General features: G+C 71.1%; 320 protein-coding genes, 6 tRNA genes, 1 other RNA gene and 1 riboswitch (1 of these 328 only partly in view). Of the genes, 108 read left to right on the top strand and 219 right to left on the bottom strand.

Annotation, left to right across the window (positions count from 1 at the left end; translation table 11 throughout):
• Positions 1–84: 84 nt before the first annotated feature.
• The 8 genes from hemB to EFK50_RS10820 form a co-directional block, all read right to left on the bottom strand.
• Positions 85–1,062: a porphobilinogen synthase gene (gene hemB / locus EFK50_RS10855; protein WP_123227572.1), complete on the bottom strand. Its 978-nt coding sequence runs from the start codon at positions 1,060–1,062 to the stop codon at positions 85–87.
• 82 nt (positions 1,063–1,144) lie between these two features.
• Positions 1,145–2,821: a bifunctional uroporphyrinogen-III C-methyltransferase/uroporphyrinogen-III synthase gene (locus EFK50_RS10850; protein ID WP_123227571.1), complete on the bottom strand. Its 1,677-nt coding sequence runs from the start codon at positions 2,819–2,821 to the stop codon at positions 1,145–1,147.
• Between the two features lie 13 nt (positions 2,822–2,834).
• Positions 2,835–3,806, bottom strand: a complete 972-nt coding sequence (gene hemC, locus EFK50_RS10845; RefSeq protein WP_123227570.1) for a hydroxymethylbilane synthase — start codon at positions 3,804–3,806, stop codon at positions 2,835–2,837.
• Positions 3,803–5,101 carry a glutamyl-tRNA reductase gene (locus EFK50_RS10840; protein ID WP_123227569.1) on the bottom strand — a complete coding sequence of 433 codons (1,299 nt, stop codon included), beginning with the start codon at positions 5,099–5,101 and terminating at the stop codon, positions 3,803–3,805. The genes hemC and EFK50_RS10840 overlap by 4 nt, the downstream gene beginning before the upstream one ends.
• Complete coding sequence (locus tag EFK50_RS10835) at positions 5,098–5,763, bottom strand: redox-sensing transcriptional repressor Rex (RefSeq protein WP_123227568.1); 666 nt, start codon at positions 5,761–5,763, stop codon at positions 5,098–5,100. The genes EFK50_RS10840 and EFK50_RS10835 overlap by 4 nt, the downstream gene beginning before the upstream one ends.
• A 170-nt stretch (positions 5,764–5,933) precedes the next feature.
• Positions 5,934–6,182 carry a glutaredoxin family protein gene (locus EFK50_RS10830; protein WP_123227567.1) on the bottom strand — a complete coding sequence of 83 codons (249 nt, stop codon included), beginning with the start codon at positions 6,180–6,182 and terminating at the stop codon, positions 5,934–5,936.
• A 2-nt stretch (positions 6,183–6,184) separates the two neighbouring features.
• Positions 6,185–7,771, bottom strand: coding sequence for a class I adenylate-forming enzyme family protein (locus EFK50_RS10825; protein ID WP_123227566.1), 1,587 nt, complete (start codon positions 7,769–7,771; stop codon positions 6,185–6,187).
• Positions 7,772–7,851: 80 nt separating this feature from the next.
• On the bottom strand, positions 7,852–10,947 hold the full coding sequence (locus EFK50_RS10820; protein WP_123227565.1) for an Ig-like domain-containing protein: 3,096 nt from the start codon (positions 10,945–10,947) through the stop codon (positions 7,852–7,854).
• Between the two features lie 445 nt (positions 10,948–11,392).
• Between EFK50_RS10820 and EFK50_RS10815 the strand changes: the two genes are divergently transcribed.
• From EFK50_RS10815 to EFK50_RS10800, 4 genes are all read left to right on the top strand, one after another.
• Positions 11,393–12,079 (top strand): TetR/AcrR family transcriptional regulator, encoded by a 687-nt coding sequence (locus EFK50_RS10815; protein WP_123227564.1) that lies wholly within the window; start codon positions 11,393–11,395, stop codon positions 12,077–12,079.
• Between the two features lie 9 nt (positions 12,080–12,088).
• Positions 12,089–12,964, top strand: a complete 876-nt coding sequence (locus EFK50_RS10810) for an HAD family hydrolase (protein ID WP_123227563.1) — start codon at positions 12,089–12,091, stop codon at positions 12,962–12,964.
• A 170-nt stretch (positions 12,965–13,134) separates the two neighbouring features.
• Positions 13,135–13,965, top strand: coding sequence for a sigma-70 family RNA polymerase sigma factor (locus tag EFK50_RS10805; protein WP_246004122.1), 831 nt, complete (start codon positions 13,135–13,137; stop codon positions 13,963–13,965).
• Between the two features lie 157 nt (positions 13,966–14,122).
• Positions 14,123–15,268 carry a DUF5667 domain-containing protein gene (locus EFK50_RS10800; protein ID WP_123227562.1) on the top strand — a complete coding sequence of 382 codons (1,146 nt, stop codon included), beginning with the start codon at positions 14,123–14,125 and terminating at the stop codon, positions 15,266–15,268.
• Positions 15,269–15,316: 48 nt separating this feature from the next.
• Here EFK50_RS10800 and EFK50_RS10795 read toward each other — a convergent pair whose 3' ends face one another.
• The 13 genes from EFK50_RS10795 to EFK50_RS10735 all read right to left on the bottom strand — a co-directional run bounded on the left by EFK50_RS10795 (position 15,317) and on the right by EFK50_RS10735 (position 26,241).
• On the bottom strand, positions 15,317–16,516 hold the full coding sequence (locus EFK50_RS10795; RefSeq protein WP_123227561.1) for a lysophospholipid acyltransferase family protein: 1,200 nt from the start codon (positions 16,514–16,516) through the stop codon (positions 15,317–15,319).
• Positions 16,509–17,546: an NAD-dependent epimerase/dehydratase family protein gene (locus EFK50_RS10790; protein WP_123227560.1), complete on the bottom strand. Its 1,038-nt coding sequence runs from the start codon at positions 17,544–17,546 to the stop codon at positions 16,509–16,511. Before EFK50_RS10790 ends, EFK50_RS10795 begins: the two co-directional genes overlap by 8 nt.
• A 33-nt stretch (positions 17,547–17,579) precedes the next feature.
• Positions 17,580–17,681 (bottom strand): 30S ribosomal protein bS22, encoded by a 102-nt coding sequence (locus tag EFK50_RS10785; RefSeq protein ID WP_081683056.1) that lies wholly within the window; start codon positions 17,679–17,681, stop codon positions 17,580–17,582.
• A gap of 136 nt (positions 17,682–17,817) precedes the next feature.
• Complete coding sequence (locus EFK50_RS10780; protein WP_123227559.1) at positions 17,818–18,024, bottom strand: helix-turn-helix domain-containing protein; 207 nt, start codon at positions 18,022–18,024, stop codon at positions 17,818–17,820.
• Between the two features lie 141 nt (positions 18,025–18,165).
• Positions 18,166–19,362 (bottom strand): acetoin utilization protein AcuC, encoded by a 1,197-nt coding sequence (locus tag EFK50_RS10775; protein ID WP_246004121.1) that lies wholly within the window; start codon positions 19,360–19,362, stop codon positions 18,166–18,168.
• Between the two features lie 5 nt (positions 19,363–19,367).
• On the bottom strand, positions 19,368–20,168 hold the full coding sequence (proC, locus tag EFK50_RS10770) for a pyrroline-5-carboxylate reductase (RefSeq protein ID WP_123227558.1): 801 nt from the start codon (positions 20,166–20,168) through the stop codon (positions 19,368–19,370).
• Positions 20,169–20,193: 25 nt separating this feature from the next.
• A complete protein-coding gene (locus tag EFK50_RS10765; protein ID WP_123227557.1) occupies positions 20,194–21,123 on the bottom strand; it encodes a proline dehydrogenase family protein in 930 nt (309 codons plus the stop codon).
• A gap of 301 nt (positions 21,124–21,424) precedes the next feature.
• Positions 21,425–22,159, bottom strand: a complete 735-nt coding sequence (locus tag EFK50_RS10760; RefSeq protein WP_123227556.1) for an ABC transporter permease — start codon at positions 22,157–22,159, stop codon at positions 21,425–21,427.
• A complete protein-coding gene (locus EFK50_RS10755; RefSeq protein WP_123227555.1) occupies positions 22,156–22,878 on the bottom strand; it encodes an ABC transporter ATP-binding protein in 723 nt (240 codons plus the stop codon). Before EFK50_RS10755 ends, EFK50_RS10760 begins: the two co-directional genes overlap by 4 nt.
• A gap of 26 nt (positions 22,879–22,904) precedes the next feature.
• The gene (locus EFK50_RS10750) at positions 22,905–23,501 is read right to left on the bottom strand and encodes a TetR/AcrR family transcriptional regulator (protein ID WP_123227554.1); all 597 of its coding nucleotides are present in this window, start codon (positions 23,499–23,501) and stop codon (positions 22,905–22,907) included.
• A gap of 83 nt (positions 23,502–23,584) precedes the next feature.
• Entirely contained in the window at positions 23,585–24,382 is a 798-nt protein-coding gene (locus tag EFK50_RS10745) for a sugar phosphate isomerase/epimerase family protein (RefSeq protein WP_123227553.1), read from the bottom strand.
• Positions 24,379–25,320 carry a Ppx/GppA family phosphatase gene (locus EFK50_RS10740; RefSeq protein ID WP_123227552.1) on the bottom strand — a complete coding sequence of 314 codons (942 nt, stop codon included), beginning with the start codon at positions 25,318–25,320 and terminating at the stop codon, positions 24,379–24,381. Before EFK50_RS10740 ends, EFK50_RS10745 begins: the two co-directional genes overlap by 4 nt.
• Positions 25,321–25,329: 9 nt before the next feature.
• On the bottom strand, positions 25,330–26,241 hold the full coding sequence (locus tag EFK50_RS10735) for a hypothetical protein (RefSeq protein WP_123227551.1): 912 nt from the start codon (positions 26,239–26,241) through the stop codon (positions 25,330–25,332).
• A 49-nt stretch (positions 26,242–26,290) separates the two neighbouring features.
• Here EFK50_RS10735 and EFK50_RS10730 point away from each other — a divergent pair, with 49 nt between their 5' ends.
• The 3 genes from EFK50_RS10730 (at position 26,291) to EFK50_RS10720 (ending at position 28,490) form a co-directional block, all read left to right on the top strand.
• Positions 26,291–27,067, top strand: coding sequence for a DUF3109 family protein (locus tag EFK50_RS10730; protein ID WP_123227550.1), 777 nt, complete (start codon positions 26,291–26,293; stop codon positions 27,065–27,067).
• A 77-nt stretch (positions 27,068–27,144) separates the two neighbouring features.
• Positions 27,145–27,783: a VOC family protein gene (locus tag EFK50_RS10725; RefSeq protein WP_123227549.1), complete on the top strand. Its 639-nt coding sequence runs from the start codon at positions 27,145–27,147 to the stop codon at positions 27,781–27,783.
• Positions 27,784–27,785: 2 nt separating this feature from the next.
• A complete protein-coding gene (locus EFK50_RS10720) occupies positions 27,786–28,490 on the top strand; it encodes a class I SAM-dependent methyltransferase (RefSeq protein ID WP_123227548.1) in 705 nt (234 codons plus the stop codon).
• A gap of 53 nt (positions 28,491–28,543) precedes the next feature.
• Here EFK50_RS10720 and EFK50_RS10715 read toward each other — a convergent pair whose 3' ends face one another.
• Positions 28,544–29,584 (bottom strand): LacI family DNA-binding transcriptional regulator, encoded by a 1,041-nt coding sequence (locus EFK50_RS10715; RefSeq protein WP_123227547.1) that lies wholly within the window; start codon positions 29,582–29,584, stop codon positions 28,544–28,546.
• A 136-nt stretch (positions 29,585–29,720) separates the two neighbouring features.
• Here EFK50_RS10715 and radA point away from each other — a divergent pair, with 136 nt between their 5' ends.
• Both radA and disA read left to right on the top strand, forming a co-directional pair.
• Positions 29,721–31,118, top strand: coding sequence for a DNA repair protein RadA (radA, locus tag EFK50_RS10710; protein WP_123227546.1), 1,398 nt, complete (start codon positions 29,721–29,723; stop codon positions 31,116–31,118).
• A gap of 82 nt (positions 31,119–31,200) precedes the next feature.
• Complete coding sequence (disA, locus tag EFK50_RS10705; RefSeq protein ID WP_123227545.1) at positions 31,201–32,286, top strand: DNA integrity scanning diadenylate cyclase DisA; 1,086 nt, start codon at positions 31,201–31,203, stop codon at positions 32,284–32,286.
• Between the two features lie 111 nt (positions 32,287–32,397).
• On the opposite strand, the gene EFK50_RS10700 is transcribed toward disA, so the two are convergent.
• Positions 32,398–33,144 carry a hypothetical protein gene (locus tag EFK50_RS10700; RefSeq protein ID WP_123227544.1) on the bottom strand — a complete coding sequence of 249 codons (747 nt, stop codon included), beginning with the start codon at positions 33,142–33,144 and terminating at the stop codon, positions 32,398–32,400.
• Between the two features lie 70 nt (positions 33,145–33,214).
• On the opposite strand from EFK50_RS10700, the gene EFK50_RS10695 reads away from it, so the two are divergent.
• Entirely contained in the window at positions 33,215–34,072 is an 858-nt protein-coding gene (locus EFK50_RS10695; protein ID WP_123227543.1) for an HhH-GPD family protein, read from the top strand.
• Positions 34,073–34,075: 3 nt separating this feature from the next.
• Here EFK50_RS10695 and EFK50_RS10690 read toward each other — a convergent pair whose 3' ends face one another.
• On the bottom strand, positions 34,076–36,592 hold the full coding sequence (locus EFK50_RS10690) for an ATP-dependent Clp protease ATP-binding subunit (RefSeq protein ID WP_123227542.1): 2,517 nt from the start codon (positions 36,590–36,592) through the stop codon (positions 34,076–34,078).
• Positions 36,593–36,794: 202 nt separating this feature from the next.
• On the opposite strand from EFK50_RS10690, the gene EFK50_RS22455 reads away from it, so the two are divergent.
• Positions 36,795–38,315, top strand: coding sequence for a lysyl oxidase family protein (locus tag EFK50_RS22455; RefSeq protein ID WP_221177352.1), 1,521 nt, complete (start codon positions 36,795–36,797; stop codon positions 38,313–38,315).
• A gap of 20 nt (positions 38,316–38,335) precedes the next feature.
• Here the strand turns inward: EFK50_RS22455 and EFK50_RS10680 are convergent, their stop codons facing one another.
• From EFK50_RS10680 to EFK50_RS10625, 12 genes are all read right to left on the bottom strand, one after another.
• The gene (locus EFK50_RS10680) at positions 38,336–38,971 is read right to left on the bottom strand and encodes a response regulator transcription factor (protein WP_484213815.1); all 636 of its coding nucleotides are present in this window, start codon (positions 38,969–38,971) and stop codon (positions 38,336–38,338) included.
• 23 nt (positions 38,972–38,994) lie between these two features.
• A complete protein-coding gene (locus tag EFK50_RS10675; RefSeq protein ID WP_183407766.1) occupies positions 38,995–40,230 on the bottom strand; it encodes a sensor histidine kinase in 1,236 nt (411 codons plus the stop codon).
• Between the two features lie 91 nt (positions 40,231–40,321).
• The gene (locus EFK50_RS10670) at positions 40,322–40,630 is read right to left on the bottom strand and encodes a histone-like nucleoid-structuring protein Lsr2 (protein WP_123227539.1); all 309 of its coding nucleotides are present in this window, start codon (positions 40,628–40,630) and stop codon (positions 40,322–40,324) included.
• Positions 40,631–40,686: 56 nt separating this feature from the next.
• Positions 40,687–42,201, bottom strand: a complete 1,515-nt coding sequence (gene lysS / locus EFK50_RS10665) for a lysine--tRNA ligase (protein ID WP_123227538.1) — start codon at positions 42,199–42,201, stop codon at positions 40,687–40,689.
• Between the two features lie 159 nt (positions 42,202–42,360).
• A complete protein-coding gene (locus EFK50_RS10660) occupies positions 42,361–43,146 on the bottom strand; it encodes a type III pantothenate kinase (protein ID WP_123227537.1) in 786 nt (261 codons plus the stop codon).
• 46 nt (positions 43,147–43,192) lie between these two features.
• Positions 43,193–44,104: a carboxylating nicotinate-nucleotide diphosphorylase gene (gene nadC / locus EFK50_RS10655; protein WP_183407765.1), complete on the bottom strand. Its 912-nt coding sequence runs from the start codon at positions 44,102–44,104 to the stop codon at positions 43,193–43,195.
• The gene (locus EFK50_RS10650) at positions 44,101–45,762 is read right to left on the bottom strand and encodes an L-aspartate oxidase (protein ID WP_123227536.1); all 1,662 of its coding nucleotides are present in this window, start codon (positions 45,760–45,762) and stop codon (positions 44,101–44,103) included. Before EFK50_RS10650 ends, nadC begins: the two co-directional genes overlap by 4 nt.
• A gap of 9 nt (positions 45,763–45,771) precedes the next feature.
• Positions 45,772–46,197: an aspartate 1-decarboxylase gene (panD, locus tag EFK50_RS10645; RefSeq protein ID WP_123227535.1), complete on the bottom strand. Its 426-nt coding sequence runs from the start codon at positions 46,195–46,197 to the stop codon at positions 45,772–45,774.
• A complete protein-coding gene (panC, locus tag EFK50_RS10640; protein WP_123227534.1) occupies positions 46,197–47,093 on the bottom strand; it encodes a pantoate--beta-alanine ligase in 897 nt (298 codons plus the stop codon). Before panC ends, panD begins: the two co-directional genes overlap by 1 nt.
• Positions 47,090–48,004: a Rossmann-like and DUF2520 domain-containing protein gene (locus EFK50_RS10635; RefSeq protein WP_123227533.1), complete on the bottom strand. Its 915-nt coding sequence runs from the start codon at positions 48,002–48,004 to the stop codon at positions 47,090–47,092. Before EFK50_RS10635 ends, panC begins: the two co-directional genes overlap by 4 nt.
• Before the next feature lie 121 nt (positions 48,005–48,125).
• Entirely contained in the window at positions 48,126–49,352 is a 1,227-nt protein-coding gene (locus tag EFK50_RS10630; protein ID WP_123227532.1) for an AMP-binding protein, read from the bottom strand.
• 49 nt (positions 49,353–49,401) lie between these two features.
• Positions 49,402–52,011: a bifunctional glycosyltransferase/CDP-glycerol:glycerophosphate glycerophosphotransferase gene (locus EFK50_RS10625; protein ID WP_183407764.1), complete on the bottom strand. Its 2,610-nt coding sequence runs from the start codon at positions 52,009–52,011 to the stop codon at positions 49,402–49,404.
• An 11-nt stretch (positions 52,012–52,022) separates the two neighbouring features.
• On the opposite strand from EFK50_RS10625, the gene EFK50_RS10620 reads away from it, so the two are divergent.
• The 4 genes from EFK50_RS10620 to EFK50_RS10605 all read left to right on the top strand — a co-directional run bounded on the left by EFK50_RS10620 (position 52,023) and on the right by EFK50_RS10605 (position 59,305).
• Positions 52,023–53,417: a DUF6270 domain-containing protein gene (locus EFK50_RS10620; protein WP_221177422.1), complete on the top strand. Its 1,395-nt coding sequence runs from the start codon at positions 52,023–52,025 to the stop codon at positions 53,415–53,417.
• Entirely contained in the window at positions 53,414–54,820 is a 1,407-nt protein-coding gene (locus EFK50_RS10615) for a bifunctional cytidylyltransferase/SDR family oxidoreductase (protein WP_123227529.1), read from the top strand. The genes EFK50_RS10620 and EFK50_RS10615 overlap by 4 nt, the downstream gene beginning before the upstream one ends.
• A 91-nt stretch (positions 54,821–54,911) precedes the next feature.
• Positions 54,912–58,145 carry a bifunctional glycosyltransferase/CDP-glycerol:glycerophosphate glycerophosphotransferase gene (locus EFK50_RS10610; RefSeq protein ID WP_123227528.1) on the top strand — a complete coding sequence of 1,078 codons (3,234 nt, stop codon included), beginning with the start codon at positions 54,912–54,914 and terminating at the stop codon, positions 58,143–58,145.
• Positions 58,142–59,305, top strand: coding sequence for a hypothetical protein (locus EFK50_RS10605; RefSeq protein WP_123227527.1), 1,164 nt, complete (start codon positions 58,142–58,144; stop codon positions 59,303–59,305). The genes EFK50_RS10610 and EFK50_RS10605 overlap by 4 nt, the downstream gene beginning before the upstream one ends.
• Before the next feature lie 60 nt (positions 59,306–59,365).
• Here EFK50_RS10605 and EFK50_RS10600 read toward each other — a convergent pair whose 3' ends face one another.
• The 4 genes from EFK50_RS10600 to EFK50_RS10585 all read right to left on the bottom strand — a co-directional run bounded on the left by EFK50_RS10600 (position 59,366) and on the right by EFK50_RS10585 (position 64,838).
• Positions 59,366–62,344 (bottom strand): bifunctional glycosyltransferase/CDP-glycerol:glycerophosphate glycerophosphotransferase, encoded by a 2,979-nt coding sequence (locus EFK50_RS10600; protein WP_148046121.1) that lies wholly within the window; start codon positions 62,342–62,344, stop codon positions 59,366–59,368.
• Between the two features lie 2 nt (positions 62,345–62,346).
• On the bottom strand, positions 62,347–63,300 hold the full coding sequence (locus EFK50_RS10595) for an ABC transporter substrate-binding protein (protein WP_123227525.1): 954 nt from the start codon (positions 63,298–63,300) through the stop codon (positions 62,347–62,349).
• A 147-nt stretch (positions 63,301–63,447) separates the two neighbouring features.
• Positions 63,448–64,131, bottom strand: a complete 684-nt coding sequence (locus EFK50_RS10590; protein ID WP_123228622.1) for an ABC transporter permease — start codon at positions 64,129–64,131, stop codon at positions 63,448–63,450.
• Positions 64,128–64,838, bottom strand: coding sequence for an ABC transporter permease (locus EFK50_RS10585; RefSeq protein WP_246004120.1), 711 nt, complete (start codon positions 64,836–64,838; stop codon positions 64,128–64,130). The genes EFK50_RS10590 and EFK50_RS10585 overlap by 4 nt, the downstream gene beginning before the upstream one ends.
• 38 nt (positions 64,839–64,876) lie before the next feature.
• Here EFK50_RS10585 and EFK50_RS10580 point away from each other — a divergent pair, with 38 nt between their 5' ends.
• Positions 64,877–65,839 carry an ABC transporter ATP-binding protein gene (locus tag EFK50_RS10580; RefSeq protein ID WP_123227523.1) on the top strand — a complete coding sequence of 321 codons (963 nt, stop codon included), beginning with the start codon at positions 64,877–64,879 and terminating at the stop codon, positions 65,837–65,839.
• 100 nt (positions 65,840–65,939) lie between these two features.
• Here EFK50_RS10580 and EFK50_RS10575 read toward each other — a convergent pair whose 3' ends face one another.
• From EFK50_RS10575 to hpt, 8 genes are all read right to left on the bottom strand, one after another.
• Positions 65,940–66,539 carry a hypothetical protein gene (locus tag EFK50_RS10575; RefSeq protein WP_148046120.1) on the bottom strand — a complete coding sequence of 200 codons (600 nt, stop codon included), beginning with the start codon at positions 66,537–66,539 and terminating at the stop codon, positions 65,940–65,942.
• Positions 66,540–66,543: 4 nt separating this feature from the next.
• Entirely contained in the window at positions 66,544–67,053 is a 510-nt protein-coding gene (locus EFK50_RS10570) for a DUF3180 domain-containing protein (protein ID WP_123227521.1), read from the bottom strand.
• 1 nt (position 67,054) lies between these two features.
• Complete coding sequence (folK, locus tag EFK50_RS10565) at positions 67,055–67,621, bottom strand: 2-amino-4-hydroxy-6-hydroxymethyldihydropteridine diphosphokinase (protein WP_123227520.1); 567 nt, start codon at positions 67,619–67,621, stop codon at positions 67,055–67,057.
• On the bottom strand, positions 67,618–67,980 hold the full coding sequence (gene folB, locus EFK50_RS10560) for a dihydroneopterin aldolase (RefSeq protein WP_123227519.1): 363 nt from the start codon (positions 67,978–67,980) through the stop codon (positions 67,618–67,620). The genes folK and folB overlap by 4 nt, the downstream gene beginning before the upstream one ends.
• Positions 67,977–68,840 (bottom strand): dihydropteroate synthase, encoded by an 864-nt coding sequence (folP, locus tag EFK50_RS10555; protein WP_123228621.1) that lies wholly within the window; start codon positions 68,838–68,840, stop codon positions 67,977–67,979. Before folP ends, folB begins: the two co-directional genes overlap by 4 nt.
• A gap of 76 nt (positions 68,841–68,916) precedes the next feature.
• The gene (gene folE / locus EFK50_RS10550; protein WP_246004191.1) at positions 68,917–69,492 is read right to left on the bottom strand and encodes a GTP cyclohydrolase I FolE; all 576 of its coding nucleotides are present in this window, start codon (positions 69,490–69,492) and stop codon (positions 68,917–68,919) included.
• A 35-nt stretch (positions 69,493–69,527) separates the two neighbouring features.
• Entirely contained in the window at positions 69,528–71,540 is a 2,013-nt protein-coding gene (gene ftsH, locus EFK50_RS10545; RefSeq protein ID WP_123227518.1) for an ATP-dependent zinc metalloprotease FtsH, read from the bottom strand.
• Positions 71,541–71,582: 42 nt separating this feature from the next.
• Positions 71,583–72,134, bottom strand: a complete 552-nt coding sequence (hpt, locus tag EFK50_RS10540) for a hypoxanthine phosphoribosyltransferase (RefSeq protein ID WP_123227517.1) — start codon at positions 72,132–72,134, stop codon at positions 71,583–71,585.
• A 53-nt stretch (positions 72,135–72,187) separates the two neighbouring features.
• Here hpt and EFK50_RS10535 point away from each other — a divergent pair, with 53 nt between their 5' ends.
• Positions 72,188–73,228 carry an LLM class flavin-dependent oxidoreductase gene (locus tag EFK50_RS10535; RefSeq protein ID WP_123227516.1) on the top strand — a complete coding sequence of 347 codons (1,041 nt, stop codon included), beginning with the start codon at positions 72,188–72,190 and terminating at the stop codon, positions 73,226–73,228.
• Positions 73,229–73,231: 3 nt separating this feature from the next.
• Here EFK50_RS10535 and EFK50_RS10530 read toward each other — a convergent pair whose 3' ends face one another.
• The 4 genes from EFK50_RS10530 to dacB are packed head-to-tail and all read right to left on the bottom strand — an operon-like array spanning position 73,232 to position 77,414.
• On the bottom strand, positions 73,232–73,711 hold the full coding sequence (locus EFK50_RS10530; protein ID WP_123227515.1) for a DUF6584 family protein: 480 nt from the start codon (positions 73,709–73,711) through the stop codon (positions 73,232–73,234).
• Positions 73,712–73,767: 56 nt separating this feature from the next.
• Positions 73,768–74,910: a tRNA lysidine(34) synthetase TilS gene (gene tilS / locus EFK50_RS10525; protein WP_342772420.1), complete on the bottom strand. Its 1,143-nt coding sequence runs from the start codon at positions 74,908–74,910 to the stop codon at positions 73,768–73,770.
• On the bottom strand, positions 74,886–75,956 hold the full coding sequence (locus tag EFK50_RS10520) for a zinc-dependent metalloprotease (protein WP_246004119.1): 1,071 nt from the start codon (positions 75,954–75,956) through the stop codon (positions 74,886–74,888). Before EFK50_RS10520 ends, tilS begins: the two co-directional genes overlap by 25 nt.
• Before the next feature lie 9 nt (positions 75,957–75,965).
• Positions 75,966–77,414, bottom strand: coding sequence for a D-alanyl-D-alanine carboxypeptidase/D-alanyl-D-alanine endopeptidase (gene dacB, locus EFK50_RS10515; RefSeq protein ID WP_123227512.1), 1,449 nt, complete (start codon positions 77,412–77,414; stop codon positions 75,966–75,968).
• A 145-nt stretch (positions 77,415–77,559) separates the two neighbouring features.
• Here dacB and EFK50_RS10510 point away from each other — a divergent pair, with 145 nt between their 5' ends.
• Positions 77,560–78,060 (top strand): inorganic diphosphatase, encoded by a 501-nt coding sequence (locus EFK50_RS10510; RefSeq protein WP_123227511.1) that lies wholly within the window; start codon positions 77,560–77,562, stop codon positions 78,058–78,060.
• A gap of 140 nt (positions 78,061–78,200) precedes the next feature.
• On the opposite strand, the gene EFK50_RS10505 is transcribed toward EFK50_RS10510, so the two are convergent.
• The 25 genes from EFK50_RS10505 to EFK50_RS10380 form a co-directional block, all read right to left on the bottom strand.
• The gene (locus tag EFK50_RS10505; protein WP_148046119.1) at positions 78,201–78,878 is read right to left on the bottom strand and encodes a class I SAM-dependent methyltransferase; all 678 of its coding nucleotides are present in this window, start codon (positions 78,876–78,878) and stop codon (positions 78,201–78,203) included.
• Positions 78,871–80,850, bottom strand: a complete 1,980-nt coding sequence (locus EFK50_RS10500; RefSeq protein ID WP_123227509.1) for an acyl-CoA dehydrogenase family protein — start codon at positions 80,848–80,850, stop codon at positions 78,871–78,873. Before EFK50_RS10500 ends, EFK50_RS10505 begins: the two co-directional genes overlap by 8 nt.
• A gap of 52 nt (positions 80,851–80,902) precedes the next feature.
• Positions 80,903–82,138 (bottom strand): C40 family peptidase, encoded by a 1,236-nt coding sequence (locus EFK50_RS10495; protein ID WP_221177351.1) that lies wholly within the window; start codon positions 82,136–82,138, stop codon positions 80,903–80,905.
• A 183-nt stretch (positions 82,139–82,321) separates the two neighbouring features.
• Complete coding sequence (locus EFK50_RS10485) at positions 82,322–83,413, bottom strand: phosphatase PAP2 family protein (RefSeq protein WP_246004118.1); 1,092 nt, start codon at positions 83,411–83,413, stop codon at positions 82,322–82,324.
• Between the two features lie 6 nt (positions 83,414–83,419).
• On the bottom strand, positions 83,420–84,451 hold the full coding sequence (locus EFK50_RS10480; protein ID WP_123227505.1) for an ABC transporter ATP-binding protein: 1,032 nt from the start codon (positions 84,449–84,451) through the stop codon (positions 83,420–83,422).
• 14 nt (positions 84,452–84,465) lie between these two features.
• The gene (locus EFK50_RS10475; protein ID WP_246004117.1) at positions 84,466–86,121 is read right to left on the bottom strand and encodes an ABC transporter permease; all 1,656 of its coding nucleotides are present in this window, start codon (positions 86,119–86,121) and stop codon (positions 84,466–84,468) included.
• Positions 86,097–87,161, bottom strand: a complete 1,065-nt coding sequence (locus EFK50_RS10470) for a thiamine ABC transporter substrate-binding protein (protein ID WP_123227504.1) — start codon at positions 87,159–87,161, stop codon at positions 86,097–86,099. Before EFK50_RS10470 ends, EFK50_RS10475 begins: the two co-directional genes overlap by 25 nt.
• A riboswitch (TPP riboswitch) is annotated at positions 87,159–87,261 on the bottom strand. It overlaps the preceding gene by 3 nt.
• A gap of 7 nt (positions 87,262–87,268) precedes the next feature.
• Positions 87,269–88,348, bottom strand: coding sequence for an MBL fold metallo-hydrolase (locus EFK50_RS10465; protein ID WP_123227503.1), 1,080 nt, complete (start codon positions 88,346–88,348; stop codon positions 87,269–87,271).
• 7 nt (positions 88,349–88,355) lie between these two features.
• A complete protein-coding gene (locus EFK50_RS10460; RefSeq protein ID WP_123227502.1) occupies positions 88,356–89,441 on the bottom strand; it encodes an NAD(P)H-dependent amine dehydrogenase family protein in 1,086 nt (361 codons plus the stop codon).
• The gene (locus EFK50_RS10455) at positions 89,438–90,244 is read right to left on the bottom strand and encodes an SDR family oxidoreductase (RefSeq protein ID WP_123227501.1); all 807 of its coding nucleotides are present in this window, start codon (positions 90,242–90,244) and stop codon (positions 89,438–89,440) included. Before EFK50_RS10455 ends, EFK50_RS10460 begins: the two co-directional genes overlap by 4 nt.
• Positions 90,245–90,344: 100 nt before the next feature.
• Complete coding sequence (locus EFK50_RS10450; protein WP_123227500.1) at positions 90,345–90,893, bottom strand: LPXTG cell wall anchor domain-containing protein; 549 nt, start codon at positions 90,891–90,893, stop codon at positions 90,345–90,347.
• 243 nt (positions 90,894–91,136) lie between these two features.
• A complete protein-coding gene (locus EFK50_RS10445) occupies positions 91,137–91,556 on the bottom strand; it encodes a PaaI family thioesterase (protein WP_183407762.1) in 420 nt (139 codons plus the stop codon).
• 22 nt (positions 91,557–91,578) lie between these two features.
• Positions 91,579–92,112: an LPXTG cell wall anchor domain-containing protein gene (locus EFK50_RS10440; RefSeq protein WP_123227498.1), complete on the bottom strand. Its 534-nt coding sequence runs from the start codon at positions 92,110–92,112 to the stop codon at positions 91,579–91,581.
• Positions 92,113–92,251: 139 nt separating this feature from the next.
• On the bottom strand, positions 92,252–92,857 hold the full coding sequence (locus tag EFK50_RS10435; RefSeq protein WP_123227497.1) for an LPXTG cell wall anchor domain-containing protein: 606 nt from the start codon (positions 92,855–92,857) through the stop codon (positions 92,252–92,254).
• 127 nt (positions 92,858–92,984) lie between these two features.
• Entirely contained in the window at positions 92,985–95,408 is a 2,424-nt protein-coding gene (locus EFK50_RS10430) for a right-handed parallel beta-helix repeat-containing protein (protein WP_123227496.1), read from the bottom strand.
• 212 nt (positions 95,409–95,620) lie between these two features.
• Positions 95,621–97,354, bottom strand: a complete 1,734-nt coding sequence (locus EFK50_RS10425) for a metallophosphoesterase family protein (RefSeq protein WP_148046117.1) — start codon at positions 97,352–97,354, stop codon at positions 95,621–95,623.
• A gap of 115 nt (positions 97,355–97,469) precedes the next feature.
• Positions 97,470–97,542 (bottom strand) — tRNA-Thr (locus EFK50_RS10420).
• A 67-nt stretch (positions 97,543–97,609) separates the two neighbouring features.
• Entirely contained in the window at positions 97,610–99,262 is a 1,653-nt protein-coding gene (locus tag EFK50_RS10415) for an alpha/beta hydrolase (protein ID WP_246004116.1), read from the bottom strand.
• Between the two features lie 9 nt (positions 99,263–99,271).
• On the bottom strand, positions 99,272–100,405 hold the full coding sequence (locus EFK50_RS10410; RefSeq protein WP_123227494.1) for a DNA polymerase III subunit delta': 1,134 nt from the start codon (positions 100,403–100,405) through the stop codon (positions 99,272–99,274).
• Positions 100,402–101,043: a dTMP kinase gene (tmk, locus tag EFK50_RS10405; RefSeq protein WP_123228617.1), complete on the bottom strand. Its 642-nt coding sequence runs from the start codon at positions 101,041–101,043 to the stop codon at positions 100,402–100,404. The genes EFK50_RS10410 and tmk overlap by 4 nt, the downstream gene beginning before the upstream one ends.
• 20 nt (positions 101,044–101,063) lie before the next feature.
• The gene (topA, locus tag EFK50_RS10400; RefSeq protein ID WP_123227493.1) at positions 101,064–103,775 is read right to left on the bottom strand and encodes a type I DNA topoisomerase; all 2,712 of its coding nucleotides are present in this window, start codon (positions 103,773–103,775) and stop codon (positions 101,064–101,066) included.
• A 127-nt stretch (positions 103,776–103,902) separates the two neighbouring features.
• The gene (locus EFK50_RS10395) at positions 103,903–105,426 is read right to left on the bottom strand and encodes a DUF7059 domain-containing protein (RefSeq protein WP_123227492.1); all 1,524 of its coding nucleotides are present in this window, start codon (positions 105,424–105,426) and stop codon (positions 103,903–103,905) included.
• Positions 105,427–105,493: 67 nt separating this feature from the next.
• Positions 105,494–107,263, bottom strand: a complete 1,770-nt coding sequence (locus EFK50_RS10390) for a hydroxysqualene dehydroxylase (RefSeq protein ID WP_123227491.1) — start codon at positions 107,261–107,263, stop codon at positions 105,494–105,496.
• Positions 107,264–107,475: 212 nt separating this feature from the next.
• Positions 107,476–109,785 carry a sodium-translocating pyrophosphatase gene (locus EFK50_RS10385; RefSeq protein ID WP_123227490.1) on the bottom strand — a complete coding sequence of 770 codons (2,310 nt, stop codon included), beginning with the start codon at positions 109,783–109,785 and terminating at the stop codon, positions 107,476–107,478.
• A 150-nt stretch (positions 109,786–109,935) separates the two neighbouring features.
• Positions 109,936–110,271, bottom strand: coding sequence for an STAS domain-containing protein (locus EFK50_RS10380; RefSeq protein WP_123227489.1), 336 nt, complete (start codon positions 110,269–110,271; stop codon positions 109,936–109,938).
• 136 nt (positions 110,272–110,407) lie between these two features.
• On the opposite strand from EFK50_RS10380, the gene EFK50_RS10375 reads away from it, so the two are divergent.
• Positions 110,408–112,717 carry a DEAD/DEAH box helicase gene (locus EFK50_RS10375; RefSeq protein WP_246004115.1) on the top strand — a complete coding sequence of 770 codons (2,310 nt, stop codon included), beginning with the start codon at positions 110,408–110,410 and terminating at the stop codon, positions 112,715–112,717.
• 44 nt (positions 112,718–112,761) lie between these two features.
• Positions 112,762–113,157: a pyridoxamine 5'-phosphate oxidase family protein gene (locus tag EFK50_RS10370; RefSeq protein ID WP_123227488.1), complete on the top strand. Its 396-nt coding sequence runs from the start codon at positions 112,762–112,764 to the stop codon at positions 113,155–113,157.
• 12 nt (positions 113,158–113,169) lie between these two features.
• Here EFK50_RS10370 and EFK50_RS10365 read toward each other — a convergent pair whose 3' ends face one another.
• From EFK50_RS10365 to ssd, 7 genes are all read right to left on the bottom strand, one after another.
• Entirely contained in the window at positions 113,170–113,547 is a 378-nt protein-coding gene (locus EFK50_RS10365) for an Rv3654c family TadE-like protein (protein ID WP_123227487.1), read from the bottom strand.
• Positions 113,544–113,906, bottom strand: a complete 363-nt coding sequence (locus EFK50_RS10360; protein ID WP_123227486.1) for a TadE family type IV pilus minor pilin — start codon at positions 113,904–113,906, stop codon at positions 113,544–113,546. Before EFK50_RS10360 ends, EFK50_RS10365 begins: the two co-directional genes overlap by 4 nt.
• Positions 113,907–113,916: 10 nt before the next feature.
• A complete protein-coding gene (locus EFK50_RS10355; protein ID WP_123227485.1) occupies positions 113,917–114,093 on the bottom strand; it encodes a DUF4244 domain-containing protein in 177 nt (58 codons plus the stop codon).
• 138 nt (positions 114,094–114,231) lie between these two features.
• On the bottom strand, positions 114,232–114,948 hold the full coding sequence (locus EFK50_RS10350; protein ID WP_123227484.1) for a type II secretion system F family protein: 717 nt from the start codon (positions 114,946–114,948) through the stop codon (positions 114,232–114,234).
• On the bottom strand, positions 114,945–115,715 hold the full coding sequence (locus EFK50_RS10345; RefSeq protein ID WP_123227483.1) for a type II secretion system F family protein: 771 nt from the start codon (positions 115,713–115,715) through the stop codon (positions 114,945–114,947). Before EFK50_RS10345 ends, EFK50_RS10350 begins: the two co-directional genes overlap by 4 nt.
• On the bottom strand, positions 115,712–116,875 hold the full coding sequence (locus EFK50_RS10340; RefSeq protein WP_123227482.1) for a TadA family conjugal transfer-associated ATPase: 1,164 nt from the start codon (positions 116,873–116,875) through the stop codon (positions 115,712–115,714). The genes EFK50_RS10345 and EFK50_RS10340 overlap by 4 nt, the downstream gene beginning before the upstream one ends.
• Positions 116,876–116,888: 13 nt before the next feature.
• The gene (ssd, locus tag EFK50_RS10335; RefSeq protein ID WP_123227481.1) at positions 116,889–117,944 is read right to left on the bottom strand and encodes a septum site-determining protein Ssd; all 1,056 of its coding nucleotides are present in this window, start codon (positions 117,942–117,944) and stop codon (positions 116,889–116,891) included.
• Positions 117,945–118,079: 135 nt separating this feature from the next.
• Between ssd and EFK50_RS10330 the strand changes: the two genes are divergently transcribed.
• Positions 118,080–118,910, top strand: coding sequence for an HAD family hydrolase (locus tag EFK50_RS10330; protein WP_123227480.1), 831 nt, complete (start codon positions 118,080–118,082; stop codon positions 118,908–118,910).
• Positions 118,911–119,169: 259 nt separating this feature from the next.
• On the opposite strand, the gene EFK50_RS10325 is transcribed toward EFK50_RS10330, so the two are convergent.
• Positions 119,170–119,916 (bottom strand): Fic family protein, encoded by a 747-nt coding sequence (locus EFK50_RS10325; protein WP_123227479.1) that lies wholly within the window; start codon positions 119,914–119,916, stop codon positions 119,170–119,172.
• Positions 119,917–119,950: 34 nt separating this feature from the next.
• Here EFK50_RS10325 and EFK50_RS10320 point away from each other — a divergent pair, with 34 nt between their 5' ends.
• Together EFK50_RS10320 and acs are read left to right on the top strand one after the other, a co-directional pair.
• Positions 119,951–121,024: a class I SAM-dependent methyltransferase gene (locus EFK50_RS10320; protein ID WP_183407761.1), complete on the top strand. Its 1,074-nt coding sequence runs from the start codon at positions 119,951–119,953 to the stop codon at positions 121,022–121,024.
• Positions 121,025–121,150: 126 nt separating this feature from the next.
• Complete coding sequence (acs, locus tag EFK50_RS10315) at positions 121,151–123,121, top strand: acetate--CoA ligase (RefSeq protein ID WP_123227478.1); 1,971 nt, start codon at positions 121,151–121,153, stop codon at positions 123,119–123,121.
• A gap of 22 nt (positions 123,122–123,143) precedes the next feature.
• Here the strand turns inward: acs and EFK50_RS10310 are convergent, their stop codons facing one another.
• Positions 123,144–123,722 (bottom strand): hypothetical protein, encoded by a 579-nt coding sequence (locus EFK50_RS10310; RefSeq protein WP_148046116.1) that lies wholly within the window; start codon positions 123,720–123,722, stop codon positions 123,144–123,146.
• A gap of 124 nt (positions 123,723–123,846) precedes the next feature.
• Positions 123,847–124,857 (bottom strand): TerC family protein, encoded by a 1,011-nt coding sequence (locus tag EFK50_RS10305; protein ID WP_123227476.1) that lies wholly within the window; start codon positions 124,855–124,857, stop codon positions 123,847–123,849.
• Between the two features lie 279 nt (positions 124,858–125,136).
• On the opposite strand from EFK50_RS10305, the gene nhaA reads away from it, so the two are divergent.
• Positions 125,137–126,303 carry a Na+/H+ antiporter NhaA gene (gene nhaA / locus EFK50_RS10300; protein WP_123227475.1) on the top strand — a complete coding sequence of 389 codons (1,167 nt, stop codon included), beginning with the start codon at positions 125,137–125,139 and terminating at the stop codon, positions 126,301–126,303.
• 50 nt (positions 126,304–126,353) lie between these two features.
• Positions 126,354–126,752, top strand: coding sequence for a phage holin family protein (locus tag EFK50_RS10295; RefSeq protein WP_123227474.1), 399 nt, complete (start codon positions 126,354–126,356; stop codon positions 126,750–126,752).
• A 124-nt stretch (positions 126,753–126,876) separates the two neighbouring features.
• On the opposite strand, the gene EFK50_RS10290 is transcribed toward EFK50_RS10295, so the two are convergent.
• From EFK50_RS10290 to nth, 3 genes are read right to left on the bottom strand one after another with little or no spacing between them, the layout of a single operon-like run.
• Positions 126,877–128,046: a MarP family serine protease gene (locus EFK50_RS10290; RefSeq protein WP_123227473.1), complete on the bottom strand. Its 1,170-nt coding sequence runs from the start codon at positions 128,044–128,046 to the stop codon at positions 126,877–126,879.
• Positions 128,046–128,714: an NUDIX hydrolase gene (locus EFK50_RS10285; protein ID WP_123227472.1), complete on the bottom strand. Its 669-nt coding sequence runs from the start codon at positions 128,712–128,714 to the stop codon at positions 128,046–128,048. The genes EFK50_RS10290 and EFK50_RS10285 overlap by 1 nt, the downstream gene beginning before the upstream one ends.
• The gene (nth, locus tag EFK50_RS10280; RefSeq protein ID WP_246004114.1) at positions 128,711–129,430 is read right to left on the bottom strand and encodes an endonuclease III; all 720 of its coding nucleotides are present in this window, start codon (positions 129,428–129,430) and stop codon (positions 128,711–128,713) included. Before nth ends, EFK50_RS10285 begins: the two co-directional genes overlap by 4 nt.
• Before the next feature lie 140 nt (positions 129,431–129,570).
• On the opposite strand from nth, the gene EFK50_RS10275 reads away from it, so the two are divergent.
• Complete coding sequence (locus EFK50_RS10275; RefSeq protein ID WP_123228614.1) at positions 129,571–130,248, top strand: Crp/Fnr family transcriptional regulator; 678 nt, start codon at positions 129,571–129,573, stop codon at positions 130,246–130,248.
• 131 nt (positions 130,249–130,379) lie between these two features.
• Here the strand turns inward: EFK50_RS10275 and EFK50_RS10270 are convergent, their stop codons facing one another.
• From EFK50_RS10270 to sp36, 5 genes are all read right to left on the bottom strand, one after another.
• Positions 130,380–134,855, bottom strand: a complete 4,476-nt coding sequence (locus tag EFK50_RS10270; RefSeq protein WP_148046115.1) for a beta strand repeat-containing protein — start codon at positions 134,853–134,855, stop codon at positions 130,380–130,382.
• Positions 134,856–135,003: 148 nt separating this feature from the next.
• Entirely contained in the window at positions 135,004–135,807 is an 804-nt protein-coding gene (locus tag EFK50_RS10265; protein WP_123227470.1) for an MBL fold metallo-hydrolase, read from the bottom strand.
• Positions 135,804–136,682: an NUDIX hydrolase gene (locus EFK50_RS10260; protein WP_123227469.1), complete on the bottom strand. Its 879-nt coding sequence runs from the start codon at positions 136,680–136,682 to the stop codon at positions 135,804–135,806. The genes EFK50_RS10265 and EFK50_RS10260 overlap by 4 nt, the downstream gene beginning before the upstream one ends.
• Positions 136,682–137,140, bottom strand: a complete 459-nt coding sequence (locus EFK50_RS10255; RefSeq protein WP_123227468.1) for a RidA family protein — start codon at positions 137,138–137,140, stop codon at positions 136,682–136,684. Before EFK50_RS10255 ends, EFK50_RS10260 begins: the two co-directional genes overlap by 1 nt.
• Complete coding sequence (sp36, locus tag EFK50_RS22175; protein ID WP_183407760.1) at positions 137,140–137,295, bottom strand: Sp36 family protein; 156 nt, start codon at positions 137,293–137,295, stop codon at positions 137,140–137,142. Before sp36 ends, EFK50_RS10255 begins: the two co-directional genes overlap by 1 nt.
• 38 nt (positions 137,296–137,333) lie before the next feature.
• Between sp36 and EFK50_RS10250 the strand changes: the two genes are divergently transcribed.
• Positions 137,334–138,077, top strand: coding sequence for an alpha/beta hydrolase family protein (locus EFK50_RS10250; RefSeq protein WP_123227467.1), 744 nt, complete (start codon positions 137,334–137,336; stop codon positions 138,075–138,077).
• Between the two features lie 62 nt (positions 138,078–138,139).
• Here the strand turns inward: EFK50_RS10250 and EFK50_RS10245 are convergent, their stop codons facing one another.
• Together EFK50_RS10245 and EFK50_RS10240 are read right to left on the bottom strand one after the other, a co-directional pair.
• A complete protein-coding gene (locus EFK50_RS10245; protein WP_123227466.1) occupies positions 138,140–138,766 on the bottom strand; it encodes a CoA transferase subunit B in 627 nt (208 codons plus the stop codon).
• Positions 138,763–139,560 (bottom strand): CoA transferase subunit A, encoded by a 798-nt coding sequence (locus EFK50_RS10240; protein ID WP_123227465.1) that lies wholly within the window; start codon positions 139,558–139,560, stop codon positions 138,763–138,765. Before EFK50_RS10240 ends, EFK50_RS10245 begins: the two co-directional genes overlap by 4 nt.
• 151 nt (positions 139,561–139,711) lie before the next feature.
• On the opposite strand from EFK50_RS10240, the gene bagA reads away from it, so the two are divergent.
• Complete coding sequence (gene bagA / locus EFK50_RS10235) at positions 139,712–140,719, top strand: ATPase BagA (RefSeq protein ID WP_123227464.1); 1,008 nt, start codon at positions 139,712–139,714, stop codon at positions 140,717–140,719.
• Positions 140,716–141,921 (top strand): ArsA family ATPase, encoded by a 1,206-nt coding sequence (gene bagB, locus EFK50_RS10230; protein WP_246004113.1) that lies wholly within the window; start codon positions 140,716–140,718, stop codon positions 141,919–141,921. The genes bagA and bagB overlap by 4 nt, the downstream gene beginning before the upstream one ends.
• Positions 141,922–141,943: 22 nt before the next feature.
• On the opposite strand, the gene EFK50_RS10225 is transcribed toward bagB, so the two are convergent.
• A complete protein-coding gene (locus EFK50_RS10225; protein WP_123227463.1) occupies positions 141,944–142,243 on the bottom strand; it encodes a WhiB family transcriptional regulator in 300 nt (99 codons plus the stop codon).
• Between the two features lie 203 nt (positions 142,244–142,446).
• Between EFK50_RS10225 and EFK50_RS10220 the strand changes: the two genes are divergently transcribed.
• Complete coding sequence (locus tag EFK50_RS10220) at positions 142,447–144,834, top strand: penicillin-binding protein (protein WP_123227462.1); 2,388 nt, start codon at positions 142,447–142,449, stop codon at positions 144,832–144,834.
• Between the two features lie 17 nt (positions 144,835–144,851).
• Here the strand turns inward: EFK50_RS10220 and EFK50_RS10215 are convergent, their stop codons facing one another.
• Entirely contained in the window at positions 144,852–145,310 is a 459-nt protein-coding gene (locus tag EFK50_RS10215) for a GatB/YqeY domain-containing protein (protein ID WP_123227461.1), read from the bottom strand.
• A 25-nt stretch (positions 145,311–145,335) separates the two neighbouring features.
• On the opposite strand from EFK50_RS10215, the gene EFK50_RS10210 reads away from it, so the two are divergent.
• The 3 genes from EFK50_RS10210 (at position 145,336) to EFK50_RS10200 (ending at position 148,076) form a co-directional block, all read left to right on the top strand.
• Positions 145,336–146,271, top strand: a complete 936-nt coding sequence (locus tag EFK50_RS10210) for a metallophosphoesterase (RefSeq protein WP_123227460.1) — start codon at positions 145,336–145,338, stop codon at positions 146,269–146,271.
• 50 nt (positions 146,272–146,321) lie between these two features.
• A tRNA-Pro gene (locus tag EFK50_RS10205) sits at positions 146,322–146,395 on the top strand.
• Positions 146,396–146,585: 190 nt separating this feature from the next.
• Positions 146,586–148,076 (top strand): YibE/F family protein, encoded by a 1,491-nt coding sequence (locus EFK50_RS10200; protein WP_148046114.1) that lies wholly within the window; start codon positions 146,586–146,588, stop codon positions 148,074–148,076.
• Between the two features lie 6 nt (positions 148,077–148,082).
• Here the strand turns inward: EFK50_RS10200 and EFK50_RS10195 are convergent, their stop codons facing one another.
• Both EFK50_RS10195 and EFK50_RS10190 read right to left on the bottom strand, forming a co-directional pair.
• Positions 148,083–149,132: an aspartate-semialdehyde dehydrogenase gene (locus EFK50_RS10195; RefSeq protein WP_123227458.1), complete on the bottom strand. Its 1,050-nt coding sequence runs from the start codon at positions 149,130–149,132 to the stop codon at positions 148,083–148,085.
• Positions 149,129–150,418: an aspartate kinase gene (locus EFK50_RS10190; RefSeq protein WP_123227457.1), complete on the bottom strand. Its 1,290-nt coding sequence runs from the start codon at positions 150,416–150,418 to the stop codon at positions 149,129–149,131. Before EFK50_RS10190 ends, EFK50_RS10195 begins: the two co-directional genes overlap by 4 nt.
• Before the next feature lie 143 nt (positions 150,419–150,561).
• Here EFK50_RS10190 and ppnP point away from each other — a divergent pair, with 143 nt between their 5' ends.
• Entirely contained in the window at positions 150,562–150,876 is a 315-nt protein-coding gene (gene ppnP, locus EFK50_RS10185; protein ID WP_123227456.1) for a pyrimidine/purine nucleoside phosphorylase, read from the top strand.
• 156 nt (positions 150,877–151,032) lie between these two features.
• Positions 151,033–153,333, top strand: coding sequence for an ATP-binding protein (locus EFK50_RS22630; RefSeq protein WP_123227455.1), 2,301 nt, complete (start codon positions 151,033–151,035; stop codon positions 153,331–153,333).
• A 9-nt stretch (positions 153,334–153,342) separates the two neighbouring features.
• Here EFK50_RS22630 and EFK50_RS10175 read toward each other — a convergent pair whose 3' ends face one another.
• The 7 genes from EFK50_RS10175 to ffs form a co-directional block, all read right to left on the bottom strand.
• A complete protein-coding gene (locus EFK50_RS10175) occupies positions 153,343–153,912 on the bottom strand; it encodes a DUF5063 domain-containing protein (protein WP_123227454.1) in 570 nt (189 codons plus the stop codon).
• Between the two features lie 33 nt (positions 153,913–153,945).
• Complete coding sequence (gene recR / locus EFK50_RS10170) at positions 153,946–154,545, bottom strand: recombination mediator RecR (RefSeq protein WP_123227453.1); 600 nt, start codon at positions 154,543–154,545, stop codon at positions 153,946–153,948.
• 3 nt (positions 154,546–154,548) lie between these two features.
• The gene (locus tag EFK50_RS10165) at positions 154,549–154,923 is read right to left on the bottom strand and encodes a YbaB/EbfC family nucleoid-associated protein (protein ID WP_123227452.1); all 375 of its coding nucleotides are present in this window, start codon (positions 154,921–154,923) and stop codon (positions 154,549–154,551) included.
• 9 nt (positions 154,924–154,932) lie between these two features.
• Complete coding sequence (locus tag EFK50_RS10160) at positions 154,933–157,353, bottom strand: DNA polymerase III subunit gamma and tau (RefSeq protein ID WP_123227451.1); 2,421 nt, start codon at positions 157,351–157,353, stop codon at positions 154,933–154,935.
• A 47-nt stretch (positions 157,354–157,400) separates the two neighbouring features.
• Positions 157,401–158,351, bottom strand: coding sequence for a glycoside hydrolase family 25 domain-containing protein (locus EFK50_RS10155; protein WP_123227450.1), 951 nt, complete (start codon positions 158,349–158,351; stop codon positions 157,401–157,403).
• On the bottom strand, positions 158,344–159,477 hold the full coding sequence (locus tag EFK50_RS10150) for a cation:proton antiporter (protein WP_123227449.1): 1,134 nt from the start codon (positions 159,475–159,477) through the stop codon (positions 158,344–158,346). Before EFK50_RS10150 ends, EFK50_RS10155 begins: the two co-directional genes overlap by 8 nt.
• 41 nt (positions 159,478–159,518) lie before the next feature.
• Positions 159,519–159,609: signal recognition particle sRNA small type (ffs, locus tag EFK50_RS10145), an RNA gene on the bottom strand.
• Between the two features lie 60 nt (positions 159,610–159,669).
• Between ffs and EFK50_RS10140 the strand changes: the two genes are divergently transcribed.
• Positions 159,670–159,757, top strand: a tRNA-Ser gene (locus EFK50_RS10140).
• A gap of 64 nt (positions 159,758–159,821) precedes the next feature.
• Here the strand turns inward: EFK50_RS10140 and EFK50_RS10135 are convergent.
• From EFK50_RS10135 to EFK50_RS10095, 9 genes are read right to left on the bottom strand one after another with little or no spacing between them, the layout of a single operon-like run.
• Entirely contained in the window at positions 159,822–160,778 is a 957-nt protein-coding gene (locus EFK50_RS10135; RefSeq protein ID WP_123227448.1) for a phosphotriesterase family protein, read from the bottom strand.
• Positions 160,775–161,419, bottom strand: a complete 645-nt coding sequence (locus EFK50_RS10130; RefSeq protein WP_123227447.1) for a bifunctional 4-hydroxy-2-oxoglutarate aldolase/2-dehydro-3-deoxy-phosphogluconate aldolase — start codon at positions 161,417–161,419, stop codon at positions 160,775–160,777. Before EFK50_RS10130 ends, EFK50_RS10135 begins: the two co-directional genes overlap by 4 nt.
• Positions 161,416–162,720 carry an FAD-dependent oxidoreductase gene (locus EFK50_RS10125; protein WP_123227446.1) on the bottom strand — a complete coding sequence of 435 codons (1,305 nt, stop codon included), beginning with the start codon at positions 162,718–162,720 and terminating at the stop codon, positions 161,416–161,418. Before EFK50_RS10125 ends, EFK50_RS10130 begins: the two co-directional genes overlap by 4 nt.
• Complete coding sequence (locus EFK50_RS10120; RefSeq protein ID WP_123227445.1) at positions 162,717–163,406, bottom strand: SDR family oxidoreductase; 690 nt, start codon at positions 163,404–163,406, stop codon at positions 162,717–162,719. Before EFK50_RS10120 ends, EFK50_RS10125 begins: the two co-directional genes overlap by 4 nt.
• On the bottom strand, positions 163,403–164,347 hold the full coding sequence (locus EFK50_RS10115) for an ROK family protein (protein ID WP_123227444.1): 945 nt from the start codon (positions 164,345–164,347) through the stop codon (positions 163,403–163,405). The genes EFK50_RS10120 and EFK50_RS10115 overlap by 4 nt, the downstream gene beginning before the upstream one ends.
• Positions 164,344–165,177 (bottom strand): sugar isomerase domain-containing protein, encoded by an 834-nt coding sequence (locus EFK50_RS10110; RefSeq protein WP_123227443.1) that lies wholly within the window; start codon positions 165,175–165,177, stop codon positions 164,344–164,346. Before EFK50_RS10110 ends, EFK50_RS10115 begins: the two co-directional genes overlap by 4 nt.
• Complete coding sequence (locus EFK50_RS10105; RefSeq protein WP_123227442.1) at positions 165,174–166,238, bottom strand: ABC transporter permease; 1,065 nt, start codon at positions 166,236–166,238, stop codon at positions 165,174–165,176. Before EFK50_RS10105 ends, EFK50_RS10110 begins: the two co-directional genes overlap by 4 nt.
• Positions 166,231–167,037, bottom strand: a complete 807-nt coding sequence (locus EFK50_RS10100; RefSeq protein ID WP_123227441.1) for an ATP-binding cassette domain-containing protein — start codon at positions 167,035–167,037, stop codon at positions 166,231–166,233. The genes EFK50_RS10105 and EFK50_RS10100 overlap by 8 nt, the downstream gene beginning before the upstream one ends.
• Complete coding sequence (locus tag EFK50_RS10095; RefSeq protein ID WP_183407758.1) at positions 167,024–168,028, bottom strand: sugar ABC transporter substrate-binding protein; 1,005 nt, start codon at positions 168,026–168,028, stop codon at positions 167,024–167,026. The genes EFK50_RS10100 and EFK50_RS10095 overlap by 14 nt, the downstream gene beginning before the upstream one ends.
• 116 nt (positions 168,029–168,144) lie before the next feature.
• Between EFK50_RS10095 and EFK50_RS10090 the strand changes: the two genes are divergently transcribed.
• The gene (locus EFK50_RS10090; RefSeq protein ID WP_183407757.1) at positions 168,145–169,134 is read left to right on the top strand and encodes a sugar-binding transcriptional regulator; all 990 of its coding nucleotides are present in this window, start codon (positions 168,145–168,147) and stop codon (positions 169,132–169,134) included.
• Between the two features lie 35 nt (positions 169,135–169,169).
• On the opposite strand, the gene EFK50_RS10085 is transcribed toward EFK50_RS10090, so the two are convergent.
• Together EFK50_RS10085 and EFK50_RS10080 are read right to left on the bottom strand one after the other, a co-directional pair.
• The gene (locus tag EFK50_RS10085; RefSeq protein ID WP_123227438.1) at positions 169,170–170,792 is read right to left on the bottom strand and encodes a hypothetical protein; all 1,623 of its coding nucleotides are present in this window, start codon (positions 170,790–170,792) and stop codon (positions 169,170–169,172) included.
• Between the two features lie 70 nt (positions 170,793–170,862).
• Positions 170,863–171,984: a helix-turn-helix domain-containing protein gene (locus EFK50_RS10080; RefSeq protein ID WP_123227437.1), complete on the bottom strand. Its 1,122-nt coding sequence runs from the start codon at positions 171,982–171,984 to the stop codon at positions 170,863–170,865.
• A gap of 104 nt (positions 171,985–172,088) precedes the next feature.
• Here EFK50_RS10080 and EFK50_RS10075 point away from each other — a divergent pair, with 104 nt between their 5' ends.
• Positions 172,089–172,760, top strand: a complete 672-nt coding sequence (locus EFK50_RS10075; protein WP_123227436.1) for a hypothetical protein — start codon at positions 172,089–172,091, stop codon at positions 172,758–172,760.
• Between the two features lie 61 nt (positions 172,761–172,821).
• Here the strand turns inward: EFK50_RS10075 and EFK50_RS10070 are convergent, their stop codons facing one another.
• From EFK50_RS10070 to EFK50_RS10050, 5 genes are all read right to left on the bottom strand, one after another.
• Positions 172,822–174,534 (bottom strand): Ig-like domain repeat protein, encoded by a 1,713-nt coding sequence (locus tag EFK50_RS10070; protein ID WP_123227435.1) that lies wholly within the window; start codon positions 174,532–174,534, stop codon positions 172,822–172,824.
• On the bottom strand, positions 174,531–175,232 hold the full coding sequence (locus tag EFK50_RS10065) for a DUF4386 family protein (RefSeq protein WP_123227434.1): 702 nt from the start codon (positions 175,230–175,232) through the stop codon (positions 174,531–174,533). Before EFK50_RS10065 ends, EFK50_RS10070 begins: the two co-directional genes overlap by 4 nt.
• 125 nt (positions 175,233–175,357) lie before the next feature.
• Complete coding sequence (locus EFK50_RS10060) at positions 175,358–176,014, bottom strand: response regulator transcription factor (RefSeq protein ID WP_246004112.1); 657 nt, start codon at positions 176,012–176,014, stop codon at positions 175,358–175,360.
• Positions 176,011–178,053, bottom strand: a complete 2,043-nt coding sequence (locus EFK50_RS10055; protein WP_123227433.1) for a sensor histidine kinase — start codon at positions 178,051–178,053, stop codon at positions 176,011–176,013. Before EFK50_RS10055 ends, EFK50_RS10060 begins: the two co-directional genes overlap by 4 nt.
• A gap of 121 nt (positions 178,054–178,174) precedes the next feature.
• Positions 178,175–179,197, bottom strand: a complete 1,023-nt coding sequence (locus tag EFK50_RS10050) for a TIGR03617 family F420-dependent LLM class oxidoreductase (RefSeq protein ID WP_123227432.1) — start codon at positions 179,195–179,197, stop codon at positions 178,175–178,177.
• 183 nt (positions 179,198–179,380) lie between these two features.
• Between EFK50_RS10050 and EFK50_RS10045 the strand changes: the two genes are divergently transcribed.
• Positions 179,381–179,668: a hypothetical protein gene (locus tag EFK50_RS10045; protein WP_123227431.1), complete on the top strand. Its 288-nt coding sequence runs from the start codon at positions 179,381–179,383 to the stop codon at positions 179,666–179,668.
• A gap of 37 nt (positions 179,669–179,705) precedes the next feature.
• Here EFK50_RS10045 and EFK50_RS10040 read toward each other — a convergent pair whose 3' ends face one another.
• The 5 genes from EFK50_RS10040 to EFK50_RS10020 all read right to left on the bottom strand — a co-directional run bounded on the left by EFK50_RS10040 (position 179,706) and on the right by EFK50_RS10020 (position 185,120).
• The gene (locus tag EFK50_RS10040; protein ID WP_123227430.1) at positions 179,706–180,533 is read right to left on the bottom strand and encodes an SDR family oxidoreductase; all 828 of its coding nucleotides are present in this window, start codon (positions 180,531–180,533) and stop codon (positions 179,706–179,708) included.
• A 19-nt stretch (positions 180,534–180,552) separates the two neighbouring features.
• Positions 180,553–181,653 (bottom strand): PDR/VanB family oxidoreductase, encoded by a 1,101-nt coding sequence (locus EFK50_RS10035; protein WP_148046113.1) that lies wholly within the window; start codon positions 181,651–181,653, stop codon positions 180,553–180,555.
• Positions 181,643–182,566: a metal-dependent hydrolase gene (locus tag EFK50_RS10030; protein WP_123227428.1), complete on the bottom strand. Its 924-nt coding sequence runs from the start codon at positions 182,564–182,566 to the stop codon at positions 181,643–181,645. The genes EFK50_RS10035 and EFK50_RS10030 overlap by 11 nt, the downstream gene beginning before the upstream one ends.
• Positions 182,563–183,486 (bottom strand): alpha/beta fold hydrolase, encoded by a 924-nt coding sequence (locus EFK50_RS10025; RefSeq protein ID WP_123228611.1) that lies wholly within the window; start codon positions 183,484–183,486, stop codon positions 182,563–182,565. The genes EFK50_RS10030 and EFK50_RS10025 overlap by 4 nt, the downstream gene beginning before the upstream one ends.
• 80 nt (positions 183,487–183,566) lie before the next feature.
• Entirely contained in the window at positions 183,567–185,120 is a 1,554-nt protein-coding gene (locus EFK50_RS10020) for a helicase HerA-like domain-containing protein (RefSeq protein WP_123227427.1), read from the bottom strand.
• 105 nt (positions 185,121–185,225) lie between these two features.
• Here EFK50_RS10020 and EFK50_RS10015 point away from each other — a divergent pair, with 105 nt between their 5' ends.
• Both EFK50_RS10015 and EFK50_RS10010 read left to right on the top strand, forming a co-directional pair.
• Positions 185,226–185,522: a type II toxin-antitoxin system VapB family antitoxin gene (locus tag EFK50_RS10015; RefSeq protein ID WP_123227426.1), complete on the top strand. Its 297-nt coding sequence runs from the start codon at positions 185,226–185,228 to the stop codon at positions 185,520–185,522.
• On the top strand, positions 185,519–186,040 hold the full coding sequence (locus tag EFK50_RS10010; RefSeq protein ID WP_123227425.1) for a LytR C-terminal domain-containing protein: 522 nt from the start codon (positions 185,519–185,521) through the stop codon (positions 186,038–186,040). The genes EFK50_RS10015 and EFK50_RS10010 overlap by 4 nt, the downstream gene beginning before the upstream one ends.
• Positions 186,041–186,044: 4 nt before the next feature.
• On the opposite strand, the gene EFK50_RS10005 is transcribed toward EFK50_RS10010, so the two are convergent.
• A complete protein-coding gene (locus EFK50_RS10005; protein ID WP_123227424.1) occupies positions 186,045–186,488 on the bottom strand; it encodes a nuclear transport factor 2 family protein in 444 nt (147 codons plus the stop codon).
• Positions 186,489–186,636: 148 nt separating this feature from the next.
• Here EFK50_RS10005 and EFK50_RS10000 point away from each other — a divergent pair, with 148 nt between their 5' ends.
• Entirely contained in the window at positions 186,637–187,011 is a 375-nt protein-coding gene (locus tag EFK50_RS10000; protein ID WP_123227423.1) for a hypothetical protein, read from the top strand.
• 4 nt (positions 187,012–187,015) lie between these two features.
• On the opposite strand, the gene EFK50_RS09995 is transcribed toward EFK50_RS10000, so the two are convergent.
• On the bottom strand, positions 187,016–189,874 hold the full coding sequence (locus tag EFK50_RS09995; RefSeq protein ID WP_281274013.1) for an ATP-binding protein: 2,859 nt from the start codon (positions 189,872–189,874) through the stop codon (positions 187,016–187,018).
• Positions 189,875–190,071: 197 nt separating this feature from the next.
• Here EFK50_RS09995 and EFK50_RS09990 point away from each other — a divergent pair, with 197 nt between their 5' ends.
• Complete coding sequence (locus EFK50_RS09990; protein WP_123227421.1) at positions 190,072–192,009, top strand: fibronectin type III domain-containing protein; 1,938 nt, start codon at positions 190,072–190,074, stop codon at positions 192,007–192,009.
• A 68-nt stretch (positions 192,010–192,077) separates the two neighbouring features.
• Here the strand turns inward: EFK50_RS09990 and EFK50_RS09985 are convergent, their stop codons facing one another.
• A complete protein-coding gene (locus tag EFK50_RS09985; protein WP_123227420.1) occupies positions 192,078–193,571 on the bottom strand; it encodes a potassium/proton antiporter in 1,494 nt (497 codons plus the stop codon).
• A gap of 91 nt (positions 193,572–193,662) precedes the next feature.
• Here EFK50_RS09985 and EFK50_RS09980 point away from each other — a divergent pair, with 91 nt between their 5' ends.
• Genes EFK50_RS09980 through EFK50_RS09960 form a run of 5 tightly spaced genes read left to right on the top strand, consistent with a single transcriptional unit; the run spans position 193,663 to position 198,394 of the window.
• Positions 193,663–195,117: an FAD-binding protein gene (locus tag EFK50_RS09980; protein WP_123227419.1), complete on the top strand. Its 1,455-nt coding sequence runs from the start codon at positions 193,663–193,665 to the stop codon at positions 195,115–195,117.
• A 34-nt stretch (positions 195,118–195,151) separates the two neighbouring features.
• Positions 195,152–195,691, top strand: coding sequence for a TlpA family protein disulfide reductase (locus tag EFK50_RS09975; RefSeq protein WP_123227418.1), 540 nt, complete (start codon positions 195,152–195,154; stop codon positions 195,689–195,691).
• Positions 195,688–196,326 carry an SCO family protein gene (locus EFK50_RS09970; RefSeq protein WP_183407756.1) on the top strand — a complete coding sequence of 213 codons (639 nt, stop codon included), beginning with the start codon at positions 195,688–195,690 and terminating at the stop codon, positions 196,324–196,326. Before EFK50_RS09975 ends, EFK50_RS09970 begins: the two co-directional genes overlap by 4 nt.
• Positions 196,327–196,382: 56 nt before the next feature.
• Positions 196,383–197,558: a pyridoxal phosphate-dependent aminotransferase gene (locus EFK50_RS09965; RefSeq protein ID WP_246004111.1), complete on the top strand. Its 1,176-nt coding sequence runs from the start codon at positions 196,383–196,385 to the stop codon at positions 197,556–197,558.
• On the top strand, positions 197,555–198,394 hold the full coding sequence (locus EFK50_RS09960; protein ID WP_246004188.1) for an MOSC domain-containing protein: 840 nt from the start codon (positions 197,555–197,557) through the stop codon (positions 198,392–198,394). The genes EFK50_RS09965 and EFK50_RS09960 overlap by 4 nt, the downstream gene beginning before the upstream one ends.
• A gap of 176 nt (positions 198,395–198,570) precedes the next feature.
• On the opposite strand, the gene EFK50_RS09955 is transcribed toward EFK50_RS09960, so the two are convergent.
• The 3 genes from EFK50_RS09955 to EFK50_RS09945 all read right to left on the bottom strand — a co-directional run bounded on the left by EFK50_RS09955 (position 198,571) and on the right by EFK50_RS09945 (position 203,001).
• Positions 198,571–201,396: an FAD/NAD(P)-binding protein gene (locus EFK50_RS09955; RefSeq protein WP_221177349.1), complete on the bottom strand. Its 2,826-nt coding sequence runs from the start codon at positions 201,394–201,396 to the stop codon at positions 198,571–198,573.
• 114 nt (positions 201,397–201,510) lie between these two features.
• The gene (locus tag EFK50_RS09950) at positions 201,511–202,389 is read right to left on the bottom strand and encodes a polysaccharide deacetylase family protein (protein ID WP_123227416.1); all 879 of its coding nucleotides are present in this window, start codon (positions 202,387–202,389) and stop codon (positions 201,511–201,513) included.
• A gap of 12 nt (positions 202,390–202,401) precedes the next feature.
• Positions 202,402–203,001, bottom strand: coding sequence for a TetR/AcrR family transcriptional regulator (locus tag EFK50_RS09945; protein WP_123227415.1), 600 nt, complete (start codon positions 202,999–203,001; stop codon positions 202,402–202,404).
• A 53-nt stretch (positions 203,002–203,054) separates the two neighbouring features.
• Between EFK50_RS09945 and EFK50_RS09940 the strand changes: the two genes are divergently transcribed.
• From EFK50_RS09940 to EFK50_RS09930, 3 genes are all read left to right on the top strand, one after another.
• Complete coding sequence (locus EFK50_RS09940) at positions 203,055–204,287, top strand: cytochrome P450 (RefSeq protein WP_221177348.1); 1,233 nt, start codon at positions 203,055–203,057, stop codon at positions 204,285–204,287.
• Positions 204,288–204,341: 54 nt separating this feature from the next.
• Positions 204,342–206,075, top strand: coding sequence for a carboxypeptidase-like regulatory domain-containing protein (locus tag EFK50_RS09935; protein WP_123227414.1), 1,734 nt, complete (start codon positions 204,342–204,344; stop codon positions 206,073–206,075).
• 129 nt (positions 206,076–206,204) lie between these two features.
• Positions 206,205–206,795 (top strand): hypothetical protein, encoded by a 591-nt coding sequence (locus EFK50_RS09930; protein WP_123227413.1) that lies wholly within the window; start codon positions 206,205–206,207, stop codon positions 206,793–206,795.
• Positions 206,796–206,822: 27 nt separating this feature from the next.
• Here EFK50_RS09930 and EFK50_RS09925 read toward each other — a convergent pair whose 3' ends face one another.
• The 8 genes from EFK50_RS09925 to EFK50_RS09890 all read right to left on the bottom strand — a co-directional run bounded on the left by EFK50_RS09925 (position 206,823) and on the right by EFK50_RS09890 (position 216,803).
• The gene (locus EFK50_RS09925; RefSeq protein WP_123227412.1) at positions 206,823–207,569 is read right to left on the bottom strand and encodes an enoyl-CoA hydratase-related protein; all 747 of its coding nucleotides are present in this window, start codon (positions 207,567–207,569) and stop codon (positions 206,823–206,825) included.
• Between the two features lie 26 nt (positions 207,570–207,595).
• A complete protein-coding gene (locus tag EFK50_RS09920) occupies positions 207,596–208,762 on the bottom strand; it encodes an acyl-CoA dehydrogenase family protein (protein WP_123227411.1) in 1,167 nt (388 codons plus the stop codon).
• Positions 208,759–210,789, bottom strand: coding sequence for an acetyl/propionyl/methylcrotonyl-CoA carboxylase subunit alpha (locus EFK50_RS09915; protein WP_123227410.1), 2,031 nt, complete (start codon positions 210,787–210,789; stop codon positions 208,759–208,761). Before EFK50_RS09915 ends, EFK50_RS09920 begins: the two co-directional genes overlap by 4 nt.
• Positions 210,790–210,799: 10 nt before the next feature.
• Positions 210,800–212,380 (bottom strand): acyl-CoA carboxylase subunit beta, encoded by a 1,581-nt coding sequence (locus tag EFK50_RS09910; protein ID WP_221177417.1) that lies wholly within the window; start codon positions 212,378–212,380, stop codon positions 210,800–210,802.
• Between the two features lie 83 nt (positions 212,381–212,463).
• On the bottom strand, positions 212,464–213,606 hold the full coding sequence (locus EFK50_RS09905; protein ID WP_123227408.1) for an acyl-CoA dehydrogenase family protein: 1,143 nt from the start codon (positions 213,604–213,606) through the stop codon (positions 212,464–212,466).
• A 49-nt stretch (positions 213,607–213,655) separates the two neighbouring features.
• Positions 213,656–215,404 (bottom strand): acyclic terpene utilization AtuA family protein, encoded by a 1,749-nt coding sequence (locus EFK50_RS09900; protein WP_246004110.1) that lies wholly within the window; start codon positions 215,402–215,404, stop codon positions 213,656–213,658.
• Positions 215,401–216,189, bottom strand: coding sequence for a TIGR03084 family metal-binding protein (locus EFK50_RS09895; RefSeq protein ID WP_123227407.1), 789 nt, complete (start codon positions 216,187–216,189; stop codon positions 215,401–215,403). The genes EFK50_RS09900 and EFK50_RS09895 overlap by 4 nt, the downstream gene beginning before the upstream one ends.
• The gene (locus EFK50_RS09890; RefSeq protein WP_246004109.1) at positions 216,186–216,803 is read right to left on the bottom strand and encodes a TetR/AcrR family transcriptional regulator; all 618 of its coding nucleotides are present in this window, start codon (positions 216,801–216,803) and stop codon (positions 216,186–216,188) included. Before EFK50_RS09890 ends, EFK50_RS09895 begins: the two co-directional genes overlap by 4 nt.
• A 181-nt stretch (positions 216,804–216,984) precedes the next feature.
• Here EFK50_RS09890 and EFK50_RS09885 point away from each other — a divergent pair, with 181 nt between their 5' ends.
• A complete protein-coding gene (locus tag EFK50_RS09885; protein ID WP_123227406.1) occupies positions 216,985–217,974 on the top strand; it encodes an ATP-binding cassette domain-containing protein in 990 nt (329 codons plus the stop codon).
• Positions 217,971–218,825, top strand: coding sequence for an ABC transporter permease (locus EFK50_RS09880; protein WP_123227405.1), 855 nt, complete (start codon positions 217,971–217,973; stop codon positions 218,823–218,825). The genes EFK50_RS09885 and EFK50_RS09880 overlap by 4 nt, the downstream gene beginning before the upstream one ends.
• Before the next feature lie 47 nt (positions 218,826–218,872).
• Here the strand turns inward: EFK50_RS09880 and EFK50_RS09875 are convergent, their stop codons facing one another.
• Positions 218,873–222,007 carry an AfsR/SARP family transcriptional regulator gene (locus EFK50_RS09875; protein WP_123227404.1) on the bottom strand — a complete coding sequence of 1,045 codons (3,135 nt, stop codon included), beginning with the start codon at positions 222,005–222,007 and terminating at the stop codon, positions 218,873–218,875.
• Positions 222,008–222,085: 78 nt separating this feature from the next.
• Here EFK50_RS09875 and EFK50_RS09870 point away from each other — a divergent pair, with 78 nt between their 5' ends.
• Positions 222,086–222,679 carry a hypothetical protein gene (locus tag EFK50_RS09870; protein WP_123227403.1) on the top strand — a complete coding sequence of 198 codons (594 nt, stop codon included), beginning with the start codon at positions 222,086–222,088 and terminating at the stop codon, positions 222,677–222,679.
• Positions 222,680–222,726: 47 nt separating this feature from the next.
• On the opposite strand, the gene EFK50_RS09865 is transcribed toward EFK50_RS09870, so the two are convergent.
• The gene (locus EFK50_RS09865; RefSeq protein WP_123227402.1) at positions 222,727–224,097 is read right to left on the bottom strand and encodes a flavin-containing monooxygenase; all 1,371 of its coding nucleotides are present in this window, start codon (positions 224,095–224,097) and stop codon (positions 222,727–222,729) included.
• A gap of 125 nt (positions 224,098–224,222) precedes the next feature.
• Between EFK50_RS09865 and EFK50_RS09860 the strand changes: the two genes are divergently transcribed.
• From EFK50_RS09860 to EFK50_RS09845, 4 genes are all read left to right on the top strand, one after another.
• On the top strand, positions 224,223–224,651 hold the full coding sequence (locus tag EFK50_RS09860; RefSeq protein ID WP_123227401.1) for a Crp/Fnr family transcriptional regulator: 429 nt from the start codon (positions 224,223–224,225) through the stop codon (positions 224,649–224,651).
• A 75-nt stretch (positions 224,652–224,726) separates the two neighbouring features.
• Positions 224,727–226,118: an adenylate/guanylate cyclase domain-containing protein gene (locus EFK50_RS09855; RefSeq protein WP_183407754.1), complete on the top strand. Its 1,392-nt coding sequence runs from the start codon at positions 224,727–224,729 to the stop codon at positions 226,116–226,118.
• 52 nt (positions 226,119–226,170) lie between these two features.
• Complete coding sequence (locus EFK50_RS09850) at positions 226,171–226,695, top strand: gamma carbonic anhydrase family protein (protein WP_123227399.1); 525 nt, start codon at positions 226,171–226,173, stop codon at positions 226,693–226,695.
• A 118-nt stretch (positions 226,696–226,813) separates the two neighbouring features.
• Complete coding sequence (locus EFK50_RS09845) at positions 226,814–228,487, top strand: carboxypeptidase regulatory-like domain-containing protein (protein WP_123227398.1); 1,674 nt, start codon at positions 226,814–226,816, stop codon at positions 228,485–228,487.
• Between the two features lie 92 nt (positions 228,488–228,579).
• Here the strand turns inward: EFK50_RS09845 and EFK50_RS09840 are convergent, their stop codons facing one another.
• The 3 genes from EFK50_RS09840 to EFK50_RS09830 are packed head-to-tail and all read right to left on the bottom strand — an operon-like array spanning position 228,580 to position 233,330.
• Complete coding sequence (locus EFK50_RS09840) at positions 228,580–230,004, bottom strand: phytoene desaturase family protein (protein ID WP_123227397.1); 1,425 nt, start codon at positions 230,002–230,004, stop codon at positions 228,580–228,582.
• The gene (locus EFK50_RS09835) at positions 230,001–231,845 is read right to left on the bottom strand and encodes a DUF3556 domain-containing protein (RefSeq protein WP_123227396.1); all 1,845 of its coding nucleotides are present in this window, start codon (positions 231,843–231,845) and stop codon (positions 230,001–230,003) included. The genes EFK50_RS09840 and EFK50_RS09835 overlap by 4 nt, the downstream gene beginning before the upstream one ends.
• Positions 231,846–231,848: 3 nt before the next feature.
• Positions 231,849–233,330 carry a class I adenylate-forming enzyme family protein gene (locus EFK50_RS09830; protein WP_123227395.1) on the bottom strand — a complete coding sequence of 494 codons (1,482 nt, stop codon included), beginning with the start codon at positions 233,328–233,330 and terminating at the stop codon, positions 231,849–231,851.
• 121 nt (positions 233,331–233,451) lie between these two features.
• Between EFK50_RS09830 and EFK50_RS09825 the strand changes: the two genes are divergently transcribed.
• Together EFK50_RS09825 and EFK50_RS09820 are read left to right on the top strand one after the other, a co-directional pair.
• Positions 233,452–234,738, top strand: coding sequence for a PucR family transcriptional regulator (locus EFK50_RS09825; protein ID WP_246004108.1), 1,287 nt, complete (start codon positions 233,452–233,454; stop codon positions 234,736–234,738).
• A 22-nt stretch (positions 234,739–234,760) separates the two neighbouring features.
• Positions 234,761–235,102, top strand: coding sequence for a DUF3817 domain-containing protein (locus EFK50_RS09820; RefSeq protein WP_246004107.1), 342 nt, complete (start codon positions 234,761–234,763; stop codon positions 235,100–235,102).
• Between the two features lie 23 nt (positions 235,103–235,125).
• Here EFK50_RS09820 and EFK50_RS09815 read toward each other — a convergent pair whose 3' ends face one another.
• The 12 genes from EFK50_RS09815 to EFK50_RS09760 all read right to left on the bottom strand — a co-directional run bounded on the left by EFK50_RS09815 (position 235,126) and on the right by EFK50_RS09760 (position 246,717).
• The gene (locus EFK50_RS09815; RefSeq protein ID WP_123227393.1) at positions 235,126–235,557 is read right to left on the bottom strand and encodes an Imm8 family immunity protein; all 432 of its coding nucleotides are present in this window, start codon (positions 235,555–235,557) and stop codon (positions 235,126–235,128) included.
• 77 nt (positions 235,558–235,634) lie between these two features.
• A complete protein-coding gene (locus EFK50_RS09810) occupies positions 235,635–236,816 on the bottom strand; it encodes a CaiB/BaiF CoA transferase family protein (protein WP_123228603.1) in 1,182 nt (393 codons plus the stop codon).
• Positions 236,813–237,286, bottom strand: a complete 474-nt coding sequence (locus EFK50_RS09805) for a hotdog family protein (protein ID WP_123227392.1) — start codon at positions 237,284–237,286, stop codon at positions 236,813–236,815. Before EFK50_RS09805 ends, EFK50_RS09810 begins: the two co-directional genes overlap by 4 nt.
• Positions 237,279–237,803 carry an FAS1-like dehydratase domain-containing protein gene (locus tag EFK50_RS09800; protein ID WP_123227391.1) on the bottom strand — a complete coding sequence of 175 codons (525 nt, stop codon included), beginning with the start codon at positions 237,801–237,803 and terminating at the stop codon, positions 237,279–237,281. The genes EFK50_RS09805 and EFK50_RS09800 overlap by 8 nt, the downstream gene beginning before the upstream one ends.
• Entirely contained in the window at positions 237,800–239,038 is a 1,239-nt protein-coding gene (locus EFK50_RS09795; protein ID WP_123227390.1) for a CaiB/BaiF CoA transferase family protein, read from the bottom strand. The genes EFK50_RS09800 and EFK50_RS09795 overlap by 4 nt, the downstream gene beginning before the upstream one ends.
• Complete coding sequence (locus EFK50_RS09790) at positions 239,035–241,131, bottom strand: acetate--CoA ligase family protein (RefSeq protein ID WP_221177347.1); 2,097 nt, start codon at positions 241,129–241,131, stop codon at positions 239,035–239,037. The genes EFK50_RS09795 and EFK50_RS09790 overlap by 4 nt, the downstream gene beginning before the upstream one ends.
• Complete coding sequence (locus EFK50_RS09785) at positions 241,128–242,009, bottom strand: ABC transporter permease (RefSeq protein WP_123227389.1); 882 nt, start codon at positions 242,007–242,009, stop codon at positions 241,128–241,130. Before EFK50_RS09785 ends, EFK50_RS09790 begins: the two co-directional genes overlap by 4 nt.
• Positions 241,996–242,832: an ABC transporter ATP-binding protein gene (locus EFK50_RS09780; RefSeq protein ID WP_221177346.1), complete on the bottom strand. Its 837-nt coding sequence runs from the start codon at positions 242,830–242,832 to the stop codon at positions 241,996–241,998. The genes EFK50_RS09785 and EFK50_RS09780 overlap by 14 nt, the downstream gene beginning before the upstream one ends.
• On the bottom strand, positions 242,829–243,083 hold the full coding sequence (locus EFK50_RS09775) for a hypothetical protein (RefSeq protein WP_123227388.1): 255 nt from the start codon (positions 243,081–243,083) through the stop codon (positions 242,829–242,831). The genes EFK50_RS09780 and EFK50_RS09775 overlap by 4 nt, the downstream gene beginning before the upstream one ends.
• On the bottom strand, positions 243,080–244,702 hold the full coding sequence (locus EFK50_RS09770) for a UGSC family (seleno)protein (RefSeq protein WP_123227387.1): 1,623 nt from the start codon (positions 244,700–244,702) through the stop codon (positions 243,080–243,082). The genes EFK50_RS09775 and EFK50_RS09770 overlap by 4 nt, the downstream gene beginning before the upstream one ends.
• On the bottom strand, positions 244,699–245,595 hold the full coding sequence (locus tag EFK50_RS09765) for an IclR family transcriptional regulator (protein WP_123227386.1): 897 nt from the start codon (positions 245,593–245,595) through the stop codon (positions 244,699–244,701). Before EFK50_RS09765 ends, EFK50_RS09770 begins: the two co-directional genes overlap by 4 nt.
• Entirely contained in the window at positions 245,596–246,717 is a 1,122-nt protein-coding gene (locus tag EFK50_RS09760) for an ABC transporter substrate-binding protein (RefSeq protein WP_123227385.1), read from the bottom strand.
• Between the two features lie 167 nt (positions 246,718–246,884).
• Between EFK50_RS09760 and EFK50_RS09755 the strand changes: the two genes are divergently transcribed.
• Positions 246,885–248,339, top strand: coding sequence for a phosphoinositide-specific phospholipase C-related protein (locus EFK50_RS09755; RefSeq protein WP_221177345.1), 1,455 nt, complete (start codon positions 246,885–246,887; stop codon positions 248,337–248,339).
• Positions 248,340–248,462: 123 nt separating this feature from the next.
• Here EFK50_RS09755 and EFK50_RS22445 read toward each other — a convergent pair whose 3' ends face one another.
• Positions 248,463–252,131, bottom strand: a complete 3,669-nt coding sequence (locus EFK50_RS22445) for a lamin tail domain-containing protein (RefSeq protein WP_221177344.1) — start codon at positions 252,129–252,131, stop codon at positions 248,463–248,465.
• Between the two features lie 223 nt (positions 252,132–252,354).
• On the opposite strand from EFK50_RS22445, the gene EFK50_RS09735 reads away from it, so the two are divergent.
• Positions 252,355–253,851 carry an aldehyde dehydrogenase family protein gene (locus EFK50_RS09735; protein ID WP_123227384.1) on the top strand — a complete coding sequence of 499 codons (1,497 nt, stop codon included), beginning with the start codon at positions 252,355–252,357 and terminating at the stop codon, positions 253,849–253,851.
• Entirely contained in the window at positions 253,848–254,621 is a 774-nt protein-coding gene (locus EFK50_RS09730; protein ID WP_123227383.1) for a carboxymuconolactone decarboxylase family protein, read from the top strand. The genes EFK50_RS09735 and EFK50_RS09730 overlap by 4 nt, the downstream gene beginning before the upstream one ends.
• A gap of 3 nt (positions 254,622–254,624) precedes the next feature.
• Here EFK50_RS09730 and EFK50_RS09725 read toward each other — a convergent pair whose 3' ends face one another.
• Both EFK50_RS09725 and EFK50_RS09720 read right to left on the bottom strand, forming a co-directional pair.
• Entirely contained in the window at positions 254,625–254,879 is a 255-nt protein-coding gene (locus EFK50_RS09725) for a lipopolysaccharide assembly protein LapA domain-containing protein (RefSeq protein WP_123227382.1), read from the bottom strand.
• A 31-nt stretch (positions 254,880–254,910) separates the two neighbouring features.
• Positions 254,911–255,534 (bottom strand): TetR/AcrR family transcriptional regulator, encoded by a 624-nt coding sequence (locus EFK50_RS09720; RefSeq protein ID WP_123227381.1) that lies wholly within the window; start codon positions 255,532–255,534, stop codon positions 254,911–254,913.
• Between the two features lie 97 nt (positions 255,535–255,631).
• On the opposite strand from EFK50_RS09720, the gene EFK50_RS09715 reads away from it, so the two are divergent.
• Positions 255,632–256,876, top strand: a complete 1,245-nt coding sequence (locus tag EFK50_RS09715; protein ID WP_123227380.1) for a cytochrome P450 — start codon at positions 255,632–255,634, stop codon at positions 256,874–256,876.
• 64 nt (positions 256,877–256,940) lie between these two features.
• Positions 256,941–257,291, top strand: a complete 351-nt coding sequence (locus EFK50_RS09710) for an MmcQ/YjbR family DNA-binding protein (RefSeq protein WP_123227379.1) — start codon at positions 256,941–256,943, stop codon at positions 257,289–257,291.
• A 50-nt stretch (positions 257,292–257,341) separates the two neighbouring features.
• Here EFK50_RS09710 and EFK50_RS09705 read toward each other — a convergent pair whose 3' ends face one another.
• Positions 257,342–261,385, bottom strand: a complete 4,044-nt coding sequence (locus tag EFK50_RS09705; RefSeq protein WP_221177343.1) for an Ig-like domain-containing protein — start codon at positions 261,383–261,385, stop codon at positions 257,342–257,344.
• A 332-nt stretch (positions 261,386–261,717) separates the two neighbouring features.
• Here EFK50_RS09705 and EFK50_RS09700 point away from each other — a divergent pair, with 332 nt between their 5' ends.
• Positions 261,718–262,569 (top strand): ABC transporter ATP-binding protein, encoded by an 852-nt coding sequence (locus EFK50_RS09700; RefSeq protein ID WP_123227378.1) that lies wholly within the window; start codon positions 261,718–261,720, stop codon positions 262,567–262,569.
• 57 nt (positions 262,570–262,626) lie between these two features.
• On the opposite strand, the gene EFK50_RS09695 is transcribed toward EFK50_RS09700, so the two are convergent.
• Positions 262,627–262,702, bottom strand: a tRNA-Arg gene (locus tag EFK50_RS09695).
• Between the two features lie 318 nt (positions 262,703–263,020).
• On the opposite strand from EFK50_RS09695, the gene EFK50_RS09690 reads away from it, so the two are divergent.
• Positions 263,021–264,832, top strand: a complete 1,812-nt coding sequence (locus EFK50_RS09690) for a phosphoenolpyruvate carboxykinase (GTP) (RefSeq protein ID WP_123227377.1) — start codon at positions 263,021–263,023, stop codon at positions 264,830–264,832.
• Positions 264,833–264,958: 126 nt separating this feature from the next.
• Complete coding sequence (locus EFK50_RS09685) at positions 264,959–265,972, top strand: phospholipase D-like domain-containing protein (RefSeq protein ID WP_123227376.1); 1,014 nt, start codon at positions 264,959–264,961, stop codon at positions 265,970–265,972.
• A 143-nt stretch (positions 265,973–266,115) separates the two neighbouring features.
• Here the strand turns inward: EFK50_RS09685 and EFK50_RS09680 are convergent, their stop codons facing one another.
• From EFK50_RS09680 to EFK50_RS09670, 3 genes are all read right to left on the bottom strand, one after another.
• On the bottom strand, positions 266,116–266,322 hold the full coding sequence (locus EFK50_RS09680) for a hypothetical protein (protein WP_123227375.1): 207 nt from the start codon (positions 266,320–266,322) through the stop codon (positions 266,116–266,118).
• Between the two features lie 191 nt (positions 266,323–266,513).
• Positions 266,514–266,605, bottom strand: a tRNA-Ser gene (locus tag EFK50_RS09675).
• A 57-nt stretch (positions 266,606–266,662) separates the two neighbouring features.
• Positions 266,663–267,124 carry a hypothetical protein gene (locus tag EFK50_RS09670; protein WP_123227374.1) on the bottom strand — a complete coding sequence of 154 codons (462 nt, stop codon included), beginning with the start codon at positions 267,122–267,124 and terminating at the stop codon, positions 266,663–266,665.
• Positions 267,125–267,275: 151 nt separating this feature from the next.
• On the opposite strand from EFK50_RS09670, the gene EFK50_RS09665 reads away from it, so the two are divergent.
• From EFK50_RS09665 to EFK50_RS09660, 3 genes are all read left to right on the top strand, one after another.
• Positions 267,276–267,632, top strand: a complete 357-nt coding sequence (locus tag EFK50_RS09665) for a hypothetical protein (protein WP_123227373.1) — start codon at positions 267,276–267,278, stop codon at positions 267,630–267,632.
• Positions 267,633–267,781: 149 nt separating this feature from the next.
• Positions 267,782–268,375, top strand: coding sequence for a hypothetical protein (locus EFK50_RS22165; RefSeq protein ID WP_183407752.1), 594 nt, complete (start codon positions 267,782–267,784; stop codon positions 268,373–268,375).
• Positions 268,376–268,383: 8 nt separating this feature from the next.
• Positions 268,384–269,082 (top strand): RES domain-containing protein, encoded by a 699-nt coding sequence (locus EFK50_RS09660; RefSeq protein ID WP_183407751.1) that lies wholly within the window; start codon positions 268,384–268,386, stop codon positions 269,080–269,082.
• Between the two features lie 33 nt (positions 269,083–269,115).
• Here EFK50_RS09660 and EFK50_RS09655 read toward each other — a convergent pair.
• The 4 genes from EFK50_RS09655 to EFK50_RS09640 form a co-directional block, all read right to left on the bottom strand.
• A tRNA-Ser gene (locus tag EFK50_RS09655) sits at positions 269,116–269,200 on the bottom strand.
• A 43-nt stretch (positions 269,201–269,243) separates the two neighbouring features.
• Positions 269,244–269,471 carry a biotin/lipoyl-binding carrier protein gene (locus EFK50_RS09650; protein WP_123227371.1) on the bottom strand — a complete coding sequence of 76 codons (228 nt, stop codon included), beginning with the start codon at positions 269,469–269,471 and terminating at the stop codon, positions 269,244–269,246.
• Between the two features lie 87 nt (positions 269,472–269,558).
• Positions 269,559–271,388 carry a hypothetical protein gene (locus EFK50_RS09645; protein WP_148046111.1) on the bottom strand — a complete coding sequence of 610 codons (1,830 nt, stop codon included), beginning with the start codon at positions 271,386–271,388 and terminating at the stop codon, positions 269,559–269,561.
• 56 nt (positions 271,389–271,444) lie between these two features.
• Complete coding sequence (locus EFK50_RS09640) at positions 271,445–272,218, bottom strand: carbon-nitrogen hydrolase family protein (protein ID WP_123227369.1); 774 nt, start codon at positions 272,216–272,218, stop codon at positions 271,445–271,447.
• Between the two features lie 68 nt (positions 272,219–272,286).
• Here EFK50_RS09640 and mobA point away from each other — a divergent pair, with 68 nt between their 5' ends.
• From mobA to EFK50_RS09625, 3 genes are read left to right on the top strand one after another with little or no spacing between them, the layout of a single operon-like run.
• Positions 272,287–272,862, top strand: a complete 576-nt coding sequence (gene mobA / locus EFK50_RS09635; RefSeq protein WP_123227368.1) for a molybdenum cofactor guanylyltransferase — start codon at positions 272,287–272,289, stop codon at positions 272,860–272,862.
• 59 nt (positions 272,863–272,921) lie between these two features.
• Positions 272,922–273,227 (top strand): DUF6457 domain-containing protein, encoded by a 306-nt coding sequence (locus EFK50_RS09630; protein WP_123227367.1) that lies wholly within the window; start codon positions 272,922–272,924, stop codon positions 273,225–273,227.
• A gap of 9 nt (positions 273,228–273,236) precedes the next feature.
• Positions 273,237–274,205 carry an NAD(P)H-quinone oxidoreductase gene (locus EFK50_RS09625; RefSeq protein WP_123227366.1) on the top strand — a complete coding sequence of 323 codons (969 nt, stop codon included), beginning with the start codon at positions 273,237–273,239 and terminating at the stop codon, positions 274,203–274,205.
• Here the strand turns inward: EFK50_RS09625 and EFK50_RS09620 are convergent.
• On the bottom strand, positions 274,202–274,660 hold the full coding sequence (locus EFK50_RS09620; protein WP_123227365.1) for a hypothetical protein: 459 nt from the start codon (positions 274,658–274,660) through the stop codon (positions 274,202–274,204). The genes EFK50_RS09625 and EFK50_RS09620 overlap by 4 nt on opposite strands.
• 90 nt (positions 274,661–274,750) lie before the next feature.
• Between EFK50_RS09620 and EFK50_RS09615 the strand changes: the two genes are divergently transcribed.
• The gene (locus EFK50_RS09615) at positions 274,751–275,284 is read left to right on the top strand and encodes a bacterial proteasome activator family protein (protein ID WP_123227364.1); all 534 of its coding nucleotides are present in this window, start codon (positions 274,751–274,753) and stop codon (positions 275,282–275,284) included.
• Between the two features lie 4 nt (positions 275,285–275,288).
• Here the strand turns inward: EFK50_RS09615 and EFK50_RS22160 are convergent, their stop codons facing one another.
• Together EFK50_RS22160 and EFK50_RS09605 are read right to left on the bottom strand one after the other, a co-directional pair.
• Positions 275,289–275,849, bottom strand: coding sequence for a hypothetical protein (locus EFK50_RS22160; protein WP_183407750.1), 561 nt, complete (start codon positions 275,847–275,849; stop codon positions 275,289–275,291).
• 5 nt (positions 275,850–275,854) lie between these two features.
• Positions 275,855–276,667 (bottom strand): Cof-type HAD-IIB family hydrolase, encoded by an 813-nt coding sequence (locus tag EFK50_RS09605; protein WP_123227363.1) that lies wholly within the window; start codon positions 276,665–276,667, stop codon positions 275,855–275,857.
• Positions 276,668–276,752: 85 nt separating this feature from the next.
• On the opposite strand from EFK50_RS09605, the gene EFK50_RS09600 reads away from it, so the two are divergent.
• Positions 276,753–277,328, top strand: a complete 576-nt coding sequence (locus tag EFK50_RS09600; RefSeq protein ID WP_123227362.1) for a TIGR03086 family metal-binding protein — start codon at positions 276,753–276,755, stop codon at positions 277,326–277,328.
• Here EFK50_RS09600 and EFK50_RS09595 read toward each other — a convergent pair.
• From EFK50_RS09595 to EFK50_RS09580, 4 genes are read right to left on the bottom strand one after another with little or no spacing between them, the layout of a single operon-like run.
• Positions 277,297–277,812 carry a GNAT family N-acetyltransferase gene (locus EFK50_RS09595; protein ID WP_123227361.1) on the bottom strand — a complete coding sequence of 172 codons (516 nt, stop codon included), beginning with the start codon at positions 277,810–277,812 and terminating at the stop codon, positions 277,297–277,299. The two genes, EFK50_RS09600 and EFK50_RS09595, sit on opposite strands and share 32 nt — an antisense overlap.
• Positions 277,812–278,663 carry an HAD family hydrolase gene (locus tag EFK50_RS09590; RefSeq protein ID WP_123227360.1) on the bottom strand — a complete coding sequence of 284 codons (852 nt, stop codon included), beginning with the start codon at positions 278,661–278,663 and terminating at the stop codon, positions 277,812–277,814. Before EFK50_RS09590 ends, EFK50_RS09595 begins: the two co-directional genes overlap by 1 nt.
• Positions 278,664–278,665: 2 nt before the next feature.
• Positions 278,666–279,955: a serine--tRNA ligase gene (gene serS / locus EFK50_RS09585; protein WP_123227359.1), complete on the bottom strand. Its 1,290-nt coding sequence runs from the start codon at positions 279,953–279,955 to the stop codon at positions 278,666–278,668.
• A 30-nt stretch (positions 279,956–279,985) separates the two neighbouring features.
• Positions 279,986–280,939: a hypothetical protein gene (locus EFK50_RS09580; RefSeq protein ID WP_148046110.1), complete on the bottom strand. Its 954-nt coding sequence runs from the start codon at positions 280,937–280,939 to the stop codon at positions 279,986–279,988.
• Positions 280,940–281,037: 98 nt separating this feature from the next.
• Here EFK50_RS09580 and EFK50_RS09575 point away from each other — a divergent pair, with 98 nt between their 5' ends.
• Genes EFK50_RS09575 through EFK50_RS09565 form a run of 3 tightly spaced genes read left to right on the top strand, consistent with a single transcriptional unit; the run spans position 281,038 to position 285,401 of the window.
• Positions 281,038–283,311, top strand: coding sequence for an FdhF/YdeP family oxidoreductase (locus EFK50_RS09575; protein WP_221177342.1), 2,274 nt, complete (start codon positions 281,038–281,040; stop codon positions 283,309–283,311).
• Positions 283,308–284,894 (top strand): bifunctional phosphatase PAP2/diacylglycerol kinase family protein, encoded by a 1,587-nt coding sequence (locus EFK50_RS09570; protein WP_246004106.1) that lies wholly within the window; start codon positions 283,308–283,310, stop codon positions 284,892–284,894. The genes EFK50_RS09575 and EFK50_RS09570 overlap by 4 nt, the downstream gene beginning before the upstream one ends.
• A gap of 24 nt (positions 284,895–284,918) precedes the next feature.
• Positions 284,919–285,401, top strand: coding sequence for a nitroreductase family deazaflavin-dependent oxidoreductase (locus EFK50_RS09565; RefSeq protein WP_123227357.1), 483 nt, complete (start codon positions 284,919–284,921; stop codon positions 285,399–285,401).
• Positions 285,402–285,431: 30 nt separating this feature from the next.
• On the opposite strand, the gene EFK50_RS09560 is transcribed toward EFK50_RS09565, so the two are convergent.
• Positions 285,432–285,830, bottom strand: coding sequence for a DUF4446 family protein (locus EFK50_RS09560; RefSeq protein WP_123227356.1), 399 nt, complete (start codon positions 285,828–285,830; stop codon positions 285,432–285,434).
• Positions 285,831–285,894: 64 nt separating this feature from the next.
• On the opposite strand from EFK50_RS09560, the gene EFK50_RS09555 reads away from it, so the two are divergent.
• Positions 285,895–286,752 carry a prephenate dehydratase gene (locus EFK50_RS09555; RefSeq protein WP_123227355.1) on the top strand — a complete coding sequence of 286 codons (858 nt, stop codon included), beginning with the start codon at positions 285,895–285,897 and terminating at the stop codon, positions 286,750–286,752.
• On the opposite strand, the gene EFK50_RS09550 is transcribed toward EFK50_RS09555, so the two are convergent.
• The gene (locus EFK50_RS09550; protein WP_123227354.1) at positions 286,749–287,534 is read right to left on the bottom strand and encodes a VOC family protein; all 786 of its coding nucleotides are present in this window, start codon (positions 287,532–287,534) and stop codon (positions 286,749–286,751) included. The two genes, EFK50_RS09555 and EFK50_RS09550, sit on opposite strands and share 4 nt — an antisense overlap.
• Before the next feature lie 108 nt (positions 287,535–287,642).
• On the opposite strand from EFK50_RS09550, the gene larB reads away from it, so the two are divergent.
• The 4 genes from larB to EFK50_RS09530 are packed head-to-tail and all read left to right on the top strand — an operon-like array spanning position 287,643 to position 291,336.
• Positions 287,643–288,329 carry a nickel pincer cofactor biosynthesis protein LarB gene (gene larB / locus EFK50_RS09545; RefSeq protein ID WP_123227353.1) on the top strand — a complete coding sequence of 229 codons (687 nt, stop codon included), beginning with the start codon at positions 287,643–287,645 and terminating at the stop codon, positions 288,327–288,329.
• Entirely contained in the window at positions 288,326–289,504 is a 1,179-nt protein-coding gene (gene larC, locus EFK50_RS09540; protein ID WP_123227352.1) for a nickel pincer cofactor biosynthesis protein LarC, read from the top strand. Before larB ends, larC begins: the two co-directional genes overlap by 4 nt.
• Positions 289,505–289,513: 9 nt before the next feature.
• Positions 289,514–290,116: a TMEM165/GDT1 family protein gene (locus EFK50_RS09535; RefSeq protein ID WP_123227351.1), complete on the top strand. Its 603-nt coding sequence runs from the start codon at positions 289,514–289,516 to the stop codon at positions 290,114–290,116.
• A 32-nt stretch (positions 290,117–290,148) separates the two neighbouring features.
• A complete protein-coding gene (locus tag EFK50_RS09530) occupies positions 290,149–291,336 on the top strand; it encodes an arginine deiminase (protein WP_123227350.1) in 1,188 nt (395 codons plus the stop codon).
• Between the two features lie 144 nt (positions 291,337–291,480).
• On the opposite strand, the gene EFK50_RS09525 is transcribed toward EFK50_RS09530, so the two are convergent.
• The 3 genes from EFK50_RS09525 to EFK50_RS09515 all read right to left on the bottom strand — a co-directional run bounded on the left by EFK50_RS09525 (position 291,481) and on the right by EFK50_RS09515 (position 293,780).
• The gene (locus tag EFK50_RS09525) at positions 291,481–292,416 is read right to left on the bottom strand and encodes a DUF5926 family protein (protein WP_123227349.1); all 936 of its coding nucleotides are present in this window, start codon (positions 292,414–292,416) and stop codon (positions 291,481–291,483) included.
• Positions 292,417–292,509: 93 nt separating this feature from the next.
• Entirely contained in the window at positions 292,510–292,926 is a 417-nt protein-coding gene (locus EFK50_RS09520) for an ATP-binding protein (RefSeq protein ID WP_183407749.1), read from the bottom strand.
• 59 nt (positions 292,927–292,985) lie between these two features.
• Positions 292,986–293,780, bottom strand: coding sequence for a glycerophosphodiester phosphodiesterase family protein (locus EFK50_RS09515; protein ID WP_123227348.1), 795 nt, complete (start codon positions 293,778–293,780; stop codon positions 292,986–292,988).
• Between the two features lie 132 nt (positions 293,781–293,912).
• Here EFK50_RS09515 and EFK50_RS09510 point away from each other — a divergent pair, with 132 nt between their 5' ends.
• Positions 293,913–295,433 carry an SDR family NAD(P)-dependent oxidoreductase gene (locus EFK50_RS09510; protein WP_123227347.1) on the top strand — a complete coding sequence of 507 codons (1,521 nt, stop codon included), beginning with the start codon at positions 293,913–293,915 and terminating at the stop codon, positions 295,431–295,433.
• A 64-nt stretch (positions 295,434–295,497) separates the two neighbouring features.
• Here the strand turns inward: EFK50_RS09510 and EFK50_RS09505 are convergent, their stop codons facing one another.
• From EFK50_RS09505 to EFK50_RS09465, 9 genes are all read right to left on the bottom strand, one after another.
• Positions 295,498–295,785: a transcriptional regulator gene (locus EFK50_RS09505; RefSeq protein ID WP_123227346.1), complete on the bottom strand. Its 288-nt coding sequence runs from the start codon at positions 295,783–295,785 to the stop codon at positions 295,498–295,500.
• Positions 295,785–296,348 carry a hypothetical protein gene (locus EFK50_RS09500; RefSeq protein WP_123227345.1) on the bottom strand — a complete coding sequence of 188 codons (564 nt, stop codon included), beginning with the start codon at positions 296,346–296,348 and terminating at the stop codon, positions 295,785–295,787. The genes EFK50_RS09505 and EFK50_RS09500 overlap by 1 nt, the downstream gene beginning before the upstream one ends.
• Positions 296,349–296,459: 111 nt before the next feature.
• Complete coding sequence (locus EFK50_RS09495; RefSeq protein ID WP_123227344.1) at positions 296,460–297,293, bottom strand: mycofactocin-coupled SDR family oxidoreductase; 834 nt, start codon at positions 297,291–297,293, stop codon at positions 296,460–296,462.
• A 35-nt stretch (positions 297,294–297,328) separates the two neighbouring features.
• Positions 297,329–299,932 (bottom strand): acetoacetate--CoA ligase, encoded by a 2,604-nt coding sequence (locus EFK50_RS09490; RefSeq protein ID WP_221177341.1) that lies wholly within the window; start codon positions 299,930–299,932, stop codon positions 297,329–297,331.
• A 44-nt stretch (positions 299,933–299,976) separates the two neighbouring features.
• Positions 299,977–301,185: a sugar ABC transporter permease gene (locus EFK50_RS09485; RefSeq protein ID WP_123227343.1), complete on the bottom strand. Its 1,209-nt coding sequence runs from the start codon at positions 301,183–301,185 to the stop codon at positions 299,977–299,979.
• Entirely contained in the window at positions 301,185–301,979 is a 795-nt protein-coding gene (locus EFK50_RS09480) for an ATP-binding cassette domain-containing protein (RefSeq protein ID WP_123227342.1), read from the bottom strand. Before EFK50_RS09480 ends, EFK50_RS09485 begins: the two co-directional genes overlap by 1 nt.
• A gap of 68 nt (positions 301,980–302,047) precedes the next feature.
• Complete coding sequence (locus tag EFK50_RS09475; RefSeq protein WP_148046109.1) at positions 302,048–303,199, bottom strand: substrate-binding domain-containing protein; 1,152 nt, start codon at positions 303,197–303,199, stop codon at positions 302,048–302,050.
• Between the two features lie 166 nt (positions 303,200–303,365).
• Positions 303,366–305,135: a flavin-containing monooxygenase gene (locus tag EFK50_RS09470; protein ID WP_183407747.1), complete on the bottom strand. Its 1,770-nt coding sequence runs from the start codon at positions 305,133–305,135 to the stop codon at positions 303,366–303,368.
• A gap of 218 nt (positions 305,136–305,353) precedes the next feature.
• Positions 305,354–306,562, bottom strand: a complete 1,209-nt coding sequence (locus EFK50_RS09465) for an ATP-binding protein (RefSeq protein WP_123227339.1) — start codon at positions 306,560–306,562, stop codon at positions 305,354–305,356.
• Between the two features lie 130 nt (positions 306,563–306,692).
• Between EFK50_RS09465 and EFK50_RS09460 the strand changes: the two genes are divergently transcribed.
• The 3 genes from EFK50_RS09460 to EFK50_RS09450 all read left to right on the top strand — a co-directional run bounded on the left by EFK50_RS09460 (position 306,693) and on the right by EFK50_RS09450 (position 309,375).
• Positions 306,693–308,039 carry a hypothetical protein gene (locus tag EFK50_RS09460; RefSeq protein WP_123227338.1) on the top strand — a complete coding sequence of 449 codons (1,347 nt, stop codon included), beginning with the start codon at positions 306,693–306,695 and terminating at the stop codon, positions 308,037–308,039.
• Between the two features lie 19 nt (positions 308,040–308,058).
• Positions 308,059–308,925, top strand: coding sequence for an Fpg/Nei family DNA glycosylase (locus EFK50_RS09455; protein ID WP_123227337.1), 867 nt, complete (start codon positions 308,059–308,061; stop codon positions 308,923–308,925).
• Positions 308,926–309,039: 114 nt separating this feature from the next.
• On the top strand, positions 309,040–309,375 hold the full coding sequence (locus EFK50_RS09450; protein WP_123227336.1) for a rhodanese-like domain-containing protein: 336 nt from the start codon (positions 309,040–309,042) through the stop codon (positions 309,373–309,375).
• Between the two features lie 6 nt (positions 309,376–309,381).
• Here the strand turns inward: EFK50_RS09450 and aat are convergent, their stop codons facing one another.
• Positions 309,382–310,044: a leucyl/phenylalanyl-tRNA--protein transferase gene (gene aat / locus EFK50_RS09445; protein ID WP_123227335.1), complete on the bottom strand. Its 663-nt coding sequence runs from the start codon at positions 310,042–310,044 to the stop codon at positions 309,382–309,384.
• An 81-nt stretch (positions 310,045–310,125) separates the two neighbouring features.
• Here aat and EFK50_RS09440 point away from each other — a divergent pair, with 81 nt between their 5' ends.
• Entirely contained in the window at positions 310,126–310,806 is a 681-nt protein-coding gene (locus EFK50_RS09440) for an EcsC family protein (RefSeq protein ID WP_123227334.1), read from the top strand.
• Here the strand turns inward: EFK50_RS09440 and EFK50_RS09435 are convergent.
• The 9 genes from EFK50_RS09435 to EFK50_RS09395 form a co-directional block, all read right to left on the bottom strand.
• On the bottom strand, positions 310,767–311,966 hold the full coding sequence (locus tag EFK50_RS09435; protein ID WP_123227333.1) for a hypothetical protein: 1,200 nt from the start codon (positions 311,964–311,966) through the stop codon (positions 310,767–310,769). The genes EFK50_RS09440 and EFK50_RS09435 overlap by 40 nt on opposite strands.
• Positions 311,967–312,069: 103 nt before the next feature.
• The gene (locus tag EFK50_RS09430) at positions 312,070–313,143 is read right to left on the bottom strand and encodes a hypothetical protein (RefSeq protein WP_123227332.1); all 1,074 of its coding nucleotides are present in this window, start codon (positions 313,141–313,143) and stop codon (positions 312,070–312,072) included.
• A gap of 40 nt (positions 313,144–313,183) precedes the next feature.
• Positions 313,184–314,113 (bottom strand): hydroxymethylglutaryl-CoA lyase, encoded by a 930-nt coding sequence (locus tag EFK50_RS09425; RefSeq protein WP_123227331.1) that lies wholly within the window; start codon positions 314,111–314,113, stop codon positions 313,184–313,186.
• On the bottom strand, positions 314,110–316,131 hold the full coding sequence (locus EFK50_RS09420) for an ATP-binding protein (RefSeq protein ID WP_123227330.1): 2,022 nt from the start codon (positions 316,129–316,131) through the stop codon (positions 314,110–314,112). The genes EFK50_RS09425 and EFK50_RS09420 overlap by 4 nt, the downstream gene beginning before the upstream one ends.
• A gap of 5 nt (positions 316,132–316,136) precedes the next feature.
• The gene (locus EFK50_RS09415) at positions 316,137–317,738 is read right to left on the bottom strand and encodes a carboxyl transferase domain-containing protein (RefSeq protein WP_123227329.1); all 1,602 of its coding nucleotides are present in this window, start codon (positions 317,736–317,738) and stop codon (positions 316,137–316,139) included.
• Positions 317,739–317,846: 108 nt separating this feature from the next.
• Positions 317,847–318,398 (bottom strand): SACE_7040 family transcriptional regulator, encoded by a 552-nt coding sequence (locus tag EFK50_RS09410; RefSeq protein WP_246004105.1) that lies wholly within the window; start codon positions 318,396–318,398, stop codon positions 317,847–317,849.
• Between the two features lie 141 nt (positions 318,399–318,539).
• Positions 318,540–319,247, bottom strand: coding sequence for an SWIM zinc finger family protein (locus EFK50_RS09405; protein WP_123227327.1), 708 nt, complete (start codon positions 319,245–319,247; stop codon positions 318,540–318,542).
• Positions 319,240–321,942, bottom strand: coding sequence for a DEAD/DEAH box helicase (locus EFK50_RS09400; protein ID WP_123227326.1), 2,703 nt, complete (start codon positions 321,940–321,942; stop codon positions 319,240–319,242). Before EFK50_RS09400 ends, EFK50_RS09405 begins: the two co-directional genes overlap by 8 nt.
• Before the next feature lie 69 nt (positions 321,943–322,011).
• Positions 322,012–322,218, bottom strand: coding sequence for a hypothetical protein (locus EFK50_RS09395; RefSeq protein WP_148046108.1), 207 nt, complete (start codon positions 322,216–322,218; stop codon positions 322,012–322,014).
• A gap of 179 nt (positions 322,219–322,397) precedes the next feature.
• Between EFK50_RS09395 and EFK50_RS09390 the strand changes: the two genes are divergently transcribed.
• The 9 genes from EFK50_RS09390 to EFK50_RS09350 are packed head-to-tail and all read left to right on the top strand — an operon-like array spanning position 322,398 to position 330,187.
• Positions 322,398–323,024, top strand: coding sequence for a M15 family metallopeptidase (locus EFK50_RS09390; protein ID WP_123227324.1), 627 nt, complete (start codon positions 322,398–322,400; stop codon positions 323,022–323,024).
• Positions 323,021–324,187, top strand: coding sequence for an alanine racemase (gene alr, locus EFK50_RS09385; RefSeq protein ID WP_123227323.1), 1,167 nt, complete (start codon positions 323,021–323,023; stop codon positions 324,185–324,187). Before EFK50_RS09390 ends, alr begins: the two co-directional genes overlap by 4 nt.
• A complete protein-coding gene (locus EFK50_RS09380; RefSeq protein ID WP_123227322.1) occupies positions 324,184–325,122 on the top strand; it encodes a D-alanine--D-alanine ligase family protein in 939 nt (312 codons plus the stop codon). The genes alr and EFK50_RS09380 overlap by 4 nt, the downstream gene beginning before the upstream one ends.
• Positions 325,123–325,134: 12 nt before the next feature.
• Positions 325,135–326,397 carry a sensor histidine kinase gene (locus tag EFK50_RS09375; RefSeq protein WP_123227321.1) on the top strand — a complete coding sequence of 421 codons (1,263 nt, stop codon included), beginning with the start codon at positions 325,135–325,137 and terminating at the stop codon, positions 326,395–326,397.
• Entirely contained in the window at positions 326,394–327,065 is a 672-nt protein-coding gene (locus tag EFK50_RS09370) for a response regulator (protein ID WP_123227320.1), read from the top strand. The genes EFK50_RS09375 and EFK50_RS09370 overlap by 4 nt, the downstream gene beginning before the upstream one ends.
• Positions 327,066–327,084: 19 nt before the next feature.
• Positions 327,085–328,104, top strand: coding sequence for a GTP pyrophosphokinase (locus EFK50_RS09365; protein ID WP_123227319.1), 1,020 nt, complete (start codon positions 327,085–327,087; stop codon positions 328,102–328,104).
• Positions 328,105–328,126: 22 nt separating this feature from the next.
• On the top strand, positions 328,127–329,065 hold the full coding sequence (locus EFK50_RS09360) for an ABC transporter ATP-binding protein (protein WP_221177340.1): 939 nt from the start codon (positions 328,127–328,129) through the stop codon (positions 329,063–329,065).
• The gene (locus EFK50_RS09355) at positions 329,062–329,943 is read left to right on the top strand and encodes an ABC transporter permease (protein ID WP_123227318.1); all 882 of its coding nucleotides are present in this window, start codon (positions 329,062–329,064) and stop codon (positions 329,941–329,943) included. The genes EFK50_RS09360 and EFK50_RS09355 overlap by 4 nt, the downstream gene beginning before the upstream one ends.
• 1 nt (position 329,944) lies before the next feature.
• Complete coding sequence (locus EFK50_RS09350; protein WP_123227317.1) at positions 329,945–330,187, top strand: helix-turn-helix transcriptional regulator; 243 nt, start codon at positions 329,945–329,947, stop codon at positions 330,185–330,187.
• Positions 330,188–330,194: 7 nt separating this feature from the next.
• Here the strand turns inward: EFK50_RS09350 and EFK50_RS09345 are convergent, their stop codons facing one another.
• Positions 330,195–330,863 carry a response regulator gene (locus tag EFK50_RS09345; protein ID WP_123227316.1) on the bottom strand — a complete coding sequence of 223 codons (669 nt, stop codon included), beginning with the start codon at positions 330,861–330,863 and terminating at the stop codon, positions 330,195–330,197.
• A complete protein-coding gene (locus tag EFK50_RS09340) occupies positions 330,860–331,990 on the bottom strand; it encodes a sensor histidine kinase (protein WP_123227315.1) in 1,131 nt (376 codons plus the stop codon). The genes EFK50_RS09345 and EFK50_RS09340 overlap by 4 nt, the downstream gene beginning before the upstream one ends.
• A 132-nt stretch (positions 331,991–332,122) precedes the next feature.
• On the opposite strand from EFK50_RS09340, the gene EFK50_RS09335 reads away from it, so the two are divergent.
• The 5 genes from EFK50_RS09335 (at position 332,123) to EFK50_RS09315 (ending at position 338,963) form a co-directional block, all read left to right on the top strand.
• Complete coding sequence (locus EFK50_RS09335) at positions 332,123–334,291, top strand: MMPL family transporter (RefSeq protein ID WP_123227314.1); 2,169 nt, start codon at positions 332,123–332,125, stop codon at positions 334,289–334,291.
• Complete coding sequence (locus tag EFK50_RS09330; protein ID WP_123227313.1) at positions 334,257–334,682, top strand: nuclear transport factor 2 family protein; 426 nt, start codon at positions 334,257–334,259, stop codon at positions 334,680–334,682. The genes EFK50_RS09335 and EFK50_RS09330 overlap by 35 nt, the downstream gene beginning before the upstream one ends.
• A gap of 196 nt (positions 334,683–334,878) precedes the next feature.
• On the top strand, positions 334,879–336,123 hold the full coding sequence (locus EFK50_RS09325; protein WP_123227312.1) for a glycoside hydrolase family 16 protein: 1,245 nt from the start codon (positions 334,879–334,881) through the stop codon (positions 336,121–336,123).
• A 206-nt stretch (positions 336,124–336,329) separates the two neighbouring features.
• A complete protein-coding gene (locus EFK50_RS09320; protein ID WP_123227311.1) occupies positions 336,330–337,298 on the top strand; it encodes a hypothetical protein in 969 nt (322 codons plus the stop codon).
• 120 nt (positions 337,299–337,418) lie between these two features.
• Positions 337,419–338,963: a hypothetical protein gene (locus tag EFK50_RS09315; RefSeq protein WP_148046107.1), complete on the top strand. Its 1,545-nt coding sequence runs from the start codon at positions 337,419–337,421 to the stop codon at positions 338,961–338,963.
• On the opposite strand, the gene EFK50_RS09310 is transcribed toward EFK50_RS09315, so the two are convergent.
• The 3 genes from EFK50_RS09310 to EFK50_RS09300 form a co-directional block, all read right to left on the bottom strand.
• A complete protein-coding gene (locus tag EFK50_RS09310; RefSeq protein WP_123227309.1) occupies positions 338,960–340,273 on the bottom strand; it encodes an MFS transporter in 1,314 nt (437 codons plus the stop codon). The two genes, EFK50_RS09315 and EFK50_RS09310, sit on opposite strands and share 4 nt — an antisense overlap.
• Positions 340,274–340,377: 104 nt before the next feature.
• On the bottom strand, positions 340,378–344,463 hold the full coding sequence (locus tag EFK50_RS09305; RefSeq protein ID WP_148046106.1) for a hypothetical protein: 4,086 nt from the start codon (positions 344,461–344,463) through the stop codon (positions 340,378–340,380).
• A gap of 64 nt (positions 344,464–344,527) precedes the next feature.
• On the bottom strand, positions 344,528–345,085 hold the full coding sequence (locus EFK50_RS09300; protein ID WP_123227307.1) for a hypothetical protein: 558 nt from the start codon (positions 345,083–345,085) through the stop codon (positions 344,528–344,530).
• A 179-nt stretch (positions 345,086–345,264) separates the two neighbouring features.
• Between EFK50_RS09300 and EFK50_RS09295 the strand changes: the two genes are divergently transcribed.
• Positions 345,265–346,857, top strand: coding sequence for a LuxR C-terminal-related transcriptional regulator (locus EFK50_RS09295; protein WP_221177339.1), 1,593 nt, complete (start codon positions 345,265–345,267; stop codon positions 346,855–346,857).
• Positions 346,858–346,863: 6 nt separating this feature from the next.
• Positions 346,864–347,553, top strand: coding sequence for a DUF6629 family protein (locus EFK50_RS09290; RefSeq protein ID WP_123227305.1), 690 nt, complete (start codon positions 346,864–346,866; stop codon positions 347,551–347,553).
• On the opposite strand, the gene EFK50_RS09285 is transcribed toward EFK50_RS09290, so the two are convergent.
• The 8 genes from EFK50_RS09285 to EFK50_RS09250 form a co-directional block, all read right to left on the bottom strand.
• On the bottom strand, positions 347,492–348,034 hold the full coding sequence (locus EFK50_RS09285) for a dihydrofolate reductase family protein (RefSeq protein ID WP_123227304.1): 543 nt from the start codon (positions 348,032–348,034) through the stop codon (positions 347,492–347,494). The two genes, EFK50_RS09290 and EFK50_RS09285, sit on opposite strands and share 62 nt — an antisense overlap.
• A 73-nt stretch (positions 348,035–348,107) precedes the next feature.
• Entirely contained in the window at positions 348,108–348,782 is a 675-nt protein-coding gene (locus EFK50_RS09280) for a response regulator (protein WP_123227303.1), read from the bottom strand.
• Positions 348,779–351,316, bottom strand: coding sequence for a DUF4118 domain-containing protein (locus EFK50_RS09275; RefSeq protein WP_123227302.1), 2,538 nt, complete (start codon positions 351,314–351,316; stop codon positions 348,779–348,781). Before EFK50_RS09275 ends, EFK50_RS09280 begins: the two co-directional genes overlap by 4 nt.
• Before the next feature lie 4 nt (positions 351,317–351,320).
• Positions 351,321–351,917: a potassium-transporting ATPase subunit KdpC gene (kdpC, locus tag EFK50_RS09270; RefSeq protein ID WP_123227301.1), complete on the bottom strand. Its 597-nt coding sequence runs from the start codon at positions 351,915–351,917 to the stop codon at positions 351,321–351,323.
• Between the two features lie 10 nt (positions 351,918–351,927).
• The gene (gene kdpB / locus EFK50_RS09265) at positions 351,928–353,937 is read right to left on the bottom strand and encodes a potassium-transporting ATPase subunit KdpB (protein WP_246004184.1); all 2,010 of its coding nucleotides are present in this window, start codon (positions 353,935–353,937) and stop codon (positions 351,928–351,930) included.
• Between the two features lie 86 nt (positions 353,938–354,023).
• The gene (gene kdpA, locus EFK50_RS09260; protein WP_123227299.1) at positions 354,024–355,682 is read right to left on the bottom strand and encodes a potassium-transporting ATPase subunit KdpA; all 1,659 of its coding nucleotides are present in this window, start codon (positions 355,680–355,682) and stop codon (positions 354,024–354,026) included.
• Position 355,683: 1 nt separating this feature from the next.
• The gene (kdpF, locus tag EFK50_RS09255) at positions 355,684–355,785 is read right to left on the bottom strand and encodes a K(+)-transporting ATPase subunit F (RefSeq protein WP_221177338.1); all 102 of its coding nucleotides are present in this window, start codon (positions 355,783–355,785) and stop codon (positions 355,684–355,686) included.
• A gap of 72 nt (positions 355,786–355,857) precedes the next feature.
• Positions 355,858–356,232: a hypothetical protein gene (locus EFK50_RS09250; protein WP_123227298.1), complete on the bottom strand. Its 375-nt coding sequence runs from the start codon at positions 356,230–356,232 to the stop codon at positions 355,858–355,860.
• Positions 356,233–356,398: 166 nt separating this feature from the next.
• On the opposite strand from EFK50_RS09250, the gene EFK50_RS09245 reads away from it, so the two are divergent.
• Positions 356,399–358,348, top strand: coding sequence for an amino acid transporter (locus tag EFK50_RS09245; RefSeq protein ID WP_342772413.1), 1,950 nt, complete (start codon positions 356,399–356,401; stop codon positions 358,346–358,348).
• A 57-nt stretch (positions 358,349–358,405) separates the two neighbouring features.
• Here EFK50_RS09245 and phoA read toward each other — a convergent pair whose 3' ends face one another.
• Together phoA and EFK50_RS09235 are read right to left on the bottom strand one after the other, a co-directional pair.
• On the bottom strand, positions 358,406–359,848 hold the full coding sequence (gene phoA, locus EFK50_RS09240; protein WP_123227297.1) for an alkaline phosphatase: 1,443 nt from the start codon (positions 359,846–359,848) through the stop codon (positions 358,406–358,408).
• 114 nt (positions 359,849–359,962) lie between these two features.
• Entirely contained in the window at positions 359,963–362,149 is a 2,187-nt protein-coding gene (locus EFK50_RS09235) for a RecQ family ATP-dependent DNA helicase (RefSeq protein ID WP_123227296.1), read from the bottom strand.
• Positions 362,150–362,230: 81 nt separating this feature from the next.
• On the opposite strand from EFK50_RS09235, the gene EFK50_RS09230 reads away from it, so the two are divergent.
• Both EFK50_RS09230 and EFK50_RS09225 read left to right on the top strand, forming a co-directional pair.
• A complete protein-coding gene (locus tag EFK50_RS09230) occupies positions 362,231–362,542 on the top strand; it encodes an AbrB/MazE/SpoVT family DNA-binding domain-containing protein (protein ID WP_246004104.1) in 312 nt (103 codons plus the stop codon).
• Entirely contained in the window at positions 362,526–362,945 is a 420-nt protein-coding gene (locus EFK50_RS09225) for a type II toxin-antitoxin system VapC family toxin (protein WP_123227294.1), read from the top strand. Before EFK50_RS09230 ends, EFK50_RS09225 begins: the two co-directional genes overlap by 17 nt.
• A gap of 9 nt (positions 362,946–362,954) precedes the next feature.
• Here the strand turns inward: EFK50_RS09225 and EFK50_RS09220 are convergent, their stop codons facing one another.
• A protein-coding gene (locus EFK50_RS09220; protein WP_123227293.1) for an outer membrane protein assembly factor BamB family protein crosses the window boundary here: on the bottom strand, positions 362,955–363,693 show its 3' portion. 584 nt of this gene lie beyond the right edge of the window; the window shows 739 of its 1,323 coding nt (coding positions 585–1,323); its start codon lies beyond the right edge, outside the window; it ends in the stop codon at positions 362,955–362,957.

The following is a 363,693-nucleotide window of genomic DNA, read 5'->3' as shown; positions in this document are numbered from 1 at the left end:
CCCGCAAACCCAGCCACGGAGCCCGCCGCAGGCGCACCCCGAAGGGCGCAAGCCCGAAGGGCAAAAAGCCCCGCAGGCACCCCCCTACGTAAGAAGCCCCGCCGCCTCCAGAGCCCAGTACGTCAGGACGATGTCCGCGCCGGCCCGGTGGATCGAGGTCAGGCTCTCCAGGATCGCCGCCTCGCGGTCGATCCACCCCTTCGCAGCCGCCGCCTCGATCATCGAGTACTCCCCGCTGACGTTGTACGCCGCGACGGGAACCTCCACCGCGTCCTTCACCGCGGCGAGGACGTCGAGGTAGCCCAGGGCGGGCTTCACCAGGACGATGTCGGCTCCTTCGGCGACGTCCAGCTTGGCCTCGCGCACTCCCTCGAGGCGGTTGGCCGGGTCCTGCTGGTAGGTGCGCCGGTCCCCCTGGAGCGAGGAGTCGACCGCCTCGCGGAAGGGCCCGAAGAAGGCGGAGGCGTACTTGGCGGAGTACGCGAGGATCCCGATGTCGGTGTGCTCCTCGGCGTCGAGGGCGCTGCGGATCATCCGCACCTGACCGTCCATCATCCCGCTGGGCGCGACCAGGTCGACGCCGGCAGCCGCCTGGGCGATCGCCATCGCGGCGTACACGTCGAGGGTGCGGTCGTTGTCGACGTTCCCCTCGGCGTCGAGCACGCCGCAGTGACCGTGGTCGGTGAACTCGTCGAGGCAGAGGTCCGACATCACGGTGAGCTCGTCGCCGACCTCGGCGACGACGTCGGTGATCGCCAGGTTGAGGATCCCGTGCGGGTCGACGGCACCGGAGCCGACGGCGTCCTTGGACTGCGGGATGCCGAAGAGCATCACGCCGCCCAGCCCGGCGGCGACCGCCTCGTTCGCGGTCTTCTTCAGCGTCTCCCGGGTGTGCTGGACGACGCCGGGCATCGAGGAGATCGGGGTCGGCTCGGTCGCGCCCTCACGGACGAACAACGGCAGCACCAGCTGGCGCGGAGCCACCCCGGACTCGGCGACCAGCCGGCGCAGGGCCGGGGTGCGCCGCAGCCGGCGGGGACGGATCTCGGGGTAGTAGCTCATGTCCTCAATCCTCTCACCGCGTCTCGACAAGCTCGACGTCCGAACCTGCTCGACGTCCGAACCCGCTCGACGTCCGAGGACGCTACTTCGAGCTGGCCCGGCGACGTCCGGCCGCGCGCCGCTCCGACGGCTTGGTGACCGGGACCCCGGCCTCGATCATCGACGCCCGACGAGCGGCACCGAAGTCGGCGAGCGCGTCGGCGAGGTCCTCGACCGACGGGTTCGGCGCCAGGACGTCGACCCGGAGCCCGTGCTCCTCGGCCGTCTTCGCGGTGGCGGGCCCGATCACGGCGATGATCGTCGAGGCGTGCGGCTTGCCGGCGATGCCGACCAGGTTGCGCACCGTCGAGGACGAGGTGAAGACGACCGCGTCGAACTTGCCGGACTTGATCGCCTCGCGGGTCGGCGCCGGCGGCGGAGCCGCCCGGACGGTCCGGTACGCCGTCACGTCGTCGACCTCCCAGCCCAGGTCGATCAGGCCGGCGACCAGGTTCTCGGTGGCGATGTCGGCGCGCGGCAGGAAGACCCGGTTGATCGGGTCGAGCAGCTCGTCGAACGGCGGCCAGTCCTCGAGCAGGCCACGGGCGGACTGCTCACCGGAGGGCACCAGGTCGGCGCGCAGGCCCCAGTCGAGCAGCGATGCGGCGGTCTTCTCCCCGACCGCGGCGATCTTCAGCCCGGAGAACGCGCGCGCGTCCAGCCCGTACTCCTCGAACTTCTCCCGGACCGCGCGGACCGCGTTCACCGAGGTGAAGGCGATCCACTCGTAGCGGCCCTCGACCAGGCCGCGGACGGCCTTGTCCATCTGCTGCGGGTTGCGCGGCGGCTCGACCGAGATGGTCGGGACCTCCTCCGGCTCGGAGCCGAAGCTGCGCAGCCGCATCGACAGCGAGGCCGCCTGCTCCTTGGTACGGGGCACCAGCACCCGCCAGCCGAAGAGCGGCTTGTTCTCGAACCAGGAGAGCTGCTCGCGGAGGTCGACGACCGGGCCGACGACGGTGATCGCGGGGGCCTCCATCCGGGCCGCGCGGGCGTCCACGCCGACCGTGGCCAGCGTCGAGACCAGGGTCCGCTGGGTGGTGACGGTGCCGGTCCGGGTCATCGAGACCGGGGTCTCCGGGGACCTGCCGGCGGCGATCAGCTCGCGGGCGATCTCGGCGATGCTGCCGACCGCCGAGAGCAGCACCAGCGTCGGACGGTCGATGTACCTGCTCCAGTCGATCGAGGCGCCGCTGCACGAGAGCACCGTGACCTCGCGGTGGTTCTTGGTGGTCAGCGGGATGCCGGCGTACGCCGGGACGGCGCTGACCGAGGAGACGCCCGGGACGATCTCGAAGCCGATCTCGGCCTTGGCGCAGGCCTGGGCCTCCTCGGGACCGGAGGCGTACAGGAACGGGTCGCCGGCCATCAGCCGAACCACCCGGCGGCCGGTCTTGGCCTGCCGGATGATGACCTTCGCGCGGGCGGCGTGGGTCAGCGGCTGACCGTCCTCGCCGAACCCGCCGTCGATGAAGAGCGGACCCCCGACCGCCTCGACCGCGTCGGTCTCCGCGTCGTCCTCGACCTCGACCGGCTCGGGGATGCCGAGCAGCCCGCGGACGAGCGCCTCGTGCTCGGGCAGCTCGGTGATGACGATCTCCGCGTCCCGGAGCAGCTCGGCCGCGCGCACGGTGAGCAGGTCGGGGTCGCCGGGTCCGGCGCCCACGAAGGACACCCACCGGGTCTGGCGGGCACTGGTGCTGGGTGCAGTGTTGGTCACAATCGCCTTCTTGCTACTTGCCGCTGGTGTTGGGGTGAGGGTGGAGCACGGGGTTGTCGAGGGTCCCGCGATCGAGCAGGGTGTGGGCGCCGTCGGCGATCATCTCGGCGGCGAGCTTGCGGCCCAGGCCGATCGGGTCGTCGTACGGGCCGGAGGCGGAGAGCCGGACGGAGAGAGCGCCGTCGAGGCTGCTGGCGACGGCCCGGATCCAGAGCTCCGCGCCGTCCTCCCCCTCGACGACCTCGGCGAGCGCGCCGACCGGCGCCGAGCAGCCGGCCTCGAGCTCGGCGAGCACCATCCGCTCGCACTCGACCGCGGCCCGGGTGTGCGGGTCGTCCAGCGCCGCGGCCAGGGCTGCCACCAGCTCGGTGTCGCTCGCGCGGCACTCGATCGCCAGCGCGCCCTGCCCGGGCGCGGGCAGCACCTGGATCGGGTCGATGGTCTCGGTGATCTCGCCGGCGCGTCCCAGCCGGGCGAGACCGGCGCGCGCCAGCACGACCGCGTCGAGCTTGCCGGAGGTGACCTGTCCGATCCGGGTGTCCACGTTGCCGCGGAGCCCGACCAGCTCGATGCCGAGCCCGAGCGCCTCGAGCTGGGCGACCCGGCGCGGCGAGCCGGTGCCGACCTTGCTGCCGACCGGAAGCTCACCGAGGGTCAGGCCGTCCCGGGCGATGATCGCGTCCCGCGGGTCCTCGCGCTCGGGGACCGCGGCCAGCGCGATCCCGTCGGCGGCGGCCGTCGGCAGGTCCTTCAACGAGTGCACGGCGACGTCGACCTCGCCGGCCAGGAGCGCGTCGCGCAGCGCGCTGACGAAGACTCCGGTGCCGCCCAGGCTCGCCAGCGGCGCGGTGCTGACGTCGCCCTCGGTCGAGACCGGGACGAGCACGGTCTCGCGCCCGGTGCGGGCGGTGATCGCGTCGGCGATCAGGCCGGACTGGGTGCGGGCCAGCTCGGAGGCGCGGGTACCCACGCGCAGCGTGCTCATACGCCCTCCACCCGGGTCACGGCCTCGACGGCGTCGGGATCCAGCGAGAAGAGCTCGGCGAGCGCCGCCGCGTAGGAGACCGCGCCGGTCTCGTTGGCGAGCTCCTTGACCCGGACCGTGGGCTGGTGCAGCAGCTTGTCCGCCACCCGGCGTACCGCGAGCTCGATCTCGGCGCGGGCGGCGTCGTCGAGGTCGGGCAGCCGGCCGGCGAGGCGCTGCAGCTCGGTCTCCACGACCCCGGTCGCCATCGTCCGCAGGGCGACCACCGTCGGCGTCACCGCGGCGGCGTGCCGGGCGGCGAGGAAGGCCTGCAGCTCCTGGCCGACGATCCGCCGGACGTCCGCGACCTCGCCGCGCTCGCCGGCGTTCTCGAGCTCGGCGGCCAGCGTCGCCAGGTCGATCAGGTGCACCCCTGGCTCGTCGGCGACGGCCGGGTCGATGTCCCGCGGCAGCGCCAGGTCGATGATCGCCAGCGGGCGACCGACGGGCCGGGCCGAACGCAGTGTCTCGGCGTCGACCAGGATGCTGGTCGAGTCGGTGCAGGAGATCAGCAGGTCGACGTCCGCGAGCTCGGCGGCGATGTCGGCGAGCGGGATCGCGCGGGCGCCGTACGACTCGGCGAGCCGGGCGGCGCGGGCTTCGGTCCGGTTGGCGATCACGATCGAGGGGGCACCGGCCCGGGTGAGGGTCGCGACGGAGAGGCCCGCCATCGCCCCGGCGCCGACGACCAGCGCGCGGATCCCGGCAGCACCGTCGACCCGGTCCAGGTGCACGGCGGCCTGCTCCAGCGCGGAGCTGACCAGCGACGGGCCGGCCCGGTCGATGTCGGTCTCGGCGTGCGACCGCTTCCCGACCCGGAGGGCCTGCTGGAAGAGCGTGTTCAGGGCCGGACCGACGGTGCCGGACTCCTGGCCGACGCGGAGAGCCTCCCGGGCCTGGCCGAGGATCTGGCTCTCGCCGACGACCATCGAGTCGAGACCGGAGGCGACGTGGAACAGGTGCGAGACGGCACCGTCGTCGTAGTGCACGTAGAGGTGCGGGACGAGCTCCTCCGGCAGACCGCCGGCGGTCTCGAGCAGCATCCGCGAGATCGCCTCGACGCTGCCGTGGAAGCGATCGACCTCGGCGTAGACCTCGATCCGGTTGCACGTCGACAGCACCGTCGCCTCGATCACGTGCTCGTTGTCGGAGACGTCGCGGATCAGCTTGTGGGTGCCCTCGGAGTCACGGGCCACCTTCTCCAGCACCGAGACGGGTGCCGAGTTGTGCGAGATGCCGACCACCAGCACGCTCATGCGACCACCCCGTCGTCGGGCTGCAGCGTCGACTTCCGCTGCTCGTGGTACGCCAGGATCTGCAGCTCGCTGGACAGGTCGACCATCCTCACGTCGACGCCGTCGGGGACCGAGAGCACCATCGGCGCGAAGTTCAGGATGCTGCGGATGCCGGCGGAGACCATCTGGTCGGCGACGGCCTGGGCGGCCGCAGCAGGCGTGGCGATGACGCCGATCGCGACCCCGTGCTCGTGCACGATCGCGGTGAGCTCGTCGAAGGACCGGATCTTCAGGCCGGCGACCAGCTCGCCGGTACGGCTGTCGTCGGCGTCGAGAAGTGCGACCGTCCGGAAGCCGCGCGAGGAGAAGCCGGAGTAGTTCGCCAGCGCGTGGCCCAGGTTGCCGATCCCGACGATCACGACGGGCCAGTCCTGGGTGAGGCCGATCTCGCGGGAGATCTGGTAGCGCAGGTACTCCACGTCGTACCCGACGCCGCGGGTGCCGTAGGAGCCGAGGTGGGAGAGGTCCTTGCGGAGCTTGGCGCTGTTCACGCCGGCCGCGGTGGCCAGCTCCTCGCTGGAGCAGGAGCGGACGTCCGAGTCCAGCAGCGAATTGAGGGCCCGCAGGTACACCGGAAGGCGCGCGACGGTCGCCTCAGGGATACGTGTAGGGCTCACGGTCAACTCTCCAGCGACGCGCTCCGGGCCCGGTCAGCGGGCCTGTCTGAAAAGCGGTCAGCCAGATCACCATAAGAGTTTGTGAACGTGGGAACAAACTGAGTCCGACCCGTGGCCCCGACTTGACTAGCACAGGTGAGACATTCCCCACCCAGCGGGGTCGGCGGCGCGCCCGATCAGGCGCCGGCGACCGGACCGAGTGCTGCGCGCAGCCGAGCCTCGTCGACCCGCCAGAAGTCGTGCTGGGCACCGTCGACGAAGGTCACCGGGATCTGCTCGCCGTACTGGCGCATCAGCGCGGGGTCGCCGGTGATGTCGACCTCGTCGTACGACGTCCCGACGTCCGCGCAGACCCGGGCGATCACCGCACGGGCGTCGTCGCAGAGGTGGCAGCCGGGCTTGCCGTAGAGCAGGACGCGCGCCACGGTCACTCCAGCAACCCGAGAGCGCGGCGGCGCTCGGTGGCCCGCAGCCGGCCCTTCTGCACCTTGCCGGTCCCGGTGTAGGGCAGCTCGGCGACCAGGTGGATGGTGCGCGGCTGCTTGAACCCGGCCAGCCGGGACTCGCAGTGCGCCCGGATGGTCGCGACCAGCTCGTCCTCGTCGACCTCGTGGGCCGGCGTCACGTACGCGACCACGGCCTCACCGGTCAGCTCGTCCTCGACCCCGATCACCGCTGCCGCCGCGACGCCGGCGACCTCGCCGATCACGTCCTCGACCTCGCTGGGGTAGACGTTGAACCCGGAGACGATCACCAGCTCCTTGAGCCGGTCGACCAGGAACAGGTCGCCCGCCTCGGTCAGGTAGCCGACGTCACCGGTCGCCCACCAGCCCTCCTCGTCCGGCCCGTCGGCACCGTCGGGCCAGTAGCCGGAGAAGAGGTTCGCGCCGCGGATCCAGATCTCGCCGGCGTCCTCGTCCTCGGGTGCGGCACCGTGCTCGTCGACGAGACGCACCTCGATGCCGGGCAGTGTCGCCCCCACCGAGCGCGGATCGGGGTGCGCGCTGCACTGCGTCGAGGTGACCACCGGTGCGGCCTCGGTGAGCCCGTAGCCCTGGTGGATCGTCAGCCCGGTCCGCGCGGTGAACGCCTCGGTGAGCTCGGGGGCCAGCGGCGCCGATCCGGAGAGGATCGTGCGGACCGGTCCGAACCGGTCCTCGATGCCCGGGATCTGCATCCAGTAGGCGAAGACCGGCGGCGCGACCGGGAGGACCGAGATCGCCTCGTCCTCGATGATGTCCAGCGACCCCTCCGGGTCGAACCCGTCGACCAGCACGATCCGCGCGTGCTGGCGGATCACCTGGCCGAGGACTGCGTTGAGGCCGTAGACGTGGAAGAGCGGCAGCACGCCGAGGACGACGTCGCGGCCGTTGATCATCGGCGGCACCACGGCAGCGGCCTGCGCGATGTTGGCTGCCAGCGCGCGGTGGCTGAGCATCGCGGCGCGCGGCCGGCCGGAGGTGCCGCTGGTGTAGAGCAGGACCGCGACCGACTCGGGGTCGGTCGTCCCCGGCACCTCGACACCGGCCTCCATCACCAGGTGGTCCCAGGACCGCTCCCCCGGCTCGAGGGTGGTGCCGATGCTCACGATCCGCGGGCGCGGCGGGGTCGCGGTCTCCGCGTCGGTCGCCTCCCAGGCCTCGGCGACACCGCTGACGGCGCTGCGCACCCCGGCGATGGTGCTGCCGTCGGCGATCACCATCCGGGAGCCGGAGTCCACCAGCATCCGGACGATCTCGCCGGTCGCGCTGCGCGGGTTGATCGGCACCGCCACCATCCGCGAGCGGAGCACGCCCAGGTAGGTGGCGACGAACTCGATCCGGTTGGTGACCGCGATCATCACCCGGTAGCCGGCGACCATGCCGGCGGTGGACAGCCCCTGCGCGACCCGGTCGGCCAGGTCGTCGAGGGCGGCCCAGGTCACCGTGCGGCCGGTAGCTGCCTCGGACAGCGCGATCTTCGTCGGCTCCGCACGAGCCGCGGCGGCCAGGAGATCGGCAACGTTGGTCTCCATCCGGGGAGTCTCCCATAAGGGACAGGGGTGCTGGGCCCCGAATGGCCCAGCACCCCGCACCCGAACTCACCTCGGGTGGATCAGCCGATCAGCGCCCCCTTGCCCGACGAAGGCAGGTAGCCGGCGCTGCCCGCGAAGTCCGCCTTGTAGCCGAGGGCCAGGATGATCCCGAGCAGGCCCGCGGTACCGCTGCAGCTGGCCACCCCGTTCGCGGCGGTGATCGCGGTGCACAGCGGCACCACGCCGCTCTTGAAGGTGACCGTCTCCCCGGCGACCGGACCCGCGGGCCCGGTGAGCGTCGCGGAGAGGTTGGTCAGGTGCAGCTTGAGCCCCTTGAGCTCGACCAGGGCCGGGGTGGCCTTGATCGACGTCGCCCCCTTCGCGACCACCTGGGCCAGGGCGGCCGAGGTGCTCGGGCCGAAGGCCGTGGAGCCGGCGTACGACGCCGTCACCTGGTGCGACCCGACTGCCAGGTTGGCGACCGGCGCCGAGGTGGCGACCCCGTCCACCAGCGGGACCGGGGATCCGACCGGGTTCCCGTCGACAGCGAACTGCACGTCCCCGGACGGGGTTCCCGCGGTCGCCGGGCTCGGCTTCACGGTGGCCTTCCAGGTGATCGGCTGCCCGTACTGCGGCGTCGCGTTCGACGTCGCCAGCGTGGTCACCGTCGGACTGGCGACCCGGTGCTCGACCGCGGCCGACCGCACCGGCGGGAAGCCGATGCCGCCGCTCCAGGTCGCCGTCAGCTGGTGAGCGCCCGACCCGAGGTCCGCGGTCTTGAACGACACCGGGGTGCTGAACGCGACCGGCACCGTGCCGAGGACCTGGTTGCCGTCCCGGAACGTGACCGATCCGGCCGTGCTGAACCACGCCCCGCCGGTGACCGTCGCGGTCATCGTGACCAGCTCACCCAGTCTGCTGCTGCCGGCCGGGCTGACGGTCAGGTCGGTCCCGACCAGACGCACCAGCCCGAGCGAGGCCGGCCGTCCCACCGGCACGCAGTCGTACTGGCGGTCACCGGTCGGCGTGTAGAACCGGACCCGGTCCAGCGGGACGTCCACCAGGTCACCGGCAGCGCCGCTGACGGTGGTCCGGCCGGTTCCGCCGTCCCACAGGATCCGGTAGTCGTTGTGCGCGGCGTTCGGGTTCTCGATCACCCCGGTCGCCGCCGACGCCGTGCCCGACGACCCGATCTCCGCGGTCAGGTTCTCCGACGCGTACTGCCGGTTCCGCAGATCGCCGCCGACGGTGACCCGCACCCGGCCCAGGTCGACCTCGGAGCCCACCCCGGCGTACGCCGGCACGTCCGCGGAACCGTCGATCAGCATCCGCTTCGAGCCGGACCCCCCGCCGAGGGTCGGGAAGCTGCACTCGTAGAGCGCACCGAACGGCGCCAGCACCTCGAAGGTGAGCGGCGCGGACAGCATCGGCAGGTGGTTGGTCCCGCCCAGGTACTTCACCTGGATGGTGTGGTTGCCCGGCGCGAGGTCGTCGGTGCGGATCACCGCCTGCGTGATCTGCGCGAGGCCCTCCGGGACCTGCTGGATCGTCCCGGAGACCGCCCCGACGGTCACCGAACGCGGCTTCCCGTCGACGAAGAACTCGACCCGCCCGTCGGGGTAGCCGGTCGCCGGCACCGCGGAGTTGTTCAACCGGACCCGCCAGCCGATGTCGTACCCCTGCGCGTACCGGTACGGCTGCGCGCCGCCGAACAGGATGTCGATCCCGATCGACTCCAGCGGAACCCGCTCGGCGAGCGGGATCTGCACGGTGGCCGAGGACGAGTCGATCGTCGCCCCGCTCTCGCCGGTCGAGGCATCGACCTGCACCAGCGCGGCCGTCACCTTCAGCTTGCGGCCCTCGGCGGACCCGTTGCCGATGCTGAGTCGCATCGGGACGTCCCGGCTCTCGCCGGCCGCGAGGGCGAACCCGGCGTTCCCGCCGAACGCGCCGAGGAGCTGGGCGTCTCCCCCGGCGATGTCACCGCTGAACGGGATCCGCTGCCAGGCCCCGGAGCCGTCCTGGAACTCCCAGACCACGTCCTCGGCCTCGACGTAGTCGCCGTAGCCGGGACAGGTCGGGCAGAGGTTGGGGTTCGGGTCCTGGTCGATCGCGAGGTCGAGGCGCAGGCGCTGCTCGTCCCGCCCGTTGGCGGGGTTGGCGACCGAGAACGTGAACGGCTGCGGAGCCGCGCCCCGGCGAACCGTGCCGGGCAGGTCACCGCTCAAGGTCGCGTAGGCCCTGACCTGGTAGGCGACCGACGCGCTCGTGCTGCCGGCGTAGGTCTGGTCGCCGCCGTACTCGGCCCGGAGCTGGTGGCTGCCCGCGCTGAGCTTCGTCGTCGTGGTGGCCACGCCGTCCACGACCGGGGCATCGCCGAGCGAGGTACCGCCGGAGTAGAAGTTGACCGTTCCGCTCGCCGCGGCCGGCGCCACCGTGGCGGTGAGCGTGGTTTCCGTGTCGTTCATCGCCTCGTCCGGCGCGACGGCCAGCGACGTGGTCGTCTGCTCCAGCCGGGTCCCGAAGTCACCCTCGGCGGTCAGCGTGAGGCGGTTGTTGGTGCCCTCGAACTGCGGGCCGGAGTTGGTGACGATCAGCTGCGAGCACTTGTCGGTCACCTCGAAGTTGTTGACCCGGAAGCCCTCCGCCTTGAGCGAGACCCGGCCGGTGGCGGGGTCGTACGGGGCGGTCGAGCGCAGCTCCACGTTGACCGGCTGCGAGTAGCAGTCGCCGTTCGCCACGGTGGAGGCGATCTGCACCCGCAGCTTCAGACCGAGGTTGAAGGCCAGGGTGCCGTCGGCCTCGAGCCGGCCGGTCCCGCTGCCGGGGTCCATCATCAGCAGCTGCTCGGTGATCTGCAGCGTCAGGGTGATCGGCTTGGTCACGTGCTGCTCGAAGGTGACCGAGGGGCTGGAGAAGTTCACGTCCGTCAGCTGGCCGGTCTCGGCGTCGTAGCTGCCGTTGATGCTGGTCGGGTTGGCCAGGTCCGGTCCGGGCTCGTTGCCGGCGATCATCATCTTGCCGGTGCCGGCGACCATGCTCAGCCCGAAGCTGGACGGCTCGTCGTCTGCCTGGGCGGGGGCGATCGCCAACGGCGCGACCAGCAGCGCGAGCGCCGTGATCAGGCCCAGCGACGCACGACGCCAACGGCGTCGTCGTACGGGGTGCGAACTCATCTTTACTCCTGGGTGAGTGGGTCCCGAGCATCTGTTGGGGAGTGATGTAACCCGGGTTTCATCGATGCGTCAACGTTACTCACGAGTTTCGATGAAATCTTGGTTACTTACGAATTCGCCTACCTCCAGGCTCAGGCCACTACCCGACTGACCTGCGGTGATTGGTGGGCCCGCACTATCACGCGAATTCCCGATAACAAAAGTTACTTAAATTCGGCCCTGCGATGGAGTTCATTTCTGAACTGTTCGCTTTGTCCTGGTTTGACGTGGTTTTTATGAACGCCCGGACTTCCGGGTCAACGACGCGCCAGGCCGGCACGAACGGCCCTCCCACCTCGCTCGAAGTTATGCTTCGTCCCGTCGGCGCGATCCCAGGATCAGTCGCTCTCGGAAGCGCTTCGCGCGCAAACCCCCAGTACCGAAAATCGAGCGTCGGAGAGATCGAATGAACGCGGACGACCGGCTGGTGCTGCCCGGTGCGCGCGACGCTCGTGACCCCGCCCGCTCGTTGACGGCCCCCGGCGTCAGCTATACCCGCGAGCAGGTCGCCGCGATCCAGCGCGAACGGATGATGGACGCGGTCGTCCAGCTGAGCGACGAGTCCGGGTTCGAGAACACCGGGATCAAGGCCATCTGCGCCCGCGCCGGTGTCGGCCTGGCGACGTTCTACGAGCACTTCCCCAACAAGGACGACTTGCTCCTGGCCGCCTTCGACGTCGGTGTCCGCAAGATCATCCGGGCGGTGGCACAGGCCTACACGGCGGCGGCGGACCAGGGCTGGGAGACCGCCTTCGACGCCTGCATGGTCGCGCTGCTCCGGGCGACCGCGGACAACCCGGCCTTCTCCCGGTTCTACCTGGTCGAGATCCACAAGTCCGGCCGGGACTCGCACGCCCGGGTGCACGCCGCGCTCGAGAGCTCCTACGAGCTGTTCGCGAACGCCGAGATGTCCGCCGGCATGCCGACCCCGGACCCGCAGATGGTCCCGCTCGTGGTCGGCGGCATCTACACCCGACTGGCCCAGTACGTCCGGACCGGCCGGGCCGCCGAGGTGATGGAGCTCCGCGAGTCGATCGTGGAGTTCAGCCTCAGCGTCTTCGGCGAGCACCGGCGGCGCACCGCCGAGGCTTAGGCTGGTCGCGTGACGCCAGCCAACCGCCCGCTGAACCTCAAGCGTCGTTCCCGCCTGGCCGGCGAGGCCTCGGCCGCGATCGCGGAGGTCGAGACCAGCCTGGCCGTCGATCCCGACGCGACCGGCGCGGCGTTCTTCGACGTCGACAACACCGTGATGCAGGGCGCCTCGATCTTCCACCTGGCCAAGGGGCTGCACCGCCGCAAGTTCTTCACCACCCGCGACATCGTCGGTGCCGCCTGGAAGCAGGCCTACTTCCGCCTGGTCGGCGTCGAGGACCCCGAGCACGTCGCCGAGGCCCGCTCGGCAGCCCTCGCGTTCATCGCCGGTCACACCACGACCGAGCTCGAGGCGCTCGGCGAGGAGATCTTCGACGAGGCGATGGCGCACCGGATCTGGCCGGGCACCCGGGCACTGGCGCAGCTCCACCTCGACCAGGGCCAGCGGGTCTGGCTGGTGACGGCGGCACCGATCGAGATCGCCAGCATCATCGCGCGGCGCCTGGGGCTGACCGGGGCGCTCGGCACGGTCGCCGAGCACATCAACGGCGTCTACACCGGCCGCCTGGTCGGCGAGATGCTGCACGGCCCGGCGAAGGGCGAGGCAGTCCTCGCGCTGGCGGCCCGCGAGGGCCTGGACCTGACCCGCTGCTCGGCGTACTCGGACTCCTACAACGACCTGACGATGCTCTCGCTGGTCGGCGACCCGTGCGCGGTCAACCCGGACGCCAAGCTGCGTGCCCACGCCAAGGCCGAGGGCTGGCGGATCCGCGACTACCGCACCGGGCGGAAGGCGGCCCGCGCCGGGGCCTTCACCGCGGCCGTCGCAGGGGCCGCGGTCGGCACCGTCGCCGCCGGTACGGCGATCCGTCGCCGACTCCGCTAGACTGTCCGAATTGTAACGATTTGGGTACGGAGCCCGTGCAGTTCCGTAACTGGTCTGGACAAGCGGGTGCATCGGCGGGTGATTTGTCGAACTTCATTCCCAAATATCGCCCGCCCTGTCTATGGTGAGCACGTGAATCCTGGCGGGGGGCCGGGGAGGGAGAACTGTTCATGGGAGTGAGCCGGGAGTACGCGCGCGGTCTTGCTGCGCTGCACCGCGCGGTCGCCGAGTTGGCGCACACTCCTCTGCTGGCGACCCCCGGTCCGTCCTGGATGGACGACGACCGCATCCTCCTCGCGAACGCGACCACCGTGGGCGCCCGGCGCAAGCACGCCGCCAACGGCTCCGGGGCGAACCTCGCACCGGTCCCCTCCCCCGGCAAGGACGCCGACCGCGGGCCGGACCACGGCGACGCCGAGCTGGCCGCCTCCTCCGCCGAGGACGAGGCCGTCGGCACCCGGCTGATCGCGCTGGTCGAGCTGGCCCGCAACGGCGACAAGGACGCGTTCGGACAGCTGTACGACCACTACCAGCCGTCCGTCTACCGGTTCCTGTACTACCGGGTCGGCTCGATGACGCTCGCCGAGGACCTGACCGCCGAGACGTTCTTCCGGGCGCTGCGGAGCATGCACTCGTTCCGCTGGCAGGGCAAGGACTTCGGCGCCTGGCTGATGACCATCGCCAGGAACCTCACCGCGGACCACTTCAAGGCAGGTCGCACCCGCCTGGAGCAGACCACCGAGGACATGCAGACCCTCGACACCACCTCGGAGAGCCCGGAGATCGAGGTACTCGCGTCCCTGACGAACGAGGCCCTGCTCCGTGCGCTCGGCGAGCTGCCCACCGAGCAGCGCGAGTGCCTGATCATGCGCTTCCTCCAGGGCCTCTCGATCGCCGAGACCGCGGAGATCCTCGGACGCAGCAGCGGAGCCGTGAAGCAGCTCCAGCTGCGAGGTGTCCGAAATCTGGCGAAGTTGATTCCGGCGGGGGAGCGGGAATGATGAGCGCGAACCAGTTCAAAATGCCCAGAATGCGTCCCACGTCACGCATAACTTCGGACCTCGTGCGCTCGTTGGACCTCATGTACGAGCGTTCGCGTGACCGCGCCACCCCTGCGGGAACGCCGAGCGTCCCCTCCCAGGAATCAGGATCCAGCTCATGACCCCGCTCAGCCCGGCGCGCAGAGACGCTGAGGCCTTCGCTCGTGCCGTCGACGGCGCACGAGGAGACGTAGCCGACCGCTACTCCGATCTCCTCACCTGCGTGGACGTGCTCCGCGAGCAGGAGATCCCGGCGCCGCGCGCCGACTTCGTCGCCGACCTCCGGATGCGGCTGATGGACGCCGCCGACACCCTCCTCGTGCCGGCCGAGGCGACCCTCGCACCGGTCGTCCCGCTGCAGCAGCCCTCCACGAACCGCCGTCAGCGCCGGATCAGCATCGCCGCCGCGGCACTGGTCGTGGTCGGTGGCACCGCCGGCGTGGCCGCCGCCGCCGAGAACGCCCTCCCGGGCGACGCGCTGTACCCGCTCAAGCGCAGCATCGAGAGCGCCCAGGTCTCGCTCAACGGCAGCGACTCCGGCAAGGGCCAGGACCTGCTCCGGCAGGCCGGCACCCGGCTGAACGAGGTCGACGGCCTGCTGACCAAGAACGACTCGACGACGCAGATCACGCACACGCTGTCGTCGTTCAAGCGCAGTGCCACCGACGGTGCCGACCTGCTCTTCGTCGACTTCCAGCGCACCGGCGACACCGAGACGATCTCCCGCCTCCGGGCGATGCTCAGCAGCCAGCTGACCAAGCTCGACTCGCTGTCCTCGGACGCGCCGGCCGACGCCCGTCCCGCCTTCGCGGCCGCCCGCCAGCTGCTCTCCGACCTGGACCAGCAGGCCTCGGTGCTCTGCGCCGACTGCGGACCCGGCGGGATTAGCGAGAAGCTCCGGATCTCCTCCGCGCCCGCCCTGGGAAGCCTCTTCGAGCTCCCGGTGAGCCGCGCCGAGCACAAGGCCGCCGTCGAGGCGCGCAACCAGGCGGAGCTGGCCGGCAAGGCCGGTCAGATCGCCAAGAGCACCAAGACCGACAACACCCCGGCCACGCCGGACAGCAGCGGCAAGACCGCGGACGACCCGGACGTGGACCCGGGCACCGGGCTCCCGGTACCGACCCCACCGAAGGTCGGCGGGTTGACGGGCGTCGTCGGAGGTCTGACCTCCGGCGTCTCGGCATTGCTGGGCGGGGGCGGTACGCCGCTCACCGACACCCTGAACAACACCCTCGCGACGCTGACCGGCCTGCTGCCGAAGTAGCCTCGGTGCCGGCAGCCCGGTAAGCGCGCGACCGGACCGAGCGGGTCCTTACCCGAAGACCGACTTGCGCTGCATCAGCAGGCTGTAGAGCGTCTGCTGGATGGTCTCGCGGACCTGGTCGGTCACGTTGAAGACCAGCATCGGGTCCTCCGCCGCGCCCTCGTCGTACTCGTCGGTCCGGATCGGCTCGCCGAACTCGATGATCCACTTCGACGGCAGCGGGATCAGGCCGAGCGGCCCGAGCAGCGGGAAGAACGGCGTGATCGGGATGTAGGGCACCCCGAGCAGCCGCGCCAGCGACGGGATGTTGCCGACCAGCGGGTAGATCTCCTCCGCACCCACGACCGACGTCGGGATGATCGGTACGCCGGTGCGGATCGCCGCCGAGACGAACCCGCCGCGACCGAAGCGCTGCAGCTTGTAGCGCTCGCTGTACGGCTTGCCGATGCCCTTGAAGCCCTCCGGCCAGACACCGACGATCTCGCCGCCGCGGAGCATCCGCTCGGCGTCGTCGTTGCACGCCAGCGTGACGCCGCCCTTGCGGGCCAGCTCGCTGACCACCGGGAGCTTGAAGACCAGGTCGGCGCCGAGCGGGCGCAGGAACCGGTGGGCGTGGTCGTGGATCGAGATCGCGGTCATCATCCCGTCGATCGGGATCGTGCCGGAGTGGTTGGAGACCACCAGCGCCCCGCCGGTGGGCGGGATGTTCTCGACGCCGCGGACCTCGATCCGGAACCACTTCTCGGCCACCGGCCGGATCGCTGTCATGAAGAAGCGCTGGGTGATCTCGGCGTCGAAACCGTACTCGTCGACGGTGTAGTCACCGGTGAGCCGGCGGCGCAGGAACGCCAGGAACGCGGCCAGGCGCGGCTCCCAGTTGTCGCCGAAGACCTCGACGGCGGCCGTGGTGAATCCGGCGAGCCAGTCCACGGCCGGGATCCCGACCGTCGGCTCGGGGTGCGCACCCGCTACCGGCGGGACCTGCTGGTGGAGCGGCTGGCGCGGCGCGGGGATCGTGGCATCGCGACTGCTTGCCGGTGCGGGCGTCTCGGCAGGCTCGACGTCCGGGGCCGCGCCGTCCGGGGCCGCGCCGTCGGGGGTCGCGGCTGACGGGGTCTTGGTCCTGGGCGCGCGCTTGGCGGCCGGCTTCGCGACCAGGCCGCGGGCCGAGCTCGACGGCTTGGCACTGCCCGTGCCGCGTCCCGGCTTGCCGCGGGTCCCGATCGGGATGATCTCGGCGTCACCCATCGAGCTCTCCGATCTGGTTCCTGCCTCCGAGGGCACCGACCAGGGCTTCCTCGGCGGCTCGGACCCGCCGCTCGGAGATCAGGCCGGGTGACAGCGAGGCCGCGAACTCGCCGAACGCCTGCTCGGTGGTCCGGGACGGCTTGAAGCCGAGCACCTCGCGCATCCGGGTGGTGTCGACGCCGCGCCCGTAGGCGAGGAACGCGATCTGCTCGCGGGAGAAGTCGGCCATCCGAGCCTGACGCATCGCCGAGCCGACGGCGCCGACGGCGAAGCTCGGCAGCGGCAGCGCGGGCCGGCCGAGCCGGCGGATGGCCTGGCTCAGCATCATCACGCCAGCACCGGCGATGTTGAAGGTGCCCCGGATGTCGGCCAGGGTGGCGTGCTCGATCGCGTCGAGCAGGTCGGTGTCGTTGAGGAACTGCATCCGCGGATCGAAGCCGAGCACCGTCGGGATCACCGGCAGCTTGAAGTAGCCGGTGGTCGGGGTGCTCAGGCCGGCACCGAGCGCGTTCGCAGTCCGCAGCGTGGTCACCCGGACGTCGGGACGGCGGCGGGCGAAGCCGCGCACGTAGCTCTCGACCTCGTTGATGTCCTTGACGAAGCCGACGCCGAACCCGTGCTTGGCGTTCATGTCCTCGGAGAACATCGCGGGGTCGCGGTTCGACGAACCGTAGACCGACGTACTGGACTTGAGCACGAAGTGCTCGAGGTCCGGCGACTGCTGGCACGCGGCCAGCAGCTGCATCGTGCCGATCACGTTGAGCTCCTTGGCCGCGGTGCGGCTGGAGGAACCCGCCGACGGCAGGACGCTCATGTGCACGACCGTGTCGACGTGCTCACGCATGATCACCTTGGCGATGATCGGGTTGCGGATGTCGGCGCGGACGAAGGAGACTCCGCCGAGGTCGCCACGGGGAGGCTGGACGTCGACACCGATCACCCGGTCGACAGCAGGCGAGGCCGCTATCTGACGAGCGAATCGGCGTCCCAGGTCGCGAGCGACACCGGTGACGAGGACGACACGGCCCACGACAGTCCCTCTCCGGTACGGCGGGCTAGAGCCCTACTTGCCGAGGCGACGACGCTGGACGCGCGTCTTCTTCAGCAGCTTGCGGTGCTTCTTCTTCGCCATACGCTTGCGGCGCTTCTTGATGACAGAACCCACGGGTGTCCTCTTCTTGCAGATGGAGTCTCAGCAGTGGAGCCGCAGAAGACTCCTCGGAAGAGGTCAGCCTATCCGTACCGGGGGAGACAAACGAATCGGACGTGAGTGGTCTCACGTCCGATCCGTCAGCAGAAGCTCAACCAGCCTGGAAGAAGCTCTTCCGCAGGTAGTCGTTGACGTCTTCTTCGCTCACGCGGAACGAGCGCCCCACACGCACGGCCGGCAGTTCGCCGCCGTGCACCAGACGGTAAACCGTCATCTTCGATACCCGCATCACCGAGGCAACCTCAGCAATGGTCAGGAACTTCACCTCGGAGATATCTCCGGACAGGTTCGAACCCATCTCGCACCGCACTTTCTCATGGCACGCTCTCCGGCTTCCCCACCGGAGGTCACACGTGCTCGATGACCCGAGAATAGGGCCTGATGTGACGCGTGGGGAAGAGGTGAACTCAGGATAGTTCTGAGGCGTCATCTTTCCCGATTACCAGGACACCGGGTCCAATCCGTGCTCCGGAAAGACAGCGGCGCGTGTTTCGGTGATCGCGCGGTCCAGCCAGGCGTCCGGATCGATCCCCTCGGAGACGTCCCGGTACGTCGGCTCCCGGCCGTCCGTCATCCGCTCCGGCGCCCGCGCTCCGAGGCGCTCGCCGACACCCGCACGCCACTCCTCCGGGGTCTCGACGTCCGGGTCGAGCGGGACCCCGCCGACGATCGCCAGCAGGTGCGTCCAGGACCGCGGCACCACGTCGACCAGGGCGTAGCCGCCCCCGCCGGTCGCGATCCAGCGTCCTCCGCAGACCTCGTGGGCCAGCTCGTGCAGCGCCAGGTAGCTCGCCCGCTGGCCGTCGACGGTGAGCATCAGGTGCGCCAGCGGGTCGTCGCGGTGCGAGTCGCAGCCGTGCTGGGTGACCAGGACGTCCGGGGCGAAGGCACGGAGCAGCGGCGGCACCACCGCGTGGAACGCGCGCAGCCAGCCGGCGTCCGAGGTCCCCGGCGGCAGCGCCACGTTGACCGAGCTGCCGCGCGCCTCCGGGCCGCCGGTCTCCACCGGGTAGCCGGTGCCCGGGAAGAGCATCTGGCCGGTCTCGTGCAACGAGATCGTCAGCACCCGCGGATCGTCGTAGAAGATCTTCTGCACCCCGTCGCCGTGGTGCACGTCCACGTCGACGTACGCGACCCGCTCGGCTCCGTTGTCGAGCAGCCACTGGATCGCGACGGCGACGTCGTTGTAGACGCAGAACCCGCTCGCCGACCCGGGCATCGCGTGGTGCAGGCCGCCGGTGATGTTCGCGGAGTGGATCGCCTCACCGGTCCAGACCCGGCGGGCGGCCTCCAGGGTCGCACCGACGATGTGCCGGGCGGCGACGTGCATGTTCGGGAAGGTCGGGTTGTCGTCGGTGCCGAGCCCGAACCGCGGGTCGTGCCGGGACGGGTCGTTGCCGGCCCGCTGCACCGCCTCGATCAGCGCGGCGTCGTGCACCAGGAGCAGGTCGTCGTCGCTCGCGTCCGGAGCCCGTACGGCGACCAGGCCGCCGGGCGCGTCGAGCAGGCCCAGCGACCGGGTCAGGCTCATCGTCAGGTCCACCCGGACCGGGTTCATCGGGTGCTCGGGGCCGAAGTCGTAGCCGGTCAGCGACTCGTCGTACACGACGCAGGTGCCACCGGCGCAACCCGTCACCGCGGTCAGTCCAGCCCCTCGGCCAGCGACCGCGACCGGTCGCGCGCCGCCTCCATCGCGGTGATGAACGCGGCCCGGACCTTGTGGTCCTCGAGCTCCCGGATCGCTGCCGCGGTGGTACCGCCGGGCGAGGTGACCTGCTCGCGCAGCACCGTCGGGTGCGTCCCGGTCTCGCGGAGCAGCTTCGCCGAGCCGACGACGGTCTGGACCACCAGCTCGGTGGCGGTGGTCCGCGGCAGCCCCAGGTGCACGCCGGCCTCGATCATCGACTCGACGACGAAGAACAGGTACGCGGGGCCGGAGCCGGAGATCGCGGTGACCGCGTCCTGCTGCTTCTCCGGCACCCGGACGACGCGTCCGGTCGCCGCGAGCAGGCCCTCGGCGATCTCCAGGTGCGCCTCGTCGCAGTGCGATCCGGCCGAGATCGCGGCCATCCCCTCGTCGACCAGCGCCGGGGTGTTCGGCATCACCCGGACCACGGCGACGCCGTCCGGGATGTGCTTCTCGATCAGCGCCGTGGTGATGCCGGCGGCCAGCGAGACCAGCAGCTGGCCCGGACGCAGGTGCGGCGCGATCTCGCCCAGCACCTCGGTCATGTCCTGGGGCTTGACGACCAGCACGACGGTCTCGGCCTTGGCCGCCTCGACGTTCGAGACGACGTCCACCCCGTAGCGGTCGCGGAGCTCCTCGGCACGGTCCGTCCGCTTCTCCCCGACCACCAGGTCGGCGGCGTCGCGACCCGCGCGGATCAGGCCGGACAGCAGGGTCTCCCCCATCACGCCGGCACCGATGATGGCGACAGACATCGCGACTCCTCCGTTACTTCTGGACCTACTTCTGGGACAACAGCGAACGCAGGAAGAATGTCAGGTTCGCGGGGCGCTCGGCGAGCCTTCTCATCAGGTAGCCGTACCACTCGGCCCCGAACGGCACGTAGACCCGCATCCGCTCCCCGGCTGCCGCGAGGCGCTTCTGCTCCTCGGTGCGGATCCCGAACAGCATCTGGTACTCGTAGCTCCCCGGCGCCCGGTCGAACCGGGTCGCCAGCGCGCCGGCGATCTTGATCATCCGCGGATCGTGGGTGGCGACCATCGGGTAGCCCTGGCCCGCCATCAGCACCTTGAGGCAGCGCACGTAGGACTTGTCGACCTCGTGGCGGTCGACGAACGCGACCGTCTCCGGCTCGTTGTACGCGCCCTTGCAGAGCCGCACCCTCGACCCCTCGAAGGCGAGCGCACGGCAGTCGTCCTCGGTCCGGCGCAGGTAGGCCTGGACGACCGCGCCCGTCTCCGGAAAGTCCTTGCGCAGCTCGCGCAGCGTCTCCAGCGTCTGGTCGGTGGTGGTGTGGTCCTCCATGTCGAGGGTGACCGTCGTCCCGGTGTTGCGCGCGGCCCGGCAGATCCGGCGGGCGTTCTCCAGGCTGAGCTTCACGCCGACCTCGGGCAGCGCCTGCCCGATCGCGCTGAGCTTGACGCTCACCTCGGCATTCCGGGAGAGCCCCTCGGCCGAGAGCGCCTCCAGCAGGTCGAGGTACGCCGTGACCGTCGCCTCGGCCTGGTCCTCGTCGGTGGTGTCCTCGCCGAGGAAGTCGATGGTGATCAGCCGGCCGTCCTCGGCGAGGGTCCGGGTAGCGGCGACGACCTCGGCGATCCGCTCCCCCGGCACGTAGCGCGAGACGATCCCGCTGCTCACCGGCAGCCGGGTGACGAGCTCCTTGACCTGTCGGCTCTTGGCGAGCAGCAACAAACCCTGGCGTAGCAATGGATTCTCCTGGGTGACTCTCGCAGCACCTCGTTGTGCCGCCCACCCCACGTTACGCGACGAGCGGAGCACACCTCGAGCTTGCTCGTAGGTGTGCGTAGCGAGGAGCGCCGAGGAGCGCAGCGACGACCACGCGACGAGCGGAGCACACTCCGAGCTTGCTCGTGAGTGTGCGTAGCGAGGAGCGTTGAGGAGCGCAGCGACGATCACGCGACGAGCGGAGCGCACCTCGAGCTTGCTCGTAGGTGTGCGTAGCGAGGAGCGCCGAGGAGCGCAGCGACGACCACGCGACGATCACGGGTCACTCGGACTGCCGCCGCAGGGTCAGCGCCCCCAGCACCAGCGCCGCGACCGCGAACCCGCCCACCAGCCCCAGGTCGCCGAGGATCTGCGGATCCGAGTCCTCGGACACCTTCGTCATCGCGTCCACCGCGTAGGAGAGCGGCAGGCAGTTCGAGATCACCTCGAGGAACCCCGGCAGCACCGACCGGTCGACGAACAGGCCGCAGAGCAGGATCTGCGGCACCACCAGGGCCGGCATGAACTGGACGGCCTGGAACTCGGTGCGCGCGAACGCCGAGACGAACAGTCCGAGCGCCGAGCCGAGGACCGCGTCCAGGACGGCGACCACCAGCAGCAGCCAGGTCGGGCCGGCCACGTCCAGGTCGAGGAAGAGCGTCGAGACGCCGACCGCGAGCGCGGACTGGACCGTCGCCACGGCTCCGAAGGCGAGGGCGTAGCCGCCGAGGAAGTCGCCCTTGCCCAGCGGCATCGCGAGCAGCCGCTCGAGGGTCCCCGAGGTGCGCTCCCGCAGCGTCGTCACCGACGTCACCAGGAACATCACGATGAACGGGATCAGCGCCAGCAGCGCCGGCGCGAGCGCCGAGAACCCGGCACCGGGCAGGTCCTCGAACATCCACCACAGCAGGGTCATCACCGCGCACGGCAGCACCAGCAGCATCGCCGACGTACGGCGGTCCCGGCGCAGCTGGATCAGCACCCGGCCGGCGACGGCCAGCGTCGTCCGGGCGTTCACCGGTCCACCTCGGCCGCGGCCACGATGTCGAGGAAGGCGGTCTCGATGTCCGCGGCCCCGGTGCGTTCGAGCAGCGCGGCCGGACTGTCGTCGGCGATCACCCGGCCGTCCCGCATCAGCAGCAGCCGGTCGCAGCGGTTCGCCTCGTCCATCACGTGGCTGGAGACGAAGACGGCCGCGCCCTCCGCAGCCAGCCGGTGGAAGGTCTCCCAGAGGTCCTTGCGCAGCACCGGGTCCAGCCCGACGGTCGGCTCGTCCAGCACGATCAGCGCCGGGTCGCCGAGCATCGCGACCGCGAGCGAGACCCGGGAGCGCTGACCACCGGAGAGCCGGCCGACCACCTGCGAGCGCTGCTCCACCAGGTCGACCAGCCGCACGCACTCCTCGACCCGGTCGGCGCCGACCCCGAGCACCCGGGCGAAGAAGGCGAGGTTCTCGGCGACGGTCAGGTCGTCGTACACGCTCGGCGCCTGGGTGACGTAGCCGATCCGGCGGCGCAGCGACGCGCTCCCGGCCGGCTCGCCGAAGACCCTGACCGTGCCCGCCGTGATCCGCTGCACGCCGACGATCGCCCGCATCAGCGTGGACTTGCCGCACCCCGACGGTCCGAGCAGCCCGGTCACCTGGCCGGCGGCGACCTCGAAGGTCAGGTCGTCCAGCACCAGGCGACCGCCGCGGACGACCCGGAGGGAGGTGACGTCGACACCTTTATTCATCATGTGATGAATATGCCACCGCCGGCGGGTCAGGGCAAGGGCGGCAGGTCCCCGGTCAGGTAGCGCTGGATCGTCGGGGCGTAGATCGCGACCACGTCGTCGGGCGGCATCGAGGCCAGCGGCTCCACCGCGATCAGGTAGCGCAGCATCACCAGCCCGATCATCTGGCTGGCGACCAGGGGCATCCGGCGCCCGGGCTCGTCGATCCCGAGCGCGTCGCCCAGCGGCCAGATCACCACCCGGAGGAAGCCGTGGCGGATCATCTCGGTGGCGGACGGCTCGATCAGGCCGCGAGCGAACCCCACCATCGAGGGCTGCAGCTCCGGGTCGTCCCAGACCGAGAGGAACCCGCGCACCAGCCGCTCCCCGGCGTCCTCGACCTCGCCCGCGGCGAACTGCGCGAACACCGCACGCGGATCGATCGGCAGCGACAGGGCAGCGACGAAGAGATCGTCCTTGCCGCCGAAGTAGTGGTGCACCAGGGCCGGGTCGACGCCGGCCGCCGACGCGATCGAGCGCAGCGACGTGGCCGCGAATCCCCGGGCGGCGAAGAGCGTCCTGGCCGACTCCAGGATCGCGGCCCGGGTGTCCGGCGATCCCGGACGTCGTCCACGGGAGGTCGTCACGCTCGCGACTCCGTCGCGCTGGGTCTCATGCTCGCGACTCCGTCGCGCTGGGCCTCATGCTCGCGACTCCGTCGCGCGGAGCCTCATGCTCGCGACTCCGTCGCGTAGTGCAACCGCCCGAACGCGAGCGACGCCAGCAGGTCGGCCTCGCGGGCCTCCTTGGTGCCGGCCCGGCGGGTGTTGATCTCCATCACGATGTGCCCGGTGAAGTCCTGCTCGGCGAGGTACTCCAGCAGCTCGCCGCACGGCTGGGTGCCGCGACCGGGCACCAGGTGCTCGTCCTTCGCCGACCCGCTGCCGTCGGTCATGTGGATGTGCCGGAGCCGGCCCCCCAGGCGCTTCGCCATCTCCAGCGGGTCCGAGTGCGCGGTGGCGGCGTGCGAGAGGTCGATGGTGGTGTTGGCGTAGTCCTCGCGACTGGGGTCCCAGTGCGGTTGGTAGACGTCCATCTCGCGGCGCGAGGTCGCCCGCCACGGGTACATGTTCTCGACCGCGAACGCGATCCCGGTGCGCTCCTCCAGGTCGGCGATGCCCTCGACGAACCCGGCGGCGTACTCCTTCTGCCACCGGAACGGCGGGTGCACGACGACCACGTCGGCGTCGAGCTCGTGCGCCATCTCGGCACTGCGCTCCAGCTTGGCCCACGGGTCGGTCCCCCAGACCCGCTGGGTGATCAGCAGGCACGGCGCGTGCACCGCGCAGACCGGGACCTCGTAGTAGTCGCGCAGCTTCCGGACCTTGCCGGCGTCCTGGCTGATCGCGTCGATGCTCACCATCACCTCGACCGCGTCGTAGCCGAGCGAGGACGCGTAGGCGAACCCGTCCGCCACCGACTCGGGGTAGACCGAGGCCGTCGACAGGGCGAAGAGCGGAGAGCTCACGCGTCACCCAGGACGCTGAGCTTGTCGAGACGATCCAGGATGATCCCCTCGCGCAGCGCCCAGGGGCAGATCTCCAGCTCGGGGAGGTCGAAGATGTCGAGGACCGCGGAGGCCACGAAGGCACCGGCCACCACCTGGTGCGCGCGGTCCGGCGAGACCCCCGGCAGCTCGGCGATCTCCTCGGTGCTCATCTCGACCAGCTTCGGCAGCCAGCTCTCCAGGACGTCGGCCGGCAGCATCCGCCGGACGAAGAGGCCCTCGCTGGACGGCGCGGCACCGCAGATCCGGGAGAGCGACCGGAACGTCTTCGAGGTGGCGACCGCGTGGTCGAGCGCGCCGCCGCGGATCAGGGTGCCGGCGTCGCGGGCGATGTCGGCGCGGATCGTACGGCGCAGCTCCCGCAACGAGTCCTCGCCCGGACTGCCGTCCCGGAACCAGGTGCGCGTGAGCCGGCCGGCTCCGAGCGGCAACGACCAGGCCGCGTCGGGCGCCTCGGCCGATCCGGCGGCGATCTCCAGGGACCCGCCGCCGATGTCGAAGACGCCCAGGCGGCCCGAGGACCACCCGAACCAGCGTCGTACGGCGAGGAAGGTCAGCCGGGCCTCGTCCTCGCCGGCGAGCACCCGGATCACCGCGCCGGTGTGCTCGCGGACGTGCTCCAGCACGGCGTCGGCGTTGACCGAGTCGCGAACCGCAGAGGTGGCGAAGGCGTAGATCTCCTCGCAGCCCTTGTCCTCGGCCAGGTCCAGCGCGTTGCCGACGAACTCGGTCAGCGCATCGATTCCGCGCCGGGTGACCGCGCCGTCCTCGTCGAGGTGCTCGGCCAGGCGCAGCGGCTCCTTGTACGAGGACGCCGGCATCGGCGCGGCGCCGGCGTGCGCGTCCACGACGAGGAGGTGTCCCGTGTTGGAACCGATGTCGAGCACGCCTAGCCGCATACGTCGAGGTTACCGGTGGGGCAGGGTGCGGCGGCGCACCACCAGCAGCCAGACCACGGCGATCCCGGCCGCCACCACCCCCGGCCACCAGGCTTGGGGCGCCTCCCAGAACGACACCCGGAAGAGCTCGCGTCCGTGCGCGAAGACGTCGGAGAGGTTGTCCTCGTTCAGCCCCGCCCCCGGGCGCAACCGGTCCTGCATCCCGCTGGTCGCGATCCGCAGCGGCGTCGCGATCCAGACGATCGCCAGCGCGACCGGCCACAGCACGATCCAGCCGGCCGAGCGTCGTACCGAGATCACGAAGGCGGCGGCGAGCAGGACCAGCGCGCCCAGCCGGGACAGCAGCCTGGTCAGGTCGGCGTCCGCACCGAGCGCCCCGAACCACACCGGCAGCTGGCCGACCACGACAGCGGTGGCGAGCGGCAGTAGCCCGATCTGGAACGACGCCAGGCAGCCGAGGAACCCGGCCGCGGCGGTCACCAGCAGGACCCCGGCCACGAGTCCGTCGAGGACGCGCTCGTCGCCGGCGAAGGCATCCGCCGCGTGAGTCGAGATCGACGACCGGGCGGTCAGGGTGAGGATCAGCGTGGTGACGGCCAGGGTGAGCCCGGAGAGGACCACGGCGAGGGCGCGGGGCAGGTCCGGGAACGCCAGCGGCAGCAGCGTCGCCCCAATCGACCCGATCGCGGTGAACGCGACCAGCGACGTCAGCTGCCCGGCGATCAACGGGATGGAGAGCCGGACCGAGGCCAGGCCGGTCGCCGATCCGCGGGCGTCGTCGTGGACCCGGAACCCGTCCAGCACCCACGGCAGGTGGCCGAAGAGCCAGGTCGCGAGCACCGCCAGCAGGATCAGCCCGCCGGCCAGGATCGGGACGCGCGGGTTGACCGTCGCCACCGCGAAGCCGTCCCCGTCCTCCATGCGATCCATCATGCCTGCCGGGCCGCGACGGGCAGCGTAGGGTTCGCTCGTGCCTGAAGTCGACCTCGTCTTTCCGCGTGCCTGGCTGGAATTCGCCGACCCCGCGGACGGCGACCAGGTCTACCGCTGCGACCTGACCTGGCTGACCTCGAACTGGACCTGCATCTTCGGCAACGGCTGCCAGGGCATCTACGAGACCTCGCCGGACTCGGGCTGCTGCACCCTGGGGGCGCACTTCTCCGACGCCGAGGACGAGGAGCGGGTGGCGGTCTGGGTCGACAAGCTCGACGACTCGCTCTGGGAGCGCCGCCACGAGGCGCTGAACAAGAAGGGCGAGGTCGCCCGGAAGAAGTGGACCGAGGTCGAGGACGGCGAGCGCAAGACCAAGGCCGTCGAGGGCAGCACCGGATCGGCCTGCATCTTCCACAACTCCCGCGAGTTCGCCGGCGGCTACGGCTGCGCCCTGCACGCCCTCGCGCTGCGCGAGGAGGTGCACTTCGTGGAGACCAAGCCCGACGTCTGCTGGCAGCTGCCGATCCGGCGCACCTTCCGCGACGTCGAGCGCCAGGACGGGACGTCGTACTCCGAGATCAGCATCGGCGAGTACGACCGGCGCGGCTGGGGTCCCGGCGGCCACGACCTGGACTGGTACTGCTCGGGCAACACCGAGGCCCACGTCGGTGCCGAGCCGGTCTACCTCTCCAACGCCACCGAGCTGATCGCCCTGATGGGGCAGCCGGCGTACGACGTCCTGGCCGCGGCCTGCGAACGGCACCTGCGCTCGCGCTCGTTGCTGGCGCTGCACCCGGCTTCGCCTCAGCCCTGAGCGTGGAGCGACCCTGGAGCGACCCTGGGGGTGACCCCGGTGTGTGACCCAGATCCCGCCGGGGTGAGAATCGATCCATGCGCCTCGACCACATCGTCTTCGCAGCCGGCCCCGACGGTCTCGCCGGTACCGCCGCACGCCTCTCCGCCCTGCTGGGCGAGGAGTTCCAGGACGGCGGTGTGCACCCGCGGTTCGGCACCCGCAACCGGATCCTGCCGCTGACCGACGGGACCTACCTCGAGCTCGTCGAGGTGCTGGACCACCCGGCCTCGGACAAGGCCCCGTTCGGCCAGGCCGTCCGCGCCCGCTCCGAGCTCGGCGGCGGCTGGATGGGCTGGGTCGTCTCGGTCGAGGACCTCGCCCCGCTCGAGGAGCGCCTCGGCCGCGAGTCGGTGAAGGGCAACCGGCACCGCCCGGACGGCACCGAGCTTCTCTGGAAGCAGCTGGGCGTCAAGGGCCTCCAGTCCGACCCGCAGCTCCCCTACTTCATCCAGTGGGACACCGCCTCGGCCGAGCACCCGTCGACGGGCTCGACCGGGAACATCTCGCTGGAGTCCCTGGAGATCGCCGGCGACCCGGCCCGGGTCACCGAGTGGCTCGGCGCTCCGGTCGAGCAGCCGCTCGAGGACGTCAAGGTCGACTGGGTCGCCCCGAACGGGACGCCGGGCATCGTCGCCGTCGCCTTCCAGACCCCGAACGGCCTCGTCCGCATCTGAGGATGCCGGCCTCCCCCGGGCACTCCGTACGCCGGTCCCCCAACATCTGGGACAACCCGGCGGTCTACGAGATCGAGAACCTCGGCGTCGATCGCGCCGGGGTGATCGAGTCGGCCATGCAGTCGATCGCCGACTGGGCCGGCCGCGACCTGCTCGACCTCGGCTGCGGCACCGGCTTCCACCTGCCCCGGTTCGCGGCCACCGCGCGGAGCGTCGTCGGCGTCGAGCCGCACCCGCCGCTGGCGGCGATCGCACGGCGGCGCACCCGGCGGCACGCGAACGTCCGCGTGCTCGAAGGATCCGCCTCGGCGGTCCCGCTCGAGGACGCGAGCATCGACGTCGCGCACGCCCGCTGGGCCTACTTCTTCGGCCCCGGCAGCGAGCCCGGGCTGGCCGAGCTGGAACGGGTGCTCCGTCCCGGCGGTACCGCGTTCGTGATCGACAACGACCCGACCGCGTCCACCTTCGGCGGCTGGTTCCGCCGCGGCTTCCCGGAGGTCGACCCGGCGGCGGTCGAGGCGTTCTGGGCCGCGCAGGGCTGGTCCCGGGAACGGCTCGCGATCGCCTGGGAGTTCGACTCCCGCGCTGACTTCGAGGCCGTCGTACGGATCGAGCTGCCGACGCTGGTCGCCGAGGAGGTACTCACCGAGCACCCCGGCACCACCGGCGTCGACTACGCCGTCAACCTCTGGTGGAAGCGCCGTTGAGGAGGCCCTAGTTGCCCGTCGAGCGGGCCCTAGTTGCCCTCGAGCGGTCCGGACTATCCGTCCCGCAGCGTCGAGCGCCGTACGACGAGGGTCGGCTCCAGCATCCGGGCCGGGTTCGCGACCGCCTTGAGCGAGAGCACCGTGTTGACCAGGTCCACGATCTCGATCGCCACCTGCTCCAGCGGTTGCCGGACCGAGGTGAGTCCCGGCCAGGTCACCTGGGCGCCGAGGGAGTCGTCGAAGCCGACCACGCCGATGTCGGCGCCGGGACGCAGACCGCGCTCGGCCAGGGCGTGCAGGACGCCCAGTGCGATGGTGTCGCTGACGCACGCGAACCCGGTGGTCCGGCCGTCCTCGAGCAGCTCGTGCGCGGCCATCCGGGCGGCGTCGACGTTGTCGGTCGTCCGGACGCCGAGGCCGGTCGCGTCCAGGCCGGCGGCGTCCAGCGCCCGGCGCCACCCGGTACGACGGTCCTCACCGATCCGGGACTCGCGCTCCCAGCCGAGCCACGCCACCCGGGTGTGGCCGACCTCGATCAGGTGCTCGGTCGCCAGCTCGCCGCCGCGGGCACCGTCGACGTCCACCCACGGGTGCCGCGCGGACGGGTCCTCCCAGGGGCGGCCGAAGGTCACGAACGGGGCGCCGACGCCGTGCAGCAGGTCGGCCTGCGGGGTGCCGGCGTAGGTGTCGGTGATGACGAAGGCGTCGACCGCGGTGGCGCGGAGGAGCTCGTCGTACCCGTCCAGCGGGTCGTCAGGGTCGCCGGAGAACAGCACGATGTGGTGACCGGTCTTGGCGGTCGCCTCGACCAGCGTGTGCACGAACCGGTCCATCAGCGCGTTGCTGGTGCCCTCCGGCGCGGGCTCGAAGCGCAGCCCGATCATGTGCGACGAGCGGGTCCGCAGCTGGCGCGCCGCCCGGTTCGGGGTGTAGCCGAGCTCGGCGATGACCTCCTGCACCCGGGCCAGGGTGTCCTCGCGGAGGAGCTCCGGGTTGTTCAGCGCGTTCGAGACCGTCTGCCGCGAGACGCCGGCCCGCTCCGCGACCGTCGCCAGGGTCGGCTGCGCGTCGGTGAGCCGTCTGATCGGGCTCATCGTCACCTCCTGGCTGGTCGGTACGGACTGGATCGATCCAATAGTAGGCCGCCTGGCCTGCGCGCTCCTGGGTCGCTCCTGGGTCGCTCCGCGAGCCTGGTGGCATCTGTCGGCAGTCGCACGTATGTTCGATCCCATGGCGAAGGCGAAGACGGCGAGCGTGCCGTACCTGTGCGGTGAGTGCGGCTGGGAGACGGCGAAGTGGGTCGGCCGGTGCGGCGAGTGCCAGGCCTGGGGCACCGTGGTGGAGCGATCGGCCCCGAAGAGCCGGGTGCAGGCCGGTCCGGTCACCCTGCCCGCGCTGCCGATCGGCGAGATCCCGGTCGAGGACTCGCAGGCTCGCAGCAGCGGCGTTCCCGAGCTCGACCGGGTGCTCGGCGGCGGCCTCGTCCCCGGCGCCGCGATCCTGCTCGCCGGCGAGCCCGGGGTCGGTAAGTCGACATTGCTGCTGGAGGTCGCCGCGCAGACCGCGCGCTACGGCCACCGCACCCTCTACCTGACCGGCGAGGAGTCGGCCGCCCAGGTCCGGCTCCGCGCCGACCGCACCGGCGGCATCCAGGACGAGCTGTACCTCGCCGCCGAGACCGACCTCGGTGCCGTGCTCGGCCACGTCGAGGAGGTCAAGCCGACCCTGCTGGTGATCGACTCGATCCAGACGATCAGCGCCGCGGACCTCGACGGCGTCCCGGGCGGTGTCACCCAGGTCAAGGAGGTGGCCGCCGCGCTGATCCGGATGGCCAAGCTGCGCAACATCACCCTGGTGCTCGTCGGCCACGTCACCAAGGACGGGTCGATCGCCGGCCCGCGGGTGCTCGAGCACCTGGTCGACGTGGTGCTGCACTTCGAGGGCGAGCGGTCCTCGCGGCTGCGGATGGTGCGCGCGATGAAGAACCGCTTCGGACCGATCGACGAAGTCGGCTGCTTCGACCTGTCCTCGGAGGGCATCGTCGCGATCACCGACCCCACCGGGCTCTTCCTGGACGTCCGGCACGGCAACGTCCCCGGCACCTGCGTCGCCGTCGCGATGGAGGGGCGCCGGCCGCTGCTCAGCGAGGTGCAGGCCCTGGTCACCCACTCGGCCTCGGAGCGTCCGCGCCGGACGACCTCGGGCGTCGACTCGTCGCGGGTCGCGATGATCCTGGCGATCCTGCAGCAGCACGCCGGGATCCGCCTGCACTCCTTCGACGTCTTCGTCTCCAGCGTCGGCGGCGCCCGGCTCAACGAGCCGAGCAACGACCTGGCGATCGCGCTGGCGATCGCCTCGGCGTTCCACGGGCGACCGCTCGGGCGCCAGGTCGTCGCGGTCGGCGAGCTCGGGCTCTCCGGCGAGCTGCGCCGGGTCCGCGACCTGGACATCCGGCTCTCCGAGGCGGGACGGATGGGTTTCCGCTCTGCGGCGGTGCCGGCCGAGGCTCCTGAGCACATCGGCCGCAGCCGGGTGATGGACGGGATGCGGGTGGTGGACATCGACAACATCCGGCGTGCGCTGGACATCCTGGGGATGTCCGCCGACGAGGCGGCCGCGCAGGGCTGAGCCCGGGTTCGCGACCCAGGTCACCTCCAGTCGATACCAAAGTCGGTCGGTCCTGGCGGGCCGAGACCCTAGACTCAGGCCCGTGGTAGCCGCCGACGACGCGCGCGAGGCCGAACGCCTGCGCGCCACTCTTGCCAGCATCGCGCCGGGCACGTCCCTGCGCGATGGTCTCGAGCGCATCCTGCGCGGCCGTACCGGCGCGCTGATCGTGCTCGGCCACGACAAGACCATGGAGACCATCGCCACCGGCGGGTTCACCCTCGACGTCCCGTTCACCGCGACCGGCCTGCGCGAGCTCGCGAAGATGGACGGCGGCATCATCGTCGACGCCGACGTGACCCGGATCGTCCGGGCAAACGTGCACCTGATGCCCGACCACACCATCCCCAGCGACGAGACCGGCACCCGGCACCGCACCGCGGACCGGGTAGCGAAGCAGACCGGCTTCCCCGTCATCTCGGTCTCCCAGTCGATGCAGATCATCGCCGCGTACGTCGGCGAGACCCGCTACGTGCTCGAGGACACCGGCTCGATCCTGTCCCGCGCCAACCAGGCGCTGGCCACCCTGGAGCGGTACAAGCTCCGCCTCGACGAGGTCTCCAGCACCCTCTCCGCCCTGGAGATCGAGGACCTGGTGACGGTGCGCGACGTCGCCGTCGTGGCGCAGCGGCTGGAGATGGTCACCCGGATCGCCCGCGAGATCGAGGACTACGTGCTGGAGCTCGGCTCCGACGGCCGGCTGCTCTCGCTGCAGCTCGAGGAGCTCGTCACCGGCGTCGACGCGGAGCGCGAGCTCGTCGTCCGCGACTACCTCCCGACCGGTCGCCGGAAGCGCACCCCGGAGACGGTTCTCAACGACCTCGAGGCGCTCTCCTCCACCGACCTCGTCGACATCTCGATGGTTGCCAAGGCCCTCGGCCTCGGTCAGGCCGAGCACCTCGACGGCGCCGTGACGCCGCGCGGCTACCGGCTGCTGGCCAAGGTCCCGCGGTTGCCCAGCACGGTTGTCGACGGCCTCATCGAGCAGTTCGACACCCTGCAGAAGCTGCTGTCGGCCGGCGTCGAGGAGCTGCAGATCGTCGAAGGGGTCGGCGAGCTGCGCGCCCGGAGCGTCCGCGAGGGACTCTCCCGGCTGGCCGAGTCGAGCATCCTCGAGCGCTACGTCTGATCAAGGACGCGCCAGCGGACTTGATCGTCGGTGGTTGAGCAGCGAGCGCCGAAGCGAGGCACGAGCTCGGCGACCGAGCGTGCCGAAACCTGGTGACGCACGCGTCCAGGGCTACCTCCCCGACGCCACCGTCGGCGACTTCGACGCCTTGCCCTTCGGCTTGTTCTTCGGCTTCGGCGTCACGGTGATCACCGGCCGCGGCGGGCTGGTCATCCGGAACGGGGCCGAGGTCGGCTCGGAGCCGATCACGGCCGCCAGCACCTGGTAGCTCCCCGGCATCGCCCAGTCGGTGGAGCGGCTGCACTGGGCGTCGGAGTACCGGCCGTTCCAGGTGACCTGGATCGTGGTCGGGGCACCGCTGCGGACGACCACCGCCGCCTTCTTGATCGAGCTCGGGCAGTCCTGGCTCGACCAGACCCGCTTCTTGCCGGCCGTCACTTTCGCGACCACGGAGTCGGCGGTCACCTCGAAGTTGCAGGCCGGGCGGATGCCGGTGAGCTGGAGGGTGAGCGGCACCGTGCCGCCCCCCTGCAGGGTCCCGACGACCGGGGTCACGGTGATCTCGTCGAGCGCGCACGGACCGCTCGGTTGTGCGAGCGCCGGCGGCGGCGTCCCGGTGGGGGTCGCACCCGGCTTCGCGGTCACCACCGGCTGCGGTCCGAGCGGACCGGCTTCCGGCGTCGGCGTGCTCTTGGCGGCCGTGACGTTGGCCTTGCTCTGCGGATCGGGCTCGGCGGAACCGGTCAGCATCCGGGCCAGCGCGAAGACCAGCGCCAGCGCCGTACCGAGGACCAGCGCGCGGCGGAACCAGTAGACGCGCGCGGGAAGAGGTCCGTGCGGACGCGGCGAGGCGGTCATGGCACCACGGTAGAAAACTTCGACCCGGGTGTTGCGGAGGCGCACCGGGCGGACTCGTAGGCTGGCCGCCATGAACGCCCTGCTGGAGCCGATCACGGCCTGGTACGACGCGCATGCGCGCGATCTGCCGTGGCGGCGACCGGGCACCAGCCCCTGGTCGGTGATGGTCTCGGAGTTCATGCTCCAGCAGACCCCGGTCAACCGGGTCCTGCCCGTGCACGAGGCCTGGCTGGAACGGTGGCCCTCGCCGGCGGACCTGGCCGCGGAGCCCAGCGGCGAGGCGGTCCGGGCCTGGGGGCGGCTCGGCTACCCGCGGCGCGCGCTCCGGCTGCACGCCTCCGCCGTCGCGATCACCGAGCAGTTCGGCGGCGAGGTCCCGGACACCTACGACGACCTGCGCACGCTCCCTGGCGTCGGCGACTACACCGCCGCGGCGATCGCCTCGTTCGCCTTCGGCCGCGCCCACCCGGTCCTCGACACCAATGTCCGGCGGGTGCTCGGCAGGACGCTCGGCGGCGTGGAGTTCCCGGCCCCCGGCGTCACCCGGGCCGAGCGCGACCTCGCCGCATCCCTGGTGCCCGAGGTGGACCCCGAGGTCTGGGCGGTGGCGGTGATGGAGCTCGGCGCCCTGGTCTGCACCGCCTCCGGCCCGCGCTGCGACGGGTGCCCGGTGTTCGACGAGTGCGCCTGGCAGCGCCTCGGAAAGCCCCCGTACGACGGCCCGGCCCGCAAGACCCAGGCGTACGCCGGGACCGACCGGATGTGCCGCGGCCGACTGCTGGCCGTGCTTCGGGACGCACCGGGCTCGGTGCCGCGATCGCGCCTGGACGCGGCCTGGGCCGAGCCGGTGCAGCGGGAACGAGCACTGGCCTCCCTGCTCGACGATGGACTCGTCGTGCAGGAAGGCCAGCGCTTCAGGCTTCCGTAGCGGCTAGACCGCGGCTTCCTCGCCGTTGCCGCCGGCCACCTCGACCGGAGGCGTGTCGGGGAGCTCGACGCGCGGGGTGCCCTTGAAGGTGAAGGTCGCCTCGGCACCCTCGCCCTCCACGTCCACCAGCACGATCTGGCCCGGTCCGACCTCGCCGTACAGCATCTTCTCGGCCATGATGTCCTCGATCTCGCGCTGCACGGTCCGGCGCAGCGGCCGGGCGCCCAGCACGGGGTCGAAGCCCTTCCTGGCGAGCAGGTCCTTGGCGGCCTGGGTCAGCTCGATCGACATGTCCCGGTCCTTCAGGCGCAGCTCGACCGACGCGATCATGTTGTCGACCATCGCGATGATCTGCTCCTGAGTGAGCGGCGGGAAGACGATCATCTCGTCGACCCGGTTCAGGAACTCCGGCCGGAAGTGCTGCTTGAGCTCCTCCTGGACCTTCGCCTTCATCCGCTCGTAGGAACCCTGGGTGTCCGAGGCGTTGCCGAAACCGAGGCTGACGCCCTTGCTGATGTCGCGCGAGCCCAGGTTCGTGGTCATGATGATCACGGTGTTCTTGAAGTCGACGACCCGGCCCTGGCTGTCGGTCAGGCGACCTTCCTCCAGGATCTGCAGCAGGCTGTTGAAGATGTCCGGGTGCGCCTTCTCGACCTCGTCGAACAGCACCACCGAGAACGGCTTGCGCCGCACCTTCTCGGTCAGCTGGCCACCCTCTTCGTAGCCGACGTAGCCCGGAGGCGAGCCGAAGAGCCGCGAGACGGTGTGCTTCTCGGAGAACTCCGACATGTCGAGCTGGATCAGGGCGTCCTCGTCACCGAAGAGGAACTCCGCGAGCGTCTTGGACAGCCACGTCTTACCGACACCGGACGGACCGGCGAAGATGAACGAGCCACCGGGGCGCTTCGGGTCCTTCAGGCCGGCACGAGTACGACGGATCGCCCGGGAGAGCGCCTTGACGGCCTCCTCCTGGCCGATGACCCGCTTGTGCAGCTCGTCCTCCATCTTGAGCAGCCGGGTCGACTCCTCCTCGGAGAGCTTGACGATCGGGATGCCGGTCGCGACCGCGAGGACCTCGGCGATGAGCTCCTCGTCGACCTCGGCCACCACGTCCATGTCACCGGCGCGCCACTGCTTCTCGCGCTCGGCCTTGGCCAGCATCAGCTGCTTCTCCTCGTCGCGCAGCCGCGCGGCGGCCTCGAAGTCCTGGCCGTCGATGGCGCCTTCCTTGCGCTTGCGGACCTCGCCGATCTTGTCGTCGAACTCGCGCAGGTCGGGCGGGGCCGTCATCCGGCGGATCCGCAACCGCGAGCCCGCCTCGTCGATCAGGTCGATCGCCTTGTCCGGCAGGAACCGGTCGGAGACGTACCGGTCGGCCAGCGTCGCCGCGGCCACCAGGGCCTCGTCGGTGATGGTCACCCGGTGGTGCGCCTCGTACCGGTCGCGCAGACCCTTGAGGATCTCGATGGTGTGCGCGATCGACGGCTCGGCGACCTGGATCGGCTGGAAGCGGCGCTCCAGCGCGGCGTCCTTCTCCAGGTGCTTGCGGTACTCGTCGAGCGTGGTCGCACCGATGGTCTGCAGCTCGCCGCGGGCCAGCATCGGCTTGAGGATGCTGGCGGCGTCGATCGCACCCTCGGCGGCACCCGCACCGACGAGCGTGTGCAGCTCGTCGATGAACAGGATGATGTCGCCGCGGGTCTTGATCTCCTTGAGGACCTTCTTCAGGCGCTCCTCGAAGTCACCGCGGTAGCGCGAGCCGGCCACCAGGGCGCCCAGGTCGAGCGAGTAGATCTGCTTGTCCTTCAGCGTCTCGGGCACGTCGCCGCGCACGATCGCCTGGGCCAGGCCCTCGACGCAGGCGGTCTTGCCGACGCCGGGCTCGCCGATCAGCACCGGGTTGTTCTTGGTGCGGCGGGACAGCACCTGCATGACCCGCTCGATCTCCTTCTCGCGACCGATGACGGGATCGAGCTTGCCCTCCTTCGCGGCTTGCGTGTAGTTGCGGCCGAACTGGTCGAGGACCAGGCTCGAGCTCGGGGCGGCCTCGGGCGCCGTACCGGCCGTCTGCGCCTCCTTGCCCTGGTAGCCCGAGAGCAGCTGGATGACCTGCTGGCGGACCCGGTTGAGGTCCGCGCCGAGCTTCTGGAGGACCTGGGCGGCGACGCCCTCGCCCTCGCGGATCAGGCCGAGCAGGATGTGCTCGGTGCCGATGTAGTTGTGGCCGAGCTGGAGGGCCTCCCGGAGCGAGAGCTCGAGGACCTTCTTGGCGCGGGGGGTGAACGGGATGTGGCCGCTCGGGGCCTGCTGGCCCTGGCCGATGATCTCTTCGACCTGGGCGCGGACGCCTTCGAGCGAGATGCCGAGGCTTTCCAGGGCCTTGGCCGCAATGCCGTCACCTTCGTGGATCAGCCCGAGCAGGATGTGCTCGGTGCCGATGTAGTTGTGCGAGAGCATGCGGGCCTCTTCCTGGGCCAGCACGACAACACGACGGGCACGGTCTGTGAACCGTTCGAACATGGGCATCGCTCCTTGACTACGCGGGTCGGTCGCCGTGCCACCCGCACGTCTCTCAAACCCTGATTCCACCCTACGTGTTCCGCCGAAAGACCGTATCCGCTCTGAGCGAACATGAAATCTGAGAATCATCGGCCGCGCAGGCAACCGAACGGCTCCGCGGAGCGTCGTACGTTCAGTTCATTCCTTCGAGAAAGGTCGTCTCGTGCGCCATCTCCGCACCGCCGTACCCGGTCTGCTCGCCGTCAGCGCGCTGGCGCTGACCACGCTGACCGCCCAGGCGGCCCCGCAACGCGACACCGGTGTCCGGCTGTTCAGCCCGAGCAAGAACGTCGTGATGACGATCCACAACTCCGGCGAGGAGCAGTGGACCGAGTTCAACCCGGCGATCTACCTCGGATCCCGGAAGAGCCGGCTCGAGTTCGACGTCCGCCGCACGAGCGCCAGCGAACCGATCACCGCGACCCTGCGGATCGGCAACCGGAGCCAGAAGGTCCCCGGCAAGCTGCTGGCCGGCTGGACCGGGCTGCGGGACGCCTTCACGCTGACCTGGCGGACGCCGGCCGGCGCCGTGACGTCCTCGACCAAGGTGACCTGGTGCCCCAACGACGGCCAGCCGAGCCGGTTGCGGCCGAACGCCGCCACCGAGACCGCGTTCACCTCCGGCTGCAGCTCGCACCCCTTCACCCGCAGCCAACGCTGGGGCATCGACCGCGGCTGGGCCCGGCAGGTCCTCGGCTGGGGCATCGAGCCGCCGGCGGCGATGGCCGGTGACCGGGCGATCCTCGACGTGACGATGCGCTGGGGGCTGGCGAAGGTCCTCGGGCTGACCGACGCGCAGCGCAAGCTCCGCTTCCGCATCACCGTCAAGCACGTGGTCGACGAAGAGGAGGGTCCCGGTCCCGAGCCGGTCCCGCACGCGTCCGGCCGGTCCGGCCCTCGGTCCGCCTCGGCGAACGCACGGCAGGGCGCCCCGAGCGCGCCCGGAGCCGACGCGCGACGACTCTCCCCGGGCGTGCTGCCGGACCTGATCTCGTTGCCGGCGTTCGGGATCTCGACCCACAACGAGGGCGGTCGCGACCTCCTCGACTTCGCCGCGACGGTCTACAACGGCGGGCCGGCCCCGCTGGTCGCCGAGGGCTTCCGGCGCGGGTCCGCGCCGGAGATGGATGCCTACCAGTTCTTCTACCGCGGCGAGCGCCAGGTGGCGTCGCGCCGGGTCGGCACGATGGAGTACGACGTCCGTCCCTCGCACTCGCACTGGCACTTCCGGGACTTCGCGGTCTACGACCTGACCAACCGCAAGCACAAGCGCCTGCGCACCAGCGGCAAGGAGGCGTTCTGCCTGGCCCCGACCGACGCCATCGACCTGCTCGGTCGCGGTGCCGTGGTCGACCCGGGCAACGGGGACCTCTCCACCGCCTGCGGCGACCCGACGTCGGTCTGGGTGCGTGAGGTGCTGGCGTCCGGCTGGGGCGACACCTACTCCCAGCAGCGGGCCGGCCAGTCGATCGACATCACCGGGCTGCCCAACGGCTCCTACTGGATCCGGGTGACCGCCAACCCGCTCAACCGCCTGAAGGAGACCACCAAGAAGAACAACGTCTCCTACCGCCGGGTGGTGCTCGGCGGGACCGCCGGGGAGCGCACCGTGAAGGTGCCCAAGTACGGCCGGATCAACAGCGAGACCTACTTCGGAGGCCCCGGAGGCATGCGTCTCGGCTGAGATGAACGCCGGCCCGGCGATTAGTCGCCGGGCCGGACCAGCCCGTTCTCATAGGCGAAGACGACCGCCTGGATCCGGTCGCGCAGGCCGAGCTTGCGCAGCACCTCTGCCACGTGCGACTTGACCGTCTCCGTCGAGATCACCAGCCCATCCGCGATCTCGGCGTTCGACCGGCCCTGGGCGAGGTTCAGGAGGACCTCGTACTCGCGGGGGCTCAAGACCTCCGACACCTGGACCCGGGCCGAGGTTCGCGGTCCGCGCGCGAAGTCGGCGACCAGTCGGCGACTCACCGTCGGCCCCAGCAGCATCGACCCCTCGGCGATCATCCGGACACCGTCCACGAGGCGGTCGGCGGTGACGTCCTTGAGTAGGAACCCGCTGGCCCCGGCACGGATCGCGTCGTAGACGTAGGCATCGAGGTCGAAGGTGGTCAGGATCAGCACCCGCGTCGGGTGGTCACGGGTGATCAGCCTGGTCGCCTCGATACCGTCGAGGACGGGCATCCGGATGTCCACCAGGGCGACGTCCGGCGGGTCGGCGGCGACCAGGGTCATCAGCTCGCGGCCGTTCGCCGCCGTACCGGTGACCTCGATGCCGTCCTGCGCAGCCAGCAGTGCTGCGAAGCCGGCGCAGATCACCGGTTGGTCGTCAGCCACGACCACCCTGACCGGTTCGAGGCTCACGCCGTTCCTTGCGGCAGTGTTGCCTCGACGACGAATTCGTCGTCAACCGCGCCGGCCATCAGGCGGCCGTCGAGGCTCTCGACCCGTTCCCGCATGCCGAGCAGGCCGTGCCCGATGCCGTCATCGACGGCATCGCCTCGCAGCGGCGTACCGACCCGGACGACGACCATCGGGTCGGTACGGGTCAGTGACACGGTGACCGGTCTGCCGGGCGCGTGCTTGCGGGCGTTGGTCAGCGCCTCCTGGACGACCCGGTACGCCGCGTAGCCGACCGACGGCGCGACGTCGCCGCTGTCAGCACCATCGCCGCGGACCATCACCACCGAGCCCGCACCACGGCTGCGTTCGACCAGTGCTCCGATGTCCGACCAGCCGGGCTGCGGCATCCGCTCAGCGTCCCCTCCCGAGCGGCCCAGGATCCCCAGGACTCCGCGGAGCTCGTCCAGCGCCAGCCGCGCATCGGCGGCGATCTCGGCCAGCACCGCGCGAGCGGGCTCATCGAGATCCGTGTTCGTGTACGGCGCCGTCTCGGCCCGGACAGCGATCAGGGAGACGTGGTGCGCGACCACGTCGTGCAGGTCCCGGGCGAGGCGGGCGCGTTCGCCGACGACGGTCGCCTGCTCCTCGACCTGTCCGGCGCGGGCCAGCGCACGGCGGCCAGCCACGCCGGCTGCGACCCGGGAGCGGAACAACGCCCCGGCTCCAAGCGCCAGGAGCACTCCGATCGCGTAGAGGGTGACGGTCACCAGGCTGTCGAACGGGTCGCCGTAGGACCGCAGATCGATCAACGCACCGTCCGGGGTCACCATCGAACCCCAGAACACCAGCGAGATCGGAAACACCATCGCGAAGAGGCCGAAGAGCCAGGCGAGGACCTGCCGATCGCGCATCGTGCAGACCGCCACCGCGAGAACCGCGAGGAACATCGTGAACGGCCACTGATGCTGGTTCGCCAGCAGGAACAGGATCACCGGCAGCGTGACTGCCGTGGCCAGGGCCGTCCGAGGAGCCACCAGAGCGATCACCGGTGACGCGGCCGCCAGCAGCACACCGATGCCGGCAAGCTGCCTGAAGAACTCCTCCGCGTTCATCCCGTTGCCGAACACCCCGTAGGCCTGCGGTGTCACGCTCCCCAGGATGTACAGCGCTGCACCGAGCACTCCGGCGAGCACCCAGTAGGCGACGGGTACGGCGCGGAGGCGTTCGCGGAAGTCGTGCACGTCTGGCTGCATGCGATCAGACTGCCCGGACATGCGCGCAGCCTGGAACCCTCGCCCGGGGGAACTCCGAGTCACTCTGGGCTCCCCCGCCCGGGGGACTGAATCAGTGCGAGGCCAGGTAGGCGTCGCGCACGTGCGAGGAGACGCGGCCGCGGTCGGGGACCTTGAACCCGTTCTCGCGGGCCCAGGACCGGATCTCGGCCGGGCTCGGCCCACCGGAACGGGCGCGCTTGCGGCCGCCGCCGCGACGGGCGTGGCCGAGGTACGGCGCCAGGGCATCGCGCAGCTTCGCGGCATTCTTGCTGTTCAGGTCGATCTCGTACTCGCGGCCGTCCAGGGCGAAGCTGACCGTTTCCTCAGCGTCGGTGCCATCGATGTCGTCGACCAGGACGATGTTGACCTTCTGCGCCATGAGAATTCCTTTTCGTTGGCCCGGATCGGCATTCCCGCGAATGCCGTCAGGTCATATTACTCCGGACGCAGGAGCGGAAACAGAATGGTTTCCCTAATACCGGCTCCGGTGAGCAGCATGATCAGCCGGTCGACGCCCATTCCCATTCCGCCGGCGGGCGGCATTCCGTACTCCATCGCCCGGAGGAAGACCTCGTCCAGCTCCATCGCCTCCGGGTCGCCCGCGGCGGCCAGCAGGGACTGGGCGGTCAGCCGTTCGCGCTGGACGACGGGGTCGTTGAGCTCGGAATAGGCCGGTGCCAGTTCGACGCCGTTGATGATCAGATCCCAGGCCTCGTTCAAACCATTCTTGGACCGGTGGCTCTTCGCGAGCGGCTTCACCGCCGCCGGATAATCCATGACGAAAGTCGGGGTGATCAGGGAATCCTCGACGAGCTGCTCGTAGAGCTCGACCACGATCTCCTCGGCACCCCATTTCGGCTGCAGCTCGACATCGCGCTTCCCGGCGTGCGCGACCAGCGCCTCGACACTCGTCTCGACGGTGATCTCCTCACCGAGCGCGTCCGAGACCAGGTCGAGGATCGGCGCCTGCCGCCACTCGGCCTCCAGGTCGATCTCGGAACCGTCCCGGCCCGGTACGACGGTCCGGCCGACCTCGCGGGCGGCGTTCAGCACCAGGTCCCTGGTCAGCTGCATCATGGTGAACTGGTCGCCGTACGCCTGGTAGGCCTCGAGCATCGAGAACTCGGCAGCGTGGGTGGAGTCGAGCCCCTCGTTGCGGAAGGTCCGGCCGATCTCGTAGACCCGGTCGACGCCGCCGATCATCGCCCGCTTGAGGTCGAGCTCCAGGGCGATCCGCAGCAGCATCGGCTGGTCGAGGGCGTTCAGGTGCGTCCGGAACGGCCGGGCCGCGGCACCGCCGTTGGTGAGCTGGAGGATCGGCGTCTCGACCTCCAGGTAGCCCTGCGCGTCGAGGGTGCTGCGCAGGCTCCGCAGCACGGCGGCCTTGGTCCGGACCATGTCGCGGGCCTCGGGGCGGATCATCATGTCGACGTACCGCAGCCGGATCCGGGCCTCGTCGGAGAGCGGCTTGTGCTCGTTGGGCAGCGGCCGCAGGGTCTTGGCGGCGATCTGCCAGCTGGACGCCTGCACCGAGAGCTCGCCGCGGCGGCTGGTGATCACCTCGCCGGTCACCGCCAGCAGGTCGCCGAGGTCGACCAGCGCCTTGAAGTCCGCCAGCGCGTCCTCGCCGACGCTGGCCAGCGACAGCATCACCTGGAGCTCGGACCCGTCGCCCTCGCGGAGCCGGACGAAGCAGAGCTTGCCGGTGTTGCGCAGGAAGATCACCCGGCCGACGATCGAGACGATCTGCCCGGTCATCGTGTCCGGCTCGATCTCGCCCGATTCGAGCAGCGGGTCGTAGGTCTCCCGGATCTCCTTGACCGTGTGGGTCCGCTCGACCGCGATCGGGTACGCCTCGCGTCCGGACTCCAGCAGCCGCGCCCGCTTCTCCCGGCGTACCTGCATCTGCTCGGGCAGGTCGTCAACGTCGGATTCGGGCTGGTCAGTCATGGGCGCAAGGCTACTGAACGTCGAACGGGCCCATGACGTCGGCCGAGTGGGCCCACGATGCAGTCGAGTACGCCGGAGGACCCACTCAACGCGCAGATCGGGCCCACTCGACGCGCAGATCGGGCCTGCTCGACGTACAGATCGGGCCTACTCGACGGGTTAGGTGTTGCGGAGGAAGGCGAGCTCCAGGCCGCGGAGGGTCAACCAGGGTTGGTGGTCGGTGATCGCGCGGCACTCGTCGACGACGACCGGGGCGAGGCCGCCGGTCGCGATCACGTGCACGGAGTCCGTCGGTACGCCGAGCTCCTCGATCATCCGCGCCACGATCCCGTCGACCTGGCTGGCGAACCCGAAGACCATCCCGGACTGCAGCGCCTCGACGGTGTTCTTCGCGATCACGGTGCGCGGGCGGAGCAGCTCGACCTTGCGGAGCTGCGCGCCACGACGACCGAGCGCCTCCAGCGAGATGTCGATGCCCGGCGAGATCGCGCCGCCGATGTACTCGCCGCGCGGACTCACCACGTCGAACGTGGTCGCGGTGCCGAAGTCGACGACGATCGCCGGGCCGTCGTACATGGCGGCCGCGGCGAGCGCGTTGATCACCCGGTCCGCGCCGACCTCGCGCGGGTTGTCCATCAGCACCGGTACGCCGGTCCGGACACCGGGCTCGATGACGACCGCCGGCACGTCGCCGAAGTGCCGGCTCAGCATGTCCCGCCACTCGTGCAGCACCGAGGGCACCGTCGCGCAGACGGCGATCCCGTCCGGGAGACCGTCGTGCGCGAGCGCGGTGGAGTCCTCGATCAGCCCGCGGATCAACACGAACCACTCGTCCGCGGTCCGGGTCTCCAGCGTCGAGACCCGCCAGTGGTCCTGGACCTCGCCGTCGGTGAGCAGGCCCAAGGTGGTGTGCGAGTTGCCGATGTCGGCGCAGAGGAGCGTCATCGATGTCCCCGCTCCGCGTCGTCCGCCGGCCGGCCGCTGCGCCCGCTCACGATTCCTCCAGGTCCAGCCCGAGGTCGAACACCTTGACCGAGTGCGTCAGCGCGCCGACGGAGATGAAGTCCACCCCGGTCGCGGCGACCTCGCGGGCACGCTCGAAGGTCAGCCCGCCGGACGCCTCGAGGACGGCGCGCCCCGCATTGATCGCGACCGCCTCGGCCATCAGCTCGTTGCTCATGTTGTCCAGCAGCACCTGCTCGCAGCCGGCGTCGAGCAGGATCCGGAGCTGGTCGAGGTCGGTCACCTCGACCTCCACTTGGAGGTCCGGGTACTTCGCCTTCACCGCCTCGTACGCCGGCAGCACCCCGCCCGCGGCGACCACGTGGTTGTCCTTGACCAGCGCCATGTCGCTGAGGCTGAACCGGTGGTTGACGCCACCGCCGCAGCGGACGGCGTACTTCTGCAGCTCGCGGTAGCCGGGCAGCGTCTTCCGGGTGTCCAGGACCCGGGCACTGGTGCCCTCCAGCGCGTCCACCCAGGCGGCGGTCGCCGTCGCCACCCCGGAGAGGTGGCAGGCGAAGTTCAGGGCGGTGCGCTCGGCGATCAGCAGGCCCTTGACCGGGCCGGCGACCCGGAGCACCACGTCACCGGCGCGCACCCGGGTGCCGTCGGGGACCCGGTCGGAGATCAGGACGGCGTCCCCGAGCACGTAGTGGAAGACCATCGCGGCGATGCCGAGCCCTGCCACCACACCGTCCTCGCGGGCACCGAAGTCGCCGGTGGCGCTGACGTCCGGGAGGGTCGCCTCGCTGGTGACGTCGACGCCGGTGCCGTCCGGCGGCAGGTCCTCCGCCAGGGCGTCGACGATCGCGGCGTAGATCCGTCGCGGGTCCAGTCCGGCAGCGGTGAGCTCGGCGACCAGGTCGGCCGGCAGGGCGTCGTACGGCGTCGCGGCGATCACGGCTGCTCCCCGTCGGTCGCGGCGGCCGCCCGGAAGGTCGCCACCGGCACGCCGTCGGTGAGGACGACGTCGAAGTGCCCGGCGAAGGCGGCATCGTCGCGCTCGCCGAAGTCCTCGCGCCAGTGCGACCCGCGGGTCTCCTCCCGCAGCCGGGCCGCGGTGGCGAGGGCGGCACTGATCGAGACCAGGTTGGTGGTCTCCCAGCTGGAGGTCCCCTCGACGCCGTCGACCGCGGCGAGCTCGCCGAGCGAGGTCAGCGCCAGGTCCAGGCCGGACGCGCTGCGCAGCACCCCGACCTGCTCGGTCATGGTGGCCTGCATCGCGGTCCGGACCTTGCCGTCGATCACCCCCGGTGTCCGCGGGTCGGCGACCGGCTCGGTCTGCGCGCCCAGCTCGCCGGGCAGCACCTGGGCGATCCGGCGGGAGAAGACCAGGCCCTCCAGCAGCGAGTTCGACGCCAGCCGGTTCGCGCCGTGCACGCCCGAGCAGGCGACCTCGCCGGTGGCGTAGAGCCCGGTGATCGTCGAGCGGCCCCAGAGGTCGGTGGCGACGCCGCCGGAGGCGTAGTGGCAGGCGGGGGCGACCGGGATCAGCTCGGTCACCGGGTCGACGCCGTGGCTGCGAGCGGTCGCCAGGATCGTCGGGAACCGCTTCTCCCAGAACTCGCGCCCCAGGTGCCGGGCGTCCAGCCACATGTGCGGCTTGCCCTCCTCGTGCATCCGCCGGGTGATCGCCTTCGCGACCACGTCGCGCGGCGCCAGGTCGGCGAGCTCGTGGACGCCCTGCATGAAGCGGTTGCCCTCGAAGTCGACCAGGAACGCGCCCTCGCCGCGGACCGCCTCGGAGATCAGCGGCTGCTGCCCGGTCGAGTCCGGCCCGAGGTACATCACCGTCGGGTGGAACTGGACGAACTCGAGGTCGCGGAGCACGGCACCGGCCCGGAGCGCCAGCGCCATCCCGTCACCGGTCGACACCGACGGGTTCGTGGTCTGCGAGAACACCTGGCCGAGCCCCCCGGACGCCAGGACGACGGCCCGGCAGCGGACCTGGCCGACGCCGTCCCGCTGACCCTCCCCCATCACGTGCAGGGTCAGACCGCACACCTCGCCGGCCGCGCCGAGCTGCAGGTCCACGGCAAGGGCGTGCTGGATCACCTCGACGTCGGGGGCCGCCTCGATCGCGGCGACCAGGGCGCGCTGGATCTCGGCGCCGGTGGCGTCCCCGCCGGCGTGCGCGATCCGGTCGCGGTGGTGACCGCCCTCGCGGGTCAGCGACAGCTCGCCGTCAGCGGCGTGGTCGAAGTTGGCGCCGAGGGCGATCAGCTCGCGGACGGCGTCGGGGCCCTCGTTGACGAGCACCCGCACCGCTTCGAGGTCGCACGCTCCGGCACCGGCGACCAGGGTGTCGACCTCGTGCTCGTGCGGGGTGTCACCGGGGCCGAGCGCTGCGGCGATGCCGCCCTGGGCCCACTGGGTCGAGCCCGCGGAGAGGACGTCCTTGGTGACGACCAGGATCTTGCCGACCTGTCCGCGCAGCCGGAGCGCGGCCGTCAGCCCGGCGATGCCGGAGCCGACCACCACGACGTCGGCCTCCCGGGTCCAGCCCGGGTCGCCCGCCGCGAGACGCTGCGGGAGCGGGCCGGGGAAAGAAAGGCTCATCCGTGGATGCTAGCGAGCATCGGCGTCGACGAGGTCACCGCGCACCAGGCCGGTGCCCGGCAGCGCCTCCGCCGGGTCCGAACCGGTGCCGATGATCCGGTTGTCGGCATCGACGAAGACCACGTGCGGCTGGTACTCCCGGGCCTCCGCGGTCTCCATCTGGCCGTAGGCGATCAGGATGACCAGGTCGCCGGGGTGGACCAGCCGGGCGGCCGCGCCGTTGATCCCGATGATCCCGGAGCCGCGCGGCCCCGCGATCGTGTAGGTCTCCAGCCGGGCACCGTTGGTGATGTCGACGATGTGCACCAGCTCGCCGACCAGCAGGTCGGCCGCGTCGAGGAGGTCCTCGTCCACGGTCACCGAGCCGACGTAGTGCAGGTCCGCCTGCGTAACGGTGGCGCGGTGGATCTTGCTCTTCATCATCGTGCGCAGCATCAGCTGCCTCCTTCTGTCGCAGCCCCGAGGTCCAGGGCGACGTTGTCGATCAACCGGGTGGAGCCCACCCGGGCGGCGATGAGCATCCGGGCGGCGCCGCTCTCCGGCGTCGGCCCGAGATCGGGGTCGGTGATCTCGAGGTAGTCGACGTCCACCAGGTGCGTCGTACGGAGGGCTGCGCGGGCGGCCCCCAGCGCCGCGGCGGCACCACGGGTCGCATCCTCCTGGGCGGCGAGCAGCGCGCGCGACAGGACCATGGCCTCGGCGCGCTGGTCGGCGTCGAGGAACCGGTTGCGGCTGGAGAGCGCCAGGCCGTCCGGCTCGCGCACGGTCTCGGCGCCGACCACCTCGATGCCGAGGCACAGGTCGGCGGCCATCCGGCGCAGCAGGGCCAGCTGCTGGTAGTCCTTCTGACCGAAGACGGCGACATCGGGCCGGACCAGGCCGAAGAGCTTGGCGACCACGGTCAGGACGCCGCGGAAGTGGCCCGGGCGGGAGGCGCCCTCGAGGATCCGCGCGAGCGGGCCGGGGTCCACGGTGACGTCGGCCGCGTCGCTCGCGAAGGGGACGCCGTTCGGGTAGACCTCGGCGACGTCCGGGGTGAAGACCACGTCGACACCGGCCCCGGCGCAGGCGTCCAGGTCGGCGTCCAGGGTGCGCGGGTAGCGGTCGAGGTCCTCGTTCGGACCGAACTGCAGCGGGTTGACGAAGATCGAGACCACCAGCGCGCCGTCGGGCCCGACCAGCTCGCGGGCGTGGCGCATCAGCGCCAGGTGGCCGTCGTGGAGGGCCCCCATCGTCGGCACGAACGCGACCTGCCGGCCGGCGAGCCGGGTCGGGGTCAGCGCAGCGGCCAGGTCCGCACGCGTGTCCGCGCGCAGCAGGGTGGTGGTCACGGCTGCTCGGTCCAGGTGCGGTGCGTCAGGTGCGGGGACTCGACCTTGGCCAGGGCCTCGTCGAGCAGCCGGACGATCTTGACCGCACGGAGCGGCATCAGGCGGCCGTCCAGGACGGCCCGGTCGGCGGTGGCCTTCGCCATCGCGACGTACGACGGGATGGTGGCCGGCGCGGTCTCGCCGATGTCGCGCAGGTGCGCCCGCACGGTGTTCACGTCGCCGCGGACGATCGGCCCGGTGAGCGCGGCGTCGCCGGCGACCAGGGCGTTGTCGAGCGCGGCGGTCAGCAGCGGCCGGAGCGTGGCCGCCGGGTCCTCGGCACCCGAGGCAGCAAGCAGCTCCATCGCCTGGGACACCAGGGTGACCAGGTGGTTCGCGCCGTGCGCGAGACCGGCGTGGTAGAGCGTGCGCTTCTCCTCGGGAACCCACATCGGCACCCCGCCGAGGTCGGCGACGAGGGATTCGACGACGGCCCGGTCCTGCTCCCCGGCGGTCACGCCGAAGACGGTGCCGCGGAGCCGGTCGAGGTCGACCTCGGTGCCGGTGAAGGTCATCGCCGGGTGCATCGCCACCGGGTGCGCCCCGACGAACGAGGCCGCCTCGAGCACTGCCAGCCCGTGCCGGCCGGAGGTGTGCACGACGTACTGGCCCGCGCGGATCGCACCGGCCCCGACCATCGTGTTCACGACGTTCTCGAGCATGTCGTCGGGAACGGTCAGCAGCAGCAGGTCGCAGGACTTCGCGACGTCGGTCGGCTTGCCGCCGGGCACGCCGGGCAGCAGCGCCGCCATCCGCTCGCGCGACGCCGTGGACTCGCCGGCAGCGGCGACGATCTCATGGCCGGCGGCGCGCAGCGCAGCGGCTAGGACAGCGCCGACCCTGCCGGCGCCAACAACCCCGATACGGGTCATGTGGGCTCATCGCCTTTCGTTGCAGTCCCGGGCGGGTACCGCACTACTTGATGACGCAAAAAGCGTACGCCCGCGGCATCGACTCCGACCAGGGAACGGCCGTATGTCGAAGGTCACACGGCTAGACGGCCGACTTCCCGGTGACCGTCGCCGGGATCTCGTCGAGGACCTTGATCCGGCGCGGGACGCCGTACTCCGGGAGCCGCTCGGCGCACCAGGCCGTCAGGGCCGCCTGGAGCTCCCGGGAGTCGGTCGCCCCGGGGGTCAGCACCACCTCGGCCACCACCAGGTTGCCGACCAGCGCCGACTTCCGGCCGCGGACCGCCGCCCAGGCGATCTCCGGGTGGCTGGTGAGCACCGAGCGGACCACCCCGGCCGAGACCTTCGCGCCGCCGACGTTGATCTCGTCGCTGTTGATCCGGCCGGTGATGATCACCCGGCCGTCCTCGACGACCACCGCGTCGCCAGTGGGCACCGCTCCGCCGAGGCCGGCGCCGTGGTGCGGCGAGGCGATCACCAGCTCGCCGTCGACGACCGAGAGCCGCGGACGGTCGCCGTCCGGCGCCGCGCGATCCAGCCACTCGACCGGGAAGCCCGCGCGGCCGTCGTGGACCACGATCGAGGCGCCGAGCTCGGAGGACGCGTAGATCCAGGAGATCCGCGCCTGCGGGAACGCCGCGGCGAGCTGGTCGAGGACGGCCTGGTCGACCGGTTCGCCGCCGAGGGTGACCTGTTCCAGCGGCACCTCGGCCAGCCGCTCCCGCTGGGTCATCAGCGTCTGCCGCCAGAAGGTCGGCGTACCGGACGCAGCGGTGACACCGTGCTCGGCCGCGGCGACCACCCAGCCGTCGAGGTCGGTCGGGTCGACCACGACCAGGTCCTGACCGGGCGTCGCCAGCGAGAGCGTGACGACCTGCCACCAGGCGTAGGTGCCCGGCGAGTACGGGCAGAGCCACCGGCGCGGCACCAGGTCGCCGGAGACCGTGGTCAGCGATTCCAGGGTGTGGCCGATCTGCTTGGGCCGCCCGGTCGAGCCGGAGGTCAGCAGCCAGAGGCGGCCCGGTTCGGCCTCCCGCGGCGTGTCCGGGGCGGACCGATCGTCGCCCTCGACCAGGGTGAACCCGCTCTCCAGCAGCTCCGCCCGCAGCCGCTGCTCCATCCGGCCGGCCGCCACCACCAGGAGCTCACCGCCGGTCGAGGCGTGCGCGCGGACCCACGGCAGCGCCTCGTACGACGTGCCGACCACCACCGCTGCCGGCGCCGGCAGGTCGACCGCGGCCAGCTCGGCCCAGGTCGTCGTCGTACCCGTGCGTGCGTCGATCAGCCGGTTGCTCGCGGGGGCGCTCATGGCCGTGGAGACTACCGCCCGCCCGGACCGGGCACCGGTGGATCCGGGCTCAGAGCGGTTCCGCTGCCGGCGCCTTCCGGGTGGACTCCGTGATCGCGGCGACCACCCGCTCGCAGCAGCGGCCGTCGCGCTCCGGGAAGGCCGCCTCGATCCGGGCCTGGTACTCGGGGGCCGGTGTCCGGGTACGGGCCGACTCGACGACCGCCGCGACCGCCGCCGCCAGTTCGGTGCGGACCGGGCCGTAGCCGTCGCGCTCGTAGTCGTAGTACCCGCGGCTGCCGACGTGCTCGCCGGCCAGCACCCGGTCGCGGTCGAACTGGAAGTAGACGACGGGGATGTCGAGGTAGGCGGCGTTGAACGCCATCGAGGAGTAGTCGGTGACCAGGACCGCCGAGCGGGCGAAGAGCTCCTGGACGTCGCCCTCGAAGGTGAACGGCTCCACGCCGGCCGGGAGGTCCACCGCGGAGAGCGCCTCGCGGAGGTTGGGGTGCGGCAGGAACGCGATCGTGAGACCGAGGTCGGCGGCCGCCCGCGCGAGCTCCGCCGATCCCAGCAGGTCGAGCCAGCTGGTGGCGAACTCGGAGGACGCGAAGTCGTCGCTGAGCTCGCGCTCCTGGGAACCCAGCTCCAGCTGCCGGGTGAGCCAGTTGCGCCAGGTCGGCGCGACCAGGATCAGGTCCCGGCCCGGTACGCCCACCCGGGCGCCGATCTCGCGGAGCCGGTCGAAGCGGGGCAGCCCGGTGAGCCGTGCCTCGCGACTGCTGTACGCGTAGCCGTTGTGGTCCCCGGCGATCGACTCCTGCTCGGCGCGGGTGCTGGTGACGAAGGTGTCGATGCTCTTCGGGTTCAGCCAGTTCGACAGGTCGTCCTTGATCACGCCGTGCTGGAGGAACGTGAACCGCCACTCCGGGCGCACGCCGAGACCCTCGGTGATCTCCCGCGGCGCGGTCACCGGCTGGTCGGCGTGCGAGGAGACCAGGTGCTCGGCGTTGAGGAGCAGCAGCTTCCAGCGCAGCGACCCGTAGGCCACCACCCGGCGGCCGTGGCGGCGGCGGAGGCCCGCCCACTCCGGGGCGTCGCGACGGATCGTGAACCAGGCGTTGATGTCGGGGCGCTCGGCGCGCAGGTACTCGAAGAGCCGTTCGCCGTTGTCGCCGGCGTCGTGGACCCGGTCCATCAGCACCCACGCGCGGCCCAGGACGCGGCGTACCGGACGGGAGCGGGCGAGCCGGAGGATCCTGGCCGCGTTCGGCTCCGGATCGACGGTAGGCCGCTCCCACGGCTCCGGGTCCTCGCGGTAGCCGTGCCGGTCCAGGTGGCGCCGGATCGACGGCACCGTGGCCACGCTCGACCCGCGCCGCGGCTCCTCGGTGTCCAGCGCCGCGCTGCGTCCGTTCAGGTCGATCCTGATCGCCTTGCCGGCCGGCAGCCAGAGGCTGCGCTCGTGCAGGACGACCCGGCCGACGAACGACACGTCGCGGGTCTTGGCGTACACCGGCCGTACCGGGACGCCGCCGCTGACGCAGACCTCGGCGGGCGCCGTGCCGACGTACCGGTACTCCAGGCGGACGAGACCCTGCGCACGGTCGAAGTGGGTGACCTGGACCGGCGACTGCTGCCAGTCCTCGCCGGACCAGGCGTGCAGCAGCACGTCGCGCCAGAGCTGGTTGAGACGGCTGACCGGGCTGCGGTCGACGACCTCCGGGTCGAGCAGTCCGGTCAGCTCGACCATCAGCCCGTGGAATTCGTCGGAGGCCTCGGCGACCGCGGACGAGGACGAGCCGCCGGCCCGCAGCTGCAGCGTGATGATCCAGGAGAGCTCGTAGAGGATCAGGTTCTGGAGCCACTCCGGGATCCGGCCGTCGCGGTCGGCCGCCGCCCGTCGCAGCAGGTCGAGGTAGCCGAGCCGGAGGACCGTGGTGTAGCGACCGCGGTCGCGCGCGCTGCTCCCGGTCGTGGAGGACGTGTCGGCGCGCTTGCGGTACTGGTAGCGAGCCTGCGGTACGAAGCCGACCAGCGGGCGCTCGAAGGAGAGCAGGTAGATCCCGGTGAAGTGGCCGTCCTCGAAGTTCGGGCGGATCGCCGGGTCGAACCGCAGGCCGAGCCGCTCGACGTCCGAGCGCCGGAAGAACGCCACCGGAGCGCTCCCGAAGAAGTACGCGGGCTCCCGGTCCAGGTCGCGCAGCCGGGCCTTCCCGCGGAACCGGTGCCGCAGCGGGTGCTCGTCCTCGACCTGCCCGGTCCGGTCCTGGAGCAGCAGCAGGTTGCAGGCCACCAGCACGGCCCCGGGCTCCGCGGTCAGGAAGGCGTCGACGCCGGCCAGGTAGCCCGGCTCGATCACGTCGTCGGGGTCGGTGAAGGTGACCCACTCGCCGCGGGCGTGGTCGAGCCCGAGGTTCCGGGCGGTGGACTGGCCGCCGTTCTCCTTCGTCAGCACCACCACCGGGTACGCCGCCCGCTCCGCCCAGGCGTGCAGCAGCGCCAGCGAGTCGTCGGTCGAACCGTCGTCGACGGCCACCACCTCGAGACCCTCCGGACCGAAGGTCTGGGCGTCGACCGAGGCGATGAAGGCCGGCAGGTACGTCGCGACGTTGTAGACCGCCGTCACGATCGTGAACCGAGGAGCCTCGACCGGCGGTACGGGGTGCGCGGTGGTCACGGCGGCAGCCAATCTCGGTTCGACGACAGGTCACGCGAGGATACCCTCGCCCGACTTCCTATGCTGGGCTCCGTACGACCCAACCGCGAAGGAGGCCCGCGATCAACGAACACGCCGGACGCCGGCCCGCTGAGGACGGCGACGGATCGCTGCGCACGGTCGCGGTCTGCGGCAGCTGCATCACCCGGGACAACTTCAACGCGCGGTTCAACGAGGACCACCGGCGCTGGTACGACGTGGTCCTGGCCGCCAACCAGAGCTCGATGATCGCGATGATGTCGCCGCCCGTGGAGCCGGAGCTCACCGACGCCGACCCGCTGGGCGACTACGACGCCTGGAACGTCCGCTCCGACCTCTCCCGCGAGTTCCTGGCCGGCGTCGTCGAGGCCCAGCCCGACTTCCTGCTGCTCGACTTCTTCGGCGACGTCCACTTCGGCGTGCTCCGCCTGGACGACGGCCGCTACGTCACCGACAACCGCTGGAAGCTCTGGCGGACCGCCCAGTACGCCGACTGGGTCGCCACCGGACGGGTGACCCGGGTCCGGCCGTTGGAGGACCCGGACGCCTACCTGGAGCTGTGGATCGAGGCGATGGACCGCTTCGACGCGTTCATCCGGACGAACTGCCCGAACACGCAGGTGATCCTGCACTGCGGCTTCAACACGAACAAGATCGTCGTCGGCGACCGCCCCGGCTGGATGCCGATGCGCAAGGGAGCCCGACTCGCCCCGTTCGACGTACCGGCGGGGAACGCGTTGTGGAAGCGCCTGGACGCGCACGCCCTGGAGGCCTACGGCTGGGCCCGGATCGACCTGCGCGACGAGCGCTACTCCTCGACCGACAAGCACCCGTGGGGCCCGTTCTGGGTGCACTACACCCCGGACTACTACCACCGCTTCCTCGCCGAGCTGCACGCCCAGGACGTGGCGACCCGGGTCACCCCCGAGCAGCGCGGCCTGATCGAGGAGGCGGCCGCTGCCTGCCGGTCCCAGCTCGCCGAGCAGGCCGCCGGCCTGGACGAGGTGGTGGCGGCCGGCCAGGAGCGGATCCGGGTCCTGGAGTCCCGCGGGATCCTGCAGGCGGTCCGCGGCCGGCGACCGCCGCCGGAGGACCTGGCCGTGCCGGACGGCACCGGCATCGAGCACGCTGCGCGGGTCGTCGCCGACCTGGAGCCCGGCCTGGAACCCGACGACCGCGAGCAGCTCCGCACCATCGCCGCGTCCGGCCGCGAGCGCGCCGCCGCCCAGACCGAGCGCTGGACCCCGGTGCTGGCCCGCCAGCAGGCGCGCGCCGAGGAGCTCGCCGGCCTCGGCGCCGCGCGGGCTGTCAAGTTCGCGATCGGACAGCGCATCCGGAAGACTCGGGCCCGTTGGCAGAAGCCGGCAGCCGAGAAGGAGTCCCGATGAGTGCACGCGTGGCCGTGATCCTGGCCGGCGGCGTCGGCACCCGGGTCGGCCTGGACATCCCGAAGCAGCTGATCAAGGTGGCCGGGCACACGATCCTCGAGCACACCCTGGCGACGTTCAACGCGCACCCGCTGGTCGACGAGATCATCGTGATGATGGCGCAGGGCCACCTCGATGCGGTGCACACGATCGTCCGGGACGGGGACTACGCCAAGGTCACCCAGGTGCTCGAAGGGGCCGCGACCCGCAACGGCACGACGCTGCGCGCGCTCGACGTCATCGAGGGTGACGACGCCCGGGTTCTCTTCCACGACGCGGTCCGGCCGCTGCTCTCCTCGCGGATCATCACCGACTGCTTCGAGGCGCTCGACACGTACGACGCCGTCGACGTCGCGATCCCGTCCGCCGACACCATCATCGAGGTCGACGAGCGCAACGTGATCTCGCAGATCCCGCCGCGGGCCAACCTGCGGCGCGGCCAGACGCCGCAGGCCTTCCGCGCCGGGGTCATCCGGGCCGCGTACGCCGTCGCGGCCGGCGACCCGGACTTCCAGGCCACCGACGACTGCTCGGTGGTGCTGAAGTACACCCCCGACGTCCCGATCTGGGTGGTCTCCGGCGAAGAGCGCAACATGAAGGTCACCGAGCCGATCGACGTCTACCTGGCCGACAAGCTCTTCCAGCTGACCACCAGCAACCTGCCGCCGTCGCGCTCCGAGGAGGAGTACCAGCAGGCGCTGGCCGGCAAGACGATGGTGATCTTCGGCGGCAGCTACGGCATCGGTGCCGACATCGCCGACTTCGCCCGGCAGCACGGCGCCGAGGTCTTCACGTTCAGCCGGTCCTCGACCAACACCCACGTGGAGCGACGTACCGACCTGCAGGCGGCGATCGCCGAGGTGCTGGCGAAGACCGACCACATCGACTTCGTGGTGAACTCCGCCGCAGTGCTCCCCCGCGGTCAGTTGATCGAGACCTCGGAGGAGACGATCTACGCCGCCACCGAGATCAACTACCTGGCACCGGTGATGATCGCCCAGGAGTTCCACCCGCACCTGTCCGCGAGCCGCGGCAGCCTGCTGAACTTCACCTCCAGCTCCTACACCCGCGGCCGGGGCGGCTACGCGCTGTACTCGTCGGCCAAGGCTGCCGTGGTCAACCTGACCCAGGCGCTCGCCGACGAGTGGTCCGGCATCGGGATCCGGGTCAACTGCATCAACCCGGAGCGGACCGGGACCCCGATGCGGACGAAGGCCTTCGGCGAGGAGCCTGCCGGCAGCCTGCTGGAGTCGGTCGAGGTGGCCCGCCGGTCGATCGACATCCTGCTCAGCGACCAGACCGGGCTGATCGTCGACATCCGGCGCGACGACCCGCTGGGCATCGCCGACGACACCGACATCTGAGCGGAGCCGCACCGCTCCGCGCGGTCCCGCCCCCGCGCCCGCCTAGACTGGCGCGCAGCCCAGCACCAGACCGAGAGGCCCCCGCTCCGCCATGCCTGCGTCACCATCGACCACCCAGCGCGTGCTCGGGTTCGCCCGCAACCGCGCCGGCCGGCGGTTGAAGAGCGGCGTGCGCCGGCTCGGCGGACGTCCGCTGGTGGCCTGGGAGCGCCGGCGGCAGCGTCCGGAGCTGACCGTGGTGATGCCGGTCTACAACGTCGAGGCGTACCTGCGCGAGGCCCTGGACAGCGCGCTGACCCAGAGCCTGCACAACCTCGAGCTGATCGCCGTCGACGACGGCTCCACCGACTCCTGCCTGGAGATCCTGCGCGACTACGAGCGGCGCGACTCCCGGGTCCGGGTGTTCACCCAGGCCAACGCCGGCCAGGGCAGCGCCCGCAACGTCGGGGTCGCCGCGGCCCGCGCCGAGTTCCTGACCTTCATGGACTCCGACGACACCATCCCGCCGCAGGCGTTCGCGCACATGGTCGCGATGCTGCGGAAATCCGGGTCCGACTTCTGCGTCGGCGGGGTACGCCGCTTCCGGCACCGCCAGTACATGCGGACGACCTGGCAGCGCACCGTCCACCAGATCGACCGGATCGGCACCACGATCGACGAGTTCCCGGCCGCGATGCAGGACATCATCGCGTGCAACCGGGTGTTCCGGACCTCGTTCTGGCGCGAGCGCGTCGGCGACTTCCGCGGCGGCATCGCCTACGAGGACCACGTGCCGATGCTGGCGGCGTACGTGCGTGCGGAGAAGTTCGACATCCTCAGCCAGATCACCTACAACTGGCGGATCCGCGACGACTCGACCGGGCACCAGAAGGCCAGGATCCAGAACCTGCTCGACCGGATCGAGGTCAAGGAGGAGGCGCACGCGATGCTCCGCGCCGAGGCGTCGGAGCAGACCTACGACGTCTGGGTGGCCCGGTGCCTCGAGGTCGACTTCGGTCCGTTCGTCGCGCAGGCCCTGGACGCCGACGACACCTACCGGGCCACGCTGTCCGAGGTCTACCGGACCTTCTCGACGCGCGCCACCGACCGGGCCTGGGACCTGGTCCGGGTGTTCCCGAAGGTCCGCGCGCACCTGGTCGCGGCCGAGCGCTGGGACGACGTCGACACCGCCACCCAGTACTTCCTCTCGGTGCACCAGGTCCCGCCGACCCGGGTCGTCGACGGCAGCCTGGTCGCGATCCTTCCCGACGACGAGGACTGGGCGGTCGGCCTGCCCGAGCACCTGCACCGGATGGCCACCCTGGAGAGCCACTTCGAGGGCGCCGTCCAGCGGCTCACCTGGCACCCCGGCGCGACGCCCGAGGTGGAGCTCACCGGCTGGATGCGGCACCGCGGGCTGGACGTCACCGACGCGACCCCGGAGATGACGCTGGCGCTGCGCTCCGGCGACACCGAGATCCCGCTGGCCTTCGCCCACGAGACCTTCGGCGAGGCGAACCTCTGGGCCCCGCTCCCGTACGCCGGCTGCGCCACCGCGGGCTTCCGGGTGCGGATCCCGCTGGCCGACCTGGCTCCCGGGCAGCCGTGGTCCCTGCACGGGTCCATCACCGGCGAGGGCATCACCTCGTCAGGGACGTTCCACTACCCGATCATGGGCTCCTCGGCCGAGGAGCCGCTGCCGCGCGACGTCGAGATCGACGGGGCGCGGCTCGGCGTCCGGCCGGAGTGGGATCCCAGCCTGGGCTTCACCTTCCGGCTCCGCGCCGGCGGGCTCAAGCACCCCCCGGCAGTCCCGAAGGGGCCGCTGGTCGAGGACGTCGCGATCACCGCCGACGAGATCGTGCTGACCTTCTCCTCGGCGACCGCCGCGCAGCTGCGCAAGGCGACGCTGGGCAACGCCCGGACCACCCTCGAGCTGGTCGGGTCGACCGACACCGTCGCCCGGTTCTCGACGGTCACCCAGGAGTTCGGGTCGACCCCGCACACCGCCCCCAGCGCCGACTACGTCCTCAAGGTGGACGGCAAGGGCCCGCACCCGTCCGCGGACTTCGCCGGCTCGCTGCCGGTACGGCTCCTCGACGACGGCCGCGCCCTCAACGTCACCTTCGGCAAGAAGGTCCCGCTGCGGTTCACGCTGGCTCCGCCGCTCGAGGCCGACGAGCTCGGCCGGTACAACCAGTTCCGGCTGCACGCGGCGTACCGGGCGGGGACTCCGGCGCTGACCGACTCCTTCCTGCTCGCCAGCTACCTCGGCGAGTTCGCGACCGACAGCCAGCTCGCGATCGACCGCCACCTCGCCGCGACGCGACCCGACATCACCCGGATCTGGGGAGTCGCCGACTCCTCGACCCTGGTCCCCCAGGGCGCCGAGCGGGTCGTGATCGGCAGCGCCGCCTGGTACGACGCGATCGCCCGCAGCCGCTACCTGAGCAAGAACATCGACTTCGGGCCGTGGTTCCGGATCAAGCCCGGCCAGGCCTACCTGCAGACCTTCCACGGCTACCCGTTCAAGACGATGGGCCTGGACTTCTGGCGGAGCAAGGCGTTCACGCCGGGCCAGATCAAGCACGCGGTCGCCAAGGCCAACGAGGAGTGGGACCTGATCCTGGTCCCGAGCGCCGAGTGCGAGGCGTACTACCGCGAGCAGTACCTCTACGAGGGGGCCGTCCTGGTGGCCGGCTACCCGCGCACGGACATCCTGGTCAACGCCGACGCCGCGGCCGTCCGCAGCACGGTGCTGGCCCGGATCGGCGTCCCCGAGGAGAAGACCGTCGTGCTGTACGCGCCGACGTACCGGGACACGCTGACCACCAAGACGTACGCCGCCAGCCGCTTCGACGAGCTCGACCTCAAGCAGCTCACCGACAGCCTCGGCCCGGAGTACGTCGTGCTCGTCCGCGGGCACAACAACAACCAGCGCGAGGACGAGCGGGTGGCGCGGGCGGGCTCCGTCGTCGACGTCACCGACTACCCGGACATCAACGAGCTGACCCTCGCGGCGGACGCCGCGATCCTGGACTACTCCTCGCTCCGGTTCGACTGGGCGATCACCGGCAAGCCGATGGTCTTCTTCGTCCCCGACCGCGACACGTACTTCGGGCTGCGGCCGCCGCTGTTCAGCTTCGAGGACTCGGCACCCGGCCCGCTGCTCACCACCACCGCGGAGGTTGCCGAAGCGCTCAGCCGGCCCGACGTCCTCCGCACGGAGTACGCCGACCAGGTCGCGGCGTTCAACCAGCGCTTCAACGGCCTCCACGACGGCCGGGCCACCGAACGGGTGCTGGCCACCCTCCTCGACGACTCGATGCCCTGGAGGCAGACATGACCGACTCGCTCCTCCTCCCCGAGGGCGCCCTGCTGCTGCACATCGGCCCGCAGAAGACCGGCTCCACCGCGATCCAGACGGCGATGCACGAGTCCCGTGCCGAGCTCGCCGCCCAGGGCGTGCTCTACCCCGGCAACGAGATGCGGCCGCGCGAAGGCGGCTGGGCCGTGATGGGGATCAACTCCGCGGTCGGACGAGCGGCACCGCGAATCGCCCGCTGGACGTCGTACGTCGACGAGATCGCCCGGAACGAGCTGCCCCGGATCTGCGTGAGCAACGAGGACTTCGGCCGCGCCGACGACGACGCGATCGCCCGCATCCTGGCCGGCACCGGCGCCGAGCGGACCCACCTGGTCTACGTCGCCCGCCGGCTCGACAAGCTGCTGCCGTCGCACTGGCAGGAGCGGGTGAAGTCTCGGATGACGCTCGGCTACGAGGAGTTCCTGCACCACGTCGTCGACGACCCGGACCGGGACTGGGAAGCCCGGATGATGTGGGAGTCGCACGACGTCGGCCCGATCCTGGACCGCTGGGCCCGGCACCTGGACCGCGACCGGATGACGGTGATCGTCGCCGACGAGGCCGACCGCCGGCTGACCCCGAACACCTTCGAGGCCTTCCTCGGGCTCGACGAGGGCACCCTCCAACCCGGAAGCACCCGGTCGAACACGTCGCTGACCTTCACCCAGACCGAGGCGGTGCGCCGCCTCAACCTGATGGCGCGCGAGAACGGGTGGACGCCGCAGCAGTACTGGCGGATCATCCAGGCCGGCACCGTGAAGGCGCTGCGGACGGCGCTGGAGGAGGGCGGCCCGAAGATCACCGGTCTCCCCGGGTGGGCCTACGAGAAGGTGGCGGACCGAGCCGAAGCTCAGGTCGCGGCGATCACCGCGGCCGGGGTGCGGGTGGTCGGCGATCCGTCCCGGCTGCTCCTGCGCGGCAACGTCGAGCCCGCCGAGCTGCCCGCGGAGATCACCGAGATCTCCCTGGACCTGCTCGCCGACGTGGTCCGCGGGGCCGTCGACGGATCGCAGTCCCTGGCGGCGATGGAGTCGCGCCAGGCATCGCGCGCGCGGAAGTCGCCCGCCAAGGAGCTCGGCGGGCGCGAGCTGGTCCGGCTGCTGGGCGGCCGGGTCGCTCGGCGGCTTCGGCTGCGCTGAGGGCCCGTCCCGGCGTCTCGACAGGCTGAGCGGCCGGGTTGAGCGTCCGGACTCTTCCGCTCAGAGCAGCGGACCGAAGAACTCCTCCACCACCCGTTCGGCCGCCCGGCCGTCCTGGAGCCTGTTGTAGCGGGCGTTGAAGGCGACCAGGTCGGCCGACCAGCGGGCGCCGAGCCGGTCCAGGTCGCGCAGCTCGCCGATCACCTCGGCGGTGGTGGCGACCAGCGGCCCGGGCGCCGTCTCGCGGTAGTCCCAGAGGAACCCGCGGGTCCGGGACCCGTAGGTCTCCAGGTCCGGCACCAGGAACACCATCGGCTTGCCGGTGATGGCGAAGTCGAAGCGCAGCGAGGAGTAGTCGAGGACCGCCGCGTCCGAGGCGGCGATCAGGTGGTTGATGTCCGGGTGGCCGGTCACGTCGACGACCCGCGACCCGGTCCCTGCCCGCGGGGCGTGGAACCGGTGGCCGCGCATCAGCAGCACGTAGTCCTTGCCGAGCGCCGCAGCCGCCTCCTCCACGTCGAGGTGGTGCACCGCCTCGGCGGCCCGGAAGTTGGTGGCCAGGTCGTCGCGCCAGGTCGGCGCGTAGAGCACGGCGTGCTGGTGCTCGCCGATGCCGAGCCGGGCCCGGGTCGCGGCGCGCAGCTCGGCGAGCGCCGAGCCGACCAGGACGTCGTCGCGCGGGTAGCCGAGCGCGAGGATCCGGCCGTCGTAGGCGTAGTCGCGGCGGTAGTACTGATCCATCTCGGGATCCGGGGTGAGCAGGTTGTTCCAGGTCCGCGAGGTGTGGTCCAGCTGTCGCTCGATCTGGCTGGGCAGCAACCCGCGCGGCTTCCAGAGCCCGAGCCCCATCGCCTTGGACGGGTAGCCGTGAAAGGTCTGCAGGATCTGCTGGCCGGGACGTCGGGTGGCGGTCTTCTCCAGCTCGATGTTGGTGACCACGTACGACGCCCGCGCCAGCACGTCGTGCCACTCCCGGCTGCGGAACAGCAGCGCCCGGGAGCCCGGGGGCGGCGTGGCGGAGGAGTCCGCGACGACCCAGCGGACGTCGAGGTCGGGCCGCCGGCGGAACAGCTCTTGCTGGATCGCCAGCGGGTGGTCGCCCGGCCACTGGCCGGTGAACGACTGGAAGTAGACCAGGCGCGGGTCGAGCGGCCGCTCGACCAGGTGCTCGGCCTGGAGGCGGCGCTGCGCCCGCCGGCCGAGCTCGTCGTCGGCCAGCAGCGGACCCAGGTGGACCACGATCCCGCCGTGCCCCCGTGCTACCTCGACCCGGTGCAGGGCGGTCCGCTCGTCGGTCGGCAGCAGGTCGACCAGCGCCGGGTCGGGAACCACGGCCGCGCCGTCGAACACCAGCCGGTAGGCCCCGGTCGGCAGCGGAGCCGCGCCCAGGCTCCACGGGTCGTCGGTCAGCGGCAGGTTCCAGAACCCGGGAGCACCGCCGGCGGTCGCCGGCACCCGGTGCCCGTTGCCCTCGAGCCGGACGCCGGTGACCGTGGCGGAGGTGGTCAGCCGCAGCGCCCCGTCCACGGCCTCGATCTTCCGCAGCGTGCTCGCGGGGCCGTCAGCCTGGCCTGCGGCCACGGCCAGGACGACGCGTCCGTGCCGTGCCCGGGCGGCGATCGTCGTCGAGGAGGTCAGCGGTACGGCGGCACGACCGGCCGACCCGGCGCGGTCCAGGTCGTCGACCGTCCCGGAACGGCGCACACCCCGGTCGGCCCAGTCGAGATCGAGGCGCCAGAGCCCCGGTCCGAGCGCTCCGACAGGTACCCGCAGGGTGAGCAGACCGCCGTCCTGGTCCTGCTCGGACCCGGCCAGCCAGCGGGTCACCGCCGCGTCGGCGGTCACCGTCACCCGGGCGGGCACGGAGCGGTCGGCGTCGACCAGCCGGGCCTCGACCCGGGGTTCGACCGTGTCGACGAGGCGGACCCCGGCGAGCACCTCGAGGACCAGCTCGTCGTCGATCACCCGGAGCCGGCGGAGCTGGGCGCGGAGCGGGGTCTCGTGCTCCGTCAGCACGCGGAGGGGCTCGCGCCCCGTGAGCTGGGGATCCGCGAGCTGGGCGACCACCGCGCCGTCGACGACCCGGGTGCCGAAGCCGTCGGCGAACTCCCGGGACGCGACCAGGTCGACCAGCCCGTCGTAGTCACCGGCGGCAGCCAGCTCGGCGAGGATCCTGGTCAGCACGTCGACGGACTCCAGCTGGTCGGCGGCCAGCGCGGCCAGGGAGCCCGCCTGCTCCCGGAGCAGCTCCCGCTGGTCGGCCGTCGCCGCCTCGGCGGCGGCGAGGAAGGGTCGCAGCTCGGCCAGCGCGCCGACGGCCCGCTGCACGCGGGCGGCCGGGCGCTCGACCAGGGCCACCAGGGTGTCCCGGTCGCGGGCGACGTGGGCCTCCAGCCGGGCCAGCGGGTCGGCCCTGACCTGGAAGGGACCGCGCTCGGCGAGGCGGCCGTCGAACCAGGCCCGGTACGGCGTCAGGGTGACCCCGGCGTCGAGGACGTCGAGGGCGATCCGCAGCCCGTCGGGGTCGTCGGTCACCCGGGAACCACCCAGAGCGGCGAGCAGCTGCTCGCGCGGCACCACCAGCCGGCCGAGGAACGGCAGCCGGGCGAAGTCGGGGCGGCTCAGCAGGTCGGCCCGGTCCGGCTCACCGGCCTCGGTGGCGAGCAGGAGCGCCTCGTCGCGGGCGAGCGCGGGGACCAGGTCGGCCAGCGCCGCCCGGGGGTAGCGGTCGCCCGGGCTGGCGACGATCACGTGGGTGCCGCGGGCCGCCTGCACCCCGCGGGCACGGGCACTCGCGAGGTCCTCGGCCTCCCGGAACCGTACCCGGGTGTCGTCACCGGCGGCAGCACGGCCGGCGGAGCGCGGGTCGCCGTACGAGACGACGACGAACTCGATCGACGGGGACGGCTGGTCCCGGACCGCGTCGAGGGTCGCGCGCAAGCGGCCGGGGTCTCCCCCGGCCGCGAGCACGACGATGCTGAGCGTGGGCCGCCCGTGCCTGAGGCGACGAGCGCCACGGGCGAGCTGGCGGCGGAGCACGTCTACTTGAGGAGTCCCTTCGCCTGGAGGTACGCGGCGGCGACGTCGGCCGGCTTCTCGCGGGCGATCGACACCTCCGCGATCATCTCAGCCAGGTCGTCGGTGGTCAGCACGCCGGCCAGGGCGTCCAGGGCCGCCTCCGCCTGCGGGTGCTCCTTCAGCCAGGCCGAGTTGACGATCGGGACCAGGTTCTCGGCGTTCTGCAGGCCCTTGTCGTCGTCGAGCAGCACCAGGCCGTCCTTGGAGAGGGTCGCGTCGCTGGTGCCGACCTGGCCGAGCTGGGTGGCGCCGCTCTTGAGGTCGGCCTTGGTCTCGTCCGACCCGAAGCCGGTCGGGACCACGCTGCTGATCTTCAGGCCGTAGGTGCCTTCGAGGCCGACCTTGCAGTCGGGCCGCTTGTCACAGTCCGGAGCGGCCCCGAGCTTGAGCTCCTTGCCGAGGGCGCCGAGCTCGGTCAGCGTGGTGATGCCGTTCTCGTCGGCGAAGGCCTTCGTCACCGCGAACCCGTTGGCGTCCTGCGCCTCGGCGGGCTTCAGCGCGGTCAGGCCGACCGGGCCGGCGAGCTTGTTGAGCTCGACGAGGGTCGCGTCGGCGTCGTTGGAGGCGACCAGCTTGGCGTCGTCACCGTTGGCCTGGCGGTTGAGCGCCTCGGTCATCGAGGAGAGGTAGTCGGTGGAGACCTGGACGGTCCCCTTCTGCAGCGGGTCGAGGTAGAGGTCGCGGCCGCCGAGCGCCTGCACCTTCGCCTGGAAGCCGGCGTTGTCGAGGAGACCCTTGTAGAGCTCGGCCATGATGTCGGCCTCGGGGAACTTCTGGCCGACGATCGTGACGGGACCGCCGTCGACGGCGTCCGGCGCCTTGTCGATCTTCTTGTCGTCGTCGCCGCAGGCTGCGGTGAACATCAGCATCGGCGCCACCAGGGCGATCGCGAGCCGTCGTACGAGCTTCGGGTTCATGTCTTCCGCCTTCTGTGTCCCGCAGCCTGGGAGGGTCTGCGCGTGTCCGGCAGGCCTGCGCGCGACCGGCGATCACCGGAGCGTGTGCCCGCACTGACGACCCTAGGGCATGGCTCCGACAGCCTTACAAGGTCGTTTCCGGAGCCGTTAGTGACTCGTGACCGGACGCGGGTCCACGATCCGCTGGAGTCCGACAAACCCGATTTCCATCAGCAGTGCGACCAGGGCGACGATCAGCGAGCCGGCGACGACCTCGGCGGTCTGGTTGTTGGCGTAGCCGCGGGTGATGATGTTGCCGAGCCCCGGGCCGGCGACCAGCGCCGCGATCGTGGCGGTGGCCCAGACCTGGACGACGGCGAGCCGGAGGCCGGAGACGATCAGCGGCGCGGCCAGCGGCAGCTCGACCCGGCGCAGCACCGCGACCTCGCTCATCCCCATGCCGCGAGCCGCCTCGACCACGTCGGCGTCGACCTCGACCAGCGCGGTGTAGGTGCTGGTCACGATCGGCGGCAGCGCGAACAGGGCCAGCGTGACCAGGGTGGCCAGGCCGGAGCGGCCGTACGGCCCCAGGTAGCCGCTCCCGAAGACGCTCAGCGAGAACAGCGAGAGCATCGCCACGATCGGCACCGCCCGGCCGATGTTGGTCAGGTTGATCGCGAGCAGCCCGCCGCGGTGGCGGTGCCCGAGCCAGAGCGCCACCGGGAAGCCGACCGCGGACGCGATCAGGACCGCGGTGACGGTCAGCAGGAAGTGCTGGCCGAGCAGGACCGGGACGCCGTAGTCCCCGTGCCAGTGCTCGGAGTCGCGGAACCAGTCGAGGACGCCGTTCACGCGGCCACCGCCTTCCGGCGCGGGGCGGCCGACCGCGCCCACGGGGTGAGCAGCCGCTGCACCAGGACCAGCACCACGTCGAGCGTGACCGCCAGGGCCACGCAGAGCACGCTCCCGGCCAGTACCTGGGCCTTGAAGGTGGCGTCCTCGAGGATCAGGTCGCCGAGTCCGCCGTAGTCCAGGATCGAGCCGACCGTGGTGAGCGCGACCGCCGAGACCGTCGCCACCCGCAGGCCCGACATGAACGCCGGCAGCGCCAGCGGGATCTCGACGCGCCAGAGCAGGGTGCGGGCGCCGTACCCGACTCCCAGCGCCGATTCCCGGACGTCGGCAGGGACCGACGCGAGCCCGTCCAGGATCGCCCGGACCAGGATCGTCAGCGAGTACAGGCCCAGCCCGATCAGCACCGTGCGCGGCCCCAGGCCGGTGAACGGCACCAGCAGCGAGAACAGCGCCAGCGAGGGGATCGTGTAGATCGCCGTGGTCGTGCCGACGATGATTCCTTCGAGTCTTCGGTAGCGTCGGGCCAGGAGAGCCAGCGGTACGGCGACCAGCAGGCCCAGCGCGACCGAGGCGAGCACGATGCCGAGGTGCTGGATCACGGCGGCCCGCAGCTCTTCGGAGCGCGTGGAGTAGTACCGCCCGCAGATCCACTCGTTGCGGGTCAGGCAGTTGTCCAAGAAGGTAGGAGCGATCTGTGGGACCACCAGGCGAACCTAGCGCGTCCGGCAGCTCCACCACGGCGATGATCCGTCTCGAGGGTGTCGGCAAGACCTACGAGGACGGCACCGTCGCGGTCCAGTCCCTGGATCTGGATGTCGCCCCGAACACCCTGGTCTGCCTGGTCGGGCCGTCCGGCTGCGGCAAGTCCACGACCCTGAAGATGGTGAACCGGCTGATCGAGCCGACCACCGGGCGGATCGTCCTCGACGGCTCGGACGTGACCGACGCGGATCCGGTCGAGCTGCGCCGCGGCATCGGCTACGTGATCCAGCAGGTCGGGCTCTTCCCTCACCAGGACATCGCTACCAACGTCGCCACCGTGCCGAGCCTGCTCGGCTGGGAGAAGAAGAAGGCCAAGACCCGCGCGCTGGAGCTCCTCGAGCTGGTCGGCCTGGATCCGGCCACCTTCGCCAAGCGCTACCCGCACCAGCTCTCCGGCGGTCAGCGGCAGCGCGTCGGCGTCGCCCGGGCCCTGGCCGCCGACCCGCCGGTGCTGCTGATGGACGAACCGTTCGGCGCCGTCGACCCGGTGGTCCGCGCGCACCTGCAGGACGAGTTCCTGCGGCTGCAGCGCGACCTGGGCAAGACCGTGCTGATGGTCACCCACGACATCGACGAGGCCGTGAAGATGGGCGACCGGGTGGCGGTCTTCGCCGCCGGCGGCCGGCTGGCGCAGTACGACACCCCCGCGGCGATCCTCGGCGCGCCTGCCGACGAGTTCGTCGCCGAGTTCGTCGGCCGGGCCCGGGGCCTGCGCCGGCTCGCCGTGACCGCGATCGACCCGGCCCGGCTGGAGCCGCTGGACGGTGTCGCCGCCGCGGACCTCGCCGGCACCATCGACGTGCACGCCAGGCTGGACGAGGCGATGGCGCTGCTGCTCCGCGAGGACAAGGCGATGGTCGGCGTCACCGACGGCGCCCGCTTCCTCGGCGTCCTCACCCCCAACGGCATCCACGCCATGCTCCGCGCCGACGTGAACCGTTGAGTAGGCCCGATTTGTCGCACGAGTAGGCCCGAAGCGTCGTACCCGCGGTTGCCGAGGCAACAAGAACGGCCCACTCGAGCGACAAGGAGGGCCTTCTCGACTAGGCGGTCTGGCTGGCGTGCTTCCCGCTAGCCTGGGCCTGGGCGACCTTCTCCTCGATCGCCATCAGGTCCTCGACCGACCCGGGGGCGGCGTCGCCGAGGACGAGCTCGGCCTCCTGCTCGGCCCGGAGCAGGTCGATCGAGCGGACCAGCTCCGCGACCCGGACCAGCGCGGTGGCGTGCGCGGACTCGGCGTTCTCGGCGCGTACCGTCATCGCCGCGGTCTCCCGCTGCGCCTTCACCAGGGCACCCTGGAGCTCGTGCATGGTGGTGGTCGACTCGGCGAGGCGCTCGGTCATCGCGGTGGTGAACTCGGCGTGCTCGGCGGCGCGCTCGGAGAAGAGCGTCCGGTACGCCGTCGCGGTGGACGCGCGGTCGCTGGCGTTCTCGCGCCGCGACTGCAGCACCTCGGTCCAGGTGATCCGCAGGGCGGCCCAGCCGAGGACCAGGGCGGCGACCGCGCTGACGCTGAGCAGGGCGGGCGACTGGGTCGGGAGGGCGATCAGGACGGCAACCGTGGCCACCGCGAGCAAGGTGACCGCGACGGTGACGCGGACACTGCGTTGCCGACGACGAGAGGACGTTCGTGAGCCTGCCATGCGCTCAGCGTAGGTCGCCGCGCGCGGCGGGCGGGACGCGACACGCGTGCTCGAGCAGCAGGCCGGCAGCCACCGCGGCTGCTGCACCGACCGCAGCCGCGATCGCCCGTAAGGCGAGCACGTCCGCCCCGTTCCCGGAAGCGCCGATGGTGGAGATCAGCATCCCGATCGAACCGCCGAGCGCCAGCGCGGCGAGCCGGTCGATGGTCTTGCCGAGCGCCAGCCGCCGTACGCCCTGCTGCGCGGTCAGGCGGCGGCGCTCGCGGTGGACGGTCCGCCAGGTCAGGTAGGCGGTGCCGGCGGTCACCGCCATCACGAACCAGACCACGGCCACGGCGGTCCAGGAGATCACCGGCGTCGGCGACCCGTTCCGGATCGCGATGCCGCGGGCGGCCCAGCCGGCGACGAGGCCGATCGACCCGAGGACGACCAGCGGACCCGGCCCGGTCGGCTCGATGTGACCGCTCGGTTCCGGTTCGTCCGGCTCGACCAGCGGCGGCTGGTCCCGGGTCACCTCAGGAGACCTCGAGGGTCAGGTCGTCACGCCGTACGACGCCGTCGAGGCCGGCCTTCTCCAGGAGCTCGGCGACGGTGCCGTAGCCGGGGATCTCCGCGTCCGACTCGAGGTCGTTCCAGGGAGCCAGCACGAAGGCGCGCTCGGCGGCCCGGGGGTGCGGCAGCCGGAGGGAGTCGTCGTCCGCGTGCCGGTCGCCGACGACGATCAGGTCGACGTCCAGGGTGCGCGGGCCGTTGAGCACGTCGCGCTCGCGCCCGTAGGCGTCCTCGACCGCGTGCGCGCGCTCGAGCAGGGTCCGCGCCGAGAGGGTGGTGTCCAGGGTGACCACGGCGTTGAGGAACGGCTTCGACCCGGCCGGGGCACCGATCGGCTCGGTCTCGTAGACCGGCGAGACACCGGTCAGCCAGACCTCGGGGGTGTCCTCGAGCGCGTCCACGGCGCCCTGGAGCGAGTACATCCGTTCCCCCAGGTTCGATCCCAGCGCGATCACGGCGCGTCTGATCGGGTGCATCTCGCCGGTCAGGGTGTCGGTGTCGATCACTGCGGGGTTCGGGGACTCGGTCATGTTCGGCTCCGTCTGATGGTCAGGGCGACGTCCGAGAACGTCGCCTCTATCGGGGCGTTCGGCTTGTGGACGGTGACGTCCACCCAGTCGACCTGCTCGTAGGCGAGGCAGACGTCGGCGATGCGTTGGGCCAGGGTCTCGATCAGGTCGACCGGGTCGTTCTCGACGGCTTCCTTCACCGCGTCGACGAGCAACCCGTAGTGGACGGTCTTGGTCAGGTCGTCGGAGGAGGCGGCGGAGCGGGTGTCCATGCCCAGCACCAGATCGATCACGAAGATCTGTCCGTCGCGACGCTCGAAATCGAACACACCGTGGTGTCCGTAGATCTCGATGCCGCGCACCGCCAGCTGGTCAGTCATTCCTCCTCGACCCTACCCGCGCGCTCGGAACGCCCAACCGCGGGACCGAACGAGCGCCCCTGCCACCGCGCCACGACGCGCAGGGCGTCGACGCTCCCCCGCACCTCGTGCACCCGGACGGTCCAGACGCCCAGCACCCCGGCGAGCGTCGTCAGCGCCACGTTGGCGTCCTCGCGGTCCAGGACCGGCCGGGGGGTGCCGTCGGCGTCGGCGAGCAGCGAGCCGAGGAAGGACTTCCGGCTGGACCCGACCAGGATCGGCAGGCCGAGCTCCTCGAACGCGTCCAGCCCGGCCAGCAGCTCCCAGTTGTGGTCGGCGGTCTTGGCGAAGCCGAGGCCCGGGTCGATCGCGAGCCGCTCCAGCCTGATCCCGGCTGCCAGCGCAGCCTCCACGCGGGCCCCGAGCTCGGCGCGGACATCCCCGACGACGCCGCCCTGGTCGGGCCCGGAGTACGTCGCCCGCTGCTGCATCTCGGACGCGTGCGCCCGCCAGTGCATCGCCACGTAGGCGGCGTCGTGCTCGGCCACGACCTTGAGGATGTCCGGGTCGGCGAGCCCGCCGGAGACGTCGTTGACCAGCACCGCGCCGGCGGCCAGCGCGGCTTCGGCGACCTCGGCCCGCATGGTGTCGACCGAGACCAGAGCACCCGCGGCAGTGAGGCCGCTGATCACCGGGACCACCCGGGCCAGCTCGTCGGCCACCACCGGTCGGGTCGCCCCCGGCCGGGTGGACTCGCCGCCGATGTCGAGGAGGTCCGCGCCCTGCTCCAGCATCTCCAGACCGTGCGCGACCGCGGTCTCCACCTCGGCGTACAGGCCGCCGTCGGAGAACGAGTCCGGGGTCACGTTGACCACGCCCATCACCAGCGGTCGGTCCACGACCGGCAGCCCGGCGACGTGGCGCTGGGTGAGCGAGGCGATCGCGGCAGCCACAGGGCTACCGGTGGGCGGCGTTGATGAGCGCCATCGCCTCAGAACGGGTGGCGGCGTTGTGCATGATCCCGCGGACGGCCGAGGTGATCGTGCGGGCGCCGGCCTTCTTCACCCCGCGCATCGTCATGCAGAGGTGCTCGGCCTCGATCACCACGATCACGCCACGGGCATCGAGGATCTCGACCAGCGCGTCCGCGATCTGGGTGGTCAGCCGCTCCTGCACCTGAGGCCGCTTGGCGTAGACGTCGACCAGCCGGGCGAGCTTGGACAGCCCGGTGATCTTGCCGGACTCGGCCGGGATGTAGCCGACGTGGGCTACCCCGGTGAACGGCACCAGGTGGTGCTCGCACATCGACCAGAGCTCGATGTCGCGGACCAGCACCATCTCGTCGTGACCGAGGTCGAAGGTGGTGGTGAGCACCCCCTCCGCGGTCTGCCGCAGGCCCGCGGTCAGCTCCTTGTAGGCCCGGGCCACCCGGTCCGGGGTGTCGAGCAGGCCCTCGCGCTCGGGGTCCTCGCCGATCGCGTAGAGCAGCTCCTTGATCGCTGCGGCGGCCCGGTCGTGGTCGAACTCGTTGATCGGGGCCAGCGAGCCCGCGCTGATCGGGCCGACGCTCACGGCGCGTTCCCGGGGTTCGGCGCCTCTCCGAAGGAGTCGCCGTCGGTGTTCGGCGGGGTCAGGATCACGCCGCCCTCGTCCGCCGGCTCGGGAGCCGCCGGAGCACCGGCCGGCACGTCGATCGGCGGGATCGCGGACGGCGTCCGGTCCGGCGAACCGGTCCAGGCCGGGCGGGCCGAGCGGCGTCGCAGCGGCTCGAAGACCTCGGCGACCTGCTCCTTGTCGAGGGTCTCCTTCTCCAGCAGCGCGAGCACCAGGGCGTCGAGGACGTCCCGGTTCTCCTCGAGGATGTCGTAGGCCTCCTGGTGCGCCGCCTGCAGGAACTTCTTGGTCTCGTCGTCGACGATCGCGGCAACGTCCTCGGAGTAGTTCCGGGTGTGCCCCAGGTCGCGGCCCAGGAACGGCTCACCGCCGCTGTCGCCGAGCTTGATCGCGCCGAGGGTCTCGGTCATGCCGTACTGGGTGACCATCGCCCGGGCCAGCGAGGTGGCCTTCTCGATGTCGTTGCCGGCACCGGTCGTCGGGTCGTGGAAGATCATCTCCTCCGCGGCGCGACCTCCGAGCATGTACGCCAGCTTGTCGAGCATCTCCGACCGGGTCTGGGAGTACTTGTCCTCGTCCGGGAGCACCATCGTGTAACCGAGGGCCCGGCCGCGCGGCAGGATCGTGATCTTGTGCACCGGGTCGGTGCCGGGGAGAGCCGCGGCGACCAGGGCGTGTCCGCCCTCGTGGTACGCCGTGATCAGCTTCTCCTTCTCGCTCATCAACCGGGTCCGCTTCTGCGGGCCGGCGATGACCCGGTCGATCGCCTCGTCGAGCATCTCCGCGTCGATCACCTTGCCGTTGAGGCGGGCGGTGAGCAGGGCGGCCTCGTTGAGCACGTTCGCCAGGTCGGCACCGGTGAAGCCCGGCGTACGACGGGCCACCGAGAGCAGGTCCACGTCGGGACCGATCGGCTTGCCGCGGGCGTGCACCTTGAGGATCTGCTCGCGGCCCTTGAGGTCGGGAGCGTCGACGCTGATCTGGCGGTCGAAACGTCCGGGCCGCAGCAGGGCGGGGTCCAGGACGTCGGGACGGTTGGTCGCGGCGATCAGGATGACGCCGCCGCGGACGTCGAAGCCGTCCATCTCGACGAGGAGCTGGTTGAGGGTCTGCTCGCGCTCGTCATGCCCTCCCCCCATGCCAGTGCCGCGGTGGCGGCCGACCGCGTCGATCTCGTCGATGAAGACGATCGCCGGAGCGTTCTCCTTCGCCTGCTCGAACAGGTCGCGGACCCGGGAGGCACCGACACCGACGAACATCTCGACGAAGTCCGAGCCGGAGATCGAGTAGAACGGCACGCCCGCCTCGCCGGCGACGGCGCGCGCAAGCAGGGTCTTGCCGGTACCCGGCTGGCCGTAGAGCAGCACACCCTTGGGGATCTTGGCGCCGACGGCCTGGAACTTGGCGGGCTCCTGGAGGAACTCCTTGATCTCGCCGAGCTCCTCGATGGCCTCCTCGCAGCCGGCCACGTCGGCGAAGGTGGTCTTCGGCATGTCCTTGCTGATCAGCTTGGCCTTGGACTTGGCGAACTGCATCACCTTGCCACCGCCGCCCTGGACCTGGTTCATCAGGAACAGGAACAGCAGGACCAGGATGATGATGGGCAGGAAGGTGGCGAGGATCGTGCCGAGCACGCTCGGCTTGGAGATCTTGACCGCGACCTTGCTGATCTTGTCCGCCTGGTTCTGCTTCAGCGCCTCCGCCATCAGGCCGACCTGCTGGCCGTCGACCCAGTTGGCCATCACCTTCTTGCCGTCCTTGAGCTCGGCACGCATCTGCTGGTCGGTGCCGTCGACGAAGGTGATCTTCTTGATGTCGCCGTCGTTGATGTGGGTGACCATGCTGGAGGTCTCGATCTCGGTGTAACCGCCGTCGGGCGAGATGAGCTGCAGCGCGAGAATGACGCCCAGAACGGCAAGACCGATCCACAACCAGGGACCGCGGAGAATTCGCTTCACGCCGGACATACTCTCAGGTAGTCCCAGATCTCGCTTCCGCGCGGGTCTTTCCTAGCTGTAAACGTGCGGCGCCAGGGTGCCGATGTCGCGCAGGTTGCGGTAGCGCTCCTGGTAGTCGAGGCCGTAGCCGACGACGAACTCGTTCGGGATGTCCCAGCCGACGTACTTGACCCCGACATCCATCTGCTGCGCCTCGGGCTTGCGCAGCAGCGTGCAGATCTCCAGCGAGGCCGGGTTGCGCGAGGCCAGGTTCGAGATCAACCAGGAGAGCGTCAGGCCGGTGTCGATGATCTCGTCGACCACGATCACGTGCCGGTTGGTGATGTCGGTGTCCAGGTCCTTGAGGATCCGGACCACACCGGAGGACTTGGTGCCGGACCCGTACGACGTCACCGCCATCCAGTCCATCTCGACGTGCCGGTTCAGCGCCCGCGCCAGGTCCGCCATCACCATCACCGCACCGCGCAGGATGCCGACGATCAGGACGTCCTTGCCGGCGTAGTCCGCCTCGATCTCCTGCGCCAGCTCCTTGAGCTTGCCCTGGATCTGCTCCTCGGTGAAAAGGATGTTGACGAGGTCCGATTCGACATCCGCGGCGTCCATGGGTCCAAGCGTGCCACAGGGATTATCCGAGCCGACGACCGCGTTACGTTCTCATGCGCCTCTCCGTCCTCGACCTCGTTCCCGTTCGCAGCGACCAGACCACCGGAGACGCGCTGGCAGCCACCACGAGCCTGGCCCGGGTGGCCGACGAGACCGGCTACCACCGCTACTGGCTGGCCGAGCACCACAACATGCCAGCCGTGGCCGCGACCAACCCTCCGCTGCTGATCGCCCTGGTCGCCGGCAGCACCCGCCGGATCCGGGTCGGCTCGGGCGGGGTGATGCTGCCCAACCACGCGCCGCTGGTGATCGCGGAGCAGTTCGCACTCCTGGAGGCCGCGTTCCCGGGCCGGATCGACCTCGGCATCGGCCGGGCCCCCGGCTCCGACCCGGTGACGTCGTACGCGCTCCGGCACGGCGGCGGCGGGGTCACCGACGACGCGGTCGCCCAGTTCCCGTCGTACGTCGACAACGTGATCTCGATGATGAGCCCCGGTGGCGTGGGCCTGCAGGTCAACGGCCGGGTGCACGCCCTGAACGCGACCCCCGCGGCGACGAGCCGACCGGACGTCTGGCTGCTCGGCTCGTCGGACTACTCGGCCCAGCTGGCCGCGTCGCGGGGACTGCCGTACGTCTTCGCGCACCACTTCTCCGGCAACGGCACCGACCAGGCGCTGGCGCTCTACCGGGACGGGTTCCAGCCCTCGGAGGAGCTGGCGGAGCCGAAGACGTTCCTCACCGTGAACGCCGTGGTGGCCGAGGACGCCGAGGAGGCGGAGGCGCTGGCGCTGCCCCAGCTCCAGGCGATGGTCGCGCTGCGGACCGGCGGCACGCTCCGCCCCCAGCGACTGATCGAGGACGCGCAGTCCGACCCGATCCCGGACGCCCACCGCCCCCTCGTCGAGGCGATGCGACGGCGCTGGGTGATCGGCACCCCGGCCGCCGCAGCCGGTCAGCTCCGCGAGCTCGCCGCGACGTACGGCGTGGACGAGGTGATGGTGCACCCGGTCGCCGGTGCTCGTCAGGGCACTCCGACCCACTCCTCCCCGGCCCGCGAGGAGACCCTCCGGCTGCTCGCGAAGGAACTCCTCTGAAGATCACCAGATCCAGCGGACCAGCGCGACGTACCCGAACCCCCACGCGGCAACGTTCACCAAGGCGAAGGCGGCCCATCCGGCACGGAGCACGGCGTCCCATCGGCTCGCCTCCGACGTCTCCTTGGCGCCGCGGTACCGGGGCGCCGCCTCCAGTTCCTCCAGGGTGCGGCGTACCCGCTCCGGCGCCTCGCCCCACTGGTCTCGCGGCCAGTTGAGCGCCTTCAAGCGACCGCGCGGATCCTGGCGGGCACGCTCGAACGCATCCACCGAGGCCTGATCGCGCTCCGCCTCGAAGTAGGACCAGCGCCCGGCCTCCACCAGGTTGCCGGTGCTCCGGTGCACCGCGGCGAGCCGGCGGCGGAGGTCGAGGTCGGTGGGGATGCCCTGCACCAGGGTGGTCAGGCGCTGGATCGCGACATGGGTGTGCCCGCGCTGGAGGTCGTCCTCCACCCGCTGCAGCACCCGCTCACGATTCAGCACGCGACGATTGTCGCGGAGGCCGGAGTCTGGATCGACTGGTTATCGCCGGCGGGCGATCAGTCCGGAAGCGGCGGAGTCGGCTTGAAGAGGATCCTCGACTCGCCCTCGCGGTAGGCGGTGACGTGCCCGGGCAGCTGGATCTCCTTGCCCGGTCGCGTACCCCGGATCGCCTGCACGTGTTCGTAGGTCAGCTCGGACGGGATCGCGCCGGCTTCGATCGCGGCCAACCGCAGGACGCGCCCGAAGATCGCCGGGCTGGTGTACTCCAGGTCGTCGGCATCGATGCCGCCCTCGATCCGCGCCTCCTCCAGGGCGGCCTCGGCGTGCAGGTCGAGCTCGTCCATGTCGAGGCGCAACTGCTCCGCCGTCCGGGCGAGCGCCTGGGCGACGCCGGGGCCGAGCTCGCGCTCGAGCACCGGGAGCACCGAGTGCCGCACGCGGGACCGGAGGAACCGCGGGTCGGCGTTGTGCGGGTCCTCCCACCAGACGATGTCCTCGGCGCGGCAGGCAGCCTCGGTCTGGGCGCGGGTGATCCCGAGCAACGGGCGGGAGAACGCCGTCGAGTGCCGGAACACCTCGTGCCCCAGGTAGAGCGTCCGCGGACCGTCCGGCGTCTCCTCGGTACGGCTCGCGATGGGCTCAAGCACCGGCTCGCCCTCATCACGCCGGAAGCCGTGCCGCATCCCCTGCAGCGACCGCCCGCCCGATCCGCGGGCCAGGCCGAGCAGCACGTTCTCGGCCTGGTCGTCCAGGGTGTGCCCGAGCAGCACGAGCTCCGTGGAGAAGTGTTCGGCAAGCTGGGAGAGCGCGGCGTACCGGGCCTCCCGGGCACCGGCCTCGATCCCGGCAGGACCTGGGTCGACAGTGACCCGGATCGTCGCAGTCTCGTCGGCGCCCAGCGCCGCCATCTGCTCGACCACCCGCGCGGTGTGCTCGGCCGAACCCTCCTGCAACCCGTGGTCGACGACCACGCCGATCACCCGGGTCTCCTTCAGCTTGGCGACCTCGAAGATCGTCGCCGCGAGCAGCGCGAGGGAGTCGGCGCCCCCGGAGCAGGCGACCATCACCGAGCTCCCGAGGTCTGGTGCCCAGTACCCGCCCTCGCCGTCATTGAGGATCGTCAGATTCCGGCGCACCGCCAGCCGGACCGCCGCGACCGCCGGGTCGAGCCCCATCAGCCGTGGACGCGCTTCAACCACGACTCCGGGTCGTGGATCTCGGACTTCGTGGGCAGGTTCGCGGGCTCGGCGAAGACGGCGTTGAAGCCCTCCATGCCGACCTTGTCGATGGCGGCCCGGACGAAGACGGCCCCGTCGCGGTACTGCGCCATCTTCTGGTCCAGGCCGAGGAGCCGGCGGAGCAGCTTGTCGAGCGTGCCGATGCCCTTGCGGCGTTGGGTGAACCGTGCCCGGATCTGGTCGACGCTCGGGATCACCTCGGGCCCGACACCGTCCATCACCACGTCCGCGTGCCCCTCGAGCAGGCTCATCACACCGGTGACCTTGTCGATGATCGTCTTCTGCTCGGGCGTCGAGAACAGGTCGAGCAGACTCGCGTCGGACTTGCCGGAGAGCACCGAACCGACCCGGGAGAGTCCCTCGCTGAGCAGCGCGGACGGGTCCGTCTCCACCTGGCCGACGATCTCGCCCATCAGGTCCTGGAGGTGGTCGCGCATCCACGGGACCGCGGTGAACTGCACCCGGTGGGTCTCCTCGTGCAGGCAGACCCAGAGCCGGAAGTCGTGCTCGTCGACCCCGAGCTCGCGCTCGACGTGGACGATGTTCGGCGCCACCAGGAGCAGCCGGCCGGCCGCACCCTCGGCTTGGTGGAACGGGTCGAACTGGCCGAGCACCTTGCCACCGAGGAAGCCCAGCATCACGCCGAGCTCGGCACCGGTGATCCGGGACCCGATCGCCTCCGCCATCGCCGACGGCGGCCCCTTCTTCTCCTGGAGCTTGCCGACGATCGGGGCGATCACCGTCGCGAAACCGTCGGCGTTGGCCTGGATCCAGCCGGGCCGGTCGACGACCAGGACCGGGGCGGTGCGTGCCTCGGCGTACAGGCCGGTGAACTCGCGCACCAGCGGCGTGGACTTCTCGGCACCCCCGCGGAGCTCCGCGACGACCTCCGACGCCTCGCCGCGGGAGACGGCCGGTCCGTCGCCGGCGAGCCGCGACCCCACCCGTACGGCGAGGTCCCAGTCGATCATCGGGGCGCTCGCCGCCCGCGTCGGTGCTTCAGTCATGGGAAGACCCTACGGGCCGCAGTGACATGACCCCAGCGCCCCGGCCATCAGGTCCAGATCGTGCTGAGCGGCCAGCTGGTCCTCGACCGGCACCCTGTCGGTGATCAGCACGAACGCCATCAGGTTGCCGTCGAGATCCGTGGCCAGGCCGGCGAGGCCGCGGACGCCGGTCAGCGTGCCGGTCTTCGCCCGGACCCGTCCCAGGGCATCGGCGGGTCCCTTGTCGAACCGGCTCTGCAACGATCCGGTGAAGCCTGCGACCGGCAGCCCGGTGAGCGCCTCGCGCAGCTCCGGGTGCTCGGTCGACGCGGCCGCCTGCAGGACGCCGAGCAGGATCCCCGGGGTCAGCAGGGTCTGCCGGGACAGGCCGCTGCCGTCGTAGATCCGCGACCCGGCGGTGTCGATCTTCAGGCCTTGCAGCACCTCGACCACCCCGGCGGCACCCCCGAGGAAGGACCCGTCGCCGCTGACCGCCAGCCCGACCTGGTGGGACAGCACCTCGGCCGCGTTGTTGTCGCTGACGGCCAGGGTCTGCTGCACGATCTCGCCGACCGGGGCGCTCTCCACCTTCGCGAGCTCGGCGGCAGCGGCGGGGGCGGTGCGCTGCCGCGGCGCGCCCACCACGGTGATGCCGCTCCGGCGCAGGGCGGTGGCGAATGCGTTCGCGGCAACCTCGGCGGGATTCGCGACGTACCGGCCGTCGACGACGCCCTGGTCGATCCAGAGCGCGCTGATCGGAGGAGCGACGTTCTCGGGGAGGTACGTGGCCGGCCAGCGCGGGTTGAGGCCGGGACCGGAGAAGAGGCTGTCGTCGTACCCGAGGGTCACCTTGCTGACCTGCTGCGCCTTCAGGGCCGCGGCGGTACGGCGCGCCAGGGTGCCGATGTCGGCGCGGGCCGGGTACTGGCCGCGGGCGCGCTTGGTCGAGCCGGCCAGGAACGGGTCGCCGCCGCCGACCAGCACGATCCGGTTGCCGGCACCGACCACCCGGGTCGAGAACCGGGTCATCGGGCCGAGCTTCTCCAGCGCGGCCACGCTGGTCAGCAGCTTCATCGTCGAGGCCGGGGTGACCGCGGAGGCACCGCGTCGCAGCACGATCTTCCCGGTGGCGACCTCGCTGACGGCGATGCTCACGTGCTTGCCGAGATCCGGGTCGGCGACGTACGGCGCCAGCGCCTTGCGCACCGCGGCCGGATCGATCCGGCCGGGAGCCTGGGGCAGCGCCACCGGGGCGGCGGCAGGCCCTGCCGTGAGGTCGAGCCCCTCCGGGGGCAGCACCCGGGCGGGGTCGGTGCCGGGGGTGGCCCGGTCCAGGCCCAGCCAGCGGTGACCGAGGTCGAGCTCCGCGTTGCCGATGGCCGCGACGACCACCAGGGCGACCAGGGCCTCCGGGATCCAGGAGGTCCAGCGCCGGGTACGCCGGGTGCGGCCGGCGTGGCGTTGCTCACGCGTCGGCATGTTTCGCCTCCTCGGTTGGCTCTTCCCAGGCATTGTGCGGGAGACTAGCCGGGTCGCGGTCGCGGGTCATGGTCGGCACCTACGCCTGATCACCGACGCCGACGACCCCCTCACTCATCGGATATTGCTGTCGGAAGGAAACACCGTGGAATTCGACGTACTCGTGGAGATCCCCAAGGGCTCACGGAACAAGTACGAGGTCGACCATGAGACCGGGCGGATCCGCCTCGACCGGATGCTCTTCACCTCGACCGCGTACCCCGAGGACTACGGCTACATCGAGAACACCCTCGGCCTGGACGGCGACCCGCTGGACGCGCTGGTGATCCTGCAGGCGCCGACGTTCCCGGGCTGCCTGATCAAGTGCCGCGCGATCGGCATGTTCCGGATGACCGACGAGGCCGGCGGCGACGACAAGGTCCTCTGCGTCCCGACGCACGACCCGCGCCTGGAGCACCTGCGCGACATCAACCACGTCTCGAAGTTCGACCGCCTCGAGATCCAGCACTTCTTCGAGGTCTACAAGGACCTGGAGCCGGGCAAGTCCGTCGAGGGCGCCAACTGGGTCGGCCGTACCGAGGCCGAGGCCGAGGTGCTCGCCTCGTTCGAGCGCGCCAAGGCCGCCGGGTACACGACGAACCACTGAGCAAGGACGCGCCAGCGGCCTTGCTCGTCGGTCATCGAGCAGTGAGCGCTGACTGAGGAACGAAGTCGGCGACCGAGCGCGTCGAGATGTGGTGACGTGCGCGCAGAAGTCACCACGTCTCGACAAGCTCGACGTCCGGGTCAGGCCGCTTTGATTCCGCGGAAGTAGCCGATGGCGCCGGACATCGTCAGGGTGATGTCGGTGTAGCCGGCCTCGGCCATCCACTCCTGGACCTCGGCACGGGTGGCGCTGGGGCCGAGCAGGCCGGAGAGGCGGCCCACCTGGCGGATGGGCAGGGTCCGAAGACCCGTGTCGTTGAGCAGCGCACTGCCGGTGAGCACTCCCCCGGCGTGCGTCACCCGGCCCATCTCCAGGACCGCGCGGTGCGGGTCGGGGAAGCAGTGCAGGCCGGTGAACGAGACCACCAGGTCGAACTCGCCGTCGCCGTACGGCAGGTCGCCGACGTCGGCGAGGCTCGGTTCCACCTGGTCGGCGACCCCGCGCTCCCGGGCCGCGTCCATGGTCCGGTCCAGCATCGCCTGGGCGATGTCGGCCGCCACGTAGCGCACGTCCTGCCCGGGCCGAAGCCCGCGCAGCGCGACCCCGCCGCCGCAGGGCACGTCCAGGATCGCTGACCCGGCCGGCTGGCGGCCGATCTCCGCCGCGGCGTCGTACAGCATCCGCAGGTCGCTGCCGATCCCGGCCTTCCAGACGACCCCGCCCGCGCGCGGGTGCTCGACGGTCCAGTCGTAGAACGACGCCCACAACGGGTCCTCGCTCCAGCCGCCGAGGCCGGGTACGCGCAATCTCTCAAGCACCGGTGCGATCTCCCTCTCGAGTTCCGGGCGCCATCATCTCGGTCGCCTGCAGCTCCGCCGGTACGCCGAACCCGTCGACCAGGTCCTCGGCGATCGGCCGGATCCTGCGGCAGAGCTCGCCGACCTCCCGGCTGATCGCCTTCGCCCGTTGCGACGACAACCTGCCGTGCTCCATCCACCAGGCCCGATCGGCCTCGATGGTGGACAGCGCGTACAGGTCGCTCAGCAGGTTCAGCGCGATCTTGTTGCCGCCGTCGGGCATCGCAGCCACCTTGGCCACGAAGGCCTCCAGCACCAGCCGCTCGACGTGCGCCCGGGCGGCGGCGATGACGTGGTCCTGGCAGCGGCTGAAGACCTCGGCCGGCTCCATGTCGGAATCCATCCCGCGCTTGAGCCGTCGGGCGACCCCGGAGAGCATGTGCTCCTCGCGCCACCGCAGCATCGTCAGCTGGTACTCCGGGTCGAGGAGACCGGCGTCGACGTCGCCCTCCCCGTCCCCGTCGTCCCAGCCCGGGATGACGTCCTTGATCCGCTCCAGCAGCTTGTGCACGGCGGTCCGCTCGATCACCGTGTCGACCGCGATGCCGGCGACGAACCTGACCATGCCGAGCTGGTCGAGCTCCCCGAACGACGTCGAGTAGTCGGTGAGCAGGCCCTTGGCGACCAGCTGCAGCAGGATGTGGTTGTCACCCTCGAAGGTGGTGAAGACGTCGGTGTCGGCACGGAGCGCGTCGAACCGGTTGGCCGACAGGTAGCCGGCCCCGCCGCAGGCCTCGCGGCACTCCTGGATCGTCTCCGAGGCGTGCCAGGTGCCGAGGGCCTTGGTGCCGGCGGCCCGCGACTCCAAGGCGCGCCGGGTGCGTTCGTCGACCTCCTCGGTCGCCGAGAAGACGTCGTGCAGCTGGCCGGCCAGCACCTCCTGGGCGAAGTGCAGCGCATAGGTCCGGGCGATCAGCGGGAACAGCCGGCGCTGGTGCAGGCCGTAGTCGAGGAGCAGCTCCTCGCCGGCCCCCGGGTTGCCGAACTGACGACGGCCGAGCGCGTACTTGGTCGCGATCGAGAGCGCCACCTTGCTGGCGTTGATGCCGGCGCCGCCGACGCAGACCCGGCCCTGGACCAGGGTGCCGAGCATCGTGAAGAACCGGCGGTCAGGGTTGTCGATGTCCGAGACGTAGACCCCCGTCTCGGTGACGTCGGCGTACCGGTTGAGGAGGTTCTCCCGCGGGATCCTGACGCCGTCGAAGGCGATCCGGCCGTTGTCGACGCCGTTGAGGCCGATCTTGCGACCGTCGTCGGAGATCCGTACGCCGGGGAGCGCCCGGCCCTTCCCGTCCCGGATCGGTACGACGAACGCGTGCACTCCCTCGGACCGGCCGCCGATCTCCAGCTGGGCGAAGACCACCGCGAGCCGGGCGTGCGCGGCGGCGTTGCCGATGTAGTCCTTGCGGGCCGACTCGTCCGGGGTGGTGATCACGAACTCGCGGGTCGCCACGTCGTAGGTCGCGACGGTGCCGAGCGCCTGGACGTTGGAGCCGTGCCCGGTCTCGGTCATCGCGAAGCAGCCGAGGGTCCGGGCGCTGACCAGGTCGGTGAGGTACGCGTCGTGGTGGGGCTTGGTGCCGAGCTGGAGGATCGCCCCGCCGAAGAGCCCGAATTGGACGCCGACCTTCACCAGCACCGAGAGGTCGCCGAAGGCCATCGTCTCGAAGGCCGCCACCGAGGCGCCGATGTCGCCGCCCCCGCCGTACTCGACCGGGAAGCCGAGGCCGGTCTGCCCGGTGCCGGCGAGCTCCTGGACGACCTCGAGGACCCGCTCGCGGAAGGCCGCCCGGTCCAGCTCGCGCTGGTCGTCGAGCACGGAGGCGTACTCGACGAGGCGCTTGCGGGTGAGCTCCCGGACCTCGACGTACTTGCCGTCCAGCAGGGCGGTCAGTGTCGGAACCTCGACGACGGGCTGCTCGTAGTCGGCCATGCCCTCACTCTGCCAGTACGACGGCAGGTTCCGACAGGCTCGGAGCCGAGGCTCAGGGCCGGCCGAAGTAGTTCGGCGGGATCCAGTAGTACATCGAGTCGATCGAGACATCCCGGCCGGTCCGCGGCGCGTGCAGGATCTGACCGTTGCCGATGTACAGCGCCACGTGGTGGATCGTGTCCGGGGTGTCGCCCCAGAAGACCAGGTCGCCGGGACGCAGGTCGGTGACGCCGATGTGCTCGGTCTCGTCGTACTGGGCCGCGGAGTAGTGCGGCAGCGAGACGCCGCCGGCGCGCCAGGCCATCATCGTCAGCCCGGAGCAGTCCCAGGAGTTCGGACCGGCCGCGGCCCAGACGTAGGGCTCGCCGAGCTGGGCACGGGCGAACTCGATCGCGCGGGCGGCTGCTCGGGTGGTGCCGACGGCGGGCCGGCCCGGGCTGCCCGCTCCGGAGGACCCGGAGCCGCCGTTGCTGCCCGAGCCCGCGGCGGCCTGGTCGGCTGCCTGCTCGGCCTGCTGGGCAGCGGCGTGCGCAGCCGCCTGCGCCGCCGCGGAGACGGCCTTGTCGTGGGCGATCTTCTCCAGCCCGGCCTGCCGGCGTCGGGCGAGGCTGACGGAGATCTTCTGGGCCGCCGCGAGCTCGCTGATCAGCTGCTGGCGCTGCACCGCGATCGCGGATGCCTGCCGCTGCGCGGACTGGGCCGCCTGGGTGGCGACGTCGCGCAGCTGCGCCGCCTCGCGGACCAGTCCGGCCTGCTTGGTCTGGGCCTCCTCGGCACGGGTCCTGGCAGTCTTGGCCATCACCTCGGAGGCCTTGAACTGCTCGAACCGCGCCTGGATCGAGTCCGAGGCGCTCTTGGCCACCTGGACCTCGGACATCACCTCTTCGGGGCCGCCCTCGGCGAAGAAGGCGGTCAGCCCGTTGAGCGCTCCGCCGTGGTGCGCGCTCGCGGTGGCCAGTGCGGCCAGCCCGGAGCGCTCGGTCGCGGCCCGCTCGGTCGCGGCGTCGGCGGCGGCGATCGCGGCTGCGGTCGCCTTCTTGGCCTCACCGAGGCGCCACTGGGCGCCGTTGTAGGCCTCCGAGGCCACCTCGGCCTGCTGGGCCGCCGCTTCCAGGGCGCTCTGCGCCAGCGCCAGGTCCGCGCGGATGGCGGCGACGTCGCCGGCCTTCCGGGCGACCTGGGCCTTCGCCTGGTCGACCTGCTGCTTGCTCGGGATCGGCTTGCGCCGGTCCGCGTCGGCGGAGGCCGTCACCCCGGCGACGGAGGCGATCGCCACCGCAACAGCCACGGCACCACGGACAGCCCTGCGCACGAAGATCCCCCTGGTGCCTCGACTCGATCTCGGTCGGTTCCAGCCGCCGAATTACTCGGCGGCACGTCCCGACGTTAAACCTCATCCGTCACATGGGGAACATTTTTCGAAAAGAATCTCGAATCGGACAGCGTGTCGTGTTGACAAACTACAACGTTGTCATTTGGACAGAACGGGCGCCAGCTCGTCGTCCGGGTCGTCGATCGGGATCTCGTCGGTGGACGTCGTCGGGTGCGACCGTCGACCCCAGCGTTCGAACTTCTGCCCGGTCCCCAGGGCCGCGAGGTAGACCGCGACGATCGCGATCGCGAGGCCGGCGATGTCGTCGGCGATGTAGTGCCAGCCGAAGTAGGTCGTGGCAAGGATGGTCAGGCCGGAGTAGGTCCACAACGCCACCCGGAAGGCCTTCGTGCGCAGCGTGTACTGGGCGACCAGCGCCAGCGAGACGGTGATCGCGACGTGCAGCGACGCGAACCCGGCGACGGATTGCACGCCGTCGGCGAACGGATCGAACCGGATGTTCTGCCGGCCGTTGAACAACCCGTCCTGCAGCTGCGCCACCCCGGTGTCCGGGAGGTCCTTGTAGAGCCACGGGAAGAAGAAGTTCGGGCCCAGCGTCGGGATCACGTAGTAGCTCAGCGTGCCGAGCGCCCAGCAGATGCACTGCGCGGTGATGAACCAGTACCCGAACGAGACGTTCCGCGACCAGACCGCCCAGATCACGATCGAGATCGGCACCATCGGCAGGAAGATCAGGTAGATCCAGGACAGCACGTGGGCGGACACGCCGGTGCCGAGCACGTTGTGCAGGATCGTCGACGGGTCGTGCCCGAAGAGCATCCACTCGTCCATCCGGTGCAGGGCGTAGTCGTACTTCGTCGGCCGGCCGTCCCCGTCGGACATGATGAACGGCAGGAAGTTCTTCAGGTTCCGGTAGCTGACGTAGGTCACGTAGAACGAGATCAGGCCGACCACCACCAGGGTGATCCGGTCCTTGGTCCAGTGCTCCTTGATCAGCAGGGTCGCCTCGGCCTTGTAGCGACCCGGATTGCCGCGCGCGCGGAAGAGCGTCCGCGGCACGATGTCGGCGATGAACGCGCCGGCGACCAGCAGCGGGAGACGGAGCCAGGCAGGCCCCAGGAACCCGTCCGGGTCACGCAGCGGATAGCCGAGAGACTTGCTGCAGATGAAGGCCAGGAGGCCCATCACTACGGCGACCGCCACCACCATTGCATATGCCCGCCGCTTCACGAGAAGTCATTCTAGGGACAAGTGCCTGAACTCGCTCGGCTGCGTCTCGGGGAGGGTGGCGAGACGGTCGGTCCGGACCGCCAGCCGGACCCGTTCCCCCACGGCCGCGGGCCGGGCCGGATCCGCTACCGCGGCGATCGTCCCGAGGCCGTCGACGTCGACCTCGAGACGGGTCTGCTCCGGGCTCACCCGGGCCGCCAGCACCACCCCGGAGAGGGGCCCGTCCGGGTCGACCACCAGGGCGGACCGGCGCAGCGCCACTTCGGTCCACGACCCGCTGGGATCGATCACCGCCCGCAGCACCGCCGCCTGCTCGCCGCTGAGCACCCCGGCGTACCCGAGGAACCGGGCCGCCCAGGCGTCGGTGGGGTGGGCCCAGACCTCGGCGAGGTCGCCGGACTGGACGATCCGGCCGGCCCGCATCACCGCCATCCGGTCGGCGATCGCGAACGCCTCCTCGTGGTCGTGGGTGACCAGCAGGGTGGTCGTCCCGGCGCGGCGGAGGATGTCGTGCAGGTCGGTCGCCAGCCGCTCCCGCAAGCCGCGGTCCAGGGCGCTCAGCGGCTCGTCGAGCAGCAGCATCCGCGGCTCGACCGCCAGCGACCGGGCCAGCGCCACCCGCTGCCGCTCACCGCCCGACAGGGTGGCCGGGGTGCGGTCCCCGAAGCCGGCGAGACCGACCAGGTCCAGGAGTTCGGCGATCCGGTCCGCGATCCGGGCCGACGGAAGCCGGCGGAGGCGGAGCGGGTAGCCGATGTTGCGGGCGACGCTCTGGTGCGGGAACAGCTGACCGTCCTGGAACATCAGCGCGAACCCGCGCCGGTGGGTCGGTACCCGCGCCAGGTCCTCGTCGCCGTACCGGATCGTGCCGGAGGCCGGGGATTCCAGGCCGGCCACGGCGCGCAGCAGCGTCGACTTGCCCGAGCCGGACGGCCCCAGCACCGCGGTGACCGAACCGGCCGGCACCTCCAGGTCGACCCGGTCGACGGCGACGGTCCCGTCGAAGGCCACGGTCAGGTCGCGGACGGTCAGGCTCATCTCGGCTCCTCTCATCAGAACGCTCCCACGGAGCCGACGCGCAGCCGCTCGACGACCAGCATCACCGCGCCGGTGGCCGCCGCCAGCACCACGGCGGCCGCCGTCGCCATCCCGAAGTTCGCGCTCCCCGGATGGCTGATCAGCTGGTAGATCACCACCGGCATGGTCGGGGTGTCGTCGCGCGCCAGGAAGCTGGTCGCACCGAACTCGCCGAGCGAGACCGCGAACGCGAACCCGGCCGCGGCGGCCAGCGCCCGCCAGGCGTGCGGCAGGTCGACGGCGAGCAGCACCCGGGCCGGGCCGGCGCCGAGCGACGCCGCCGCCTCGCGCTGCCGCGGGTCGATCGAGCTCAGCACCGGGGCGACCGTGCGGACCACCAGCGGCAGCGCCACCATCGCCTGCGCGATCGGCACCAGCAGCGAGGACGTCCGCAGGTCCAGCGGCGGCCGGTTCAGGGTGATCAGGAAGCCGAAGCCGAGGGTCACCGCCGAGACGCCGAGCGGGAGCATGAAGACGCCGTCGAAGGTCGCCGACAGTCGCCGTACGCCGGCCGAGCGCGGCCGGCGGGAGACCAGGAACGCGACGATCGTGCCGAGGACGAGGGCCAGCCCCGCCGCCTGCACGGCGACCTCGAAGGAGCGTTGCAGCGCGTGGGTGGCGGTGTCGAGCAGCGCGTTGTCCGCACCGGTCCCCTGCAGCGCCCGGTAGTTCGCCAGGCTCCAGCCGCCGTCGGTCCGCAGCGAGCTCACCAGCAGGGACAGCAGCGGGGTCATCAGCAGCGCCACCACGACCACGGTCCAGCCGACGAGCGGGAGGTCGCGCAGCCGCGGACTCCTCCCCGACTCCCCGGCGCGAGCCAGCGGCGGCGCCGTCCGGCGAGCCCGGTGCAGCGCCACCAGCAGGCCGGTGACCACGACGATCTGCAGCACCGAGAGCGCCGCGGCGGAGGTCAGGTCCAGCTCCTGGGTGGTCAGCAGGTAGATCTCGGTCTCGACGTTCGCGTAGCGCAGCCCTCCCAGGGTCAGCACGATCCCGAACGAGGTCGAGCAGAACAGGAACACCACGCTCGCCGCCGACGCCACCGCCGGAGCCAGCGCAGGCAGGGTCACGGTCAGGAACACCCGGGCCGGCGAGGCCCCCAGGGTCGCCGCCGCCTCCTCGGTACGCCGGTCGATCCCCTCCCAGAAGGCGCCCACCGTCCGCACCACGACGCTGACGTTGAAGAACACCAGGGCCGCCACGATCGCGGCCGGCGTCCCGTCGAGACCGAGCCCGCCGAGCGGACCGGACGTGGCGATCAGCTGCCGGAAGGCGACCCCGACGACCACGGTCGGCAGCACGAACGGGACCACGATCAGGGTGCGCAGCAGCCGCTGTCCCGGGAACCGCAACCGGTGCAGCACGAACGCCGTCGGGACGCCGAGGACGACCGCGAGGATCGTGGACAGCCCGGCCGTCCAGACCGTGAACCAGAGCACCCGGTGCACCCGGTCCCGGGTGAGCACGTCGAGCACGCCGCCGGGGTCGAAGGCTCCGTCGGGCCAGAAGCCGCGCTGGATCATCCCCCCGACGGGGTAGAGGAAGAAGGCTCCGAGGACGGCCAGGGGCACCGCGGCGAGCGCCGCGGTGCCCAGTCGACGCGCGGTCAGCGCGTGGTCAGGTCGCGCCACTCGCGCAACCAGTCCGCCCGCTTCTCGGTGATCTCCGAGGCCGGTACGACGACCGGCTTCGGCGCGGTCGGGGCCCAGGTGTCCCAGCCCTCCGGCAGCGGCGTGGTGGTGTCGACCGGGTAGACGTACATGTTGTCCGGCAATGCCGCCTGGAACTCACGGGTGGTCATGAAGTCGATGAACTTCTGCATGTTCTTCGGGTTCTTCGCCCCGGCCAGCACTCCGGCGTACTCGACCTGACGGAAGCAGGTGTCCAGGAGCGCGCTGGTGGTCGGCTCGTCGCCACCCTCGGGGACCGTGAACGGCGGCGAGGACGAGTACGAGAGCACGATCGGCCGGTCGCCCTTGCCGCCACCGGCGGTGAAGTCGACCTCGTAGGCGTCGCTCCAGCCGGCGTCGATCTTCACGCCGTTGTCGAGCAGGTCGGACCAGTAGTCCTTCCAGTCGTCGCCGTAGGTGCCGATGGTGGCGAGCAGGAAGGCCAGGCCGGGCGAGGACGAGGTGGCACCCGGCACGACCAGCAGGTTCTTGTACCGCGGGTCGGCCAGGTCGTCGAACGTCTTCGGCGGCGCCAGCTTCTTGGCCGCGAACCAGGTGTCGTCGACGTTGATGCAGACGTCGCCGTAGTCGATCGGGGTGAGGTAGCCGGCGTCGTCACCGGTCAGCGCGAAGCTCTTCACCGAGCCCGGCAGGACCATCGGCGTGTACTTCGCCAGGACGCCCTCGTCGATGGCCCGGGTGGCGAAGGTGTTGTCGATCCCGAAGACGCCGTCGGCGAGCGGGTCGTCCTTGGTCAGGACCAGCTTGTTGGTCAGTGCCCCGGCGTCGCCGTGGGCCTGGAGCTTCACGGTGATCCCGGTCTGCTCGGTGAAGTCCGCCAGCACCTTCTTGTCCATGTTCCACGAGTCGTGGGTGGCGAGGGTGATGGTCTTGCTCTCCGGCCGGTCGGCCTTCGGCTCGTCGCTGCCGCAGCCGGCCAGGGCTGCCGCGATGGTCACCGCTGCTGAGGCGGCGATGAATTTCTTGATGGGCGTACGCATGACTCTCCTTCGACTTCCTTCGCCGGTACTAACCGGTGCAGGTTCAAGGGTCTGCGGCGGATCCGCACTCTCAGCGCTAGGCGCTCCCCTGTCGTGAAGTACCTACCCTAGTCGACGGCGGGCAGGGAGTAGCTCCGGGTCCCCTCGGCGTCGTCGGTGCGGGCCAGGTCGCCCTTGAGGGCGAGCAGCTCGAGGTGGGCGAGGGTCTCGAACGCGGCCAGGACTGCGTCGAACGGACCGAGCTCGGAACGGTTCCGGTTGTGCCGGGTCCACGGCAGCACCGCGGCGACCTCCCAGGCGGTCCCCGCTCCTCCGGCGACGGCGTCCTTGCACTGGTCGAGGCGCTCGTCGTGGAACGCGAGCAGGTCGTCGACGCGCCGGTGCGAGCTCGGCGCGACCGGCCCGTGCGCCGGCAGCAGCAGCATGTCGGGCATCGCGCGCACCTTCTCCAGCGAGTCCAGGAAGTCGCGCAGCGGGTTCTCCACCCAAGCCGGCTCGAAGCCGATCGACGGCGTGATCGTGGGCAGCACGTGGTCGCCGGCGAAGAGCATCCCGCCCTCGGTGTCGGCGTACACGTAGTGGCCCTGGGTGTGTCCGGGGGTGGCGATGGCCGAGATCGGCCGGCCCCCGACGTCGATGACGAGGTCGCGGTCGAGCCAGACGTCGGGCATGCCGTAGTTCTTCACCGGCTGGTCCTCGCGCGGCATGTTGTCGCGCCACAGCTCCACCAGGTCGCTCGCCCCGGCCGCGATCAGCCGGGAGAGGTTCGGGTCGACGTTCAGGCTCTCGTCGTGCATCAGGTCCATCGTGGCCTTGTCGCCGATGCCCAGGCTGACCTCGGCGCCGGTCTCCTGGCCGACCACCCACGCCTGGGTGTAGTGGTCGCGGTGCATGTGGGTGACGAGGAAGCGCCGGATGTCCTTGACGGTGTAGCCCAGCGTCTTCAGCGCGGAGTCGAACAGGGCCCGCGACTCCGGGATCGCCCAGCCGCCGTCGACGAGCACCAGCCCCTGCTCGGTCTCCATCACGTAGACGTTGACCGCGCGCAGGCCGTCCATCGGCAGCGGCAGCGGGATCCGGTGCACGCCCGGGGCGACCGTCCAGGCACCCGGCTCGGTCCAGAGCGCGCCGGAGTCCGGACTGATCTGGCGCGAGGTCTGTCCGGCGTGGGCTGCTTCGGAGGTCATGCCTCCATCATCGGGCAACGAGTCCCCGGCCCGTGATGAGGGGCAGGTCCTTGGCGACGACCAGGCCGCCCGGGGCGTCGCAGACGGCCGACACCGCGTTGACCAGCCGCATCGCGGTGGTGATCATCCCGGAGACGTTGTGGTCGCCGTGCTCGCCGTGGTGGTTGAAGTCCACCTTCATCATCGGCTCGCCGACGATCTCGACCCGGTAGCCGCCGTCCCCCTCGGCCGGCTGCGGCCACGCGGGGCCCTGGGCCGGGTTCGTCCGGGTGACGTGGTCGAGCTGGACCCGCGGGACCCCGTCGACGGTGCCGATGACCCCGAACTTCACCGCGCCCATCGACCCGGCCGGGACCTCGCAGGAGTCGATCGTGAGGTCGACCTCGGACGGGATCCGCTCGTGGTACTCCTCGAGCACCGGGTCGAGCTCCAGCTCCAGGCCGGCCGCGATCTGGCGGACGACAGGCCCCCAGGCCGCCGTCAGCACTCCGGGCTGCCAGAGCAGCGCCGGGTAGTCCATCGGGCGCCCGAACCCGTAGAGGTCCTGCATGACGACGGGCTGGTAGTACGTCGAGTAGTCGCAGATCTCGCTGACCACGACCTTGTCGATCCGCTGCGACAGCGACGTCATCACCAGCGGCAGCACGTCGTTGGCGAAGCCGGGGTCGATGCCGTTGACGTGCAGGCTGGCGCCGTTCGCGGCACCCGCGGCGTTGATCCGGTCGACGTACGAGTCCAGTCCGGAGCCGTCGGGGAAGGTCAGCACGACCGGACCGGAGGAGATCACGTTGATGCCGTGCTCGACGATCTCGACCAGGTCCTCGAGGGCGTCGAAGATCCGGTCGTCGGTCATCGCCGAGTGCACGACGGCATCGGGCTCCAGGTCGTAGAGCGCTTGCTTGTCCTGGGTGGCGAGCACGCCGAGGTCGCGGTCCAGCCCGGCCAGCCGGCCGGCGTCCTGGCCGACCTTCTCCGGGTTCGAGACCCAGAGGCCGACCAGCTCGAGGTCGGGACGGGCGTCGATGCCGGCGATCGCGTGCCGGCCGATGGTGCCGGTCGACCAGGCGACGACCCGCTTCACCGGGGCGCTCATCGGACCGGGCCCAGGTCGGGGAGCTTGAAGTCCAGGTTGGGGATGTCCAGGCCGCCGTCGACCTCGACCACCTTGCCGGTCAGGAACGAGCCGGCCCGGCTGGCCAGGTAGACGACCGCCGCGGCGATGTCCTCGACCTCCCCGACCCGCTGCATCGTGGTCTTCTCGGCCAGCTCGGTCATCACCGCCTCGTCGCTGGCGACGTAGTCGAGCGCGCTGGTCATGATCGACCCGGTGCCGATCGCGTTCACCCGGATCAGCGGCGCGAGGTCCTTCGAGACCAGGCGGGTCCAGTGGGTGAGCGCGGCCTTGGCGGTGCCGTAGGCGGCGTACCCGCGCCCCGAGACCCGGCCGATCACCGAGGAGATGTTGACGATCGCGCCGCCCGGGTCGTCGCCGGTCAGCATCAGCGGGACCGCCGCCCGGGTGAGGGCGTGGGCGGTCGCCACGTTGAACCGGAACGCCTCGACCAGGAAGTCCTCATCGGTGTCCAGGAACGGCAGCGGCATCGTGCCGCCGACGTTGTTCACGATCACGTCCAGGCGCCCGAACTCGTCGTACGCCGCCTGGGCCAGCCCCGCGGTCTGCTCGAGGACGCTGAGGTCGGCCTTGACGACCAGGGCCCGGCGGCCCACGGCCTCGACCTGCGCCGCGACCTCGGCGAGCTGCGAGGAGTGCCGCGCGGAGATGACCACGTCGGCGCCTGCCTCGGCGAGAGCGACGGCGGAGGCGGCTCCGATCCCGCGTCCGGCACCGGTGATGACGGCGACCTGGCCGTCGACCTTGAAGCGATCCAGAATCATGCTCGGACTGTAACGTGTTCTAGTTTCGCGGGAAAGGGGTCGCTGGAAAAGCGAGAGAGCCCGGCCCCCACGGACCAGGCTCTCTCGACGTTCGTTCGCCTCAGGCGGTGTGCGCCCCGCGGCTCTCGTGGGACTTGCGCGAGCTCCGGATGGCGAGGCCACCGGCGACCACCAGGACGAGGCCGGCGATCAGCAGGTACAGCTGCGGGCCACCGGTGTTCGGCAGGTGGTCACCCGGCGGGGAGACCGTCGTACCGCCCGGCAGGATCGTGATGTCCACGGTCTTGGTGCAGGTGGTCTTCGCGTCCGGCATGATCGCGGACGCGGTCAGCGGGAGGGTGGTCTTCTTCTTGACGACGGGCGCCTTGAACTTCTGGACGAAGACCTCGGCCTTGCCGGTCCGCACCTCGCCGTTGAACGTCATCTCCCAGGACACCGGGTCGCCGGCACTGGCGCGAGCGGCCAGACGCGGAGTGGTGAACTGCTGGGACTCACCGGTGGCCGTGAAGGTGGCGCCGGACTTGACGATTTGGGAGTCGACGAAGACGTTGCAGCTGGTCTCCGGGTAGGCCTGGGCCGACGGCGACAGGCCGACCATCGCGAACAATGCCGCAAGGGTCGTGATCCCGATCAGTATCAGCTTCTTCATCCACTCGTCTCCAGCGTCGGTGCGTCCTGCAAGGGCATTCAGCACGTCAAGTCTTTCCCCGTGACCCCTTTAACGACGTGAGGGCCACCCCGTTACGGCCCTAGTCCGATGAAATCCGGGCAAACCGGCCGGGAGGGGCAACGAGGTCCTGCTGAGGGTTTCGCATCGGCCGTCGCGCAGTCCACGAAATTCTCCAGTCAGCCCGACCGGTCTAGTCGGGTTGCCGGAGAATTAGGGAATCCGTCAGGGTTGCGCGGGAGCCGCGAGCACGGCGTGACTGGCGACCGCGCGGGCGATCAGTCGCCCGTCCTGGAGGATCTCGGCGTCGGTCGAGGCGATCCGCCGGCCCACCGCCGACGCGGTCCCGGTGCAGACCAAGGTGATGCCGGGCAGGGCCGCGCGCACGTACTGGACGCTCAGCTGGACGTGCGGCGCCGCGGTCCCGGGCGGCAGCTGGGCGTGCACCGCCCAGCCGGTCGTGGTGTCGAGCATCGAGCTCAGGAATCCGCCGTGCACGATCCCGCCGGCGTTGCAGTGCTCGGTCGTCGGATCCGCCTCCACGACAGCGACGCCACCGGCGATGCTGATGTACCGGAAGCCGAGCAGGGCCGAGAACGGACCCGGTGCAGGGACGTCCGGGCTCAGCTCGAAGCGTCGCGTCACGGGCAGGTCGCGACCGGGCCGGTCAGGCTTCTTGGACGCGGCGACGCGAGACGACGACCACGCCGGCACCGGCGAGCACGGCGCCCAGGCCGCCGAGCAGCAGCCACATGTTCGGGCCGCCGGTGTTCGGGAGGTTCTCACCCGGAGGCGAGACGGCGCTGCCGCGCGGGAGCACCGTGATCATGATCGTCTTGGACCAGGTGGCGGCCTTCGCGGCGCGCGCGGACTTGGCGGCCAGGCGCGGCGAGCCGTCGTCGTACGCGCAGGTGCCGTGCAGCGGGATCTTGGTGATCTTGGTGACGACCGGGGTCTTGTACGTCGTCTGGAAGATCGCGGGGTCGGTCTTGGTGCGGACGACGCCGTTCCACTCGAGGGTCCAGTCGCAGACCACGTTGGACGTGGCGGTCGCGGTGAAGGACTCGCCGCCGTACATGACCTGGCGGTCGACGGTCAGGTTGAACTGGTTGTCGGGGTAGGCGTTGGCGGCCGGCGCGAAGCCGACTGCGACGAGCGCCGCGATCATGACCATCAGGCCGAACGATGCGAGCTTCTTCATTTGCGCTACCCCCACGAGATCAATTCATCCATATTGCGGTAACGCGAACACACCACATATTTGCGACACCGTGGTGCAAACGCTACTGCCTCAGCCCCATTCAGAGCCAATTTCCAGGACAGGCATTTCGTGAAACCAATCACGGGGTGAATTGAATAGCGCTAAATGCCGCTTTCATCTCTTTTGGGTGATTCGCCCGCTTTCGGCACGTTGCCACCAAGCCCGCGCCGACGAGTGCCGAGCCGAGGCCGAGCAGGATCAGCAGGCGGTCCGGGCCGCCGGTGCTCGGCAGCACGGTGCCGCCGCCGGTGTCCGGCGGGCTCACCGCACTGCCGCGCGGGAGCACCGTGACGACCACCGTACGGCGCAGCGACGTCGGCACCGTGACGGTCAGCCGCTGGCGCGGCCCGGCCGATCCGCGGGCCGGTGCGGCGGCAGGCTTTGCCTTCGGCCCGGTGCCGAGGAAGCAGGCCGCGTGCACCTTGATCCGGGTGATCCGGGTGACCGTCGGAGCCGTGAACGCCGCCACCAGGACGCGGCCGGTGCCCCCACGGGAATCGCCGTCCCAGGTCACCGCGAAGCCGCAGTCCACGGAAGACCGAGCGGTCACGACGAGCTGCTGGCCGCCGTACAGGACGTGGCGGTCGACGGTGAGGCGGAGCTTCTCGGCGGCCTGGGCGGGCGCGGGCACGAGCAGGCCGATCAGGAGGAGAACGGTTGCGAGTGCTGCGCGCCTGTACGTCATGGTCCGCCAACGCTAGGCGCGCCGGGTCGCACCCGGGGGCGAGTTCGCGATGAATTCATCTTGCCCGGGAACGCCCGTAGGGCACCGGTACCGAGGTACCGATGCCCTACGAGGTGAAGGCGTTCGATCAGTCGGCGACGCTGCTGGTCCGCGCGCCCGGCTTGCGCTTGCCGGCGTACGCCGGGTCGCTGCCGTACCGGACCTCGGCACCGTCCCTGGCGCCACCCCAGTCGGTGTCGGCCCGGGTCGGGTCGGACTTGCGCTGCGCCTTCTTCGTCTTGTTGGCGCTGCCGGTGATCTCCTGCTTGTCGGTCAGACCGTCCCGGTCGGTGTCCTTGACCAGCGGGTTCGTCTTGCGGAGCCCGATCGTGTACCAGCCGCCGTTCTTCTTGGAGCGGTGGACGCGCTGCTTGATCTTGGAACCGGTGACCTCCTGCTTGTCGGTCAGACCGTCCTTGTCGGTGTCCGCGGCACACGGGTTGGTGCTGACCAGCCCGATCTTCTTGCCAGCGCGGGGCCGGCCGGCGAGCGTCGTCACGACCTGGTTGATCGTGATGCCCTTGACCTCCGCACCGTCGCCCAGACCGTCGCCGTCGGAGTCCTTCTTCAGCGGGTTGGTGCCGGTGGTGCACAGGCCCGGACCGGTGATCTCGACGCCGTCGGACAAGCCGTCGCCATCGGTGTCGGCCTTGTTCGGGTCGGTCCCGAGGGCCACCTCGTCGGCGTCCGCGATCCCGTCGCCGTCGGTGTCACCGAGCACCTCGGCCACACCCGAGTACTGCGAGGTGAAGCCGGAGGCGCCGCCCTCGGTCTGGATCCGCACGAAACCGGAGTTGTGCGTGGTCGGGATCGAGACCCGGCCGGCCGCGGTGACGTTCTCGATCTTGCCGAGGTACTCCTCGGCGTTGTCGTCCGCGGTCCAGTAGACGTGCAGGTTGACCGGCGGGGTCGGCTGCGGCTGGCCGTTGTCGACCGGCGCCACGTCGAAGGAGACCTTGCCGCCGGTGAACCGGGCCTTGGCCGGACGCCAGGTCTGGATCCGGGCGTTGGCGGTGCCGACGTTCCAGACGAACCAGTTGCCGCCCAGCTCGCTCTCCTCGGCGACCGTCGTGCCCTGGGTGTTCTGGCCGTAGGTGTTGCCGAGCACCTTGGTGCCGGCGAACGCGATGCGAATCGGAGCGTCGCTGCCGCCGTTGCCGTAGTTGTCGATCCGGTTGTTCAGCAGGCTCCACCCGCTGTTGCCACCCGGGGCGTCGGCGTCGAGCTCACCGAAGATCGCCCAGCGGTTCGGGTCCTGCGAGGCCGGGTCACCCGGGGCGCCCTGGTCGAAGAGGTTGTCCTCGACCACGTTGCCGACATCGCCGCGCCCGGCCTGGCGGGTCAGCCAGATGGTCGTGTTGATGCCGACACGCTGCTTGAGGAAGCTGTTCCCCGAGATCACGTTGTCCACGTGCTTGGCGTTGCGCATCACGATCGAGTGCGCGAGCTGCTCGGTGAAGGTGTTGTCGACGATCCGGGTGTCGGTGTGGGTCGCGTTGCCCTCTTCGTTCCAGACCGGGCGGGTCCCGGTGAAGGTGTTGCCCTCGAGGGTCAGACCGTCGGTGGTCATCGTGTCGAAGAGGTAGAGGACCTCCTCGTCCGCGCCGGTGAACTCGGAGTCCTTCACCACGAAGTCGGTCTCGGTGGAGTTCTCCCGCAGGCCGATCGAGGACCAGATGCCGGTGCTGCTGAAGGTGGAGTCGTCGACGGTGAAGTTCGAGACCACGGTCTGGTCGGCGTCGCTGCACCCGAACTCGACCCAGATGTCGCCCCACTGCTCGGTGGCCTGGAAGGTGCTGCCCGTCACCGTGGTGTTCTTCACGGTGCTGCAGTCGTCGACGTAGATCCCGAAGCGGAAGTTGCTGTCGAAGACCACGTTGTCGATCGTGGTGCCGTCGGCTCCGTCGGTCAGTGAGATGCCGGCCTCCTGGATGACCGAGCCCGGGTCGGAGAACGAGCCGTTGCTGATGGTGGCGTTCTTCCCCGCGACCAGGACGCCGCTCTCGCCGGCGCGGATGTTGCTGAAGTTCGTCAGCGTGACGTCGCGGGACTTGATGGTGATGCCCGCGTAGCCGGCGTCGCCGTCCGAGATCAGCTGGATCCGGTCGTCGAAGTCGATGGTGACCGGCTGGGCGGCGTTGACGACGAGGAACGACCCGAACGGGTCGGTGTAGTCGTTGACCGCGGCCGTGACCGAGAAGCTGGTGCTCGCCATCACCGGGCCGGCGTTGGGGAGGGTCACCTGGCCGGACAGGCCGTCGTCGAAGACGATCTCGATCCCGTCGTACGCCGGGTCGGCGGCGGTCTCGTTGGCGGTCTGGACCGCGGCCATCAGGGTGCACTCGTCGGCGGCAGTGGCGCAGACCTCGTCACCCGAGGTCGCGTCGGCGGCCCAGGCGAGCGAGTCGACGGTGATGATCTTGTTGGTGGCGGCAGAAGCCGGGGACGTGAAGGCGACCGAAACGAGGCCGACGCTCGCGAGCGACGCGACCGTGAACAGGCGAACGCCCACCCACAATCCGGAGCTGCGAGGCTGAGTGCGTTGCCATGTCATGACGACCAGGCCTTTCGATGTGGTGATGGAGGGCGGCCAGATCTATCACCGCTTCCCCGGTCGAAAAGCCCAGATTTCTCCCGTCGCGCCGATTCGGTGGAGAAATGTCCCCCAAGGTGGTGACACGCGGCATTCCGTTCCGCGCCGTCGTCCTTCGGCGTACGGACTCGTCAGCGCGTCGAGTCGCCGAGCGGCAGGCCGACGTCGGTGCGCTCGCTGATGGTGGCCTTTCCGGCCGGGTCGATGCTGATCGTGGCGTAGCCGGTCTGCAGGCCGGTGGCCTCGTCGAAGTACTGCAACCGCACGTCGATCGGCTTCAACGGCGTCGAGAACGGCGTCGAGAACCGATTGAAGGTCGGGCTGTTCTCCGCTCCGCCGGAGGTGCCCAGCCGGTCGACCACGGTCCAGGTGACGTCGTCGGTGTCGGTGTTCCAGACCACGAACGGGCCGATCGAGCGGTGCGAGTGACCGACGTCGACGGTCCCGGGAGGAACGTCGGGGATGCCGTCGTCGTACGGGACGGTCTCGTGGCCGAGGGACAGCTCGTTCAGGCTGCTCAACCCGAGGTACGCCGCCGCGGCGTCGGCCTGGTGCAGCACCACGATGCCCGCACGATCCGGATCCACCGCCTTCCGCAGCCGCTCGCCGAGCTCCTCCTCGCTGACCCCGGACGGGTTGGTGACCGAGCCGCCGAAGAGGGTCTTGAACTCGGGGTCGTTGCCGACGCTGACCCGGAGGCCGCCGACGGTGATCGTCTCCAGGTCCGGGACCTCGACGCCGTACTCCTTCAGCTGGTCCACCGTGGTCTCCGAGTCGTGGTCCCCCGCGGCGGCCACGGTCGGGATGTCGCCGCTGCTGCGGGCCTCCTTGCGCACGAAGGCGTCCTCCGCAACGGTGCCGTTGGAGGTGATGTCGCCGGAGATCGTCCGGAGCACGATCGCGTCCTTGCCGAGCGCCTCGACCAGGATCGGGTACAGCCGGGTCCGGACCGCGGTGCCGACCAGGCTGCCCTGGGGATCGGCCTCGGCGAGCACCACCCGTTCGCCTCCGCGCGGAAGCAGCTCCGAGCGTCGCGCCGCGAGCGCCGTCGTGAACGAGGCGGTCGCGGTGTCCTCGTACTCCTTCCCGCGCTCGCGCAGCCGGTCGTAGTTCTTCTCGATGAACGGCTGCACCTGGCCGGCGACCTCACGGGTCTGCGGGCTGCTGAAGCTCAGGCCGGCCACCGCGGGGAGCGGGTACGTGGTGCCGACGGCGTTGCTGCCGGACCAGGACTTGAACGAGTACGTCGCCACGACGGCCGAGGCGGTGGTGCCGAGCAGGATCAGCAGCACCGACCACAACGCGATCCGCGCGACCGGCCACGGGGCCAGGCGCCGGGCGATCCGCTCGCCCCACCACGGGATCCGGTCCTCGTCCTTCGGGGGCGTGCGTCGCCGTACGGCCACCAGGACCAGCAGCCCGACCCCGACGAGCAGTGCCTCGGTGCGCAGGAACTCGCGGCGGAATCCGCGGCTGAACTCGTGCCCGTAGGCGGCCGCGATCTCGTCCGGATCGTTGATCAGCTCGGCGTTGGTCCGGACGAAGGACTCATCGACGTACGACGACAGCGTGCCGCCGGCCTCGGGCGGCTCGGTGACCCGGATGCAGGCGCCGAAGCCGAACATGCCGGTGCGCTGCCAGTAGACCGAGCCGAGGATCCCGGTGTCGACGGTGGAGTAACCGTTGTGGCACAGCGAGACCTCCACGGGCAGCGTGCCCAGGCGGTCGTCGAAGCGGACCCGCTCGACCGCCTGCTCCGCCGCGAACGGGGCCGCCACCACCGCGATCGCCGCCAGCACGGCGGCAGCCGTCAGCACCGCCCTCAGCCGCAGCCGTTCCCGCAGGTTCCCCATTGCGCCGATCATGCCCGATCGCCCCCAGGCATCGCAGGAGTGGTGGGTAGGCCAGCCCGAGGAGCCGACTACGCGCTGCCATCCCAGCCACCAGCGCGAGGCCAGCCGAGGAGCCATTCCAAACCGGAGCCGCCTGTCAGAATCGAACTGACGACCTTCTCATTACGAGTGAGATGCTCTACCGACTGAGCTAAGGCGGCGCAATGTCCGGCCGTGAAGCCGGGCACGCCGGACGAGTATAGGGGCGGGCGTCCGCCCGGACGAAACTCAGGGTCCGCACTTCAGGTCGGGCTTCGGGACCCGGCCCGAGACCAACCACCCCTGCACCGCGTCGTCGACGCACTCGCTCCCCTGGCGGAAGCCGGTGTGCCCGTCGCCGTCGCGGGTGATCAGCTGACCGGAGTCGAGCTGCGCGGCCAGCGCCTGCGCCCAGACCAGCGGGGTGGCCGGGTCGCGGGTGGTCCCGATCACGACGATCGGCGGCGCCCCCTTCGCCGTCAGCGCGAGCTCCGGCTCGACCGGCTTGACCGGCCAGCTCGAGCAGGTCGACAGGCTGAAGGCGAACGCCCGCCCGAAGGTCGGCGAGGCCGCCTCGAACTTCGCGAACTCGGCCGGCACCGCCTCGGTGGCGATGGAGTCGCCGTGGTCGAGGCAGTTCACCGCCAGCAGCGCGGCCATCGAGTTGTCGGTGTAGCCGTCGTCACCCCGGGACGCGTACAGGTCGGCGAGCGCGAGCAGGTCGTCGCCGCGGTCGTCCTCGATCGCCTGGGTCAGGGCGTCGGTGAGGTCGGGCCAGCGCTCCTTGGCGTACAGCGGCAGCCAGATCCCCATCATGCCGAGGCCCTCGGTGAGCTCCCGGTCACCGCCGGTCGGCAACGGCTCCTTCTCCAGCTGGTCGAGGAGCTCCCGGATCCTCGCGGTGCCCTGGTCGACGGTCGAGCCGAGGATGCAGCCGTCGTCGTCGACGCAGTCCTTCACGTAGGCGCGCAGCGCGGTCTCGAAACCGCGAGCCTGCTCCAGCGAGAGCTCCGCGTTCGACAGCGACGGGTCGACGGCACCGTCGAGGACGAACCGGCCCACGTTCGTCGGGAACAGCTCGGCGTACGTCGCCCCGAGGTAGGTGCCGTAGGAGAAGCCGAAGTAGTCGAGCTTCGGCTCGCCGAGAGCTGCCCGCAGGATGTCCATGTCCCGCGCCGCCTCCTGGGTGGAGATGTGCTGGACCAGGTCGCCGCTCCCCGCGACGCAGGAGTTGCCGAACTGCCGGGTCAGCGCCGTCATCCGGTCCCGCTCGGCCTCGTCGTCCGGGTCCGGGTCCATCGCCATCAGCTCGTCGAGCTCACTGGTGCCGCCGCAGGTGATCGGGTCGCTGCGGCCGACCCCGCGCGGGTCGAAGCCGACGATGTCGAAGTGGTCGGCCAGGTCGTTGCCGAACTGGTACTTCCCGGCGGCCGCGAACTGCACGCCGGATCCTCCGGGACCCCCCGGGTTCACCACCAGCGACCCGACCCGCTCGGACCGGTCGCCGGCGGGCACCTTCAACACCGCGATCCCGACCTTCTCGCCGGCCGGCTTCGCGTAGTCGAGCGGGACCTGGAGCGTCGCGCAGTCGTTGCTGCCGCAGCCGCGCCAGGAGAGCTTCTGGTCGTAGTACGCCGCCAGCTTCGGATCGGTGGCCGGCAGCGGCTCCTTCGGGCTCGCGCTCGGGGACGGCCTCTCGGCGGACGCGTCGTCCTGGTCGAGCGCGTTCGAGATCACCTTGGCGCCGACCACGACCAGGCCGATCAGCGCGAACACCAGTACCCCGATCAGCACGCCCACCAGGACCGCGCTGCGCTGCTTCGCGGGCGGCGTCCCGTGCGGTTGCTCCGGCGGCATCGGCGCGGACGGCGGAGCCGGCGGACCGGGCGGGGGGAACGACATGCGTAGAGCCTAGGTGGCGACCCGCAACCCCATCATCAGCGACTCCAGCGCCAGCATCGGCGGCACGTTGAACTCGAGCATCTGCTCCCGGGCGACGAAGACCGCGTCGATCCGGCGCAGGTTGTCCTCCGGGGTGGTGGCCGCCGCCAGCTTCTCGACGTCGCCGCGCACCTCCTCGTTGACGATCTCGGCACTGGCGCCGAGCTGCACGGTCAGCGCGTCCCGGTACATCGAGACCAGGTCCATCAGGCCGCGGTCGACCACGTCCAGGTGCCGTCGCTTGGCCCGGGTCTTCTGGGACTTCTCCAGGTCGCGCAGCGCCGGGGCGTACTCCCGGGGGCGACGTCCGCGCTCGACCACGCCGTACGCCCGGTCGAGGTCCTCGCGCTCCTTGGCGTCGTGCTGGCCGGTGAGCGCGTCCGCCTCCTCCTTGGCCAGGTCGTGCAGCGTCGTGGCCGCCTTCATGCAGGCACCGAGCGTGGTCAGCCGTACCGGGAACTCCACGACCTGGCGACGCCGGCGGCGGGTGTCGCCGTCACGGGCCAGCGCCCGTGCCCGGCCGATGTGACCCTGGCTGGCCCGGGCGGCGTACAGCGCGGTCTCGTCGTCCACCTCGTCGCGGCGGACCAGGAACTCGGCGACGTCGGCGCTGCTCGGGGTCGCGAGCACCACCAGCCGGGTCCGGGACCGGATCGTCGGCAGGACGTCCTCGACGGTCGGTGCGCAGAGCAACCAGACGGTCCGCTCGGTGGGTTCCTCGATGGTCTTCAGGAGCGCGTTGGCAGCCTGCTCGGTCAGCCGGTCCGCGTCCTCGACGATCATCACCTGGTAGCGCCGGCCGGCCGGCGCCAGCGCCGAGGAACGCACCAGCTCGCGCACCTCGTCGACACCGATCGACAGCTTCTCGGTCCGGGTCACCCGGACGTCGGGGTGGGTGCCGACCGCGACCTCGTGGCAGGAGTGGCACTGCCCGCAGCCGCCCTGCTCGCACTGGAGCGCGGCCGCGAAGGCGACGGCGGCGTTGGAGCGGCCGGATCCCGGAGGACCGGTGAAGAGCCAGGCATGGGTCATGTCGCCGGCGACGGCGCGGCGCAGCGTCTCGATCACGGCGGCCTGCCCGACCAGGTCGTCGAAGACGCTCACAGCAGGGCTCCGACGCGTTCGCGGATCGCGGCGGCGATCTCCTCCACGGAGCCACGCGCATCCAGGACGAAGTAGTGCTCGGGGTCGGCGGCGGCGAGGTCGAGGAACCCCTGGCGGACCCGGTGGTGGAACTCCAGCGGCTCACCCTCGATCCGGTCGCGCCCGGCGACCAGCTCGTCCACCCGGGTCAGGCCCGCGCTCGGCTCGAGGTCGAGGAGGATCGTCAGGTGCGGTCGCAGGTTGCTGGTGGCCCAGCGCAGCATGTCCTCGAGCTCGGCGACCTCCAGCGCACGACCGGCGCCCTGGTAGGCGAGCGAGGAGTCGACGTACCGGTCCGTGATCACCACCGCGTCACGCTGCAGTGCCGGGACGACGACCTTGTCGAGGTGCTCGGCCTTGTCGGCCGCGTAGAGCAGCGCCTCGGTGCGGTCGTCCAGGTGACCGGTCTCCGGGCTGAGCACGATCTGCCGGACCTTCTGGCCGACCTCGGTCGCACCCGGCTCGTGGGTCAGCACGACCTCCCGGCCGTCGCCTTCCAGCCACTGCGCCAGCAGCTCGGCCTGGGTGGACTTGCCACCGCCCTCGCCGCCCTCGAAGCAGACGAAGAGACCGGAGTCGGAGTACGCGGGCGAGGACACCTGCACACCCTATTCGCGACCTACGACTTCTTGGCGGCGGCCTTCTTGGTGGTCTTCTTCGCCGCCGCCTTCTTGGTCGTCTTCTTGGCGGCCTTCTTCGCGGTCTTCTTCGCCGCCTTCTTGGCCGGCCCCTTCTCCCGACGCTCGGCCAGCAGCTCGGCCGCCCGCTCCAGGGTGATCGCCTCGACGGTGTCGTCCTTGCGCAGGGTCGCGTTGTACTCGCCGTCGGTCACGTACTCACCGAAGCGCCCCTCCTTGACCACGACCGGCTGCCCGGAGACCGGGTCCGGGCCGAGCTCCTTGAGCGGCGGCTTCGCGGCACCGCGGCCGCGCTGCTTGGGCTGGGCGTAGATCGCCAGCGCCTGCTCCAGGGTCAGGTCGAAGATCTGCTGCTCGGTCTCGATCGAGCGCGAGTCGGTGCCCTTCTTCAGGTACGGGCCGTAGCGGCCGTTCTGCGCGGTGATCTCGACACCCTCGGCGTCGGTGCCGACCACCCGGGGCAGCGACAGCAGCCGCAGGGCGTCCTCGAGCGTGACGGTCTCCAGGTTCATCGACTTGAACAGCGAGCCGGTACGCGCCTTCTGCTTCTTCGGCGCGTCCTCGGGGAGCACCTCGGTCACGTACGGGCCGTAGCGGCCGTTCTTGGCGACGATCAGGTTGCCGGACTCCGGGTCCTTGCCGAGCTCCTGCTCGGCGCCCGCCGGGTTGGCCAGCAGCTCGCGCGCCTTCGCCTCGGTGAGCTCGTCCGGCGGCAGGTCCTCGGGGACGTTCCCGCGGGCCGGTACGCCGTCGCCCTCCTCGCCGTCCGGAGCGGCGGCCTCGACGTACGGGCCGTAGCGGCCGACCCGCAGGTCGATGCCGCTGGGCTCGCCGGCGGGGGTGAGCACCGGGAACGTCGCGAGCTCCTTGGCGTCGATGTCGCCGAGCTCGGTGACCAGCCGCTTGAGGCCCTCGACGTTGTCGCTGCCGAAGTAGAACTCACCGAGCTCGGTCGGCAGGTCCTTCCGACCACCGGCGATCTCGTCGAGCACCTGCTCCATGCCGGCCGTGAACTCGTAGGAGACGAGCCGCTCGAAGTGCCTCTCCAGCAGCCGGATCACCGAGAAGGCCAGCCATGCGGGAACCAGCGCGGTGCCCTTCTTGTAGACGTAGCCGCGGTTCAGGATGGTGCCGATGATCGAGGCGTACGTCGAGGGCCGGCCGATCTCGCGGCCTTCGAGCTCGCTGATCAGCGAGGCCTCGGTGTAGCGCGCCGGCGGCTTCGTCTCGTGGCCGCTGGCCTTGAGGGAGGCGGCGCTGACCGCCGCGCCCTCGGTCAGGTTCGGGAGCTTGCTCTCGGCGTCGTCGCGCGCGGCGTCGGCGTCGTCGTTGCCCTCGACGTACGCCTTCAGGAAGCCGTGGAACGTGATCGTGCGACCGCTGGACGTGAAGACAACGTCCTCCCCCGAGGCGGACGGGCCGCCGAGCCGGATGGTCAGCGAGTTCCCGGCAGCGTCCTTCATCTGCGACGCGATCGTGCGCATCCAGATCAGCTCGTAGAGCCGGAACTGGTCGCCGGTGAGACCGGTCTGCGCGGGCGTCCGGAAGTTGTCGCCGGCCGGGCGGATCGCCTCGTGCGCCTCCTGGGCGTTCTTCACCTTGGAGGCGTAGACGCGCGGTGCGTCCGGGACGTACTCGGCGCCGTACAGCTCACGGGCCTGGGTCCGGGCGGCGTTCAGGGCGGTGTCCGACAGCGTGGTCGAGTCGGTACGCATGTAGGTGATGTAGCCGTTCTCGTACAACCGCTGCGCGACCGACATCGTCGACGAGGCGCTGAAGCCGAGCTTGCGGCTGGCCTCCTGCTGCAGGGTCGTGGTGCGGAACGGCGCGTACGGCTTGCGGGTGTACGGCTTCGACTCGACCGAGCGCACCGTGAAGTCGGTGTCGTGCAGCGCCTCGACGAGCGCCTCGGCCTTCGCCTGGTTGAGGTGGACGACCTTGCCCTCGGACTTCAGCTGTCCGTCGTCGCCGAAGTCGGAACCGCGGGCCGCCCGGACGCCGTCGATGCTGTGCAGCTTGCCCGGGAACATCCGCTGCTCGTGGTCGGCACCGGCGTCGAAGGTCCCCTCGAGGTCCCAGTACGACGCCAGCCGGAACGCGATCCGCTCGCGCTCGCGGTCCACGACCAACCTGGTCGCGACCGACTGGACCCGGCCGGCGGAGAGGCCGGACATGACCTTCTTCCACAGCACCGGGGAGACCTCGTAGCCGTAGAGCCGGTCGAGGATGCGGCGCGCCTCCTGGGCCTCGACGAGGTCCATGTCGATCTCGCGCGGGGTCTCGACGGCGGCCTGGATCGCGGCCTCGGTGATCTCGTGGAAAACCATCCGCTTCACCGGCAGGTCGGTGCGGGGCTTCAGCTCGTCGAGGAGGTGCCAGGCGATCGCCTCGCCCTCGCGGTCCTCATCGGTGGCGAGGTAGAGCTCGTCGGCGTCCTTGAGCAGGCCCTTGAGCTTGGTGATGTGCGCCTTCTTGTCGCGGGAGACGACGTAGACCGGCTTGAAGCCGTCGTCGACGTTGACACCGAGGCGGGCCCAGGGCTCGCCCTTGACCTTCGCCGGGATGTCGGCCGCGGTCTGCGGGAGATCGCGAATGTGACCGATCGACGACTCCACGACGTAGCCACGACCCAGGTAGCCCTGGATCGTTTTGGCCTTGGCCGGTGACTCGACGATGACAAGCTTGTGTGCCACGGGTGCTCGGATCCTTCTTTTCTATGGCGGGTTGCCGGCAACAAGGTAGCGCGGACGTCCGCTCTGGCAAGTAGGCAGTCCGGCCTGACCGCCCTTCCCCCTACGGGGGAGATCCCGGCGCGCTGGTCTAGTCTCGGGGCGCGTCGAGCTCCAGGAAACCGTCGGCGACGAGCTCCCGGACGTCGCCGAGACGGCTGTCGAGAGGACCTTCGTCGAGGATCGTGGCGATCGCGGCGAGGAGTTGCCCGACCGTCAGGTCGCCGTCGCTGGCCCCGGCGAAGGCCGCCTCGACGGTGTCGACCTGGCGGGCCCGTCGCATCCCGGTCTGCTGGCGCAGCACGATCTGGCTCGGGTCATCGGCACCGGCCGGCCCGAACGTCTCCTGGACGACGTCCACCCGCAGCCGCGGCCGGCTCCCGAGCAGCTCCGCGTCGGTCAGGGCGCGGAGTTCGGCGATCCGGTCGAAGTGCGCGGCGTTCTCGCGCGACAGCGGCTGCTCGACGTCCCAGCGCCACTCCTCCAGGCGCAGGTCCGGTGTCTCGGCGCCGCTGGCGCGCAGGTTGATCCAGCCGAAGCCGACCGCCTCGATCTGCTGCTCCTCGAACCAGGAGAGCCAGGTGTCGTAGCGGTCGAAGTACTCGGCCGCCGACCCCGAGCCGGTCGACGGGTGCAAGCCGGCGTCCTTGAGCCAGAGCTCCACGTACGACGGCAGGTCCAGGACCTCACGCTGCACCACCCAGGCGTCGCACCCGGGCGACATCCACCCGGCCAGCCGCTCGTCCCACTGCTGGTCGCGCAGGATCGCCCAGTTCGCCAGTACCTGGCCGGTTCCGCCCGGGGTGAGGTGGCGCGGGATGGTGCGGACGATGTGCTCGACGACCCGGTCGCCGGGCAGGCCGGAGTCCCGGTAGACGAGCCGCTCGCCGGTCGCCGGCGAGATGACGAACGGCGGGTTGGTGACGATCAGGTCGAAGCGGTCCTGGGCGACCGGTTCGAAGAAGCTGCCTTCGCGGATCTCGATCCCCGCGCCCGTGCCGGTCGGGATCCCGTTCAGCCCGGCGTTGAGCTCGGCCAGCCAGAGCGCCCGCCGGTTGACGTCGGTGGCGACGATCCGGTCGACGTGTTCGGCGAGGTGCAGCGACTGGACTCCGCACCCGGTACCGAGGTCGAGCGCGCTGGCGACCGGCGCGCGCACGGTCAGCTCGGCCAGCGACGTCGCGGCCGGGCTGATCCCGAGGACGTGGTCGGGGCCGACCCGCTGCGGTCCGCCGTCGAGGCCGGGCGTGAGGTCGCTGGCCACCCAGAGGTTGCCGCCGCCGTCGGTACCGCCGTCGGTCCCGTACGGACGCAGGTCGACCCGCGCGGCCACCTCGCTGAGCGACCGCTCCAGGATCCCGGCGGCGCAGAGCTCGTCCACGAGTCCAGGCAGCGCCCGCTCGGCGGCCTCCGCGGGCACGGTCGCCTGGAGCAGCCAGATCCGGGTCAGCGTCTCCAGCGGGCTGCCGCCGGTCGTGGCCCGGAGCCCCGGGGTGGTCTCGTTGCGGCCGAGGGCCGCCTGCGCCGTCGTACCGATCAGGGCGGCGACGGCGTCGTAGGTGTAGTCGGCAGCACCGAGCGCGTCCCGGAGCCGCCCCGTCAGTTCAGTGGTCACCGACGAAGGCTAGTTGAGTGGGCCCGTTGTGACGGCCCAGTGGGCCGTCACCACGGGCCCACTCGACCTAGTAACGACCCTTGAACCGGAGGTCGAGGGCGTTCGGGAGACCGGCCTTGTAGAGCGCGGCGTCGGTCTGCTTGAGCAGCTTGAGGGACGGGTTCTCCCAGAGCTTGAAGGTCTTCGCCGGGGCGGCGTTCGATCCGGTGGCGGCCAGGATGGCATTGGCGGCCCGGCGGCCGGACTCGTTGGCGCCCTCCATCGTGGCCAGGTCGATGCCGGTCTGGCAGAAGTCCCCGGAGAGGAAGAAGTTCGGGATCTTCGTCGGACCGGCGGGACGGTCCTTCCACGACCCGGCAGTGTTGACCAGCAGCGGGGTCTCGTTGGCGTTCCGGCCGGTCCCGGCGTCGTACGTCACGCCGGGGTCGAGGTGCCAGGAGCCGATCACGTCCGGACCGAGCTGCGCGGCCGGGGTGTCGTGGTAGCGGATCTGCGCCAGCACCTCGTTGGCGACCTCCTGCGGCGAGCACTCCTTGGCGGTCTTGCCGTAGAGGATCCCCTTGGCGTCCCAGTTGGAGATGTCCACCGACAGGCAGTCGACCGAGGTGCCGTCGCCGTAGTCGGCTGCGAAGTTCCGGCTCTTCCAGAACTGGCCCTGGGAGAGCGCAGTCAGCGCCCACGGCGAGTCGATGAAAGTGAGGTGGCCCGGCGCGAGGTCGACCTTCTTCTTGAGGAAGAACTGGATCCCGACCATCCAGTCGGTCTGCAGCCGGTCGAGGTTGGCCAGGCTCGGGTCGGCGGCGAGCATCTCGTTCGTCCAGAACGTCCGCGCCTTCTCGACCGGCATCGCGCTGATGAAGAAGTCCGACTCGTGGCGGTAGCTGTTCCCAGCCCGGTCGACGACGTTGACCGCGCGGATCTTCCCGCCGCCCATCTCGTACGACGCCAGGCCGTACCCGGAGACGAAGGTGACCCCGAGGGTGCGCAGGTGCGCCGTCCACGGGTCGATCCAGGCCTCGTTGGTGGGCAGGTTCAGGATCCTGTCGAGCGCGCCGTCGTTGCCCTTGCCGAACATGTTGTAGACGAAGGCCTCGCCCATATTGCCGATCGTGCGGGTGCTGGCGAGGGTCTCCTTGGCCGCGACCAGGTTGCGGGTCAGGCCGGCGGCGAGCACGTGCTGGTAGTCGGGCGAGCGGGTGGCGGCCCCGACGAAGTCCCACCAGCTCATGTTCTCCCACTGGCCGAAGCGGCGCTCGGTGCTGCTGGTGAGGAAGACCAGCAGCCGGGTGACGAAGTAGACGAGCTCGTCGGGCGGGACGGCCTGCCCCTTCAGGTTCTCCATCAGGAAGCGGCGGAGCCCGTCGACGGTCAGCAGCGCCTGCGGGTCGGGGCCGATGCCGAAGATGAAGGCGTCGGCTCGGTCGCCGCCCCGGTAGAACTTGCCGCCCTTGGCGGCGACGAGGTTGTCGTGGACGCCGTGGGGGTTGGAGCCGAACGGCGTACGCCGCATCGAGTCCGGGATGTGGTGGTAGAAGCCCGGGAAGAACCGGAAGCCGTGCTCGCCGGGAAGGTCCTGGCGACCGCCGGCCGCTGTTCCCGCGACCGGGATGCTCCGCGCCTTGCCGCCCCAGGCGGTGGGCTCGAAGACCGTCACGTCGTAGCCGCGCTCCGCCAGCTCGTGGGCGGCGGCGAGGCCCGCCATCCCGCCACCGAGGACGGTGACGCGGCGCCCGGGTGCGGCGGCGAATCCGGGAGCGGCCCCGGCCCCGACGAGCACGGCCGCGGCTCCGGCAGCGGTGCCCGCACGGAGGACCGTACGACGATCGACAGCGGGCATGGCAGAGGTGGTGTTCGTCCCCACGACGACTCCTTCGTAGACACGCCCGGAAGCGCGACCGCCCGGCAGCGGTGTCGAATGAACGTAGGACGTTAACAGTGAAACTGTCAACGTTCCGGGCACCGTCCTGGACACCCGCGAGGCGACCGAAAAGCAGCTTCGGCCGGCTCGACCACTGGGCCGAGCCGGCCGAAGCCGGGTTCATCGTGGGATCAAGCCGAGGCGCTCTCCGCGGCCGCGGCCGCATCGTCGCCCAGGTCCACCGCACGCTGCTTGGAGATGTACAGCGCCACCGCGATGATCGCCACCGCGGCGAGCGCGATCACGATCCGGAGGGCGTCGTTCTGGTCTTCGCCGACACTCAGCGAGACGACGGCGCTGGCGATCAGCAGCGAGACCAGGTTCATCACCTTGATCAGCGGGTTGATCGCCGGACCGGCGGTGTCCTTGAACGGGTCACCGACGGTGTCACCGATGACGGTCGCCTCGTGGGCGGGCGAACCCTTGCCCCCGTGGTTGCCGTCCTCGACGAGCTTCTTCGCGTTGTCCCAGGCCCCACCCGCGTTGGCCAGGAAGACGGCCATCAGGGTGCCGGTGCCGATCGCACCGGCCAGGAAGCCGGCCAGCGCCGCGACGCCGAGGCCGAAGCCGACGGCGATCGGAGCGAGGACGGCGAGCAGACCGGGCGTGACCAGCTCACGCAGCGAGTCGCGCGTGACGATGTCGACGACCTTGCCGTACTCCGGACGACCGGTGCCCTCCATGATCCCGGGGATCTCCCGGAACTGGCGACGGACCTCGTAGACGACCGCGCCGGCGGCACGGGCCACCGCGTTGATGGCCAGACCGGAGAAGAGGAACACCACCGCCGAGCCGAGCAGGACGCCGACGAGCACGCCCGGGTTGTAGACGAAGAAGTTCAGCGCGGACTCGTCGTCGGCACTGAGCTTGCCGGCGTCGAGGACCGCGTCGATGACCGACGTCGAGTAGGAGCCGAAGAGCGCGGTCGCGGCGAGCACGGCCGTCGCGATCGCGATCCCCTTGGTGATCGCCTTGGTGGTGTTGCCGACGGCGTCCAGCTCGGTGAGGATCTGGGCCCCCTCCGGGCTGACGTCGCCGGACATCTCCGCGATGCCCTGGGCGTTGTCGGAGACCGGACCGAAGGTGTCCATCGCGACGATGACGCCGACCGTGGTCAGCAGACCGCAGCCGGCGAGAGCGACCGCGAACAGCGAGACCGTGACCGTGGCGCCACCGAGGAGGAACGCCCCGAAGACGGCACCGCCGATGACCAGGGTGGTGTAGACCGCGGACTCGAAGCCGACCGAGAGACCGGCCAGGATGACGGTGGCCGCGCCGGTGAGCGAGGTCTTGCCGACGTCCTTGACGGGGCGGTACTCGGTGCCGGTGTAGTAGCCGGTCAGGGCCAGGATGCCGGCAGCCATCACGATGCCGATGACCACGGCGGCCGAGGCGATCAACCGCGGGTCGCCCTCGGCGCCGCTCATGTCGAGGCCGGTGACGTTCTCGAACTCGGAGAACTTGCTCGGCAGGTAGGCGAACGAGGCGATCACCGAGGCCACCGCACCGACGGCGGCGGAGATGTAGAAGGCCCGGTTGATCGTCTTCAGGCCGTTCTCGCCGGCACGCGGCCGGCAGAGGTAGACGCCGAGGACCGCCGTGAGGGCACCGATCGCGGGGATCAGCAGCGGGAACACCAGGCCCTTGTCGCCGAACGCCTGCGAGCCGAGGATCAGCGCCGCGACCAGGGTGACGGCGTAGGACTCGAAGAGGTCGGCCGCCATACCGGCGCAGTCGCCGACGTTGTCACCGACGTTGTCCGCGATGGTCGCCGCGTTGCGCGGGTCGTCCTCGGGGATGTTGTTCTCCACCTTGCCGACCAGGTCGGCGCCGACGTCGGCCGCCTTGGTGAAGATGCCGCCGCCGACCCGCATGAACATGGCGAGCAGGGCGGCGCCGAAGCCGAAGCCCTCGAGCACGTGCGGGGCCTCGTCCTTGTAGAGCAGGACGACGATGCTGGCACCGAGGAGGCCGAGGCCGACGGTCAGCATGCCGACCATCGCACCGGTGCGGAAGCCGATCTTCATGGCCGGGTCGCGACCGGACTCGTTGGCCGCGGCGGCGACGCGCAGGTTGGACTGCACCGCCAGACTCATGCCGAGGTAACCCACAGCGGCTGAGAAGCCGGCACCGACGAGGAAGAAGATCGAGCGCCCGATCCGCACCTCCGCGTCACCGGGGAGGACGAGCAGCGCCAGGAACGCGACCGCGGCGAAGATGCCGAGCGTCCGGAACTGCCGGGTGAGGTAGGCGTTGGCCCCCTCCTGCACCGCCTTCGCGATGGTCTTCATGTTCTCGGTGCCTTCGCCGGCAGCCAGGACCTCGTTGCGGAACATCATCGCCATGCCGAGCGCGGCGAGCGCGATCACGGCGACGATGAGGACCAGGACGAGATTGCCGTCAGCGAGATCTGGGGTGATGTCGGATGCGAGCCCGATCATGAAATCTCCTCGGTGTGATAGGCGGACTGAGGACTACCTGTCAAACGTCGCGGACTATACGCAGGTGTGAGGGGGGTCACGACGGAGGGGTGATCCAGATCACCTGAAGCGATCACCGAGCGGGCGGGATGCCCGAAATGCGAGCGGCGGCTACGCGGAGAGCGCCGCGGCTTCGTCGGCGTGGATCGTAAAGACCTTGGCGAGGCCGGTGATCCGGAAGATCTTCAGCAGCCGGTCCTGGCTGCAGATCAACGACATCGTGCCGTCCTGGGCGCGGATCTTCTTCAGCCCGCCGACGAGGACGCCGAGACCGGTCGAGTCGAGGAAGTCGACCTTCTCCATGTCGATGATCAGCTGGAACTGGCCGGCGTTGACCAGCTCGGTGATCTTGTCCCGCAGCTTCGGAGCCGTGTAGACGTCGATCTCGCCACCTACGGCGACGAGGGTCCACCCGTCCACCTGACGGGTCTCCAGAGATAGGTCCACGTTCTCTCCCAAGCGTGATCCAGCCCGTTCCGCGCGGTCAGCTGCCGCACGGCCTGCTTCGTCATTGAACCACGCCCGCCGAGGGCGACCCCGGGTCGCGACCGCTGGTGTCGTGCGTCGCTGGGAGACTCAGCGGGTGAGCGGCAGCCGGTTGGAACACCTCGTCGAGCGCCTGGCAGTCGGGCGCGACGAGCGACTGGTGCACCTAGAGGTCCTGCCCGCGCGGTCGGCGCGCACCCGGCCCTGGCCGGACTGGGTCTCCCCCGCCGTGGCCGGCGCCTGGCAGCGCGCGGGCGTCGGCGAGCTCTGGGAGCACCAGGCGACGGCGGCCGACCTCGCGCACGGCGGCACCCACCTGGTGCTCTCCACCGGCACCGCCTCCGGGAAGTCGCTCGCCTACCTGCTGCCCGCGCTCACCGCGATCACCGAGAAGCGCGGCGCCCGCGGGCAGCGCGGCTCGAGCACGCTCTACCTGGCACCGACCAAGGCGCTGGCCCAGGACCAGCTGAGCACCCTCCGCGGACTCGGGATCGAAGGGCTGCGGGTGGCGACCCACGACGGCGACTCCAGCCCCGAGGAACGCGAGTGGACCCGGGACCACGCGGAGTACGTGCTGACCAACCCGGACATGCTGCACCGGTCGCTGCTGCCCGGTCACGAGCGCTGGTCGCGGTTCTTCGCCGGCCTCGACTACGTGGTGATCGACGAGTGCCACCACTACCGCGGCGTCTTCGGGGCGCACGTCTCGCAGGTGATCCGCCGGCTGCGCCGGGTCGCCGCACTGTACGGCGCGGAGCCGACCTTCGTGCTGGCCTCGGCGACGGTCGCCGAGCCGGACGTCGCGGCCGGACGACTCACCGGGCTGCCGGTGCGGGCGATCAGCGACGACGCCTCGCCGCGAGGGCAGGTCGCCCTGGCGCTGTGGGAGCCGCCGTTCGTCTCGCACGCCGGCGAGAACGGCGCCCCGGTACGCCGCTCGGTCACCGCCGAGCTCGCCGACCTGCTCACCGACCTGGTGGTCGAGCGGGTGCGGACGCTGGCGTTCGTCCGCAGCCGGCACGGCGCCGAGACGGTGGCGCTGACGGCGCGGCGGTTGCTCGGCGAGGTCGACGGCACCCTGGTGGACCAGGTCGCGGCGTATCGCGGCGGCTACCTCCCCGAGGAGCGCCGAGCGCTGGAGCAGGCGCTGCGCTCCGGGCGGCTCACCGGCCTGGCCGCGACCAACGCGCTCGAGCTCGGGATCGACATCTCCGGGCTGGACGCGGTGCTGCTCGGCGGCTTCCCCGGCACCCGGGCGGCACTGTGGCAGCAGGTCGGCCGGGCCGGGCGGGAGGGCGGCGACGCGCTCGGCATCCTGGTGGCGCGGGACGACCCGCTGGACACGTACCTGGTCAACCATCCCGAGCACCTGCTGGGGAAGCCGGTCGAGGCGACCGTCTTCGACCCGGACAACCCGTACGTGCTCGGCCCGCACCTCTGCGCCGCCGCGGCCGAGGCACCGCTGACCGAGGACGGGCTGGCCATCTTCGGGGAGGGCGCGCGCGAAGCGGTGGAGGCGCTGACGAACGCCGGGCTGCTGCGGCGGCGTACCCACGGCTGGTACTGGACCGCCCGGCGACGGGCCAGCGACCTGGCCGACATCCGGTCCTCCGGCGGCTCCCCGGTGCGGCTCGTCGAGGCCGGCACCGGCCGGGTGCTCGGCACCGTCGACCACGGCTCGTCGCACGGGACCGCGCACGCCGGGGCGGTCTACCTGCACCAGGGCGAGAGCTACCTGGTGCACGACCTGGACCTGGCCGAGTCGGTGGCGACGGTGACCGCGGCCGAGGTCGACTACTCGACGTCGGCCCGCGAGATCACCGACATCGCGATCGTCGGCGAGCACCGGCACGAGACCTGGGGGCGGGTCCGGCTGAGCTTCGGCGCGGTCCGGGTCACCCACCAGGTGGTCTCCTACCTGCGCCGCCGGGCGATCACCGGCGAGGTGATCGGCGAGACCCTGCTCGACCTCCCGGAACGCACCCTGGAGACCGCGGCGGTCTGGTGGACCGTCCCGGACGACGTGCTGGTCGATGCCGGGATCGATCCGGACGATCTCCCCGGTGCCGCGCACGCGGCCGAGCACGCCTCGATCGGCCTGCTGCCGTTGTTCGCGACCTGCGACCGCTGGGACATCGGCGGCGTCTCGACCGCCCGGCACGCGGACACCGGGATGCTCACCGTCTTCGTGTACGACGGCCACCCGGGCGGAGCCGGCTTCGCCGAGCGCGGTTTCGGTACCGCTGCCGAGTGGCTGGAGGCCACCCGGGAGGCGATCGCGTCCTGCGCCTGCACCGAGGGCTGCCCGTCGTGCGTGCAGTCCCCGAAGTGCGGCAACCAGAACAACCCGCTCGACAAGGCCGGGGCGGTCCGGCTGCTCGACCTGGTCCTCGCGCACGCTGGTTGAGTCTCGCGACCCGCACCTCGGCCGCCGTGCGAGAGGATGGCGCGGTGATCCTGCCCCGCACCTCCTCCTTCGCCGAGTTCTGGAGTGAGCGACGCCTCTGCACGGTGACCACGCTGCGCCCCGACGGCACCCCGCACGTCGTGCCGATGGGCGTCGTCCTCGACCTGGACGCCGACCGGGCCTGGGCGATCACCTCCGGCGAATCCCGCAAGGCCCGCAACATCGCCGCGACCGGTGACGTCGGAGCCCTGATCGCGGTCTGCTGCGTGGACGGCCGGCACTGGTCGACGGTCGAGGGCCGTGCGGTCGTGTCCGCCGACCCCGCGGTGGTCGCCGAGGCGGAGCGCCGGTACGCCGAGCGGTACAAGGTGCCGCGGGTGAACCCGGCGCGGGTGGCGGTCCGGATCGAGATCACCCGGCTGCTCGGCAACGTCCGCTGACCAGCAGCCGGTTCAGCTCGACGGCGGTCCGGGTCCGGCACGGGCGCGCCCTCCCACCTCCCTCCCGCCGAGGACCGGCGGCATCCGGATCACCGCCTCGACGGTGACGACCGGGCCGGACGTCGTGCAGGTGACCGCGGTGGCGCCGTTGCGTCCGGCCACCTTCCGCGCGACCTCGCAGGGGTCGGCCCCGGTCGTGACCGCTCCGGCTCCCGCGAGAGCGGCCAGGTCGGCGGCGGCCTGCGCCTGACGGTGGCCGACGATCAGCGCGACGACCCCGCCCCCGATCAGGGCCCCGGTGACCAGGAACGCGACCAGCGCCAGGACGACGACCACGCCGGCGCCCTCGTCGTCGTGCCGGGTCGGCCGTCGCGCCGGCTGCCGGCTCATGTGCCCGGCTCCTTCCGGGCGATCGCGACGGACCGCGCCGGGAGGGCGGGGACGAGATCGAAGACGCCGCCCGGGCCGCGCACGCGGGCGGTGACGGTCACGACCACGTCCTCGCCGTCGTACCGGACCTCGAACCGGGAACCGCCGGGGGCGACCCTCCGTCCCAGCGCGATCGCGCCGACCTGGTCGTCTCCGCGCGCCAGCGCTCGGGCGACCTCCCGGGCAGCATCGACCGTGCGCGCCTGGGTCACCCCGAAGCAGACCAGCCAGGCCAGTGCCGCGGCCAGCAGCACCAGCACCGGAAGTGCGACGGCGGCCTCCGCCGTCACCGCTCCCTCGTCCGTCCGTCTCCTCTTCATCGCCGCCTCCTCAGAACGGGAGCATCCCGACGATGCGGTCGAAGACGGTCGACACCAGCCGTTGGCCGGTGTCGCCGGTGAGCAGCTTGAAGAGCAAACCTGCGAAGCCCACACCGGCACCGGTGCAGACCGCGTACTCGGCGGTGGTGGCTCCGGACTGGTCCCGGACGATGGTGGGAAGGTGCATGGCGTCTCCGATCCTCGGTGCCGCGGTGGCGGCGAATTCCCTGACAGGGATGAGGTTTCCGCCGCACAGCCGGTGGGGCGACCGTCGGATCGGCGGCGGTGGACAACTCCGGGACGAGCCGGCCTGTGGACGGCCACGTCACGAGAACAAGCGCACCGAGGAGAATATCCCGACGACCATCGGGACCACGCCGACCAGCAGGAAGGCCGGGAGGAAGCAGAGGCCGAGTGGTGCGGCGGCCCGGACCTCGACACTGCGCGCCAGGGCGTCCCGGCGGAACCGGGCGCCGGACCGGAGTCCGTCGGCCACCCGGTCGACCGCGGCGACCACCGAGGCGCCGGACTCGTGCGCCCGCGCGAGGCTGCGTCCGATAGGTTCGAGCGGCCCGCCGAGCGAGCGCCACACCTCGACCGGGTCCAGGCCGAGGGCCAGCCGGTCGTGGACGAGGCGGAACCCCTCGGCGATCGGACCCGGGAGCGCTTCGGCGACGTCCAACAGCGCCCGGCGGGTGCTCGCCCCGGCGGCGAGCGCGGCGCCGAGGAGGTGGACCGCCATCGGAAGGTCCTGCTCGAACGCCCGGCGGCGCCGGGCCGCCGCCGGGGACTCGACCCGGGACAGCACCCGCCAGGCGGCGACCCCGGCCACTGCCGCCGCGACCACACCCGGCAGACCACCGAGCAGGCTCCAGGCACCGAAGACCGCCAGCCCGGTCAGCGGGACGCGCAACCGGACCAGCAGTGCCCGCTCCTCGGCTTCGACCGGCGTCGCGTCGCCGGCCCGGACCGGACGCGACCGCACGGGCGCGACCAGCAACGCCCCCGCGGTGATCAGCGCCGCGACCACGAAGCCGGTCACGCCGACCGGATCCCGTCCGCGATCCGTTCGATCCAGGCCAGTCCGACCCAGGCGAGCAGCAGCCCGGCGACCAGGCACCCGGTGCCGACGACGCTGCCGAACAGGAACCCGAACGGGTCGCCGCCGACCCCTTGGCCCAGCAGCAGCACCCCGAGCGGCAGCACCGCCAGCAGCCTCGCCGTCGCGCGCGCCGAGGCCAGCTCGGTGTCCAGAACGGCCAGGGTCGCCCGCTCGTCGAGCATCGCCGCAGCCGCCAGATCCACCGCCCCGGCCAGTCCTGCGCCGGAGCGGTGCGCGACGGTCCAGGAGGCGGCTACCCAGCGCAACGATCCCGCCCCTGGCTCATCGGCGAGCCTCCGCAGCGCCGCCGGCACGTCGGCGCCGATCTGCCCGGCCGATGCCACCTCGCCGAACTCGTCCCACTCCACGGCGATCGCCGCCAGCGCCGCGGTGGGGGTGCGGCCCGCCTGCAGGTCGGCGGCCAGACCGGAGCACGCGCTGATCGCGGCGTCCCGTCGGCGCGCAGCGATGCTCCTGGCCCGCCGACGACCTGCTTCCCTGGTCGCGACCATGGACGCGGCACCCGCCAGGGCAACGGTCACGACGGGAAGCTTCAGGGCGACGACCAGCACCGCGCCACCCACACCGAGCGCAACGACCGCACCGACCGTCAGCGCCCGCCGACTCGGTGGCAGCGGCGAACGGGGACGGGTCAGCATCAGGAGTGCGACGCCGAACCCGACAGCCGCCAGCAGTCGGGTGGTCATGACTCGTGGCGGGCCAGCAGCGCGGCCAGCCGTCCGAACCCGGGACCGGTCGTGCTCGCCAGCCGCTGGTCGAAGGTGACCGCCGGGACGACGGCGACGGCGTCGCCGGCCCGGTCCAGCACCCCGATCTCCCGGACCCGGCGCGGACCACCCCGGGGCCGGTGCACGTGGAGCACCACGTCGATCGCCGAGGCCAGCTGGCTCTGCACCGCCGTCCGGGTCAACCCCGCGGCCAGCGCCAGGCTCTCGATCCTGGCCGGCACGTCGCCCGCCGAGTTGGCGTGCACGGTCCCGCAGCCGCCCTCGTGGCCGGTGTTCAGCGCGGCCAGCAGGTCGACCACCTCGGCGCCCCGGACCTCACCGACGACGAGCCGGTCCGGCCGCATCCGCAGCGCCTGCCGGACCAGCGTCCGCATGGTGACCTCGCCGGCGCCCTCCAAGTTCGGCGGTCGCGCCTCCAGCGCGACCACGTGCGGGTGCGCCGGGCGCAGCTCGCCGGCGTCCTCGACGATCACCAGGCGTTCGTGTGCCGGGACCAGGCCGAGGAGGGCCCGGAGCAGGGTGGTCTTGCCGGAGCCGGTGCCGCCACTGACCAGGAACGCGATCCGGGCGGCGACGATGCGGCGCAGCAGGTGCGCGCCTTCGGCGCTGAGGCCGCCGGCTGCTTCCAGCCCGGCCAGGTCCAGGGCCGTGCCCCCCGGCACGCGCAGGGAGATCAGCGTGCCGGGGTGCGCCAGTGGGGCCAGCACCGCGTGCAGCCGGGTGCCGTCGGAGAGCCGGACGTCGACGTACGGCGAGGCGTCGTCCAGGCGCCGGCCACCACCGGCGGCGAGGCGCTGCGCCAGGCGGCGGACGGCCTCGTCGTCGGGGAACCGGACCGCACTGCGCTCGAGCCCGTCGCCGCGGTCGATCCAGACCTGGTCGGCTCCGTTGACCAGGACGTCGGTGACCCCGGGCAGCGCCAGCAGCTCCTCCAGCGGCCCGGCCCCGAGCACGTCGCGCCGCAGGGTGTCGTGGACGGCCAGGACCTCGGCGTCCCCCACCGGACGACCGTCGGCGCGCAACGCCTGCGCGACCCGCTGCGGCGTGATCTCGGCACCGCCCCGTGCCAACCGATCCCGTACGACGATCAGCCGGTCGTCCGGCACCCGCGCCGCCATCAGCGCGCCGCCATCAGCGTGCACCGGGCAGGGTCAGCACCAGGTTCGCCGCCGATGCCGCCGCCCGTGCCAGCGGACCGCGCCGCGAGCGCAACGGGCCGAGCCCCAGCCCGATCGCCTCGTCGAGGCCGCGCTGGTCGGCCATCGCCCGCAGCACCGGAAGCCCGAGCAGGGTCTCGACGTCCGAGCCCAGGGCCACCCCGCCGCGCAGGACCACCCAGCTCCGCGACGTCGGCACCCGCGCCGCGACCCGGGTGGCGGCAGCCGCGGCCGGCGCTGTCGTGGTGCAGACCAGCAGCACCAGGTCGCAGTGCCGGAGCACCTCCTCCGCGACCGGGTCCGGCTGACGCGGAAGATCCACCACGACCACCGGGTAGCCGCGGCGCCCGGCCGAGAGCACCTCCCGCGTCACGGTCGCGGAGACGGCGAACGAGCGGTCGACCGGCCAGGCCAGCACCGACAGGCCGCCGCGACGGGGCAGCGCCTCCCGCAACGACCGGGCGCTCAGCCGTCCGGTCGACTGGGCCAGCGCGTCCCACCGAACGCCGAAGGCACTGCCCAGCCCGAGGATCCGGTCGACCCCGGCGCCGTGCTCGTCGGCGTCCACCAGGAGCGCCCCGCCGACCTCGCCCAGCGTCTGGGCCAGGGCCGCCGCGAAGATCGACGAGCCCACCCCGCCCGCGCCGCCGATCACGCCGACCAGGGCGCCGTACGCACTGGTGCCGTCGTCGGAGTCGGTGAACAGGTCGATGACCGTCGCCTCGGCCCGCGGCAGGGTCAGCACCCGCTCCGCGCCGAACCCGAGCGCCGGACGGTACACCGCGTCGGACGGTTCCTGGAGTCCGACGACGTGCACGAGCGACCGTCGGACCGGTGCGGCGTCGGCCACCTCCTCGACCAGATCGGCACCGACCAGGACCACCGACGCGGCCGACCAGAGCCGGAGTGCTTCGACGACCGAGCCGGTGCAGTCCGGCGTGACACCGGCAGCCGCGGCCAGCCGGGTGAGCTCGGCACGGAGCGCGGCATCGGCGGTCAGCAGGAGCGGAGGCGCAGGAGGTACGGGCATGGCGGCACCGTCGCACCGACGTCGTCGTGCCCGGAGCGACTGAATCGCACCCTGTGGACTAGATGCCCGGAATCCCGCCTGTGGATTACGTCGCAATCGCCCTGCTCGTGCGCTTTCGCTCCCTAGACTCGAAGCATGAGCCCCGCAGGATCGAGCGTCAGCGCTCGTCCGACTGCCGCCTTCTTCGACCTGGACAAGACGATCATCGCCAGGTCGAGCACCTTCGCCTTCAGCAAGGAGTTCCAGGCCGGCGGGCTGATCTCCCGGGGCGCGGTGCTGCGGTCGGCGTACGCCCAGTTCGTCTACCTCGTCGGCGGGGCGGACCACGACCAGATGGAGAAGATGCGGCAGTTCATGTCGCAGCTCTGCGCCGGCTGGGACGTGCAGACGGTGACCGACATCGTCGCCGACACCCTGCACAACATCGTCGACCCGCTGGTGTACGACGAGGCGGTCAGCCTGATCGAGGAGCACCACGCGGCCGGACGCGACGTCATCATCGTGTCGACCAGCGGTGCCGAGATGGTCGAGCCGATCGGCGAGATGCTCGGCGCCGACCACGTCGTCGCCACCCGGATGGAGGTCTCCGAGGGCAAGTACACCGGGAAGATCCGGTTCTACGCGTACGCCGAGAACAAGGCCAAGGCGATCAACGACCTGGCGCGCAAGCGGGGCTACGACCTGTCCCGGTGCTACGCCTACAGCGACTCGATCACCGACGTCACGATGCTGGAGGCGGTCGGCCACCCGTTCGCGGTCAACCCCGACAAGGACCTCCGCAAGGTCGCCCGCGAGCGCGGCTGGCCGGTGCTGGTCTTCGAGCGCCCGGTGGCGCTCGGCAGCCGGGTCAAGCTGCCGCCCGCGAAGCCGACCCTGGCAGCGCTCGCGATCGCCGGCGCGGCCGGCCTCGGTGCGGCGATCTGGGTGAACGCCCGGCGCGCACGGCGCGAACACATCGGAATCTGACGCCCGATCCCCGTGCACCCCCTGCTCGGAGGGAAAGTCAACCCTTGAAGTCAGCCCGGTGCCGGGTTAGACAGGGAGCAGAGAACTCCAGACCAGCACATGGAAACGGTACCCACGCGGCGATCTCCCTTCGTAGAGGGCGTTTGCAGACCGGGATACACCCGGGGCAACAATTAGACCGTGCACGCTTGGTAGCCACGCTCCGTGTGTTCGAGCGGCACTGAGGGTACGCCCTTCGGTGCCGCTCATCTGTGTGGGATCAGTCGCGCAGCGGGGACGCCTCGACGCCCTTGGTGATCGCCTCGCCGGCGTACAGCAACCAGGAGTGCAGGCCGTTGCGGCCGCCGTCGCGGTACCCGCGCAGGTTCGACTCGTACGTCGCCCGCAGCGCCAGGTGCCCCGCCTCCGGTACGACGACCGACGCCGGGTCGACACCGCGCGCGACCAGGACCAGCCGCTCGGCGGCACGGGCGACCAGGCCGTTGTGCGAGGCGAACGGCGCCACCGTCGCGAGCTCGGCGTGCACCAGCGCGCCGACCATCAGCGCCGGCACGGTGGTCGCGACGAGGGTGTCGGCGAGGCTGCTCAGCCGGTCCGCCCCCGCGGGGCTGACCGGACGGCCGAGCGCGTCCTCGTCGATGTCGCCCTTCCCGGCCAGCGCGTGCAGCCGGGCGAACGCCTGCAGCGGCGACGCGTTGATCACCGGGACCAGCGCCAACGCACCGGTGTTCACCCGGAGCGCGGCGAGCGCGATCTCGTCGCCCGCGCCCTCGCGGATCTCCTCCAGCGTGGACGCCGAACCCTCCAGCACCGCCGATGCGTGCGCACCACGCAGCAACGACTCCCCGGTCTGGTCGGGCGAGGTCTTCCGCAACCCGCGGTCTCGCAGCATCGCGTCGATGCCGTCGCGGGCGGCCTGCAGCCCGGACGGGACCCCGTCGAGCTCGGTCAGCCAGGCGAGGGGGTCGGAGTCCGACGGTGCGGGGACACGGAGAGGTTCAGCCACACGGGCAAGGCTATCGGGTACGTTCGGGCACACGATGAGCCCAGACGATGGCACTGCTGAAAGCGGCCCAGAAAGCGGTACGGAACGCGCCGCTGATCAGCGCGCGCAAGCGCTCTCCTTCGCCGCGATGGCCGACACCTACGACCGGTCCCGGCCGTCGTACCCCGAGGACGCCGCGAGCTGGCTGATCGGCTCCGCGCCGAGCCGGGTCCTCGAGCTCGGCGCCGGCACCGGCAAGCTGACCGAGCTGCTGGTCGCGGCCGGCCACGACGTCCTGGCCACCGACCCGCTGCCGGAGATGCTCGCCCACCTCCAGGCCCGTCTCCCCGGAGCCCGTACGGCGGTCGCCACCGCCGAGCGGATCCCGGCCCCGTCCCGCTCGATCGACGTGGTCGTGGTCGCCCAGGCCTTCCACTGGTTCAACTTCCCGGTCGCGCTCGACGAGATCGCCCGGGTGCTCCGTCCCGACGGCGTCCTCGCCCTGGTCTGGAACGTCCGCGACGAGGGCATCCCGTGGGTCCGCAAGCTCGGCGCGATCATCGGCGGCGGTGACACCAGCGTGACCGCCCCGCTCACCGAGTCGCCGCTGTTCGGCGAGGTCGACGAGCAGGAGTTCCGGTTCTGGCAGAACCTCCGCAAGGACGAGCTGATCGACCTGGTCCGGTCGCGCTCCTACTTCGAGCTGATGTCCGAGACCGAGCGCGCCGACGTGCTCGCCCGGGTCGGTGCCCTGTACGACGACTACGGCCGCGGGCACGACGGGATGAAGCTGCCCTACCTGACCCGCTGCTTCCGTGCGCACGTCGTCGACCAGCCGCCGGCGCCCGTGGTGGTCGAGCCGATCCTCGACCTCGACGCCACCCAGCCGGTGCCACGGCCTGACCTGGGAGTTCCTGCGCCGGGTGCAGGCGTCTCGACAAGCTCGACGTCCGGGGGCGGACCGACGCCCGGAGGCGGACCGACGCCCGGAGGCGGACCGACGCCCGGAGGCGGCTCGACGCCCGGAGGCGGCTCGACGCCCGGAGGCGGACCTACGTCCGGAGGCGGACCTACGTCCGAGACCGGACCGCCCGAGGACCCGGGCACGCTGCTGATCGACTTCAAGTAGGAGACCGGCGCAGCGCGGATGCAACGTCGGCCGGGTCAGCATCGCCGAGGCGGGGCCCACCTCGCCGTCCCGGTCGGCGCGTCCTAGGCTGACTGTGACCTGCACCTCACTTCCAGGGAGCATCCGATGAGCAACGAAGCCCTGTCCAACCTGAGTCACGAGGATCGTCGGTTCGATCCGCCGGCGGATTTCGCGGCGCAGGCGAATCTGACGGCGGCGGCGTACGAGCAGGCGGATGCGGACCGGTTGGGGTTCTGGGCCGAGCAGGCCGAGCGGTTGTCCTGGGAGTCCCGGTGGGACCAGGTGCTGGATTGGTCGAACCCGCCGTTCGCGAAGTGGTTCGTGGGCGGGAAGCTGAACGCTGCCTACAACTGCGTGGACCGGCACGTGGAGGCGGGTGCTGGCGAGAAGGTCGCGTTCCACTGGGTCGGTGAGCCGGCCGAGGATGCCCGCGACATCACCTACGCGGAGCTGAAGGACGAGGTCTGCCGGGCGGCGAACGCGTTGGTCGAGCTCGGGGTGAAGGCCGGGGACCGGGTGGCGATCTACCTGCCGATGATTCCCGAGGCCGTGGTGGCGATGTTGGCGTGCGCCCGGTTGGGTGCGCCGCACACGGTGATCTTCGGCGGGTTCTCCGCCGAGGCGTTGTCCTCGCGGGTGCTGGACTGCGGTGCGAAGGTGATCATCACCGCGGACGGCGGCTACCGGCGCGGTGCCCCGAGCGCGTTGAAGCCTGCGGTGGACGAGGCGGTCGCGAAGGTCGAGGCCGAGCAGCCGGGTCTGGTCGAGCACGTGCTGGTGGTGCGTCGTACCGGTCAGGAGGTCGCGAGTACCGAGAAGGACCTCTGGTGGGAGGAGGTCGTGGGGCGTCAGTCGAGCGAGCACGTGTGTGAGTTCTTCGATGCCGAGCACCCGCTCTACGTCATGTACACCTCGGGGACGACCGGGAAGCCGAAGGGGATCTTGCACACCACCGGCGGGTACCTGGTCGGGGCGGCGTACACGCACTGGGGGATCTTCGACCTCAAGGCGGATACGGACGTGTACTGGTGCACCGCGGACATCGGCTGGGTCACCGGCCACTCCTACATGGTCTACGGGCCGCTGGCGAACCAGGCCACCAGCGTGATGTACGAGGGCGTGCCCGACGCCCCGCACAAGGGCCGCTGGTGGGAGGTCATCGAGAAGTACAAGGTCACCATCTTCTACACCGCGCCGACCGCGATCAGGACCTTCATGAAGTGGGGCGACGAGATCCCCGCGTCGTTCGACCTCTCCTCGCTGCGGCTGCTCGGGTCGGTCGGCGAGCCGATCAACCCCGAGGCCTACGTCTGGTACCGCGACACCATCGGCGGGTCCCGCACCCCGGTCGTGGACACCTGGTGGCAGACCGAGACCGGGTCGATCCTGATCAGCCCGCTGCCCGGCGTCACCTCCGCGAAGCCCGGATCAGCGATGCGCGCGATCCCCGGGATCGCCGCCGACGTCGTCAACGACGAAGGCGAGTCCGTGCCCGACGGATCCGGCGGCTACCTGGTGATCCGCGAGCCCTGGCCCTCGATGCTGCGCACCCTGTGGGGCGACGACGAACGGTTCAAGGAGACCTACTGGTCCCGGTTCGAGGGGATGTACTTCGCCGGCGACGGCGCGAAGAAGGACGAGGACGGCGACGTCTGGGTCCTCGGCCGCGTCGATGACGTCATGAACGTCTCGGGGCACCGGCTCTCCACCACCGAGATCGAATCCGCCCTCGTGTCCCACCCCAAGGTCGCCGAAGCAGCCGTCGTCGGCGCCACCGACGAGATGACCGGACAAGCCGTCTGCGCCTACGTCATCCTCCGCGAGGCGGCAGGAGACGGCGGAGACGACATCATCACCGAGCTCCGCAACCACGTCGCCCACGAGATCGGCGCCATCGCCAAACCCCGCCAGATCATGATCGTCCCCGAGCTGCCGAAGACCCGCTCCGGCAAGATCATGCGCCGCCTCCTGCGCGACGTCGCCGAGAACCGCGAGGTCGGCGACGTCACCACCCTCGCCGACAGCAACGTCATGCGACTGATCTCCGAAGGAGCAGCAACCAGCACCGAGGACTGACGTCCGCAACCCACCTACCGGGTCAGCCCTGGCAGATCAGCTGTCCGTAAGGACCTTCCGTGTGCCGCTGCTCCGTGACCTTGCCGTCGACGGTGATCGTGCAGTACACCGGGTACCCGCGCGACCCCGCCGCCATGAACAGCTGGGCGTAGTCCGGGTCGCCGTACGCGGTGGTCGTGAGGCTCCACGAGGTGCCGACGTTTTTCACGATCCCGGACGAGTTCTTCAGGCTGGTCGGGACGACGTACCCGACGGTGCCGATCGGCGCCTCGGAGGTGATCCGCATCGTCACCTTGTGCTTGGGCAGGTACTTGTAGATGCTCCCGCCCTGGAGCCCCGGCATGTCGATCGTGCCGGACGCTCCGCCGGTCAGCCCCTTGCCGAACTGCTCGAACGCCTTCTTGGTCTGGGCCTGCACCTGCGCCGCCGTACTCGGGGTCGCGGCCGCCGTCGGCAGCTCCTTCAGCGGCTCCCGGGTGGGGGTCTGGGACGGCAGACCGCTGGGCAACGCGATCGGCTCGTCCGCGGGCTTGTCGGGGTTCCGCAGCATCAGGAAGAGCAGCGCGAGCACCCCCACCAGTCCGCCAATGCCTGCAGCCATGGCGACACGAGGCCTACGCCGGATCCATTCCATGTACAGGTCAACGACGCAGCAGCCGGGAGGTTAGGGCGATTTGTCCCTCGGCCGGCGAGGGGCAGGTCACACCCCCTCGCCGGCTCGGGTGTCAGTGCCCGCGCGGCCCGGTGGCCTCGTCGCGCTCCTCGTCGGTCATCCGGCGGGAGGCGACCAGGCTGACGATCGTGGTGATCACCAGGGTGCCGACGATCACGATCAGCGACAGCCAGATCGGGATGTCCGGCGCCCACTCGATGTGCTTGCCGCCGTTGATGAAGGACAGCTCGTTCTCGTGCATCGCGTGCAGGATCAGCTTGACGCCGATGAAGCCCAGCAGGAACGCCAGGCCGTAGGAGAGGTAGATCAACCGCTCCAGCAGGCCGCCGATCAGGAAGTACAGCTGCCGCAGACCCATCAGCGCGAAGATGTTCGCGGTCAGGACCAGGTACGGCTCCTTGGTCAGGCCGTAGATCGCCGGGATCGAGTCCAGCGCGAAGAGCAGGTCGGTGGTGCCGAGCGCAAGGATCACGATGAACATCGGCGTGATCAGGCGCTTGCCGTTCTCCTTCACGAACGCCTTGGTGCCGTGCCACTCCTTGGTCGCGGGCAGGTGCTTCTCCACCCACGCGATGAGCTTGTTCTCCTCGAACTCGTCCTCGTCCTCGGCGCCCTCCTTGGCCAGCTTGACCGCGGTGTAGACGAGGAAGAGACCGAACAGGTAGAAGACCCAGCTGAACTCGTTGATCGCCGCGGCGCCCACCGCGATGAAGATGCCGCGCATGATCAGCGCGAGCACGATGCCGATCAGCAGCGCGGTCTGCTGGTACTGCCGGGGCACCTGGAACTTGGCCATGATGATCAGGAAGATGAAGAGGTTGTCCACCGAGAGCGAGTACTCGGTCAACCAGCCCGCGAAGAACTCGGTCCCGTACTGGTGGCCGGAGATGACCCACACCCCGATGCCGAACGCGACGGCGAGCCCGATGTACGACGCCAGGGCGACGGTGACCTCACGGCGGCTCGGCTCGTGCGGACGACGGCCGATGACGACCACGTCGAAGAGCAGCAGAGCGGTGGTGATGCCGATGGTGAGCCACCAGACCAACGGTGTGACGTGCATGAATACCTCCGGACGACAGGAATGAGCATAGGCCGAGTCCGGAGGTCTCTTCCGCTCGACCGGCTCACCAGAACCGTAGTCCAGCCGACGGCCCCGGGGTGTCCAGAAGACACCCGTACTGACGACACCGCCGCGAAGGAATACTCCCCTCCAACAGCGCTCAGTCTCCCATGCCGCACCCGCCCGACCCGCATCCGGGGTGGCCGTAGACTGGTCCCCGGTGCGCCGGGAAGTCTGGTCGGCATGACCTGAACCACCCCGAACCCCGAGAGGCCGCCGATGACGACCGAGTCGGACGAGAGCACCTTCGTCGGATCACTGATCCGCTCCGAGACGGTCGGCGGCATCGTCGCCCTGGTGGCGGCCGCCGTCGCGGTGCTCTGGGTGAACCTCGATCCCGGCGGGTACGACGCCCTCCGCACCTTCGAGATCGGCCCGCTCGACCTCCAGCACTGGGCCGCCGACGGCGCCCTCGCGGTGTTCTTCTTCGTCGCCGGCCTCGAGCTCAAGCGCGAGTTCCTGCTCGGCTCGCTGCGCCGGCCCGCCGATGCCGCGGTCCCGGTGGTCGCCGCGATCTGCGGGGTGGCGCTGCCGGCGCTGATCTACGTGCTCGTCAACGTGCTCTCGTCCAGCGGTTCCGACAACCTGGGCGGCTGGGCGATCCCGGCGGCGACCGACATCGCCTTCGCCCTCGCGGTACTGGCCGTCGTGGGTTCGGCGCTGCCGCCCTCGCTGCGGGCGTTCCTGCTGACCCTGGCCGTGGTCGACGACCTGATCGTGATCATCATCATCGCGGTCTTCTACACCGAGACGATCGACCTCGGCAGCCTGCTCGGCGCGCTGGCCGTCTTCGCGGCGTACGGGATCTGCCAGCGGCTGCGGATCCGGAGCGTGGTCGTCTACCTGCCGCTGGCGCTCGGCGGCTGGTGGCTGCTGCACGAGAGCGGGGTGCACGCCACCATCGCCGGGGTGGTGCTCGGCCTGCTCACCCGGGTGCTGCCCGACACCGGCGAGCAGCGCTCCCCCGCGGAGCGCCTCGAGCACCTGCTCTCCCCGGTCAGCGCCGGGATCGCGGTCCCGTTCTTCGCGCTGATGAGCGCCGGGGTCGCGCTCAGCGGTGCCGGCGACCTGGTCAGCAACCCGCTGGTGATCGGAGTCGTCCTCGGCCTCCTCGTCGGCAAGCCGGTCGGGATCCTGTTCGGCTCCTGGGCGGTCACCCGGTTCACCCGGGCCGAGCTCGACGACAGCCTCGGCTGGCGCGACGTGGCCGGTGTCGCGGTGCTCGGCGGCGTCGGCTTCACGGTCTCGCTGCTGGTCTCCGACCTGTCCTTCAGCGGCTCCGCCGCCGAGGAGGCCAAGACCGCCGTCCTGATCGGCTCGGTCGCCGCCGCCCTGCTCGGCGCAGCCCTCCTCGGGCGGCGCAACCGGCACCACCGGCAGTCGTGAGGACGATAAGGTCGGACCGGCAGCACGTCAGACGCTGAAGGGAACCGCACATGGCATACCGAGAGCCCGCTCAGGAAGAGCCGACGATCGGCAAGTTGTTCGTCGACGCCTTCGACGACATCGGGACCCTGATCCGGAACATCATCGCGCTGGCCAAGGCCGAGATGAAGGTCAGCGTCCGTGCTGGCGGCATGGCGATCGGGCTGTTCGCGCTGGCCGGGTTCATCTCGCTGCTCGCGATCGTGATGATCTCGATCTCGTTCGCGTTCTTCCTGGTGATGGCCGGCCTCGACCCGGCCTGGGCGTTCCTGATCGTCTTCGGCGCGTACATGCTGCTCACCGCGCTGCTCGCCTTCGTCGGCTACCTGAAGATCCGCAAGGTCAAGGCGCCGGAGCGGACGATCGCGCAGGCGTCGGAGCTTCCCCGCGCCTTCATCCACGAGGGCTGACGCGCCACCTGACACGCACGCTGGCCGCGTTGTCGTCGGTCGACGGCCCGCTCGCTGGGAGGGCCGTATTCCTTGGCCCTTCCCTCCTCCGCCTTGCCATCGCACGCGCCATGCAGCGCGTCGATCAGGCACAGCCTCCGGTAGACACTTCCTCCGTGGCGGACAGTCCCTTGGCCGCCGCCGGAGCGACCTGATCCGCGGTCAGCGCGTACCCGGTGTCCTTGTCGCTGACCGACGCCGCGAACACCACGCCGAGGACCCGTCCGTCCCGCGAGACCAGCGGTCCGCCGGAGTTGCCGGGACGGATCTTGCCGCGGACCGAGAAGACCTCACGGGTGACGGTCCCGCGCCCGTAGATGTCCGGTGACCGCAGCGGGCGCTCCGACCTGATCCGGGCCGGCTGCGCGTCGAACGGGCCGTCGTTCGGGTAGCCGAGGACGACCGCCGGCTGGTTGGCCTTGCCGCTGTCGTCGAACTTGATCGCCGGCCCGTCGATGTCGACATCCAGGATCGCGACGTCGAGGTCGGAGTTGTAGTAGACGACCCGGGCGTCGAGGTTGCGGGTCCCCACCCGGACCTTCGGCTCGCTCACCCCCGCCACCACGTGCGCGTTGGTCATCATCCGGCGCGGCGAGTAGAGGAACCCGCTGCCCTCGATCCCGTCACCGCAGGAGTTGCTGCCGCGGATCTTGAAGACGCTGAGCTCGGCCTGCTGCACCTCGGGGTCGCGCACCACGTTGCCCGGCGGAGGCTCGACCGGGACGATCTGCTCGGGCGCGAACGGCTCGAGGTAGCGCGGGAAGAAGCTCGACCCGACGACCCGGTCGAAACCCCGGAGGAGCCCCTGCGCCTGTCCGGGCATCACCTCGTTCACCCGGGTGAGCACGCTCGACTCGCGGACCAGCGGCCCGATCCCGGGGATCCGCGAACCGGAGATCGCGACACCGAGCATCCAGGTCACGATCAGCACCGCCACCACCGAGAGCACGGCACCGCCGACGGCGTCCAAGGCCCGCACCGGCTGCCAGGAGATCTTGTCGCGGACCTTCACCCCGCCGTACTGGAGGAAGGCCTGGCCGAAGGAGGCGCAGACCAGCACCACGAAGAGTGCGGCGAGCGAGATCCCGAGCGACGGCTCGGCGTCCCCCAGCAGCATCGGCGCCAGCCAGATCCCGAGCAGGCCGCCGAGGATCAGCCCGACGGTGGCGAACGCCCCGGTGATGAAGCCCTGCCAGTAGCCCGAGAGGGCGTACGCGACCGCCACGAGCACCAGGCACCAGTCGAGGAGGTTCATCACCGCTCATCCTGCCCTGCGCCGAGCATGTAATCCGGCAACTCGTGCGTGATCGACGCGTCCCACGGCAGCGTCATCCCGACGAAGTCGAAGAGCTTGTTCACCAGACCGGCGGTGAAGCCCCAGAGCAGCACGTCCTTGGCCTCGCCGATCAGGAAGCCCGGGCTGGAGTAGCCGGCCGGGTGCGTCACCGTCACCCGGTGGGCGGGATCGAGCAGCTCGGCGATCGGCGTCCGGAAGACCGCGTGCACCTCGGCCGGGTCGACGACCCCCACCGGGTGGTCGGCGCGCCACCAGGCGAGCACCGGGGTGACGGCGAAGTTGCTCGGCGGCAGCCAGAGCTCCGGCAGGGTCGCGAGGACGTCGACGCTGTCCGGGTCGACACCGACCTCCTCCTCGGCCTCGCGCAGGGCCGCCGCGATCGGGCTGGCGTCGGTCGCGTCGACCGACCCGCCCGGGAACGAGACCTGCCCCGGGTGCGACCGCATCGTGTGCGCCCGCTCGGTGAGCAGCAGGTCGGGACCGTGCGGCCCCTCCCCGAAGAGCATCAGCACCGCGCCGGGCCGGGCATCGGAGTCGGCGGGCGGGAGGAACGCGGTGATGTCCTCGCCCCTGATCGCCTGGGCACCGTCCCTGATCGGGACCAACCACTCCGGGATCGTGGTCACGCAGGTCCCTGGGTCTTCACCAGCTTGGCCGCCGCCTCCGGGTCCACCGGGCCTTCGCCGTACGACGGGCACCACTTGGCGACCGTGCAGGCACCGCAGGCCGGCTTCTTGGCGTGGCAGACGCGGCGGCCGTGCCAGACCAGGTGGTGGCTGAGCATCGTCCAGTCCCGCTTCGGGAAGATCGCCGCGATGGCGAACTCCGCCTTCACCGGGTCGGTCTCCTCGGTCCACTCGAACCGGCGGATCAGCCGGCCGAAGTGGGTGTCGACGGTGATCCCGGGGATGCCGAAGGCGTTGCCGAGGACGACGTTGGCGGTCTTGCGGCCGACTCCCGGCAGGGTGACCAGGTCCTCCAGCCGGGGCGGGACCTGGCCGTCGTACCGCTCGACCAGAGCAGCGGAGAGCTTGAGCAGCGACTCGGTCTTGGCGCGGAAGAATCCGAGCGGGCCGACGATCCGTTCCAGGTCCTCACGCGGGGCCGCGGCCATCGCTGCCGGGTCGGGATAGGCGGCGAACAGCGTCGGCCGGACGGCGTTGACCCGGCGGTCGGTGGTCTGCGCGCTGAGGACCGTCACCACGAGCAGCTCGAAGGCGTTGTCGAAGTCCAGCTCGCACCGAGCGTCCGGGTAGGTCTCGCCCAGGACCCGGTCAATCTTCCGTGCTCTCCGGACCAGCGAGGTGTCGGGGGCCGGGGCTTCCGGGGCGGGTCTGGGCACGCTCGGAGCCTACCCAGCGGAACCGACAGCTCCTCCCCGAGGGTGTTCCGTGGCGTGACTCGGTGTCATAGGACAGACTGTGACCTGCAACACTGGGGGGTGGACCCCGCGAGGGAGTCCTCGAGTTGGAAGGAATGTCCGTGGACAACGACGTACTCCGTCAGGCACCGCTGTTCGGAGCCCTGGACGACGATGCCGCCATCGCGCTGCGCTCGTCGATGACCGAGGCCCGGCTGCGCCGCGGGGAGGTGCTCTTCCACGAGGGCGACTCGGGCGACAAGCTCTACCTGGTCACCGACGGCAAGGTGAAGCTCGGGCGCACGTCCTCGGACGGCCGCGAGAACCTGCTCGCCATCCTCGGTCCCGGCCAGATGTTCGGCGAGCTCTCGCTCTTCGACCCCGGCCCGCGCTCGGCGACGGTCACCGCGGTGACGGAGACCAACCTGCTGACGCTCTCGCACGACGACCTGATCCGCTGGCTCGAGGGCCGCCCGACGGTGGCGCTGGGCATGCTCGCCCAGATCGCCAGCCGGCTGCGCAAGGCCAACGACGTCAACGCCGACCTGGTGTTCTCCGACGTCCCCGGCCGGGTCGCCAAGGCGCTGCTCGACCTCGCGGACCGCTTCGGCCGCACCGCCGACGACGGCGTCCACGTGCACCACGACCTCACCCAGGAAGAGCTCGCCCAGCTGGTCGGCGCCTCCCGCGAGACGGTCAACAAGGCCCTCGCCGACTTCGCCTCCCGAGGCTGGCTCCGCCTCGAGCCCCGCTCCGTGGTGATCATGGACGTCGAGCGGATGAAGCGCCGCGCCCGCTAGCGTCCAAGCCGTCGAAAGGGCCCGTTCGGTTCGCCGAATGGGCCCTTTCTGCTGCGCCCTCGGCATCTCCACTGCTTCAAGGGCCTACTCGGCGGACACCAGGGCCTGTTCAACGAGCAGGTTGGGCCTACTCAACCTTTCTGGATGAGGGTGGCGGAGCCGGATGAACCGAACCAGTTGAGGTCACCGGCGAAGGTGGCGGTCAGGTTGCCCTTGAGAGGGGTGAGGAGGGCGTTCAGGAGGGACTGGGAGCACTGAGCGTGGCCCTTCGCGTCCGTCTTCCCGCTGCACACCGTCGCCGTCCCGGACTTGAACGTCACCGTCGCGCCGGCGATCGGCTGCGCCGGGAACCCGCCGGTCAGGTCCGCCTCGACCAGGCCGAGGTTGAGGGTGATGTCGCCGTTGGGCAGGAAGCCGAGCAGGATCGCCGTCGGCGTGATCGCGGTGCTGCCCTTGGTGACCTGGATCTTCAGGATCTTGGTGGCCGTCTGCGCCGGGTCGGCGGAGTCGGTCGCCTTGACCGTGAAGAGGTAGATCCCGGCGGACACCGTCGGTGAACCGGTGATCTGACCGAACGCGTTCATCGTCAGCCCCTGGGGCAGCTGGCCCGAGATGACCTGGAACGTGTAGCCCGGCTGGCCTCCCGCAGCCATCAGCTGCGCCGAGTACGCCGACCGGTAGGCCGCGTTCGGCAGCGCGGTGGTCGAGATCGACAGCGGCGGGACCACCTCGAGGGTGAGGTGGATGACCGCATCCGGGCTCTCCCCGTTGCTCGCGGTGATCGTGATCGGGTAGGTCCCGACCGCGCTCGCCGGAGCCGTGCCGGAGATCTTCGCGCTGCCGTTGCCGTTGTCGACGAAGCTCAGGCCGGCCGGCAGCGTGCCGGTCCTGGTGATCGCGGCCTGCGGGAACCCGTCACTGCTGAAGCCGATCTCGTTCGCCGAGCCGGTCACGAACCGGGCCTCGGACGGACCCACCAGCTCCGGCGCCTCGTTGACCGTGACGTCGACGTTCTTGGTGGCGTCCGAGCCGACCCCGTTCGCCGCCTTCACCACGACCCCCGGGTAGAGGCCCCCGGTGCCGTCGGCCGCGCTGCCGGAGATCTTCGCCGTGCCGGCACCGGTGCTCGCCAGCGTCAGACCGGCCGGGAGACCGGTGGCCGAGAGCGTCGGGACCGGGAAGCCGGCACCGGCGAACTCGCCGCTGAGGCTGGAGACACCGACCTTGAACGTCGCCGCGCCCGGCCCGGTCAGCGACGGAGCCTCGCGGACGGTCAGCGCGAACGGCGCAGTCGCGTCCGGCAGCGTGCCGTTCGAGGCCTTGACGGTCAGGGTGTAGAGACCACCGGTACCGGCGGCGGGAGTACCGGCGTACTGGCCGGTGCCGTCACCGTTGTCGGTGAAGCCGACCCCGCCCGGAAGGACACCGAGCGAGCTCAGCACCGAGGTCGGGTGACCGGTGGTGGTGAACGGGACCGGAGCACCCGCCTGGCCGACCGTGTACGTCGCACCGGCCGGACCGGCGAGAGCCGGAGCCTGGTTGATCGTCAGCGTGATGACCTTCGAGTCCGACCCGGCCTCGTTGGTCGCCTTCACCGTGATCGCGTGCACCCCGCCGGTGTTCGCGCCGGGGGTGCCGGCGAGGGTGCCGGTGCCGTCGCCGTTGTCGACGAAGGTGACCCCCGACGGGAGGCCGGTCGCGGTGAGCGTCGGCTGCGGGGATCCGGTCGTGGTGAACACCTGCGGCGCCCCCGCGATGCCCACCGAGTACGTCGCGGAGGAGGGACCTGCCACCGTCGGCACGACCTGCTCGGCCTCGACAGCACCGATGTCGCACTTCGCTCCCTGCGGACGGCTGGTGCCGCGCTGGTCGCTGCCGGTGCAGAGGGTGATCGCGCTCCCGGTGATCGCGTCGGTGACGCCGGTCGCGGTCCCGGTCGCGATCTTGTTCAGCAGCGGGCTGGTGGCGCTCGGGAGCCGGGTCGTCGTCGGCCCGCCGTTGTTCGCCAGGGAGCCGAGCTGCGGGGCGGCGAACAGGTCGTTCTTGCCCGCGGTGAAGCCGCACTCGGCAGCCGTCGGGCTGTTCAGGTTGTAGCCGCCGTCGGCGACCGCGACGTTGCACTGGTGACCCGAGTTGCCGGCGACGACCGACCCGCTCAGGGAGACCTGGCCGGCACTCTGGGCGATGATCCCGCCGTACGCGTCGTACGGGCTGGTCGGCACCGCCGTGTTGTCGGTGATCGTGCTGCCGACGATGCTCACCGGGTCCACGACCTGGAGGGCACCGAACGGGCCTGCCGCGGCGTTGCCGTGGATGGTGCTGTTGGCGATCGAGGTCTTGTTCGTCGAGGTGGCCTTGCTGGACCCGGCGTAGATCGCCGCGGCCGAGAAGGCTTCGTTGTCCGCCAGGGTGCTGTTGGTGATCTTCAGCGACGTCGTCACGTTCTCGTCGCTGGAACCGCTGAAGATCGCGCCGCCCAGCCCGGTTGCGCCGTCGGCCTTGTTGCCGGTGATCTGAGCCTTGTTGATGGTCACCTGACCGGCCGAGAGGATCGCACCGCCGCCGAAGTTCTGGCCGGTCGAGGTGTTGCCGATCAGGTCGGTGTCGTCGAACGAAGCCGTCAGGCTGTTGCTGATGAACGCGCCGCCGGCGCCGAAGGCGTTGTTGCCCGACAGGGTCCCGCCGCTCATCACGAACGTGCCCGCGGCCGCCGCGGTCGAGAGGCCACCGCCGAGGAACGCCGCGGTGTTGCCGTCCACGCTCGAGCCGGTCAGCGTGGTGACGCCGAGGGCGTTGTAGATCCCGCCACCGCTGTTGGTGACGCTGTTGCCGTCGACGTGCGAGTCCTGCACCGCGACCGGGGCGGCGGTGTAGATGCCGCCGCCGATCCCGCCCGAGTTGCCGTTCACCGTCGAGCCGTTCTTCACCACGGTGTTGATCGTGGTCACGATCCCGCCACCGCCGGCGACGCCGTCGTTGCCGGTGACCGCGGTGTTGTCGAGGGTCAGCGTCGGCGTCGTGCTCGCCTGAGGGGTGGCGTAGATGCCGCCCCCGAGGCCGGCGCTGGCGTGCGTCGCCCTGTTCTGGTCCAGGGTGCTGCTGTTCAGGGTGACCGGGCCGGTCGAGTAGATCCCGCCACCCGCGAGGGCGACGTTCTTCGACAGGGTCAGGCCGGTCGCGGTCAGCACCGTCGCGGCACCGCCGACACCGATGTTGCCGATCGAGGCGATCGCACCGCCGATCGCGGCGTTGCTCCCGCTGACAGCACCGCCGTTGATCGTGGTGTTCTGGAGGTTCAGGGTCGGGGCACCGGCAGCGGCGACCGACAGCGAGAGGATCGAGCCGCCGTACCCGGTGACTCCGGGAGCTGCCGCCGTGTTCGGCACTGCCTTGTTCCCGGTCAGGGTCGCGTTCTTCACCGTCAGCGCCGCCGCGTTGTAGATGGCGCCGGCGTTGCCGCCGTTGGCGGTCGTGCCGCCGTTGGCGGTGTTGCCGCTCAGCGTGGTCCCGTCGATCACGGTCGTGCCGCCGTTGTAGAGCGCGGCGCCGTTGAGGGCGGTGTTGTTCGAGATCGAGCCGCCGCTGGTGTTGAGCGCGCCGCCGACGATCGCCACCGAGGCCAGCGCGGTCGCGTTGTTGCCGGTGAGGTTCGCGTTGGTCAGGTTCGTCGTCCCGGTCTGCTGGAAGACGGCCGCGCCCTGGTTGCTCGCGCCGTTGCCGGACATCGAGGTGCCGTTGAGGGTGACGACGCCGGTGTTGTTGTAGATGCCGCCGCCGTTGTACGCGGTGTTCCCGGTGAAGGAGCCTCCGGTGACGTTCAGGGTCGCCGCCCCGGCGAACCCTCCGCCGAGACCGTTGGCCGCCGGCGCCGTGTTGGAGGCGACGGTGGCGTTCGTGAGGGTGACCGTGCCGGCCTGGGCATAGACGCCCGCCCCGGCGACGGCACTGTTGCCCTGGACCGTCGTGCCGTTGAGCGCGACCGTTCCGCCGTTGGTGTAGATGGCGCCGCCGAAGTTCGTGGCGCTGTTGCCGGAGATGGTGCCGCCGGTCATCGAGAGCGACGTGTTCGCCGGGACGTAGGCCCCGCCGCCGACGTTGGTCGCCGCGCTGCCGGTCAGGTTCACGTTGGTGGTGACGACCTTGCCGGTGGCGATCACCAGCGCGCCGCCGAGGCCGTTGGTGGCCTTGCCCTGGGTCAGCGTCAGGTTCTGCAAGGTCAGCGTCTTCGCCGCCGCGATCGCTACCCCGATCGCGTAGCCGGTGTTCGAGCCGGAGAACGTCGCACCGCCGCCGGAGCCGATCAGGGTCGCGGTCTTCGCGCCGAACGTCGGCTTGTCGGTGTACGTGCCGGGCGCCACGTTGATGGTGTCACCGTCGAGGAATGCGCCCTTGGTGAGCACGAAGGTGACGGTCGCGCAGGGGGTGCCCAGAGCCAGGCCGCAGCCCGCGTTGTTCACCCCCGACGGAGCCACGAACCACGGGCCGGCAGCGTTCGCGGGAGCAGACGCGGCGAGGACGCCGGCCCCCGAGGCGACCGCGACGGCGGCGGCGGTGAGCACGCGACGGAAGGTGGCGCGCGGCGTCGAGCTGCGACGGTGAACAGACATGTGAAGCCCCCTGTGCCGGGCGCGACTGGGAGGGATGCCCGGCGTTCCCGGCACCGTAATCGCGGATCCCGGGCCCCGATACCCGGGATCGACAAACCCCCGCAGGCGGACTAGCCCAGCCGGACCTATCAGTGACGCGGGCGTAACTTCAGCGGCGCAGGTACGCCAGCTGGGCCCGGACCGACAGCTCGGCAGCCCCCCACAGGACCGGGTCGACGTCGGAGTAGACCTGCTCGACGACCTGGCGCGGCAGGTCCTCCTCGGCGATCCCCTCGGGGTGCGGCTCGGCGGTGAGCCGGGCGAGCGCGTCGCGGACCTGGTCGAGCCGCTGCGCCCGGTGGCTGATGTAGTAGTCGAGCGCCCCGAGCGCGTCCTCGATCACCGGACCGTGGCCGGGCCAGATGGTGGTCACCTGCCGCGACTCCGCGAGCGCGTGCAGCCGGTCCAACGAGTCCAGGTAGGCACCGAGCTCACCGTCCGGGTGCGCCACCACCGTGGTGCCGCGGCCGAGCACGGTGTCCCCGGTCAGCACCGCGTCCTCGACCGGCAGCCAGAACGACAGCGAGTCGGTGGTGTGCCCCGGGGTGCCGACGACCCGGACCTCGAGACCGTCCACCTCGACCACGTCGCCGTCGGCGAGGCCCTCCGAGCCGAGCCGGTACTCCGGATCCAGAGCCCGTACGCCGCAGCCCCAGCGGGTCGCGAACTCCTTGGCCGACTCGGAGTGGTCGTAGTGGTGGTGGGTCAGGAGCACCGCGCCGACCTCACCGGCCACGGCTTCGATCGCCGCGAGGTGGGACGCGTCCGGCGGACCCGGGTCGACGACCACCGAGCGACGCGCGCCGGGCTCGCGCAGCACCCAGGTGTTGGTGCCGTCGAGGGTCATCAGGTTGGCGTTCGGCGCGAGCACGCACCGGCCGCGCTCGCCGAACGTGCCGCCGGCCCAGGTCATCCCTGGCCCCACCGGGCCGTCTTCGCCCGTTGCGTCAGCAGCGCGTCGGCCTCGGGCGGACGGGTCAGCGTGAAGCCCTCGCCCTCGGTCTCCACGGCCGGGCAGAACATCTCCACCCGACGCTCGGCGGCCGCGGCCAGCACGGCTGCCGGGTCGTCGTACCGGGCGACGTCGAGGCTGGTGATGTACGTCGGCGGCAGCATCAGGATCTCGCGCTCCTCGGCCTGCTCGACCGCCCGGATCGCCGGGAGCCAGACCACCTGGTCGGACTCGGTGGAGACGTCGCGGGTGACCTGACCGGCCGGCAGCTCGGCGACGAAGAACCAGGTCCGGTAGCGCCGCGGCTCGAAGATCGGCGTCAGCCAGCCGGCCCAGGCGCCGAGCAGGTCGGTGCGCAGCACCAGCCCGCGGCGCGACAGGAACTCGGTCATCGCCAGCTCGCGCTTCTCCAGCGCGATCCGGTCGGCCTCCCAGTCGGCACCGGTGGTGTCGGCCACCACGGCGTCCGGGGACTCGCCGGCCAGCAGCACGCCGGACTCCTCGAAGGTCTCCCGGACCGCGGCGCAGACCAGCGCCCGAGCCTGGGCCTCGTCGGTTCCGAGGCGCTCGGCCCACGCGGCCGGGGACGGGCCCGCCCAGGCGATCTCGGTGTCGAAGTCGCGGGGGTCGACGCCGCCGCCGGGGAAGACGCACATGCCGCCGGCGAACTCCATCGAGACCTGCCGGCGCAGCAGGTAGACCTCGGGCCCCTCGGCACCCGGACGCAGCAGCACTACGGTGGCGGCGTCGCGGGGCTCGGCCGGCGTCTTGCTGCCGTCGGCGAACTCGGCGGCCGCCTCGGCGAACGCCGCCGGCAGCTGGACGAGGCCGGCCATCAAACTTCGACGATCAGCTCGACCTCGACGGGGGCGTCGAGGGGCAGGACCGGTACGCCGACCGCGGACCGCGCGTGCCGGCCGGCGTCTCCGAAGACCTCGCCGAGGAGCTCGGAGACGCCGTTGGCGACCAGCGGCTGGCCGGTGAAGTCGGGGGTCGAGGCGACGAAGCAGACGACCTTGACGATCCGCTTGACCGCGCTCAGGTCGCCGACCTCGGCCCGGATCGCGGCCAGGGCGTTGAGGGCGCACTGCTGCGCGCAGGCGACGGCCTCCTCCTGGGTGACCTCGCCGCCGACCTTGCCGGTGTTCATCAGCTGGCCGTCGCGCATCGGCAGCTGGCCGGAGGTGAAGACGTGGATCCCGCTGCGCACGGCCGGGATGTACGCCGCGACCGGCTTGGCGACCTCCGGAACGCTCAGCCCGAGCGCGCCCAGGCGCTCCTCCGGGGTGCTCATCAGCTCACCAGCGGGCGCTTCAGGAAGGCGATCAGGCCACCCTGGTCGTTCTTCTCGATGTGGACGAGCTCCCAGCCGTCCTGCCCGAAGTTGTTCAGCATCAAGGTCTCGTTGTGGAGCGGAATCGGCGCCACCTGGTACTCCCACTTGTTCATGCAGCCGACTCTAGAGGGCCGCCGACTAGTTTGGGCGGGTGGCCCAGGACCCTCCGCACCCGGACAGCTTTCCCGACGCGACCGTCCGGTACGCCGAGCACGACGCCGGGGTGGTCGACCTGCACCTGCCGTCGGTCCCGAACGGCACGCTGGTGGTGCTGGTGCACGGGGGCTTCTGGAAGGAGCGCTACGACCGGACGCACACCCGCCGCCAGGCCCGCTCGCTCGCCGAGGCGGGCTACCTGGTGGCGACGCCGGAGTACCGCCGGGTCGGCGGAGGCGGCGGCTGGCCGACCACCGGGACCGACCTCGAGGAGGCGCTGGCGGCACTCCCCGAGCTGGCCGACCTGGTCGGGGTCGGCTGGGACCGCGCGGTGATGACGGGTCACTCGGCCGGCGGCCACCTCGCGCTGTGGTTGCTGAGCCGGCCGCTGCCGTTCGCGTTCGACGTCGTCGTCGGGATCGCGCCGGTCTGCGACCTGGTGCTCGCCGACGAGCTGCACCTGGGCTCGGGAGCGGTCGCGCAGCTGCTGGACGGCGCGCCGATCACCGAGGCCGATCCGATGACCCTGCTCGCGGATCCGCCGGCGGCCGAGGTCGTCCTGGTGCACGGCGTCGCGGACGACGAGGTCCCGATCGAGCTCAGCCGCGGCTTTGCCGCCGTACATCCTTGGGCTCGTCTGACCGAGCTCCGCGGGGTCGGCCACTACGAGTTCCTCGACCCTCGGTCCCCCGCCTGGGTCACCGTCGCGCAGACCCTCCACCCGCCGAGTGGGCCCTAAATACCGTTGAGTTGTCCGCCTCGACGGTGTCTACGGCCCATTCGACGGCAACTGGGGCCTACTCAACGTAGTGGGGGTTCGGTTTTCGCTCGGACCTCGGCGTCGGTGACGTCGGGGGCGAGCTCGACGAGGACGAGGCCCTCGGGGGTGATGTCGAGGACGCAGAGGTCGGTGATGATCCGCTGGACGACGCCGCGGCCGGTGTAGGGCAGCGAGCACTCGTTGACGATCTTGAGCTCGCCGTCCTTGGCGACGTGCTCCATCAGCACGATCACCCGCTTGGCGCCGTGGACCAGGTCCATCGCCCCGCCCATGCCCTTGACCATCTTCCCCGGGATCATCCAGTTCGCGATGTCTCCGGCTGCGGAGACCTGCATCGCACCCAGGATCGCGGCGTCGATCTTCCCGCCGCGGATCATCCCGAAGCTGGTCGCGGAGTCGAAGAACGACGCTCCCCGGCGCAGCGTGACGGTCTCCTTGCCGGCGTTGATCAGGTCGGCGTCCTCTTCCCCGTCGTACGGGTAGGCACCGACGCCGAGGATCCCGTTCTCGGACTGGAGCACGAGCTCCACGTCGTCGGGGACGTAGTTCGGCACCAGCGTCGGTAACCCGATGCCGAGGTTCACGTAGCTGCCGTCGGTCAGCTCCGCGGCGGCCCGGGCCGCCATCTGCTCACGGGTCCAGCTCATCGCGCACCTCCGGAGGTCGTCGCGGCGCCGAGCTCGGAGCGGGGCCGGACCGTCCGCTTCTCGATCCGCTTGTCCTCGGCCTGCTCGGGCGTCAGCGCGACGACCCGCTGCACGAACACGCCGGGGGTGTGCACGTCGTTGGGGTCGATCTCGCCCGGCTCGACCAGGTGCTCGACCTCCGCGATCGTGACCCGCCCGCACATCGCCGCCAGCGGGTTGAAGTTGCGCGCGGAGTCGCGGTAGACGAGGTTGCCGTGCCGGTCGCCCTTCCAGGCCCGGACCAGCCCGAAGTCCGCGGCGATCGCCGACTCCAAGACGTACTCGCGGCCCTCGAACTCGCGGGTCTCCTTGGCCGGCGACGCCACCGCCACCGACCCGTCGGCGGCGTACTTCCAGGGCAGACCGCCCTCGGCCACCTGGGTGCCGCCGCCGGTGGCGGTGAAGAACGCCGCGATCCCGGACCCGCCGGCCCGCATCCGCTCGGCAAGGGTGCCCTGCGGGTTCAGCTCGACCTCGAGCTCACCGGAGAGGTACTGCCGCGCGAACTCCTTGTTCTCCCCCACGTACGACGACACCATCCGCCGCAACCGGCGAGCCATCAGCAGTCGGCCGAGACCCCAGTCATCGACACCGCAGTTGTTCGAGACCGCCTCCAGGTCGGTCGGCCCCGCCTCCAGCAGCGCCTCGATCAGCACCGACGGGATCCCGCACAACCCGAACCCGCCGACCGCCAGCGTCGCCCCGCTCGGGATGTCCGCCACCGCCTCAGCAGCACTGGCCACGACCTTGTCCATACCCTGCTCCCTGCGTCTCGACCCGTCCGACGTCCGAAGGTTAATGATCGCTAACCACGCAGTGATTGTCCAGCCCGCGCTGTGGCCCTCCTCACGGCCGCGAGCGGCGAACCCTCCCGCAATCCTCCGGTGAACCAATAGGCTCCTCCGCATGGCAGAGCCCGCACCAGCCTCGGACTTCCCCGGAGTCCAGCTGCACATCGTCACCGGCAAGGGCGGCACCGGTAAGTCGACGGTCGCCGCGAGCCTGGCGCTGGCGCTCGCCTCCCGAGGGAAGACGGTGCTGCTCTGCGAGGTCGAGGGACGCCAGGGCATCGCCCAGCTCTTCGACGTACCGCCGCTGCCGTACGAGGAGCGCCTGCTCGCCCGCGCCACCGAGAAGGACCACGGCAACGTCTACGCCCTGGCGATCGACGCCGAGTCCGCGCTGCTGGAGTACCTCGCGATGTACTACCGCCTCGGTCGTGCCGGGAAGGCCCTGGACCGCTTCGGCGTGATCGACTTCGCGACCACGATCGCTCCCGGCGTCCGCGACGTGCTGCTCACCGGCAAGGTCTACGAAGCCGCGCAGCGCAACTCGCGCAACAAGAACGCCCGCACCTACGACGCCATCGTCCTGGACGCGCCCCCGACCGGCCGGATCACCCAGTTCCTCAACGTCAACAACGAGCTGGCCGGCCTCGCCAAGGTCGGCCCGATCAAGGCGCAGGCCGACACCGTCACCACGCTGCTGCGCTCCAGCCGGACGGCCGTGCACCTGGTCACCGTGCTCGAGGAGATGCCGGTGCAGGAGACCGTCGACGGGGTCAACGAGCTCCGCAGCGCCGGGATGCCGGTGGGCGGCGTGGTCGTCAACCTGGTCCGGCCCCAGGACCTGGACGAGCCGGCCCGCGAGCAGCTGCTCGCGGGATCGGTCGACACCAAGGCGCTCGGCAAGGCGCTGACCTCGGCCGGCGTGAAGGCGCCGATGTCCATGGTGCCCACCCTGGTCGCCGAGGGCCGCGACCACGCCGAGCGACGCCGGCTCGAGGACTCCCAGCGGAGCCTGGTCGAGGAGATCGGCGTGCCGACGTACGAGCTGCCGCAGCTGGCAGGCGGGGCCGACCTGGCCGGCCTCTACGAGCTGGCCGCCGAGCTGATCGAGCAGGGGCTGGCATGAGTCGTACGACGGCCCGGGTCGGCCCGATGACCGCGACCCCCGGACCCGTGCCCGCGCTCGACGTGGACGCGATGCTCGACGACCCGAAGCAGCGGATCATCGTGTGCTGCGGATCGGGCGGGGTCGGCAAGACCACGACCGCCGCCTCGATCGCACTGCGGGCCGCCGAGCGCGGACGCAAGGTCGTCGTCCTGACCATCGACCCGGCTCGGCGGCTGGCCCAGTCGATGGGGATCGAGGCGCTCGACAACACCCCGCGCCCGGTGCCGGGGGTGGCCTCGACGGGCTCGACCTCCGGCGGCAGCCTCGACGCGATGATGCTCGACATGAAGCGCACCTTCGACGAGGTGGTCGAGAGCCAGGCCAGCCCGGAGAAGGCGCAGCAGATCCTGAACAACCCGTTCTACATCGCGGTCTCCAGCTCGTTCGCGGGCACCCAGGAGTACATGGCGATGGAGAAGCTCGGCCAGCTCGACAAGGACGCCCGCGCGTCCGGCCGCTGGGACCTGATCGTCGTGGACACGCCGCCCTCGCGGAGCGCGCTGGACTTCCTGGACGCACCGGAGCGGCTCTCCAGCTTCCTCGACGGCAAGTTCATGAAGCTGCTGCTGGCGCCGGCCCGCGGACCGGCGAAGCTGATGACGGCCGGCTTCGGCCTGGTCACCAAGGCGGTCACGACGATCATCGGCGGCCAGGTCCTCAATGACATGCAGGCCTTCGTCTCCGCCTTCGACACCCTGTTCGGCGGCTTCCGGCAGCGGGCGCAACGCACGTTCGAGCTGCTCCAGGCGGAGGGGACCTCGTTCCTGGTGGTCGCGGCTCCGGAGCCGGACGCCCTGCGCGAGGCGGCGTACTTCGTCGAACGGCTCAGCGCGGAGAAGATGCCGCTGGCCGGACTGGTCGTCAACCGGGCGAGCACCGACCCGGGCGGGGACCTGACCGCGGCCGCGGCGATGTCGGGCTACGAGAAGCTGCGCGACGCCGAGGACGACGTGACCCGGATGGCGGCCGGCCTGCTGCGGCTGCACGCCGACCGCAAGCTGATCGTCGAGCGCGAGAGCCGGTTGCGCAGCAGGTTCGCCACCGCGCACCCGCGGGTGCGCACCGTCGTCCTGCCGGCGCTACCGACGGACGTGCACGACCTCGACGGCCTCCGACGCATCGGAGACCTGCTGAGCCACGGCACCGAACCTCAAGGCTGAGACGGGCCGCGGCTCCGCGGGTTCAGGCAGAGGCGATCTCGACGGCTTCGAGGTGCGCGTCCTTGGCCGCCGACAGCAGCGCCCGCCAGGACGTGACGTTCGGGCGCTTGCGGAGGACGGCACGGCGCTCACGCTCCGTCATACCGCCCCACACGCCCCACTCGATCCGGTTGTCGAGAGCCTCGGCGAGGCACTCGGCGCGTACCGGACAGGCCGCGCAGACGACCTTGGCCTTGTGCTGTTCGGCCCCCCGGACGAACAACTCATCAGGCCGCGACTTCTGACACGTCGCGGCAGCAGCCCATTCTTCGTTCCAAGACATTGAAACCCCCATTGAAAAACACTGTGGTCTCCGGCCCAACAGGGCCGGTCCCCCCACATAACGAAACTTAAGGTTCTCTGAGAACCTCGTAACAGGTCCGAACGTGCCGAATCGCCCTAGTCCTTACGGACTACTACAACTAGTCACCTGCCGATTGGTTACGGGAACGGGGCGGGCTGGAACCACGGCCTAGACTGGCCCCCATGTCGAGCCGTGGCCCCTCCCTGTCGTTCCGCGACGTCACGTCGCACCTCGGAGTGATGGTCGCGCTCTCCGCCCTGATGGGCCTGCTCGTCGCCGGCCTGGTGATCCCGTTCGCCGGAGCGCTCGGCGTCGGCGCCAAGTCGCTCTCCAAGACCGTCAAGGACCTCCCCGAGGAGCTGTCGGCGGCGCCGCTGGCCCAGCGGACCCGGGTGCTCGACGCGAGCGGCCGCACCATCGCCACCTTCTACGACCAGAACCGGGTCAACGTCCCGCTCTCCGACGTGGCGCCGATCATGCAGAAGGCGATCGTCGCCATCGAGGACTACCGCTTCTACCAGCACGGCGCGATCGACCTGAAGGGCACCCTGCGGGCGTTCCTCACCAACCAGGCCAACGACGGCATCACCCAGGGCGGCTCGTCGATCACCCAGCAGATGGTGAAGATGACGCTGGTCAACGAGGCCACCACCAAGGAAGAGCGCAAGGCCGCGACCGACGACACCTACCAGCGCAAGATCAAGGAGCTCCGGTACGCCATCGGCGCCGAGCAGAAGTACTCCAAGGACTGGATCCTGGAGCGCTACCTGAACATCGCGTACTTCGGCGACGGCACCTACGGCATCCAGTCCGCGTCCCGGCACTACTTCAGCAAGGACGCCAGCAAGCTCACCCTGCGCGAGGCCGCCCTGCTCGCCGGTCTCGTGAAGAACCCCGTCGGCTACGACCCGACCAGCTCGCCGGAGAAGGCCCTCGACCGGCGCAACACCGTGCTGCGCCGGATGGCCGAGCTCAACATCGTCGACAAGGAGCTGGCCGACAAGGTCGAGGCGACGCCGCTGGGCCTGAAGGTCAGCCCGACCCGCAACGGCTGCCTCGGCTCCAAGGCGGCGTTCTTCTGCGACTACGTCCGCCGGTACCTGCTGCAGGACCCGTCGCTCGGCAAGACCGTCTCCGACCGCCAGCAACTGCTCAACTCCGGCGGCCTGACCATCAGGACGACGGTGGACCTGCGGTTCCAGCGCGCCGCGGACCGCTCCACCTCGCGCCACGTGAAGGCGACCGACTCGGCGATCGGTGCGCTGGCGATGGTCGAGCCCGGCACCGGCAACGTCAAGGCGATCAGCCAGTCCCGGCCGATGGGCCGCGCCAAGAAGAAGGGCGAGACCTTCCTCAACTACGTCGTGAACAGCAAGTACGGCGACTCGGCCGGTTTCCAGCCCGGGTCCACCTTCAAGCTCTTCGTGCTCGCCAGCGCCCTGGAGCAGGGTCTGCCGCCGAGCACGGCGTTCAACTCGCCGCGCAACATGCGGATCCCGCAGAACGAGTACGAGACCTGCAACGGGCCGTACCCGAACACCGCTCCCTGGAACGTCAGCAACTCGACCACCAACGGCCGCAAGGACATGTACACCGGCATGCGGGAGTCGGTGAACACCTACTTCGCGCAGCTGGAGAAGAAGACCGGGCTCTGCAAGCCGTACGCGCTGGCCAAGGCGATGGGCGTCGACCTGACCCACCCGGCGTCGGAGCGGGTCCCCAGCTTCACGCTGGGTGCCGCCGACGTCAGCCCGCTGGAGATGGCCGAGGCCTACGCGACAGTCGCCGCCCGCGGCGTGCACTGCGAGGCCCGGCCGGTGACCCGGATCCTCAACTCCGAGGGCCGGATCTTCAAGGACTACCCCAAGCAGTGCGACCAGGTGCTGGAGACCAACACCGCCGACACCATCAACGACATCCTGCGCGGCGTGATGACCGGTCGCGGCTTCGGCGCCGGCCTCGCCCTGGACAAGCCGTCGGCCGGCAAGACCGGCACCACCACGTCCAACAAGGCGGTCTGGTTCGACGGCTACACCCCGACCCTGGCGACCGCGTCGATGATCGCCGGCGCCAACAGCCAGGGACAGCCGATCTCGCTGAACGGCCAGACCGTCGGCGGCTCGTACATCGTGTCCGCGCACGGCTCCACCACCGCCGGACCGATGTGGGCCGACGCCATGCGCGATGTCCAGGACCTGCTCCCGGACATCGACTTCGTCAGTCCCGACAGCTCGATGTTCCGGCTCATCGACATGAAGGTCCCGAACGTCGAGGGCATGCGGGTCAACGACGCCATCGCCGAGCTCGAGTCCAGCGGCTTCGTGGTCCGGGTCCGCGGATCCCGCAACGGCCGCGTGGTCGCGATGAGCCCCCGAGGCGGCTCGTCGATTGCCTCCGGCTCCACCGTGACGATCTACGCGTCAGGCGGTCGCGGCGGCAACAACACGGCCACGCTGAGCACCCCGAACCCCGGAGGCACGACCCCACCGGGGAACGGCAACGGAAACGGCAACGGGAATGGGAACGGCAACGGGAACGGAAACGGCAACGGGAACGGCCCCGGCAACTAGCGCCCCGCAGGAGCCCCTCAGCCGAGCTGGCGCTTGACCTCAGCGGCCACGATCCCGCCGTCGGCGCGTCCCTTGACCTGAGGCGTCACCACGCCCATCACCTTGCCGATGCCGCGCGGGCCGAGCTCGGCAGCGCCGGTCTGGGCGATCGCGTCGGCGACCAGCGCGCTGATCTCCTCGGCGTTGAGCTGCTCGGGCAGGTAGCCGGCGATCACCGCGGCCTCGGCCCGCTCCTTCTCCGCCTGCTCGACCCGGCCGGCGGCGTCGAACGCCTCGGCCGCCTCGCGACGCTTCTTGCCCTCGCCGCCCAGCACGGTCAGCACGTCGTCATCGGTGAGCTCGCGGGCTTCCTTGCCGGAGACCTCCGCGTTGGTGATCGAGGTCAGCACCATCCGCAGCGTCGACGACGTGACCTCGTCCCGCGCCTTGATCGCGGCGGTGAGGTCGGCACGGAGGCGCTCTTTCAAATCACTCATGGGTCCATTGTGGCAGCCTTGTCACATGAGTTCCCGATCTCGGTTGGCCCGGACCGTAGGCCGCACGGTGGGCCTCGGCGCCCTCGCCGGGATCGCCGGGATCGGGTACGCCGTCGCCGAGACCCGCAACTTCACCACCCGGCACTTCGACATCACCTGCCTGCCCGCCGGCAGCAAGCCGATCCGGGTGCTGCACCTGAGCGACCTGCACCTGACCCCGAGCCAGGGCGTCAAGCGCCGCTGGATCGCGTCCCTCGCCGACCTCGAGCCGGACCTGGTGGTCAACACCGGCGACAACCTCGCGCACATGGACAGCGTCGGCCCGCTGCTGCAGGCGTTCGGACCGCTCCGCGACGTTCCCGGGGTCTTCGTTCTCGGCTCGAACGACTACTACGCCCCCAAGCTGCGCAACCCGCTCTGGTACCTGATGCCCGACGACGGCGAGCGCAACACCTCGACGCCCGAGCTGCCCTGGAAGCTGCTGAAGGAGGAGCTCTCCCAGGGCTGGCTCGACCTGACCAACACCTCGGGACGGCTCGAGGTCAACGGGAGCACGCTCGCCTTCGCCGGCGTCGACGATCCGCACCTGGAGTACGACGACCTGGCGGCGGTCGCCGGACCGGCGCCGTCCGACGCGGACCTGCGGATCGGGGTGGCCCACGCGCCGTACCTGCGGGTCCTGGACCAGTACGCCGCCGACGGGTACGACGTGACGCTGGCCGGGCACACCCACGGCGGTCAGCTCTGCCTGCCGGTCAAGGGTGCGCTGGTGACGAACTGCGACCTCGAACCGGCCCGCGCGAAGGGGCTGCACCGTCATCCCGCCGATTCCCGACCCGGAGATCCGGGGTCGTCGTGGCTGCACGTCTCCGCCGGCGCCGGCACCTCGCCGTACGCCCAGATCCGGTTCTGCTGCCGCCCGGAGGCCAGTCTCCTGACCCTCCTCCCGGCGAAGTCCTGACCCGATTTCATCCTGCCGACAACCTTTGGCTAGACTCGCCCAGGCTGCAGCGGGCTGTGGCGCAGTTTGGTAGCGCGCGTCGTTCGGGACGACGAGGCCGCAGGTTCAAATCCTGTCAGCCCGACAGTGAGATGTCGCAGGACATCGGAATCGCCCGGACTCACGGAAGTGGGTCCGGGCTGATTCTTTTCCGGGCCGAGCCGGGCCGATTGCTGCGGTCGCGGCCGACGACTTCGTACGGTCGTCGACCGCTCTCCGCTCTCAAACCCACCTGGCTGCCGCGCTTCGGAGACCACTAGTGGCAGAATCCGGACATGCCCACTGAACCGGACACGAGCGGCAACGAACCGAACCTGGAGTTGCCCAGCCTCAGCCTCGGATTCGGCCGGAAGCGCCGGAGCAAGAACACCCCCGCGCCGGCGGCCGTGACCGAGACTGACACGGTGGTCGAGGAGGCCCCCGCCGCTCCGGAGGAGCCGGTGGTCGAGGCGGTGGTCGAGCCCGAGGTCGCGGAGGCGCCTCCCGCTCCCGCCCCGGCGCGGGCTCCCGTACGGCCGGCGGCTCCTGCTGCTCCGACTCGCGCCGGTGGCGCTGCTGCCCGTCCTGCTGCCCGTCCTGCTGCTCGTCCCGCTGCTCGCCCTGCCGGATCCGCCCCCGCTGCTCCGGTACGCGCGGTCGCGCCGCCGCGGCCCGTGCTGCCGCCGGTCGTGGAGGAGCCCGAAGCGCCAGCGCCTCCCGTGGCGGAGGCGCCCGAGTCGCCGGCGCCCGTGGCGGAGGCGCCCGAGGCACCGGTCGCCGAGGCACCTGCTCCCGAGGCACGCGAGGCCGACGCTGTGGTCGAGGCCGCCGCCGCCGAGACTGCGGCACCCGCTCCCGCAGCCGAGGAGCCCGCAGCCGACGCACCGGGGGCCGACGTACCTGCCCCGGACGCAGGTGAGGCCGACGCCGACCTGAACGCTCCCGTGGCTGACGTCGCGGCCACCGAGACCGTCGAAGCGTCCAACGACACCCTGTCGGAGGTCGCTGCTGAGGAGCCGCTGGCGCCCCCGGCAGCAGCCCCCAGGGCCCCGCGGGCACCCGAGCGCGCCCAGGCTCCGGAGCAGGCCCCAGAAGAGGCGCCAGAGCAGGCTGCTGAGCAGGCTGACGAGGTCGAGGGCCCGATCGCGACGATGGCGGCGGCCGCCGCGGCGCGGGACGCCGCCGACGAGCCGACGATCGCTCTCGCCACGCCGACCAAGTCCCGGCGGCGGCGCGCGACCGACGCGGCGACGGTCCCCGAGTCGCACCGCGACCAGGTGCACGCGCGTCGTGAGCAGGCCAAGCAGACCAAGGCCGAGAAGGCCGCGCTCAAGGCCGAGAAGCGTTCCAGCCGTCAGCGCAAGCAGCCGGCGGACGCCCTGGCCGCCAAGATGCCGCGGATCAAGCCCGCCTACGCCGCCCTGCTCACCGGCCTCATCTCCGGCCTGGTCTGCGTCCTGCTGGCGAAGGGCGCCAGCGTCGGCTGCGAGGCCGTGCGCGACAACGACAGCTGCGGTGGCGGCATCGGCCTGCTGGCCCTGGTCGCCATCCTCGCCATCGAGGTCCTGATCGGTGCCAACCTGCTCAAGGCGTTCAAGGTCGCCGACCCGTTCAGCACCGCGTTCCTCGGGGTCGGCCTGGTCGCGATGGCGGCGATGCTGTTCTTCCTGGACGACCTCAACGAAGCACGGATGGTCGCGATCATCCCGGTGCTCACCGCGGCGGCGTTCCTGCTGTCGTGGTGGGTGACGGTCCGCTTCGTCGAGGAACAGCCCTCGCCGGAGTAGCCCGCGTCAGAGCCGGGCTGCGACCAGCTCGGCGATCTGCACGGTGTTCAGCGCGGCACCCTTGCGGAGGTTGTCGTTGCTGACGAACAGCGCCAGGCCGCGGTCGTCAGGCACGCCCGGGTCGGTGCGCAGCCGGCCGACGTACGACGGGTCCTGACCGGCAGCCTGCAGCGGGTTCGGGATGTCGCTCAGCTCGACACCGGGAGCGTCGGCGAGCAGCTCCCGCGCGCGCTCCGGCGTCATCGACCGGGAGAACTCGGCGTTGATCGCCAGCGAGTGCCCGGTGAAGACCGGCACCCGCACGCAGATGCCCGAGACGAGCAGCTCCGGCAGACCGAGGATCTTGCGGGACTCGTGGCGGAGCTTCTGCTCCTCGTCGGTCTCGTTGAGGCCGTCGTCCACGATCGAGCCGGCCAGCGGGACCACGTTGTAGGCGATCGTCCGCTCGTACTTGTTCGGCGCCGGGAACGCGATCGCGCCGCCGTCGTACGCGAGCTCGCGGGACTTCTCTCCGGCAGCGTCGACCTGGGAGGCGAGCTCCTCGACGCCGGCCACGCCCGAGCCGGAGACGGCCTGGTACGTCGACGCGATCAGCCGGACCAGGCCGGCCTCGTCGTGCAGCGGCTTGAGGACCGGCATCGCGGCCATCGTCGTGCAGTTCGGGTTCGCGATGATCCCGCGGCGGGCGGCGATCACGCCCTCCATCGCCTCCGGGTTGACCTCGGAGACGACCAGCGGGATCTCCGGGTCCTTGCGGAAGGCGCTGGAGTTGTCGACGACGATCACCCCGGCGTCGGCGAACTTCTGCGCGAGCGCGCGCGAGGTGGTGGCCCCGGCCGAGAACAGAGCGATGTCGAGACCCGACGGGTCCGCCGTGGTGGCGTCCTCGACGGTGATCTCGCGGTCGCCGAACGGCAGCACCGTGCCGGCCGAGCGGGCCGAGGCGAAGAAGCGCACCTGGTCGGCGGGGAAGCCCCGCTCCAGCAGGATGCTGCGCATCGCGACGCCGACCTGACCGGTCGCGCCGACGATGCCGATGTTCACGTTCCGGCTCATCGTCCGGTCCCTCCGTAGACGACCGCCTCGACCTCGTCGGAGCCGAGGTCGAACGCGGCGTGCGCCGCCCGTACGGCGTCCTCGACCTGGGTCTCCGCGACGACCACCGAGACCCGGATCTCCGAGGTGGAGATCATCTCGATGTTCACCCCGGCGTCCGAGAGCGCCTCGAAGAAGCGCGCCGAGATGCCCGGCGAGGAGCTCATGCCGGCGCCGACGATGGAGACCTTGCCGACGCTGTCGTCGTACAGGAGGCCGGCGAAGCCGACCGAGTCCTGCAGCCGGGAGAGCGCCGTCATCGCGGTCTGACCCTCGCCGCGCGGCAGCGTGAACGAGATGTCGGTGAGGCTGGTCGCCGCCGCCGACACGTTCTGGACGATCATGTCGATGTTGATCTGCGCGTCGGCGACCGCACGGAAGATGGCCGCCGCCTCGCCCGGCTTGTCCGGGACCCCGACGATGGTGACCTTCGCCTGGCTCCGGTCGTGGGCGACACCGGTGATGATGGCTGCTTCCATGGTGCTCTCCTGTGAGTCGTCGGTCCCGACCTTGTCGGCACTGGTCACCCAGGTGCCCTCCTTGTCGGAGAAGGACGACCGGACGTGGATGGGCATGTCGTAGCGGCGCGCGTACTCGACGCAGCGCAGGTGCAGGATCTTCGCGCCCTGCGCGGCCATCTCCAGGGTCTCCTCGTAGGAGATCCGGGGGACCTTGCGGGCCCGCGGCTCGATCCGCGGGTCGGCGTTGAAGAAGCCGTCGACGTCGGAGTAGATCTCGCAGACGTCGGCCTTCAGCGCCACGGCCAGCGCAACGGCCGTGGTGTCCGAACCACCGCGACCGAGCGTGGTGATGTCCTTCGTGGTCTGGGAAACACCCTGGAACCCGGCCACGATGGCGATCGCGCCGGCGGCGAGCGCCTCCTCGATCCGGCCCGGCGTGACGTCGATGATCTTTGCCCGGCCGTGCTCGGCGTCGGTGATCACCCCGGCCTGCGAGCCCGTGAACGAGCGAGCCTCGTGACCGAGGTCGTGGATCGCCATCGCCAGCACCGCCATCGAGATCCGCTCGCCGGCGGTGAGCAGCATGTCGAGCTCACGGGCGGGCGGCAGCGGCGAGACCTGGTTGGCGAGGTCGATCAGGTCGTCGGTGGTGTCCCCCATCGCGGAGACGACCACGACGACCTGGTTGCCGGCCTTCTTGGTCTCCACGATCCGGCGGGCCACCCGCTTGATCGATTCGGCGTCGGCAACCGACGAGCCGCCGTACTTCTGCACGACAATGCCCACGACTGCTCTCCTTGGCGATTCGTTCCGGATTCCTGACCACGATTCTCGCGGGCGAGGACGGCCTTTGGCCAAGGAGATTCTACCGAGCGGACGCAGCCGACCCCGAACACGTGCCGAAGGGTGGTCCTTCTTAGGCTTGGCGCATGACCCAGCTCGAGAACGTCACCGTCCTGGCGCAGTCGAACGTCTACTTCGACGGAAAGTGCGTGAGTCACACCGTGCTGCTCGCCGACGGGACGAGGAAGTCGGTCGGAGTGATCCTGCCGGCGACGCTGACCTTCACCACCGGCGTCGCCGAGACGATGGAGATCGTCGCCGGGAGCTGTCGGGTGCGGCTGGCCGGCGCGTCCGACTGGACCGAGTACGCCGCCGGGTCGTCCTTCGACGTCCCGGGCGACTCGTCGTTCGACATCGAGGTCGCCGAGCAGCTCGACTACGTCTGCAGCTACGCGAGCTGAGGGCCGTCGCGGCCGGACTCGCACCGCCGCAGGGTCTGCCGGGTCGGGTGGTGCACCTGACCCTGGCCCGCGGCTGACCGGTTCCGGGGTTCCGCGCCTGCGCCGACCTGCCCGTTTCGCGCCCGCCGGGCGCGGTTCGGTGCCTAGGCTGGGCCCGTGGGCACCTCGACCGCCTTCGCGACGTTCGTCGGGCGCCGCGAAGAGCTTGCGACCACCCGGCAGCTGCTCAGCGCGTCGCGGGCCGTGACGCTGACCGGGGTCGGCGGGGTCGGCAAGACCCGGATCGCCGAGCAGCTCGTCGCCCACCTGCAGGCTGACGACCGCGAAGTCTGGTTCGTGGAGCTGGCAGACCTGGCCGAGCCGTCGCTGCTGGGCAACGTCGTGGCCACCGAGCTCGGGCTGCAGGCCCCACCGGGACCGTGGACCAACAGCTACCTGACCGACTACCTCGCCGAGCGGCCGGGGCTGCTGGTCCTGGACAACTGCGAGCACCTGCTGACCGAGGTGGCCGACCTGGTGTCCGCGGTGGTCGAGCGCTGCCCGCAGATCCAGGTGCTGGCCACCTGCCGGATGCCGCTCGGGATCGCTGCCGAGGTCGTCCTCCAGATCTCGCCGATGGCGGTCCCCGGCGACCTCGGCGCGCTCGACCCGACCACGGTCGGCCAGGTCGATGCGGTCCGCCTGTTCGTCGACCGGGCCCGGAACGCCCTGCCCGGCTTCGCCCTCACCGAGGCCAACACCGCCGCCGTGTCCGAGGTGGTGGTCGCCCTCGACGGGCTGCCGCTCGCGCTGGAGCTGGCCGCCACCCGGGTCCGCACCCTCTCGCCCGAGGCCCTGGCGATCCGGCTCCACGACCGGTTCGGCGTGCTGGCCCACGGCTTCCGCGACGCCCCGGGCCGGCACCAGTCGCTGGAGGCCTCGGTCGACTGGACCTACGCCCTGTGCAGCGAGGAGGAACAGCTGCTCTGGGCCCGACTCTCGGTCTTCGCCGGCGGGTTCGACCTCGAGGCAGCCGAGGTCGCCTGCTCCGGCGACGGCGTGGACCGGGCCCGGGTCCTCGACGTGCTCTCGACCCTGGTCGACAAGGCGGTCGTCACGCGGCTCACCGCGGCCTCGTCCAGGTTCCGGATGCTGGAGACGCTCCGCGACTACGGTCTGCGCCGGCTCGGCGAGGCCGAGGGGTCGCAGTACTGGCGGGAGCGGCACCGCGACTGGGCCGCCGGGCTCGTCGACGAGGCCTGGGAGTCCTGGGCCGGGCCCGACCAGGCCTCCTGGCTGGAGCGCCTCGACGCCGAGCACGCCAACCTGCGGGCCGCGCTGGACCTCTCCGACCAGACCCCGGCGTCGGCAGCCACCGGGCAGCGGATCTGCTGCCGGTTGCAGACCTACTGGGTGGCCACCGGGCAGCTCAGCGAGGCCCGGATGTGGGCCGGGCGGATGCTCGCCCATCCCGGCGGCGCGGACCAGGACCGGGCGGAGCTGCTGGTGATGTGCGCGTTCATGGCCGCCATGCAGCTCGATCTGCCGGCCGCCTCGGCCCTGCTCGACGAGGCGGAGCCGCTGGTGCAGGCGCTCGACAACGACGTGCTTCGCGGCTCCTTCCAGTACGCCGGCGGGCTGGTCCGGATCTACCGCCGGGACTTCCGGGGCGGACTCGAGCTCGAGCTGGAGAGCGTGGCGGCGTTCCGCCGTACCGACGACCGGTTCGGTCTGCTGCGTTCGTTGCACTCCTGCGCGCTGAGCCTCGGCTTCGTCGGCGAGGTCGACCGCGCGACCGCGATGTCCGACGAGCTGCTGGCCCTCTGCGAACGGACCGGCGAGTCCTACGTCCGCTCGCACGCACTCTGGGCGCGCTCGCTGAAGGCGATCCTGGACGGCGACCTGGAGCTGGGACGGACGACCAGCAAGCAGGCGCTGGAGCTGTCCTGGAGCCTGCGTGACCAGGTCGGCATCGGGCTCCGCCTCGAAGGGCTCTCCTGGCTGGCTGCGAAGGAGGGGCGCGACGAGCACGCGGTGACCCTGCTCGGGGCTGCCGCCGCCGTGTGGCGGCGACTCGGCGTCCCGGCCGACCGGGCTCCGTTCGTGGGTGCGGCTGACGACGTCGTCCCGCACCGGACTGCCGGCCCGGTCGAGCTGCCCGAGCAGTACGCCCGCGGGCAGGAGCTGGGGCTGGCCGACGCGGTGCGCGTCGCCCTGGAGGGCATCGAGCCGGTCGCACCGGGCGCGTCGGCAGCGGGCGTCGCGAACCTGGCGCCGCTGACCAAGCGCGAGGTCGAGATCGCCGCCCTGGTCGCCGACGGCCTGACCAACCGCGCGATCGCGACCGAGCTGTTCCTCTCCGACCGGACCGTCCAGGGCCACGTCCAGAACATCCTGCGCAAACTCGACCTCAGCTCGCGGGCCGGGATCGCGTCCTGGTTCGTCCGGCGTACCGGCGCAGCCGACCCGAGGGCCTGACTCGACGGGCTAGAGGAGCTCTCCGTCGAGGACGGCGTCGGCGGCCTCGAGCTGGTCGGTCTCGTCCACGTCGAGGTCGAGGCGGTCGTGCGCCACTACCGAGTGCAGCGCCGCGACGACCCCGCAGGCCTGGGAGCCCCAGGAGGCGAGGTAGGAGTACTGCCACCACCAGAGCGCCTCCTCCACGTTGCCGGCGCGGAAGTGCCGCAGCCCGTTGGCGATGTCGGTGGCGATCAGGGTCAGGTCGTCGGAGAGGTTCGAGGTGAACGTCTCCGGGTCGTACGGCTCGAAGTTGTGGCTGTAGGTGTCGGCGTCGCCGAGCTTGTCGGCGAGCCGCAACCGCATCGCGTCCAGGTCCGCGTCCGGGCCGACGTCGGGCTGGTACTCGGTCTCGGGCTGGAAGTCCTGCTGGGCGCCGAGCCGCGCTCCGGCGAGCAGCAGCTGGCTCACCTCGAGCAGCAGCAGTGGAACCGCGGACCCGGGCTCCTCCTCGCGGGAGATCGCCTGCAACCCGAGCAGGAATGCCTCGGCCGCGTCGGCGATCTGCTGGCCGAAGTCCTCGAACTCGCCCTCACTCATGACATCCCACCCTCGTCGCTCACCAGCACTGCCTCAATCACCAGCATTGCGCCTCCCGGCGAAAGCCCTGCCCAAGGTGACCTCGTCGGCGTACTCGAGGTCACCACCCACCGGTAGTCCACTCGCCAAACGCGTCACCTGCAAGCCCATCGGGCGCAACATCCGGGTCAAGTAGGCCGCCGTGGCGTCGCCCTCGATGTTCGGATCGGTCGCCAGGATGATCTCGGTGACGGTGTCGTCGTTGAGCCGGGCGATCAGCTCGCGGATCCGCAGCTGCTCCGGCCCGATGCCCTCCAGCGGCGAGATCGCCCCGCCGAGGACGTGGTAGCGGCCGCGGAACTCACGGGTCCGCTCGATCGCGACGACGTCCTTGGACTCCTCGACGACGCAGATCAGCGCCGGGTCGCGGCGGGGGTCGGCGCAGATCCGGCAGGTCTCCTCCTCGGAGACGTTGCCGCAGACCACGCAGAACCGTGCCTTCGCCTTGACCTCGATCAGGACGTCGGCCAGGCGGCGTACGTCGGCCGGGTCGGCGGCGAGCAGGTGGAACGCGATCCGCTGCGCACCCTTCGGACCGACCCCGGGCAACCGCCCGAGCTCGTCGATCAAGTCCTGGATGACACCTTCGTACAAGAGTCAGCCACCTGCCGGCCGGAAGCCGAGCGGGGCCGGGGGTTCGGTGCCGCCCAGGGCACCCGCGAGCGGGCCGAGCGCAGCGGCTGCGGCGGTGTCCGCCTTGGCCTTGGCGTCCCGGTACGCCGCGACCACCAGGTCGCCGAGGTCCGCCAGCGACTCCGGGTCGGAGCCGTCGAACGCACCGGGGGCGATCGCGACCGCGGTCAGGTCGCCGACACCCGTGACGGTGGCGGTGACGCCGCCCGCCGTGCCCTCGACGAGGGTGCGCGCGAGCTCCTCCTGGGCCGCCATCATCTGGGACTGCAGCTGCTGGGCCTGCTCCAGCATGGCGCCCAGGTCGAGGGCTCCCCCGCCGAACGGGTTCTGCTCGGTCATCGGCACTCCTCAGTCATGGGGGATCTCGTCGATCACGGTGGCGCCGAGCTCGCGAGCCAGCAGCTCGGCACCGTCGATACCGCTCTCCTCGATGTCGGGGTCGTTCCGGTCCGCCTCCGCGTCCCGGGTGTCCGGCAACCGGCCGGGCGCCTCACCGGTGCGGGTCGGCGCGATGTTGCTGCGCGCCGAAGCGATCGTCTCGGGGGCCGGGGGCGCGGGTGGTTCGGCGCTGATCCAGGCCGGCGGGGCCGAGCTGCCCGCAGACTCCCCCGGGGCGGGGGTCGGCCCAGAAGTCGACCCAGAAGTCGGCCCAGTAGCCGACTCAGGGGTCGGCGGGACGGCCGGTTCGGGGGCGCTGTCCGTGGCGGGCCGGGTCACCACCGGCGCCGCGCCGGCGCCGGGGTCGGCCGACGGGTCGACGATCGCCTCCACCTTCCAGTCGGCACCGATCACGTCGATGCCGGCCTGGCGGAGGATCTCCTCGCTGCCGCCGCTGATGAACGAGTCCTTGGCGCCGACGGTCTTGAACCCGACCGTGAGCACGCGGCCCTCCAGGCCGATCACCTGCGCGTTCTGGCTGAGCAGGATCCAGGTGAAGCGGCGCATCTCCTTGACCTTGTCGAGGACGTCGGGCCAGACCCGTCGGGCGTCGACCAGCGAGAGGCCGGAGGAGGCGGGGGCGGGTTCGGACGGAGGCGCGTCGGCCGGTGCGGGTGCGGCCGCAGGTGCAGCGGTGGCAGCCGGAGCGGCGCTCGGGGGCGCGGGCGCGTCCGACCCTGCGGCCGGGGGTCCTGGTGCGACCGACGCAGCTGCCGGCTCCTCGGTCCACGCCGGTGCCGCCGGATCCCCGGGTGCGACTGCCGGAGCAGCAACGTCGGGTGCGGGAGCCGCGGACTGCGCTTCTCCGGGCGCGCCCGGAGCAGGCACGGAGGACGCGACCGGCGCCGCGGCCCGGGCGGGCGCAGCAGGCTCAGGCGCAGCAGGCGCCGCTTCCGAAGCGGAAGGGGGCGCAGCCGGAGCAGGCGCGGCGGAGGCAGCCGCGACCGGCGCCGCGTCCGGAGCCGGCGTGGAAGGCGCAGCCGCACCCGGTGCCGCAGGCGCGGTCACCGCAGGCGTAGCCGGGGCAGGCGTAGCCGGGGCAGGCGTAGCCGGGGCAGGCGTAGCCGGGGCAGGCGCCACAGGAGCAGCCGGGGCAGGCGCCGCAGGAGCAGCCGGGGCAGGCGCCGCAGGAGCAACCGGGGCCGCAGCACCCGCAACCCCACCCATGCCGATCCGCCGCTCCATCCGGTCCAGGCGGGCGGTGAGACCGTCGGTGGAGTGGTCGGCACCGGGCAGCAGCACCCGGGCGCAGATCAGCTCGAGCAGCAGCCGGGGCGTGGTGGCCCCGCGCATCTCGGTCAGCCCGGCCGCGACGCAGTCGGCGGCGCGGACCAGGTCGGCCTTGCCGAACCGGGCCGCCTGGGCGACCAGCCTCTCGGCCTGGTCGGCGGGAGCGTCGATCAACCCGGTGGCCGGGGCGTCCGGCACCGCGGCGACGATCACCAGGTCGCGGAGGCGGCGGAGCAGGTCCTCGGTGAACCGGCGCGGGTCCTGCCCGGTCTCGATCACCTTGTCGACGACCGAGAAGACCGTCCCGCCGTCACCGGCCGCGAACGCGTCGACGACCTCGTCGAGCAGCGCGTCCGGGGTGTAGCCGAGCAGGCTGGTGGCGATCTCGTAGGTCACGCCGGCGGGGCCGGCGCCGCCGAGCAGCTGGTCGAGCACCGACATCGAGTCGCGGGCCGAGCCTGCACCAGCGCGGACCACCAGCGGCAGTGCGGCCGGGTCGATCGGCACGTTCTCGCTCGCGCAGATCTCGGCGAGGTAGTCCGACAGCACCCGCGGCGGGATCAGCCGGAACGGGTAGTGGTGGGTCCGGGAGCGGATGGTCGCGATGACCTTCTCCGGCTCGGTGGTGGCGAAGATGAACTTCAGGTGCTCCGGCGGCTCCTCGACGAGCTTGAGCAGGGCGTTGAAGCCCTGCGTCGTCACCATGTGCGCCTCGTCGATGATGTACACCTTGTAGCGGCTCGACACCGGCGCGAAGAACGCCCGCTCGCGCAGGTCGCGGGCGTCGTCCACACCACCGTGGCTGGCGGCGTCGATCTCGATCACGTCGAGCGAGCCCGGTCCGCCGCGGGCGAGATCCCGGCAGGACTGGCACTCGCCGCAGGGATCGGCGATCGGCGCCTTCTCGCAATTCAGGGTCCGGGCCAGGATCCGGGCACTGGTGGTCTTGCCGCAGCCGCGCGGCCCGGAGAACAGGTAGGCGTGGTTGACCCGGTTGTTCGCCAGCGCGGCGCGCAAGGGTTCGGTCACGTGATCCTGCCCGATCACCTCGGCGAACGACTCCGGCCGGTAGCGGCGGTACAGGGCAAGGTTGTGCTCCACACCTGAACCCTAGTCGGAGTGGCCGACAGGCGGGGCCCGGCACCGGATCAGTACTGGTGGAACCAGGTCCGCAGGTCGGTCACCGCGCCGGGGCAGCTCACGTTCCGGTCCCGGCCGGCCTCCACCCACTGGCCGAAGATCCCGCGACCGCCCGCGAAGGACCAGTCGTCCCCGCACCGGCTCAACGCCTCCTGCTGGGAGGTCTGACCGGCGGCCCGCCATTCCGGAGCACCGAACCGGAGGTCGCCGACGACCCGCTTCCACAGCACCGGCGTGGAGTAGAAGCCGATCGCGAACCCGGCATCGGTGTAGCCGCGCGCGGTGCCCTGGACCACCGCAGCATTGGCGACGACGTCCTCGCTCCAGACGAACGTCGGGACCGGCTCGACGTCGATCCAGACGATCGGGCTGCGCAGGCCGGCGGCCTTCATGCCGGCAACGTTGAAGAGCGCCGCCTGGTAGCCGACGTTGCGCAGCGCGCCGAGCTCGGTGCTGCCGTCGTACGGGCCGGTGCCGCCGTACCGGCGCAGCGTGGCGTCGTCCGGATAGCTGACCACCGCGTACGCCGCCCCGAGCAGGCCGCGGTCGGCGACCCAGCGGACCTGGTCGGCGAGGCACGGGTTCGGGAAGAACGACGGCCCGTTGGTGAGCCCGATGATCACGAACTCGGCCGCCGCGGTCGGCATCGGCGCGCCGTGGGACCGCTTCTGCGGGATACCCATCCCCTTCGGGCACTGCGGCCAGCTCACGTCGGCGCCGAAGATCCGCTCCGTCCGCGGCGTCACCGCCACCGACGGCGTACCGGTCGGCTTCGGGATCGAGGTGAGGTCCGGCAGGTTGTCCGGGACCAGCGACCCGTCGCCGTCCGGCGTGGCGGTCGGCGTCGGGGTAGGCGTCGAGGTCGGTCGCACCTGCGAGCCGCAGCCGGCGAGCACGCCGACCAGCAGCACCGCCAGCGCCCACCGGTGCTTCCCGGTGGCGCCGCTCGCCCTAGTCATCCGTGCCTCCCGTCGCCGCCAGCCGACCACCGACCACCGCAACCCCCATCGTGACCACCGCACCCAACATCAGCGCGGACGCCTCCCCGGGAGCCAGGACCTCCAGCTGCGTCCCGATCGTCGCCGCAGCCACCGGTACGCCGAGCTGCGCCGAGGCGAGCAGGCTCAACCCGACCGGCTGCCGGCCGACCCGTACGACGAGGTGAGCCGCCGCCGCACCGAGGCCGAGGCAGATCCCCAGCAGGATCAGGTGCGGGTGCTCGCCGAGGTCGCGCAGCTGCAGCGTCGCGCCCAGCCAGATGAAGAAGACCGGCCCGAGGAATCCTTCGGTCACCGCGAAGAGCTGCTTGGCCAGCCGCCGCGGCTCGCCGATCGCGGCCACCGCCAGCCCGAACGCGAACCCGGCGAGCATGATCGAGACGTGCAGGGCGACCGCCAGGCCGGCGAGCGCGAACAGGATCGTCAGCTGCACCCGGAGCTCGACCGCGAAGGAACGATCCTCCGAGACCCGGTGCACCCGCGACCGGACACCGCTCGACTCCAGCCTGCCCAGGACCGCGAAGACCACCAGCGCGGAGGCGATCACGACGAGTGCTCCCAGGGCGGCGCGGCCGGCGTGGTCCGGGTCGATGACCAGCGGCAGGGCGACGATGCAGGCGGCGTCCGCGATCGCCACCTGGGGCAGCAGCCGGACGACGGCCGGTCCCCGGAGTCCGAGCGAGTCGACCACCGGCAGGATCAGCGCGGCCGAGCTGGAGGCCATCAGCACGGCGTACAGGGGCGCGTGGTCGAGGTCGAACGCGGCGGCGATCAGCACGCCGAGCACGGCCGCCGCCACGCCGACGGCCACCGCCCGGAGCAACCCGGAGCGCAGCGAGGTCCGCAGGGCACGGTCGCGGACCGGCACGTGGGTTCCGGCCACGAACATCACCAGCGCGAAGCCCGCGTCGGCCAGGAAGGTGAACGTTTCGTTGCTCGGGTCGAGGTACCCGAACCCGGTCCGGCCCAGGACCGCACCGGCCACCAGCTCGCCGAGGACGACCGGCAGGTACCAGCGCCGCGGGAGTGCGAGCAGCGGCCCGGCGAGCGCGACCAGGCAGATCACGGAGAGCTCGGTGAAGGTCACCCGGGCATCCTCCCAGGGGAGCGCCTCCCGGCCAGGAAATCGAAGGCCCCCCATGCACCCGGAAGAGCCCACCTGCCCTTGCTGCCTTCCGGCCCTGGGGGAGTTCAGTGAGGTACCGCCACATGGGGGGTTGCGGGTGAGTCTAGGAGACCGATTTCGCGTGCGCCAATCCGGGCGGGTAACCTTCGCGGCGGAGGATTCGCCTAGTGGCCTATGGCGCTCGCTTGGAAAGCGAGTTGGGTTAACGCCCTCAGGGGTTCGAATCCCCTATCCTCCGCCACTGTGAGGGACGGCGTCGCACACGCGTGCGGCGCCGTTCGTCGTCGGCGACCGGAGCGGGACGCTCAGGGTTGTGCTGCGCCGGACCCGGTGAAGAGTCGCTGCGGGTTCTCCTGCAGCACCGTGGCCACCAGCGCATCGCCGTACGCCGCCCGCAGCCTCGGCACGAAGGTGCGCCCGAGCACGGCCATCCCCGGGCCGCCGCCGTACGCGCGCAGCATGCCGCGGCGGCCCACGTCGGTGCCGAGCAGGATCTGGCCGGCGTGGCCCGCGGCGGCGACCGCGCCGATCAGGTCCAGGACCACCGCGTCCGGGTGGTACTTGGTCCGGCCGATGGTGTCGTAGCCGAGGAAGGCGCCGCGCGCGGCCAGCTCCACGTGCAGGCCCGGGTCGGGGTTCCGGTCCAGGTGGGCGAGCATCACCGCGGACGGCGCCACACCGAGCTGCTCCAGCTCGTCGAGGACCTCGTGGGCCGAGGTCCCGATCTCCGTGTGCACCGCCACGGGGACCCCGCACCGGGTCCCGGCCGCGGCGCCGACCCGGAACCAGCGCCGCTCGGCGGGCTGGAGGTGGTGGTAGCTGGCACCGAGCTTCACGATGCCCGCGCGCACCTCGCTCGGCAGCGGTCGCGGACCCTGCCAGTCGCGCTCGTCGATGCCGGTGGTCAGGTCCGTCACCAGGCAGTCGAGGAGGGTGTCGTCGTCGACCTCGTAGAGCCAGTGCCCCGCCGGGTAGTGCGCCGCGCGGTGGACCCCGGTCGCGAGCACGACCTGAACACCGGTGTCCCGGCTGAGCCGCGCGGTGCGCGCCGGGCGTCGTCCGAGACCGATCGGGGTCAGGTCCACCACCGTCTCGATCCCCGACCGAGCCACCTCGGCGACCTCGCCGGTCATCGCGTCGCCGTCCTGGAACTCCTCCCCGGGCAGGATCGGGGACCGCAGGAAGAGGTGCGCGTGGGCGTCGACACGACCGAGCTGGTCCACCGGGACCGGCCCGAGCACGGTGGTGACCTGCACCGTCATCGCGCCCCCTCCCGCCAGGCGGCGTACGCCTCGGTGGCCGCGGCTGCGGCCGCACGGACGGCGTCCAGGTCGCCCGCGGCCAGCTGGTCCCGCCGCGCCACCCAGGACCCGCCCACGCAGAGCACCTGGGGGTGCGACCACCAGGCCGGGGCGGTCTCCGCCGTGATCCCCCCGGTCGGCAGGAACCACATCCCGGGGAACGGCTCGGCGAGCGCCCGCAGCGCCGGCAGGCCGCCACCGGCCTCGGCAGGGAAGAGCTTCACGGCCTCCAGGCCGGCCCGCCGCGCCGCCTGCACCTCCGTCGCGGTCGCCACCCCCGGCACCATCGGGACGCCGCGCTCCTGGGCGCGCTCGACCAGGACCGGGTCGAACCCCGGGCTCACCAGGAACCGGGCCCCGGCGTCGACGGCGCGATCGACCTGCTCGGTGTCCAGCACGGTCCCGGCGCCGACGAGCAGCGCGTCGTCCGCGGCGAGCGCGGCCAGCACCTCCCACCCGGCGGGCGTGCGCAGGGTGATCTCGGCGCAGGTGATCCCGCCGGCCTTGAGCGCCTCGCCGAGGCCGGCCGCGATGCCGGCGTCGTCGGCGACGACGACCGGCAGCGTCCCGCGGTCCCGGAGGAGGGCGACGGCGGCGCTCACACCAGGCCGCCGTTCCCCCGGATCCGGGCACGGAGCTCCTGGACGTCGATCGCCCGGAGCGCCACCCCGCTGCGGACGGCGAGCGCCGTGGCGTACCCGGCGGCCTCCCCGGTCGCGAACGCCTGCGCCGAGTTGCGCGCCGAGGCCTGCGCGGCGTGCTCGGCGGAGAGGCAGCGGCCGGCCGCGAGGAACCCCTCCCCCGTCGTCGGCACCAGCGCCTGGAACGGGATCGAGTAGAGGCCGTCGCCGCCGACCGGGGCCCACCGGGTGTCGCTGCAGGCACGGTGGTCTTCGATCGGAGCCGCGGCCAGGGCGATCGCCTGGTCGTCGCGGACACCGTCGAGGACGTCGCTCTCGGTCAGCGTGGTCACACCCCGGATCCGCCGCGACTCCCGGATCCCGATCTGCGGAGCGATCTCGGCGACGTACGCGTCCGCGAACCCGGGCAGCCGGTCCCGGAAGAAGCGCAGGTACTCCACGACCTGCCGGCGGCCCTCGATCTCGGCCGCGGTCAGGGCCGCCGGGTCGGTCACGTCGACGTCCGCGACCCGGACGATGTTCGCCTGGAGCATCCCCGGGCGCGGGGTCCGGTGCAGCGATCCCTCGTGCCGCGGGAGCCGGTAGCTCCCGGACTCGTCAGCCTGGCGGGTGAGCTCCGAGCGCTCCTCGTGGCTGACCGCGAGCGCGGCGTCCACGTCCACCCCGCCGAGAAAGAAGATGGAGGTGAGCGACTGCACCGGACCCTGCTCGCCGGGCAGGACGACGGGCAGCCCGGCGAGCGCGGCGGCCGTCGCGTCCCCGGTGGTGTCCACCACGGTCCCGGCGCGGACCGACCACGGCCCGCAGGTCGGCGTGACCAGGGTGACCTCCCAGTCGTCCCCGTCCCGCCGTACGCCGCTCACGCTGGTGTGCAGGACCGGTCGTACGCCGGCGCCGAGCACCAGGTCGTCCAGGACCAGCTTGAGGTCGTGGACGTCGTAGGTGACGCCCGGCCCGGCACCGTAGGTGTTCTCGCGGCGGAAGCCGCCCCGGCCCAGCGTGGCCTCGACGATCTCCAGCCCGATGCCCCCGACGACCGGGCGGGCCTCGCCGCCGGGCGTCCAGAAGCCGTAGAAGGTGTCGACCGCGGCCGCCGTCCGGCTGCCGCCGAAGTATCCGTGCCACTCGACGAGCGCGGTGCGCAGGCCCTCGCGCCCGGCCGCGACCGCCGCCGCCACCCCGGCCGGACCACCGCCGACCACCACCACGTCGAACCGCTCCGCCACCATCTCGTCCGTCCTTCCGTGGGCGGGCGCGCTCATCGCACCCGCCAGCCGCCGTCGACCGGGACGACCGCCCCGGTGGTGAACGCCGAGGCGTCGCCCGCCAGCCAGGCCACCGCCTCGGCCACCGTCTCCGCGGAGGCCGCCTGCCCGTGCAGCGGCATCAGCTCGCCGAGCCGGTCCGCGATCCGCGGATCGCGCAGGGCCCGGTGCGCCATCGGCGTCTCCACCAGCCCGGGCGAGACCAGGTTGACCCGGATCCCGCGCGCGGCCCCCTCCCGGGCCGCGGTGCCGACCAGCGCCTCCAGCGAGCCCTTGGAGATCCGGTAGGCCACGGTGTCGAAGTCGGGGTCGTAGCCGTGCGCGAGCGCGGAGCCGATCAGGACCAGCCGAGCGCCGTCGGACGCGGAGACCAGGCAGGCCTGCAAGAACTGGAACGCCGAGGTGAGGTTGACCCGGACGGCCTCCTCCCAGGCCTCGAGCGTGCAGGTGGACAGCGGGCCGTCGCCGTACCGGCGGGCGCTCATCCCGACCGCGTGCACGGCGACTTCGAGGTCGCCCCGCGCGGACAGGTCGGCCGCCACCCGCGCGGCTACCCCGGGCAGGGCGACGTCCTCGTCCGGTCGGTCCGACCCGTGCACCCGGTAGCTCTCCGCCTCCAGCCGCGCCCGGACAGCGGCGCCGATGCCGCCCTCGGCTCCGGCGACCCAGGCCAGCCCGGTCACGACGTCTCCGACCCGGGGCCGGCCAGCAGTCCCGCGCCGAGCGCACCCGCGATCTCGGGCAGCGCGGCGACCACGACCGGCGTCACCGGGTTCGCCGGCGCCCGCACCTGCAGCCGGGCCACGGTCGCGGCGACATCGTCGAGGAAGAGGTCGGCACCGAGCAGCACCCCACCACCCAGCACCACGCGCTGCGCGGCGGTGGCATGGACCAGCTGGAGCACGAACCGGGCCAGGTCGGCTCCGAAGGCCGCGAGGACGGGGGCGAGCCCGGCGTCACCGGCCCGGGCAGCGGCGAAGAGCGCGGGGAGGTCGGCCGTGGCCGGGACCTCGCCGAGCGCCTCCCGGGCACGGCGGAGCAGAGCGGTCGCCGAGAGCACCACCTCCGCGCAGCCGGTCTGGCCGCAACCGCACACCGGCCCGCGCGGGTCGACCACCGTGTGCCCGAGGTAGACGCCCTCGCCCGATCCCAGGTCGCCGAGGAGGCGGCCTCCGACGAGCACGCAGCCGCCGACGCCGGTGCCCAGCGTGATCACGAGCAGCCGGTCCACCCCGGTACCGGCGCCGCTGCGGTGCTCGGCGATGCCGAACGCGTCCGCGTCGTTCAGGAAGACCACCGGGACGCCGACTGCGGACCGGACCGACGGCGCCAGTCCGTCAGGGATCCCGCCGCCGAAGCGGCCGAGCACCGCCACCGGTCCGGCGGTCAGCCCGAGGATCCCGGGCATCGCGATGCCGACGCCGACCGGCGGCCCGCCCAGGCGCTCACCGGTCGTCGCGATCAGCCCGGCCAGCAGCTCCGGGAGCCCGTCGAGGGTGAGGTCGCCGGTGGGCAGGATCTCCTGGTGCAGGACCTCCCCGCGGGCGTCGACCGCGACGTGCTTGACCTGGGTCCCGCCGACGTCGAAGCCGGCCCGCCAGGGTGTCGCCGGTGCCGGGCTCATGCCCCTCCGATCCCGTGCCCCCAGGGCCCGTCCGGTGCGGCCAGCGCATCCAGCCGGCGCCCCCGGCGGACGGCCCACCGCACCAGCGAGCGTTCCATGTCCGCGGCTGCGGAGCTCTCGTGCTCGTCGTGCCGGTTGTGGCTGGGGATCTGCGCGACCGCGACCCCGCGCTCGGCGAGGAGCGCTCCGGTCTGGCTCACCAATGCCTGCACGAGCGCCGGTCCGATCACCGAGGACGCCGCACCGATCGCGTAGTCGAGTCCGTCGACGTGGACCAGGGCGTCCCCCGGCGGGATGTGGGTGTCGATGACGACATCGGCATGGTCGACCAGCTTGGCTCCCGACGCGTGCCGCGACTCCGTCGAGGCGGTGTGCTGCAGCGAGGTCACCGCGATCACCGGGACGCCGAGCGCCCGGCAGCCTGCGGCCAGCTCGACCACGACCGGGTTGATGCCCGAGTTGCTGATCACGATCATCGCGTCCGGCGCCGTGACCAGCTGGTTGACCAGGATCACCTCGGCCAGCCCGCCGACCTGCTCGAAGAAGGAGATCGGGCGCAGGCCCTCGTTGCCGACGACCCCCTGGAACCGGGTCAGGCTGGGCTCCAGGATCGGGTTGAAGCCGTCGAACCCGCCGATCCGCGGGTAGGCGTCGACCGCGGCACCCTGGGAGTGACCGGTGCCGAAGAGGTGCGCGTACCCGCCGCCCTCGATCGCCCGGGCGCAGTGCTCGGCGGCCGTCCCGATCGCGTCCTGCTCGAGTCGGGCGACGCTTCCCAGGATCACCGCCAGCCGCTCCAGGTACGTCGATCCGGCTGCAGTCGCGCTCATGCGGTCCTCCGTTCGGCGGCGTCCGACGTACGACGGCCGCGGGATGCCTCGGAGATCGCCACCGCCGCGATCAGCAGCAGTCCCGTCGCCATGGTCTGGTAGAAGGTGTTGACGTTGAGCAGGTTGAGGCCGTTCTCCAGGACGCCCAGCAGCAGGACCCCGGCCAGGGTGCCGATCACCGAGCCGCTGCCGCCGAAGATGCTGGTGCCGCCGAGGAGGACCGCGGCGACGATCTGGAACTCCCAGCCGGTGCCGTGCGCGGCGTACCCGGAGCCGAGCCGGGAGGCGAGCAGCAGGCCGGCAACCGAGGCGAGCACGCCGGAGAGCACGTAGGCGGCGACCAGCACCCGGTCGACCTTGACGCCGGCGAGCCGGGCCGAGCGCGACTCGGATCCGGTCGCGTAGAGATGGGCGCCGAAGACCGTCCGGGTGAGCACGAACCAGCCGACGGCGTACAGGGCGACGGCGAGGATGACCGCGATCGGCACCGAGCCGACGAAGCCGCGACCGATCTCGAGGAACCAGTCGGGCAGATCGGTCCCGGAGATCGTGGTGTTGTCCGAGACCACCGCCGCGATGCCCTGGACCGCGAGCAGCATGCCCAGCGTCGCGATCAGGGCGGGCACCCGGAGACGGGTGACGACCAGGCCGGAGATCAGCCCGGTGGTGATGCCGACCAGGGGCGCCACCACGATCGCGACCGCGGGCGGCCACCCCCAGCTGATCACCGGGAGGGTCGCGGCGACGGTGGTCGCGCCGATGACGACGCCCATCGTGAGGTCGATCCCGCCGGCGATGATGACCAGCGTCGCACCGAGGGCGGCGACCGCCATCACCGATTCGCGCTGGGCGATCGCGGTCAGGTTCGTCTGGGTGAGGAACGCCGGCGAGGCGATCGAGAAGTAGACGACCAGCGCGGCCAGGACCGCCGGGACGCCGATCAGGTTCCAGCGCCCGGCGACGCGCGGACGCCACCGCTCCGGCGTGGGTGCCGTGGTGCTCGTTCCGGCCGCGTTCATGGTGCTGCTCCCCTCGGGGTGGGTCGGCTGGGTGCTAGTCATAGGTGGGCGCGTCCGCGACGGCCGAGACGACGCCCGCGATGTCGAGCTCGCCGGCAGGCCGGTCGAGCACGACCGACCCTCCGCCGATGACGACGATGCGATCGGCGACCTCGAGCAGGTCCTGGATCCGGTGCGAGACGATCACGACGCAGACGCCTCGGTCGCGGAGCCGGCGCAGCAGCGCCAGCACCCCGGGGATCTTGGCGGTGGAGAGCGCTGCGGTCGGCTCGTCGAGCACCACCACCGCGGGGTCGGAGAGCATGGCGCGCACGATGGCGATCGCCTGCCGCTGGCCGCCGGAGAGGTTCTCGACCGAGGTCGAGAGCCGGGTCAGGCTGAGCTGCAGGTCCTGCAGCCGCTCGACCACCGCGGTCTCCATCCGGGACCGGTCCAGCACCCGCGGGCCGAAGCCGAGCGAGCGCCGGGTCAGCTCACGCCCGAGGAAGGCGTTCTGGACGACGTCCAGGTCGGGAGCCAGTGCCAGCTCCTGGTAGACGATCTCGATGCCGTGCTCGCGGGCGTCGTTCGGCGAGGTGAAGTGCACCGGCCGGTCGTCGATGCTCATCGTGCCCGAGGTCGGCGAGACCGCCCCGGCCATGATCTTGAGCAGGGTGGACTTCCCGGCGCCGTTGTCGCCGGTGATGCCCACGACGGTGCCGCGCCAGAGGTCGAGGTCGATCCCGCGCAGCGCCTGCACCGGGCCGTAGCTCTTGGTCACCCCGGCCAGGGAGACCGCCGGGACGCCGGAACGGGAGCCGCGCGCAGCGGCTCCCGTCCCGTTCGCATCAGGAAATCGCATCCAGCTCGCCCTGCGCGTTGTCGCGGGTGATGACCGTGGTGTCGACGGTAATCCGGGCACCCGGCTCCAGGTCTCCGCGGAGGAGCTTCTGCGCGGTCTCGACCAGCAGCGGCCCCTCGACCTCCTGCTTGATCCGGTCGGCGACCAGGACCCGGCCGTCGAGGACCATCTTGAGGGTCTTCTCCTGACCGTCGACGGTGGCGAAGAAGATGTCCTTGCCGGGCTTGCGTCCAGCCGCCTCGGCGGCGGAGACGTGGCCCCAGGTGCCCTCGTTGTTGGAACCGAGGACCAGGTTGACGTCGGGGTGGGCCGAGAGGACGTCGGTCATCGCGTCGTACCCGTCCTGCTCCTGCCAGGCCTCGAGATCGGAGACGACCTTGGTCTCCGGGATGCCCGCCTTGATCGCCTCGACCATGCAGTCGGTGCGGTCCGGGAGGCTGCCGCCGAGGGAGTCGGCGTTGGACTCGAAGATCTTCGGAGCGTCCGTGCGGTTCTCCTTCCACCAGGTGGCGACGTACGCGCCGACGATCTTGCCGCGCGAGCACTCGTCGATGCCCACGTAGGCGTCGGCGCCCTTGAAGTCGGAGATGTCGGCGATGACCTTCACGCCGGCATCCTTCGCCATCGTGACCGCGGCCTCGATCGCGTTCGGGTCGAGCGCGGCGATGATCAGCGCCTGCACACCCTGGGTGATCAGGTCCTGGACCTGGTCGACCTGCTTGGCGGCGTCGAACTGCGGGTCGGAGACCTTGACGGTGATGCCGTCGGCCTTGGCGGCCGCGGTCACCTCGTCGATCATCCGGATCCAGTGGCCGCCGCCCTTGCCCAGGACGCTGTAGCCGAGCGAGGTGAGGTCGTCGCCCGACCCGTCGCCGGACTCCTTCTTCTCGGTGCTGCCGCAGGCACCCAGCATGCCGACGCCCAGCAGGAGGGCGGCAGCCAGGACCGTGCTCCGGCCACGTGAGCGGCTGATCTTGGCGCGAAGTGTCATCGGTGGTCTCCTTGCTCCTGATGTCGGATCCCGAGGCCGGCCCATTGCGGATCGGTGGCCCGAAACCTAGGAGGCGATTGACAGGTGGTCAATCATATGAGCACAGTTCTGCTCATATGAGCGATGATCCGACTCCCCTTCCCGCGCCGGCAGCGGCCGACCCGATGGCCGCGCACGTCGCGCGGCTCTTCTACGTCGAGCAGCTGACGAAGCAGGAGATCGCCGCCGCCACCGGGCTCTCCCGCTTCAAGGTGGCGCGGCTCCTGGAGCACGCGCGCGCCGCGGGCATCGTCTCCATCGAGATCCGCTCCGACGCCCTCATCGACCACCGGCTGAGCCAGGCCCTGGAACGTCGCTTCGGCCTGGAGCACGCCCTCGTCGCGGACGGCTACGAGGAGGCCGGCGCCACCAGCCGGGACGCCGCCACCCGCGATGCCGTCACCCGGGTCGCCGCCGCCTGGCTCCCCCAGCTGCTGCACAAGGACGACGTCCTCGGCGTGGCCTGGGGATCGACCATCGCCGGGATCGCCGCGCACCTGCCCGCGCAGACCGGCGCCCGGATCCCCGTCGTCCAGCTCTGCGGCGCCTTCGCCAACATGCAGCGCGGGCAGGGCCCGATCGAGCTCACCATCGGGATCGCGCAGAGCCTGGGCGGCCGCGCGCACACGCTGCCGCTGCCGGCCGTCCTCGGCGAGCTGCCGCTGCGCCGCGAGATGCTCCGGCACCCCGCCGTCGCCGAGACCATCCAGCGCTTCGGTGACGTCACCACGGCACTGGTCAGCATCGGCAGCATGGAGGACAAGGACCGCTCCGCCCTGATCGGGTCCGGCGGGCTCGAGCCCGCGGAGTTCGAACGGCTCCGGATGAACGGCGTCGTCGGCGACCTCCTCCTGCACCCGTTCGACGGCACCGGGCACTTCATCCGCACCCCGCTCAGCGACCGCACCGTCGTCATCGCCATCGAGCAACTGCGCCAGGCCCGGGTCATCGCCGTCGCCGGCGGAGCCCACAAGCGTCGGGCGATCACCGCCGCCCTGCGCACCGGGGTGATCGACGTCCTCGTGACCGACCGGGAGACCGCGGAGTTCGTGCTCGCGGAGGGCTGAGGGTTCTCCTCCCGGTCCGGAGCGGGCGCCGGATCTCAGGGAGCGTGCGTCAGCGTCCACGGCTGGTGCCGGAACTTCAGCGTGCCCAGCGTCGCGTCCAGGTTGGCGTCGATGAACCGGGTCGCGCCGAGCCGGTCGAGGAACGCGCGCACCTGCGGATCCTCGGTACGACGCAACGCCGGCGGGACCTCGAGGACGCCGTTGAACATCCGCTTGGCGGTGCCGAGCCCGCGCCCCTGCCGGAACTGGCGGATGTTGTCGACGGTGTGCAGCCGGAGCGCGAACGACTCGCCCGTGCGGAGCCGGACCTGCACCGGGGTCGGTGTGCAGTAGGCGTTGAACGACGGGATGGTGATCCGGTCGCCGGCCGCGGTCGTGCCGACGTACCGGCGGTCCTCCGAGGCGCCCAGCCCGCGGCCCGAGGTGTTCCGCGCGGGGTTGCGGAGCCGGTCGCCGACGAGGCGTCCGCCGGTCGGGGTGAATCGCCAGCGCGGAGCGGTCGAGTCCTTGTGCCAGAAGCCGACCCGGCCGCGACGGACGCCCTCGACCCGCAGCTGGCGGTGGGCCGAGCCCGACCCGGTCTTGTGGATGCTGATCCGGTCGGTGATCCGGCCCGGGATCTTCGGCTGGCGGATCCAGCCCGGCGACGGCAGCTGGATCACCGGCTTGGCCGCGCCGCGCTGGTCCTCGTAGGAGTAGTCGAAGAACAGCGGGTCGGCGCCGGCGATGTCGAAGTCGTAGAGCCGGGTGTAGAGGTCGCCGTACCGGCCGACGAGGAAGACGGTGGACCCGCTGGCCGACATCGCCGCCGCCCGGAACCGGCCGCGGTAAGGGCTGCACAGCTCGTAGCTCTGGTCCGGCGGCAGCCACGGGTCCAGGTAGGTGAGCCGCTGGCCGCGATGGCTCAGCAGCCAGATGTGCGAGACCTTCCCGTCGCCGACCTTGTGCTTGTTGCCGGCGTCGTCGGACCAGGTCTTGTCCTCCAGCTTGGAGAGCACCGACCAGGTCCAGGACTGGATCCCGGTGGGCAGCTTCATGCCGGGACCGGTCCAGAACGGCCGCCCCCAGCGCAGCGTCCAGTTGAAGTGGTTCGGGGTGCGCAGCGCGCCGTCCATCCCGTAGATCCACCGGGCGTCGTCGATCGCGATCAGCTCGTCGTCGTCGACCGAGATCCCGGCCACCCGGCCCTCGAAGCAGGGCGGCACCTTCAGGTGCGCCCACGGCTCCCGGATGCCGGTGCTCGCAGTGTTGGACTTGTACCAGATGGTGCCACGCGCGATCGCGAACTGGAAGCGCCGGTTGAAGGTCTGCGTGCTGCTGCGGAAGACGACCTGGCGCGGCAGCGTGCGCGGCGCCTTGCTGGCGTCGCCCGCGCGCAACGGGTTGCCCTCGTCGACGCCGCTGCGACCGCTCTGACCGGGGCTCTCGCCGGTCCCGATGGTGCCGCCGGCGAGGTCCGGGCAGCGGAGCATGTCACCCCGGTTGGTCACCAGGGCGTCGATCAGCCCGGGCACCTGGGCGACCACGTCGACGAGCTCGACATCCGATCCGGGCAGACCGGGGATGCCGCCGGCCCGGGCACTGAGCGGGTGGGCGGTGACAGCGGTCGCCAGCATCCCGGCGCTGAGCAGCAGGGCGGTCGTCGTACGACGGAGCATGGGGCCTCCTCGGTCCTCGCTCATTCAACGGAAGCCCGAGCGCGACTCGCCTGGAGATCGCTACAACTTCCTACTCGTCAACTTGGAGCGCAGCCCAGATCTCCGCCCGGCATGGGGGCGTTCGCCACTCCGGGCCGAGGATATCGCCGATCCGGACCAGGCGGTTGCGCACGGTGTTCGCGTGCACGGCGAACTCGCGCGCGACCAGCTCGACCTGGCCGTCGTGCGCGATCCAGCTGCGCAGGGTCGCCACCAGCTGGTGCCGCGGTTCCGCCTCCAGCGGCGCGATCCAGCGCGCGGTCAACCGGGCCGCCAGGTCCGGGTCCTCGTGCAGCGGCACCAGCAGCCCGAGAGCGTCCAGGTCCGAGGCGCCCCGACGGCCGAAGCGCCGGGCGACGCGAGCGGCCCGGGCGGCGTCGCGCAGCATCGGGGTCGCCCGGAACAGGGTCCCCGGGCCGGCCGCGCCGACGACGAGCTCGTCCGGCACCCGCGGAATCCGCGGCACCAGTCCGACCAGCTCGACCTGACCGGCACCGTCGGAGACGGTCGCCCACAGCGCCCCGGGCGTGGCCAGCCGCAGGGCCGTCGCCGCCGCCGGGTCGTCGTCGGCGACCCCGAGCGCGACCACCGCGAACCAGTCCCGGCCCGGGTCGACGCCGAGCCCGGCGGCCTGCTCGAGCACCACGCCGCGCGGCGCGTCCTGGAGCAGCCCGAGGACGAGGCGCTCCTCGATCACGTGCCGCTCGGAGTGGTCGCGCGCCGCCCCGACCAGGCCCTGCGTCGCCCAGACCGCCATCTGCTCGGCCCACCGGCGCGCCAGCCCCGAGGCGAGCAGCAGCTGCTCCGCGGACAGTCCGGCGGCGGCAGCGCGGTCCAGCACGTCGGCCTCCACCTCGCGCGCTCCGAGCAGGACCGCGGCGACCAGATCCTCTGGGGCGATGCCCGCGCGCGCACCCTGGGCGCCGGTGCCGTAGGCGGCCACCCGGTCGTCCTCGGTCGGCGGCGCGAACGGATCGCCGTACGCCACCCGCTCCAGGATCCGGGTCATCCCGATCCAGACCTCGCTCGACGGCGTCACCGCATAGCTGGGCACCTGGCTCGTCACGGCCCGGGTCACCTGCTGCACCAGCCGATCCCGGTCGGCCCACATCGCCTCCAGGTGGGGGCGCATCCTGTCCTCGATCTCGGTCACCGGACGTGTCTACGCCCTAGTTGTGGGATTCCACAAGAAACCGTGGCCGCGGATAGCGAACTCCTCAGGTCCGGTCGTTCGCTCACGCCGTAGCGTCGACGACCATGCTCGCGCTGATCACCGCCCTCGGCCTCGACCCGGACCGCCTCACCGGCGCGACCCGGGAGGCGCTCTCCCAGCTCCGCGATCCGTCCAACCTGCACTGGTACGTCGTCACGTTCCTCGGCATCGTGATGTACGTCTACGCCAACGAGGTCGAGCGGAAGCGGTTCGACATCGTCGCCGCCGGCCTGGCCTTCTTCCTGATGGACGTCTTCAACGAGCTGGTGAACTCCGCCTGGCTGCACGCCAGCGGAAAGGCTCCGCTGTGGGCGGTCACCGGCGACACGGCGTACCTGATCCTGGTCGGCTGGTCGATCGAGATCGTCTTCCTCTTCCTGATCAGTGGGGTCGAGTTCGTGAAGTTCCTGCCGGCGGACAAGGAGCGTCGCCTGCTCGGTCTGCCGAACCGCTGGGTCTACATCGCCTGGTGGTCCTGCTTCTGCGTCTTCGTCGAGGTGCTGCTGCACCGGGCCGGCATCTTCCACTGGTCCTGGTGGTACTGGAACGAGCCGTTCCTGCTGCCGATCGTGGTGCTCGGCTACGGCACCTTCTTCTGGATCGCCGCCACCGTCTTCGACATGTCCAGCAACAGGCGCCGGTTCACGGTCGTCGGCGCGATGCTCGCCGTCGACGTGGTGCTGGCGATCGTCCTCGGCAGCGTCGGCTGGCTCTGACTGCGCGGATCGGTGCGCCCACGGAGCGGGGTCCCGGCCCGAGAACCGGGACCCCGTCTCGTCAGCGGATCGTGATGCTCCTGGTCCGCGCCGCCCCGTTCGCAACGGCGGCCGATCCCGAGTAGACGACCGTGTAGACGGCCTTGCCCTTCTTCTGCCGGGCCAGGTCGATGGTGACCCGGCCGTTCGTCAGCGCCTTGGTCGCGACGACCTTGGACCCGCGCTTGATCGTGACCCTGCCGGTCGGAACCGCTCCGGCTGCGCTGACCCTGACGGTCACCCGCACCTTCTTCTTGCCCCGCGCCTTGGCGCCCGCGGCGATGCTCGGCGTCGCCCTGGCGACCTTCGCGGACACCGCGTCCGAGATCGTCGGGGCGTACTGGGCCCGGGACCCGACCACCCGGACCGTGATCCGGCGACCGGCATCGGCCGCGACCAGCTTGTACGACGACGAGGCGGCGCCGCTGATCGGCGTGCTGTCGCGCAGCCACTGGTAGGTGACCGTCGTCGCCACCGGGTCGAAGACCGGAGCCGTCGCCCGGAGCGTCTGCCCGACCTTGGCCGAGCCGACCAGGGTCACCGGACGGGTCACGCCGAGCTCGGACGCCTGCACCGGGACGGTCGCCGGGGCCGACACCAGCACGCTCTCGAAGCCGGGCTTCTGCACGGTGATGCTCGCCACGATCCGAGCGCCGGCGTCTGCTGGGGTCAGCTGGTACGTCGGGAGGTTCGCTCCCGGGATCGGCTCGCTGTCACGGCTCCAGGTGTAGGTCGTCGTCTCCGGCGTGGGCGTGAACGTCGGTGACACCAGCGTCAGCGTCGACCCGACCGCCGGGGTGCCCTGGAGGGACGCCATCGGACCGGTGACCGTGAAGAGCTCCTTGAGGATCGGGCCGGCGTTCACCGCACTCGTGACGCCGTCGGCGTACCCGGCCTTGGACCCCTTCGCGCGGACCGCGATGCTCGTGCCGATGTCCGCCTGCTTGAGCGCGTACGTCGGACCGGTCGCGACCGCGATGCCGTCACGGGTCCACTCGTAGACCAGGGTGTCGGCCGCCGGGGTGAAGGCGGCACCGCTGGCGGTCAGGGTGGCTCCCGCGCGCCGGGTCCCGGAGATCGTGGGCACCCGGTTGGCTTGTAGCGCCGACTCCACCACGGTGTAGCTGAGGACCTTGCCGGCACGGTTGTCGACCCGGTCGATCCCCCACACCTCGACCATCTTCGGCCCGACCGTGCTCGTCGGCACCGCCTCGCCGGAGGCCACGTCGCCGGTGCACAACCGGATCCCCGTCAGCGCGTCGGCGCAGGTGTAGGTCAGCGTCCGGACGGCATTCTTGGCGACGACCATGCCTTCGGTCGCGGTACCGCCGAGGGTGATGGTCGGGAGGTGCGGATCGATGCCGACGCCGTACCGCGCCGTCTTGGCGTTGCCCTCGAAGTCCACGGCCGTGATGTCGAACGTACTGACACCCGGCTGGGCGACGACCACGTTCGACGGGTTCGCATCACCCGAAGCGTTCTGGGTCCCGGTCAGCGTCCAGGTCAGCGACTCGACGCCGCTGCCGGCGTCGGTCGCCTTGATCTCGATCTCGACCGGGTGCGAGTACCAGCCCTCCCAGGCACCCGCAGGTGCGGTGACGGTGATCTTCGGCGGCGTCACGTCCGGGCCCGGGTCACCTCCGCCCGGAGGCGGCGCGGCCTGCGCCGGCAGACCCGAGACCGCGACCAGCGCGGCCGCTGCCAGGGCCACGAAGGGCAGCCGCCGGCTCCTCACTTCTCCTCCTGGGTGATCGCGCTGCGGCCGACCGCGAGCCAGATGCCGGCGATCAGCACCCCGACCGAGATCAGCGCCGGCAGTCCGGGAACCCCGGTGACCGCGACCATGCCGAGCAGGAGCACGGCCATCAGCCCCGCAAAGAAGCCCAGCACCTTCGACACCAGTCCCTCGCGGAAGGCCATGTAGGCGAGGCCGAGCGCGGCGACGAGCACCGGCAGCCAGGCGAAGTACGGACCGAAGTCGTTGATGTTGTAGAGGACGTAGAGACCCTGGTCGTCGTAGGTGTTCTCCTCGGCCGCCCCGTGCAGGTAGTTGCCCAGCGCGCCCTTCCAGCCGTAGACGAGGGCCATCGCTCCGGCAGCGGAGACGAGCCCGAAGGTGACCACGGTCGCGCCGACCGACCACGGGTGCCGGCGCTCGACCCGCTGCCGCCAGACAGCCGCGGTGACCAGCATGGCGATCACGGTGAGGTAGCCGGTGAAGCCACCGATCCGGAAGAACAGGTGGTCGAGGTCGGCCATGTCGGCGACCGTGACCGGGTAGTCGAAGTCGCCGTCGGCGTCGACGCGCTTGTCGAAGGCGACGGTCGACGCCACGCCGAGCAGGCCGGTCAGCGCGAGCCAGAGCGGCCAGGCGGTGAAGCCGCGTTCTTGGTTCGTCGTCGGTTCGACGAGGAGGTCGGAGGGGGCAGACATGGGACAGCTTTCTCTCGGGTCAGCGGCGGTGCCGCCCGGTCGGGTGACCGGCAACCGCGAGCCTGGGCGTCCCGACGGCCCGTCCTCCAGGGCCACTGGTCCCGATCACCAGGGCGCCGGAGTGCTCAGTCGGCGCCCAGGCCCTCGTCGCGCGCCCGGATCACCAGCTGCGGGCGGCCCTCGACGCCGAGCTTGGTGAGGATGCCGTAGACGTAGTTGCGCACCGTCTTGTTGCTGAGCACGAGACGCCGGGCGATGGTGGCGTTGTCGAACCCGCGGGCCACCAGGTCCAGGACCTCGCGCTCGCGATCGGTCAGCTCCGGGAACGGCCGGACGCCCTTGGTCCGCGACCCGGTCAGGTAGGTCGCCGCGCGGCGCGCGACCTGGGACCCGAGCAGCACCTCGCCGTTGGCCACCGCCCGGACGGCGCGCTCGATCTCTGCCGCCGAGGCACCCTTGAGCAGGTACCCACGCGCCCCGGCCCGGATCGAGGCGAACAGCGAGTCGTCGTCCCCGAGCATCGTGACGACCAGGATGCCGACCTTGGCGTGCACCCGGACGATCTCCCGGGTCGCCTCGACCCCGGAGCCGGTGCCCAGGTCGAGATCCATGATCACCACGTCCGGCAGCGTCTCGGCGACCACGCGGACCGCCTCCTCGGCGTCGGCCGCCTGACCGACGACCTCGACCCGGTCCAGCGACTCCAGCAGCGCCACCATCCCGATCCGGAAGACCGGGTGGTCGTCGACGACCACGACCCGCAGGTCCCGCGCGGCCGTCACGGCAGCACCACCCGAACGGTCGTTCCCTCCGGGCCGTCGGTGATGCTGAAGGTGCCGCCGAGCTCGGCCGCCCGCTCGTTCATCGACGTGATCCCGATGCCCTTCTCGTTGCCGCTGGCGAACCCGGCGCCGTCGTCGCTGATCGTCACCGTGACCGCGCCTGCCGCGTCGACGCCCACCTTCAGCACGCACTCGCCGGCGCCGGCGTGCCGGTAGGCGTTGAGGACGCCCTCGGCGGCGACGTGGTAGGCGGCGACCTGGCGCCGGGTGTCGATCCGGTCCGGCTCCTCCGCCTCGACCCGTACGGCGAACCCGGCATCGCTGAACCGCTCCGCCAGCACGTCGAGGGCGGCCCCGAGCCGGCCGTCGTCTAGCGCCGGCGGCAGCAGCGCGCGAGCGATCCCGCGGACGTCCTCGGCCCGGCGGGAGAGCTCCTCCTGCAGCTGACCGAGCAGCTGCGAGTCGGCGGCGCTCAGCCCGCGGTTGTTGTTGTCGATCGCTGCCAGCGCCAGGCTCGCACCGGCCAGCGCCGGACCCAGTCCGTCGTGCAGCTCCCGGCGCAGCAGCCGCCGCTCCTCGTGGCGGACGTCGACCAGGCGGGTCCGTGCGGACGCGAGCTGGTCGTTGACCTGGGCGAGCTCGAGGGCCACCGCGACCAGGCCGGCCACCTGCTCGAGCATCCGGAGGGTGCGCACGTCGAGTCGCTCCCCGCCGTACGGAGCGACCTGCATGGTGCCGACCTCGCGGCCCTGGACCTTCAGCAGGATCGAGGTCGTCGAGCCGATCCGCTCGCCCGCCGCGGCGGTGACCGTCGACAGCCCGGGCAGCGACTCCACGCCCACGAACCGCAGCCGCATGCTCCGGCGCAGCCCCTCGGCCAGGCTCTCCAGGCTGCTCCGGCCGGGCCGCTCCCGGCTGGCGTCGGCGCCCAGGTTGGCGAGCAGGATCTCCACGTCCGAGGCCGAGCCGTAGACCAGCCGGTCGACCCGCCCCTGCATCCAGCGTCGTACCGGTGTCACGGCGAGCGCCAGCAACGCCGCGACGATGACGCCGGACTCGTTCTCGTTGATCGGGAACACCCGGCCGGCCACCCAGACCAGGGCGAGGTACGTCGCGATCACCGCCGCGGTCAGCAGCGCCCAGACGGTCGCCCGCGACACGGCGACGTCCATCCCCCAGCGCGGTTGCCGGACCACCAGCACGAAGACCGCCGCGAGCAGCATGAAGTGCGCCGCGAAGAGTGCCGACGAGGCGATGCTCAGCAACGGTCCGTCGATGCTCATCCCGGTCTCGAAGAGGATGTAGGCGACCGCCGCCAGGGAGATGCTGGCGACCACCCAGATCACGCCGCGGCGGTCGTCGGCCGGAGCGCGCCGGTAGCGCAGGACCAGGCAGATCGCGCCTGCCAGCCCGTAGAAGAAGTAGAACGGGATGATCCAGGCGTCGGCGTCGTAGGCCCACTGGGACATCTGCTTGCTCGGTGACGGCGGTGCCGGGGCGCCGTCGATCTGGATCAGCATCCGGGTGCCGAACGCGAAGACGGTCAGCGCCACCCCGCCGGCCGCGGCCACCCGCCAGGGCCGTCCGATCGAGGTCCGGTCCAGGATCCAGGGCAGCACCAGCAGCCCGGCCAGAGCACCGACCAACCAGGCCGCCGTCGTCAGCTGGGCGACGAAGGCGTAGCCGGGAAGGTCGTCCCGGGAGGCTCCGAGGAGGGTGTACTGGATGCCGACCGCGCTGAGGCCGAAGCCGATCGCCACCGCGGCGAAGATCCAGCCGATCGGGTGCCCGCTGCGCCGCAGCACGACCGCACTGGCCGGGCCGTAGATCACGGCGAGGATCAGGTCGGGCACGAAGAACTCGGCGTGGATGTCGAACGGCAGCGCATGGTCCTCGCCGGCCCCGATCAGGGCGAGCAGCAGGCCCAGGACGACGAGGGCCCAGGAGATCGCCCAGACGGCGTACCCGGCGACGCGCCACCAGGAGCCCGCAGCCAGGCTCCATCGGGGCTGAGCCGCCAGGCACTGCGGGATCGTCACCGGCCGAGTATCCCCCACCGAGCAGCCCGGAGAAGAGGGTTCGATGTCCTGGAGAACCAGGCCGCCAAGGTCCGTCGAGTCGGCCGTTCTGGCCGTTCGATCCGGGGTCCTGGTCAGGCGCTCAGCCGCCGGCGGCGATCACGTCGAGCGCCAGGGCCTCGTCCGCGGCGTACGGCATCGAGGTGGTGACCCGGTCCGCGATCCCGGCGAACCGCTCCCGGAACGCCGGCCCGACCTCGTCGAGCTCACCGACCACGGCGAACGCGTGCAGCACCTCGTCGTCGACCAGGCTCGCCAGGTCGTCCCACCGGCCCGCCTTGGTCAGCACGTGCGCCTCCTCGTGCAGGTCCTGCCAGCCGTGGTGCTCGAGCACCGGCGCGTACGCCGGCGTGGAAGCGTAGAAGCCGATCTGCTTGCGGACCCCGGCGATCGCCGCGGCCAGCTGCTCCTCGGTGCGCCCGGTCGCCACCATCACCAGGGTGGAGAACTCGAACCCGTCCCGGTCCCGGCCGGCGGCGGATCGAGCCCGCTGCACCTGCGGCGCCAGGACGTCGGCCAGGTAGGACCGCGAGAGCAGCGGATGGCAGATGATCCCGTCCGCGACGGTGCCGGCCGTCTCCACCATCAACGGCCCGACCGCGGCCACCCAGACCCGCGGGCTCGGGACCTCCAGCGGGCCCGGCGAGAACATCGGCGGCATCAGGGTGTGCTGGTAGAACTCGCCCTCGAAGGCCAGCCGCTCGCCGGTCTGCCAGCTGTGCCAGATCGCCTGCAGCGCCTCCACGTACTCGCGCATCCGGGCGGCGGGCCGGGAGTACGGCATCCCGTAGCGGCGGGTGATGTGCGGCTTGATCTGCGAGCCGAGCCCGAGCACCAGCCGGCCCGCCGAGAGCCGTTGCAGGTCGTACGCCGAGTGGGCCAGCTCCATCGGCGTCCGCGCGAAGGCGACGGCCACCGAGGTGCCCAGCTCGATCCGTTCGGTGCTCGCGGCAGCGAGGGCGAGCGCGATGAACGGGTCGTGCGCGGCCTCGGCGACGAAGAGGCCGCTGATCCCGCCGCGACGCTCGGCCTCGCGAGCCCGATCAACTATTTTCTCGGGTTTTCCATGGAAAGCCACGTCGGTGGCTACCTTGGGAACAGTCATCGGGTCATTCCTGGAGCGCTCCTCGTTCGGTTGCCTGAGGCTAGTGGTTCCGGCGGCAGGCGCCCAGGGTGCCGCCCCCGCCCTGGAAGGGCCTCGCGAAGAACCGGGACAAATCCGGAGAAAAGCCGTAACCCCCGGATCAGTGCCCTCGTTGTTCCGGTCAGAATCACCGCGCAGGGTGCGGTGACGGAGGACCTGGGGGTCATCATGCTGGTTATCGCGCTCGCGCTCGTCCTGATCGCTGCGGCCTGCGCCGCCGTACTGATGGATGCGACCCGGTCGATGCTCCCCGGCGTGACCCGCCCGGTCTCGCTGCCCGCTCCGCTGGCCGTCCCGGCCGCTCCTGCGCTGCCCGTCCAGCGCTCGCGGGAGACCTCGCCCGACGCCCAGGCCGACGCCGCGCACCGCGCGTACAGCTACGTGGCCGCGCTGCCGACCGAGCCGAGCCCGGCTCTCCGCGCGTCGCTCTGAACCAGAACCCCCGACTCGACGAACCAGACGGCCGGATTCAACGGGATTGGTCTAGACGGGCGCGGTAGGCCTTGCGGTCCTCGGAATCGGGCTGGAGGGCCCGGTCGTCGCGGACGAGCTTGCGGAAGGCCTTCATCGCCGGCTCCGGCGTCAGGGTGGCGGCGTTCGCCAGCGCCCCGACGTACGACGGCACCGCGATCTCGGCCTTGCGGGAGCGCAACGAGCCGACGACCGCGTCGGCGATCTGGGACGGCTTCACCTTCGGGATCGGCTTCATGTCCAGCCCGGAGGCGAGCGCGGTGTCCACGGCCGAGGGCAGCACCGCGGTGATGCTGATGCCGCGGTCGACGTACTCCAACCGGGTCGCCGCGGTCAGCCCGACCACGGCGAACTTGCTCGCGTTGTAGGTCGCCAGCCCCTTGACCGGGAACTTCCCGGCGAGCGAGGCGACGTTGACGATGTGCCCGCGGCCGCGTTCGAGCATGCCCGGCAGCGCCAGCCGCATCCCGTGCAGCACGCCGAACAGGTTGATCTCGATGGTCATCCGGTCGGTCCGGACGTCGAGCTCGAGGAAGCCGCCGTTCGGCATCACCCCGGCGTTGTTGACCAGCACGTCCAGCGGGCCGTGCTGGGCCGCGACCGCGTCCAGGAACGCGGCGTACGACTCCGGGTCGGTGACGTCGAGCGGGTGACCGGTGCCGCCGAACTCGGCCGCCGCCTCCTTGGCCAGCACCTCGTTCAGGTCGCCGATCGCGACCCGGGCGCCTTTCGCCGCGAAGGCCTCGGCGGTCGCGCGGCCGATGCCCTGGGCGCCGCCGGTGATCGCGACGACGGCTCCGGTCAGGTCGATGGTGGGGTAGGACATGGGGTGCCTTTCTCTGATTTCACAAGTCCAACGTGACGCGACCGCTCCCGCGGCTCACGCAGATCGTCATCCGGGTCTCGCGCTGCGCGTCGGTCAGGCAGCGGTCGTGGTGCTCGACGTCGCCGCCGATCAGGGCCACCGGGCAGGTGCCGCAGTAGCCCTGTTGGCAGGAGTACGCCACGTCGGGGAGCACCGCCCGGATCGCGGCCAGCGCGCTCTGGTCCCCGGCGACCGGGACGACGTGGCCGCTGCGCGCGAGCACCACCGTGAACGGCTCCCCGCCGACGACCGGCGGCGGCGAGAACCGCTCGTAGTGCAGGGTCGCGATGTTCTCGGCCGGGATCACCCGGCGGATCGCGTCGATCATCGGCGGCGGGCCGCAGGTGTAGAGCGCCGCACCGTCCGGGGCGTAGTCGAGGATCGCGAGGCCGGTCGGCACGCCGAACTCGTCGTCGGGTCGCAGGTGCACCCGATCCGGGTACGCCGCGGCCAGGTCGGTGAGCTCGGCGAGGAACGGCATCGAACCCCGGTCCCGGCCGGTGTAGACGAACTGCCAGTCGACACCGCGCTCGATCGCGTCGTACAGCATCGGCCGGATCGGGGTGATCCCGATGCCGCCGGCGACGAAGAGGTACTTGTCCACCCCGATGAACGGGAACGCGTTGCGGGGTCCGCGCAGCGTGAGCGGCTGGCCGGCCTCGAGCGCGTGCATCTCCCGGGAGCCGCCCCCGCCGTCGGCGATCTCCCGCACCGCGATCCGGTAGTGGTCGTGCTCCCGCGGCGATCCGGTCAGCGAGTACTGGCGCTGCCTGCCCGACGGCAGCACCACGTCGACGTGAGCCCCGGGGTGCCAGCCCGGCAGCTCACCGCCGTCCGCCGCGACCAGCCGGAAGCTCCGGACGCCGTCGGATTCCTGCCGGACCTCGTCGACCACGACGTCCAGGGTCCGGCGGACCTCGACGATGTCCGGCCGGTAGTGCCCCGACAACCCGGAGGCCTTCTCGTACGCCGCGACGATCACCCCGAGAAAGCGCATGCTCCGCGACGGCGGGTTCGCCCGGAAGTCCTCGTGGAGGCGTTCGGCTTCGAGCTGAGCGGCGCGCTCCGGGCTATCCGGCAAGACCGGTTCCCGGGTCCGTCGCCGCCTCGGCGAGCCGATCGGCCGCGAGCGCTGCCGGGGATTGCGCCAGGTAGGCGACCGCCTGGGCGGTCGAGCCCTCCTTCGACGGATGGTAGCTCCGTCGGAAGTAGCGCAAGGACCAGCGCAGCAGGTCCAGGTAGCCCGGGGTGAAGCCCTTCCGCTTCGAGCGGATCAGGCTCCACCAGTGCGGCTTGCCCTTCACCGCCGGGTCGGCCGCCATCAGGTGCTTGACGCCGCGGAAGAAGAGCCAGAGCAGCACCACGCCCCCGACCGCGTAGGTGCGCACCCGGCGGAACCAGCGGCCGTCGACGTGCATGAAGACGTCGTAGGCCACCGCTCGGTGCTCGACCTCCTCGGCACCGTGCCAGCGCAGCAGGTCGAGCATCCGCGGATCACCGCCGGCGGCGTCGAGGGCAGGGGTGTCCAGCACCCAGTTGCCGAGGAAGGCGGTGACGTGCTCGACGGCGGCGACGACCGCAAGCCTCTCGATCAGCCACTCCTCCTTCTTCTTGCCCTCGAGCTTCCGGTCGCCCAGGAGCCGCTGGAACATGAACTCGATGTCGCGCACGTAGGGCCTGTTGTCCATGCCCTGCTCGGCGAAGTAGTCCTGGACCAGCTGGTGGGCGTGCGCGTGCATCCCCTCCTGGCCGATGAACCCGATCACGTCCTCGCGGAGCTCGTCGTCCTTGATCAGCGGCAGCGCCTCGCTGAAGATCTTCACGAACCAGCGCTCGCCCTCGGGCAGCAGGATGTGCAGCACGTTGAGCAGGTGCGAGGCGAACGGCTCGTTCGGGATGAAGCACGGCGGCATCCCGGTCCAGTCGAAGCGGACCTCGCGGGCGCGCAGGACGACCTTGTCCGGAGTGCTGGCGACGTCTTCCGGCCCGCTCATCGGCGGGCCTTCCGCTTTCGCGTCGCGGCCGGAGCAGCCGGCGCGTTCTTGACGGCGAAGGCGTCGACGTAGGCCGCGACCCGTTCCGGGCTTTCCGAGACGACCCAGTGCGACCCGGCGATCTCGCTGATGGTCAGGTCGTCGACGAACGGCGCCGGCGTCTCGGTGGCGAGCCGCACCGAGACGAACGCGTCGTCGACCGGGGCGAGCACCTGGACCGGGACGCTGGTGCGCACCGGGCGCGGGCGGGCCAGCGTCGACGGCATGTTGGCGCGGTACAGCTTGATCCCGTTGACCTTGTCCGCCTCGCTGCGCTGGACCGGGTTCGCGAGCGCTCCGGCCGGGTGCCCCTTGAGCTCGGTGCGGGCGATCCCGCGGTCGACGACGCCGAGGCTCACGATCCGTTCCGGTAGCGCCGGGATCTGGAACGCCGCGATGTACCAGGACTTCAGCGCCTGCCGCAGCGAGGCGCCGGGGTGCTTGCGGTCGCGCATCCAGACACCGACGTAGTCCAGGCACGGCCCGGAGATCGAGGTGTACGACGCGATCCGCGGGGCCAGCGCCGGGTCGGTCACGGGACCCCAGGACTGGATCGAGCCCCAGTCGTGCGCGAGCAGGTGCACCGGCGTGTCCGGGCTGACCGCGTCGATCACGGCGGTGAAGTCCTCGACCAGTCGCGCGATCTTGTACGACGACCGGGCGGCCGGCTTGTCGGAGTCGCCGGCACCGCGCACGTCGTACGCGATCACCCGGTAGCGGTCGCCCAGCTCGGCGGCGATGCCGTCCCAGACGGTGTGGTTGTCGGGGTAGCCGTGCACGGCGACCAGGACCGGTCCCTCGGGGTTGCCGGACTCGAACACGGCCAGGCGGGTGCCGTCGGCGGACTGGACGCTGGAGGCTTTGACAAACGGGGTGCTCATGTACACACCGTTCTACGTCATTGAACGTCTGTCAATAGCGGATCGCGGACGTTTCCCCCTCAACAGAGGGCGAAACCGGCTCAGCGGCGACCGGTGCCGAACGCCCCGCGGACGATCTCACGGGCTGCTGTCCGGAGCACCTGGCGGAAGGTCGTCGAGTTCACGACCTCCTCGACGACACCCTTCTCCTTCTTCCGGCTACGCGGGGCCGGCGCCTTCGGGGCCGCCTTGCTCGGCGCCGGAGCAGCCTTCCCGGCCTCCGCCGCCGCCTTCTCGGCACCCGCCTCCAGCTTGGCGGCGAGGAGTTCCCGGGCCGACTCGCGATCGACCGGCGTGGCGTACTTGGCGTAGAGCGCCGAGCCCTGCACCGTCGCTGTCATCGCCGCCGCGTCCGCCGTCCCCATCAACGACTCGGGGGCGCGCAACCGGGTCCACGCGACCGGGGTCGGGGCGCCCTTCTCGTTCATCACGGTGATGACTGCCTCGCCGATGCCGAGCGAGGTGATCACCGCGCCGAGGTCGTCGTACCCGCTGGTCGGGTAGGTGTTGACGGTGGCCTTCAGCGCCTTGGCGTCGTTCGGGGTGTGCGCCCGCAGCTGGTGCTGCACCCGCGACCCGAGCTGGGCCAGCACGTCGTCCGGGACGTCGGTCGGCGACTGGGTCACGAAGAAGACCCCGACGCCCTTGGAGCGGATCAAGCGGACGGTCTGGGCGATCGCGTCCAGGAACGCCGGCGAGGCGTCGTTGAAGAGCAGGTGCGCCTCGTCGAAGAAGAAGACCAGCTTCGGCTTGTCGATGTCGCCGACCTCGGGCAGGTCGTGGAACAGGTCCGCGAGCAGCCACATCAGGAACGTCGAGAAGATCACCGGACGGTCCTGGAGGTTCGGCAGCTCCACCAGCGAGATCAGGCCCTTGCCCGAGGCCGTCATCCGCAGGAAGTCGCCGGTCTCGAACTCGGGCTCCCCGAAGAACGCGTCGGCGCCCTGGTCGGAGAAGGCGATCAGCTCGCGCAGGATCACCCCGGCGGTCGCGGCGGACAACCCGCCCAGCTCCTTGAGCTCGCCCTTACCCTCGTCCGAGGTCAGGTACTTGGTCACCTCGCGCAGGTCGGCCAGGTCCAGCAGCGGCAGGCCGGCCTTGTCGGCGTAGTGGAAGATCAGCCCGAGCGAGGACTCCTGGGTGTCGTTGAGCCCCAGCACCTTGCTCAGCAGGGTCGGCCCGAAGGCGGACATCGTCACCCGCAGCGGGATGCCGGTGCCCTGGCCGCCCAGCGCGTAGTACTCGACCGGGAACGCGGTCTGCTTCCAGTCCTGACCGACCGAGGCCGCGCGCGCGGTGATCTTCTCGCCGCCCTCGCCGAAGGTGGAGAGGCCGGAGAGGTCGCCCTTGATGTCGGCGGCGAAGACCGGGACGCCGGCGGTGCTGAGCTGCTCGGCCATCAGCTGCAGCGTCTTGGTCTTCCCGGTGCCGGTGGCGCCGGCGACCAGGCCGTGCCGGCTGAGCATGCCGAGCGGGATCCTGACGTGCACGTCGGTGAGCTCGTCGGCTCCGAGCATCAGGCCGCCGAGCTCGAGCGCCGCGCCCTCGAACTCGTATCCGGCCGCCACCGTGGCCTTGATGTCCTCAGCACTCATCGTCGCGCTCCCATCGTCTCCATGGCAGGACTGTGCCACACCCGTACGCCGGGCCGGCGGACCGCCATTTCGGCACCGTGCGGACCTCTTTCCTATGATGACTCAGTGATCTTCAAGCGCATCGGTGACGGGCGCCCCTATCCGGCTCATGAATTGGGACCGCGGGACTGGGCGGCGCTTCCACCGCGCCCGGTCCGGCTAGACGAGCTGGTGACCACCAAGGACACCCTGCAGCTGGGCGCCCTGCTCGACGAGGACTCGACGTTCTTCGGCGACCTGTTCGCGCACGTCGTGCTCTGGCGCGACGAGATGTACCTCGAGGACGGGCTGCACCGGGCCCTGCGCGCCGCGCTGCAGCAGCGGCACGTCGTCCACGCGCGCGTCCACGAGGCCGACGCATGAGCGAGGCGGACTCCCGCAACGTCGTCTCCTGGGCCACGCTCGCGGCGATGGGACTGGTCACCCTGGTGATGGCCGTCTGGGGCTTCAACTCGCTGACCGCCCCGGTGGAGAAGGACCCGGTCGACGAGGTGAGCTCCGGGACCGACGGATCGGCCTGCGAGCCCGGCGAGCAGTTCGTGAAGCGCAGCGACGTCACCGTCAGCGTCTACAACGCCGGCAAGCGGACCGGCCACGCCCAGGACACCCTCGACCTGCTCGAGAACGCCGGCTTCGTGGCGGGTGCCGTCGGGGACGCCCCCAAGAACAGCGACGTGCCGAAGGTCCAGGTCCGCGCCAAGGACGTCGACAGCCCGACCGCCAAGCTGGTCGCCCTCGCCTTCGGCAAGCACGTCCCGGTGACCGCGGCCGACGACGAGCTCGGCCCCGGCGTGGTCGTCTTCATCGGCGACAAGTTCAAGCGGCTCGACTCCGGAGCCCCGCGCAAGGTGAAGGCGACCGGGTCCGACTGCTCGTCCTAGCCCGTCACCACAGCAGGTGCTGGCTCAGGTCTCCCAGCTGGTCGACGAACATCGTCCGGGAGGCGAACCACCACTCGCCGTCGATGACCTGGAAGGTGTCGTGGTACTTGCCGGTGATGATCGGCTGCAGCGGCAGGTCCGGCGTCGCCTGGAGGACGCAGTAGTAGGACCGGCAGGTGGCGGTCCCGGCCTCGTCGTCGACCTCGATGATCGGGTTCGTGGTCAGGTGCTTGGTCTTCGGGGTGCCGTCGTCGTCGTACCGGCGCGTCGACATGCCGTACATCCGCCGCGCCCCCTCGGCCCCCACGAACTGCGTCTCCGGCGGCCCGTTCTCCTGGCCGTAGATGGTGGCGTGCGTGAAGAGCTCCGCCACCCCGTCGAAGTCCCCGCGGTCGATCCGCTCGGCGTACGTGTAGAGCAGGTTCTCGATCCGGCGGGCGCTGTCCATGCCCGGGATCATAGGTTCGCGAACGTTGAGTGGGCCCTACTTTTCGGTTGACCGGGCCTCTTCTGCCAGCTGGGCCAGCACCGAGTGCGCACTCACCAGGCCCATCGCCCCAGTGTGCCGCAGGTTCTTGAATACGTACCGACTACGGATGTACGCCGACACGCTGGCCAGCACTCTGAAGGTGGACACCCTTGACCACCTAGGAGGCGAGCCGATGGCGACCCTGATGCTCACGATGGAGCTCGACCCGGCGCGCGCCGACGAGGTGCTGCGGCAGATCCGGGGCGACGTGATCCCGTGGGTACGACGGTTGCCGGGCTTCAGCTCCGGGCACTGGGTGCGCAGCGTCGACAAGTCCTACGCCCTGGTGCTGGTCGAGTTCGGCACCGAGGCCCAGGCCCGGGACGTCGCCGACCTCGCCGCCGCCCAGCGCAGCAACCCGGACCGCTCGTGGAGCTTCGACCGGATCGTCGTCGCCGAGGAGCTGGCCGTCGTCGAGAGCCCGCCGTCCTTCGGCCTCTGAGGCGTCAGTCCGGCTCGACCAGGTGGGCGGCGAGCTCGGCGCGCGAGGCCGACCCGGTCCGTTGCAGCAGCCGCCCGACGTGCACCTCGACGGTGCGCGCGGACAGGAACAACCGCTCGGCGATCGCCGCGTTCGTCAGCCCCTCGACGGCCAGCTCGAGCACGTCGTACTCGCGGGCGGTGACGCCGATCCGCTGCAGGTGGGCCGGCACCCGCTGCGGTCCCTTGCTCTTGCGCGGCACCGGGATCCCGGCGTCGCGCATCGCCGCCCGGGTCGCCGACGCGGCCTCGGTCTGACCGATCTCGACCATGCCGTCCAGCGCCTGCCGGAACCAGGTCACCGGATCTCCCCAGCCGTCCCGGGCGGCCGCAGTCGCGACCAGCGCCCTCAGGTGCAGCTCGATCCACGGCTCCCGGCCCGGCATCGCCCACTCGGCGTCGGCGAAGATCCGGGCCGCCGCCTCCCCGTCACCAGCCCTCCCGGCCGCGACGGCGTCGGCGTACCGGAGCGCGAACCAGGTGGCCGGCGTGGTCGCCTGCTCACCGTCACGGACCTCCGCCCGCGCCGCGTCGCCGGCCTCGGGCCCGTCGCCCAGGACCGTCTCCAGCAGCGCCCAGGCACCGCGGAGCGTGAACAGCTGGCCCGGGTGCTTGCGGTACCAGGTCATCGCCAGCGCGAACTCGCTCCGGGCCTCCTCGTAGCGCGCGTACGCCAGGGCGACGGGCGCCCGGGTGTGCGCGTGCTCGCCCGCGATCAGCACGATGTTGGTCGGGTCGACGGCGAGACCGGCCGCGATGTCCGCCTCCATCTCGTCGAACTTCCCGGCCAGGCCGTGCGCGAAGCCGCGGAGCAGGTACGCCGGCCCGAGCAGCGGGAGCTGCAACCGCTGCATCTGCTCGATGCTGGCGTTCACGATCGTCAGCGCGCCGTCGACGTCGTGGTTCCGCAACCGGACGATGTTCAGGTACCAGTCGATCTGGGCCGCGGTCGCCACCGCGCCGGTCTCGAGCGCCACCGCGCGCGCCGCGAGCAACCGGTCCTCGGTGGGACGACGGGCGACGGTGTCGAGCGCGGCGAGCTCGGTGAGCATCCGGCTGCGCCAGTGGCCGAGGTCGTGACGCTCGGCGATCCGGAACCCCTGCTCGTAGGCTTCCTCCGCCCGGAGCACGTCGTGGCCGCGCTCGGTGCGCCCGATCAGCTCCCACGCCTCGCAGGCCACTCCCGGGGAGTCGTCGCCGACGACCTCGAGCGCGTGCCGGGCGTGCGTCAGGGCCTCCTCGTGGCGGAACCGGCCGAGGGCGATCCCGGCGCGCAGCACCGCGGCGCCGGCCTCGTCGTACCCGGCAGCACCGGCGAGCAGGTCCTCCGCCTCGTCGAGCCGTCCGCTGGACCAGGCCGACCGGGCCATCCGGAGGCGGACCACCGCCAGTCGCGCCGGTTCGCCGCCGCCGCTGCGCAGGTCCTCGAGCAGCTCGCGACCGATCCGAAGTCCGGCCGCGGCGTCGCCGGCCAGCGAGACCACGTCGACCAGGACCTCACGCAGGGACAGCCCGGTGTCCGAGTCCGCGGGGACCAGCCGCAGGCCGCGGTCCAGCATCTCGCGCGCCGTTGCCAGCGCGCCCCGCCCGAGTGCGGCCTGGGCGCCGAGCAGCCAGGTCCGGGCGGCGCCCCCGGGATCGCCGGCGAGCTCCTGGAGCTCGGCGATCCCGGCGTTGTCGGCGGTGGTCCCGGGTGCGGCCAGTCCGGCCGAGAGCCGCTGGGCGAGCTCGGCCTGCTCCGGCGGCAGCATCGCCGCCCGTACGGCCTCGCGGGTGAGCGCGTGCCGGAAGTCGAAGCCCTCCGCCGTACTGACCACGATCTGCTTGGCGACGAGCAGCCGCAGCGCGTCCAGCACGGTCACGTCGTCGTACTCGAGCGCGACCGGCAGGACCGACCAGTCGAAGCCCCCGCCCAGCAAGGCCGCCGCGCGCGCCACCCGCTGCGCCTCCAGCGGAAGCGCGCCCAGCCGCTGCTGCACCGTGCGGGCGAACGTCTGCGGCACCGACGCCGCGATGGGGCCGTCGACTCGCCAGTCGTCACCGACCTGGGCGAGCGTCCCGTCGGTGGCCAACCCGGTGAGCAGCTCCTCGACCAGCAGCGGCAGGCCGCCGGCGTTCGCCCGGATGAACGTGCTGACCTCGGCCGGCGCATCGCCGCCGAGGCAGCCGCGCACCATCTCCTCGATCGCGCCGTCCTCGAACGGCGCGAGGGTCAGCATCGTCAGCGCACCGCGGGTCGCGAGGCTCTCCATCGACTCCTGGGCCGGGGCCGGGAGCGGCCGGGTCGTCGTCAGCAGCACCACCGGCGAGTCCGCGAGGTTGTCGGCGAGGTACTCCAGCACGACCATGGTCTCCGGGTCGGCCCAGTGCAGGTCCTCGACGTGCAGGACCACGCCGTCGCCGCCGCCGATCGTGGTCAGCAGGCGCAGCAGGCCCTCCCCCAGCAGCACCAGCGAGGTCGCCTGCTCGGCGGAGGACCGATCGGCGTCGGCGGGAGCGAGCTGCGGCGCCAGCCGGCCCAGCGCGGGACGGAAGGCGTTCAGCTCCGGGGTGTCGGGGAGCTCGTTGGCACGCAACCACGAGAGCACCGCCTGGCTCAGCGGTCGCAGCGGTGCCGGCGTCACCGCCCGTACGGCGCGCCCGGTGAGCACCGTCATCCCGCGCTCCTCGGCGGCCGCCGTGACCGCGGCGGAGGTCCGGGACTTGCCGACCCCGGCCTCTCCGGTGAGCAGGACCGCACGGCCCGCGCCCGCGACCGCTTCATCGATCGCCTGCCCGAGCAGGTCCATTTCCGAGGCTCGAGAGATCAGAGCCGGGCACTTCACCCCCGAAGCATAGATACGTGGGTCCCTCGGTTACCTACGTAGTTCTCACGGATGCCCCGGAATCGCGGCCCGGACGAAGGTTGCAGCACATCGAAAAAGACTTCTCTCGGAAGTTGTAAGGAACCCGGACCTCGGTGCTCCTACCCGCAAGCAACACCCCACCAGCTGCACCCAAATCCTGACGAAAGGCACTTCTCATGTTCCGCAAGACCTTCACCGGCAGCCTCGTAGCCGCCTCGCTCACCGCGGGCGCGCTGATGACCCTGCCGTCCGCGTCGGCCGCACCCACCTGGGTCGACCAGTCCAACATCAGCCAGCTCGGCCTGCTCCCCAAGGACGCCGACGTCGCGATGTCCGAGAACGGCAACGCCGTCGCCACCTGGATCCGCGAGGCCCTGGGCGCCGACATCGTCTACGCGTCGTACTCGACCGGCGGATCCTGGTCCGTCCCGGACTCGCTGACGTACACCTCCGACACCATCGCCAACCCGACCGCCGTGATCAACGACAAGGGCGAGGCGGCCGTGACCTGGCTGGAGGAGGACAACGGCGGCGAGATGCGCGTCGCGGTCAGCCGCTACATCGGCGGCGGGGTCTTCGACGGCCGCTCCCTGATGAGCCACGCCAACGACCTGAACGCCACCGCGCCGCTCTCGGTGGACATGGACGGCGCCGGCACCGTGTACGCCGCCCGCACCGACTCCGACGGCGGCGACGTCAACAAGGTCCGGGTCTCGACCCTGACGAAGGGCGGCGCCCTCAACGTGCAGACGCTCTCCGACAACAGCTCGTTCGCCCCGGACCTCGCCGTCAGCAACGCCGGTCGCGCCGTGGTCTCCTGGTACAACGCCGGCGACGGCACCAGCACGATCGACGTCCGGTCGCGGGCAGCCGGGAGCAACACCTGGCTGGCGGCCGACTCGACCTCGCTCGCCGGCGCCTACCAGGTGCGGTCCGACGTCGCGATCGACGGTGACAACGCCGTGGTCGCCTACACCCGGCAGGACCTCGAGAACAACTACCGCGTCTGGGCCAACAAGATCCTGACCGACGGCACCGTCACCAGCGCCACCATCGTCTCCGCCGAGGACCAGTCGGCCTCGAACGTGAGCGTCGACATCAACGCGGCCGGCTTCACGCTGGCGGCCTGGAGCTCGGACGACGGTGCGGACCGGGTCCGCTACGCGACCCGCCCGTACGCCGGCTCCTGGTCCGGCGGCACCCTCGTCGGCGAGCTGGCGGCATCGACCACCCCTGACGTCGTGGTCAGCGACAGCGGCCTGGTTGCGATCGGCTACCCGGACGCGGGCCACCAGCACGTGTCGTACCGGCAGTCGCCGTTCCAGCTGATGACCAACGTCGACAGCGCCGGCGGCTTCGTCAACGGCGAGACCGCGGTCGGCGCCGACAGCCAGGGCAACGTCCTGCTGACCGGCATCGTCAAGATGCCCGACCCGACCCAGGGATTCGTCAACGGCGCGATCCTCGACGTGGCCGGCGCGAGCACCACGATGACCGCTCCCGGGTCGATCACCCTCGGCACCAAGGCGAGCGTCGCCTGGAAGGCCACCGACCGGTTCAGCGCGCTGGGCACCGCCAACGTCCGGGTCCGCTCGGCGGCGTTCAACGGAGGGTTCGGGGCGCACTCGTTCCTCACCCTGAACACGCCCAGCACGTCGCTGCTGAACCTGATCCAGCCGGGCCGGACGTACTGCTACAGCGTTCAGACCAAGGACGCGAACAACACCACCGGCGCGTTCTCGGGTGAGAAGTGCACCACGACTCCGGTCGACGACCGCAAGATGACGATCGCGAAGGGCTTCAAGCGGGCCAAGGCCGGGAGCTCCTACCTCGGCACCTACAGCATCGCCAAGAAGAAGAACGCGGTGATGACGCTGAAGAACGTCAAGGCCAAGAAGATCGCGATCCTGGTCACCAAGGTCGCCAAGGGCGGCAAGGTCCAGGTGTTCTTCGCCGGTAAGAAGCTCGGCACCTACAGCCTGAAGGGCACCGGCAACAAGAAGTACATCGCCGCCAAGACCTTCAGCTCGGTGAAGACCGGCAACCTGGTCATCAAGGTGATCAGCAAGAAGGGCAAGGTCGTCCGGATCGACGGCATGATCGCCGTCAAGTAGTACCGGACGATCCCTGGGGGAGGCTCAACCGGCGGTGGCCACCACCGCCGGTTGGGTCTATTTCCGGCTCAGCGGTCCTCGGCGTTCCACTGCGCCAGCCGGCCCCCGAGCGACACCGCGCGCAGGCGCTGCTCGGTCTGCTCCCGGGACTTGCGCGGCGTCACCACCAGCAGCTCGTCGCCCCGGCGCAGCACGGTGCGCAGCTGCGGGACCAGGGTGGTGCCGTCGCGGACGATCAGCGAGACCGAGGAGCCCTTCGGCAGCCGGAGCTCGGCCACCTCGACGCCGTGCATCAACGACTTCGGCGAGATCGTCACCATCAGCAGGTCCGCGGCGATCCGCTCCAGCGGCGCGGCCTCGACCTCGAGGTCCCGCGGCTCGCTGCGGCTGGCGACCTTGAGCACGCGCGCGACGAACGGCAGCGTCGGGGCGGTGATCAGGGTGTCGATCACGACCAGCACGAAGACGATGTTGAACAGCTCGGTGGCGTCGACGACCCCTGCGGAGAGCGGGATGGTCGCCAGCACGATCGGCACCGCACCGCGAAGCCCCGCCCAGCTGATGAAGCCCAGCTCCCGCAACGGCATCGGCTGGGCCACGGACGAGACCAGCACCGACACCGGTCTGGCGACGACCGTGAGCACGACGACCGCGACGACGGCGATGCCGGCGACCTCCCAGGTGAACCCGCTCGGACTGACCAGAAGGCCGAGCATGACGAACAACCCGATCTGCGAGAGCCACGCCATCCCTTCGGCGAAGGAGCGGGTCGCGGCCCGGTGCGGCAGGTCGGAGTTCCCGAGCACGAGGGCGGCGACGTACACCGCCGCGAAGCCGGAGCCGTGCACGGTGGCGGTCGCGGCGTACGCGAGCACGGAGAAGGAGAGCACCGCGAGCGGGTACAGGCCCGACGACGGCAGCGCCGCCCGGCGCATCAGCCAGGCGCCGCCGAAGCCGACCAGGAGCCCGCCGACCACGCCGATCACCAGCTCGAGGACGACCTCGCCGACGAAGCCGAAGGCGCCGTGGTGCCCGCTGGCGCTGACCAGGGTGACGAGCACGACCGTCGGCGCGTCGTTGAGTCCGGACTCGGCCTCGAGGGTCGCACTGATGCGTCTCGGGAGCGGCACCCGGCGGAGCACGGAGAACACGGCCGCGGCGTCCGTCGGCGAGGTCAGCGCCCCGAGCAGGACGGCGAGCTGCCAGCTCATGCCGAGCGCGAAGTGCGCCACCACCGCGACGATGCCGACGCTGACCGCGACGCCGAGCGTCGCCAGCGAGAGCCCCATCCGGGCGACCGGGCGCATCTCGCCCCAGTTGGTGGTGAGGCCGCCCTCGGCGAGGATCACGATCAGCGCGGCGAAGCCGAGCGCGTTGGCCAGCTCGGCGTCGGAGAAGTTGATCCCGAGGCCCTTCTCGCCCAGACCCACGCCGATCAGCAGGTAGAGCAGCAGACTCGGCAGTCCCGCACCGACCGAGGCCCGGACCGCCATGATCGCGACCAACAGCACGCCCGTGCCCGCCAGGAGACCCTGGTTGAGCGTCTGGACGTCGAGTGTCATGCAGCGGCACCTCGGCGATTGGGGGCGTTGGAGGCAAGTCTATCGTTCGAGACTTATAGAACTTGTTCTAGTTACGGCTTAGGCTTCCCCCATGACCACAGCGCTTCCCGACGTCGTCCCCGCCAGCACCCTTCCGGCGGACGCCGAGACCACCGACGTGATCGTGATCGGCTTCGGCATCGCCGGCGGCTGCGCGGCCCTCGAGGCCGCCCGCGCCGGCGCGAAGGTGGTGCTGCTGGAGCGCTCCGCGACGTACGGCGGCACCAGCGCGATGTCCGGCGGGCACTTCTACCTCGGCGGCGGCACCGCGGTGCAGCAAGCGACCGGGCACGAGGACAGCGCCGAGGAGATGTACAAGTTCCTGATGGCCGTCTCCAAGGAGCCCGAGGCCGACAAGATCCGCGCCTTCTGCGACGACAGCGTCGAGCACTTCGACTGGATCGAGGCGCTCGGCTTCGAGTTCGAGCGCTCCTACTTCCCCGGCAAGGCGGTGATCCAGCCCAACACCGAGGGCCTGATGTTCACCGGCAACGAGAAGGTGCACCCGTTCCGCGACCTCGCCGTACCGGCACCGCGCGGCCACAAGGTCCCGGTCCCCGGCGACACCGGCGGCACCCAGATGGTGATGGACCTGCTCAACGAGCAGGTCCTCAAGGCCGGCGTCGAGGTCCGCTACGAGACCGGCGCGACCAACCTGGTCACCGAGGACGGCGCCGTGGTCGGCGTCTCCTGGAAGAAGTTCTCCGAGACCGGCACGCTGCGAGCCAAGGCGGTCGTGGTCGCCGCCGGCGGGTTCGTGATGAACCCCGAGATGGTCGCCGCGAACACCCCCGCCCTCGGCGAGAAGCTCTTCGTCCTCGGCAACACCTACGACGACGGCCTCGGCCTCCGGCTCGGCGCCTCGGTCGGCGCCCAGCTGAAGTTCATGGACGAGCCGTTCATCACCGCGCCGTTCTACCCGCCCTCGCAGCTGGTCACCGGGATCGTGGTGAACAAGAACGGCGACCGGTTCGTGGCCGAGGACAGCTACCACTCCCGGACCTCCGGCTTCGTGATGGACCAGCCCGACCAGGCCGCCTACCTGATCGTCGACTCCGCGCACATCGAGCACCCGTCGATGCCGCTCTGCCCGTTCATCGACGGCTGGGAGACGGTCGAGGAGATGGAGGCCGCGCTCGGCATCCCCGAGGGCCGCCTGGTCGCCACCCTGGCGTCGTACAACAAGCACGCGCACGAGGGCGAGGACCCCGAGTTCCACAAGCTCTCCGACTGGATCGCGCCGCAGGACCAGGGCCCCTGGGGCGCCTACGACCTGACCCTCGGCAAGGCCCTGTACGCCGGCTTCACGCTCGGCGGGATGCGCTGCTCGGTCGACGGCCAGGCCCAGCGCGAGGACGGTTCCGTGATCCCCGGCCTGTACGCCGCCGGCGCCTGCGCGGCGAACATCGCCCAGGACGGCAAGAGCTACGCCTCCGGAACCCAGCTCGCCGAGGGTTCCTACTTCGGTCGCCGGGCCGGCCGGCACGCAGCGGCACTGACCGCCTGACCGCCGCGCTTGGACGCGCGGATACCATCTCGGAGTGCCTCAGCGACCGCTCCGCCTTGCTCTGCTGGCGTTGCTCGGAACGCTGACGCTGAGCGCCTGCGGCGGGACGACGTACTTCGATTCCAGCGTGGACGGCAGGCAGCCGGCGCTCGGATCGGGCTGGACCAAGGTCAAGCCGTTCGAGATCACCCTGCCGACCGACGAGCCTATCGACGACGCCACCGACCCGGACCTCACCGGACCGCTGCTGGTCAACCTCTGGGCGTCCTTCTGCACCCCCTGCAAGACCGAGCTCCCGCTGCTGGCGAAGCTCGCGAAGGACGGCACCCTCGCCGTCGCCGGTTTCACCCGGGACCGGTCCGAGGACAAGGCGCGGGAGGCCCTCGCGACGGCCGGCGTGACGTACCCGAACTGGATGGACAACGACGCCCGGGTCGCCGTCGCCCTCGACGGCCGGGTGCCGATCAACCAGATCCCGTCCTCGGCACTGATCCGGGACGGCAAGGTGGTCGCCGTGCACATCGGCGAATTCAAGAGCACGAAAGACGTGCTCGAAGGCTTGGAGTTGAAGTGACCAGAACCGCCCGTGCGATCGCAGCCCTGATCGCGCTCGCCCTGCTCACCGCGGGATGCTCGTCGGAGAAGGCGGTCGACCTCGCCGGCACCGTGGTCGACCCGCCGTTCACGATCGCGAGCGACACCCTGACCACCGAGGACGGCAAGCCGTTCACGTTCGCGAAGGACACCACCAAGCCGCTGACGCTGGTCTTCTTCGGCTACACGAACTGCCCGGACATCTGCCCGACGGTGCTCTCCTCGATCGCCTCCGGGCTGACCAAGCTCTCCGCGAAGCAGCGCGACGAGGTGCAGCTGTTCTTCGTGACCTCCGACCCGGTGCGGGACACCGGTCCGGTGCTGAAGTCCTACCTGCAGCGCTTCGACCCGTCCTTCAGCGGCCTGACCGGGAAGATCGAGTCGATCGCCAAGGTCGGCCGCTCGATGGGCGTCTTCGTCGACGACGGCGCCAAGCTGCCGAACGGCGGCTACGACCCGAACAGCCACACGTCGTACGTGATCGGGATCGACGAGACCCACAAGGCGCCGATCTTCTGGGGCGGCGACACCGCGCCGATCCAGTTCGCCAACGACTTCAAGTTCCTGCTCACCGAGCGGCCCGAGCACCTCAAGGGCGGCTCCTCGGGAGGCTGAGCCCGCTCGGAAACACCGCGCGACCGACTCGACGCCGGACGCACTACGGTGGCTTCGTGACCGGACAGATCCAGCAGCGCCTCTCGGTGGCGCAGCGCGCGAACGTGCCGCCGTTCCACGTGATGGACCTGCTCGCCGCCGCCCAGGCACGCGCCGCCAGCCACAGCGACCTGGTCAACTTCGTCGCCGGCCAGCCCTCCACCGGAGCGCCGCGCGCGGTCCGCGAGGAGGCCAAGCGGCTGCTCGACGAGGACCTGCTCGGCTACAGCGTCGCGACCGGGGTGCCCGAGCTGCGGGCCGCGATCGCCGAGCACCACCGGCGTACCTCCGGCATCGAGATCGGTGCCGAGGACGTCGTCGTGACCACCGGTTCCTCGGGCGGGTTCCTGCTGGCGTTCCTGGCGGCCTTCTCCCCCGGCGACCGGATCGTGATGGCCCGGCCCGGCTACCCCTGCTACCGCAACGTGCTCGCCGCGCTCGGCTGCGAGGTCGTCGAGGTCGACTGCGGGCCGGAGACCCGGTTCCAGCCGACCGTCGAGCTGCTCGCGGCCGTCCCCGGCCCGATCGCCGGCGTCGTGATCGCGTCCCCGGCGAACCCGACCGGGACGATGATCCCGCCGGCGGAGCTCGCCGCGATCGCGGCCTGGTGCGAGGAGAACGGCGTCCGGCTGATCTCGGACGAGATCTACCACGGCATCACCTACGACGGCGCCGGGACGTCCAGCGCCTGGCAGACCTCGCGCACCGGGGTGATCTTCGGGTCGTTCTCGAAGTACTTCTCGATGACCGGCTGGCGGCTCGGCTGGATGGTGGTGCCGGAGGACCTGCGCCGGCCGGTCGACGTGCTCACCGGGAACTTCACGATCTGCCCGCCGGTGCTCTCCCAGTACGCCGCCATCGCCGCGTTCACCCCGGAGTCGTACGCCGAGCTCGACGGCCACGTGCACCGGTACGCCGGCAACCGGGCGCTCCTGCTCGACGGCCTCCCGCGCCTCGGCATCGACCGGCTCGCGCCCGCGGACGGCGCCTTCTACGTGTACGCCGACATCGGGCACCTGACCGACGACACCTACGCCTGGTGCCAGCGCCTCCTCGCCGAGACGGGGGTGGCGACCGCGCCGGGCATCGACTTCGACACCGCCCGCGGTCACCGGTTCGTGCGGCTCTCCTTCGCCGGCAGCGCTGAGGAGATCACCCGCGGGCTCGACCGGCTCGACGGGTGGCTGCGATGAAGGTCACCGGCCTCGCGATCCACCCCGTCAAGAGCACCGCGATCCGGCCGGTGAGTACCGCCTCGGTGAGCCCGGGCGGGTTCGCCGGGGACCGCCGCTGGATGGTGGTCGACGACGACGGCACGCTGGTCAGCGCCCGGGAGCTGCGGACGCTGTTCCGGGTCACCGCCGACACCCCGGAGACCGAGCCCGGCCTCGACGTCCCGCTCCGGCTGCGCTCCCGCGGGTTCGACCCGATCGACGTCGCCGAGCCGGACACCGCGCTGGTGGACCTGCGGATGCACGGCAACGAGCTGCGAGGCCGCCCGGCCGCGGAGTCCGCGCACGAGTGGATCCGAGCGGCGACCGGACGGGCCGACCTCCGGCTGATCTGGTGCGACGACCCGACCCGCCGTACCTTCGAGCGGGAGTGGGCCCGCCCCGGCGACCACGCCGCCTACACCGACAGCTGCCCGGTCACGTTGGCGTCACTCGCCTCGCTGCGCCAGCTCAACGACTGGATCGCCGAAGGTGCGGTCGAGCGCGGCGAGGAGCCGCCCGCGCCGCTGCCGATCGAACGCTTCCGCCCGAACGTGGTGATCGACGGCGAGCTCCCGTTCGCCGAGGACGACTGGTCCGAGGTGCGGATCGGCGAGGTGCTGTACCGCAAGCCGAAGCGCGTCGACCGCTGCGTGATGACCACGATCTCCCCCGACGACCTCAGCTCCTCCAAGGAGCCGATCCGGACGCTGGCCAAGCACCGGCTGGTCGATCGGGCCACCTGGTTCGCGATCCACCTGATCCCGCTGGAGGCCGGGACGATCGCGGTCGGCGACGCCGTCATCCCCCAGCCGTAGCGACTCCCCGCGCACCGTCCGCGCGTACGTGGAGGCATCTCGACAAGCTCGATGTCCGAGCCCACCAGACGTCGAGCCCACCAGACGTCGAGCCTGTCGAGACGCGGTGACGTCCGCGCGTACGTGCGGGCCCTCCCACCGGACGTCGAGCCTGTCGAGACGCGGTGACGTCCGCGCTAACGACCCGCAGCCAACCTGCCGAACGCGTTGCGGCGGCGGAGATCCAGGGGTGAGGGACGGCGATCGAGCCGACCGCCCAGCACCGAGATCGCCTCGTCGGCACGCCCCGACTGCACCAGGCAGAACAGCAGTGTCTCCTCGATCACCTCGCGCTGGGCTGCCGATCCGCCGACCTTGACCAGCGCCGGGAGCAGCTCGCCGAAGAGCGTCGCGGCGTCGCTCCAGCGCTGCTCGGTGACCGCGATGAAGGCGTCGCAGATCGGCACCACCACCGTCCGGGTGGTCCGGTCGTCGGCCCGCGCGCAGTGCACCCGCAACCGTTCGAGGAGCGGCACCTCCCCCTGGGCGGCGAGCGCGATCGCCGCGTGCACGGCGATGAACGGGGTCTGCGGAGCAAGGATCAGGTTCTCGTCGACGCCCGCCAGCACGGCCTCGATCGGCGGCGGCGCGCCCTCGCCCTCGAACGCCGGCGGCAGACCGAGACCGCCGGTCGCCCGGTCCCAGTCGGCGACCGCGATCCGCCAGCGCCAGATCAACGAGGCCGCGTCGACCAGTCCCCGGACGCCGGTCACGGTCGGCGGCGCGAGCTGCGAGTAGTAGCGCCGTCGTACCGCCTCGGTGTCGCCCAGGGCGAGCTCGTGCAGTGCGGCGTGCCAGGAGAAGTGCGCGCGGTGGCTGGCCGACCGGCCGCTCTCCGCGACCCAGTGGTCGAGCCAGACCCGACCCTCCTCGTGCTGGCCGGTCTCGTACATCACGTGCGTCTGCGCGTGCACGGCGTGGCCGGAGGACGGCTCGCAGGAGAGCGCGGACTCCGCCAGCAGCCCGGCCTCCTCGAACTTGCCCTGGTCCTGGCGGACGAAGGCCAGCAACGAGATGTACCACCAGTGGTCCCCGTACGACGGCGCCAACCCGTCGACCAGGTCCCAGGCTTCGCGCTGCACGTCGGTGACTCCGGAGAACGCGATCGTCGGGACCGCCGCCGAGACCGCCAGCACGTCGCGCGGGTAGGTGGCGATGTGCGCCATCAGCGACGACGAACCCAGGGCGCGCGACCCGTCGATCCGGTTCGCGACGGTGCCGACGAAGCTGGTCTCCCGGCTGTCCCCGCGCCGGCCGACCGCCTCGATCGCGGCGTCCAGCGACACCCGGACGTCGGTGTGCGCGCCGGCCTCGTAGCCGAGCATCGCGAGCGCGGCGTGCGCGAGCGCGAACCCGGGGTCGGCCAGCGTCGCCTCCCGGATCAGGTCCTCGCCGCCGTCCTGGAGCCGCAGGATCCGCTCGAGGCCGGCGTTGTAGGCGGCAGCGGCCTCGGCGGTGGTCGACAACGGCATTCCGAGCGGGTCGCGCGGCCGGGCGATCGGGTGGTGCCCGCTGACCAGCCGGCCGTCCTCGAGCCGGCGCGGGAGCGGCGCCACCTCGTCCAGGATCGCCGAGGCCAGGCCGACCGCCTGGGTCCGGATCTCCGGAACCGCGGTGGACTCCCAGAGCTCGCCGCGTCGCAACGACCCCAGGGTCCAGATCGGCGCCTCGGTGGAACCGGCCTCGTCGATCAGCCGGCCGTGCTCGGTCCGGAGCCCCAGTCCGGCGCTCGCCACGCTGGCCAGGGCACCGCTCGCGCGCGGGCGCAGCAGCCCGTCGAGGAACGCGTTGCCGAGGAGCCGGATGTCGGCCTGCGGCCCGGTGCAGTTCACCACCCAGCCGACCTCGCGCTCGGTCCCGCCGGAGAGCCGGACCCGCAGCCCGCCGCCGGTGAGCGGCTCGGCTCCGACGACCTCGCCCTGCTCGACCGTCAGCCGCTCGACGGCGCGCAGCTCCCGGAGGACCACGGCGCTCGACGGCGCCATCCGGTGCCGCAGCCAGTTCCACTCGCCCGCCGGACCGGTCAGGAACCGGGCCCGGTCGTCCTCGCCGAGCCGCTCCCACAGGGTCGCGACCCGGAACCGGATGCCGTCGACCGCAGGGCGCCAGTCCCCGCCGGCGGCGGCGACTGCCTCGACGTACCGGCGGACGTCCTCCTGGAGCGTGTCCAGGTCGGAGCCCCAGCCGGCAACATCCGGGATCGCGGCGAGCTTGGGCTCGGCCAGGTGCACCCGCGGCAGCCGGCCCTTGCGCGAGACGGCGAGGACGCTCCGGTCGGGGCGACTCCCCTTGCCGGTCAGCGAGAGCACCAGGTCGACGGCGGTCAGGCCGGTACCGACGAGGAGCACGTCAGCCGGGCCGACCCGGTCGCGCCGGATCGTGTCCACCGCGCCCGGAGCCCACGGGTCCGGGACGAAGAACGGCGAGTCGGCCAGCGCCGGCGGCGCCCAGGCGGCACCCGCTTCGGGCAGGCCGGTGGCGACCACCACGGCGTCCGCGACGATCTCGTCGCCCTCGCTGGTGGTGACCGCGACGCTGCTCGCCTGCCGCCGTACGCCGACGGCCCGGGTACGACGGTGCTGGACGACCACCAGGCCGTCCGCCGCGCGCTCCGCCTCCGCCAGCAGGTCCTCGAGGTAGAGCCCGAACTGGCGGCGCGGCACGAACGCCGTCGGCCCGCCGCTGGTGTCGAAGGAGTTCCGCGCTCGCCAGGCGACGAAGTGACCGGGCTCCTCGGGAAGCGCGCTCATCCCGGACGCGGGGACGTTGAGCAGGTGCTGGTCCTCGGTGGCGCCGAACGCCACCCCGCGGCCGCAGCGGTCCGCCGGGTCGATCAGGACGACCGTCAGCGCGGTCTCGCGCCGGGCCGCCGCCCGAATCAGGTGGATCGCGGTCAGCGTGCCTGCTGCCCCGCCGCCGACGATCGTCACCGTGGGGCGTGCGCCTGCCGGCCAGACCGTCATCCGTCACCTTCCGAGCCACCTGGACCCACCATGGGTCCTTAACAATCTTAACTTACCTAACTCGGTACAGATAACAAGGACGGCGGAGCCCCGGTGACCGGGTGCACGCCGGGGCTAGTTCTTCAGCGACAGGAACGAGATCGGCAGCGGCGTCGGGGTCGGAGCCGGAGTCGCGGGCTTCGGGGGCTCGGGCGGCTTCGGGGTCGCGGACTGCGGCAGCGCCGGGCCGCCGCGCGGGCCGATGTGGGTGAAGCAGAAGCCGCGCTTGCGGGCCTCCTTGACGATCCTCGGCACGGCGGCGACCGAGTTCGGCGAGTTGTTCACCCCGTCGTGCTGCAGCACGATGTTGCTCTGGTGCCGGCGCAGGCCGCGCAGCACCCGGTCGGCGATCTGGCCCGGGGTGCCGCCGGCCCAGTCCCGCGAGTCGATCGTCCAGAGCACCGGGACCAGGCCGAGGCCGCGGATGTCGCGACGGACCCGCTTGCTGATGTCGCCGTACGGCGGTCGCATCAGGTCGCTCGGCGTGATCTTGTGCTCGCGCATCTCCCGGCGGGTGCTGCGCAGCTGGCGCCGGACGCCCGAGTCGCTCAGCCGGGTCAGCTGCGCGTGCGTGTAGGTGTGGTTGCCGATCGTGAAGCCGGAGCGCTGCACCAGCCGAGCGGTCTGCGGTGCGCTGTGGATCCGGGAACCGACCATGAAGAAGGTGGCCGGCACCTTCCGCTTGAGCAGGATCTTGACCAGGCCGGGTGTCACGGACTTCGAGGGCCCGTCGTCGAAGGTCAGCGCCACCAGGCCGGACCGGCACGCCCGCGGGAGCTTGTGCCGCCGTACCGGCTGCGGCAGCACCGAGGCGACCGGCTCCGATGCGCCCGAGACCGTCCGCTCGACCGGATCCGCCGAGGCCGGGTGCAGGCCCAGCGAGGAGGCCGTCAGAGCCAGTGCGGCGATCAGGAGGGCAGGGGCGTTGCGCCGGGTGAGGAAGCGGTGCTGCATGCCCTCAGGGTTTCAGGCGGAGAGAGCTCCACTGAGCACATTCACCAGGTGTTGGACGAATCGTTCGTGGTTGAGCCGCTGCCGGGTGCCGTTCTCGCGGGCGCGAGCCCGTTCGGCCAGCGCGGCGGTGAGGAAGGTCACCAGCAGGGCGACGCGTTCGCGGGTCAGAACCGGCCCGAACCGGGGCTCCAGCAGGTCGTTGAGCCGTCCGAGCTGGGCACCGAGGACGGTGCCGGTCAGGACCTCGTTGGGCCGCGCGGTGCCGAGGCCGGACCAGGCGGCGAGCTGCTCGATGATCCGCAGGAAGTCCCGGCCGTCCTCGGTGGCCAGCAGCGCCGCCGTCGGATCGACGATCGCCGCGACCACCTCGACCAGGGCCGCGTCGGGCCCCGGGACCACCCGATCGGCCTCCATGGCGGCCATGTGCTTGGTGACGATCGCGGTGAGCATGCCCTGCCGCGATCCGAAGTGGTAGCCGACCGCGGAGTCGTTGCGCTGGCCTGCATCGCGCACGATGTCGCTCAGCTTCGCTCCGGCGACCCCGTCCCGGGCGAACCGCCTCTCGCCGGCGCGGATCAGCAGGGCTCGGGTCTCGGTTGCGTCGCGGGCCACAGTTCCGCATACTAACGAGATATCTTAGTAACGGACTCCGTTAGAAGGCGGTCGTGAACACCTTGACCTACCACCCGTTGGACGTCGACTTCCTGGCCGACCCCTACCCCACCTACGCCTGGCTGCGGGACGAGGAACCCGTCCACCACCACCTCGGGAGCGACCGTACGCCGCCCTTCTGGGCGCTCTCCCGGTTCGAGGACATCTGGACCTCGGTGCGGCAGGCCGACGCGTTCTCCTCCGCCCAGGGACTGACGTTCTTCCCCGACGAGATCGCCACCCTCGGACTGCCCCCGAACATCGTGATGGTCGACGCGCCCCAGCACACCCGGCTGCGCGGGCTGATCGGACGCGGGTTCACGCCCCGCCAGGTCACCCGCCTGGAGGACGCGATCCGGCGGTTCGCGGGCGAGCGGCTCGACGAGATCGCCGACCGTGCCGCGGCCGGCGAGACCATCGACCTGCACGAGGACTACTCGGCGACGGTGCCGACCTTCGTGCTGGCCGAGCTGTTCGGCGTACCGGAGCCGGACCGGGTGCGTTTCGGCCCGTGGGTCAAGCACGTGACCGCGCTGCAGGACCAGACCCTGAACGGCGGCGGGCTCGACGATCCGGAGCAGGCGGACGGCATCGGCGCGGTCGCCGAGCTGCTCGGGTACTTCTCCGAGGTGATCGCCGAGCGACGCGCGAGCGGCGGGACCGACGACCTGATCGGTGCCCTGGTCGCCGCCGAGCTGGACGGCGAGCGGCTGACCGACTGGGACATCCTCGGCTTCTGCTTCGTGGTGACCGCCGGCGGAAGCGACACCACCGCGGCCCTGATCTCGCACGCCGTGATGCTTCTCGACCAGGCACCCGAGCAGCGCAAGCTCCTGCTCGACGACCCGGGTCTGCTCTCGCCCGCGATCCAGGAGTTCCTCCGGCTGGAGTCCTCGGTGCAGGGACTCGCGCGCACCACGACCCGAGACGTCACGATCCGGGGAACCACCATCCCCGCGGGCGAGAAGGTGCTGATGCTGTACGGCGCCGGCAACCGCGACCCCCGCGAGTTCGGCCCGAACGCCGACGCGCTCGACGTACGTCGCGAGTTCACCCGGCATCTCGCCTTCAGCAGCGGCCCGCACTTCTGCATCGGCACCCACCTGGCCCGGCTGCAGGCCAGGGTCGCGCTCGAGGAGCTGCTGGCCCGCTACCCGGACGTCAGCGTCGACCCGGCGGCCGGGGTCCGGCACCCCTCGGCCTTCGTCCGCGGCTGGCTGAGCCTCCCGGCGTCGCTGCACGGCTGATTTCAGGGAGGCTCCCTGAGGACTCGCCGGTGCACCCGCTCCGATGATGATCCGGTGAGATCCCGCCTGTGCACCGCTCTGCTCGCCGTCGCCGCGATGGTCGTCGCGTCCTTCGCCGTCACCGCCGACCCCGCTCGCGCCGCCGGCGGCACCGGGTCGATCACGGGCACCGTCACCGTCCCCGACGGGTACGACCTGCGCACGGTCCGCGTGCTGGCGACACGGACCGACGACCCGAACCAGACGTCGGCCGTCTCCGCGTGGACCGACGCCACCGGCGCCTACCAGCTCACCGGCCTCGGCACCGGCGACTACTACGTCGGGTTCGGCACCTACCGCACCGACCTGGACCTCTGCAGCGGTCATGACTACTGGTGGTCCGGCGCAGGTCAGGCCCCGACCGGCACCTGCGTCCGCATCGCTGCTTCACAGCCCGTCATCACCGGTGCCCAGAGCATCTCGGTCGTCGACGGCGCGGCCACCGCGCTCGGCGCCGTCCCGGTGCTGTCCGAGCAGCCGACGTACCAGCTGTCCGGGCACCTGGTCGCGCCATCCGGGGAGTCGGTGGCCGGCATGAAGGTCGAGCTGTGGGTCAACGACGAGACCTACTGGCGCAACGACGTCTCCGGCGGCTGGTACCGGCTCGACTCGGTCCCGACCAGGACCGTCTCCGCCGACGGATCCTTCGCGTTCCAGCTCATCGCTCCCAGGTGGAGCGTGAAGTCTGCGCTGCGACTCGTCGACGCCGGGCACGGCTATGCGTTCTCGCAGTCCACGGGCGGACTGAGCCAGTCCACCGCGGGGCGCGCCGGCGCCGACTTCGGCACCGGCTCGGTCGGGCTGCTCGCCCTCCCGTGGTGGAACTACCCGGACACCGATCTCGGCGCTCTGCAGCTCAAGCACGAGATCGGCTACGCCAGCGGGACGGCCACCATCGGCGGCAGCCCGGAATGGGGACGCACGTTGACGGCCCACTCCAACGTGGTGTGGTCCCAGCCCGGGGTCGGCACCGAGTACCGGTGGGTGCGCGGCGGCGAGGTCCTCGACGTCACCGGTCCGACCTACGTCCTGAACAGCGACGACGACGGCTGGGAGCAGACGTTCTCGGTGCGCGCGGTGCCGAAGGGCGCCTGGGCCTACAACGGCACCCCGATCCAGTCGGCGCCCGTCACCGTCGTCAACACCACGCCGCTGAACGTGGCCCTGCCGAAGATCGCCGGGGCGCCGGTGGTCGGCGGCACCCTGACCGCGACCACCGGGGCGTGGCGACCGACCTACCCCACCTACACGTACTCGTACCGCTGGCTGCGGGCGAACAGCACGATCCCCGGCGCGAACCAGGCGTCCTACCGGGTCACCAAGGCCGACGTCGGCCGCCGCCTGAGCGTCGAAGTGTCCGCAAACCGCCCGTCCGGGTGCGACCTGTGCACCCCGTGGTTCCAAGGCCCCGGCGTGGTCGTCTCGTCGGCGACCGCACCGGCCTCCTGGCCGGCCATGCCCGCCTCGTGGGTGCGGACGTGGTCGGCCAAGACGGGGGCCGCGTCGGCCAGGATCGGGCGCCGGGTCGCCGTGACCAGGACGCTGTTCTCGACGACCGCCCACGGGCTCCGCGCCGGCTACCAGTGGTACGTCGGCGGCAAGGCGGTCAAGGGAGCGACCACGACCAGGCTGAAGGTCAGGAAGTCGTGGTTGCGCAAGACCGTGGTGCTGCGGGTGACGGTGACCGCCCCCGGCTACCTGCCCCGAGCCAGGGCGATCTCGTTCGGGAAGGCGCGCCGGGCCGGCTAGCGGGTACGCCGCAGAGTGCCCGCGTCGCGTTGTCCCCAGATTTCTGATACTGAGCAGACCCGGAAATCGGAATCCCGGCTACCCTCCCCCGGAGGTGCAGACCCTTGCTGCACACGACGAGGAGGATCCATGAAGCTCAACCGCCCCCTGGCTGCCATCGCCACCGTTGCCCTGCTGGCGATCCCGACCGCGGCGAGCGCCGACACGATCGTCCGGGGCGACGCCCGCGGGGACGTGCAGGTCGTCAAGCTCGACAAGGACGGCGACGTCGTCGGGGAGGCGGCACCGGCTCCCGATCGCGCCCAGGGCGACGCGACCGGCGTCAAGGTGACGCACACCAAGAAGAGCGTCCGGGTGCTGACCCGCTACCGCGACCTGGTCCGCTCCGGCTACCAGCTCCACCAGCTGGAGATCCGCACCGGCAGCCGCGCCCGCATCCTGCAGATCGAGGCGTTGCCCGGATCCTGGAAGGGTAAGGCGACCCTGTACACCTGGGCCGGCAAGAAGGCCCGCTGCTCCACCTCGCACACGATCGACTACGCGAAGAACACCGTCCTGGCCGTCGTACCGAGCAAGTGCCTCGGCAACCCGACGTGGGTGCGCATCGGATCCGGAGCGATCACGTCGTACGACGGCAACCAGCTCTACTTCGACGACGCCTTGGTCACCGGCGGAACCTTCGACTCGCCCAACGCCCTGACCGGTCGCGTCTACCGCTGACCGGGTGCGACGGGGCTACTCGACGGCCTACTTCTTGGTGAGGAACGCGACCATCGCTTCGCGGGCCTCGTCGGAGCCGAAGAGGCGGGCGCTGAGGGCGATCATCTCCTCGGCGTTCGCCTCCAGGTAGGCCAGCAGGTCGCGGGCCAGGATCTTCTTGGTCTCGCGGAGCCCCTGCGGGTGCGCCTTCAGCAGCTCGGCACAGGCCTCGTCCACGGCGGCGTCGAGCTCGGCCGCCGGGACGCTCCGGGTGACCAGACCCATCCCGGCCGCCTCGGCCGCGTCGAAGGTCCGGCCGGAGAGGAAGGTGTCGTACGCCGCCCGGCTGGTCAGCCGCGGGATCAGCGTCAGCGAGATCACCGCGGGTGCGAGGGCCAGCCGGGACTCGGTCAGCGCGAAGGTGACGTCGTCGCCGCAGATCACCAGGTCGCTGGAGGCCACGATGCCCAGGCCGCCCGCCCGGACCGGGCCGCCTAGCCGGGTCACGATCGGCTTCGGGTGGGTCAGGATCACCCGCTGCAGCTCGACCAGCGCGCCGGCGCCCTCGGTCATCGACCCGCCGGCCGCCTCGCTGAGGTCGGCACCGGAGCAGAACACCCGATCCGCCGAGCGCAGCACCACGACCCGGACCGCGTCGTCGGTCGCCGTCGCCTCCAGCCGGTCGAACAGCTCGCTGACCAGCTGCCGCGACAGCGCGTTCCGGTTGTGCGGCGAGTCCAGTGTGATCGTCGCGATCCCGCCCGCTGTCGCCAGGTGAACAAGTTCCTCAGTCACAGACTCTCCAACCATGTTGAGTGGGCCTAGTAGGACTTCGGGAGTCCGAGGGAGTGCATCGCCACGAAGTTGAGGATCATCTCCCGGCTGACCGGAGCGATCCTGCCGAGGCGGGCCGCGATCAGCAAGTTGCCGAGCCCGTACTCCGTCGCGAGGCCGTTGCCGCCGTGCGTCTGCACCGCCACGTCGAGGGCGTTGCAGGCGATCTCGCCGCCGGCGTACTTGGCCATGTTGGCGTACTCGCCGGCTCCCATGTCGTCACCGGCGTCGCAGAGGGCGGCCGCCTTCTGCATGACCAGCCGGGACTGCTCGAGCTCGATCTTCACCTTGGCGAGCGGGTGCGCGATGCCCTGGTGGGTGCCGATGACGTCCTTCCAGACCTTCCGGGTCTTCGCGTACTCGACCGCGTGGTCCAGCGCGTAGCGCGCCATCCCGTTGGAGAACGCCGCGCCCATGATCCGCTCCGGGTTCAGGCCGGCGAAGAGCTGCCAGAGGCCGCCGTCCTCGTCACCGATCAGGGCGTCGGCGGGCAGCCGGACGTTGTCGATGAAGACCTGGAACTGCTTCTCCGGCGCGTGGAAGTCCATCGGGATGTGCTGCCACTCGAGACCCTTGGCGTCCGTCGGTACGACGAACAGCGCCGGCTTGAGCTTGCCGGTCTTGGCGTCGGCGGTGCGCGAGACCACCAGGACGGCGTCCGCCTCGTCGATCCCGGAGATGAAGACCTTCTGACCCTTGAGCACCCACTCGTCGCCGTCCTTGGTGGCGGTGGTGGTGATCTGGTGGCTGTTCGAGCCGGCATCCGGCTCGGTGATCGCGAACGCCATGATCATCGACCCGTCGGCGATCTTCGGCAGCCAGTCCTGCTTCTGCGCCTCGGTGCCGCAGCGGGTGATGATCGTGCCGCAGATCGCCGGGCTGACCACCATCATCAGCAACGGGGCTCCGGCCGCTGCGGCCTCCTCGAGGACCGCGGCGAGGTCGGCCATCCCGCCGCCACCGCCGCCGTACTCCTCGGGGATGTTCACGCCGAGGAACCCGTGCTTGCCCATGTCGGACCACAGCTCCGTGAGCTTCTCGTCGTTGCGGGTCTTCTCCGCGACGTAGGAGTGCCCGTAGCTGCCGGCCAGCTTGGCGACGGCCTCACGCAGCGCGACCCGCTCGTCGGGCTCGGTGAACGGAACGGTGCTCATGCGGACTCCTCGTTGGTTGACTCTTCTTCTGACGTGACGACGGCGAGCACGTCGCCCGCCGAGACCTGCTGGCCCACTTTCACGGCGATCTCCACGACGCCGTCACCGGGGGCGGTGATCGAGTGCTGCATCTTCATCGCCTCGAGGACGAGCAGGGTCTGCCCCGCCTCGACCTCGGCGCCGGACTCGGCCTGGACCGCGATCACGGTGCCGGGCATCGGCGCCAGCAGCGACCCGGCGCTGACCTGCTCGGCCGGGTCCACGAACCGCGGCACCCGCCGGAGCGCGACGTGCCCCGAAGGCGCCTGTACGTCGACCCGGTCGGCGTTCAGGAACACGTCGTGCGCGCGGAGCAGCCCGTCGTGCTCGACGACGACCCGCCACCCGCCGGCGATCTCCTCGGGCATCGTGGCCGTCGCGCCGGTGACCTCGCCGTACAGGTCGACGAACTCCAGGACCCCGCGGGCATCGCGCCAGCCGACCCGGATCTCGGTGCCGTCGAGGTCGAAGGTCTCGACCTGCGGGCCCGAGTAGACGTTGCGCCAGCCGGCGGGGATCGCCTGCTGGACGCGGCGCGACCGGACCGACTCCCCGACCAGCGCCACCGCGGCGGCGAACAGCGCGCAGCCCTGGTCGGCCGGCCGGCCGGGGACGTGCCGCCCGCCGAGGGCGTCGAGCTCGGCCTCGGCCAGGAAGTTCGTCGTCATCCGGCCGGCGACCACGTCGGGGTGGCCGAGCAGCTCGACGAGCAGGTCCCGGTTGGTGCGGATGCCGTGCAACCGCGACCTGTGGAGCACCCCGGCGAGCTGGCGCAGGGCGAGCTCGCGGGTCGGTGCCCAGCAGATCACCTTGGCGAGCATCGCGTCGTAGTGCGTGCCCACCTCGCTGCCGGAGACGAACCCGCTGTCCAGCCGCGTCCCGTAGGTCGTGAACTGGTCGAAGGCGAGGTCGGTCGGGATGTCGAATGCGTCGAGGAGGCCGCTCTGGGGCTGGTAGTCCGCGGCCGGGTCCTCGGCGTACAGCCGCACCTCGACGGCGTGCCCGCGCGGATGCGTCGGCGCCTCCGGGACGGTGCCGCCCTCGGCGACCCGGACCTGCGCCTCGACCAGGTCGATCCCGAAGACCGCCTCGGTGACCGGGTGCTCGACCTGGAGGCGGGTGTTCATCTCCAGGAAGGAGACACGCTCCTGCCCACCGGAGGTCGAGCTTGTGGAGACCATGAACTCGACCGTGCCGGCCCCGACGTACCCGATCGCCTTCGCGGCCAGCGCGGCGCCCTCGTGGAGCGTCCGGCGGGTCTGGTCGGAGAGCCCCGGCGCCGGCGCCTCCTCGACGACCTTCTGGTGCCGGCGCTGCAGCGAGCAGTCCCGCTCGCCGAGGACCAGCACGTTGCCGAAGGTGTCGCCGACGACCTGGACCTCGACGTGCCGGCCGTTCTCCAGGTACGGCTCGCAGAAGACGGTCGCGTCGCCGAACGCGGACGCCGCCTCGGTCGACGCGAGCTCGACCTGGCCGGCCAGGTCGCCCAGCGAACGGACGATCCGCATGCCGCGGCCACCGCCACCGGCGGACGCCTTGACCAGCAGCGGCAGGTCCGCCTCGGTCGCGTCGGCCGGGTCGATCTGCCCGAAGACCGGGACGCCGGCCGCGGCCATCAGCTCCTTGGCGGCGATCTTGGAACCCATCGAGTCGATCGACTCCGGCGTCGGGCCGATCCAGGTCAGCCCGGCCGCGATCACCGCCCGGGCGAAGTCCGCGTTCTCGGACAGGAAGCCGTAGCCGGGGTGGATCGCGTCCGCGCCGGCCTTCTTCGCCGCCTCGATGACGAGGTCACCGCGGAGGTAGGTCTCGGCGGGAGTGTTGCCCGGGAGCCGTACGGCCAGGTCGGCCTCGGCCACGAACGGCAGCCCGGCATCCGCGTCGGAGTACACCGCGACGGTGCCGATGCCGAGCCGCCGGGCGGTGGTGAAGACGCGACGGGCGATCTCGCCTCGGTTCGCGACCAGGATCTTCGCAATGACAGTCATCGGGTTTCCTTCACATCCGGAAGACGCCGAAGCGGTCCGTGCCCTCGATGGGCTTGTTGTTGATCACGGACAGGCAGATGCCCAGGACGGTGCGGGTGTCCCGCGGATCGATGACGCCGTCGTCGTAGACCATCCCGGAGAGGAAGTACGGCATCGACTGCTCCTCGATCTGCGCCTCGACCATCGCCTTGATCGCGCCGAACCCCTCGGCGTCGAACTCCTGCCCCTTGGACTCGGCGGACTGCTTCGCGACGATCTCCAGGACGCCGGCGAGCTGGGCCGGTCCCATCACCGCGGACTTCGCGCTCGGCCAGGTGAACAGGAACCGCGGGTCGAAGGCGCGACCGTTCATGCCGTAGTTGCCCGCCCCGTACGACGCCGCCATCACCACGGTCAGGTGCGGGACCTTCGAGTTGCTGACCGCGTTGATCATCTGGGCGCCGTGCTTGATGATCCCGCCCTGCTCGTACTCCGCGCCGACCATGTAGCCGGTGGTGTTCTGCAGGAAGAGCAGCGGCACGTCGACCTGGTTGGCGAGCTGGATGAACTGGGTCGCCTTCTGCGCCTCCTCGGAGAACAGCACCCCCTGGGCGTTGGCGAGGATGCCGACCTGCTGGCCGTGGATCTTCGCCCAGCCGGTCACCAGCGAGTTGCCGTAGAGCGGCTTGAACTCGTCGAAGACGGCACCGTTCGTCGCCGACCGGCCGTCCGCGATCCGGGCGATCACGTCGCGGGGGTCGAACGGCTCCTTGAGGTCGGTCGGGATCAGGTCGAGCAGCTCCTCGGGGTCGGCCTCGGGCTCGGCGTAGGTCACCGATCCGGACGTCGAGCCTGTCGAGACGCCCGCAGCGCGCCCGCGCTTCTGCTGGTTCAACCGCGCGACGATCCGCCGGCCGATCCGGATCGCGTCATGCTCGTCGACGGCCAGGTAGTCGGCCAGACCGGAGATCCGGGCGTGCATCTCGGCACCGCCCAGCGACTCGTCGTCGGACTCCTCGCCGGTCGCCATCTTCACCAGCGGCGGACCGCCGAGGAAGACCTTCGCCTTCTCCTTCACCATCACGGTGTAGTCGCTCATCCCGGGGATGTAGGCGCCGCCGGCGGTGGAGTTGCCGAAGACCAGCGCGATCGTCGGGACCCGGGCCGCCGAGGACCGGGTGATGTCGCGGAACATCTTGCCGCCGGGGATGAAGATGTCCTTCTGCGTGGGCAGGTCGGCGCCGCCGGACTCGACGAGCGCGACCGTCGGGAGGTTGTTCTCCTCGGCGATCTGCGAGGCCCGGAAGCCCTTCTTCAGCGTCCAGGGGTTCGAGGCGCCGCCCTTGACGGTGGGGTCGTTCGCGGTGATCAGGCACTCGACGCCCTCGATCACGCCGATGCCGGTGACCACGCTCGCGCCGACGGCGAAGTCCGAGCCCCAGCCGGCCAGCGGGGAGAGCTCGAGGAACGCCGTACCGGGGTCGATGAGCAGCTCGATCCGCTCGCGGGGCAGCAGCTTGTCGCGCTTGTGGTGCCGCTCGATCGCGCGCTCGCCACCACCGAGGACCGCCTTCGCGTGCTCGGCGTCCAGGTCGGCGAGCTTGGCGAGCATGGAGTCGCGGCGGCTGGGTTCAGGCGTCTCGACAGGCTCGACGTCCGGGCTCGCTGCGTCCGCGGCAGTGGTGTCGGTCGTGGTCATGAGGTGTACCCGAGCAGTCGGGCGGCAAGGTCGGTGAGCACTTCTGTTGCTCCTCCTCCGATAGGCAGGATCCGCGAATCCCGGTAGTGGCGTTCCACTTCGGTGCCGTGCATGTAGCCGGTGCCGCCGTGCAGCTGGACGGCCGCGTCGACGACCGCCTCGCACGCCTCGACGGCGGTCTGCTTGGCGAGGCAGGCCTCGGCGATCACGTTCTCACCGGCGGCATGCCGCGCGATCACCTCGTGCGTGTAGCTGCGCGAGATCTCCACCAGCCGGCGCATCTCGACCAGCTTGTGCCGGACGACCTGGTTGGCGATCAGCGGCTTGCCGAACGTCTGCCGGTCGCGGCAGTACTGGGCAGTGAGCTCGAGCGCGCGAGCGGCGATCCCGTAGCCGTGCACCGCGAGGCCGATCCGCTCGACGACGAACTGCTCGGCGATGTAGTAGAAGCCCTGGTTCTCCTCGCCCACGAGGTTCGTCACCGGGACCCGTACGTCGGCGTACCCGAGCTCGGCGGTGTCGGAGCAGTGCCAGCCCATCTTCTTCAGCGACCGGTCGACGGTGAACCCGGGCGTGCCCTTGTCGACCACGATCAGCGAGAGGCCGGCGTGGCCCGGTCCGCCGGTGCGCACCGCGGTGGTCACGAAGTCGGCGCGGACACCGGAGGTGATGAAGGTCTTGGCGCCGTTGATGACGTAGTGGTCGCCGTCGCGGACCGCGGTGGTGGTGATGCCCGCGACGTCGGAGCCGCCGTTCGGCTCGGTCACCGCGAGCGACCCGATCAGGTCGCCGGCCAGCGTCGGGCGCACGTAGCGGTCGATCAGGTCGGCGCTCCCGTTCGCGACGAGGTGCGGCAGTGCGATGCCGTGGGTGAAGAGACCGGCCATCAGGCCCGACGAGGCACCCGCGGCGAAGAACGCCTCCTGCATCACGGTCGCGTCGACGAGGTCGCCCCCGTCGCCACCCGCCTCCTCGGGGAACCCGAGCGCGAGCAGTCCCGCCTTCGCCGCGGCCTGGTGGAGCGACCGCGGGATCTCGCAGGCGTCCTCCCACTCCTGGAGGTGCGGGGCGATCTCCCGCTCGACGAACGTGCGCGCGCTCGCCTGGAGCGCGAGCCGGTCCTCGTTGTACACGGTCATGCCGGGCTCCTCTGGGCCGATGCGGCGGACGGATCTGACCAACCGGTGATCACAGCAACTCCTCGGGGACGTGCACGTGCCGCGACCGCAGCCACTCGCCGACGGCCTTGGCCTGCGGGTCGAACCGTGTGCTCGCCGCGACACCGTCGCCGAGCAGCCCGCGGATCAGGACGTTGACACCGCCGAGGTTCGGCAGCGGGTAGACCTCGACGGCCAGGTCCGCCGCCTCCGGCAGCAGCTGCTTGATCGCGTCCGGGGTGATCAGGTGCAGCAGCCAGCCGATCCGCCGGTCGCGCAGCTCGCCTCGCTCACCACCGATCCACAGGCCCACGTTGGCGTCGCCGCCCTTGTCGCCGGACCGGGCGTGCACGAAGGTGCCGAGCGGGTGGATCGAGGTCGGGGCGTCGGCTGCGGGCGTCTCGACAGGCTCGACGTCCGGAGGCGTCTCGACAGGCTCGACGTCCGGGGCTGCGACGTCCGGGGCTGCGACGTCCGGGGGCGGAGCGATCGCGACGGTCGTCCCGTCCCACAGGTGCACCGTCTCGGTGACCTCGGCACGGTCGACGTACGCCGGCCGGTAGATCCCGTACGGCGACCCGCGGCCCGGAGGCGCGGTCATCGTGAAGCCCGGGTACGACGCCAGCGCCAGCTCGACCGCGGCCGCGGTGAAGGGCTTGCCGACGGCGTCCGCGGACGGGTCCTTGACGGTGACCCGGAGCAGGCAGGAGGCGCCCTCCTCGGTGTCGGCGTCCGGAGCCGGCCGGGAGCCGAGCGACCAGTGCACCTCGGCCGGCGGGCTGACCGCCAGCCGGGCTTCGAGCTGGGTGCGGATCCAGGCCGCCTTGGCGTCGATGTCGAGCCCGGTGAGCACGAACTCCATCTGGTTGCGGAAGCCGCCGAGCTCGTTCACGCAGACCTTGAGCGTCGCCGGCGGCGGCGTCCCGGTGACACCGCTGACCCGGACCCGGTCGGCGCCGTCCTCGGCGAGCTGGATCGAGGAGAGGTCGGTGATGACGTCCGGCCCGAGGTAGCGGGTCGTCTGGATCTCGTAGACCAGCTGCGCGGTGACGGTGTCCACCGAGACCAGCCCGCCGGTGCCGGCGTGCTTGGTCACCACGAAGGAGCCGTCGGCGGCGACCTCGGCCAGCGGGAAGCCGAGCGGCTCGGCGCTGCGCGGCAGGTCCAGGAACCCGGAGAAGTTGCCGCCGGTGGCCTGGGTGCCGCACTCGATGATGTGGCCCGCGACGACGGCGCCGGCCAGCTCGTCGTACGACGTGGGCGTCCAGCCGTGGTGCGCGATCGCCGGCCCGACCACGACCGAGGCGTCGGTGACCCGGCCGGTGACGACGATGTCCGCGCCGGCTTCGAGGGCGCGGGCGATCCCGAAGGCACCCAGGTAGGCGTTGGCGGTGAGGGCGTTGCCGAGGCCGAGCTCGGCGGCCCGGGGCGCGAGGTTGTCCCCGTCGACGTACGCGATCCTGGCGTCGAGACCCAGCGACGCGGCGACCTCGGTCAGCTTGGTCGCGAGCCCGGCCGGGTTGAGCCCGCCCGCGTTCGCGACGATCCGGACCTTCTTCTCCAGCGCGAGCGCGAGGGTGTCGGCGACCTGGGCGACGAAGGTGCGTGCGTACCCGAGCGAGGAGTCCTTGAGCTGGTCCTTGCCGAGGATGAGCAGGGTGAGCTCGGCGAGGTAGTCGCCGGTCAGGTAGTCCAGCTCGCCGCCTTCCAGCATCTCCCGCATCGCGGTGAGCCGGTCGCCGTAGAAGCCGGAGCAGTTGCCGATCCGCACGATGCTCACGCCGACGCCTCCCGGCCCTTGCCGGACGGGCCCGCGAAGGCCTGGGCGATGTCGAGCCACCGGTCGACGTCCGCTCCGGTGGCGACCAGGTCCAGGTCGTCGCGGTGCCGCCGCTGGGTGACCAGCAGGCAGAAGTCGTACGCCGATCCGGTCAGCGTCTGGCCCGCGTCCTCCGGGCCGTAGGACCAGACCTCGCCGGACGGCGCGACCAGGTCGATCCGGAACTCCTCGGCCGGCGGCGGCAGCTCGTGCACGCCGAAGGAGAAGTTCCGGGTGCGCACGCCCAGGTGCGCGACGTGCCGGATCCTGTCCGTCGGCTCGTAGGCGATCCCGAGGGCGTCGTGCACGTCGAGCGAGTGCGCCCAGGTCTCCATGAACCGGGCCGTGGCCATCGAGGCCGGGCTCATCGGGGGTCCGTACCAGGGCAGCTTCTGGCCCTCCGGGTAGTCCCGGAGCATCGTGACCAGGGCCGGGCGGCCGACCTGCCACCAGGCGAAGATCTCGGCACCGGGCTTCTCGGCCGCCGCGAACGCCTCGGCGTCGACGAACCCGAGCGGGTCGGCCATCGCGCGCAGGACGCCGGCGTCCCAGGCCTCCTTGTCGGTGCCCGCGACGATCGCCGCCTCGTCGGTCCAGGCGAGGTGCGCGATCGTGGTCGCGATGTCCCACCCCTCGGCCGGCGTCGCCGTCCGCCAGCCGGCCTCGTCGAGCGGTGCCACCAGCGCTGCCAGTCCGTCGCCCTCGGCACCGAGGTCGACCAGCACGGCTTCCAGTACGGCGTTCATCCCTGCTCCTTGCTCCGACGCGGCAATTCGTCGTCGAGTACGGCGGCCCAGCGGTCGAGGATCCTCGACCGTCGCGCCTGGTCGTTGCTGATCGTGTTGGCCAGACCGAGGCCGCGGATCAGGTCGAGGGTGGCCTGGACGAGCTCGCGGCTCCCGGGTTGCGACTCGTCGGCGTCGAGCATCTCGACGGTGAGCTTGTGGGTCTCCCGGCCGGTGACCCGTTCGAACGGACCCACCACGGCCAGCAGCGCCGGGTCGGTGCGGGCCGCGACCCAGAGCTCCAGGGCGGCGACGAAGACGTCGGAGGTGAAGTGGTCACCGAGCATCTCGAGGACGGCGCGGGTGCGGCGCGGACCGGTGGGCAGCGCGGCCGCGGCCAGGGCGAGCTCGTCGCCGCGGACCAGCGTCAGGTGCTCGACGGCCGCGACCACCAGGTCGGTCTTGGTCGGGAAGTGGTGCAGCTGGGCACCGCGGCTGACTCCGGCCCGCTGCGAGATCAGCGTGGTCGACGTACCGGCCCAGCCGTGCTCGGCGAGGCACTGCACGGTCGCCTCGAGGAGCCGGAGGCGCATCGAGCGCGACCGCTCCTCCTGCGGTACCCGGGTGGACGTCACCGGTCCATCGTCGGCCCAACCACAACAAACAGTCAAGCCTGACTTTTAGTTTGGTGGACACCCGGAGGACCTCGAACGAGCCCCGGGAGCCGGTGAAACCAGGGTGAAGCCGTGGTGAAACCGCGGGCCCGGAGGCTGCTTCCTGACCGGCCACCCGTGCCGGTCAGGAAGGGAGCACCCGATGCCCACCACCACGAACGCAGTCCAGGCCACCGGCCTGGTCAAGACCTTCGGCACCTTCAACGCGGTCGACGGGATCGACCTGGAGGTCCGCCAGGGCGAGATCTTCGGCGTCCTCGGCCCGAACGGCGCCGGCAAGACCACGATGCTGAAGATGCTGGCGACGCTGCACGCCATCGACGGCGGCTCGGCGTCGATCTTCGGCGTCGACGTCGCGAAGGAGCCGCACCGGATTCGCCAGCTGCTCGGCGTCACCGGCCAGTACGCGTCGGTCGACGAGAACCTGACCGCCACCGAGAACCTCTGGCTCTTCGGCCGGCTCCAGGGCGTCTCCAGCAAGGAGGCGAAGGACACCGCGGCGCGACTGCTCGGCCAGTTCGCCCTGGAGGAGGCGGCCGACAAGCCGATCTCGCAGTTCTCCGGCGGCATGCGGCGGCGGCTCGACCTCGCCGCCAGCCTGATCACCCGTCCCCCGCTGATCTTCCTCGACGAGCCGACCACCGGCCTCGACCCGCGGACCCGGGGTCAGATGTGGGACACCATCCGCGGCCTGGTCGCCGACGGCAGCACCATCCTGCTGACGACCCAGTACCTCGACGAGGCCGACCAGCTCGCCGACCGGATCGCCGTGATCGACCGCGGCGTGAAGGTCGCCGAGGGAACGCCCGACGAGCTCAAGAGCTCGGTCGGCGACTCGACGCTTCAGCTGCAGCTCGCCGACGGCGCCGACCAGAACCTCGCGCTGGACGTCGTACGGCGGATCGTCGGCCAGGAGCCGGTCCTCACCCCCGAGTCGGGGCGCCTCAACGTCGGCCTCGACCTGGCCGACGGCGCCGCCGACGTCCTGATCGGGCTCCGCCAGGCCGGCGTCAGCATCACCTCGGTCAGCGTCGACAAGCCGACCCTCGACGAGGTCTTCCTGGCGCTGACCGGCCACGACACCGGCACTGCCGAGACCACCCACGACGAAGAATTGGAGACCGTCCGATGAGCACCCTCACCGCAACCCGCGAAGCGCGGCGTCCGGAGGTGACCGTCCTCGACGTGGACGCGATCGTCGCCCGGACCAACCCGCACAACACCCTGCGCCAGACCGTCAGCCAGACGATGTCGATGGCCTGGCGCGCCACCAAGAAGATGCGCCGCAACCCGGAGCAGTTCTTCGACGTGACGTTCCAGCCGATCATCTTCACGGTGATGTTCGCCTACGTCTTCGGCGGCGCGATCGCCGGCGACGTGAAGAGCTACCTGCCGCTGATGATCCCCGGCATCCTGGCCCAGACCGTGCTGACCACCTGCATGGCGACCGGCGTCCAGCTCCGCGAGGACATGGACAAGGGCGTCTTCGACCGCTTCAAGTCGCTGCCGATCGCCCGGATCGCGCCGCTGGCGGGGCCGATGGTCGCCGACCTGCTCCGCTACACGATCGCCGCGACGCTGACCTTCGCCATGGGCATGGTGATCGGCTACCGCCCCGGCGGCGGCGTCCTCGGCGTGACCGCCGCGATCCTGCTGGCGATCTTCACCGGCTGGTGCCTGGCCTGGGCCTTCACCTGGATCGGGACCATCGCCAAGAGCGCGCAGGCGGTGCAGGGCTTCTCGATGATGATCCTGTTCCCGCTGACGTTCCTCTCCAACGCGTTCGTCGGGATCAACACCCTGCCCGACGGGCTCGCCACCTTCGTGAAGATCAACCCCGTCTCGCACCTGGTCACCGCGGCCCGCGACCTGGCGAACAACGGCCAGGTCACCAGCGAGGTCTGGTGGACCCTGCTGGCCGGGCTGATCGTGATCGCGATCTTCGCGCCGCTCTCGGTGCGCAGCTACAAGAAGCACCTCTAGGACGCACGGCACCGCGGGGCGACCGGCCCCGCGGTGCCGCGGTGTCCTCAGAGCGAGGTCACGAACGCCCGCGCGTCCTCCAGGAGGTCCGGGCCGCGGCGGTCGCCGTACTCGGCCTGGATCTTCTCCAGCACGCCCGGCGCCCGTTCCTCCACGTGCCGCACGATCCGGTCCCAGGCCATCGTCGGCACCGTCCGGTTGTAGGCGAACCGCTCGGCCAGCACCAGCAGCCGGACGGCGTCCTCGACCGGCAGCCCGTCCTGGAGCAGCCCCCAGGTCCCGACGCCGAAGAAGACCAGCCCGCAGACCGGGTAGTCCAGGTACGGGTAGTCGGGGTCGAGCACGCCGCGCAGCTTGGCGCGGCAGGAGTCGAAGAGCTGCGGCCCGATCCCGCCGCCCGGATCCGCGCCGTACTGCGCGTACGCCGACAGCGCCGTCGCCTCCCCGAAGAAGACCCACGGCTCCAGGCCGGTGGCGTCGATCCCCGGGAACTCGATCGCGCGGACCCGCTCGATCGACGCCCGGTAGAGCTCCAGCCCGCGGTCGACCTCGCCGAGGGCCAGCGCCAGCTCGGCCTCCCCGAGGTGGATCACCAGCTGGCCGCCGAACACCGCCTCGGAGTCGTCGATGGCGCTGAGCCGCTCCAGCTCCAGGGCAGCCCGGTCGAGGTCGCCGGCACCGACCGCCGCGAGCACCAGCAGCGAGCGCAGCTGGAGGGCGTCGTCCATCGCGCGGAGGCGCTCCAGGGTCGGGATGGCCTCCCGGGCGTGGAGCACCGCGCCGTCCCGGTCGCCGCGCTGGATCATCAGCTGGGCAATCTGGGTGTGCAGGATCGCCGGCAGCCACGGCCCGTCCTCAGGCCGCGCCAGCGCGAGCGCGTGCTCGGCGGCGGCCAGCGCCTCGGCCGGCTCACCGCTGTTCTCCAGCGCGTGGCTGCGCATCTGCTCCGCCATCATCGCGAGGTTGCGATCCGCGCTGCGGCCGAACTCCGCCATCGCGCCGAGGAACCCGTCGAGGTCGGACGGGTCGAAGGCCAGCACCACCTGGACGGTCGCGGCGATCCTCGGGTCGTCCTCGCCCGGTCCCAGCTCGCGCAGCACCGCGCGGATCTGCTCGGACTGCTCCGAGGAGCCGATCATCGCGTTGTTCAGCGTCATCACCAGCGCGACCCGGGTGACGGCGGCGAGCTCGTCAGGCGGTTGCCACCCGCCGACGACCGAGGTCACCGCGTCGGCCAGCACGATCACCCGTGCGTGGTCGCCGAGGATCGACCAGAAGCAGCCGAGCGCCGAGAGCACCTGGACGACGGTCACCGGGTCGGCGGCGACCAGCGCCTGGCGGAGGACGTCGGCGAGGTTGCTCTCCTCGGCCCGGAGCGCGTCGACCGCCTCGAACTGGCCGGCACCGAAGATCGCGGCGCCCTCCCGCAGGCACAGGTCGACCGCCCAGCGGCGATGCGCCTCGGCGGCCCGGACGTCCTCGTCGGCGTCGACCAGCTGCATCCGGCCGAACTCGCGGACCGTCTCCAGCATCCGGTAGCGCACCGCCCCGTCCGCCTCGAGCACGCTGACCAGCGACTGGTCGCTGAGGTCCTGCAACGCGTCCAGCGCGGTGGCACCGAGCAGCGCCTCGGCGCCCTCCAGGCTGAACCCGTCGTGGAAGACCGAGAGCCAGCGCAGCGCATGCCGCTCCGGCTCACCGAGCAGGTTCCAGGACCAGTCGATCACCGCGAGCAGGGTCTGGTGCCGGTCGGGAGCGCTCCGGTCGCCGCCGCGGAGCAGCGCGAACCGGTTCTCCAGCCGGCGCGCGATGTCGGCCGTCGACATCACCCGGACCTTCGCGGCCGCCAGCTCGATCGCCAGCGGCAGCCCGTCGAGACGGCGCACGATGTCGACCACGGCGTCGTCGATCTGGACGTCCGGCCGGGCCGCGACCGCCCGCTGCCGGAACAGCTCGACCGCGTCCTCGACGTCGAGCTCGCCCAGCGGGTAGACCGTCTCCGCCGAGATCGCCAGCGGCGACCGGGTCGTGGTCAGCACCCGCAGCGTGCGCGTTGTCGCCACCAGGTAGGCGACCAGGTCGGCGACCGCGGCGACGATGTGCTCGCAGTTGTCGAGGATCAGCAGGCTCGGGGTCTGGTCGAGGTGCTGCGCGATCCGGGCCCGTACGTCGGCCCGCTGCTCGGGCGTCAGGGCCCGGCGGCCGCTCACCGAGTCCCGCACGCCCAGCGCCGAGCCGACCTCGCCGATCAGGTCGTCGGCCGCGGTGACGCCGACCAGCTCGACGAAGTGCACGACCGGCTGCGCGGCGTCACGACCCAGGACGTGCGCCAGCCGGGTCTTGCCGAGCCCCCCGGGCCCCAGGATCGAGACCACCCGCGAGGTACCGAGAAGCGCGTGCAGCCGGCGGATGTCCTGCTCGCGGCCGAGCAGCGAGGTCGCCTCGTACTGGACGCCCTCACGGACGGGACTGTCCAGTGCGAGCAGCTCGGCGTGCAGCCGGCGCAGCTCCGCGCCAGGATCGGCACCGAGCCGGTCGCGCAGCTGGATCCGGTGCGCCTCGTACCGCTCCAGGGCGGCACCGGCACCGCGAACGGCTCCCTCGCTGCGGAGCAGGTCCGCGAGCAGGCCCTCGTCGTCGGGGTGCTCGGCGGAGGCGGCCTCGAGACCGGGCAGCGCCTCCGCATGGTCGCCCAGCCGGCTCAGGGCCCGGGCCAGGGCCACCGTCGCGGTGCGCAGGTCGAGGGCAGCGTGCCGCCGTACGTCGGCGAGCGGGCCCTCGCTCTCCCCGGCGGCGACCAGCCCGGCGCCGTACCCCAGGGCCTCGCGCGCCTGCCGGACCGCCGTCGCCGGATCGCGTTCGAAACCCACCCGCGCCGCGGCGGCGAGCTCGGCCAGCCGGGTGCTGTCCACCGCGGCCGCCGCGATCCCGAGCCGGTAGCCGTCGCCGTCGCGGACCACTGCGTCCGGGCCGCAGGCCGACCGGGTGCGGGAGACCAGGACCTGGAGCGCCTTCGCCGGGACGGCGGGGACGTCCTCGCCCCAGACTTGTTCGACCAGGGTCTCGGCACGCACCACCCGGCCCGCGTCGGCCAGCGCCGCGAGGAGTGCCTGCGGACGATCGCCGACGACCGGCTCCCCGTTCCAGCGCACCGCGTCGAGCAGGCTCAGGACGATGGGCACCCGGCCATCCTAGGACTCGGCCCGTGATACGGCGGTGCGGATTCGGCCCGCTCGCCCGGCTCCCAGTAGATTCGGCACATGGGGAGCAACCGGACACCGCTGTCCGACCGCGCGCGGTTCGGCTGGTGCATCGCCGGATTTGCCGTCCTCTTCCTCGTCGTCGGCCGGGTGCTCGGCGAGGACATTGCGCTGCAGCTGCAGAAGACGCCGACCACGGTGGAGGGCTGGCTCTTCGTGGGCTGGTTGGTCGGCGGGCCGCCGTACCTGGTCACGGCGATCTTCTGGAACGAGCGGCACCGGCTGACCCGGACCCAGCTGCGCAACCGCTCGGTGCTGCTGGCGGCCTGGATCGGCCTGACGATGCTGATCGTGCCGGCGCGGGTGCTCGGGGTGCACACCCAGTTCGGCACCGGCGCCCTGGTCGGCAACCCGCTCAGCGCCGGCTGGGTCTGGGGGATGGCCGCCAACGTCGGGATGCTGGTCTTCGGCGGCCTGGTGCTGCTGGTTCTGCACAAGTCCACCCCGAAGGGCCCCGGAAAGGGGCCGAGCGCGGAGCAGCGCCGGATGACCGCCCGGTTCCTCGAGGCCGCCTGGCTGGTGGCGCTGGTGGTGACCCTCGGCCTCTCCCTGTACGGCGGCAACGGCTCCGGCATCTTCAACAACGGCACGTAGGTCGCCACGTCTCGACAGGCTCGACGTCCGAGCCGCCGGACGTCGAGCTAGGCCCGCCTCGACATCCGCCGCCGGGCCCGCTTGCGCTCCTTGGCGATCTCGGACCGGTAGGCGTGGAAGTCGACCTGGATGGTGTGCCGCTTCGAGGCGACGTACCGCTTGGCGAGGGCCCGGTCGTAGTCGGCGATCTGGGCCTCCATCACCTCGACCGACGGCAGTGCGCCGACCCCGGTGATCAGGTCGCCGACCCACTCGGCCTGCGCCTCGGCGAGCGGCATGATCGCGCCGAGCGGCTGGATCAGGCCGATGAAGTAGAGCCCCGGGTGCCGCGGGTCGACCACCCGTCGGTACAGGTCGATGTGGTTGTCCTCGGACGCGAGCACCCGGGAGTCCAGGAACGGGAAGCTGACCTGGTAGCCGGTGCAGTAGACGACCACGTCGTACTCGTCGGAGCTGCCGTCGGCGAAGAAGACGGTCGAGCCCTCGAAGCGCTCGATGTTCGGCCGCACCCGGAGGTCGCCGTGACCGAGCCGGTTGAGCAGGTCCTGGCTGACCGTCGGGTGCGCGTGCAGCACGGCGTGGTCGGGCTTCGGTAGTCCGTAGTCGGTGACCTTGCCCTGGGTGAACCGGAGCATCAGCGCCATCGCCACCTGCTGCACCTTCAGCGGCCCGCGGGCGAGGGCGGAGTCGGTGAGGTGGTCGGTCGGCACGCCGAGCATGAACTTCGGCACGATGTGCGCCCCGCGCCGCATCGCCAGGTCGGTCGAGGCGGCCACGCGGGAGGACTCGACGGCGATGTCGCAGGCGGAGTTGCCGATGCCGAGCACCAGCACCCGTTTGTCGACCAGCGGTTCGGGCGTCCGGTAGTGGTGGGCGTGAAGCTGCTCGCCCGAGAAGCCGTCGGCGCCCGGGAAGGCCGGCTCGGGCCAGCGCGGCTTCCAGTGGTGGCCGTTCGCGACGATCACGTGCTGGTAGCGGCGGGTCCGCACCTCGGACGTCGAGCCGGCCGGGGCGCCCGCAGCCCGCACGGTCACGTCGTACCCGCCGCCGGGGACCGGCTCCACCTGGACGACCTCGGTCCGGAAGCTGATCCGGTCGCGGAAGCCGAAGTGGTCGACGAACGCGTCGAAGTACGCCGCGATCTGCCGGTGGCTCGGGTAGTCCGGCAGCGTCTCCGGCATCGGGTAGGCGGCGTACTCCATCAGCTGCCGCGAGGTGTTGATGTGCAGCGAGGCGTACGCCGAGGACATCTGGTTGTCGTTGTCGTAGCGCCAGTTGCCGCCGACCTCGCTGCCCACCTCGAAGCAGTCGAAGGCGACTCCGCGGGCGTGCAGCACCTGCGCCGCGGTGATCCCGGAGGACCCGGCCCCGATCACGCAGACCTGGGTAGCGGCGGTTCCATCGGCCGGGGTCGTCATGGCGGGAACCTACCCCGGAGGGCGCGCGCCGGTCAGGTGATGGACAACAGACCTGTCCAGCCAGGAGAATCAGCCGCGGGGAGCAACCTGCGCGGCCGGACCGGCCGCACGAGAGGAGTCCGGCGATGTTCGGCAAAGAGTCCGACGAGAACGCGCGGATCCAGCAGCTCGCCACGCTGGACCGGTTCAAGGATTTCACCGATGACGAGGTCCGGATGGTGCTGGACGCCTCGACGTACCTGACGGTCCCCGAGGGCTGGGCGATGATGGCCGAGAACACCCCGGCCGACAAGGCGTACCTGATCCTCAGCGGCGAGGTCTCGGTCCGTCGCAGCGGCGAAGAGGTCGCTCGGGTCGGCGCGGGCGACCTGATCGGCGAGATGGCCCTGGTCAACCACAAGCTGCGCTCGGCGACCGTCGTCACCGAGACGCCGCTCGAGGCCCTGCACTTCACGGCCGAGAGCGTGGCCTCCCTGAACGCGAAGATCCCGCACTTCAACGAGGCGATCACGGGCGCCTCGGCAGAGCGGGGCCAGCGCGACCAGGGTGACTGACCGACCCTCGCCATGACCAGGCCCGGGGGTTGGCCGGTCGTTTCTGAGCTCGGGTCTCCGGAGACGCACTGGGGTTTGCGGTTCCTCGACGACACCGTCGAGCAGGACTACGTCTCGTGGCGCCGCGAGCACGTGCGCGCCTTCACCCAGTTCGCGATGTACGGCGCCGCCGGTGCGGCCGGGTGCGCCTTCGTCGCCGTCGCGCTGGGGGCACTGGACGAGTACCGCGGGCTCGCCCTGGTGCTGATCCCGGCGATGATCGGACTGCTGCTCGCCGGCGCCGTGGTCGCCCGCCGCGACGACCTGGGGCACCTGGTGCTGCCGTGGAGCGGGCTGGCGAACCTGATCGGCGGCGTCCTCGCGGTCGCCCTCACCTACCCGACCGACAACCCGGCACTGATCGGCGCCTGCGTGACGATGGCGGCGTACTTCGGGTTGACCATGTTCCGGCTGCCGCCGCGGTTCGCCCTGCTCTCGGTGAGCCCGTACGTCGTCCTCGCCGCCGCGGCCACCCTGCGCCTGCACGCGACCGGCCGGATCGACGACCAGGAGCTCGCGGTCGGGCTGTTCATCCCGGTCACCGCGCTGCTCTCCGGGATGGTGCTCAACCTCGCGATGGAGTGGCTGACCCGGCAGACCTACGTCGACCACCTGATCATCGACTCGCAACAGGACGCGCTCTTCGACGAGCGCAGCAACATGGCCCGGTTCGTCTCCCCCGACATCGCCGAGACCGCGCACCTCTCCGGGCTGCCGGACGCCGTTCGGACCGAGATCTACAGCCTGACCGCGCTCAGCATCGACCTGCGCGGCTTCACCACCTTCACCCAGCGGCACGGCGCCGAGTTCATGGTGCAGGTGCTCCAGGAGTACTACGCGGTCGTGATCGACGCCGCCGCCGAGTACGGCGCCACCGTCAAGGACTTCGCCGGCGACGGCGCGCTGATCCTGGTAGGCGCCCCGTTCCCGCGGCCGGACCACCCGCGCGTCGGGCTGAACCTGGCGCGCCACCTGATCGCCCGGGTCCGGGTGGTCACCGACAAGTGGGCCACCCCGGAGACCCCGCTCGGCGTCGGCATCGGGTTGTCGTCCGGCGAGTGCGCGGTCGGCGCGATCGGCACCGACGCCCAGCTCGAGTACGCCGCCATCGGCACCACCGTGAACCTGTCCGCACGGTTGTGCGGACGAGCCGAGGACGGCCAGATCCTGATGGGGCCGGGGACGGCCCGCGCCCTGGAGGAGACCCCCGGCTGGGTCCGCACGATGCTGACCTTCCGCGGCATCACCGAGCCGGTCGAGGTCACCATCGAGGACACCCGTGCGGCGCGGCCCACCTTCACCACCCCGGGGACTGCCAGCGGCGTCGTACCGATGCAGCGGGAGCCGGCCCCCGAGCCCGGTGACGTACCTCCCGTCGTCCAGGGACATGCAAATGTCACTGCCGAGGCGCCTGAGGATCCCAGCTGACCCACCCGCGACATTCGCAGGTCGGCGTACGAGGGAGCAGTAGCCTCCCGGGGTGAACCTGTTCGATTTCGAGGGCAAGCGCCCCACCGTCCACCCCGAGGCGTTCATCGCCCCGACCGCCACCCTGATCGGCGACGTCACCGTCGAGAAGGGCGCCAGCGTCTGGTACGGCGCGGTGCTGCGCGCGGACATCTGCACGATCGTGATCCGCGAGGGCGCGAACGTGCAGGACAACTCGGTCCTGCACGGTGCCCCCGACGCGGTCATCGAGGTCGGTCCCGGTGCCACCGTCGCGCACAGCTGCATCCTGCACGGCGGCGTGCTCGAGGAGAAGGCGCTGCTCGGCAACGGCAGCACCATGCTCGACGGCACCCGGCTCGGCGCCGGTTCGATGGTCGCCGCCGGATCGCTGGTCAGCCCGGAGACGCAGATCCCGCCGGGCGTCCTCGCCGCCGGTACGCCGGCCCAGGTCAAGAAGCCGATCGAGGGCACGATGGCGCAGTTCTGGGTGGACGCGAACCCGCCGTACTACGCCGAGCTGGCGCAGCGGCACCGCACCGGCCTGAAGCCGGCCTGAGCCCGGACGTCGGGTCCTGCCGGGGACGACCGGTGGATCGAATACGGCACGAATCGCCCCAAAAGGTTAGGGTCGCGGCGACGTACCCGTCGTTCTCGGACCTGAGGAAATCACGCACATGGCTACTGCTCTGCCGGCGAATCCCGCTACGGGAGCTGCCGACCGCAACCCCCGTGGCAGCCACCGGACCCTCCGCCTGATCACCGCGCTGGTGGTGTCCCTCGGCGTTCTGCTGGTGCCTGCGGGCGTGTCCCAGGCTGCGCCCGAACCCGAGGTGACCCAAGGGATCGACGGCACCGTGTCCCTCGAGGGCCAAGTCGGCGGCGCCAGCTTCGTCTCCGTCTACCCGCTCGATCCCACGGTCGTTGCTCCCGACGACTCACTCGCCGGCGACGCCTGTGAGATCGAAGCCGCGTGCCGGTTCGTCAACACCGACGCCAACGGGAAGTTCGCGATCGCGCTCCCGTCGGGCGAGTACAAGGTGTACTTCAGGGTCGGCTACACCCAGTGGGCAGGCGAGTGGTGGCAGGACTCCCTGACCCGCCAGGACTCGACGACGGTCACGGTCGAGCCCGACCAGCTGACCACCCTCAACCCCGAGCTCGCCGTGGAAGGCAAGATCACCGGCACCGTCGCACAGGTAACGGCCTCCACTCCCGGCGGCTTCCGCGACGGCATCGTCGAAGCCTGGGTGACTGACCCGACGTACCCGTTGGGCAGGTTCTTGGCCAACACCGCGTGGATCGAGGACGACGGCAGCTACACGATCGACGGACTGGCGGCGGGCTCCTACCTCCTCCACTTCTACACGCGGCTCTCCAAGGTCGAGGGCTGGTGGCAAGGACAGACGACCTCCGCGGCGGCCACGCCGGTGACCGTGACCGCGGCGAACACCACGGCCGACATCAACCCGACCGGCCTGCTCCCGCTCGGACGCATCACCGGAAAGGTGACCAGCGCGACCGACGGCACCCCGGTGGAAGGGACCCGGATCGTCATCTTCCGCAAGGCCGGCAACAACTGGGTCAACGAGGGCCTGGGCCCCTTCGACGAGATGCCTCGAACTGCGGCCGACGGCACCTACTCGATCCTCGCCCCCCAGCAGGGCACCTACCGACTCGTCGCCTACCCGGCGGACTCCCACTTCCGGAACAAGTACTGGCCCGACGCGACCACCGCGGCCGCCGCGCAGGAAATCACCGTCAGCACCAACCAGGTCACCCCGAACATCGACCTCACCCTCGACCAGGTCGACGTGATCACCAAGACCGCCCCCTCGATCAGCGGCACCCGGCGCGTCGGCTCGGTCCTGACCGCCGGCGACGGCACCTGGCGGCCGACCACCGCAACCACGACTCGTCAGTGGCTGCGCAACGGCGCGATCATCCCGGGAGCCGTTCAGAAGTCCTACGCTCTCGTTGCCGCCGATCTCGGCAAGACGATCACGGTCCGCGTCACCGCGCAGCATGCCGGACTGACCGCGACAACCGTTCCGAGCCCGGCAACCGCGCCCATCGCAGCCGGACTCTTCCGGCTCACCTCCGCGCCGTCGCTCCTCGGCACCTTGAAGGTCGGACGGACGATGCGCGCCGTCCCGCCGCGGACCACCCCTGGCGCGGTCGTCACCTACCAGTGGCTGCGACGAGGGCTGCCGATTCCGGCTGCCAGGAGCGCGACCTACAAGCTGGTGAAGGCCAACAAGGGGCGGTCGATCGGCGTCCGGATCACGCTCAAGCGGCCCGGCTACGCGACGCTCGTCCGCGTCGTCAAGAAGGCGCGCGCGGTCCGGTAGGCGCGTGCCTCACCGCGTCTCGACAGGCTCGACGTCCGGGGGCAGCTCGACGTCCGGGTTGGTTCGGCGCTCGGGTTGGTACGGCGTCGCCGCTACAACCGCTTCAGCGCCGTCTCCGCCGCGTTGAACCCGCACATCCCGTGCACTCCCCCACCCGGCGCGGCGGCGGACGAGCAGAGGTACACGCCCTTGATCCCGAGCGAGTAGGGATTGGGGGCGGCGCGGGGACGGAACAGGATCTGGCGGGCGTTGTTCGCGCCGGCGCCGATGTCGCCACCGACGTAGTTCGCGTTGTACGACGCCATGTCGGACGCCGAGCGGACGAAGGTGCCGACGATGCGGTCGCGGAACCCCGGGGCGAAGCGTTCGATCTGCGCGGTCAGGGCCTCGGTCGCATCACCGGTGTACCCGGCCGGCACGTGCGCGTAGGCCCAGAGCGGGTTGATCGATCCGGCCGAGCGCGACGGGTCGGCGAGGTACTGCTGACCGATCAGCGCGAACGGGCGCTCCGGCATCTCGCCGCGCGCGGTGGCCCCTTCGATCGTCACGATCTCCTCGGCAGTGCCGCCCAGGTGCAGGGTGCCCGCGCGCCGGCAGTTCTCGTTGGTCCACGGGACGTCGCCCTCGATCGCGTAGTCGACCTTGTGCACGGCCGGGCCGTACTCGTAGCGGCGGAAGGCGCGGCGTACCCGCCCGGGCAGCTCGTCACCGAGGACGTCCAGGACTCCGGCCGGGGCCAGGTCGAGCAGGACGACGTCCGGGTCGAAGCCGACCAGGTCGCGGAGCTGGGCCCGCGAGGTCACCCGCGTCCCCGTCCGTACCGTCCCGCCGAGGCTCGTCAGCAGCGAGATCAGCGCGTTCGCGATCGACTGCGAGCCGCCCTCCGCGACCGGCCACCCGGCCCGGTGCCCGGCCGCCGTCAGCATCAGCCCGACCGATCCGCTGAGCGGCGTGTCCAGCCTCCCGAAGGCGTGCGCGGCGACGCCGGTGTAGAGCGCCCGCGCCGGGTCGTCCTTCCAGTGCCGCATCGTCCAGGTCGCCGGAGCGAGCGCCTGCGGGCCGAAGCGACCGAACGCGATCGGGTGCTTCGGCACGTGCACGGCCGGACCCATCGCGTCCACGACGATCTTGTCGAAGTTCCGCGCCAGCGGCTCGAACACCCGGCGCCAGGACTTCGCGTCGGCGCCGAGGGTCGCGTCGGTGTCCGCGAAGTCGCGGGTGACCACTCCGGCCCGGCCGTCGTCGAGCGGGTGCGCGAGGTCGACCTCCGGCCAGAGCCAGCGCAACCCGTGCGCGTGCAGGCCGAGAGTGGAGAAGTACGGCGAGGTGATCCCGGTCGGGTGGAACGCCGAGCAGTCGTCGTGCAGCAGCCCCGGCACGATCCGTTCCGTCGTCCGGGCACCGCCGCCGGCGGTCTCGGCGGCCTCCAGGACGGTGACCTCGAGCCCGGCCTGCGCGAGCCGGACCGCGCCGGCGAGACCGTTCGGTCCGCTGCCGACTACTACCGCTGTGGTCACTGTCCTGCCTCGGGAGTGGGGGGTTTCGAGGCCTCTCCCACCGAGGGTACCGAGGCGACCGCAGCTACCGCCGGCCGGACGTACGCCGGATCGCGCCAGGTGACCTCAAGCGGAATCGGCCCGTTCGGCAGCCACGGCTGCTCGGCGACCGCGTCGGTGACCAGCCAGGTGCCGCGCTCGACGACTCCGACCGCGGCGTCGATGATCCGGTAGTCCTGGGTCTTCTTGTGGATCGGCTGCGACTCCACGAAGATCACCACCAGCTCGCCGGGCGCGAACCGCAACCGCTTCTGCACCGCACTGATCAGCCCCTCGTCGTGCAGGTGCCCGTCACCGAAGTTCCAGCCGACCAACGTGTTGCAGACGAACTCGGCCTCGCGCAACGTGTACCGCTCCAGGTCGTCCCCGTACTCCCGGATCATCACCGAGTACAGGCCGCGCCCCTGGCTGTGCATCGCCCGCCAGGCCATCGCCTTCTGGATCATGATCTCGGAGAAGTCGTCGTCGTACCCCATCGCGACCAGCTGGTCGGTCTGGTTCGGGGCCGGCTTGGGCAGCTCGTTGAGCCGCTCCTCGACGCCGGGAGCCATCACCCAGGTCGCCGACGCCCAGTTGCCGGCGTACTGGCGCATCGAGGGCAGGAACGACACCAGGTCGGGACGCAGGTTGCCGAGCACCGGGAAGAACGCCAGCCCGACCGCGATCACCGGGAGCATCCAGCCGTGCGAGAAGTCCCAGACCGCGTAGCCGTCGCCGGCGTCGAAGCCGACGAAGAGGAAGACCGCGGCGAAGGCGTAGAAGATGTTCCACTCCAGCGGCACCGCCAGCGGGAACAGCGACGTGATGAAGAGGTGGAAGGTCACCATCGCGATCGCCCCCAGCAGCGCCACCGTGGTGTTGGTGGTGAGCAGCAGGGTCAGCGGGATCAGCAGCTCGACGGTGGTGCCGCCGATGTGCGCCATGAACCAGGCCAGGCCGGAGGGGCGCAGGTCGTTCGGCGCGTCCTTGAAGTGCGCACGACTGATGCTCTTGAGTGGGACGAACGGCCCGTTGGCCACCATCGTCGGGACCACGTTGACGAAGTGGTTGCCGAACTTGGAGACCCCGGCACCGAGCCACACCATCACGATCGTCATCTTCAGCGCGATGATCATGTCGGTGAAGCCGAGGGTGGCGCAGAAGAACATCGCCGGCAGGTACTGCTCGCTGCGGGCCGCCAGGAAGATCACCTTGTCGCGCAGGCCGAGCGCCACCGCCAGGCCGATCACCGTGAGCAGGATCCACGGCCGGACCAGGCCGCCCTCCGCGTGCACCGACGCCGGGATCGAGGCGTTGTCGACGCCCGGGAGGACGAATGCCGTCAGCAGCGCCGCCAGCAGCCCGACGTACAGGAGCACGTCGACGACGGTCCGGGAGTCACCGGAGGTCAGCGGCACCTTGCCCGGCCACGGCGCCAGCCGGATGGTGCCGGGACGGACCCAGTAGGTGATCGCGCCGGTCATCGGCTTGAAGTGACCGCAGAGCGGACCCCAGGTACCGGCCAGCCCGAATGCCTCCAGGAACATCGTCCAGGCCAGCAGCTTCTGGTAGACGATCGGCTCGTTCCACCACTCGTTGAAGTCCCAGACCGAGCCGAGGTCCGAGGTCCGCGAGATCAGGAACAGGCCGAGGCCGATGTAGAGGAACAGCACCTTCGCGATGTAGATCAAGTGGATGTAGCGCGGGGTGCCGAAACCGTTCTCGACCCAGTCCGTGGTCAGGATCCGCATCCGCTCCAGGAACGGCTTGCGGAAGTACTCCGCCGGCTCGACCGGCGGATCGCTGAACGCGAGGAAGCCCATGACTCAGTCTCCTAGTCCCGGTACGGCGGCAGCAAGGGCATGCTGGGCACGGACCGCTGGTTTGTCGATCTTGCCGACGGCGTTCTTCGGCAGGCTGTCGAGGATGGTGATGCTGATCGGGACCTTGACCCGGGTCAGCTGCTCGGTGCAGATCTTGGTCAGGGCATCGACCTCGACGGTCACTCCCGGGGCCAGGCCGACGTACGCGACCGGGACCTCGCCGTAGACGGGATCGGGGGCTCCGATGACGGCGGCCTCGACCACGCCCGGGTGGCTGAGCAGCGCCGCCTCGATCTCCTTGGGGTACAGGTTCTCGCCGCCGCGGATGATCAGGTCCTTGATCCGGTCGACCAGCCGCAGGTAGCCGTCCTCGTCGAGGATGCCGACGTCGCCGGTGTGCAGCCAGCCGTCGCCGAGCGTCTCCGCCGTCTCCTCGGGACGGTTCAGGTAGCCCTGCATCACGTTGGCACCCTGGATCACCACCTCGCCGCGCTCGCCGGCCGGGAGCAGCTCGCCGTCCGGGCCCATCACCGCGACCAGCTGGCCGGGCAGCGCGACCCCGACGGTGCCGGCCTTGCGCGGACCGTCGAGCGGGTTGCAGGTCGAGGCGCAGGTGCCTTCGGAGAGGCCGTAGCCCTCGATCATCGGGAAGCCGAAGCGCCGCTCGGTCTGGTCGAGCAGGGTGGCCGGCGCCGGAGCGGCACCGCAGATCGCCACTCGGACCGACGAGGTGTCGGCGACCACGTCCTCGGGCAGGTTGGCCAGGATCGAGTAGATCGTCGGTACGGCGGAGAAGAAGGTCGGCCGCAGGGTCTCGATCGCGGTCAGGAACTCCGTCGGCCGGAAGCCCGCCAGGATCGAGAGTTGGGCGCCCGCGAGCATCGGCGACAGGAAGCTGACGCAGATCGCGTTGGCGTGGAAGAGCGGCAGCACCAGCAGGCAGTGGTCGCCCTCGGTGATGGCGATGTGGTCGACCATCATCCGCGCCATCGACCCGAGGTTCCCGTGGCTGAGCATCACGCCCTTGGGCCGGCCGGTCGAGCCGCTGGTGTAGATCAGCAGTGCCAGGTCGCCCTCGCCGGTGCTGGCGGGCGGGAGGTCCGATCCCCCGTCCGTCGCCAGGTCGTCGACAGCGAGCGCGGTGCGCCCGGCACGCGGCGCGTCCGGGCCGAGGTTGATCACCAGGGCCGCCCCGGAATCCGCGATCTGGTGATCGGCCTCGCCCGCGGTCAGGGCCGGGTTCACCGGCGTCGCCGCCGCACCGAGCCGCCAGGCCGCGACGATCGAGACCAGCAGCTCGACCCGGTTCGGCAGCATCACCGCGACCACCGATCCGGGACCGACGCCGAGACCGGAGAACTGCGCTGCCGCGGCATCGACCCGGGAGGCGAACTGGTCGTAGCTGAGCTGCTGCCGCTCGTCGCGGACGCAGGGCCGGTCTCCGAGGCTCGCGGCCCGCCGCCAGGGGAGGTAGTCAAGATTCATGGCCGTGACGCTAGGCCCGCACACCTTCCGGCCACATTGTGCTCAGAGACCAACAAATGCTCCCGAATTGGGGTTCACGTGCACAGTTTCGGGTTCCCCGTTGGTCTGCGACCATGAATCCATGCCAGATCCCGACTTCGAGCGCCGGACGACGGAACGGGTCGGCGCGACCGCCGACCGGATGACCGAGAACCTGGCCGCGCTCACCGGAGACCTGCACACCGCGCTCGCCGGCGCGATCACCGAGCTCCAGGGCGACCCGGTGATCCTGGAGCTGCTCCGGGCCAGCATCGAGGGCAACCTGGAGACGATCGCGCAGGTCGTGCGGTACGACATCCCGGTCTCCGAGGTGAAGGCACCGCCGCCGGCTGTCGAGTACGCCCGCCGGCTGGCCCAGCGCGGGATCTCGTCGAGCGCGCTGCTGCGCGCCTACCGACTCGGCCAGGAGAACGCGACCGCCTGGAGCCTCGACCGGATCGCCGCCGAGGAGTCGGACCCGCAGGTCGCGCTCGCGGCTGGGCAGGCGTTCATCGCGATCACCTTCCGCTACATCGACGCCGTCTCGGAGCAGGTGCTGATCGTCTACGAGGCCGAGCGCGAACGCTGGCTGGCCAACCGCAACACGGTGCGCGCGGCGGTCCTCAGCGACCTGCTCGACGGCTCCGGACCGGACGTGTCGGCGGCGGAGAGCGCCCTCGGCTACCGGTTGCGGCAGCACCACGTGGGCGCCGTCCTGTGGCGGCCGGACGGACGCGCGTCCGGCTCCGAGCTGCGCGACCTCGAGCAGCTGCTGGCCCGGCTCGGCCGCGCCCTCGGCAGCACCGCCCCGCCGCTCTTCGTCGCCCAGGACCGCGCCCTGGCCTGGGGATGGATCCCGCTCGGACGCACCAGCGCCGTACCGGCCGTCGAGGAGCTCGGGGACCTGGAGAGCCACGGGCTGCGCGTCGCGCTCGGCACCCCGGCCGCCGGCGCCGACGGCTTCCGGCGCTCGCACCTCGACGCCCTCCGTGCGCAGACCGTGGCGATGGTGGCGCAGGACCGCGCCGGGACCGTGACCGCGTACGGCGACGCCGAGGTCCGCGCCGCGGCACTGCTCGCTGCCGATCTCGACGGCACCCGTCGGCTGGTCGGCTCGGCGCTCGGCGCGCTCGCCGAGGACACCGAGGGGGCGGAGCGGTTGCGGGACACGTTGCGCGTCTTCCTCGCGACACGGAACAGCTTCGCCGCCACCGCCGCCCTGATCCACCTGCACAAGAACACCGTGAAGTACCGGGTCGATCGTGCCGTCGAGGCCCGCGGGCGACCGCTGGACGAGGATCGGCTCGACCTGGAGCTGGCGCTGATCGCCTGCCGCTGGCTGGGAGTTGCCGCCCTTCCCGGGGCAGCCCCTGCCGACCAGCGCGCTTGATCGTCCCGGCTACGGTGTGGCCGTGACCGACCCCGCACGCGTACGCACCTGGTTCCGCATCGTCGCCTTCGCCGAGGCCTGCTCCTGGCTCGGCCTGCTGATCGGGATGTACATCAAGTACGTCCCCGAGACGACCGAGCTGGGCGTGAAGATCTTCGGCCCGATCCACGGCGGCATCTTCATCGCGTACCTGCTGGTCTCGCTGACCGCGCGGAACGCTTTCGGCTGGTCTTGGAAGACGACGCTGCTGGCGTTCGCGGCGAGCATCCCGCCGTTCGCCACGGCGATCTTCGAGGTTGTCGCGGATCGCAAGGGGTTGCTGGGGGTCGCTCCCGCGGCGGTCGTCCCTGAACCCGCCGGCTGAGGTTCGTCACCTCCGCCGACGAGCTAGTCGCGGTAGTACTCGAACTCCCAGGTCGTCGACCTGCCGATACGGGCGCCGATCTCCGCCCAGGTCGAACCCGGGCTCGACCGCGCCACCAGTGCCCTGATCGCCTCGGTGACCGCGTCCTCGTCCCACTGCTCCGTCAACCACAAGCCGGTGCCCGAGACGACCTCGCCGTCACCCTTGACCATCGGCACCAGGCCCCACATGCCCTTGACCTCCTGCCAGTGATTGGCGACGTATTTCGGCGAACAGACCCGCACGATGAAGTGGTCTCCGCCGCGCGAACCGACATGTCCGACCGTGGCGGTCACCTCGTAGCAGAAGCATCCTCCTTCGGTGCCGGAGTCGCCTGGTTCATGGATGTCGAATACCTCGATGTCGTGTATGACAGCGTGAACGTCGCCCGTTCGGGAGCTTCGACCTTCTGACATGTGTCCTCCGACCAGGTCCGCACTGAACTCAAGGATTCGCTCAGGCAACCAGCAAACTCTCGTGTTGTCACGACGGCTTAGGTCAGGCGCAGTTCGGCGAGGACTTCGTCGGTGTGCTGACCGACTCCCGGCGCGACCCGGACCTCCGGCGCCTCCTCACCCAGCACGTGGATCGGGTTGGAGAGCAGGTCGGCCCCCATCCGCTCCGACGGGAGCCAGTCGAACCGGTCCTGGAAGTGGGCGTCCTCGGCGAGGGACAGTGCGTCGTTGACAGCGGCGATCGGGCAGTCGGCGGCGGCGCCGAGGGCGACCCACTCGGCGGTGGTCCGGCTCTCGAAAACTTCCTGCAGCTCGCGCTGGAGGCCGACATCACCTCGGGCGTGGTCGGCGTACCGGCGTCCGGGGTGGCGTTCGTAGAGGTCGGCACGGTCGACCGCGACGCAGAAGTTGCGCCAGAACTCCTGCTCGGACGCCATCAGCAGCACGTGCCCGTCGGACGAGCGGTAGTACTGGTAGCGCACCGACTCGGACATCCCCGCGGTGCCGGGAGCGCGGCGCTCGCCACCGTCGGCCGGGTTGCCGGTGACCTCGGACTCGGGGCGTAGGTACGCGCGCATTCCTTCGACGGCGTACCAGTTGGTGGCTGCGGCGACGTCTCCCTGGGCGAGGTCGAGCTCGGCCCCCTGACCGGTGCGGGCCGCGCGTTGCAGGGCGGCGCTGACCGCGAACGCTCCCCAGACGGGCGTGACCCGGATGCCGACCGTGGTGTGCTCGGGGATCCGGACGAAGCCGTCGGCACCCGTCTGCGGCGGTGCGAGTCCGGCCCAGGCGTCGAAGCCGATGCCGTGCGCGGGAAGGTCCCGGTTCGGGCCGCTGGCTCCCCAGCCGGAGACCCGGCAGATCACCAGCGACGGATTGCGCTCGAAGAGGACCTCCCGGGTGATGCCTCGTCGGTCGAGCGCGCCCGGACGCATCGCCTCGATCACCACGTCGCTGCGTTCCACCAGGGAGAGGTAGGTCTCGACGGCCTCGGGGGTGCGCAGGTCGAGCTCGACGCTGCGCTTGCCGCGGTTCACGTGCCAGTGCAGCAGCGAGACCCCCTCGACGATCGGCCACGCCATCTCCCGGACGTAGTCACCGCCGGGAGGCTCGACCTTGATCACGTCGGCGCCCAGCTCCGCGAGGAGCATCCCGAGGGCGGCCGGCTCGAGGAGCGAGCTCTCCAGAACCCGTACGCCGGCGAGGAGGCCGGCACTCATGGACACCACCGCTCCCCGCGCCGTGCCCACGGGTTGTCGGACCGGTCGACCGGCAACGCGATCCGCGCGCTGGCACTCGTGCGCACCGCTCCCGACACCGAGAGTGCGAGCTCCACCTCGGCCCAGGCGCACCCGACCGGGTCGGTGGCAAGACCTGTCACCCGCCCGCTCAACGTCATCAGGTCCCCGGGGAAGACCGAGTCCTTCATCGCGAAGGTGAGCCGGGCCAAGCGTCCGCGCGGTCCCGTCCAGTCGGTCAGGTAGCGCTCGAACCAGGCCGCCTGGCTCGGGGTGTTCAGGAAGATGTCGCGGATGCCGTTGTGGTGGATCGCGAAGTCGCGGTCGTGGTGCATCGGCCGCCAGTCCCGGGTCGCCAGCGCGCCGAGGACGACCGTGCTGGCGGTGACCTGGTGGCGCAGCTCGGGCAGCCGGTCCTCGACGCTCACCTGGCCGGCGTACAGGTCAGTCATGGTCGGCTCCGGTCGGCGTCCGGTAGCTGAACATCGTGTAGGTGTCCGTGCCGACCAGGGCGTCGTCCTGGTTGCGGTAGCGCACCTCGATCACCCAGAACCGGCCCTGGCCGAGCTGGGTGCGCTTGACGTCGCTGACCGACTTGAGCACCTGGCAGGTGCGCAACCGGTCCCCCGGACGGACCGGGTCGTGGAAGGTCAGGGTGTTGGCGGCGACCACCGACTCCGGCAGCCCGAGCCGCTCCTTCAGCGCGAAGTGCAGCGCCAGCGGGACGAGCGGTTCCGCGGCACCCGGCTCCCAGTGGTGCGGGCGGAACCAGGCCGACAGCATCGTCAGCGGGGCGACCGGGCCGCCGGTCAGCCCGGCCGCGACCTCGTCGTCCCAGAACAGCGGGTTCCCGTTCTCGACGGCAGCGCACAGCGTCTGCACCTGCCCGCGCTCGATCAGGACCGGGCCGTCCTCCTCGAACAGCTCGACGTCGTACGGGAAACCGTGATCCTCCAGGACGGTCGTCATCCGATGACTCCTTCGTCGCGCAGCGCGACCAGCTCGTCCTCGGTCAGGCCGAGCTCGGTCCGCAGCAGGTGGTCGGTGTGCTCGCCGAGCCACGGCACCCGGGCGTCGGGCTCCGGCGCGAAGCCGTCGTACTTGATCGGGTTGCCGGGGACGAGGACCGGCCGGTCCTCACCCGGGTGCCGGTACGACGCATGCATGTCCCGCACCCGGAGGTGCTCGTCGTCAGCAACCTCGTCGGCCCGCAGGCACGGCCCCGACGCGACGCCCACCTCGGAGAGGAGCGCGCAGGCCTGCGCCCGGGTGAGCTCCGCGGCCCAGTGCTCGATCGCCGGTCGCAGCAGGTCCTCGAAGTACCGGACCCAGCCGCTCCGGTCGGCCAGGCGCGGGTCCTCGAGCCACTCCGGGCGGCCGACCGCACGAGCGAGCGCGGCGAACTGCTGCTCCCGGCCGACCTGGATCACGAACCAGCCGTCGACCGCGCGGCACGACTGCGAGATCAGCTCGGGTCCACCGCCCTCGAGACCCAGCGACCAGAAGTTCGTGACGATGTCGGTGATCGCGACGATCGAGTCGAACATCGCCACGTCCACCACGCCGCCTGCTCCGGTCCGGTCCCGCTCGCGCAGCGCCGCAAGGACGCCGACGACCGCGAACAGCCCGGCCCCGATGTCGCCGACGCCGCCCATCGGGCTGACCCGCGGCGGCCTCCCGTCGGCGGCCGCGTAGTCGTAGATCCCGGACATCGCCTCGACCACCGGGGCGTACGCCGGCCGCAACCGGTACGGCGACGCCGGGTCCGCGCCGAACCCGGAGACCGAGAGGTAGACCAGTCCGGGAAGCCGGTCGCACAACGCCGCCGGCCCGAGGCCGAGCCGCTCCAGCGCGCCGGGGCGCAGGTTCTCCGCGACGACGTCCACCCGGCCGGCGAGCTCGAGGAACAGCTCGCGCCCGCGTTCGGACTGGAGGTCCAGGGCGAGGCTGCGCTTGTTCAGGTTGTTGCGCAGGTACGTCGCCCCGACCCACCGGTCCTCGGGGTCGGTGATGCCCGGGGTGGAGGCCCGCCCGGTGTCCCCGGTCCCGGGTCGCTCGATCTTGATCACGTCGGCGCCGAGCCGGGCGAGCAGCTGGGTCGCGTACGGCAGCGCCTGCATGCCCTCGACGGCGAGGACGCGAAGGCCGCTGAGCGGTCCGCGGAGCGCCGCCGGGTCCACACTGGTGGCCAGCACCGCGCTCATCGGCGCGCCTCCGCCGGGGTCGTCCGCGCGACCGGCTCGGCGACCGTCGCCACCGCGTCGAGCGCGACCACGCCCTCGGCACGCACCAGCACCGGGTTGAGGTCCAGCTCGACCAGGTCGGGGCGGTCGCCGGCGAGCGCCTGCACCGCCATGATCGCGTCGAGCAACGCCTCCACGTCGACGGCAGCGGACCCGCGGTGCCCGTGCAGCAGGACGGCGCTGCGCAGCTCGTCGACCATCGCGGCGGCATCGTCGCGGCCGAACGGCGCGACCCGGAAGGCGACGTCGTCGACCAGCTCGATCAGCACACCACCGGCCGCGACCATCACCGCGGCCCCGAAGACCGGGTCCCGGACCAGGCCGATCGCCAGCTCGACACCGCCGTCGACCTGCGCGGCGACCAGGAGCCCTGTGTCCGGGCCGGCGTACCCGTCGGCGAGCACGGCGTTCATCCGGATCGCCTCGGCACGCAGCTCCTCGGCACCGGCGATGCCGAGGCGGACCAGGCCGAGCTCGCTCTTGTGCGCCAGCCCCTCGGCGCACCCCTTGAGGACGACCGGTCCACCGAGGCTAGCGGCGGCGGCCACCGCCTCGTCGGCGCTCCGGGCCAGCACCTCGCGCGGTACCGGGATCCCGGCTGCCGCGACCAGGGCCTTCGAGGCGTGCTCGGAGAGCACCCGCCGGGTGGTCGGCCCGGGTGCCTCCGGACGAGCCGGGGCGTGCGCAGGCTGCGCGGTGCCGGCGTACCGGACACGGTGGTGGTGCCAGTCCCGCCAGGCGACCAGCGCCCGGACGCAGTTGCCGGAGGTCCGGAAGGTGACCACCCGGGACGAGCCGTAGAGCACGTCGCGCAGCGCCGGCTCGGTGCCGACCGGCGAGCCCCAGATCACGCAGACCGGGATCTCGACCCGGTCCGCCAGCGCGACCAGGTCGGCCACCAGGAGATCGCTGAGCGGGGCGAACGGCCCCGCGATCGCGCAGACCAGGACGCCGACGTCGGGATCGGCCGCCAGCGCGTCGAGGATCTGGATGCCGCGCTCGTCGCCGACCGGGTGACCGCCGCAGTCGACCGGGTTCGCGACCTCGAGGTAGTCCGGGATCCACTGGCGCAGCAGCCGCACGGTCTCCTCCGACAGCTGCGCCAGCCGCAGCCCGGCGTCCGCGCAGAGGTCCGCCAGGTGCGCATTGGTGCCGCCGGAGATCGAGTAGATCGCCACCCCGTCGCTGCGGGGCGCGGTGGCTCGCGCGAGCATTGTCGCGGTGTCGCCGAGCTGGTCGAGCGCGTCGACGCGGATGATGCCGTGCTGACGGAAGAACCCCTCGGCGACCCGGTCCGAACCGCCGAGCTTGCCGGTGTGGCTGCCGGCCGCACGGGCTCCGACCTCGGAACGGCCGACCTTGACGAGCACCAGCGGGGTGTCGGTCTCGGTGCAGCGACGTGCAGCCGCGGCCAGCGACTCGCCGCTCTTGAAGCCCTCGACGTAGGCGGCGATCGCACCGATCTCGGGGCGCCCGGCGAACCAGTGCGCGAAGTCGGCAAACTCCAGGTCGGCCTCGTTGCCGGTCGGTGCCCAGTGCGACACCGCGACGTTGTTCTCCTGGAGCAGGAAGAGCGGCCGGCCCTGGTGGCCGCTCTGCGAGATCAACGCGATGCTCGGCCCGTCGAGATCGGTCCGGAAGAGCTCGAAGGCGTTCAGGTTCGTGTTCGGACCGAGCAGTCGTACGCCGGCCTTCCGGGCCAGCTCGGCCAGCCGTTCCTGGGCCGCCGCCCCGTCCGGACCGGTCTCGGCGTACCCGGCGCTGAAGACGACGACGAAGCCCGCCCCGTTGCGTCCGGCCGCGAGCACGCTCTCCTCGGGATCCGGCGCCAGCACGGCCACCACGTCCACCGGGGCGTCGAGCGCGTCGAGGTCGGGAACGCAGCGGATCCCGTCCACGGTCTCGCGGTTCGGGTTGACCGGATGGATGTCGGCGCCGACCGCCTCAGCCCAGCGACGGAGCATCCGCCAGTTCATCACCGCCGGTCGTCCGGGCGTGTCCGAGGCTCCGACCACGGCGACGGAGCGTGGTCGGAAGAAGTGGTCGAGGGTCACTGCCCGGAGCCTCCGTCACGGTGGTCGACCCAGGGCAGCAGTACCCGTTCGAGCAGGCGGAGCACCTGCGCGAAGAGGACGCCGAGCAGGGCCACCACCACGATGCCGACGAACATCGCGTCGTTGATGAAGAGGTTCCGCGAGCTGAAGATCAGGTAGCCGAGACCGTCCTCGCCGACCAGGAACTCGGCCGCGACGATCACCAGCACCGCGACACCGGCGGCGACTCGCGCCCCGACCATCATCTGCGGTGCGGCCGCCGGGAAGACCACGTGCCGGAACATCTGCCACCGGCCCGCCCCGAAGACGTGGCCGCCGTCGCGGTAGCCCTCGGGCACCGACATGATCGCGGCCATCGTGGCGATCCAGACGAAGAAGAACACCGTGATCGCGACCAGGGCGATCTGCGAGCCCTCGCCGAGGCCGAAGATGTTGAACAGGATCGGCAGCAGCGCGAGCTTGGGGACGACGTACAGGGCGTCGAGGGTCGGCTCGAGCGCCTTGCGCAGCAGCGAGGACGACCCCATCAGGACTCCGAGGACCGCGCCCGCAGCACTGCCGAGGGCCCACCCGAGAAGGACCCTCCGCGACGTGCTGAACAGGTCGTGCCACAGGGTGCCCTCGGTGATCAGGTCCCAGCCGCGCCGGCCGATCTCGGTCGGCGCCGGGTAGAGCCGGCCGTCGATCCAGTTCCATGCGGAAGCGGCCTGCCAGAGCAGCAGCAGGCAGACCGGGACGCCGATCGCGAGCGCGGTCTCGAGGAGGCGGCGCCGTCGGTGGGTGCGCTCCGGGTCCAGCTCGGCGCGGCTCGGCTGCCGCACGATGGTGCGGCCGCGGGCCGGCGTCGAGGTCGGACTGGCCTGGTCAACGACTGCCATCGGAGGCACCTCCCAGGGCTTCGCGCTGGGTCCCGAGCTGCTCGGTGACCTCCGCCCGCAACGTCTGCCAGAGCTCGTCCTCGAGCTCGGCGAACTCCGGCGAGCGACGGATGTCGGGGGTGCGCGGGCGGCCGAACGGCACCTGCCGGTCGAGCAGGATCCGGCCGGGGCGGGCGCTCATCACGACGACCCGGTCGGCGAGCAGGATCGCCTCCGCCAGGCTGTGCGTCACGAAGAGCACCGTGCGCGGATCGCGCTGGCTGATCTGGAGCAGCTCCTCCTGGAGGAGGGCGCGCAGCTGGGCGTCGAGCGCCGCGAACGGCTCGTCCATCAGCAGGATCTCCGGGTCGGCGGTCATCGCCCGCGCGATCGAGACCCGCTGACGCATGCCGCCGGAGAGCTCGTGCGGCCAGGAGCCGGCGAAGTCCCCGAGGCCGAGGCGCTCCAGCCAGTCCCGGGCACGGAGGTCACCCTCGCGGCGGGGCACGCCCTGGATGTCGAGGCCGAAGCGGACGTTGTCCAGGACGCGCTTCCACGGGTAGATGCCGTAGTCCTGGAAGATCATCGCCAGCGGATGGTCCCCGACGACGTCGAGCTCGATCCGTCCCGAGGTCGGACGGATCAGGCCGCCGATCGCGCGCAGCAACGTCGACTTGCCGCAGCCGGACGGCCCGACGATCGAGACGAACTCCCCGGCGCGGACGTCCAGGTCGACCGGGCCCAAGGCCTCGACCTGTTTGCGGCCGCGACCGAAGGTCCGGCGCACGTCGCGGACCTGGACGCTGCCGGTCCGCTCCGCCGTACGGGACAGCGTGGTGGTCACTGGACTCCCTCCCCGGGGTACTGGATCTGGATCGGACGGCCGGCCGCGGGCGTCTCGGCGAGGGCCTGGCTGACCATCGCGACGAGCACCGGCTCGGGCACCAGGCAGTCGGCGCAGACGTCCCCGAGGGCGTCGATGCGCAGGCTGACCGCGGGATCGGCGGCCAGCACCTTCAGCTGGTAGCCGTCGGCGGCGAACGCGTCGGCGATGCTGCGGACCGCGTCGTCGACCAGGGCGACGTCGGCGCTCATCCGACCGGCTCCAGGGTCAGCTCGTGGCTCTGGAACGGCGCGAAGAACCAGGTCTGCTGCATCCCGGTGCCGTGCACGTAGACGATCCGGACGTTGTCCGGGTCGGCGATCGAGGCCGGCCGGAGGGTGTCGTCGGGCCGGACCAGCCGGTCGTAGATCGCGGCGCTGAGCCGGGGCTTGTCGTCGTACCCGCCGTCGACGAGGACCTGGGCGTGCTGGTGGCCGACGACGAAGACGAACGGCCGGACCGCGAAGAAGCTGGAGTCGTTCGCGACCTCCTGGTGCAGCCAGTTCACGTGGCAGCCGGTCCGGGCGCCGAGGCCGATCTCGTCGAGCAGCTGCTCGGCGTCCCGGGTGTGGCTGATCGTCGAGGCCTGCCAGACCGAGGCGAAGAGCGAGACCGTGTCGGTCCCGGCGGGTTGGCCGAGCTCGACAGCCAGGGACGGCCACGGGCTCTTCTCCTCGGCCTCGCCGAAGCACCAGGAGAACCGGCCGGGATGGCCGAAGGTGGACCGGTCGAACTGCCCGTGCACCGATCGGCAGCCGTTGCGGATGATCAGCCGCAGCGCCCGCCCGACGGCGTTGTTGGCGCGCGTGCCCGGCCCGAGCGCACCCTCGCCGCTGTTGATTCCGAGGCGGTGGCGGATCGGTCCGTTGACCACCATCACCTGCTGAGCCCCGGAGAGGGTGGCGGTGTGCCCGTGCAGGTTGTACTGCGGCCGGCCGAGCGCGCGAGCAGCGGCCAGCACGAGCTGGAAGTGCTCGGGGCCACAGCCGGCCATCACGGCGTTGGCGGCCGCGAGCCGGGTCGTGACCGTCAGGCTGTTGCGGGTCGGCACCTGGAAGATCACCTCGTCACCGGTCAGCCCCGCTCCGGCGAGCATCTCCTCGACCCGCTCGACGGTCGGGACCACCACCGGGAGGCCGTCGGTCCAGCCCTGCTGGTAGAAGTCGGTGAGGGCGGGTTCGTGACCGCGGTAGGACCGGGTGCTGTCGGCGGGCGGCACGGCCGGCACCGGCTCGACGGCTCCCCGGGGCCGCGCGGAGTCTCCGTCCGGGCGCCCCTCGAAGAGCAGCTCGACGATCCGCGGCGCCAGCACCCGGGCACGCTCGCCGAGCTCCTCGGGCGTCAGGTTGCCGACCGGGAACTCGGTCACGCAGAACGGGTAGTCGGGCATCCCCGACAGCTTGCGCATGAACTCGACCGGTCCGAGCAGGGCGTCGGCCACGATCGCGACCGACGGGACCCCGCTCCACTCGAGCTCGATCGCGTCCCGCATCGTCCGCGAGGAGCACGAGCCGCAGTCCCCGATCGCGGCGACCGCGGCATCGGCCGTCGCGATGATCTGCTCGAGGTCCTCGTCCGTGGGCGCCACGCTCACCGACGGCTTGCGGTAGTGCACCACCCGGAGGCCGGGCAGCAGGTCGGCCAACCGGAGCGCGACCGCGTCCAGCAGCTCGGTCGCGTTCGCCTTCCCGTTGCTCACCAGCGCGACCTGCAGGCCCTCCCGCCCGGGCGGGGACGGCGCGACGCTGGATGCCTCGCGCGCCACCATGCCCAGCGGGCTCACCACGTCGATCCCCGTCTCGATCAGCTGCCCTGTCTCGTGCACCGTCATCGTCCCTCCGCCGCCTCCGCGGCCATCTCCTCGGCGATCTGCGCGCCGGCTTCCGCCAGACGCGCGCCGATCGCCGCCAGCTGCGAACCCTTCGTCTCCCCCGAGTAGAGCGGCACCATCAGGGCGATCTCCGGCACCCCGGTCGTGGTCCGCACCGGCGCCGACACGTGGTTGGCGCGATAGCTGTCGTCGTCCTGGAGCTCACCGAGGTAGTAGCCGGTCGCCCGCAGCGCGCGGCCGAGCTCGGCGAGCAGCGCCGGGTCGGTGTCGTGCGAGGAGAGCCGCAGGTCGTGCACCGACCGGTCCAGCTCGTGGCCGGCGGGCAGGTCGCCGCCGATCACGAACCCGCGCTCGTGGGCCAGCCGCACCGCTTCGCGCAGGACCGCCCGCTCGGCGGACTCGACCGACGGGGTGGCGTTGGCCTGCCACACCTCGTACCGCTCCGGCGGAAACCACGCCGCCAGCGCCAGCCCGTACGGCGGCGCGAACGACATCCGGACGCCGAGCCGGGTGAGCCCGTGCAGCGGGTCCGCGAAGCCGGCCCGGTCGAGCACGACCATCTGGGCGTCGGAGACCCCCACGATCACGCAGCCGCAGCCCAGGTCGGCCGCGACCCGCTCCAGGTGCGGGCGGGCGAGCGTGGTGTCCGGGAACCGCTGCCTCGCCGCGGCACCGGCGGCGATGACCCGGGGCCCGAGCCCGTAGGTCTTCCGCTTCGGGTGCTGCAGCAACCAGCCCGCGTCGATGAGCGTGGTCACCACGGTCAGCAGGGTCGCCTTGTTGATGTCGAGCTCACGGGCGAGCTCGGAGAGCCCGAAGGTCTCGTCCGGGCGATCGGTGAGGAACTCCAGGACCGCGACGACGCGCGCGGTCGTTCCGGATCGGCGTGGCACCTAGCTCCCCTGGTGGCCGACGGCGGCCTCGTAGAAGGAACGGTCCACGACCTCGGACTCGGGGATGGTGTCGTCGTAGCTGAGCGCGTCGAGGTCGTGCCAGATCTCCTGCAACCGCTCCGAGGTGCCCTTCCGGATCTCCCAGTCGATGATCAGCGACGGCGACGCGGACAGCGTCTCCGCGGGCACCTCGAGCAGCTCGGCGAGCTCGGCCACCAGGGCCGGGTCCTTCTTGTAGTCGCCGGAGAACGTGGTGTTGACCGTGCGGATGTAGGCCCGCAGCAGAGCGCGGCCGACGTCCGGGTTCTCCTTGAGGAGCTCCTTGCCGTAGATGAATCCGCCGAGCGGCTCGCCGGCCGGCTGGCCGCCGATGAACGTGTACGCCGGGTCGTCGGCGACCTGCGCCCAGGTCGGGGTCAGCAGCCAGGAGGCGTCGGTGCCGCCGTTCTGGAGTGCGGTGATCTGGTCGGCCGAAGGGAGCTGCTGGACCTTGACGTCCTTGATGGACACGCCGGCCTCCTCGAGCGCGGTCGCGATCGGCAGCATGATGACGCTGCCGGGTCCGGCTGCGGAGCCGACGCTGGCGCCGTCGAGCTTGGTGGCGTTCTCGGCCTTGGCCCAGAGCCCGCTCTTGGACTCGGACGACTCGAAGTAGTTGCCGCTGACCCACTTGAGGTCGTAGTCCTGGGAGAGCGCGTTGTGGAAGGAGGCGTCCGGCGAGGACAGCCAGGCGTCGATCTTCTCGCTGGCCAGCAGGTTGAGCGCGTCCGCCGGCGGGATCACCTTGATGTCGAGCGTCAGGTTCTCCTTCTCGAACTCGCCGTGCTTCTGACCCCAGACCAGCGGCGCGATCAGCTCGGCGGACTTGTTGGTGATCGCGATCGTCAGCTTCGTCGACTTCTCCAGCGGCTGCGGCGCCGGCGCTCCGGCGTCGCACCGGGCGGCCTTCCGGGTCGGCGACAGGTCGGCAGGGTCGGTCCACCCCGTCGTGCACCCCGCAACGGGCTTGATCTCGAACTCGGCGCCGTCGGCGTCCGAGGTTGAATCCGAACCACACCCCGCTGCGGTGACGGCCAGCACGGACAGCGCGCTGACCCCGAGCACGAGACGGTTGCGTCGCATGTTGCCTCCGGTTGTATATACATCCAATCGATTACAATGGAACGGTAACGTGGGTCACATCCCGTGGTCAAGAGGTTCGACGAAACCTTCGTTACACGACTAATCCCCACGTTCTGCACTTCCCGGATTTACCCGTTCCCAGGGGTGCGTCGGTGCCAAGGTGACCCATGCCCTGGACCCGGATGAAGAGTGCCGCCGCCGCGATCGCGGTCGGATCGTTGGTCACCATCGCGCTGTCGACCGGAAGCGCCGGGGCGACCGCACCACCGCCGACAGCCCCCTCGCCGACGGCCCCCTGCGACGCGATCAGCCCGATCGCGATCCCCTGCGTCGCCCTCGGCAAGGTCGGTGACGCACTCGCGACCGAGTGCCGGCGGGTCGGCATCCCGGACGCGCTCTGCGTGCTGCCGCTCGCGCACCGGGTCACCCAGGCCGCCCGCGACGCCTACCGCGCCTCGTGGGTGCACCGGACCGCGCAGTTCCAGTACCGGCTCGGCGACTCGCTGCCGTTCGGGGACGCGCAGTGGCTGGGCACCCACAACTCGTTCAACAGTCTGGCCAACTCGCTGACGCTCTCGCACGCCGACTCCAACCAGCAGCTGACCCTGACCCAGCAGCTCGACATCGACGTCCGGGCCCTGGAGCTCGACCTGCACTACATCCCGCGGATCCTCGGCCTGCTGGGCAGCCGCGCGGTCACCGTCTGCCACGGCCAGCCGCCGACCGCGTACGACCTCGGCTGCACCACCGAACCGACGTTCGCGAAGGTGCTCCCGGAGATCGCCACCTGGCTGAACGCCCCCGGCAACGACGACGAGGTCGTGCTGCTCTACCTCGAGGACAACCTGAAGAACGCCGCCGCCTACGCCTCGACGATCAGCACCCTCGACCAGGTGCTCAAGCGCCCGAACGGATCCAGCCTGATCTACAAGCCGGACGCCTCCCAGAAGGCGGCGAACGGGTGCGTCCCGCTGCCGACGTCGGTCTCCCGTGACGACGTCCGCGCCAGCGGCGCCCGCGTGGTTCTCGTCGGATCGTGCGCCCCGGGCTGGTCCGGCAACGTCTTCGACTGGAACGCCGTCCACGTCGAGAGCGGCTCGACCTCCGGTTACCGGGACTTCCCGACCTGCGACGCGACGTACGGGCCGAGCGTCTACGCGACCAAGCTGGTCCGCTACTTCGAGGACACCACCCTGGTCTCGACCCTGCTGAACCCGACCCGGAAGCCGGTCGACCCGGAGGCGCTGACCCCGGCGAAGGTGCAGGCGATGACGAACTGCGGAGTGAACGTCTTCGGCCTCGACCAGCTGCTTCCCGAGGACGGCCGGATCCAGTCCACGCTCTGGAGCTGGGCTCCCGACGAACCGAGCGCGACCGGCGGCGGCTGCGCCTTGCAGGGTGCCGACGGTCGGTGGGTCGCGGCGCCGTGCACCGAGGTGCACCCGGCAGCGTGCGAGGACGGCGGGACCTGGACGGTGACCCCGCCGGTGACCTTCGCCGCCGCACCGGCCGCCTGTACGGCGATCGGGTCGACATTCGACGTCCCCCGGGCCGGCAACCAGAACTCCGCGCTGCACGCGGTGGCGCCGGCCGGGGCTTGGGTGGATCAGACCGTCGGCTGAGGTTGCCGCGCTCGGGTCACCCGGTGTGACTCCGCGCCCACGTCACCGCGTCTCGACAGGCTCGACGTCCGGCCGGTGGTTGAGGTGCGAGCGTTTGCGCGAGCCTCGAAACCCGGTGCGGCGTCAATCCTTGGCGAACAGGACCAGGGCGGTGTAGCTGACGGCGAAGGCGGTGGTGTTGCCGGCCTTGTCGGTCGCGACGGCGGTCGAGGTCCAGCGGGAACCGGAGCGGGTGTGGGTGACGGTGCACGACGCGATCCCGGAGAGGGCGTCGGCGGGGACGCACTCGGCCGGGGGCTTGTCGCCGCCGAAGATGTAGACGAAGTTCTGCCGCACCCGGGTCAGCGCGGCGGTCGGCGCCGTGGTGTCGATGTCCAGGTCGGTGACGGTGGCCGAGGCCGCGCCGCCGTCCTGGGCCGCGATCGAACGGCTGACCACCTGGTCGACCCCGTCCGCGGTGAGCGTCACCGGCGCCGGGCAGGGACCGGCCAGTGCGGAACCGTTCGGCGTGCAGGTGAACGTGACCGTGACCGGCGTCCGGTACCAACCGGCGGCGTTCTTCGGTACGGCGCTGCTCACCGCGGCGGTGATCGTCGGGTCCTTGCGGGCCACTGAGCCCGTCGAACCGAGGAGCTCGTCGTTGCCGCCGTACGTCGCGACGACCTGGTGCTCGGCTCCGGTCGGGACGACGTGGTCGAGGATCGCCGTACCGAGGATGACCGGCGCCGTGCCGACGAGGACGTCGTCCACCCGGAACTCCACCGTGCCACTGGGCACGGCCGATCCGGGCGCCGTCACGGTCGCGGTGAGCCGGGTGGCGGTGACGGCGACACTGGTCGTCGTCGCCGACTTGGCAGGCGTGCAGTTGATCGATCCACGGCGCAGCGAGTGCCCGTCGGTGTCTCCGTCGTCGGACCAGAGGACTTCCTTCTTGCCGTCGACGCAGCGGGACTGCGGCGCGACCGCGAGGCCCTCGTTGTTCAGGTTCGGCATCCCCAGCGGCCGGTCGTACGCCGCGTCGACGACGAAGGCGCCGGCGTCGAGCTTGAGCAGCGAGGTCTTGCCGTCGTGGGTGTCGTCGGTGACGGCCCGGAGCCGGTTGAGCTCGGGGTCGAAGTCGACGTCGGCCAGGTGCTCGAAGCCGCTGTCGATGGTGGCGACCTTGTGCGAGGTGACGCCGTCCTCGTCGAGGACGAAGCCGATCAGGTCACCGGTGTCCTCGACCGCGACGAAGTAGACGCCGTTGCCGTGGGCCGGGTAGCCGGCCGGGTTGTAGGGCGCGTTCGTGCTCTGGTCGACGAAGCCGCCGCCGGTGAGGAACGAGTCCGGAACGTAGGTGACGCCCTCGAGGCCGAGGTTGGCGCCGGCCGCCGGGATCTGGCTGGTCAGGTTCCACTCGTTGGTCGGGGTCAGCGTCGTCCCGGTCGCGGCCGGGTCGTAGCGCAGGATCGACATCCGGCTGACACCGCTGGCGTCGTTGTTGCGCTCGGAGGCGAGGTAGACGAATCCGTCCGGGCCGATGGTGATGCCCTCGGTGTCCGGCGCACCGGTGCCGCCGAGGTACTTCGGGTCCTTGGGCCAGCCGCTGGCCGGCACGAAGTTGTCGCCGTCCCGGACCAGCTTGAAGAGGGTGCCCTTCTTGTTCTGCGCGGCCCAGAGCACGTCCGGGTCCGCCGGGTCGAAGACCAGGCCGGAGAGGTCCTGCAGGAAGGTACCGAGCAGGTCGGCGGTGGTCACCGTCTGGGCGCCCGGCCACGGCGAGGTCTCCAGGCCGGGGCAGCTGTTGGCGGCACCCTTGGTCGGCGCCTTGGTGTCCTTGAAGTCGCCGACGCCGTCCTTGCAGCGACCGTAGGTCTGGGTGGCGTGCGCGGTCCAGGCGTAGGACTCGACCAGGGCGCTGCCGGCGTCGTAGAGCCGGACCGCGTCCGCCCCGCCGAGCCCGAAGCCGAGGTCGGCCCCTTCGACGACCAGGTAGCCGTTCGCCGCGATCGAGGTGCCGGCCGGGATCGCGTAGCCGCTGGTGTCGGCGCTGTCCTTGATCGTCCAGCCGGAGACGTCGACCGAGGCGGCGCTGATGTTCTTCAGCTCCACCCAGTCCCCCGGGGTGCCGAGGTCGGACTCGATCTCGTTGATCCGGATCGGGCTGCAGGCGTTCGGCAGGCCGCGGGTCGAGGTGGTGGTGTCGCCGAAGACTCCGGTCCCGTCGGGGCAGCGGCCCCAGGTGGTCGCGGCGTGCGCGCCCCAGGTCGTGGTGTCGACCTGGGTGGTGCCGTCCGGGAGGAACAGGTTCACCGAGTCGCCGACGCCGAGGCCGAAGCCGGGCGACTGGTTGATCTCGGTGTAGATCGCGTAGTAGCCGCCGGCCGGGATGATCGTGTTGGCCGGGACCACGACCGGGGTGGCCGCGTGGCTGGCGTCGCCGTCGACGATCTTCCAGCCGGAGACGTTGGCGGCCGTCGTACCGAGGTTCTTCAGCTCGACCCAGTCGGCGACCTGGTCGCCGTTGGACTCGACCTCGTTGATCTTCACGTCCGGGACCACCGGGGTGGTGCCGCCGCAGGAGTTGGCCGCACCGAGCGTCGAGGTGGTGACGCCGAAGGTGCCGGTGCCGTCGGGGCAGCGTCCCCAGGTGGTGGCGTGGGTGTCGGCGGGGTACGTCGTGGAGTCGAGCAGGTTGGCGCCGTCGGGGGTGTAGAGCCGCACCGAGTCGCCCTTGCCGAGACCGAACGACGGGTTCACGTCGAGCACCAGGTAGTCGTGCGCGCCGAGCGTCGTCCCGGCCGCGATCGTGAACACGTGGGTGTCGTCGTTGTCCTTGAGCTTGTAGCCGGAGATGTCGACCGGGGCGTCACCGATGTTGGTGAGCTCGACCAGGTCGTTGGGGTCCGACTCGATCTCGTTGACCTTGATGTTCGCGGCGCCGGCCGGGACCGGGCAGTCGTTGGCAGCGCCCTTGGTCGCGGCGGCGGTGATCACGAAGTCGCCGGTGCCGGCGGGGCAGCGGCCGTAGCTCTTCCCGGCGGGCGGGTGCGCCGGGTAGGTGTACGAGTCGATCAGCACCGCGCCGGGGGCGTAGAGCCGGACCGCGTCGCCGTTGCCCAGCCCGAAGGCGAACTCGACGTTCTCGCCGCTGATCGCCTTGTAGGCGCCGCCGGCGATGCTGCTGCCCGCGGGGAAGGTGTAGGAGTTGTTCTCCGAGTTGTCCTTGAGTACCCAGCCGGACAGGTCGACGCTGCCGGTCGCGGTGTTGTAGAGCTCGATGAAGTCGGGGCTGTTCGAGGAGAACTCGTTGATCCTGACCGCGGTGTTCGGGGTGGTGCAGACGTTCGGCGCGCCCTTGGAGGCGGCCGTGGTGATCCCGATCTCGCCGCTGCCGTCGGGGCAGCGGCCGTAGGACTTCCCGGCCGGCGGGTGCGCCGGGTAGGTGAACGAGTCGATCAGGACGCCGCCCGGGGCGTAGAACCGGACCGCGTCGCCGTTGCCCAGCCCGAACGCGAACTCGACGTTCTCGCCGCTGACGCCCTTGATCGCACCCGCGGCGATGCTGCTGCCGGACGGGAACGTGTAGGAGTTGTTCTCGGTGCTGTCCTTGAGCACCCAGCCGGTCAGGTCGACCGTCGAGCTGCCGGTGTTGATCAGCTCGATGAAGTCCGGGCTGTTCGAGGAGAACTCGTTGATCTTCACGTCGGTGCTGGCCGCGGTAGCCGGGGCCGCGAGGGCCAGGCCGGCCACGACCAGGGCCAGCAGCGAGGCGACGGCGAGCAGTGCGGAACGGGTGCGGGAGGGGTGCATCGGTGCGACCTCGAATGTCCAGGTGTCCAGCAGGGCAAGGCGAACCTCACAGTGCGAAGCGAACGGATCGTGAACCCGAGGGGAAGGTCGCGTGTAGGGACGACGGCTACCGATGCCGACCCGGCCCTGGGCTCCCGAGCCCATGCCGAGTGAGCATGGACGGACCCGGACGCCGCCGCTAGAACCTGTTCCACTTTTCGGTCTCGCGGACTACCGTTGCGGCATGACCCAGACCGCGGCGCCGACCACCTTCACCGTGACCAACCCCGCCACCGGGGAGTCCGTCGGAACCTTCCCGGTGCACACCGCCGAGGACATCGCCGCACGTGCTGCCGAGGCGCGCACCGCGCAGGTCTGGTGGGCGGGACTCGGGTACGTCGAGCGCAAGCGCCGCCTCAACCGCTGGATCGCGGCGATCGGGCAGCAGTCCGACGAGCTCTGCGACCTGGGCTTCGCCGAGACCGGCCGGCCGCGCGGCGACGTCCAGTTCGAGCTGATCGCCGGGCTGGAGGACATCCGCTGGGCGGCCGCACACGCCGGCCGGGTGCTCAAGGAGCGCCGGGTCGCGCCGGGGATGGCGCTCTTCAACTTCGGCGCGACGGTCTCCTATCCCCCGCTCGGCGTGGTCGGCGTGATCGCGCCGTGGAACGTGCCGATCTACACCGTGCTCTGCGGCCTGGCCTACGCACTGGCCGCCGGGAACGCCGCGATCGTGAAGCCGAGCGAGTACGCCCCGGCCAGCTCGGTGCTGGTGATGGACGCGTTCTACACCGCCAACCCGGACGCCCCGAAGGGGTTGATCAGCTGGGTGACCGGCTTCGCCGAGACGGGATCGGCACTCTGCACGGCCGGCCTGGACAAGATCGCCTTCACCGGCTCGGTGCCGACCGGTCGCAAGGTGATGGCGGCCTGCGCCGAGAACCTGACCCCGGTGCTGCTCGAGCTCGGCGGCAAGGACGTCACCATCGTCGCCGAGGACGCCGACGTCGAGAAGGCCGCGACCGCAGTGGTCTGGGGCGGGTTCTTCAACGGCGGGCAGGCGTGCGTCGGCATCGAGCGGGTCTACGTCACCCGCGCGGTGCGGGACCCCTTCCTCGCGAAGGTCAAGGAGGTCGCGTCGCAGGTCACCGCGGGACTCGACGAGGGCGCGTCGTACGGGCCGATGATCGTCCCCGCCCAGATCGACCTGGTACGCCGGCACGTCACCGACGCGATCGACCAGGGCGCGACCGCCCTGGTCGGCGGGGTGGACTCGATCCGGGCTCCGTTCGTGGACCCGATCGTGCTGGTCGACGTGCCCGAGAACTGCTCGGCCGTGCAGGAGGAGACCTTCGGCCCGGTGATCGTGATCAACACCGTCGCCGACGTCGAGGAGGCGCTGACCAAGGCGAACGCCACCAAGTTCGGCCTCGGCTCCTCGGTCTTCTCCGCCAAGCGCGGCAAGGAGATCGCGGCGCGGCTGCAGGCCGGCGGCACCACGATCAACTCGGTGCTCACGTTCGTCGGAATGCCCTCGGTCCCGTTCGGCGGTATCGGCGACTCCGGCTTCGGCCGCTTCCACGGCGACGACGGCCTGCGCGAGTTCGCCGCCCCGAAGGCGACCACCACCAAGAAGTTCCAGCTCGGCCCGGACATGCAGTCCTTCCCCCGCCGCCCCGAGGACTTCGACCAGGTCCGCAAGATGGTGAAGATGCGCTACGCGAAGCGGCGCGGGGTGTGAGCGGACGCGACGCCCTGGTCGCCGCCGGCGCGGAGGCCTGCGGGACGCTCGATCGGATCGCCGCGTTCCCGGCTCCCGACCTGAGCAACCCGGCCGTGGCCGAGTTCGCGGAGCAGTTCGCCCTCGACGTCTCGTCGATCGACGACGTGCAGCGGTCTGCCTTCTTCGCCGCGACCGGGGATCAGGCCTTCGCGGTGGTGCAGCGGATCTACGCCGCCGACTTCGCCCCACGGGTGCGTTCGGTGCTGGACGCCGTCTTCGGCGCCTCCCCCACCGAGCCCGACCCGGCGTCGTACGACGGCGACACCTGGCCCGTCCTCGAGGAGTTCATGGTCGCGGTCGCCCGACTGCGCGCCCTGGACCCGATCACCACCGAGCTGGTCCGCCTCCGCGGAGCTCGCCTGCACGACTGCGCCGTCTGCAAGTCCCGCCGGAGCCAGGACGCGATCACTGCCGGTGCGGACGACGACGCCTTCGCCGCGGTCGACGAGCACCGCACCAGCGACCTCTCCGACCAGGCCAAGGCCGCTCTCGCCCTGACCGACGCGCTGATCCTGACGCCGTACGACGTCCCCGCCGACGTGGTCGACGCAGCCCGGAACCACCTCACCGACGAGCAGGTCGTCGAGGTCGTCCTCGACGTGATGCGCAACGCCGCCAACAAGATCGCGGTCGCGCTCGGCGCCGACGCGGCCACGGTGACCGAGGGCGTCGAGCTGTTCACGACCGACGCCGACGGGAACCTGTCCGTGGTTGGTGCCGGCGGCTAGGCGTCACTCCTTCTTCTTGCGCGGACGCAACCACGGGAAGATCGAGCCGACCAGGAGCCCGGCGGCGAAGAGCACCAGCAGCCAGATCCACAGCGGCATCGTCCAGGTCCAGAACAGGGCGTCGACCCGGCTGTCGCGGGTGTTCTGGAAGACGAGGATCAGGGCGAGCACCGCGATCACGCCACCGAAGATCAGCTTCGGACTGACACCGCGGGCTTCCTCGGTCACCTTCGGGGTTCGTTCGAGCTCGTCGTCCATCGTGACTCCTCTCGTGGTCCTGCAGAGGAGCCTAGGACTGTCGGGCCCGCCCGTCACGCACCGCGGGCGCGACCCAGCGGCGTAGGTACGCCCGCACCTCGTCGCCGGTGCGCGCGGGCTCACCGGGATCGAGGACGAAGGACTGCAGGATCCGGAGCAGGTGCTCGACCAGGTCGAGCTGGTCGTCCTCGGCCAGACCGACCTCGGACCAGTCGATCCCGAACCCGGCGAGCAGCTTGCCACCGAGGGCGATCGAGGACTGCGCGGTCAGTCCGGACAGCGTGCTGCTGATCCGCCCCGGGGCGATCAGCCGGTTGAGCGCCGGGTCGTCGCGGAGGTGCTCGTAGACGTAGGCGACCACTTCGACGACGGCATCGGCGGCGTCCCCGGAGGTCGCGACCAGGTGCTTGCGGACGTGAACGGCGAGCTGGTCGACGAGGTCCGCGACGGCGTCGAGGGCGGCCGCGTTGAGCAGCTCCTCGGTGGTCGGGTAGTAGCGGTAGACGGTCTGCCGGGTGACACCGATCGCCTCGGCGATCTCGGAGGTGTTCGTCGTCCCGGCCTCGGCCAGGCGCGCCCGGGTGGCAGCCAGGATCCGGGCGCGTGCCTCGTCGGCATCCGCGGGCGGCTCTCCGCCCCACCCGTGCGACCTCATCCGGACTCCCTCGTTCGCGTCTCTTGACGATCATACACTTTCGTGTTTCTGTTCATCCAGACTTACTGATCTGTATGCCCACCTCTGGAGGAGCACCATGACCGCCACCCTGCCGACCGGCTTCGACTTCACCGACCCGGACGTGAACCTCGAGGGCGTCCCGCACGACCAGTTCACCGCGCTGCGACTGACCTCGCCGATCACCTGGGTGGAGCAGACCGAACCGGCCCGCGCCGGGATGTCCGAGGAGTCCGGCACCGGCTACTGGGCGGTGACCAAGCACGCCGACATCGCCGCGGTCTCGAAGAACAGCAAGGTCTTCTCCAGCCGCGAGAACGGCGTGATCATCCGGTTGCCCGAGACCGCGACGCGCGACTCCGTGGAGATGACCAAGGTCGTCATCATCAACCAGGACGCCCCCGAGCACACCCAGCTCCGCACCATCATCAGCCGCGGCTTCACCCCGCGGGCGATCGGTGCCCTGGAAGAGGGGCTCGAGCTCGTCGCCCGCCGGATCGTCAGCGAGGCGGTCGCGTCCGGGTCCGGCAACTTCGTCGACCAGATCGCCTCCCAGTTCCCGCTCGAGGTGATCGGCGACATGCTGGGCATCCCCGCCGAGGACCGGCAGAAGATCTTCGACTGGACGAACCAGATGACCGGCGCCGAGGACGAGGACCTCGCCCGCGAGGACAACGACCCGGAAGCCGCTGCGGCCGAGGTGCTGATGTACTCGATGGGACTCGCGGCGGACCGGAAGGCCAACCCCCGCGACGACATCGTCACCAAGCTCGTCAATGCCGACGTCGACGGCCGCGGTCTGACCGACGACGAGTTCGGCTTCTTCGTGATCGCGCTCGCGGTGGCCGGCAACGAGACCACCCGCAACGCCACCACCCACGGCATGAAGGCGTTCCTCGACCACCCCGAGCAGTGGGAGCTCTGGAAGCGCGAGCGGCCGAGCACGATGGTCGACGAGGTCATCCGCTGGGCGACCCCGGTCACCTCCTTCCAGCGCACCGCCCTGGAGGACACCGAGATCAGCGGCGTCCCGATCAAGGCCGGCCAGCGCGTCGCACTCTTCTACGCCAGCGCCAACCACGACGAGGACGTCTTCACCGACCCGTTCACGTTCGACATCACCCGCGACCCGAACCCGCACCTGGCGTTCGGCGGCCACGGCGCGCACTACTGCATCGGCGCCAACCTCGCCCGGCGCGAGGTCAGCCTGATCTTCGAGGCGATCGCGGACCTCGCTCCGGACATCAAGCGGACCGGCCCCGAGTCCCGGCTGCGCTCGGGCTGGCTCAACGGGATCAAGGACCTGCCGGTCAGCTATCGGTGATCTGCGGGGCCCGCCTCTCCCGTACGCGTGCTCACCTGTCCGTGGCCCCTGCCATGATCTCCGCATGCCCTGCGAGATCACTGACTTCGTCGAGCTCGCCGAGCAGCTGCCCGAGGTCGGGCAGCGCGACTCCGGCAAGTGGGTCCGGTTCGGCGTGGCCGACCAGGCCTTCGGCTACCTGTGGCCGGCGACCAACACCGTCGGCCTCAAGCAGACCATCGCCGAGCAGCTGATGCTGGTGGCCGAGCGTCCGGAGGCGTTCGAGATCCAGTACACCTCGGGCGCGTTCGGCTGGGTCGTCGTCCACCTCGACCGGGTGGAGCGCGACGAGCTGGCCGAGCTCACCTTCGAGGCCTGGCGGCTGAGCGCACCCGAGCGCCTGGTGACGGCCCGCGCCGACGAGCTGCCGACGTAGCCGAACGGCCCGGCCCCGAACCGGAGTTCGAGACCGGGCCGCCGGATCGGCTACCTCTTCTTGATCAGCGTCACCGTCCTGGTCGCGGTCACGGTGCCGCCGTTGGCACCCTTGAACGTGACCTTGAAGGGGACCACCAGCTTGTGCCGCTTGGTGAGCGACTTCCGGTACGCAACCTTGGCCTTGAGCGGCACCTTCACGGTGGTCGCTCCCTTCGCCTTGACCGTCACCGGAACGACCCGGCCGCCGGCCAGGGTGATCGTCCCCGGCGTGTTGACGGTGACCGCGATGGTCGCCGTACCGGCCTTGGTGTTCTTCACGACCTTGCCGAGCGTCACCTTCGGGGCGATCGGGGGCACCGACGGCTTGGCCACCTTGATCGTCAGCCCGTCCGACGTCGTCGCCTGACCCGATGAATCGGTGACGACCGCGGTCAGGGTGACCGTCTTGCCGGCGTCGGCCGCGGCCGGCGTCCAGCTGAACCCGTACGGTGCCTCCGTGGACGTCCCGACGCTCGCGCCGTCGACCAGCAGGCTGGCCGCCTTCACCGCGAAGTCGTCATGACCGCTGACGAACGGGAACACCGTCTCGCCGACCTTGAGCGTCAGCCCGGTCCCCGGGTCGATCAGCGCCGCCGACGGCGACTCGTCCTCGACCGCGCCGACCCCGGTGGGCACACCCGCGGGGGGCGACGAGAGCCGACCTGCGGTGGTGACCGTCGCCGCGGGCGTGCTGTCCGGCCCGGAGATCGCCTCCGTCCCCGCGTTCGGGTCGGCCGGACCACCGGCCACCGGGTTGCCCTGACCGAGGAAGCTGCCGGTCAGCGCGAACGGGGCGCCCTGGCGGACCGCCGTGTTGTCGGCGTTCGCGTTGAAGGCCGCGAACCCGTTCCCGGTGACGATGTTGCCGCTCGCGGTCAGCGAACCGGGTGCCTCGATGCCGGCGTCGGCCAGCAGCAGGCCGTACGACTTGGACGGGTCGGGCTTGAAGTAGTTGCCGGTGATCCGGCTGCCCTTCACGAACCCGTCCGCGCCGCTGGCGTACTTGATGCCGGCCTGCGGGTACACGCTGTTCGGCTTGCCCCTGACCACGGTGCCGGTGACGTAGCCGTGCTGCTTGACGTTGGTCCGGACCACGTTGTCCGCACTCCCGTCAGCACCGCGGGCTCCGTCGAACAGGATCCCGCCGGACTGGTAGCCGGTGACCACGCTGTTCGCGACCGTCACCTCGTTCTCGACCGTGCCGGCACCCGCGCCGAGGATCATCCCGGTCTTGACGATGCCCCAGCCGTGCGGGTTCTCCGCGAGCTCGGCAGCCGAACCGGCGACCTTCATCGGGCCGACCACGCTCTCCGAGACCCGGCCCGCCGCGCCGAAGAAGGCGATGCCCGCCTCGGCGTACGTGCTGCCCGCGGTCACCGTGACCCCGGAGATGTCGACGAACATCTCGTTGGTGTCGGTGGATCCCAGGGACTGCCGGGAGACGGTGATCACGTTGCCGCCACCGTCGCGCAGGTACGGCTTGACCCCGGCCAGCGTGTCGAGGGACTGGTCCGGCTCGATGGTGACCTTGTCGGCACCGGCGCCCTTGATCTTGAGCGGCTTGGTGATGGTCAGGCCGTTCGTCGCTCCGGTCGCGACCGGGTTGCTCGCGTGGAAGACCGGCGTCGAGGACTCCTCGTACGTGCCGGCGCAGACCACGATCGTGTCCCACGGCGCGGCGTAGTCGACCGCCTCCTGGATGGAGGTGAAGTTGGCCGTCGGGCACTGCGCCTTGTCGTCGTCGACCAGCCAGCTCGTGTTCGAGTACTTGTCCGCGACGGCGTCGATCAGCGCCACCTTGCCGGCGCTGACGTCGTAGGACTCGAGCAGGTCGGCCGGGTCCGGACCGGTAGACGGCGGGCCGCTGCCGGCGCCGTCGGCCTGGTTGCCGTCCGAGAGCACCAGCGGGTCGGCCACGGCCGCCTCCTGGAAACGGACGTCCGCCAGCTGGATCGACCCGGTCTGCGGCGTGCCCTCGGCACCGAACCGCAGGGTCAGCTTGTCCAGCGAGGTGAGGTCGACGCCCTGGGTGGCGAACTCGGAGAGCGGCACCCGGATCTGGTCGAGCACGATGTGCGTGTTCGGGGTGTTGGTGCCGGTGGACATGTGCAGGGCGTTGCCCCAGCGCTCGTCACCGGCGTGGACGATTCCTTCGTTCCCCTTGGTGTCCTTCAGCGCGATGATGAAGTCCTGCGTGGTGGACGCGGGGTCGTACGACGTCGGCAGCTCGTTGGGCCACACGAAGTCGGGCGACGTACCGGTCCGGGTGTTGTCACCGCGGTTGTCGGCTCCCGGGTTGCGGAGGTCGAAGAAGTTCACGTCGGCCCCCATCGAGAGCGCCTTCAGGCCCGAGACGTCCTTCGACGCGGCCGGGATGTCGGCGGTCAGCTCCGCGTCCTTGTCCGCCTCCCACGCGAGCGCCAGCTGGCGGCCGTAGGAGTGGTTGACGGGAGCGTTCTCGCGAACGGCGTTCTGTCCGCCGAGGGCGGCCTTGGCCGGAAGCGGGCAGGCCTTGGCACCGGTCGGCTGGCTGCTCTTGCCGAGCTGGGCCGGCGCGAAGTCGTCCGGCTCCGGGTTGCACCAGTCGTAGCCGCCGGCCGTCTTCTTCGGCAGCGAGACCGCGCCGTTGTCGAGGTACGGGTAGGCGAAGCCGCTGCCGCTCAAGGTCCCGCCGAGGGCGTTGAGACCCAACGGGTTCTGCACCTCGGGACGGATCACGTCGACGCGCTCACCCTTGGCCGGGAAGTAGCTCGTGGAGACGTACTCCTTGCAGGCGATCCGGGTCCCGGACGTGCTGGTCGGGCACGCCGTCTCGGGGATCTGCAGGTGCGAGGCGGTGTCCGAGAGCTCACCGGTCAGGTACGGCTCGAACGCGCCCTCACCGCCGACGTAGCGCCGGAAGAACGCCGACATCGTGGCCAGGCCGATCTTCTCCTGGTCACCCATCCGCGCCGGGTCGCCGGAGATCTTGGTGTTCACCAGCGGGTTGAAGGTGTCGGAGTTGTCGATCTTGTAGTTCTTCGCGTCGTCGGTGTAGCTGGCCGCACCCGAGAGCCGCAGGTTGTTCGGGTGCACGTTGGTGGCCGCGAACGGTGCCGAGTTGCCGCAGGCGGCGTCGTTGTTGGACTGACCGTCCGCACCGCCGTCGGCGTACCAGACGGTGTTGTACCAGTTGTGGATCGCGCCCAGCTGGGACGACTGGATCCGCGGGAACGGGTCGTTCGGGTTGATGTACTGGCTGCGCTCGTAGAACCGCGCGCCCTGCAGGTTCGAGACGTCACCGTCGCAGAACGGCAGGATCGTCATGTACGGCGTCCCGTACGGCGCCTTCCGCTCGTAGTCGACCGGCGCCAGCGAGATCACGCCGCGCAACGGGTAGCGCGGGCCGTCGGTGCGCAGCCGGTTGTAGTCGATGAAGCTGGTCACCGCGTCACCGCCGCGGGAGTGCCCCATCAGGCCGATCCGGGTCAGGTCGAGCTTGCCGACCAGCGTCGTCCCGATGGTCGTGTTCGCGTCGACCGCGAGACCGCCGGGCGCGTTCGCCGCGCTGAGGGCGTCCAGGGCGGCGGCGATCAGCTTGCGGCGCTGGTGCATGCCCTTCCCCTTGTTGCCGTCCTGGCGCATCATCAGCTGGTCCTGGGAGAGCGAGAAGGTCGTGTAGCCCCACGTCGCCAGGTTCTCGCCGAGGTAGGCGTAGCCGGCCTCGTTGCGCTTGAACGCCGCGCAGGTCACGTTGGCGCTGTCCTGGCCGGAGTCGCAGGACCCGTGGTTCCCGTGGACGAGCACGATCAAGGGCGACGGCTCGGCCCGGTCACCCGGGTAGAAGAGTTGTCCGCGGATCTGGAGGTTCTCCGCGGCCTGCGCGGTCCCGGCCGTCGGTGCGGCTCCCGACGAGTTCGGCTCCTGGAGGGCGGCCAGGCCGAGCTTGGTCTCCTGGACCGTCACCGGCGTGTAGCTGCCGCGGGCCATCGGGTCGGGAAGAGCGGTGTCGGCCGCCTCCGGAGTCGCGATCGCGGCGACCGGCGTCAGGCCGGGGATGAGGAAGGCTGCCAACAAGGGAAGCGGCGCCAACAATGACCAGCGCTTAGCGGTTCGTACCTTCACCGGTACTCCTGTCTCTCTTCTGCCGGCCGGGATTCGACCAAGCCGGCTCAGATTAGAGACGCGCCATTACTGGAATGTTGCTCGACGATTGCCCCCGAGTACGGCGATTGAACGCCGTGTTACGGACCGCTCACACCCGGAAGCGGGGCCGGCCCCGGAACGCCCCGGACCCCGACTGCGACGACGCCGGCCGCACGACCGACTCCGTGAGGACGCCGACACCATCGCCCCCGGCGGACCCAGTCGGCGCGGTCGCGGCTGCAGCCGAGAGGATGGTGGGCATGACCACCACGACCGACGAGCCTCTGCTGGAACTGAGCCAGGTGAGCTTCCGGCGGGACGGCAAGGTGATCCTGGACGAGGTCTCGATGGCGGTCCGGCCCGGCGAGCAGTGGGCCCTGCTCGGCCCGAACGGTGCCGGGAAGAGCACCATCCTGAGCCTTTGCGGCGCGGTCAGCCATCCGACCTCCGGGACGGTGCGGGTGCTCGGCGAGACCCTCGGCCGCGTCGAGCTCCAGGCACTGCGCCGGCTGATCGGGCACGTGAACCCACGGCACCCGCTGGACTCGCCGCTCACCGTCCGCGAGGTGGTGCTGACCGGCTTCGCCGGCACCGTCGCGCTTCCGCCTCGCTGGCGGGCCAGCGAGGAGCAGGTCGCCAAGGCAGCGGTCCTGCTCGACCTGCTCGGCCTCGGCAGGATCGCCGAGGAGCGCTGGCCCACCCTCTCCCAGGGCGAGCGCGGCCGCGCGCTGATCGCCCGCGCCCTGGTCAACGACCCGCAGCTGCTGCTCCTCGACGAGCCGTCCACCGGCCTGGACCTGGCGGCGCGCGAACAGCTGTTGACCACCCTGGACGAACTCACCCGGATCCGGCCGCGGCTGGCGACCGTCGTGGTGACCCACCACCTCGAGGAGCTGCCGCGCACCACCAGCCACGCGCTGCTGATCGCCCGCGGCGCGGTGGTCGCCGCCGGGGAGATCGACCGCGCGATCACCACCGCCACCGTGAGCCGGGCCTTCGAGCTCCCGATCGAGGTCGAGCGGCAGGGCGGCCGGTGGAGCGCACGCGCGGTCACCGCCGACGTACGACGACCGGGACCGCCGGACGCCGGCGACTACGCCACCGCCGGCTGACGCGAACCCGAGAAGCAGGAAGCCCCAGGTCGGTGAACCGGCCCGGGGCTTTCGCGTTGGTGCGGCTGCAGGGATTCGAACCCCGAACCTTCTGATCCGTAGTCAGATGCTCTATCCGTTGAGCTACAGCCGCATGTCCTCCAGGCGACTGCGGGAGTCGGTCAAGAGGACTGGCATATGTTAGCCGAGTCTGGCGACGGGTTCGAATCGGGGCTTCCTGGTGATCCTTGATCGATCCAATAGGAACGCCACCGGCCCAGGGTTACATTCGATGCAGCCGTTCTCGATCGCCGTTTCCTCCGGCGTTCGCCTCGGCTTCAGAGATCGCTCCAACGGTGCGGCGATCGTGCATCAGCCCCCTGCACCACAGGGTCCTGCCAAGATCCGTCGATGCGCTCGACGGCCGGTCCGCCTTTCCCGGAAGGCGACCGCGATCGAAAGGAACACCTGCATGACTGCCGAGATCACGACCGCGCCGACCACCCACGAGGGCATCCTCGACTGGGTCGACGAAGTCGCCGCGATGACCCAGCCCGACGCCATCCACTGGTGCACCGGCTCCGACGACGAGTGGACCGAGCTCACCGACTTCCTGGTCGGCACCGGCACCTTCGTCAAGCTGGACGAGAGCAAGAAGCCGAACTCGTTCTACGCCGCCTCCGACCCCACCGACGTGGCGCGTGTCGAGGACAAGACGTTCATCTGCTCGGTGGACGAGAAGGACTGCGGGCCCACCAACAACTGGATGGACCCGAACGAGATGAAGACCCTCATGCGCGACCTCTACGCGGGGTGCATGAAGGGCCGGACGATGTACGTGATCCCGTTCGTGATGGGCCACCTGGAGGCCGACAAGCCGATGTTCGGCGTGGAGATCACCGACTCGGCGTACGTCGTCGCCTCGATGCGCGTGATGGCTCGGATGGGCACCAACGTGCTCCGCAAGATGGAGGAGACCGGTGCGGACTTCGTGCCCGCGCTGCACTCCGTCGGGCACCCGCTCGCCGAGGGCCAGGCCGACGTCGCCTGGCCGTGCAACGACACCAAGTACATCGTCCAGTTCCCCGAGGAGCGGATGATCTGGAGCTTCGGCTCGGGCTACGGCGGCAACGCCCTGCTCGGCAAGAAGTGCTACGCGCTGCGGATCGCGAGCGTGATGGCGCGCGACGAGGGCTGGATGGCCGAGCACATGCTGATCCTCAAGCTCACCTCGCCGGTCGGCGTCACCAAGTACGTCGCCGCCGCGTTCCCGTCCGCGTGCGGCAAGACCAACCTGGCGATGCTCTCCCCCACGATCCCGGGCTGGAAGGTCGAGGCCATCGGCGACGACATCGCCTGGATGCGGATCGGCGAGGACGGCCGGCTGTGGGCTGTCAACCCCGAGTACGGGTTCTTCGGTGTCGCGCCGGGCACCAACGAGCACACCAACCCGAACGCGATGAAGACCATCAACAAGGGCAACTCGGTCTTCACCAACGTCGCGCTCACCGAGGACGGCGACGTCTGGTGGGAGGGCCTGGAGAACCCGCCCGCGCGCGCGACCTCCTGGAAGGGCGAGCCCTGGACCCCGGAGTCCACCGAGCTCTCCAGCCACCCGAACAGCCGCTACTGCACCCCGATCAAGCAGTGCGACATGCTCGCCCCGGAGTACGACGACCCGCGCGGCGTCCCGATCGACGCGATCCTGTTCGGCGGCCGCCGCAAGACCACGATCCCGCTGGTCTCCGAGGCCCGGGACTGGACCCACGGCACCTTCCTCGGCGCGACGCTCTCCTCGGAGACCACCGCCGCCGCGGTCGGCGCGGTCGGTGTCGTCCGCCGCGACCCGATGGCGATGATCCCGTTCATCGGCTACAACGCCGGCGACTACTTCGGTCACTGGATCAACATGGGCAAGGACAACGACGCGTCCAAGATGCCCAAGATCTTCTACGTGAACTGGTTCCGGCTCGACGAGGACGGCAAGTTCCTGTGGCCGGGCTTCGGTGAGAACAGCCGGGTGCTCAAGTGGATCATCGAGCGCATCGACGGCCAGGCCGCCGCGGTCGAGACCCCGATCGGCCACGTCCCGGCGCCGGGCTCGTTCGACATCGACGGCCTGGACATGACCGAGGCTCAGCTCGAGCAGGCGCTGAAGGTCGACGTCGAGGAGTGGAAGGCCGAGATCCCGCAGATCACCGAGTGGTTCGAGAAGTTCGGCGACGACCTGCCGAGCGTGCTGTGGACCGAGCTCGACGGCCTCAAGGCCCGCCTGGGCCTCTAGGTCGCACGACCGAGCACCCGGAACGAGGGCGGCATCCCGGGGATGCCGCCCTCGTTTCCGTGTGGAACCGGGTCTTGTCCGGTTAGTCGATACCCACGCGTTGCAGGTTTGTGAATAATCGGACAGATGAGCGCTGAGTTCGATGCCCGCCACCGCGAGCTGTTGCAGAACGATGCAGGCGACCTCTACCAGAAGATCGTCGTCGAAGGCTCGATCGCGCGTGACGACCGGCGGATCGCCGAGGGCGCCGGTGACCACGACTCGTTCGCGTTCCTCCTCGACCTGGGCCTGCTCGCCCTGGACCCGTCGACCGACCGCTACCTCCCGGTCGACCCGGCGATCGTGCAGTCCCGCGTGGTCGCGCCGATGGGTCAGCGCGCCGCCGAGCTCCTGGCCGAGTCGACCGGCTGGGCGACCACCTTCGCCGAGCTGGGGCTGGCGTTCCGCCGTACCGCCCCCAGCGACCTGCCGATCGTCGAGCTCCGGGGGCTGCCGAACATCAACCGCTTCCTGACCGCCGCCGTCGGCGACGCCGAGGACGAGCTGCTCACCGCCCAGCCCGACGGCGCCCGCTCGCCGGAGATCCTGGACGTCGCCCTGGAGCGGGACAAGCGTGCGTTGAGCCGGGGCGTGCGGATGCGCACGCTCTACCAGCACTCGGCGCGGCGGAGCGTTGCCACCCGCGACTACGTGGACGCGGTCACCCGGTCGGGCGCCGAGGTCCGCACCCTGGACGAGTTCTTCAACCGGCTGATCGTGATCGACCGGAGGCTGGCGATCGTGCCCGGAGCGGTCGGCACCGATGTCGCCGTCGTGATCCACGACCCCGGCCTGGTCGCCTACCTCGCCGACATCTTCGAGCGGTTCTGGGAGCGGGCGCACGTCTTCACCGACCGCGAGTCGACCACCGAGCGCGAGATCGCCGACGACGTCCACAACATGACGGTGCGGATGCTGGTCGAGGGGCACAGCGACAACGCCAGCGCGAAGCGGGTGGGAGTCAGCACCCGGACCTACGCCGGGTACATCGCGTCCTTGAAGGCCGAGTACGGCGTCGAGACCCGGTTCCAGCTCGGGTACGCGATCGCGCAGCAGGAGATCCGCGAGAAGTCCCGCGCCAAGAACTCCCCCGACCACTGACGGCCGCACCCGCCTCCGGACATGACAAGAGCGGAGAGTGGGGGTGCTCTCCGCTCTTGGTCACGAGACGGGCCGAGAAGGCGTGACAAACGATCTGGGGGGTGACGTAAGTCCTCGTCTCGAGTCTTCAGTTGTGCGCCGGGTCAGCCCCAGCCGGTGTCCCATCGGAAGGTGGTGTATCCACCACCCTTGGTGCCGCCGTCGCCCTTCGGAATGCTCCAACTGGTGGTGGCGGTATCGGCGGTCGAGCTGTCATCAGCAGCATTCGCGGGGCCCGACATCCCTGCGAAGGCACTGGTGGTGAGGATCGCGGCCACCGCAAGGCGGGCGAGGTACTTCGGCTTTCTCATGGGTGGTGTCCTTCAATTGTGCCGGCCACTCGGGGGACGCAGCCGGATGTCCTTATCCTCCCTGTTCCGGGCTGGGCGGGGTAGTAGACCAGTTGCCTCATGAAGATGCACTGCACCTTCCTGCAAGTTCATGCAATCGGCGGGAAGCAGAGAACCCCGCTCAGACTCCTGGGCGGGGTTCTCGGTGCATCTGGCGGAGGCGGGGGGATTTGAACCCCCGACAGGGATTAACCTGAACCCGCTTAGCAGGCGGGCGCCATAAACCGGACTAGGCGACGCCTCCAGAACGCGAGGGACAGGTTACCCACCCGGGGACCGGCTGAGGAAATCGACCCCGGAATCAGGCGGGTCGCCGGCGGTTCGCGCCGCCGAGCCGGGCCCGGAGTTCATCGACGAACTCCTCGCGGTCGCCCTCGATCAGGTTTACCGGGATCGTCGTCGAGCGGCCGTCCCGGAGCCGGAGGAGCACGCACTCCTCCTCGTGCACGTACGTCGTCGCCAGGTCCTCGACCTCGACCCAGCGGGCGGTCGCCGTACCGACGCCGCGGACGAAGCGCACCTGGTAGCCGACCTCGTCCAGGCGGACGACGTACCAGCGCTTCCCGAGCAGGAAGCCAAGGGTGAAGATCCCGATCACGATCAGGATCACCAGCCCGCTGAGCACGTCGCCGGGCAGCGAGAAGGCCAGCACGACCACCGTCATCACCAGCAGGACGACGCCGATGACGGCGAGGAACGCCCCCATCAGGCGGGCCCGGAGTTGCGGGGCAAGCCCGTAGTCGCGCTGGGTCGAGGTGCTCATCCCCCGATTACATCGGGTCCGCGGCGCCGCTCGCCCACCGGGTCAGGACCTTGACTCTTCAATCACGTCCCAGGCCTTGTCTCCGGGTGTGCCCTGAGTCACACTCAAGACTCCCACTGTGCACGGACGATCCTCGTGGAGGTGGTGGCTCATGACGCTTGAGACCGCAATCGCAGACCTGCAGGGAACACTGCGGGCCAGCCGGAACGCGGCCAGCTGGCGGCTGATGGCACGACAACAGCTCGCCGCCGTCCGCGAAGCGCTGAGCGATGAACGCTTCGCCTCCTGGGACGGCTGGCTGGCCGCACGCAGCGGGGCCAGCGATCGCGAGCGCCAGCAGCTCATCGGGCGGATCACCGCGCTCGGGAACGGCCTGCTGGACCGGCTCGACACCGAACGGGTGGCGACCGAGGTGAAGCGACTGCTGCTCGACGTCGAGCACTACCGGCAGAAGGTCCACGACCTGGTCTACGACTCGGTGTCGATGGAGATCGGCGGCTCGGAGTAGGTCCGGCGCAGCACCCGGCCGTACCGGCCGGTGGCGTTCGCCTGCGCCGGCGACGCCAACCTTGACCGCCTTGACCGGGTTGATACCCTGGTCTCGAACCTTGACCACCTTGACCGGGTGCGTCGTGACGGCGAGAGAGGAGGTCAGCGATGAGCCAGTACGTCGTGTCGTTCCAGAACACGGGCCGGGCGACCGCGCGTCGCGCCACGACTCGGCGGTCCACCGCGGACAAGTACGCCGAGGAGGTCGTCGCCGACCTCCGGGAGACGCTGCGGCGGCGCATTGAGCGGATCGCCGCGACCGGTGCGACGCTGCCGTCCCCCGAGGCGCTCGCCGATCTGCTGGCCCAGACCCTCCCGGACGTGCCCGACGAGCTGGATCCGCACTTCGCGGACCTCGCGCCGTTCTACGCCTCCGACGGGGCGATCAGGCAGCTGGGCGGGATCAGCAAGCAGGCTCTCGCCGATCGCCGCCGATCCGAGACCGTCCTGGCGATGCGGTCGGGCGACGGCCCCTGGTTGTATCCCGCCTGGCAGTTCACCGGCGACGGTCGTATCCACCCCGCGCTCGCACCGGTGCTCAAGGCCCTGCGCGGATCGGACGGCTGGGTGGCTGGTGTCTGGCTGACCTCGGAGCACCCGGACCTGGACGGCCGGTCACCCCGTACGGCGCTCCGCGAGGGCACCGACCCGCACACGGTCGCCGCGCTGGCGGCGCACGACATGGCGGCGTTGGCGGCTTGACCGGCTCGGTGACCGCACGAGCCGACCGCGGCGACACGCACCACGAGCAGCCACTCGACCCGTCGGGGCTCGCCGGGTTCCCGGCTCGTCGGATCAGCGGGACCTGGTACCGATGCCACGCCGACCGCGGCGGAGCGGACCACGGATGCTGGTACTTCTCGTCCGCCGGCGATCCCCCGGCGGCGTTCGGGCGCTTCGACCTGCCCGCGCCGCGCGGGACCTGCTACGTCGCGAACACCCGGGAGGCGGCCGTGCGGGAGCGACTGGGGACCCAGGTCGTGAAGCGTGCGGGGCGGATGTCGGTGCTCGAGGCGGTGCTGACGACCCAGGATGGGCCGGTTGTGGTCACCGAGGCCGGAGTGAGCACGACGCGATCCGCGAACCTCCCGGTCAAGGCGGCCGACCGCTGGATCACCCGGTCGCTCTGGTCCGGGACCGGGATCTACTCGATCACCCAGGACTGGGCGGCGGCTTTCGACCGGGCCGGCTTCGACAGCATCGTCTACCCGCCGCGCTTCACCCTCGGGCGCAGCGCCCGCTCGCTGGCGGTGTTCGGGCCGAGCGGGGTGCCGTCGAGGCGCCGGCCCGCGGGAGCGTCCGTCCCCGTGACCGAGGTGCTCGCGGCCGCGCGGATCGAGGTCGTGCGACCGCCGGTGAGCGCGGCGTCGTCGACACTGCGCGCGACCGCGCCGCCACCGGCTCTCTAGGGGTTCAACAGCAGCCGCCTACCCGACCATCCGCAGAGGGGGAGGGATTCGAACCCCCGGTAGGTTTCCCTACGATCGCTTTCAAGGCGATTCCGATCGGCCGCTCCGGCACCCCTCCAGGTGAACGGGCCAGGCCCGTTGCCGGGGTCGAGTCTAGAGCCTCAGTGCTCCAGAACGGCCAGGACGTCGCCCTCCTGGATGACGTCGCCCGGGACCACCCGGACCTCGCGGACGACACCGGCCGCCTCGGCGAGCACCGGGATCTCCATCTTCATCGACTCCAGCAGCATCACCGTGCCGCCGGCTTCGACGCTGTCCCCGGGGGACACGGCGATCGACAGCACGCTGGCGACCATCTCGGCGAGGATCTCGGTGGTCGTCACAGCCATGCTCCTGACCTTAGCCGTCGCGTCCGGTTACCCGCGCGTTCGGTACGGCGGCCAGAGAAGCGGCCAGAGAAATGGCCAGAGAAGCGATCAGTGCAGCGGGCGGGTCCGACGCGGCTCCGGCCGGTGCGCCTCGGCCTCCTCGTCGCGACGTGCCCGGCGACCGTGGGTGCCGGTGAACGACTGCTCGACCCGGATCACCAGGTACCCGACGGCGATGCCGACGAGGAAGCTGTAGAGCGCGCCGAGAGTCACGTTCGAGACATCGACGTTCGCGGCCAGCAGGCGCGTCGTCGACGGCGCGGTCGCGGCCACGCCGAACGCGCACACCCACCAGCCCTGCCGGCGCCGGGCCCGCATGAAGACGCCCCAGACCAGGGCCGGGTAGCCGAGGAGCGCCACGATCGGGTGCGGCACCGCGCCGAGGGTCGACTTGGTCCAGTCCCGGATGTCGTCGCCCACCCCGACAATGTCGCGCGACCCCCACTGCGCGATCGCCTCGCTGTACGCGAGCGCGAAGACCAGCATCAGCACGGCCCCGCCGGCGACGACGTACCCGCGCCGGCCGAGGCCGTGCAGACCGGCGCCGAGGCGGTACACCAGCGCGAACGCGCCGACGAGCGCGAGCGCCAGGACGGCGTACTCGAACTTCTCGACGTCCACGTCCGGGCTCTCCGCCGGCCCGTAGCCGACCACGCCCAGCGCGCCCAGCCAGGCGACCCCGGTGGCGATCAGCACCTCGCGGATCGCGATCCCGAAGTTGGCGGCCGGCCGGGTGACCATGATGGCGAGCGTCGCCGCGAGCACACCGGTCCCGACCGCCGCTCCCGCGGTCAGCGGTTGCCAGTCGGAGACCACGGCGCCGATCGCCAGGGCGCTGGCCAGGCCGGTCGCCCATATCGGCCGTCCGCCGGTCCGGACCGCGAGGCCCCAGGCGAGCGCTCCGGAGACAAGGACGGCACCGACCTGGCGGATCACGTCGGGAAGGTCGGGGGCGATCCGCACCAGGGCGATGCCCACCGCTCCGGCGAGGAGCAGGATCACCCACCACTCGCGATCGGTCGGCCGGGCGGCGTGCGGGTCGGCCACGACGGTGGTCGCCGGCTTCGCCGGGCTGCTCACCCGCGAGGCCGAGGGATTGGTCGCCGGGACGCGCGGCGGGGCCGGGGCCCGGTCCTGCTTCCGGGTGGTCCGCGGAGCCTTCACAGCCGGCGCGGCCGGGGCCGCGGCACGATCGGTCAGCGGCGCCGCGACGGGCGGAGCGACCGCGGGCTTGACCCGGCCCTCGCCGCGACGGCGCAACCGGGCCGGCGCCGGCTTCACCCGGGTCCTCAGGACCGGGGCGGGCTCGGGGGCCGGCTCGTGGGCGGGCCCAGGGGCCGGTTCCTGGGCCGATTCCTGGACAGCAGGCTCCGGCTCGGCGTGCGCGATCGTCGCCTCCGGCTCGACGACCGGTGCCTCGACCTGTGCTTCGAACGGGGCCTCGACCTGGGCCTCGATCGGGGCCGCCTCCGGGACGGGCGCGGGCGCGACCTCCGGCGGGCCGACGTCCGCGAGCGGACGGGCTGCCGCGTGTCGGGGCGCGTGCGGCGTCGTGATCGCCGGGATCCCGTACGGGTCCGTCAGCGGGTCGGAGCCGTACGGAAAGCGAGGGGTGTCGGCACGGCGTCGCGCCGGGCGCGCGGCCGGTCGCTCCGAGGCGGGCAGCACCGGATAGGCGGTGGCCGACGGCGGCCGCGAGGCCGGGCGGGCCGCCGGGCGGGCCCGGCTGTACGCCGGCCCGGGAACGCCGCCGCTCGCCCGGGAGGCCCGCTCGGGGACAGCGCGACGCCGACCGGGCGCCTTGTCCGGCGTCGGTTCCCGGCCTGAATCTGGGCTCGAACCGGGGCTGGGTTCTGGGGTGCCGTCAGGGCCAGACACCTGTGCCACCTTCGTCTGGAGTGCTCACGGGATCGACCACCGAGACTACCAACCAGTCACATCCGCCGGTTGCTCAACGACGGGTTCCGTTCGCGGGCCGTGCGGACGACCTCCGGGTCGAGATCGACCGAGAACCAGCCGGCGGCGTCGTCCAGCTCGGCGACCACGTCACCGGTCGGCGCGATCGCCACCGAGTGCCCCGTGTACCGCGGACCGGGCTGCCCGGCCGCGACCACCCAGCAGACGTTCTCGATCGCCCGCGCGCGCAGCAGAGTCAGCCAGTGGTCGAGCTTGCCCGGACCGGCCACCCAGGCCGCCGGGAGCACCAGCGCCTCCGCACCCCGGGCCGAGAGCGCCCGGGCCAGCTCCGGAAAGCGCAGGTCGTAGCAGGTCATCAGCCCGAGCCGCAGGCCGCCGAGGTCGGCGGTCACCGGCTCCGTCGGACCGGGCGTGACCAGGTCGGTCTCGCGCTGGCCGAACGAGTCGTAGAGGTGGATCTTGCGGTACGTCGTCCGGCTGGCTCCGTCGGTCAGCACCAGGGTGTTGAACGGACGCGCCGGGTCGTCGCCCTGCTCGAACATCCCGCCCAGGACCGACGCCCCGGTACGCCGGGCCACGCCGTCCAGCGCCTGCACGAACGGGCCGTCCAGCGGCTCGGCGTACGGAGCGAGCTCCGACCCGGGCTCGCCGAAGTCGCGGGCGAACGCTTCCGGCAGCACGATCAGGTCGGTGCCCGGAGCCGGGTCGACGGTCTCCAGCGCCGCACGGTTGCCGGCCGGATCGAGGGCAGCAGCGTGCTGCCACACCGCGACCGTCAGCGCCTCACCCATCCCCCCAGGATGTCAGACCGCTCCATCGCCCCCGGCGCACCGCCCTCTCCTTCGCGTAACCTCGGCCCGTGGAGACCGACAGGATCGGAGCGGTTGTCCTCACCGGGGGCAGCGCCGTCCGGCTCGACGGGGCCGACAAGGCGTCGATAGAGCTCGGTGGGCTGACCCTGCTCGAGCACGCGCTCGGCGCGCTCCTCGACATCGACGAGGTCGTCGTGGTCGGCGATCCGGTGCCCACCACCCGACCGGTGACGTTCACCCGCGAGGACCCGCGCGGAGGCGGTCCGGCCGCGGGAGTGCTCGCCGGACTGCGCGCCTTCGCCCGCAAACCCGACGTGCTGGTCGTCCTCGCCGTGGACATGCCGCTGGTGACGAGCTCGACGGTACGGCGGCTGACCCTGGGGCTGGAGCACGACGGCGCGGTGCTGATCGACGACGGCCAGCGGGTGCAGTACCTGTGCGCCGCCTACCGGACCGCGGCGCTGCTCGCGGTCGGGCCGTCGTACGAGGAGGAGTACGGGATGTCGATGCGCCGGCTCGTCGGCCGGCTCCGTCTCGACCAGGTGCCCGCGTTCGGTCCGGAGACCCGGGACATCGACACCTGGTCCGATCTGCGCGACCTCCGCGAGACGTTCGGGGAGTAGGCCCGGCAGTTGAGATTCTGCACTTGCGCGGGGGGCGGCGGCTGGGTGATCGTGGACGGGTGAACCTGCACGACTGGATCGACGAGTTGTCGGACGCGCTGGACGTCGACGTGGACCTCGACGAGGCACTGATCCTCGACCTGGCTCGGGACGCTGCCCACAACGTGGCACGGCCGGCCGCGCCGATCACCACGTTCCTGCTCGGGTACGCCGCCGCTCGCCACGACGCCGACCCCGACCAGACCGAGCGGCTGGCTGCCGTCGCGGCCGACCTGGCGCAGCGCTGGGACAAGTCCGCGGACGCGATCGCGCACGAGGACGACGACCCCGAGGTCGAGGAGGAGCTCGAAGCTCTCGAGGCCTAGCCTGGCTCCATGCGCGCAGTCATCGCACCCAGCCCCGGCGGACCCGACTCCCTCGTCATCGCCGACCTTCCCGATCTCGAACCCGGTCCCGGCGAGGTCGTCCTGGACGTGGTGGCGAGCGCGGTCAACCGTGCCGACACCCTCCAGCGGATGGGCTTCTACCCGCCCCCGCCGGGCGCCAGCGACGTGCTCGGCCTGGAGTGCTCCGGGACGGTCCGCAGCGTCGGCGCGGACGTCACCGGCTGGTCGGTCGGCGACGAGGCGTGCGCGCTCCTCGCCGGCGGCGGGTACGCCGAGCAGGTGCTGGTCCCCGCGGGGCAGCTGATGCGGGTGCCGGCCGGCGTCCCGCTCGCCACCGCCGCGGCACTGCCCGAGGTCGCCAGCACGGTCTGGTCCAACGTCTTCATGATCGCGAACCTGCAGCCGGGTGAGCTCTTCCTCGTGCACGGCGGCGCCGGTGGCATCGGCACCTTCGCCATCCAGGCCGCGGCCGCTCTCGGCGCCCGGGTCTTCACCACCGCCGGTACGCCGGAGAAGCAGCAGCTCTGCCTCGACCTCGGCGCCGAGCGCGCCATCAACTACCGGGACGAGGACTTCGTCCAGGTCGTCAGCGAGGCCGGCGGGGCCGACGTCGTCCTCGACAACATGGGCGCGAAGTACCTCGGCCCGAACGTGCGGGCGCTCGCCACCGAGGGCCGGTTGGTGATCATCGGCATGCAGGGCGGCATCAAGGCCGAGCTCGACATCGCCGCGCTGCTCGGCAAGCGGGGCGCGGTGATCGCGACGTCGCTGCGATCACGGCCGGTCGCCGAGAAGGCGGCGATCTGCCGCGCCGTCGAGGAGCACGTCTGGCCGCTGGTCGAAGCCGGCCGGATCAAGCCGATGGTGCAGGCGGAGTTCTCCCTCGACGAGGTCGCCGCAGCGCACGCGCTGATGGACGCCGGCGAGCACAGCGGCAAGATCCTGCTGCGGACCTAGGCGACGTCGCGGACCAGGTAGGTGACGCTGATCCCGTCGGCGACCTTCGCGGCGTTCACGCTGACCTCGTACTTCTCGCCCTTGAACGAGCCCGTGTAGACCGACCCCATCTGCATGCCCTCGTCCGAGGAGAAGCCGGCGTTCTTGAGCTTCTCGCTGATCTGGGTGAAGACGTCCTCGGCGCTTCCCTCGGCCTGGAGGATCACCGACCAGGCGTACGGACCGCCCTCGGTCCCCTTCGCCCCGCCGATGACCTTGCCGTCGACGACCGGGACGTCGTCGGACGGGAAGCCTTCCGGGAGCCCCTTGCCGACGGTGATGGTGCCCTCGTCGGTCTTGATCGACGCGCTCTTGCCGTCGCTGTCGGCCGACACCTTGGTGCCGTCCGGCATCGTGACCGTCTCGTCGTCACCGCACCCGGCCAAACCGAGACCCGCGACCACGAGCACCGCCACCGCCAAACTCCGCACCGTTGTCCTCATGGGCGGCATTGAACCAGTCCTCGGCGAACCGGTGGCGGGGAACCAGCGGATAGGGTCGTAGGCATGACGAGCCAGCAACCCGAAGAGGGCCAGGACCCGCGGATCATGATCGTCGACTCGGAGGGCACCCCTGCCGCCGAGCTCGTCGGGGAGGACAACGACCAGGTCACCGACCTCGTCGAGGAGCCCGCCAAGGTGATGCGGATCGGCAGCATGATCCGGATGCTGCTCGAGGAGGTGAAGGCCGCTCCCGTGGACGAGGCCGGCCGCACCCGGCTCGCCTCGGTCCTCAAGACCTCGATCGACGAGCTCAAGGAGGGCCTGGCGCCCGAGCTCGGCGAGGAGCTGGACCGGTTGATCGACCCGTTCGGCGACAGCACCCCGTCCGAGTCCGAGCTGCGGATCGCCCAGGCCCAGCTGGTCGGCTGGCTCGAGGGCCTGTTCCATGGCATCCAGACGGCGATCTACGCCCAGCAGATGGCGGCCCGGGCCCAGCTCGAGCAGATGCGGAAGGCATTGCCGCCGGGCTCGATGCCGATGGCGCCGGAAGGCGCTCCGGCACCCGGGGAGAGCAGCTCCGGCGGGATGTACCTGTAGGGGCCTAGCTCCGGAACCGCCGGGCCAGCAGCAGCAAACCGCCCAGCACCAGGCCGACGGCCAAGCTCGACCCGACCACCGGAAGCCACCGGGTGCCCTCGTCCGGATCCTTAGTGACCGGACCGCTCACGACCGGCGGCGCCATCGGTCCTCGGGGAACGCCGGTCACGGCTTGGATCTCCGCTGCCGTGCGGGCGTCGTACGGGACCGTGCCGCCGCAGAGGGAGACCCGCATCCGGCCGGGGTGCGTGCCGTTGATGAAGAACAGGTAGCGCTCGTCGGTCGCCAGCGACCCCAGCCCGCAGGCGGCCTCGTCCGCCGGGCCGACCAGCTTCTCCCGGGCGGCCGCCCTACCCTTGTAGACCTTGTCGACACTGACGCTGTACGTGGTCTCCACCCCGTTCGACGCCACCCACTTCAAGGTCCCGTCGACGACCGTCTCGGCGTGCTTCACGCTGGCCGCGGTCGGGACCATGGCGCAGCTGCACGCCCAGGACGCCGACGGGGTGAGCACCAGGATCCCCGCCGCGACGGCGAGGACGAGCAGGGTGCGCAGCGCGGCCATGCCCTTCATCCTGCAGGCGTGCTCGACCGGCTGTCGAGGATCGACTCGATGACCTGGGCCACACCGTCCTCGTCGCTCGGCGGTGCGAGGCGAGTGGCGATCGCCTGGACCGTCGGGTGCGCGTTCGCCATCGCGTACGACGTCCCGGCCCACGCCAGCATCGGGATGTCGTTGGGCATGTCGCCGAACGCGACCACCTCGGCGGCGGCGATCCCGCGCTCGCCGCAGAAGCGTTCGAGGGTCGACGCCTTGGTCACCCCGCGCGCGCTCACCTCCAGCATGGTCGTCGTGGAGGACCAGACGATCTCGACGAGGTGGCCGACGGCCAGCTCGGCGGCATCCCAGAACTCCTGCGGTCCGAGCTCCTCGTGCCGCACCAGCAGCTTGTACGCCGGCACCCGGGCGATCTCGTCGAGGGGACCGCGGCGGGCCCCGTCGGGCACCGGGTAGCGCTCCAGGAAGCCGGTCTCCAGCGCGATCCCGTCCACGGTCTCGACCGCGAAGTGCGACCCCGGGACGGCGGCTCGCAGCAGAGCCGCCACCTCGAGGATCGTCGCGACCGGGATCGGCCGTTCGAGCGCCGGAGCGGCGGCGGTGACGTCCCAGAGCAGCGCGCCGTTGGAGACGATCGCGAACCCGTGGCCGCCGACGTGCTCGAAGACGTCCTCGGCCCAGCGCAGCGGACGTCCGGTGACGAAGACGACGTCGACCCCGGCGTTCTCGGCCGCGACCAGCGCTGCCCGCGTGCGCGCGGTGATCGAGCCGTCCGAGTGCACCAGCGTGCCGTCGAGGTCGGTCGCCACTAGTCGCACGCTCACAAGGCGACCTTAGCCAGCACTTCCCTTCCCGCCGGGCCGGGGCTAGTCTTATTCAACCAGTCAGTTGAATACATCAGGAGACGCGATGCCCACGACCCCCTCCGCCGCCGACGACCACCGCGCCGTCGCCGGCCTCTTCTCCGACCTGGTCGGCACCACCGTCCCGCTGGCCTGGGACAACCAGTCGCCGGTCCGGGAGTGGAAGGCCCGGGACGTCGTCGGCCACCTCGTCGAGTGGTTCCCCGGGTTCCTGGAGTCCGGCGCCGGGATCACCCTGCCGGCCGGCCCGTCCGCCGCCGACGACCCGGTCGGCGCCTGGCGGCACCACGCCGCTGCGGTGCAGGCGGTCCTCGACGACCCCACCACCGCGGGCAAGGTGCTCACCAACCCGCACCTGGGCGAGGTGCCGCTCGACCAGGCGATCGCGAACTTCTACACCAGCGACGTCTTCCTGCACACCTGGGACCTGGCCCGGGCGACCGGGCAGCCGGTCGCGCTCGACGAGGACCGGTGCGCCGCGATGCTCGCCGGGATGGAGCCGATGGACGAGGTGCTGCGGCAGAGCGGTCAGTACGGCCCGCGGATCGACGTACCGGCGGGGGCCGACGCGCAGAGCCGGCTGATGGGGTTCATCGGCCGGGATCCGCAGGCCTGGAGCTGACCGGCCGCGCCATCACCAGGTTCCCGTCCGCGTCGCTGCCGCGCAGCGAGGTGAAGCCGCACTTGGCGAGCACCCGGACGCTGGCCTTGTTGCCGGGCTCGGTGCTCGCCCGGACCCGGACGCCGAGCTGGTCGGTCTGCTCGAGGAGACCGCGCAGCGCCTCGGTCGCGGCGCCGTGCCCGCGGGCGTCGGCGACCAGCCCGTACCCGACCTCCGCCTCGGGCACGCCGTCGTCGGCGGGCTCCGGCGGACCGTAGAAGCCGATCGACCCGACCACCAGTCCGTCGAACGCCCGGACCACGTGCCGCGGGGACCAGCTGCTGCCGGTCTCGCCGATCATCGAGAGCGCGTCGAGGTCGTCCTTGCGGGGGTAGTCCGGGTGGAAGGCCGGCCCGCGACCGCCGCCGAGCATCGCCCTGGCCTCGGCGGGGCTGACCAGCTCGAGGCGCAACCGCACGGTGCTGACGACGTCCGGAAGATCCATCACCGGAACCAGCGTCGGAGCTCGACCGCCGCGCCGTCCTCGTCAACCGGGGCGGTGACGTGGTCGGCCGCGTCCCGGACGACCTGCGGCCCCTGGCCCATCGCCACCCCCCGGCCGGCCCAGGTGAGCATCTCGATGTCGTTGCGGCCGTCGCCGATCGCCAGGACGTCGGCGGCGTCGATGCCGAGCTCGCGGCAGACCCACTCCAGTCCGCTCGCCTTGCTGACGCCCTCGGGCGCCAGGTCCAGCCAGGCGGTCCAGCCGATGAAGTAGTTGGTGCCGTGCAGGCCGAGCTGCTTGGCGAGGTTCACGAAGTCCTCGGAGGTGGAGTCCGGGTCGCGGATGATCACCCGGCTCACCGGCCCGGCGATCATCTCGTCGATGTCGCAGATGATCATCTCGCCGTCCAGCTCGCCCGGCGGGAAGAGCCGGTTCACCCGGTAGCCGACACCGTGCTCCTCGACGGCCACCGCCGCCCCCGGCACGTGCTCGAGCACGGTGCGGACCGCGGCGCTCGCGTCGAAGGTCACCTCGTGCACCATCTCCAGCGGCGCGTACCGGACGACGACCGAGCCGTTCGAGGCGACGACGTGCAACCGGTCGCTGCGGACCTCGCGAACCAGGTCGGTCAGGCCGAGCCGGTCGGCGACGCCCGCCATGCTCAGCGGTGCGCGCCCGGAGGCCAGGACCACGTGCGCCCCGCTGCGGGCCGCCGCCAGGACCGCCTCGGTCACCGCATCGGTGACGACCTCGGAGCTGAAGCCGTTCTCCAGGTCGGGGATCAGCAGGGTGCCGTCGATGTCGAGCGCGACCAGGGCTGGGACCCAGCCGGGCTCACCAGGTTTCGACAAGCTCAACCTCCGACAACCGGTTCGAGGACCTCGCGACCCAGCCACTTCTGCAGCGCCTTGGGCACCCGGACCGAGCCGTCGGCCTGCTGGTGGGTCTCCAGGATCGCGACGATCGTCCGGGTCATCGCGCAGAGCGTGCCGTTCAGCGTCGCCACCGGGCCGACCTCGCTGGCCCCCGCGCCGGCGTACCGCGCGCGAGTGTCGAGCCGCCGGGTCTGGAACTCGGTGCAGTTCGAGGTCGAGGTGAGCTCGCGGTACTTGCCCTGGGTCGGGATCCACGCCTCGCAGTCGAACTTCCGGATCGCCGAGAGACCGAGGTCCCCGGCCGCCACGTCGATCACCTGGTAGGCCAGCTCGAGCTTGTTCAGGAACTCCTTCTCCCACTCCAGCAGCCGCAGGTGCTCGGCCTCGGCGTCCTCCGGCGCGGCGTAGACGAACATCTCCACCTTGTCGAACCAGTGCACCCGGATGATGCCCTTGGTGTCCTTGCCGTGCGAGCCGGCCTCCTTGCGGAAGCACGGGCTGAACGCGGCGTAGCGCAGCGGCAGTGCGTCGCCGTCCAGGATCTCGTCGGAGTGGTACGCCGCCATCGGCACCTCCGAGGTGCCGACCAGGTAGAGGTCCTGGCCCTCGATCCGGTAGACGTCGTCGGCCGCCTGCCCGAGGAAGCCGGTCCCGGCCATCGCCTCCGGCTTCACCAGCGAGGGCGCGATCACCTGGGTGAAGCCGGCCTCGCGGGCCTGCTCCATCGCCAGGTTGATCAGCGCGAACTCGAGCTCGGCACCGACGCCGGTGAGGAAGTAGAACCGCGATCCGGAGACCTTCGCGCCGCGCTCGATGTCGATCGCGCCGAGGAGCTTGCCGAGCTCGATGTGGTCGCGGGGCTCGAAGCCCTCGGCGGCGAAGTCGCGCGGCGTACCGACCGTCTCGAGCACGACGAAGTCGTCCTCGCCGCCGGCCGGCGTCGCGGCGGCGGCCGGGTTCGGGATGCTGAGGATCGCGTCCTGCCAGGCCTGCTCGGCGTCGTTCTTGGCGGCCTCGGCGGTCTTCACCTCGGCGGAGAGCGTCTTGGTCTTCTCCAGCAGCGCGGCCTTCTCGTCGCCCTGCGCCTTCGGGATCAGCTTGCCGAGCTCCTTCTGCTCGGCCCGCAGCGACTCGAACGCGGCGATCGCGGCCCGCCGGGACTCGTCCGCGGCCAGCGCCTGATCGACCACCTCACCGGAGAGACCGCGCTTCGCCTGGGCAGCACGGATCAGGTCGGGGTTCTCACGGAGCACACGGGGATCGATCACCTGGCGAGGATATCGGTCGTGGATACCGGTTTACACCGGCGGAAGGACCACCGGCAGCTCGACTGCGGATCCCGGCACGATCGGCGGTGACGCCTTGCCGACCGGCTCCCACGTCGTACCGCCCTTGAGCAACCGGTACGCCGAGATCCGAGCCGTGTCGGCGCAGAAGAGCCAGGTCGTGCCGTCCTCGGCGACGAAGCCTCCGGAGAACCCGCACGGCGTCGCCGGTTCGCCCGGCTTCTCGGTGCCGTCGTCGACCCGGATCTCGCCGCCCCGACGCTGCACCGGCCGGACGTCGCCGATCCCGTTGCCGGCCGGCAGGGTCGCCTCGGAATCGGTGTCCTCGATGTAGGGCAGCCCGGTGTTCTTGTCGAAACCGTTGGCGAAGATCCAGCCCCGGTGCCGCGGCAGGCTGCCGTCCCGCGCGCCAGTGCCGGCGACCAGGTCCAGCCGCCAGACCGCGCGCTCGGTGTCGACGACCCGGAGGACCTCCGGCTCCTTCGGGTCGAAGGCCGCACCGACGGCGATCAGGTCAGGGCGGCCGGTCAGCGCCCGGACGTCGACCACGCGCTTCGCGTCCGTGGTCGTCGAGTAGACGGTCAGCCGGCCCTGACGCCCCTGGGAACGCGGAACGCCCGTGTCCTGCAGGGCCACCTTCTGGTCGCCGCTGACGAGCACGGCGACGCCGTCGGAGTAGGTGTCCGGGTTGAGCGCCGTGGGCAGCCGTCGCGCGGTGGCGGTCCCGGTGCTCGGGTTGTAGGCGACGTACACGGCGGCCGTGAGCTCGCCCTCGCCGCCGCTCTCCACGGTGAACCGCAGCAGCCAGTCGCCCCCCACCAGGTCCGCCCCCTCCGGAGCGTCCGACGAGGACCCCGCGGACGGAGTCGCGTCCGGATCGCCGGACCCGCAGCCGGCAGCCAGCAGCAGCGCCCCGACCGTGACCAGCGCCCCGAGGACACGGAGGCCCTTCGTCCGCACTCGCACCGCAACCCCCTGCATCCTCGACCACCTCCGAGTGTGCCAGAAAAGGGTGAACCGAGACCCCCCTCGCGGCCGGCCGGGCACCCAGCGACAATGGCAGGGTGAAGCGATCGGTCGACGACCCAGGCGATTCCGACCTCGAGGTCGGCCCGCAGAAGCACGGAGCCGCCGGGATCACCGCGGTGGCCAAGGCGCTGAAGATGTCCCACGAGCAGATGGGTGTACGCCGGACCGCACTGACGCTTGCCCGGGTCAACCAGAAGCACGGCTTCGACTGCCCCGGCTGCGCCTGGCCGGACCCCGATCACCGCAACGCCGCCGAGTTCTGCGAGAACGGCGCCAAGGCCGTCGCCGAGGAGGCGACGCTGCGCCGGGTCACGCCGGAGTTCTTCGCCGAGCACGCGATCGCCGACCTGGCCGAGCGCTCCGACTACTGGCTGGGCCAGCAGGGTCGGCTGGTCGAGCCGATGTACCGCCCCCGCGGCGCGACCCACTACGAGCCGATCGGCTGGGACGCCGCCTTCACCTTGATCGCCGACCGGCTCCGCGCGCTGCCCACCGCCGACGCCGCGTCCTTCTACACCTCCGGCCGTACGTCGAACGAGGCCGCATTCCTCTACCAGCTGATGGTGCGACGCTTCGGCACCAACAACCTGCCCGACTGCTCGAACATGTGCCACGAGTCCAGCGGATCGGCGCTCTCGCACTCGATCGGGATCGGCAAGGGCTCGGTCTCGCTGGAGGACCTGTACGCCGCCGACCTGATCATGGTCGTCGGGCAGAACCCCGGCACCAACCACCCGCGGATGCTGAGCGCGCTGGAGAAGGCCAAGAAGAACGGCGCCCACATCGTCACGATCAACCCGCTCGACGAGGCCGGGTTGCGCCGCTTCCGGAACCCGCAGTCGCCGGTCGGCCTGCTCCGGGGCACCGAGCTCTCCGACGAATTCCTGCAGGTCCGGCTGGCCGGCGACCAGGCGCTGTTCGCGGCCCTGGCCAAGCTGACCGTCGACGCCGGCGCGGTCGACGAGGAGTTCGTGGCGACCTACTGCTCGGAGTACGAGGAGTACGTCGAGCACCTCGGCGACCTCGACTGGGACCAGGTGGTCGCGACCACCGGCCTCGACCGCGCGCAGATCGAGGCGCTCGCCGAGCGCTACCGGAACTCCGAGCGGGTGATCGTCTGCTGGGCGATGGGGCTGACCCAGCACCGGGACGCCGTCGCCGCGATCCAGGAGATCACCAACCTGATGCTGCTCCGCGGCAACATCGGCAAGCCCGGCGCTGGCCTCTGCCCGGTGCGCGGCCACTCCAACGTCCAGGGCGACCGGACGATGGGGATCTGGGAGAAGGCACCGCAGTCGTTCCTGGACGCGCTCGGCACCGAGTTCGGGTTCACGCCGCGGGCCGACCACGGGCTCGACGCCGTCGACACGATCCGGGCGATGCGATCCGGTGACGTCCGGGTCTTCTTCGGGCTCGGCGGCAACTTCGTCGCGGCCACGCCCGATACCGCGGCCACTGCGGCGGCGATGTCCGCCCTGGACCTGACCGTGCAGGTCTCCACCAAGCTCAACAAGTCGCACGCGATCTGCGGGCAGGAGGCGCTGATCCTGCCCTGCCTCGGCCGCACCGAGCGCGACGACCAGGCGGCCGGGCCGCAGGTGGTCAGCGTCGAGGACTCGATGGGGATGGTGCACGTCTCCCGCGGCCGGCTGGACCCGGCCGGCGAGGAGCTCCTCTCCGAGGTCGCGATCGTGACCCGGCTGGCCGAGAAGCTGCTGCCGGCCGGCGAGGTCGACTGGGCGGCGCTCCGCGGCGACTACGACCGGATCCGGGACCACATCGCCCGGGTGGTGCCGGGCTTCGAGGACTTCAACACCCGGGTCCAGGCACCGGGCGGCTTCGCGCTGCCGCACCCGCCGCGCGACGAGCGGGTGTTCCCGACGGCGACCGGCAAGGCCCGGTTCACCGTCAACGAGCTGAGCGGGATCGAGGTCCCGGCCGGGCACCTGATCCTGCAGACGCTGCGCAGCCACGACCAGTTCAACACCACCATCTACGGCCTCGACGACCGCTACCGCGGCATCAAGGCGGGCCGGCGGGTGGTGTTCGTGAACCCCGACGACCTGGCCGAGCTCGGCTTCGCCGACGGTGACCACGTCGACCTGATCAGCGTCTGGAGCGACGGCGAGCGGCGGGCCGAGCGCTTCCGGGTGGTGGCCTACGAGACCGCCCGCGGGTGCGCCGCCGCGTACTTCCCGGAGACCAACGTGCTCGTCCCCCTGGACGCCGTCGCCAAGGTGTCGAACACCCCGGCGTCGAAGAGCGTGGTGGTCCGCCTCGAGGCGAGCACGGCTAGCATCACGCCGTGAACGAGACACCACGCCAGCGGCTCGCGGCCCAGCTCTGGGCCGTCTTCTGCATCGCGGCCTTCGCGCTGCTGGCGGCACTGGTGTCCGGCCGGGCCCAGGCTGTCCTGGACCTGGATTCCGACGTCGGCCGCTGGCCGCACGAGTTCACCAGCGACCACGACTGGGCCCGCACGACGTTCGTCTGGATCGGGCACCTGACCGGCACCTGGGCGATGACCGGGCTGACCGCCGTGGTGGCGATCGCGCTGATCGTGAAGAACTACCGACGGGCCGCCGCCTGGGCGGTGCTGGTGATGGCCGGCACCGCGGTGCTGAACACCGTGCTCAAGGTAGTTGTCGCCCGGGACCGTCCCGAGTGGGACCACCCGATCCAGACGCTGAAGACCTACTCGTTCCCCTCCGGGCACTCCAGCGCGATCACGGCCGCCGCCGGGATCGCGATCGTGCTGACCGCGATGCTGGTACGCCGGCGCGGCCTCCGCCGGCTGGCCGCGACGCTCGCGATCGGGGCCGTGCTCCTGGTCGGTGCCGACCGGATCTTCCTGGGCGTGCACAACCTGTCCGACGTTGCCGGCGGCTACCTGCTCGGCGCCGTCGTCGTGCTGGTCTCGCTGCTCTTCTTCGACCCGCGCCCCCGCTCGATCGCCCTGGTCGACGAGCTGCCCCCGGACACCGTGCCGCCGAGCCGCCGCAAGGTGGCCGCGATCCTCAACCCGATCAAGGTCGACGACCCGGCCGGCTTCCGGGCGATGGTCGACCGGATGGCCGTCGAGTCCGGCTGGGCCGAGGTCGTCTGGTGGGAGACCACCGAGGAGGACACCGGCTACCGGATGGCGCACGAGGCGGCCGTCTCCGGCGCCGACGTGGTGATCGCGATCGGCGGCGACGGCACCATCCGGGCCGTCTGCGAGGAACTGGCCGGCACCGGCATCCCGGTCGGCATCGTGCCCGCCGGGACCGGCAACCTGCTGGCCCGCAACCTCTCCATCCCGCTCTACCTGCGGGCCGCGGTCGACGTCGGGCTCAACGGCCAGGACCGGGCGATCGACATGGTCCGGGTCTCCGGCGACGCCATGGACGACGCCACCTTCCTGGTGATGGCCGGGATGGGCTTCGACGCCGCGATCATGGAGGGCGTCAACGAGGACTTCAAGAAGAAGGTCGGCTGGCTGGCCTACGCCTGGTCCGGCCTCAAGGCGCTGATGTTCCCGGCGATCCGGGTCGAGGTCTCCGTCGACGGCGGCGAGTTCACCAAGCACCGGGCCCGGACGATCGTGATCGGCAACGTCGGCAGCCTGCAGGCCGGGATGCCGCTGATCCCGGACGCCGAGATCGACGACGGCCAGCTCGACGTGGTGCTGCTCTACCCGCGACGGTTCCTCTCCTGGTTGCCGCTGGCCGCCCGGGTGCTGACCAGGAACCGGCGCACCGACGCGACGATCACCCGGATGACCGGCCGGAGCGTCGTCGTACGGACTCCGACGGCGGCGCCGCGCCAGCTCGACGGCGACCTGATCGAGCCCGGCAAGGAGCTCCGCGCCGAGTGCGACCACGGCCGGTTGCTGGTGCGCGTTCCGCGCTGAGCCCGGACCACTAGGATCCCCGCCATGGGCGTCTTCACACCGCTGGCGATTCGGATCGGCGGCATCCCGTGGCTGCCGCGCTACCTGCGCCAGATCACCGCGATCGACAAGTTCCTGCAGCGGATCTCCGGCGGCCGGATCTCGCTGCTGGGCCTGGCCGGCCTGCCGAGCATGATGCTCACCGTGGTCGGCCGGAAGTCCGGCATCGCCCGCACGACACCGGTCCTCACCGTCCCGTACCAGGGCGGCTTCCTGATCGCCGGCTCCAACTTCGGCGGGGTCAAGGCGCCGGTCTGGGTGCTGAACGTCCGGGCGGCGCAGGAGGCCGACGTCCCGGTCGACCTGGTCGTCAACCGGGTCGCGCACCAGGCGGTGCCGCGTGAGATCCAACCCGGTCCCGAGCGCGACGCGATCTGGGAGCACATGCTCAAGACGTGGCCGAACTACGCCAAGTACGCCGTCCGCACCGACCGGCTGATCCCAGTCTTCCTGCTCGATCCGGCCTGACCGAGGAACGAGTACGTAATCAGGCGACCCTCACCCCCGGGCCCGGGACACCGCGTCGGACTCCTCCGGGGAGAGCGGCTGCTCGCAGGTCCAGGCGCTGATCGACTTGGCGTAGGTGCGCGCCTCGGTCCGCCCGTGGATCGAGGTGAGCACCGTCCCGTTGCCGTGGTCGTCGAGCAGCGCCAGCGACCAGGACAGCCCGCCGCCGGTGTCACCGAAGGCGTCGTACCGGACCACCGCGAGGTTGCGCAGCGCCATCGCCGCCTCGGCTCGCAGCGCGGCCACCTCGTGCCGGAGCCCGAGGGCGTCCTCGGGCAGGTCGGCGACGTCGGCGAGGTCACCGGACCCGGCCCGGCGGCGGTCGAGCAGCACCACCCCCAGGGCTCCGAGGGCGACCAGCAGGGCCAGGACCGAGACAGCAGTGCTCACCGGTGAAACGGTAGGCGGACGAAACCCCGTCGAGGCGCAGGCTCGCTCATGGGAAACTCATCGCGTGACCTCGCGACGCATCGCCTACCAGGGCGAACCCGGATCCAACTCCCACATCGTGTGCAAGCAGCACTACCCGGACTGGGAGCCGATCCCGTGCGCCTCCTTCGAGGACGTCTTCGCCGCGGTGGAGGGGGCTGACGGGATCGCCCCGATCGCCGAGCTCGCGATGATCCCGATCGACAACTCGATCGCCGGCCGGGTCGCGGACATCCACCACTTCCTGCCGGCGTCGAACCTGCACATCATCGGCGAGCACTTCCTGCGGATCCAGTTCCACCTGATGGCGACGCCGGGCGCGACCCTCGACACCATCAAGACGGTGCACAGCCACGTGCACGCGCTCGGCCAGTGCCGCCGGATCATCCGCGAGCACCACCTGGTCCCGCTGATCTCCGGCGACACCGCGGGGGCAGCGCGCGAGGTCGCCGAGGCCTCCGACCCGACCCAGGCAGCGATCGCGCCGCCGCTGGCCGCCGAGATCTACGACCTGGAGATCCTGGCGCGCGACGTCGAGGACGAGGACGACAACACCACCCGGTTCGTGGTGCTCTCCCCCGACTACGTGGAGGCGCCCCGCGGCAACGGCCCGGTCGTCACGAGTTTCATCTTCAACGTGCGGAACCTGCCCGCCGCGCTCTACAAGGCGCTCGGCGGGTTCGCCACCAACGGCGTGAACATGACCAAGCTGGAGAGCTACATGGTCGGCGGGCACTTCGCCGCCACCCAGTTCCTGGCCGAGGTCGACGGGCACCCCGAGGACCCGGCCCTGAAGAACGCGCTCGAGGAGCTGGCGTTCTTCACGACCGAGGTGAAGATCCTCGGGGTCTACCCGGCGGACGCCTTCCGCTCGGACGTCTAGGCCGGCGGGTTCTGCATCAGCGCGAACATCCCGCCCTGCGGGTCGCTGTAGAACCCCATCCGGCCGACGCCCTGGACGTCGAAGTTCGGCGCGACCACCTTGCCGCCGAGCTCGACGGCCCTGGCACCGCTGGCGTCGGCGTCCTCGACGTTGAAGTAGACGTTCCAGTGCGGCGGGATGCCCTCCATCATCGGGAGCATCGCCCCGCCGACGACGTCGCCGGCGACGTTCTTGATCGTCGTGTACTCGCCCTCGGGCATCTCCATCACCTCGGTGCCCAGGCCGACCACGTCGGCGTAGAAGGCGAGCGCCTTCGGCACGTCGGGGGTGATCACCTCGTTCCAGATCGGGGTGCCCGGCTCGTTGGCGCGCTCGGTGCCGATCGATGCGGCCGCCTGCCACAGGTTGACGCGGGCTCCGGTCGGGTCCTGGATCGCCACCATCCGGCCGGCGTCCATCACGTCGAACGGGCCGGCCTCGACCTTGCCGCCGGCCGGCTCGACCTTGGCCGCCGCCGCGTCGACGTCGTCGACCGCGAGGTAGACGCCCCAGAACGCCGGGTGCCCTTCCATCCCGGGCATCTGGCCGCTGATCCCGGTCACGGTGTCCCCGTCCAGCTTGCTCTGCCGGTAGACCCCGCCGCCGGCCTCCGCGGGCAGCGGCATCTCCTCGATGTCCCAGCCGAACAGACCGGCGTAGAAGGCCGCTCCTGCCTCGGGGTCCGGGGTCGTCAGCTCGACGTAGTTCGGCGTGGCCTGCTGGTACTTCTCAAACTTCGGCATGGCGCTCTCTTCTCGTGGATCGACCCCGGCTTCATGGACACCCCTAGTCCTACTCCCCGCCACCGACAGCGACAACCCAACGGTGGATGAACGGGTTAGGTTGGCGCCATGGATGACGGTGAGCGGACGGCGGATCTCGGCTTCGCCCAGGTCGACCTCGACCGTGCCCGGCGTACCGGCGACCCGGAGGTCGTGTATGGCGCCGGCAAGACCGCACGCCAGGTCGTCGACATCCTCCGCACCCTGCACGAGCGGCAACCCGAGCGCGCGGTGCTGGCGACCCGGCTCGCGGACGACGCGATCGCCCTGGTCGCCGCCGAGCTCGACGGGGCGCGCATCGACGAGACCGCCCGCGCCGCGACCCTCGGCCCGCTGCCGATCGCGCAGGGGCTGGTCGCCGTGATCGCGGCCGGCACCAGCGATGCGCCCGTCGCCGCCGAAGCCGCGCTCACCGTCCAGGTGCACGGCGCCGAGGTACGCCGGATCGACGACGTCGGCGTCGCCGGCATCCACCGCCTGCTCGAGGCCCGCGACCGGTTCGCCGACGCCGACTGCCTGATCGTGGTCGCCGGGATGGAGGGCGCGCTGCCGAGCGTCGTCGGCGGCCTGACCGGGGTGCCGCTGGTGGCCGTCCCCACCAGCGTCGGGTACGGCGCGTCGTTCGGCGGACTCGCGGCGCTCCTCGGGATGCTCAACTCCTGCGCGCCCGGGATCAGCGTCGTCAACATCGACAACGGGTACGGCGCCGGCGTCTTCGCGGCCCGGGTCGCCCGCAACGCCAGGCCGCGCCGATGAGCAGGGTCGGCTGGTTCGACGCCTCGTCGGGGATCAGCGGCGACATGGTCCTCGGCGCCCTGATCGGTGCCGGCGTCCCGTCCGAGGTGATCGTCGGCGCGATCGTCGCGGTCGCCCCCGAACCGATCGACGTCGCCGTCGAGACGGTCACCCGCAACGGGTTCGCGGCCACCCGGTGCCATGTCGAGGTGGCGGACTCGGTGACCGAGCGGAGCTGGGCCAGCATCCAGGAGCTGCTCCAGGACTCCGCGCTCGACGCCCCCGTCCGGACCCTCGCCCTGGAGATCTTCGAGCGGCTCGCCTGGGCCGAGGCCACCGTGCACGGGACCGGGGTCGAAGGAGTGCACTTCCACGAGGTCGGCGCCCTGGACTCGATCGCGGACATCGTCGGGGCGGCCGCCGGCTTCGTGCACCTCGGCCTGGACGAGGTCGTCTGCACGCCGGTCGCCCTCGGGGGCGGCTCCGTCGCGATCGCCCACGGCCGGATCGGCGTACCGGCACCGGCCGTGGTCGAGCTGCTCCGCGACGCGCCGACATACGGCGGCCCGATCGAGCGCGAGCTGACCACCCCGACCGGCGCCGCGATCCTGGCCTCGGTGGTGACCCGGTACGGCGTCCAGCCGGCGATGACGGTCGACGACACCGGGGTCGGCGCCGGCGGGGCCGATCCCGAGGGGCACGCGAACGTGCTGCGGCTCAGCGTGGGGACGAGTACCCCGGCGAGCGAAGCGCCCGGGAGCGCGCTGGTGATCGAGACCAACGTCGACGACCTCGACCCGCGGCTCTGGCCGGACGTGATCGCCGCTCTGCTCGCGGCAGGAGCGGCGGATGCCTGGCTGACGCCGATCCTGATGAAGAAGGGGCGGCCCGCGCACACCCTGCACGTCCTGGTCGCCGCCGACGCCGCGGCCGCCGTACGACGAGAGATCTTCCGGCAGACCTCGACGATCGGCATGCGGGAGAGCACGTTCGCCAAGCACGCCCTCGACCGCGAGCTGATCTCCGTCGACCTCGACGGCCACCGGATCGCGGTCAAGCTTGCCCGCCTGGACGGCGAGCTGATGAACGTGCAGCCGGAGTACGAGGACGTCGCCGCAGCGGCCCGCGCCCTCGACCGGCCGATCAAGGACGTCCTGGCCGAGGCCAACGTGCTGGCCCGCGCCGCCACCTCGTAGATTTGCCGGGTGGATCTCGCCGTCATTGCCCTGAGCTTCGCGGCGATCTTCGTCGTCGAGCTCCCCGACAAGACCTTCATCGCCGCCCTGGTGCTCTCCACCCGCTACCGCGGCATCTACGTCTGGATCGGCGTCGGCCTGGCGTTCCTGGTGCAGACCCTGATCGCGGTCACCGTCGGCCGTGCGGTGTCCTTCCTGCCCGACGACCTGGTGAAGGTCGTGGCGGCGGCGATCTTCCTGTTCGGCGCGATCCTGCTGATCCGGGAGGCACCCAAGGCCGACGCCGCGGAAGCGGAGACCGAGGAGGAGTTCGCGGCGAAAGCGACCGCCAGCAAGACCGGCCTGGCCGCGATCGGGACCTCGTTCATCGTCCTCTTCGCCGCGGAGTGGGGCGATCTCTCCCAGCTGCTCACGATCAGCCTGGTCGGCAAGTACGACGAGCCGGTCAGCGTCTTCCTCGGCGCCTGGGGTGCGCTGCTGGCGGTCTCCGGGCTCGCCGTCGTCGCCGGCCGGTTCCTGCTCCGGCACCTCAAGCTCTCCCGGGTCTTCTACGCCGGCGCCGCGATCTGCCTGGTGCTCGAGGCGCTGACGCTCTACGAGCTCGCGACCTGACCCACCTGGCGCCGGAGTCGTAGGCTCGCACCATGCCTCTTGGAGCCTCCAGTGAAGTCGGCCGGTTGCGGACCGTGATGCTGCACCGTCCCGGCCCCGAGCTGAAGCGGCTGACCCCGCGGAACAACGACAAGCTGCTCTTCGACGGCATCCCCTGGGTCTCCCGGGCCCAGGACGAGCACGACGCGTTCGCCGCGGCACTGCGCGACCGCGATGTCGAGGTCCTCTACCTGGTCGACCTGCTGGTCGAGACCCTCGCCGACGAGCGCGCCCGGACCCGCGCGATCTCCGACGTGCTCGGCTCGCTGAACCTCGGCGACACGCTGCGCGACTACCTGCGGCTGGCGCTCGGCGGGCTCTCCCCCGAGGGCCTGGCGTCGGTTCTCACCGCCGGCATCCGCAACGACGAGGTCCGCGGCGGCTTCGGCCTGGTGACCTCGCTGCTGGCCCACGACGACTTCCTGATCGACCCGCTGCCGAACCTGCTCTTCACCCGCGACTCCAGCGTCTGGGTCCGGGACCGGGTCGCGATCACCTCGCTGGCGATGCCGGCCCGGGAGCGCGAGACCCAGCTGACCGAGCTGATCTACACCGCGCACCCCCGGTTCGCCGGCGTGCAGACGATCCACGGTGCCCACCACGAGCACGTCGAGGGCGGTGACGTGCTGCTGCTCTCGGCGGGGGTGATCGCCGTCGGCGTCGGCGAGCGGACCACGCCGGCCGGTGCCGAACGACTCGCCCGCCAGGTCTTCGACGCGGGCCTGGCGACCACGGTGCTCGCCGTACCGATCGCCCAGGAGCGCGCCACCATGCACCTGGACACGGTCTGCACGATGGTCGACGTCGACAAGATCGTGATGTACCCGAACGTGGCCGACCACCTCCAGGCGTACGCCGTCACTCAGCGCGACGGCGTCCTCCAGGTAGCCCGCGCGGAACCGTTCCTGGTGGCGGCCGCGAAGGCGATGCAGATCGACACGCTGCACCAGATCGACACCGGCCTGGACGCGGTCACCGCGGAGCGCGAGCAGTGGGACGACGGCAACAACACCCTGGCACTGGCGCCCCGGCTGGCCGTCGCCTACGAGCGCAACGTCGAGACCAACGCCCGGCTGGAGGAGGCCGGGATCGAGGTGATCGCGATCGCCGGATCCGAGCTCGGCTCCGGTCGCGGCGGACCCCGTTGCATGAGCTGCCCGATCGCACGGGACGAGCTCTAAAGAGTCACGCGAAAACGTGAGAGCCCGGCCGATGTTGACGGGGGATGCAACACCGACCGGGCATTTGCGACTCTAGAACAAGTATCCGTTTCGTGCCAGGGATTCCGATACTCCGATGTTCTTTAACTTCGGAAAGTAGACCAGTTAGCGGATCGTGAGCTGGCGGCTCGCCAACCCGGATCGAACCGAGCGCTCGTGGGTCTCCAACGGGCGAGCATCGGCGAGGGTGGCGACCAGCTTCTTCTCGAACTCCGCCACCGGAGCGACCAGCGCTTCGGCACCGGTGCCCTGCGGCAGGTCCCACACCGGAACCAGGACGCCGTGCGCACGGAACATCCCGATCAGGCGGCCGTCCTCGACCAGGTGGTCCTCGCCGGCGGCGTGCAGGCGGGCCAGTGCGTCGAGGAGCTGGTCCTCGTCCTCGGGGCGGACCCAGCGGAGGAACTCGCGTTCCCCGAGTGCCGTCCAGTACGCCGCCTCGACGCCGTCGAGCCGGACCGTCGGCGCCGCCGATCCGTTGGCCTGCTCGAGCACGGCGGCCATGCTGCCGTCCTCGTCGTCGACGTCGGAGAGCCAGAAGTCGAAGCCCTCGTGGACGGTCACGGCGAGCTCGCCGGTGACCAGGTCCTGCAGCCGCGGTCCGTCGCCGGGGCTCTCGGTCAGGCCGACCATCGTGCCGGGCTCTGCCGTCAGCGCGGCGGTCAGCACCGCGGCCAGGTCACGGCTCGGGTCGCCGTACGCGTGCTGGACCTGGAGCCCGAGCCAGATGGCGCCGTTCTCCCGGACCAGGGCCGGCGCGGCGCCGGGCAGCAGGGTGCAGAGGGTGACCTCGCGCTTCGGGTCCTCCTTGAGGGTCAGCGGCGCCGAGGCCGCCGGCACGAACTCGCGCAGGGCGATCAGATCCGTCTCGCCGACGAAGCCCTCGAAGGGCCGGGCCGAGAAGATCGGCGGGGGTCCGGACGGGCTGCCGTGGCAGGACTTGTACTGACGCCCGGAGCCGCACGGGCACGGTTGGCGCGGGCCGACCTCGCCGGGAGCTGACTCGACGGAACGACCCTTGGTGCGCGACTTCTTTCCCATGGGGGGAGGCTACCGAGTGCCCGGGCCTGCTCGACGCCCCACCCGTGGCACCGCCGGCGTACCGGTACGGCCGAGGGCTCCTGGCGGAGGCGTTCAGGCCAGCGGGATCAGGACGTGCACGACGTGGATCCGCCGGGTCCGCTCCGTCCACCAGCGCAGGCTCAGCGCCTCGACGATGGCCAGTCCGCGGCCGCGTTCGGCGTCGTAGTCGGCGGTGACGACCCGGGGTTCGGTGGAGCCGCCGCCGTCGCAGACGCTGAGGACCAGGTCGTCGCCCTCGCGGCGCCACCTCACCAGCAGGGTCTGGTTCCGCAGCGGCGTGGCGTGCCGGATCGAGTTGGCGACCAGCTCGGTCGCCACCAGGCGGGCGTCGTGGATCGTGACCGGGGACGAGCCCTGGTGGGCAAGCCAGCTGACCAGGGCGCGGCGTACCGCTCCGGCGCTCTCGGCGGAGAACGGGAGACTCAGCGAAACGGGACCTTGCAGAGGGGCTGCGAGGAGTGTGCTCAAGGGACTTCCTTCGGCGTTCGAACCGTTGGCGGACTGACCCTTCCCCGCGCCGGGCGCCGTCAAACGTCGGCGTCGAGGTACCTCTTCGTCGGACCCGGTCTGTCCGTGATCACGGCGCTCACGCCCATCGACCGGCAGAGATCGATGTCGGACTCCTTGTTGACAGTCCAGACGTGCAGCTCGGTGCCCGCCTCCCGGATCCGCGTGATCAGGTCCGGGTGCTTGCGCAGCACCTTGATCCCCGGTCCGGCGATCCAGTCCGGCTCGGCGAACGGTCGTACCCGGGCCCAGTCGGTCGGGCCGTCCATCAGGAATACCAGGCGCAGGTCGGGGGCCAGCCGGCGTACCCGGCGCAGCGCGATCCAGGAGAAGCTCATCACCCGGGCCGGGGAGTCGGCGCCCGCCCAGCCGAAGTCGTCGAGCAGCTCCACCAGCCGGCGCTCGACCAGACCTGCGTACCGGGTCGGGTGCTTGGTCTCGATCGCCAGCTCGACCAGGCGCTCGTAGTCCCGCACGGTCTCCAGCAGCCGCCGCAGGGTGAGCACCTTGCCCAGCTCCGGGTCCAGCTCGGGCGCCTCGTCGTCCAGCTCCGCCCACGGGTGCTTCCAGCTCGCGAAGTCGAGCTGCTCCAGGTCCGAGAGCTCCATCGACGAGACCAGGGCACGCTTCTGGGCGGTCCGCTTCAGGTCGCGGTCGTGGACGCAGACCAGGTGCCCGTCGGCGGTCAGCCGGACATCGCACTCCAACGCCTCGGCACCCTCGTCGAGCGCCGCGACGTACGCACCCAAGGTGTGCTCGGCATTGGTGGCGCTCGACCCCCGGTGCGCGACCACCTGCGGCCTCGTCACTCCCATGGGGACATTGTGCTCGTGATCCTCGTACGGCGACATGCAAATGTCGCGCGCGGGACTGGTGGGGCGTCCAGGCGTCCCTCCCGCCACCTTCGCATGTCCGGGGACGGCCGCGGCACGACGTAGGATTCGCCGGTGACCCCGACCGACGACACCGCCCCCGACCCCGGGACCGGCGGGATCGACCCGGCGGACCTCGAGACCACCGTCCGGGTCCTCCAGCAGCTGCACCACCTCGACGAGACCGACCCCGACCTGGTCACGGTGAAGCGGGCCGCGTCGCACATGTACAAAGCCCTCAAGGCCGAGCGCCGCAAGCGGAAGCGCGACGCCGAGCTGGCCGCCGACCGGGCCGTGATCGAGGCGACGGCGACCGGTTCGCCGATGCGGATCGACGACGAGACCCAGGGCATCCCGCTGGTCTCGAACACCCGGGGCGCGTTCGCCGGCGAGCTGATCAACCCGCGCGGCTGCTACATCTGCAAGAACGACTTCACCCTGGTCGACGCATTCTACCACCACCTCTGCCCCGAGTGCGCGGCGTTCAGCCACACCAAGCGCGACCAGCGCACCGACCTGACCGGCAAGCGCGCGCTGCTCACCGGCGGCCGCGCCAAGATCGGGATGTACATCGCGCTGCGGCTGCTCCGCGACGGCGCGCACACCACCATCACCACCCGCTTCCCGAAGGACGCCGTACGCCGGTTCGCGGCGATGGAGGACAGCGCCGACTGGCTGCACCGGCTGAAAATCGTCGGCATCGACCTGCGCGACCCGACCCAGGTGGTGGCGCTGACCGACGACGTCGCCGCGGACGGGCCGCTGGACATCCTGATCAACAACGCCTGCCAGACCGTACGACGCTCGCCGGGCGCCTACTCCAACCTGGTGGAGATGGAGTCCGCTCCCCTGCCGGACCTGCCGGTGCTCCCCGAGATGGTGGCGTTCGACCGAATCTCCGAGGCGCACCCGGCGGCCATCTCCGGCGCGCTCGCCGCGGCCGCCGTCGCGCACCACGAGGGCGAGTCCGAGGAGCACGCGATCGCGATGCACAACGCCGCCTCGCTGACCGCGCTCGCCCTGAAGGCGGGCAACGCGTCCCTGGAGGCGCACCTGGCCGGGACCGCGGTCGACGCCGGCGGACTGCTCCCGGACACCCAGACGAACAACTCCTGGACCCAGGTCGTCGAGGAGGTCGATCCGCTGGAGCTGCTCGAGGTGCAGTTCTGCAACTCGATCGCACCGTTCCTGCTGATCTCCCGGCTGCGACCGTCGATGCGTGCCGCCGTACGGGCCGGTGCGCGCCGCGCGTACGTCGTCAACGTGAGTGCCATGGAGGGCCAGTTCTCGCGCCGCTACAAGGGCCCCGGCCACCCGCACACCAACATGGCGAAGGCGGCGCTGAACATGCTGACCCGGACCAGCGCCGGGGAGATGTTCGAGACCGACCAGATCCTGATGACCGCCGTCGACACCGGCTGGATCACCGACGAGCGGCCGCACCAGGAGAAGCTCCGGATCGCGGCCGAGGGCTGGCACGCGCCGCTGGACCTGGTCGACGGGGCCGCGCGGGTCTACGACCCGATCGTGCTGGGCGAGGCCGGCGAGGACCTGTACGGGTGCTTCGTGAAGGACTTCAAGCCAAGCCCCTGGTGACGTCGAGTAGGCCCGTTCTGTGCGTCGAATAGGCCCCTTCGGTTCGTCGAGTGGGCCCGATTGGTCACTCGACCGACGCGATGATCGCCCGCAACGCGCCGACGTGCTCCGTCAATACCTTGCGCCCCTTGCCCGTCAACGAGACCCAGGTCGTACGCCGGCCGCCGCGAGTGCCCTTCCGACTGCGCAGGTAGCCGACCTCGGAGAGAGCGGCGACGTGCTTGGAGAGCACCGAGTCGGACACGTCGAGCCCGTCACGCAGGACCACGAACTCCACCTCAGAGGTGGTGGCGAGCATCGTCATCAGCTTGAGGCGCGCCGGGGGCTGGAGGTGCCGGTCGAGCTCTCCCATCAGCTTCCGATCACGAGCAGGACGCCGAGGACGACGCTCGAGAGCACCAGCAGAACCACCATCAGGAGCGACTCGCCACGTCCGTGCCTGGCCGGGTCCGAGCGGTAGGTGCGCATCCACCGGACGCCGCTGACGACGTAGCCCGCACCGCCCACGACTGCGCAGATCGCGACGACCCACCAGAGGTCGGCGAACGCTGCCCAGACGGCGGCGCCGAACGCGAGGGCGTACACGGTCGAGGCGAGGGTCGCCGTACCGAAGACGACCCGGCTCATCAGCCCGCCCAGCCAGACGCCGTTCCGGCGGCGGAACGCGAAGAGCTGGGCCGCCCCCACCGCGTAGAAGACCACCAGCCCGAGCACGACGAGCCGCATGCCGGCACCGTCCTGCCGAGCGATCCCGACGGCTCCGGTGACGATCTGGGCAACGATCGACGCACCGATCGACGCATGGAAGTACGGCGGCAGGACCAGGTCCTCAGCCAGCCGGTCGCGCGACTCCTCGGCGTCCCGGAGTACGGCGGCAGCTTCCTCCGGAGTGGGCCTTGCAGGTGAAGTTTCCATGTTGGAAAGTATGGATCGAACTTTCCAACATGGCAAGTAGTTGACGGAACAGGCCCACTCGACTGACCGAACGGGCCTATTCGACGGACGAAACAGGCCTATTCGACGGTGCTACACCTTGGCGAGGATGCCGGCGTCGACCGGCAGCGTCACGCCGGTGATGTAGCGGGCCTCGTCGGAGGCGAGGAAGAGGACGGCGTTGGAGACGTCGCTCGCCTCCACCCAGGGAACCGGCAGCGCGTTGGTCGCGATCGAGACGTCGACGATGTCGTCGCGGCCCGGGGACTCCAGGTCGGGCCGGAACAGCCGGAAGATCTCGTCGTTCATGATCATCGGTGTGTCCACCTGGGTCGGGTTCACGCTGTTGACCCGGATCCAGTGCGGTGCCAGCTCGTTGGCGAAGGTGCGCACCAGGCCGGTGACCCCGTGCTTGGCTGCCACGTAGTGGGCCAGGTTCGGGGTGCCCTGCAGGCCCGCCGCAGAGCTGGTCAGCACGATCGACCCGCCGCGACCCGCGGCGACCAGGTGCGGGACCGCGGCCTTGATGGTGTGCCAGGTGCCCGTGAGGTTGATGTCGATCATCTCCTGCCAGGCGGCCTCGGAGATCTCGTGACCCGGGGCGTAGCTGGCGATGCCGGCGTTGGCCACCACGACGTCGAGCCCGCCGAGGGCATCGATCCCGGCCGCGAGCTCACGGCTGAGGACGTCGAAGTCCCGGACGTCCACCTGCGCGGCGTACGCCTGACCGCCGGCGGCCCGCACCAGCTCGCAGGTCTCCTCGAGGTCCTCGCGCGTCGACATCTCGTAGCTCACCGACGCCACCGGCGCGCAGATGTCGAACGCGATGATCGACGCGCCCTCCTCGGCCAGCCGTACGGCGTGGCTGCGTCCCTGGCCGCGGCCGGCTCCGGTGATGAGCGCGACCTTGTCCTCTACCCGTCCCATGCTCTCCTCCTCGAGTGCGATCTGCGGTGCCCGGCTCAGCCGACCCCGACGATCGCCTCGGCGATCGAGAGGTAGCGGTCGAGCAGCGGGTCGAAGCTGAGCGGCGCCTCCGGCCGGTACCAGGTCGCGACCCCGGCGCACATCGACGTGATCGCCCGCGCCGCGTCCCCCGGGTACGGCGTGTGGAACACCCCGGTGGCGACGCCGTCGTCGATCACCTTGTCCAGCATCGCCTGCAGCTCGTCACGGCGGTCGAGGTACTTCCGCCGGTTGACGGACTCGAGGCTCCGGAGCTCGCTGGTGGAGACGATCGCGCCCTTGCGCCGGTAGACGTGGAACAGCAGCATGCTCGAGACGAGCGCGTCGAACTGCGCCCGCGGCTCGGCGTCGGCGTCGGCCACCGCGAAGCGGCTCCGCTCGATCAGCTCGTCGACGATCACCATCATCAGGTCGAAGAGGATGTCCTGCTTGGACTTGTAGTGGTGGTAGATGCCGGGCACCGAGAGCCCGGACCGGTCGGCGAGCTGACGCGTGGTCGTCCCGTGGTAGCCCTTCTCCGCGAACACGTCGAGGGCGGCGCTCAGTACCCGCGGCAGGTTCTGCTCGTGGTAGATCCGCCAGTCCTCGTAGGTGTCGGTGGGCAGCACGGTGGTGCTGACCGCGGCGTCCCCGTTTCGCTTCCGGGCGAAGTCGATCAGCCACTTCAGCGCCTCGACGTCGTCGACCGCTCCCATGCTGGTGACCCGACGGGCGGCGGTTCCCTGGAGGATCCGCTTGACCGGCACCTCCAGCCGCTTGCCGGTGCGGGTGCGCGGGAGGGCCGGCGCGACGATGATCTCGTCCGGCACGTGCCGGCGCGAGGTCCGGCCGGCGATGGTCTCGACGATGCTCGAGCGCAGTGCCACCTCGTCGGTCCCCGGGTCGGCCACCACGAACAACGGCATCCAGTAGCCGCCCTCGGGGAGCTCGACGCCGACGACGAGGCTGTCGCTCACCTCGGTCAGCGACTCGACGGCCTCGTAGATCTCGGCGCTGCCGAGCCGGACCCCGTTGCGGTTGAGCACCGAGTCGGTGCGGCCGTGGATCAGCACGGTCCCGCGCTCGGTGACCGTGATCGAGTCGCCGTGCCGCCAGACCCCCGGGAAGACGTCGAAGTACGCGTCCCGGTAGCGCTCGCCCTCCGGGTCGTCCCAGAACGCGATCGGCATCGACGGCATCGGCTGGGTGATCACCATCTCGCCGGTCTCGCCGTCGGGCAGCCGGTTGCCGCGCTCGTCCCAGACCTCCAGGGCGACGCCGAGCGCGGCACCGCTGAGCTCGCCGTCGTAGACCGGGAGGTTCGGCGCGCTGGCCACGAAGATGCCGACGATGTCGGTACCACCGCTCATCGAGCCGAGCTGGAGGTCGGCGCGCACGTGCTCACGGACCCACTCGTTGCTGCTGGCCGGCAGCACCGAACCGGTGACGCCGATCAGCTGGAGCGCCGAAAGGTCCAGGTCGCGGCCCGGCTCGAGACCGTCCCGCGCGCTGGCCTGCAGGTAGCCCGGGCTGGTGCCGAACACCGTGACGCCCAGGTCCTGCACCAGCCGCCAGAGCAGACCGGTGTCGGGGTGGGTCGGGCTGCCGTCGAACAGGACGATGGTGGCGCCGTGCAGGAGCCCGCAGATCTGCGCGTTCCACATCATCCAGTTGGGCGTGGTGAACCAGAAGAAGACGTCGCTCTCGTCGAGGTCCATGTGGAATCCCGGCGAGACGAGCTGCTCGAGCAGGGCGCCGCCGTGCCCGTGCACGATGCCCTTGGGCCGACCCGTGGTGCCCGAGGTGAACAGCACCCAAAGCGGATGGTCGAAGGGCACGTTGACCTCGGTGCTCACCGGCTTGCTGAACCGCTGCAGCTGCTCCCAGGTGGCGTCGTACGGCGTGGTGTCGTCGCGCGCGACGCCGCCGGTCTCGATCGACACGACGAAGGCGTCGACCGGCAGCAACACCCGGAGCTCGGCGACCGCGTCGCGGCGGTCCTGCTGGACGCCCTTGAACAGGTAGCCGGTGCCGGTGATGAAGACGGTCGGGTCGAGCTGGCCGAGGCGGTCCATCGCCGCGGCCGGCGCGTAGTCCATGCCGGTCTGCGACCAGACCGCTCCCAGGGTCGCCGACGCCAGGAACGCGACCACGCCCTCGATGCAGTTCGGCAGGTAGGCGACCACCCGGTCGCCCTCGCCGACACCCCGATCGGCGAGCGCACCCGCGACCGCGGCGACCTGCTCGCGGAGCTGGCCGAAGGTGACCGACTCACGGTGCCCGTCGTCGCGCACCAGGATGATCGCCTCGCGCTCGGCGGCCCCGTGCTTGAGCATCTCCCGGGCGAAGTTCAGCGAGCCGCCGTGGAACCAGCGCGCCCCGGGCATCTCCCGCGACGAGAGCACCTCGGTGGCCTTCACCCCGAAGTCGACCCCGAAGTACGTCGCCACCGCCTCCCAGAAGAGCGCGGGCTCCGCCGCCGACCACGCCTGGAGCTCGCGGTAGTCCCGCGGGTCGGCCAGCGTGACGACTCCCTGCGCTCCGAGCCACCGAGCGAAGTCGACCACTCGGGAGCGATCGATCTGGTCGTCCGTGGGCAGCCACGCCGCCTCGACTGTCACGTCTGCACATCCCCTTTCGCGTTGCACACCTGAACGTTCACTGGTCATCGGCGGTTGGGCAGCAGCGACCCTCGGGTGATCACGACGTCGATCGCAACAGCAAGGATAAGTACACCGCCCGTCGCGAAGCTCTGCACCTCGGTCGAGAGACCCAGGAGCTGGACGCCGTTGTTGATCGACCCGATCACCAGGGCACCCAGCAGGGCGGCCCAGACCGTGCCGCGGCCGCCGAAGAGGCTCGCCCCGCCGACGACGGCGGCGGCGATCGCGTTCAGCATCAGCGGCCCGCCACCCGACGAGTTGGAGACCGCCAGCAGGCGGGACGCCTCGATGATCCCGGCCACGGCCGCGCAGGCGCCGAGCACCAGGAAGGAGTAGATGACCATCCGGGAGACCGGGATGCCGGCACGCTGCGCGGCCTCGCGGTTGCCGCCGACGGCGTACAGGTGGGTGCCGTAGCGGGTCCGGCTCGTCGCGTACGACGCGATCAGCAGCATCGCGACCAGGATCAGCACCGGCAGCGGCAGACCGCGGCCCTCACCGAGGACCGCCACCGCCCCGAAGACCACGACCCCGCAGAGGACGGCCGGGACGCCGACCGAGACCAGTGCTGACGAGTCCGCAGCCGCGCCGCGCTCCCGGTGCGCGCGGAAGCGGGCCGCGCAGAAGAGCAGCCAGCCCACGCCGGCGATGACGAACGCCCAGCCGGACGGGATGTAGGTGGAGGAGATCTTGGCGAAGTCGGTGCCGCCGATGTTGATCACGAACTCGGGCGGCAGCACCACCAGCAGGAGACCCTGCAGGATCACCATGCCGCCGAGCGTGACGATCAGCGACGGTACGCCGAAGATGATCGCCAGCACCTCGGCCAGGACGAAGACCAGACCGGTGGCGACACCGCCGAGGATGGCCATCCACAACGGCCAGTCGCTCTTGATCGCCAGCTGCGCGGTGACGGTGGCGCAGACGCCGGAGAGCAGCGCGGAGGAGAGGTCGATCTCGCCGACGAGCAGCACGAACACGATGCCCAGCGCCAGGATCGCCGTGGTGACGATCTGGAGGGAGAGGTTCGTGATGTTCGTCGAGGTGAGGTACGCCGAGTTGCGGGAGTAGAAGTACAGCCAGATCAGGCCGAGGACGAACAGCACCGGGATGCTGCGGTAGCGCCCGCTCAGTCCCTCGACCAGGCGCGAGAGCAAGGGCGTGCTCTGCTCCCCCGCGGTCGTCGGTGCCGGGGCCTTGTGCGTGCTCATCAGTTGCTCTCGGGGGATCGGGGGGCCTCGTGGGCTCCGGTGATGGCGGCGATCAGGTCGCTCGAGGTGTACTCGCCGCGACCGAACTCGGCGACCTTGCTGCCCAGGCGCATGACCACGACGCGGTCGGCGACCTCCTGGACGTCCTTGAGGTCGTGCGAGATCACCAGGACGCCGCGGTTCTGGGACTTCAGGCGCAGGATCAGGTCGAGCACCTCGGCGCGCTGGGAGACGCCCAGCGCTGCCGTCGGCTCGTCGAGCAGCACCATGCTCGGGTCGGAGATCAGGGCGCGGCAGATCGCGATGCCCTGCCGCTGGCCGCCGGAGAGCCCGCCGACGGGCGTGTTGAGCGAGCGGACCTTGACGGCCAGGCTGTCCAGCACGTCGCGGGCCTGCTGCTCCATCCGGTGCCGGCTGACCGGCCGGCCCCGCAGGAACCCGCCGGTGATCTCCTGGCCGAGGAAGAGGTTGCGGACCGCGTCGAGGTTGTCGCACAACGAGAGGTCCTGGTAGACGGTGTGGATCCCGGCGCTCTGGGCGGCCCGCGGCGTCTCCAGCCGCACCGCCTCACCGCGCACGCGGAGGGCGCCCGAGTCGGGGTGCTCCACTCCGGAGATGACCTTGACGAGGGTGGACTTCCCCGCGCCGTTGTCGCCCACCAGGGCGACGACCTCGCCTCGGTAGAGCTCCAGGTCGACGTCGTGGAGCGCACGGACTCCGCCGAAGTACTTCGAGACCTGGTTGAGCTCGAGCAGCAGCTCGCCGCGCTCCACGGTGGTAGCAGCGTCAGGCATGGGGTTCCCCTCCTTGGGTGAGGTGTGGCCGCCCGCCGACGGGCGGCCACACCTCGATCGTGGGTCGGTCAGCCGACCTTGGCCTTGCAGGTCGGCGTGTCAGCGGCAGGACCGCCGTCGCAGATCTGCTTCCAGGTGAAGATCCCGAGGTCGACGGCCTGCTGGACGATCTCTCCGGGGTCCTTGCCCTCCTCGAGGTGGATCAGGGTGGTGTCGAGCTTGGCGGTCGGGATGTCGTTCGTCCCGTTGTTGACCGAGTCCTGCACCAGGTCGGACGGCGGGTCCTCGCCGTTGATGGCCGCGAGGGCGATCTTGGCGGCCGCCTCGGCCTCGACCGAGAACGGCTTCAGGACGGCGTCCTGCTGGTCGCCGGTCAGCATGTACTGCATGCCGGTCAGCTCCGGGTTCTGGCCGCCGTACACGGGGATCTTGACGTCCTTGCCCTTGAGCGCGGCGATGATGCCCGCGGCGTTGCCGTCGTAGAAGCCGAGGAAGACGTCGACCTTGTTCTGGGTCTTGGTCAGGCACTGCTCGGCAGCCTTCTGGGCGTTGTCGGGGGCCCAGTCCTTGATGTAGTCCTCGCAGACCACCTTCAGGGTGCCGTCGTCGATCAGCGGCTGCAGCACCTCGTTCTGGCCCTTGAGCATGTCGGTCGTGTAGACGTCGCCCTTGTTGCCGTACTGGCGGGCGAGGTCGATCGGACCGTCGCCGAAAGCACCGGCCTCGACCTGGCTCTTGAAGTACTCGCCTTGCTGGACGCCGACCTTGTACGGGTCGAAGATCACCTGGGCGTACATCGGTCCGTTGAGCGGCGGGTTCTCGTAGCCGATCACGGGGACCTTCGCGGCCGCGGCGGCCTGCAGCAGACCGGCACTGGTGTTCGGGTCGGCCGCCACCACGACCAGGGCCTTCGCTCCGGCCGAGATCGCCGAGTTCGCCTGCGACAGCTGGGTGGCCGAGTCGCCGCCGCCGTTGACGAACTTCACCTCGATATCGGGGTCGAGCGCCTCGAGGGCCTTCTCGAAGTCCGGGCCGTCCTGCTCGATGTAGCGGGTCGGAGTGGTGTTGGGGGCCATGAAGTAGACGAGCTTCTTGCCGGACGACGAGCCGCCGCCATCGGAGTCCCCGTCGCCGCCACCGCAGGCGGCCAGCACCAGGCTGAGCCCCGCCACGATCGCGACAAGGCCGGGCCTCAGCCATGCATTTCTACTGCCTTGCATCTTCTTCTCCTTCGAGGGACGCACCCGGCCGGGTGGCAGGGTTCTTCATGAGCGCTGTTCGCAGCCGCTCATCAGGTGACGGGGCGGGTGGAGGTCTCCTCCCTCCGCCGCGTCGTTCTCACCCAGAGCCCCCGAGCCGACTCATGGGATCCGCTGACGCCGGACGTCAGGGACGTACTCCGCGGAGGTCCGCGGTGATCTGCAGCGCGAGGTGCTTGGAGTAGATCCGCACCCAGGCCAGCGGTCCGCCCATGAACCAGAAGCCGCGCTGCCCGGTACGGCGGTAGAGCCCGCCGATCTCGCCGTCCTCCCCGATGCCCAGCACCAGCGGGCACCGGTCCGCGACCTGGTCGCCGAAGAGCCGGCGCGCCGTCTCGCGCATGTTGGAGTAGCCGGTCGCCAGGACGACGAGGTCGGCGTCCAGCTCGCGGCCGTCGGCCAGCTTGATCCCCGACGGCGTGAACTCGGCGAGGCCGGAGCCCTGGGCGAGCCCGATCTTGCCGTCCGCGATCAGGCCGGAGGCGCCGACGTCGATGTAGTAGCCGCCGCCCTTGGCGAGGGCGTAGCCCATCAGGCCGGTGCCGTCGGGGCCGTCGTTGAGCTTGAAGCCGACCGCTTCCAGCGAGCTCAGCAGCTCGGCGTCCTTCTCGGCCGTCTGCTTGACCCCGTCCTTCGCGGCCTCCAGCACCAGCGGCCACGGGAAGGCGCTCGCCAGCAGGTCGGAGTACTCGGTCGGCGGGCCCGACTCGGTGAAGTTGGCACCGAAGATCGCCGGGATGCCGTGCAGCTGGCTGATGATGTGCGTCGAGGAGCGCTGCACCAGGGTGACCTGGGCACCGGCCTCGTGGAGGTCCTGCGCGATGTCGTGACCGCTGTTGCACGCGCCGACGACGATCGCCTTCTTGCCGGCCCAGCTGCCGCCCGCGCCGTGCTTGCTCGAGTGGTAGACGGTGCCGGCGAAGGAGTCGCGGCCCGGGAAGTCGGGGACGTTGGGCTCACCGGCCGCACCGGTGGCGAGGACGACGTCACGCGGCTTGAGGGTGCGCTCGCCGTCGGCGGTCCGGACCTTGACCGTCCAGGTGCCGGCCGCTTCGTCGTACGCCGCGTCGGTCATCTCCGCCGAGCACCAGACGTTGAGCTCCATCGCCTGGGCGTAGAACTCGAACCAGTCGGCGATCTTGTCCTTCGCCGAGTAGATCGGCCACGACTGCGGGAACGGGAGGTAGGGCAGGTGGTCGGCCCAGACGGGGTCGTGCAGCACCAGCGAGTGGTAGCGGCTGCGCCAGCCGTCGCCGATCCGGCCGCTCTTCTCCAGGATCAGCGCGTCGACGCCCATCAGCCGGAGGTTCGCCGCGAGCGCGAGGCCGCCCTGGCCGGCTCCGAGGATGACCACCTCGGGCTCCCGGTCGGCGTAGGCCTGCGCCGCGTCGCGCTGGTCCTTCCAGTTGCGCTGCGTGGTGGCACCGACCTCGTGGCGCGGGCCGGTGGGACGGCGGCTGCCGAGGGCGCGCTCGTGGCCCTTGAGGTCCTCGGCGCCGGTCATCACGGTCCAGGCGCGCCAGCCGTCCGCGCCTTCCCGGATGCGAGCGACGCCCCGGCACCAGGCGCCGGCGGTCTGGAAGGTGAAGAAGCCCTCGATCGAACCGCTGCCGCCCTCCTCGGCGACGAACCGGGGGCCGAAGTCGGTGATCAGCTGCACGTCGGAGACGGCCGCCGATTTCAGGTTCTCGTCGAGCAGGCCGGCCACCTTGTCGGTGCCGTGGAAGGTGCCCAGGTCCCAGCTGAGCGCCAGGAGGTCCCGCCACCAGCAGTCCGCGTCGAGCAAGCCGACGGTGCCGGCCGTGTCGGCCGATTCCAGGGTCCCCGCGAACTCCGTGAGCCAGCCCTGGAAAGCCGCCTTCACCTCGACGGGGGACGAATCGGTGCCAACCCTCACGTGCATTCCTCCTTGACGCCTTCGTGCCCTACCTGGCCCGACCGAGCGATCGCTCGGTAGGGAGGAATATGACACAGGTCACCTGACGAGCGGAAGTAGTACGAAGAGGAAATTTTCGACGCGTCGACCCGGCGCACTCGTCGAGTCGCGCGTTCTGGTGCGTCGAAATGGGCGTGATGGCCCGTGGAACCGGGCGTTTCGGCCCGTCGATCAGCGGATCAGCGATCCCGGAGATAGCGACCGAAATGGGGGACGGTGAAGGCGATCCGGCCTCGTTCGGCGGAGTAGATCAGGCCCTTCTTGAGGAGGGCGTCGCGGGCCGGGGAGAGGGACTGCGGCTTCTTCCCGAGTACGGCGGCGACGTCCGCGGTCGGGACGGACTCGATGACGTCGAGGTCCTCGCCGGACTCGGCGCGGGCGACCGCGGCATCAGCCATCGCCCGCAGGTACTCCCGCTCCCCCGGCGTCGCCCGCTCGTAGCGGCTGCCGAAGAACCCCACCGCGAGCTCGGTCTCGGCCTCGGGAGCGGCGACCGCCACGTCGGCCGCGGTGATCGGGCTGCTCGGCGCGACGTCCCAGACCGCCTTGCCGTAGGCCTGGATGAAGTACGGGTAGCCGCCGGTCGCGGCGTACATCGCCGCGAGCGCGTCGTCGTCGTAGGCGGCGGACTCCTCGGCCGCCGGGGCGGCCAGCGCCCGGTCGGCCTCGGCCCGCCCGAGCCGGTCGATCCGCTGGTAGCGGAACAACCGCTCGGAGTAGGACTTGCTCGCCGAGAGCACCGCCGGGAGGTGCGGCAGACCGGCGCCGACGACGATCATCGGCAGCCCCGACTGGCTGATCTCGTGGCAGGCGGCGCAGAGCGCGGAGACGTCGTCCGGGCCGAGGTCCTGCATCTCGTCGATGAAGACCGCGACCCCCTTGCCCACGTCCGCGGCCAGCCCGCCGGCGTCGCTGAACAGCTCCACCAGGTCGATCTCGATGTCGCCCGAGTCCGCGCGACCCTTCACCACCGGAGCCTCGATCCCCGGGTTCCAGACGTCGCGCAGCTTGGCGCCCGGTGCGGCGTCACGTTGCGCGAACGCCCGGATCACACCGAGCACCTGGTCCACCTGGGCCGGCTCGGGGTGGCCGAGCTCGCGGACCGCCTGGTGCAGGGCACTCGACAGCGGTCGGCGCAGGCCCTGGTCCGGACGCGCCTCGAGCTTCCCGGTCCCCCATCCCCGTCGTACGGCGGCGGAGCGGAGCGCGTTGAGCAGGACCGTCTTGCCGACGCCGCGGAGGCCGGTAAGCACCAGCGACCGCTCCGGACGACCGTGGGCGATCCGCTCCAGGACGACGTCGAACGCACCGAGCTGGTCGTCGCGGCCCGCAAGTTCTGGGGGCCGCTGGCCGGCACCAGGGGCGTACGGGTTCCGGATCGGGTCCATGATCAGAGAGTATCCAGTTGTCTAGGGAATTCCTTAGACATCGGTAGCGAGTCGTATGGACGTCGCTGCGCCGATCCGCCCGATGCGCTTAGGATCGAACGCGTTGCCCTCGACTCGGGAGAAGACCACGGTGGCCATCACACTTGCATCCGATGTTCTCGGCGATGCCGAGATCACCGACAGCATCGGCGCCGGCGACGTCGGATCCGCCGCCCGGCTCTGGGTCCGGTACTGGCCGACCGCGCTCACCGCGGCCCGCCAGTACGTCGAGCCGGCCGAGGTCCCCGGGCTCGCCGCCGAGGCCCTGATCGGCACCATCGCCGCGATCGCGATCGGCCGAGGACCCCGGGAGGACGTCGAGGAGTTCGTGACCTCCGCCGTCCGCGAGCTCGGCGAGGGCGACGACCAGACCCCGGACCCGGGCAACGCGGCCGGGCACCCCGACGTGTTCGTCTCGGCCGCGATGACCCGGTCGTTCGCCGAGCTGGACGAGGCGACCCAGGACAGCCTGCGCACGATCGCCGCCGACCAGGCGCTCGACGACGACCACGCCCGCGCGCTCACCGTGCTCCAGCACTACTACCTCGCCGAGCACGCCGACAACGCCATCTCGACCGCCTGCCGGCGCCCGCACATCGCGCTGATGTCGGTGGCCGAGGGTTCGACCAAGAACATGTCCGCCGAGGCCTGGGTGCACCTGAGCACCTGCGCCTGGTGCACGGAGGCGTTCCACGAGATCGCCTCCAGCAACACCGCACTCGGTGCGCTCATCGACCCCGCGGTGCTGCACCCGGTCGCCTCAGCCCCGATCGCGCCCGTCGCCGGTGTTGCAGCCGCCACCGAGGCGGTCGAGCCGTGGGCCGCCGAACCCGACGACACCGAGGTCGCCGCGCTGGCCGCCGTACCGGCTGCTCTCGAGGTGACCACACCGGTCCCGTTCGAACCCTGGGCGAGCGAAGCCACGGCCACCGACGACACCACCGAGGTGGCCGCGGTGGGTGTGGCCTCCGCTGCCGGAGCCCGGAAGCGAGGCAGGCGACGCAGGCTGGTAGCCCTGGCCGCGGTCACGGCCGCCGCCGTAGCCGTCGTCGCGGTCGTCCTCAGCGGCGGTGACGACGGCACCACGCCGGCATCGGCCGGCACCACCCCGAGCGCCACCGCGGACGACCCGACGCTGCCGCCCTCCATCGGCGGACCCGAGGCTCCGGAGACTGCGCCGACGACCCCGGCCGCCACCACCGAGGCACCGACCCCGACCGCCACCCCGACCGACGCCGCCACGGCTGACGCGACCACCGCGGCCGCCAAGCCGACGAAGAAGTCGACGCCCACCAAGAAGCCGACCACGAAGCCGTCGTCGACCCCGCGTCCGAGCGACCCGCCGACCACCGCGGAGCCGACCCCGACCCCGACTCCCACCCCGACCACGACCCCCAAGCCGTGCAACGCGCTCCAGAAGTTGCTCGGCCTCTGCTGAACACGAGTAGATTTCCGGCATGCCCGAGCTGCCCGAGGTGGAAGCGCTCGCCCACGACCTGGCGAAGCGGCTCGACGGTCGCGCGATCGTCCGGGTCGACATCGCCAACTTCAGCTGCCTGAAGACCTACGACCCGCCGATCACCGCGCTCTCCGGCGGGATGGTCGACGGGGTCAGCCGGCACGGCAAGTTCCTCGACTTCGACGTCTCCGGCACGCACCTGGTGCTGCACCTCGCGCTGGCCGGGTGGGTGCGCTGGAAGGACGAGGTCCCCAAGCTGCCGGCGAAGCCGAACAGCAAGTCCCCGCTCGCCGCGCGGGTGATCCTGGACGACGGCAGCGGCCTGGACATCACCGAGGCCGGCACCCGCAAGAGCCTCGCCCTGTACGTCGTCCGGGACCCGCAGGACGTCGAGGGGATCGCCCGGCTCGGCCCGGACCCGCTGGCCGAGGAGTTCACCACCGACGTGCTCGCGGGCATCCTGGAGACGGCCGGGCGCGCCCAGATCAAGGGCGTTCTCCGTTACCAGAGCACCATCGCCGGGATCGGGAACGCCTACTCCGACGAGATCCTGCACGCCGCCAAGATGTCGCCGTTCAAGCCGGCGAACAGCCTGACCGAGTTCGAGGTCCAGCTGCTCCACGACACGATCCGCAGCGTCCTCGGCGACGCGGTCGCCCGAGCCGACGGATTGCCGGCGAGCGAGCTCAAGCGCGAGAAGAAGTCGAACATGGCCGTGCACGGTCAGGCCGGCGAGAAGTGCCCGGTCTGCGGTGACATCGTCCGCTCGGTCTCGTTCGCCGACCGCAGCCTCCAGTACTGCGCAACCTGCCAGACCGGCGGCAAGCCCCTGGCCGACCGGCGGATGTCGAAGCTGCTGAAGTAGGTCGGCGCGTAGGTGCGGGCTCTCGGACGTCGAGCCTGTCGAGACGTGGTGACGTCCGCGCACAGGTGCGGGCACCTCGACGAGCTCGATGTCCGGGGACGTATCTTGGTCGCCATGAACGGCATCCCCACGGTCACCGTCGACCAGGTCCCCGACCCGCTTCCCGAGGGCCTCACCGTGCTCGACGTACGGGAACCCGTCGAGTGGGCGCACGGCCGGATCGACGGCGCGCTGCACATCCCGCTGATGGAGCTGATGGAGCGCGTCGACGAGGTGCCGACCGAGTCCCAGGTCCTGGTGGTCTGCAAGGTCGGCGGCCGGTCCGCGCAGGCGACCGGCTTCCTGGTGCAGTCCGGCCGCGAGGCGATCAACCTCGACGGCGGGATGCTCGAGTGGGCGGCCGCCGGCCGAGCGATGGTCAGCGACGCCGGCGACCCGATGGTGGTCTGACCGGCTTCACCCGAAGGCTGCCGGCAGCGGCAGTCGGAGCGCCCGCTCCAACCGCTCCAGGTACGACGCCCGCGGGATCTCGACCACGCCCAGGGTGCCCAGGTGGTCGGTCCGCCACTGGGTGTCGATGACCCTCTCGGCCGCGTGCTCGTCGGCGAGCAGCCCGACCAGGCCTACCAGCGCCACCTTGGACGCATCCCGCGACCGGGAGTACATCGACTCCCCGGCGAACAACCCGCCGATCGCGATCCCGTAGAGCCCGCCGACCAGCTCGCCGTCGTGCCAGGTCTCCACCGAGTGCGCCCAGCCGAGCTCGTGCAGCCGCCGGTAGGCGCCCGCGATCCGGTCGTCGATCCAGCTGCCGTCGCGCGCCGGGTCGGCGCACCCGGCGACCACCGCGGCGAAGGCGGTGTCGACCCGCACCTCGTAGCGGCGGACCGAGGCGCGCAGCGACCGGGAGACCCGCAGCCCGTCGAGCGGCAGCACCCCGCGATGTCGCGGCGACCACCAGCCGATCTCGTCCGGCCCCTCCGGCATCGGGAAGAGCCCGCCCGCGTAGGCGTCCAGCAGCGTCGCCGGTTCCAGGTCCGCGCCGATCCCGAGGAAGTCGCCCGCGGAGGGCGGCGGTGTCGGCATCGCCCAGCGCGACGGTCCGGGGTCGATCGGCATGCGCCCATCATCGCGGGTTTCCGGCGGACCGGGACGACCGGCTCGGCCCCTCCGTCGCCACGCGCCCACTAGGCTCGCGTCATGAGCGTCGCCAAGCGGATGGGTGCAGCCCTCGCCCCCAAAGTCACCCAGGTCGCGCCGAACCTGTCGGCCGCCTTCGTGCACCAGGCGCTGGCCAAGGCCATCTCCGGTGTCGGCCCGCTGCCGAGCGCGGCTGCCGCGGCCGACAAGCAGCTCGCCCAGAACGGCGGCGACATCGAGCGCGCCACCCACGACGTCATCGAGAACCACGTCCGGTACGCCGCGACGCAGGGCTTCCTGACCAACATCGGCGGCCTGGTCACGATGGCCTTCACGGTGCCGACCAACATCACCGGCCTGGCGCTGATCCAGTGCCGGATGGTCGCCGGCATCGTGCACCTGCGCGGCTACGACCTCGACGACCAGCGGGTCCGGGACGCGATCCTGGCCTGCCTGCTCGGCGAGGAGCGGATCCTCAAGATGATCAAGCAGCGTGAGCTGCCGGGCACGCCGATGGAGGTCGCCGGCACCGCGATGCACGACCCCGCGCTGGACACGGTGCTCGCCAACGAGGTCGCCTCCGAGCTGATCACCCGGGCGGCGGGCAAGCGGCTGGCCACCACGGTCGGGCGCCGGGTCCCGGTCGTCGGCGGTGTCGTCGGCGCCGGCACCGACGCGTTCGTGACCTGGAAGATCGGCCGCTACGTCGAGCGCGAGTTCTTGCCGCGCAAGCGCCGGTAGGCCGCAAGTCCCACGGCGGCGGTCCTGCTGTTGTCGGCGGCCGCCACCAGGCGCTGCTTCATCCGGTAGGTCCGGGTCGCGTAGACCGCGGCGAGCTCACCGTGCAGGCGCCCGATCTCGGCGTCGCGCAGCTCGATCTCGTCGCGCAGCCGGGCGGCCTCGACCGTCATCGCGGTCAGCGCGCGGAGCAGCACCGCGGACTGCTCCTCGGACGTCGAGGCCGCTGGGTCGACGTACGGGAGGGCGGGTTGCGGGACCAGGTCGTCCAGGTCGCCGACGACGTCGTACCCCTGGAGCGCGATCTCGGCGACCCAGGTGCGGCTGAGCTGCTCGGCCCACGCCCAGACGTCGTCGGGCACCGAGATCCGCGACGAGGCACGCTCCTGGGAGAGGTTCTGGTGGACCAGGCTCTCCCGGACCAGGGCCCGGTAGTGGTGGTTCGGCACCGCGGTCGCGATCTGCTCGTTGAGGCGTCGTACGGCGGTCGCCTCGGCCACGCCGAGCGAGTGGTTCGCCCGGGTACCGGGTGCGGGGAACGCCTGCGGGTCGAAGCCGAAGACCTGCGCGAACCGCTGCCACAGCTGGTCCTTCGGAGCACCCGGCGGCGGCACCGTGACCAGGTGCACCTGCTCACGCGGTACGCCGGCGCCCCACCGCTCGAGGACGGCCGGCGTCTCCTGGACGCCCCAGAACCACTGCCCGAGGATGCTGCTCCGCTCCGGGTCGCGGATGCCGTCGAGGAAGTCGGCGTAGGTCTTCACCCGGCGGTGCTTGACGTTCTCCTGCCACTCGGCCGGGATCTGCCGGACGAGGTCCCGCGCCGAGAGCACGATGTGCACCTCGCCGCCGAGCGAGGCGAGTGCCCGCGCGACCTGGTCGGGCGTCGCCCGAGCCAGGATCTCGTGGCTGATGATCACGGTGCCGGGCCAGTCCCGGACCTCCGCGGCCAACCGGTCCCAGGCACCGACGGCCTGGGCCTCGAGGCCGCCCCACTTCAGGTCCATCAGGTCCAGCGCGGCCAGGAAGTGCGCGTCGAAGCGCTCAGCCGGGTAGAGGATCCCCTGCTCGCTCAGCCGCTCGCGCTCGGCGAAGAACATCTCCTGCAGGAGCGAGGTGCCGGTCTTCGGGGAGCCGACGTGGAGGATCACCTTCGTTGCCATCAAACCCTCACTGCGTCACGTCGTCCCCCGGGAAAGCCCTGGAAACGGCCCGAACAAGGCAGCGTCAGCCTACCAATCGGCGCAGGTCCGCCGACGGAGCAGATCACCCGCGCAGCAGCTTGCGCGCGATCCGCCGTACCGGGGAGGTGTGCGTCGGCGCGACCCCGGCGATCACCGCCGCCAGGGCTTCGATCGCGGCATCCGCGACCTGGTCCGCCGGCGGCTCGTCGGGGTGGATCCAGACGTGGTCCGGACCGGGCCGGGCCGGGACCAGGTCGCTGAGGTCGCCGACGACGTCGACGCCCGCACCCTGGATCCACTCGAGCCACTCGCCGGTCACCTTCTCGACGAACGGCCAGCGACCCTGCGGCACGACCACCGGGATCGGGTCCGGCCGTGCCCCCAGGGAACCGCGGACCACGACGTCGCGGACCAGGTCGATGTAGACGGCGCGCGGGATCCGCTTCGGGCTGAGCAGCTTGTTGAGCCGGCGCACCACCGAGGCCTCGGCCACGCCGAGGGAGGCGTTGAAGTTGGTGCTCTCGACCTTCGCCACCCGCGGGTCGATGCCGACCACTCCGGCGAACCGCTTCCAGAGCTCTCCGGGAGGTCCGCCCTTCGGCGGCACCGTGACGACGTGCACCTGTGCCGGCGCGAGCCCGTTGCCCCAGCGGGTGAGGACGTCCGGGATGCTCTGCACCCGCCAGAACCACAGCGTCGGGGAGGAGCGGCGGCCCTGGGCGACCTCGCTCATGAACTTCTTGAACGACCTGCGGCTGCGGTGCTTGATCAGCTCCTGCCACTCGGCCGGGATCTGCCGGGCCAGGTCGCGCGCGGTGAGGATGACGTGCACCTCGTCGCCCGCGAACGCGGCCATCGCCTTCGCCACCTGCGCCGACGAGGCGGCGGCCAGGATCTCGTGACTGATCAGCACGTCCCCGGAGGTCCGCTTGGCCTCGGCGACGATGGCCGCCCACTGGCCCTTCGCGACGGCGCCCTGCCCGGCCCAGCGCTCCTCGATCAGGTCGAGCGCGGCCTCGAAGTGGTCACCGGTCCGGGTCGGCAGGTAGGTGAGCCCGGCCTTCGCGACCGCGTCCCGGTTGAGGTCGAGACGGTCCTGCAGGTACGACGTCCCACTCTTCGGTGTCCCGATGTGGAGGAAGACGCGACGTGGCATGGCCGCATTCTGCCGTACGCCGTCCGGGCCGCGGTGCGGACTAGGCGGAACCCGCTAGCGCGGTCACCACGCGGGAGACGCTGGGCTTGCCGAGCACCCCGGCCATCCAGGTGCTGGTCGCGACCAGCGCGTCCAGGTCGACCCCGGTCTCGACGCCCAGCCCGCGGAACATCCACACCAGGTCCTCGGTGGCGAGGTTGCCGGTGGCGCTCTCCGCGTACGGGCAGCCGCCGAGTCCGCCGGCGCTGGCGTCGAAGGTCCGGATGCCGTGCTGCCAGGCCGCGTACGCGTTGGCCAGCGCCTGGCCGTAGGTGTCGTGGAAGTGCACCGCCAGCACGTCGTCGGGCAGTCCGGCCGCGTTGAACGCGTCGAGCAGCGCGCCGACCTGGCCCGTGGTGCCGACGCCGATGGTGTCGCCGAGGGAGAGCTGGCTGGCGCCGAGGTCGAAGAGCCGCTTGCCGACCGCGACCACCTGGTCGACCGGGACCGCACCCTCCCACGGGTCGCCGAAGCACATGCTGATGTAGGCGCGGACGTCCATCCCGGCCGCGCGGGCCCGGGCCACCGTCGGCTCGAACATCGCGAACTGCTCGTCGAGGGAGGAGTTGAGGTTCTTCCGGGCGAAGGTCTCGGTGGCGCTGCCGAAGATGGCGAGGTGCTCGCAGCCGAGCTCGAGGGCACGGTCCAGGCCGCGTTCGTTCGGGACCAGCACCGGGTGCTTGCGGCCGTCGGGGCCGAGCAGCTCGATCAGCTCGGCGGCGTCGGCCAGCTGCGGGACCCACTTCGGGTGCACGAACGAGGTCGCCTCCACGATCGGCAGGCCGGCCGCCACCAGGCGGGTGATGAACTCCGCCTTGGCCGCCACCGGCACGATGCCCTTCTCGTTCTGCAGGCCGTCGCGGGGACCCACCTCGTAAATCGTGACGTCGCGGTCACCGGGCATCGAGCTTGTCGAGCTGCCGGCACTCATGGTCGCCTCGTCTCGACAGGCTCGACGTCCGAGGCCGTCCCCCCGGCGTCCGAGGCCGTCACCTCGACGTCCGAGGCTGTCACCTCGAAGAGCTGCTGCTTGAGATCGACCTGGCCGCCCACGGCAGCACCGACCTGGACGACGGTCCCGGCGAACGGCGCCTTCAGCGCCAGCTCCATCTTCATCGCCTCGATCACCCCGAGCCGCTGCCCCTCCTCGACCCGGTCGCCGACGGCGACGTCGATCGCGAGCACCGTCCCGGGCATCGGCGCGAGCACCGCGCCGGAGGAGTCCTGGCTCGCGGCGCCGGGCGCGAACGGATCCGGCCGGTCGAAGGTGAACGCGTTGCCGAGGACGACGACGTCGACACTGCGCGGACCGACCCGTACGGCGGCCTCCCGGATCCGGCCGTCGATCTCGATCCGCAGCCGATCGGGCTCGCGGGCGATCAGCCGGGTCGACGACTCGCCGTACGGGCCGACGATGCGCTTCCAGGAGACCGACCAGCGGGTCTCCTCGCCGTCGACCACCAGCAGGATCGTGGCGGGCGCGGCCGGTCCGGCGAGCCGCCAACCGTCGGCGGTCCCGAACGGGTTGCCGGGCTGCTGGCCGATCTCGTCGTCGGCGATCGCCCAGGCCGCGAAGATCGCCGCGACCTTGCTGCCGACCGGCGCGATCTCGTCGGGGTGCCGGTCGAGCCACGCGGTGTCGATCGCGCAGTCCCGGAAGGCGGGGCTGGCGGCGAGTCCGCGGAGGAACCCGACGTTGGTGGTCAGGCCGAGGATCGCGGTGCCGTCCAGCGCGCCGATCAGCAGCTTGCGGGCAGCCTCCCGGTCGGGGCCGTGCACGATCACCTTGCCGAGCATCGGGTCGTAGGAGCTGCTGACCACCTGGCGGGGCTCCAGCGCCACGTCGTTGCGGGAGCGGTCGGACCAGCGCACCATCTCCGCCGTCCCGGCCTGGGGCAGGAACCCGCCGAAGGCGTCCTCGGCGTAGACCCGGGCCTCGATCGCGTGGCCGGTGACCGTCACGTCGTCCTGGGTCAGCGACAGCGGCTTGCCCATCGCGACCCGGAGCTGCAGCTCGACCAGGTCGAGGCCCGTGATCGCCTCGGTCACCGGGTGCTCGACCTGGAGCCGGGTGTTCATCTCCAGGAAGTACGCCGCGTCGACCCCCGGCGTCGCGTCCACCAGGAACTCGACCGTGCCCGCGTTGACGTAGCCGACCTGCTCGGAGAGCGCGACCGAGGACTCGGTGAGCAGCCGGCGGAGGTCGGCGCTGAGCGTCGGCGCCGGCGCCTCCTCCAGCACCTTCTGGTGCCGGCGCTGGGTCGAGCAGTCGCGCTCGTAGAGGTGGATGACGTTGCCCTGGTCGTCGCCCATCACCTGGACCTCGACGTGTCGGCCGCGCTCGACGTACTTCTCGATCAGGAGGGTGTCGTCACCGAAGGCGCTGGCCGCTTCGCGCTTGGCTGCGGCGATCGCGTCGTCGAGCTCGTCGGCCGCGCGCACCACCCGCATGCCCTTGCCGCCACCGCCGGCCGCCGCCTTGACGAGCACCGGGAAGTCGCCGGCCGCGATCTCCGAGACGGCCGCGTACGACGGCACCACCGGCACCCCGGCGGCGATCGCGATCTCGCGGGCGTGGTCCTTGCGGCCCATCCGGTCCATCACCTCGGCGGCCGGGCCGACGAAGACCAGGCCGGCGTCGACCACCGCACGGGCGAACTCGGCGCGCTCGGAGAGGAAGCCGTAGCCGGGGTGGATCGCCTCGGCGCCGGTGTCGGCGGCGGCCTTGAGGATCGCCGGGATCGAGAGGTAGGACTCGGTCGCCGGGGTCGGTCCGATCAATACCGCCGCGTCGGCGTACCGGACGTGCGGCGCCTGCCGGTCGCCCTCGGAGTACACGGCGACGGTGCGCAGGCCCATCGCCCGCGCGGTCTTCATCACCCGGATGGCGATCTCGCCCCGGTTCGCCACCAGCAGGGTGCCGAAGGGTCGTCCAGTCGGTCGGGTCATGGCCGCTACATCCTGAAGATTCCGTAGTGGGGCTCCGGGACCGGCGCGAGCGCGGCGACCTCCAGGCCCATGCCGAGCACCCGGCGGGTGTCGGCCGGGTCGATGATGCCGTCGTCCCAGAGCCGCGCGGTCGAGTAGTACGCCGAGCCCTGGACGTCGTACTGCTCCCGGATCGGAGCGCGGAACGCCTCCTCGTCCTCGGCGCTCCACTCCTCACCCTTGCCCTCGATCCCGTCCCGGCGCACCGTCGCCAGCACCGAGGCGGCCTGCTCGCCGCCCATCACCGAGATCCGCGCGTTCGGCCACATCCACAGGAAGCGCGGGTCGTAGGCCCGGCCGCACATGCCGTAGTTGCCGGCCCCGAACGAGCCGCCGATCACGACGGTGAACTTGGGCACCACCGAGCAGGCCACCGCGGTGACCAGCTTGGCGCCGTCCCGGGCGATGCCGTTGTTCTCGTACTCGCGGCCGACCATGAAGCCGGAGATGTTCTGCAGGAAGATGATCGGCGTCTTGCGCTGGTTGCAGAGCTCGATGAAGTGGGCGCCCTTGCGAGCGGACTCGGCGAACAGGATCCCGTTGTTCGCGACGATGCCGACCTGGTGCCCCCAGATGGTGGCGAAGCCGGTGACCAGGGTCTCGCCGTACAGCTTCTTGAACTCGTGGAACCGGCTGCCATCGACGATCCGCTCGATCACCTCGCGGACGTCGTACGGCGTCCGCGAGTCCGTCGGAACCACGTCGTAGAGCGACTCGGCGGAGAAGCGCGGCTCCTCGACCTCGGCCGCGGACCTCCCGACCCCGGACATCGAGCTTGTCGAGATGCCCGCACCCGACGCACCCCGCTGCTCGGGCAGCGTCCCGACGATCGACCGGATGATCGCCAGCGCGTGCGCGTCGTCGTCGGCCAGGTGATCGACCACGCCGGACTTGCGGGCGTGGACGTCGCCGCCGCCGAGGTCCTCCGCGGTGACGACCTCACCGGTGGCGGCCTTCACCAGCGGCGGACCGCCGAGGAAGATCGTGCCCTGCTCCTTGACGATGACGGTCTCGTCGGACATCGCCGGGACGTAGGCGCCGCCGGCCGTGCAGGACCCCATCACGGCGGCGATCTGCGGGATGCCCTCGGCGGACAGGTTCGCCTGGTTGAAGAAGATCCGGCCGAAGTGCTCCTTGTCGGGGAACACGTCGTCCTGCATCGGCAGGAACGCGCCACCGGAGTCGACCAGGTAGATGCACGGCAGCTTGTTGGCGCGGGCGACCTCCTGGGCGCGGAGGTGCTTCTTCACCGTGATCGGGTAGTAGGTGCCGCCCTTCACGGTGGCGTCGTTCGCGACGATCATGCAGAGCCGACCACCGATCCGCCCGATGCCGGTGACGACGCTCGCGCTCGGCACCGCGTTCGCGTCCTCCGGACCGGTCCCGTACATCCCGTACGCCGCCAGGGCGCTGAGCTCGAGGAACGGGCTGCCCGGGTCGAGCAGGGTGTCGATGCGGTCGCGGACCAGCAGCTTGTCGCGGTCGGTGTGCTTCTTGCGGGCGCTCTCCGAGCCGCCCAAGCGCACGACGGCGAGCCGCTCGCGCAACTGCTCGACGAGCTCCTTCATTTCCGATGCCACGGTCCACCCTCAGCCGAAGTTAACGATCGTTAACCTATCGTAGGGCGAAGTGGACGGAGAAATCCAGAGCAGGCTCGGCGAGGCCGAGATCGAGGCTCAGCCGAGCAGCGCGCGCAGCGCCATCGGGTTGAGGATCTCGCGCATCGCGTCGTCGGAGACCAGGGCGCTGTGCGGCGTCGAGTTGATCAGGCCGAACGCCGCGTGCACGGTCGCCTGACCCTGCGGGCCGCTGAGCTCGGGGCGGAGCTTGCGCAGCACCTTGACCCAGACGTCGACGTACTTGCGCTGGGTCTCCCGGACCTTCTCGCGGGCCTCCAGCGGCAGCGCGGACCAGTCCCGGTCCTGCACCACGATCAGCGGCTTGTGGTCGATGGCGAAGTCGACGTGCCAGGCGATCAGCGAGACCAGCGCGGCGTGGTCGTCCTCGGCCGCCCGGACCCGGGCCCGCCCCTCGCGGAGCAGCTCCTCGCTGATCGAGACCAGCATCTCCGAGAGGATCGCCTGCTTGCCGCGGAAGTGCTTGTAGAGCGCCGGACCGGAGAACCCGCACGCCGCGCCGAGGTCGGCGATCGAGACACCGTGGAACCCGTGCTGGGCGAAAAGCCCTGCCGCGGTCTCGAGGATCTGCTCGCGGCGGGTCGTGGTCACACCGAGGAGTTTAGGGGCTGCGTTAGCGAGCATTCACCAGTGCCCGGACGTCGAGCTTGTCGAGACGCGGTGAGGTCTGCGCGCACTATCACCGCGTCTCGACAGGCTCGACGTCCGATCGCGCGTGCACCTCGACCACCACTACAGCAGCCGGCCGACCTCGTCGTCGTACGCCGCCACCGCCGTGTCCGCCAGCCCGTGTCCGGTCGGGGCGTCGTCGGCCATCGCCAGGATCGTCGCCGCCCGGGCCGCCGCGTCGCCGGCCTCACCGGAGATCGCCGTACCGGGGTCCTGGACCTGTTCGCGGGTGCGGCCGCGGAGGAGGAGCAGTGCGTACGGGTCGGCGTCGATGTGCCAGGCGAGCTGGTAGCAGAGCGCCAGGACGTGCAGGCACGGTTGCGCCCAGGCGTCGCACTCGCAGGCCGAGTCCAGGTCCCCCGGGCCGGGGACGACCTCGACGCCCGCCTCGTCGGCGTGCTCCACCAGGTCGGTCGGCAGCTCGCCGGCCTCCAGCGCCGCCAGGTTGCCGGACTCGCGGGCGACCTCGACCGCGAAGGTCTCCCACTGGGCGTCGGTCAGGCGGCGCACCTTGACCTGCGCTATCAATGCAGAGGGGCTGCCCGGGTCGAGCACCGCGGAGGCCATCCCGGAGATCACCATCACCGCGCCGAGCCGGCCGGAGCGGGCCAGACCGCGCGCGGTGATCAGGTCGTTCGGCTCGATCACCGTCTCCTCGAAGCTGCGCACCCAGGCCTTCCCCCACCAGGTGGTGCTGCGCGCCGACGGACCGCGCGCCCGGCCGCGGCGCGCGAAGATCATCGGGTCCCCGCCGAGCTGACGGTCACCCATGGGGCGCCCTCAGCGCGACCAGGTCGCGCAGCTCGTCGTTGGAAAGCTCGGTCAGGGCGACGTCGCCGTTGCCGAGGACGGACTCGGCGAGACCGCGCTTGCGGGTGAGCAGCTCGCCGATCTTCTGCTCGATGGTGCCCTCGGTGATCAGCTTGTGCACCTGCACCGGCCGGGTCTGGCCGATCCGGTACGCGCGATCGGTGGCCTGGTCCTCGACCGCCGGGTTCCACCACCGGTCCACGTGGATCACGTGGTCGGCACGGGTCAGGTTGAGTCCCGTGCCGCCGGCCTTCAGGGAGAGCAGGAAGACGGGAGCCTGGCCGGACTGGAACGCGTCGACCAGCTGCTCGCGCTGCCGGATCGGGGTGCCGCCGTGCAGGAAGAGCGTCGGCACGTTCGCGGCGGCGAGGTGCCGTTCGAGCAGTCGCGCCATCGCGACGTACTGGGTGAAGAGGAGCACCGCGCCGTCCTCGGCGAGGATCGTGCCGAGCAGCTCGTCGAGCAGGTCGATCTTCTCCGAGCGCCCCTTGATCCGGCCGTTCGGCTGCCGCAGGTAGTGCGCCGGATGGTTGCAGATCTGCTTGAGCCCGGTCAGCAGCGCCAGCACGAGGCCGCGGCGGGCATCCTCGTCGGCCGCCTCGATCCGCTCCATCGACTCCCGGACCAGCGCCTCGTAGAGCACCACCTGCTCCTGGGTGAGCCCGACCACCTGATCGGTCTCGGTCTTCGGCGGCAGCTCCGGCGCGATCCCCGGATCGGACTTGCGGCGCCGGAGCAGGAACGGCTCGACGAGCTGGGCGAACTGGCGCGCGACCGCCGCGTCGACCCCGCTCTCGATCGGCGCCGCCCAGACCTTGCGGAAGGCGTTGCGCGACCCGAGCAGCCCCGGCGTCGCCCAGTCCAGGATCGCCCAGAGCTCGGTCAGGTTGTTCTCCACCGGGGTGCCGGTGAGGGCGACCCGGCAGCGCGAGCCGATCAGTCGCAGGTTGCGCGCGGTCGAGGAGGTCGCGTTCTTGATGTGCTGCGCCTCGTCCGCGACGACCAGGTCCCAGGAGACCGCGGCGAGCGCCTCGTGGTCGACCCGCATCGTCCCGTACGTCGTGAAGACGAACCCGTCACCGATGCCGGTGAGATCACGGTCGGCGCCGTGGAACCGGCGGGTCGGCACGCCCGGGGCGAACCGTCGTACCTCCCGTTCCCAGTTGCCGAGCAGCGAGGCCGGGCAGACCACCAGGGTCGGCCCGCTCGCCAGGCCGCGCTCGCGCCGGTGCAGGTGCAGCGCGATCACGGTGATGGTCTTGCCGAGGCCCATGTCGTCTGCCAGGCAGGCGCCGAGCCCGATCCCGGTCAGCTCCGCCAGCCAGGTGAAGCCCTGCCGCTGGTAGTCGCGCAGGGTGGCGTCGAGTCCGCCCGGACTCTCCAGCGGACTGACCGTCGCGGCGTCGACGACCTTGGCGCGCGCCTTCTCCAGCGTCGCGCCTGGGTGCACCTCGACGGTGGCGCCGTCGACGTCGATGGAGCCGGTCAGCGCCGCCCGCAGTGCGACGGCCGGCGCGATCGGCTTGCCGTCGCGGTGCTTGCCCATCGCGACCTTGGCGCGTCGGGCCAGCGCCGGGTCGATCACCATCCAGTTGTTGCGGAGCTTGATCACCGGAGTGCTGGCGGCCGCGAGGGTCGCCATCTCGTCGTCGGTCAGCGGGTCGTTGCCGAGCGCCAGCCGCCAGTCGAAGGCGAACAGCGCGTCCGGGCCGAAGAGCCCGGTCATCAGGGGCTCCTCGCGGTCACCACCACCCCGGGCCTCGACCCGCGCCTGGGGTGTCAGCTCCTGACGGAGCCCGCGCGGCCAGTAGACCTCGACGCCGATCTCGGCGAGTGCTTCCAGGCCCACCTCGAGCAGGTCGGCCAACTCGTCGGCGCTGAGCACGAGCCGGTCGGGAACCCGGCGCCGGAGCAGGCCGTCGAGCACCGGCCATGCGGCGGCGGCCCGGCGGAGCGCGACGGTGGCGTTGACCCGGGCCTTGCGACCGAAGCCGTGACTGCCGGGGCCGCCGTCGTCGGCCGACCAGAGCTCGGCCAGGTCGCTGACGTGGGTGGCCAGGTCGACCTCGTGCACCTGCGGCACCACGCTCAGGGTGCCGGCGGCCAGCTCCTCCTCGGGCGCCTCCACCCGGAGCGAGACGTAGACCTCGGCGGGGAGGTCGTCCATCACCCGGTCGGCCAGCCGCTCGTTGAGCCGTTCGGCGACGGTGGTCCGCGGGGCCGTGGACGGCGGCGCCCCGGCCGCGACCGCCTGCGCCGGCTGCCGCGTCATCGTGTCCGCGACCGCGTCGAGCAGCCCCCGGACCAGGTCCTCGGCCTGCTCGGCGTCGACCTCGTCGTAGGTCCGGGCCAGCGCGAGCTGCCGGACCCGGTCCTCGTCCTCGTGGGTCAGCGGACCGACCTGCCAGGCGGTGCCGGCCTCGGCGCGCGACAGCGAGCCCGCGGCGACGAACTTCATCGCCAGCATCGTCGCCGCGCTGAGCAGCGTGACCGAGGCATGAGCGTCGCCGACGCGCAGCGCGCGGGTCAGCACCGGGATCGCCCCGCGCATCGGCAGCCGCACCACCCGTTGCGGGCCGGAGAACTCGACCTCGCTGTCCCGCGGCGGATCGGCGAGGTAGAGCGTCGCCGGGCCTTGCAACGGGACAAAACTCACGCAGTCGCCTCCCAGGCGTTGACGGGACTGCAATCTAACGCCGGGGACCCCCAGCGAGTTCCCCGCGGGTCAGCTCCAGAGTGCCGAGTACGGCAAGGCCCACAGCCGCTCACCGAACGGCAGCGGCTTGGTCCCCGTGTAGAAGACGACCCCCAGCGAGAAGCGCGACCCGAGCTTGTCACGGAGAAACGTCAGGCCCCTGAAGTCGGCTCCTGCGACCGAGCCGGATGCCTTCGTCTCGACGCCGGCGACCCGGCGGTCGTCACTCTCCAGCACGAGATCGACCTCGCGTCCGTTCCGATCACGGAAGTGGAAGAGCCGACCTGAGTCGCGGATTCGCTGCAGCCTGGTCGCGGATTCGCTTCGCACCTTCAGCACGATCTCGTCCTTCCGGTCAGCAGGTCGGTACCTGCGGCGGAGGCGGCACCCCCGCCCCGCGGGCGAGATTGGGTGGCATGACGATCCTGCTCTCCGACCCTCGCGTCCTGGCCGTGCCGGTGCCGGCCACCGACGAGCCCCTGGTGACGCTTCCGCCGTCGTACGGTCCGGCCCGGGCGCTGGTGCGTGCCGGCCTCGCCGACCGGCTCGCGGAGGCAAGCCTGCTGCTGCCGGCGGGGATCGACCTCCGGGTAGTCGAGGGGTACCGCCGTCCGACCGACCAGCTCGCGATCATCGCCCGCTACTCGGCCGAGATCTGCGCGCTCCGCCCCGGGATCTCCGCGGACGAGCTGGACCGGCTGACCAGCCGGTTCGTGGCTCCGCTGGAGGTGGCTCCGCACGTGGCCGGCGCGGCCGTCGACCTCACCCTGGTCGATGCCTGCGGCGACGCACTGGACCTCGGCACGGCGATCGACGCCACCCCCGAGGAGTCCGGCGGGCGTTGCTACTTCGCCGCCGAGGACATCTCCGCCGACGCCCGGGCGAACCGGGACCTGCTCGCCTCGACCCTGGAGGCGGCCGGGCTGGTCAACTACCCGACCGAGTGGTGGCACTGGTCGTACGGCGACCGCTACTGGGCGCTGATCACCGGCGCCCCGACCGCGCTCTACGGTCCGGCGTACGTCGCGGACGCCGCGGCATGAGCCACCCGGTGCGCACCTCGCCGCGGACGGCCGTCGCCGGCTCCGCGCCCCGCCTGGAGATCGACCTGAGTGCGATCGCCGCGAACACCCGGCTGCTGGCCCGCCGCAGTACCGGCGACCTGATGGCCGTGGTCAAGGCCGACGGCTTCGGTCACGGCGCCGTCGCGGTCGCCCGGACGGCGCTCGCCGCCGGGGCGAGCAGCCTCGGCGTGACCAGCATCGCCGAGGCGCAGGCGTTGCGCGCCGCCGGCCTGCATGCGCCGGTGCTGAGCTGGCTGAACGCTGTCGACGCGGACTGGGCCGGCGCGGTCGGCCAGGACGTCGACGTCGCGATCCCGTCCCGCGACCACCTCGACGCGCTCACCCGCGCGACCATCGGCGCCCGGGTGCACCTGAGCCTGGACACCGGGATGGGCCGGGACGGCTGCTCCCCGGTCGAGTGGGCCGACCTCTGCCGAGCGGCCCGGATGGCGGAGCGCCAGGGCCGGCTCACCGTGGTCGGGATGATGGGGCACCTGCCCTGCGCCGACGTACCGGAGGACCCGAGCAACAGCCGCGGCCGCAACCGGTTCAGCTGGGGCCTGATGACGGCCCGGGCAGCCGGTCTGCGCCCGACCGTGCGTCACCTGGCCGCGACCTCCGCGACCCTCCTCGACCCGCTCGCACACCACACCACCACGCGGGTCGGCGCCGGGCTGGTCGGCATCGACCCGAGCCGGACGACGGCGTTGCGGCCGGCGCTGACGCTGACCGCGCCGCTGGTCGAGGTGCGCAGCATCCACGGCGGCACCTCGATCGGCTACGGCCACACCTGGACCGCGCCCGGCCCGACCCGCCTCGGGCTGGTCCCGCTCGGGTACGCCGACGGCCTGCCGCGGTCCGCGTCCGGGCGTGCCGAGATGCAGGTTCGCGGCGAGCGGGTGCCGGTCGTCGGCCGGATCTCGATGGACATGGCGGTCGTCGACCTCGGCGCCTCGGGGGCCGAGGTCGGCGAGATCGTCACGGTCTTCGGGCCGGGCGACGCCGGCGAGCCGACCGTGCGGGAGTGGGCGGACGCGGCCGACGTCCTCGAGCACGAGATCGTCACCGGCCTGGGGGCGCGGGTCGCACGCGGGTTCCGCCCGGCTCGCCCTCCGGCGGCGGCGCTGAGGAGCGTCCGATGATCCGGGTCGCCGTCATCGGCGGCGGCCAGAACTGCGAGCACGAGGTGTCGCTGGCCTCGGCCGCGTCCGCATCGGCTGCCTTCGACCGCAGCCGCTTCCAGGTGGTCGAGCTGACCATCGGCGTCGACGGGTCCTGGAGCCACGGCGCCGAGCTGCTCACCCTCGGTACGGCGATCGACCTGCTCCAGACCTGCGACGCGGTGCTCCCGCTGGTGCACGGCCCGCGCGGCGAGGACGGCACCCTGGCGGCGCTGTGCGAGCTGGCCGGGGTGCCGTGCGTCGGGTCCGGGCTCGGCGCCGGTGCGCTGGCGATGGACAAGTGGGTGACCAAGCTGATCGCGCAGGCGCACGGCATCGGGGTCGCCGACGGCGTGCTGCTCACCGCGGCGACGGCGCCGTCGTACGGGTGGGACGGGGTGGTCGTGGTGAAGCCGGTGGCAGCGGGTTCCAGCCAGGGCGTCAGCCTGGTCCGCGAGGAGCGCGACCTGGCCGCGGCACTCGATGCCGCGCTCGCCCTGGACGACCGCGTCCTGGTCGAGGAGGTCGTGGTCGGCCGCGAGATCGACCTGGCCGTCCTCGGTCGTCCCGACGGCAGCCGGGTGGTGGCTCCGGCGCTGGAGATCGTCGTCGACGGGTTCTTCGACTTCGACAGCAAGTACGGCGGCAGCGCCGACTTCCGGATCCCGGCGGCGATCGACGCCGCCGAGCTGAAGGGTCTCGAGGACGCCGCCGTGACGATGTACGACGCCCTCGGGTGCGCGGGAGTCGCGCGCGTCGACTTCTTCCTCACCGAGTCCGGGCCGGTCCTCAACGAGGTCAACACGATCCCGGGCTTCACCGAGCAGTCCCAGGCGCCGAAGATGTTCGCGGCCGCCGGGACGCCGTACCCGGAGCTGCTGGAGCTGCTGGTGCGGGACGCGCTCGCCGGTGACTGAGAGAATGGCTCCATGAGCGATCGAGGTGCGAGCACGGGCTGGACAGCGTTCCGGCCCTGGCTGCCGGACGCGATCCTCGGTGTCCTGGTGCTGGTGGCCGGGCTGATCGAGCAGAACAGCTTCGCCTACCTCAGCACCAGCATGCGGGTGAACCTGGTCGTCCTGGCGATCTTCATCGCGATCACCGTCGGGCTCGCCCGGCGCGCGCCCGGCCTCGCACTGCTGCTGGTCTGGTTCGTCTGCTCGATGCAGGTCGCCTTCGGCATCCCGATGCTCCTGGTCGAGGCCGCCGTCGTCGTGGTCGGCTTCGGTGCCGCGCGCTGGGGCAACCACGTCACCGTCGTCCTGAGCGGTCTGTCGATCCCGGCGGCAGGGTTCATCGCGATCGCGTTCCTGAAGGCCCGCGGCTTCGCGAGCGTCGTCGACTCGGAGCGGTTCCGCACCTTCTACGACACCGTCCAGAAGTTCAGCGACACCTGGCAGGTGGGCGCCGGCGTCCTGGCCGCTGCCTGCCTCGCGGTGCCGTGGATGGCCGGTCTGGTGCTGCGGTTCAGCAGCCGGGCGGCCGAGTCGCTGGAATCGCAGGCCGCCGCCGAGGCGGATGCCGCGCAGGCGCACCGGGAGCGCGAGCAGGCCCGCGAGATCGCCCGGCTCCGGGAGGAGCAGGCCCAGCTCGCGCACGACGTGCACGACGTGGTCGGCCACTCCCTCGCGGTGATCCTGGCGCAGGCGGAATCGGCGCAGTTCCTCGACGATGCCGACACCGCGGCGCTGCGGCTCTCGATGGCGAACATCGCGACCTCGGCCCGGAGCTCGCTCCAGGACGTCCGGCACGTGCTGACTCCGGCGCAGGAGTCCTCGTCCGCACCGGGAGGGTTGCTGGACCTGGTCGAGGGCGTCCGCGCCAGCGGCCACGAGATCGCGTTGTCCGAGACCGGCGCGGCGCGGCCGCTACCGCCGGAGGTCGCCACGATCGCGTACCGGGTGCTCCAGGAGATGCTCACCAATGCGATCCGGCACGGGGTCCGGAACAAGGTGCTGGCGGTCTCCCTGGACTGGGGCAACGAGCTGGCCATCGAGGTGACCAACTTCGTCGGCGAGGGCGACGCGCAGGCCGAGCAGGCCGAGGACCAGGGCGGCGGCCAAGGAGTGCACGGGATGCGCCGGCGGCTGGAGTCCGCGGGTGGTCGGCTCGAGATCCTGCGCCGCGACTCAGGGTCGCTGCAGACCTTCACCGCGACCGGCTGGATCCCGATGCGTACGGTCTACCCGTGAGCACCTCTGACATCAAGGTCCTGCTCGTCGACGACCAGGACCTCTTCCGCGAGGGCGTGGCCGTGATCGTCGGCGCCCAGGACGGGATGAGCGTGATCGGTTCGGCGGCCGACGGGTTCGAGGCGGTCCGCCTTGTCGACGAGCTGGAGCCGGACGTCGTGCTGATGGACATCCGGATGCCGGAGATGGACGGTGTCGAGGCGACCCGGCAGATCTTCAGCCCCGACCGGGTGGCGCGGCGGTCGTCGCCGGTGCGGGTCGTCGTCCTGACGACGTTCAACCTGGACGACCGCGCCGCGACCGCGATCCGGTACGGCGCCAGCGGCTTCCTGCTCAAGGACACCACCCCGGTGATGCTGCGCGACGCGATCCGGACCGTGCACGCCGGAAACGCGGTGCTCGCGCCGGCGGACCTCTCGGTGCTGATGGACCAGCAGTTCCAGGCGGTCACGCCCGCTCCGGCGCCCTACCTGGAGCTGACCGAGAAGGAGCGCGAGGTCTTCGACGCGGTGGCGCGCGGGATGTCCAACGCGGAGATCGCCGGCCTGGTCTTCGCCAGCGAGTCCACGGTGAAGACCCACGTCGGCGCGATCCTCCGCAAGCTGGCGCTGCGGGACCGGGTCCAGATCGTGGTGTTCGCCCACGAGCACGGCCTCGTCCCCCGGTGAGTTCCGCCATGATGGGGTCATGACCGATCTGGAGCAGGGCGAATCAGTAGCCCCGGTGCACGGCGCCGTCCAGGCGTACGCCGAGCTGCAACCGACCCTTCTCGAGGTCACCGACCAGTACGTCGACCTGATCACCCGGCTTCTCGACGACGCCGGCATCAACTACCTCTCGGTGACCGGCCGCGCCAAGAGCGTCGCGTCCTTCGCGGCCAAGGCGAACCGGTCACGCCCCGGCACCCCCGCCCACGACGAACCGCTGGCCGGGATCACCGACCAGGTCGGCGTCCGGGTGATCACCTACGTGCTCTCCGACGTTGCCGCGGTGGCGGAGCTGCTCGCCGACCAGATGAACGTGCTCGACGACCGCGACATGGCGCAGGAGACCGCGAGCAAGGGCAGCTTCGGCTACGCGAGCCGGCACGTGCTGGTCGACCTGGACGCCCCGCTGGTCCGGCCGGCATCGGTCCAGGTCCGGACGGTGCTCCAGCACGCGTGGGCGGAGTTCGAGCACGACATCCGCTACAAGGGCACCATCCCCGAGGAGTACGTCCCCGACCTCGACCGCCGCTTCACCCTCGCCGCCGGACTGCTGGAGCTCGCCGACCGGGAGTTCTCCGAGATCCGCGACCGCCTGCAGGCCGCGACTCCCCAGCCGCACGAAGGCGAGGACGCCGGAGACCCGCGCCTCTCGGCCCAGGACCTCGCCGCTTTCCTCTCCGGCCAGTACGCCGACGCCGGCTGGTCCCGCACCGACCACTACACCTGGATCTCCGGGTTGTTGCTGGAGCTCGGGATCACGTCTCTCGAGGAGCTCGCGGGTCTGCTGACGTCGGTGGACAGCGGCGTGATCAACGAGCGGCTGGCCTACAAGTACCCGCCGGGAGCCGTGCGGCGGCTGGATGATGCGCTGCTGGCGGTGTTCGGGCAGGGGTACGTGGATCTGCATGGGAACTCGCACCGGGTGGAGATGCTGCGGACTCGGTTGGAGAAGCTGCGGGCGGAGTCGGTGGAGGGGACTAACTCCAACAACGATCTGTAGCAGTAATGCTACATTCTGTTTCATGGCGATCCCGCAATCGACGTCGAGCCCCGTGATCTCGGTCTCCGACCTGCACATGAGCTACGGCGACCACCTGGTCCTCAACGGCGTCTCGTTCGAGGCCCGACCCGGTGAGGTCCTGGCACTCCTCGGACCCAACGGCGCGGGGAAGAGCACGACGATCGAGATCCTCGAAGGGTTCCGCAACCGATCCCACGGGAAGGTCTCGGTCCTCGGGGTGGACCCGGCGACGGCGGACGAGGCGTGGCGGGCGCGTCTGGGCATCGTGCAGCAGTCGTGGCGCGACCACGGACGGTGGGGGGTGCGTCAGCTGCTCGAACACTTGGGTGCGTACTACGCGCCCTTCTCCGAGCCCTCCCGTCCGCGCCCGATGGACGTCGACGAACTCCTGGCGACCGTCGGGCTCTCCGAGCACGCGAACCAGAAGGCCGGATCGCTCTCGGGCGGTCAGCGGCGTCGGCTCGATGTCGCGATCGGCCTGATCGGTCGACCCGAGGTGCTCTTCCTCGACGAACCCACCACGGGCTTCGACCCGCAGGCGCGGCGCGACTTCCACGACGTCGTACACGGTCTCGCCGACCTCGACGGCACCACGATCCTGCTGACGACCCACGACCTCGACGAAGCTGAGAAGCTCGCCGACCGCATCCTGATCCTGGCCGGCGGGCGCATCGTCGCCAACGGCAGCGCGGCCCAGCTCTCGCGCGAGGTCGAGGGACGCACCGAGGTGCGTTGGAGCCAGGACGGAGAGCACTTCGTCCACGCCGCCGACGACGCCACCCGCTTCGTGCGCGAGCTCTTCCAGCAGCACGGCGACGCCATCGGCGACCTCGAGGTCCGCCGCAGCACCTTGGAGGACAGCTACATGACTCTGGTCCACCGCTTCGAGACCGACCCCGTAGGCAGCGCCCAGCGAGAGACCCTGGAGGTCGTCCGATGAGCACGACGTCCGGCGCGCGCTTGCCGAGCCCCGTCCTGCAGGCGGCCCGACTCGGTATCAGGCGCGGGTACATCGAGATGATGCACAGCCTGACCAATCGCGCCGACCAGATCTGGATCGTCGTGATGAACGGCGTCTTCGTGGGAGTGCTCGTCCTGCAGCGCAACTCCGACCTCGCCGACACCGGATACTCGCTCGCGGTGGCGACGCTGCCCGGGCTCATCGGCATGAACGTGGTCATGGGTGAATGGATGGGCACCGCCCAGATGCTCGCCGTCGAACGCGAGGACGGCACGCTCCTGCGGGCCAAGTCGACGCCGCACGGGATGCTGGCCTACCTGGTCGCACGCGTCACCTTGGCGGTGCTCAACACGGCTCTCGGCCTGGTGATCTTCCTGGTTGCCGGCCTGTTCCTGCTTCCCGGCCTCAACGACGTACCGGTCAGCGGTTGGCTGATGCTGCTCGGAGTGTTCCTGCTCGGGATGCTCGCCACGATGCCGTGGGGCGCAGTCGTCGGGGCCTCGGTGAAGTCGGCCGGCGCCGGATTCGGTCTGACCTTCTTGCCGATGATCGTGCTGATCGCGATCTCGGGCATCTTCTACCCGATCACCGGGATGCCGGACTGGCTCCATCCGGTCGCCCAGGTCTTCCCGGTCTACTGGCTCGGCGCGGGGATGCGCGAGGCACTGCTCCCCGATGCCGCAGCGGCAGCCGAGCTCGGCGGGCAGTTCCACACGCTGACGATGTTCGGAGTGCTCGGCGGCTACGCGGTCCTCGGCCTGCTGGTGGCACCTCGTGTGCTGCGGGCGATGGCGCGGAAGGAGTCCGGGTCCGTCGTCGAGGGCCGGAAGGCCAAGGCCATGCAAGGGTGGGGCTGACATGGCACCCTCCAGCGAGCTCGTCCACCAGCGCATCGCCATGCTCCGAGCAGAGCGAGGCATCTCCCGCCGCGACCTGGCGGACGGGGTCGGCGTGCACTACCAGACGATCGGCTACCTCGAACGCGGCGAGTTCAGCCCCAGCCTCCACCTCGCCCTCAGCATCGCGGCCTTCTTCGAGGTGCCGGTCGAGGTCATCTTCTCCCTGGCGCCGTTCCCCCGGCTCGGGGAGCAGACCGCCTGAGGGCCGACTACCCCTTGACCCGCCCCGTCTCATAGGCCCACATCGCGACCTCGACACGGTTGCGCGCGCCGAGCTTGGTCATCAGCGCCGCCACATGGGTCTTCACGGTGCTCAGGGTGATGTGCAGCTCGTCGGCGATCTCGGCGTTGGTGCGGCCGCGGGCGACGGTGAGGAGTACTTCTTCCTCGCGCTCGGTGAGCGGCTCGATCGGCTGGGCCGGTGGGGCCGCGCGACCGAGACCGGCCAGCGTGGTGAGCAGGCGGCGGGTGATGTCGGGCGAGATGAGCGCGTCGCCGTTCGCGGCTGCCTGGATCGCCTGGACCAGCAGCTCGGGCCCGGCGTCCTTGAGGAGGAATCCTCGGGCGCCGGCCTTGAGTGCCCCGTGCACGTACTCGTCGAGATCGAAGGTCGTGATGACCACGACGGCCATCGGGTCCTCGACGCCTGGGCCGGCGAGCTGGCGGGTGGCCTCGACGCCGTCGATGCCGGGCATCCGGATGTCGAAGAGGCAGACGTCGGGACGCAGCTCGCGTGCCACCGCCACCGCCTCGTGACCGTCGGTCGCCTCGCCGACGACCTCGATCCCGGGCTGGGCGTTGAGGATCATGGTGAGCCCGGTGCGGACCAGGACCTGGTCGTCGGCGACCACTACCCGGATCGTCGCGGGGGTCGTCACTGGGGCACCTCGCGAGGGAGCGTCGCCTCGACGGTCCAGCCGCCGAGCGGATCCGGTCCGGCCTGGCAGGCGCCGCCGAGCAGCTTGGCGCGCTCCGCCATACCGAGCAGGCCGTAGCCCACGCCCGGTCCGGGGCGGGCTGCTTCTCCGTCGTCGTGCACACGCAACCGTACGACGCCGACGTCGCCGGTGACCGCCACCGTGACGGTCGTGGCGTTCAGCGAGTGCCGGATCGCGTTGGTGACCGCCTCTTGGCAGATCCGGTAGACGGCGACCTCCACCGGTTGCGACAGACCGGCGAGATCACCGTCGCGGTGCACCTGCACCACCGGGCTCATCCGGGTCAGGTCGTCCAGGTCGCCGATACCCCGCGGTGGTGCGTAGTCAGCGGCCTCGCCGTCCCGCAGCACCCGGACCATCGTGCGCATCTCGTACAGGGTCCGTGATGCCTCCGCCTCGATCACGGCCAGCGCCTCGACCGCCGAAGCCGGGTCGGTGGCCGCCACCGCCCGCCCCGCCTGGGCCTGGATCGCGATCGCCGACACGTGGTGCGCGACGGTGTCGTGCAGCTCGCGGGCGAGCTCCCCGCGCTCGAGCGTCCGGACCTGCTGCACCTCGCGCTGGCGAGCCACCGCGCGGTAACGCATCGCAGCCCCCAGGGCGAACGCCGCGACCAGCACCGTGGAGCCACCGATCACCTCCGCAAGATCCTCGGTGGTCGCGAGACCCAGGCCGGCCGGTACGGCGACGACCGCCGTACCGATCAGCGCCTCGCGTCCGGATGCCCAGCGGTACAAGGCGTACGGCAGCAGCAGGACGCAGGCCATCACGTTGAGCCCCGCGTCGGAGATGTCGGCGACGAACATCGGGACGTGCAGCACCATCGCGCAGCCGAAGCCGGCCGCGGTTGCCAGGAGCGGATGCGTCCGCCGCCAGAGCAGGACCGGGATCACCAGGAACGCGACCACGGTGGCCAACGGCCGCGCCGGTACGTCGGTGCGGAAGATCGCCTCGCCCGCGGCTGTGACCAGCAGCGCGCCGACGAGAACCCAGTCCCGCCACACCCGCGCAGGCGGGTCCGGCGCGCGGGGCTCGGCAAGGATCGAGCGGAAGAAGTCGGCGAACACGTCCCCAGACTAGAGAGCGGTGACGGTCGTCGTACCGGGCTCAGGCACGAGCAGCGTCTCGTCCTTTCGGACGAGAAGGCTCCCGCTCCTTGGCCCGATGTGGATCGCTCGCCGACGGGCGAACGTGGAGGCATGTCGAATCTCCTCTACCGGCTCGGTCGGACCGCTGCCACCCGGCCCTGGGTCGCCATCGGCGCCTGGGTCGTCCTCGCCCTCGTCGTCATCGCCTCCTCGGTCGCCTTCGGGCGCGATCTCGAGGAGAGCTTCGAGGCACCCGGCCTCGACTCCTACCAAGCCGCGGAACTGCTGTCCGGGGCCCAGGCGGACGAGGGCGGGATCAGAGCCCAGGTCGTCCTCGAAGCACGGGACGCAGCAACCGCGCTGGCGCCGGTGGAGTCCGCCCTCGAGAAGCTCCCGCACGTGCTCGGGACCACCAGCACCGTGTCGCCGGACGGCACCGTCGCCCTCGTGCGGGTGCAGTACCCCGCGATCGAGCACCTCGCTGCCTCCGACCTGGACAACCTCAAGGAGGCAGTCGCCGACCTGCGCGAGGAGTCGCTGACGGTCGAGGCCGGAGGCGATCTGTTCTTCGCGTTCGAGGAAGCACCCGTCGGGCTCGGCGAGGTCGGGGGGATCGTCGTCGCGATGATCGTCCTGCTCATCGCCTTCGGCTCGTTCGTCGCGATGGGGTTGCCGATCGGGATGGCGCTGGTCGGTCTGGCCGTCGGCGTGACCTCGATGAAGCTGGTGACATATCTCGTCGACATCCCGGCGTGGGCGCCGGAGCTCGCGGCCATGGTCGGGGTCGGCGTCGGGATCGACTACGCGCTCTTCCTGGTCACCCGGCAGCGCGAGCACCTGGCCGCCGGTATGGCGGTCCCCGAAGCGGTCGGCCGCGCCCTGGCAACAGCAGGGCAAGCGGTGATCTTCGCCGGCGGCACGGTCGTCGTGGCGATCCTCGGCTTGCTCGTCGCAGGGATCCCGTTCGTGACCGGCGGCGGAGTCGCCATCTCCGCGATGGTGCTGGTGATGGTGCTCGCCTCGATCATCCTGCTGCCGGCGCTGCTCGGACTGGCGGGGCACCGGATCAACGGGCGCCGGCGGCAGGGGGTCGACGGGGTGCACCGGCCGAGCACCGGCTGGTACCGGTGGGGTGCTCACGTGACCCGCCACGCGACGGCGTACCTCGTCGGCGGGGCTGCCCTGATGGTGGCGCTGGCCGCGCCGGTGCTCGCGCTCAACCTGGGCTTCCCGGACGACGGGGCCAAGCCCGCGTCGACGACTGAACGACGGGCCTACGACCTGATCGCCGACGGGTTCGGTCCGGGGGCCAACGGGCCCTTGGTGATCGCCGTCGACATCGCCCGCGACTCCGCCGTCGTGGCGCCGCTGGCCGCTGCGGTCGCAGCAGACCGGGGCATCAAGGCGGTCAGCGAACCGGACATCGATCGCAGCGCCGGCGTGGCGACCATCGTGGCGCAGCCGACCACCTCACCCCAGGACGAGGCCACCAGGGCGACCGTCGCGAGGCTGCGCAGCGAGGTCTTCCCGGCGGTGCTCGACGGGACCGAGGCGACCGCCCACGTCGGCGGCCAGACAGCAACGTTCGCGGACCTCGGCGACCGGGTGCAGGAGCGGATGCCGCGCTTCGTGGTGGCCGTGCTGCTGCTGTCGTTCCTCCTGCTCACGTTGCTGTTCCGGTCGCTCCTGGTGCCGCTGAAGGCGGTGCTGATGAACCTGCTGAGCGTCGGCGCGGCGTACGGGGTGCTCGTGATGGTCTTCCAATGGGGCTGGGCGGCCGGGCTGATCGGCGTGGAGTCGACGGTGCCGATCGTGTCGTTCATCCCGCTGTTCATGTTCGCGATCCTGTTCGGGCTCTCCATGGACTACGAGGTGTTCCTGCTGTCGCGGGTGCGCGAGGAGTACCGACGCCACGGGGACAACACCCGCGCGGTCATCGAGGGGATCGCCGGCACCGGTCGGACCATCACCGCCGCCGCGCTGATCATGGTCGCGGTCTTCTCGGGCTTCGTCCTGGGCAGCGACCCGTCGGTGAAGATGATGGGAGTGGGACTAGCCACCGCGATCTTCCTCGACGCGACCGTCGTACGCCTGGTGCTCGTCCCGGCGACCATGAAGCTTCTCGGTGATGCGAACTGGTGGTTGCCGGAGTGGTTGGATCGGTTGCTGCCGCGGCTGGACTCGGCGTCGGTGGAGGAGGAATCCGACTTGACTTCAAGTTCACTTGAAGTTCGAGGATTCCCCTATGACGACACCGAAAGATTCGCCCGACGTGGCTGACATCCGATCCTTCATCGCACTCGCGAGCGAGGCTCAGAACCGTCCCGAAACGCTCCTGCCGATGCACACCGCCGACACGGCGGTCGTCAACATCGTCGGACGTCGAGTGCTGGGACTCGAGGCCCTCACGCACGCAATGACGAAAGCGCTGTCCTCGCCGTTGGCGAACGTCCGGACCAGTGTCGAGATTCTCGATGTGCGGTTCCCGCACGCCGATCTCGCCGTCGTGAGCTGCACCAAGGCCGTGCACGACGAGCGAACGGACGACGAGCGTTCGGCCGGCGACGACCTCGACGACTTCCCGACGACGAGCGCCCTGACCTACGTGTTGGTCCGGACGGGCGCGTCGTGGAAGATCGCGCTCGCGCAAACGACACCTGTCTACGCCTAGCCGATCCGGGCCTCGACGCGCTCCCATCTCCGGCCCATCGACTAGCAGGTCTCCAACCCCGAAAGCCATAGCGAGAACGTGTCATGACAACCGGAACTGAGGGGTACAGATTCGGGGGATGATGACTCACCCCCGAAGGCTCATCAGCGTGTCCGCGCTTGCTTTGGTTCTCGGCGCAGCATCGTTGGTCACCCCCATGATTGCGCAGGCCACCCCGCCCGCGCCCACGTTGGAGGTCATCGCGACCCCCAACCCTGTCGGCCAGAACGACTACGCCACCTTCACCGTCAACGTCGACCCCGGCCAGCTCGGCGAGACCGTGACGCTCGAGCAGAAGGTCCTCGGCCTGCTCTGGACCGCGGTCGACACCGAACCCCTGGACGCCGACAACAAGGCCCAGTTCCGGGTGAAGCTGTCGATCATCGCCAGCTACCAGTACCGGGCGAAGGTCGCGAGCAACGCCACCCACACGGCGGGCACCTCGTCGGTCGTCGTCCTGGACGTCGTGAAGGATGCGACGCCGTACACCGTGCCGGGCTCCCACAGCTGCGCCTCGCAGACCCCGACGGTCGCGCACCCCGGAGGTGGCAGCTGGCAGTGCACGTACAACGACGAGTTCAACTCGATGACGCTGGACACGACGTACTGGCACGTCGCCACCGCCGGCCACATGCCGCACCCGAAGGCCGACCCTGCCTGCTACGGCGACCAGGGCTCCGGGAACGTCTCCCTCGACGGTGACCACCTGCTGCTCACCGCCAGCGTGAAGGCGGCCGCGACCGACTGTCCGGGGCCGTCGACCAGGACGTCGCGCAAGTTCGGCGCGACCGTCTGGCACAACATCGCGGACGGCACCTCGCCGACCCTGCAACAGGTCTACGGCTACTACGAGGTCCGCGCCAAGCTGCCCGGCTACCACGGCACCAGCCCCGGCAACGCCATCGAGGGCAAGTACATCCCCGACCTCGCTGACCTGCCGACCGATGCCACCGCGGGCCTCCAGGAGACGTTCTACCTGTGGCCCACGAACGACCGGTACGGGTTCCACCCGTACTCCGGCGAGATCGACTTCGCGGAGTTCTACAGCAAGGCCGGCAACCTGGCGAAGCCGGCGTTCCACTACCCGGGCGAAGGCTCGAACATCGGCGGCTGGGGTCACGAGGCCTGCAACATCACCAGCTCGTACGGCGGCAACCCCGGAGGGTTCAACACCTACAAGTTCCTCTGGACGCCGACCACGCTGACCACCTGGGTCAACAACAACCCGACACCGTGCACGGAAGTCACCATCGGTCAGCCGTTCGACCGCGGGTTCTACCTGGTCCTGATGCAGGCGTACGGCGTCGCAGCCACCGCGAACGACTACGCCCTGCCGGCGGCGCCGTACTCGAACGCCAACGTCGGCACCACCGAGATCGACTACGTGCGGGTCTGGCAGTAGTCAGGAGAGAGAGGAACACGATGGCCGGCGGGACTCCCGCCGGCCATCGTGCTTTCGTTGATCAGACCCGAGCGCCCGGGGCGTAGCGGACGGTCCCCGACGCGGGGAACGTCTGCGCGGAGCAGCCCACCTCGACTAGGTTCACTCCAACGAGGTCGACGACCTGCTTGGGAGGGCAGCCGCGGCCGTGACCCCGGAGTAGCCCGATGTACAAGATCTCTCGCGCGTCTCGGATCCGTTCGATCGCCGTGGTCGCGGTCGCACTGATCGCGCCACTCCTGCTCTCCGCCACGGCGACCGCGGCGGCGTACAACCAGAACGGGCACCTGCTGGTGCGCGGTACCGGATCGACCTACACGATGGGCTACCCCGCGACCAGCGGGTCCTCCAGCGCCGGTTCCTCGGCAGCGATCGCCGTACCGGCCGGGGGTTCCGCGACGTACTCGTTCAAGGTGTTCAACAAGGGCACCACGGCATCTCAGTACGGCCTACTCATGACCGGCGGCACGACCGCGACTGTGCGCTTCGGTTCGGCCGTCGGCAAGGTCGTCAAGATCGGCCCGTACGACGACCGGTACCTGACACCGCTGATCAACCCGGGCGCGTCGCTCACCTACTCGGTCAAGGTCCAGCTGGCGAAGAACTCGCCCCAGGCCACGTACAACACGGGGATCCACCTGTTCCCACGAGATCTGAGCCCGACTCACCCGACCTACGCGATGGATGTCATCACCCTGGTGACCGAGGTCCGTGCACCGGCGGCGGGCACCAACCCGACCGAGATCTTCGCCCGGAACGGAGGGCTCTCCTACGTCGGCGGCTCGGTCGACGGCCAGACCGCCGGTGCCGCCCCGCTGAAGGTCGGCGCCTCCACCACCTTCACGGTCCGGCTCCGGAACAACGGCCCGGCACCGACCAGGATCTGGGCATTCACGGGCAACGAAGCCGGCTGCGACGACGGCTTCACCGTGAAGGTCAAGGCGGGGACCACCGACGTCACCGCCGCCTGGAAGAACCACTCCTTCGAGTCGCCGACCCTGGCGAAGAACCAGACCAAGGACTACACGTTCACGATCAAGCGCGTGAACGACGGCGGGTCCTGCGGTCAGACACCGAAGTTCTTCGTGCAGACCACCGCCACGCGGGTGTACCTCGGGGTCGCTCCGGCTGTCTAGGACAGCCGACGGCCACCTCGAGACCGTCTGCGCGGACAGTTCGCCCGCCGCTCGGCGTTCCGACCCTTAGAGTTGCGGTTCGCGCCCGGACCGAATCGGTCGCCGAGAGCAGGGGACAGCATGGGTACATCTGGGATCGCACGGGGTGCGCTGGCTGCCGCAGTCGTTCTGACAGGCAGCCTCGTCGCCCTTCCGGCGCAGGCGGAGCCCGCGGACGTGTCCGGCGGATGGATCCACCGCGAGGATGCCCAGGCTCCCGCAGCGGCAACGACGTACTCCTCCGGTCCAGACGCCGAGGTAGGGCTCTACACGCCCACCATCAACCAGATCAGTGTGGGCAGCACCCCGACGTCAGAGGGACCCGCGCTCAGCGCCTACTTCGTGCCTCCTCTCGGGCAGACCCTGCAAGCCGGGAAGACCTATCCCGCCGATGTGGCGCTGAACGATGCCACGACCACCCGCGGCCGAATCGAGGTCTGGCGCGACGGCACGATCTGCGGCAAGACGAGGGAGCAGCTGGAGAAGCTGGGTGCCGAGTACGAGGCTCCGGTCCCGGCGACCGGCTGGTTCCGCGTCAGCGAGATCGAGTACGGCGCCTACGGCAATGCGATCCGGTTCGCCGCGACGTACGAGGTGAACTGCCAGTACGTCGCAGGGCCTCCGGGCTACGAAGGAAGCGTCGCCGTGAACGGGTCGCTGGCGCCGGTGCCCCCCGCGCCCCCGACCCCGGGACCTGTGACCGGACTCAAGGCTGTCAACGAGGACCCGTTCAGCTGGGGCTACAACACCACGACGCTGACGTGGAACGGCCCCGCAGGATTCGACGTCAATCTCGAGCGGATCCAGTCCTCCAATCACGCGAAGCTGCACCCGGTCATCAACGCCTTCGACACCCTGCAGTACCGAGGCCGAGCAGGTCGCTACGTCGAGGGCAAGATCGACTTCATGGACACCCGGACCTACCGGGCTCTCGCCCGCGGAGCCACCGGACGCCTGGGGCCGATGACCCTGCTGACGGTACTGGGCACCCGGCTGTCCATCCCGGAGCCCAAGCAGCGGATCACCATCGGTGACGAGGCGACGTTCAGCGGACGCCTCACGGAGGCGTGGGACTACGTTCGCGTCGCCGACGTCATGAAGGGTCCACCGCTCGCCGGGCGCACCGTCGTCCTGTGCCGCCAGTCGGTGCTCGAGGACGCTCAGCGCGCGTGCGTGCCGGTCGATCGCACCACCACAGATGCTGACGGACGCTTCACCCTGTCCGCCCGCCCGCTGAAGAACAGCCGCTACGACATCGCGGTGCCGCCGACCCCCACCATGCTCGGCAACTCGTCCCGCGTCATCAACGCCAACGTCTCCCCGCACGCCGACCTACGAGCAAGCGCGGCGGAGCAGAACGCACGGTCCTCGGTACGACGCGGCTCGGTCATCCGCTTCACGACCTCGCGCGCTCGCGCGGGCTCGCGCGGGTTCATCCGCCTGCAGCGCTACGACGGTCGCACCTGGCGCACGGTGGCGACGAAGAAGCTGGGTACCGGTGGCAAGCGGCTGGCAGTTCCCTACCGGGAGCACAAGCGCGGCCTGCAGGCATACCGGGTGGTCAAGCCCGGGGATGCCCACCACGTGAACGGCTACAGCCGGACCGTGCGCGTCCGGGTGCGCTAACGACTCTCGGCCGTCAGAGCAGGTGCGTGCTCGTTCTTGTCGGGCACCGTGAGGCGGCCGAGCAGCCCGAGCGCGACCACGCCCAGGGCGCTGCCGAAGATCAGCAGCGCGAAGTAGTTCTGCGAGCGGTCGACCCCGAGCAGATCGCCGGACCCGATGGCCAGCAGGGCCGGCGCGATCGCCGGTACGACGGACTGCGGGATCTTCCGCGCGGTGGTGAAGTACCCGAGCAGCCGGCCCGCGGACGCGGTCGGCAGCAGCGTCAGCGCGACCACGAGGTCGAGCGCGAGGTAGGTGCCCAGCCCGCTGCCGGCGAGGACGTGGGCGACCACGAACGCCGACTGCGACGTCGACAGGCTCATCAAGGCGGTGGCCGTGACCAGGCACAGGATCCCGACGCCCAGCGCTGCCTTGTAGCCGATCCGGCGCGCCAGCGAGCGGGCACCGCCGGCCGCGACCAGCACCCCCATGGTGCCGCCGATGGCGGTGGCGATCGCGACGAGCACGGCCGCGTCGTGCGCCTCCTCGCCGGTACGACGGACCAGGTACAGCACGGCGTACACGGTCATGCAGGTGTACGCCGCCTGGACCAGCACCCGCTGGGCGAGCAGCCACCAGAACCATCCGCCGGCACCGATCAGCGTCTTCACGACGCCCGGCTTCTCGGCAGGCGGTTCCACGACGATCGGTCCAGCGGCGCGACCGAGCGAGCGGAGGTGCCAGCTCGTGAACGCCGAGGTCGGCACCGCGAGCACCGCCATCGCCAGGAACACCGACTTCGGGTTCTCCAGCGCGGCACCCAGGTGGCCGCTGAGCAGCATCGCGACCAGGGCGCCCCCGAAGGCAACCGAGGCGATCCCGGACGCGGCGAAGAGTCCGGAGACGCGGGCCCGATCCCGCGCCGGGACGAAGTCGGAGAGACTGCCGAACAGGGCGGCGAAGGTGGCGCTGTAGGAGACCTGGACGCCGATCCAGGCGAGCACCAGCGCGGGCAGGGTGGTCACGTTCGCCGCGACCACGGCACAGCCGAGACCCGCTACCGCACCGCCGATGATCCAGGTAGCGCGATGACCGTGCCGTCGCGCCGACGCGTCGCTCAGCCACCCGAAGATCGGTCCGGCGAGCATCGCCGAGACCGCACCGCAGGTCGTCACCCAGCTGAGCCGGGACTCCGGGGTGAGCGTGGATTCCAGCTCCCGCACCCGGAGTTGGAGCGCGATGATCGCCGGAACCACGAGGGCGCCGAGTGCGGCGAACTCGGTGATGCACAGTGCAGCGATCGTGGCCGGTCTGACCCGGTGGTCGCTCATGTATCCCCTAGTGATCCGTCGGTTCGATCCGAAGGCTAGCGACAAGGACGCCGACCCGGGTCACCTTTGCGCAAGGTGACCCGGGCCGGCGGTCGATCGTCAGCTCAGCAGGTGGCTCCCGCCACCGACTGGCCGAGGGCCAGATCCACCAGGCCCAGCACGTTCAGGTGCAGGGCGGACTGGGTGATCGTGCTGCCGACGACGCCACGCTCGTTCAGCCCGAGCGACCCCACGATGAGGGGCACCGAGATCGGCTGGTTGACGTTGGCGATCGGCTTGTTGTTCACCTTCAGCGATGCGATCGTCGAGGCACCGGCCAGCGCGGCCGGCGTCCCGCAGCTGCTGAGCACCGACGACGCCGAGCTGCTGAGCCCGGTGGCCTCGATGGTCTGGCCGAGGATCACGATCTTGACGCCGGCCACCTCGGCCTGCGCCTTCGCCGACCCCGGCCCCGACTGGGTCGCGGCCGTCAGGACGCCGGTCTCCACCGAGCTCGCCGCCACACCGAGCAGCGGGATGCCCGGGGTGATCACGACCTTGGCGCTGAGCACCTTGTCGGTGGCGGTGGCGCACGGCGTGGTCTTGCCGTTGGCGACCCCGAGGCCGATGCCGAGCAGGGAGAGCGCCGTGCCCCGGCAGACACCGGCCACCGCGACCACCTTGTAGGTGACCGTCTTCGAGGCAGTGGCGCCCTCATTGTCGGTCGCCGTGACCTGGAAGGTCTTGGTCCCGGGGGTCGCGGTATCGATGTTCGACCCGTTCGCCACCGGCCCCTGGCAGGAGACCACCGTCCCGTCGGAGTCGGCGCACGAGTACCCGGCGGGCACGTTCTGCCCGACGAAGTACGTCGCACCCTCACCCGGCTTGACCACGTCCACCGTCGGCGGCACGTTCGGCTTCCGCTTCACCGTGTACGTCACCGTCTTGGTGGCGGTCTCACCGAACTCGTCGGTCGCCTTCACCGTGAGGGTGTGCGTGCCCGGCGTCGTGGTCGGCAGCGCGCTGCCGTTAGCGACCGCCGCACCGTTCTCGTCGGTGCCGACGCACGAGGCGAGGTTCCCGTCGGGGTCGGCGCAGGTGAAGGTGGCGTTGACGCTCGAGCCGTACTCCAGCTCGGCGCCATCGACCGGGCTGTCGATCGTCACCGTCGGCGGGGCGTTGAGCGGCGCGTCGAGCGTGACGCAGGTCGAAGCCGGCTCGGCGGGCAGCGTCTCGTTCGAGTCGACCGCGACGCTGTTGCACGCCTTCTCGCCCTGACGGGCGCTGTTCGCCAGCGTCGTCGAGAACACGACGTCCTTGACCGCGCCCACCTCGAGCTCACCGTCGACCGCGATCCGGAGCGCCTTCTTGCCGGCGACCACCGCACCCCAGTCGTTCGTGGTGCCGGAAGCACCCGGGTTGACCTCCGGGCGGGCCGGGTTGGTCGAGCCGGAGGCCGTCACCGTCAGCCCGGACGACGTCGAGTCCACCGAGGCCAGCGGCAGCGCGAACTGCGACCCGCGGGCCGGTGCGCCGGCCAGCAGACCGGTGTCACCGACGTACGGGAGCACGTCGTACGCGACCACGCCGTGCAGCGCGGTGTTGCCCGCGTTGCTGACCTGGATCCGGTACTTCACGACGCCCGAACCGGCCAGGATGCCGGAGGTCACCGGACCGGAGACCCACGAGCACCCGTCGGGTGCGCCGTCGAGCGGCACGCACAGCTGCTTGACCACGCTCAGACCGTCGGAGGCGCCGACGGCGAGGCCGGGGTAGGAGGTCGAGGCATTGACGAACTCCTCGGTCGTGTTGCCGTCAGCGTCGACGTCCGGGCTGTCCGCCGATGCATTGCCCGAGGCGTAGCGATACTGCCCCGGTCCCGTCGCGTAAGCATTGGCGGTGAGCTCGTACCAAGTCCCGCTGTCCTCACCGGCCCACACGTTCGCGACCGGAGCGGCGCCCGGGACGGCAGCGTTGGTCGGGTACGCCGTGGCCGAGAGCACCGGCCAGTTCATGGCGGACCCGGACGTCGGCAGCGCCACCGGCGACGGGTAGGTCGCCACGACGTAGTCGCGGGTGTCCGTCCCGAAGACGCCGGTGCCGTAGCGGTAGGCGACGCCCGCCGGGATCGAGTTGAAGACCCCCGTGCCGGCAGCCGTGAACGACGCAGAGCCAGGGACGATCTTCCAGCCCTTCGGTGCGATGAACACCGTCTGCGGGGTGATCGACGTGCCCGGCCACGCGGAACCGACCTGTCCGCGGACGCCGAACGTAACGTTGGTGCCGGGCAGGACCGAGCCGCCGCCCTGGACCACCGGCGCGGCGGCGAAGAGGGCGTTCACGACGGTCAGGCCCTGGGTGTACTGCACCGTCCGTGCCGCGCTCGCGTCGACCGCACGGCTCGGCAGCGGGGCTCCGTTGGCGGTGGTGACGTAGTCGTCGTCGACGCCGTCGCCGTCCGCGTCCGCCGGGTAGCTGATCGAGACGTCCGCAGTGTTGGTGCGCTGCTCGCCGATCAGCGGAACGGCGCCGTCGTCGACCTTGAATCGGTAGCCCATGATGAACGAGGTCGCGGTCGCGTCGGCCCGCAGGATCCGTCCGGCCGGCACCAGAGCCGTGGTCGTCGCGCTGGTGAACCAGCGGCCGGCCGCGGCGTCGACGAACTCACCGATCGCGAGTTCGGCCGTGCCGGTGTCACCGACGTTGTCGGTCCACTCGACCGTCGCGGTGAAGTCGTCCGGGGCTGACCAGTTCGCCAGCGAGCTCGACAGCGACGTCGCGGTGATCCGGTTGACCTTGATGTGGTCCTGGTCGAGGTTCGGCTCGTCGATCACGACCGTGCCGTCCACGTTGCCGACGTTCTGGGCGTTGACCCGCCACATCCGGTTGGTGGAGTCGGTGGTGCCGGTCGGCGGCACGTTGAGGGCGTAGACGCCACCCGGAAGGGCACCGTCGCCAAACGAGGACGTCTGGCCACCGACGATGTCCTTGGCGGTGTTGAGTCCACCGAAGGGCGCCCCACAGGCGACGTAGTTGGTCGCGTTCACGCTCTTCGACCCGGCGGTGCGCGCGGAGTCGAGGTAGTGCACGCTCACGTCCAGCGAGCTGGTGACCGCGGTGCGGAAGTTGCAGCCACTGCCGTCCGCCTCAGGGAAGTTCGCCACCGGGTAGGTCAGCTCCACCGAGCGCTTCGCCCAGAAGGCCTTGTCGGCGTCGGGGACGAGGCTGTTGTTCGAGCCCGCGCCACCGCTGTTGTACGCGGCGAGGCCGGGACCGCCCCAGCCGCCACGAGCGCCGTACGACGGGTTGTTGAGCGAGCCCTTCGTCCAGGTGATCGTGTTGTTCACGTGGTCGACGACGGCGTCCGGGTCGGCTGCACCGGTGGCGGTGTTCTTCACGTCGCCGATGACCGCCTGAGCCGGAGCGTGGTAGACGACCTTGTAGTCGCCGGTCGCCACGACGGTGCCGTCGCCCGCGATGCTGGCGCCGGAGAAGATGCGCTCGCTGCCGGTGCTCATCGAGATCAGGGCGACCTGGGTGGCATTCGGACGGATCGTCTGGTTGGCGGTCGTCGCGGCGTTGGGACCGGTCGGGGTACCGATGCGCCAGGTGAGGTGCGTGTCCGAGGTCTTCGAGGAGGCCGAGTCCGACGTGGCGGTCGCCGACATCGGGATGTCAGAACCGTCCGGGAAGAACTGGCCGCCCGCGGAGTCGTTGCCCGCGATGCCCGGGCTGTTGTAGGTCACCGAGAAGGTGCCCGACGTGCCGGCGGCGAGGTTGCCGAGATCGACGACCTTGCCGGTGAGGTCGTCACCGGTGATGGTGCCGCCGCCGGCCGGGGCGACCCAGCTGGCGTAGCGGAGGACGGAGCGGCCGGCGGGGCTCAGACCCCACGGATCGGACGGCGGCGGGGTGAAGTGGACCTTCGTGCCATCGCAGACGTCGGTGGCGCAGGAGTACTGCACCTTGTAGGTGACCGGCGTGCTGACCGGGCTGTTGCCCGCGCTGATCTGCGCGCTCAGCTCGGTGATCGGGGTGCCGTCGCCCTGGTTGACGGGAGAGATGACCAGATCCAGGACGCCGTTGCCCGCGGCTTGGGCCGGGCTGGCGACGAGCGCGAGGCTCGCGGTCAGCGCCGAGACCAGCGCGACCACGAGGCCCCGGCGCCTCCTGGACGGCGCGCGTCGCACCAATTGTCGGGAGAGGTTCATTCGTTCCTCATTTCGGGGGTTCGGAACGCAAGGGCGCGCTCCTGGGAGGGGTGGGAGGGAAAGTTCACGAGGCGGCCCGCGTGGCGAGGTCGAGCAGTCCGTCGCCGATGCCGAGGTCCTTCTCCAGGGCCGCGGCGCAGACCCGGGTGACCAGCAGCGTCTGCCCGGTCTTGTCGGAGCGGGCGCGGATGGCGGCGACGTCGCGGGCGTTGGCCAGCGCGTCGAAGTACTGCTGCTGCTCGAGCAGGGCGGCGATCAGGGTGTTCACGCTGCCGCGCGCCCTATCACCCCATTTGCCCTGCAACAGCGACTCGACCGCCTCTGTCGACGCCGCCGAGTAGGCGCGCAGCGCGGCCCGGGTCCGGCCGATCCTCGCGTCCGGCGACATCGCGGAGAGCTTGTCCAGCTCGCTGGTGACCGGCTTCATCGCGGCGCGGTAGCCGTCGACCTCCTCGTCCGTGGACCAGGCAGGCGTCTCCGGGCGCACCGTCACCGAGGACGTCGGGAGCGCCAGCGTCGGGGAAGCCGACGGGCGGGGACCGGCAGCCGGCGCGTCGTCCTTCTCCGAGGAGCAGGCGCTGACCAGGGTGAGCGCCAGGACGATCCAGACAACGGTCTTCACAGGGGCCTTCCGGGGTGCGGTCTCGGGTCGGTCGTCGCGCACAACGTGTCCCGAGCGGACACCGTCACGGGTCCACCGCCGATCTCATCCCTGGTTTCATCCCTTGCTCGTCCATTACCCTGAGCGCGCAGAGATCCGGACGCCCGACCCCAGGACCGGGCGCCTGACCAGTGCGAAAGGTGGCACGCACGGTGGCCGCGGACCCGAACCCCGACCCCGAGCTGGTAGCAGCGGGAGAGTCGCTGCTGGCGGCGCGTGCGCGAGGCGACCTGGACGCGCTCGCCGAGACCATCGACCGCTGGGGTGTCGACCTGGCCCACAGCCCGTTCGCGACCGCGCTGTACGACGTCGCCGCCGAGCTGCCGCTCGACCTCAGCGCCGCCCGCCCGGGCCTGGCCTTCCGCTTCGAGGACATCGGCCGGCTCCCGATCGGGACGACGCCGCTCGGGCTGCCGCCGACCCACAAGGAGGCCCGGGCCGAGTTCGCCAGCAACGGCGACCTCCGGCTGCGGCAGGCGCTGCTCCCGCTGACCACCCGCCGCCGGCTCGGCCGGTTCGACGAGGCGATGGCGATCGTCCGCGCGGCGACCCCGCTCGCCGAGGCGAGCGTCTACCCCTGGTACGGCGACCGGAGCCAGATCCTGCCGTACTGGTACCTCCAGGCCGGGATCACCGCCCAGGTGGCCGGCGACCTCGGCGTCGCCCGGAGGTTCTTCCTGAACGCCTGGACCCACCGCGACCGGGACCCCTACGGCTTCGTCGCCCGCGGCACCGCCGGCAAGCTCGCCCAGCACGATGCCCTGGCCGGCGACCTGGCCTCCAGCGCGACCTGGCTGGAGCGCGCCCTCGACCAGGGCCGCCGCGCCGACCTGTGGGTCGACCACTTCGTCGAGTCGAACCTGACCACGACCAGCACCATCCACGCCATCGACGCCCTGGACCCGCAGGTCGACACCCACCTGCACGCGACGCTGCACCCGAGCCAGCGCTCCGAGCAGTGGGTGATCTTCCTCTGGGTCTTCGTCCAGCACGCGCTGACCTACGGGGACACCGCCTCGGCGCTGGGCTACCTCGAGGACGCCGTCCAGGCGCGGCCGCCCGAGCTGATCCGGGCCGGCCTGGCGGCCGGGGTGGTTCCGCTGGTGCGGGCCGAGATCCACCTGGCGATGGGCCAGGCACACCGCGCCCTCGCCGACATCGAGGACGCTCCGGACGTCGCCGGCATGACCCGGACCCTGCGCGCCCGGACCCTGCTGCTCGCCGACCAGGCCCCGGCCGCGCTGCTCGAGGTCGAGGCCCTCGGCTCGGTCGCCGGCACCAGCCGCCGCGCTCGGACCGAGTCGCTCCTGGTCGCGACCGCGGCACACCTCGCCGTCGGGGACCGGGAGGCCGCGGTGGAGTCCGCCCGCCGCGCGGTCGTCCAGGTGCAGGAGGGGCATGCCCCGCGGCTGCTCGCCACCGTGCCCCGGACGGCGCTCGACGAGCTAGCCCCCGACGTGCCCGGCCTCGGCCCCCTGCTGGCACTGGTCGACGAGCGCGGGGTCCGTGACATCTACCCGGCCGACGTGCAGCTGATCTCGGTCACCGAGCGCGAGCGCGAGCTGCTCCACGACCTCGGCTCGGACCGGACCCTCGCCGAGATCGCCGACGACAACTACGTCTCGGTGAACACGGTCCGCACCCACCTCGCCAGCCTGCGCCGCAAGCTCGACGCCCGGTCGCGCGGCGAGGTGCTGGCCCGGGCCCGGCAGCTCGGGCTCCTGGACCAGTAGTCCGCGGTGTGCTTCTCCCCCGAGGCGGACCTGGTCGCCGGTGTCGTCGTCACCGCGATCGGCATCGACGCGCTCCGGCACGTGCCACGCCGCGAGCTGGTACCCCTGGCCTCGCTGCCGCTCGTGTTCGGCGTGCACCAGCTGGTCGAGACCTTCGTCTGGTGGCACCTGCGCGGTGACGTCCCGGACTGCGTCGGGAAGCCGGCGGCCTGGATCTACGTGGTGATGGCGATGTGCCTGGTCCCGGTGCTCGTCCCCTTCGCCTTCGCGCGGATCGGTGCGATCCGGTCGCGCCTCCTGGCCACCGGACTGGTGGCCTGCGGGATCGTCTCCGCCGTGCTGCTCACGATCGGCCTGGTGCGGGACTCGATCCGCCCGGAGATCGACGGCCACCACATCGCGTACCACGTGACCACGCCCTGGCAGGTGTTCACACTGGGGCTCTACATCCTGGCGGCCTGCGGCCCGGCCCTCCTCGCGAACGCGGCACCACTGCGTCTCTTCGGCGCCACCAACCTGCTCGTCGTCGCCCTGCTGATCTGGCTGGCCCAGTCGGCGGTGGTCTCGCTCTGGTGCGTCTGGGCGGCGGTCAGCAGCGTGCTGATCAACCTCTACGTACGACGGCGCGCGCGGGTCAGCCCCGAGGCACCAGGCACAGGTGAACCACACCGTTCGGGTACACGTGGGTCTCCTTGAGCTCGAACTTCGCGAGCTCGTCGGCGAAGAGCCGGTCCCCGGTGCCGAGCGCGATCGGGAACATGAAGAGGTGCAGCTCGTCGAGAAGCCCGTCGGCGATCATGGCGCGGACCAGCTGACCGCTCCCGGAGATGTAGACCGGGTTCTCCCGGGACTCCTTGAACGCGCGCAGCTTCGCGGCGTCGTACGGGCCGAAGCGGGTGGTGTTGTTCCAGTCCTCGGCCGGCTCCTGGGTGCCGACCACGAACTTCTCCGTCTCGTTGAAGAACGGCGCGCCCGGGTCGTCCTCGGTGGTGCGGTCGCGCCAGGCCGGCGCGAACATCTCGTGGGTCTTTCGGCCGAGCAGGATCGCGTCCGCGCTGTCGGTGAGCGTCCCGATGGTCTCGCCCATCTGCGGGTCGAAACCGAACTCCATCGTCCAGCTGGGCGACTCGAAGACGCCGTCGAGGGAGATGAATTCGTGGGCTCGGATGACGGCCATGGTGAAGTCCTTCCGGGTTGTGGTGTTCTCTACCCGTACTACGAACGCACGACGCCGGATACGACAGCGCGTCCTACGGTTCGAAGCGGTAGCCCATCCCCGGCTCGTTGAGCAGGTGCACCGGCCGCGCCGGGTCGCCCTCGAGCTTGCGGCGCAGCTGGCCCATGTAGAGCCGGAGGTTGCCGCGGGCGGTCTCGTAGCCGGGGCCCCAGACCTCGAGCAGGAGCTGCTTCTGGCTCAGCAGCTTGCCGGGGTTGCGGAGCAGCACCTCAAGGAGGTGCCACTCGGTCGGGGTGAGCCGTACGTCGTCGCCACCGCGGGTCACCCGACGTGCGGCCAGGTCTACGACGTTGCCGCCGAACTCGACCGTGGGCAGCTCGTCCTTGCCGCCGCTGCGGCGCAGCATCGCCCGCAACCGTGCCAGCAGCTCGTCCATCCCGAACGGCTTGGTGACGTAGTCGTCCGCGCCGGCGTCGAGGGCGTCGACCTTGTCGTGCGAGTCCGAGCGGCCCGACAGCACCAGGATCGGTACGTCGGTCCAGCCGCGGAGACCGGCCACGACCTCGGTGCCGTCCATGTCGGGCAGGCCGAGGTCGAGGACCACCAGGTCCGGCGGGTGCGCGGCGGCGAGCCGCAGCGCCTCCGACCCGGTCGCGGCTGCGTGCACCTCGTAGCCTCGCGCCCGCAGGTTGATCCCGAGGGCGCGGAGCAGCTGCGGCTCGTCGTCGACCACCAGCACCGTCGTCATCCGCCGGCCTCCTTCCGTTCGCGTCGCCCGGGATCCCGGGCCTGATCGGGTGCTGCCACCAGGGTCATCACCATGGTCAGGCCACCACCGGGAGTCTCCTCGGGCTCGAGGGTGCCCCCCATCGCCTCGGTCAGCCCGCGCGCCAGGGCCAGGCCGAGACCGATGCCGGTGGTGTTGTCGGTGTCGCCCATCCGCTGGAACGGCAGGAAGACCCGTTCGCGCTCAGCCGCGGGGATGCCGGGGCCGCGGTCCACGACCCGCAGCTGGACGACGTCGCCGAGGTGGCTGCCGGTCACGTACGGCGGTGACCCCGCCGGCGCGTACCGAACCGCGTTCGCGACCAGGTTCGCCAGCACCCGCTCGGCCAGGCCGGCGTCCGCGAGCACCAGCGGCAGGTCCTCCGCCAAGTCGACGGTCACCGGCAGCCCTTGGACGGCGACGTCGTCGACGGCGCGGGCGACCACCTCGTCCAGCGCGATCGGCTCGGCCTCGATGCTCAGCGCACCGGCCTGCAACCGGCTCATGTCGAGCAGGTTGTCGACCAGGGCAGCGAGCTTGTCCAGCGATTCGTCGGCGGCCGCGAGCAGCTCGGTGCGGTCGTCGGGCGGCAGCACGATGTCGGGGCTGCGCAGGCTGGAGACCGCCGCCTTCGCCGCGGCCAGCGGAGCCCGCAGGTCGTGTCCGACGGCGGCGAGCAGCGCCGTACGCATCTTGTTGGCCTCGGCCAGCGGGGCAGCCGCGGCCGCCTCCTCGCTGAGCCGCATCCGGTCGAGCACCACCGCGAGCTGAGCGGCGAATGCGCCAAGCAGCCGGTGGTCCTGCGCCTCCAGGACCCGGCCGTGCAGCGCCAGGACGACACCAGGCTCGACGGGGACCTCGACGTCGGCAGGCTCCGGGACCGACGGGCCGGCCTGTCCGCGGACGGTGACGCCGCCCTCGTCGGTGCGCTCCAGCAGCGCCACCGCGGAGAGCCCGAAGGTCTCCCGGACCCGCTCCAGCATCTCGGTCAGGGCCGAGGAGCCGGCCAGCACGCTGCCGGCCAGGTTCGCCAGCGTGCGCGACTCCGCGGCGGCGCGCGCCGCCTGCCGGGTACGCCGGGCCGCGAGGTCGACGGTCGAGGAGACCAGCATCCCGACCAGGATGAAGATGACCAGCGCCAGCGCGTTGTTGGTGTCCCGGATGCTCAGGGTGCGCAGCGGCGGCGTGAAGTAGTAGTTCAGCAGCACCGACCCGAGGACCGCCGTGACCAGCGCCGGACCGAGGCCGCCGACGAGGGAGACGATCACGGTGAGCAGCAGGAACATCAGCATGTCGCTGACCAGGTTGAGGTCGTCGCGGACCGGGACCAGGATCAACGCGAGCAGCGGCGGCAGCAGCACCGCCAGCAGGTAGCCGCGGATCTTCCGGCGTCGGCTGACGCTGCCCCGGCCGACCGGCAGCGTCGTCCGGCCGCTGGCGTGCCCGTGGTTGACGATGTGCACGTCGATGTCACCGGACTCGCGCACCGTCGAGGCCGCGACGCCGGCGTTGAGCAGCCGGCTCCAGGCCGGCCGGCGACTGTCGCCGAGCACCAGCTGGGTGGCGTTCTCGGCACGGGCGAACTCCAGCAGCGACTCGGGGATGTCGTGGCCGAGCACCTGGTGGTAGCTGCCGCCGAGCGACTCGACGAGCAACCGCTGCCGGGCCAGCGCGCCCTGGTCGGCGCGGGTCAGCCCCTCCGAGCGGGCTACGTGCACGGCCAGCAGGTCGCCGCCGCTGGACCGGGCCGCCACCCGGGCGGCCCGCCGGATCAGGGTCTCCCCCTCGGGTCCGCCGGTGAGCGCGACGACCACCCGCTCGCGGGCCTCCCAGGTGCTGTCGATGTCGTGCTGCTCGCGGTACTGCTGCAACGCGTCGTCGACCCGGTCGGCGGTCCAGATCAGCGCCAGCTCGCGCAGTGCGTTCAGGTTCCCGATCCGGAAGTAGTTCGCCAGCGCGGCGTCGATCTTCTCCGGGGCGTAGACGTTGCCGTGCGCCAGCCGGCGGCGCAGCGCCTCGGCGGTCATGTCGCGCAGCTCGATCTGGTCGGCGGCCCGGACCACCGAGTCCGGGACCGTCTCCTGCTGGGCGGCGCCGGTGATCTTCTCGACCACGTCGTTGACCGACTCGAGGTGCTGGACGTTGACGGTGGTGATCACCTCGATGCCGGCGGCGAGCAGCTCCTCGACGTCCTGCCAGCGCTTCTCGTTGCGCGAGCCCGGCACGTTGCTGTGCGCCAGCTCGTCCACCAGGACGACGGCCGGGCGCCGGGCCAGCACGGCGTCGAGATCCATCTCGGTGAAGGTGGCGCCGCGGTAGGTCAGCTCCCGGCGCGGGACCACCTCCAGGCCCTCGACCAGCTCCGCGGTGTGCTGGCGGCCGTGGGTCTCGACGAAGCCGATCACCACGTCGGTGCCGCGGTCCGAACGGCGGTGACCCTCGCCGAGCATGGCGTAGGTCTTGCCCACGCCCGGCGCAGCACCGAGGTAGACCCTGAGCTTGCCGCGGGTTCCCACGTATCTAGTCTGCCGTGCCGCTCGCCCTGTCGAGCGCCAGGTTGAGAAGGAGCACGTTCACCCGGGGCTCGCCGAGGAACCCGATCGTGCGGCCGGAGGTGTACTTCTCGACCAGGCGGCGTACGGCGGACTCGCTCAGCCCGCGCTCCCGGGCGACCCGGTCGACCTGCTGGCCGGCGTACCGGGGGCTGATGTGCGGGTCGAGCCCGGATCCGCTCGCCTCCAGCGCATCCGGAGCGACGTCCGCGGGCGGGGTCCCGTCGAGCGCGGCGGCCGCCGTACGACGCTCGTTGATCGCGGCGAGCAGGTCCGGGCTCTCCGGCCCGAGGTTGGAGGCGCTGCTGGCCAGCGGGTCGTAGCCGTCCCCGGCCGCCGACGGGCGGGACTGGAAGTACTGCGGCTGGTCCGCGAAGGACTGGCCGATCAGCGACGAGCCGACCACGACGCCGTCGCGCTTGACCAGGGAACCGTCGGCCCGGCCCGGGACGACGACCTGCGCGAAGCCGGTGAGCGCCAGCGGGTAGGCCAGACCGAGGAGCACGGTCAGCACCACCATCGCGCGCAGCGCGGGGGTGAGTTGGCGGAGTACGGAGGTGAACATGACCAGCCCTTCAGCTCAGTCCGGGGATCTGCGAGACGAGCAGATCGATGAGTTTGATGCCGATGAACGGGGCGACGATCCCGCCGAGGCCGTAGATCGCCAGGTTGCGGCGGAGCATCGTGGCGGCCGAGGACGGCGTGTACCGAACCCCGCGGAGCGCCAGCGGGATCAGGCCGATGATGATCACCGCGTTGAAGATCACCGCGGAGAGGATCGCCGACTTCGGACTGTCCAGCCCCATGATGTTGAGCTTGTCGAGGCCCGGGTAGACCGTCGCGAACATCGCCGGGATGATCGCGAAGTACTTGGCGACGTCGTTGGCGATCGAGAACGTGGTCAGCGAGCCCCGGGTGATCAGCAGCTGCTTGCCGATCTCGACGATCTCGATCAGCTTCGTCGGGTTGGAGTCGAGGTCGACCATGTTGCCGGCCTCCTTCGCCGCCGACGTGCCGCTGTTCATCGCGACCCCGACGTCGGCCTGCGCCAGCGCCGGGGCGTCGTTGGTGCCGTCGCCGGTCATCGCGACGAGCCGACCGCCCTCCTGCTCCTTCTTGATCAGGGCGATCTTGTCCTCCGGCGTCGCCTCGGCCAGGAAGTCGTCGACCCCGGCCTCCTCGGCGATCGCCTTCGCGGTCATCGGGTTGTCGCCGGTGATCATCACGGTGCGGATGCCCATCCGGCGCATCTCCGCGAACCGCTCGCGCATGCCGTCCTTGACGACGTCCTTGAGATGGATCACGCCCAGCGTATGAGCGCTCCCGTCGATGACCTCGGCCACGACCAGCGGGGTGCCGCCGCTCGCCGACACCGCGTCCACCGCCGTACCGACCTCGGCGGTCGGGTGACCGCCGTTCTCGCGGACCCAGGCCATCACCGCGGAGGCGGCGCCCTTGCGGACCTGGCGGCCGTCGAGGTCGATCCCGGACATCCGGGTCTGCGCGGTGAACGGCACGAAGGTCGCCCGAGCAAGCTCGCCCTCCGTACGTTCGCGGAGCCCGTGCACGTTCTTGGTCAGGACGACGATCGAGCGGCCCTCCGGCGTCTCGTCGGCCAGGCTGGAGAGCTGGGCGGCGTCGGCGAGCCGCTCGCCCTCGACGCCGGGAGCCGGGATCAGCTCCGAGGCCTGCCGGTTGCCGAGCGTGATGGTGCCGGTCTTGTCGAGCAGCAGCGTGTTCACGTCACCGGCTGCCTCGACCGCGCGGCCGGACATCGCCAGCACGTTGTGCTGCACCAGCCGGTCCATCCCGGCGATGCCGATCGCGGAGAGCAGCGCGCCGATGGTGGTCGGGATCAGGCAGACCAGCAGGGCGACCAGCACGATGATCGACTGCTCGGCGCCGGAGTAGATCGCGAACGGCTGCAGCGTGGCGGTGGTCGCGACGAAGACGATCGTCAGGCTCGCCAGCAGGATGTTCAGGGCGATCTCGTTCGGCGTCTTCTGCCGGGTGGCGCCCTCGACGAGCGCGATCATCCGGTCGATGAAGCTCTCGCCCGGCTTCGCGGTGATCTGGACGACGATCCGGTCCGACAGCACCCGGGTGCCGCCGGTGACCGAGCTCCGGTCGCCGCCGGACTCCCGGATCACCGGGGCGGACTCACCGGTGATCGCCGACTCGTCCACGCTGGCGACGCCTTCGATGACGTCGCCGTCACCCGGGATGACCTGGCCCGCGACGACGATGACCTGGTCGCCGAGCCGCAGCTCGCTGGCCATCACCTCCTCGGTGCCCCCGGAAGCGGCACCGCCGACCACGCGCTGCGCGGTCGTCTCGGTCTTGGCCTTGCGCAGCGTCGCCGCCTGGGCCTTGCCGCGCCCCTCGGCGACGGCCTCGGCCAGGTTGGCGAAGAGCACCGTCAGCCAGAGCCAGGCCACCACGGTCCAGGCGAACACGCCCGGGTCGAAGATCGCCGACAGCGTGGAGAAGACCGCGCCGATCTCGACGACGAACATCACCGGGTTGCGGACCATCGTCCTCGGGTCGAGCTTGCGGGCCGCATCCGGCAACGACGTCCAGAGCATCTTCGGGTCGAGCAGGCCGCCGCCAACCCGGGTCGGCGGTGCCGACGGTTCGGGGGTGGGTGCCGGTTCGTGGGTCAGGGTGGTCATCACAGGCCTTCCGCAAGAGGACCAAGAGCAAGGACGGGGAAGAAGGTCAGCCCGGCGACGATCACCGTGACGCCGGTCAGCATCACGACGAAGAGCGGGCCGTGGGTCGGCAGCGTTCCGGGCGTCTCGGGGACCTTCTGCTGGCGGCCGAAGGAGCCGGCCAGGGCGAGGACGAGCACGATCGGGATGAACCGTCCGAGCAGCATCGCGATCGCCAGGGCGGTGTTGTAGAAGTTCGTGTTCGCCGAGAGTCCGCCGAACGCCGAGCCGTTGTTGTTGGCCGCCGACATGAAGCCGTAGAGCACTTCGGAGAGGCCGTGCGGGCCGGAGCTGAGCATGGAGGCCCGGGTCGAGGAGAACGACATCGCGATCCCGGTCCCGATCAGCACGATCAACGGCATCGTCAGGATGTAGAGCGAGACCAGCTTGATCTCGCGCCCGGTGATCTTCTTGCGCAGGTACTCCGGCGTACGACCCACCATCAGGCCGGCGATGAAGACCGCCATGATCGCCAGCACGAGCATCCCGTAGAGCCCGGAGCCGACACCACCGGGTGCCACCTCGCCGAGGCCCATGTTGAAGATCAGCGCACCGCCGCCGACCCCCGTGTACGACGAGTGGAACGAGTTGACCGCACCGGTCGACGTACCGGTGGTGGAGACCGCGAACAACGCGGACGCCCATTCGCCGAACCGGGTCTCCTTACCCTCCATCGCGGCTCCGGCCGCCTGCAGCGCCGTCCCGTGGTGGTTCACCTCGAGAGCAGTCACCGCCAGCACCAGCGTGCCCCACAGGGTCGCCATCACACCGAGCACCGCGAGGCCCTGGCGACGGTCGCCGACCAGGGTGCCGAAGGTCCGGGTCAGCGCGACCGGGATCAGCATCAGCAGGAAGATCTCGAAGACGTTGCTGAACGGGTTCGGGTTCTCGAACGGGTGCGCGGAGTTGGCGTTGTAGAAGCCGCCGCCGTTGGTCCCGAGCTCCTTGATCACTTCCTGGGAGGCCACCGGGCCGCCCGTGATCGTCTGGTGCTGACCGGCCAGCGTGCTGGCGTCCACACCACCGGAGAAGTTCTGCACCACGCCGGTGAGGATCAGCACCACGGCACCGACCGCGGCGAGCGGCAGCAGGATCCGTACGACGACCCGGACCAGGTCGACCCAGAAGTTCCCGAGCACGTCGGTGCGTGACCGGACGAACCCGCGGATCAGGGCGACCGCGACGCAGAGACCGACAGCGGCGGAGACGAAGTTCTGGACGGCCAGGCCGCCCATCTGGACCAGGTGGCCCATGGTGGCCTCGCCCGAGTAGGCCTGCCAGTTGGTGTTGGTCACGAACGAGACCGCGGTGTTGAACGCCAGTCCCGGTTCGACGCCGGGGAAGCCCAGCGAGAGCGGCAGGTGCTCCTGCACCCGCTGCAGCACGAACAGCAGCACGACGCCGACCGCGGAGAACGCGAGCACCGAGGCGGCGTAGATGGTCCAGCGCTGCTCGGACCTCGCGTCGACCCCGACGAGGCGGTAGATCCCGCGCTCGACCTTGAGGTCCTTGTCCGTGGTGAGCGAGCGGGCGATGTAGTCGCCGAGCGGACGCCAGCAGAGTGCGAGCGCAGCGATCAGGGCACCGACCTGGAGCAGGCCGGCCAGGGTGTCGGGCATGTCAGAAACGCTCCGGGAAGAGGAGGGCGACCACGAGGTAGCCGAGGATGAGGATGCTGAGGATCAAGCCGATGAGGTTCTCCCCGCTGATTTCTGGGCTCACAGCCGGTCCACCCCTTTCAGGATCAGGAGGATCAGGACGAAGAGCGCGCCGATGAGGAGCAGGAAGGTCACGTCACCCATGGCGGACCTCCCGGACGGTGCCGGTGTCGTGGAGCGACCGGACCAGCTGGGCGATAGCCACCGTGGCGACCGCGAAGCCGGCGAGCCGGACCAGGTCGCCGGCGGCGAAGGTCAGCTGGCCGAGGCTGTTCTCGGTGAACCCGGTGTAGAAGGCCCACACCACGATGCCGAGCGCCAGCGCGATCAGGCCCGGGAGCCGGACTGCGGCCAGGCCGCCGACGAGCAGCACCGCTGCCCCGGTGCCGACGGCGCCGAAGCCGGAGAGGCCGGCGATGAGGAAGGTGACGATCACCAGTCCGGTGGCGATCCCGAACCAGATCCCGGGGTCGTCGACCAGGGACTCGGGTCGTTGCGTCTGAGTGGGCATGGCACCAGCAAACGCCCGTCGGAACCTTGATTCCATCGCCCTAACACCCCCCTAACCGCGGGAGGTCGTTTCCTCACACGACGCACACGACCGGTTCCGGTGCGGCGGGTGTTAGGAAAGCGTTAGGGACCCGTTAGTGCCCTTGCGCTGGTGTTTCGATGGGTGGATGACGCCCTCGAACGCCGCCGACCGCGGCCCGATTCGACGTTGGCTCTTCGCCGGGGCGTCGACCTCCCGCGACGACCAGGTGGGTCCGTACGCCGAGGAGAAGCACACCCACCACCGGGACTCCTGGTGGAAGGTGATGTGCCTGACCGGGGTCGACTACTTCTCCACCCTCGGCTACCAGCCGGGCATCGCGGCCCTGGCGGCCGGTGCGCTCGCCCCGATCGCGACCCTGGTGCTGGTGCTGCTCACCCTGCTCGGGGCGCTGCCGGTCTATCGCCGGGTGGCGTCGGAGAGTCCCCGCGGCCAGGGCTCGATCGCGATGCTGGAGAAGCTGCTGCCGTTCTGGAAGGGCAAGCTCTTCGTCCTGGTGCTGCTCGGGTTCGCCGCCACCGACTTCATGATCACGATCACCCTCTCCGCCGCCGACGCGACCGCGCACGTGGTCGAGAACCCGAACGTGCCCGACTTCCTGCACGGGCGCGAGGTGCTGGTGACCCTGGTCCTGGTCGGGCTGCTCGGCCTGGTCTTCCTCCGCGGGTTCGGTGAGGCGATCGGCGTCGCCGTCGTCCTCGTCCTCGTCTACCTGGGACTCAACCTGGCGGTGATCGCGGTCGCGCTCTGGCACGTCGTCGAGCACCCGCACGTCGTCGGGGACTGGGTGAACCTGCTCAACGTCGAGCACAGCAGTCCGTGGGCGATGCTCGCGGTCTCGCTGCTGCTCTTCCCCAAGCTCGCCCTCGGCCTCTCCGGTTTCGAGACCGGCGTCGCGGTGATGACCCACGTCGAGGGCGACCCGGACGACACCGAGCAGAAGCCGACCGGGCGGATCCGCAACACCAAGAAGCTGCTCGCCACCGCCGCGGTGATCATGAGCGTGTACCTGCTCGCCAGCAGCCTGGTCACCACCTGGCTGATCCCGTCGGAGGAGTTCGAGGAGGGCGGCAAGGCCTCCGGTCGAGCACTGGCGTTCCTCGCGCACGAGTACCTCGGCAGCGCCTTCGGCACCGTGTACGACGTCTCCACGATCGCGATCCTCTGGTTCGCCGGCGCGTCCGCGATGGCGGGGCTGCTGAACCTGCTGCCGCGGTACCTGCCGCGCTACGGGATGGCGCCGGAGTGGGCTGCCGCCGTACGGCCGCTGGTGCTCGTGCTGACCGGTACGGCGTTCCTGATCACCTGGATCTTCGACGCCGACGTGAACGCCCAGGGCGGCGCCTACGCGACCGGGGTGCTGGTGCTGATCACCTCGGCCGCCGTCGCCGTGACCCTGGCAGCGCGCAAGGCCGGCCAGCCCAAGCGCACCGCGGCGTTCGCGGCGATCGCCCTGGTCTTCGTCTACACCACCGTCGACAACATCCTGGAACGGCCGGACGGGGTGAAGATCGGCGGGATCTTCATCGCCGCGATCGTGCTGCTCTCGGTGCTCTCCCGGATCCGGCGGGCGTTCGAGCTGCGCACCACCGAGGTCGACGTCGACGAGACCGTCGAGATGTTCCTGCGCGACTGCGCCCGCCGTACGATCCGGATCGTCGCCAACGAGCCGGACGCCGGCAACGCGGAGGAGTACCGCCTCAAGCGCGCCCAGATCATCGCCGACAACGACCTCCCCGGGATCGACGACATCCTCTTCCTGGAGGTGCGGGTCACCGACCCCTCCGACTTCGAGAGCGTGCTGGAGGCGCGCGGGGAGGTCGTGCACGGGACGTACCGGGTGATCAGGATGGACTCCCCCACCGTCCCCAACGCGATCGCCGCCCTCCTCCTCGACATCCGCGACCGCACCGGCGTCCGCCCGCACATCTACTTCGAGTGGACGGAGGGAAGTCCGCTGGCGAACCTCGTCCGGTTCCTCTTCTTCGGCGTCGGCGAGGTCGCGCCGGTCACTCGCGAGGTGCTGCGCCGGGCGGAGCCGGACCGGGATCGGCGTCCGCACGTGCACGTCGGGTGAGCGGAACAACCCGCGACCGGCCCGAAGGCCGACCGCGGGTTGCCCGGGGAGCCCGGGTCAGCCGAACGCCCGCTTGATGATGAAGTTGATGTCGGTCTGGTCGATCAGGCCGACCAGGTTGCCGGCACCCGGGCCGAAGCCGGCGACGCGGAGCTGCGAGCCCGTGTGCTGCTGGCTCCCACCCGCGGCGGCGGTGCCGTAGGCGACCGTCATCGGGCTGCCCTCGTTGGTGGTCAGCTTGACCGTGAGACCGGGGGTGTTGCCGTCGACCAGCTGGCTGGTGTGGGCGTGGTCCGCGGTCACGATGACGAGGGTGTTGTTGTCCTTGCGGGCGAAGGCGAGCGCCGCCTGCACGGCCTGGTCGAGCTGCTCGGTCTCACCGATCTGGCCGCACGCGTCCGCGGCGTGGTCCTGCTTGTCGATGGACGCGGACTCGACCTGGAGGAAGAAGCCCTTGTTCTTGCCGGCCGTGCTCTTGGAGAGCAGGTCGATGGACTTCGAGGTCATGTCCTTCAGCGACGGCATCGCCGCCCAGGCCGGGTTGTCCGTGCAGGTGGCCGCCGGCAGGTTCGCACCGCCGGAGGTCGCCGCGGGACCGGTGAGCTTGACCGGCATGTTGCCCGCCGCGAAGAGCGCGAGCAGCGGCTTGGTCTGGTCGGCCTTGGTCACGCCGGCCAACTGCGCCTTGGTGGTGATGTAGTTGTAGCCGCGGGCGAACGCCTGGTTCTTCAGCGTCTCGCCGGCCCACGGACCGGCCTGGGCGACGTCCGCCGGGGTGTTCGCCTCGAACGTGGCCGCGCCGCCGCCCATGGTGACGTCCGGGCGGGTGTTCAGCAGCTGCTCGCTGATCGAGCCGAGGCCGCCGTTCTGCAGCGCCGCCTCCGGGCAGTTCGCCGTGGTGGCCTTCGGGCCGTAGCAGGAGCGCAGGCTGATGTGCGACTGCTGCACCGCCGGGGTGGCGTCCTGGATCTCCGAGGTGGTGATGTTGCCGGTGGCCTTGCCCTTGATCTTGGCGAGCTCGAGCAGGTTCTGGTGCGGCTTGCCGAGACGGTCGACGCCGACGGCGTTGTCGTAGGTCTTCACCCCCGTCGCCCACGCGGTGCCGGTCGCGGCCGAGTCCGGCACGTAGTCCGGCTTCCCGGTGTCCTTGTAGACGCCGTAGTGCGTCATCTGCCCGGTGAGCGGGAGCGCGTCCAGTCCCTTGAAGGCACCCCCAGCACCCTCGAGGTAGTTGCGCGCCACGGTGATCTCGGAGTCGCCCATGCCGTCGCCGATGATCAGGATGACGTTCTTGGCCTTCCCGGTCTTGAGCGCCTTCTGGATGATCGCGGTCTGGTCGGTGGCCTCACGACGGGCGCCGCCGAGCTGGTCGACCTGACCCTTGGCGGCCCGGTCGATCACCGGCGAGGAGAAGAAGGGGTTGGCGATGGCTGCGGAGCCGCCGCCGACCACCGCGGCGCTGAGCGCCAGGGCGATCGCGGACTTGCGGAGCTTGGACATCAGGTGGCCTTTCGGAGTGGTGGAGCTTCTCCGTCGAGCCAATCCGCCGCAGGAATCCCTCAGGTGGGTCCCAGGTGACGAGCCGGTGACACGTTGCCGACGAGTCGCTGGGTCCTAGGTCTCCGACCCCAGGGCCAGCGGCAGCACCGCCTCGGCACCGGCCTCGCGCAGCCAGTGCGCGCCCAGCGCCATCGACCAGCCGGTGCCGATCAGGTCGTCGACCAGGAGCACCCGCTTGCCGGCGACGCCCTCGGCGTCGAGGGCGTAGCGCCGGGTCACCGCGGCGATCCGCTGCGCCGAGTTCGTCGAGCCGTAGCCGGTCCCGACGCTGTCGTCGCGGATCGCGATCCGGCCGAGCACCGGGATCTTCCCGACCCGGGAGATCCCCTCGACCAGGCTGGCAACCAGCAGCGGATGGGTCCGGGACTCGAAGCTGACGATCCCCTCCGCACCGGGCTGCCAGTCGCTCAGCGTCGCGATCACGCCCTGGGCCAGGGCGGCCGGGATCGGCTGGTCCTCGGCACCCGGGCGGAACAGGTCGCGGAGCGCCTGCCCGAGGCCGAGGTCGGTGAGCCGGGCGACGACCCGGCCCTCCTCGGCACCGGCGCTGATCTTGCCCTTGAGGTCGATCCCCAGGTTGCCGAGCGCCGTCGGCCACATCTTCCGCGGCTGCACCGCCACCCCGGGGCGGGAGAGCCGATCACCGGCCACCTCCACCGCGGCGTCGCTGACCGAGCTCGGCAGCGCCAGTCCGGCGCAGTTGTCGCAGCGGCCGCAGTCCACCGCGCCCGGGTCGTCGAGTGCCTCCCGCAGGAAGCGCATCCGGCACCTGTCCGTGGAGATGTACTCCAGCATCAGCGCCTGCTCGTCACGCCGTGCCGCCGCGACCCGGTCGTAGCGGTCCTGTTCGTAGACCCAGTCCTGGCCGGTGGCGGTCCAGCCGCCCTGGACCCGGCGTACGGCGCCGTCGACGTCCAGGACCTTCAGCATCATCTCGAGCCGGCCGCGGCTCAGGTCGACGAAGGTCTCCAGCGTTGCCGTCGACATCGCTCCGCCGTGCTGGGCCAGCGCGGAGAGAGCGGTCCGGACGTGCTGCTCGGGCGGGAACGCCAGCGAGGCGAAGTACTTCCAGATGTCGCGGTCCTCGTACGCCGGCAGCAGCAGCACCGTGGCGTGCGCCGTCCCGCGCCCCGCACGGCCGACCTGCTGGTAGTAGGCGACCGGGGAGGCCGGCGCGCCGACGTTGACCACGAACCCGAGAGTCGCATCGAAGCCCATCCCGAGAGCGCTGGTCGCCACCAGCGCCTTGAGCCGGCCGGCGAGCAGGTCCTGCTCGAGCGCTTGTCGCTCGGTCGGCTCGGTCTGTCCCGAGTACGCCGCCACATCGTGCCCGCGATCGCGCAGGAACCCGGCGATCTCCTGGGACGCGGCGACGGTGAGCGTGTAGATGATGCCGGAGCCGTCGAGCTCGTCGAGGTGGTCGGCCAGCCAGGCGAGTCGTTCCTCGGGGCGCTTGAGGTTGAGCACGGCGAGGCTGAGCGACTCCCGGTCGAGCTCGCCGCGGAGTACCAGAACCTCGCTTTCCACCCCGGCTCCGACCTCGCCCCCGGACGCAGCCTCGGACGCAGCCTTGGGCGCAGCCTCGGACGTCGAGCTCGTCGAGACGAGGTGAGGGTCAGCGTCCGAGGCGGCCAGCTGCTCGGCAACGTCAGCCGTCACCCGCGCGTTCGCGGTCGCGGTGGTCGCCAGCACCGGGATCCCGGCGGGCAGGTCGGTCAGCATCTGCCGGATCCGCCGGTAGTCCGGCCGGAAGTCGTGCCCCCAGTCGGAGATGCAGTGCGCCTCGTCGATCACCAGCAGGCCCGCGGACTCGGTCAGCCGTGGCAGCACCTCGTCGCGGAAGCCGGGGTTGTTCAGCCGCTCCGGACTGACCAGCAGCACGTCGACCTCGCCGGCCGCGATCTGCGCGTGCGCCTCTTGCCACTGCTCGATGTTGGTCGAGTTGATCGTCACCGCCCGGATGCCGGCCCGGTCGGCCGCCTCGATCTGGTTGCGCATCAGTGCCAGCAGCGGCGAGATGATCACCGTCGGCCCGGAGCCCTGCGCCCGCAGCAGCGCCGTCGCGACGAAGTAGACAGCCGACTTGCCCCACCCGGTGCGCTGGACCACGAGCGCACGTCGCCGGTCGGCTGCCAGCGCCTCGATCGCCGCCCACTGGTCGTCGTACAGGGTGGCGGTGTCGGAGCCGACGAGCGCCCTCAGGTGGCGTTCGGCGTCAGCACGCATCTCGGTCCGGTCCATGCGTCCTGTCTATCGCAGGTCTCCGACACACGCTCGCGGCGGGCCACTCGGCTGGAGACAACCTCCACTGTTCTGCTTGCTGTGGACGCCAAGGAAGCCAAGAGGCGCCTGCCGACTGGCGGCATGATCGATACCATCATCAATGGTACTCTTGATGGTATGCAGACGACCATCGACCGAGCCGGGCGCCTCGTCGTCCCCAAGGAGCTGCGCGATCGGCTGGGCATCACCGCCGGATCCCGGGTCGAGATCCGGGAGGACGGCTCCGGGCTCAGGATCGACCTCATCGCGAGCGACATCGTGGTCGAGGTCGGCGACTACCTGCTCATCGGAGGAGATCACACGATGACCGACGACGACGTTCGAGACCTGCGCCTTGCCAACCAGCGCTGACCTGCTGCTCGACACGAGCGCCGCGGTCCCCTTCCTAGTCCGCACCCATGTAGCCCACGCAGCCACCCACCAGGCGACGTCCAAGAAGCGCCTCGGTCTGGCCGGACACGCTGCATTCGAGACCTTCTCCGTCATCACCAGGCTGCCCGAGCCGAGCCGGGTCAGTCCCGACAAGGCTGCTCTGATGCTTCGCCACAACTTCCCGCACACACGACACCTGTCAGCTCGTCGAGCGAACGAGCTGATCGCGAAGCTGGCACGCTCCGCCATCTCCGGCGGAGCCGTCTACGACGCCCTGGTCGCGGCAGCGGCAGTCGAGCACGGATGCGTCTTGATGACACGCGACGCCCGGGCGCTCAACACGTACTCAGCGATGGGGGCCGACGTCATCCTGCTCAAGTGACCCTCCGACTCACTCCCGCTGCGCCACCACCGCGCCGGTGTTCGTCACCACGCCGAGCAGGCTGTCGGTGACGAGGAGCTGGTAGGGCCAGTACGTCGTGCTGACGCCGTCGACCGGGATCGGGTAGGCGACCTGCCGGCCGGTCCTCAGGTCGAGGACCCCGAGCGCCTCGGTGCGGGGCAGCAGCACGTGGTCGGCGTCGAGCGACGGCATCTGCCCGAGCACGAACCCGTACGGGAAGTAGGTGCGGTCGGTGGGCGTCGGGAACCTCCAGGAGAGCGCGCCGGTGTCGGCGTCGTACCCGTCGAGCCCGACCACGGACTTCGTGACGATCGTCCCGCCGCGCAGCGTCGCCTCGTGCGCGTCGCCCTTGGTCGGCGTGCGCCACAGCTCGGAGCCGTCCTCGTCGTCGAGCGCGAGCAGCTCGTACCCGCCGTGCACCGAGACCATCACGACCACCCGGCCGTCCGCGGCCCCGACAACGTGGGCGAGCGACCCGTCCGCCGGCGTCCAGGTCCAGACCTCCTCGCCGTCCTTCGTGGAGAACGCCGTCAGCACCGGCTCCGCCTCGGCCGGCCCGGGCCCGACCAGCCCGGACTCCTCGTGCCCGCCGACGAGCGCGGTGTCCTCACCGAGCTGGCCGAGGAAGTCGGCCCGGTCGGCGCCCTTGAAGCCGTGGTCCCACTCCTTCTTGCCGGTGTCCCCCGACAACCGGGTGACGGTGATCCCGCTGCTGGACCGCAGCGCG

Source organism: Nocardioides marmoriginsengisoli (assembly GCF_003725695.1).
In the GTDB taxonomy this organism is placed as follows: Bacteria; Actinomycetota; Actinomycetes; order Propionibacteriales; family Nocardioidaceae; genus Marmoricola; species Marmoricola marmoriginsengisoli.
This window is presented reverse-complemented; position numbering and strand designations above follow the sequence as displayed.

What these genes read in the sequence shown, in the direction of transcription:
- EFK50_RS09365 (WP_123227319.1), top strand. Translation starts at nt 327,085, where the DNA reads ATGACCGATCTGGAGCAGGGCGAATCAGTAGCCCCGGTGCACGGCGCC.
- EFK50_RS10000 (WP_123227423.1), top strand. Translation starts at nt 186,637, where the DNA reads ATGTACGCCGACACGCTGGCCAGCACTCTGAAGGTGGACACCCTTGAC.
- EFK50_RS10105 (WP_123227442.1), bottom strand. Translation starts at nt 166,238, where the DNA reads ATGACTAGCACCCAGCCGACCCACCCCGAGGGGAGCAGCACCATGAAC.
- EFK50_RS09800 (WP_123227391.1), bottom strand. Translation starts at nt 237,803, where the DNA reads ATGACGACCGTCCTGGAGGATCACGGTTTCCCGTACGACGTCGAGCTG.
- EFK50_RS09435 (WP_123227333.1), bottom strand. Translation starts at nt 311,966, where the DNA reads ATGGCAACGAAGGTGATCCTCCACGTCGGCTCCCCGAAGACCGGCACC.
- EFK50_RS10360 (WP_123227486.1), bottom strand. Translation starts at nt 113,906, where the DNA reads ATGAAGAGGAGACGGACGGACGAGGGAGCGGTGACGGCGGAGGCCGCC.
- EFK50_RS10355 (WP_123227485.1), bottom strand. Translation starts at nt 114,093, where the DNA reads ATGCACCTTCCCACCATCGTCCGGGACCAGTCCGGAGCCACCACCGCC.
- EFK50_RS09815 (WP_123227393.1), bottom strand. Translation starts at nt 235,557, where the DNA reads ATGTCAGAAGGTCGAAGCTCCCGAACGGGCGACGTTCACGCTGTCATA.
- EFK50_RS10245 (WP_123227466.1), bottom strand. Translation starts at nt 138,766, where the DNA reads ATGAGCTGGACCCGTGAGCAGATGGCGGCCCGGGCCGCCGCGGAGCTG.
- EFK50_RS09425 (WP_123227331.1), bottom strand. Translation starts at nt 314,113, where the DNA reads ATGAGTGCCGGCAGCTCGACAAGCTCGATGCCCGGTGACCGCGACGTC.
- EFK50_RS09355 (WP_123227318.1), top strand. Translation starts at nt 329,062, where the DNA reads ATGAGCACGACGTCCGGCGCGCGCTTGCCGAGCCCCGTCCTGCAGGCG.
- EFK50_RS09235 (WP_123227296.1), bottom strand. Translation starts at nt 362,149, where the DNA reads ATGGACCGGACCGAGATGCGTGCTGACGCCGAACGCCACCTGAGGGCG.
- EFK50_RS09985 (WP_123227420.1), bottom strand. Translation starts at nt 193,571, where the DNA reads ATGACACTCGACGTCCAGACGCTCAACCAGGGTCTCCTGGCGGGCACG.
- EFK50_RS10695 (WP_123227543.1), top strand. Translation starts at nt 33,215, where the DNA reads ATGAACGCCCTGCTGGAGCCGATCACGGCCTGGTACGACGCGCATGCG.
- EFK50_RS10215 (WP_123227461.1), bottom strand. Translation starts at nt 145,310, where the DNA reads ATGAGTGATTTGAAAGAGCGCCTCCGTGCCGACCTCACCGCCGCGATC.
- EFK50_RS10330 (WP_123227480.1), top strand. Translation starts at nt 118,080, where the DNA reads ATGAGCCCCGCAGGATCGAGCGTCAGCGCTCGTCCGACTGCCGCCTTC.
- EFK50_RS10470 (WP_123227504.1), bottom strand. Translation starts at nt 87,161, where the DNA reads ATGCGTACGCCCATCAAGAAATTCATCGCCGCCTCAGCAGCGGTGACC.
- EFK50_RS09795 (WP_123227390.1), bottom strand. Translation starts at nt 239,038, where the DNA reads ATGAGCGCGGTGCTGGCCACCAGTGTGGACCCGGCGGCGCTCCGCGGA.
- EFK50_RS10320 (WP_183407761.1), top strand. Translation starts at nt 119,951, where the DNA reads ATGAGCCCAGACGATGGCACTGCTGAAAGCGGCCCAGAAAGCGGTACG.
- ppnP (WP_123227456.1), top strand. Translation starts at nt 150,562, where the DNA reads ATGACCCAGCTCGAGAACGTCACCGTCCTGGCGCAGTCGAACGTCTAC.
- EFK50_RS09905 (WP_123227408.1), bottom strand. Translation starts at nt 213,606, where the DNA reads ATGACCGTGTACAACGAGGACCGGCTCGCGCTCCAGGCGAGCGCGCGC.
- EFK50_RS09670 (WP_123227374.1), bottom strand. Translation starts at nt 267,124, where the DNA reads ATGAGCACCTCGACCCAGCGCGACTACGGGCTTGCCCCGCAACTCCGG.
- EFK50_RS09685 (WP_123227376.1), top strand. Translation starts at nt 264,959, where the DNA reads ATGAGCGCTGAGTTCGATGCCCGCCACCGCGAGCTGTTGCAGAACGAT.
- lysS (WP_123227538.1), bottom strand. Translation starts at nt 42,201, where the DNA reads ATGACTGACCAGCCCGAATCCGACGTTGACGACCTGCCCGAGCAGATG.
- EFK50_RS09735 (WP_123227384.1), top strand. Translation starts at nt 252,355, where the DNA reads ATGACCCAGACCGCGGCGCCGACCACCTTCACCGTGACCAACCCCGCC.
- EFK50_RS10780 (WP_123227559.1), bottom strand. Translation starts at nt 18,024, where the DNA reads ATGGGTTCGAACCTGTCCGGAGATATCTCCGAGGTGAAGTTCCTGACC.
- ssd (WP_123227481.1), bottom strand. Translation starts at nt 117,944, where the DNA reads ATGCCCGTACCTCCTGCGCCTCCGCTCCTGCTGACCGCCGATGCCGCG.
- EFK50_RS10460 (WP_123227502.1), bottom strand. Translation starts at nt 89,441, where the DNA reads ATGAGCGCCCCGGTGAAGCGGGTCGTCGCCTGGTCGACCGGCACCATC.
- EFK50_RS09755 (WP_221177345.1), top strand. Translation starts at nt 246,885, where the DNA reads ATGCCCTGGACCCGGATGAAGAGTGCCGCCGCCGCGATCGCGGTCGGA.
- EFK50_RS10725 (WP_123227549.1), top strand. Translation starts at nt 27,145, where the DNA reads ATGCGCCTCGACCACATCGTCTTCGCAGCCGGCCCCGACGGTCTCGCC.
- nhaA (WP_123227475.1), top strand. Translation starts at nt 125,137, where the DNA reads ATGACGACCGAGTCGGACGAGAGCACCTTCGTCGGATCACTGATCCGC.
- EFK50_RS10630 (WP_123227532.1), bottom strand. Translation starts at nt 49,352, where the DNA reads ATGAGCGCCCCCGCGAGCAACCGGCTGATCGACGCACGCACGGGTACG.
- radA (WP_123227546.1), top strand. Translation starts at nt 29,721, where the DNA reads ATGGCGAAGGCGAAGACGGCGAGCGTGCCGTACCTGTGCGGTGAGTGC.
- EFK50_RS10165 (WP_123227452.1), bottom strand. Translation starts at nt 154,923, where the DNA reads ATGACCGAGCAGAACCCGTTCGGCGGGGGAGCCCTCGACCTGGGCGCC.
- EFK50_RS09380 (WP_123227322.1), top strand. Translation starts at nt 324,184, where the DNA reads ATGATCCGGGTCGCCGTCATCGGCGGCGGCCAGAACTGCGAGCACGAG.
- EFK50_RS09870 (WP_123227403.1), top strand. Translation starts at nt 222,086, where the DNA reads ATGGGGAGCAACCGGACACCGCTGTCCGACCGCGCGCGGTTCGGCTGG.
- EFK50_RS10735 (WP_123227551.1), bottom strand. Translation starts at nt 26,241, where the DNA reads ATGGAGGACGGGGACGGCTTCGCGGTGGCGACGGTCAACCCGCGCGTC.
- EFK50_RS10135 (WP_123227448.1), bottom strand. Translation starts at nt 160,778, where the DNA reads ATGACGGTGCAGGTCACCACCGTGCTCGGGCCGGTCCCGGTGGACCAG.
- EFK50_RS10795 (WP_123227561.1), bottom strand. Translation starts at nt 16,516, where the DNA reads ATGGGTGACGCCGAGATCATCCCGATCGGGACCCGCGGCAAGCCGGGA.
- EFK50_RS09530 (WP_123227350.1), top strand. Translation starts at nt 290,149, where the DNA reads ATGCCTCTTGGAGCCTCCAGTGAAGTCGGCCGGTTGCGGACCGTGATG.
- EFK50_RS10500 (WP_123227509.1), bottom strand. Translation starts at nt 80,850, where the DNA reads ATGGCCGACTACGAGCAGCCCGTCGTCGAGGTTCCGACACTGACCGCC.
- EFK50_RS10065 (WP_123227434.1), bottom strand. Translation starts at nt 175,232, where the DNA reads ATGTCTGCCCCCTCCGACCTCCTCGTCGAACCGACGACGAACCAAGAA.
- EFK50_RS09440 (WP_123227334.1), top strand. Translation starts at nt 310,126, where the DNA reads ATGAGCGTCGCCAAGCGGATGGGTGCAGCCCTCGCCCCCAAAGTCACC.
- EFK50_RS22160 (WP_183407750.1), bottom strand. Translation starts at nt 275,849, where the DNA reads ATGGCCGCGCTGCGCACCCTGCTCGTCCTCGCCGTCGCGGCGGGGATC.
- EFK50_RS09455 (WP_123227337.1), top strand. Translation starts at nt 308,059, where the DNA reads ATGCCCGAGCTGCCCGAGGTGGAAGCGCTCGCCCACGACCTGGCGAAG.
- EFK50_RS09595 (WP_123227361.1), bottom strand. Translation starts at nt 277,812, where the DNA reads ATGGATCTTCCGGACGTCGTCAGCACCGTGCGGTTGCGCCTCGAGCTG.
- EFK50_RS10660 (WP_123227537.1), bottom strand. Translation starts at nt 43,146, where the DNA reads ATGACGCTCCTCTGCGCCGACATCGGCAACTCGCACACCACCTTGGGC.
- EFK50_RS10615 (WP_123227529.1), top strand. Translation starts at nt 53,414, where the DNA reads ATGAGTGCACGCGTGGCCGTGATCCTGGCCGGCGGCGTCGGCACCCGG.
- EFK50_RS09775 (WP_123227388.1), bottom strand. Translation starts at nt 243,083, where the DNA reads ATGAGCGCCGACGTCGCCCTGGTCGACGACGCGGTCCGCAGCATCGCC.
- larB (WP_123227353.1), top strand. Translation starts at nt 287,643, where the DNA reads ATGGATGACGGTGAGCGGACGGCGGATCTCGGCTTCGCCCAGGTCGAC.
- EFK50_RS09250 (WP_123227298.1), bottom strand. Translation starts at nt 356,232, where the DNA reads ATGCCCACTCAGACGCAACGACCCGAGTCCCTGGTCGACGACCCCGGG.
- EFK50_RS10095 (WP_183407758.1), bottom strand. Translation starts at nt 168,028, where the DNA reads ATGACACTTCGCGCCAAGATCAGCCGCTCACGTGGCCGGAGCACGGTC.
- EFK50_RS09760 (WP_123227385.1), bottom strand. Translation starts at nt 246,717, where the DNA reads ATGCGACGCAACCGTCTCGTGCTCGGGGTCAGCGCGCTGTCCGTGCTG.
- larC (WP_123227352.1), top strand. Translation starts at nt 288,326, where the DNA reads ATGAGCAGGGTCGGCTGGTTCGACGCCTCGTCGGGGATCAGCGGCGAC.
- EFK50_RS10345 (WP_123227483.1), bottom strand. Translation starts at nt 115,715, where the DNA reads ATGACCACCCGACTGCTGGCGGCTGTCGGGTTCGGCGTCGCACTCCTG.
- EFK50_RS09525 (WP_123227349.1), bottom strand. Translation starts at nt 292,416, where the DNA reads ATGGGAAAGAAGTCGCGCACCAAGGGTCGTTCCGTCGAGTCAGCTCCC.
- EFK50_RS09420 (WP_123227330.1), bottom strand. Translation starts at nt 316,131, where the DNA reads ATGACCCGACCGACTGGACGACCCTTCGGCACCCTGCTGGTGGCGAAC.
- acs (WP_123227478.1), top strand. Translation starts at nt 121,151, where the DNA reads ATGAGCAACGAAGCCCTGTCCAACCTGAGTCACGAGGATCGTCGGTTC.
- EFK50_RS09930 (WP_123227413.1), top strand. Translation starts at nt 206,205, where the DNA reads ATGAAGCTCAACCGCCCCCTGGCTGCCATCGCCACCGTTGCCCTGCTG.
- ftsH (WP_123227518.1), bottom strand. Translation starts at nt 71,540, where the DNA reads ATGTCCGGCGTGAAGCGAATTCTCCGCGGTCCCTGGTTGTGGATCGGT.
- EFK50_RS22445 (WP_221177344.1), bottom strand. Translation starts at nt 252,131, where the DNA reads ATGCACCCCTCCCGCACCCGTTCCGCACTGCTCGCCGTCGCCTCGCTG.
- EFK50_RS10415 (WP_246004116.1), bottom strand. Translation starts at nt 99,262, where the DNA reads ATGTCGTTCCCCCCGCCCGGTCCGCCGGCTCCGCCGTCCGCGCCGATG.
- EFK50_RS10295 (WP_123227474.1), top strand. Translation starts at nt 126,354, where the DNA reads ATGGCATACCGAGAGCCCGCTCAGGAAGAGCCGACGATCGGCAAGTTG.
- EFK50_RS10125 (WP_123227446.1), bottom strand. Translation starts at nt 162,720, where the DNA reads ATGAGCGCGCCCGCCCACGGAAGGACGGACGAGATGGTGGCGGAGCGG.
- EFK50_RS10270 (WP_148046115.1), bottom strand. Translation starts at nt 134,855, where the DNA reads ATGTCTGTTCACCGTCGCAGCTCGACGCCGCGCGCCACCTTCCGTCGC.
- EFK50_RS10670 (WP_123227539.1), bottom strand. Translation starts at nt 40,630, where the DNA reads ATGGCGCAGAAGGTCAACATCGTCCTGGTCGACGACATCGATGGCACC.
- EFK50_RS09310 (WP_123227309.1), bottom strand. Translation starts at nt 340,273, where the DNA reads ATGAGCGACCACCGGGTCAGACCGGCCACGATCGCTGCACTGTGCATC.
- EFK50_RS10435 (WP_123227497.1), bottom strand. Translation starts at nt 92,857, where the DNA reads ATGACGTACAGGCGCGCAGCACTCGCAACCGTTCTCCTCCTGATCGGC.
- EFK50_RS09700 (WP_123227378.1), top strand. Translation starts at nt 261,718, where the DNA reads ATGACCACCACGACCGACGAGCCTCTGCTGGAACTGAGCCAGGTGAGC.
- EFK50_RS10195 (WP_123227458.1), bottom strand. Translation starts at nt 149,132, where the DNA reads ATGAGCCGGAACGTGAACATCGGCATCGTCGGCGCGACCGGTCAGGTC.
- EFK50_RS10085 (WP_123227438.1), bottom strand. Translation starts at nt 170,792, where the DNA reads ATGCTCCGTCGTACGACGACCGCCCTGCTGCTCAGCGCCGGGATGCTG.
- EFK50_RS10220 (WP_123227462.1), top strand. Translation starts at nt 142,447, where the DNA reads ATGTCGAGCCGTGGCCCCTCCCTGTCGTTCCGCGACGTCACGTCGCAC.
- EFK50_RS10690 (WP_123227542.1), bottom strand. Translation starts at nt 36,592, where the DNA reads ATGTTCGAACGGTTCACAGACCGTGCCCGTCGTGTTGTCGTGCTGGCC.
- EFK50_RS10240 (WP_123227465.1), bottom strand. Translation starts at nt 139,560, where the DNA reads ATGGACAAGGTCGTGGCCAGTGCTGCTGAGGCGGTGGCGGACATCCCG.
- EFK50_RS09835 (WP_123227396.1), bottom strand. Translation starts at nt 231,845, where the DNA reads ATGGGCTTCCTCGCGTTCAGCGATCCGCCGGTCGAGCCGGCGGAGTAC.
- EFK50_RS09285 (WP_123227304.1), bottom strand. Translation starts at nt 348,034, where the DNA reads ATGGCCGTCATCCGAGCCCACGAATTCATCTCCCTCGACGGCGTCTTC.
- EFK50_RS10520 (WP_246004119.1), bottom strand. Translation starts at nt 75,956, where the DNA reads ATGACTGAAGCACCGACGCGGGCGGCGAGCGCCCCGATGATCGACTGG.
- EFK50_RS09390 (WP_123227324.1), top strand. Translation starts at nt 322,398, where the DNA reads ATGACGATCCTGCTCTCCGACCCTCGCGTCCTGGCCGTGCCGGTGCCG.
- EFK50_RS10075 (WP_123227436.1), top strand. Translation starts at nt 172,089, where the DNA reads ATGCTCGCGCTGATCACCGCCCTCGGCCTCGACCCGGACCGCCTCACC.
- EFK50_RS10155 (WP_123227450.1), bottom strand. Translation starts at nt 158,351, where the DNA reads ATGACTAGGGCGAGCGGCGCCACCGGGAAGCACCGGTGGGCGCTGGCG.
- EFK50_RS10715 (WP_123227547.1), bottom strand. Translation starts at nt 29,584, where the DNA reads ATGAGCCCGATCAGACGGCTCACCGACGCGCAGCCGACCCTGGCGACG.
- bagA (WP_123227464.1), top strand. Translation starts at nt 139,712, where the DNA reads ATGGCAGAGCCCGCACCAGCCTCGGACTTCCCCGGAGTCCAGCTGCAC.
- sp36 (WP_183407760.1), bottom strand. Translation starts at nt 137,295, where the DNA reads ATGAACAAGTGGGAGTACCAGGTGGCGCCGATTCCGCTCCACAACGAG.
- kdpC (WP_123227301.1), bottom strand. Translation starts at nt 351,917, where the DNA reads ATGTTCACCTCCGTACTCCGCCAACTCACCCCCGCGCTGCGCGCGATG.
- EFK50_RS10340 (WP_123227482.1), bottom strand. Translation starts at nt 116,875, where the DNA reads ATGGCGGCGCGGGTGCCGGACGACCGGCTGATCGTCGTACGGGATCGG.
- EFK50_RS09895 (WP_123227407.1), bottom strand. Translation starts at nt 216,189, where the DNA reads ATGAACGCCGTACTGGAAGCCGTGCTGGTCGACCTCGGTGCCGAGGGC.
- EFK50_RS10290 (WP_123227473.1), bottom strand. Translation starts at nt 128,046, where the DNA reads ATGAACCTCCTCGACTGGTGCCTGGTGCTCGTGGCGGTCGCGTACGCC.
- EFK50_RS09505 (WP_123227346.1), bottom strand. Translation starts at nt 295,785, where the DNA reads ATGGGAGAGCTCGACCGGCACCTCCAGCCCCCGGCGCGCCTCAAGCTG.
- EFK50_RS09640 (WP_123227369.1), bottom strand. Translation starts at nt 272,218, where the DNA reads ATGGGTGAGGCGCTGACGGTCGCGGTGTGGCAGCACGCTGCTGCCCTC.
- EFK50_RS09865 (WP_123227402.1), bottom strand. Translation starts at nt 224,097, where the DNA reads ATGACGACCCCGGCCGATGGAACCGCCGCTACCCAGGTCTGCGTGATC.
- EFK50_RS09960 (WP_246004188.1), top strand. Translation starts at nt 197,555, where the DNA reads ATGAAGGTCACCGGCCTCGCGATCCACCCCGTCAAGAGCACCGCGATC.
- hemB (WP_123227572.1), bottom strand. Translation starts at nt 1,062, where the DNA reads ATGAGCTACTACCCCGAGATCCGTCCCCGCCGGCTGCGGCGCACCCCG.
- EFK50_RS09710 (WP_123227379.1), top strand. Translation starts at nt 256,941, where the DNA reads ATGCCCTGCGAGATCACTGACTTCGTCGAGCTCGCCGAGCAGCTGCCC.
- EFK50_RS10605 (WP_123227527.1), top strand. Translation starts at nt 58,142, where the DNA reads ATGACCGACTCGCTCCTCCTCCCCGAGGGCGCCCTGCTGCTGCACATC.
- EFK50_RS09475 (WP_148046109.1), bottom strand. Translation starts at nt 303,199, where the DNA reads ATGCAAGGCAGTAGAAATGCATGGCTGAGGCCCGGCCTTGTCGCGATC.
- EFK50_RS10260 (WP_123227469.1), bottom strand. Translation starts at nt 136,682, where the DNA reads ATGGCCGGCCTCGTCCAGCTGCCGGCGGCGTTCGCCGAGGCGGCCGCC.
- EFK50_RS09845 (WP_123227398.1), top strand. Translation starts at nt 226,814, where the DNA reads ATGGCTACTGCTCTGCCGGCGAATCCCGCTACGGGAGCTGCCGACCGC.
- folK (WP_123227520.1), bottom strand. Translation starts at nt 67,621, where the DNA reads ATGACCGAGTCCCCGAACCCCGCAGTGATCGACACCGACACCCTGACC.
- EFK50_RS09495 (WP_123227344.1), bottom strand. Translation starts at nt 297,293, where the DNA reads ATGGGACGGGTAGAGGACAAGGTCGCGCTCATCACCGGAGCCGGCCGC.
- EFK50_RS10100 (WP_123227441.1), bottom strand. Translation starts at nt 167,037, where the DNA reads ATGCGATTTCCTGATGCGAACGGGACGGGAGCCGCTGCGCGCGGCTCC.
- kdpB (WP_246004184.1), bottom strand. Translation starts at nt 353,937, where the DNA reads ATGCTCTGGACGTCGTTGCCGGATGCGGCCCGCAAGCTCGACCCGAGG.
- EFK50_RS10225 (WP_123227463.1), bottom strand. Translation starts at nt 142,243, where the DNA reads ATGTCTTGGAACGAAGAATGGGCTGCTGCCGCGACGTGTCAGAAGTCG.
- EFK50_RS10385 (WP_123227490.1), bottom strand. Translation starts at nt 109,785, where the DNA reads ATGATCGGGCTCGCATCCGACATCACCCCAGATCTCGCTGACGGCAAT.
- EFK50_RS09785 (WP_123227389.1), bottom strand. Translation starts at nt 242,009, where the DNA reads ATGGCAGTCGTTGACCAGGCCAGTCCGACCTCGACGCCGGCCCGCGGC.
- EFK50_RS09325 (WP_123227312.1), top strand. Translation starts at nt 334,879, where the DNA reads ATGATTGCGCAGGCCACCCCGCCCGCGCCCACGTTGGAGGTCATCGCG.
- EFK50_RS09625 (WP_123227366.1), top strand. Translation starts at nt 273,237, where the DNA reads ATGCGCGCAGTCATCGCACCCAGCCCCGGCGGACCCGACTCCCTCGTC.
- EFK50_RS09465 (WP_123227339.1), bottom strand. Translation starts at nt 306,562, where the DNA reads ATGGACCCGATCCGGAACCCGTACGCCCCTGGTGCCGGCCAGCGGCCC.
- hemC (WP_123227570.1), bottom strand. Translation starts at nt 3,806, where the DNA reads ATGAGCACGCTGCGCGTGGGTACCCGCGCCTCCGAGCTGGCCCGCACC.
- EFK50_RS10090 (WP_183407757.1), top strand. Translation starts at nt 168,145, where the DNA reads ATGAGCGATGATCCGACTCCCCTTCCCGCGCCGGCAGCGGCCGACCCG.
- EFK50_RS10390 (WP_123227491.1), bottom strand. Translation starts at nt 107,263, where the DNA reads ATGCCCGCTGTCGATCGTCGTACGGTCCTCCGTGCGGGCACCGCTGCC.
- EFK50_RS10805 (WP_246004122.1), top strand. Translation starts at nt 13,135, where the DNA reads ATGGGAGTGAGCCGGGAGTACGCGCGCGGTCTTGCTGCGCTGCACCGC.
- folP (WP_123228621.1), bottom strand. Translation starts at nt 68,840, where the DNA reads ATGGGCGTGGTCAACGTGACCCCGGACTCGTTCTCCGACGGCGGCCTG.
- EFK50_RS09350 (WP_123227317.1), top strand. Translation starts at nt 329,945, where the DNA reads ATGGCACCCTCCAGCGAGCTCGTCCACCAGCGCATCGCCATGCTCCGA.
- EFK50_RS09770 (WP_123227387.1), bottom strand. Translation starts at nt 244,702, where the DNA reads ATGACGGTGCACGAGACAGGGCAGCTGATCGAGACGGGGATCGACGTG.
- EFK50_RS10265 (WP_123227470.1), bottom strand. Translation starts at nt 135,807, where the DNA reads ATGACCTGGGCCGGCGGCACGTTCGGCGAGCGCGGCCGGTGCGTGCTC.
- EFK50_RS10740 (WP_123227552.1), bottom strand. Translation starts at nt 25,320, where the DNA reads ATGCGGCTAGGCGTGCTCGACATCGGTTCCAACACGGGACACCTCCTC.
- EFK50_RS09415 (WP_123227329.1), bottom strand. Translation starts at nt 317,738, where the DNA reads ATGAAGGAGCTCGTCGAGCAGTTGCGCGAGCGGCTCGCCGTCGTGCGC.
- EFK50_RS09650 (WP_123227371.1), bottom strand. Translation starts at nt 269,471, where the DNA reads ATGGCTGTGACGACCACCGAGATCCTCGCCGAGATGGTCGCCAGCGTG.
- EFK50_RS10050 (WP_123227432.1), bottom strand. Translation starts at nt 179,197, where the DNA reads ATGACTGTTCCCAAGGTAGCCACCGACGTGGCTTTCCATGGAAAACCC.
- EFK50_RS09830 (WP_123227395.1), bottom strand. Translation starts at nt 233,330, where the DNA reads ATGAATCTTGACTACCTCCCCTGGCGGCGGGCCGCGAGCCTCGGAGAC.
- EFK50_RS09375 (WP_123227321.1), top strand. Translation starts at nt 325,135, where the DNA reads ATGAGCGATCGAGGTGCGAGCACGGGCTGGACAGCGTTCCGGCCCTGG.
- EFK50_RS10675 (WP_183407766.1), bottom strand. Translation starts at nt 40,230, where the DNA reads ATGCAGCCAGACGTGCACGACTTCCGCGAACGCCTCCGCGCCGTACCC.
- EFK50_RS10825 (WP_123227566.1), bottom strand. Translation starts at nt 7,771, where the DNA reads ATGGAGACCAACGTTGCCGATCTCCTGGCCGCCGCGGCTCGTGCGGAG.
- EFK50_RS10040 (WP_123227430.1), bottom strand. Translation starts at nt 180,533, where the DNA reads ATGTCCTACCCCACCATCGACCTGACCGGAGCCGTCGTCGCGATCACC.
- EFK50_RS09680 (WP_123227375.1), bottom strand. Translation starts at nt 266,322, where the DNA reads ATGAGAAAGCCGAAGTACCTCGCCCGCCTTGCGGTGGCCGCGATCCTC.
- EFK50_RS09405 (WP_123227327.1), bottom strand. Translation starts at nt 319,247, where the DNA reads ATGGGTGACCGTCAGCTCGGCGGGGACCCGATGATCTTCGCGCGCCGC.
- EFK50_RS09245 (WP_342772413.1), top strand. Translation starts at nt 356,399, where the DNA reads ATGACGCCCTCGAACGCCGCCGACCGCGGCCCGATTCGACGTTGGCTC.
- EFK50_RS09515 (WP_123227348.1), bottom strand. Translation starts at nt 293,780, where the DNA reads ATGGGAGTGACGAGGCCGCAGGTGGTCGCGCACCGGGGGTCGAGCGCC.
- EFK50_RS10455 (WP_123227501.1), bottom strand. Translation starts at nt 90,244, where the DNA reads ATGATTCTGGATCGCTTCAAGGTCGACGGCCAGGTCGCCGTCATCACC.
- EFK50_RS09430 (WP_123227332.1), bottom strand. Translation starts at nt 313,143, where the DNA reads ATGCCACGTCGCGTCTTCCTCCACATCGGGACACCGAAGAGTGGGACG.
- EFK50_RS09565 (WP_123227357.1), top strand. Translation starts at nt 284,919, where the DNA reads ATGGGCGTCTTCACACCGCTGGCGATTCGGATCGGCGGCATCCCGTGG.
- EFK50_RS10580 (WP_123227523.1), top strand. Translation starts at nt 64,877, where the DNA reads ATGATCCGTCTCGAGGGTGTCGGCAAGACCTACGAGGACGGCACCGTC.
- EFK50_RS10005 (WP_123227424.1), bottom strand. Translation starts at nt 186,488, where the DNA reads ATGGACAGCGCCCGCCGGATCGAGAACCTGCTCTACACGTACGCCGAG.
- EFK50_RS09990 (WP_123227421.1), top strand. Translation starts at nt 190,072, where the DNA reads ATGTTCCGCAAGACCTTCACCGGCAGCCTCGTAGCCGCCTCGCTCACC.
- EFK50_RS10030 (WP_123227428.1), bottom strand. Translation starts at nt 182,566, where the DNA reads ATGAGCGGGCCGGAAGACGTCGCCAGCACTCCGGACAAGGTCGTCCTG.
- EFK50_RS09715 (WP_123227380.1), top strand. Translation starts at nt 255,632, where the DNA reads ATGACCGCCACCCTGCCGACCGGCTTCGACTTCACCGACCCGGACGTG.
- EFK50_RS10815 (WP_123227564.1), top strand. Translation starts at nt 11,393, where the DNA reads ATGAACGCGGACGACCGGCTGGTGCTGCCCGGTGCGCGCGACGCTCGT.
- EFK50_RS10650 (WP_123227536.1), bottom strand. Translation starts at nt 45,762, where the DNA reads ATGAGCCTTTCTTTCCCCGGCCCGCTCCCGCAGCGTCTCGCGGCGGGC.
- EFK50_RS09860 (WP_123227401.1), top strand. Translation starts at nt 224,223, where the DNA reads ATGTTCGGCAAAGAGTCCGACGAGAACGCGCGGATCCAGCAGCTCGCC.
- EFK50_RS09305 (WP_148046106.1), bottom strand. Translation starts at nt 344,463, where the DNA reads ATGAACCTCTCCCGACAATTGGTGCGACGCGCGCCGTCCAGGAGGCGC.
- EFK50_RS10425 (WP_148046117.1), bottom strand. Translation starts at nt 97,354, where the DNA reads ATGATCGGCGCAATGGGGAACCTGCGGGAACGGCTGCGGCTGAGGGCG.
- EFK50_RS09910 (WP_221177417.1), bottom strand. Translation starts at nt 212,380, where the DNA reads ATGCTCGCCAAGCTCGCCGACCTGGACGCCGAGCACGCGAAGGCGGTC.
- EFK50_RS09485 (WP_123227343.1), bottom strand. Translation starts at nt 301,185, where the DNA reads ATGAGCACGCACAAGGCCCCGGCACCGACGACCGCGGGGGAGCAGAGC.
- EFK50_RS09810 (WP_123228603.1), bottom strand. Translation starts at nt 236,816, where the DNA reads ATGAGTGCCGGCCTCCTCGCCGGCGTACGGGTTCTGGAGAGCTCGCTC.
- EFK50_RS10700 (WP_123227544.1), bottom strand. Translation starts at nt 33,144, where the DNA reads ATGACCGCCTCGCCGCGTCCGCACGGACCTCTTCCCGCGCGCGTCTAC.
- proC (WP_123227558.1), bottom strand. Translation starts at nt 20,168, where the DNA reads ATGTCTGTCGCCATCATCGGTGCCGGCGTGATGGGGGAGACCCTGCTG.
- EFK50_RS09885 (WP_123227406.1), top strand. Translation starts at nt 216,985, where the DNA reads ATGCCCACCACCACGAACGCAGTCCAGGCCACCGGCCTGGTCAAGACC.
- EFK50_RS09955 (WP_221177349.1), bottom strand. Translation starts at nt 201,396, where the DNA reads ATGACGGTCTGGCCGGCAGGCGCACGCCCCACGGTGACGATCGTCGGC.
- EFK50_RS09690 (WP_123227377.1), top strand. Translation starts at nt 263,021, where the DNA reads ATGACTGCCGAGATCACGACCGCGCCGACCACCCACGAGGGCATCCTC.
- kdpA (WP_123227299.1), bottom strand. Translation starts at nt 355,682, where the DNA reads ATGCCCGACACCCTGGCCGGCCTGCTCCAGGTCGGTGCCCTGATCGCT.
- EFK50_RS10595 (WP_123227525.1), bottom strand. Translation starts at nt 63,300, where the DNA reads ATGAACCCGAAGCTCGTACGACGGCTCGCGATCGCCCTGGTGGCGCCG.
- EFK50_RS09720 (WP_123227381.1), bottom strand. Translation starts at nt 255,534, where the DNA reads ATGAGGTCGCACGGGTGGGGCGGAGAGCCGCCCGCGGATGCCGACGAG.
- EFK50_RS10575 (WP_148046120.1), bottom strand. Translation starts at nt 66,539, where the DNA reads ATGGCAGGCTCACGAACGTCCTCTCGTCGTCGGCAACGCAGTGTCCGC.
- EFK50_RS10440 (WP_123227498.1), bottom strand. Translation starts at nt 92,112, where the DNA reads ATGAAGAAGCTCGCATCGTTCGGCCTGATGGTCATGATCGCGGCGCTC.
- EFK50_RS10310 (WP_148046116.1), bottom strand. Translation starts at nt 123,722, where the DNA reads ATGGCTGCAGGCATTGGCGGACTGGTGGGGGTGCTCGCGCTGCTCTTC.
- EFK50_RS10800 (WP_123227562.1), top strand. Translation starts at nt 14,123, where the DNA reads ATGACCCCGCTCAGCCCGGCGCGCAGAGACGCTGAGGCCTTCGCTCGT.
- EFK50_RS10110 (WP_123227443.1), bottom strand. Translation starts at nt 165,177, where the DNA reads ATGAGCGCGACTGCAGCCGGATCGACGTACCTGGAGCGGCTGGCGGTG.
- phoA (WP_123227297.1), bottom strand. Translation starts at nt 359,848, where the DNA reads ATGTCCAAGCTCCGCAAGTCCGCGATCGCCCTGGCGCTCAGCGCCGCG.
- EFK50_RS09500 (WP_123227345.1), bottom strand. Translation starts at nt 296,348, where the DNA reads ATGGAAACTTCACCTGCAAGGCCCACTCCGGAGGAAGCTGCCGCCGTA.
- EFK50_RS10305 (WP_123227476.1), bottom strand. Translation starts at nt 124,857, where the DNA reads ATGCACGTCACACCGTTGGTCTGGTGGCTCACCATCGGCATCACCACC.
- EFK50_RS10365 (WP_123227487.1), bottom strand. Translation starts at nt 113,547, where the DNA reads ATGAGCCGGCAGCCGGCGCGACGGCCGACCCGGCACGACGACGAGGGC.
- EFK50_RS09665 (WP_123227373.1), top strand. Translation starts at nt 267,276, where the DNA reads ATGACGCTTGAGACCGCAATCGCAGACCTGCAGGGAACACTGCGGGCC.
- folB (WP_123227519.1), bottom strand. Translation starts at nt 67,980, where the DNA reads ATGACTGACCAGCTGGCGGTGCGCGGCATCGAGATCTACGGACACCAC.
- EFK50_RS09825 (WP_246004108.1), top strand. Translation starts at nt 233,452, where the DNA reads ATGCCAGATCCCGACTTCGAGCGCCGGACGACGGAACGGGTCGGCGCG.
- EFK50_RS10020 (WP_123227427.1), bottom strand. Translation starts at nt 185,120, where the DNA reads ATGAGTGCTGAGGACATCAAGGCCACGGTGGCGGCCGGATACGAGTTC.
- EFK50_RS10820 (WP_123227565.1), bottom strand. Translation starts at nt 10,947, where the DNA reads ATGAGTTCGCACCCCGTACGACGACGCCGTTGGCGTCGTGCGTCGCTG.
- panD (WP_123227535.1), bottom strand. Translation starts at nt 46,197, where the DNA reads ATGCTGCGCACGATGATGAAGAGCAAGATCCACCGCGCCACCGTTACG.
- EFK50_RS09600 (WP_123227362.1), top strand. Translation starts at nt 276,753, where the DNA reads ATGCCCACGACCCCCTCCGCCGCCGACGACCACCGCGCCGTCGCCGGC.
- EFK50_RS09725 (WP_123227382.1), bottom strand. Translation starts at nt 254,879, where the DNA reads ATGGACGACGAGCTCGAACGAACCCCGAAGGTGACCGAGGAAGCCCGC.
- EFK50_RS09315 (WP_148046107.1), top strand. Translation starts at nt 337,419, where the DNA reads ATGGGTACATCTGGGATCGCACGGGGTGCGCTGGCTGCCGCAGTCGTT.
- aat (WP_123227335.1), bottom strand. Translation starts at nt 310,044, where the DNA reads ATGCCGATCGACCCCGGACCGTCGCGCTGGGCGATGCCGACACCGCCG.
- EFK50_RS10115 (WP_123227444.1), bottom strand. Translation starts at nt 164,347, where the DNA reads ATGAGCCCGGCACCGGCGACACCCTGGCGGGCCGGCTTCGACGTCGGC.
- EFK50_RS09320 (WP_123227311.1), top strand. Translation starts at nt 336,330, where the DNA reads ATGTACAAGATCTCTCGCGCGTCTCGGATCCGTTCGATCGCCGTGGTC.
- EFK50_RS10255 (WP_123227468.1), bottom strand. Translation starts at nt 137,140, where the DNA reads ATGAGCACCCCGGAGGAGCGCCTGGGCGCGCTCGGGCTGAGCGTTCCG.
- EFK50_RS09360 (WP_221177340.1), top strand. Translation starts at nt 328,127, where the DNA reads ATGGCGATCCCGCAATCGACGTCGAGCCCCGTGATCTCGGTCTCCGAC.
- EFK50_RS10210 (WP_123227460.1), top strand. Translation starts at nt 145,336, where the DNA reads ATGAGTTCCCGATCTCGGTTGGCCCGGACCGTAGGCCGCACGGTGGGC.
- EFK50_RS10450 (WP_123227500.1), bottom strand. Translation starts at nt 90,893, where the DNA reads ATGAAGAAGCTGATACTGATCGGGATCACGACCCTTGCGGCATTGTTC.
- EFK50_RS09980 (WP_123227419.1), top strand. Translation starts at nt 193,663, where the DNA reads ATGACCACAGCGCTTCCCGACGTCGTCCCCGCCAGCACCCTTCCGGCG.
- EFK50_RS10610 (WP_123227528.1), top strand. Translation starts at nt 54,912, where the DNA reads ATGCCTGCGTCACCATCGACCACCCAGCGCGTGCTCGGGTTCGCCCGC.
- hpt (WP_123227517.1), bottom strand. Translation starts at nt 72,134, where the DNA reads ATGGACGCCGCGGATGTCGAATCGGACCTCGTCAACATCCTTTTCACC.
- EFK50_RS10840 (WP_123227569.1), bottom strand. Translation starts at nt 5,101, where the DNA reads ATGAGCGTGCTGGTGGTCGGCATCTCGCACAACTCGGCACCCGTCTCG.
- EFK50_RS09615 (WP_123227364.1), top strand. Translation starts at nt 274,751, where the DNA reads ATGACGAGCCAGCAACCCGAAGAGGGCCAGGACCCGCGGATCATGATC.
- dacB (WP_123227512.1), bottom strand. Translation starts at nt 77,414, where the DNA reads ATGCCGACGCGTGAGCAACGCCACGCCGGCCGCACCCGGCGTACCCGG.
- EFK50_RS09450 (WP_123227336.1), top strand. Translation starts at nt 309,040, where the DNA reads ATGAACGGCATCCCCACGGTCACCGTCGACCAGGTCCCCGACCCGCTT.
- EFK50_RS10535 (WP_123227516.1), top strand. Translation starts at nt 72,188, where the DNA reads ATGCGCCTCTCCGTCCTCGACCTCGTTCCCGTTCGCAGCGACCAGACC.
- EFK50_RS10010 (WP_123227425.1), top strand. Translation starts at nt 185,519, where the DNA reads ATGAGCGAGGCGGACTCCCGCAACGTCGTCTCCTGGGCCACGCTCGCG.
- EFK50_RS09330 (WP_123227313.1), top strand. Translation starts at nt 334,257, where the DNA reads ATGACGACACCGAAAGATTCGCCCGACGTGGCTGACATCCGATCCTTC.
- EFK50_RS09915 (WP_123227410.1), bottom strand. Translation starts at nt 210,789, where the DNA reads ATGACTGTCATTGCGAAGATCCTGGTCGCGAACCGAGGCGAGATCGCC.
- EFK50_RS09335 (WP_123227314.1), top strand. Translation starts at nt 332,123, where the DNA reads ATGTCGAATCTCCTCTACCGGCTCGGTCGGACCGCTGCCACCCGGCCC.
- EFK50_RS10175 (WP_123227454.1), bottom strand. Translation starts at nt 153,912, where the DNA reads ATGAGTGAGGGCGAGTTCGAGGACTTCGGCCAGCAGATCGCCGACGCG.
- EFK50_RS10200 (WP_148046114.1), top strand. Translation starts at nt 146,586, where the DNA reads ATGCCCACTGAACCGGACACGAGCGGCAACGAACCGAACCTGGAGTTG.
- bagB (WP_246004113.1), top strand. Translation starts at nt 140,716, where the DNA reads ATGAGTCGTACGACGGCCCGGGTCGGCCCGATGACCGCGACCCCCGGA.
- EFK50_RS09280 (WP_123227303.1), bottom strand. Translation starts at nt 348,782, where the DNA reads ATGACGACGGTGCTGGTGGTCGACGACGAGCCGCAGCTGCTCCGCGCC.
- EFK50_RS10755 (WP_123227555.1), bottom strand. Translation starts at nt 22,878, where the DNA reads ATGATGAATAAAGGTGTCGACGTCACCTCCCTCCGGGTCGTCCGCGGC.
- EFK50_RS09480 (WP_123227342.1), bottom strand. Translation starts at nt 301,979, where the DNA reads ATGCCTGACGCTGCTACCACCGTGGAGCGCGGCGAGCTGCTGCTCGAG.
- EFK50_RS09880 (WP_123227405.1), top strand. Translation starts at nt 217,971, where the DNA reads ATGAGCACCCTCACCGCAACCCGCGAAGCGCGGCGTCCGGAGGTGACC.
- EFK50_RS10720 (WP_123227548.1), top strand. Translation starts at nt 27,786, where the DNA reads ATGCCGGCCTCCCCCGGGCACTCCGTACGCCGGTCCCCCAACATCTGG.
- EFK50_RS10635 (WP_123227533.1), bottom strand. Translation starts at nt 48,004, where the DNA reads ATGACCCGTATCGGGGTTGTTGGCGCCGGCAGGGTCGGCGCTGTCCTA.
- EFK50_RS09550 (WP_123227354.1), bottom strand. Translation starts at nt 287,534, where the DNA reads ATGCCGAAGTTTGAGAAGTACCAGCAGGCCACGCCGAACTACGTCGAG.
- EFK50_RS09805 (WP_123227392.1), bottom strand. Translation starts at nt 237,286, where the DNA reads ATGACTGACCTGTACGCCGGCCAGGTGAGCGTCGAGGACCGGCTGCCC.
- EFK50_RS10480 (WP_123227505.1), bottom strand. Translation starts at nt 84,451, where the DNA reads ATGAGCCTGACCGTCCGCGACCTGACCGTGGCCTTCGACGGGACCGTC.
- alr (WP_123227323.1), top strand. Translation starts at nt 323,021, where the DNA reads ATGAGCCACCCGGTGCGCACCTCGCCGCGGACGGCCGTCGCCGGCTCC.
- EFK50_RS09920 (WP_123227411.1), bottom strand. Translation starts at nt 208,762, where the DNA reads ATGAGCACCGTTCCGTTCACCGAGCCCGACGAGCGGGTCGCGCTGCGT.
- EFK50_RS22165 (WP_183407752.1), top strand. Translation starts at nt 267,782, where the DNA reads ATGAGCCAGTACGTCGTGTCGTTCCAGAACACGGGCCGGGCGACCGCG.
- EFK50_RS09950 (WP_123227416.1), bottom strand. Translation starts at nt 202,389, where the DNA reads ATGCAGCACCGCTTCCTCACCCGGCGCAACGCCCCTGCCCTCCTGATC.
- EFK50_RS10025 (WP_123228611.1), bottom strand. Translation starts at nt 183,486, where the DNA reads ATGAGCACCCCGTTTGTCAAAGCCTCCAGCGTCCAGTCCGCCGACGGC.
- EFK50_RS10465 (WP_123227503.1), bottom strand. Translation starts at nt 88,348, where the DNA reads ATGACCTCCGAAGCAGCCCACGCCGGACAGACCTCGCGCCAGATCAGT.